The sequence below is a fragment of the Krasilnikovia cinnamomea genome (genome assembly GCF_004217545.1).
In the GTDB taxonomy this organism is placed as follows: domain Bacteria; phylum Actinomycetota; class Actinomycetes; order Mycobacteriales; family Micromonosporaceae; genus Actinoplanes; species Actinoplanes cinnamomeus.
Genome location: NZ_SHKY01000001.1, coordinates 4,424,452 through 4,880,414, shown reverse-complemented (window position 1 = coordinate 4,880,414; position 455,963 = coordinate 4,424,452). Strand labels below are relative to the sequence as shown.

Sequence of the window (455,963 nt, the reverse complement as noted above, 5' to 3'; positions counted from 1 at the left end):
CCACGCCGAGCGGACCGTAGTCCCACGCCGAGCGCGTGCCTCCGTAGATCTCGCTGGAGGGAAAGACGAAGCCCCGGCGCTTGGCCAGGCTGACGACGGCGTCGATACGATCGGCGGGCATGTTCCTCCTACGCCGGCTGGATTGTCGGCGGGGATATCAGTGAATTGGACGAGTCAGGAGATTACTCCTCTACCCCGCAGACCTGGAATTCGCCCGTGTCGGGGTTCTGGTCCAGGTACACCTCGAGGCGGTTCGTGCTGCCGTCGGTGTAGGTCACGTCGACGGGCACGGTGAGCTGCACCGCGGTCAGGTCGACGTCGCCCACGTCGGACGACTGAATGCGGTCCTGCGTACTCTGCTCGGCCGTGAATTCGGCCTGGGTCTGGCGCTGTTTCTCGCTCTCACATTGCATTCCGTACGCGTCGGCGTACTTGCCCTGTTCGAGCGCGTCGAAGTACTTGCCGATGACGACGTGGGCCTGCTCGTTGATCGCCCGGGTCATCACCGCGCCGAGCCCGACGGCCGCCGCGAAGGCGCCGCCGCAGACCAGCACCAACACGACCGCCCCGATGCCCAGGCCGAGCCCGATACGCCGCCCACGGCCCTCCACGGGCGGCGCGGGGAACGGCGGGTAGACGCCGGGACCGGGCGGGGGGTCGGGAACGGCGGGCACCTCGGGGCCCGTCGAAGGGGGCGGGCCCGTCGGTGGGAGCGGGCCCGTCGGTGGGGGCGGGTAGGCCGCGGGCGCCGTGGTCATGCGGCCAGCCTAGTGCTCAGCGCCAGGGCTGCGCGGCCCGGTCGCTCGGCGTGACCCGCACCGGCCCGCCGGGGGCGGCGTCGGCCAGGGTCTCGAACGCGGACGGCTCGTCGATCGACTCGCTGAGCAACGGGATCGACCGCATTTTGACGTCGAAATCGCCCAGGGCGCGCCGGTAGGCTCCGACCGATTCCCACTCGGTGACCAGGGTCCAGTGGGCGGGGTCGTCGAGGGCACGGGTCAGCCGTCCGGAGAGGTATCCGGGGCGGGCGGCCAGCGCCTCCAGGGCGGCGTGGGCCCGCTCGGCGAACGCGTCCTGCGTGTCCGGGGGGATCAGGAACCGGTTGAGCACCAGCATGGCCGTCAGCGTACGCACTGCAGATGAGGTCGCCGTGGCACCGTCCGAGAAGTTGCTCCGCCGGCTCGCCGGGGTCAGCCCGACGACGGCGTTCGTCGTCGCGCTGGCCCTGCTGATGGGCGGGCTGTTCCTGCCGGGCATCGTGGGCGCGGCGCTGCTGGTGCTGCTGGCCGCCGGGGCGGCGGGGCTGACGTTCACCACCTGGCCGGTGCAGACGCCGGGCACCCGGGTCGTGCGGGTGCTGCTGCTGGCGGCGCTGCTGTTCGCCGCGCTGGCGAAGGCCCTGTGACCGGTGCACTCATGCGCTTTTGACAATCATTGTCATTATCACCCACAGTTGAATACGTGACACGCCTCCGGCTCCTGCTCGCCGCCGCGGCCGTCGTCGCCCTCGGCGCCGCCACCGGCTGCACCGCCCGGGCGGACGGCGCGGCGGACGGACGGCTGCGCATCGTCACCGCGTTCTACCCGCTGCAGTTCGTCGCCCAGCGGATCGCCGGGGACGGCCCCACGGTCGGCAACCTCACCAAACCGGGCGCCGAACCGCACGACGTCGAGCTGAACCCCCGACAGGTGGCCCGGATCGCCGACGCCGACCTGGTGGCGTACCTGAAGGGCTTCCAGCCCGCGGTCGACCAGGCGATCGCCCTGGAGGCGAAGGACCGGGCGTTCGACGCCGCGACGGCCGTACCGCTGCTGTCGCTGGCCGAGGACCACCCGGAGCCCGGCGAAGAGCACACGGAGCTCTCCGGGGGCATGGACCCGCACGTCTGGCTGGACCCGCAGCGCCTCGCCACCATCGCCGACCGGCTGGCCACCCGGGTCGGCCAGGCCGACCCGGCACACGCGGCCGATTACACCGCGCGGGCCGCGACCCTGCACCGCGAGCTGGACGCACTCGACACCGAGTACGCGACCCGCCTGGCCACCTGCGCCCGGCGCGAGATCGTCACCGGCCACAGCGCCTTCGGCTACCTGGCCCAGCGGTACGGGCTGACCCAGGTCGGCATCACCGGCATCACCCCCGAGGGTGAACCGTCGCCGCGCCGGCTGGCCGCCGTGGCCGCCGAGGCCGAACGCACCGGCACCACCACGATCTTCTTCGAGACGCTGGTCAGCCCGAAGGTCGCCGAGACCCTCGCCCGCGAGGTCGGTGCCCGGACCGCCGTCCTCGACCCGCTGGAGGGGCTGACCGAGCCCGGAGAGGACTACTTTTCCGTGATGCGCCGCAACCTCGCCGCCCTGCGTACCGCGCTCGGGTGCACATCGTGAGCGCCCCCGTCGTCTCGGTGCGGCACGCCGCGGTCGCGTACGGCGGCCGTACCGTGCTGCGCGACGTCTCGCTGAGCGTGGCGCCCGGCGCCGTGGTCGCCCTCCTCGGCGCCAACGGCTCCGGCAAGTCGACCCTGATCCGTACGCTGCTGCGCCTCGTGCCGCTGGCCGGCGGGGAGATCGACCTGTTCGGCGTGCCCCAGCAGCGCTTCCGCCAGTGGGCCCGGATCGGGTACGTGCCGCAGCGGGTCGGCGTCACCGGCGGGGTCCCCGCCACCGTGGGCGAGGTGGTCGCCTCGGGGCGGCTGGCCCGCCGCGGCGTCCTGCGCCCGCCGCGCGCCGCCGACCGCGAGGCCGTCCGCGCCGCCCTGGCGGACGTGGACCTGGCCGACCGGATCGGCGACCCGGTCGCCACCCTGTCCGGCGGCCAGCAGCAGCGCGTGCTCATCGCCCGCGCCCTGGCCGGGCAGCCCGACCTGCTCGTGCTCGACGAGGCCACCGCCGGGGTGGACGCGGCCAGCCAGGAGGCGTTCGCGCAGACCCTGGGCCGCTTTGCCGGGCGCGGCGGCACCGTGCTGCTGGTGGCGCACGAGCTGGGCCCGCTGCAGCCCCTGATCGACACGGCCGTCGTCGTGCACGAGGGCCGGATCGCGCACTCCGGCGCGGTGCCGGAACCCGCGGGCCACCACGCCGACCCCGGCCACGACCACGTGCACCCGCACGCCGAGGAACCCGTCGGCGGGCTCTGCGTGGCACCCACCGACCGGATGGCGGCGAACTGATGGACCTGTACGCCTACGACTTCATGGTGCGGGCGCTGCTGGCCGCGCTGGTCATCGGCCTGGTCGCCCCGGCGCTCGGGGTCTACCTGGTGCAGCGGCGGCTGTCGCTGATCGGCGACGGGATCGGGCACGTCGCGCTGACCGGCGTCGGGGTGGGGCTGCTGCTGAACCAGTCCCCCGTGATCACCGCCGTGATCGTGGCCGCCGCCGGGGCCGTCGGCGTCGAGCTGGTCCGCCAGCGCGGCGGCACCTCCGGCGACCTCGCCCTGGCCCTGCTGTTCTACGGCGGCATCGCGGGCGGCGTGATGCTGGTCGGGCTGTCGCCGGACAGCACCAGCGCCAACCTCGTGCAGTACCTGTTCGGCTCGCTGGTCACCACCTCGCCGCAGGACCTCGCGGTGATCGCGGCGCTCGGCGCGGCCGTACTGATCGCCATGCTGGCGTTGCGGCCCGCGCTGTTCGCGGTCTGCACCGACGAGGAGTACGCGCGGGTGTCCGGCCTGCCCGTCCGTACGCTGAATCTGGTGATGGCGGTGACCACCGCGGTGACCGTCACGATCGCCATGCGCACCGTGGGTCTGCTGCTGGTCAGCGCGCTCATGGTGGTGCCGGTGGCCGCCGCCCAGCAGATCACCAGCGGGTTCCGGACCACCATGACCGTCGCCATGGTCATCGGGGTCGGCGCGGCCGCCAGCGGCGTATGGGTGTCCGGCGCGGTCGACACCGCGCCCGGGGCGACCATCGTGATCCTGGCGATCGCGGCGTTCGTCGCGCTCACCGTGGGTGCCGGTACGTGGCGGGCGCTGCGCCGCCGGGCCACCCCGGCCGCCGCACCGGAGCGGGTCGTCGAACCGCCCGACGTGGTGCTGCACGGGTAAGCGGTACCGTGGCTGCGGTGACGACGACGACCGGCTACGAGGCCTACGAGGCGGCCGGGGAGCTGCTACGGGCGCTCTCCGCGCCGATCCGCGTCGCCATCGTGGCCGAGCTCGGTGCCGGTGAGCGCTGCGTGCACGAGCTGGTGGAGAAGCTGGGGGCACCGCAGCCGCTGGTCTCGCAGCACCTGCGGGTGCTGCGCGGGGCCGGGGTGGTGCGCGGCGCCCGGCGCGGGCGCGAGATCGCCTACTCGCTTGTGGACGAGCACGTCGCGCACATCGTCGCGGACGCGGTCAGCCACGCCAAGGAAGGCGCCCCGTGACCGGGGAACCGGCCGCCACCGCGGTACGCAACACGCGCCAGCGCAGCGCCGTCAGCGCGGTGCTGGCCACCGCCGAGGGCTTCCACAGCGCCCAGGACCTGCACGCCATGCTGCGGGCCCGCGGCGAACGGGTCGGCCTCACCACGGTCTACCGGACGTTGCAGGCGCTGGCCGACGCGGGCGAGATCGACGTGATGCGCCCGCCCGGCGGGGAACACCTGTACCGGCGCTGCAGCCAGGGCCACCATCACCACCTGGTGTGCCGCTCCTGCGGCCGGGCGGTGGAGGTGGAGGGCCCGGCCGTGGAGGCGTGGGCGGACCGGGTGGCGGGCCAGCACGGCTTCGTGCACGTCTCGCACACCGTCGAGATCTTCGGCACCTGCCCGGGTTGCGCCCGGCGCTGACCGCGTCACCGGGCGCGGCGGCCCCGCTCGTGCGACGCTGTCGCGCGTGAAGTGGTACGCCGACCGGCTCCCCGTTGCCGCCCGCCAGATCGTCACCGACCTGCTCGTCGTGGTGTGGGTCTACTTCTGGATCCGCGTCGCCCTCTGGGTGCACTCGACCGTGCTGAAGCTCGCTGTGCCCGGCGCGAAACTCGAGGGCGCGGGCACCAGCATCGCCGACAACCTCGCCGACGTGGGTGGCAAGGTCGGCGGCGTCCCCGTGGTCGGCGACCAGCTCACCAGACCGTTCACCGGGGCCGCCGACGCGGCCCGCTCGCTGGCCGACGCGGGACGCCAGCAGCAGGAGCTGATCGGCACCGTGGCCCTGGTCATGGCTTTCGTGGTGGTGGCGCTGCCGCTCACCCTGGTGCTGCTGGGCTGGCTGCCGCTACGGCTGCGCTGGATGCGCCGGGCCGGGGTGGCCAGCCGGGTCCGCCAGCAGCCCGCCGGGCGGGACCTGCTGGCGTTGCGGGCGCTGGCGGGCCGGCCCCTCAACGAGCTGACCCGGCTGGGCCCGGACATCGCACAGTCCTGGCGCGACGGTGACCCCGAGGCGGTGGACGCGCTGGCCGCGCTGGAACTGCGCTGCCTCGGACTGCGACCGGCCCGGCGCTGACCGGGTCACCGCTGCTCACCCGGCGAATCCTCGGCGTACTCGCGGTCCTCGGCCACGTCCTCGGCGTCGATCCAGCTGCGCCGCACATACGGCAGAATCACCCAGTACGTCAGGAACCAGGCGCCGATGAAGACCGTGAGGCTCAACGCGGCCCAGCGGTTCAGCAGGTAGTCGGTGATGAGCAGGACGCTGCTGACCATCGAGATCAGCATGAAGGCCAGCCCGGTGGTGGCCATCCGGTGCGCGTAGCGGACCAGCTCGGGCTTGCGGCCCCGGCGGAACAGGGCCCGGTGGAACGCCACCGGCGCGATCAGGTGCGTGGTCGCGAACGCCGCGGAGATCAACGCCACCAGGTAGACGACGCGCTGGAAGGCGTTCGTGTGCGGAAAGCCGCTACTGAACGGCAGCGTCAGCAGGAACGCGAACAGGATCTGCACGCCGGTCTGCGCCACCCGCAGCTCCTGCAGCAGGTCGGCGAAGTTGCGGTTCCAGCGCTCCCGCTCGCTCTCACCCGGCAGCCCGCCCTTCTCGTCACCCATCGGCATCCTCCCCACGCTCGACTGCCTGGGACATCCCCGCGGCGACGGATGATCAAACTCCCACCCGGGCCAGCACCGCCTCGGCCAGCGTCTCCGGTGCCTCCTCCGGCACCCAGTGGCCGACGTCGCGCAACGCGACGAGCCGGTAGTCCGCCTGGATCCACTCCCCGGTGGCCAGTGCGGCCGTCCGGCCCAGCACCGGGTCCGCCTCACCCCACACGTACGTGGTCGGCACGGTGATCTTCCCCACCCCGGCAAGCTGGCCCCGGGTCAGCGCCCGGTACCAGTTCAGGGCGCCGGTCAGCCGACCGGGCTCGCGCATCGCCTCGGCGTACCCGTCGGCGCGCGGGCCGATCGGCTTCAGCATCGACCGCAGCATCGCACCGTCGCGGGCCAGCAGCAGCCGCTCCGCGAACCCGGCCCGGAAGACCGCCATGTACGCGAACCGCAGCCGCTGCCGCAGCTCCCGGCGCAGCGCGCCCGCCAGCGCCCGCGGATGCGGCACCGACACCGACGTGTACGTGCGGACCCGGTGCGGATGCCCGGCCGCCAGCAGCCAGCCCACCTGGGCACCCCAGTCGTGGCCCACCACGTGCACCGACTCGCAGCCGAGCGCGTCCAGCACCGCGACGGCGTCCGCGGCCGCCTCGGGCAGCCGGTACGCGGCCACCCCGTCCGGGCGGGCGCCCGCGCTGTAACCGCGCTGATCCAGCGCGTAGGTACGCAACCCGGCCGCGTGCAGTCGCGGGATGATCAGATCGAACTCGCGGTGGTCCTGGGGGAAGCCGTGCAGCAGCAGCACCGGCTCGCCGTCCGGGGGGCCGTCGGCGTACACGTCGAAGCTGAGCCCGCGCGCTTTGATCTCCATGCGTGATCTCCCCTCGCTGTCCCCCGCTCCGACCTGGTGTTAGCGTCATCGAAACACATGCAATCCGACAGGGGAGCGCACAGCGCTGAGAGTGCGGGCCGCCCGGCCCGCAGACCCTCGAACCTGATCTGGGTAATGCCAGCGCAGGGAGTTCGGTCTCTCCAGCCGCGCCGACGTGCGCCCTCTCTCGGTTCGCGATAGAGCCCCCGGGAGGCACCATGACAACCGCCGACGTCGGCGCGACACCCACCTACCGCTGGCGGACGGTCGACATCGTGATCGCGTCGGTGATCGCCGTGGCGTTCGGTGTCGTCTTCTGGGCCTGGAACCTGCTGTGGGCCGCCACCTCGGGCGCCTTCGCGTTCTTCCCCCCGGCCCAGGCCCTGCTGTACGGAGTGTGGCTGATGCCCGCCGTGCTCAGCGGTCTGATCATCCGCAAGCCGGGCGCGTCCCTGTTCACCGAGACCCTCGCCGCGCTCATCTCCGCGCTGCTGGGCGACCAGTGGGGCGCCATCGTCATCGTGCAGGGGGTGCTGCAGGGCCTCGGCGCGGAGCTGGCGTTCGCGGCGCTGCGCTACCGCTCGTACAAGCTGCCGGCGGCGCTGCTGGCGGGGGCGCTGACGGGTGTCGGCGCCGCGCTGTTCGACTTCTTCTACTGGAACGCCGCGTACGAGCTGTGGGGGTACCGCGTTCCGTACGCGCTGCTGACGATCGCCAGCAGCACCGTGATCGCCGGGGTCGGCGGCTGGCTGCTGGTGCGGGCGCTGGCACCCACCGGGGTGCTGGACCGGTTCGCGTCGGGCCGCGACCGCGCGCTGGTCTGAGCGATGGCGGAGGTCGTCCTGCGCGGGTTCGGGTGGCGCCACGCCGGGCGCCGCGCGAGGGCCGTACGCGGCGTCGACCTGCGCATCGCGCACGGTGAGCGGGTGCTCCTGCTGGGCCCTTCCGGGGCGGGCAAGAGCACCCTGCTGGCGGCGCTGGCCGCGCTGCTGCCCGAGGACTCCGGGCAGGCCGAGGGCGAGGTCGAGATCGACGGCCTGGATCCGCGCAAGGCCCGCGAACGCGTCGGCATCGTCTTCCAGGACCCGCAGACCCAGCTCGTCATGGCCCGCAGCGGCGACGACGTGGCGTTCGGGCTGGAGAACCGGGGAGTCCCGGCCGAGGACATCTGGCCCCGGGTCGACGCGGCGCTGGCGCGGGTCGGCTTCGCGTACCCACGGGAGCGGCCCACCGCGGCCCTGTCCGGCGGCGAACAGCAGCGGCTCGCGCTCGCCGGGGTGCTGGCGTTGCGCCCCGGGCTGCTGCTGCTCGACGAGCCGACCGCCAACCTGGACCCCGCCGGCGCCGCCCAGGTGCGCGACGCGATCACCCGCGCCCGGGACCCCGACACCACCCTGATCCTGGTCGAGCACCGGGTGGCCGAGGCGCTGCCCCTGGTCGACCGGGTGGTCGTGCTGGAGCCGGGCGGCGGGATCCGCGCGGACGGCCCGCCCGCCGCGGTCTTCGCCGCGCACGGCGACCACCTCGCCGAGCAGGGGGTCTGGGTGCCGGGCCGGCCGATCGCCCCGCGCCGGGCCGTCGCCCCACCGGCCGATCCTCTGGTACGGGCGCGGGCGGTCGCCGTTCCCGGCCGCCTCGCCGCGGTCGACATGTCCGTCCGGGCCGGCGAGGTCGTCGCCGTCACCGGTCCGAACGGGGCCGGGAAGAGCACCCTCGCGTTGCTGCTGGGCGGGCTGCTGGCCCCCGGATCCGGGACGGTCGAGGCGTTCGGCGACCCCCGGCCGCCGCACCGGTGGCGGGCCGCCGTGCTGACCCAGCGGATCGGGTCGGTGTTCCAGCAGCCGGAGCACCAGTTCGTGACCGCCCGGGTACGCGACGAGCTGGCGCTGGGCCCACGCCGCGTGGGGCGCCCGGCCGCCGAGGTGGCGGCCACGGTGGACGAACTGCTGGACCGGCTGCGGCTGACCCGGCTGGCCGAGGCGAACCCGCACACCCTCTCCGGCGGCGAGGCGCGCCGCCTCAGCGTGGCGACCGCCCTGGCCACCGCCCCGCGGCTGCTGGTGCTGGACGAGCCGACGTTCGGCCAGGACCGGCGTACGTGGATCGAGCTGGTCGACCTGCTGGCGCGGCTGCGCGACGGCGGGCACGGGATCGTGGCGGTGACCCACGACGACGCGTTCGTGGCGGCCCTCGCCGACCGGGTGCACGCGCTGGCGCCGCCGCCCCGCAACTCGGCCTCCACGGCTCCCGCCCCGGACCGCGGCAGGGCCGCCGAGCCGCCTGACCGCCGGCGACCCGCGTGAGCCTCACCTTCACCCCGATCGCCGACCCGACCGCGCCGCTGGCCCGCCGCAACCCGGTCGCCAAGCTCGGTGCGGCCCTGGTGTTCTCGCTGCCGCTGATCTTCACGCTCGACCCGCTGACCCCCGCCCTGGCCCTCGCGGTGGAACTGGCCACCGTGCCGCTGTTCGGGATGCGGTATCGGGTGCTGGCCCGCCGGGCGTGGCCGCTGGCGCTGGCCGGCGCCGGGGTGCTGGTGACGATGGTGCTGTTCGCGGCCGAGCGGGCCGGGACGCCGCTGTTCGCGGTGGGGCCGTTCCAGGTCACCACGGGCGTGCTGGGCACCGCGCTCGCGCTGGTGCTGCGGATCTTCGCGGTGGCGCTGCCCGGGGTCATCGTGTTCGCCACCACCGACCCGACGGATCTGGCGGACGCGCTGGTGCAGAACGCGAAGGCACCGCCCCGGTTCGCGATCGGCGCGCTCGCCACGTTCCGGCTGCTGCCGCTGCTGGGCCAGGAATGGCAGATGCTCACCCTGGCCCGGCGCGCGCGCGGCGTCGACGCGGGCCGCAATCCGGTGGCCCGCCTGCGGCTGTTCGCGGCGACGGCGTTCGCGCTGCTGGTGGGCGCGATCCGGCGTGGCACCCGGCTGGCCGTGGCGATGGACGCGCGCGGATTCGACGCCGGTGTGCCGCGCACGTACGCCCGGCGGCAGGTCTTCCGCGTTGCGGACGCCGCGCTGCTGGCGGGCGCGGGTGTGCTGGCCGGGGCCATCCTGGCGGTCAGCGTGGCGACCGGGGTGTTCCGGCCGGTCATCGGCTGAGCGCCGGGCTGCAATGATGGCGGGCATGCTTGTCGCGTTCTCCGTCACCCCGCTCGGCGCGGGCGATGCCGTGGGCGACCTGGTCGCCGAGGCCGTCCGCGTGGTCCGCGCGTCCGGCCTGCCCAACCGCACCGACGCCATGTTCACCACGATCGAGGGCGAGTGGGACGAGGTGATGGCCGTGGTCAAGCAGGCCGTCGACGCGGTCGCCGCGCACGCGCCCCGGGTCAGCGTCACCCTCAAGGCCGACGTACGCCCCGGCGTCACGGGCGCGCTGGAGGCGAAGGTCGAGCACATCGAGCGGCGGCTGGCGCAGCCGTGACCCGGCTGGTCATGTGGGACATCGACCGTACGCTGCTGATCGCCGGCAAGGCCACGCACCAGGCGTACGCGACGGCGTTCACGGCGGTCACCGGCGTCGCGTGGCGCGCCATGGCGGTCACGGCCGGACGCACCGACCGGGACATCTCCGCCGAGATCTTCGCCGCCCACGGCATCGCCGACTGCGAGCCGCACCTGGACGGCTTCTTCACCCGCTACGCCGACGAGGTGCACGCCACCCGGCACCTCATCGCCGAGCAGGGCCGCCTGCTGCCCGGCGTCCGCGAGGTGCTGCGCGCGCTCGCCGTCCGGCCCGGTGTCGTGCAGACCCTGGTCACCGGCAACATCCCGGCGGTCGCGGCGGCGAAGGTCGGCGCGTTCGACCTCGCGTGGGCGTTCGACATGGAGATCGGCGGGTACGGCGCCGCCGACGTCGCCCGCGCCGCGCTCGTCCACCGCTGTCTGGAATCGGCCCACGCGAAGTATGGCGGCCCCGTCCACCCGGTGGTCATCGGCGACACCACGTTCGACGTGGCGGCGGCCCGTGCCACCGGCGCCCTGGCCGTGGGCGTGGCCACCGGTGGCACGAGCATGGCGGAACTGGCCGGGGCGGGCGCGGACGTCGTCCTGGCCGATCTGTCCGACGTGGACGCCGCGGTCGCGGCCATCACCGGCTGAGCCGTTCTCAGACCCGGAAGACGCTGATCGCGGTGCTCAGCTCCGTACTCATCCGGGCAAGTTCCGAGGCGGCGTGCTCGCTCTGGCTGGCGCCCGCCGCGGTCGAGGCGGCGGCGTCGGCCACCCCGGCGATGTTGCCGGCGATGGCGCTGCTGCCGTCGGCGGCCGCGGTGACGTTGCGGGTCATGTCGTCGGTGGTCGCGGTCTGCTCCTCCACGGCGGTCGCGATGACCGTCTGGTAGTCGTTGACCTGGTTGATGATGGAGGCGATCTGGTCGATCGCGGCGACCGCGTCGGCGGTGTCGGTCTGGATGGCCAGCACCCGCCGCGAGATGTCCTCGGTGGCCTTGGCGGTCTCCTGGGCCAGGTCCTTGACCTCACCCGCGACGACCGCGAAGCCCTTGCCGGCGTCACCGGCCCGCGCCGCCTCGATCGTGGCGTTGAGGGCCAGCAGGTTCGTCTGCTCGGCGATCATGTTGATGGTCTTGATGACCTCGCCGACCTCCTGCGACGAGGCGCCGAGACGGGTCACCGTGGACATGGTCGCCTCGGCGACCGTCACGGCCTGCGACGCCACCCCGACGGCCTGGTTCGCGTTCTGGGCGATCTCCCGGATCGACGCCACCATCTCCTCGCTGCTGACCGCCAGGGTCTGCACGTTGCCGGAGATCCGGCCCGCGCCGTCGGACACCAGCCCGGCCTGCGCGCTGGTCTCCTCCGCGTTCGAGGCGATCTGGGTGGCGGTCGCGGACAGCTCCACCGACGCGGTGGACATCGCCTCGGCGCCGCCCGCCACCTGCCGCACCAGGCCCCGCAGCGAGGCGACGGTCTGATCCACCGCCCGGCTGAGCTGGCCCAGCTCGTCGCTGCGGTTCAGCTCGGCCCGTACGGTCAGATCACCCTCGGCGGCCCGCTGCAACGCGTCGTTGACCTTGCCCAACGGCCGGGTCACGGACCGGGTCGCCCCGAGGGCGAGGGCCACCGCCAGCACCAGCACGCCCAGCGTCACACCGAGCCGGAGGATCTGGTTGGTCCGCAGGTCCGCGGCGGCCTGGGCGGTCAGCGCCACGGCGCGCCCCTGGATCGACGCGAGCACCTTGTCGGTCGTCTTCACCACGTCGCCCTGCGCCTGCGCCACCTGGCCCTTGGTGACGCTGGCCATCGCGGCGGCGCGCGCCGCCTGCGACTCGTCCGCGCGCAGCTGGCCGGTGAACGCGTCGATCCTGGTGAACAGGGCGGTCCACGCGGCCTTCGAGTCCTTCCAGGACGTCTGCTCGGCCGGGGTCAGCACGCCGGTGGGCACGGCGTCCACGGCGGCGAGGATGGCCTTGCGGTCCGGGGCAACGGTGTCCTCGACGCTGGCCGCGTTTCCGCCGGCGCCGGCGCCGGCGAGGACCAGGGCCTGGTAGGCCGCGATGTCGGCGGCGAACAGGCGTACCCGTTGGACCTGGTCCGCGGCCGCGGTGAGGCTGCTGATCCGGGCCTGGGCCGCGGTCTGCTGCTGCGAGCCGCGCAATCCGGCGAAGAGCGCCGCCGCGATGAAGATCCCGAGCAGGGCGAACGCGCCGCCCAGCCGCATGCCGACAGTGATCTTCCTGCTTCTCATCGCGGGTCCTCATCGTTGGGTGGTCTCAGCTGATGAGATCGGCACGTCGGCGCCGGTCGCCTGCCGACGCCGGCTGTGAAGCGGCTCACCCCTTGGTCGGACATTTTGCGCGACAGTCGGAGGCGTAGTCCTAACGGACGGCACGATGGAGCCGACCGGCGGAGCGTGAGGCCACGCGTATCGCTAGGGTTCGCGGTGTGCTGGTACGGGAGTTCGATGAGGCCGACTGGCCGCAGGTCTGGGCGATCGTCCGTGAGGTGATCCAGGCGCGCGACACCTTCACCTACGACCCGGAGATGACCGAGGCGCAGGCGCGCCCGCTGTGGGTCGAGGCGCCCCCGGGCCGGACGGTCGTGGCGACCGAGGACGGCCGCGTCCTGGGCACCGCGAAGATGGGGCCGAACCGTCCCGGCCCCGGATCGCACGTCTCGACGGCCAGCTTCATGGTGGCCGCGAGCGCGCGCGGCCAGGGCGTCGGAACCGCGCTCTTCACGTACGCCGTGGACTGGGCGAAAACCGAGGGATACGCGGGGATGCAGTTCAACGCCGTGGTGGACACGAACCGCACCGCCGTCGAGCTCTACCTGCGCAACGGTTTCCAGATCATCGGTACGGTCCCCGGCGCCTTCGCCCACCCGAGCCTGGGCCGGGTCGGGCTGCACGTGATGTACCGCGAGTTCTGAGCGGCCGGGTCCGGCCCGCCTGACGCGGCGGGCCGGACGCGACAAACTACGAGTCGAACTTCACCTTCTTGCCGGACTCGCCGAACCGGCCGTCACAGATCTGCAGGTAGGCGAGGGTCGTGTCGGCCGGAACGTCGAAGACCAGAAGTCGGTCGACGGTCTTTCCCGGATCGATCGGCTCGCTCAGCGCGTTGCTGCTGGTGTTGTTGAGGTAATCCTCGGCGGTCGTGTTCTCGTCGAGCTCGCGTTCCGTGGGGTTCGTGGCCTTGAGGTCGAAGTACGGGTAGGTGTCGGTCTTCTCGCCGACGTTCTTCACCGAGAAGGAGACCACGCAGAACTTGCCCTTGGCCTTTTCCGTCCGGCTGTCCTCGTAGTCGGTCGCCGGGTCATCGGGTTTGGTGATCGCCTTCCTGGTGCAGTCGATCCCGCGGACCGTCGCCTCGTACGACGTATCGAGTTGCTTCACCTGCGCGGTAGCTCCCACCGCCACCTCGTCCACCTCGTCCGACGAATCGAACAGGATGGACGAGAAGATCGGAAACAGCACGGCGCCGACCGCCACGAAGGTCGCCACCACGATGATCAACGCCGCCACCTGCCTGCGGCGGATCGCCTGGGGTGACTGCGTCAACGTCCGAGTGGTGTTGATGGTGATGTGCGGCACGGCCGCACCGTCCGCGCCGAAGGGCCAGGCGGTTTCGGGGGCCTGCGACGCCGGAATGAGGACCTCTCGCCGGCAGTACGGGCACCGCATGACACCCGCGTCGTGGTCGACCTCCATCCCGGCTCCGCACGACGGGCAGCTGGAGGAGACGGCGGCGGACTGCTGCGGGCCGGTCATCGGGGCATCGGGGGCGGCGTGTGGGCGAACAGGTGCGCGAGCTCAGGTGTGTCGGCGGCCGGCGCCCATTGCGCCATCCCGGCCCGCCACACCAGCGTGTCCCTGGTCATCGCACCGGCGCCGACCTGCCCGGCCAGTGCACCGAGGTCGAACGGGCCCTGCTGACTGCCCGCCACACCCACGTACCACTGCGGGGTCACCGGCAACGGAGGCGGCTGCACCGGCACCGGCGCGTGGCCGACGGCGTTCCCGTCGACGGCCCCGCCCAGGCGCTGACCGAAGAGCATCCCCACGCCCAGCCCCGTGCCCACCCCGGCGGCACCGGGATTGCGGGCGGCGTCCTCAATGGCGTTGGCGGTCTGGAACGTCGTGTACCGCTGCAGGTCGCCGATGATGCCCATCTGCGTACGCCGGTCGAGCGCCTGCTCCACCTCCGGCGGCACCGAGATGTTCTCCACGATGACGGCCGGAAGCCCCAGGCCCATCGGGGCGAGCTGCTCCGCCAGCACCTCGGTGAGCTGCCGGCCGATGGCCTCCTGGTGGGCCGCCATGTCGAGCAGGGACACGTGCGCACTGGCCAGCGCGGAGGTCAACCTGCTCACGATCAACTGCTGGAGATAACCGGCGACCTCCTCCGAACGGAATTCCGGGTCCGTGCCCACCAGCTCGGTGAGGAACCGGCGGGCGTCGAGGATCCGCAGGGCGTACGCGCCGTACGCGCGCAGCCGCACCATGCCGAACTCCGGATCCCGGACGATGACCGGGTTCTGGGTGCCCCACTTCAGGTCGGTGAACTGCCGGGTGTTGACGAAGTAGACCTCGGCCTTGAACGGCGACTCGAATCCGTACTTCCAACCCTTGAGAGTGGACAGTACCGGGAGATTCTGGGTGTGCAGGATGTGCGTACCGGGTCCGAAGGCGTCCGCGATGGTGCCCTCGTTCACGAAGACGGCCACCTGCGATTCGCGCACCACGAGGCGCGCGCCCATCTTGATCTCGTTGTGATACCGCGGGAACCGCCACACGATCGTGTCGCGGCTGCCGTCCAGCCACTCGACGATATCGATGAATTCGCCGCGTATCTTATCCAGCATTGCCATACGGACCTACCCGACATCTCCAAGCCGGCCGGTGCTCGGCCCGCGTCATCCGGCCGGATGATATCAACCGTGATCAACCTCGCCACGCGTCGTGACGGCGGCCCGCTCGACCCGGCGGGTCCCTACCGGCGAAGCAACGACGCCGGGTCGAGGCGGAACGGGAAGGGCCGGTCCGCTCGCAGCACCTCGGCGCCCCGGGCGACGGTGCGCTCGACGTAGTGCGCGCCGTCCAAGCCGTGCAGGCGCAGTACGACACCGTCCGCCTCGAACTCGACGAGCAGATACCACTCGATGCGCGCCGCCGCGTACAGCTGCATCTTGACCAGCCGGTCGGCGGCCGCGTTGCCGGGCGACACGATCTCGCCGACGAAGGGCACCTCGGCCGCGTCGATGATGGCGCCCTCGTCGTCCGTGTCCGCGATGACGAGGTCGGGAATGACGATGCGGCCCGTGCCCAGACGGACGTTGACCGCCTCGTACACCCAGAGACCCGCCGCAGCCGCAGGCTTGTCGAGCGCATTGGCCGCTCCAGGGGCCCACATGCTCAAACACGGCAACGGGCGGCCTCAGCTCGGGGCGACCGGGTTGGGGACGGCGCCGCCGAAGCGGCGGTCCCGCTGGGCGTAGAGCTGGCAGGCGTACCAGAGGTGGCGGCGGTCGAAGTCCGGCCAGAGGGTGTCGAGGAAGACCATCTCGGCGTACGCGGACTGCCAGAGCAGGAAGTTGCTCGTGCGCTGCTCCCCGGAGGGGCGCAGGAACAGATCCACGTCGGGAACCTCGGGGTGGTACAGGTACTTCGCGATGGTCTTCTCGTTGACCCTGTCCGGCTTCAGGCGCCCGGCCGCCACGTCGCGGGCGATGGCCGCGGCGGCATCGGCGATCTCGGCCTGGCCGCCGTAGTTCACGCAGAACTGCAACGTCAGCTTGGTGTTCTGCCGCGACATCTGCTCGGCGGTCTGCAGCTCGGAGATCACGCTCTTCCACAACCGGCCCGCCCGGCCGGACCAGACCACCCGCACCCCCAGCTCGATCAGCTGGTCGCGGCGGCGGCGGATGACATCGCGGTTGAAGCCCATGAGGAAGCGCACCTCCTCCGGCGAACGCTTCCAGTTCTCCGTCGAGAACGCGTAGGACGACAGGTACGGGATGCCCAGCTCGATCGCGCCCTCGATCGCGTCGAACAGCGAATACTCCCCCTGCTCGTGGCCCTTGGTACGGGACAGGCCGCGCTCCTTGGCCCACCGGCCGTTGCCGTCCATCACGATCGCGATGTGCTTGGGCAGGGCGTCGCGCGGCAGATCGGGCGGGGTCGCGCCGGAGGGGTGCGGAGTGGGCGGACGCGTCACGACATGCTCTCCCGTCGGTCGACCAGCGGCAGGGAACGCATCGCGCGCTCCATGTGCCACTGCAGATGAGCCGCCACGAGGCCGCTGCACTCGCGGCGCACCGGCGGCTCGGCGGCGTCGGCGACCTCCCAGTCGCCGGAGGTCAGGGCCAGCATGAGCCCCAGGGTGGCCGGCGCGGGATGCGCCGAGCCGGGCGGGCGGCAGTCCGGGCAGACCGAGCCCCCGGCCGGTACGGAGAACGCCCCGTGCCGCCCCGGCGCACCGCAGACCGCGCACTCGGCCAGCGCGGGCGCCCAGCCCGCCTGCGACATGCCACGCAGCAGGTAGGCGTCCAGGACGAGGCTGCCGTCGTGCTCACCGGCCGCGAGCGCCTTGAACGCGCCCAGGGTGAGCTGGAACAGCCGCAGCGCAGGCTCCCGCTCGACCGGGGTGAGCCGCTCGGCGGTCTCGGCGATCGCGCTGGCGGCCGTGTAGCGGGGGTAGTCACCCAGGAACCGCTTGCCGAACAGCGTCACCGCCTCCACCTGGCTCACCGAGTGCAGCGTGCTGCCCACGCCCTCGGGAGAGCCCGCGAGCTGCAGATCCACGTGGCCGAACGGCTCCAGCCGGGCGCCGAACCGCGACGTCGTGCGGCGCACCCCCCGGGCCACCGCGCGCAGCCGACCGTGCCGGCGGGTCAGCAACGTGATGATCCGGTCGCTTTCCCCCAGCTTCTGCACGCGCAGCACCACCGCGTCGTCGCGGTAGAGCTGTCGGCGGTATCCGGCGGGCACCCGGCCATTCTGCCCCGCCGGTGCGACGACCCCCGCGCGGGTACGACAACCCCGAGCCGCATCTCAGGGTCGAATCCGGGTCGGCTGGGTGGGAGAACCGATGGTCTGGCCGTCCCGCTGGCCCTACCGTCTGCAGCATGAATCCCACCCTGATCCGACGCGCGGGCGCATTCACCCTGATGTTCGCGGCGGCGGCCGCGCTGTCCGGGTGCGGTGGGATCGGTGCGCAGCTGACGTTCCACGACGTCGAGAAGGTCAAGGTCACCGAGATCCGGCTGACCGGCTCCGTCGGTGACGTCGCCGTGCGCACCTCCGCCATCGGCGAGACGCGGATCACCCGGCTCGTACGCAGCGGCACGGACCCCGCCGGCGGCTACTCCCTCGACGGCACCGTGCTCACCCTGGACACCAACTGCGGCCCCGACTGCACCGTGTCGTACGACGTGGAGGCGCCGGCCGGGGTCGCGGTCCGCGGTGGGCTGCGTTCCGGCGACATCACCCTCACCGGGGTCGGCCCCACGGACGTGTCGCTCACCTCGGGCGACATCGTGGTGCACGACGCGGCCGCCGACCTCAAGGCCGTCACCACCTCGGGCAACATCTCGGTCGAGGGCGGCAAGGGCCCGGCGACGCTGCGCACGACCTCCGGTGACCTGAGGGCCGACCGGGTCGGCGGCCCCGTTCAGGCCAAGTCCACCAGCGGCGACGTGACCGTCGAGCTGGCCGCCCCCGGCCCGGTGACCGCCGAGGCAACCAGCGGTGACGTGCTGGTCCGGGTACCCGAGGGCAGCTATCACGTCCAGGCCGACAGCCGCTCGGGCGAGAGCCGGGTGGAGTTCCCCGACGACCCGAAGTCGGCGAATGTGATCACCGCGCGGACCACCGACGGCAACGTCACGGTCCAGAACACCTAGGGTGGCAACCGCTACCATTCCCCGATGCTCCTTGCGACAAGGACCAGCATGTGGCGCAGCCGCCACGCGATCAGCGCCGACGGCCACCCGGTTGCCACCTGGGACAGCAGGTTCTGGCGCACCGGCGGCCAATTCGTGTTGGACGGGCGGCGGTTCCAGGTGGACGCCAACATGTGGGGCACCCGGTACACGCTGACCGGCGCCGACGGCACGATGGTCGCCGCCGCGGACCGGGTGGGCCGCAAGCACTGGACCGTCGAGGCGGCCGGACAGACCTACCGGTTCCAGCGCAGATCACTCTGGAGCAACGACCAGGAGCTGCACACCGAGCAGGGTCCGGTGGGCTCGGTCCGGCGCACCAGCATGTGGGGCGGCGATGTCGTCGCCGACCTGCCGGGCCTGCCGCTGCCGGTGCAGATCTTCGTCCTGGGCGTCGTCATCACCATGTGGGACGCCCAGGCCGCCGCGGGCTAGAAGCCCAGCCTGCGCAACTGCTTCGGGTCCCGCTGCCACTCCTTGGCCACGCGCACGTGCAGGTCCAGATAGACCTTCGTGCCCAGCAGCGCCTCGATCTGGGCCCGGGCCCGGGTGCCCACGTCCTTGAGCCGGGAACCGCGGGTACCGATCACGATCGACTTCTGGCTGTCGCGTTCCACGTACACATCCGCGTAGACCTTGGTCAGGTTGCCCTCGACGAGCATCTCCTGGACCAGCACGGCGATCGAGTGGGGCAGCTCGTCGCGCACCCCCTCCAGCGCCGCCTCGCGCACCAGCTCGGCGACCAGGACCTGCTCCGGCTCCTCGGTCAGCACGTCGTCCGGGTAGAGCTGCGGGGACTCCGGCAGGTGCCGGACCAGCACCTCGACCAGCGTGTCGACCTGATGGCCGGACACCGCGCTGACCGGCACGATCTCGGCGAAGTCGTACAGCTCGCTCACGGCGATCAGGCGCTGGGCCAGCGTCGCCGGGTCGACCAGGTCGACCTTCGTGACCACGGCGATGACCGTGGCCTTCAACTCCGCGATCTCGGCCGAGATGAACCGGTCCCCGGCGCCGACCGGCTCGTCGGCGGGGAAGCACACCCCGATCACGTCGACCTCGCTCCAGGTGTCGCGGACCAGGTCGTTGAGGCGCTGACCGAGCAGCGTACGCGGGCGGTGCAGTCCTGGGGTGTCCACCAGGACGAGCTGGCCGTCCGGGCGGTGCAGCACGCCCCGGATGATGTGCCGGGTCGTCTGCGGCTTGTTCGAGGTGATCGCGATCTTCTGCCCGATGATCGCGTTGGTCAGCGTGGACTTGCCCGCGTTCGGCCGCCCCACGAAGCACGCGAACCCGGCCCGGTAGGCGCCGTCACCGGCCGTGTCGGGTTCGGCGGCCGTCCGGTGCCGGTGGCCGCCGGCCGCCCCGGTATCCCGTCCGCGCCCACCGCGCGATCCGGACTGCGAGCCGCCACGCCGCGACCCGGACTGGGAGCCCGCCCCGCCACGCCGCGACGCGGGCTGCGAGCCGGACCCACCACGTCCCGACGCGGGCTGGGAGCCGGACCCGCCACGTCCCGACGCGGGCTGTGCACCGGCCTGGCCGCCGACCCGTCGGCCGCCGGATTTGCGGCCGGACGGCGGCTGCGGCGCCTCGCTCATTGCGTGACCGTGCCGAGCAGCGTGCCGTCGGGCGCCGCGACGTGGATCGGCGCGTCCGCGGCAAGGTCGCGGACCGCGGCGTGACCGGCACCGTCCAGGTTCGACGCCTCGGTCACCACGGCGGCGGCCTCCAGCTTCGAGGCGCCGGCGGCGGCCGCGGACGCGACCGCGAGCTGCAGCGCCGTGACGGACAGGCTGGGCAGCGCGACGCTGGCCGCCGCGTACGTACGGCCGTCCTGGTCGCGTACAGCGGCGCCCTCGGCGGCCCCGACACGGGCGCGGGCACTGCGGGCGAGCGTGACGAGCTTGGCGTCCTCGGCGCTCAGCGCCGCGTCAGCGGCGGCGGGGGCGATGGTCGGCTCAGGCATCGGCGTGCTGTCTCTCCTCGGCTTCCGGGCTGGATTCGGAGTGCCCGGCCGGCGCGGGCACCCGGCGGACGAGCACCGAGTCGATGCGGTTGCGCCGCCCCGTGGTGCCCTCCGCGATCAGGTGCAGCCCGCCCACGTCCACGCTGGCACCCGGGATCGGCACCCGGCCCAGCGTCTGGGCGAGCAGGCCGCCGACCGTCTCGACCTCGTCGGCGGGCAGCTCGACCCCGAACAGCTCGCCCAGGTCCTCGATCGGCAGCCGGGCGGTGACCCGCACCGCGCCGTCGTCCAGGTGGTCCACGGGCGGGCGCTCGACGTCGTACTCGTCGGTGATCTCGCCGACGATCTCCTCCAGGATGTCCTCGATCGTGACCAGCCCGGCCGTCCCGCCGTACTCGTCCACCACGATGACCAGGTGGGTGCGGGCGGCCTGCATCTCCGAGAGCAGGTCGTCGACCGGCTTGGACTCGGGCACGAACGTGGCGGCCCGCATGACCTCGGCCACCGGCTCGGCCCCGGCCGCCGGGTCGCCGCTCTGGGTGCGCCGCACCACGTCCTTCAGGTACAGCACGCCGAGCACGTCGTCGACGCTGTCGCCGATCACCGGGATCCGGGAGAAGCCCGAACGCAGGAAGAGCACCAGTGCCTGCTGCAGGGTCTTCGGGGCCTCGATCCACACCATCTCGGTGCGCGGCACCATCACCTCGCGGGCGATCGTGTCGCCGAGCGCGAACACCGAGTGGATCATCTGGCGCTCGCCGTGCTCCACCACCCCGCGCTGCTCGGCCAGGTCGACCAGCTCCCGCAGCTCCACCTGGCTGCCGAACGGTCCCTCCGGGAAGCCCTTGCCCGGGGTCACCGCGTTACCGATCAGAATCAGCAGCGAGGCCAGCGGGTTCAGCACCCGGCCCAGGCCGCGGACCAGCGGCCCGGCCGCCCGGCCGATCGCGTACGCGTGCTGGCGCCCGATCGTGCGCGGGGCCACCCCGACCACCACGAAGCTCACCACGGTCATCGCACCCGCCGTAACCAGCGCGGCCTGCCACCCCGCCCCGTACGTGTCGACCGCGACCAGCGCGACCAGCGTGGTCGCGGTCAGCTCGCAGAGCAGCCGGAGCAGGAGCAGCAGGTTGACGTGGCGCACCACGTCGCCCGCGACCGCGGCCAGCGCCGCCGCGCCCCGCTGGCCCTCGCGGGCCATCTCGGTGGCCCGGGCCGTGGAGACCGTGGTCAGGGCGGCGTCGGTCATCGAGGCCAAGCCGGCGAGAAGCACCAGCACGAGCGCGTAGCTGAGCAGTTGCAGGTCCGGCAGGCCGCCCGTGGCGTCCGCGGCGAATAGCGGGGTATCCACGGCGTCAGCCGGCCCGCCGCCCGGCATGCCAGCTCTGCAGGAGCCGGTTCTGCAGGGCGAACATCTCGCGCTCCTCCTCCGGCTCGGCGTGGTCGTAGCCGAGCAGATGCAGCGCGCCGTGGACCGTCAGCAGATGCAGCTCGTCGGCTGCGGTGTGCCCCGCCGCGACCGCCTGCTTGGCGGCCACCTCGGGGGCCAGCACGATGTCGCCGAGTAGCGCCGGCTCGCCCGTGCCCGCCTCGCCGGGCCCGTGGTCGACGCTGCCCTCGTCCATCGGGAAGGCCAGCACGTCGGTGGGGCCGTCGCTGCCCATCCAGCGGTGGTTCAGCTCCCCCATGTAGTCGATGTCGACGAGCAGGATCGACAGCTCGGCGAGCGGGTTGACCCCCATCTCGTCGAGGGCGTGCCGGGCCACCGCGAGGATCGCGTCGGTGTCGACCTCGACTCCCGACTCGTTGGCGATCTCGATGGACATCAGGTGCGGTTACCCCCGTGATCAGCGCCGCCGCCCGGTGCGGCCGCCGCTGGCGGCACGTCCGGGCACGGCATGGACGGATTGCGTGGTCTGTTCGGCGTCGTAGCGCGCGTACGCGTCGACGATCTCGGACACCAGCCGGTGCCGGACGACGTCGTTGCTGCCCAGCTCCGAGAAGTGGACGTCCTCGACGCCGTCGAGGATCTGCCGCACGACCTGCAGGCCGCTGACCGTGCTGTTGGGCAGGTCGACCTGGGTGACGTCGCCGGTCACCACGATCTTGGAGCTGAAGCCGAGCCGGGTGAGGAACATCTTCATCTGCTCGGGCGTCGTGTTCTGCGCCTCGTCCAGAATGATGAACGCGTCGTTGAGCGTGTTGTGGGTGACGATCAGGTCGTCGGTCACATACAGCGAGTCCGCTGCCGCGACCTGGATGCAGACGGTTTCGGCCTCGCCGGCCGGTTGGATGTCCTCGACGAACCGCATCGGCCGACCGCCGCCGCTGGCGTTGTAGCTCGTGCGCTTGCGCTCCAAGCGGAACGGCTCCATGCCCGCGGGCAGACGGATGTCGAGGACGAACGCATCGTTGCGATACCCCACCGGGCGGCCGTCGGCCAGTCCGGGCGTGCGGCCCAGGGCGGGCCGGCACCGCCAGTACGCGACTCCACCGAGCGAGCGCACCAGGAAAACGACGTCGTCCCGCAACCGCGGCGAACACGTCGTGTACTGGATCCGGCACGTGCGGCCGCGCCGGGTGACCGGGCCGCCGTCGCTGTCGAGCAGCCCCTGCAGCAGCGCCAGCCGGGTATCGACGCTGTTCAGCAGGTAGGCCTCTGGAACGAACTTGGTGTCCGAGCGCGTGCCGGCAAGCTGCAGTTCCCGGAGGACCGCGGTGACCGGGTTCGCCGTGATCACACCGCCCCGACCGCCGCCACCGGCACGGCGCAACACGTAGTCGACGTCGTTCTTACGCCACAGTTCGACGCCGGGCAGCGCGGCATCGAGGGCTTCGGCCAACTCCGGGTCCGCGGTGCTGAAGGAGGGCGTCGTCGCGGTGGTCAGGCAACCGTCGCCGAGCAGGAGCCCCAGCGCGTACGCGTCCATCGGGACGTCCTGCGGGACGAACGTGACCGGATCAACCAACGGGAGCTCAAAGCGGTGAACGTGGCCCCGCCGCAGACGGCCGATCATCTCCTGGGTTTCCAGCGTCCGCCATGGGCGGCCATGGCTGCGGTCATCCGGAGTACGGACCGTCCAGAGATGCTCGCCGCAGGCGACCGTCGCCGCGCCGTCTTGCGTCGTCACGCGATAGACGGCCTTGCGGCCCTGGGGATAGACGCCCAAAACGGGTGTCGGCAGTCCGTCGGATCCCGTCACGAGGTCACCGACGGCCAGATCGCCGATGCGCCGCCAGCCATCCGGAGTCAGCACGCTCGCGGTGAGCGGTTGCGCACGGCCACGCATGTATGCCAACGGAGCGACCTCGATGGTGCCCGCCTGCATCAGGCGCGGGATCGAGTCCGGTTCCAGCATGTCGTGCAGCGCGTCGTACAGCGGCCGCAGGTAGGGGTCGATCTTCTCGTTGAGGGTGCCGGGCAGGAAGCCCAGCCGCTCCCCCGCCTCGACCGCCGGCCGGGTCAGGATGATCCGGTTGACCTGCTTGGCCTGCAGCGACTGCACGGCCTTGGCCATCGCCAGGTACGTCTTGCCGGTGCCGGCGGGGCCGATGCCGAAGACGATGGTGTTGGCGTCGATGGCGTCGACGTACCGCTTCTGGCCGAAGGTCTTGGGGCGGATGGTGCGCCCGCGCCGGGAGAGGATGTTGAGGGTGAGGACGTCCGCGGGGCGTTCGGAGATGTTCTGCGCGAGCATCGCCGCCGTGCGGCGCACCGCGTCGACCGTCAGCGTCTCACCCTTCTCGATCAGCTCGATGAGCTCGGAGAAGAGGCGCTCCGCGGTGGCGTTGTCGGCCGGGGAGCCGGTCACGGTGATCTCGTTGCCACGGACATGGACGTCGCTGACGACGGTCCGCTCGATCAGCTTGAGGATCTCATCTTTGGGGCCCAGCAGATTCACCATGATCTTCGGGTCGGAGACCTCGATCCGGGTCTGCACCCGAGCGGCGGCGCTGCTGTGTTCGGTGCCGGTCATATGGGGCGGCCGTACGGCCTACGCCACCTGCTTTCGTTCTCGTCACCGTCGCTGGTCGACGGCGCCCTCTGGTGGATCGTGCCATCGTATCCGCTCGGCACCCCCGCCGCCGATCCCATTCTTCGCGGGTTGCCGCCGCGCCGGGCGGGGCCGCTCAGCCGTCGCCGGGCGAGTGCCCGTCGAAGGTCTCCAGGCCACGGGTGAACCGGTACGTCGCCCAGTGCAGCCGGACCACGGTGCCGTGCTCGTCGCGGGTCAGCCGCAGCAGCTCGCCGACCTCGCGCCCGGACACCGTCCGCAGGATGTCTGGATTGTCCGGCAACGGGCGGAACACGGCGGGCGGTGACCCGGCGGGAGCGTCCGCGGCGCGCGCCTGCATGGTGCCGTCATGCCAGCTGAAGACATGCGGGAAGCCCTCGCCCCACCAGGGGCCGAGCACGGAACGGTACGCCGCCGGCGCCGGCTCCCCCGGAGTCCAGGGCCGGATCTCGGCGGGATCCGCCTCGACCGCGATCGCCAGCAGCTCGTGCACGAGGTCGAACATCGCGGCCCCCGTCCCGGAGGAGGCCAGCACGGCGGCGCCCAGCCCGCCCGGGTTGCCGTCGCCGCCCCGGCGGCCGTACACGCTGGCCAGGAAGCCCGGCATGGCGCCGTCGTGGCCGACGTGCACGACCCGCCTGCCCTGCGGCACCAGCAGCAGGCCGAGGCCGAACCCGGCCGCCCACTGGGCCTCGTCGGTGGTGGTGAGCGGCCAGCGCATCTCCTCGAGGGTGGCCGGGGCGAGGATCGCGCCGTCCGGGTCGACGGTCTCGGGGCTGGTCAGGAACGCCGCCCAGCGCGCCATGTCGGTGGCGGTGCTCCACAGCTGCGCGGCCGGGCTTACACCGCCCAGCTCCAGCCGGGGCTCGGGGCGGGCGGCGTCGGAGTACGCGTCGACGAGGTAGCCGACCGCCGCCTCGGCGGGGGCCGCCGCCGTGGTCGAGGTGAGCCCGAGCGGGGTGAGGACACGCTCGGTGAGCACCGACTCCCAGGTGCCGCCGCGCAGCCGGGCGACGAGCTGGCCCAGCACCGCGAGGCCGAGGTTGGAGTAGTGGAACCGGCGCCCGGTGGGCAGCACCCGCTCGGCGCGATCCAGCTCCGCCACCAGCCCGGCGGCGTCGGGCGCGACCAGGGTGTCCCAGACGTTGCCGTGCGGCTCGCGCTGGTATCCGGCGGTGTGCGAGAGCAGCCGCCGGATGGTGGCGTCGCCGTGCGCGGGGACGTCGAGGTGGGCCGAGACGGGGTCGTCGAGGTCCAGCAGCCCGTCGTCGCGGGCCTGCAGGACGAGCACCGCCGTGAAGGTCTTGGTGACCGAGCCGATCCGGAACCGGCTGTCGGCGTCCAGCGGGTGCGCCGGGTTGCCGCTGGTGCCCACGGTGAGGCTCCACGGGTCGCGGTCGGCGCGGTGCAGGGCGACCGACAGCGCGGGGATGCGGCCGTCGGCCTGGACCTTGCGGACGGCGCGTTCGAAGCGTTCGGCTGGGCTCACCGCGACACCATCGGGCCGAGGGGTGCGCCGCCGAGCACGTGGGCGTGTACGTGCGCGACCTCCTGCCCGGCGTGCCTGCCGTTGTTGACGATCAGCCGGAAGCCGTCCGTACGCAGCCCTTCGGTTTCGGCGACGGCCGCGGCCGCGGCCAGCACGTCGGCCGCGACCCCCGGGTCGGCCAGGGCGAGCGCCGCGATGTCGGGGTGGTGGTCCTTGGGGATCACCAGCACGTGTACGGGGGCCTTGGGCTCGATGTCGCGGAACGCGAGCGTGGTGTCGGTCTCGTGCACGACCGTCGCGGGGATCTCGCCCGCGACGATGCGGCAGAACAGGCAGTCGGTGTCCACGCAAGGATCCTAGGGTCTAGGCATGTCGGAAAGTTCGCCGCAACCTGCCGGTCGACGCCGGGTGTTCCGGACACCCGGTCGGCCCGCGTGCCACGCGAGGTGTCCGCGCCGCTGACTAGAGTGGACCGAGACGACCTAGGGAGCGCTCTCATGGCCCAGTACGACGAGGTGATCGAGCCCCTGCTCGCCCAGCTGGACCTGTCCGAGAAGGTTTCCCTGCTGACCGGCGCGGACTTCTGGTCGGTGCCCGGCCTGCCCCGCATCGGTCTCGGCTCCCTGATCATGTCGGACGGTCCGGTCGGCGTGCGGGGCACCGGCTGGGCCCCGGACGACCCGTCGATCACCCTGCCCAGCCCCACCGCGCTCGCCGCCAGCTGGGATCCGGACCTGGCCCGCACCGCCGGGCTGGTGCTCGGCCAGGAATCGCGGCGCAAGGGCGTGCACCTGCTGCTCGGCCCGACGGTCAACCTGCAGCGCACCCCACTGGGCGGCCGGCACTTCGAGTGCTACTCGGAGGATCCGCTGCTCAGCGGTGAGATCGGGGCGGGGTTCGTGGCCGGGGTCCAGGCGCACGGGGTCGGCACCACGGTCAAGCACCTCGTGGGCAACGACTTCGAGACCGACCGGATGACCGTGGACGTGCGCATCGGCGAGCGGGCGCTGCGCGAGCTGTACCTGGCGCCGTTCGAGCGGGCCGTCGCGGCCGGCTCCTGGGCCGTGATGAGCGCCTACAACGCCGTCAACGGGCTGCCCATGGCCAGCAACGGGCCGCTGCAGAGCGGCGTACTGAAACGGGAGTGGGGCTTCGACGGGGTGGTGGTCTCCGACTGGCGCGCCGCCCGGTCCACGGTCGACGCCGCGCTGGGCGGCCTGGATGTCGCCATGCCCGCGATGGAGAACCCGTGGGGCGAGCGGCTGGTCGCGGCGGTCCGCTCCGGCGAGGTGCCGGAAGACGTCGTCGACGACAAGGTACGGCGGGTGCTGCGCCTCGCCGCCCGCGTCGGCCTCCTGGACGGGGTGCCACCGGCCGTGTCCGCCCCGCCGGCGGACTTGGACGGCGACGCGGTCGCCCACGAGGTCGCGACCCGCTCGTTCGTGCTGGCCCGCAACGAGAACTTCACCCTGCCGCTGGAACCGGCCGCGCTGACCCGGGTCGCGGTGATCGGCGCCCTGGCCCTGGACGCCCGGGTGCTCGGCGGCGGCAGCGCCCAGGTGACGCCGCCGCACGTGGTGTCGCCGTTGGAGGGGCTGGGCCGGGCACTGTCCGGAGTGGACGTCGCGTACGCGGTCGGCGCGGACCCCCGCCCGTTCCTGCCCGCCGCCCGGGGCACCGAGTGGGGTGAGGGGTTCACGGTGACCCTGACCGGCGGCCGGGCGCACGTGTTCACGCTGCCCAGCGCCGCCCTGCGGTGGATCGGCGACCTGCCCGGCGGGCTCGCCCCGGCCGACGTCACCGCGCTGGAACTGCGCGCCATCTTCACCCCGGACGACGACGGCGAGCACACGTTCGCGGTATCCGGCTTCGGCACGTTCGAGTTGTCGGTCGGCGGGCAGACCCGGTTCGCCGGAACCCTGCACCCGGCCGGGACCGGGCGCGCCGAACTGCTGCTGTCCCCGCGCGAGCACCGGGTGGGGGTGCGGCTGGCGGCGGGGGTGCCGGTCGAGGTGGTGCTGCGGCAGAGCATCACAGCCGGGCTGGCGCACACGGTCGCCACCACCCTCGGGCACCGGCCGCCCGGCCCGGACGCCGACGGCATGATCGCCGAGGCCGTGAAGATCGCGGCGGAGTCGGACGTGGCCGTGGTCGTGGTCGGCACCACCGAGCAGGTCGAGTCGGAGGGCTTCGACCGTCCGTCGCTGGCGCTGCCCGGCCGCCAGGACGAGCTGGTGGCGCAGGTCGCGGCGGCCAACCCGCGTACGGTCGTGGTGGTCAACGCGGGCTCACCGGTGCTGCTGCCGTGGGCCGACGACGTGGCCGCGGTGCTGCTGACCTGGTTCCCCGGGCAGGCGGCGGGCGCGGCCCTGGCCGACGTGCTGCTCGGCGTCGCCGAGCCCGGCGGGCGGCTGCCGACGACCTGGCCGCGCCGGGCCCAGGACTGCCCCGTCCTGGCCGTCGACACGACCGGCGGGGTGGTCCGGTACGACGAGGGCGTGTTCGTCGGCTACCGGGGCTGGCAGCGCGCGGGCCGCCCGCCGCGATACGCGTTCGGGCACGGCCTGGGCTACACCACCTGGGTGTACGAGTCCCTGGAGGTGGGCGCGGACGAGGCCGTGGTGACCGTGCTCAACGCGGGCGCCCGGTACGGCCGCGAGGTCGTCCAGGTGTACGCGGGGCCCACCGTGCCCGACCCGCAGCGCCCCCGGCGCTGGCTGGCCGGGTTCGCCCCGGTGGCCGCCCACCCGGGCGAGCGGGTCACGGTGCGTATCCCGCTGCCCGAACGCACCTGGCAGGTGTGGGACTCCGGCTGGCGCACCGTGTTCGGGGCGTACGACGTCACCGCCGCGCACGCACTGGACGATCCCCGGCTGACCGCCACCCTTACGCTCGTACCGGCGGCGTCCGGCATCTGATCGCCACGCCGCCGACGGTCCGGTGTGGACCGTGCCGGCGGGCGAGGGGAGGCACCGGTGACGGTGCAGCGGGAACGCAGGGGCGTCTTCGGCGAGGTGGCCGACACGTACGAGCGGCTGCGGCCGGGCTATCCGGAGCAGCTCGTCACGGACGTGCTGGCCGACGCGGGCGAGGGCCCGGCCCTGGAGGTCGGCGCCGGCACCGGCAAGGCGACGGTGGCGTTCGCGGCGCACGGGATCGCACTGACCTGTGTGGAGCCGGACCCCCGGATGGCGGCCCTGCTGCGCGACCGGATGGCGGAGCGGCCCGGGGTGTCGGTGGTCGCCAGCACGTTCGAGGACTGGCGACCCGACCGTGGGTACGGCCTGCTGTACAGCGCGCAGGCGTGGCACTGGGTGGACCCGGAGCGGCGGCTGGACCTGGCGCACGCCGCGCTGGCGCCGGGCGGGCTGCTGGCGCTGTTCTGGAACGGCTTCCTGCTGGCGGACACCGATCTGCACGCCGCGCTCGCGGAGGTGGACCGCCGGTACTGGCCGGAGGGCAGGGAGGACCAGCAAACATCGCACCGGTGGCGGGTCGACGAGCAGCCCGTGGAGGTCGAGGACTTCGCGGTGGAGTGGGAGCCGCTGGCGCTGCACGGCGACGCCCGCTTCACCGATCTGCGCAGCCGCCACTACCGGTGGGCCCGGACGTACCCGTCCGACACGTACGCGCAGTTCCTGACGACGACGTCGATCTACCGGATGCTCCCGGAGGCCGAGCGCGACGCGGCCCTGGCCTCGGTCGTCGAGGTGATCGACGCCCACGGCGGCACGATCGAGTTCGTCCTCGACACCGCGCTGGCCACGGCCCGCCGGGTGTAGCGGCCACCGCCGGCGCGCCGTGACTCACCAGCGGCCTAGGCGGGTGGCGAGCACGGCCAGCGCGGCCACTCCGGCCGTCGAGGTACGCAGCACGGAGTCGCCCAGCCGCACCGGCGCCGCGCCCGCGGCCACGAACCGCCCCAGCTCCGCGTCGGCGATGCCCCCCTCGGGCCCGACCACGAGCACGATGTCGCCGGAGTCCGGCAGCTTCGCCGCGGTGAGCCGGTCGGTCGCCTCCTCGTGCAGCACGAACGCGGCGCTCGCCTCGGAGATCCGGGCCGCCACCTGCGGCGTCGTGCAGTCCGGCTGCCCACCGACCGTGGGCAGCCACGCGCGGCGTGCCTGCTTGGCGGCCTCCCGCGCGGTGGACACCCACTTCTCCCGGGCCCGCACCCCGCGCTCCCCACGCCACTGGGCGATCGCCCGGGAGGCGGCCCACGGCACGATCTCGTCCACCCCCACCTCGGTCATCGCCTGCACGGCCAGCTCCCCCCGGTCCCCCTTGGCGATCCCCTGCACCACCACGAGACGCGGATCCGGCGCAGGCGACATGGTCCGCGAGCCGAGCGCCACATCGACGCTGCCCCGCCCGACGCGCAACACCGAGCCGACCACCGAACCACCCCGCCCGTCGGCCAGGATCAGCCCCTCGCCGACCCGCATGCGTTGCACGTCGGCGGCGTGGTGACCCTCGGGCCCGGACAGCGTGAAGGTCTGCCCCGTGGGCAGGTCATCGACGAGGAACAGCGGCGCGGACATGCCCGCACCGTACCGGTTGTGATCGCACGGACCTGGCAGGGTGCGGGTGCCCGCTCATGAGCCGCCAGGCGAATGGGCTCCCGCGCCCGGTCTCCGCGGGAGCGACGGCCCGAAAGCACGACGGACCTGGGACCGAAAAGAAACTCAATGTCCGTTGAAGGCGTCGCGCATCCGGGAGAAGAAGCCCCCTTGCTTGCTCAGCTCGGCGACGTCCTCGCCGCGGGTCTTGGCGAACTCCCGCAGCAGCCGCTCCTGGTCGGCCGTGAGCTTGGTCGGCGTCTTGACGTCGAGGTGGACGAAGAGGTCGCCGCGTCCCTGGCCGCGCAGGTGCGGCACCCCCTTGCCGCGGATGCGCAGCGTGGAGGCGGGCTGGGTGCCCGACTTGACCTCGATCGCCTCCTCGCTGTCGAGGGTCTTGATGGTCAGCCGGGTGCCGAGCGCGGCCGCGGTCATCGGCAGCGTGACCCGGCAGTGCAGGTCGTCGCCCTTGCGGGAGTAGACGTCGTGCGGGCGCTCGTGGATCTCGACATACAGGTCGCCGGCCGTGCCGCCGCCCGGGCCGACCTCGCCCTGCTGGGCCAGGCGGATGCGCATGCCGTCCTCGACCCCGGCCGGGATCTTGACGGTCAGGGAGCGACGGGTACGGATGCGGCCGTCGCCCGCGCAGGTCGGGCACGGGTGCGGGATGACCGTGCCGTGGCCCTGGCAGACCTGGCAGGGGCGCGAGGAGACGACCTGGCCCAGGAAGGTGCGCTGCACGGACTGCACCTCGCCGCGCCCGCCGCAGGTCTCGCAGGTGGCCAGGTGGGTGCCGGGTGCGGTGCCCGCGCCGGTGCACTGGGTGCACAGCACGGCGGTGTCGACCGTGATCGGCGCCTCGACGCCGAACGCGGTCTCGACCAGGTCGAGTTCGAGGCGCAGGATCGCGTCGGCGCCCGGGCGGGTACGCGGGCGCGGGCCGCGCGCGCCGCCGCCGGCCGCGGTGCCGAAGAAGGCGTCCATGATGTCCTGGAAGCCGACGAACGGTCCGGCGCCGCCGGGCCCGGCCGGTCCACCGCCGCCCCCGGGAGCGAGGGGGTCGCCGCCGAGGTCGACGATCTGCCGCTTCTGGTCGTCGGAGAGAACCTCGTACGCCGCGTTGATGTCCTTGAACTTCTCGTGCGCCTCCGGGTCGGGGTTGACGTCCGGGTGGTACTGGCGAGCGAGCTTGCGGTACGCGCGCTTGATCTCGTCGTCGGTGGCGTCCCGGTTGATCCCGAGAATTCCGTAGTAGTCCTTGGCCACTGGGGTTCGAGTCCTCATGTCTGCCACGCCCGTGCGGGCACTCGTCGTCGCGGATCCGTCAGTTCTGTGCCAGCAGGTCGCCCATGTAGCGTGCCACGGCACGCACGGTAGCGATCGTGCCGGGGTAGTCCATGCGGGTGGGGCCCAGCACGCCGAGCCCACCGACGATGGTGGCACCCGGGCCGTAGCCCGTGCTTACCACCGACGTCGACCGCAGATTGTCGATCTTGTTCTCGTCGCCGATGCGGACCCGGGTGGTGCTGGGCTCCACCTCGCCGATCAGCTTGAGGAGGATGACCTCCTCCTCCAGCGCCTCCAGGACGGGGCGCAGGGTGCCCTGGAAGTCCAGCACGCTGGCCCGGGCCAGGTTGGCCGTACCGGCCAGGGCGACGCGTTCCTCGCCGCGCTCCACCAGGGTCTCCAGCAGCACCGTGGCCAGGCACGCCACCGTCGTACGGCGCTCCGGGGCGGTCTCGTCGACCAGGCCCTGGACCAGCGGCGGGGTGTCCGCGAGCTTCTGCCCGGCCAGCTTCTCGTTGCACCGGCGGCGCAGCTCCGTGACGTCGTCGGGGCCCACCGGCGCGGGCAGCTCCACCAGGCGCTGCTCGACCCGGCCCGTGTCGGTGATCATGACGAGCAGCAGCCGGGTGGTGGAGATCGGCACGAGCTCCAGGTGGCGCACGGCGGAGCGGGACAGGCTCGGGTACTGCACCACGGCGACGTGCCGGGTGAGCTGGGCCAGCAGCCGCACCGTACGGTGCACCACGTCGTCGAGGTCGACCGCGCCGGCCAGGAACCGCTCGATCGCCCGGCGCTCGGCCGGACTCAGCGGCTTGACCCGGGAGAGCCGGTCGACGAACAGCCGGTAGCCGAGGTCGGTCGGCACCCGCCCCGCGCTGGTGTGCGGCTGGCGGATGTAGCCCTCCTCCTCCAGCACGGCCATGTCGTTGCGCACGGTCGCCGGGGAGACGCCGAGCTGATGCCGCTCCACCAGGGCCTTGCTGCCCACCGGTTCCTGGGTGGCGACGTAGTCCTCGACGATGGCGCGCAGCACCTCGAGCTTGCGGTCATCGAGACTCATCGGACCCCTCCCCCCGGTCTGGTCGGTCAGCACCTGACTGGCACTCGGCTTGAGCGAGTGCCAGTCTACGTCGCCGCGGCCGATGGCGCGATGATCGCGCGCCACCCGGCCGGGGTCCCTTAGCCGACTGTCTATTCTTCGACGCCGTCCGCATGTTGACCTCGACCGTGTTGAGCTGCGGCCCTACCCTCTCTGGCATGACTGAACCGCCGCGCCCGCCCGGTGAGGGGAACCCAACGGACCCCACCGCGCCGTTCAACCCACACACGGGCAACGAGCCGACGCCCGGGTCGGCTCCGCCGCCTCCGCCCGGTGCGCCCCAGCCGCCCCCGTACGGCAGCCCGCCGCCCAGCTCGGGGGCCGGGGGCTACCCGCCGCCCAGCTCCGGCGCGGGCGGGTACGCCCCGCCGCCCGGCGGTGGCTACGGGCCCCCGCCCGGCGGTGGCTACCCGACCGGGGGCACCCCGCCGCAGTACGGCTACAACCCGGGCGGCGCCAACGAGGACAAGACCTGGATCCTGGTCGCCCACTTCGGCGGCGCGGCGGGCGCGTTCTTCGGCGGCGGCGCGGCGGGCTGGATCGGCCCGCTGGTCGCGTTGCTGGCCCGGGGCAACCAGTCCCCGATCGTGCGCCAGCACGCGGTGGCCGCGCTGAACTTCCAGCTCCTGTGGACGATCATTGCGGTGGTCGGCTACGCCCTGATGTGCATCGTCATCGGCATCATCCCGGTGATCGGCGCGATCATCGTGGGCACGATCTTCGGCATCATCGCCGGGGTCAAGGCCAACAACAACGAGCCGTACTCGTACCCGATGACCGTCTCGATGATCAAGTAACAGCCCCTGGTCGTGGCGCCGGGTTCACCCCCGGCGCCAACGCCGCGGCGCTACGGCAGCAGGTCGCGCACGACCGCGTCGGCCAGCAGCCGCCCGCGCAGGGTCAGCACCACCCGCCCGGCCGCGTACGCCGCCGGGTCCAGCAGCCCGTCGTCGTGCGCCCGCCGCGCACCGGCCAGCCCCGGTGCGTCCAGCGCGGCCAGCGGCAGCCCGTCGGCCAGGCGCACCCGCAGCATGACGTCCTCGGTGTGCCGGTCGGTCTCGGTGAGCAGTTCTCGGGCCTGCCCCGGCGAGACGCCGTCGGCCAGCCGCGCCGCGTACGCCGCCGGATGCTTGACGTTCCACCAGCGCACCCCGCCGACGTGGCTGTGCGCGCCGGGCCCCAGGCCCCACCAGTCACCGCCGGTCCAGTACAGCAGGTTGTGCCGGCACCGGGCGGCGGGCGTGGCCGCCCAGTTGCTCACCTCGTACCAGGACAGCCCGGCCGCGCCGAGTGCGGCGTCCGCGGCCAGGTAACGGTCCGCGGCCACATCGTCATCCGGGTACGGCAGCTCGCCCCGGCGCATCCGCGCGGCCATCCGGGTGCCGTCCTCCACGATCAGGGCGTACGCGCTGACGTGGTCGACCCCGGCCCCGGTCGCGGCGGCCAGGGACGCGGCGAAGTCCTCGGCGCTCTCCCCCGGCGTCCCGTAGATCAGGTCCAGGTTGACGTGGTCGAACCCGGACTCGCGGGCCTCGGTCGCGGCCTGCGGGGCCCGCCCCGCGGTGTGCCGTCGCTCCAGCACCTGGAGAACCCCGGGTGCGGCCGACTGCATGCCCAGCGAGATCCGGGTGTACCCGGCCTTGCGCAGCCGCTGCAGCGAGCGCGGGGTGACCGACTCCGGGTTGGCCTCGGTGGTGACCTCCGCGTCGGCGGCCAGCCCCCAGGTGGCGTCGATGCCCTCCAGGATCCGGGCCAGGTCGTCCGGGTCGAGCAGGGTCGGGGTGCCGCCGCCGACGAAGACCGTGTCCACCCGCGCCGGCGGGTTGTCCAGCACCCGGGCGGCCAGGGCCAGCTCGGCCAGCACCGCGTCGGCGTAGCCCTCCCGGCTCGCGCCGCCGCCCAGCTCGCTGGCCGTGTACGTGTTGAAGTCGCAGTATCCGCACCGGCTGGCGCAGAACGGCACGTGCACGTAGACGCCGAAGCCCCGCGCGCCCACGTCGGTCAGGGCGGCGGCGGGCAGCGAGCCGTCACCGGGTACGGGCTCGCCGTCGGGCAGGGGGCCGGGCATGTCACTAGTGTGCACGGCCCGCAAAGTGTGCACGGCCGCCGATAGGGTCGGGCGCATGGATCTGGTCCGTACCGCCACCGCCGCCGGGGTCACCACCGTGACGCTGGACAGCCCGGCCAACCGCAACGCCCTGTCGAGCCAGCTGATGGAAGAGCTGCTCGACGCGCTCACCGAAGCGCAGAACGATCCCGCCGTGCGGGCCGTGGTGCTCACGCACACCGGCCCGGTGTTCTGCTCGGGCGCCGACCTGAAGGAGACCGCGAAGGCGAAGGAGGGCGCCCGGGTGCCCGCCGAGCTGCTGGCCGACGTGCTGTCCGAGCTGTGGGAGTTCCCCAAGCCGGTGGTGGCGCGGCTGGCCGGCCCGGCCCGCGCGGGCGGGCTCGGCCTGGTCGCGGCCGCCGACATCGCGGTCTGCACGCGCGCGGCGACGTTCGCGTTCTCCGAGGTACGCCTCGGCGTGATCCCGGCTGTGATCAGCGCCACGGTGCTGCCGCGCCTGTCGTCGCGCGCGGCCGCCGAGCTGTTCCTGACCGGGGACGTCTTCGACGGGGTGCGGGCGGCCGAGATCGGGCTCGTCACCCGGGCGGTCGAAGAGGACGCGCTGGACGCGACGGTCGCCGCGTACCGCGACTCGCTGGTGCGGGGCGGGCCGCTGGCCCTGGCCGGGGCGAAGCAGCTGCTGCGCCGGGTGCCGTCCGACTCGATCAAGGACGAGCTGGCCGAGCTGTCCGAACAGTCCGCCGGCTACTTCCGCTCCGACGAGGGCGTCGAGGGGGTGGCGGCGTTCCGGGAGAAGCGCCCGGCCTCCTGGGTACCCAGCGCGGCGGACGGCTGATCGGAGAGTGACGCGCACCCGTTGACTACGCTGGGGGGCCAGCGAAGAGGGGGTGCGCGTGCGAAGACGGCCGATCGTCCTGATCGCGGTGCTCGTCCTCGTGGCCGCGGTCGCCGTGGTGACCGCGGTCAATTCTCTCGGCGGCAAGCTGCCGCGCCTCGGCCCGGACTGCGTCGTGCAGGCCGACGGCCAGGTGGCGCTGGACGCGGTGCAGATGGCCAACGCGGCCACGATCACGGCGGTCGGCGTGCGCCGCAAGATGCCCGAGCGGGCCGTGGTGGTGGCCCTGGCCACCGCGTTCCAGGAGTCGAAACTGGAGAATCTCGGCGACGGCGACCGGGACTCCGTCGGGCTGTTCCAGCAGCGGCCCAGCCAGGGCTGGGGCACCCCCGAGAAGATCCAGGACCCGAGGTACGCCGCCGACAAGTTCTACTCCGCCCTCAAGAAGGTCAAGGGGTGGGAGCGGATGCGGGTCACCGACGCCGCGCAGAAGGTGCAGCGCTCGGCGTTCCCGAACGCGTACGAGAAGTGGGCGGACGAGTCGGCGGTGCTGGCCCGGGCCCTCACCGGGCGCGCCACCGGCGCGGTGACCTGCAGCGTGCCGGGCGACCCGGCGCTGCGCGGCAGGGCGGCGGCCGACGCCCTCGCCGAGGGTCTGCGCCGGGACTGGGGCACGAGCGTCCCGTCGCGGGCGCGGCAGGCGGACGGTCTCACGCTGAGCGTGACCGATGCCGGCACCGGCTGGCGGTACGCGCACTGGCTGGTCGCCCACGCCCGCGACACCGGCCTCGAACGGGTACGTTTTGCTGACCTTGAGTGGCGCGCCGACGCGGGCAAGTGGCAGCCGGTAACCGCGGCGGAGGCGGCGGGCGGCCGCGCCGTGGTGGCCGAAGTGTTCCACTGACCAGGAAATCAACGGATGTGAGTGGATACGCCCGGCGGAAACGCCCGTCCGTTCACATTGCTCTCCGTGGCGTGACGAACCATCGCTGGTCATTGCGCTGCGTATATATCGACATGGACAGACAGCTACCGCCCTGGTACTAGTAAGGGCGTGTCAGGGGCCGTGCAATGGATCGTGCTCGGAGCCGCGAGCGTCACCGCCGTTCTCGTGGGGGTTCACCGGAACCGGCCCGCCCGCGTCGGGCCGTGGCTGCTGCTGTCCGGCGCGCTGGCCAGCCTCGCCGTGGGCGACGTCTGCTACGCGCTCGGCGAGACGGCCTCCGCCGACCTGTCGTACGCGATCATGTTTCCGCTCCTGGCGCTGTCCCTGCTGCAGCTCACCCGCGGCGGCGCCATCCTGGTCGACCGGGCCCGCCTCATCGACCTGCTGGCCTTCACCTGTTCGGTCCTGCTCGTGGTGTGGGTCTTCGTGCTCGGCGGCGCCGGCGACGTCGGCGCGATCTCCGCCCCCGACGTGCTCGGCGACCTGCTGCTGATCGCGGTCGCGACCCGCCTGACGGTGGCGGCGTGGCGCAACTGGTCCGCGCTGCTGTTACTGGTGGGCGCGCTCGGCCTGCTGGCCGCCGACCTGACCTACCCGCTGACGCCCGGCCCCCTCGCCGAGACCGGCTACACGATCCTGTACGTCTCGTGGGGTGCCGCCGCGCTGCACCCGTCGATGACCCGGCTGACCGCGCCGCACCAGGCGCGCCCGACCCCGTGGCGCGGCCGGTGGGCCGCACTGCTGGCGGTGTCCGTGGCCACCCCACCGGCGGTGCTGCTCATCGAGGCGGTCACCACCGGGGTCACCGACGGGGTGGTGATCGCCGCCGCCAGCGTGATCACGGTGGTGCTCACCTTCACCCGGCTGGCCGACTCGCTCAACCAGCACAGCGCGGCGCTGACCCGGGAACGGGGGCTGCGCGAGGCCAGCGCCGCCCTGGTGGCCGCCGCCGACCTGCCCGCCGTGGACGACGCGGTCCGCGCCGCCGTGCACCAGCTACTGCCGGACGGCGTACACCGGATCACGTTCGCCACGGACGACCGACAGCTCGCGATCGCCGCCCCACCGGTCGTGGACGACCACCGAAGGCTCGCGCTGACCGCCGCCCCGGGCGGGGACGACCGCCGGCCCGCGATTGTCGAGGACGACCGCCGCCGCGCGCCCGGCGGGAGCGAACGCCGGCCGGGTTCCGCCGCCGTGGGCCACCGCGAGCGCAGTTGGTGGCTGCCCGATCCGGCCGCCGCCGACGGTGAGGCGACCCTGGTCTGCCCGTTGTGGCTGGAACCGCTCGCGGTGGCCCGGCCCAGCGGCGGGGCGCTCGTGCTCACCGGCGCCCGGGACTCGCTCGGCCCGGCCCGTGACACCCTGGAGGTGCTGGCCGGGCAGGCGGCCCTCGCGCTGGACCGCATCTCGCTGGTCGACGCCGTGGGTCGCCGCGACAGCGACCTGTACCTGCGGGCGGTCATCCGCAACACCGCCGACGCCATGCTGGTCATCGACTCCGACCAGCACATCCGGTACGCCAGTCCGGCCGTACGCCGGCTCGTCGGCGTCACGGAGCTGACGCCACTGGCCACCCTGCACGACCTCGTGCACCCCGACGACCGGGCGCAGGTGCGCGACGCCCTGCGGGCCGACGGGGACGGAGTGGTGTTCTGCGCGCTGCTGCGCCCCGACGGCACCCAGGTGTTCGTCGAGGCCACGTACCGGGATCTGCGCGAGGACCGGCTGGTTCAGGGCTTCGTGGTGACCATGCGCGACGTCACCGACGGCCACGAGCCGGGTGAGCGGCTCCCCCGGCTCGATCACGTCGGCGAACTGCCCGCCCGGGTCAACCGGCGCAGCGCCCAGCACAAGTTCCGGTACTGAGCGCCGCGCCGGCGTGAGGTATTCAGTTTGGCCGGATGCCGACCGGGCTCAGCGGGTGATGCCGCGGCGGCCCATCGCACCGACCGCCAGCGCGACCCCGATCGCGGCCAGCACGACCTGGAAGAGCAGCTCGGTCCAGTCCATGCCACGGGTGTCCGCGACGCCCACCGCCCGGGCCAGCACGGTGCCCAGCAGCGCGGCGCCGACACCGATCACCATGGTCAGCCAGATCGGGATGTTCTGCCGGCCTGGTACCACCAGGCGGCCCAGCGCGCCGATGATCAGGCCGACGATGATGGCGCTGAGGATGCCGGTCACAGTCATGGGAAACCTCCTTGGGGGGTCTTAAGTTCAGGCCCCCACAATTTCCCGTCCGCACCCCGCCCAAACCCGGGTTACTTCTTTCCGGTGCCTTTCGATTCGACCGAATCGGACGTCGACAGCGCGGCGATGAAGGCCTCCTGGGGCACCTCCACCCGGCCGACCATCTTCATCCGCTTCTTGCCTTCCTTCTGCTTCTCCAGCAGCTTGCGCTTGCGGCTGATGTCACCGCCGTAGCACTTGGCCAGCACGTCCTTGCGGATCGCCCGGATTGTTTCGCGGGCGATGACGCGGCTGCCGATCGCCGCCTGAATGGGCACCTCGAACTGCTGGCGCGGAATCAGCTTCTGCAGCTTCGAGGCGATCGTGACCCCGTACGTGTAGGCCTTGTCCTTGTGCACGATGGCGCTGAACGCGTCGACCGGCTCGCCGTGCAGCAGGATGTCCACCTTGACCAGGTCGGCGACCTGTTCCCCCGAGGGCTCGTAGTCCAGCGACGCGTAGCCCTTGGTCTTGCTCTTGAGCTGGTCGAAGAAGTCGAAGATGATCTCCGCGAGCGGCAGCGTGTAACGCAGCTCGACCCGCTCCGAGGACAGGTACTCCATGCCGAGCATCTGGCCCCGGCGGCTCTGGCACAGCTCCATGACCGCGCCGACGTACTCGTTGGGCACCAGCACGGTGGAACGCACGACCGGCTCGTGGATCTCGGCGATCTTGCCGGTGGGGAACTCGCTCGGGTTGGTGACCACGTGCTCCACCGCGTCCTCGGTGTAGACGCGGTAGACCACGTTCGGTGCGGTGGAGATGAGGTCGAGGTTGAACTCGCGCTCCAGGCGTTCCCCGATGATCTCCAGGTGGAGCAGCCCCAGGTAGCCGCAGCGGAACCCGAAGCCCAGCGCCGCGCTGGTCTCCGGCTCGTACGTCAGTGCCGCGTCGTTGAGCTTGAGCTTGTCGAGCGCGTCGCGCAGCGCCGGGTAGTCCGAGCCGTCGATCGGGTACAGCCCCGAGTACACCATCGGCTTCGGGTCCTTGTAGCCGCCCAACGGCTCGGCGGCCGGACGCGCGTTGCCGGTGACAGTGTCGCCGACCCGGGACTGGCGCACGTCCTTCACGCCGGTGATCAGGTAGCCCACCTCGCCGACGCCCAGCGCCCCGGCCTTCTCCATCTCGGGTGAGACCACCCCGATCTCGAGCAGCTCGTGCACGGCGCCCGTCGACATCATCTTGATCCGGTCGCGGGCCTCGATCCGGCCGTCCACCACCCGGACGTAGGTGACCACGCCGCGGTAGACGTCGTACACCGAGTCGAAGATCATCGCGCGGGCCGGGGCGGCCGCGTCCCCGACCGGAGGTTTGAACTCGCGGACGATCTCGTCGAGCAGGTGGTCGACGCCCACCCCGGTCTTGCCGGAGACGCGCAGCACGTCGCTCGGCTCGACGCCGATCAGCTTCGCCAGCTCCTCGGCGTACTTCTCGGGCTGGGCGGCCGGCAGGTCGATCTTGTTGAGCACCGGGATGACGTGCAGGTCGTTCTCCATGGCCAGGTACAGGTTGGCCAGCGTCTGCGCCTCGATCCCCTGCGCGGCGTCGACCAGCAGGACCGCCCCCTCGCAGGCGGCGAGACTGCGCGACACCTCGTATGTGAAGTCGACGTGGCCCGGGGTGTCGATCATGTTGAGGACCGCGGACTCGCCCTGCTGCTCGCCCTCCCGGACCACCCACGGCATGCGTACGGCCTGGGACTTGATCGTGATGCCGCGCTCACGCTCGATGTCCATCCGGTCGAGATACTGCGCGCGCATCTGGCGTGGGTCGACCACCCCGGTGATCTGCAGCATGCGGTCGGCCAGTGTCGACTTGCCGTGGTCGATGTGCGCGATGATGCAGAAGTTACGGATGCGGCCAGGGTCGGTCGCTCCGATGACGTTCACGGGGTCGAGCGGTGCAGGCACGATCGTCCGTTCTTCTCGAGCTGGATGCGTCTGCGACGGTCAACGCTCACGCCGACCGCCACCTATCGTCCCACGCCCCGCGCCGGCGCTTGGCCACACCCGGCCCGCGGCCCTGCGCCCCCGGACCCGTCCGCCGCGCTGGCGCCCCCGGCCAGGTGAGCTTCGCCCGGTCGCTCACCCTCCTGGTCAGGTCGGACCGGTTCTGGTCGATCGGTACGCCGGGACTCGAGATCGGGAGGCGAGATGAACGGCGTGCCGCAGCAGCACCCGGCGGCCGACGTGGCCGCGCCGCCGCCCGGGGACGGCGTCCGGGCACCGTTCGATCGCGACGAGGCGAACCGGATACTCGACGAATACGAGGACAGTTCCGACTTCGATCTGGCTGAAGCCGAGCGGCTGGCGGCCCACTACGAGGCGGCCGCCGCGGCCAGCGGTGAGACCGAGCTGCTCTGGCGCGCCCGCCTGCTCCGCGCCGACATGCTCGAATGCCGCGGTGAGCCCGCCGAGTCGGTACGAATCCTGTCCGACGCCCTGGACTGGGCGAAGGTTCACGACTGCCGGCGGGTGCAGGTCCGCGCCCACCACGTGCTGGCCCGGCTGTACCACCTGATGGGCGACCTGGCCGCGACGCTGGATCACACGTTGCAGTGTGTGAGCGCACTGGACGACACCATCCCGATCGCCAACCGGATCGGCTGCCTGATCAAGCTTGCCGACGCATTCGCCATGACCGGGTCCGTCCCGGCCGCGCGGGAACGCTACGACCAGGCCGAACGGCTGGCGGCCGAACACGGCATCGTGACCCGGCAGATGGCCGCCCTCAACAACTGGGCCTACACCGAATACGAGGCGGGCGACGGAGCCGGCGCCCGCGAGGTGCTCGCGCGGCTGCGCCAAGTCGCGCACGCGCACGGCGAGCCACTCAACTCCAACGTGCTGGACACGGTCGCCCGGGTGGAGATGCTGTGCGGCGATCTCCCCGCGGCGCTGCGGGCGGCCCACGACGCAATCGCCGTCTTCCGGCGGGAGAACCGCGTACGGGAGGTGGACGCCGAGACGGACCTGCTGCTCACGCTCGCCCTGGTGCAGCGGCGCAGCGGTGACCTCGAAGCCGCGCTGGGCACCGTCACCGAGGTACAGCGCAGGTGCGAGCGGCTCCCGCTGGTGACCAACGCCGCCCAGGCCCTGTCCGAGCTGGCCGAGATCCACGCCGCCGGCGGCGACTTCGAACGCGCCTACCGCGCCGTACGCGAGTTCAACGCCGCCCAGGAGCAGCTCAGTTCCGCGCAGCACGAGATCCAGGCGCGCAACCGCCGGGTGATGTTCGAGGTGGCCGAGGCGCGCCGGCAGGCCGAATGGTTCCGCGAGCAGGCCCATCGCGACGCCCTCACCGGCCTGCACAACCGCCGCTACGTCGACGAGCACCTGCCCCCGCTGCTGCGCCGGGCCGCCGCCGACGGCTCCCGCGTGACGATCGCCCTGCTCGACCTGGACCACTTCAAGCGGGTCAACGACACCCTCTCGCACGAGGCCGGCGACCAGGTGCTGACCACCGTGGCCGGCCTGCTCGACACGGTCGAGACCGGCCCCGACGGGTTCACCGCGCGGCTCGGCGGCGAGGAGTTCCTGGTGGTGGTGCGCGGCACCGACGCGGACGGGGCGCTGGCCCGGCTGGAGGCGCTGCGCCGCACGATCGCCGCGTACCCGTGGCAGCCGATCACCGGGGACCTGCCCGTCACCACCAGCATCGGCGTCGCGGCGGCCACCGCGGACAGCACCCAGAGCAGCCTGCTCGGTGAGGCCGACGCGGCGCTGTACACGGCGAAGCGGGCCGGCCGGGACCGGATCAGCGTCGCCCCGGCCACCATCGAGCCGAAGCGCCGGCGCTGGCGCGACGCGCCCCGCCTGGCCTCGTAGCCGGACTCCAAAGGGAGCTCGTAGCCGGACTCCACAGGGAGAGAGACTCCACAGGGAGAGAGATGAACGCAGTGCCGGAGGCGGAACCCGTCCCGCCGTTCGACCCCGCCGCGGCCGCCCGGATGCTCGACCAGTTCGAGGACGACGGCGACTTCGACGTCGCCGCGACCGAGCGCATCGCGGTCGAGATCGAAGGCGCCGCCGAGGCGCACGGCGAGACCGAGCTGGTCTGGCGCGCCCGGCTGCTGCGCGCGACGATGCACGAGTACCGCGGTGACCTCGCCGCGTCGGCGCGGATCCTCTCCGACGTCCTGGCCTGGGCCGACGCGCACGAACGCCGCCCGGTGGCGGCCAGCGCCCACCGCATGCTGGCCCGGCTGCACCGGGCGATGGGCGACATGGGCGCCTCCCTGGATCACAGCCTGCAGTGCGTGAACGCGCAGGACGACACCACCCCCGTGTCGATCCGGATCGCCTGCATGATCAAGCTCGGCGACGCGTTCGCCCGGACCGGGTCCCCCGACGCCGCCCGCGAGCGGTACGAGGAGGCCGACCGGCTCGCGATCGAGACCGACAACCCGTACAAGCGGATCATGGCCCTCAACAACTACGCGTACGCGGAGTACGAGGAGGGCAACGGGGAGCAGGCCCGGGCCGTGCTCGCACGGTTGCGTGAGGTCGCGCAGGCCCACGGGATGCCGCTCGGCTTCTCGGTACTGGACACCGTGGCGCGGGTGGAGACGCTCTGCGGCGACCACGATGCGGCGGAGCGGGCCGCGCTGGCCGCGCTCGACGCCCTGAGCGGCGAGGACCTCACCCAGGACGCCGACGCCGAAACGGATCTCCTGCTCACCCTGGCGCTCGTGCAACGACGCAAGGGCGACCTGGCCGCGGCGCTGCGCACGGTCACGCAGGTCCAGCAGGAGAGCGAGCGGCTGTCCCTGACGTACAACGCCGCCCAGGCCCTGTTCGAGCTGTCCGAGATCCACGCGGCCGCCGGCGACTACAAGGGCGCCTACCTCGCACTGAGTGACTTCAACGCCGCCCAGGAACGCCTCAGCAGCGCCGAACGCGAAGTCCAGGCCCGCAACCGGCAGGTCATGTTCGAGGTGGCCGAGGCGCGCCGCCAGGCCGAGTGGTTCCGTGAGCAGGCGCTCCGCGACGCCCTCACCGGCCTGCGTAACCGCCGCTACGTCGACGAGCACCTGCCGGCGCTGCTGCACCGCGCCGCCGCGGAGGGCTCGCCCGTCACCATCGCGCTGCTCGACCTCGACCACTTCAAGCGCATCAACGACACCCTCTCGCACGAGGCCGGCGACCAGGTGCTCACCGCAGTCGCGGGCCTGCTCGACACGGTCGAGACCGGCCCCGACGGCTTCGCCGCCCGCCTCGGCGGTGAGGAGTTCCTCCTCGTGGTGCGCGGCACCGACCCCTGCCGGGCCGTGACCCGCCTGGAAGAGCTGCGCCAGAGCATCGCCGAGCACCCGTGGCAGCCGCTCACCGGGGAGCTTCCGGTCACGATCAGCATCGGGGTGTCCGCGGCCACCCCGGACAGCACCCAGCGCGAGCTGCTCAGCGAGGCGGACGAGGCCCTCTACCGGGCGAAGCGGGGCGGCCGGAACCGGGTCCACCTCGCCCCGAACGCCACCGCCCCGAAACGGCGTCGCTGGCGGGACGCCAGCCCCCTGGCCTCGTAGCTCTGTCCCACCCGGCTCTTACACCCGGCGCCCTGGGGCCGTCTTACTCGGGCGGCTCCAGGAACAGCGCGGACAGCCGTGGCAGGCGGCGGCGCATCTCGTCCTCGTCGTCGAAGTCCCACAGCTGGTCGGGATCCGGACGCCCCGGCGGCGCCGGGGACGGTGGCAGCGCGCCGCCGGTGGCCCGCTCGTACGCCCGGGCCGGGACGGCCAGGACCTCCTCCGCCTCGAAGACGGCGCCGTTGTGCGCGGCGGCCCGCACCGGGGGCAGCTCGGCCAGCGAATCCGGCGCCCGCACGGCGTGGGCCAGCGCCTCCCGGCCGTGCGCGATCAGCCAGCCGCGGAAGTGGTCGAAGCCGTCGTCCGAGCACCCGCCGTTGATCAGATATGCCGCCGCCCACAGGTCCTCCGTCGCGGAGGCGGCCAGCACCTTGTCGAGGTGCCGGGCCCAGGCGACGATCTCCTGCGGCTCGCGGGCGGCCAGCTCGGCCACGGCACGCTCGGCCACCTCCTCGGGTGTGCCCGGCCGATCGGCGGTCGCCCGGCCGATCACCGCCCAGAAGTCGTCCGTTCTCATGCCGGGGATGCTGCCAGCCGGGTGCGACATTGTCGGTTCGGCGTTTGCCAGGCACCGGCAGGATGGTCGGCATGCGTGCCGTCTCGCTGCCTGACGTCCCGTACGGCGCCACCGCCGTCCGCCCGGACTGGTCCGCGCTGCCGGCGGCCGTGCGCGAGGCGATCGGCGCCCGCCTGGGCGGTCCGGTGGTGGCCGCGGTCTCGGCCGGTGGCGGCTTCACCACGGCGTTCGCAGCTCTGGTCACCACCGCGACCGGCGCGCGCGGGTTCGTCAAGGCCGCCCCCACGGCCGACCCCACCGCCGACTGGTACGCCCGCGAGGCCGCGATCACGGCCGCCCTGCCGCCCGGCGTACCCGCCGCACGCCCGCGCTGGACCCTCACGGCGGCCGGCTGGTTCGTGCTCTGCCTCGACCCGGTCGACGGGCACGTGCCGGTCCTGCCGTGGGCCCCGGCCGAGCTGGCGGCGGCCCTGCGCGCGTGGTCGGCGGCCGCGGCGGCGCTGCACACCCCGGCCGCGGAGCTGTCCGCTGTCGGGCTGCCACCGCTGGACGGGATCCTGCGCGCCGAGTTCTCCTGGTGGCACGCGATCGCCGCCGGCCACGAGGCGATGCCCCCGGTCCCCGCGTGGGTGCCCGCGCGGCTCGGTGAGCTGGTGGGGCTCGAGGCGGCGCTGCCGGCGCTCGCGGCGGGCACCGGGATGGTGCACGGCGACCTGCGCGTCGACAACGTGCTCATCGACCGTACGGGCGCCGCCTGGCTGTGCGACTGGACCTGGCCGTGCCTGGGCGCCCCGTGGTTCGACACCGTGACGCTGCTGGTCAGCGCGTACGCGAGCGGCCTCGACGCCGACGCCCTGCTGGCGCCCTGGCAGGCACCCCCCGGCGGCGTCGACGGGGCGCTGGCCGCGCTGGCCGGATACTGGCTGGTCCGGGCGGCCGGCGGGCCCAGCAGCGCGTCCCCGCACAGCCGCCAGCACCAGCGGTTCAGCGGCGCTCAGGCACTGGCCTGGCTGGCGGCACGGCGCGGCTGGGCGTAGGCGGGCGGCGGTGGACGACCCGGGCGTTTTTGCGGGCTGCGGGGGTGCTGGTAACCTGGTTCCTCGCGTGTGGTGACGCGCCGTTGTCGGCTGCTGTGACCGCTCGCATGAGACATCATCCGAACCTAGTCAGGACAAGGCTGTCGCGTGGCGAACATCAAGTCCCAGATCAAGCGCAACCGGCAGAACGAAAAGGCCCGGCTGCGCAACAAGTCGGTCAAGTCGTCGCTGAAGACCGTGATCCGCAAGCTGAACGAGGCGAGCGAGGCCGGCAACGCCGAGACGGCGACCGCGCTGCTGCGTGACGCCTCCCGCCAGCTGGACAAGGCCGTCAGCAAGGGCGTCATCCACAAGAACCAGGCTGCGAACCGCAAGTCGGCCATCGCCAAGCGGGTCGCTTCGCTCTCCGCCTGAGGCATCGGGCCGCCACGGCGGCCCGCATCCCGCCCGGCTGAGCACGGGTGGGACAACTCCGGGCACCTCCCGGACCGCGAGGTCCGAGATGGTGCCCGTTGTCGTGTCCGAGCTCGAACCTGCGGGGGTTCGCCACACGACGACCGCCTCAGGCTCCCATCTGAGCCTGAGGCGGCGACAAGGCGCTCGCGCCTGGGACGAGGCTCACCCAGGCGCTGTGCGGCCCGTCTACTCGTAGTGGTGGGACGCCGACTGCCGGGCGCGCTGCTCCGCGTCCAGCTGGTCGGCCCACAGCCGGGTCGTCGGCGCGTCGTTGAGCGCCGCGGCGTAGCGGGGCGCGGCATCGAACGGGCTGGAGTCGACGGGCTCGGCCGTCTGGATCGCCGCCCGCGCGGCCTCGACACGGGCCCGCAGATCGACCGGACCGTAACGGCCCAGTCCGGCGTCACCGTACGTGAAGCCCGCATCCTCGTACTCGGGCTCGGCGGATTCGTAGCCGGCGCCGGCGTCCGCCGCCGCGGGCTCGTGATCCTCGTACCCGTACTCCTGCCGGGCCTCCTCGAACCCGAGCCCCGCCTCCCGGTACGCGGGCTCCGGGTCGTCGAATATCGAGCCGCCCTCGTCGAACGCGGGCAGTTCCGCGTGCGGGGGCGTCCAGATCATCGGGCCGTCGGCAGGCGGCGGGGCGACCGCCGAGCGCAGTGTGGGCCCGGTCCGCCTCTCGCCCCGGGCCGAACGCGGGCCGCCGAGCGGATCGGGGGCCGTCGCGGCACGGCTCACCGCGCCCGCGATCAGGTCGTTGAGCTTCACCATCGCCGCCACTGTCACGGGCAGGACGAGCACACCCCACCAGCTCACCAGCTCGGCCAGCGCGAGCAGGATGGCCAGCGCCACCGAGCCTTCGAGGAACACGAAGCACAGGAACCCGCTGGGGGCGAGGTGCTCGAGCCGGAGCAGGCGCGCGTACAGCGGGGCCTGTTGGCGCGCCGGGGCCCGGCGCGACCGGATCGTGCGGGTCATCGGCCGCTCCCCGATCCGCGGGCGGCCGCCACGGCGACCACGGCCTGCTCCAGGGCGTACCCGCGGTCCTCCGCCCCGCCCTTGACCGCGGCGTTGCAGTCGGCCGCCGCCCGCATCGCGTCGACGAGCCCTTCGGGGGTCCAGCCCCGGCTGCGTTCCTGCGCCTTCTGGATCTTCCAGGCCGGCATCCCCAACGTGCTAGCCAGCTGGTAGGGGTTGCCCCGCCCGGCCGACGCCACCCGCGCCACGGTCCGGACCCCGTCCGCCAACGCGTCCGCGATCGGCACCGGATCGACGCCTACGTGCAGGGCCCAGCGCAGCGCCTCCAGCGCCGCGGGCACGTCCCCGACCATCGCGGCGTCGGCGACCGTGAAGCCGCTGACCTCCGCCCGGCCCCGGTAGTACCGGGCGACCACGGCCTCCGTGATCCGGCCGTCGGTGTCGGCCAGCAGCTGGGAACACGCGGCGGCGATCTCGCGCAGGTCATTGCCGACCGCGGCCAGCAGCGCGGCCGCGGACGCCTCGTCGCACCGGCCGCCGTTGCGGCGGAATTCGTCGCGTACGAAGGCGATCCGCTCGCGGTCGCCCTTGAGCTTGGCGGCGGTCACCACGGTCGCCCCGGCGGCGCGCAGGCCGTCGGCGAACGCCTTGCCCTTGGCGGCGCCGAGGTGGGCGACGATCAGGGTGACGTCCGGCTCCGGGTTCTTCGCGTACGCCAGCAGCGCGGTCACGAGGTCCTTGCGGGCGTCCTGTCCGCCGCGGACGACCAGCACCCGGCGGCCGCCGAACAGTGAGGGGCTGACCATCTCGGCGACCTCGCCCGCGGTGAGCGCGGAGGCCTCGTACTCGCGGACGTCCGCGCCCGGGTCGGCGGCCCGGGCCGCGTCGACGGCCGCCGTGACCGCGCGGGCGGCCAGCAGCTCCTCGTCGCCGAGAACGAGCAGGAGTGGGACAGGTGGGGCAGCGGCGTTCACGCCCCACATCGTCGCACGCTGGCCATCGCCGTCAGCTTGCCTCACTGGCGCGCGCAGACGCCGAACACCGCAACGCGAAAACAGACATATCGGCTATCCGGCATACGGCGGGCAGCGCCCCAACCGCCGAGCAGGCGCGGCGGGCCCACGAGGGGGCGGACGTGATCTGGGGCACATCCGGTACCGATCGCCCGGCGTCGAACCCTTCCGGAGCCCGTCGCCGGGCGTGTCGCCAGCGCGGACTCGGGGCGTCGCTGCCGCGATCGGTCCACCCCGATAGCGCAGCCGGTGATCTGGACGCGGATGGTGCACGGGCGCGCGCCGCCAACGCGAAGCCGTCCGGCGCTGGCGAGAACCGCCACGGGCCTGCGCACCGCCGCGAACCCGGCTCAACCCGCGTCCAGGACACCGCGGACCGCCACGGCCAGACCGGCCGGGGTCGCCACCGCCGCGATGTCGCCCTCGAGGTCGGTACGCACCACCCGGGCACCCGCGCGACTCAGCCGGGCCAGCAGCGCCGCGTTCGGATGGCCGTAGTCGTTGTCGAGCCCGACGGACACCAGCGCCACGCCCGGACCTACGGCGTCCAGGAACCGGGGTTCCTGGTACGCGCTGCCGTGGTGCGCCACCTTGAGGACGTCGGCCCGCAGGGCACCCGGATCCGCACCGGCCAGAAGCGCGTCCTGTTCCTCGGTCTCCGCGTCGCCGGGCAGCAGCACCGTACGCCCGTGCAGCTCGGCCCGCAGCACGAGCGAGTTGTTGTTCGGGTCCGAGTTCGTCCCGCGCAGCGGCGCCACCGGGCCGAGCACGGTCAGCCGCAGGCCGCCCCCGGTGTACGACCACCCGGGAGTGACCGGCTGCACCGGAGCGTGGGCCTCGGCGGCCGCGCGGGTCACCGCGGCACGGCCACCGGCCGGGTCCGGCCAGTCCGGGGTGACCACCGCCGCCACCGTACGGCCCCGGAAGACACCTGCCAGCCCGCCGACATGGTCGGCGTGGAAGTGACTCACCACGAACACCGCCACCTCACGCACGCCCAGCCGCCGCAGGCACCGGTCGACGGGAACGGGCTCCGGACCAGCGTCGACGACCACAGCACGTCCGGGGCCGGCGGGCAGGACGATCGCGTCTCCCTGCCCGACCGCACACGCCACGACCAGCCAACCCGGCGGCGGCCAGCCCGCGGCCAGCAGCCGTACGGGCAAGGTGCCGAGCACCGCGCCGACCGACACCACGGCGACGAGCCGCCGCACGAGGGGCCTGCGCACCGCCACCAGCAGAGCGACCGTCGCCACGGCCAGCAGCACAGCGCCCCAAACGCCGCCCGGCCAGGGAACGGCGCCGGCCGGGATCCGGGCGCCGACGGTCGCCACCAGCACGAGCCAGCGCGCGGGCCACTGCCCCATCCAGGCGGCGAACTCAGCGCCGGACGGCCACACCGGTGACAGCACCGCCGCAGCCACACCGAGCAGGGTGGCGGGCGCGATCGCGGGCACGGCCAGCAGATTGGCGGGCACCGCCACCAGGCTGACCGTTCCGGACAGCCCCGCTACCACCGGCCCGCAGGCGACCTGCGCGGCCGCCGGAACGGCGAGCGCCTCCGCAGCCCACACCGGCCAGCGGCGGCCGCGCAGCGCGTCGCGCCACCGCGGCGCGAGCAGCAACAGGCCGCCCGTGGCCAGCACCGACAACGCGAACCCGGGGTCACCGGCCAGTTCGGGGTCGACGACGACCAGCGCCGCGATCCCCGCGCCGAGCGCCGGCAACGCCGCCCGGGGCCGCCCCGCGGCGAGGCCGAGCAGTCCGATCGCGCCCATCGCGGCGGCGCGCACCACGCTCGGCGATGGCCGGGCCAGCAGCACGAATCCGACCAGCGCGACCGCGCACACCGCGGCGGTCAGCACCGGCCCGGCCCGCACCCAGCGCAGCAGGAACAGCACGACCCCGAGAACGATCGCCACGTTCGCACCGCTGACAGCGTTGAGATGGGTCATCCCGGTGGTACGGAAGTCCTCCGCCAGCGCCGGATCGAGCCGGCTGGTGTCGCCGACGACCAGCCCGGGCAGCAGCCCACCGACAGGCCCCGGCAGCGGCGCGCACGCCCGCTGCAAGCCTGCCCGCAGGTCGCCCGCGACCCGTTGCGTCCATGGTGGACGCCCGCGCAGCGCGGGCGCTCGCTTCACGGACAGGACGGCCGCGCGCAGATCGCCGCCGCGCGGCGCCAGCAGCCGCCCGGTCACCGTGGCGCGCTGACCCGGGAGCAGCCCGCGCCACCCGGGGTCGTTGCCGAGCACCAGCGCGCGGACGTCGAGCCGCAACGCGACCGCCGGGTCGCGGGCGCGCATCCCGGTGAGGTCGACGGCGACCAGGTAGGTGATCGGCCGCCCGGGCGAGCCGGTGAGCGCCCGCGGGTCGTCCGCGACGACGACGTCCGCCTCCACCGTCGCGGCGCGGGCGACCAGGGCGGCCACCGGTCCGGCGTCGCGCGCGGCGACCCGGGCGGCGGTGGCACTCCCACCGCAGGCGGCGCCCAGCAGGGCGGCTACCGCGATCCAACGGGCCCCGCCGAGCGAGGCGGCCACCGCCTTCCAACGGAGCCTGTCCAGCGAGGCGGCTACGGCCTTCCAACGGGCCCCGCCCAGCGAGGCGGCCACCGCGATCCACCGGGGCCTGCCCAGCGAGGCGGCCACCGCGATCGAACCTGCCCACCGGTGAGAGTCGTCGGCGGGCGAGCCGATGGTGCCGGGTGTCGTTGCCCCGCCCTGCCGCGACCTGCGCGGACCGGCACGCAGGGCGCGGCACAGCGCGGCCCGGCAGCGGGCGGCGTCGAGCACGGCGACGACCAGCGCCGCCACCAGGGCGGCCGCGGCCTGGACCGCACCGGCGGTGGCTGACGAATGCAGGGCCAGCAGGGCGGCCAGCCACGCCGCCACCGCGAATCCGGCGAGACGCAGGTCCGGTGGGCGCGGCGGGTCCGGTGGGCGCGGCGGGTCCAGTGGGCCCGGCGGGTCTGCGCGCGGTGCGGCACTCACACCGTCACCAGGTCCTTGAGCTGCTCGTACCGGGCCTCGCCGATGCCGTCGACCTGGCGTAGGTCGCTGACGGTCGCGAACCCGCCCCGGGCCTGCCGGGCGTCAAGGATCCGCTGGGCCAGGACCGGGCCGACGCCGGGCAGCGAGTCGAGGTCGGCCAGAGTCGCCGTGTTCAGATTGACCGGCCCGGCTGGCGCGGCGGCACCGGCGGGGCCGGTGGGCGCCGCCGGGGCGGCAGGCGGGGCGGCCACGCCGACCATGATCAGCTCGCCGTCGACGACCTTGCGGGCGAGATTCAGCAGGGCTACGTCCACTCCCGGGTCGGCACCTCCGGCGGCCTGCAGGGCGTCCGCGACGCGGGCGCCGGGTGGGAGGTGGACGAGACCGGGCTTGCGGACCTTCCCGCCGACGGCGACGACGATGTCGACACCGGCGGAGCGTGCGGCGGATGCCACGGCCGGAGCCGGTACGCCGTCCGCCGGTCCGGACCCCGCCCCGGGGGAACCGGCGGGGGCGACCGCGGGCACACCCACCGCGGCCGGTACGGGCTCGACGCGCGGGCGTGCCCGCCAGGCGAGGACTCCGGCCACGAGCACCACGACCGCCGCGACGGCGGCCAGCGCCCGCACACCGCGCCGACCAGGGTCGAACGCGGCCAGCGCGGCGGACCCGCGTATCCCCTGCGGATCCGGGCCGAAGGCGCCCTGCCCAGCCTGCCGGGCTGCCTCAGCCGCTCGCGAATCGATGCCCGCCGGTATCCGGTCCACCGCCGAGAACCGAGGATCCGGCGGCGTGACGTCCGGGCCCGATGGACGCACGAGCCCCGGACGGGACGGGTCCGGGACGGCGCCGGGCAGGACTGCCCGGAGTCTGGCCCGCACCGCGTCGCCGGGATCGGAGGTGTCTCGCACGCCGCAGACCGTAGGGCCAACCGGGCGCGCCGGGCATCAGCGCCTGTGGACGACGGCCCACTGTGGAAAACTCGGCCGCACCGCGCCGGAGGAATCCACCAAGCCGACCGTGCCGACCCGGATCGAGTTGGTGAACCGGTTCGCCGCCTGGATCAGCGACGTACGGTTCCATCCCGCGATCGTGGCCGCCCGCATCGACGAATCGTGGCGGCAGGCCACCGGCGCGCTGTCCGAAGCGACCCGGATCCGGCTCGACGACCCGGCCGCGTCCACCCACCAGCCACGGGAGTCCGCCCGGGCCCTGCGCCTGGTCCTGATCGAGCAGTGGGGTGAACGCCTGGGTTCCATGGGTCGGGAGTGGACCCGCTTCGCCCGCCCGGCGGACCGGCACGGCCAGGCCGAGCTGGCTGCCCGCATCGCCGTCGTGGCCGGCGCCGACCCGACCACCGCGGTCACCCACCTCGGCCGAGATCGTGCCCCGCACGGCTGAACGGGTGCCCCGCGGGAGGCGGCGCTCGTCACGGCCCGCGACACCGGCCTGACCGGCCAGACGCCCGGCGCCTTCCGGCGTGGACGTGTGCTAGGCAAGGTTCCGTGAATTCCGGAATCCCCGCGTCGGTGCTGGCCGACGCGGTCGACACACTGCGCGCGGCGGGCTGCGTGTTCGCCGAGGACGAGGCCGCCGCGCTGGGCACCTGCGCCGATGACTTGGCGGCCCTCGAAACCCTGGTACGGCGACGGGCTTCCGGGGAACCGCTCGAACAGGTGGTGGGCTACGCCGACTTCTGCGGCGTACGGGTCCGGCTGCGACCGGGTGTCTTCGTGCCGCGCGTCCGCAGCGCCCTGCTGGTGCACCTGGCGGCCGAGCAAGCCGCCCGGAGAGGCCCCCTCGGGCCGGGAACCCCGGCCGTCGTCGTGGATCTGTGCTGCGGCTCCGGCGCGCTCGGACTCGCGGTACGGCACCGCGTGCCGGGCACGGACCTGTACGCGGCCGATGTCGATCCGGTCGCGGTGGCCTGCGCCCGGGACAACCTCGGCGCCGACGGCACCCGGGTCTTCGCGGGCGATCTGTTCGACGCCCTCCCCGCCGGCCTGAGCGGCCGGATCGACGTTCTGATCGCCAACGTCCCGTACGTGGCGACGCCGCATCTGCCGCTGCTTCCGGCGGAGGCGCGGCTGTACGAGCCGCGCACCGCATTGGACGGCGGCGCCGACGGGCTGGACGTGTTCCGCGCGGTGGTGGCCGGGGCGCCCGCGTGGCTGGCCCCGGACGGCGTCGTGTTCTCCGAGATCACCGAGGCCCAGGCGGAGGCGGCGTCGGCCGCGCTGCTGGCGGCCGGACTGCGCCCGGCCGTGCACCACGACCCGGATCTGGAGGCCACCGCCATCGAGGGCCGCCCCTGACAAAAGCGATTCCGGGCCACCCTGACAATGCGCAGGGCCGCCCCGGCGAAGGCGCAACGCCGGGGCGGGAGCGCAACGCCAGGGCGGGAGCGCAACGCCAGGGCGGGAGCGCAACGCCAGGGCGGGAGCGCAACGCCAGGGCGGGAGCGCAACGCCAGGGCGGGAGCGTCACGGACGGCGGTGTACGACCACCCCGGCCACCCCGGGCCCCACGTGCGCCGCGACCACCGCGCCGATCTCCGTGACGTAGCAGTCCTGCAGCCGGTCGCCCAGGCGCACCGACACCGCGTCGGCCAGAGCGGCCGCCCGCTCCGGTGCCCCGAGGTGGTGCACGGCGATGTCCACGTCACCCGCGCCGGAGGCTTCCACAGCCAGATCGACGAGGCGGGCCAGGGCCCGCCCGGCCGTACGGACCTTGTCGCGCACCACGATCGTCCCGTCCACGACGTGCAGGATGGGCTTGACCGACAGTGCCGTGCCCAGCAGCGCGGACGCCGCGCCGATCCGGCCGCCCCGGCGCAGGAATTCGAGGGTGTCGACGTAGAACAGGATGGCGACGTGGTCGGCGTGGGTGACCGCGGCCTGCCGTACCTCGGTCAGCGGACGGCCGTGGCCGGCCTCGGCCGCGGCGGCCAGCGCCGCGAAGCCCAGCCCCATCCCGGTGGTGCCGCTGTCCACGACCTCGATCTGCGGGCCGATCTCGGCGGCGGCCAGGCGGGCGGCGTCGTACGTGCCGGACAGTTTGGCGGACAGGTGCACGGAGACGATGCCGTCGGCGCCGGACTCCAGCAGCTCCCGGTACGTGGCGAGGAACTGCTCGGGCGCGGGCCGGGAGGTGCTGACCGCGACGCGCCGGGCATTGAGCGCCCGGGCCACGTCGTCCGGTGCGATCTCCAGCCCTTCCCGCCCCGCGTGTCCGTTCACGACGACGGTGAGGGGGACGACGGTGAGGTCGTACGTGCCGCTCAGCTCCGCGGGCAGGTACGCCGTGGAGTCGGTCACGACCGCGACGGGCATGCGGGCACGGTAGCCGATCGGCCACCCGTTCGTGCGGTACCGGCGTGTCGTGGCGGGCGGCCGGGGCTCAGACCGGCGGCGGGACTGGCCGCTGGGTGAACGGGCCGACGTTGTACGCCCCGATCTGCCAGCCGCGCTCGGGGTCGTGGGTCAGCTCCACCCAGTGGCAGTTCTGCAGCGCCCGCAGGGTGCGCAGCTGCTCGGCGGGCCAGCCGAGGAGGTGTCCGATGCCCTGCCGGGCGGCGGCGCCGTGCGTGGCGACCACCACGGTGGCGCCGTGCGGCACCTTCTCGGCGGCCGCCTGCAGCCCGTCGGCGACGCGTTTGCCGAGGTCGTCGAGGGTCTCGATGTCCTCGCCGATGACGGGCTCACCGGCGGTCCAGCGGGCGTGCTCCGCCGGCCGGGTCTGCGCCACCTCGGCCATGGTGAGGCCCTGCCAGGGGCCGAAGTAGCGTTCGCGCAGCCGGGGGTCGGAGTGCACGGCGAGACCGGTGAGGGCCGCCAGCGCGGACGCGGTGTCGGCGGCGCGGCGCAGATCGCTGGAGACGATGGCGGCGGGCCCCAGCCGGGCCAGCAGCTCGGCGGCGTCCACGGCCTGCTGCTGCCCGAGGTCGTTGAGGGGCACGTCGGTCTGGCCCTGGACGCGGCGCTCGGCGTTCCAGTCCGTGTTGCCGTGCCGCCAGACGATGAGGCGGGTCACGCCGCGCCGGAGGAGTCGGCCTGCACCATGTCCCGGTCGACGAACGGGATCGTCGGGCAGTCCTTCCACAGCCGGTCGAGGGAGTAGAACTCGCGTTCCTCGGTGTGCTGGATGTGGATCACGATGTCGACGTAGTCCAGCAGCACCCAGCGGCCCTGCCGCTCGCCCTCCCGGCGGACCGGCTTCGCCTTCTCCGGCAGGTTCAGCAGCGCCTCCTCGACGGCGTCGACGATGGCGATCACCTGCCGCTCGTTCGACGCCGACGCGATGACGAAGGCATCGGTGATGTAGAGCTGGTCGGCGACGTCGATGAGGACGATGTCCTGCGCCTTCTTGTCGGCGGCGGCCTGCGCGGCAGCCAGCGCCAACTCACGAGCGCGGTCGGTGACGGGCAAGAGGCTCCCTTCGTCAGACCTTTACGGCCCACAACTGTTACGGCCCACAACTGCTGTTACGGCCCACAACTGCCAGATCGGGGAACACCTACTCCAGCGTTCCCGGGATACAAGCCTCTCACACCCGTCCGACATCGCCAGCCGGGCGATACAGCCGTCGCTTGGCGATGTACTGCACCACCCCGTCCGGCACCAGATACCAGACCGGTTTGCCCGAACCGACCCGGTTCCGGCAGTCGCTCGACGAGATCGCCATCGCCGGCACCTCGACCAGGGTCACCGTGTCCGCCGGCAGGTGGGCATCGGACAGCTCGAAGCCCGGCCGGGTCACCCCGACGAAGTGCGCCAGCGAGAGCATCTCCAGCGCGTCCTTCCATGACAGGATGCGGGCCAGCGCGTCCGCCCCGGTGATGAAGAACAACTCCGTGTCGGGGCCGTACACGGCGGCGAGGTCACGCAGCGTGTCGACCGTGTAGGTGGGCCCCGTGCGGTCGATGTCGGCCCGGCTCACGTGGAACCGGGGGTTGGAGGCGGTCGCGATGACCGTCATCAGGTACCGGTCCTCGACGTCGCTGACGGCCCCACCCTTCTGGTACGGCTGCCCCGTGGGTACGAAGACGACCTCCTCCAGATCGAAGAGGTCGGCCACTTCGCTGGCGGCCACCAGATGCCCATGATGGATGGGGTCGAACGTCCCGCCCATGATCCCGACCCGCCGCCTGTTGGACATCCGGGCATGGTAGATCAACCGGGGGCGGCGCCGCCCCCGGTCCCGGGGATCGGCCCGGGTCAGCGCCGGGCGGCCAAAGCCCGCCGTACGTCATCGTCGCAGTCCACGACCGCCCGGCGCAGCAGTGCGGGCAGGTCGGCGGCGGCCAGCAGCCGGGCGGCGAGCTCCCGGGTCCGCGGCTCGACCACCACCGTGGGGTACGCGGCGATCGCCACCCGCTCCGCCACCTGGTTGGGCCGCACCCGGGCCATCTCCGGCATCTCGGCGAAGTAACGCTCGACGTAGCCGTCGGTCAGCTCGAGCTGCTCGGGCTGCCAGAACCCGGCCGCGGCGGACTCGAGCAGCCGGTTCGACACCGAGGTGTCGCCGATCAGGGTGGCCCAGGCGCGCGCCTTGGCGGCAGGGTCCGGCCGGGCGGCGTGGCAGCGCGCGGCCCACTGCTCGCCGGTCGCGCTGCGGTCGCCCGCCAGCTCGGCCTCGATGTCGTCGGGACCCGCGTCGCCGAGCACGGCCTGCCGGTAGCGGATCAGCCAGCGCAGGTCGGCGTCGACGGCCAGGCCGGCGGGGACGCCGTCGCCGGCCAGCCAGCCCCGCAGCCGGGCGGTGTCGGAGGTGGCCCCGATCAGCCCGCGGGCGGCGGCGAGCTGCCCGGAGCTGCCCGGCGCGGACGCGCCGAGCAGCCGCTCACACGCGCTGGCCAGCAGCTCCAGCGCCGCGGGCCGGGTGTCGGGGACGGCGTACCGGTCGACCAGGCTGCGGGTGGTGCGCAGCACGTGCTCGACGATCACCACCTCGGTCTCCACCGGCAGGGCGGCGAGCACGAGCGAGACCAGGTCGGCGACCGGGCGCTCGGCGTCGACCACGGCGTCCAGGACCGCCGCCCACAGCACCGCGCGGGCCAGCGGGTCGCGGAGGGTGGGCAGCACCTGCGGCAGCGCGGCGGCGGAGGCGGCATCCAGGCGGATTTTCGCGTACGTGAGGTCGCCGTCGTTGAGCAGCAGCAGGTCCGGGGCCGCCGCGCCGGTCAGCTCCGGCACCGGGGTGTGCCCGCCGTCGGTCGCCGGGTCCAGGTCGAGCTCGAGGCGCCCGCGCAGCGCAGCGCCGTCGGCGGTGAGGTCGTACAGGCCCAGGCCGAGCCGGTGCGGGCGCAGGGTCGGGTGGTCCGGCGGGGCGGTCTGCGCGATGGCGACCGCGGTGTACCGGCCCTCGGAGTCGCGGGCCGTCTCGGCGCGCAGCGTGTTGACCTGGGAGCGGCGCAGCCACACGTCGGACCACGCGGACAGGTCCCGCCCGCTGGCCTCGGACAGCGCGGCCAGCAGGTCGGCGAGGGTGGCGTTGCCGTACGCGTGGGCCGCGAAGTGGGCGTTGAGCCCGGCCAGGAACGGCTTCTCCCCCACCCAGGCGACGAGCTGCTTGAGCACGGCGGCGCCCTTGGCGTACGAGATGCCGTCGAAGTTCAGCAGCGCCATCGCGGTGTCGGCCACCTCGTCCGGTGCCACGGGGTGCGTGGAGGGGCGCTGGTCGGCGCGCAGGCCCCACGCCTTGTCGCCCATCGCGAAGCTGGTCCAGGTCCCGTCGAAGCGGGTCGCCTCGGCCGCGACCCGGACGCCCAGGTAGTCCGCGAACGACTCGTTGAGCCACAGGTCGTCCCACCACGCCATGGTCACCAGGTCGCCGAACCACATGTGCGCCATCTCGTGCGCCACGACGATGGCCCGCTGTTCGCGCTGGCTGTCGGTGACCGCGGAGCGGAACACGAACTCGTCACGGAAGGTGACCAGCCCCGGGTTCTCCATCGCCCCGGCGTTGAACTCGGGCACGAACGCCTGCTGGTAGTGGCCGTACGGATAGCGCACGTCGAACATCTCGTGGTACCGGTCCAGGCACTGCCGGGTGATCGTGAACAGCTCGTCCGCGTCGGCGTCCAGGTACTCGGCCAGCGACCGGCGGCAGTACAGGGCCAGCGGGATGCCGTCGTGCTCCGCGGTGCGCGCGTGGTACGGCCCCGCGATCACGCTGACCAGGTACGTGGACATGGGTGGCGTGGGAGCGAACTCGTGCCGTCCGCCGGAGGGTGCTCCGGCGGGCATGCCGTTCGCGGCGACCAGCCAGTCCTCGGGGGCGGTGACGCTGAGCCGCACCGGCGCCTTCAGGTCGGGCTGGTCGAAGCACGCGAAGATCCGCCGGGCGGCGTCCAGGAACGACTGCGCGTACAGGTAGACGTTGCCGTCGGCCGGGTCGACGAAGCGGTGCAGCCCCTCCCCGGTGTTGGAGTACGCCATGTCGGCCTCGACGGTCAGCTCGTTGTCGGCCGCGAGCCCGGTGAGGGTGAGCCGGTGCTCCGCCAGGGCGTCGGCGGGCAGCGCCGCGCCGTTGAGCCGGGCCGAGCCGAGGGCGGCTGGCTCGACCTCGATGAATGTCGTGGCGCCCGGCTCGGCGGTGAACCGGACGGTGGTCCGGGACCGGAACGTCTCGGCGCCACCGGTGAGATCGAGATCGATCTCGTAGCCCGTCACGGTGATCGTCGCGGCCCGGGTGGTGGCCTCGGCACGGGTCAGGATCGGCATGCCGACCATCATGCCGGTCCCGGCCCCGACCCCGCGACGGCACGCCCGGCGATCAATCCCATACCGCCACGAAGGGCCGCGCCGATCGGTCCCCGGCGGGCCCCGAAGCCGGGAAAGCGGCGGGCCCGAAGCCGGAAATCGTGGCGGCACATCGGCCGGGACCGGGCTACCCTCGTGCCATGCGCGTGCACAGTCTCAACTGGTGGCCGTCCTGACGGGCGGCCCGACCCCACGCGTATGACCTCATCCGCGGCCGCCTCACGCAGGGCGGCCGCGTTCGCGTGTGCAGGCGGCGTCCGGCGCGTGCGGCGGCTTCCCGTACCTGTAAGGAGCCTGCCATGACCCCCACCGCGACCCTCACCGGCAACAAGACCCGCCTCAGTGGTTTCAAGCCCACCGGCCACCTCCACCTGGGCAACCTGCTCGGCGCGCTGCGGCCGCTGGCCGCGGCGCAGCACGACCACGATTCGATCGCCCTCATCGCGGACCTGCATGCGCTCACCGTCGAGCACGACCCCCGGACGGTACGGGCACTCACCCGCGAACAGGCGACCGTCATGCTGGCCGCCGGGGTGGATCCGGCGCGCACCGCCATCGTGGTGCAGTCCCAGGTGCCCGAGCACACCGAGCTGCACTACCTGCTGGAATGCGTCACGAGCCACGGCGAGGCGGCCCGCATGATCCAGTTCAGGGAGAGGTCGGCGGGCGGCGGCCCGGTCCGGCTCAGCCTGCTCACCTATCCGGTGCTGATGGCCGCCGACATCCTGCTGCACGACGTGCGCGCGGTCCCGGTCGGCGACGATCAGCGCCAGCATCTGGAGCTGGCGCGGACCGTGGCGACCCGGTTCAACGCCCGGTACGGCGAGACGTTCGTGGTGCCCGAGGCGGTCCGGCCCGAGTCCGCCGCCCGGATCATGGACCTCGCCGATCCGCGCGCCAAGATGGGCAAGAGCGGCGCCGTGGGTGCCGGGCGGATCGGGCTGCTCGACCCGCCGGAGGTGGTGCGCCGCACGATCGCCCGGGCGGTGACCGACACCGTGGGGGTGCGGCACGACCTGGACGCCCAGCCCGGGGTGACGAACCTGCTGGAGATCCTCGCCGCCTGCACCGGGGCGCCGCCCGGCCCGCTGGGCTCGTACGCCGCCCTCAAGCGGGAGGTGACCGGCGCGGTGGAGGCGGCGCTGGCGCCGATCCGCGCCCGGCACGCCGAGCTGGCGGCCGACCCCGGGTACGTCGACGCCGTGCTGGCCGACGGCGCGGCCCGGGTCCGGGACACCGCGCGAGCCACGATCCGCCGCGCCCGCGAGGCGATCGGGCTGCTGGGCTGAGTCCCGCTACCGGGCCGCGACCGTCAGCCGCTTCTCCAGGCACACGCTGAACGGGTTGCCGACGTACTCGCCGTACGGCGCGATGTCGGTGTAGCCGCAGGCCCGGTACAGGGCGATCGCGGCGGGCAGGTACGTGCCGGTCTCCAGCCGCAGTGTCGGGCGGCCCGCGGCAAGTGCCTCCTCCTCCAGCGCGACCACGAGCTGGCGGGCGATCCCGCGCCCCCGGTACGCCGGGCGCACGTACATCCGCTTGAGTTCGGCGGCGCCGGGCTCCAGCGGCTGCCACGCGCCGCACGCCACGGCCCGGCCGTCCACCACCGCGACCAGGTACGCCGCGCCGTCGTGGACGAGGTACACCACGCCGTCGGCGCCGCCGTGCGCCTCGGCCAGTTCGCGCTGCTGGGCGACGAGCAGGGTGCCGAGTTCGGCGTCGGCGGCGGGGCGGGATTCGATCAACACGCCCGCCACGCTAACCACCCCGCGTTTCGCCCGGGTTGCCGTGACCTGGCCACGGCACTATTCGTCCGTGTCGTCGTCCGTCAGGTCGTCGACGAGCACCGGGCGCTGCGCGTTCGCGACCGTGGTGATGGTGCCGTCCGCGGACATGTGCAGCAGCTCGTCGTCGGTGCGCTGGCGGCGCGCCTTGCGGGCGGCGAGGCGCTGCGCCGCGGTGGCCCGGCCGGTCGGTTCGGCCAGCCGCTGGTCGGTGCCGCGCGGCCCGGTCACGTACGCCCCGGCGGTCGGCTGCCAGTCGAACTCGCGCTCGCCGATGCGCACCGTGTCGGCCGGCTTCGCGCCCGCCTTGGCCAGCGCCGCCTCCACACCGAGGCGCTCCAGCCGGTCGGCCAGGTAGCCGACGGCCTCCTCGTTGTCGAAGTTCGTCTGCCGGATCCAGCGCTCCACCTTGACGCCATGGATCACGTACGCGCCGTCCGGGTCCCGTTCGATCGTGAAGCCGGTGTCGTCGACGGCTCGGGGCCGTAGCACCGTACGCGTCGGCTCGGCCACGGGCGTGGCGGCCCGGTGCGCGGCAACCGCCTCGGCCAGGGCGTAGGTGAGCTCCTTGAGCCCTTCCCGGCTGACCGCGCTGACCTCGTACACCGGCAGGCCGCGCGCCCGCAGGTCGGCGCCCACCATGTCGGCCAGGTCCCGCCCGTCCGGGATGTCGATCTTGTTGAGGACCACGATCCGGGGCCGGTCCTCCAGCCCCCCGTACGCGGTCAGCTCCGCCTCGATCGCGTCGAGGTCGGCCAGCGGGTCCCGCTCGATCTCCGGCGCCGCCGAGTCCAGCACGTGCACGAGCACCGCGGTGCGCTCGATGTGCCGCAGGAACTCCAGACCCAGGCCCTTGCCGGTGGCCGCGCCCGGGATCAGTCCGGGCACGTCCGCGATGGTGAAGGTCTGCTCACCGGCCTGCACCACGCCGAGGTTCGGCACGAGGGTGGTGAACGGGTAGTCGGCGATCTTGGGACGGGCCGCGGAGAGCACCGAGATCAGCGACGACTTGCCCGCCGACGGGAAGCCCACCAGGCCCACGTCGGCGACGCTCTTGAGCTCCAGCACCACGTCGAGGTGGTCGCCGGGCTCGCCCAGCTCGGCGAAGCCGGGCACCTTGCGCCGGGAGTTCGCCAGCGCCGCGTTGCCGCGCCCGCCCCGCCCGCCGCGCGCCACCTCGTACTCGGTGCCGGCGCCGACCAGGTCGGCCAGCACCGTACCGTCCAGGGTCTGCACGACCGTGCCGTCGGGCACGGGCACCACCAGCTGCTTGCCGTTCGCGCCGTCGCGGTTGCTGCCGGCACCCCCGGCGCCGTTGGGGGCCTTGACGTGCGGGCGGAAGTGGAAGTCGAGCAGGGTGTGCTGCTGCGGGTCCACGACCAGCGTGATGCTGCCGCCGTGGCCGCCGCTGCCGCCGTCCGGCCCGCCCAGCGGCTTGAACTTCTCCCGGTGCACCGAGACGCAGCCGTGCCCGCCGTCACCCGCCTGCAGGTGCAGCACGACCCGGTCGACGAACGTGGTCACTGCCTGTCTCCAAATTCATGAGGTCCCGTGAACGATGAGGTCCCGTGAACGCAACAACGGGCCGGGGACGAGAAGTCCCACGGCCCGTCGTGATGCGGACTACTGCTGCACCGGCTCCGCGAGCGGGACGATGCTGACGGTCTTGCGGCCGCGCTTCGTGCCGAACAGCACGTTGCCGTTCGCGAGCGCGAACAGCGTGTCGTCGCTACCGCGGCCGACGAGCTCGCCCGGGTGGAACTTCGTGCCGCGCTGGCGGATCAGGATCTCGCCGGCGTTGACCAGCTGGCCGCCGAACCGCTTGACGCCGAGCCGCTGGGCGGCGGAGTCACGGCCGTTCCGCGAGCTGGAAGCACCCTTTTTATGAGCCATGGCTGCGCCCTACTTCCCGGTCGAGATGCCGGTCACCTTGACGCGGGTCAGCGGCTGACGGTGCCCCTGGCGCTTGTGGTAGCCGGTCTTGTTCTTGAACTTGTGGATCCGGATCTTCGGACCCTTGGTGTGCGCGGCGATCTCGCCGGACACCGCCACGCTGGCAAGCTTGGCCGCATCGGTCACCAGGTCGTCACCGTCGACGAGGAGCACCGCGGCGAGCGTCACCGCGTCGCCGGGCTCACCCGCGAGCTTCTCGACCTCGATCACGTCGCCCTCGGCGACCTTGTACTGCTTGCCGCCGGTCTTGACGATCGCGTACATCGGACGCGGACTCCCTGAGACTTACGCAGCAGGTCGCTGCTGGCGGATGGAACTGAGGGGTTCCCGGTGTGGTGGCCCCGGCCACGTAAACCCGGTCGGCGCCCACAGGAACGAGGCGCATTCAAAATGCGCCGTCAGAAAGACTACTTCATGCGCGGCCCGGCACCCAAACCGGGTCCGCTCATCCCTTCCCGCAGGCCTTGTCGAGCGTGGCCTGCAGCCCGGCGAGCCGGGTGGCGTCGAGCTTGCGCACGTCGCCCTTGAGCGCGCCCACCTGCTTGCTCATCGTGGTCAAAGCCTTCTTGAGGTCGGGCTCGGAGGCGAGCTTACCCATGTCGGCCAGCGCGTACGCGTAGTTCTGCACGTCCCGGGCCGTCTTGGAGCGGGCCTGCGACACCGCCGCGCTGTCCTGCGCGGATTCGGCGTCGATGAGCAGTTTCAGGTCCTGCGCGAAGGTGGCTCCCGCGTGCGCCCCGGTCGTGGTGGCCTGGTCGCAGATGGCCGCAGAGTTTCCCTTCAGCGCGGCGTCACCGGCAGCGGCGGCCGTGCTCGACACCGCACCGGGTGCCGGGGCCGGGCCGCCCGGGGCGACGCTCGGTGCGGCCGGGGCAGCCGCGGGCGTCCCGGCCGGCTGGGCGGCGGTGTCCGGCTCGGTCGTGCATCCGGCGCCCACCAGGACGAGGGCACCGCTCAGGGCGATCAGGCAGAGGCGTCGCACGGTTCGTACTCCTCGGGAGGCGGCCGCCGGTGGGGGCGTCGCCAGGACGACGTCGGCGGGTGCGGCGAGGGTACCCGACATCGACCACCGGATATGCCCGGGGGCGGCCCCGACCGCCCCCGGACCTGCGATCAGGCGCCCCGGCTCACGGCCGGGTCCGGCGACGCGCGCCGCCCCGGCGCGACCGGCGGCGACCACCGGCGGCGGCGCCCACGGGCTCCTCGTCGTCGTCCTCATCCTCGTCGTCGTCCTCGTCGACCGCGTCGGGGTCGTCCGCCCCGGTCAGCCGCAGCGGCTCCGCCTCCTCGACAAAGGCCGGGGACTCGTACCGGGACAGGTCGTAGCCGCTGATGTCGTAGTCGTCGTCGCCGCCGTCGTCCGAGGTGGTCAGCTGCGGGGCCCGGCTGATGATGCCCGAGCCCGCGTCCGCGGGGGCCGGGACGATCCCGGCCACCTCGGCCACGGGGCCCACCTGCTCCAGCGGCGCGGCGTGCTCCTCGGCCGGGATCTCGACGGCCGCCACCTCCACGGCCTCGGCGACCGGGGTCTCCACCGGTGCCGGCTCGGCGGCCCCGCCGCGGCGCCGCCGCGACCGCCCGGAGGGTGCCTCGCTGCGGGCCGGGGCCGCGGCGACCGCCTTGACCTGGCTTCCCGCCCCGGATGTCCGCTTCTCCGGCACGGGCTCGGTGTGGACGATCAACCCGCGGCCCTTGCAGTGGTCACAGGTCTCGCTGAACGCCTCGAGCAGCCCGGCGCCGATCCGCTTGCGGGTCATCTGCACCAGCCCGAGCGAGGTGATCTCGGTGACCTGGTGCTTCGTCCGGTCCCGGCCCAGGCACTCGGTGAGCCGGCGCAGCACCAGCTCGCGGTTGCTCTCCAGCACCATGTCGATGAAGTCGATCACCACGATGCCGCCGAGGTCACGCAGCCGCAGCTGGCGCACGGTCTCCTCGGCCGCCTCCAGGTTGTTGCGGGTGACCGTCTCCTCCAGGTTGCCGCCCGCACCGGTGTACTTGCCGGTGTTGACGTCCACCACGGTCATCGCCTCGGTGCGGTCGATGACCAGGTGCCCGCCCGAAGGCAGGAAGACCTTGCGGTCCAGGCCCTTGAGGATCTGCTCGTCGATCCGCTTGTCCGCGAACACGTCCGCCGTGCCCGCATGCCGGCGCAGCCGCTCGACCAGGTCCGGGGAGACCGCGTTCAGGTACGACTCGATCTCGGCGTACGCCTGCTCGCCCTGCACGACCAGCTCGCGGAAGTCCTCGTTGAACAGGTCGCGGACGACCCGGATCACCAGGTCCGGCTCCTCCGACAGCGCGCGCGGCGCGTTGCCCTCGGCCGCCTTGGCCTGGATGTCCTCCCACTGCGCCTGCAGCCGCTTCACGTCGCGGGCGAGCCCGTCCTCGCTGGCGCCCTCGGCGGCGGTGCGCACGATGACGCCCGCGCCGTCGGGCACGAGCTTCTTCAGGATGTCGCGCAGCCGCTTGCGCTCGTTGTCGGGCAGCTTGCGGCTGATCCCGGAGGCGTTGCCGTTCGGCACGTACACCAGGTGGCGGCCGGACAGGGCGATGTGACTGGTGAGCCGGGCACCCTTGTGCCCAAGCGGGTCCTTGGTCACCTGCACGAGCACGGAGTCGCCGGACTTGAGCGCCTGCTCGATGGAGCGGGCCCGGCCCTCCAGGCCGGTCGCGTCCCAGTTGACCTCGCCCGCGTACAGCACCGCGTTGCGGCCGCGGCCGACGTCGACGAACGCCGCCTCCATGCTGGGCAGCACGTTCTGCACCTTGCCCAGGTAGACGTTGCCGACCATGGTGCCGGAGGTGGCGCGGGCCACGTAGTGCTCGACCAGGACGCCGTCCTCCAGCACCGCGATCTGCGTCCGGTCGGACTTCTGGCGCACGACCATGACCCGGTCGACGGCCTCCCGGCGGGCCAGGAACTCCGACTCGCTCAGGATCGGCGGGCGGGTCCGGCGCTGCTCGCGGCCGTCCCGGCGGCGCTGCCGCTTGGCCTCCAGCCGGGTGGAGCCGGAAACCCCCTGCACCTCATCGGTACGGCGCGGCTCGCGGACCCGCACGACCGTGTGCACGCCGTCCTCGACGCCCCCGGTGTCCGTGTCACCCGCGCCCTTGCGGCGACGGCGGCGCCGGCGGCGGGTCACTCCGTCGCCGTCCGCGCCCTCCTCGTCGTCCTCGGCCTCCGCCTCGGCGGAGGGTTCCGCCTCGGCCACGGCCTCGCCGTCTTCGGCCTCGTCCGTGGGGCCCTTGCCACGGCCCCGGCCCCGGCGTCCCCGGCGGCGGCGACGACGGCTCGCCGCGTCCTCGTCGTCGAGGTCCTCGTCGACGCCGTCGTCGACGTCGTCCGCGGTCTCGTCGGGCTCCTCCAGCAGCGGCTCGGCGACGTCGGTGGCGGCCTCGACCGGCTCCTCGGCCTCCGCGCCGCGACGGCGGCGCCGGCCCCGGCGCGCGGGCTCGGCCGGCTCCTCGGCGGCGGCCTCCTCGGCGGCGGCCTCCGTGACCGCGTCCACGGTCTCAGCGACCGGCCGGCGGGCACGGCGGCTACGCGGAGCCGGGGTGGCCTCGGGCTCCGGCGGCATGAACAGCACGGGCGGGGGCATGGCGGCGGCCCGGGCACGCGGGGCGGGCTCCTCCTCGACGAGGTCGTCGTCGAGTGGCACGACGGTGATCACCTCGGGCTCGGCGGCGCCGGGCACGGCCTCAGCCTCGGCTTCGTCCTCCTCCTCGACGGCCGCGTCGGCCTCGGCGGGGACGGGTGGCGGCACGGCGGCGGGGGCGGCCTTCTTGCGGCGGCTGCGGGTCGCCTTGGCCGCCGGGGCGGGCTCGGCGTCGCTCAGCAGGCTCTCCACCGCGGTGGCCGGGTCCGCCGCGTCGGCTCCGGCCGGCGCCGCGGCCGCCTTGCGACGGCGGCGGGTGGGCGCGGCCTCGGCCGCAGGTGCGTCGGCCTCACCCGACCCGGCCGGCTCGGCGGGCGGAGTGGCCTTGCGGCGGGGAGACCGGGTCCGGCGCGGGGTGGCACCTTCGGCGGCGGCATCGGCGGACGGAGTGGAAGCTCCGTCCCGTTCACCGCCCTGGTCTCCCAAGTTCTCCTGGGGCTCGTTGTCGAGCATGGGCGTCTCCAGTTCCTGGGCGACCCCGGGCGCGGGTGAGCGCTGCCACGCAGGGTCGTCGCACGTGTTTCGGCCCCGGCCTCGTCGGACGGGCTGCCGAAGTCTGCCAACGGACGCCGGCCGAAGCGGCTAGCGCCCTCCGATGGTGGCGTCCTCGCGATCCGCGTCCAACGGATCGACGATCTCCCCCTGCGGGGTGAGCGTGCCCTGTGCCAGCCGGGTCGCGCGGGGCGGCACCGGCGGCTCCAGACCAGCCACGACACGAAGGCCGGAGAGGACGTCATCGGGTCGCACGGCGGGCGTGACCTGCCGCACGACAAGGTCGATTATCGCACACGGCGCGGCGAACGCCCCCGACGGTGCTTGCGGGCCACCCGGTACAGCGAGCTTCACCACTGCGTGGCGCGCGTCGAACGCCCGGCGGCCCTGCTTGGTCATGCGCTCGACCAGCACCTCGTCGGCCGCGAGGAACGCCGCGACCGCCGCCTCAGCGGTGGCGGGCTCCACGTCCGGCAGCTCCAGCCGCCACCGCGAGGCGTCGATCCGGTCGGCCAGGCTCGTCCCCTCGTGGGCGACCACCGCGTCGAGCACGTCCAGGCCCGGCGACAGCGCCGCGTCCAGGGCCGCGCGCAACTCGCCCGGATCCACCGGCGCCTGCAGGCCGATCTCCAGGTACTCCGCCTCGCTGGCCACCCCGGTCGGGGCCGCGCTCGCGTACGAGATCTTGGGGTGGGGGGTGAAGCCCTGCGAGTACGCGATCGGCACGGCGGCACGGCGTACCGCCCGCTCGAGGGCGCGGGCGAAGTCCCGGTGCGACGTGAAGCGCAACGGGCCGCGCTTGGCGTAGCGGATCCGGATCCGCTGGACGACCGGGGCCTGGCCGCCCGGGGGCTGGTTCTTGGGAATCGCTGCACTCCTATCCGAGCTCGACGTACGGTGCCCATCATCCCTCGCCGCCCGGGCGACCGGCGTACCGGCCGATCGTTGAGCCCGGCATGAAAGCTCTTGTGCTGGCCGGAGGCCGCGGCACCCGGCTACGGCCGCTGACCAACACCTCGGCGAAGCAGCTGTTCCCGGTGGCGAACAAGCCGGTGCTGTTCTACGGCCTGGAGGCGATCCGCGACGCGGGCATCGTCGAGGTCGGCATCGTCGTCGGCGACACCGGCGCCGAGGTGCGGGCGGCGGTCGGCGACGGCTCCCGGTTCGGCCTGCGGGTGACCTACCTGCCGCAGGAGGCACCGCTGGGCCTGGCGCACTGCGTGCTGATCGCCCGCGAGTTCCTCGGCGACGACGACTTCGTCATGTACCTGGGCGACAACTTCCTGGTCGGGGGGATCCAGGAACTGGTCGCCGCGTTCGACCCCGCCGCGTACAGCGCGCAGATCCTGCTCACCCCGGTCGACGACCCCCGCTCGTACGGGGTGGCCGAGCTGGGCCGCAGCGGGCAGATCGTGGGGCTGGCGGAGAAGCCCGACGACCCGGCGAGCGACCTGGCCATCGTAGGGGTGTATATGTTCACCCCCGCGGTGCACGAGGCGGTACGCGCGATCAGCCCGTCGGCCCGGGGTGAGCTGGAGATCACCGACGCGGTGCAGTGGTTGATCAACCACGGCCACCACGTGCACTCGCACCTGATCACCGGGTACTGGAAGGACACCGGGCGGGTGCGGGACATGCTGGAGTGCAACCGGATCGTGCTGGAATCGATCGAGACACGGCTGGCCGGCACGGTGGACGACCGTACCGAAATCGTCGGCCGGGTCGTGCTCGAAGCCGGCGCCGTGGTGGAGAACTCGGTGATCCGCGGGCCGGTGGTGATCGGCCCGGACACTAAGATCATCGGTTCGTATCTGGGCCCGTTCACCTCGATCGGCGCCGGGTGCACCCTGGAGGACGCGGAGATCGAGTACTCCATCGTGATGAACTCGTCCGCGGTGCGCGGGGTGGCCCGGATCGAGGCGTCTCTGATCGGCAAGGGGGTCGAGGTGGTGCCGGCCCGGCGCGCCCCCAACACCCACCAGCTGGTCCTCGGCGACCACAGTACGGTTCGGCTGCGCGGATGAGGATCCTGGTCACCGGCGGTGCCGGTTTCATCGGGTCGCAGTTCGTCCGGGATCTGCTGGACGGCGACTGCCCGGGGTTCGAGGGCGCCCGGGTCACGGTCCTGGACAAGCTCACCTACGCGGGCAACCTGGCCAATCTCGCGGGATACGACGGGTACCGGTTCGTGCGTGGCGACATCGCGGATCCCGGGGTGCTGGCCGAGGTGGTGCCGGGCACCGACGTGGTGGTCAACTTCGCCGCCGAGACCCACGTGGACCGGTCGATCGTGGACTCCGCGGCGTTCGTGCGCACCAACGTGCTCGGCGTGCAGACCCTGTTGGAGGCCACCCGCACCGCCGGGGTCACCACCTTCCTGCAGGTCAGCACGGACGAGGTCTACGGGTCGATCCCGTCGGGGTCATGGCCGGAGACCGACCCGCCGCGGCCCAACTCGCCGTACGCGGCGGCCAAGGCGGGCGCGGACCTGCTGTGCCTGGCCTACCACCGCACGTACGGGATGGATGTGCGGGTCACGCGCTGCTCGAACAACTACGGCCCGTTCCAGTTCCCGGAAAAGGTCATCCCGCTGTTCGTGACCAACCTGCTCGACGGACTCCCAGTGCCGCTGTACGGCGACGGGCTCAACGTCCGCGACTGGCTGCATGTCGCGGACCACTGCCGGGGCGTGCGGCTGGTGCTGGCCAAGGGCGAGCCCGGGGAGATCTACAACATCGGCGGCGGCACGGAGCTGACCAACCGGGAGCTGACGGGTCTGCTGCTGCAGGCGTGCGGGGCGGACTGGTCGCGGGTGCGGCAGGTCGCGGACCGGCCGGGGCACGACCGCCGGTACTCCGTGGACATCGCCAAGATCCGGGCGCTGGGGTACGCCCCGGAGGTCGATTTCGCCGCCGGGCTCGCCGAGACCGTCCGTTGGTACCGGGCGAACCCGGCGTGGTGGCGTCCCCTCCGGAGCGCCTGAGATCGGGCCCCTTCCGGTCTCCCGGCGCGGCGCACCGGGAGACCGGAGTCGTTCGTGGACCGATGCTCACCGCCTCTTGCTGGCCGTTGGTTTCCATCCGGGGGCCGAGTACCCCGCGACGACGGTGAACTCGGCGGCCGGCACGTACACCACGAGGTTCAGCGCCGTGCTGGGGTCGATCGGTATGCGGTACACAGCCAACGCCCGGTAGTCGACCGCGAAGTCGACGCCACAGGCACGCAACGCCGCGATCTCCGCCGCACCGACCACACGCGTGTAGAGCAGCAGAGGTGGCCGCTGACCCCACGACGGCTTCCCGCCCGGACACGCCGCCCTGATGCTGGCCGCGTTGCGGCCGGCGTTCTCGGTCCAGACCTCCCCGACCGGCCGCCCGTCAAGCGCCAGCACCGCGCCAACCAACCCGATCATGGGACGGCCCGACGGCTCCACGTACGGGCGAAGCTGGCCGCGCAGTTCGGCGAAGGCCTTCGCCTCGGCGGGGTGGAACCGCAGCGACGCCAGCGCGGGGACACCGGCCGCCTCGGTGGCCGTGCGGTACGGGAAGGTGCGGTACGGGTAGCGCCACAGCCCTCCGACGGCGATGAGGCCCGCGGCCAGGACCGTCGCGGCCAACACGCTCGCGACCAGCCGGCGGCAGATGGCCGAGGCCGCCTCGATGCCGGTGAACACGGCAATCAGCACCGCCATCCAGGCCGCGAACCCACCGATCGCCCGCACCATCAACGGGCCGGTCGTGCCGATTGCCTGCCCGATCGGCACGAGCGTCAGAACGAGCAGCAGCATCCAGCCGCGCGGGCCACCGGCGCCGACGGTCGACCTCGTCGCGGACACCTGCGGCCCGGCCCACCGGCGGTGAACCCGCTCGCCATCCACGACCAGCACCGCGACGAGGATCGCCACGATCAGCGGAAGAGCGAGGGTCTCTACGTACCGGCCCGTGTACCCGGCCCCGCCATGCACGCCGGCTCCGTCCCACACCTGCTGAAGGGAGCGGCCGAACGCGACCACGGCGAGCACACCGGCGAACAGCCGAGCCTCGGGCAGCCACCGGACCAGCACGGCGACGGCGGCGGCGACCAGGAGGAGCCAATGCCGTGCCACCACCACGGTGGTCAGTTCGCCCAACTCCGTCAGGTACGCCCCCAGAACCGCGGTCGGCGGTTTGCCTTCGGCGGTCGTGATGAGCCGGTTGACGACGACGAGTTCGGCAAGCACGGTAGTGACCGGCACGAACACGGCCAGCATTGCCGGGACGGCGGCGACGCCGACCGCGGCCATGCCGGCGAGTCGGGTGATCTCACGGCGGGAACGGCGCCACAGCAGGGCGACCGCCGCGATAGCGGTCAGCGCGACTGCCGCCAGAGATCCCCATTTCACCAGCAACAACACCGAAACGGTCGTCCCGTAGCCGAACGCGAGGCGCAACGGTATCGGGCGGCCGCGGGCCAGGTGGCCGGCCGCGAACAGGATGAACGCCATACTCAGCAGGCCGCCGACAACGGTTCCGTCGTTGTAGCCGGGGCTCAGCGGCAGCCAGCCGCAGGCCACTCCCCCGGCGGCCACGATCGCCAGGATCCCGGTGACCTCCCACAGCCGGCTCGCCGGCGCGGTGGGGCGCTGCGCACGCAGCCACCACATCACGCTCCACCCGAACACGACGTGGAGTGCGACCATTGCCGCGATGCGGAACATCCGGAGGTGGGCGATGTTGTGCCCGAGCAACTCGAACACCGGCCCGTAGAGATACTGGGCCCCCGTGAAGGTGCGCAGATTCACGTCCCACCAGCGGTAGGACAGCAGGTAGAAGCTTTCTTCGGCGACGTTGAGCCCGCGTCCGGCGGACCGCAGGCCAGCGGCGACCCAGGCCAGTGTCACCGCGGCGCAGAATGCCGAGGCCAGCCCGAGCAGCACCGTGGCACGCGGTGGGACGCGTCGGCGAGCCCTTGATCCGCTGTCCGGGCGCTGATCCTCAGCCGCGACGACATCCGACATCAACGCTGTCATGCCCAAAATGCCAACTAATAGGGCATTTGTAATGAGAAGCGCGCTCCGGGGGGAAATCCGAAGGTCAGTTCGGCACGAGCACGGTGAAACCACCGGTCTGGTCAGGCGCGGCCAGCAGCCGGTAGTCGGCGAGCCGCAGACCGCACGGCTCGATGAGCCCGGCGTCGGTGGCCCGTACCGGCCGGTTGAACACCAGGACGGGGGCCCGGTCCGGAGGCCACGGCGGACCGGCGGCGCATTCCGCGGCGATCCCCGCCCGGATCCGTGCCGGGTCCGCCGGGGCGTACCAGCCCTCGCCGACCGTACGGCCGTCGAGCAGCACGACGATCCCCGCCATCTTGTCCAGGCCGATCACCTTGCGGCCGGGCGGGTCGAGGTAGGGCGCGAGGCGGGCACGCAGATCCGCGTACGCACGGGCCCGGGCGGGCTCGATCCGCACCCCGTCCAGTGCGGGCACTCCCGGGACGGCGGCGGTCGCCCGGTCTCGCGGGACGTCCCGGTACGGGTTGCGCCACAGCCCGCCGGTCGCCACGCAGGTCGCGACCAGCAGTGCCCCGGCGGCCACGGCCGTGGTGAGTCCACGGGCGACCACCGCGCGGCGGTCCAGGCCGGTGACCACGGCGACCAGCACCGCCATCCACGCGGCGAACGCCAGCACCGCCACCTTGAGCGGGACGTTGCTGGTACCGGATGCGACGGCCAGCGGCAGCACGGCGAGCCCGCCGAGCAGCACCCCGTCGCGGGCTCCGGTCCGCCACCGCGAACCGGGCCGGTGGCCGCCTGCCACCCACCCGGCGCCCGCCGCCAGCACCGCGACCACGATCGTGGCGAGCAGCGGGACGACGAACGCGGCGGAGTTGACCGGGCCGCCGCCGAGACCACCGTCGCGCACGGTGTACGCCACGGCACCGGCCAGCCCGACGGCGCCGAGCAGCCCGGCGGCGGCCTGCGCGGCCGGACGGTGTACCAGCGCCGCGAGCACCACGGCGCCGAGCAGCAGCGCGTACGCGTGGCCGAGCGTCGCCACTGTCGGGCGGGTCTGGGTCAGGTAGCGGGACAGCAATGTGGGTATCGCGAAGGAGCTCTGGGCCAGGAGCCGGTTGACCGCGATGATCGGCGGCAGTGCGGTGGTCAGCGGCACCACCAGCAGGTGCACCAGCGCGGCCCCAGCGCCGAAGCCGGCGAGCGCCCAGGCGGTCGCGCGCCACACCGCCCGCAGGCCGGCCGGTGCGAGGGCGAGTACGGCCAGCCCCGCGAGCATGCCCAGCGTCGCGACGGCCGCCCATTTGGTGAGCAGCACGGGCACCGCGAGCGCGCCGAACGCCACCGGCAGCCAGGCCGGCGCGGGGTCGCCACGTTCGGCGTGGCGGGCCAGGGCGAAGACCACCGCCGCGCTGAGCAAGGCACCGAGCAGGACGATGTCGTTGTAGCCCGGGGTCTGGGGCAGCCAGGCGTAGACCACGCCGCCGGCGGCGACGATGGTGGCCGCGCCGGCCGCCTCCCACACGCGGGTCGGCGGCGCGTCCGCCCGGCGTTGCCGTAGCCAGCGCATGAACGCGACGCCGAACAGCAGGTGGCCGATGAGGACGGTGCCGAGCCGGAAGATCCGCAACGCGACGATGTCGTGCCCGAGCAGCGCGAACACCGGGCCGTACAGGTACTGGCTGCCGGTGAAGGTGCGCTGGTCGGCATCCCACCACCGGTAGCTGAGGAGATAGAAGCCCTCGTCGGTGATGTCGAAGCCGCGCCCGGCCGCGCGGATCGCCACCGCCACCCACACCGCCGTGAGCGTGCCGGCGAAGGTCAGCACGGCCGCCGGTGCCGCGCGCCGCCGGGACACCGGGACGGGGCCCGCGTCCGGCCGGGTCAGGGTCGCGGTCACGGGCTCACCGGCCGGCCCTGGTCCGGAACGCCCACAGCCGGCTCAGCTGGTAGTTGATCACCGGGCCGGTGACGACCACGATGGCCTGGGCCAGCAGGACGTGCAGGCCGGCCAGCTCGACCAGGCTGGACAGTCCGATCACGGTGTACCCGAGCGAACCGAGACAGAGCAGGTAGAAGCGCAGAAAGCCACTGAGGAGCGGATCTGCGGCGCGGAACACCAGCAGCCGGTAGACCGGGTAGGTCACGACCGCGCAGATCGTGCTGACCGCCACCGCGATCACCAGGTAGGGCACGGTGCGCCCGGTGAGCAGCCATGCCGTGCTGAACAACACGTAGTAGAGCAGCGCGCCGGCGCCACCGGCCGCGAGATAGCGCATCCGCTGATCGGACGCGACCCGCACGATGACCGAGCGCACGGTGACCGACGCGGTCAAGCCTGTTACCTCCGGAGGGTCGCGGCCGTTGAAATCACCGCTAGATACTATAAGTAGCGTGAATTACCACTAAATCATTCTTTCTAGATACTTCACTGAGTCAGGATGCCTCCCGTGCCCGTGTCCATCGTGATTCCCTGCTTCCGCTCCCACGGCACGCTCCCGGAACTGGTCGCCCGCCTCGACCGCGTCATGCCGGCTTGCGCGGACCGGCACGAGATCTGGCTCGTCGTGGACGACGGCGAGGCGGCCACCTGGCAGACCGCGTCCGGGCTGGCCGCCACGCACCCATCGGTACGGGCGATCCGGCTGTCGCGCAACTACGGTCAGCACAACGCCCTGGTCGCCGGGCTGCGCGCGGCGAGGCACGACGTCATCGTCACCATGGACGACGACCTCCAGCACCCGCCCGAGCAGATACCCGCGCTGCTCCAGGCGCTCACCGGCGACGTGGATCTGGTGTACGGCGTCGCCGCCCACGAGGAGCACGGCGCCCTGCGCAGCCTCGCCTCCCGTACGGTGAAGATGGCGATGGCCCGCATGCTGGGCGTGCGGCACGCCCGGCAACTCAGTGCGTTCCGGGCCTTCCGCGCCCACCTCATCGCCGGCTTCGACCAGATCGCCGGCCCGCACACCTCGGTGGACGTGGCACTGTCCTGGGGCACCACCAGCGTCGCCGCGGTGACCGTGCCGATGAACCAGCGGGCGAACGGCAAGTCCGGGTACACGCTGCGCACGCTGATCCGGTACACCGTGAACATGCTGCTCGGCTACTCGACGCTGCCGTTGCGCCTGGTCACCTGGATCGGGCTGGCCGTCGGCGCGATCGGGCTGGCGTTGTTCGCCCGCCTGGCCTACCTGTACTTCACGGGCTCCACGACGGTGGCCGGCTTCACCACCATCGCCTCCGCGGTCGCCGTCTTCGCGGCAGCCCAGCTCATCGCGCTCGGCGTGCTGGGCGAGTACGTCGGCCGAATCCACACGGCAGGGATGGGCCGGCCCACCTACCTGGTACGGGAGACGGCCGGCGCCGACGCCGCCACCGATCCCGTGATCGGGCTGCCCGAACAGCCCGCCGGACGCATGGCCGCCGGGGCCGCGGGCCGCTGACCGGCGGCCCGGCCCCACCCGCGTCACCCGCTCCGGCGGGCCCGCAGCATCAGCGACACACCGGGCGCGCGGCGCACCGGCAGATACCGCTCGGCGACCACAACCGAGCGCAGCGCGGCGTTCACCGGCGCCGGCATCATCGTGAGCTCGTTGCCCGATGCCCGCTTGCGGGTCATGGCCACCACCGGGCGCAGCAGCACATTCCAACTCCACAGCTGCTCCACCCGCAGGCCCGCCTTGCTGATCACCCGGTGCAGGGAGTCCCGGTCGTAGCGCCGGAAATGGTGGCTGGCCACATCGTGGGCGGACCACAGGCGCATGTCGGCGGGCACGGTCACCAGCAGCGTGCCGCCCGGGCGCAGCACCCGCCGGATCTCCGCCGCCGCGAGATAGTCGTCCTCGATGTGTTCCAGCACGTCGAACGCGGTGACCAGGTCCAGCGTGCCGGAACCGCACGGCAGGTTCGTGGCGTCGCCGCGGATCACGGTCAGGCCGCGTTCCCGCGCCACCGCGGCACCGTCGGCGCTGTACTCCAGCGCCAGCGGGCGCCACCCCGCCGCCCGCAGCACCCGGGTGTTGCCGCCACCGGCCGCGCCGATGTCCAGGGCCGTGCCCGGCATGACCCCGCTGCGGTGCAGCTGCCGCAGCCACCGCGCCAGGATCGCCCGGCGCTCGCCGAACCACCAGTGCCGGTCCTCCACGGTGGCGAGTCTGCGGATGTCGCCAGCGTCCATATCGCTCCCTCAAGCTCGTCGATCGCTGCCTGTCGCCGGTCAACCGAAGCGGGTGCGGAACCGGCGCAGCGGCAGGCAGTTCGTCCCGCCGTCGTCGTCCCGCGTCATCGCGTCGATGCGCAGCAGCCCGGTGCCGCACACGACGGTGGGCCGGCCGCCGCGCAGAAAGATCACTTTCCCGGGTGCGCGGTTCGCCACCGCCACGTCCGGCTCCACGGCGACGTCCCACACCCGAACCGGCACACCGTTCATCCGGGTCCGGGCACCCGCGTACGGGGGACCCACCGCGTACACGAAGTCGCGCAGCCGATCGGCGGGACCGGCCCAGTCCATCTCGTAGTCGGCGTCGTCGCGCCACAGGCTGTACGAGGCCGCCCGCTCGTCCTGCGGCACGCCGCTGAGTCGCTGCCCCGCCGCGATGCGCGCGCCAATGTCGGCGGCGATCTCGGCGTACCCGGCGGCGACGAGATCGATGGCCTCGGCGATCCGGATCGGGCGCGGCAGCGGCACGGCCACCTGGGCGAGAATGTCCCCACGGTCGTACTCGGCGGTGGCCAGCAGAGCCGTGACACCGGCCCGGGCGTCACCCTCGATCAGCGCGGTCACCAGCGGGTTGAAACCGCGATGCCGGGGCAGCAGCGAGTCGTGGAACACCACCAGCGTGGTGTCCGGCCGGTCCGGGATGATCCACCGCCAGCCGACCGCCATCGCGTAGGCCGCGGGCGGCACGGCGTCCACCTGCGACCGGTCGAAGAACGACACGCCGCGCTGCGCGCAGGCGGCGGCCAGCGCATCGTACGAGCCGTCCCGGGTGCCCGGGTCGCGGGCCGAGATCACCGCCCGCATCACGCCGGGCACGGCCGCGCACAACGCGTCGAAGACCGCCAGCCCCTTGGCCGTCATCGCGTACAGGTTGAGGGTGGTCACAGCTCGTACACCGCCGTCTCGCCACGGCCGAACCGCAGCGTGGCGTAGCGGGCGAGCAGGTCCTCGCGGACGGCACCGTCCCGGCGGTCCACCATCAGCCAGCGCACCCCGAGGCCCCGTAGCCGCCGCAGAGTGTCCGGTCCGGGCCGGTGGAACGCCGCGTCGTTGACCGCCAGCCGCCCGGCGTCCCAGTACGGCACGAGGTTCCCGGACATCCCGGTCTCCACCTGCAGCCGGTTCACCGTCGGGGTGTAGCCCCAGCCCTCCACGAGGAACCGCCGCTCGGCGAACGCGGCGAACCAGAAATGCAGGTTGTCGCAGGACCGGGCAGCGAACTTGCGGCAGTGCGCATTGGTCGCCACGAGATCGTCGGGGTCGGTGTGACCCCGGATCCACGCCGCGCTCTCGCGGGTCCCCGCCGGCCACGACGGCACCTGATCCGGCTCCGGCGCCCACCGCGCCCCGGCCGCCGCCCGGACGTGATCCGACACCACCACCGTGGAGGGCACCACGCTGATCCCGAGCATCACCGCGACGGCGAAGACCGCCGCCCACCCGCGTGCGGCGTACCAGGCAATCGCGGTCAGTGCGGCGACCAGTCCGACCAGCCACAGGTTGGCGCTCACCACCTCGACGAGCACCGGACCCCGGCCGTCCACCGCGACCGTCGGCGCCGTGTCCCGGCCCAGCTCGCGGATCACCGCCGCTCCCGCCGCACCCGACACCATCGCCACCGTCACCACCAGACCCACCCGGCGCGTCCACGGCCCGGCCGCGCCTGGGTCCCTGCGTTGCCGGGCGGCATCGGTCAGCAGTGCCAGGCCCGACACCGCGGCCACCACCAGGAACGGCCGGGCCGCCACCAGGAACCACGTCTGGCTGAAGCCGTAGTGGTTGATCAGCAGCACCGCGCCGAACCCGGCCACCCCGATCCCAGTAAGCAGCACGTGCGCCGGATCCCGCCACCGCCCGCGAACCCAGGTGGCCGCCGCGCCGCCCCACATCATCACCCAAGCCAGCAGCGTCACGGCCGTGATCACGGCGAGGGACCAGCCGGTGGCCGGAACCGTGCCCATCCTCAGCGCGCCCAGACCGGTCGAGGCGCCCAGACCGTAGCGGGACAGACCGCCGAGCGGATCGATCACCATGCCCTGCGACACCCCGCCGAACAGCACGAACTGGGCGAACAGGATGCCCGGCAGCACCACCGCCATCGCGGCCAGGGCCGGGCGGTGCCAGCGCCGCTGACCGATCAGCGTCACGCCGGTGACCAGCAGCAGACCGCACATGACCAGCGGCAGATAGGTGGCCTTGGCCCCGCAGATCACCGCGACGAACGCGCAGAGCAGCAGCCAGTGGCCCCGCCGACGGCCGGTCGATCGCAGGAGATCCACCAGCACCATCACCAGGCCGACGCCGATCAGCGCCGCGAACGTCTGGGTCGGACTGGAGAACAGGCCGAAGCGCAGTACCACCCCGTCCTCGACCGGCCCCAGCCCGTTGGCCACGTAGGTCTCCGGGGGCCGCCACCCGTACGGATAGGGTGCGACCCCCGCGAACGTCAGCAGCGCGGCCAGCGGCCCGGGCCACCAGCGACCCGTCACCTGCCGGGTCAGTGCACTCACGGCGAACGGCAACCCGCCGAGCAGCGGCACGAAGGACAGCCGCAGCAGCAGCGTCTGCGGGTCCACCCCGGTGACCCAGCTGGCCGCGGCCATGTCCGCGTACGAGAACCAGTGGTAGCTCAGCGGCTCGCCCTGCAGCCACGGCACCTGCGGCGGCAGGTGGTGCCGCAGCTCGCCGACCAGCGCGAGCTGGAACGGCAGGTCGGCGTCGTTGAAGGCGTAGTCCACCCCACGGGTACGCATGAAGTAGACCGCCGACCAGAGCAGCACGGCCGCGGCGATGCCCGTGTTGGCCCAGATCCAGCCCAGCGGGGCCCGCTGCGCGCCGGCCTCGGCGCGCCAGTACCGCCGCAGCGGCCGGACCGCGGCGAACAGCACCAGCACCGCCAGCGGCGCCAGCACCACCGCGCGGGGCTGGCCCAGCGCCCGCGCCGCGAAGTAGGCGGCCACCTCGAGGACGTAGCCGAGCGCCAGGCCGGGCCCGGCATCCTCGGCCAGCGACCGGGCCTGCCGCCGCGCGGCGCGCCACAGCAGCACCCCGGGCGCGGCGATCAGGCCCAGCACGTACGCGGCGAACACCGCCAGGTCGGCGGCGGGCGCGCCGTAGCGGTGCAGCGCGTACGCGGTGGGCGGGCCCAGCAGCAGCACCGGCAGCCAGGCGGCGAGGCGGGGCCGGGGCCGGACGTCCGGTGCGGTGGGTTCCCCGTGCCCGGCGCGATCGGCCTGAACCGGGATGTCGCCCGCGAGCGAGGTGGTCACGACGGCACCTCGGCGCGGTGCTCCCGCTGGGCCGGGGCGGCACCCGGGCCGGGCCTAAACGACCGGACCGCGTCGATGACCCGCGCGACCTCCTCGTCGGACAGTCCCGCGTACAGCGGGAGCCGGACCAGCCGGTCGGCCACGGCGGCGGTGACCGGGCACCCGCCCGGTCCGGTGCGGCCGAATCGCCGGCCGGCCGGAGCCGAGTGCAGCGGCTGGTAGTGGAAGGTGCCCTGGACACCCTGTTCGGCCAGGTGCTTCAGCATCTCCTGCCGCTGCTCGAGGCTGGGCAGCAACAGGTGGTAAAGGTGCGCGGAGTGCCCGATGCCGGGCGGCACGGCCGGGTGCACCAGGTCGAGGTCGGCGAAGGCCGCGTGGTACGCCGCCCAGACCGCGTGTCGCCGGCGCTGGATCTCACCGAACGCCTCCAGCTGCGCGGTGAGCCCGGCCGCCAGCACGTCCGACGGCAGATAGCTGGAGCCCAGGTCCATCCACCGGTACTTGTCCACCTGGCCCCGGAAGAAGCGGCTGCGGTCGGTGCCCTTCTCCCGCAGGATCTCCGCCCGTTCCGCGAAGCGCGCGTCGTTGATCAGCAGCGCGCCGCCCTCGCCGCACTGCACGTTCTTGGTGGCGTGGAAGCTCTGCGTGGCCAGCGCGCCGAACGAGCCCAGCGGCCGCCCCCGGTAGGTCGCCCCGAGCCCGTGCGCGTTGTCCTCGATCACCGGGATGCCGTGCCGCCCGGCGATCTGGAGCACCGTGGACATCTCGCAGGCCACCCCGCCGTAGTGCACCACCACGATCGCCCGGGTGCGCGGCGTGATCGCTGCCTCGAGGGCACGCTCGTCGAGGTTCAGCGTGTCCGGCCGGCAGTCCACGAACACCGGCACCGCCCCGCGCAGCACGTACGCGTTCGCCGTCGAGACGAACGTGAACGACGGCATGATCACCTCGTCGCCGGGCCGCAGGTCCAGCAGCAACGCCGTGATCTCCAGGGCGTGCGTGCACGACGTGGTGAGCAGCGCGGACGGTGCCCCGGTCAGCTCCCTGAGCAGCGCCGTGGCGCGCCGCGTGAACGGGCCGTCCCCGCTGGTGTGCCCCGAGGACGCCGCCTCGGTCAGGTACTCGAGCTCACGCTCGGCGAGAAACGTACGGTTGAACGGGATCTGCACATCCCGTTCAACCGTCCACCGGCCCTAATGGGTGTGTTCCGGCACCCGCATCCCGTTGATCGGGGTCAGCGGCAGCAGCTTCTGGCCCGTGGGACCGATCTGGATCTCGGTGTCCATGGCCGGGCAGACCCCGCAGTCGAAGCACGGCGTCCACCGGCAGTCGTCCTGCTCGTACTCGCCGAGCGAGTCCTGCCAGTCCTGCCACAGCCAGTCCTTGTCCAGCCCCGAGTCGAGGTGGTCCCAGGGCAGCACCTCAAGCTGGTCGCGCTCGCGGGTGGTGAACCAGGCCAGGTCCACCCCGAATTCCGGCAGCACCTCGGCACACGCGTCCACCCACCGGGCGTACGAGAAGTGCTCGCTCCAGCCGTCGAAGCGGCCGCCGTTCTCCCACACCTTGCGGATGACCCGGCCGACCCGGCGGTCGCCGCGCGAGAGCAGGCCCTCGATCAGCGACGGCTCGCCGTCGTGGTAGCGGTAGCCGATCGCGCGGCCCAGCGACCGGTCGCTGTTGATCTCCTGCTTGAGCAGCTTCAGCCGGTGGTCGATCACCTCGGGCGAGGTCATCGCGGCCCACTGGAACGGCGTGTGCGGCTTGGGCACGAACCCGCCGATCGACACCGTGCAGCGGATGTCCTTGGTGCCCGCGGCGGCGCGCCCGGCCTTGATCACCTCGTGCGCCATCCGGGCGATCTGCACCACGTCGTCGTCGGTCTCGGTGGGCAGGCCGCACATGAAGTACAGCTTCACCTGCCGCCAGCCGTTCGAGTACGCGGTGACGACCGTACGGATCAGATCCTCCTCGGTCACCATCTTGTTGATGACCTTGCGGATGCGCTCCGAGCCGCCCTCCGGGGCGAACGTCAGGCCGGTGCGCCGCCCGTTGCGGGACAACTCCTGGGCCAGGTCGATGTTGAAGGCGTCCACCCGCGTCGAGGGCAGCGACAGCGACACGTTGGTGTCGGCGTACTGCTGGGCCAGGCCCGAGCACATGTCGCCGATCTCGGAGTGGTCGGCGCTGGACAGCGACAGCAGACCGACCTCGTTGAAGCCGGAGAACTCCAGCCCCTCCCGCACCATCTGCCCCACGGTCGTGATCGACCGCTCCCGCACCGGGCGGGTGATCATCCCGGCCTGGCAGAACCGGCAGCCCCGGGTGCAGCCCCGGAAGATCTCCACCGCGTACCGCTCGTGCACGGTCTCGGCCAGCGGGACCAGCGGCTTCTTCGGGTACGGCCAGGCGTCCAGGTCCATGGTCGTGCGCTTCGCGACCCGGAACGGCACGTCCGGGCGGTTCGGCACGACCCGCTGGATCCGGCCGTCGCTCAGATAGTCGACGTCGTAGAAGCGAGGGACATAGATGCTTTCCGTACGGGCCAGCCGCAGCAGCAGCTCCTCGCGCCCGCCCGGGCAGCCCTCGGCCTTCCACTCCCGGATGATCCCGGAGATCTCCAGGACCGCCTCCTCGCCGTCGCCCAGCACCGCGGCGTCGACGAAGTCCGCGATCGGCTCCGGATTGAAGCTGGCGTGCCCGCCCGCCACCACGATCGGGTCGGCCTCGGTACGGTCCTTCGCCTCCAGCGGGATACCGGCCAGGTCCAGCGCGCCGAGCAGGTTCGTGTAGCCCAGCTCGGTGGCGAACGACACCCCGAGCACGTCGAACGCCCGCACCGGGCGGTGCGCGTCGACCGTGAACTGCGGGACGCCGTGCTCACGCATCAGCGCCTCAAGGTCGGGCCAGACCGCGTACGTCCGCTCCGCCAGCACGTCCGGCTGCTCGTTGAGCACCTCGTACAGGATCTGGACGCCCTGGTTGGGCAGGCCCACCTCGTACGCGTCCGGGTACATCAGCGCCCACCGCACCGTGGCCTGTTCCCAGTCCTTGACCACGACGCCGAGCTCGCCGCCCACGTACTGGATCGGCTTGCTCACCCGGGGCAACAACTGCTCCAGCTGCGGAAATACGGATGCCACGCTCATGGGACTCCAGGGTACGCGGGTCCGCGCCCCAGTTCCGCCGCGGCCTCGTCCAGATCGGTAGCCAGCAGCTCGTCACGGAACGCCCGCAACAGCAGCGTCATCCGGGCCGGCCCGGACCGGCCCACCACGAGCCGGACCCGGCGGCCCTGCCGTTCCAGGTCGGCCACCAGCGCGTCCAGCAGCCGCACCCCCGCCCCGTCGAGGAACGAGACCCCAGTCAGGTCGATCAGCACCGGCCCCGCGCCGCCCGCGCGGTGCGCGACCTCCCGGCCGATCGTGGCCGCGTTCGCGAAGTCGATCTCCCCGGAGAGCCCCACCACGTCGCTGCCGTCGCACTGCCCGAAGGTCACCTGCCGGGTCACGGCTGCCCCCGCCGGCCCCGCCGCATCGTGATCGTCGTGCCCTCGCCACGGGCGATCACCACCTCGTCCATCACCTGACGCATCAACCGCAGCCCCCGCCCCCGGACGTCCTCCTCGCGGGTCTGCCGCCAGGTCCCCCGGTCGGCCACCCGCACCTCGACCGCGCTGCCGGCCACCGACGCCACCACCCGGACCATCCCGAACGGGTCGTCGCGGTACCCGTGCTCGATCGCGTTGGCCACCGCCTCCGAGCAGGCCAGCAGCACCGCCTCGCTGCTGTCCGCGTCGACCGCGTGCGCGGCCAGCCAGCCGCGCAGGTCCTTGCGCAGCAGCGCGATCTGCATGGGATCGGCGCCGATGCTGCGTTCCAGCCGCTCCTCGGTGCCCATGGCCAGGCAGAGCAGGCAGACGTCGTCACCGTGGTCGCGGCCCACCAACAGGTCGGCCAGGCGCGCGGCGAGGCCCGGCAGCGGGGCGTCGCGGCACCGGGCGTACGCGCGGGCCAGCACCTCGAAACCGGCGTCCAGCGGCCGGTCCCGGCGCTCGATCAGGCCGTCGGTGTACAGCAGCAGGCGGCTGCCCGCGGACAACCGGATCCGGTGCTCGACCCGTTCCACCCGGGCGGCGCGCGAGCCCAGCGGGCCGGAACGGCCGTCCAGCAGGTAGCGCGGGGCGCTGCCCGGCTCGGCCAGCAGCGGCGGCTGGTGCCCCGCGCAGGCGTACGTCATCTCGGAGGTGGCCAGGTTGATCTCCGCGTACGCGACCGTGGTCATCCGGGCCGACTCGACCCGCTCGACGAACCGGTCCAGCCGCTCCAGCAGCCGCGCCGGTCCCGCCTCGGCCGAGGCGAGGGCCCGGATGGCGCTGCGCAGCTGGCCCATCGTGGTCGCGGCGTCGATGCCCCGGCCCACCACGTCACCGACCACCACCCCCAGCTTGTCGCCGGTGATCCGGAACGCGTCGAACCAGTCCCCGCCGACCTCCAGGTCCTGCCCGGCCGCCTGGTAGTACGTCTCCAGCGTGTACCGGGAGTCCGCGGGCAGATCCCCGGCCAGCAGGCTGCGCTGGAGGCTACGGGCGATCGTGCGCTCCTGCTCGTACAGGCGGGCGTTCTCCAGGGACAGGGCGGCCCGGTCCGCCAGCTCGCGGAGAAAGCCCGTCCCGGCCAGCCGCTGTCCGCTGGCCGGGCGCAGTGCCAGGGTGCCCAGGACCCGGCCGCGGACGGTCAACGGCAGCACCGTGCAGTCCCGCTGCGGCCCCGTGCCGCCGCCGTCCGTGTCGGGCGCGCCCGTGGCGTACTCGGGATCGCCCGAGGTGGTCACGGCCGCGACCCGCTCGGTCAGCCAGCGCGGGTCCGGCGCCGGGGCGCCCGCCTCGGCGACCACACCGGCCGGGCCGACCCGCAGGCGCACCTCGGCCCACCCGGCCACCTCGGGGACGATCCGCTCCACCAGCCGCCTGGCCCGGGGCAGCAGCCGGGGCAGCTCCTCCAGTGCCCGGGTGGTCTCGGCCAGGAAGACGGCGCGCGCCTCCCGGCGGCGGGTGGCGTCGTAGAGGCGGGCCCGGTCGAGCGCCTGCCCGGCCTGGTGCCCGAGCAGCCGCACCACGCGCAGCTCACTGCCGCTGAGGGTGCGCTGTTCCACGAAGCCGAACGCCAGCACACCCAGCACGTCCGGTGGGTCCGCGTCCGGCCCCGGCCCGGCGGTCAGCGGCAACAGCACCACCGTGCTGCGCCCGGTGCGGCGCATCGTCTCGGCCAGCTCCGGGAAATGCTCGGCCGCCTCCCGCACCGAACCGATGACGTGCAGGTCGCCGCGCCGGGCGACCTGCGCAACCGGCCGCGACGAGGAGCGCGGCACCTGTTCGCCGCCCGGCGGGGCGGGCCCGGTGGAGGCCACCACGACCAGCCGGTCACCGTCCGGGTCGACCAGCCAGATGCTGGCGTCCAGCGCGCCGAACGCCGGTCCGGGCGCCCGCAACACCGCCTCGGCCACCTCGGCCTCGGTCGGCGCGGCCGCCAGCTCCGCGACGATCTGCTGCAGGACGCCGACCCGCCGCTCGGACGCCTCGGCCGCGCGCCGCGCGGCGAGCAGCTCCTGCTCGTAACCGCGCCGCTCGGTGGCGTCGAAAATGGTCGTACGGATCACCCGGGGCAGGCCACCGGCATCCCGGCTCACCACCGAGTTGACGAGCGTGGGCAATTCCCGCCCGTCGGCGCAGACGATGTCGAACGCCACCTCGCGGACGTCGCCCTGCATGGCGAGCAGCGGCGCGTACCGGGTCTCGTGGTCGTTGCGGCTGTCCGCGGTGAGCAGGTCGCGGAAGCGGCGACGGCCGACCAGCGCCGACCGCTGGTGACCGGTCCAGGTCAGCAGCGTCTGGTTCACCCGCACGATCGTGCCGTCGGGCAGGGTGGTGAGGTAGCCGCACGGGGCGTGCTCGTACAGCTCCTCCGGGTCCTCTTCCCACGGCAGCCGCAGCTCCTGGGTCATCTCGGACCGGACCGCGTCGTCACCCATGCCGCCGTCCCACGGCAGTCGCGGGCTCGCCGCGCCCGCTTCGTTCGCTCATCGCTCGCCCAGCTCGTCGTCGATCGCCGGAGCGGGGCGGCGCTCCACGCCGATCGGGGCGCTCGTCGCGCGCCCCGAAACGCGACCCCGTGCGGGCTCACCCCGGATGTCCAGCACGTCCGCAGCGTAACCGTCGAGAGTGGATTTGCGCTCGCCCGCCGTGGCGGAACATCCCACGCCGATGTGAGCGAACAGGACGATGCGGTCCGTCGCCGGCCCCTCGGGAGCGCGGGCCCTGGGTCGCGACCGGGCCCGGGGGCGAGCGTCGATGCCCGGCCGTCCCCGCTTCCGGATCGCGGCACCGCGTGTCGTCGAAGCGTGTACATCCCTCGTGACGATACGGTCCCGCCCCGGCGTGCACACCCGCCCCGTCGCACACCCGCCCTCCGTGACCGCACAGGCGCGATGGCCCATGGGCGCCGGGCCGGGTGGCACCTCGGCTCTAACCTGGCAGCAGGCCCGCCGGGGGCCACCTAAGGAGTGAGCGGATGGCCAACCAGCAGGGCGACCCGCCCTCGGCCGCCGCGCTGCCCGACGAGCCCACCCCGGCCGTGCCGTCCACCCCTGGCCCGGCGGACGCCCCGACGACCGACTCGACCCGGCCCAGCGCCGGCCCGGCCGACGCGACCCGGCCCACCGCGACCCCAGTCGACACGACCCAGCTCAACGCCACCCAGGACGACGCGACCCGGCCCAGCGCCGCCCCGGCCGACGCGACCCGCGCCGAACCCACGGGGGCCGACACCACCCGGGTCGAGGCGAACCCCGCTGACACCGCCCCGGTGGGCGCCGAGCCCGCCACCAGCCCCGCCCCGGTGCGCTGGAGCGGGTCGGCGGCGGTTCCGGCCGCCGAGGCGAAGCGACCCTGGTGGTCACGGTGGCGGGCCGCGCCACCCCGATCGGAGACGCAGGACGACCACTGGGCCGTCCCCCCGGCGGTCGATCCGTGGGCCGACCAGGACACCCCCTGGGACCTGCTGCCGCTACCCGCACCGGAGGCACTGCCGCCGACCCGGATCGACGCCCCGCCGCCGACCCGGATCGACGCCGCACCGCCGTACCCTCCGCCGACGACCCTGCCACCGCCCGCCGCCCCCAAGCCGGCCGGGCAGCAACCGACCGCCCCCGAGCCGGCCGGGCAGCAGGGTGGGCCGACCCCCGGCGGGCCGGTGCCAAGCGGGCCGACACCGGCACCGAGCGGCGGGCAGCCGGCCGCGCGGCGCCGCTGGTGGAGCCGCCGCGCACAACCCCCGGCCCCACCCCCCGCGTCCCCGACGCGACCCACCCCGGCCGGTTCCGGCCCACCGCACCCCCAGTCTCCGGCGCGCCCGTCACACCCTCCCGCCCGGCAACCGCACCCCGCCCGGCAACCGCACGCCCCGGCGGGCGCCCGGCCACCGCACCCCGCCCCGCCGCCGACGTGGCGCCCACCCACCCGGCCACCCGCAGCCCGCCCGCCCGGCGCCCGGCCCGGCGCCGCGCCACCCGGCGGCCGCCCCGGTACGGCACCACCACCGGCCGGGGGACCTGGTAGCCCGCCCGCGCCGCGCCGCCGGCGGCACCCGCTGCGGAAGCTGTTCCTGTTCTCGCTGCTCACCGCGGCCTGCTGCTGCGGCGTCCCGGCCTACTTCGGTCTGCCGGCGGCACACCAGTACCCCGTGACGGCGGACCTGCCGGACAAGGTGGCCGACCTCAACCTCCGCGACGACGCCGCCAGCCGGCGGGCCACCGACCGCCTGGCGGAGCAGCTACGCGAGACCGGCCTGACCGACGGTGACGCCTTCTCCGGGGTGTACGGCGACGGCCGGGGCAAGCGGGTCACCATCTTCGGCACCACCGGCCTGCGTCTGCGCCCCGAAGCCGACCTCGAGGCGGAGTTGCGCCATCTCGCCGACACCTACCGCCTGGGCGACATCGCAACGTACGACCTGGGCGAGGCCGGGGCGCACGAGCGCTGCGGCGTCGGGCGCAGCGGCGGCAGCGCGGTCGTGGTGTGCGGCTGGGCCGACCACGGCAGCCTGGCCACGGTCCTGCTGACCCGCCGCTCGATCGACGAGAGCGCCGAACTGGTCGGCAGGCTGCGCGACGCCGTCCTCACCCGCCGCTAGCGACCCCACCACCGGCGAATTCACCGCCCGCGAACCCCAGAGCCAGCGAACCCGGAGCCAGCGAACCCGGAGCCAGCGAACCCGGAGCCAGCGAACCCGGAGCCAGCGAACCCGGAGCCAGCGAACCCGGAGCCAGCGAACCCGCTGGCGGCCGGGTCAGGACTGCTGCTGGCGCGGCGGGGCGTACCGGGGCACGTACTCCTGCCCCGTCAGCTTCTGGATCTCGGCCATGACTTCATCGGTCAGCGCCCGCAGCGACGTACGGTCATCGGTCCGGCCGATGGTCTCGATCGGCTTGCCGAACCGGACCACGACCTTGCCCCGCCCCTTGCCCAGCTTCGGGTACGGCTGCCCGATGGGCTGCACCTCGTCCGTGCCGAGCATGCCGACCGGGATGATCGGCACTCCGGCGCCGACCGCGAGCCGGGCCACCCCGGTACGGCCCCGGTAGAGCCGCCCGTCCGGGGACCGGGTCCCCTCGGGGTAGACGGCGACCATGTCGCCGCCCTTGAGCACGGGAATCGCCCCGTCGAACGCGGTCAGTGCGGCGCGCCCGCCCGCCCGTTCCACCTTGATGGCGCCGAGGCCGTGCATGAGCGTGCGGGTGAACAGACCGCCGATGCCCTTGCCGGTGAAGTATTCGGCCTTGGCCCAGAAGGCGATGTGCCGGGGGACGACGGCGCCGAGGAACAGTTCGTCGGCGACCGACAGGTGATTACCGGCGAAGATCGCGCCGCCGGTGGTGGGGATGTGTTCCAGGCCGTCGACCTGAGGTCGCCAGCCGAGGATCATGGCGTTACCGACAGTGACTTTGCCGATCGAGTAGAGCAGCGGCAACGGGTTCCTCCGGCGGGCGTACAAAAACGTGGGGGCGATGTGAGGCTATCTGACTCGCGCCCCCCGGCTCGCGTGGATCTTGTATTGGGGGGCTCGGCATCCCCCGCCGAGGCGGCGGACGCCGAGCCCAGAGGTACATCTCACACCGCGCGGAGCACCGCGACGGTCACCTGCTCGCCGTCACCGACCTCGCCGGTGAACCCGGCGCTGGGATCCAGCACCCCGAAGGACAGCGACGTCGCCAGCGTCTCGTCCGCCACGAACGTACGGTGCCGGTCCACCGCCGCCTCGACCTCGGCCGAAGCCGCGACGGTGAGGGAGATCCGGTCCGACACGTCCAGGTCGGCGTCGCGCCGGGCCTGCTGGACCACCCGGATGACGTCGCGGGCGAGGCCCTCGGCGGCCAGCTCCGGGGTGACCGTGGTGTCGAGGACGACGACGCCCGCACCGCCGGGCAGCGGTGCGGAGTTCTCCACGTCCGCCGCGACCAGGCGCAGCTCGTACTCGCCCTCGGCGAGGGTGACCCCGGCGGCGACCGGCGCGCCGTCCACCAGCTCCCACTCCTCGGCCTTCACCGCCTTGATCACCTGCTGGACCTGCTTGCCGACCCGCGGGCCGAGCACCCGCGGCACCACGGTCAGCACCTGGCGGCAGTACGTCGCCATGTCCTGGCTGAACCGCACCTCCTTGACGTTGACCTCGTCGGCCAGCAGGGCCGCGAACGGTTCCAGGCTCGCCGCCCCGGCCGTGGCCACGGTCAGCGTCGCCAGCGGCAGCCGTACCCGCAGACCGCGCGCCTTGCGCAGCGACAGCGCCGCCGACGCCACGTCCCGGATCGCGTCCATGGCCGCCACCAGCTCGTGGTCGGCCGGGAACACCGAGGCGGACGGCCAGTCGGTCAGGTGCACGGAACGCTCGCCGGTCAGGCCGCGCCAGATCTCCTCGGCGGTCAGCGGCGCCAGCGGCGCCACCACCCGGCACAGGGTCTCCAGCACGGTCGCGAGCGTGTCGAACGCGTCCGCGTCGCCCGCCCAGAACCGGTCCCGGGAGCGGCGCACGTACCAGTTCGTCAGCGCGTCCAGGTACGACCGCACGGTCGCGCACGCCCCGGAGATGTCGTACTCGTCCATCTGCCGCTGCACGTCCGTGACGAGTTCGCCGGTCTTGGCCAGCACGTAGCGGTCCAGCAGATGTGTCGAGTCAGTCCGCAGCCGGGCTTCGTGGCCGGACGCGTTGGCGTACAGGCTGAAGAAGTACCAGACGTTCCACAGCGGCAGCAGCACCTGGCGCACCGCGTCCCGGATCGCCGTCTCGGTGACCGGCATGTCCCCGCCGCGCAGCACCGGCGACGACACCAGCATCCAGCGCATCGCATCGGACCCGTAGGAGTCGAACACCTCGTACACGTCGGGGTAGTTGCGCAGGCTCTTGGACATCTTGCGTCCGTCGGCGCCCTGCAGGATGCCGTGGCTGAGGCAGTTGCGGAACGCGGGCCGGTCGAACAGCGCCGTGGCCAGCACGTGCATGGTGTAGAACCAGCCGCGGGTCTGCCCGATGTACTCGACGATGAAGTCGCCCGGGTAGTGGTGCTCGAACCACTCCTTGTTCTCGAACGGGTAGTGCACCTGCGCGAACGGCATCGAACCGGACTCGAACCAGCAGTCCAGCACCTCCGGCACCCGGCGCATCACGGCCTGCCCGGTCGGGTCGTCCGGGTTCGGCCGGGTCAGTTCATCGATGTACGGCCGGTGCAGGTCCGCGACCTTCACCCCGAAGTCCTTCTCCAGCTCCGCGAACGAGCCGTACACGTCGACCCGCGGGTAGTTCGGGTCGTCGGACTTCCACACCGGGATCGGCGAGCCCCAGAACCGGTTCCGGCTGATCGACCAGTCCCGCGCGCCCGCCAGCCACTTGCCGAACGAGCCGTCCTTGATGTGCGCGGGCGTCCAGGTGATCTCCTGGTTCAGCTCGACCATCCGGTCCCGGAACGTGCTGACCGCCACGAACCACGACGACACCGCCTTGTAGACCAGCGGGGTGTCGCACCGCCAGCAGTGCGGATACGAGTGGGTGTAGCCGTCGTGGCGCAGCACGACACCCCGCTCCTTGAGCGCGGCGATCACCGGCTTGTTCGCGTCGAAGACCTGCATGCCCTGGTAGTCGGGCACCAGCGCGGTGAACCGGGTGTGGTCGTCCACGGTGACCACGGTCGGGATCCCGGCCGCGTTGCAGACGTTCTGGTCGTCCTCACCGAACGCGGGCGCCAGGTGCACCACCCCGGTGCCGTCCTCGGTGGTCACGAAGTCCGCGCCGAGCACCTGGAACGCGTTCGGCCCGCCCTGCTCGACCAGGTAGTCGAACAGCGGGGTGTACCGCCTGCCGACCAGGTCCCGGCCGAACACGGTGCCGACCTGCACAAACCCTTCAAGCTCCTTTGCGTACGCCGCGACGCGCCCCGCCCCGAACAGGTACTTCTGGCCGTCGCGCTCGAGCACCGCGTACTCGATGTCCGGGCCGACCGCTAGCGCGAGGTTCGACGGCAGCGTCCACGGCGTGGTGGTCCAGACCCCGACCTTCTCGCCGGACTCCAGCTGGAACCAGACGGTCAGCGCCGGGTCGGTCCGGTCCCGGTAGACGTCGTCCATCCGGGTCTCGGTGTTCGACAGCGGCGTCTCGCACCGGAAGCAGTACGCGAGGACGCGGAACCCCTCGTACACAAGGCCCTTGTCGTGCAGGGTCTTGAAGGCCCACATGACCGATTCCATGTAGTCCGGGTCGAGGGTCTTGTAGTCGTTGTCGAAGTCCACCCACCGGGCCTGCCGGGTGACGTAGCGTTCCCAATCCTTGGTGTACGCGAGCACCGAGGCACGGCACGCCTCGTTGAACTTGTCGATGCCGAGCTCGACGATCTGCGCCTTGGTGGTGATGCCGAGCTGCTTCTCCGCCTCCACCTCGGCGGGCAGGCCGTGGGTGTCCCAGCCGAAGCGGCGCTCGACCCGGCGCCCGCGCATGGTCTGGTAGCGCGGGACGACGTCCTTGACGTAGCCGGTGAAGAGGTGGCCGTAGTGCGGCAGCCCGTTGGCGAACGGCGGCCCGTCGTAGAAGACGAACTCGTTGCTGCCGTTCTCCCCGGCGGGGCGCCGCTCGACGCTCGCCTCGAAGGTGCGGTCGGCGGCCCAGTGCTCGAGCACCGAGCGCTCGACCGCGGGCAGGTCGGGGCTGGCGGGCACGCCCGCCTGATCGCTGTGCTTGGGATAAGCAGCCTTCGGCTGAGTCATCGGTGGTCTCCTCGGGCAGCTCACGTTGTCGTGGTCTGCGAGGACGAGCCGTACGGCCCGCGGTACCACCTCGCTTGGCGCCCCGCGTACGGGACGCCCGCTCGTTGTCCGGCGAGGGTGCGGGCCGGTCCGCCCGGTTCTACTGGGGCGGGGGTCCCGCCCGTTCTTCCGGAGGCTCCCCGGTGATGGCCGGTTCGTCGCCTGGCTGCCCAGGATACCGGCCGGTGCGGCATCACCTCACCCGGATTACCCGGCCCGGGCCCCGACGCGGCCGGATGATCCGGCCGGTCTCAGCCCGGCCGGACCGTCGGAGGCGGCGTCAGTAGCCGAACGAGGAGACCAGTTCGTCCAGTTCGCGAGCGGTGTCGCCGAGGTCGCGGGCGGATTCCCGGGTGGCGTCGGCGTCGCGGGTGGTGGCCGACGCGATGTCCGCCACCCCGCCCACACCGGCAGCGATCTGCTGCGAACCGGCGGAGACCTCGGAGACGTTGCGGTTGATCTCGGCCGTCGTGGCGGACTGCTCCTCCACGGCTGCCGCGATGGTGCTCTGCAGCTCGGAGATCTGCCTGACCACCCCGGAGATCTGGCCGATGGACGCGGCCGCCCGCTCGGTGGTCTGCTGGATCGCGTCGATCTTGGCGATGATGTCCTCCGAGGCGCGGGCCGTCTCCTGCGACAGGTCCTTGACCTCGCTGGCCACCACCGCGAAGCCCTTGCCCGCGTCGCCCGCCCGGGCCGCCTCGATGGTCGCGTTCAGCGCCAGCAGGTTGGTCTGCTCCGCGATCGCGGTGATCGTCTTGACGATCTGGCCGATCTCGCCGCTGGCCTCGATCAGCTCGCGCACCGCGGCGGAGGTCTCCTGCGCGGTGGTCACCGCGTCGCCCGCTACCGAGGCCGCTGCCTCGGTGCTGCGGGCGATCTCGTTGATGGAGGCGTTCATCTCCTCGGCCGCGGAGGCCATGCCCGCCACGTTGTCGGAGACCTCCCCGGCCGCGCCCGCCACCACGTTGGCCTGCAGGCTGGTGTCCGCGGCCTGCTCCTGCATCCGGTCGGACACCTGGGCCAGCGCCTGCGAGGACGACGCCACCGCCGACGCGCGCGCGCCGACGCTGGCCAGCGTCTCCCGCATGGCCGCGGTGGCCTCGTTGAACGCCCCGGCCATCACGGTGAGCTCGTCGTGGCCCTCGACCGGCAGCTTGCCGGTCAGGTCGCGGCGGGCGAGGGTGCGCAGCGCATCGGCCACGGCGGCGACCGGCTTGACCACACTGCTGGTGATCGCCAGACCCATCAGGATCGTCAGCACGACCGCCAGGCCGGCACCGACGAACAGCAGCATCCGCAGCCGCTGCGCGGCGATGCGGGCCTGCTGCTGCGCCAGGTCGCTGCGCGCGTGCACGGAGTTGATCAGCCGGGCGGTGTTGTCCATGATCGAGTAGTACGAGTCGTACCCGTTGCCCAGCATCACCATGTTCGCCAGCTTCAGCGACTCCGGCGAGTCCTGCTTGAACAGGGCGACGACCTGGGCGTCGTACTTCATGAAGGTGGCGAAGCTAGCCTTGATCTCCGTGAAGATCTTCTGCTCGGCGGGGGTGAGTTCGCCGACGGGAACCGCCTTCATGTCGGCGTCGAGGTCCTTCAGGACGTCCAGGAAAATCTTGCGGTTGGACGACTCCGGGTCGGTAGCCGCCCTGCCGCCGACGAAGGGAGCATCCCAGGCGTAGGCGAGCTGACGTGCGCTCACGTCTGCGCCACGGAACTTGAGCTGCATGACGTCGCGGGTCAGCACCCGCAACCGGGCCACCTCGTCGGTGACCGCCGCCTGGCGACCCGACTCCACCACCCCGACGAAGGTCATCGCCGAGATCAGCAGGCAGAACGCCCCGAACGCGAGCAGCAGCCGCGAGCGAAGCCGCACGCGCCGCAGAATCCGCACCATCGGTTCGTCCTTCCATCAAGGTGTCGAGCGTCACCCGGTGGATTCGGCGACCGCTCAGGCGAGTTGAGCGGGTCTTCCGTCAGTCTTTTCTCAAGAGACGGTTCTCAGCTGCGTTTCTTCGGCCGGACGCCCAATTACGCTACGTTTCTTCGGCGGCACGCTAGGTAACCACAACGCTCTCGCGGGCCACTGCGGAATCCATTTCCCCAACGGCCGCACCCGTTGCGGTCCGTAGCGGCCCGACGCGACGCCGCACGACCGCCTCGCCCTCCTCCTCGGGCGCGGGCGCGCGGCCGTGCTCCGCGCCGTGACCATCCCCGGCACCACAACCAGCGTCGCGACCGCGCTGGGGCTGGCACCCAGCACCGTCTCGGAGCACCTGACCGCCCTGCAGGCGGCCGGGGTCGTGCACCGCCGCCGGGCCGGCCGCCGGGTCCTGTACGGGCTGGAACCCACCGGCCTGGCCCTGCTCGGGCTCCTGGATTCGGGGATCACCGAATTCGTTTCCTGACGCGGGGATCTTGCCCTACGGTCTGCGCCCGTGGGTGATTACGCGATCGAGGCAGACGACCTACGCCGGACCTACCGCAGCCGGGCCGGCTGGCTACGTCCCCGCCGCACCGAGACCGAGGCGGTGCGCGGCGTCAGCTTCGCCGTCGGCCGCGGTGAGCTGTTCGGCCTGCTCGGCCCGAACGGCGCCGGCAAGACGACCACCATCAAGATGCTCAACACCCTGCTCATCCCGACCGGGGGCACGGCCCGGGTCTGCGGCTTCGACGTCGTCGACGACACCCGCGAGGTGCGCCGCCGCATCGGGTACGTGTTCGGCGGCGACCGCGGCCTCTACGACCGCCTCTCCGCCCTGGACAACCTGCGGTACTTCGCCGAACTGTACGGAGTCGCCCCGCGCGAGCAGAAACGCCGCATCGCCGAGCTGCTGGAGCTGGTCAAGCTGACCGGCCGGGAGCGGGAACGGGTCGAGGGCTACTCGCGCGGCATGCGCCAGCGGCTGCACATCGCCCGCGGGCTGCTGCACTCGCCCGAGGTGCTGTTCCTGGACGAGCCCTCGATCGGCGTCGACCCGGTCGCGGCGCGCGAGCTGCGGCGTACCGTCGCCGACCTGGCCGCCGCGGGCACCACCGTGGTGCTCACCACGCACTACATGGCCGAGGCAGACGAGCTGTGCGACCGCATCGCCGTCATCGCCGACGGCCGGATCCAGGCCCTGGGCACCCCGGCCGAACTGCGCCACCACGCGGACGGACGCCGGGTCGTCGAGGTGGAGGCGTACGGGGTGCCGGACGCCGCAATGACCGCGGTGAGCAAGCTGCCGGGCGTACGGGAGACCGCGGTCGAAGCCCGCGGTGCCCTGCAGCTGCTCACCGTCCAATCCGACGCCGCGGTGGACGTCCAGGCCGACGTGCTGCGCGAGCTGGCCGGCATCCGGATCGGCCGGGTCACCAGCCGCGAACCGACCCTGGAGGACGCCTACGTGGCCATCGTGAACGGGACCGGCGCGTGAGAACCGTACGGATGATCGCGGTCGGGGTGCTGCTGCACGCCAAGCAGATGAGCCGCTCGCAGTTCGAGATCGCCACCAACCTGATCGTGCCGGTCGTGCAGGCCACGCTGGCGGTGTACCTGTTCCGCGCCGGGTCCGGCGAGCACCGCCTGCTCGAGGCGTCGGTGGGCGCCGGGCTGATGGGCATCTGGTCGTCGGTGCTGTTCGGCTCCGGCGGCGCGATCCAGAGCCAGCGCTGGCAGGGCACCCTGGAAATGATCATGCTGGCCCCACGGCGGCCGGTGCTGGTCATCCTTCCCATCACCATCGCCACCGCCCTCACCGGCACCTACGCCATGCTGGCCACGCTCGCGTGGGGCCGGGTGCTCTACGGCATCCGGCTCGACTTCGCCCACCCGGCCGCGTTCACGGTCGCCGCGGTGGTCTGCGTCTTCGCCCTCGGCATGTTCGGCCTGCTGATGGCGGCCACCTTCGTGCTGATGCGCAACGCGAACGCACTGTCCAACACGCTCGAATATCCGGTCTGGCTGGTCTCCGGAATGCTCGTACCGATCACCATGCTGCCCTCCTGGACCGCCCCGCTGGCCGCGGTCCTGCCCACCACCTGGGGCGCCCGCGCGCTGCGCGAGGCGACCAGCGGCGGCCCGGTCTGGCCGTCGGTCGGCATCTGCCTCGCGATCAGCACCGCCTGCGCCGTGCTCGGCGCGTTCGCACTGGTCCGGGTCGAACGGCGCGCGCGCGCCGCCGCCACCCTGGCGCTCGCATGAGGACCGCGCGTCTGGTCGCCGTGGGCGGCGTCATCGCCTACCGGGCGCTGTTCAACTGGACGACGCCCGGCATGTTCATCGGCACGCTGCTGGTCGGCCCGCTGTTCCAACTGCTGTTCTTCGCCTACCTGGGGCGGCAGCTGCAGGTGGCCGACGACCGGTTCTACATCGTCGGCAACGCGGTCCTGGCCGCGTCACTGGCCTGCGTCTTCGGCGGCACGATGGCGGTGGCCAACGAGCGGCGCTTCGGCACCCTCGGCCACGTGCTGCTGTCCCCGCGCAGCCGCACGGCCCTGTTCCTGGGCCGCGCCCTGCCGTACGCGGGCAACGGCCTGCTGATCGCCGCGTTCACCCTCGCCGGCGGTGCGCTGCTGCTCGGGCTGCGGATCCCGCCCGGCGCCCTGCCCGGCCTGGCGCTGGCCCTGGCCGTCGGCTCGTTGTCCTGCGGCTCCTTCGGGCTCACCCTGGGCGCCCTGGGGCTGCGGTTCCGCGACGTCTGGGTGGTGTCCAACGTCAGCGTGGCGCTGTTGCTGCTGCTGACCGGCGTCAACGTACCCGCGGAGCGGCTGCCGGGCTGGATGGCCACGATCGGCGAGGGGCTGCCGATCACCCACGCGGCGCAGGCCGCGCGGCTGCTGGCGGCGGGCCAGGGCTTCGGGGCGGCGGCCCCGGCGCTGGGCTGGGAATGCGTCATCGGTGTCGGCTACGCGGTCGCCGCGGCGGTGCTGCTCAAGGTCTTCGAGGCGGAGTCGCGGGCCCACGCGACCCTCGATACGCTGTGAGCCGTGTCACCGCCTTGCTGTGTCGCCGGCTCACGAGGAGGGCACCATGCCGCGCCTGGCCGTGAACGAGGTCGCCCCGGAGGCCTACAAGGCCGTCCTGGGCATGGAGGTCTACGCCCGCAAACACAACGACCCGGTCCTGTACGAACTGGTCAAACTGCGCGCCTCGATGGTGAACGGCTGCGCGTTCTGCGTCGACATGCACAGCCGGGACGCCCTGGCCGCGGGCGAGGACAGCCGCCGCCTGTTCGGCGTCGCGGCCTGGCACGACAGCCCGTTCTACACCGAGCGGGAACGCGCCGCGCTAGCCCTGACCGACGCGGTCACCCGGCTCGGCGACCAGGGCGTGCCCGACAACGTGTGGGACGCGGCCGCCAAGCAGTTCACGCCCGAGGAGCTGGCCAACCTGCTGATGGCGATCGCCACGATCAACGTGTGGAACCGGCTGGCCATCTCGACCCGTACGGAACCGCCGCAGGCGACCTAAAGGTGCGGGAACCACAGCGCCAGCTCACGCTTGGCGCTGTCGGGCGAGTCGGACGCGTGCACCAGATTCTCCCGGTTCGACAGCGACAGGTCGCCGCGCAGCGTCCCCGCGGCGGCCTTGCGCCCGTCCGTGGCGCCGATCATCGCGCGCACGACGTCGATCGCCTCGTCGCCGCTGATGACGACGGCGACCAGCGGCCCGCCGGTCATGAAGTCCTTCAGCGGGGGATAGAACGCCTTGTCCACGTGCTCGGCGTAGTGCTGATCGGCAAGTTCCGCGTCCATGGTGCGCAGCACCATCTCCTCGATCACGAGCCCCTTGCGCTCGAAGCGGCCGAGGATCTCGCCGACGAGGCCGCGCCGCACGGCGTCCGGCTTGATGAGCACGAGCGAGCGCTCGGCAGCGCTGGTGGACACGGATTCCTCCTGGTCGGGGCGAGACGGCATGCCGGGGTCAGCCTATCGGTACCGGTGGCGCCGCGAGCGGCCACCGCCCACAAAGCCGACTTTCCCGATAGCGTCGCGGCGGCCTAGCCTTGCGGTACTACTCGGGAGGTCCACAGTGGCGAACCAGAACGGCCGCCCCATCGCCCCGGCCCGCAAGCTGCTGGCCGCGGTGCTCGGCACCATCGCCGTCTTCGTCCTGCTGTTCGGGCTCGGCCTGTCGAGCTGGTCGATCGTCGCCCTCGGCGTGTCCCTGCTGGCCCTCGCGATCGCCCTGGCCATGGTCAACGTCGTGCGCCGCGGCGCCCGCGCGTGGGTGAGCGGCACCGCCCAGGTCAAGGCCGTCTCGGAACCACCCTCCTCATCCGTGTACGGCCGCGCCGAGTTGCAGGTCGTCGTCATCGCCCCGGGCCTGCCGATCTCCGAGGTGGTCATCCGGGACCCCCGCGTCCCGGTCGACAAGTGGCCCGTCCCGGGTGACACCCTGCCCGTGACGGTGGACGTCGACGACATGCGCCGGGTACGGATCACCTGGGAGGACGCGCCGTCGCGAGCCGACGCCACGGTGCTGAATGCCCCCGCGCCCAGCCATGACCCGCTGGATGAGCCGTCCGACGACGATCTGCTCGGGGAGCCGGAGCCCCCACCGTGGGCCACCCGCGAACGCACCTGGCTCCTCAGCCCCGACGAGCCGCCCCCGCCACCCGCCCCCCGCTCCGGCCAGCAGGCGCAGGAACCGGCGGGCACCGTGATCGTGCGCGACGCGCCCGGCGGCCCGATGATCCTCGAAGGTCAACTGGTCGACCCCGACGACGACCACGGCCGCGATGACCAACTGCACGAGGAGACCGCACCGGAGGCGACCGCCGGTCCGAGTGGCCCCGCCGGGCCACGGCCCAACGGCTCCCGCCCGAGTCCCCGCCCACGCGTGGCGACCGCGACGCTGGATCCCGGCACGGGTACACCCACCGCGCCGGTATCGTCGCCCACGAGCATTACCGGTGCACCGTCGCCGACGACCCCTACCGGTGAACCGACGACTGACACCCCGGAACCGTCGCCGACGACTGACGCCGCGGAACCATCCCCGGCGACCGGCACCCCTGCACCGGAACCGCCACCGATGTCGGCCACCCCCGGGGCCGCGGCGTCGCCGACGAGCGCCGCACCCGCGCCGGAGCAGCGCGTCTCCCCCGAGCAGCTGACCGACCCCGCGCCGCCGGAGGACCGGCGTTCCCCGGCCGGTCCCGGCACTGCCGACGAGGCCGAACCCGACCTCGCCCACGACTGCGAGATCGACATCCCGCTCGACGGCGCCGCGCCAGCCCCGCCCGCGCCTGCACCGCCAGCCCCGGCCGACGAACCCGCCGGGCCGGCCGCTCCGGTGGTACCGCAGCCCCGGTCGGCCGACCAGCCCCGGCCCCCGATGGCCGACCCACCGCAGCCCCCCACCGGCCGCCCCTGGACGGACCTCGACGGCGGGTACGAACCCGATGAGCGAGCCGACGAGCTGATCACCGCGTACCCCAGTGCCCGCCCCGGCACGGCCGCCGCGATCCACGGCGTCGGGATCACCGTCCTCGTCACGGACCTCGCACGCTCGATCGCGTTCTACCGCGACGTCCTCGGCTTCTTCCAGATCGACAGCGGCGACGGCAGCGCGGTGCTCGCCTCCGGTGACACCCGCCTCGTCCTGCGCTCGGTGCACGACCTGTCCGCCACCGCAGGCCGCCTCATCCATCTCAACCTGGAGGTCGGCGACGTCGAGGCCGTGTACGCGGAGCTGAAGCGCAAGGGCATCACGTTCGTGCACGCGCCCCGCCCGGTGAACCGCGGTGACCGGCTGGAGCTGTGGGCGGCGTCGTTCCACGACCCGGACGACCACAACATCGCCATCACCCAGTGGCGGGCGATCGGCTGAGGACGCTCAGCCCAGGATCGTGCGGCGCACGTACGTCGCGTACGCCCAGGCCGCGCCGAAGATCAGCCCGAGCACCGCCAGCGACCAGTGCAGCAGACCGCACGCCACCAGCAACACCTGGATCGCGGTACCGGCATGCCAGGCCCACCGGCGCCGCATGCTGCCCGCGACCACCACGCAGGCCACCGCCAGGGCGACGACCGCACCGACACCCCACCCGCTGAGGTGGCCGCCCAGCACCCGGATCGGCTGGATGGCCAGCAGCAGCACGACCGCCTCCAACGCGAGCGTGCCCGCGCCCAGCCCCCGCACGGCCGCCTGCGGGTTGCGCAGCCCCGACGCCCGCGGCGCGCCCTCGGCGCTCGGGGAGTCCGCCGGGTTCGACGACGTGTCTGCGGCCGCGTCATCCCCGGTCGGTGGTGAAGAGGTCACCGCTTGAGCAGCTTCCGCGCGTCGGCGACCGTCACGATCGAGCCGGTGATCAGGACGCCCACACCGCTCAGCTCACCGTCCAGGTCCGCCTCGGCCAGCACGACCGCCTCCTCGATGGCGTCGGGCATGGTCTGCGCGACCGTGACCCGTTCCTCGCCGAAGACCGTGGTGGCCTGCTGCGCCAGCTCCTCGACCGGCATGGCGCGCGCCGAACTGTTGCGGGTGACCACGATCCGGTCGGCGACCGGCTCCAGCAGATCCAGCAGCCCCGAGACGTCCTTGTCGGCCAGCACGGCCACCACCGCGACGAGCCGCCGGAACGCGAATTCCTCCTCGAGGGCGCTCACCGTGGCGGCCATGCCGTGCGGGTTGTGCGCCCCGTCGAGCAGGATCGCCGGCGCGCTGCGCACCCGTTCGAGGCGGCCCGGCGAGTCGACCCCGGCGAAACCCTCCCGGACCAGGTCGGGGTCCAATTGTTTGTGCGCGCCGGCCCCCAGGAACGCTTCGACGGCGGCCAGCGCCACCGCGGCGTTCTGCGCCTGGTGCGCCCCGTGCAACGGCAGGAACACGTCCTCGTACACGCCACCCAGGCCCTGCAGGCTGAGCACCTGCCCGCCGACCGCGATGCTGCGGCGCATGACGCCGAACTCGGATCCCTCCCGGGCGATGGTCGCGCCGACCTGGGCGCAGTGCTCCAGCAGCGGACGCATGGCCTCCTCGGTCTGCGCCGCACTGACGACGGTGGCACCGGCGTGGATGATCCCGGCCTTGGCCCAGGCGATGTCCTCGATGGTGTCGCCGAGCCACTCGGTGTGATCCAGGCCGATCGGGGTGATCACGCATACCCCCGCCTCGATGACGTTCGTGGCGTCCTCGGCGCCGCCCAGCCCGACCTCGACGACCGCGATGTCCACGGGTGCGTCCGCGAACGCCGCGTACGCCATGGCCGTGGTCATGTCGAAGTAGGTAAGCGGCTCCGCCACCCGCGCGTCCACGAGCGCGGCCAGCGGCGCCACCTCCTCGTACGTGGCCACCAGCCGGTCCTCGGAGATCGGCTCGCCGTCCAGACTGATCCGCTCCCGGACGGTCTCCAGGTGTGGGCTGGTGTACCGGCCGGTGTGCAGACCGTGCGCCCGCAGCAGCGCGTCGATCATCCGGGCCGTACTGGTCTTGCCGTTCGTACCCGTGAGGTGGATCGCCGGGTACGCCCGCTGCGGGCTGCCCAGCACATCCATCAGGTCGCGGATCTTCTGCAGATCGAAGTCCATCCGGGTGAAGCCGCGCTGCTCCAGCGCGGCCCCCACCTCGTCATACCTGCTCATGCTGGCCTGCCTTCCGCCTGCGCTCGCGGCCCTCGCTGCGCTCGGTGCACTCGCTCATGCTGAGCCGACTGGGCATGCGCTCGCGGCCCTCGCTGCGCTCGGTGCACTCGCTCATGCGGAGCCGACTGGGCATGCGCTCGCGGCCCTCGCTGCGCTCGGTGCACTCGCTCATGCGGAGGGCAGGGCGGTCAGGGCTGCGGCGATCCGGGTCAGGTCGGCCTCCGCTGTGGCCAGCCGGTCCTTGATCTTCGCGACCACCTGCTCCGGGGCCTTGCCGACGAAGGCCTCGTTACCGAGCTTGGCCCGGCACTGCGCGGCCTCCTTCTCGGCGGCGGCGCGGTCCTTCTCCAGCCGGGCCCGTTCCGCCGCCACATCGATGGTGCCGCGCGTGTCCAGGTCGACCGTGATCCCGCCGGTGACCGCGAGGGTCGCCGTGGCAGCGAAGTCCGCGCCGGGGCTGTCGAGCCGGGCCAGCGAACGGATCAGCGACTCGTGCACGTCGATGCCGACGTTGCCGAGCCCGGTCAGGGCGGCGGTGACCCGCTGCCCGGGCCGCAGTCCCTGGTCCGAGCGGAACCGCCGGACCTCGGTGACCACCTTCTGCAGCGCGGCCAACTCCTCCTCGGCGGCATCATCGATCCGGGTACGGTCGACCACCGGCCAGGCGGCACGCATGACGGTGTCCCCGCCCGTCAGCACCGTCCACAGCTCCTCGGTGACGAACGGGATCACCGGGTGCAGCAACCGCAGCAGCTGGTCGAGCACGTGCCCGAGCACCCGCCTGCTCCGCTGCCCGTCGACGCCGTCCCCGGCGAGCACCGGCTTGCTCAGCTCCACGTACCAGTCGCACACGTCGTCCCACGCGAAGTGGTAGAGGGTGTCGCACACCTTCGCGAACTCGTACGCGGCGAACAGCTCGTCCACCTCCGCCACGACGTGCTGAAGCCGCGACAGGATCCACCGGTCGACCGTGGACAGTTCCGCGGCGGGCGGCAGGTCACCCTCGACGGTCGCCCCGTTCATCAGCGCGAACCGGGTGGCGTTCCACAGCTTGTTGCAGAAGTTGCGCGAGCCCTGGCACCACTCCTCGCTGATCGGCACGTCCGAGCCGGGATTGGCGCCCCGGGCGAGGGTGAACCGGGTCGCGTCCGCCCCGTACCGGTCGATCCAGTCCAGCGGGTCGACCACATTGCCGAACGACTTCGACATCTTCTTGCCGTGCCCGTCGCGCACCATGCCGTGCAGCGCGACCACGTCGAACGGCTGGCGTCCGCCCATCGCGTACAGGCCGAACATCATCATCCGGGCGACCCAGAAGAACAGGATGTCGTAGCCCGTGACCAGCACGCTGGTCGGGTAGAACTTCGCCAGCTCGGCGGTCTGCTCCGGCCAGCCCATGGTGGAGAACGGCCACAGCGCCGAGGAGAACCAGGTGTCGAGCACGTCCTCGTCCTGGCGCCAACCCTCACCCGACGGCGGCTGCTCGTCCGGCCCGACGCAGACGACCTCACCGTCCGGTCCGTACCAGACCGGGATCCGGTGTCCCCACCACAGCTGGCGGGAGATGCACCAGTCATGCATGTTGTCGACCCAGGCGAAGTACCGCTTCGCCAACTCGACCGGTTCGATCGCGACCCGCCCGTCGCGCACCGCGTCCCCCGCTGCCTTGGCGAGTGGCCCGGTGTGCACGAACCATTGCAGCGACAGCCGCGGCTCGACCGTGGTCTTGCACCGCGAGCAGTGCCCCACCGAATGCACGTACGGCCGCTTCTCCGCGACGATGCGGCCATCCTCGCGGAGGGCCGCCACGATGGCGGGCCGGGCCTCGTACCGGTCCAGGCCCTCGAACGGCCCCGCAACGGTGACCACGGCGCGTTCGTCCATGATGGTCAGACTGGGCAGATCGTGCCGCTGACCGATCTCGAAGTCGTTCGGGTCGTGCGCCGGGGTCACCTTCACCGCGCCCGTACCGAAGGCCGGATCCACGTGGTCGTCGGCCACGATCGGGATCCGCCGGCCGGTCAGCGGCAGCTCGACCTCGGTGCCGACGAGATGCTTGTACCGTTCGTCGTCCGGGTGCACCGCGACCGCGGTGTCCCCCAGCATCGTCTCGGCGCGGGTGGTCGCGACGACGATGGCATCGTCGCCGTCGCCGTAGCGGATGGAGACCAGCTCGCCGTCATCGTCGGTGTGCTCCACCTCGATGTCGCTGAGCGCGGTGAGACAGCGGGGACACCAGTTGATGATCCGCTCCGCGCGATAGATCAGCTTGTCGTCGAACAACCGCTTGAAGATCGTCTGTACGGCCCGGGACAGCCCCTCATCCATCGTGAAGCGCTCCCGCGTCCAGTCCACGGAATCGCCCAGGCGGCGCATCTGTCCGAGAATCGCCCCACCGGACTCCGCTTTCCACTGCCAGACGCGCTCGACGAACTCCTCCCGGCCCAGGTCATGACGGGAGAGCTGCTCGGTGGCCAGCTGACGTTCGACGACGTTCTGCGTGGCGATACCGGCGTGATCCATGCCGGGCAGCCAGAGCACCTCGTAACCCTGCATCCGCTTCAACCGCGACAGAGTGTCCTGGATTGTGTGATCCAGCGCGTGACCGACGTGCAGGGACCCGGTCACGTTGGGTGGTGGGATGACGATCGAGAACGGCGGCTTGTCACTGGCCGGATCCGCCGCGAAGTAACCACCCGCTACCCATCGCTCGTACCGCCGCTGCTCTACCTCACCGGGCTGGTACTGGGCCGAAAGGCCCCCGGTCGGACGGCTGTCAGGGGTACGGGTCTGCGCTGCATCGGTCACCCGACAATTCTACGGAGGGCGCCCTGGCGACGTGCGCTCGCACCGCCGCCCAGCGCTTAGGCCTGTAAGCTCGCGCAATGCCCGAACGCGACCCCGCCCCCACCCCCGGTACGCCAGCCCCGGCGCCCACCGGGCCGTTGGCAAACGTCGCGGGCTCGGCCGCCGAGCAGACCGCAGCCCCGGAGGGAACGGCGGCCCCGCCGTCACCGCCCGTCACAGGGGTTTCCACAGCACAGGGGTCTGGAGTCATCCCCGCTCCACGAACGCCCGGCCAGTTCTCCGAAGCCGTCGTCGATGACGAGGCGCAACACATCGAGCGGACCGATACGGCGCCTTGTCCCAGTGGCAAGGCGCCGTCCAGCCTCAGCCATGAGTCGCCGTCCGGCCAGGCGCCGTCCAGCCAGACGCCGTCCAGCCAGACGCCGTCCAGCCAGACGCCGTCCGGTGAACCCGGCTCGCCGAGGCCGCGATCGCGTGCCCGGAGGATCGCGTTGACCGCTCTCCTGGCCGTGGGGGTGGCCGCCGTGGGGGCTGCCGGCGTCACGGCCTGGCCGATCGCCATGCAGAAGGACGCCACGGTCACCGCTCCACCGTTGGTGGCTGGACTTCGGCCGGACGACACCGAGGACGGGCGGAACACCGCCGACTTCCTGCAGACCGCGCTGGCCGCCGAAGTGGACCTCGACCACACCGTCGCCGCCGCGTACTACGACCACGGGGGACGCGGGATTCTCTTCGTCGGCGGGGATGGCTTGATCTGGCAGCCCGGGGACGCCCTGGAGAAGGCGTTCGGAATGGTCTCGGACGACCAGGGCGCCGTGACTCACGTGCACGACGTGGCGGCGGGCCAACTGGGCGGCACGGCAAGGTGTGGCCGGACCGCCACGGACGACGGTGACATGGCCGTCTGCGGCTGGGCGGATCACGGCAGCGTGGCACTGGCCCTGTTCCCCCGGCGGTCCGAGAACGAGGCAGCGGACCTCATCCTCGCCATTCGCGAAGCCGCCGAAACACGCCACTGACCAACCAGCGAGCAGTGGCCTGCGAATGGGGCGAAATAGCGGCGCCGCCGGCGGGCGCGGATTGATGATGGGACCGCAATTCGCGGCACCCAGATCTCAGGCCCCATAGCAGGCGGGTGCCGCCTCCGGTCCGGGCGGCCCCGCAATGCACCAAGTCTCGGGCCGTATATAGCAGAAAGGGCCGCCCCTGGCCGGGGCAGCGCACACACAGTCGTGATCGTGCCTGGCCTGGTATGGCTTGCCTGGCCTGGCCTGGTATGGCTTGTCTGGCCTGGCCTGGTATGGCTTGTCTGGCCTGGCCTGGTATGGCTTGTCTGGCCTGGCCTGGTGTGGGGTGGTGTCTGGTCAGCATGCAGTGAGGGCCGCCCCCGGGGTGGGGGCGGCCCTCATCATGTTTGAGTCCGGCGGCGTCCTACTCTCCCACACCCTCCCGGGTGCAGTACCATCGGCGCTGGAGGGCTTAGCTTCCGGGTTCGGAATGAGACCGGGCGTTTCCCCTCCGCTATGACCACCGGCACAACTACCAGCCACCAAGCCCCTCATCATCTTCCACCCGCCCACCAGACTGTGTGGTCTAGGTGGGTGGGGTGTGTGGGGGGTGGTTGTTTGCTGAGATATCACACAGTGGACGCGTTGAGCACCAAATTTATGGGTGTGGTTAAGCCCTCGGCCTATTAGTACCGGTCAACTGAACCAGTTACCTGGCTTACATTTCCGGCCTATCAACCCAGTCGTCTAGCTGGGGGCCTTACCCACTCAAGGTGGTGGGATACCTCATCTCGAAGCAGGCTTCCCGCTTAGATGCTTTCAGCGGTTATCCCTTCCGAACGTAGCTAACCAGCCGTGCCCCTGGCGGGACAACTGGCACACCAGAGGTTCGTCCGTCCCGGTCCTCTCGTACTAGGGACAGCCCTTCTCAAGTATCCAACGCGCACGGCGGATAGGGACCGAACTGTCTCACGACGTTCTAAACCCAGCTCGCGTACCGCTTTAATGGGCGAACAGCCCAACCCTTGGGACCTGCTACAGCCCCAGGATGCGACGAGCCGACATCGAGGTGCCAAACCATCCCGTCGATATGGACTCTTGGGGAAGATCAGCCTGTTATCCCCGGGGTACCTTTTATCCGTTGAGCGACACCGCTTCCACACGCAAGTGCCGGATCACTAGTCCCGACTTTCGTCCCTGCTCGACCTGTCAGTCTCACAGTCAAGCTCCCTTGTGCACTTACACTCAACACCTGATTGCCAACCAGGCTGAGGGAACCTTTGGGCGCCTCCGTTACCTTTTAGGAGGCAACCGCCCCAGTTAAACTACCCACCAGACACTGTCCCTCGACCCGATCAGGGCCGCAAGTTAGATACCCAAATCCAACAGAGTGGTATTTCAAGATTGCCTCCACCCGAACTGGCGTCCGAGCTTCACCGGCTCCCACCTATCCTACACAATTGCATTCAGATACCAATGTCAAGCTATAGTAAAGGTCCCGGGGTCTTTCCGTCCTGCCGCGCGTAACGAGCATCTTTACTCGTACTGCAATTTCGCCGGGCCTGTGGTTGAGACAGTGGGGAAGTCGTTACGCCATTCGTGCAGGTCGGAACTTACCCGACAAGGAATTTCGCTACCTTAGGATGGTTATAGTTACCACCGCCGTTTACTGGCGCTTAAGTTCTCCGCTTCGCCCCGAAGAGCTAACAGGTCCCCTTAACGTTCCAGCACCGGGCAGGCGTCAGTCCATATACATCGTCTTACGACTTGGCATGGACCTGTGTTTTTAGTAAACAGTCGCTTCCCCCTGCTCTCTGCGGCCATACCACGCTCCACCCGCAAGGGGCTTCACGCGTCCGGCCCCCCTTCTCCCTAAGTTACGGGGGCAATTTGCCGAGTTCCTTAACCACAGTTCGCCCGTCGCCTCGGTATTCTCTACCTGACCACCTGTGTCGGTTTGGGGTACGGGCCGCTCGGAACATCGCTAGAGGCTTTTCTCGGCAGCATAGGATCACTGACTTCACCTGAATCGGCTCGGCATCACGTCTCAGCCTCCATGTGCCACGGATTTGCCTATGGCACGGCCTACACGCTTACCCCGGCACAACCACCGGCCGGGATCAGCTACCTTCCTGCGTCACCCCATCGCTCAACTACTACCCACCAGGATCCCAACCTCGCCCACGTCACCCCGAAGGGATCAACAAACTCGGATGGTTAGCACAGTGAGGTTCATCGCTGGCGCTCCTACGCGGGTACGGGAATATCAACCCGTTATCCATCGACTACGCCTCTCGGCCTCGCCTTAGGCCCCGACTCACCCAGGGCGGATTAGCCTGGCCCTGGAACCCTTGGTCATCCGGCGGAAGGGTTTCTCACCCTTCATTCGCTACTCATGCCTGCATTCTCACTCGTATGGCGTCCACACCTGGGTCACCCCGGCGCTTCACCCGCCATACGACGCTCCCCTACCCACCCACACACCTGCACGAAAAGACCAAAGTCTCTTCGCGAAGTACTTGTGTGAGTGCCACAGCTTCGGCGGTGTGCTTGAGCCCCGCTACATTGTCGGCGCGGAACCACTTGACCAGTGAGCTATTACGCACTCTTTAAAGGGTGGCTGCTTCTAAGCCAACCTCCTGGTTGTCTATGCGATCCCACATCCTTTTCCACTTAGCACACGCTTAGGGGCCTTAGCTGGTGATCTGGGCTGTTTCCCTCTCGACTACGAAGCTTATCCCCCGCAGTCTCACTGCCGCGCTCTCACTTACCGGCATTCGGAGTTTGGCTGATTTCGGTAAGCTTGTAGGCCCCCTAGACCATCCAGTGCTCTACCTCCGGCAAGAAACACACGACGCTGCACCTAAATGCATTTCGGGGAGAACCAGCTATCACGGAGTTTGATTGGCCTTTCACCCCTAACCACAGGTCATCCCCCAACTTTTCAACGTTGGTGGGTTCGGTCCTCCACGCAGTCTTACCCACGCTTCAACCTGCCCATGGCTAGATCACCCCGCTTCGGGTCTAGAACACGCGACTCAACGCCCTCTTCAGACTCGCTTTCGCTACGGCTACCCCACCCGGGTTAACCTCGCCACGTGCCACTAACTCGCAGGCTCATTCTTCAAAAGGCACGCCATCACCCCAAAAGGCTCTGACGGATTGTAGGCGAACGGTTTCAGGTACTATTTCACTCCCCTCCCGGGGTACTTTTCACCATTCCCTCACGGTACTCGTCCGCTATCGGTCACCAGGAAGTATTCAGCCTTACCAGGTGGTCCTGGCAGATTCACGGCAGATTACAGGAGTCCGCCGCTACTCGGGAAATCCACACAGAGGTCACACGCTTTCGCCTACCGGGCTCTCACCGTCTACGGCTGGCTTTCCCACACCATTCAACTAACGTGCAACTTTGTAACTCTCCACCGCGCTGTCAGACACGGTACGTGGCTCCCACAACCCCGGATATGCAACCCCTGACAAGTATCACACACACCCGGTTTAGGCTCCATCCGCTTTCGCTCGCCACTACTCACGGAATCACTATTGTTTTCTCTTCCTACGGGTACTGAGATGTTTCACTTCCCCGCGTTCCCCCCACCACCCTATGAATTCAGATGATGGTGACACGACATGACTCGTGCCAGGTTTCCCCATTCGGACACCCTGGGATCACAGCTAGGTTGACAGCTCCCCCAGGCCTATCGCGGCCTCCCACGTCCTTCATCGGCTCCTGGTGCCAAGGCATCCACCGTTCGCCCTTGACAACTTAACCACAGAAAACAAGATGCTCGCGTCCACTGTGCAATTCTCAACCAACAACCAACCCACAACCCGAACCGCCCCCCACCAAACCCCCAACACCCACCCCGAAAGGCCCACGCCACACAGACGCACAGTGTTGAAACGGTATGAGGGACCAGGTCATGCCTGGCGCTGAACAACAACCCCCAGCCTCTCAGCCGGGTACCCGACCCGCGTTCCCACGCGGTACCGGGCCTGGTTGTTCCTTCAGGACCCAACAGGATGTCTTGATCGGTCGCCCCGCCCCAGCCGCACCAGCCCACCGTTCCCCCACCCCACACAGGGATGCGTACTAGATGCGCCGGCCGTTGCCGGAACCAGACTAGGCCAGTGTCTCCGCCATCGAGCACCCCGTCACCACACTCGGGTGACGCGGGCTCCTGGCCCGCTTTCACGGGCAAGGTGCTCCTTAGAAAGGAGGTGATCCAGCCGCACCTTCCGGTACGGCTACCTTGTTACGACTTCGTCCCAATCGCCAGCCCCACCTTCGACGGCTCCCTCCCACAAGGGGTTAGGCCACCGGCTTCGGGTGTTGCCGACTTTCGTGACGTGACGGGCGGTGTGTACAAGGCCCGGGAACGTATTCACCGCAGCGTTGCTGATCTGCGATTACTAGCGACTCCGACTTCACGGGGTCGAGTTGCAGACCCCGATCCGAACTGAGACCGGCTTTTTGGGATTCGCTCCACCTCACGGCATCGCAACCCTTTGTACCGGCCATTGTAGCATGCGTGAAGCCCTGGACATAAGGGGCATGATGACTTGACGTCATCCCCACCTTCCTCCGAGTTGACCCCGGCAGTCTTCGATGAGTCCCCGGCATAACCCGCTGGCAACATCGAACGAGGGTTGCGCTCGTTGCGGGACTTAACCCAACATCTCACGACACGAGCTGACGACAGCCATGCACCACCTGTCACCCGCCCCGAAGGACCCCGTATCTCTACGAGTTTTCGAGTGATGTCAAACCCAGGTAAGGTTCTTCGCGTTGCATCGAATTAATCCGCATGCTCCGCCGCTTGTGCGGGCCCCCGTCAATTCCTTTGAGTTTTAGCCTTGCGGCCGTACTCCCCAGGCGGGGCGCTTAATGCGTTAGCTGCGGCACAGAGAACCGGAGAGGCCCCCCACACCTAGCGCCCAACGTTTACAGCGTGGACTACCAGGGTATCTAATCCTGTTCGCTCCCCACGCTTTCGCTCCTCAGCGTCAGTATCGGCCCAGAGACCCGCCTTCGCCACCGGTGTTCCTCCTGATATCTGCGCATTTCACCGCTACACCAGGAATTCCAGTCTCCCCTACCGAACTCTAGCCTGCCCGTATCGGCTGCAGGCCCGCGGTTGAGCCGCGGGTTTTCACAGTCGACGCGACAAGCCGCCTACGAGCTCTTTACGCCCAATAAATCCGGACAACGCTCGCGCCCTACGTCTTACCGCGGCTGCTGGCACGTAGTTGGCCGGCGCTTCTTCTGCACCTACCGTCACTCTCGCTTCGTCGGTGCTGAAAGAGGTTTACAACCCGAAGGCCGTCATCCCTCACGCGGCGTCGCTGCATCAGGCTTCCGCCCATTGTGCAATATTCCCCACTGCTGCCTCCCGTAGGAGTCTGGGCCGTGTCTCAGTCCCAGTGTGGCCGGTCGCCCTCTCAGGCCGGCTACCCGTCGTCGCCTTGGTAGGCCATCACCCCACCAACAAGCTGATAGGCCGCGAGCCCATCCCACGCCGAAAAACTTTCCACCCCCGACCATGCGGCCAGAAGTCATATCCGGTATTAGCCCCCGTTTCCGAGGGTTATCCCAAAGCATGGGGCAGGTTACTCACGTGTTACTCACCCGTTCGCCGCTCGAGTACCCCCGAAAGGGCCTTTCCGCTCGACTTGCATGTGTTAAGCACGCCGCCAGCGTTCGTCCTGAGCCAGGATCAAACTCTCCAACAAAAACCTGAAGAATCAACCCCAGCAACAAACAAATTGTTGCCAAAGGAATCCACAACCGACCACCAAAATGATCGGCCAGGGACAAACAATCACAATTGGCACTGGCTTATCAAAACACCCTGTTGAGTTCTCAAAGAACAACCACACACCAAAACCAGGGCCTCTGCGTAAGGCCCGATCTCGGGGCAACCGCACTAGGTTACCTGGTCGACCTCGCCAGCGCAAGACCCGGATTTGCACCCGAAGACCCGACTAGCATCGCCCAAGTGTTTCCCCACGCTGACGCTCACCGTCTGGTGAGTTGAAGCGTTTGGGTTGGCCTTGCAGACCGGCCGGAGATCGATACCCGATCCATCCGCCCGGCTCCTGCCGACCCTCGTACTCTACCCGGTCGGCTTCGCTGGTGCAATCCGGTCTCCCCGGACTCCAGCACCTCCCGGCGCCGTTCGCAGGCATATCGCCTGCTGCAGGCTAGCCCTGGAGAAGCCGATCAGCCGGTCGCTTTCGCGCCGTTCCGTCCGGTTCCCCGTGGGCAGAGAGAAAGTTACGCGACCGCGGGGCGCAACGCAAATCGACACTGTCCACATCGGCACCGCCAGCACCACCGTCCGTGCCACAGTGGCAGGCATGCGTCCTCCCTCGTCGCACGCCGCTGAAGCGTTGACAGGCCTACTGCTGCCGTTCTGGCAGCTGGTGATCGGCCTGTTCGTCCTGGCCACGGTCGTCGTGGCCGGGTATCGGCTGGTGCGGCGCGGGCCCTCACGGATGGGCGGCGCGATGGTGCTCGTCGGCTGCGCAGTGGTCTGCGTCGCACTCCTCAGCTATCTGGCCCAGGCTCTGTGATCAGCCGACCTGCGGCCGAGGAGCGCCACCTCGTCCCGGTCGAACGGGCCAACCTCGATACGCCCGCCAGCACCCCGGACCCGGAGCGGGACAATCACCCACGCCCAGGTGCCGGTTTATGCGCCGATCCCATTCGTCGCCTGGCCCGACGACCACCGCGCCAGCCACCGCCGCCGTCACGCTCACCGGGCCGCGCGCCGCGTGCGCTGCGGACCTGATAGCTCACCGCTGCTTGGCAACCGGCCTGGGATGACAAACCGTCGATGCAAGGCCTGGTGGCCAGGACGAACCGGTCGAGGTGGACGCGGACCCCTAGGCCGCACACCCCCGGCGCGGGTGATGGCCTCCGCCCCCGAGTGTGCTGCGGAGTCAAAGACGACGGTTCGCCAGGCTGGGCAGTTCGCTACGAATGGTGCGCAGGCGAGCCAGGTCGAGATCGGCGGTGACAATACCCACGGTGTCCGGTGCCTGGGCCAGCACAGTCCCCCACGGATCGATGATCATGCTGCGGCCGAAACACGTACGGCTCGGCTCGTGATCGCCGATCTGGCCGGCTGCCACCACGTAGCACTGGTTCTCGATCGCGCGGGCCCGCAGCAGCACCTCCCAGTGGTCGCGGCCCGTGTGCATCATGAACGCGGCCGGCACCACCAGCACCTGCGCGTCGCCGTCGACGGCCAACCGGCGGTAGAGCTCGGGGAAGCGTAGGTCGTAACAGATCGAGAGACCGGTACGAATACCGGCGATGTCGGCCACCACGGTCTCGTCACCGGGCGCCACCGAGTTGGACTCGCGATAGGACACCCGCCCCGGAATCTCCACGTCATACAGGTGGATCTTCCGATAGGTCGCCGCCAGCCGGCCCGTGGGGTCGAAGACCATCGTCGTGTTGTAGGTACGCCCGTCGTCCGGGCCGGTCTCGTGGAAGGAACCGGCGTGGACCCACATGCCCAGTTCCCGCGCGGCCGCGGCGAAGAACGACCCGAACTCGCCGTCGGTGGGCTCCGGTTTGGGCGCCCCGTCGGCGGGCCCGAGGTAGTCGACGTACTCGGGGAGAACAGCCAGGTCGGCGCCGGCTGCGGCCGCCTGGTCCAGGAGGTCGCGGGCCACGGTGAGGTTGGCGGGGCGGTTGTCGCGGGCGTTCAGCTGACAGACGGCGACACGCATGGGTGTCAGGGTACCGGCGAGGCCACCGGGGTCAGGAGAACCTCGGCCCCCATGGGGACGTACCCGGCGGCGAGGAACGCCCGGAGGCTGGCCACGTTGCCCGATGCCACCTGGGCCCACGCGGGACGGCCGTCTGGCACCAGGTGTCGCGCGGCGGCGGCGAGTGCTCGGCCCAGTCCGGCGTTGCGCGCGTCCTCGTCCACTTCGACGGCGACCTCCCAGCGGCCGGCCACGCCACGGCCGATGGTGAGGATGCCGCGGCCGCAGCTCCAGGCGTGGACATCGGAACGGTGCAGGCGGGCGCGGACCACACGGGGGTGGGTGCTGTCGGGTACGGGCGTCAGGTCGGTGGGTGGATCACCCTCGACGGGCGCGGCGAGGAGAACCAGATCGGTGCTGCCCGCGGCCAGTCGGAGTCGTTCCTCCAGCGCACCGAGGAACTGCGGGCCGAGAGGGGCCGCCAAGTCCTGACCGTCGGTGAAGGATTCCACGAACGGGCGGTCCACATCAGCGGCGACGACGACGTGCCCCGGGAACGCGGCCACGGCCGCCGTGTGCGGCGCTGGTGCCGGGACAACATCGAGCCAGGGGTCGGCCGGGAGGCGCTCGTCGCGCTCGATCCGGGCGACGACCTCCGCAAGGTCGTGCACGGCGAGCGTCAGGCCGACTTCTCCTCACGCTCGCGACGGCGCCTGCCGACGAACTCGCGCGGAACGATCGTCGGGTTGACGTTCTCCAGCACCACCTCGCGGGTGATGACCACGCGGGCGGCGTCGGGGTTGCTCGGCACCTCGTACATCACGGAGAGCAGGACCTCTTCCATGATCGCGCGCAGGCCGCGGGCACCGGTGCCGCGAAGCATCGCCTGGTCGGCGATGGCCTCGAGGGCGCCCTCGTCGAACTCGAGTTCGACGCCGTCGAGCTCGAAGAGGCGCTGGTACTGCTTGACGTACGCGTTGCGCGGCTCGGTGAGGATCTTGATGAGGGCGGTCCGGTCGAGGTTGCGGACCGTCGTGATGACCGGCAGTCGGCCGATGAACTCCGGGATCAGGCCGAACTTGAGCATGTCCTCGGGCATGACCTTGCTGAAGATGTCGTCCGTGTTCCGCTCGGAGATCGAACGCAGGTGGGCGCCGAAGCCGACCCCGCCCTGACCGATGCGGGACTCGATGATCCGGTCCAGGCCCGCGAACGCGCCACCGACGATGAACAGCACGTTGGTGGTGTCGATCTGGATGAATTCCTGGTGCGGGTGCTTGCGGCCACCCTGGGGCGGGACGTTCGCGACCGTACCCTCAAGGATCTTGAGCAGGGCCTGCTGGACGCCCTCGCCGGAGACGTCGCGGGTGATCGACGGGTTTTCGCTCTTGCGGGCGATCTTGTCGACCTCGTCGATGTAGATGATGCCCTGCTCGGCGCGCTTGACGTCGTAGTCGGCGGCCTGGATGAGCTTGAGCAGAATGTTCTCGACGTCCTCGCCGACGTAGCCGGCTTCGGTCAGCGCGGTGGCGTCCGCGATCGCGAACGGCACGTTGAGCATCCGGGCGAGTGTCTGTGCCAGGTGGGTCTTACCGCAGCCGGTGGGACCGATGAGCATAATGTTGGACTTGGCCACCTCGACGTCGCTGCCCGCGCCGGGCGCTCCGGAGGACTCGGCCTGAATCCGCTTGTAGTGGTTGTAGACCGCGACGGAGAGGGCCTTCTTGGCCTGTTCCTGTCCGACCACGTAGTTATCGAGGAACTGGCAGATCTCCATCGGCTTGGGAAGCTCTTCCCACTTCACCTCGCCGGTTTCGGCCAGTTCCTCCTCGATGATCTCATTGCAGAGATCGATGCATTCATCGCAGATGTAGACGCCCGGACCTGCGATGAGCTTCTTGACCTGCTTCTGCGACTTTCCACAGAACGAGCACTTGAGTAGGTCGCCACCGTCGCCGATCCGTGCCACCTACGTTCTCCCTGCGCTCATCGGCCGGCACAAGCCGGCCCGTGGCCTGAGGACGATTTGCCTCGTTGTTAACTCATCGACTGCCGACCCGCGTTACTGAGGTTGCAGGCTCGACGTTACCCGTTGAGGGGCTGTTCTCCGACCCCCAAAACGGGCGTGTCAGGGGCCAGCCAGTGTAGCGCCTCTCACCGGCCCCCGACCTCCCGCGCTCAGCTGCCGACGCCGGCCGTCTGCAGGCTCTTCTTGCGGCTGACCAGGACCGTGTCGACCAGGCCGTACTCCTTGGTCTCCTCGGCCGTCATGATCTTGTCGCGGTCGATGTCCTTGCGGACCTTCTCGATCGTCTGGCCCGAGTGGTGGGAGATCATCTCTTCCAGCTGGGTACGCATGCGCATGATCTCGCGGGCCTGGATCTCGATGTCGGAGCCCTGACCGTAGCCGCCCTCGGTGGCCGGCTGGTGAATGATGATCCGCGAGTGCGGCAGCGCCATCCGCTTGCCGGGGGTGCCCGCGGCCAGCAGCACCGCCGCGGCGCTGGCGGCCTGGCCGAGGCAGACCGTGATGATGTCCGGCCGGACGTACTGCATCGTGTCGTAGATGGCCGTCATGGCCGTGAACGAGCCGCCCGGGGAGTTGATGTACATCGTGATGTCGCGGTCCGGGTCCGTGCTCTCCAGCGTGAGCAGCTGGGCCATCACGTCGTTGGCCGACGCGTCGTCCACCTGCACGCCGAGGAAGATGATCCGGTCCTCGAACATCTTGTTGTACGGGTTCGACTCCTTGACGCCGTACGAGGTGCGCTCGACGAACGAGGGCAGCACGTAGCGGTTGTGCACCGGAGCGAACCCGGGAGGCATAGTCAGGTCGGTCATTGCTCAGCTCCTCAGTTCAGCGTTCCGGCGCCCTCGGGGACCTGGGTGGCCCCGGTGATCACCTTGTCGATGAAGCCGTAGTCCTGGGCCTCCTGCGCCGTGAACCAGCGGTCCCGGTCGGAGTCGGCCTCGATCGTCGCCTGGTCCTGGCCGGTGTGGAACGCCACCCGCTCCTGGAACATGCGCTTGGTGTACAACATCTGCTCCGCCTGGATGGCGATGTCGGCGGCGGTGCCACCCATCCCGCCAGAAGGCTGGTGCATCATGATGCGGGCGTGCGGCAGCGCGTAACGCTTGCCCTTGGCGCCGGCGCAGAGCAGCAGCTGGCCCATCGACGCGGCCATGCCCATGGCCACGGTGGCGACGTCGTTGTCGATGAACTGCATCGTGTCGTAGATCGCCATGCCCGAGTAGACCGAGCCACCGGGCGAATTGATCCACAGGTTGATGTCGCGCTCGGGATCCTCCGCGGAGAGCAGCAGCAGTTGAGCGCAGATGCGGTTGGCGACCTGGTCGGTCACCTCACTGCCGAGGAAGATGATCCGCTCGCGGAGCAGACGGTTGTAGACCGAGTCGTCGAGGTTGCCACTGATGGAGTCGCCGCCCCGCAGGAGGGGACTCGCCGGGAAGTGCAGATCGCTCATGGCAGCCCTTCGCAGCTAACTGTGCCGGCCCGAACTTCGCGGCCGGCAGGTTGTCCGTCGTACGACCAACCTAACCGGTACCCCGCGCGGGGGCTTCCCGCTCGGGCAGGTGTTCGCTGACAGCGCACGGCCCCGCCCGTACGGAGAGAAGCGGGCCGGCCGTGACGGCCCGGCCCGCTTCCGCACCGTCAGTGGTCGTGACCGGCGTGCTCGTCCTCGCCCTCCGCGCGCAGGTCGTCGAGCGTGAGGGTGGTGCCCTCGCTGTCCTTCATCGTGACCCGCTCCATGACCGACGCGAGGGCCTTTCCGCGACGCACGTCGCCGAAGACGGCCGCCGCGGCGCCCGACTGCACGAGCTGGTCGTAGTACTGCTGCGGCTGCATCTGGGCGCGCTGGGCCCGGTGCACGATCTCGTGACCGAACTCGTCGTCGGAGACCTGCACGTCCTCGGCGTCCGCGATGGTGTCCAGCAGCAGCTGGATCTTGACGCCCTCGGTCGCGGCCTCGGTCAGCTCCTCGTCGATCTGCTCCTCGGTCTTCTCCTCCGAGGCCAGGTAGTCCGCGAGGCTGGCGCCGATCCGCTCGAGCTGGTCGGTCATGGCCTGCTTACGGCCCTCGACCTCCTCCTTGACGATGCCCTCGGGCGCCGGGATGGCGGCGGCCTCGACGAGCTGCTTGAGCGCCTCGTCGCGGGCGGCGTAGATCTGCTCGACCTTCTTGACCTTGGACAGGCGGGTCTGCAGGTCGTTGCGCAGCTCTTCGAGGGTGTCGAACTCGCTGGCCAGCTGGGCGAACTCGTCGTCGATCTCGGGCAGCTGCTTGTCCTTGACCGTACGGACGGTGACGTGCACCTCGGCGTCGCGGCCGGCGTAGTCGCCGCCCACGAGCTGAGTGGTGAACGTCTTCTCCTCCTCGGCCGACATGCCGACCAGCACCTCGTCCAGGCCCGGCAGCAGCTGCTTGCTGCCGACCTCGTGGGAGATGTTGGTCGCGCTGCCGCCCGGCACCTCCTCGCCGTCCACGGTCGCCTTGAGGTCGAGCTGGACGTAGTCGCCCTCGGCGGCGGGCCGCTCCACGGTCTTCAGCGTGGCGAAGCGCTCCCGCAGACCTTTGATCTGCTCGTCGACGTCGGCCTCGGCGACCTCGACCGCCGGGACGGTCACGGTGATGGTCGACAGGTCCGGGACGGTGATCTCCGGGCGGACGTCCACCTCGGCGGTGAACTTCAGCGGGTTGCCGTCGGTGAACTCGGTGATCTCCACCTCGGGCCGGCCCAGCGTCTTGACCTCGTGCTCCCGGACCGCGGCGAGGATCTGCTGCGGGATCGCCTCCTGCACGGCCTCGTTGAGGACGGCTCCACGGCCGACCCGCTGGTCGATGACCGCGGCGGGCACCTTGCCGCGCCGGAAGCCCGGCACCTGCACCTGAGAGCCGATCTCCCGGTACGCCTTCTGCAGGCTCGGCGTGAGCTCCTCGAACGGCACCTCGATGGCGAGCCGCACCCGGGTCGGGCTCAGGGTCTCGACGGTGCTCTTCACAGGCGTACTCCTTGTTGCTTGCGAGGTTGGTGGCAGTCGGGGTGGCGGGATTTGAACCCACGGCCCCTCGCTCCCAAAGCGAGTGCGCTACCAAGCTGCGCCACACCCCGTGGCGCCGTCAGTGTATGCGGTCGCCTCAGGCGCATGTGCCGTGGAGTCACCCGCCCGGCGATCCGGTTCGCGCGGCGGGCGCGCGTTCAGTACCCTGGTGCGCGGTCCCCGGGCAACCGGGGCTCGCGGGCGTAGCTCAATGGTAGAGTCTCAGTCTTCCAAACTGATTACGCGGGTTCGATTCCCGTCGCCCGCTCCACAGCGTAACGGCCCAGGTCAGAGGGTGTATCCCCGGACCCGGGCCGTCGTCGTATTCAAGCCACTTTGATCTTGTGGGCCATTAGCGGGCCATTAGGTCGCTGGCGTGGCCCGGGCCGGGCCATCTGGCTCCCCCTCCTCGTCGGACGCCTGCTTGGCGGTGGGCTTGGTGATTCGCCGGTTCATGCGGTCAGCGATCTCACGGTCCCGCTCGCTGGTGGCGTGCTGGTAGATCAACGCGGCGCGCATCGTCGCGTGGCCCATCCGGGTCATCAGCTCCCGCGTGCTCGCGCCCGACGACGCGGCGAGGGTGTTGCCGGTGTGCCGCAGGTCGTGGAAGTGGAAGCCCTCCGGCAGCCCGACCTCTACGACGGTGGTCCGCCACTTGACCGCCGGTCCGAACGTGCTCCCCCGCAGGTGCGCGCCCTTGGCTCCGGTGAAGATCAGCGAGTCCGGCCCCTGGTTTACGTAGCCGCCCGGCCCCATGTGCCTGCGCAGCGCTTCGACGGCGACCTCGGGCAGCGCGACCACGCGAACACCGGAGGCCGACTTGGGCGGACCGACCTCCACCCGGCCGACGAGGATGGCGAGCTTGCGCGAGACCCGGACGATGCCCGTTTCCAGGTCGACGTCCTTGCGGCGCAGCTCGGCCAGCTCGCCCCAGCGGAGGCTGGAGAACGCACCGACGATGACGAGCGCCGAGAACCGGGCGGGCATGGCGTCGGCCAGGGCGAAGACCTGCGGGATCGTCGCGGTCGGGCGCTCCGGGGTGTGGTACCGGTCATAGCCTTTGATCCGGCACGGGTTCTGCCGAATGATCTCGTCCTCCTTGACCGCTGTGTTGAGGATGGCCCGCAGCAAGGTGTACGCCTTGACCGCCTGCGGCTCGGGGCAGCCACGGTCGAGTAGCGTCTTGCGCCAGGCCCGGATGGTGGCGGGCTTGATCGCGGCCAGGGTGAGTTGGCCCAGGTGCGGCCGGACATGTAGGGCGAACAGGTACTCGTAGCCCTGCCGGGTGCGCGGGGCGAGCTTGCGTTCGGAGATCCAGCGGACGCCGTAGTCGGCCAGCACGATCTCGCCCGCCTCAGGCGGGGCCCACTCCCCCTTGATGATGTCCGACTCGATCAGGGTGAGCCACTTCTGCGCCTGCCGCTCCGTGGCGAACGTGTGCGGCGCGGTCCGCTCAAGGCCATCGGGGCCGATGTAGCGCGCTTGCCAGCGACCGGAGGCACGCTGACGCACGTTGCCGAAACGTCGACGGCCAGGCTGGTTTGCCATCAGGCAGCCCCCCACAGCTCGGCTCGGAGCTGGGCGCGGGTCATCGGCACGACGCGGTTGGCCTCGATGTACGCCTCCACGGCGGTGGGCTCGAAGCGCACCTGGCGGCCGACCTTCACGTAGGCGATGCGCCGTTCCGCGACAAGGCGGCGAACGAACCGGGGGGTCGTGCGGAGACGGATGGCCACCTCCTCATTGGTCAACAGGTCGTCACTCACGGTTCATCTCCTCACGGTGGGTTGGGACGGGCGCGATTGCCGAGACATCGGCGGGGACGAGCTGGGCGGCGCGATCCTGGACGGCGAGGATCGCGGCCTTCCACTGGGCTCGCTGGGACAGGGCTCGCAGGAGCCGGTGCCCAAGCGGGGCGAGGTCGGCGTCGTTCGGTTTGGCCATCTCCCACGCGAACGATGCTGGCTCACCAGGTTCGGCGGGGTCGGCGTGCTCGGCGTCGACGGAGACGCCCAGCAGATTGCGGACCCAGGCGCGGGTGTCGGCCTTGTGGTCGGCCAGGGTCTTGCCGGACCAGTCACGCGACACGAGGATCCGCCGCCCGCCGATGCCGAGGGTGGCCCGCTGGTGGGTCTTGCCCTTGCACCGTCCGGGCTGCATCCGACCGTCGGCCTTCTTGGGCTGCACGCCGTACAGCAGCCAGTTCGCGCACCGGTCCGAGCATGGGGTGACGCGCAACGTGTGCCAGAGCCGGTCGAGGTGCTGGCGCTGCCGATCGGTGTCGGTCTTGTGGCAGTCGGCGGCGCTCTTGGTGATGTACTTCGTGATGTAGCCGATCGTCCGGGCTGCGTGTTCGGTGCCCGGGGTGACGCCCTCCGCGAGGACCTGGGCGCCGAATCGGGCGACGTGTACCGGCTCTGCGTCGGGGTCGGTGTCGACCTGGTCGAGGGCGTCGGCCCACGAGGTGAGCGGCTGACGACTATCGGGGTCGCACCACGCGCCCTGGTCGGCGTCCCACACCGGGGGCCGGTCCGGGGTGTAGATCATGCGTTCGACTGATGGCCACCACACCTGGTGGTAGGTGGCGGCGGCGACCTGGCGCAGGATCTCGCGCGGGATGGTGCCCCGGATGGCGAAGTGGGCATGCGGGGCGAGTCGGCGCTGGGGCTCGACGCATCCCGCGTACTGGACGTTCCAGCCGACGCAGCGGCGCAGGTTCTGAAAGAACCGGTCGAGCAGGCGGGGGAAGTGCACGGCGTCCCAGGCGGCGCTGCGGTAGTCGTAGGTGGCCGGGTTGACCGGGGTGCCGTCGGAGTGGACCTTGCCGTAGCTGTCGAGGGTGACGGTCAGCCACATCGAGGGCTGGTGTTCGGTGCCGTCCGGGGCGACGTAGACGCGACCGATGGTGCGCTGTTCGACCTTCTGTCGGGGCAGGTCGGGGGCGTCCTGACGGCGACGGGTGGAGCGCTGACGGCGCTTGCCGTTGTCGGCCTGATCGTCGCCGGGCTTCGGATGCGATGGAGCAACACGACCGCGCATCCCTTCTGCCGCAATGGATTCCTCGACTTCGGCGATGGCCTCGTCCAGCTCGGCGACCTGCTCCCAGCGCCGCTCTCCATCCTTCTTGCTGGCCAGTGCTTCCCGGATAGCTTCGTCGCGGGCGAACTCGAAGTCGGCGCGGAGCATGATCAGTCCGCGCTGCTCGTAGGTGGCAGGGGCCGGGCCGGGGAGCGGCTCGGCGGTCCGGTGCCAGCCCTCGCGGATCTGGGTCTGCCGCAGTCGACGGGCACGCTTCGCGCAGGGTGCGCACTTGTCCTCGCGGGTGGAGCCGCATGGTATGTCGATCAGCTCTGTCTGTCCGGTGTGCAGGTCGGTACGACGCAGCGAGACGGGGCGCAGGCAGACGCCGTACTCGGCGCACATCTCCTTGAGCACCGCAGCCGACATCGGCAGGCCGAGCCGGGCGGCCCGCGAGCCGGGACGAGGTTCCTCCCGGGGGGCCGGGGCGGTGGGCAGGGTGGGTGCGGTCACGGGTGGTCACCTCCATTCGGTAGGCGGGAACAGCGCGAGCTGACCGGCCTGCGGTTGATCGATCGGGGTGATGACGGGCTGCGCGACGTGGGCAGCCCAGCGGCGCACTGCCGGGCGGTGCTTCGCGCAAGCGGTGGCCGAGCGGGAGCTGTCGGCCGTGCAGGCGGTGATCTCGACGGTGGCCAGGTCGCCGCAGCGGGAGCAGTAGATGGGCAGCTTGGCCATCAGTGGGTCCGGCAGCCAGGGCAGTGCAGGCCGGTGCAGCGGGCCTTGCGGGCAAGGGCGAAGAGGACCAGGGCGACGAGCACAAGCGCGCCGACGACGGTGGGCCAGTGGGCGGCGGTCTGGTGCACGACGGTCCGAGCGAGGGCTGCAAGCCCGTACCCGACGGCGGCGACAGCGGTTACCGAGGCCGAGCCGATGACAGTCGGTTTGATCCAGCGATGCCGAGTCGAGGCCGAGACGGCGACCGCAGGACGGAGCCGGGCGGTGACGATCACGGTCACCGACGGGTCGCGGGCGTCGAACTGGCGCGGTGTGGTCGCGGAGACGAGGCGGCCGGTGTGGGCGAGCAGCGCGACGGCGGCAGCGACCTCGGTGGGAGTGCCGACGACACGACGGCGGATCAGGTCGGGGCGGCCGGGCACGGCAGCGGCGCGGGTAATCGCGGTCATCTGGCACCTCCGGAGGTGACTGCGCGGCCGTTCAGGTGCGGAGCCTCGGTCGCGGTGAGCGGGGGTAGGAAGCCAGCCGGGACCGTGGGACCGCCGATGGGCGGGACCGGTGCGGCCTTCGGCTCGGTGGGTGCGGCGGATTCTGCGGGCCTGGGCTCGGTGGCGGCGACGGCGGTTGGCGAAGTGGGCTCGGACTCGGCCGGCGGGGCAGTGGACAGGACCAGCTTCGCCAGCCCGAGGAACGCGAGGGCTGGCACGGCCGACAGCAGCCAGCCGGATGGACCAGGGACGGCCACGGCGACCTGCGCCGACAGTGAGAGCGCGACAGCGGCCAGGAGCAGGAACACGGGGTAGACGACGGACGCGCGTTCGCGGCGGCGACGACGGATGACCAGGGCGCAGGCGATGGGGACCAGTTCGGAGATGACGGCATTGGCCCAGCCGAACCAGTCCCCGGTGCCCGCTGGGGAGTGCCGCATCGTCCAGTCGTGCACGTGGGTGAAGGAGGCCGCCCCGGCGAACCCGGCGACGACAAGCAGGATGGCGACGAGGACCAGGCCCTCCACACGGGTTGCGGTCAGGCCGTTCATGCGGCGGCCCACCCGGCAAGCTCGGCGTCCTCGGCGGCCAGCTCGACGTGACGCAGCAGCGCGAGGCCGAGGATCGGGTCGTCGTCGGTGGTCGGGTTGGCTTCGGAGTTGCAGTAGGGGCATGGGCTGTCGGGGTCGGAGTGGGCCATGTCGAGGCAGACGGCGCGGATGGGGCGGCGCGCGAGGCGGGTGAGGCGGGCCGGGTTCGGGTTTGCGAACATGGGTGTCTCTCCTGGTCTGAGGAAGGGCCGTGGGGAGCCGGAGCGCGGCCAGGGGGTCCAATCCAGGACCGCGCTCCGGACTTGGTTCAGCGACGGGTCGGGTTGATCGGCACCCGGATCCAGTCGGGCGGGTTGCCGGTCGAGGCGACCGCTTCGGAGAGGCAGCGCCACAGCGCCCACGCCTCCTTCTCCGTGAGGTACATCCGCCGTTTCCCGGCGCCGACGGCGACGTACAGGTCTTGACCGTCGGTGACGCGGACGGTGACCGGGCTCGTGGTCTTCTCGACGTGCGGGGCGCGGAGTCGGTAGAAGCGGCGCTCCTGGTCGACCGCGGCCAGGGCCTCGGGGCTCATGCGGAGTCACCTCCGGTGGTGGGCGGGTTCTGGTCGAGGGCGGACAGCAGGTTGGAGGGCAACAGCGGCCCGGCCTGCTTGCCGTTGGGCCGGTAGAGGTGCTGACGGCGACCGGCGTCAACCTGCTTCGGCGCGGGCACGATCCGCACGGGTTCCGGGGCGGTGATGGCCGGGGTGACGGCGGGGAACAGGTCGGCCATCTCGCGGATCAAGTCGTCATCGATGTAGGAGAAGCGGACCCGGGCGGGTTCCGGTTCGCCGTCGATCAGGACGTATCCGACGCCCTTGCCCTCGGCGGTGTCGGGGATCTGGTCGCATAGGGCGCCACGGTTTCGGGCGCCCTCACCGAGGACCAGGTCGACGTGGTTGGACTCAAGCAGGCCCAGACCGATTCGGGTCGGGAACAGGTCCCGCAGTGAGACGACCTCCTTGCGGGGGTCCTGGCTGGCGCCGACGACCAGGACGCCGAGTCCGGCACCTTGGGAGAGCAGCACCGCGAGGGACTGTGTGATCCGGTTCTTGAGTTCGTTGTCTTGCAGGTAGGCGAGCAGGCAGGCCAGCTCATCGATGATCAGTACGGTCAGCGGGTCGCCGATGCGCGGGCTGTGGACGCGGACCTTGCCCCGCAGCCGGGCTTGACGCTCCCGCATCCGGGCGATCAGGTCGTCCAGCATGTCCGCCATCTGGGCGAAGTCGGAGTCCTCGTAGCGGGAGAACATCGGCCGTCCCATGAACAGCTCCATGCCGCCCTTGGGGTCGATGACCCACAGCTCGACCAGCCCGGCCTTGACTCCGGCGGCCAGGGACCGCACGAGGGACCAGATGAACGAGCCCTTGCCCCGGCGGGTCGCGCCGACCACGAGTACGTGCGTGGCCAGCAGTCGCAGCGCGTAGGGCATCAGGTTCTCGCGGACGCCGAGGACCAGGGCGGTGAAGTCGGGTACGGACGGGACAGGGAACGGCTGGACGAGCTGGGTCAGGGCGTCGCGGCGGATGAAAACGAGGGTGATGTGCCGTGGCCGGTCGCGGTAGGTGAACCGGTCCACGGCCCGCCGGAGGCGAGAGCATCGACCGGTGCGGGCCGGGGCGACCGCCCGACGGGTCGAGTAGACGCGGCAGTGCCGGTGCTCGAACGAGTACGCCAGGTCGGAATTGGCCTTGTACCAGTCGTCGGGGTTCTGCCCGCGTGGCATCTTGAGCACAACCTCGTCGGTGGCGTTGGTGCACTTCACCGACAGCAGCCGGGGCAGCAGCTCGCCGCCGTCGTACCTGCGGACCAAGCCGCATGCGGTCATCGTCTCGTGCCAGTGGCGCCGGTAGATCCATTGACGACGCCAGATCGCCAGTGCGGGAAGTAGAACCCACCGGTCGAAGAACTCCCTGGCCTTCCAGCACCACAGGCCGAGCACTCCCCCGGCCAGCGCGGCGGCGACCAGAAGCGGCCACCAGCCATGGTCGAGGTAGACCCGTAGGGCGACCAGCGCGAGAACGACGGCAGGCATGGCCCGCCAGTGCTTGGCAGCGAACCAGGCCAGGCGGGCCGCCACCACGAGCAGCTTGACGACCAGCCAGAACAGGACGACGGCCCAGATCATCCACCACGGGGTGGCGACCTGCATCTTCCGGAAGTTGACTAGCGGGGCACGCATCACGCCACCGCCTGGTAGTCCTCGCGCCGCCGCCGGTTCGCGGTCCAGGCTTCGACGCAGGTCTTGTGGACCGGGGTGCCCTTCGGGCTGCGGCAGATCGCGGGCTTCCCGCAGATCGCGCAGGGGGCAGGGTCACCGGCGCGGCCGGTCCTGCTCAAATCGAGGTGAGGGGTACCGGGCATGATGGATCACGCCTTCCGCAATGGGTTTGGAGGGCAGCGGGGCGGTCCGGCTTCCGACGGCTACTCAGACCGCCCCGCGCCACGAACGATCAGGCCGCCACCACAGCGGCGTTGGCCTGCAACACATCCCGCGCCTCAGCCAGCGCGGCCATCAGCCGGTCGATGTCCGGCGCCTCCACGTGCAAGGTGAAGTCCGTGCCGATGCGGATTACCGCAATGTCCGGGTGTCCCTGTACCGGGCGGACCACCAGCGGTCCGGAACCGATCGAGACCAACGCGACCGACAGCATCAGGACACCGCCTTACCCGCGCGGACCTCGGCCAGGGTCTTCGGCGCCACGATCCCGGTCGCCCGGTACGAGTACGCCAGGCGGCCCGACTTCTGATCCACGTACGCGGTGACCGTCAGACCCTCGAACTCCACCGGCTGGAACGCGCCTACCGGAGGCGCCGGCTGCACATCAGACAGCAGCTTGACCATCACCTCGCGCGACCGGGCGCCCAGCTCCTCGTCCGCGTCCATCACCCGGCACTGGTAAACCCGCGTCCCCGTCACCTTGTCCCGCGCCGGAGTCCGCATCTTCGTCTTCTCGTCGTAGTCCATGCCCTCAGCGATCGAGCCCGGCACGAACACGCACCCCTGAGGGAACGCCTCCTGCATCGACACCGTGAACCGGTGACCACTCTTGATCATTTGCCTTCCTCCTGCCCGTTCGGCTGTGACGCGGTCCACACTAACAGTTGTTAGGCTTATAGTACAACTGTTATGGCACAGGCGGTGGCTGAGCAGGTACAACGCGGACTTCCCGGCGATCAACTGTTAGGTCTTGGTAGGCTCGCCAGGTCGGCCACCGGCCCAGCAGCAGTGAGGACACTCGATGACATCGCCTCGGCAACCTCTGAACCGATCCGAGGCCCTGCATCAGCAGGTCGCCCGGAACATCCGCAATGAGATCGAGGCGGGCATCCTCAAGGACGGCCAGGCGCTGCCGTCAACACGCGAGCTGGCCGGGCAGTGGGATGTCAGCGTATTTACCATTTCCGAAGCAATGAAGGTGCTGATGGAAGAGGGACTGGTCATCAGTCAGTCGCGCTCGCGGCGCACTGTCCGCGCTCCCACCCAGCCCATTCAGCGCGCTGAGTTTCGCAGCTCCCAACCACACGTCATCATGGTCGGCGGATTCGCAGGCAGCGGGAAAACCGAGCTTGGCCGAATCCTGGCACGGCAGACCGGATGGCCCATCCTTGACAAGGACACGTTGACTCGTCCCGTCGTCGAAGCCGCATTGGAATTGCTCGGCCTATCTCCCAACGATCGAGAGTCAGACACCTACGTCAATACGGTGCGGCCAGGCGAGTACGAAGCATTGATTGCGGCCACACATGAAAACCTAGAGTGTGGCAACAGCGCGATCGTCACCGCGCCCTTTATCCGGGAGTTCGGAGACGCCGCCTGGATAAGCCGGACCATCGCACAGTTTTCTGCCTCGCACGCCTCAACAACGCTCGTTTGGATGTACTGCGACGAACCAACCATGCGGTCTTACATTAGGAAACGCGGCGCTGCGCGCGATGCTGCCAAGCTGGCTGACTGGTCCGGCTACATCAGTAGCGTCGGTCTGGACTTTCGGCCCGTTGCGCCGTTTCACCTGGTCGACAACAGTGCATCAAGCGCGCCGTTGCAGGAGCAGGCGCAGGACCTACTCAAGAGCGTGCTCGCAACCGAGGCGGACGGATAATGCGGGGTGTGATCCTGTACGGTCCTCCGGCCTCGGGCAAGGACACCGTCACGAAGGCGCTGCACAAAATAGATCCATCCTACCAACTGTTCCCACGGATCAAGATCGGCAGCGGCCGAACTACCGGATACCGAATGGTTAGCGGCGAGGTGGCCGACGCCCTCCGCGCACGCGGTGACATAGTTTGGGAAAACGCTCGATACAGCTCCCGCTACCTAATCGATCGACCACATTTGCTCGCGCACCTTGGGCAGTTCTACACGGTGGTTCATCTCGGTCAGGTACCCGCAGTCGCCGAGGTAGTCCGAGCGACTCCGGACGCCACTTGGCATGTTGTCTTTCTCTGGTGTCCGCGTGATGTCGCCGCGACGCGCATTCGTGCACGGGCCACCGGGGACGACTCCGCCCGGCTCGCCGCATGGGACGCAACCGAGCCTCTGCCGGACGCCGACCTTTTCTTAGACACGTCGTTAGTCAGCGCCGAAGACGCAGCGCGGCAAATCATGTCATTCCCCCGCAACGCCCGATGAGCGATGTCGACCCGTTGCGGCGGCCATGTTCGGTCTCAACTGAGGACCGCTTCTATGTCGGATGCGGCTGTTTCAGGACGTGGAGGACGCGCGAGTCCGCGGTATCAGTGTTAGCCCCTGCGGCCGACCGAGATTAGGCGCGTGGTGCGACGAATCAGATCACGCACGAACACGTCCCCGGCGCCGTTCGTGTCGCCCGGCACCAGGTTGGATGCTTCGGAGTAGAACGCGACGTAGCGGCCGTCGTCACTGATCTTCGCGTCATAGGTCTGAGCGTTGGCTTGCCTACCGCTGTTGCTGAGGTTGATGCGGGAGATGGTGTTGCGGGTCAGATCTCGCACGAACAGGTCGGATTCACCGTTGGTGTCGCCCGGAACCATGTTCGATGCATACGAGAGAAATACGACGTAGCGGCCGTTACCGGCGACGACTGGCCATTCGCTGTCGGCGTTGCCCTGCAGACCGGCCCGGCTGAGACTAACCCGTCGTGTGGTCTTGCGGACCAGGTCGCGAAGGAACACGTCGGTGTTCCCGTTGGTGTCACCGGGCACCAGGTTCGAGGCATCCGACGAGAACACGACGTAGCGGCCGTTGTCGTTGATTACCGGCAGGACGCTGAGGTCGTTGCCTTGCGTGCCGGTGGAACTGAGGCTGACAAGCTTGATCGTGCCCCGGGTGACGTCGCGTACGTACACGTCCGCTCGGCCGTTGGTGTCGTCCGGCACCAGGCCCGCGCGCGACACGAACGTGATGAAGCGGCCGTTGTCGCTCACCGCGGGATCCCTCCCCAGGATATTGCCGAGGTCCTCCTGACCAGCAGCGGCCGCATGGACGCGCCTGGTCACCCTGCGGACCATGTCGCGCACGTAGCCGTCGTACTGACCGTTACGGTCCTCCGGAACCAACGCCGCCGGGGTGTCGAACGCGACGTATCTGCCGTTACCGCTAATCGAGAGGTTCAGGATCCCGCCGCTGCTCTGCTGCCCCGTGCTGCTGACACTGACCCGTTGGGTTCTGCCCCGCGTCAGGTCCCGGACAAACACGTCCACCTCGTTGTTGGTGTCGCCAGGGACCAGGTCGGAGGCCGCCGATGTGAACGCCACGTAGCGGCCGTCGTCGCTGATCGAGGAGTCGTCGATGAGGCCCTGACTCTGGTGCCCAGCCGAGGTGATATTGATCCGCCGGATCGTCCCCCGCACGAGGTCGCGGATGAATACATCACTGGACGCGTTCGTATCACCCGCGACGAGGTTCGACGCGTTCGAAATGAACGCCACGAAGCGTCCCCGGCCTGCGATCGACGGTCGCCAGCTGGTGCCGTTGGTTGGAGATCCCACGGCGGCTTGTCCAGCATTGATGTTGCGCCAGTCCGCCTTTGCCGGAGATGCCCGCATGTCGAGCCCAGTGGTTAGGAGGACGGCGATGACAGCCGGGACTGCCATCCATGCCTGCCCGTGCCGGTGGACCGCCTGGCCGTACGCAGATCCCGTCATCCGCCTGCCCCCGTTAGCTATTGCTCCACTGCTGATTGATTCAACGGGACTGCCCGCGGGTGACTCGCTAACTACCGGTAGGTTCACTCAGTCGAATGCCAGGTTCCTTGGGCGCGATCCGCTTTGACGGTCCCGTCGAAGCGTGTGATCCGTCAATGTGACCCGTCGATGTGATCCGCCAAACGTTGCCGAATTTGCCTGTACTCAGATCAAGGCCGCGCTCCGCGCGGCGCGGCGCGGTCGCGGTAAGCCGCCCCGCTGGGGCGGCGGCCCCGCTGCCTCCGGCGCGGGGCCGAAAACCAAACGACCGGAGAGCCACGCCCGCGCCGCACGGATCAGCAGATCATTCAGCAAAGCGAGGTTCGCACGGCCCCGCCCTGCCCGGAAGGACCTGACCCGGCGACGACAGTCCGCTCAAGCAGGCTGCCCGCCGTCCGGCCTGCGTTCCCCAGATCGCCAGGCACTCATGCCTCCGGCGGGGATCTTCGACAGAGATGGGGGGGCCGCCCATCTCCACCGTGAATCCGGGCGAAGCCGAACAGACCTGCTGCCCGCCGTCAACACGGTGGGGCGTGTGTTGACGGCGGACAGCAGGCCCGTTCCACGATGTGCGGACTCACGGCGGAGATGGGCTTGAGAGACCAGGGCGCGAGGGGTCCACGCGGGCCATTGGCGGGCCAGTAATCACATGCGCGAGGGGGCACGAGCGGGCTCGGACGGCGCTGGGGTCCACGTGCCTGAGCAGGCGATTCGGACACACCGAGACGCGCAGGGTGATCTTCCAAACTGATTACGCGGGTTCGATTCCCGTCGCCCGCTCCACAGCGTAACGGCCCAGGTCAGAGGGTGTATCCCAGACCCGGGCCGTCGTCGTTCCAGGGCTCGGAACGGCCTTCCATGCCGTTTACCTGTCGGCGGCCCGGCTCCGTGCCGGAGCCCGAAGCCCCGCCCCGGGATCCAGGTCGCTGCCGCCGACCGGCTCCGCACTTGCCCGGCTGCCGCACGATCCGCCGCTCCACCCGGCAAGACACTTGACACCGCAATCACGCAAACTACGTGAATCACGCACCTGTCTGGATCGGGTCAGGTAGCCGAGCGCCTTGCGGGGGCTATCGGCTGGGTGCGGGACAAGCGGTGACAGGGGTGATGTCGCGGACGTTGCCGATCGGGGTGCCGTTGACGGTGAGCTGGCCCTTGGCGGTGCGTCCGATTGGCCCGCACGCGGCGGTGCCGGTCTGGTCGACGATGACCGCGGTTGTCGCGGTCTTCTGCTTGGGCTGGGCGGCGACGCTGATCAGCCCAAGGAGCCCGATCGTGAAGACGGTGAGCGCGGCGGCCAGGCCGGTCCATCGGGCTCGCCGCAGCCAGTTGAGTGCGTCGTCGGTGTTCGTGATGACGGCGGCTCGGTAGGCGCTGCCGGACCAGTTGTCGGAGGTCCGGAGGGTAGCCCCGTTGGCGGCTCGTACGCCGGTCACGATGGACGCTGCGGCCAGTATCCCGGCGCTCGTGATCAGGCTGACGATGATCCATCGCAGTGTCGGGCTCGGCACGTCGGTGAGCTTCGTGGGGCCTCCGATGATGGCGACAGCGCCGAAGAGGCCGAGCAGCGTACCGACGGTGCCGGTCCAGGTGGTCGCCGATGCCCTGACCCGGGTGAGTTGTTCGGTCGCGAAGGTCACCGCGGCCTTGTCCCACTCGGCCTCGTCGGGTGGGCCGGGCCGGTGCGGCCGCGATTGCGGGTCGGGTGGTGGCTGCCCGGTCATGATGCCGCTGCCCGGATGTCGGCCTGCTGCCCACAGCCTTTGACCGGTTCGTCGGTTGGTCGGCCCTCGTGGGGGTACCCGCAGTTGCACTGGGCGTGCTTCCACTCCACCGATGAGGTGTAGCGCTGCCTGGTCTGATGGACGGTCATGGGGTGCTCGCAGTAGGGGCAGTTACCGGCCTTCCTCCAGCCGAGTTGGACCTCGTGTTCCAGCCAGGGTTCCCACGGCCAGGACGCGACGTCGTCACCCCACCCGAGGACCGGGTCCTGCCGGTACGGCCTGTCACCGGCCGGTGTGTTCGCTCCGTTGGTCATGGCGCTCCATCGGTGTCGGATCAACGCGCGGGTCCAGCAGCGCGATGAATTGCTGGACCCGCTCGATGTTTGCGGTGGCGCCGCCACCGTAGGATTCGAAGTCGGCTAGGGAGGCGCGGGCATACAGCAGCGCGTCGCCGACGCGGCCCGCGCGGTAGAAGAAGATTGCGACTGCGAAACGGGTCTGCCCAGCGCTGAAGCGGTTGCCGGCCACCTCCTTGAGGCGGATGGACTTCTGGTAGTGGGTCAACGCGGCGTCGTGCTCGCCGGCTTCGGCGTAGATCACGCCGAGATGGTGGTGTGTGACGGCGAGATCCGGTACCGCATCGGCGGGAAGTAGGGCGAGGGCCTCCGTGTACGCGGCGGCGGCGGCGTTGAGGTGCTCCAGCAGCACCGGTGCTGGCTGCGCGGCAGCGGAGGCGTCGAGAAACCGCTCGAGCGCCACTCTACCGAGCTGCCCGACCGTGCGGGCCCGGCCGAGGTGGTCCTGTTCGTCGGTGAGGTCCAGGTCGCGGCGGTACCAATGCTCGGCCCGGTCCAGGTCCCGCAGCGATGGGATGTTCAGATGGGCGTGGCCGAGGTTGAACGCGATCACCCCCTCCTCTTTCCGGTCGCGGGCAGCGCGGGCCAGGTCGGCGGCGCGCTCGTAGTGGGTGACGCAGCCAGGGTCCTTCTGCTCGCGCAGGATGTGCCCGAGGGCCTCCACGCTGACGGATAGGTTGCGTATGCGGCGGCGGTCTGTCTCGGTGCGCTGGTCCGGGGCGGTGGCGAGTGCGACGGCGGTTTCCCGCTCATCGTGTTCGACGCGGGCTTGCTGCAACTGCAGCGCTGCGGTCCAGTCCCGGCCGTCCTGCGCGATTCCGACCCGGTAGTCGGTGAGCAGCCCCCATTCCTCGGCGAGGCCGGGCCGAGGGCCGCCGGTGTCCGCGTCAACGAGGTCCGGTATGAGCTCGTCAACGAGGCGGGCCCACTCCGCGCCGCGCCCGGTGTGCTCGTAAAGGATGCTGAGGCCCTGCATGCAGGAGATCACGTCGTCCCACCGGCCGGCGGCGCGGGCCAGGGACCGCGCGTGCAGCAGGTTCGCCTCCTCCACCCGCAGCGAGTCCACCATCTCGGCCCGGCCCTCGCGGTACAAACGATGAAAGGTGTCGCCTAGGCCAGCGACGGCAAAGGTGTACGCGGCCTGCGCGCGAGATGCCGCGTCCGGGTCCTCATCGACTGCGTTGAGCCGGCGGAAGAACCACGGCAGCGCCGGATGGATCGCGTAGTAGCCGCCGCCGAGGGCGGTGAGTAGCCCGATTTCGGCCGCCCGGTCGAGCAGGCCGAGCCCGGCTTCGCGGGTCAGGCCGGCCAGCGCTGGTACCGCCGACGGGTTGCTTTCAATGCCCATGACCACCAGGACGTCGACGTCGACGGTGTCCTGGAACACGCTGAGCACCGCCAGCTGGGTGCGCTCGGGTTCGGTGAACGCGGCCGTCAGCCCGTACGTGAGCGAGGCGGCCAGCGACCGTGACCGGCCCTGCGCCTCGTCGGCGTCGTCAAGGTCGGCCTCGCCGGCCCGCAGCCGGGCAACGAACCCTTCGATCTGCGCATTGGTCGTGTATCCAGCGCGGAGTGCCTGCCCGACCACCAGCGTGATGGTGAGCGGATTTCCGTCGCTGTAGCGCAGCAGTGGCCGCCAGTCCGCCACGTCCGTGATCCGGTGGCCGTGCCGGGCGGCCAGGCCCTGGGTGAACTGGATGCGTTCGCGCATCGGCATCCTGGGCAGCCGGACCCGGATGGGCAGGTCGCCCAGCCAGCCGCGTTCATCGCGCCGCGAGGTCAACAGCAGCCGCGCCCGGGTCCGCGACACCGCGTGGAGGAAGTCGCGCAACTCGTGCTGCTCGTCGGCGGTCCACGCCGATGGTGTCCCGGCCGGGAACCCGGCGACCGGCTCGACGTTGTCCCAGATCCACAGCACCGGAACCTGCGCCAGTAGCTGCAGAGCCACCTGTCGCCGCTCGGCGTGCGAGAGGCTCAGCCACTGGACCCCGTTGGCCTGCAACACCGGGTCGAACGTGGCGCCGAGCTGGTTGAGCAGCGCCACCAGCGGCGTGTGCTGCTCCAGCGACGAGAACAGCACCGGCCCGTGTGCGTCACTGGCCGGATCGGTGAGCCCACCGGTTTCCGCGTACCAGCGGGCGAACTCCACCGCTGTGGACGTCTTCCCGCTGCCGGCGTAGGCGTGGAGCAGCACGATCCGGTGGGTGTCGAACGCCCGGTCCAGCGCCAGCAGTGTTTCGTCACGGCCGAAGAACCCGACCTCGGGCCCGGGCGGTAGCCCGGCGACGGCCGCGCCGGCTAAGCGGGCATCCGGCCGGCCGACCGTGATCTGCACCGCGTCCCGGGTCGCATCCGGCGCCGCGCGCAGCAGCGTCACCGGCGCCGTCTCATACACCACCGGCACCGACCAGTCCTGCAACGGGCGCGGGTCGAACGCGATCGACCGGTTCGGCTGGGCGGCCAGCTGCCGCCGGCCCATCGACACCGCGCCACCCAGCGAACGCCCTGCCAGCAGCGCGGCATAAAGGTCAGCGACGAACTGCGCCGCGGTCACGACGTAGACGCTGTACCGCATCGCCACAACCCCGGCGACCCCGGCGTCGCTGACCTCCAGTGCGAACGACCCGTATCCGCGCACCAGCGCGTGCAGATCGTCGGCCTGGTCGGTTCGCGGCCGATCCGCGGCCTCGGCATACGCCGAACGGCAGGCGTTGAGCAGCAGCACCCCGACACCGGTACGCGCCAGCAGCGCGCCAAGCGCCGGTCCGTCGACCAGCTGCTGGTTGCCCGGTGTGGTCGGATCCTCGAACAGCAGATACCCGTGAGTGCCCTCACGCAGCGGCGACAGCAGCCCGTACCTGGCCGCACCGATCGGAACCCCGCCGCCGACCCGCAACCGGCTCGCCGGCAGGTAGGTGCCGTGCCCGTCGAAGTGAACTACGTGGAATGGCCGCCCTGCGGCGTGGGCCTGTTCCAGCACTGTCGACAGCGCGGCGAACGTGGGCGGGCGCAGCACCGTCAGGTCGAGGATCTCCCTGGCCTGGGCGGTCTTGAGCAGCAGCGCCCCCACCGAGCGGAACGGCACGTCGTCGCCCCCGCCCGGCCGGCAGATCACCAGCAGCACACGCAGCCGCTCGGCGTGGTCGGGCTCCGGCATCGGCACCCTCTTGGCGGGCTGGGCGTTGACCCGGACGTACTCGGCGGCCTCCAGCGCGACCGGCCGGTCGGTACGCGGATCACGCAGCAGCTCCCACGGCAGCATCGCCGCCGCGTCGACCTCGCAGGCGACCTCGACCCGCGCCGTGTGCAGTGCTCCCCGCGCGCCTGCCCACAGCTCGCGCGCCTCGTCGCCGGCGAACACCAGCTCGAACAGTCGGGTGCCGATCTCGGCCAGCCGGCCCTCCACATTGGCCGCGATCGTCGGGGCCGGGTCGAGCGGGTACTCCAGGAAGTCCTCCAGGTACCAGCGGATCCGCTCCCGGTCCTCGTCGGTGATCGAGAGTTCGAACCGGCTCGTCGCCGACGCCTCGGCTTGACCCGGTAGCCCGGTCAGGCGCGTCGTCACCACATGCTGACCGTCACCCGCCGCGGCCTGCGTCAACCGCAGCACGATACCCACCCGCGTCAGCCTCCCCGTAAGAAACGGTCATCGATCGCGACCAGCCGACCACCGCCCAATAATCACGGGCAACCACCGACCCGACAAACCACTCACCCATCGGTGTGACGCCGGCAGACCGACGGACTAATCGTTGCTGTACCTGACCGCGAGGGGCGCGCCAGCTCGCGCGTTTCATTCGGCGAATGGCTGGCGTATGTCCGCTGACGGAGTACGGCGGCACTGGGACATGTTGCCCAATTTGCCGGAAGCCGCGGCCCTCCTGGCCCTACCCGGTCGGTCGCGCCGCGGTGTCCTCCGCGTGGTACTCGTCGAGCAACTGCTGCTCCTGCTCCCGCTTCGGGAACAGGAAGTACACGAGCACGGCGCCGACCGCGATCGCGATGATGCCGGCGGTGTACGCCCAGTCGGCGCCGTCCAGGAACGACGACTTCGCCGCGGCGGTGATCTGGTCGGCGTACTGCGGGTACCGCTCGGCGGTGTCGGCGGCGCTGGAGAACGACTTGGTCAGCATGCTCTGGACGGCACTGGTGACGTCCTGCTGGTCGGGCGACACCGCGATCGCCTTGGTGAAGGCCGCGGCATAGCCCGCCGTGAGCAGCGCACCGAAGACCGACTGCAGGATGGCGCCGCCGAGGTCACGTTGGAGGTCGGCGGTGCCGGACGCCATCCCGGCGCGCTGCACGGGAACCGACCCGGTCAGCGAGTGCGACGCCGGCGTGCCGGCGAATCCCACGCCGATCCCGATGCACGCGTAGGCGACGGCGATTCGCCAGTACGGGCTGCCCTCCGTCCAGAGCAGCAGCATCCAGGCGAACGCGAACAGCAGGAACACGTACCCGGTGAGCAGCGTGAACCGCGCCCCGTGCGTCTCGACGAGTTTGGCCGAGCGCGGCGCGACCAGCACCATGAACACCACGGCGGGCAGGAAGGCGGCGCCGGCTTCGAGGGTCGAGTAGCCCTGGACGTTCTGCAGATACTGCTGGCTGACGAACGCCGAGCCCATCAGCGAACCGAACACGATGACCCCGGCACAGGCCGCGACCCAGAACACCCGCCGCCCGGCCACGTGCAGGTCGTAGAGCGGATTGCGCGCACGCCGCTGCCGCAGGCAGAACACGACGAGGGCGGCGAGAGAGAGCGCCGTCAGGCCGAGCGCGAGCCCGCCGGCGTCCGGTACCGGCGCGAAGTTGATGGCCAGGATGAGCGACCCGACCAGCACCAGCGACAGGACACCACCGAGGTTGTCGACCGGCTCGGTGGTCTCGTTGACGTGGCCCGGCACGAGGAACCACGCCAGCACCAGGGCGAGGACGGCCAGTGGCAGGGTGACCAGGAAGACCGATCCCCACCAGAAGTCCTGCAGCATCGCGCCGGCGACCAGCGGCCCCAGGGCCGCGATCCCACCGCCGATCGCCGACCACAACGCGATCGACCTCGTCCGCCCCGCGCCGGACCACAACGCCGTGATGAGCGCCAGCGTGGTCGGGTACGCCATGCCCGCCGAGAGCCCGCCGAGCACCCGGGCGGCGAACAGGACGATGTCGGAGGGCGCGTACGCGGCCAGCAGGCACGCGGGTACCGACAGCACCATGCCGAGCAGCAGCATCAGCTTGCGCCCGTAGCGGTCCCCCAGCGCACCGAGGTACAGCACCGAGGCGGCCAGTCCCAGCGAGTAGCCCACCGCGATCAGGTCGAGCGTGGTCTGCGACGAGTCGAACGCCCGGCCGATCGAGGGCAGTGCGACATTGGCGACCGACAGGTTCAGGTTGGCCACCGCGGCGACCGCGATCAGCGAGGTGAGCACCAGACCGGCCCGCGCGGGCGCGGCCGTCGGCGTGGTCGTGCCCGGGGCACGTACGGCGTCTGCCATCTCGTTTCGGCTCCTCACCCAGGGTGACGAGGACAACCCCGGGTTGCCGGTCCAGGTTGGCGCGGCCACCCCCGACCGCGCCTCGCTCGGCACGGATGAAAAGGCCGTCGATCAGCGGGCCGCGCGCCCCGCCGACGACGCGGGCGCCCACGGGGCGGCGCCGCCGAGCGGGTTGGTGCCGGTGGCCGCCAGCAGGTACCAGGCGGTGGCCGCGACGTGCGCGTACGGGTAGTAGCCGGAGGCGACGAAGCCGACGTGCAGCGGGCTGGTCGCGGCGGTCACCCCTCCCCCGGCCGGCAGCGGACGCCCCGCGACGGTCTGCCCGGCGCCCAGCCGGGCCTGCGCGGCGATCAGCGTCCGCAGCGCGGCGGTGGCCGGCACCGGCCCGAGCGGGGACAGGCGCAGGGCGAGCGCGTACTGGGCGGTGCCCTCCAGCCACACCGCGTCCGGATCCGGCCGGGGCAGGCCGGGCTCGATCGGGACGGCGGGATCGGCCGTCCGAGAGGCGGTCGACACGGTCACCCCGGTGAAGGAGCGGCCCGGCGCGAGGGCACTGTTGGGCGAGGCCGCGGTGTCGGTGACGGTCAGCCGGCGGGTCACCGTGTCGAGGCAGCCGACGCGGTCGAGGTCGGCCAGCGCCAGCCACGCGTGGGTCTGCGCCTCCAGTTGCATCGGCTCACGTTCGACGCTGGCGCCATCGGGCGTACCGGCGAAGAACGCCTGCCGGACCGGGCTCCACATGCCTGTGACCAGCCGCAGCGCGTCGGCGCGCCGGGCCAGCCAGACCCGGTCACCGGTCAGCTCGGCCAGTTGGCCGAACAGGGCCACGAGGTCGGCGTTGTGGGTGGTGCTGACGCGGGCGAGGGCGGCGCCGTCGCGGTCGGTGCCCGCGGTGAATCCGCCCAGGGGACCGGACGAGCGGCAGACCTGCGCGATCCACTCGCCGAGGCGGACCGCGCCGCCGAAGAACCGGTCGTCGCCGGTACGCCGGTGCAGCGCGCACAGGGCCAGCGCGGCCCAGGCGCACTCACCGGTGCCGGACCCCGTGAATCCGAACGCGCCGCCCACGTTGACGGTGCCGTCCGGACGCACGAATCCGTACGGCTGGAGCACGCCGGCGCGGGTGTACGGCCCCACGTGGTACGCCTGCCGCAGCCGGCCGTCGGCGTACCGCGGGTCGTGCTGCTGGGCGTAGACCAGCGACTGCCCGAGCAGCCGCGCCTGATCCAGCGACCCGGGCCGGTCATCGTCCAGGTAGGCCAGGATCGCCAGGGCGGCGTCGTAGGTGAACCCGGTCGCGTAGAGCCCGATCTGGTCGGCGTACGACTGGGGCAGCCGCAGTTCGCTGGACGCGGCGTGGGCCGCCAGCATCGCGTCCAGGAACCGCATCGCGCGTTGCCGGGCCGCCCGTGGCACCGCAGGTGGCCCGGCCCGGGCGACCCCACCGCCGGCCAGGGTGGCCCCGGCCAGGGCCACGCCGCTGACCGCGGTCAACACTGCCCGCCGGCTCACGGCCGGACCCGTGCCGCCCACGTACGCCCCCGTCGTCGCGATCGCCGTCCGGTCTGGATGCCGGCTTCCTCATCCCTACCGGAACGGCGTGCGCGACAAGCCGTGAATCAGGGAATTCGCGGGCTCCCCACGGTTCAGCCGGTGCCGGCCAGGGCCCGGCGCAGGGTTGCGGCGAACCCTGCCGGATCGCCCGGCATCGGCGAGTCGGGACCGAGGAACCCGCCGTGGTGGCCGGGGAAGGTGACCGGCGCGGTGCCGAGCAGGTTCGCGACGGCCAGCCCGCCGCGGTGCGCCAGTTCCCCCTCGGTTTGCGCGCCGACGCCGACCACGATGCGGGTCGGGCCGGTGCGCAGGGCGGCGACGTCGGGCACGAATCCCGTACAGGTCAGCAGGTTCTGGCCGAGCAGCGGATCGTCGCGGGTGCCATCGTCGTCGCTGGGCAGTCCGAACGCCGCCGGGTCCGGCGGGGGCTGCTCGGCGAACTCCGCCGGAACCTCGCCGTGGATGCTGGTGAACGCGATGAACTTCGCCATCCCGGGGCCGAAGCCGTCCCGCTCGTACGTCTGGCGGATGTCCACCAGTGCCGCCAGGGCCGGCTCGCGATCGGGCAGCAGCGCGGCGGTGGGCGGCTCGTGCGCCACCAGCGTGCGCACCTCGCCGGGGTGCCGCGCCACCAGCGCGAGCGCGTTGACCGCGCCGCCGCTGCTGCCGAAGACGTCCACCGGACCCCCGCCGAGCGCGGCGATCACCCGGTGCAGGTCGTCCGCGTGCTGCTCGGGCGTGACCTCACCGGCCGCCTCGACGCGCTCGCTGCGCCCGGCGCCACGGGGGTCGTAGGTGATCACCGTACGGTCTCCGAAGTGCTCGGCGAGGCTGGCGAACCCGCTGGCGGTCAGCGGCGAGCCGGCCATCAGCAGGGCCGGGCCCGCGGCGGCCCCGGCCTCCCGTACGTCGTAGTGCAGCACTGCGCCGGGCGCGTCGAGGGTGTAGCTCTTCGGCTGGGTCAAGGGGCCTGCTCCTTTTCACGGCCGCGTCGCGCTCAGCGCGACGCGCTCGCCAGTACGTCGTCGATCTGGCCCATCGCGAGTCGCATGCCTTCCTCCATGCCCATGGCCAGCATCCTCTCCAACTGCTGCGGGCTGACGAAGGTGGTGACGGTGGTCATGCGGGTGCCCGGGCCGGCGGCCTCGAGGGTCACGACGGTGTGGGTGGCGTCGGCCGGGTCCACCGGTTCGCCGTCGTCACCGGCGAAGCCGTCGTCGAACTCCAGCCGGTGCGGCGCCTCGATGGCGGTGATGCTCCACCAGCCGCGCGCCTTCTGCCCCTCGGGGCCGGTCATGTAGTAGCGGGACTGTCCGCCGACCACGAACTCGTGCCGGTCGAAGGTGGACGGCCAGGTCGGCGGCCCCCACCACCGCTCCAGCTGGCGCGGGTCCTGCCACACCTGCCACACCCGGTCGACGCCCGCCTCGAACTCGGCGACGAACGTGAGCCGCAGGGCTTCGACGTCCTTGTGTGTGCTGATGACGGTCACGGGTTGGTTCCCTTCTCGGTGTTGGGCCCCGGCCGGTCCTCGGCCAGGATCCGGTCTTCGGCCAGGATCTGTGCGATGCCGTGGGCGCGGTGCCGCCACAGCTGTTCGTAGCGGTCGAGGAGTTGGGCGGCCCGGCGAAGGGCGGCAATGTCGGCGTGCACGACCTGCTCCCTTCCGCGCCGCTGCTTGACCACGAGGGCGGCCCGTTCCAGCACCACCACGTGCTTCTGCACCGCCGCGAGACTCATCGGGTAGTGCCGGGCGAGCGCGGACACGGACTGCTCGGCGCGGATCACCCGGGCGAGGATGTCGCGCCGGGTGGAGTCGGCCAGCGCGTGGAAGATCCGGTCTGCGGTGCCCTCATCTACAACCATTTGGTTGTAGGTTAGTCCGACCTCCCCGCCACGCACAAGCACTCGAGCGAATCAACGACGAAGGGCCGGAGCTGTCGCAGCTCCGGCCCTTCGTCCTCGGGTGCGGTTACGGGGCCGGGTAGTCCGTGACGTAGACCGGCTGGCCGATCTTCGTGGTGTCGGCCGGGCCGCCGACGCCGTTGACCACGTGATCGATCGTCCCCGCGCTGAGGTTGACCGTCATGATGTGGTGCAGCTTCACGCCCGGGGTCGCGGGCACCTCGAAACCGTTCTCCGTGTGGATCGACGGGTTGTTCTGGTTGAAGACGTACACCCCACCGCCGTAGAGGCGGTGCGTCTTCACCCGATCGCCGACCTTGTACCCGGCGTAGCCCTCGACGCCGCCGTTCATCCAGTCCGCCTGCGTCGGCGGGTCGTACGGCAGCTCGTTCTGGTACAGCACGGTGGTGCCCTGCTCGCCGTTCCAGACCGTGTTGTACCGCTGGAAGTGCTCGACGAACAGGCCGGTCGCGGTCACGTTGTCGCCGTTGACCACGACACCGGTCCGGCCGGTATTGGTGTGCCAGCGCTGGGTGTCGGTGAGGCCCTCGACGCCGTGGTCGGCCCGCCACACCCAGGTGTGGTCGATGAGCACGTTGTCGCTGTTCACCTCCAGCGCGGTGTCGACCTTGCCGATGTGCGGCCCGCCGACCCGGAAGTACACGTCGGACAGGGTGGCCGGATCGGCGACCGTGCTCCAGCCGTGCCCGCCGCGCCGCCCGACCCGCAGCAGCACCGGCGACTCCTGGCTGCCCGCGTCGATGGTGACCCCCGCGATGATCGCGCCGGGCACGTCCGCGACCGTCAGCGGGACCGCGCCGCCGACCGCGGTGAGTGTGGCGTGCCCGATGCCCAGCACCACCGTGTCGGGGCGCTTGACCTCGATGGTCCGGGCGATGTCGTAGACCCCCGGGGTCAGCAGCAGATGCCTGCCCCGGGCGAGCTCCCGGTTGATCCGCCGCACGGAGTCGCCCGGCCGGGCCACGAAGAAGTCGCTGAGCGGCAGCGTGTACCCGGCGGTCTGCCCACCGGCCCAGGACACCCCCCGCGAGTTGCGCCGGGCCGACGGCACGCGGACCTGGTACCGGCCCTTGCCGTCGACGAACAGGTACGGCTTCTCCCGGCTGACCGGCGTGGTGTCCAGCGTCGTGTACGGCGGGTTCGGGAACCCCGCCTCCGTGGGCGCGCCGACGACACCGGAGAAGACCTGGTTCCACACGCCGTTCGACCAGCCGCCGACCTCGCTGTTGCGGGTGATCCACTGCTGCTGGGAACCGCTGACCACGAACGGCAGCCGGGAGTCGGCGATGAAGCCGCCGCTGGCGTACTGCGGGCCGGCGGTGCAGTAGTCCATCAGCGACAGGTTCGCGCCGGTGATGTTGAGGCGGCGCAGCGACACCGCCTGCGAGACGGCCCAGAAGTTCGCCGAGCCGCGGCAGCCGTCCTGGCCGGCCGGGTTCACGTTGACCGTCAGGTTCGACAGGGTGCGCCAGAAGTTGACCAGCGCGAGGCAGTTGCTGGTGCCGCCGTTCTCCAGGCACCGGTTGTAGACCTCGACCTTGCCGTTGATCACCACGTCGGTGGGCGCCGCGCCGAGGCCGGAGACCTCGGTGTAGTAGCCGAGCTTGACCTGCAGCGGGTGCTCCGCGGTGCCGTACGTGCCGGGCTTGAAGAGGAAGGCGTGGCGGGCCGTACCCATCTCGTCGTCGACCTGCCTGGTGTAGGCCGCGTCGAGGGCCGCCTGGATATCGGCGACCGGCATGCCGGGGTCGAAGACGGTGACGTTCGGGCCGAGGCCGGGCGGAGCCGCCGGGGCCGGCGGGGCGGCACCGGCGGCGGGCCCGGTCATCGCGGCGGTGACGGTGAACGCGAGGCTGAGGGCCAGCGAGCGGCCGAGGCGCCGGCCGCCGGGCCGGCCGGCCCCGAGATGTAAGCGCCCATGGCGGTGGGTCGTCATGCGTGGCAATCCTCTCGGTAACAAGCCCGTAATGACCTGCACCACAAGAAAGCAGCCGGACGACCGGGACCGTCAAGAGAAGAGGATGGATAGCAGACGGTCGGCCAATCGATAGAACCCACTGGTGCAACCGGTTCCGGGAAAACGCTCTCCGAAGGACGGAAGCGGTTCCGGAAGGATCGCCCGGGGGCGCGCGGCCCGCGCCTAGGGCCGCGCGCTCCGGTCCGCGCTCAGCCGGCGAAGGGCGCGCCGGTCTCCAGCAGCGTCTTGAGGTCGCTGAGAATCCAGGCCCAGCCACCACCGGCGGCGCCGTCCTCGGTGCTGGCGACCATCGTGGCCGTCGCGGGGGCGCCGGTCAGCTCGTGGGTCAGCGTCAGCCGGCAGACCCCGGGCTGGGTCTTGGTCTCCTCGATCTCGTACGTGAGCCGGGTGAACGGCTCGGCGGCGGTGGTCGGGTCCATCAGCATCCGCCAGGTCTGCACGAGCCGCCGGGGCGGATCGCACTCGATCACCTCGCCGTCGATGATCGTGTCGGGCAGGTCGAAGCCCTGCGCGGCGGCGTACTCCTTCATGTCCTTGCTGGCGGCGGCGTGGAAGGAACCGCCCGGCTTGAGCTCGAAGAAGCTCTGCGCCTGGTAGGCGTACCGCCCGTTCCACTCGGGGTCGGTGATGGCGGCCCAGATCCGCTCGGGGGCCGCCTTGATCCAGACTCGGTAGACCTGCGTCGTGGTGGCGGTTTCGGTGGTCATGGTTCTTCCTCCAGCGCTTTCTTGAGATCGACGAGCGCCGTCACGTGACGCTCGGTGTACTTGTCGATCCACCGGTCGTGGATCAGCCGGATGGGCACGGGGTTGAGGTAGTGCAGCTTCTCCCGGCCGGAACGGCGCACGACGACGAGACCGGCCTCCTGGAGCACCTTCAGGTGCTTGGCGACGCCGAAGCGGGTCATCTCCAGCTCGGACTCCAACTCGGTGAGCGTGCGGCCCTCGCGGGCGAACAGCAGGTCGAGCAGGAAACGACGGGTGGCGTCGGCCAGCGCCTTGAACACCCGATCGTCGTCCGTCATGACGCAAAGTTATGTGACCAAAAGGTCACATGTCAAGCCGTAGAAAACCCCCCGGGAGTCCTCCCGGGGGGTCTGCCGAGCCGGGTGGGGTCAGCCGAAGAGCCCCACGACCCACTGGTAGCTGCTCATCACCCAGGCCGTCTGACGCAGATGCGCGAAGCCCACGCCGACCAGGAAGAGGGCCGCCACCAGGTGCGAACCCTTGGCGGTCCGCCGCACCCGGCCGAACTGCCGTTCCAGCACCAGGCGGCCGACGAATCGCGACAGCGCGAACAGACCCGCCGCCACCACCACGCTGAGCAGGAAGATGATGATCGGCACGGTCAGCGGGCCGCTCGACGAGATCGCCCAGATCCCCCAGCACACGAACGCGAACAGCAGGGCCGCGGTGCTCCACTCGCTGCCCCGGCGCAGCTGCTGCACGTGCCAGCCCATCGAGTGCCGCTCGTGCGGCGCCTCGGCGCCGGGCCAGCCCGTACCGGTGGCCTCGTGGTCGGCGAACTGGCGGGTCCGCGGATTCGGGTTCACCTGCGCGCGGCCCCGCGAGAACGGCTGGGCCTCGGCGTGCACCGGGAACTGGCCCGGCGCCGCCGCCTGGCCCTGAGCGGGCGCCCGCCCGCCCGGCGCGGCGGCCGACGGGGGTGGCTGCGGCACCGTGGGTGGCTCCGCCCACGGGTCCTGCGGCGGCATGTCGAGCGTCCGTTCCGACCACCGTGGCTGGTCCGGCATCGTGCTCCTCCCCCGGGTAAGCGGATCGTCAGTGCTGCCATCGAGAGTAACGAGCCCGCAAATAGGTCGCCGCCACGCCGCGCGTCGGCTACACAGAACCCCATGGACTCCTCGGACGTTCAGGTCAGGATTGGCGTCGCGGACGACTGGGAGGCCGTCGCGGATCTGGTCGGCCACGCCTTCCATCAGCCCTACGATCAGGTGTGGCGCGACGCCGAAGGTTCGGTGTACGAGCCGGAGCGCTCACTGATCGCCGACGACGCGGGCCAGATCGTGGGGCACGCCTCCGCGTACACCCGGGAGCTGAGCGTGCCCGGCGCGGTCGTCCCCGCCGCGCATGTCACGCAGGTCAGCGTGGCGCCGACCCACCGGCGCCGTGGCCTGCTCAGCCGCATGATGCGCCGCCAGCTCGGCGAGATCGCCGCCGACGGGCGCGAGGCCGTCGCGGTGCTGTGGGCCAGCGAGGGCAAGATCTACCCCAGATTCGGGTACGGCCTGGCCGCGCAGCATCTGAACGTCGACGTCATGACCCGCGAGATCCGTCTGACCGACCCCGCACCGGCGACGCCGGCCGCGCGGCTGCGGCTGGTCCAGCCGGGCGAGGCCGTCGCCGAGCTGGCCAAGGTGTACGAACAACTGCGCCCCGACCGCCCCGGCTGGTCCAGCCGCGACGACCGCTGGTGGCAGTACGTCCTCGCCGACCCGGAATCCCAGCGGCACGGCGCGACGGCGTTGCACGGGGTGGTGGCCGACACCGCCGACGGCCCCACCGGGTACGCCCTGTGGCGCGGCGTGTCCCGCTGGGACGGCCACGGCCCGGACGGCGAGGTACGCATCCGCGAGGTGGTCGCCGCCGACCCCGCCACCTACGCGACGCTGTGGCGTTTCCTGCTCAGCATCGACCTCACCCGCAAGGCGACGGCCGGTTTCCTCCCCCTCGACGAGCCGCTGCAGCACCTCGTCGACGAGCCGCGCCGGCTCGGCGCCCGGGTCTCGGACGGACTGTGGATCCGCCTGGTCGACCTGCCCCGCGCGCTGGCCGCCCGCCGGTACGCCACGGACGTCGACGTGGTGCTCGAGGTCTCCGACGACCTGCTGGCGGCCAACACCGGGCAGTGGCGGCTCACCGCGGGCCCCGGCGGCGCCACCTGCACCCGCAGCACGGATCCGGCCGACCTGGCCTGCACCGTGCTGGAGCTGGGCGCGGCGTACCTGGGTGGGACGTCGCTGGCCGCGCTCGGGGCGGCCGGGCGGGTCCGGGAGCTGACCCCGGGTGCCCTGGCGGCCGCTTCGACCGCGTTCGGCTGGCACCGGCTGCCGCACGCCACCGAGGTGTTCTGAGGTTCGGCGGCGGCGGTAGGTTCGGCGGCATGGGCGAAACCGAACGCCGGCGCCGACGCGTGCGCCCAGCCCCGTCCGACGCCGCCACCCGATCCGACACCGCGTCCCCTGCCGAGGCGGGCCCGCCAGCCGCCGCCGCCCCGGCCGCCGCCACCCCGGCGCGGCACGGTTCCGGCGGGCCCGGCCCGCGCGGCGGCGGCCCGCGTACGACACCCGGGGGTGGCTCCCGGCCGGTACCGGGTGCGGGGCCCCGGCCCGCCTCGGGCGCCGGGGCGGGCGGGGCGGAGGACCGTGAGGTCGAGCGGGGCCTGCGCGGGCTGGTCGGCTCCGGATCGTCGCAGGTCAGCCTCGGCGCGGCGCTGCGCGCCCGGGACGCGGCCCGCCCGACGCCGGAGCAGCTGGCCGAGGCGGACGCCAGTTTGACGATCGTGCGCCGGCACTGGACCCCGCGCGAGGACCTGCCCCGCCGCTGAGGCGGCCGGTCAGGACTGCGCCGACGGCAGGGGCGGCAGCTCGCCGGTGCGCTCGTAGGCGGCGAGCTGGGCGATACGCCGTACGTGCCGCGGGTCGCCCGAGAACGGCGTGCTGAGGAACGCGTCGGCGAACGTGGCCGCCTCGTCGAGGGTGTGCTGGCGGGCGCCGATCGCCAGCACGTTCGCGTCGTTGTGCTGGCGGGCGAGCTGGGCGATCTCCACCTTCCACGCCAGCGCCGACCGCACCCCCTCGACCTTGTTGGCGGCGATCTGCTCGCCGTTGCCCGAGCCGCCGATGACGATGCCGAGGCTGCCCGGGTCCGCCACCACCGAGGCACCGGTGCGCAGGCAGAACGGCGGGTAGTCGTCGTCGGGGTCATAGCCGAGCGGACCCACGTCGACCACCTCGTGTCCCTGCTTGGACAGGTGGTTGACGAGGTGGTTCTTCAGCTCGTAGCCGGCATGATCGGAACCCAGGTAGACGCGCATGACGGCAGTCTGTCAAACCACGATCAGAACGTCAGCGCGGCCCGCAGTGTGACGGCGATGTGATCCGCGGCGCAGCGGGCGGCATCGAAGACCGCGAGTTTGCGGGCGAAGCCGTGATTGACCCCCGCGTAGCGGACATGCACCACGGGGACACCGGCCGCCAGCAGGGCGTCCGCGTATTCCGCCCCCTCGTCGCGCAGCACGTCGAACTCGGCGGTGATCAGCAGGGTGGGCGGCATGCCGGACAGGTCCGGTGCCGCCAGCGGGGCGACGTCCGGGCCGAACCGGTCGGCGCGCTCGGGGGCGAACGTCTCCCACGCCAGCCGCATCGAGGCGCGGTCCAGGCCGTACCCGCCGACCTCGTCGTACGACTCGGAGGCGGTCATCGGGTCGATCGCGGGATAGATGAGCACCTGGTAATCCAGCGGGGTGCCCGCGTCGCGCTGGCGGCGGGCCGCCACCGTGGCCAGTTGGCCCCCGGCGCTGTCCCCGCCGATCGCCAGCCGGGACGCGTCGACGCCCAGGCCCGCACCCTCGGCCCGGACGAACGCCAGCACCGTCTCCACGTCGTCCAGGGCGGCCGGGAAGACGTGCTCCGGCGCCAGCCGGTACCCCACGGACAGCACCGCGCAGCCGGACCGGTCGGCGATACGCCGGCACAGCCGGTCGACCGTCTCCACGCTGCCGTACGTCCACCCGCCGCCGTGCACGTAGACGAACACCGGCGCGGCGTGCCGCGTCGCGTACAGGCGGCACGGGACCCCGGCCGCGTCCACGTCGACCACCACGGGCAGCGGGATGGCCGGGCCGCACTCGGCCTCGTTGGTCTCCTCCATCGCCAGCCGCACGAACCGCAGCAGCGCGTCCGAGTCGGTGGTGAGCAGGTCCGCGGGCGGCCGGCGCCGGATCCGCAGTGACTGCTCGACCTGCGGGTGCAGCCCCACGGCCCGGCCCGCCCGTCAGCCCAGCTCGGCCAGGACCAGGCCCGCCCGCGCCTTGGGGGTGAACCAGGTGCTCTTGCGCGGCAGCTTCTGCCGGGCCAGGTTGACCGCCACGAAGTCGTCGACCGTCACCGGGGCGATCAGCACGGCCAGCTCGGCGCGGCCCGCGTCGACCTCGCCGCGCAGCCAGTCGGCCGGGTAGTCGCCGCCCACGTACGAGATCCGCTTGTCGCCCGGGTCGAGCCCCAGCACGTCGCGCAGCAGGACCCGCTCGACCAGGGCGTGATCGAGGTTGTCGGTCGCGGGCGCACCCGCCGACGGCGGCAACACCACCGAGTACGAGCGGCCCCGTACGTACAGCTCGATGGTGCCCTTGGCGGGCACGGCCGCCGGGCGCGGCAGCTCCTCGACCCGCGCCCCGGCCGCGCGCAACGCGGGCAGGAAGTCGGCGACGGGCAGCTCGGCGACCAGCCGGTTGTACGGCTGGATGGCGACCGACGCCGGGGTGGTCACCACCGCGAGGAAGCGGGGCAGGTTGCCGGTCTGCGCGGCGAGGCTGCGGTGGTTGCCGTCGGCGACGACCAGCTCGCCGCCCCCGGCCAGCGCGGTCAGCTCGTCCTGCAGCGGACCCGCCGGGATCACCCAGATGGTGTGGGTACGGCCGGACTGGTCGGTGTCGGTGGCGGCGGGCTCACCGGCCGTCCCGGCGGCGGCCGCGAGCGCGGCGTGCAGTTCCTCGCCCCGGCCGGTCTGCAGCAGCAGCACGGGCGAGAGCAGGGTGCGCAGCGTGTCGGCCAGCGCCACCCGCTCGCGCACCTTGGCGATGAAGACGTCCTCGTTGCGGATCACCAGGCCGGGCTCGTCGGCGGCGGTGGAGATCTGGTCCGTGTCGACCATGGCCCACAGGCCGTATCCGGCGGGCTCGCCGGGGGCGGTGATCCGGTACAGCACCACCACCCGCTCGGCGGCGGTGTACCCGCCGCGGGCCTGCTCGGCGGCGAGCCGGGCCGCCGCGTCGGGCAGCGCGTCGGTGAACGAGCTCCCGAGCGACTCGGGCGCCCGGTGCGGCATCTCGATGGCGAGCGCGCTGTGCGGGTTCGCGGCGATGATCTCGGTGATCTCGGCGTCGTCGGCGAACTCGTCGTAGTTCTGCGCGCCGGTGCCGCCAGTGGTGATCCAGGCCCGGCTGATCGGGTGCACGACCGTCATGGCAGGCAACCTACCGGCGGGCCACGCGGTCAGTTCGCGCGGGCTGCGCTGCGGTGCCGTCCCGGTGCTGAGCTGGGCCGCGGCTGGCCCGGCGCGGCGTGCCGAGGTCCGCCCGGCGCGGCGTCCTCGTCGGCGTCGGCCGGGACCGCGTCGGTGCCCACGGGGCCCAGCGTGACCACCACGGGCGGGGCCACCATCTCGGCGAGCTCGGGCGGCAGGGCCGGGCACACGCTCGCCCAGGCGCCGCGCTGCACGGTGATCGCGGTGGTGGCGACGCTGTCGGTCTCGGACATCGGAGCCTCCGGTCGGGTGGTGATACCTCCACTCAACGCCGACCGGAGGCCTCCGGTGGTGAATCAGTCGAAGATCGGACCGATGTCGCGGGAACGCTTCAACTCGAAGAAGCCGGGCGTCCCGGCGACCAGCAGGACGCCGTCCCACAGCCGGCCCGCCGCCTCGCCCTTGGGCGCCGGGGTGACGACCGGGCCGAAGAACGCGACCGTCTCGCCCGCGACCGGCCCCGGCGCGTGGATCACCGGGGTGCCCACGTCCGTGCCGACCGGCTTCATGCCCGCGTTGTGGCTGGCCCGCAACGCCTCGTCGTGGGCGTCCGAGTTCGCCGCGGCGGCCAGTGCGGGGTCGAGGCCCACCTCCGCCAGGGCCTCGGTGAGCAGCTTCTCGTCGAGCTCGTACTTCTGCAGGTGGATCCGGGTGCCCAGGGCGGTGTAGAGGTCGCGCAGCACCTGCGGGCCGGCGGCCTCGGCGGCGGCGATGCAGACCCGTACGGGCCCCCATCCCTTCTCCATCAGCTGCTGGTAGTGCTCGGGCAGATCACGGCCGGAGTTGAGGACGGACAGGCTCATCACGTTGAACCGGACATCGAGGGGACGGACCTTCTCGACCTCCAGCAACCAACGGGATGTCATCCACGCCCACGGACATAGGGGGTCGAACCACATGTCGACGGTGGCACGTTCAGTCATGAATCGATCCTCCACCCTGCGCGTTGGCGGCGTGGTGGAAGATCTCCCCCGCGCTCGGTGAAGTGCGCCACCCATGGACCGCATAGGGTGTCGTGGAAAACTCGGATGGGGGCGCGCCGTCCCCACCCGCCGCAGCCGCGACAGCCAGCGCAGGGTGCGGAGAGTCAGCATGAGGAGAGGCAACGTGGCCGGAGTTCGGAACCTGACCCAGGTGGAGGCGGCGGAGCGGGCCCGCCTGCTCGAGATCACCGGGTACGACATCGCATTGGATCTCACCGACGGTTCCGGCAACCCGGGTGAGAACACGTTCCGGTCCGTCACCACGGTCACGTTCCGCTGCTCGGAGCCCGGGGCGACCACGTTCATCGAGGTCGCGGCGGTCGCCGTGCGCTCGGCGGTGCTCAACGGCGCGCCCGTCGACACCTCCGACTGGTCGGCCGAGAAGGGCCTCACCTTGACCGGGCTGGCCGCCGAGAACACCCTGGTCGTCGACGCGGACTTCGCGTACTCGGCCAGCGGGCAGGGCATGCAGCGCAGCCTCGACCCGGTGGACAAGGAGATCTACCTCTACAGCCAGTTCGAGACCGCCGACGCCCAGCGGGTGTACGCCTGCTTCGACCAGCCCGACCTCAAGAGCTCCTTCACCTGGCATGCCACGGTGCCGGCGCACTGGAAGGTCATGTCGAACATGCCGGCGGAGCGCACCGAGCCCGCCGGGCCCGGCGCCAAGACGGTCCACTTCCCGCCCTCGGTGCGGATGAGCTCGTACATCACCGCGCTGTGCGCGGGGCCGTACCACGAGGTGCGCGACTCGCACGACGGCATCGACCTCGGTGTGTACTGCCGCGCGTCGATGGCCCAGCACCTCGACGCCGACGACCTGTTCCTCATCACCAAGCAGGGCTTCGACTTCTTCCACGAGCACTTTGGAATCCGCTACCCGCTGCCCAAGTACGACCAGCTGTGGGTGCCCGACTTCAACGCCGGCGCGATGGAGAACTTCGGCTGCGTCACCCACGCCGAGGCGCACTACATCTTCCGTTCCCAGGTCACCGACTACGAGTACGAGCAGCGCGCCAACACGATCCTGCACGAGCTGGCGCACATGTGGTTCGGCGACCTGGTCACCATGCGCTGGTGGAACGACCTGTGGCTCAACGAGTCCTTCGCGGAGTGGGCCAGCCACTGGTGCAACACCCGGGCGACCCGGTTCGCCGACGCGTGGACCACGTTCATGTCGATGCGCAAGAACTGGGGCTACCGCCAGGACCAGCTCTCCTCCACCCACCCGGTGTACTGCGAGATGCCCGACCTGGAGGCCGTGGAGGTCAACTTCGACGGCATCACGTACGCGAAGGGCGCCAGCGTCATCAAGCAGCTCGTCGCGTACGTCGGGCTGGACCCGTTCCTGGCCGGGCTGCGCGCCTACTTCCAGCGGCACGCGTGGGGCAACGCCACCTTCGACGACCTGCTGACCGAGCTGGAGTCCGCCTCCGGCCGGGAGCTGCGCAAGTTCGCCGCCCAGTGGCTGGAGACCGCCCAGGTCAACACGCTGCGGCCGGTGGTGGAGATCGCCGCCGACGGCACGTACGGGCGGGTGGCGGTGCACCAGGAGGCCCCGACCGCCTACCCGACCCTGCGCACCCACCGCATCGGCGTCGGCCTGTACGACCTCGACGGCGACCGGCTGGTGCGCCGCGAGCTGGTGGAGGTGGACGTCAGCGGGGAACGCACCGAGCTGACCGAGCTGACCGGCAAGCGCGCGGCCGACGTGCTGCTGCTCAACGACGAGGACCTCACGTACGCGAAGCTGCGCCTGGACGAGCGGTCCATGGCCACCGTCGTGCGGCACATCAGCGGCTTCGACTCCTCGCTGGCCCGGGCGCTGTGCTGGGCGGCCGCCTGGGACATGGTGCGCGACGCCGAGCTGGCCGCCCGCGACTACGTGGCGCTGGTGGTCAGCGGCCTGCCCGCCGAGCAGGACATCAACCTCGTCACGGCGACGCTGCGGCAGGCCGCCGGCGCGGTGGCCCTGTACTCCGACCCGGCGTGGGCACCGACCGGCTGGGCGACGCTGGCGCGGCTGGCGAAGGACGCCGTCGCCGCGGCCGAACCGGGCAGCGGCTTCCAGCTCGCCTGGGCCCGCGCGTTCATCGGCGCGGCGCGCGGCGAGGCGGACCAGGCCACGCTGCGCGGCTGGCTCGACGGCGTCGACGTGCCCGATGGGCTGACCGTGGACACGGAGCTGCGCTGGACGCTGCTGCACGCGCTGGCCGCCCTCGGCGCCACCACCGACCAGCAGATCGAGGACGAGCTCAACGGCGACCGTACGGCCAGCGGCGAGCGGGAGGCCGCGCTGGCCCGGGCGCTGGTACCGACCGCCGAGAACAAGGCGCAGGTGTGGGCGCGGCTGACCGGTACGGAGAAGCTGCCCAACTGGCTGCACCGCTCCCTGCTGCAGGGCTTCCAGACCTCCAGCCAGGTGGCGCTGACCGCCCCGTACGCCGCGAAGTTCTTCGACGTGGTGGGCGACGTCTGGGCCCACTCGGACAGCGAACCGGCCCAGGAGTTCGTGGAACTGGCGTACCCGGTGTACCAGATCAGCGAGGAGACGGTCGCGCTGACCGACGCGTGGCTGGCCCGCGACGGGCATCCGCAGTCGCTGCGGCGGCTCGTGGCCGAGGGCCGCGACGGGGTGCTGCGAGCGTACAAAGCCCGCGCCCGGGATTCGGCAACTGCCTGACCGGACCTGACGAAGGCGGCCCCGGTCGGGGCCGCCTTCGCGTCGACCCTGCCGATCCGCCACCCTGCGTGAGTACGCTGACACTCCGCGACATGGAGGTGTTCGGCGTGATCATGAGTCAGGGCTCACTGGCACGGTGGACCGCGCCCGCCGGTGCGTGGACCAAACCGGACCTGCACATGTTCCCGCAGGACGGGCACCGCTACGAGATCGTGGACGGCAGCCTGCACGTGACGCCGCCGCTGGACGACGCGCACGAGGCGGCCGTGCGGGCCCTCGTGACGACGCTGCGGGGCGCGGCGCCGCCCGGCTGGTGGGTGTGCGCCCGGCAGGGCATCCAGGTCGGCGCCAGCAATTTGATCCCCGACGTCACCGTGCTGCGCCCGCACTCCTCCGGGTCGACCTGGACCCACCCGGCCGACGCGGCGCTCGTGGTGGAGGTGGAGTCAGCGCCCTCACGCCGCTACGACCGCCTGCTCAAGCCGGCGCTGTACGCCGACGCGGGGATCCCGCGGTACTGGCGGCTGGAACTGGACGTGGGCGAACCCGCCCTGCACGTGTACGTGCTGGAGTCGAGCGCCGGATACACGCACGAGCGCACCGTGCGGGGCGTCGAGCTGACCGTGCTCGACGCCCCGTACCCGGTGCGCGTGGCGCCGTCGTCCTGGGTCTGAACCGGTCGGGGTCAGTGCCGGCCGGCGTGCGAGGCGAGCTGGTCCAGCCCGGAGATGATGCCACCGGCCAGGTCACCGCCCGCGAAGGACGCCGCCATCGACAGCGCCGCCAGCTTGGCGTCCCGGTCGGAGATCCGCTTGCGCGCCTCCGGCCCCGTGACGATCTCCAGCACCCGCTGGTTCGGCGACACCGCGACCAGCACGGCGGTGGTGCTGCGCTCCAGCTGGCCGTGCAGCTTCTCCGCGGCCCCCCGCACCGGCTCGTCCAGCTCACCGATGTAGACGCTGAAGGTCAGGCCGGTCTGCTGGTCGGCCACGCGCAGGGCCTCGTCGAGCCGCAGCAGCTGCCGCGTGGTGAAGGGGCCGTCGAGCGCCGCGGCGCCCTCGGCGACCTTCTTGGCGATCTCGCTGCTGGGCTCGTGCTCGGTGGCCAACAGCTGCGCCTCACCAACGGTCACTTGCGCCTCCTACGGGACCGGGTAGCACGCGCTCACCCTTGGCGTTCTCCAGTACGCCGGACTCCAGCGCCTGCGGCGCCCGCCCGGCGGGCGCCGGGCTCACCCGCTCGGGCGCGGCGAGGAACCAGATCGGCTGGAAGTCGTACGGCCGGCCCGGGCGGTACCGCCGGTCCCGGCGGCCCCGGTCGCTGCCGGCGAACGTCAGCCCGTAGACGACCCCGATGATCGCGGCCGGGATGGCCACGAAGACCAGAACGGTGCTAGTAATCGACAACCTCAACGCCCCCAGGCGCTTACCTGCCCAATGATCCGAACGCCATCACGGTAGCGGAGCGCGGGTCGTCCCGGACGGTCGGGTCTCGACCCCGTGTCTCACGCCGTAGGGATCTCGGCGGAATGGCCGTTGGGATGCGAAAATCACCCTCACGCGCCGTTCCTGCCGTAGCGGCGGTGAGGGGGAGTCATGCGAAGATTCGTGGCCGCCGCGGCGCTCCCGCTGAGCCTCGGGGTGCTGGCCCTCCTCGCGGTGAGCACCGCCGGAGCCCCGGCGCTCGCCCAGGGCGTGTTCGTCGAGACGAACCCCAGCACCGCCCGCGCGGGTGACGAGATCGCGGTCCGGGCCAGTTGCACGGACAACCTCCAGGCGGCCGCGGTGAGTTCCAGCGCGTTCGCCACCGTCACGGCGGCGCCGAACTACGGCTTTCTCACCGCGACGGTCCGGGTGCCGCCCGCGACCCCGCCCGGCGCGTACGAGGTGCGGCTGGCCTGCCCGGACGGCAAGAAGGCGACGGGCACCCTGCACGTGGTGACGAAGGTGGAACCGAGCCACGGACCGGCCACCGGCGGGGGCGGCACCGCCGCCGACCGCGCGGCACCGGCCCTCGTCGGTGGTGGCGTGGCCGCCGTCGTGGCCGGGCTGATCGTCGCGGTGGCGGCCTGGCGCCGCCGGGCCTACTGAGGCCGCGCGGTGCCGCCCCGCCCCCGCGCGGCGATCGCGGGACCTCCCGCGCGGGTGGTCACGGCCCGCCCGCGCGGGGCGCCCGCCCGGCCAACGGCGGGCGCGGTGGTGCCGCGCCCGCGCCGGCGGCCCCTGCCCCCACCCCCACGGGTACGGGGACGCCGGCCGTTCCCGCTCGGAATGCTGGCGGCCGCGCTGGTCTTCATCGGCCTGTTCTGCCTCGGCGCCGGACTGGGCACGACCACGGGGTTCGACCTGCGCGGGCTGTTGCGGGGGCCGGACAAACCGCCGCCACGGGCGTTCCCGGTGCTGGAGCCCAGCCCGCCGGTGCGGCTCACCATCCCGGCGATCAAGGTACGGGCACCGATCCTGGAGGTGGGCCTCGCCGTCGACGGGTCCGTGGACGTGCCGCCGGTGCAGCGGCACCGGGAGGCGGGCTGGTTCCGTGACGGGCCCACCCCGGGCCAGTTCGGGCCCGCCCTGATCGTGGGGCATGCGGACACCCGTACCGGGCCGTCGGTGTTCCATGATCTCGACCGGATGCGGCCGGGCCAGCGGATCGAGGTGCTGCGCCGCGACCGCCGGGTCGCGGTCTTCGAGGTCAACTCGGTCGAGCACTTCGCCAAGTCCCGGCTGCCCATCGAGCGGGTGTACGGCGACTACCGCCGCCCGCAGCTACGGCTGGTGACGTGCGGGGGCAGGTGGCTGGGCGGCACCCGCGGCTACTCCGACAACGTGGTCGTCTTCGCGTCCCTGGTTGCCACGCGCCGCAGCTGAGCCGCCCGCCGCAGTTGAGCCGCCCGCCGCAGCTGAGCCGCCCGCCGCAGTTGCGCCGTCCGGCGCGGGTCAGGCCGCTTCGGCGTCGACGGGGGTGGGCAGGTCGAGCCAGTCGGCCCAGCGCGGGTCCGGGGTGCGGTGACCCAGCACCCGCCAGGCCACACCGCGCGGCGCCGCGGGTGCCGCGTGCAGCCGCCAGCCCAGCTCGGCCGGGGTCTTGTCACCCTTGCTGTGGTTGCACTTGGCGCACGCGGCCACCACGTTCTCCCAGGCGTGCAGGCCGCCACGGCTACGCGGGAAGACGTGGTCGATGGTCTCGGCGGAGCCGCGACAGTAGGCGCAGCGCCCACCGTCGCGGGCGAAGACGGCTCGGCGGGACAACCCGACATGCGTGCGGTACGGCACCTTCACGTACCGGGTGAGGCGGACCACGGACGGGACCGGCAGCGTCCGGTGGGCGCTGTGCAGCAGGCCGTCACCGTCGGAGACGCACTCGGCCTTGGCGGTCAGCACGAGGATGGTCGCTCGACGCACCGATACGACGCACAGCGGCTCGTAGGTTGCGTTCAACACCAACGCGGAAGAGCCCACTGCGGGTCGTATGTCAGGCATCGCGATCACCCTTCCGGAGTAGGTGCTGTCACGGCTCCCATGGCTTGACGTGCGGACGTGGGCGGGCGGTCACCGGCGGAGCACAAGCCCCGGATCTCCGGTGTCCGTGCGCCAATAGTCCCTGATGAATGACGGAATTGCGAGCACAATCTGTGGCCGGCTCATGAACGTCCGAATACCCGGGTGACAGATGTCCGGTTCCAGCTCCCCCGACCGGGGCGGGTACGGTTCAGACCCGTGTTGCTCCTAGCTCCCACTCCTGGTGTCACCCCGTCCGGGCCACTGTTCGAGACCCCCGGCTGCACGGACGCGTGGTGCAAGTCGGTCGACAAGCTGACGGGCAGCGAGCTGCTCGCCATCGGCATCGTCAAGCCGCTGCGCATCATCGCGATCATCCTGATCGCGATCCTGATCCGCTGGTTGCTGCACCGGATGATCACGCGTCTCACCACCAGCAGTTCGAAGGCCGAGCTGCCCGCGCTGCTCAAACCGTTGCGGGAGCGGGCGAAGGACGCGACCGACAGCCAGTTCGTCCCCGAGCGGCGGCGACAGCGCGCCGAGGCCATCGGGTCGGTGCTGCGCAGCTTCGTCACGGCGGTGGTCTTCACCATGGCCGCGCTGCTGGTCATGGGCGAGCTCGGCTTCAACCTCGGCCCGCTGCTGGCCAGCGCCGGAATCGTCGGCGTGGCGCTCGGCTTCGGCGCGCAGAGCCTGGTCAAGGACCTGATCGCGGGCCTGTTCATGCTCCTGGAGGACCAGTACGGCGTGGGCGACTCGGTCGACCTCGGCGACGCCAGCGGAGTGGTCGAGACGGTCGGGTTGCGCGTCACCACGGTCCGCGACGCCCGCGGCGTGCTCTGGTACGTGCGCAACGGCGAGATCGTCCGGGTCGGCAACAAGAGCCAGGGCTGGGCGATGGTCGTCATCGACCTGCCGATCGGTTTCGTCAACTCCGAGCAGGCCGGATCGGTGCTGCGCGAGGCGGCGCTGTCGCTGGCCGACGACCCGCTGCACGCCACGGAGTTCCTGGAGCCGCCGGAGGTGGTCGGGGTGGAACAGCTCACCGTGGACGGAGCGGTCATCCGGACGATCGCGAAGACGACCGCGGACGGCCAGGTGATCGTGCAGCGGGAGCTGCGCCGGCGTCTGGTGGACGCGCTGGAGGAGTCCGGGCTCGCCCAGCAGATCGCCGCGTCCCGGCTCGCGCCGAGGGCCGCCGTACCGCCACGGGAGGACATCGCGCCGGAATCTGACACTCGACCGGGTGGAGCCACCTGAGCTGCCCGGATCACCCATCGGGGGATGCCTTGATCGGCCGAAAGGTCGACGATCCACCCGTACGCCCTAGCCACGAGTCGGACGATCGGGCAGAATCCGCAGAAGCATCTGCACATGCACCGTCCCGTTCCGCGCAGGGCTCACCGGGCGCAGGGCTCATCATGCGCAGGCGCTCCCCGCGGGACCTGCCCGGCAGCCGTCGCCTCCGGCGGCCGTCCGCGAACGATGGAGGGCCTGGTGTCCGACGACACACCTCCCGCGCCTTCGGGACACCCCGCCGACGCGCGGACGCCGGACCGTCCGGTCACGTTCCGGGACGTGTTCGCCGTCCGGGAGTACCGCGCGCTGTATCTGGCGCTGCTGGTGAGCTGGGTCGGCGACTACCTGGCCCGGGCCGCGATCACGGTGCTGGTGTATCAGCGCACCGAGTCGGTGCTGCTGTCCGCCGCGTCCTTCGCGATCGGCTATCTGCCGTGGATCGCCGGCGGCCCCCTGCTGGCGGCGCTCGCGGAGCGGTACCCGTACCGGCGGGTGATGATCATCTGCGATCTCTCGCGGATGGCGCTGGTGGCGCTCGTGGCGGTGCCGCATCTGCCGGTCTCGGCGCTGCTGGTCGTGGTCTTCCTCGCGATGCTGGCCGCCCCGCCCGCCCAGGCGGCCCGGTCGGCGCTGCTGCCGCTGATGCTGGGCCGCGACCGGATGGTCGTGGCCCTGGCGCTCAACACCACGACCGCGCAGGCGGCACAGGTGTTCGGCTACTTCGCTGGCGCGACCCTCGCCGCGGCGGTCAACCCGCGGCTGGCCATCGTGCTGGCCGCCGTGGGCTTCGGGCTCTCGGCGCTGCTGCTGGTGAGCGGGGTCCGGCCCCGGCCGGCCGCGACCAGTCCGGCTCAGCGCAACCACCTCCTGCGCGAGACCGGCCAGGGCTTCAAGATGGTGTTCGGAAACCCGGTGCTGGCCGCGATCGGCGGGTTGGCCGTGACGCTGACCGTGTTCGCGATCGTGCCGGAGGGGCTGGCCGCTGCGTGGGCCGCGCAGGGCAACCCGGACCCGGCCACACGTGGTCTGCACCAGGGGATGATCATGGCGGCCGGGCCGGTCGGCTGGGTCATCGGCGGCGTGCTGATCAGCCGGTTCGTCCGGCCGAGCGTACGGCAGCGGCTGATCCGGCCGCTGGCGGTCGCGGCACCGCTGGCCCTGGTTCCCGCGCTCACCGCGCCGCCCACTCAGGTGGTGGCGTTACTGACGCTGCTGTCCGGCGTCGCCCAGGGCGGTCTGCTGCCCACCCTCAACGCCTTGTTCGTGCTGGCCCTGCCGCACGGTTTCCGGGCCCGCGCGTTCGCGGTCGTGCAGGGCAGCATGCAGCTCGCCCAGGGTGGCGCGGTGCTGGCGACGGGCCTGCTGGCCGAGCGTTTCCGGGTGCCCACGGTCGTCGGTTGGTGGAGCGTCGGCGGCGTGCTGCTGATGGCCTCGCTGGCCGCCCGGTGGCCACGGCCGGGACGCTTCGAGGCGGCGATCGCGGCCGCCGCCGCGGCCTCTCCCCCGGAATCGTCGGTCACCAGACCGTCCGCGACGGGATCGTCCGCCGCCGGTACATCCCGCACGGGGGCTTCCTCCACCGGGCCGTCCGCGACGGGGTCGTCCGGGCCGGCTACCGGGCCCGCTGCGGGTCCGTCGCCTGCCGCCGGGTCGCCCGCCAGGGGGTCGTCCGCCAAGGGACACCCGGCCGCGCCGCCGGCCCCGGCCGCGCCCAACTCCGCGCCGCACGGCCACACCACCGGCGGGCGCCCGCGCTCGACCGGCGTCACCTCCCGTACCGGGGCGGCTGGCACACTGGACGGGTGAGTGCAGCGAATGACCAGCAGAGCACCCTGCCGGTGACCCCGGCCGCCGGGACGAGTCCGGCCGCCGACGTGCCCGAGGAGGCGAGCTTCTTCGCCGCCGTCGGCGGTGAGCGGACGTTCCGCCGGCTGGTCGACCGGTTCTACGTCGGCGTCGCGGAGGATCCCCTGCTGCGCCCGATGTATCCGGAGGAGGATCTCGGCCCGGCCGCCGACCGGCTGGCGCTGTTCCTGATGCAGTACTGGGGCGGCCCGAACACGTACTCGGCCCAGCGCGGGCACCCGCGGCTGCGGATGCGGCACGCGCCGTTCCGGGTCGGGCACGCGGAGCGGGACGCGTGGCTGCGGCACATGCGGGTGGCGGTCGACTCGCTGGGGCTGCCGGAACCACACCACTCGGCGTTGTGGGACTACCTCGAACGAGCGGCGTATTTCATGGTGAACACCATGGATTCGGAAGAAATAACGCACTAGGCGCATCCCGGCACGGGGCCAGCTCGTTGAGCATGTGTCCGACCGTGTCGCGCCGCAACCCGGCGCTCGCGGACCCGAGCCCAGGAGCCGCCCATGCGCCGCCGCCTGATTGCCGCAATTCTCCCTTTGCTCGTCCTGCCTCAGCTCGTCCTGTTGCACGCCGCCAGCCCGGCGGCGGCCGACCTGGCGCAGCCGTCGATCGTGTCCACCAACCCGGTCGACAACACCCCGCATGTGCTGGACGGGACGGTATGGACCGTCGCGGTCGTCGGCGACACCGTCGTGGTCGGTGGGGCCTTCACCCGGGTGCAGGACAGCGCCCGCAAGGTGACCTACGCCCGGCGCAACATCTTCGCGTACGGGCTGCGTGACGGCGCGATCCGGTCGTTCGCCCCGCAGGTCGACGGCGCGGTGTACGCGCTCGCCGCGGGGCCGAGCAACACGGTCTATGTCGGCGGCGTGTTCAAGACCGTCAACCGGGTCGCCCAGCGCGGCCTGACCCGGCTGTCGGTCGCCAACGGGGCGCGGATCAGCTCGTTCATCGCCAAGATCAATTGGGGCGACGTGCGAGCCATGGCCATCTCCGCCAACCGCCTCTATGTCGGCGGCACGTTCTCCGCGATCAACGGCAGGGCACGGGTGGGCCTGGCCCGGCTCAGCATCGCCAACGGGGCGGTGGACCTGGGCTTCGACCCGAAGCTGTCCGCGCCGGGAATCCCCCGTACCCGGGTCGAGCACTTCGACATCTCCCCGGACGGCCGCAAACTCGTCGCCGTGGGCGCGCTGCTGCGGGCGAACGGCCATGACCGTACGCAGATCGCCATGTACGACGTGTCCGGCGCGGCCGCCGTGGTGACGGGCTGGTACACCGATGTGTACAAGCAGAGGTGCATGGCGGGCTTCGACACCTACCTGCGCCAGGTGAAGTTCTCGCCCGACGGGCAGTACCTCGTCGTGGTGGCCACCGGGCGGGCCGCGTCGCCCACCAGCATGTGCGACTCGGCGGCCCGGTTCGAGGCGACCGGCGACGGCGCGCACAGCCCGACCTGGGTGCAGCGCACGGGCGGCGATTCACTGTACGCGGTGGCGGTCACCGGCCCCGCCGTGTACGTCGGCGGGCATCAGCGCTATCTGGACAATCCGCACGGGACGGACACCGGCGGTCCGGGGCCGGGCGCGGTGTCCCGGCCCGGCATCGGTGCCCTGGACCCGGCCACGGGCAGGGCGCTGCCGTGGAATCCGACCCGCAGCCGCGGGGTCGGCGTCCGGGTGTTCCTGGCCGTGCCGGGCGGGCTGATCGTCGGCTCGGACACGACCTCGCTCGGCCGGGAGTACCACGGCCGGATCGGGATGTTCCCGCTGTCCTGACGGATGCCGACGACGTCCGGAAACGAGACAGGGGCCCCGCGAGGGGCCCCTCGTCACGTCTGGAGCGCCTACAGCAGCGCACCCTCGTCGTGGAGCCAGTCGACGAAGGAGGTCGCCACGGCGGCACCGCAGTCGAGCATCTCGACCAGCAGGGCGTCGTGCGCGCCGGAGTTGAGCGGCACCTGCAGCTCGGCGTAGATCGGCAGCTGGCCCCGCTCGGTCGGGTCGCCGACGTACGCCTTGCAGAAGCGCCGCGTGTGATTCCATTCGTTGACCACGCGATACGCGCGGTCCGCCCAGTCGGGCGGGACGGTGGCGTGCGGACGGGCACGCATCACGAGGATCTCGTCGTCGGGCCCCTCGAGCGTGAACAGCACGGCGTGCCGTTCCCACATCGCCAGCAGGCTCCCGCCACCATCGGCGAGGAACCGGATGTCGAGCAGGTCGAGGGACTTGCCGATCCGCTCCAGCGTGACCGGCGCGACATGATCGGGTTGGTCGATCGTGGACAGATCGGCCGCGGGACCGGACTGGCCGGGCTCCCGCTGCGCGGGGACCGCGGCGCGCGGGTTGCTCTGCAACGCCACCTCGCCACCGGTCCGCGGCCGGCTGGTTCCGGTCGATCCGGGACGCCATGACCACCACGGCATCGTTGTGCACCTCACTCCCCAGAGGCCCTCGCCGGACGTAGCGGTGGACCCGGAGGCAGACGGTACCCGTACAGGTCCCCGAGGTCATCCCCCCAACGAGAGGGCGAAACCGGACGGCCGACTCTCCATCACCCGAACGGGTGAGTCTATATAGGCTTAACGGCCAGCTCTTGAACTGGCTGTAGCCACGCGACTCCATATGGTGCGGAAAGTCCCACCCAGCGTCCCGCCACGCATACCCGTGTGTCCGGACCCTCCACATCGACCGGTCCGAGGAAGCCCATCCGGGACACCGCCTGCACGAGCCGCTGCGGCACCTCCAGCCGACGCCCGTCCGCCGGGGTCACCACCAGCGCCACGTGATCCAGCAGCGCGTCGCGCACCGCGCGCTGGCCGACCGTACGGTCACCCAGCGCACCGGCGGTGACCGCGCGCAGCGTACCGGCGGCGGCCGCCGCCAGTCGGGAAAGCTCGGCCGTGGACACCGCCTCGACCGGGCGGACTCCCGCCGGGGGCAACGGCCAGCGCCACGCCGAGTCCCGGCGGGGCGGCAGCGCGGCGTCGCCCCGCGACAACGCGTCCAGCAGCTCGGCCGCCGACACCGTGACGTCGGCCGGGCCCGCCCCGGCCACCTCCCGGGTGACTAGTACGCCCCACGGGAGGACGGCCCACAGTGCCGTCCGGTCCCCGGAGGCGCGCAGCCGCACCGGGGCGGCGGGATCGAGCCGGGTCAGCCGGGCCAGGAACGCCCCGGCGTCCGCGACCCCGTCCAGGCCGTGTTCCATCAGGACGCCACGAACGGGGCGAGGAACTCACGCTCCTGCGGGGTGAGACGGCGCGGATGCCCCTTGGCCAGGTGGTACGGCACGCAGATCGACTTCGCCCGACTGGCCAGCACGTCGTTGTCGAACAGCTCGTACGAGACCGCGAACGAGGCCGCGCGCAGTTCGGACACCCACATCTCGACGCGCACCGGCTCGCCGTAGTCGACCGGCCGCAGATAGTCGATCTCGTGCCGGGCAATGACGATGCCCTCCTCGAACGAGGTGAATCCCTCCGCCCGGGCGGCGGTGAAGAACATGGCGACGCGCGCCTCCTCGTACAGGGTGAGGAAGCGCGCGTTGTTGACGTGGCCGTACGCGTCCAGGTCGGACCAGCGCACGGCCGCGTCGTAGACGAAGCGTCTCGGATCAGTCACGCGTCAGCTTGCGGTACGTGACCCGGTGCGGGCGGGCCGCCTCGGCACCCAACCGGTCGATCTTGTTCTTCTCGTACGCCTCGAAGTTGCCCTCGAACCAGAACCACTTGTCCGGGTCCTCCTCGGTGCCCTCCCACGCCAGCATGTGGGTGGCCACCCGGTCGAGGAACATCCGGTCGTGGGAGATGACCACGGCGCAGCCGGGGAACTCCAGCAGCGCGTTCTCCAGGCTGGACAGCGTCTCCACGTCCAGGTCGTTGGTCGGCTCGTCGAGCAGGATCACGTTGCCGCCGATCTTCAGCGTCAGCGCGAGGTTCAGCCGGTTGCGCTCACCACCGGAGAGCACCTTGATCGGCTTCTGCTGGTCCGGCCCCTTGAAGCCGAACGCGGCCACGTACGCCCGCGACGGCATCTCCACCTTGCCCACCATGAGGTGGTCCAGGCCGTCGGAGACGACCTCCCACACGGTCTGGTCGCCGTCGAGCCCGGCGCGGTTCTGGTCCACGTACGAAAGCTGGACGGTCTCGCCGACGCGGACCGTGCCGGAATCCGGCTGCTCCAGGCCGACGATGGTCTTGAACAGGGTGGTCTTGCCCACGCCGTTGGGGCCGATGATGCCGACGATGCCGTTGCGCGGCAGCGAGAACGACAGGTGGTCGATGAGTACCCGCTCGTCGAAGCCCTTGACCAGGTCCTTGACCTCGATCACGGTGTTGCCCAGGCGGGGGCCCGGCGGGATCTGGATCTCCTCGAAGTCCAGCTTGCGGGTCTTCTCCGCCTCGGTGGCCATCTCCTCGTAGCGGTCCAGGCGGGCCTTGCTCTTGGTCTGGCGCGCCTTGGCGTTGCTGCGCACCCACTCCAGCTCCTCGGAGAGGCGCCGCTTGAGCTTGGCGTCCTTGCGCCCCTCGACCGCCAGGCGGGCCGCCTTCTTGTCCAGGTACGTCGAGTAGTTGCCCTCGTACGGGTACGTCCGGCCGCGGTCCAGCTCCAGGATCCAGTTGGCCACGTTGTCCAGGAAGTACCGGTCGTGGGTGATCGCGATGACCGTGCCCGCGTACTTGGCGAGGTGCTGCTCCAGCCACTGCACGCTCTCCGCGTCGAGGTGGTTGGTGGGCTCGTCGAGCAGCAGCAGGTCCGGCGCCTCCAGCAGCAGCTTGCACAGCGCGACGCGGCGCCGCTCACCACCGGAGAGCTGGGTGACGTCGGCGTCCGGCGGCGGGCAGCGCAGCGCGTCCATCGCCAGTTCGAGCTGGGAGTCGACGTCCCACGCGTCGGCGTGGTCCAGCTCCTCCTGGAGCCTGCCCATCTCCTCCATCAGCTCGTCGGAGTAGTCGGTGGCCATCTGCTCGGCGATCTTGTTGAACCGCTCCAGCTTGGCCTTGGTCTCCGCCACCGCCTCCTCGATGTTGCCGAGGACGGTCTTGGCGTCGTTGAGCTTGGGTTCCTGGGCGAGCATGCCGACCGTGAAGCCGGGCATGAGCCGGGCCTCGCCGTTGCTCGGGGTGTCCAGGCCCGCCATGATCTTCAGCAGGCTGGACTTACCGGCGCCGTTCGGGCCGACCACACCGATCTTGGCGCCCGGCAGGAAGTTCAGCGTCACGTTGTCGAGCACGACCTTGTCGCCGTGCGCCTTGCGCGCCTTTTCCAGGACGTAGATGAACTGGGCCACGGTGCGCCCTACCTCCGTGATCGTGATTGCGGAGCCGGATGCAGCTACGCGGACCGGCCGAGGTCGGGGGACAATCTTTCCACCCCACCGAACCCGCTCCGACGTCAACCCCGGCGGGACCGCCCGGATTCCCCCGGCGATCACTCCTAGACGGCGTCCTGGATCTCCTCGCGCCCGTCCTTGTGGATGATCCGCAGCCGGTCCGAATTCAGCTCGAACACCGTGCCGTCGGCGGCCTTGACCGCGTATTCGTCGCCGTCGCGGCGCACCCCGGTGAGGAACAGCGCGGTCACCCCCTCGACCCAGTCGGCCGACTCGCCGCCCCGGTTGGCGTGGTAGAACAGCTGCCCCGCGCCGTCGCGGCAGATCCAGATCGCGGAGGTACGCGTACGCACCAGCAGCGCGATCCGCAGGGTGCCCGACGCGTTGGCGCGCGCACCCATGTTCTGGGTCTCCGGCCGGCAGGCCTGCGCGTTCTGGACGACTGCCGGAATTGGCTCGTTCTGTCCCTGGTTGCCGGTTGTGCCCTGCCCGCGCCACGTCGCCAGCGCCAGCCCCGCCGACACACCGATGATGATCAGAAAAACGGTGGCAAGCACCACAGGGACGAACAAAGGCCGGCGCGCTGGGGAAAGATCGTCGGACAGCTCCACCGGACAAGGATGGCACCCGACCGCCATCCCACGGCAAGCCCCACCCCGCTACGCACAGTAGGCTCGGCATAGGGGAAGAAACGACCCGGAGGTGCACTCAGCGTGGCCGAACGCAGTTCCTTCGTCGTAGTCGCCAACCGCCTGCCCGTCGACGAGGTCACCACGACCGACGGCGAACGGCAGTGGCGTCCCAGCCCTGGCGGTCTGGTCACCGCATTGCACCCGGTGCTCGTCCAGCGCCGCGGCACCTGGATCGGATGGGCCGGCGGGGACGGCGAGGCACCGGAGCCGTTCGAGTTGGAAGGCATCAAGATCCACCCGGTGCCGCTGAGCGCCGACGAACTGGAGCGCTACTACGAGGGCCAGTCCAACGCGACCATCTGGCCGCTGTACCACGACGCGGTCGAGACCCCGGTCTACAAGCGGCGCTGGCGCGAGGCGTACCGGCTGGTCAACCAGCGCTTCGCGCAGGCCGCCGCCGACGTGGCCGCCGAGGGCGCCACCGTGTGGGTGCAGGACTACCAGCTCCAGCTCGTACCCGCGATGCTCCGCGACATGCGGCCCGACCTGCGGATCGGCTTCTTCCTGCACATTCCGTTCCCGCCCATCGAGCTGTTCATGCAGATGCCGTTCCGGGCCGAGGTGCTGCGCGGGCTGCTCGGCGCGGACCTGGTCGGCTTCCAGCAACGGCTGGCCGCGCAGAACTTCGTCCGGCTCGCCCGGCACCTGCTCGGCCTGCGCTACGAGGGTCAGTCCATTCAGGTGGACGGGCGCAAGGTCAAGGCCGGGGCGTTCCCGATCAGCATCGACACCCGCGACATGGAACGGATGGCGGCCGACCCGGCCGTACAGGCCCGGGCCAAGCAGATCCGCGCCGAACTGGGCGACCCCGAGACGATCATCCTGGGGGTGGACCGGCTCGACTACACCAAGGGCATCGAGCTGCGCCTCAAGGCGTTCCGCGAGCTGCTGGCCGACGGCAAGCTCACGGTCGGCGACACGGTCATGGTCCAGGTCGCCACGCCCAGCCGCGAGCGGGTCGAGCACTACCAGACCCTCCGGGTACGGGTGGAGCGCGAGGTCGGCCGGATCAACGGCGAGTTCGGCAAGGTCGGCGTACCCGCGGTGCACTACCTGCACCAGTCGTACAGCCGTCAGGAACTCGCGGCCATGTACGTCGCCGCCGACATCATGATGGTCACCCCGCTGCGCGACGGCATGAACCTCGTCGCCAAGGAGTACGTGGCCTGCCGCGCCGACGCGGGCGGGGCGCTGGTGCTCAGCGAGTTCGCCGGGGCGGCCACGGAGTTGCGGCAGGCCTTCCTGTGCAACCCGCACGACCCCGACGGGGTAAAGGAGGCGCTGCTGCGCGCCGTGGGCGCCGAACCGGGCGAGCAGAAGCGGCGGATGCGGCTCATGCAGCGGCACCTGCGCACCCACGACGTGGCGTCGTGGGCCCGCTCCTTCCTCACCGAACTCGGCGCCACCGACGACCCGCCCGCCGAGCACTGACCGCCCCCAAACAGAGCCGGCCGCGCCCGCGCTCGCGGCCCTCGCTGCGCTCGGTGCACTCGCTCAGGCGAGGGCGGTGACCACGTCGCCGACAACCACCACCGCCGGGGGGCGGATGCCCGCCCCGGCGACGGCGTCCGCGACCTCGCGGAGCGTGCTGCGCAGCACCCGCTGACCGTCCGTGGACCCCTCCTGGACCACGGCGGCCGGGGTGTCCCCCGCGCGCCCCTCGGCCAGCAGCCGCGCCGCGATCCGGGGCAGGTTCTTCAACCCCATGAGCACGACCAGCGTGCCGCGCAGCCGCGCCAGCGCCGCCCAGTCGACCAGTGAGCTGGGATCATCCGGCGGCACGTGCCCCGAGACCACCGTGAACTCGTGCGCGACACCGCGGTGGGTGACCGGGATGCCGCCCAGCGCCGGGGCCGCGATCGAACTGGTCACGCCGGGCACCACGGTGACCGGCACGCCGGCCTTGGCGCACGCCACGACCTCCTCGCCGCCACGGCCGAACACGAACGGGTCGCCGCCCTTGAGCCGGACCACGAACTTGCCCGCCTGGGCCCGCTCCACGAGGATCCGGTTGATCTCCTCCTGCGCCGCCGCCGGCCCGTACGGGATCTTGGCGGCGTCCACGAACTCGACCTCGGCGCGCAACTCGCCCAGCAGCATGCCGGGCACCAGCCGGTCGGCCACCACCACGTCCGCCCCGGCCAGCAGTCGGCGCCCCTTGACCGTGATCAGTTCCGGGTCGCCCGGTCCGGCACCGACCAGCGCGACGTGCCCGCCGACGGTCGCCGGCCCGTCCCCCTCCGCATTGCGCCCACCGGCCGCCCCGGCCAGCGGGCCGTTCTCCAGCGCCGCCGCGACGATGTCGCGTACGGCCAGGGCGCGGCGGCGGTCGCCGTCGTCCGTGACCGCCACCGTCACCGCGCCGTGCCGGGTCACCGCGGGGGTCCAGGCGGTCGCGGCGGTCCGGTCGTCGGCCCGGACGCAGAACACCTGGGCCCGCTCCGCCGCCTCGCTGACCTGCGCGGCGGCCTCCGGGTCGTCCACCGCCACCTGGATCAGCCAGGCGCCGTCCACATCGGCCGCAGCGAACCGGCGCGCGTGCCAGGTCACCCGGCCCGCGTCGGCGTGCGCGCGCAGCGCGGGAGTCAGCTCGGGGGCGACAACCTCCACGCGGGCACCCGCCGCCAGCAGGGCCGGTACCCGGCGGGTGGCGACCGCGCCGCCGCCGACGACCAGCACCCGGCGATCGGTCAGGCGCAGCGCGAGCGGGTAGAGGTTCACTTCTCCGAAACCCCCGCCGAGTCGAAGGTGGCCACGTCGTGCAGGACCCGCACCGCGGCGGCCACGACGGGCAGCGCGAGCACCGCGCCGGTGCCCTCACCCAGGCGCAGCCCCAGATCCAGCAGCGGCGTCAGGCCCAGGTGGGCCAGGGCCACCGAGGCGCCCGGCTCGACGGAACGGTGGCCCGCGACCATGGCGGCCACCGCGTCCGGCGCGAACGCCGCCGCGGCCAGCGCCGCCGACGCGGCGATGACGCCGTCGACGATGACCGGCACCCGGCGGGCCGCCGCGCCCAGCAGGAAACCGGCCAGCGCGGCGTGCTCCAGCCCCCCGACCGCGGCCAGCACCCCCAGCGGGTCGGCGGGATCAGGCTGGTGCCGGGCCAGCGCGGCCGCGACCACCGCCACCTTCCGCGCGTACGTCGGATCGTCGACGCCGGTGCCGCGACCGGTCACCGCCGCCGCCTCCGCGCCGGTGAACGCCGCGATCAGGGTGGCCGCGGGGGTGGTGTTGGCGATGCCCATGTCGCCGCCGATCAGGCATGCGGCGCCGCCGTCGACCAGCGCGTTCGCGACCCGGATGCCGACCTCCACGGCGGCGCGCGCCTCGTCGCGGGTCAGCGCCGGCTCCTCCGCGAGGTCGCGGGTGCCCCGGCGCACGTTGGCGTCCAGCAGGTTCGGGGCATCCAGCGGCACGGGAGCCTGGACACCCACGTCGACCACGAGCACGTCCGCGCCGGACTGCCGGGCGAACGCGTTGACCACGGCGCCGCCCGCGACGAAGTTGGCCACCATCTGCGCCGTGACCTCCTGCGGCCACGGGGTGACCCCCTGGGCGTGGACGCCGTGGTCGCCCGCGAACACCGCGACACTCGCCGGCTGCGGCAGCGGGGGCGGGCAGCTGCGGGCCAGCCCGGCCAGCCGTACCGAAAGATCCTCCAGCTCGCCCAGCGAACCCGCCGGCTTCGTCAGGCGGGCCTGCAGGTCGCGGGCCGCGGCCATGGCCGCGGGATCCGCGGGCGCGATGGCCGCCAGCGTCGTCTCCAAGGTCACTGTCGCTCCTTCAGCACGTCGTTCAGGGTCGCGATGAACGCGTCCGTGGTCGCAGTGTCGCGCACGGCCACCCGCAGCCAATCGGCGCCCAGCCCTGGAAAGGTGTCGCCACGCCGCACCGCGTAGCCGCGTCTGCGCAGCTCAAGGCGCACCTCGGCGGCGCCGGGCAGGTGTACGGCGACGAACGCGCTCGCCGGATGGCCGGCAACAGTGACCTGCGGCACGCCCGCCAGCCCCGCGACCAGGTGATCGCGCTCGGCGGCCAGCTCCTCGGCGATGCGGCGTTCCGCGGCGACCGCCACCGCCGAGGCGCACGCCGTGGCGGCGGCCAGGGCCGGGGTGGACACCGCCCACAGCGGCTGCGCGGCCGCCAGCCGGGGCAGCAGGTCGGCCGGGCCGAGCAGGTAACCGATGCGCAGCCCGGCCAGCCCCCACGTCTTGGTGAGGCTGCGCAACACCACCAGGCCGGGCAGGTCCGTGCGCCCGGCCAGCGACTCGGGCTCCCCCGGCACCCCCGCCCGGTAGGTGGTGTCCGCGAACGCCTCGTCCACCACGAGGACCCGGCCCGGCCGGGCCAGCGCCGCCACGTCGGCCGCCGGGTGCAGCACCGAGGTCGGATTGGTCGGGTTGCCCACGAAGACCAGGTCGGCGTCGGCGGGCACCCGCGCCGGGTCGAGCCGGAAGCCGTCCGCCGGGGCGAGCAGCACCCGCTGCACCTCGTGCCCGGCGTTGCGCAGCGCGGCCTCCGGTTCGGTGAACTGCGGGTGCACCACCACCGGGCGCCGCGCGCCGCGCAGCGCCTGCGCCAGCAGCACGAACGCCTGCGCCGCGCCCGCGGTCAGCAGCACCTCGGCCGGGTCGCGGCCGTGCCGCGCGGCGACCGCCGCCGTGGCCCCGGTGGCATCCGGGTACGCGGCCAGCCGGGCCAGCGACGCCGTGATCGGCTCGGCCAGCCAGCCGGGCATCGGCTGCTGCCGCACGTTGACGGCGAGGTCGATCAACCCGGGGGCCACTTCGGCGTCGCCGTGATGCCCGAGACCCTCGTCGATCGGCGTAGTCACCGCCTCAGCATGCCGGACGGCGATCAGCCGCTCACTTCGGCCGTTCCGTACAAACATGAGAGGTTTTGCCATACCTTCAGAAACGTGCTGCGCAGCCGTCTCGCCGCCACCATGCGGATCACCCCACTGGTACGTGCCGGGCTCATCACGGGTCTCGTCGTCGCGGGCCTCGTGTTCCCCATCGCCGCCATCGGAGGCCTCGGAGCCCGCAAGGGCAGCGAGGCGCTGGAGAACATGTCCGACCAGCTCACCATCGTGCCGCCGGCCCAGACCACGTACGTCTACGCCAACGACGGCAAGACCCTGCTCACGATGTTCTACGAGGAGCACCGCAAGCCGACCAAGCTCGCGGAGATGTCGCCGTACATCGCGCAGGCCATCGTCGCGGCCGAGGACGCCCGGTTCTACCAGCACAACGGCGTCGACGCCAAGGGCGTGGTCCGCGCGTTCGTCGCCAACCAGCAGGCCGGCGGGGTCTCCCAGGGCGCGTCGACGCTCACCATGCAGTACGTCCGGATGGCGCTGCGCGACGGCGCGAAGACCCCACGGGAGGCGCTGGCCGCCACCGAGCAGACCACCGCCCGCAAGCTGCGCGAGATGCGGCTCGCGATCGAGCTGGAGAAGCAGGTCTCCAAGGAGGAGATCCTCGAGCGCTACCTCAACTCGGCCTACTTCGGCCACCGCGCGTACGGGATCTTCTCCGCGTCGCAGATCTTCTTCTCCACCATCCCGAAGAACCTGACCCTGACCCAGGCCGCCACGCTGGCCGGGCTGGTGAAGGCGCCCAGCGCGTACGACCCGGCGAGCCGGGACCGGGGGGCCGCCACCGACCGGCGCAACTACGTGATCGACCAGATGCTGAAGCTGGGCACGATCACGGCCGAGCAGGCCACGGCTGCGAAGAAGTCCCCCATCGACCTGAAGCTGACCACGCCGCCCAACGACTGCGTGAGCATGGGCAAGGGACACAACAACTGGGGCTTCTTCTGCGACTACCTGCGTACGTGGTGGCAGGAGCAGCCGGCGTTCGGCGCGACCCCGATGGAACGCGAGGAGAACCTGCGCCGCGGCGGTTACCGGATCGTCACCACCCTCGACCCGAGAATCCAGGCGTCGGCCCTCAAGCACGTCCTGAACAAGGAGCGGCGCCGCAGCACCTTCGCCCACGGCGAGGTGGTGATCCAGCCCGGCACCGGTCGCATCGTCGCCATGGCGGTGAACCGGAAGTACTCGCTGGATCAGCGCCGCAACGGCGAACACAGCGACCCGGCCAAGCGGCGCGCCAAGCTCAAGGGCAACTGGCCCAACACGGTCAACCCGCTGCTGGGCGGCGGGGACATGGCCGGATACCAGGCCGGCTCCACCTTCAAGATCTTCACCCTGCTGGCCGCGCTCAGCCGGGGGATGCCGCTGTCCACATCGATCAAGGCTCCGCAGAAGTACGTGTCGAAGTACATCACCACCCCCGGCCGCGCCACCTGCGGCAAGTACTGGTGCCCGCAGAACGCCAGCAAGTCGATGAACGGCCGGCAGACCATGTGGAGCGGGTTCGGCAAGTCCGTCAACACGTACTTCGTGCAGCTCGAGGAGCGCGTCGGCGCCCGCAACGCGGTCCGGATGGCCGAACGGCTCGGCCTGAAGTGGCGTACCGACGTGGACCGGACCCTCGCCAGCCCGGCCCACGCGAACGACTGGGGCGCGTTCACGCTCGGCGTCAGCGACGTCACCCCGGTCGAGATGGCCAACGTGTTCGCCACGGTCGCGGCCGAGGGCAGGTACTGCGAGCCGATCCCGGTCCGCCGCATCGACGACCGCGACGGGGCCAGCGTCGTCTACGAGGGCCGCCGGGTCGCCCTGCCGCGCTGCCACCAGGCCGTCACCAAGGCGGTCGCCCGGGCCGCCACCGACGCGGCCCGCTGCGTGACCGGCTACGGCGCCGCGCGCGGCGGCTGCGGCGGCTGGCAGACCTCACCCATGGTGTACGGCACCATGCGGCGGCCGGTGGCCGGCAAGAGCGGCACGACCGACAGCAACCGGACGGCGTGGTTCTGTGGCTTCACGCCGCAACTGGCGGCGGCGGCGTTCGTGGCCGATCCGGACAATCCCAAACACCATGTGGGCGCGGGCCGGGGCACGATCTCGAAGTTCACCGTGGCCCAGACGCTGCGCGACGCCCTGGAGGGGCAGCCGAAGCTGAAGTTCACCCCGCCGCCCGACCGCCTGGTGTACGGAGCCCGGACCTTCCACCGCGAGCGGCACTGGTAGTCGCGGCGTGGTGCGCGCCGGGTCAGGCCGCGTCCCGGCGTGGTGCCCGCTGGTCAGGCCGCGTCGCGGGTGGTGCGGCCGCCATGATGGCGGTTGCCCGGATGCCAGTGCGGGTCGCGGCCGGTCAACTCGACCACCTTCGCCAGCAGGGTCGGCTCGTCCTCCAGGTCCGTCGTCGGCGGCGTGACCACCGGCCGATCCGGGTCGAGGAAGCCGACGAGCGCCTCCAGGCTGCGCGGATCCGCGGCGAAGTCCTGCCCGGTCGCCCGGGCGAGATCCCAGCCGTGAGTGGTGAGCTCGTTCATCGCGGCCGCCGCCACCGCTGGCGCGGCCGTGGTGACGCCGCCCGACAGCGCGGTGCCTACCCAGGCCGCCGGGTCCTTCCACGCGGTCGCCAACTCCTCCAGCAGCACCGGCAGGCGGCTGCGCCACTGCGCCGGCAGGTGCGCGGCCGACGGCTGCGTGGGTGCGTCGGGATCGGGCTGCTTGCGGGCCGCCCGCACGTACGCGCCGGTCACGGTCATCAGGTGATCCAGCAGGTCGCCGACCGACCAGCCGTCGCACGGCGTGGGCGCGGTGAGATCGTCATCGGTGACGCCGAGCAGCAGAGCCCTCAGCTGGCGAACCGGCGGGTCGAAGTCGAGCGGCACACGTTCCGACACGATCGTCCTCCTCCGGTCACCGCGACGCTGCTGTGGCCCCTCACGTTACGGAAACCCCCCGACATCCGCTCCCTCAGGCGGAGGGGCCGGCCACATCCACCGTGTCGCCCTCGATGTCCGGCACCACGGCGCGCCCCGCCGTACCGGGGGTGACCATCGCGTGTGGCGCGGCCGCCTGCGGCGGGATCGCATTGCCCGCCACGGGCGCCGCCGTCGCGGGCGGCCCCGACTGTGCCGCCGCCACCATTCGGCGGGCGATCTCGGGCGCGGCGGCCCAGTGCAGGCCGAGCTGCGACGCATGCACCTGGCGCCACACGAAGCCCTCGGGGCTGCCGCCCGCCCAGGTCCAGGCAGCGGCCTGGCCCGACCGCGGCGTCACGACCGCACGGTGCTGCTTGTACCCCGTGATCCGGGCGCCCGCCGGGGCCAGCACCGACGCGGTCGGCGCGGTCGCGTCCCGGTACCCGGCCACGGTCTGCTCGGCCGTCGTCGCCGACGCGTCGAGCACCCCGCACATCTGGCGGCCGTCCAGGTCACGCCCCAGCCAGGGCAGGCCCACCCCCTCCGCGACGACCGGCCAGCCCTCGTGCGCGAACCGGGCGACCAGGTTGCACAGCCGCCGGTTGGCGGACAGCTCCTCCGCGAACGCCTCGGGCAGGGCGGCACCGATCATCAGGCCCCGGACCCCGGCGGGCAGCGCCTCGTCCCGCAGCGGGTCGAAGACCGCCACGTCCGCTCCCGCGGCCGTGAGCAGCTCAGCGTTCTCCACATACGTGTACGGGGCGCCCGCCCCACCCGCCAGCGCGATCACCGGGCGGCCGTCCCTGGCCGGGGACCGCTCCGCGCCGGCGTCCTCACCTGACGACCACGCGGGGACCGAATCCCCCGATGTCCAGGCGGGCCCGTGCTCACCGCCGGACCACCCGGGAACCGCGTCACCGGGCGACCACGCGGGGACCGGGTCCCCGGGCGACCACGCGGGGACGGAGGTGGCCAGGGCTTCCCGCGGTGACCAGACCGGGCCCGGCAGCGCGGGTGCCGAACCGGCGAGGGCCAGCAGCCGATCCACGTCCAGGGCCGCGCTGACGGCCTCGCCGAGGCGGCGCACGGCCCGGGCGGCGTCGACCGAGCGGTGAGCCACCGGCACCGGTCCCTGCGCCCGCGCGGGCAGCACCGCCGGCAGGTCGCCACGGCGCAGCGCGCCCAGCACCGGCATGCCGATGTCGTCCAGCGCGGTCCGCAGGATCTGCTCGTGGCGTGGCGAGGCGACCCGGTTCAGGATCACACCGCCGAGGTGCACCATCTCGTCGAACATCCGGAAGCCGTGCACCAGCGCGGCGATCGAATTCCCCATCGCCGCCACGTCCACGACGAGCACCACGGGGGCGCGCAGGGCCGCCGCGACGGCCGCCGTACCGTCGATCTCGGGTTGGCCCGTGAGGCTGTCGAACAGCCCCATCGCGCCCTCGATCACGGCGAGGTGGGCACCGGCCGCGCCGTGCGCGAACAGCGGCGCCACCAGATGCGCGCCGACCAGGCGCGGGTCCAGGTTGCGCCCGGTCCGCCCGGCCGCCAGACCGAGGTACGCGGCGTCGGTGTGATCCGGGCCCACCTTGAATCCCGCCGCGGGCAGGCCGCGGGCCGCCACGGCCGCCAGCAGCCCGACGGCGATCGCCGTCTTCCCATGCCCGGACGAGGGGGCGCTCACGACCAGGCGCGGCTGGGCGGTCATCAATGGCTCTCCCGAGGATTACGGTTTCGGCGGCGACGTGCTAGTGACCGCCGGCGTTCGCACCCTACCCGCCGCCCGCCTCCGGCGCCGCTCGCCAGGGCCGCCGCGCCGCTCACCCCGGGCCTCGACGAACGCTGCGGCGCACCCCGGCAGGGGCCGGTCGTCGCCGAAGTGGGCCTGCCCTGGCTGGGGCGCGACCTGGCTGGGGCGCCCGGTAGCCTCGGAGCGTGTACCGGTTCCTGCTGACGCCACGCTGGCTGGCCGCCGCGGCGCTGAGCGTCGCCGCCGCGGTGGTGATGGTCTTCCTCGGCAACTGGCAGTTGCACCGGTACCACGAGCGCAGCGCGATCAACGCTCGCATCGATGCCGCCGACTCCGCCGCGCCGGTGCCGCTCACCTCCGTACTGGCCCGGCCCACCACGACCGGCGTCCCCGGTCCGGCGCCCAGCGAGGATCTCGCCTGGACGAAGGTGACCGTCACCGGCCGTTACGACCCGGCCCACGAGATCCAGGCGCGCGGGCGCACCGTCGACGGCGAGGTGGGCTTCGAGATCGTCACCCCGCTGGTGCTCGCCGACGGCACGGCGGTGCTGGTGGACCGTGGGTGGATCCCGCCCGCCCCCGGCGGCGCCATCGCCGCGCCGACCGTCCCGCCCGCCCCGGCCGGACCGGTCACGGTGGTCGGCCAGGTGCACCGGTCGGAGAGCCGCGGCACACCGGTGGAACGCCGCGACGGACGCCTGCACACCCGGCGCATCTCGGTGCCCCGGCTGGCGGGGGAACTGCCCTTTCCCGTGTACGGGGCGTACGTCCTGCTGACGGAGCAGACGCCGCCGGTGGACGGGGCCTTCTCCCGGATCCCCATCCAGCACGAGGACGCGTGGCAGAACGGCGGGTACGCGGTCCAGTGGTGGATATTCGCCGTGATGGCGCTGCTCGCGTACGGCTGGCAGGCGCGCAAGGAGGCGCGCGGCGAGACGGACGGCAGCCCGCGCCCGCAGGATCGGATCGCGGCGGCCGACCAGCGCCGGACCGCGGTCGCTGGGGACCGGGTCGAGGACCACGACCGTCGGGCCGCGGTCGCTGGGGACCGGGCCGAGGAACACGACCGGCGCCAAGCCGCGACCTAGGCGATCCGGCTAAGGTGCGAGCGTGACCTCCACCCCGGACTTCCCGCCCGGTCAGGACCCCTGGAACGCAGGTCAGGACCCCTCGAGCGGACCGACCGCGCCGCTGGTTCCCGCGTCGCCCGCCGCCCCGGGGCCGGTCGTCGTGCAGATCGGTGACCTCGCCGTCACGTCGACCGTCGTGCACACCCCCGCCGGGGACATCCCGCTGGCGGGCTCGACGTGGCAGGTCAACGACTACTGGCACCACGAGCAGAAGATCCCGACCTGGGCGATCGTCGCGGCCATCGTCGGATTCTGCGTGCTGACCGTGTTCAGCCTGCTGTTCCTGCTGGTCAAGCAGACCGTGCCGCGCGGCACCGTGCAGGTGACGGTGACCAACGGGCCACGCCAGTACGTCTCGCGCATCCCGGTCACCCACCAGGACCAGGTGTCCTTCGTCCACCAACAGGTCAACTACGTACGGTCGCTGGCAGCGCTGTAGCCCCCGATCTCGCGCACCATGTCGATGGTGTCGGCCTCCTCGGCCCGCTTGTCGTCGCGGTAGCGCAGCACCCGGGCGAAGCGCAACGCCACCCCGCCCGGATAGCGCGGCGACGCCTGCACCCCGTCGAACGCGATCTCCACCACCTGTTCGGGACGGACCGTAACGACCCAGCCGGAATCCTCCACGGCCAGCTCGGTGAACCGTGCGGTCTGCCAGCGCAACAGCTCGTCGGTGAGGCCCTTGAACGTCTTGCCGAGCATCACGAAGCCGCCCGAGCGCGGGTCCCGGGCGCCCAGGTGCAGGTTGGACAGCCAGCCCTGGCGCCGCCCGTGGCCCCGTTCCACCGCGAGCACGACCAGGTCGAGGGTGTGCCGCGGTTTCACCTTCACCCACGCGGAGCCGCGGCGGCCCACGTCGTACGGCGCGTCGGGGGCCTTGACCACGATCCCCTCCTGACCGGCGGCGAGGGACGCCGCGAACGCCTCCAGGCCCTGCTCGTCGGTCTCCACCGTGCGCCGTCCGACGATCAGCTCGGCGGGCACCGCGTCGGCCAGGGCCGCCCACCGCTGCCGCCCCGGCTCGTCGAGCAGATCCACGCCGTCGAGATGCAGCACATCGAAGAAGTACGGGGCGAGCGCGGGCTCGGTCGAGGGTCGGGAGGCGCCGCGGGCACCTCGGGTCGCGGCCCGGCTCGACGTCTCCTGGAACGGCCGGGGACGGCCCTGCGCGTCGAGGGCCATCGCCTCGCCGTCCAGAACCACCTCCCGCAGCGGCAGCGCGCGCACCGCCGCCACGACCCCGGGCAGCCGTGGGGTGATGTCGTCGAGGCTGCGGGTGAAGACCGCGACCTCGTCGCCCGAGCGGTGGACCTGGATGCGGATGCCGTCCAGCTTCACGTCCACCGTCGCCGGTGCGCCGGTCGCCAGCAGGGCCGCGGAGACGTCCGGGGCGCTGCTGGCCAGCATGGGGCTCAGCGGGGTGCCCACCCGCAGATGGATCGCGGCCAGGGCGGGGGCGCCACCGGTGAGCGCCGCGACCGCGACCTGCTTGAGGTCGCCGCAGAGCAGCAGCGCCCGGCGCACCGCGGTCGGTGGTACCTCCGCGGCCCGGGCGATCGCGTCGGCCAGCAACCCGGCCTGCGCCCCCTGGCGCAGCTCGCCACCGAACAGCCCGACGAGCAGCCGTTGCTCGTCGGCCGTGGCCGCGGCGAACAGGGCGCCCAGCAGCTCGCGACGGCGGGCCTGCGAACCCGCGCCGGAGACCACCGCGAGCTCCGCGATGGCGGCGTCGACCTCAGCCACCGTGAGGCTCGGCTCGGCCGCGGGCGGCGGGCGGTCACGCAGGCTCGCATAGCCCACGCCGGTCTGACGCTGACGCAGCTCACCCGCCAGGTAGGCCGAACCGGCGGCGAGCTCATCGGGGTCGAGGCGACGCAGGGCCGCGGCCAGCAGGTCGACCTTGGCCTTGCGGCCCGAGGTGGCAGCGACGGCGGCCGAGGTGGCTGCCAGATCCGAAAACCGCACGGAAATCATCCTGGCAGCCACCTCCGACATTCCGGGCCAGGTCACGACTGGCTCCCCCGTGCAGCCGTCGGCACCCGGCCCGCCACGCAGGGCGACACCGCTCAGGCGGCGACCGGCTCGGCGACCCGGAATCCGCGGGCGCGGACGGCGTCGGCGAGGCGACTCAACTGGGCGTCGACCTCGCACAGAGCGGCGGACAGTTCCTGCAGGTGGTTCGTGAGGGCGGTGTCGTCCCAGGCGGAGACGTCGACGTCTCCCAGCGCGCTGACCGCGGCACGCAGCCGCGCGATCGCGTCATTCGAACTCATGTTCGAATCCTATCAGGACGGGTGTCGCGACACACCGGCCTCACCCGATCCGGTATCACCGGGCGGGGCGCGGAAACCCCGCCCCCCGGACGTGCGCGCCGCGCGTTGTGGACTCTCAGGCGTGCCGGTCGAGCGCGCAGCACCGAAAGGTCAGTGCGCGGATGGTGGGGGCAGCGCGGCCGCGAAGGCCGCTTCCGCGGTCTCGGGTGCGGCCTCGGCGGCCACGAAGCCGTCCGGGCGGACGAGATACAGCCGCCCCGGACGCAACGGAGTACCCGGCGCCGCCGGAAACACGTGCACCGGCAGACCCAGGTCGGGCAGTGTGGCCGCGTCGACCCCGCCGTACGCATGCACCTGCCACTCCAATGTGCGCAGCACGTCGAAGTTGCCGCCCGCCCACGGCAGTCGCCGCCCCACGACCGGGTCGCGGCGGCCTCCGGCGCGGCGCTTCGCCTCCGGGTCCATCCAGTAATGGACGCGCAGCTGGCCCACATACCCGAAGAGGCGGGAGCCGGCGGACGCCTGCGGCAGGGTGCGCACACCGACCGGCGCCAGCAGCGGCACCACGGCCCGGCGCAGCGCACGCGCCGCGAACCGCTGGGAGGTGATCGCGCCGAACAGCCGGTCCGTCGTGCCGACCAGCACGCGGGCCACCGGGCGCCGCTCGGCCTCGTACCGGTCCAGCCAGCCGTCGCCGGCGCGGCCGTGCACCACGTCGGCCAGCTTGAACGCCAGGTTGTGCGCGTCCTGCAGGCCGGTGTTCATGCCCTGGCCACCGACCGGTGAATGCACGTGGCCCGCGTCGCCCGCCAGGAAGAACGGCCCGTCGCGGAAGGCCGCCGCGACCCGGTGGTGCACCCGGTACGTGGCGAACCAGCGCGAATCGCCGTACGTGACGGCGAAGCCGGTCTTGATCCGGTCCCGGGCGTCCTGCTCGGTCACCTCGCCGTCGCCGTCGTTGTCGCGGGCCAGCCCGATGAGCCGCCAGTTGCCGCGCCCGGCCATCGGGAAGCCGAGGAGGAACTCGTCCCCGCCCGGGCGCACGTTGACGGCGGCCTCGACCAGCCCACCCACCGCGGTCGCGTCGATGACGTAGAACAGGTGCGGGTTGGTGACCCCCTCGAACTCGATGCCCCGCTCGCGGCGCACGATCGAGTTGGCGCCGTCCGCGCCGACACAGAACCGGGCCCGGATCGTGGTGTCCCCGGCGGTCGCCTCCACCCCGCCGTCGCGTTCGGCCAGCGCGGTGAGCCGCTCGCCCCAGCGCACGTCGCCGCCGAGTTCGCGCAGGTGGGCGTACAGGATCTGCTCGTTTCGGCTCTGCTCCAGGATCTCCAGGTACGGATGCGGGGTCAGGCCCTGCCCCAGCGCCCCGAGCGGGATCCGGCCGAACACCCGGTCGCCGAAGCCGGGCGCCAGCGCGACCGCCCGCTGGGCCGCCCCGAGGACGGTGTCGCCGAGGCCCAGCTGGTCGTATATCTCCAGGCTGCGGGCCTGCACGACCAGCGCCCGGGACTCGCGGGTCGGCCCGGGCTTGCCGTCCACCACGACGACCCGGACACCGAGCTTGACCAGCCAGTTCGCCAGCATCAAGCCGGTGGGGCCGGCGCCGACCACGAGCACGTCGCAGCTCAGCTCGGCCATGTCAGCGCGCCAGGGCCGCCACGTTGCGCAGCAGCAGGGCCTCGGCGAGGCACACCCGGGCGAACTCGCCCAGATGCAGGCTCTCGTTGGGGCCGTGCGCCGCCGAATGCGGATCCTCGACGCCGGTCACCAGAATCGCGGCGTCCGGAAACAGGTCATGGAACGTGGCGATGAACGGGATCGAGCCGCCCATCCCCATGTCGACCGGTTCGGTGCCGTCCCACGCGGCGCGGAAGGCGGCGCGGGCCGCGTCATAGGCGGGACCGGACGCGTCGATCACGCACGGCGCGCCGTCGCCCTCCAGCGTCACGCTGACCTGGGCGCCCCACGGCACGTACTTCTCCAGGTGGGAGCGGACCGCCGCGTACACGGACTGGGGGTCGTCGCCGGGTGCCACCCGGATGCTCAGACTCGCCTTGGCCGACGCGACGAGCGCGTTCGGCGCGACCGCGGTGCCGGGGGCGTCGATGCCGAGGACGGAGATGGCCGGTTTGTTCCAGATCCGGTCGGTGATCGTGCCGTGCCCGACCAGCCTGACCCCGTCGACGATGCCGGCCTCGTGCCGGAACCGGTCCTCCGGGTAGTCGACCGAGGCGCCCTCGCGGCCGACGAGGCCGTCGACCGCGACCTCACCGTCGTCGTCGTGCAGGGTGGCGATGAGCCGCGCCAGCACGGTCAGCGCGTCCGGCACCGGACCGCCGAACATCCCACTGTGTACGGCGTTGGCCAGCGTCCGCACCTCGACGAAGCAGGTGACCAGACCGCGCAGGGAGGTGGTGAGCGCCGGGACGCCGACGTCCCAGTTGCCGGAGTCGGCGATCACGATGACGTCGGAGCGCAGCAGGTCCCGGTGCGTTTCGAGCAGTTCGTCGAGGGTGGCGGAGCCGTACTCCTCCTCGCCCTCCACGAACACGACGACGCCCACGGGCAGGTCGTCCCCGTACGCTCGCAGGGCCGCGACGTGCGCCATCACGCCCGCCTTGTCGTCGGCGGCGCCACGGCCGTACAGGCGCCCGTCGCGTTCCACGGGCTCGAACGGGTCGCTGTGCCACAGGGCCGGGTCGCCGGCGGGCTGCACGTCGTGGTGCGCGTAGAGCAGAACCGTGGGGGCGCCCGGCGGGGCGGCCTTGCGGCCGATCACGGCGGGTTGGCCCGCGCCGCGGACGATCTGCACGTCGAGGCCGCATCCGCGCAGCAGCTCAGCGACCGCCTCGGCGGACCGCTCGACGTGGCTGTGGTCGAAGCCGTCGAAGGCGATGCCGGGGATGCGGACCAGCCGCTCCAGGTCGGCACGGACGCCCGGCATCTCCCGCGCGACGGCGGCGCGCAGATCGTCCTCAGAAAGGCTCATGCCCGAATGCTATGCCGCGAGGGTGTGGTCGGGCAGGCGCCCACCCCGCGTCGGCTCCACAGCCATGCCCAGGCGTTCGGTTCAGCTCTCCGCCGTCAGTTCTGCGGTGGGTCCTGGGCGTCGTCGCCGCCACGGGCCCGGCCTGCGGCGGCCGCCCATGTGCGGGCCCGGCCCGCCGCGGATCCAGCCAGGTCGGCCGCTCCGCCGCCCAGCTTGCGCAGCAGGCCGACCAGCGGATCCTCGGAGTTGTTGAACGCCTCCCGGTACGAGTCCGCGGCGGCTTTGACGTCGGCGGTGACCGACGCGTCGCGGTCGTCGTCGCGGCGCGGGTACTCCCCGCCCAGGATCCGGGCGTACGCACCCGAGTCGATCCACCGACGCAGTTCAGCGGCCCGCGCCACGGGCACCGGATGGGTGCTCCACGCGGTCATGCCGATCTTGTGGATGCTGTCGCGCAGGTCCCCGCCGCCCGCGTACTCCGCGGCCTGCTCCAGGAACGCCGCCGTGTCGATCTGCGACAGGTCACCGCCCCCGGCCAGCTTCATCAGCAGCCGCAGCGACGCCGCCGGGTCCTGCCCCGCCAGCAGCCCGGCCCGGTCCGCGGACAGCTCCGCCTTGCGCCACCACTCGTACATCGCGGCGATGATGCCGCGGAGCGCGATCGCACCGACCGGCACCCAGGACAGCCCGGCCGCCCAGCGCGTGAGGATCATCATGATCGTCCGGTAGACCGCGTGGCCGCTGCGGACGTGTCCCAGCTCGTGCCCCAGCATGGCGCGCAGCTCGTCGTCGTCGAGCCGCTCCACCGCCGCCGTCGTGATCACCACGAACGCGCGGTCCATACCGATCGCCTGGCCGTTGATGATCGGCGACTGGTGCACGTAGAGCTCGGGCAGCTCCGCGACGTCGAGGACGCTGGCCGCCTCGGTGAACCGCTGGTAGACCCGCGGATACTGGCGGTGGTCGACGCGGATGGCCCCGGCCAGGTACGACAGCCGGAAGCCGCGCTCGTTCCACATCCCGAAGAAGGTCTTCACCAGGTCGTCGAACCCGCGCAGCTCGCGCAGGGCGGTGAGCGCGCCACGGTCGGCGGGGTGCTCCCACGCCCGCGAGCTGATCCCGGTCAAGGTGACCCGGCGTCGCACCGGACGGCTCTCGTCCTCGGTCGTCATGTCAACCCCGCTCTCGCCGCTGCGGACAATCCACTGCCGTGACCACCAGGGTGGCTCAGTCCGGCGCAGGCCGCCAGATCTGGTGGAACTCCTCGCCCGTGCCTTCGGCGGCGCCGTCCACCACCACATCGGCGTACGCCGCGGTGGCCTCGGCGGCAAAGTGCTGCCGCTCGGCCGCGCGCCATTGCTCAAGGTACGACCGGAGGGCAACGTCGTCACCGTCGCGGGCGATCACCCGGGTCCACCGAAGGCGGTCCGGCGCCGTCACGAACACCGCCAGGCTCAAGCGCGGCCGCACGGCCCGGCGCGCCGACGACACACCCTCCAGAAGTACGGCCGGGCCGGGCGCCACCGTCACCGGCGTGCCACCGAACGCGCCGCGATCCCACTGATAGCGCTCGTAGGTCGCCGGCCGCCCCGCCCGCAACGGCTCCAGCACCAGCCGCTCCAGGCGGCCCCAGAAGGTGAACTGGTCCGCCCAGCCGTCGAGCAGGTCGTCGGTGTGGACGATCGGAGCGCCCAGGACCCTCGCCAGTCGGTCGGCGAACCTGGTCTTGCCCGCCCCGCTCGGCCCGTCGACCGCGACGAGTCGTACCGGCCCCAGCCGTGGCGGCGCGGTCAGGATCCGCGTCGCCAGGTCGGTGAAGCGCTCGGTGGTGCCGGTGGGCTCCCGCGCGGCGCCGGGCGGCTGCGGCTGCCGTGGCGCCGGGTCAGGCCGCACCGGGCGCTCCCGGCGGGATGAAGGGGAGGTCTGCCGGGGGGCCGCCCTCGATCAGGCGCCACAGGGCGGCGGTGTCGAGATGTTCCTCGACGAGGTCCCCGAGCAGGTCGAGGGCCCTTTCGCGGACCGCGCCGTACCGGGTGTCGGGGGCGACGAGGAAACCGTGGCGACCGGCCTGGCGGGCGGCCTCGGTGAGGAATCGGCGGCGGAACTCATCGGATTCGAAGGCGCCGTGCCAGTGGGTCCCGCTGACCGTCCCGGCGACGGCGCCCTCCGGGGTCCCGTCGGCGTAGCGCAGCAGCGGCTCGGGCTCGCCGGACGACACGAAGCCGTGGTGGATCTCGTACCCCTGGACGGGTGCCGCGCCGAACGCGGTGCCATGGGAGCGGACCAGGGTCTTGCGCGGGGCGAACGTAATGCCCACGGGCAGTAGCCCGAGGCCGTCGACGGCGCCCTGGCGGCTCTCCACCTCGTCGTGGATCGTCTCGGCCAGCATCTGGAAGCCGCCGCAGATGCCGACCACCGGCTTACCCGCGGCGGCGTGCGCGCGGACGGCGTCGGCGAGGCCATTCGCCCGCAGCCAGGCAAGGTCGCTGACCGTCGCCTTGGAGCCCGGAATCACGACGAGGTCGGCGTCGGCGATCTCGGCGGGCTCCACGGTCAGGCGTACCTGGACCCCGGGCTCGGCGGCCAGCGCCTCGGCGTCGGTGGCGTTGGAGATGCGGGGCAGCCGGATGACGGCGACGCGTAGCCACTGGGTGCCGCGGGGCGGGCCGGGGCGACCCAGGACCCGCCCGTACGCCAGCGAATCCTCGGCGTCGAGCCAGATGTCGATGTCGAACGGCAGCACCCCGTACACCGGGCGGCCGGTGGTTCGAGTAATCATGTCCAGCCCGGGCTGGAGCAGGCCGAGGTCACCGCGGAACTTGTTGATGACGAAGCCGCTGATCAACGCCTGGTCCTGGGGATCCAGCAGCGCGACGGTGCCGAACAGCGCCGCGAACACTCCGCCGCGGTCGATGTCGCCGACGACGATCGTGGGCAGGCCGGCCTGCCGGGCCAGCCCCATGTTCACGAAGTCGCCGTCGCGCAGGTTGATCTCGGCGGGGCTGCCCGCTCCCTCGCAGATCACCGCGTCGAACTCGGACCGCAGCTGCGCCAGGGTGTCGTGGGCGGTCTCGGCCAGCCGGGGCCGCAACCGCCGGTAGTTCGACGCGCTGACGGTGTCGACGGCCTCCCCGAGCAACACCACCTGGCTGGACATGTCGCTGCCCGGCTTGAGCAGCACCGGATTGAACCTGATGTCCGGCGCGATCCCACAGGCGGCGGCCTGCATGGCCTGGGCGCGGCCGATCTCGCCGCCGCGACCGTCCGGCCCGACCACCACGACCGAGTTGTTCGACATGTTCTGCGCCTTGAACGGGGCCACCTTCACGCCCCGGCGGTGCAGCCACCGGCAGATGCCGGCGGTCAGCACGCTCTTGCCCGCGTCGGAGGTCGTTCCGGCGACCAGCAGTCCCCCGCTCATCGCGTACCTCCGTCGCGGCCATTCGTGCGTGCCGTCCGCAGTGCGGCTCGGGACCGCAGGGTGCGCGCCCCGGCGCTGGCACGGGCCGCGGACAGCCCGGCGGCGCGAGCCGCGGACAGCCCGGCGGCGCGAGCCGCGGACAGCCCGGCAGCGCGGGCCGCGGACAGCCCGGCGGCGCGGGAGCGGGCCAGCGCGACGCCGCCCGCCAGCAGTGCGGCCGCGACGCCCACCGCGCCGGAGAGCCGAGCCGCCCCGCGCACCTGGGCTGCCGACGGGCGGGGGCCGTCGCCGAGGAAGGGACGCGATTCGGTACGCCCGAAGTACACGTTGCGTCCGCCGAGGCGCACCCCCAGCGCGCCCGCCGTCGCCGCCTCGCATTGCCCGGCGTTCGGGCTGGGGTGGTCGTTGCGGTCCCGGCGCCACACCCGCAGCGCCTCCCCTACCCGGCCGCCGGCCAGGGGTGCCGCCGCCACCGTGAGCACGCCGGTGAGCCGGGACGGAAGCAGGTTGAGCGCGTCGTCGAGGCGGGCGGCCGGGGTGCCGAACCGGGCGTACCGGGTGGAGCGGTGCCCGACCATCGCGTCCAGGGTGTTGGCGGCGCGGTAGCCGAGCAGCCCGGGCAGCCCGGCCAGGGCGCCCCAGAACAGGGGCGCCACCACCGCGTCCGAGGTGTTCTCAGCGACCGACTCGACGGTGGCGCGGGCGAGTTCCGGGGCGTCGAGGGCCGACGGGTCACGTCCGCACAGGTGGTTGAGCCGTCCCCGGGCGGCCGCGAGGTCGTGGTCTTCCAGGTGTCCGGCCATGACCGCCGCCTCGTGCCGCAGCGTGCGCCCGCCCAGTACGGCCCAGGTCGCGGTTGCCACCACCGCCGCGCGGGCCACCGGGCGGCGGCGGGTCAGCGCGGCCGCGCCCACACCCGCGAGCACGGGCACACCCACCGCGGCCACCGCGAACACGGCTCCCGCCCGCCTGCGCGGCGCGTAGAGCCGGCGCTCCAGGGCGGCGGCGGCCTGCCCGAAACCGGCGACGGGGTGGAACCGCCGTGGATCGCCTAACGCCGCGTCCAACGCGTACCCCATCAGCAGACCGACCGCATCGGCCGACGTTGCCCCCTGCCGCACCGTCGCTCACCTCCGCGGGAACTGTAACGAGCCGAGCGGGATACACCGGCGTGGCGCCGCCGTTCCGGGGTCCGAGGGGGAAGCCGGCCCCGGAACGGCGGCAGTGGGGGGCGGGACGTGGATCAGGCAGAGACCGGCTGGCGGCGCCGCGAACGCCGGCTGCCGACCGGCTCCGCGCCCTCGTCGCGGGCCGGAAGGGCCTCGACCGCGATCTCGATCTCGTCGGTCTCGGCGGGGCCCGCGTCGAACGGCGAGCCCGGGTCCAGCCTGTCGAGCGCCGTGCTGGCGGGCTCCAGGGCGTCAGGCAGCTCGGCCAGCGGGTCGAACCCCGGTGACGCCGACCCGGGAAGGTCAAGGAACGTCGGGTCGTCGAGGATGCCGTCGCCGTAGTGGACCGGGGCCTTGTGCTCCGGGACCAGTTCCGCCGCCTCGCCACGGACCTGGCCGTCCTCCTCCGGTCCCGCCACGGCCGAGGTGCCCGGAACCGGCCGGTTGCGCTGGAATCGGCTCCGGCCCCGGGCCAGGTCATGGCCCACGGCGACGGCCTCCATCTCGTACGTGGTCCGCTGGTTGCCCTCGTTGTCGGTCCAGTCCCGGGTGTAGAGCCGGCCCGCGACGATCACCGGGTCGCCCACGGCGATCGACGCGGCCACGCCCTCGGCGAGCCGCCGCCAGCAGGTGACGCGTACGCGCAGGTGGTTGCCGTCGACCCAGCGCCCGCTGTCCCGGTCGAGACGGCGCGCCGTCGAGGCCACCCGAAAGTTGGCGACCAGGGAATTGGTGTTGCTGGTGCGCCGCCACTCGGGGGCGGTGAGCACGTTGCCCACCACGACGATGTTTGTGTCGAACACTGCCTCTCCTTACCGCTCGTCCGTACCGCTCGGATGTGACAGGAGCGTCTCGCGGGTCCGGCGGTGCCCGCTCGGAAAGGTGCGCCGGGCTGTGGACAAGGGCGCTGTGTGGAGCGGCACCGGAATCCCAGCCGATCTGGTATGGACCGGCAGGGGGTACCGGCGGGTAACCTGACGTCGTGGAGACGGACGTCCTCGGCCCGCCGTACGAGCGGCACACCATCGACCTGGGCAGCGACGACGAGGGCCCAGTGGTGGCCACGCTCGTCCGCCGGCGCGCGGACACGCCCTCGCGGCGCGCCATCCTGTACGTCCACGGCTTCGTGGACTACTTCTTCCAGACCCACCTCGCCGACTTCTTCGTCGAGCGCGGCTGGGACTTCTACGCTCTCGACCTGCGCAAGTACGGCCGGAGCCTGCTCGAGCACCAGACCCCGAACTTCTGCCGCAGCCTCACGGAGTACTACCCGGAGCTGGACGAATCCGCCCGGATCATCCGCGAGGTCGACGGGCACGACCAAATGCTGGTCATCGGCCACTCCACCGGCGGCCTGACCACCTCGCTGTGGGCCCACTCCCGCCAGGGCAAGGGCATCATCGACGGCCTGTTCCTCAACAGCCCGTTCTTCGATTTCAACGTGCCCTGGCTGCTGCGCCGCCCGCTCATGAGCGTCGCCGTCGGTGCGAACAAGCGCCGGCCGTACGGGGTGATGCCGGTCGCCGGGCTCGGCCTGTACGGCCAGAGCATCCACAGCGAGCACCGTGGCGAGTGGACGTACGACCTGGCCTGGAAGCCGCTGCTCGGTTTCCCCGTCCGGTACGGCTGGCTCGACGCCATCCGCCGCGGCCAGCGCAAGCTGCGCTCCGGCCTGACCATCGACGCGCCCGTACTCGTCGCCTGCTCCACCCGGACGTTCCGCGGCCGCGTCTGGAGCGAGGACGCCCGGGTGACCGACTCGGTGCTGGACGTGGAGCACATCGCCCGCTGGGCCCCGCGGCTAGGGTCCCGGGTCACGATCGCCCGCATCGACGGTGGGCTGCACGACCTCACCCTCTCGGGTAAGGACGTGCGCGCCGAGGTCTTCCGCGAGCTGGGCCGCTGGGTGGACGCGTTCCTGCCGCCGCCGGGCACGCCCGAGATCAGCGTGCCACCGGCGCCCGAGGACGCGGTGGAGCCGGAGGTCGAAGCCCCCACGGCGTGACATCCGGCTCGTCAGCGACGGCGGGGCACCTTACTATGTGCAGGCCAGCGCTCGTAGCTCAGCGGATAGAGCAACGGACTTCTAATCCGTCGGTCGCAGGTTCGAATCCTGCCGGGCGCGCCCAGGTCAGAGGCTTGATCAGCGATCTTGCCTGTCGGTGCATGGTGCGACTCGTGGCACAAGCGAGCACGGTCGTGCCATGCCAGCCAAGTCCGGGGGCGACCGGGCGCCAATGTGGCCGTCAAGGGGTTCCTGGACAGTGTTGCGGACCCGAGCATCGGTCTGCCTCTCCGGAACAGCGGTTGCAGCAACTCAGCGAGCAGCAGCAGCGGGACGCCGGGATGTCGCTGATCTCGACCTCATGCCCGGTATCGGCGACGCCAAAGGCGTAGTCGAGGGCATCACGGGTAAGGACATGGCCACCGGGGATCAGCTCAGCGGCATCGAGCGTTCCCTGGGCGCGCTGTTCCTGCTGCACCATGTCAAGGGCCTGGGCAAGGGCGCCGACGTCGTGCGCGGCACGGACAAGTCGAACAAGGCGTTCGGGTCGCTGCGCAACGCGAAGGACGCGGTGACCGCGTTGCGCACCGGCGGGAAGCTGCCCGCCGGCTGGACCACCCGACGGCTCTCGACCCCACCCTCGGGCGTGAAGGCCAGGCCGGGACAGACCTGGACCGAAGCGGTCTACAAGGACGGCGGCCGACTCGTCTACATCAGCGACGGCGGCATCTACGCGGCCACGGATGAGGGACTGGAGTACCTGGGCAGCCGCAAACTCAACCCCGTCAAGGAGTCCTGCCTCAACAGCTTCCGGGCCGACACGCGGGTCCTGCTTCCCGGTGGCCGCACTGCGGCCATCCAGCGGGGCCAGGAGGTGCTCGCCGGTAATCCGGGCACCCAGACCACCGTTGCCGCGCTCGTCAGGGCCACGCCCACGCACATCGACACCGTGCTGACGGACCTGACCTGGCCGACGGATCGGTGTTGCACACCACCGCCCAACACTGGTTCTGGGATCCCGTCAACCGGGCCTGGACCCAGGCAGCGGACCTGACCCCGGGCACCGCTCTGAGCAGCCCCGGCGGCATCAAGACCATGGTGCGCAGCGTACGGACGTTCACCGGCGCCCAGCGCATGTACAACCTGACCGTCGCCCGCCGGCACACCTTCTACGTCCAGGCTCAGGGCACGCCTGTGCTTGTCCACAACTGCCCGATGAAGCGGGCTCCCCAGGTTCTGCGCGGCGTCAAGCTTCCCGGGCGGATGGAGGGGGTGGACATCAGGCACGTCCGCGATGGACACGTCAAGGGTGGGAAGGACGTCAAGCCAGGTAAAGGTCTTTGGCCGGACGACGTCACCGACGCTGAGATCAATCGGGTGGCGAATGAGGCCTTCCGGAACAACCGGGGGCCGATCGGATGGGATTCAGACACCCGGATGATCCAGGCGCAGGCCCGAGTCGGCGGAAAGCTGTAGGAGTTCATCATCAATAAGGACACCGGAGTCATGCGATCCATCTATCCCAAGAGGTGAAGCGGACATGGTCACCACGTCGATAGACTGGCACGTCACCAATTTTTGCTTCCCGGGGGCCGCCGACGGCATCATCACCTGCGATGTGTGGCTCACTCTTGGCGGCGTTGACTATCCGGTCGAACGCTGGTCGGACTTCGCCATTTCCGTGGTGAGCTCGGCCGTCACGGCGTACACCGAAATCGCCGACGGGGAGAACGAGGCGTGGTCGTACTTCTTCGACGGCTCATACTACCTATACTACCGACGAACCGAGGCGGACGAGCCGACGGTCTACATCGAGGCGAACTGCGATCGAGATGAGGACAACCCGGTCTCGATCGCGGTCGGCGAAGTTCGTTTGGAACAGCTCCGGACAGCCTTGGCGCACGTCGTGCAGGAGATACTGACTGCCGTTCGGGGCAAACCGTACACGGAGAAGGATGTGGAAATCATGGACCGCAAGATGGCGGACCTCAACGCCTGAGGCGCACCCAGCCTCCAGCGCCGCAGCCTGACACCGACGCGGGCGGGCAGCGAGTCTCAAGCTCGCTGCCCGCACGGGATGCTAGACCGCCATCTTGAACTCGCGAAGCTCGACGAGACGACGCGGGTTACCTTCGAGGGTACGTCCCGAACCACATTCGGCCGCTGCTCGGCGACATGCCGGTCGCCCGGCTCGGCGGCGAGGTACTCGACTCCTTCTACGCGCGGTTGCGAACGTGTCGGGCGCACTGCGGGGGCCGGAAGTACGTCGAGCACCGCGTCCAGGGCGAGCACGAGTGCACCAGCCGGTGCCGCCCACACGTGTGCCGGCCGCTGGCCGACGCCTCGCTCCGCCCGACGGCAGTACGTGGCTCAAGCCCGACTCTGTCGGGCAGCGGTACACGCGCATGTGTGCGCGACTCGGGTGGGACATGAACCTCGCGGTTGCCAGCTGGTCGCCGACGGTGTGGTGCATGCGGCCCGCAGGATGCGCGCCAAGGCCGCAATGGCTCAGTAGTAACTACGCCGTGGCAGGCGAAATCACCGCCGCGGGCAGCCAAACATCGACCATATAGTCCCCGCCATGTTGATCGTGACTCTGCCGTCGATCCCTGGCTACGACACCCGGCTCACGCTGGGTCCCGTCCTTGCCGAGGCGCTGCCGCAGCAGCCGAACCTGGCCGAGCACTACAAGATGGCCTTCGACGCCTTGAATAGTCGCCAGATTCTCAACATCCAGGCAATGCGGGAGCAGGCGATGCAGGACGTGCTGCGCCAGGCGGCGCAACGCGGCGCGAATGCCGTGCTCGGCCTGTGCTTCAACGGGTTGCAGATCTACGCCACCCTCCCTGTCACGCTGATGTGAGACAGCCCGTCTACCAGGGAATACTCTTCCTGGACGGCCCTGAGGAGAACACACCAGCATGACTTCGAAGCCCCATGAGAGCCCGGATCTGGACGCCCGGCCCCAGCGGCGGACATTCACCGCGGAGTTCAAGGCGCGGATCCTGGACGAGTACGAGTCGGCGCCGGATGCGGCGGCTCGCGGGGCGATCCTGCGCCGGGAACGACTGTATGGGTCACACATTCTCGACTGGCGCAAGGCCCGAGACGCCGGAGCCGCGGCCGGCCTGACCGACCGCCGTCAAGCGGCCGCGCGGGCAGCGAAGAAGGCCGAAAACGCTGAACTTGCCCGCCTGCAGCGGGAGAACGCCCGCTTGCAGGCCAAGCTGGCCAAGACCGAGACCGCGCTGGCGATCATGGGAAAAGCGCACGCGCTCTTGGAACTGCTCTCCGAGAGCGCGGATGCCGCGCCGATGTCGAACCCGTCCTCACCGAGGCGCTCCAGGCGCTGACCCCGGCGTGGGGCATCGCCGGGGCGTGCCGACTGACCGGCGTATCCCGCGCGACGCTCTACCGGCACCGCAACCCGCCCGCGCCGCCGAAGCCGCGGACTCCGCGTGAGCCGCCGCCCTCGGCGCTGTCGCAGGCCGAACGTGAGCAGGTCCTGCAGTTGCTGAACCGGCCCGAGTACGCCGACCTGGCGCCGGCGCAGGTATGGGCCCGCGAGCTCGACGAGGGCCGCTGGTGGTGCTCGGAGTCCACGATGTACCGGATTCTGCGGGCCGCCGGTCAAAACGGTGAACGCCGCAGCCAGGCCACGCATCCGGCCCGGACCAAGCCCGAACTCGTGGCCGACGCGGCGAACCAGGTCTGGTCCTGGGACATCACGAAGCTGCGCGGGCCGGTCAAGGGCGTCTGGTTCCACCTCTACACGGTGATCGACATCTGGTCGAGGTACGTCGTCGGGCACCTGGTCGCCGCGCACGAGGACGGGCAGCTCGCCGAAGCGCTGATCGCCGACGCCGCCGCCCGTGAACGCGTCGATCCCGATCAGTTGACCGTGCATGCCGACCGCGGCGCGGCGATGACCAGCAAGACCGTCACCCAGCTGCTGACCGATCTGAAGATCGGCCGTAGTCACAGCCGGCCGAAAACCTCGAACGACAATCCCTACATCGAGGCGAGCTTCAAGACGTTGAAGTACGACCCGAGCTTCCCGGACCGGTTCGGGTCGATCCAGCACGCCCGGCAGCACTGCGAGGCGTTCTACACGTACTACAACCACGAGCACCGGCACTCCGGGATCGGCCTGCATACTCCGGCCTCGGTCCATCACGGCACCGCCGGACAGATCCGTGAACAGCGGCAACGGACCCTCGACGCCGCCTGGGCCGCGCACCCCGAACGGTTCGGGCGCCGCCGTCCGCAGCCACCCCGCCTCGCTCACCGGGCATGGATCAACAAACCCGACAACAGCGACCTCGGACAAGTCGCCGTCGCGGCTGTGACCACCCTTCCAACAGCACAAAGCTAAAGAAGATCAAGAAACTGTCTCAGTTGACTTGACAGGTTCCGCCAGGCTGCCGTGGTCCGCCCCGTCACTGACGACGCGGTAAGGCAGTACAACGAATTGGTTCACGCGGGCCGGGTACCCCCGCTGACCTGATCCAGCCACCATGTGCGGGTTGGCCTGGTCGGCAACCGACCGGCACCTGGACTGGAATGCCTATTGTGCACGGTGGACAAGAGCGGCAGGGAACGCAAGGAGATCAAGTGTTTGCTATCGAGGCCACGTGGCAGGCTGGAAAGGCGCCCGCGCTCGACGGCTTCTACCGGGTAAAGGGTGAAAGCCGTAGGGTGGAGTATGACGGTCCGGACCTGTCTCGGTTCCGCCTCGGCACTCCGCTCGCAGCGGACGCATTGGACAAATGTCATGACATGGAGATCTACGTGTCGGAGTGCGTTGAGTTGCCGGGGGGCAAGGGCTACGTATGCTGTGGTTCAGGACCCCTGGGGGGTGACGGGTTCTTCGCCCGCCTCAACCCCGATGGCATGCTGAAGTGGATCGTCGCCATGGTCGACTCGAACCCGATCGACACGGTCGACCTGGCGGGCATGACTGCCACATTCGTCAACGAGCACTGCAATTCCCTGGTGATCGACTTCGACAACCCCGATTTCGCGTAGTTGCAGGTTTGACGGCTTCGACGTCAGGTGAGCATCTCGTCATGCCTCGAACCAGGCGACGAGGCGGCAGTTCTCGTCGCCGTGGAGGCGCGCGAGAGCGGCCATCACTTCCCACACGGGACGCCAACCACCTTCGTCGGGAATGGCCTGTCGGCGGGTCAGCCGTCCCGCCCGGAACTGGACATCACCCTTCGTCCAGACACTGCCGTCTGGCCAGACGTTCGGTGGCGCGCCTGGTGGCGAGACGGGCACCCCTTGAGCCTCGAATGCTTCCCGCGACCAGGCTGACTTGCCGCGAAAGATCCATTGCCCGTCGGCGTCGCGTTCGTAGCGGTGTAGTCGGGTGTCGGCGTGCTCGGTCAGCTCGCTCCAGTCGATCCGCTGGATCTCGTCCCAGCCGATCCAGGTCGGTCCTTGACGCTCACTGCTGGAGCTTTCGAAGGCTCGTCGGGTCGGTTCGGCGGCGTCGGGCGGTAGTCCGCGGCCGGCGGCTACGGGCCGAAACCCGGCGTAGTTCATGACGCCGAACAGGCACCCGAACGCGTCGTAGTCGCGGTCGATGTACAGGCAATCCAAAGGGACAGCCGAACACCAGTCGTTCGCATTCGGCAGATCCGACCATGACGCCCATGGCCGAACCTCGATGTATCCATCAATGTCGACACCCACAGCGAGAGCATGCCACCAGGGTCCGCCTGGATCATCAGATTTGGGTTCAATCGATCAGCGATCGAGCCCGCATGGGCTGCGAGGCTGAGGATCAGGTCGGCCATGGGCTCCGCAGGTTGGGGTGGCAGACTCACCTCGTGCGGATCAGTCGGGCGAATGCGGACGACGTCGCAGACCTGGCTCGCCTGTTGTGGCTGGATACCCATGATGAGGAGCCGGCCAAGCGGCCCCTCGACGCGTTCGCGGCCGGGCTTGCGCAGTGGTGGGCCGCGCACCAGGACTCACACCTGGCGTTCGTCGCTCGGCTCCTGCGACCCGAGATCATCGGCATGGCCTGGGTGGCGCTCGTCCCGCGGGTGCCGAGGCCGGGAGCCACAAGCCGGCTGTCCGCGGACATCCAGAGCGTCTTCGTCATACCGGAACAGCGCGGCCAGGGAATCGGTTCGGCGCTCGTCGAGGCCGCGTCGGAGCAGGCGACACGCCTCGGCTGCCTGCGCGTGACGGTCCACTCCGGTCGCACGGCGGTGCCGGTGTACGAACGGCTGGGCTTCAAGTCGTCCCGGCAGCTCCTGCAGCGGCCGTCGGCTTAGCTGGCCGCGGGGCGCCTTGCGGAGCCCGCCCACGGGACCGTCAGTTGCCCTGCTTCTCGCGGGCGAGGCGCCTGCGTTCGCGCTGTTCCCGGGTGTACTGCTTGCGCCGCTCCAGGTCGCGGAGCCACTGCTGGCGTGTGGTGGGGTCGGCACCGTGCACCGCGTTGCCCGTCTGTGCGGGACCGATCAAGGAGCGGAAGAACCAGTCGTCGAAGGTGTCGTGCCACCACACCCCGAACCGGCTCCGTTCCACGCCTCGCTTGTCCTTGGGCATGCCGCCCGCCTCCCCTGGTAGTCTCGCCGCATAAGGTTGGTACCCCAACATTTTGTGCCCCAACTATTTCAGAGTAGCGACCGCCCGAAGAAGGTGCACACGATGAGTGACGTGGGCGACGCCAACAACCCGCTCGCGTTGGAGCAACAGGTGTGCTTCGCCCTGTCGGTGGCCGCGCGCAGCGTGGTGGCGGTCTACCGGCCGCTGCTGGAGCCGATGGGGCTGACGCATCCGCAGTATCTGGTGATGCTGGCGTTGTGGCAGCGCGCCCCGCTGTCCGTCCGGCGGCTCAGCGAGCTGCTGCAGCTCGACCCGGGAACGCTGTCCCCCCTTCTCAAGCGCTTGGAAGCGATCGGATACCTGCGCCGCGAACGCGATCCCGGCGACGAACGCAGCCTCGCCATCACGCTCACCCCCAGCGGCCAGGCCCTCCGCCGGCAAGCTGAAGCGATTCCGCCGGCGGTGGTCGACCGCCTGGGTCTGCCGGTCGACGAACTGCTGGACATCCACGCGGCCCTCACCCGGGTCATCGACGCCACCCGATCGGCACAATCCCCGGCGGCATCCGGCCGCGACTCCCCCGCATGACGTGAGCGGGCGGGCGTGTGCCAGTACCGGCGGCCCCGGACAGAAAGTCCGTGTCGAAAGGCCCGCCCACCTGCCACGATCCCGGCATGGTCGCTGCCGTCGGAGTCCGGATCGGGTGGGCAGCCGTGCCCGCCCACGTCCGGGGCGCCATCGAGGAGATCCTCGGTTCGCCGGTGGTCACGGCCAGCTCCCAGCCGGGCGGATTCTCCCCCGGCACCGCCGACCGGGTCCGCACCGCGGCGGGCGTGACCGCGTTCGTCAAGGCGGTCAGCCCGGCGCTCAATGAGCGGTCGACGGAACTGGCCCGGCAGGAGGCGCGCCTCAGCGCGGCCCTGCCGCCGCACGCGCCGGTGCCCCGGTTCGTCGGCAGCTACGACGACGGCGAATGGGTGGCGCTCGTCCTGGAGGACATCGAGGGGCGGCACCCGCACACCCCGTGGCGACCGGACGAGCTGGCGGCCGCCGTACGCGGACTGCGGCAGCTGGCCGCCGCGCTGACCCCCTCCCCCGTGGCCGACCTGGCCACGGCCGGGGACCGCCTGGCGGACAACTTCGCCGGCTGGGACCGGGTGGCCGCGGATCCGCCCCCGGACCTGGACCCGTGGGCCCGCGACCACCTGGACGAGTTGCGCGCCGCCGCCCGATGGGCCCTGACGACGCTCGACGGCGACACCCTGTGCCACTGCGACATCCGCGCGGACAACATGCTGCTGCGCCCGGACGGCACGGTGGTCTTCGTCGACTGGCCGTGGGGCTGCGTCGGCCCGGACTGGCTGGACACGGTTCTGCTGGCGGTGAACGTGATCGTGTACGGCGGTGACCCGGCGCCCGTGCTCGCCGGCGTCGACCCGCGGGCGGTCAGCGCGATCATGGCGGGGCTGGCCGGCTACTTCGTGGATCGGGCCCGGCAGCCTCCACCGCCGGGCATCCCCACGGTACGGGCGTTCCAGCGGGCCCAGGGCGAGGCGCTGCTGCCGTGGCTGCGCGGGCGTCCCACGTATTGAGCGGCATGGGACATCCGGCACACCGCGGTGGAGGCGACCGCCGAGGGCACTACGCTGGTGTGCCGTGAGCTGGGCTTCGGCGTGGCGGCCCGGACGGCGCAACCGCACACGAAACGGAAACTGATGATCGACCAAGCGAAGGTACGAGTCCTCCTCCTGGAGAGCATCCATCCGGACGCCGTGACCCGGCTCGAGGCCAACGGTTACGAGGTCGAGTCCGTCCGCAACGCCCTCGACGAGGCCGAGCTGATCGAACGGATCGACGGCGTACACCTGCTCGGCATCCGCTCCAAGACCCGGGTGACGGCCAAGGTGCTGGAGGCGGCGAACAGCCTCGTGGCGATCGGGGCGTTCTGCATCGGCACGGACCAGATCGACCTGCCGGCCGCCTCGGGCGCCGGGATCGCGGTCTTCAACGCGCCGTTCTCCAACACCCGTTCCGTGGTCGAGCTGGCCCTGGCCGAGATCATCGCGCTGACCCGCCGGCTCACCGAGAAGAACAGCGGCATGCATCGCGGGGTCTGGGACAAGGCGGCCGACGGCAGCCACGAGATCCGCGGCCGGCGCATCGGCATCGTCGGGTACGGCAACATCGGCACCCAGCTGTCGGTGCTGGCGGAGAGCGTGGGCATGCAGGTGTCGTTCTACGACACGGCCGACAAGCTGGCCCTGGGCAACGCCCGGCGCTGCGCCAGCCTGGACGAGCTGCTCGAATCCTCGGACATCATCACGCTGCACGTCGACGGCCGCCCGGGCAACGCGGGATTCTTCGGTGCGGAGCAGTTCGCCCGGATGACCAAGGGCGCGATCTTCCTCAACCTCTCCCGTGGCATCGTGGTCGACCACGTCGCCCTGCGGGAGGCCCTGACCAGCGGGCACCTCTCCGGCGCTGCCGTGGACGTCTTCCCCAAGGAGCCGAAGGGCCGCGGCGACGAGTTCGTCTCCGAGCTGCGCGGGCTGCCCAACGTCATCCTCACCCCGCACATCGGCGGGTCCACGGAGGAGGCGCAGTCCGACATCGGCAACTTCGTGGCGACCAAGCTGGCCAGCTTCGTGCAGGAGGGCAACACCACCCTGAGCGTCAACCTGCCCAGTGTCGCCCTGCCGCTGCAGGAGGGCATGAGCCGGATCGGTCACGTACACCTCAACACCCCGGGCGTGCTGGCCCAGGTCAACAAGATCCTCGCCGACCACGAGGTCAACGTGGAGGGTCAGCTGCTGACCACCCGCGGCGAGTACGGCTACCTGGTCACCGACATCAGCGGCGGATACACCGACGAGGTGCTGGCGCAGCTGCGCGCCATGGATCAGACCGTACGGCTGCGGGTCCTGGCGTAGCTAACTCGTCTCGACCCGCAGCAGGGTGATCCGGGCCGCCGCGTCCAGGTCGTAGCGGTCCGGCACCTGCCAGTTCCGCGGGGTGAGGGTCGAGCCCGGGGCGACGTCGCGCAGGGTCCGGGCGCCCGCGGTGACGGTCTTCGCGCCGCTCTGCACCTTGACCCGGACGGGCGCGTCGGCGGGCGACTTCACGGACAGCTCGTCGAGCGCGCCGTCCACCCGGACCCCGACGGTGCCGACCGGCTTGGGCAGGGTCAGCGCGACCCGGCGGGCCCCTCCGGTCAGGGCGACGTCACCGACCTGGCCGCTGCTGAGGTCGATGAGCTGCTCGTCCGCGCCTCCGGTGAAGCGCAGCGACCAGCGGACGTTGGCGGACAGGACGACTTCGACCGCGCCGGGCTCCCCGTCGCCGTCCGGGGTGACCGACAGCCGGACCTGGTCGTCGCTGATCACCGGGGCGGGCACGCTGTCCGACCCGTCCGCCGCGGTGATGCGGTAGAGCTGGTCGCCGAGGTCCTCGCTGCGCACGGTCAGCCGGCCGAGCCCGCCGAGCACCTCCAGGCTGGCGGCGGTCCGGCCGTCCAGCGGCGCGGTCGCGGTACGCCGGTCCGCCGAGCCCGCCCCGAGCTGCAGTACCGAGGTGATGTCGCCGTTGGCGCCGGAGAAGAAGACGACACCGGCGACCGTACCGGCCAGCAGAATGACGCCGGTGAGCCCGGCGGCGACGGCCGTGGCGGCGCGGGATCGCCGCGGGGCGGGCGGGGCCCCGGGGCCGGGCTGAGGTCGCCCGTCCGGTTTGGGGCCTTCTCCCTTGTGGTCTTCGCCCCTGCGGCCGGCCGGGTCACGGCGGGTCGCCCGGTGCGGGCGGATCTCGCGCCCCGGACCGTTGACGATGTCCCCGATGGCGGGTGTAGCCGGCGCGTCGTCCAGGTCCACCACGGGCGAGACCGGGGTCGGGGTACGCCCGCCCGGCCGTCCCGGAGCCGGATCGCGCTGCGCGGCACCGCCCGTGGGCCCGGGCGACGGCGCCGGACGCGGCACAGCCGGGGGCGCCTCTCGCCCCTGGGCCGCTGGGGGCGGGCCGGGACGCGCGGTGACGGCGACCGGACGCTCCAGCGACGGGCCCGGCGAAGTCGGCGCGCCGGCGCGGGCGTGCGTACCGCTGATCGGGCCCGCGGTGAAGCCGAAGGAGACCCGGCCACCGGTGGTGGGCGGCGCCGGACCGTACGGCGGCTCCGGCGCCTCGCGACCCGCCGGGTTGCCCGGGTCGTCCTGCCGGGACGGGTGCGCGGCGCCTGGGCTTGGTGCCGCCCCGGCGGACCGGCGGGGCAGCTTGTCGGCGGGGCGGCCCGGGGTGGCTCCGGCCCGCGGTGGGTGGCTCTCGCGGTCGCCCGACAGGGTGTCGCCCGCCGCCGAGCCGGGAACCCGCCTGGGCAGCTCGCCGGTCGTGGCACCGGCCACCCGGCGGGGCAGGTCAGCGCCCGGTTGCGGACCGCGCTCCGGGGTGGAGACTCCGGGTTCCGGACCGCGGTGCGGCACGGTTGTCCGGTCGCCTCCGCGCTCCGCGTCGCGGGGGGCGACGCTGAAGGCCCAGGAGGCACTGTCCGGTGTGGTTGCGTCGCCCGGGCGCGGCTCGCGGGGTGCCGGCGACTCGGGCAGCGAGCCCGACGGGGGCGTGCGGCCGAATGGCTCAGCCGGCCCGCCCGCGCGTCGCCGGTCCCCCTCGGAGTCCCGGTTGGCCCAGTGCGCGCCGGAGGCCGACGGCAGGTCCGCGACCGCAACGGACGCGTCGGACATGCCGCTGCTGTCCGCCACGTCGCCGGAAACTGTACGTTCCACGCGAATCCTCCACCCGCGGTGGCGCCGTCGACCTCCGGTGGCGCTCTGCCCAGTGGTACGGATTCCGGCCGGTCGCGGTTGAGTCGCCGGGAGAATTACCGTCCGTACTGGCGATCCGGCTGAATGAGCCCGCGCCGGGTGGCCACCGCGACCGCCTCCAACTGGCTGTGCGCGTCCAGTTTCGCCAGCACCGCCTTCACGTACCCGCGGCAGGTGTGCACGCTGATGCCGAGCCGGCGGGCGATCGCGCGCGGGTCGAGGCCGGCGCCCATGAGCGCGAGTACCTCGTGTTCACGGGCGGTGAGGCCACCGGCGCGCGGGCCGACCACCGGGGTGGTGCTGCGCAGCAACCGGGCGAGGATGTCGGTGGAGACCGTCATGCCGCCGCCGTGCGCGGTGTGCACCGCGTTGAGCACATCGCCGAGCGCACCGTTCTTGCTGAGAAATCCCGCGGCACCCGCCGCCGTCGCCCGGCCCACCAGGGTCGCCTCGCTGCTGGCCGTAAGGATGACCACCCGGGTCTCCGGCTGGCGGTGCCGCAACATCTCCGCGATCGCGATGCCGTCCGCGTCGGGCAGCTCGGGATCGAGCAGGATCACGTCGGGCTTCAGCTCCGCGGCGAGGCGGATCGCCTGCTCCCCGCTGCGGGCGTGGCCCACGTAGCGCAGGTCGGGTTGGCCCCGCAGCGCCACACCCAGCAGTTCGGCGAAGGTCTGGTGGCCGTCGACGACAAGCACGGTGATCACCTCGTCGCCCATGCCAGCCTCCCGTCAACAACCGTTGTCGAAGTCTAGAATCGGGGCGCCCGCGGGCTCGCCGTATTAACAGCCGGACCGCGTGAGCGCGCCGGAGCCTACTGCCCGGTACTGCCGCCGCCCGGATGAGTCCGACCGGCTGTGATAACAGGTCTTTCGGCGGAGGCACCCCCTCGATTTGGTCTTGTCGTCGGTACGCCACCCGCGAGGAGTCTGGCGCATCGCCAGCCTGTTGGCCACGTCGGACCGTGCCGACCTTCGCGGGAGCACACCCGTTCGGTGACCACGATGGAGGGTACGGCCCGCCGTCGCGCCCCTCGGAGCCGGGGCGGCACAGCCGGCGACGCCGCCGTCACGACCCGCAACGACAAGTGGGGCATCACGTCCATTTCGCGCCGACGCACCGCCATCCCGGCTCACGGCGGCTCGCCGCGCCCCGCCACCACGGCGGCGGACCCGTGGGCCCGGAGAATCATCGCGTGCCGATCGACCCTGTGCTGCAGCCGCTGCCCCTCGTGCCGGAGATCTCGCTGTTCCTGATGGCCACCGACGTCGGGCTGTTCGACCTGACCGGCGGGGAGTTCCACAGCGACGAGCCGCTCCCGTTCTGGGCGTTCGCCTGGGCGGGTGGCCAGGCGCTCGCGCGCTACGTACTGGATCACCCCGAGGTCGTGCGGGGCCGCCGGGTGCTGGATCTCGCGTCCGGCTCGGGTGTCGTGGCGATCGCGGCGGCCCGGGCGGGCGCCGCCGAGGTCCGCGCGGTGGACGTCGACCCGGCCGCGCGCGCGGCGGTGGCCCGCAACGCCGCCGCGAACGGCGTCCGGGTCGAGGCGATCGTCGGTGACGCCGCGGAGTCCGTCGACCCCCAGGCCCCCGGCGACGGCACGGCCGAGGCGGAAGATCCGGGCCCAGGAGAAACGTACGCGGAAAAGGCGCACCCGGAAGGCCGGGCCGACGCCGGTGGGCCGGAGGTGGTCCTGGCGGGCGACGCGTTCTACAGCCCGGCCGTGGTCCCGTCGATGACCCGGGCCCTGCGCCGGGCGGCCCGCGCCGGCGCCCGGGTGCTGGTGGGTGATCCGGGCCGGGGATTCCTCCCGGAACACCTCTTCTCTCAGATCGCGGAATACCCCGTGCCCGTTCCAGAATCACTGGAGGAGACGAACCTGCTGGTCACGGGCGTCTGGGAGATCCGCACCACATGAGGTGCTTTCGCTAACCAACAACTTGTACGCTACAACGATCAAGCGCCGGGGCCAGGATGAGCCGCCGCGCGCAGGCACACGTACGGGCGCAGTGCGCGACCCGTGACCGGGCCGGGACCGCGTTCCGCGGACGGCACCGGACAGCGCGATGACCGGGCTGCCCGATCGAGGGCCCCGGCGCCGCTCGGCGGCGTGACCGCCGAGCCCGATTTCGACAACGCAGTGATCACAGCGTGGCCACCGTCCCCAGGTGTGGCCGCGCCTAGTGCGATGGGACGGCATGACGTGGTGGAACGGGACGCCGAGGACGGCGTGAGCCGGCTCGCGGGCGAGATTGTGCGGTTCGCCCGGCTGGGCGCCCGCGCCAAGAGCATGCTCAATGTCGGGGATTTCGGAGCCGAATTCTCGGCGCTGATGCTGCTCTTCCCGCTGTGCCACCAGGGCCCGCTGCGCGTCACGGACCTCGCCGAGGTCAAGCAGGCGGACCCCTCGACGATCAGCCGGCAGGCCGCCCAGTTGGTGAAGGCGGGCCTGGCCCGGCGCGAGGCCGACCCGGCCGACGGACGGTCGTCACGGCTGGCCGCCACGGAAGCCGGCCAGGCCGCGTGCCAGCGGATGCACGAGGCGCGTCACGCGCTGCTCAGTGAGGCGCTGGGCGCCTGGCCCGCGGAGCGGGTCGCGGCGTTCACCGCCCTTTTCGAGGAATTCAACAGCTCCGTCGAGGCACTGATGCGCCGCGACTCAGCACCAACCCCACGGGAGATTTCGTGAGCAACGCGAGTACCACCGCGACGGCGCCGGCCGGCCCACCCGGCGGCGCGCCCGCAAAGGCGGGATTATCCGCGGACTTCACTCACCGCCAGATCCTCACGATTCTCGCGGGCCTGATGATGGGCATGTTCCTGGCCGCCCTGGATCAGACGATCATGGCTACGGCGACCCGGACCATCGCGGACGACCTGCACGGCTTCAACCTGCAGGCGTGGGCGACCACCGCCTTCCTGATCACCTCGACGATCTCCACCCCGCTGTACGGAAAGCTGTCCGACATCTACGGCCGCCGCGGCTTCTTCCTGTTCGCGATCGGCGTGTTCATCGTCGGCTCGATCCTCTGCGGACTCGCGGAGAACATGTACCAACTGGCCGCGTTCCGGGCCATTCAGGGCATCGGTGCGGGTGGCCTGATGTCGCTCGCGCTGGCGATCATCGGCGACATCGTGCCGCCCCGTGAGCGCGCCCGCTACCAGGGCTTCTTCCTCGCGGTCTTCGGTACGGCGAGCGTCATCGGCCCGATCCTGGGCGGCTTCTTCGCCGGGCAGGAGACGATCCTGGGCATCGACGGCTGGCGCTGGGTGTTCTACCTGAACGTCCCGATCGGCATCGCCGCCATGGCCGTCGTGGCGAAGGTGCTGCACCTGCCGCACCACCGCACGGACCACCGCATCGACTGGCCCGGCGCGCTGACCCTGATCATCGGCCTGGTGCCCCTGCTCACGGTCGCCGAGCAGGGCCGCGAGTGGGGTTGGGACTCGTCGCGCTCCCTCGCCTGCTTCGTCATCGGCGCGCTGGGTCTGATCGCCTTCGTCCTCGCCGAGCGGGCGTACGGGGACGAGGCGCTGCTGCCGCTGCGCCTGTTCCGCAACCGGACCGTCGCGGTCGGCGCGACCTCCAGCACGATCATCGGCATGGCGATGTTCGGCGGTCTGATGACCGTCCCGCTGTACCTGCAGATCGTGAAGGGCTCCTCCCCCACGATCGCGGGTCTGCAGATGATCCCGTTCGTCGTCGGCATCATGGCGGGCTCGATCACGGCGGGTCAGCTCATCGCGAAGACCGGCCGGTACCGCATCTTCCCGATCGTCGGCAGCGTGCTGATGGCCGTGTCGCTGGGCCTGTTCGCACTGGTCGGGGCGGACACCCCGCTGTGGCAGACGATGCTGGTCATGGTGCTGATGGGTCTCGGCCTGGGCGGCAACATGCAGCCGATGATCACGGCGGTGCAGAACGCGGTGTCGCCGCGCGAGATCGGCGTGGCGACCAGTACCGTCACGTTCTTCCGGTCGATGGGCGGCACGCTCGGCACGGCGATCTTCCTGTCCGTCCTGTTCAACGTGCTGCCGGACAAGATCAACAGCGCGTACCAGAAGGCCGCGTCGTCGCCGGCGTTCCAGCAGGAGATGGCCACCCACCGGGACCAGGCCCAGGCTCTGCAGCAGGCGCAGGGCGGCGGCGCGCTCAGCGACACGTCGTTCCTCGGCAGGTTGTCCGACATCATGGCGCACCCCTTCAAGGCGGGCTTCTCGGACAGCATCCAGATCGTGTACCTGATGGCCCTCGGCGTAATGATCATCGGCCTCCTCGTGGTGTTCTTCCTGCCGGAGATCCCGCTGGCCCAGCGGTCGGCGCAGGCCCAGCGCGCCGCCGACGCGGAGGCCGAGCAGAACGCCGCACCGGCCGGCACGGATGAGGGCGAGCCGGGCAAGGCCGTCGCGGCCTCCGCCGGGCCGGACGGCCCGCCCGCGGGCCGCGGCTGACGGACAACACCACACCGGGGGGTACGGGCGGCCGCGGCCGCCCGTACCCCCCAGCGCGTGCGCGCACTAGCCTGGAGCCCATGGCAGTCGTGAAGATCAACGCGATCGAGGTGCCCGAGGGCGCCGGACCGGAACTCGAGAAGCGCTTCGCGGCGCGGCTGGGCGCCGTGGAGAACTCCCCGGGATTCCTCGGCTTCGAGCTGCTGCGACCGGTGGCCGGGGAGAGCCGGTACTTCGTCTACACCCGCTGGGAGACCGAGGAGGACTTCCAGGCGTGGTCGACCGGCTCCGGCCGGCAGGCGCACGCGGGCGAACGGGCCAAGCCGGTCGCCTCGGGCGCGAGTCTGCTGGAGTTCGAGGTCGTTCAGCGGGTGGGCTGACCACGCACGCGGCGGGCGGCGCCGGGCGCCGCCCGCCGCGTCACGGCTGCGCGTTGCGAGCCGCGGCCGCGATGAGCCGCTCGGCGACCGTACGGCGGTCCAGGCCGAGCCGCCGCGCGGTGTCCTGCAGCACCTCGTTCGCCTCGCGGACGCTGCACCCGCGCTGAGCGATGATCACCCCGACCGCACGGTCGACCGTCGCCCCCTCGCGCAGCGCGCCGCGCCGCTGCACCTCCCCGATCAGCACCTCGGCCTGGCCGACGATCGCCATCGCGGTCAGCAGCAGCTCCGGGTGGACACCGTGCGGGTGGGCCACGAACAGGCTCAGCGCGCCGACCGAGGTGCGCTGCACGTCGAGCGGGAGCGCCACGACCGCGTGCACCCCCTCGGCGCGGGCGCAGTCCGCGAGCTGCGGCCAACGCGGGTCGGCGGGCAGGTCCTGGGCCGTCACGAGGGTGCGGGTACGGGTGGCGTCGAGGCCGGGGCCGTCGCCGACGGCGTACTGGAGGTCGTCGAGGGCCTGGGCGCTCGGGCCGGAGGTGGCCCGGGTCAGCGGGGTGCCGTCCCCGATCAGCGCCGCGGAGCAGCGCAGCACGCCGGGAACGGCCTCCACCGCGAAGTCCGCCAGCCGCTCCAGCGCCTGAGGCACATCCTCGGCGTCCAGCAGCCGTACGGAGAGCTCCTGCAGGAGCCCGGCCAGTTCGACCGGGTGCGGGCCGACGGGAGCGGACTGCGGCAGCGCTGCCGCGGACAGCGCCCGGGTGCGGAGACGGCCCTGGGCCGGTGCGCCGGCCATGGTCGCGGACCGGCGGGTCACCAGTCCCCCAGGACTCCGATGCGGGGCAGACATTTGCCCGATATTGCCATGCGGATCGACGGACACGGTAGCCGTACCCCTAACGGGTGGCTTCTCCGGATCCGGACGCGGCGGGCGTCCCTGCCCTCTCGGCGAGCCGGTGCGCGAGGTGCAGGTCAGTACGATCATCAGTCACGGCCAGGGATTACCCATATCCGGCGCCCGTCAACCAGCCCGGGAAAAGTGTGACGCCCCCGGGAGACCCGGGGGCGTCACAGATGCCGGTGTGCTGGTCGCCTCGCGGCGAAAGGCGCAACGCGGCTCCAGCCGAACGGTAGTCCGCGAAGGCAGATGGGTTGAGGCCCGGGGACACTGAACACACCGACATCCGTTCCCAACCGTCGGCGCGATCACCCGATTCCGGCAGTCGTTGTGACCCAGACCACACTTGCGGTGTTTGGTGCCCGTGCGGCCGGGTAGACCAGGTGCCGTGGACGAGGACCTTCGCCTGCTGGAGACCTTCCTCGACGAGATCTACGTCGGCCAGGAACGTCTGACCAGCGCCGAGCTGCAGCGCAGCGCCATCGCCGCCGACCTGCCCGCGGCCGCGCTCACCCGCATCGACGCCCTGCCCGAGGGCGAGTACGCCCAGGACGAGGCCGCCGAGGCCCTGCGCACGCTGGCGGCGTGACACCGGCACAGACCCACAGGGGGCACACCGTGACCACCAACAACGAGCGACCGCCCGCGATCGGCGACCCGGACCCGGACGACCTGGACGACGACTTCGCGGCGGAGCACGCGGACACCGTGGTGGACCGCGAGATCGCCGGCGGCGACCAGCCGGGCGAGACGGAGAGCCCCCAGGGGTGGAGCGGGCTGGAATCCGCAGGACCGCCCTGACCCGGCCGGTCGAGGCGGGCCAGGCCGGGTCAGGGCCCCTCGGCGGCTTCCTTGGCGATCGAATACCCCATCTGGAGGAAGTCCGAGACGGCCGTGGCGGTGAGCGTGACGGCGGCCAGCCGGGTCAGCCGTGGCGCCAGCACCAGCCCGCCGGTCAGCCCCGCCGCCACCCACATCGCCAGGCAGAACGGGCAGGTCACCAGCTCGCCGATGGCGTGGCGCACGGCACTGCCGTCGGCGCGTACCTCCTCCTGGACCTCGGCACTGCCGCCGGGCTCGGTGTACCGGGTGAACGGGGCCCGCAGCGGGCTGGTCACGGCGTCCTTGGCCAGCAGCCTGCTCAGCTTGTGCGTGGCGATGGAGATCAGCACCACGTCGGCGGTCGCCGGCCGTTCGGGCACGGGACGGCCGGTCACCTTCGCGGCCACGGCGAGGCTGGCGGCGAGCGTGCCGAAGGCGCCCATGGCCACCGCGTAGCCGTCCAGGGGCCGGTGCTCGTGCGGCGCGTACGCCTCGCGGAGGTGAGTGATCCGGTCGCGCAGCGTCATCGGAACGGTCTCCTCAGAAGTCCTGGGTGAGCCGGGTCGGGTCCACCTCGCGGCCGGGGTGCCGGGCCAGGTATTCGCTCTCCAGCGCCTCGGTACGGCGCAGGTGGTTGCTGAGCGCGGCGTCGGGTCCGTGCCGCAGGGTGTCCAGCCGGGTGCGGTAGAGGCTGGTGAGTTCGCGCAGCAGGTCGTTGTCCGCCAGCGCGGCCGGGTCGATGCCGACCTCGGCCACGCCGTCCGCCGCGCCGAGGCGCGTCGCGTCGGCCATGTGCCTTCCCCCTTCGCAGAGCCCTTCGCGTGCCTCCCGCTTGCCCGTCGCGCCGAACTCCGAAACCCCGCCGGTACGCTCGGAGCATGAAGGGGCTGTGGACACCGGCGTGGATCGTGCGCCACGTGGTCGCGGTCGTCCTGATCGCCGGTTTCTGCGGGCTGGGCTGGTGGCAGTTCACCCGCGCGGCCGGGGGCAACGCCCTGAGTTGGGGTTACACCTTCCAGTGGCCGGTCTTCGCCGGTTTCGTCGCCTTCCTCTGGGTCCGCGAGGTGCAGCACGAACGCCGCCGGCGCGCGTCCGTACGCGACACCGCACCCGCGGAGCCGGAGGCCACCGAGGCCGGGCCCGACACCGCTCAGGCGGCTGTGGTGAGCGTCCGGCGCCCGGTCCGCGTGCCCGTGACGCCGGCCGCGCCCGACGGCGGCGACGATCCGGACCTGGCCGAGTACAACCACTACCTCGCCTGGCTGGCGGCACATCCGGGGGCGCGCCCGCTGGACTACCCCGGCCCGGCGCACCGCAACTGACCACGAACGACGAAGGACGTGCAACGTGCAGGGAGCCCTCACCCGCTACCGGATCATCGCCTGGGTCGTCGGCGTGATCCTGATCGTGCTCGTGCTGGGCATGCCGCTGAAGTACCTGGGTGACAACGACATCGTGGTGGCCGCGGTGGGACCGGTGCACGGCTTCCTCTTCATGGTGTATCTCGTGTGCACCTTCGACCTCGGCCGCCGGGCCCGGTGGTCGCTGGGGCGCATGGCGCTGGTGATGCTGGCGGGAACGGTCCCGTTCCTGTCGTTCTGGGCCGAGCGCAAGGTGAGCCGCGATTGGGTCAAGCCGGAGCTGGCCGCCGCATAGGACCGTTTCGCGGCAATTGCGGCGCTGCCGTAACGCAGCGACTCCGCCTCATGGCAATGCGTTATCGGGATCATCGGTAAATCCCCGACTATTGGCGTGAATCATTCCACGGCATCTTGATTTTGCGCGGCGCATCGATAGGTTGGTGCGGTTGATCCGGTCCGCAGCCACATCCCTCCGGTGGCGCTGGGTCGACGCCGCCGAATCATCGCGGCGGGCAGGTGCGCTCACCACCCCCTGGGAGGCCGCGCCGGCCGCCGTATCGAGTCGGGGAAGCGCCGAGCAGCATCTGGGGTGAATCCGCGTCAGCGGTAGGGCATTCTTCCGCCCCAGCGCCGCCAGAAAGTCAGGCGACAGCTAACCCGGTAGGCGGCCATGCGGAGAAAGGCACGTTCCGTTGTCACACGCCCGCACGAGGCTTCGGGCCCTGGTGGTCGCGTTCCTCGCCGTCGCCATCACCGGCTCCGGCGCGACGGCCGCCCATGCGGCACCCTCCACGAGTGACATCAACAAGAAGATCGAGGCGGCGTCCAACCAGCTCGAGGACGTCGTCGAGTCGTACAACAAGATGAAGATCAGCCTGGCGAAGACGAAGTCGGACGAGAAGAACCTCGCCGCGTCGCTGGGGCCGGCCCGGGAGGCGCTCAAGAGCGCCAGCGCCCAGGTGCAGACGATCGCCTCGTCGGCGTACATGACCGGCACGGTCGGCACGGTCAACGTGCTGCTCGAGGGCCCGGACAGCCTGATGGACCGGATGAGCTTCCTCGACCAGTTGTCCCGCAGCCGCCAGCGCGACATCGCCACCTTCACCGAGACCACCCAGACCTACGCCCAGCGGCAGGCCGCGCTCAAGAGCACCCAGGACAAGCAGGCCGCCGAGCTCAAGGAGCTGACCGCCCGCAAGAGCAAGATCGAAGCAGACCTCAAGAAGCTGTACGCGATGCGGCGGGCCGCGTTCGGCAGCGAGACCGAGAGCGGCAGCAGGTACACCGGGCGCATCCCGACCATCCCCGGCTCCGCCGGGACCGCGGTGAAGTACGCCTTCAACGCCATCGGCGCGATGTACCACTACGGCTCGGACGGCCCGTACAACTCCGGCTACGACTGCTCCGGGCTGACCTCGGCGGCCTGGAGTTCGGCGGGCAAGTCCCTGCCGCACAACGCCGCGGCGCAGTACAGCGCCACCGCCCGGATCAGCCGCGCCGATCTCAAGCCGGGCGATCTGGTCTTCTATCGCAGCCTCGGACACGTCGGGCTCTACGTGGGCGGCGGACAGATCATCGACGCCTCCCGCGCCGGCGTACCGGTCAAGAAACGATCGATCGACGTCATGCCGCCGTACGGCTACGGCCGGGTGCGCTGACGGTTTCGATGCGCCGGGTTACCCGGTTCACCGAAAGGCCAAGCAGAGAAAGGCCGGTGCCCCGCTCGGGGACACCGGCCTTTCTCAGACGTACGCGAATCAGGCGGCCTGCAGGCCCTCGGCCCGGGCCAGCTCACGCAGCCGCCCCAGCGCCTGGATCTCCAGCTGGCGGATGCGCTCGCGGGACAGCGAGAAACGGGACGCCACCTCGGTGAGCGAGTGCTCCCGGCCGTCCTCCAGGCCGTAGCGGGCGCGCATGATGCCGGCCGAACGGTCGTCGAGGTGGTTGAGCAGGCCCTCGATGCGCTGCCGCTCCAGAGCGGTCAGCACGATCTCCTCGGGCGAGGGGGCGTCGCTGTCGGCGACCAGGTCGCCGAGGTTGGTGTCGCCGTCGTCGCCCACCGGGGTGTCCAGCGAGACGGTGTCCTGGGCCCAGCGGGTCAGCTCGTGAACGCGCTCCACGGTCACCCCGAGCGCGGCCGCCACCTGCTCCGGCTCCGGGTCGGCGCCGAGCTCGCGGACGAGCTGGCGGGTGACGTTGCGCATCCGGTTGACGTCCTCGACCAGGTGCACGGGCAGTCGCACGGTGCGCTCCTGCTGGGCGATGGCCCGGCTGATGGCCTGGCGGATCCACCAGGTGGCGTACGTGGAGAACTTGTAGCCGCGCTCGTAGTCGAACTTCTCGACGGCGCGCACGAGGCCCGTGTTGCCCTCCTGAATCAGGTCGAGCATCGGCATGCCGGACCGCACGTACCGGCGGGCGATCGACACGACCAGGCGCAGGTTCGCGCGAATGAACAGATCCTTGGCCCGGGCGCCCTCGACGACCAGCCGCTCAAGCTCCTCCCGGCTCACGCCCCGGCGGACGTCACCGGTTTCGAGTAGATGCTCGGCGTAAAGGCCGGCCTCGATTGCCTTGGAGAGGTCGACCTCCCTGGCGGCATCCAGCAGTGGTGTCCGGGAGATCTCGTGCAGGTAGACGCCGACCAGGTCGCGCTCCTCGGCGACCTCGTCAGTCCGCATCACGGTGTTCTTCTCCACGTTGCCCACGGTCCCCTCATTGCCTTCACTAAGCCTGTTACGGGCAATACCTGCGTCCATCAGCCCTCCCGTAACGTCCGCAGTTCGTGCATTGCGGTGGTGCCTCAACACAACAGATCTCGCCGTGCGGTGATTCCGGCTGGCGGATCGAAAGTGTCACGAATGTCTGAGCGATAGCTGAGAGCCGCGTGCATACTTGCTGAGGAACGCCTGCACCAGACATTCGGAGCTGCACCCGGCGGGTCGATGCGTGCACACACGCATACCCGGCGCTCATCTCATGACACCATCGGCTCCCCATCCGTCACAGCGACGGGCATCACGACCGGCGGTGCGACACTCGTCACTACCCAGTACGGCCCGATAGCCGAATGGGTTCACGTGCAGCATCGACCGGGTCTTGATCGTCCTGAACCAAAAGCCGCACGAGAAAGATCCCGCCGCACAGCGGAACGGGACCACCTGCCACAATGCGGCACGTCACGCCGCTATTCACTCGACCGACAGGGTGACCCCCGCCCGGGTGACCTTCGTTATACCCCCTGCTGGGACGCTTTCCCCGGGCGGTGGCGTGACGAAAAGCACATCGAAAATCGGCGTGGTCTACGGTGTCCACATGGATCGCAGCGTGCTGATCACCGGCGGCACCGGGGGCCTCGGCGCCGCCGTCGTGACCGCCTTCGCGCAGGCGGGCTGGCGGGTCGTCGCCCCGGTGCGCCCGGGCACCGCCGCCCGGCTGCCGGCCCCGCCGGAAGCCCCGTCCACCGGCGTGGCACCGGGCGTCATCGAGCCGGTGGACGCCGACCTCGGCGCACCGGACGACGTCGCGGCCGTGGTCGCCACGGCGGCCGCCGTCGCGGGCGCCCCGCTCCGGGCGGTGGTCAACCTGGTCGGCGGGTACGCGTCCGCCGGGCTGGTGCACGAGACCCCGATCGAGGACTTCGAGGCGATGCTGCGGATCAACCTGCGGCCGACGTACCTTGTGACCGCCGCGGCGCTGCCGCACCTGGTGGCCACGGGCTCGGGTTCGGTGGTGTGCGTGTCGTCGCGGGCGGCACTCACGCCGTTCCCCGGCGCCGCCGGCTACGTGACCGCCAAGGCCGCCGTGCTGGCGTTCGCAAACGCCGTGGCGGCCGAGTACCAGGGGCGCGGTGTGCGGTGCAACACCGTCCTGCCCAGCGTCATCGACACGGCGGCGAACCGGGCCGCGATGCCGGGGGCGGACCGCACCCGCTGGGTGACCCCCGCCGAGATCGCCCGGGTGATCCTGTTCCTGGCGGACGACGCCTCGGCACCCACCAGCGGCGCGAGCATCCCGGTCTACGGCCGGGCCTGAGGTCCCGGGCCTCAGAGCACGTCCGTGAGCTGGCGGCCCACCACCGCGGCGCCCGCGGCCAACGGTCCCGCCGCGAGGACCACCGCGCGGGTGCCGGCCATCACGGCGGGCAGCCGGGGTGCGGAGGCCGGCCGGTCCTGCCACGCGTCGAGCGCCGCCGACAACGCCGCGGCCACCTCGGCCGGACTTCGGTTCGCGTCCACCACGACGAAGTCGTCGTGCTCCGGCAACGACCGGTAGGCGGCCGCCGCGGCCCGCAGGAACGCCATCTCCTCGTGGTCGTATCCGCGTGCCTCGATGCGGTCGTACGCGACCGCCGGGTCCACGGCCAGCAAGAAGGTGACATCCGGCTTCGGGAACAGCCGGTACGCCAGGCGGGCACGTCGTTCCGCGCGCGGGCCGCAGCCCCGGGCGCGCAGGCTGGCGTACTGGCAGACCGCGTACCGGTCCATGACCGCGATGTCGCCGGTGAGCCGGCGGCGCAACCGGGTGTCGAGGATCGCGAGCCAGCGCAGCAACGATTCGACGAACAACATGAGCCGGCGTCCCAGCAGGTCCTCGGCGTCGCGCCGGCCGAACGCCGTGGCCAGCCGGCCGAACCAGCGCCGGCCACCGGCGTTGCGCCGGTAAGTGGCGCGCAGACCCCGCGCGCGCAGGGTGTCCGCCAGCAGGCGGGCCTGGGTGGTCTTGCCGGATCCGTCGATGCCGACGAGCGCCACGGTGCGCAGTCGTCGGCGGCGGGAGAAGGCGCGGTCGGGGACCATGCCCATCAACGGTACCCGGGCCCGTCACGGGGTGCTGCGACCCCGACCACCAGGTCGCACGGGTTTTCGAGCCATGTCGATCGGGTATCGCGCAGGCATGGACCTAGTGCTCTGGATTATCGCAGTCATCCTTGTGGTCGCCGGCATCCTCGCCCTGTTCCGGCGGCAGCTCGTCTGGGGCATCGTGCTGATCATCGTGGGCCTGCTCGTCGGTCCCGGCGGCGTCAGCATCTTCAATTGACCCCACCCCCGGGTAAGTCCGATGGAGCCGGGGTCGCCGGATGGCGGCCCCGGCTCCGCTGTGGACGGTCACCCAAAGGTTGCGAAGCGTCAAGAGGCGCACACGCCGTGCGACCCGGCACTTCGGACATGTGACTGAATCCGTGCGCACGATCCGACCAGCGGATCCGAACGTACGCGAGGTACGGCCCAGTGGCCCACGTCCATCACTTCACCTACGGCGCCTTCAATCCGGTCGCCGCGTACCTGTTGGCGTTCCTCGGATCCTTTCTCGGCCTGCTCAGCACCGGGCGCGCCCGCAGCGCCCGGACGCGCGGGCGACGCACCCGCTGGCTGATCATCGCCGCGTTCGCGATCGGCGGCGGCGCCATCTGGCTCATGCACTTCGTGGCCATGCTCGGCTTCGAGGTCCCGGCCAGCCCCGTCCGGTACGACCCCCGCCTGACCGTGGTGAGCCTCGGCCTGTCCGTGATCACGGTCGGTGTCGGGCTGATGGTGGTGGGCCACGGGCGGCGCAGCTTCCCGAAGACCGTGGTGGCCGGCATCCTCACCGGCGTCGGGGTGCTCGCCATGCACTACACCGGGATGGCGGCCATGCACGTGTCCGGCGCCATCCACTACGAACCGGGCCTGGCCGGGGCGTCCGCCGTCATCGCCATCGTGGCCGCGACCGTCGCCCTGTGGTTCACCGTCTCGGTCCAGGGCTGGGGGCGGGTCACCGCGGCTGCGGCGATCATGGGCGTCGCGGTGTGCGGCATGCACTACACCGGCATGGCGGCCATGCGGGTCGAGCTGAGCGAGGCGGTGCGCACCCAGGTCACCGGGCTCCGGCCCATGCTGATGATCGTGCCGATCACACTGCTCAGCGCCGCCACCATCCTCGGGCTCGCCCTGAGCGCGCTGCAGGCCCTCACCGAGGAGGAGTTCACCGACGGGGCCGGTACCCCGCGGCGCGGCGTACACGCGGACAGCACCGGCTGGTCGCTCAAGCAGGCGTCGCTGTCGGCCATGCGCCGCGCGCCGGGCACCCGGCCGTCGCCGCGCCCGGTCGCACCGCGCCTGCCCACCCAGGAAACGGTCGTGGAGCCGGTCATGGAGCAAGCCTCGGCCGTCACCTCCTGACGCCCGAGCGGCCGGGTGGGGGTGCCGGGGTCACGGCCGGGGAGCCGCGCGGCGCCCGGGGCACCGGCCGATAGCCTGGGCGTATGCAGCCCTCCGCCGACTGGTGGCGCAGCGCCGTCATCTACCAGATCTATCCGCGCTCGTTCGCCGACAGCGACGGCGACGGCATGGGCGACCTGCCCGGCATCACCGCCCGGCTGGGCAGCCTGCGCGACCTCGGGGTCGACGCGGTGTGGCTGTCCCCGTTCTACCCTTCGCCCCAGGCCGACGCCGGGTACGACGTCGCGGACTACCGCGACGTCGACCCGCTGTTCGGCCGCCTGGCGGACGCGGACAAGTTGATCGCCGAGGCGCACGGGCTGGGCCTTCGGGTCCTCGTGGACCTGGTGCCGAACCACACCTCCCGCGCCCACGCCTGGTTCCAGGCCGCGCTCGCCGCGCCGCCGGGCAGCCCGGCACGGCAGCGCTACCTGTTCCGCGACGGCCGCGGACCCGGCGGCGACGAGCCGCCGAACTCGTGGCCGAGCGTCTTCGGCGGGCCCGCCTGGGAACGGGTCGTCGGCCCGGACGGCAAGCCCGAACAGTGGTATCTGCACCTGTTCGACGTGAGCCAGCCCGACCTCAACTGGGCGGACCAGGCGGTCCGGGACGAGTTCGTCGACGTGCTGCGGTTCTGGCTCGACCGGGGGGTCGACGGCTTCCGCGTGGACGTCGCGCACGGCCTGATCAAGCAGGCCGACCTCGCCGACTGGCACTATCCGAACGCCATTCTCGGCGGGCTCGGTCACGAGGGGCCGCCGCCGCCCATGTGGGACCAGGAGGGGGTGCACGAGATCTACCGCGAGTGGCGCGCCGTGCTCGACGAATACCCCGGGGAGCGGATCCTGGTGGCGGAGGCGTGGGTGCAGCCCGCCGAACGGCTCGCCCGGTACGTGCGCCCGGACGAGATGCACCAGGCGTTCAACTTCGAATATCTGGAGGCGCCCTGGGCTCCGGGCGCGCTGCGTACGGTCATCTCGGGCAGCCTCGCCGCCAACGGCGCGGTCGGGGCGCCGACCACCTGGGTGCTGTCCAATCACGACGTGGTGCGGCACGTGACCCGGCTGGGCTACCCCGTGGGCGAGGCCCGGCGGCACGGCATCGGCGCCGAGGACCCGCAGCCCGACGCGGGACTGGGGCTGCGCCGGGGGCGGGCCGCGACGCTGCAGATGCTCGCGCTGCCCGGCTCGGCGTACCTGTATCAGGGCGAGGAGCTGGGCCTGCCGGAGGACACCCGGATGCCCGACGACGTCCGGCAGGATCCGGCGTGGTTCCGGTCCGGGCACACCGAGAAGGGCCGGGACGGGTGCCGGGTGCCGATCCCGTGGGAGGCCGACGCCCCGTCGTACGGGTTCGGGCCCTCGGACGCCAGCTGGCTGCCGCAGCCGGGCGTGTGGGCGGAGTTCGCGCTGGACCGCCAGCGTGGTGTGCCCGGCTCGACGTACGAGCTGTACCGGTCGGCGCTGCGGCTGCGTCGTGAGCTGGCGCTGGGCACCGGCACCCTGACGTGGGTCGACTCGCCGGGCGACGTGCTCGCGTTCCGCACCGGTGACGTGCTGGTGCTGACCAACTTCGGCGCGGCCCCGGCCGAGCTGCCCCCGGGCGCCCGGGTGCTGTTGAGCAGCGAACCGCTCACCGCCGACGGCCGGGTACCGCAGGACGTCACGGTCTGGGTTCGCTGAACCCGGGACGTACGCGAAGGCTCACGGCCTGGCCGGGCCGGTCTCGATGGCCGACGCGCGCGCCGCCAGCAGGGCGGCGTGGGTGTCGGCCATGTCGCGCGCCACCGTGCGCGACGCCAGCCAGTACATGACCCCGGTGGGGATGAAGAACAGCTGGAACCCGGCGAGCCCGATCGCGTAGTTCAGCGGTGGGGGGAACCCGCCCGCCAGGCCCCGGAACGCGGCGCCCACGAGCGCGTTGCCAGCGGCCCGGCCGACGCCGTTGACCAGGTTGCCGAGGCTGTACACCGTGCCGCGGTGCTCGGGCGGGTTCACGTCGGCGATCATCGCGAACCAGTTCGGCGAGTTCGCCGAGGTCAGAGCGAGCGCGAACACGGCGGTGGCCAGGCAGGCGCCCACGGTCGGCTCGGTGACCACCTCGGCCAGCACGGCCCGCAGCACCGTGCCCGCACCGGCGCCGTCGGGCACGGCGATGCGCATCGGCACGAAGAACAGCACGACATAGAACGGTACGGCCGCCAGCACACCCACGGCGGCGACCAGGGCCCGCCCGCGCGGGGTACGGCGTTGCAGCCGGTCACCGACCAGACCGCCCAGAATGGACAGTGCCCCGCCGATCTGGAACAGCGTGGCGAACACGCTGCCGACCAGCACCGCCGTCCCGGACGAGTAGCCCTGCGCCTCGGCCCGGGAGCGGAACAGCACCGGCAGCCAGACCAGCGAGCCGAGCGCGATCTGCGCCGAGAAGCCCTGCAGGATCAGCCACACGTTGGTCCGGCGGCCCAGGATCTTGGGCAGGTCGTCGCGGTGGATCCGCTCGTCGTACTCGACCCCGGCCAGCTCGGGCTGGCTGTCGCCGCGCGGCACGTCGTACGTCAGCAGGTACGCCGTGGCGGCCACCACGCCCGCGGCCGAGACCACGAGGAACGGGCGCCGCCAGTCGTCGTGGCCCAGCAGCCCGCCGAGCATCGTCCCGGCCAGCGTGCCGACACCCTGCGAGAGTCCCCAGAAGCTCATGGCCAGGCCCCGGCGGCGCGGCGAGATCAGGTCGCTGACCACCGAGAAGCTGACCGACGCGACCCCGCCGAGCCCGATCGCGGCGACGACCTGGGCCAGCAGGAAGACCGGGTACCCGCCGGCCAGGCCGGACCAGGCGGTGCCGATGACCCAGATGGCCGTGCCGGCCAGCAGCACCGGTTTGCGGTGGGTGCGGTCGCCCACGTACGCCCAGGCGACCGAGGCGACCGCGCTGATCAGGAACATCGCCGTGGTGGCCAGCGCAACCCTGGCCTCGCCGACGTCGAAGGCGGTGGCGATGCTGCCGTACAGCGGCGGGACCAGGCCGATCGCGACGTTGTCCAGGGAGGCCAGGATGACGAAGACGACCACGCTGTAGCCGCGATGCGCCGCACCGCCCCGGATCGTCACCGTGGCAGGTTACCGGGATTCGCGGTCCACCACGGCGTCGCGGGCGCCCGCGTACCGCTCTCTGATCCGTGGCACGCGGTCCGCCTCGTAGGGCTGCGGGGCGGCGGTCGACCAGGCCGGTGGTTCGTCCCCGCCGGACAGCACCCAGGCGGCCTGGCGGGCGGCGCCGTCGGCGACGTACTCGCCGGGCGGGGGCACCAGGACGGGCAGGCCGAACACCTCGGGTGCGATGCGGCGTACGGCCTCGCTGCGGGCGCCGCCGCCGACCAGCACGATCCGGTTGGTCCGGGCGCCCTGCCGCACGAGGGCGTCCAGGCCGTCGGCGAGGGCGCACAGCATGCCCTCGACCGCGGCCCGGGCCAGGTGGGCCGGGGTCGAGGTGCGCAGCGTGAGGCCGTGCACCGCGCCGGTGGCGTGCGGCCGGTCCGGAGTGCGCTCCCCCTCCAGGTACGGCACCAGGACCAGCCCGTCGGCGCCCGCCGGTGCGCTCAGCGCGAGCCGGGACAGCCCCTCGTGGTCGACGCCGAGCAGCCGGGCCGCCGCGTCGAGGACCCGGGCGGCGTTCAGGGTGACCACGATCGGCAGGAACCGGCCGGTCGCGTCGGCGAAGCCGGCCACCGTGCCGGTGGGGTCGTTCGGCGCCGCGTCGGTGGGGACGAACACCGTGCCGGAGGTGCCGATCGACACCACCACGTCGCCGGGCCGGGCACCGGCGCCCAGGGCGGCGGCGGCGTTGTCGCCCGCGCCGGGACCGAGCGGGACGCCGCCCGGCAGGGTGCCCGCGACCTCGGTGGGACCGAGCACCCGGGGCACCGCCAGCCGCCTTCCGAAGCCGAGTTCCAGCAGGTCGTGGCGGTACTCGTTGGTGCGCGCCGACCAGTAGAGGGTGCCGCTGGCGTCGCTGCGGTCCGTACGCAGAGCATCGAGGTCGTGGGCGCCGCCGAGCCGCCAGGTGAGCCAGTCGTGCGGGAGGCAGACCGCGGCGACGCGGGCCGCCTCGGCCGGCTCGTGGCGGGCCAGCCAGCGCAGCTTGGTGAGGGTGAAGCTGGCGACCGGGACGATGCCGACCGCGTCGGCCCACGCCCGCCGTCCCCGGTCGCCGCCGCCGAGGTCGTCGATCAGTTCGGTGGCGGCGCCCGCGCTGCGGGTGTCGTTCCACAGCAGGGCCGGGCGCACGACCGCGCCGTCCGCGTCCAGGCACACCATGCCGTGCTGCTGACCGGCGACCGAGGCGGCGGCCACGTCGTCGAGGCCGCCGGCCTGGTCGACGGCCTGGTTCAGCGCCGCCCACCACGCGTCCGGGTGCACCTCGGTGCCGTCCGGGTGGGCGGCGCGCCCCTGCCGGATCAGCGCGCCGGTCCCGGCGTCACGGATCACCACCTTGCACGACTGGGTGGACGAGTCGATGCCCGCCACGAGGCTCATGACCCGCGCCCCCGGGTTCAGCGGGCCCGCAGCAGGTGCTCGACCGCGAGCTGGTGCAGCGCGACGAAGCCGTACCCGGTGGCGCCGACCGCGTCCGGGTCGAAGTCCTCGAACGCGCTGCGGTCGGCCAGCAGGTCGGCGTACGTCTCGCCGGCGCCCAGGGTGGGCGTGGCCAGCTCGTCCACCCGGGCCGCGCGCAGCGCCGCCTGCACCTCGGGGTCGGCGCGGAACGCGGCGGCCCGCTCCTTGAGCAGCAGGTACATGCGCATGTTGGCGGCCGCCGACGCCCACACCCCGTCGGCGTCCTCGGTACGCGACGCCTTGTAGTCGAAGTGCCGGGGACCGTCGTACGCGCGCCCGCCGCCCGGTCCGCCGAACTCCAGCAGGTCCACCAGCGCGAACGCGTTGATCAGGTCGCCGTGGCCGAAGACGAGGTCCTGGTCGAACTTGGGGCCGTGCTGGCCGTTCAGGTCGATGTGGAACAACTTGCCGTGCCACAGCGCCTGGGCGATGCCGTGCATGAAGTTGAGGTTGGCCATCTGCTCGTGGCCGACCTCGGGGTTGACGCCGAACAGCTCCGGGCGGGCGAGGCTCTGCACGAACGCCAGGGCGTGCCCGACCGTGGGCAGCAGGATGTCGCCGCGCGGCTCGTTGGGCTTGGGTTCGATGGCGAAGCGCAGGCCGTACCGGCTGTCGACCGAGTACTGGGCGAGGAGGTCGAGGCCCTCGCGGTAACGGTCGAGGGCGGCGCGGACGTCCTTGGCGTGGTCGTACTCGGCGCCTTCGCGGCCGCCCCACAGCACGAGCGTCTCGGCGCCGAGTTCGGCGGCGAGGTCCATGTTGCGCAGCACCTTGCGCAGCGCGTACCGGCGGACCGAGCGGTCGTTGCTGGTGAAGCCGCCGTCCTTGAAGACCGGGTGGGTGAAGAGGTTCGTGGTGATCATCGGTACGGTCAGGCCGGTCTCGTCGAGCGCCTTGCGGAACCGGGCGATGGTGGCGTCGCGCTCGGGCGCGGGAGCGCCGAACGGCACCAGGTCGTCGTCATGGAACGTGATGCCGTACGCGCCCAGGTCGGCCAGCCGGTGCACGGCCTCGACCGGGTCGAGCGGCGGCCGGGTGGCGTCGCCGAACGGGTCGCGGGCCTGCCAGCCGACCGTCCACAGGCCGAATGAGAACTTGTCCTCGCGCGTGGGCTGGACCGACACGGTTACCTCCACGGAATCAGCGGGGCGATTTGTTTATTGGTTGAATTATTTGGCGGGCGTGTGGCATTGTCAAGGCTGTGCATACCCGCCCGATGGCCGCGCACCCTCGCCCGCTGGCGGCGGCCGACGTGCCCGTGCGGCAGTCCAGCGTGCGGGCCCACAATCTCGCACTGGTCCTGCGCCAGGTGGCGGAAAGCCCGGATCCGATGTCGCGGGCGGCGGTCGCCACCGCCACGGGGCTCACCCGCGCCACCGTCTCCGCCCTGGTCGACGACCTGATCGCCGGGGCGCTGCTCGCCGAGGTCGAGCCCGCCCCGCGGACCGGGGCGGGGCGGCCCGCGGCCGGGCTCATCCTCAACCCCGCCGGGCCGGCCGCCCTGGGCCTGGAGATCAACGTCGACTACCTGGCCGGGTGCGTCGTCGACCTCACCGGGACCGTCCGGCACCGGCTGGTCGAGCACGCCGACCAGCGCCCGGCCGGCGCCCGGGCCGCCCTGGCCGCGCTCGGCGAACTGGCCGGGCGCCTGCGGACCCGGGCGGCCGCCGACGGCCTGGACGTGGCCGGGGCCGCGGTGGCCGTACCCGGGCTGGTGGCCGCCGACGGGCTGATTCCGGTCGCGCCCAACCTGGGCTGGCAGGACGTGCCCGCGGCGGCACTGCTCGGCGCCGTCCCGGCCCTGGCCGGCGTGCCGATCACCCTCGACAACGAGGCCAATCTGGCCGCGCTCGGTGAGCTGCGCGCGGGCAGCGGCGCGCGCAGCTTCGTACACGTCTCCGGCGAGATCGGCATCGGCGCGGGCATCGTGCTCGACGGCGTCCTGTACCGCGGCGTCCACGGCTGGAGCGGCGAGATCGGGCACCTGCCGGTACATCCCGACGGGCCGCCGTGCCGCTGCGGCGGGACCGGCTGCCTGGAGCTGTACGCCGGGCAGGAGGCCATCCTGCGGGCCGCCGGTGCGCCCGCGCTCGACGGGCTCGACCTGGCCGCGCCCGCCACCCGGGCCGCGCTGGCCGCCGCCGGCAGCGCGCTGGGGATCGCCCTGGCCGCGGTCGTCAATCTGCTCGACGTCGACACGGTCGTGCTCGGTGGCGGCTACGCCCCGCTCCTGCCGGGACTGCGCGCCAGCCTCGAGCAGGAGCTGCGCCGCCGGGTGCTCACCGCGAATCTCGCGCCCGTGTCGTTGCGCCCGGCCACGCTCGGCGCGGACGCCGCGATGCGCGGGGCCGCCGACTCCGTGATCCGCGCGGTGCACGCCGACCCCGCGGCCTGGCTGTCCCGCACCTGAGGCCGGGGAAACGCGACGGCCGCCGCTCCCCGGATGGGGGTGCGGCGGCCGTCAGCGAGCGGTCAGCGGTTGGCGCCGGTACGCGACGAGATCGCCTGCAGGAAGATCTCGGAGATCTTCGCCGGGTCCGGGGCGACGAAGACGCCACCCGAACTCGTCGCGTTCGCGATCGCCTGCAGCTCGTTGCTGTCCACCTCGTTGCCGATACCGATGATCACCATGCGGACCGGGCGCTTCGGGTCGTTGAGCTTCTTCAGCTCGGCGACCAGCTGGTCACGGCTGATGCCGTCGGCGTTCTCGTTCTTGCCGTCGGTGAACAGCAGGACCGAGTTGACCCGCCCCGGCTGCCAGCTGTCCTGCACGTTCTTGTACGCGGCCAGCGCCGTGTCGTACAGGCCCGTGGCACCGTTCGGCTTGGGGGTGAGCCGCCCGATCGACGCCTGGATCTCACTGCGCGCGGAGGTCAGCGGGCTGATCGGGACGATCTCCCGATAGGGCCGCTTGCCGTCCAGCTCGGTGGAGAACACCCATACGCCGACCGCCCATCTGTCGTCGAACAGGCTGAGCCCCGCCGCGGCGGCACGTTGCGTCACCTGGGCCCGGGTCAGGTTGTTCGCCGTCGGCACCTCCTTGAGCATGGAGCCCGAGACGTCGAAGACGGCCAGCGCCCGGCCCGGCAGGGTGATCGCGGCCCAGCTACCGAGCGCCTGGCTGAGCGCTGCGGCGTCGAGGCCGCTGGCGGCCGCCCCGCCCTTGGCCTCGTCACCGGAGGTGCCGGCGGTGGCCGGTGGCGTCGCCGCCGGGGCACCCACGGGAGCCTGGAAGCCGGCGCCGGCCGAGCCGTCGGGGCCGCGCAGGCCCACGGACGCCAGGGCGTTCTTGAAGTCGGGCTGCTGCAGCGCCTGGCGCAGGCCGGTCGCGGCGGCCGCCTTGGTCAGGTCGACCTCGGGCATGACCGCGAACGGGTAATCCAGCGGCGGCGGCATCGGGTCCAGGTACAGCGCGGCGAGCTGGATCGGCGGGCCCTCGGCGTTGTACGCGACCACGTCCTCCTCGGACAGCGGCGCGGCGCTCAGGCTGCTGGCGATGTCGTTGGCCTCGCCCGAGTGCGGGAACTTCTGCAGCAGGTCGTCACGCAGCGCGGAGCTGCCCGCGGCCAGTGCCCGCAGCGCGCCGACCTTGGCCGCCTGGGCGTTCGGGCCGGCGCCCGCGGCCTGTCCGAGCGCCATCAGGCCGGCGAGACCGGCCGCGTCGCGGGTCGGCTCCACGATGCCGGTGCGCAGCGTGTTGCTGGTCATTAGCTTGCCCAGCAGGTCCTTCCAACCCAGCTTCTTGTCCGGCCAGCCGACGGCCTGCTCGGCGACCGGCTTCGGCATGGCGACGACGATCGGGCTCTGCGCCACCGAGGCCCCGTCGGTGGGTACGAAGCCCGAGGCCTCCGACTTGAGCCGCAGCAACCAGGTGCTGGAGTCGGCGATCCACACGTCCTGCGTCTCCACCGACTGCGGGGCGGAGCCGAGCCCGACGAGCGTGACCTGATGTTCGCGCGCGATCGCGGCGGCCATGGTGGCCGGGTTGATCGCGGTGACACCGACGGCGACGCAGGTCCCGTTGACCTGGGCGCCGCCCGAGGTCCACTTCTGGGCGGCCTGCTCGACGGCGGGCGCGATCTCGGGCGCCGCGGCGACGTTCAGCTTGATCGAACCCGTACAGCCGGAGTCGGCGAGCTGCCGGTAGCCGAGCCAAGACCCGGCGAGGATGACGACGATCGCCATCGCGGCACCAACGACGCCCGCTCCGCGGAGATTGAAGTTCCTGCGATGGCGACCTGACACGCGGTCAATACTGCGCATCTCGCGAGCTGATTGCCATATACGTTCGGACGAAAGTTACTCGGATTGGAAGTTCGGGACTACTTCAAGACTCTCCGTAGTTGAGTGATCTCACGCCGTGCGGAGCACTGAGGCCTATCGGCCGGTCCAGGACATAAATCTAGAAGATCCTGAATGTCCGGTATTGCTCGTCGGATCACGTGCTCGGCAACCACCGCAGTAAGCAGGTCGGGCTCGACTCCCCCACCGGCTCCCCCTGCATGCGGGGCACGCCGGTGTCCGCGTCGAGCCGGAACACCGTGACATTGTGTGATCGTTCGTTCGCTACATACAGATGATCCGCCATGAGGGCGAGATGCCGGGGCCAGGTCCCGCCCGTGGGCACCTCCGCGACCAGCACCGCCGTCGCCCCGTCCCACGCGAACGCCGAAATCGTGTCCGGGCCGCGGTTGGCCACGTACACGAAACGGCCGTCGCGGCCCGCCGCCAGCTCCGAGGGATGGTTGGCCCCCAGCGTGGTACTAGCCGGCACGTCACCGATCAGGCGCAGGCCGCCGTCCGGGCCGCCCGGCCGATACCAGGCCAGGTCGCCCCGCAGCTCCCCGACCAGCAGCAGCGCCCCGTCGGCCGAACGCAACAGGTGGCGCGGGCCGGTCCCGGCAGCGGCCACCACCGCCGGCGCCACCAGCGTCAGCCGGCCGGACGCCGGGTCCAGCCGGCACCGCCACACCCGGTCCGAACCCAGATCGGTCACCAGTACGTCGGGGCCGTGCGGGTCGGGCGAGACCATGTGCGCGTGCGCGGCCGCCTGGCGGTCGGCCACCGGGCCGGACCCCTCGAAATCCAGCAGGTCGCGGCGCGGGCCGGGCACCCCGTCGGCGTCCAGCGCAAGCACCGCGACGCTGCCGCTGCCGTAGTGCGCGACCAGCAGGTGCCGTCCGTCCGCCGCGACCGCCAGGTGACACGGATGCTGCCCACCGGTCGGCTGGACGCCCAGCGGCGCCAGCTCACCGTCCACGGCCACCGCGAACGCGCTCACCGCGCCGGTGTGCAGCTCGTTCACCGCGTACAGGACCGGCCGGGTGGGGTGGCGAGCCAGGAACGACGGCGACGGGGTACGCGCGGCCACGCCGAGTCGGGTCAGGTCCCCCGTCGCCGGGTCACGGCGCAACAGCGCGATGCCCTCACCCTCGCCGCCGGTCTCCCCCGTGTAGCAGCCGACGAAGACGAACTCACCTTGGGAGCTCACACCCAGCATCCAATCAGAGCCCGGCGCGCCGGGCGGTCAGCGGCCCGCCGTGGCGAGCTGGCGGCGCGCCACGTACTCGACCAGCTCGATCAGCACGTTACGGGCGGCCAGCGGCTGCCGCGCGTCGAACAGCACCACCGGCACGTCCGGGTCTAGGTCCAGGGCCCGGGCCACCGCCTCGGGGGCGAACTGCTGCGCGTCGTCGAAGCAGTTCACCGCGACCACGAACGGCGTGCCCCGCTGCTCGAAGTAGTCGATCGAGGGGAAGCAGTCCGCCAGCCGCCGCGTGTCCGCCAGCACCACCGCACCCAGCGCACCCTGCGACAACTCGTCCCACAGGAACCAGAACCGGTCCTGCCCGGGCGTGCCGAACAGGTAGAGCTGCAGGTCCTCGGTGATGGTGATGCGACCGAAGTCCATGGTCACCGTCGTGGTGCGTTTGCCCTCGACACCGGAGATGTCGTCGCCACCGTCGACCCCGGTGAGCACCTCCTCGGTCTGCAACGGGCGGATTTCGCTCACCGAGCCGACCATCGTGGTCTTGCCCGCGCCGAACCCGCCGGCGATGAGAATCTTGAGCGCGACGGGGATGCGTGCGCGCGACGCGTCCCGGTCAGAGCGCACGGAGTCCATTGACAACCGCCTTGAGTACGTCGACGTCGTGCGGCTGCGAGGCCGCGGGAGGTTCGTACAGCGAGATGAGCCCCGCCGAGCGTAGATCACCGAGCAAAACCCGGACGACCCCGACCGACAGGTCCAACATGGAGGCCAGCTCGACGATCGAGATCGGCTCCCAGGCCGCGGTGACGATGCCCCGGTGCTCCGGGAGCAGGTTCGGCAACGCGGGCACGTCGGCGATGGTGGCCACCACGAATGCCACCAGGTCGAAATCCCCACCGGCCGGCGCGACCCTGCCCTGGGTCACCGCGTACGGCCGGACCACGGGACCGGCGTCGGCGTCGAGCCAGTCGTGGGACGGGCGCGAGAAGTCAGCGGGCATCGAACGGCGCCACGAAGGGCCGGTCCGGTGCGCCCATGAACTCCCCGACCCGGGTCACGAGCATCGCCATCTCGTACGCGATCAGTCCCAGGTCGGCGTCGCTGGCCGCCAGCACCGCCAGGCACGCCCCCTGCCCGGCCGCCGTGACGAACAGGAACGCCGACTCCATCTCGACCACGGTCTGCCGTACCGGGCCCGCCTGGAAATGCCGGCTGGCGCCCTTGGCCAGGCTCTGGAAGCCGGCGGCCATGGCCGACAGGTGCTCGGCGTCGGCCCGGCTGAGTCCGGCCGACGCGCCCATCATCAGGCCGTCGGCGGAGAGCACCACGGCCTGCTCGGTGGACGGCACCCGATCGACGAGGTCGTCGAGCAGCCAGCTGAGGTTCGCGCTCTGGTTCGTCTGTGCCACTTATGCGTCCTTCTCCGGCCGGTTCCCATGGTCGTCCTGCGTGGCGGTGCCACCGCCGTCCCCCGCGCCGGGCGGCGGCGCTGAGGTTTGATCCGGACCCGCCGTGTCCCGCACGGCCGGAAGCAGCACGGTAGCCGCCTCGCTGAAGCCCTTGTCCTCCGGCGCGCCCGCCTCCGCTGGCGCGGCCGGCTGCACCGGCACCGCCGGTGGGTCGCCGGCGCGGCGCGGCGCGCCCGCGGCGGCCTGCCGCCCCCGGATGGTGCCCCGCTGCAACGCGCTCATCAGGTCGCGGACGCGTTCCGGGGAGCGGGCAGGCACGGCGGCCAGTGGGGCCGCCGGCTCCCGCAGCTGCGGTACGAGATTCGCCTGGCGCACCCGCCGGGGCAGCCCGTCCAGGCTGGACGGCTCCACCGCCGCGTCGGCGTCCGGGGCGGCGGAGAGCGGGACCCCCGCGGTGCCGGACCTCCCGTTTCCGCCGGGGTGCTCGGTGGACGGCCGCCCGGGACCGGTGCCGGGCCGGCCCGGACCGGGACGCAGCAGCGGGTCCGGGCGCTCCAGCCCGGCCGGGAGCACGGTGGCCCCGTTGCGCTGGGGCGCGCGCCGGGGCGCGGTACGCCGGCGCCGCACGAGACCGTCCGCGCTGAGCCCGTCCACCACCGCACTGCGGCTGGGCCCCCCTCCGGCGGTTCGCGGCTGGTCCGCCTCGCCGCCGGGGGCGGCCCCGCCGTCGAGGACCGGTTCGGCGTCGTGGCCCGCTTCGGCGTCGTCGTCCGGTTCCGCCCCGGCGACGGTGCCGTCGAGGGTGACCGGGCGGCCGGTGACCGTGATGGAGCGCAGTTCCTCCGCACCCTGCCACTGCAGCGCCGCCAGCGAGCGTCGCGCCGGGTCCTGCGTACCGGAACCCACCAGGGGGCGGTCCCACGCCTTGTCCGCGGGCGACGGGCCCGCGGGCAGGGCCGGTTGCCCGGGCCCGGGCGGTGCGGCCGTGACCAGCTCGCCCGGGATGAGCACGACCGCGGTGACGCCGCCGTACGCGGACGGCCGCAGCGACACCCGGACGCCGTGCCGCCCGGCGAGCTGCGCCACCACGAACAGGCCCAGCCGGGCGCTGTCGGCCGGGTCGAAGTCGGGCGGCTCCAGCAGGCGGCGGTTGGCGTCCTCGATGGCCTCGGCGGTCATGCCGAGGCCGCGGTCCTCGACCTCCAGGGCGTACCCGTTGGGCAGGATCTGGCCGATCACCTCCACCCGGGTGTGCGGCGGGGAGAACGACGCGGCGTTCTCCAGCAGCTCGGCCAGCAGGTGGATCACGTCGCCGACCGCGCGCCCGAGGACCGCCGAGGACTCCACCGAGCGGATGTCGATCCGCTTGTAGTCCTCGACCTCGCTGATCGCGCCACGGATCACGTCGATGACCGGCACCGGGTTGCGCCAGCCCCGGCCGGGCGCCGCGCCCGCGAGGATGACCAGGTCCTCGGCGTGGCGCCGCATGCGGGTGGCGAGGTGGTCGACGCGGTACAGGTCCTCCAGCTCGCGCGGCTCGGTCTCCCGGCGTTCCATCTTGTCCAGCAGCGCGAGCTGGCGGTGCAGCAGCGTCTGGCTGCGCCGGGCGATGTTGAGGAAGACCTCGTTGATGCCGCGCCGGACGTTCGCCTCCTCCACCGCGGACTGGACCGCGGTGCGCTGCACCTCGTTGAAGGCGTGTCCGAGCTGGCCGATCTCGTCGCGGCCGTACTCCAGCGGCGGGGTTTCGACGTCCACGTCGACCGCCTCGCCGCGCTGCAGCCGCCGGATCACGCCGGGCAGCCGCTCACCGGCCATCTCCAGGGCCTCGCCGCGCAGCCGGATGAGCCGGCCGACCAGCGAGCGGCCGACCCGTACGGAAACGAAGATCGAGGCGGCGACCGCGACCAGCCCGAGGATGCCGGCCGCGCCCAGGCGGCCCAGCACCCGCATCGCCAGCGGGGTGGCCCGCTGGGCCAGCGAGTCCGCGGCGGCCAGCTCGAACGCGCGCAGCTGCTCGGTGGAACTGTCGTAGACGGGCTGCCAGTCCGTGCCGCCCACCGGCGACTTCTGCCCCACCTGGCCGGTCTCGACGAGCACGTCCTGCATCTGCCGCAGGCGGCTGAACGCGGGTCCGGCGCTCAGCCGCTGGAACGCGGCCCGGTCCGCCGGGGGCAGGTCGGCGACGCCGTCGGCCAGCAGGAACCGCGCGGTCGCGATGGACTGCAGCAGTTCGTGGCGCAGGTCCGCGGTGAGCCGCCCGGCCGCGTCCGCGCCGGCCAGCAAAGAGTCCGTCCGGCTGAGGTACTCCTGGCCGCGGCCCACCGTGGTGAGCGCGCGGACCTGCCGGTCGATCAGCTCGTCGTTGAAGGTCGCGGTGGCGGTGAACAGCTGGAAGCCGGCGTCGACGATCGTGTTGTACAGGCGTTGGGCGGCCACCGGGTCAAGCTGGCGCAGATCGACCTGGGCGCGGTTGCCCGCGAGCCCGTCGAGGTCGGCGATGAGTTCGGCGATCCGGGTCCGCAGGGTCTGGCTCGCCGCCTGCTGGGCGTCCGGCCCGGTCGCGCTGCGGCGGAAGGTCGCGACCGCGCGGTCGGTCACGGCGCGCTGGGCGTCCAGGGCGGTGGGCTGGGCGGCGGTACTGGCCAGGAACGCCACGGTGAGGCGGCGCTCGCGCTGCAGCTCCCCGACCAGCGCCTCGCCGGGGTGGCCGACCGTGTCGAGCAGCGTACGGGCGGACAGCAGGTTGAACGCCGGTCCGGCGGTGAGCACCGTCGCGAAGATCCAGAGCGCGAGCAGGGCCGTGAGTGGCACCGTCACCAGCGCGATGATCTTGGAACGGATCGACCAGTTGCGGGTTCTCATCAGGCTCCGCCCGAGGGGGTCAGCAGGGGACCGGCGGCACACCACCCATCACGGTCGTCAATGCCTGACGAACCGTCCCGGGCCGCGCGCGCCTTCGGCAGAATACGTAATGGGGGCCCGGGGAGCCACCTCCAAGGCGTACCGGATGAACTCTTTATGTCCTTTTTGGTCGCTGAGTTTGGCACTGTTCTGTCCATCGACGAGAACCAGGAGGCGGTCGCACCGAATTGGACCGTCCTCGCCGGGGCGCCCGGCGCGTGGCGGCGGCGCCCCGAGCCCTCAGTGCGCCTGGTGCCGGGCCGGGCCCGACCCGGCGGCAGCCTCTTCGCGCACCTCGGCCTCCGTCGGGGTGGGCGACGGGCTCGGTGAGCCGGTGTCCTGGCCACCGCCGGTCGGCTCGGTGCCCGGGTCGCTCGGCGTGGCGGCCGGGTCCGGACTCGACGATGGCGCCGAGGCGGGTGTGGTGGGCGTACCGGTCGGCTCGGCGGACGGGGTGGTGACCGTGGGTACCGGGCTGGGCGACTTGCGCGCCCGCGGGGTGCCCGACAGCGGTGCGACCCTGGCCCGGGGGCGGGTGTCCAGCACGACGGACGGGTCCTGCGGTGCGGCCGCACCGGCGCCTCCCGCGCCCTTGCCCGCGTTCTGCTGCACGACCGCGGGTGGCTTGTCGATGGACGGTGTGGCGACCGGTCCGAACTGGGCACCGAGCCACATGGCGGGGCCGAGGCCGACCGCGACGATCGCGGCGAAGAGCGCCACGGGTTCCCGGTTCATCGGCGCCCCCTCCCCTGTTCGCTAAGAACATCGCGTTTCGCTCGGGATCGATCTACCCACCTTGGGCGACGGTCATGCAAAGCCTCTGCGGCATGCCATGGTCACGCTGGGTGCGGTGCTGGCCGGGCATGCCCTCCTGGCCCTCGCCGCGCTCGGTGCAGTCGGTCATGCCGGGTGCGAACCCCCGATGTTCAGTGTGGCCCGAACCAGCGGCCCGGTTGCTGATACGTCGGAAGTCGGCACCTATCCATAGGCACGGAAATGGGGGGCCGGTCGGTTCACCCGGAGTCGGACGTTGCGCGCGTACGGGCGAGAAAGGCCACCGCGTCGTCGAGGGCCGCCCAGCCCCCGGGCAGCTCGTCGGAGTCCAGCGCCGCCCGCACGCTCAGCGTGGCACCATCGCGAAGCCGCAGGTCCCAGGCCCGGGGGGCCCGCCGGGTGCGGGCGGCACCGGCCACCTCCGTGTACGGCACGAACCGGCCGCCCGGCGCCGCCGCCTCCCGTTCGCCCGCGTCGGCGGCCGCGAACCGGGCGAGCCGCCGCTTCGCCGAGCCGTTGTGCGCGCGGGGCAGCCCGGGCACCAGGAACAGCCCGGTGTCCACGATGAGTACGTCGGTGCGGGCCCCGTCGACCACCAGGTTGACCACCCCGCCGACGACCTCCGCCCGGCCGTCGGCCGACCGGTCGCCGGTCGCGGCCGGGTCGACACCCAGCGCTGCCAGCCGGTCCCGGGCCTCGGCGACCGTGGCGGGGTCGGCGACCAGGGCCGCGGGCCCGGACAGGTCGAGGTGGCCGCCGTCGAGGGTGACGAGTTCGGCCGTACCCGTCCAGTTGTGCCGCCATCGGGCGACGCCGCTGCGCAGCGCGGCGAGCGCCAGCAGCAGGGTGACCAGCTCCACCTCCCGGGCGGCGGCCTCGTCGGCGGGCAGGTCTGGCAGGACCGACTCCGCGACCTTGCGTAGCCGTCCGTCCGCGGCGAGGTCGAGTACGTCGGCCGCGCTGGTCACGGGCGTCCCGGCGGCGCGGGAGATGGTCGCCAGGGCGGCACCGGCCTCCCGTTCCATCTCGGAGGTGCGGGCCGCGCCGAAGAAGGTGTCCCAGTCCACGGCGGTGCGCCCCTGCGGCGGGTACGCGACCGCCTGCAGCGCCCGCCCCAGGCCGGGCAGGTCGGGCACCGGCTCGGCCGCGGGCCCCGGCGGGGGCTCGGGGACCGCCGGAAGCGCGGCGAGGCGCTCGGCCCTCGGCGGGTGGGTGTCCCACGGTCCCGGGTCGGGCAGCGGCCGGGCGCGCAACCGGGCCGCCTCGTCGGCGCGCGCGGCCAGCATCCGCAGGAAGCCGCCGAACAGGTCGTCCGGGGTGTGCCCGGCCTGCCAGCCGGGGGCGACGTACTCGGCGCGGAACAGGCGTTGCAGGGCGTCCAGGGTGGGCAGGTCGGTGAGCACCGCGGCGGTGGCCGCGGTACCGGCGAACTCGGCGGCGACCCGATCGGCGGCGAACTCCTGGGCCCGGCTGAACGGCGCGTCGAGCCGCCGGTACAGCCGGGCGTACGCGCGCAGCACCGGCCCGGCGGGGTTGCCCCGGCGGATCCGGGGGATGCCGCGGCCGACCGCCACCCGTCCCCGGTACGCCAGCGGGGCGAGCCGCGCGTCCCGGCCGGAGAAGTGGGCCAGCTCGTGCGCCACGACCGCGCGCAGGCGCGGGACGTCCCATGCCTGCAGCAGCGGCAGCCCCAGGTACAGGTCGCGGCGGCCGCCGATCAGCCCCAGCAGGCGGCTGCGCTCGCGCAGCGTGGCGGCGGCCTCCGCGACGACGGTGACGGTGTCCGGCGCCCGGGTCCCGGCGGCCCGCGCGGCGGCGTCCACCAGTTCCCACAGGTGGGGGGCGTCGGCGCGGCTCACCGGCACCCCGGTGGGCTGGGCGTGCCGGGCGCGCAGGGCCTGCCACGTCGCGTACGCCAGCACCCCGACCGTGGCCATGCACAGCGGCGCGCCGACCCGCGCGGCGAGCGCGCCGGGCAGCATCGCCAGCAGCAGCAGGACCAGCACCGCCACGAACGCGAGCTGGGCCACCGCGACGGCGAGGAACCCGGCCAGCGCGACGGCCGACGTCATCGCCCGCACGCCGTGCCCGTTCACGCGGGCAAGCCTAGAGGCGCCCCGGCCGCGCCGTCACGCCCAGGGGATCTCGGGTGAACGGTGGTAGGTGACGCCCTGCGCCGTCCAGCGTGGCCCGAACGCGGCCAGGCGGCGACGGAACGACTCCCAGTCCCGGGCGGCCTGCGGCGACCAGGCCACCTCGGCGATCGCGGCCAGCCGGGGGAACGTCATCGTCTGTGCGTCGGTGAGGCTGCGCAGCGTCTCCGACCACAGCGGAGCCTCGACCCCGAGCACGGCCCGCTCGCCGACGCCGGGCAGCCGGGTCGCCGGATCCCAGTCGTATGCCCTGGTCACGTCGAGGGTCCCGGCCCAGTCGAGGCCGAGCGGGCTGTCCGCTTCGTACTTCATGTCGAGGTAGGTGCGGTCTGCCGGGGACATGATGACCTGGCAGCCCCCGGCCACGGCACGGGCCACCCCGGCGTCGTCCGCCGCGGTACGCCAGAACTGCGGCACCACGGTGTCGGGCAGCTCCACCGCGGCCACCTCGTGCCAGCCGATCGCGCGCTTGCCGTACTTGGCGACCAGGGGCAGCACCCGGTGCAGGAAGGTGCGGTAGGCCTCGGCGCCGGTGGCGTCGGCCTCGTCGCCGCCGATGTGCAGGTACAGCCCGGGAGTCAGCGCCGCGACCTCGCGGATGACGTCCTCGACGAACGCGTACGTCTGCTCCCGGTCGACGCACAGTGAGCTGTAGCCCACGGCCCGGTCGTGGCGCGGCGCCACCGCGGCGCCGTCGCGGGTCAGCTCCGGGTACGCCACCTGGGCGGCGTTGACGTGCCCGGGCATGTCGATCTCCGGCACGACGGTGACGAACCGGTCCGCCGCGTACGCGACCAGCTCGGCGTACCCGGCGGCGGTGAGGAAACCGGGGCCGGCGCCGTCGACGCCCGTGCCGGGGCCGCCGCCGACCTCGGTCAGCCGGGGCCAGCCCGCGATCTCCAGCCGCCACCCCTGGTCGTCGGTCAGGTGCAGATGCAGATGATTGATCTTGAATTGGGCGATCGCGTCGATGAACGAGCGCACCTCGTCGGGGGTGAAGAAGTGCCGGGCCAGGTCCAGCATCGCGCCGCGGTAGGCGTACCGGGGCCGGTCCTCGATCCGGCCGCCCGGCAGCACGGCGTCGCCCGCACCGGCGACCGGCAGGAACTGGCGCAGGGTCTGCACCGCCGCGAACAGGCCCGCCGGCGTCTGCGCCGCCACGGTCACCGCGTCGGCGCGCACGTCGAGCCGGTACCCCTCGTCGCCGTGACCGTCCTCGAAACCCAGCCGGATCTCGCCCTCGGAGCGCCTCGGGTCCGGGCGCCGGGCCGCCTCACCCGGCAGCGGCCTCGAAAACCCGGCCGCTTCACCCGGCACCGGCGCCGGAGACCCGGCCGCTTCACCCAGCACCGGCGCCGGATATCCGGTGGCCGCCCGCAGCGCCTCGGCCAGATGGTCCGCGACCGCCGCCGCGCCGGGTGCGGCGCGGACCGCCGTACCCGGGCCGACCGTGAAGGCCGCCGCCGGGACCGGCCGCACCCGCGCCGGCACCGGGATCACGTCGCCGAGTCCCCGCACTTCGACCCTCCGCTCCGGACCGCCACCCCCGTCCGCCCGACTCTAAGGCCTGTTTCCAGTTCATGCGTACGCCGGGACCATGGCGTGCCCGCGGCGGCGGCTATGGTGGGCGCCATGCCGATCACCACGCGCCGCGCGGTCGCGGGCGACGAGGCCGAGTTGCACGACGTCGCCGCCCGCACGTTCGGCCTGGCCTGCCCGCCCGGCACCCCCCAGTCCGACGTCGAGGCGTTCGTCGCGCGGAACCTGTCCACGGAGCGCTTCGCCGAATATCTCGCGGACGGTGACCGGATCCTGCTGGTGGCCGAGGACGACGGCAAGCCGGTCGGCTACGCGATGCTGGTGTCCGGCCCGATCGCCGACGCGGACGTGCGCGCGGTCGTCACGGCGCGGCCCAGCATCGAGCTGAGCAAGTTCTACGTCCTGGAGGGCAGCCACGGCAGCGGCGCCGCCGCCGCGCTGATGGCCGCCACGCTGGAGGCGGCGGCGGGCTCCGGCGCGTTGACCTGCTGGCTGGGGGTGAACCAGCGCAACGTACGGGCCGCCCGGTTCTACGCCAAGCACGGCTTCGACGTGATCGGGAACAAGCGCTTCCTGGTCGGCGAACAGTGGCACGACGACCACGTGCGGGCGCGCCCGCTGTAGGCGGTGACCGGTTTTGCGGCGCGCGGGCACGGGGCGACGATGGGCTCATGTGCCGAAGCATCAAGACCCTGCGCGAGCCGTACACCAGTGATGTCACCGACGCCGAGATCCGCGCCGCCGCGCTGCAGTACGTACGCAAGATCTCGGGTTTCCGGGCCCCGGCCGCGCACAACGCGCAGGCGTTCGACGCCGCTGTGACCGCCGTCACCGCGGCGACCAAGGACCTGCTGGAACACCTCGTGGTGCGCTCCGGCCCGGCGCGGGCCGCGCACGACTGACCGCCAGCTGACAAAACTCGGTGTACGTATCGCGGCGTCCGGGGCTCTTCTGGGTGTATGACCCGCTGGAGGGAGGACCCCGAGATGAGCACCATGACGGCCCCGCAGAGCACCGGCACCGTGACTGCCCCGCTGACCGCCGCCCGCGCGGAGGCGCTGTACATGAGCACCCTGCCGACCGGTGTCGCGCCGAGTCGCTCGGAGGTCACCTCGGCCATCCGGACGGCACTGCGCAGCCACGGCGGCGTCAAGGGCTGCGCCGCCGACGTCGCCGGCGAGTACGGCGAGTACCCCACCACCGCCGCCCGGCGGATGACCTGGGCACTCGGCGTCGTCGACGCGGTCTACGGCGTCCACTGACCGGCCCGCGCCGGCCGTTGCGGATTCCGCCGGCCGGCGCGGCGCCACGCCGGCCTCCGCCGGACGGGGGGTGTCTGGGTGACGGCACCGAAACTGTCGGAGGCTAGCGGTAGGTTTCTTGCTGCGGATCGGCGCCACGGGGGCGCCGATCCGTCCATGTGCGCTCCTCCCTTCAGCCCACCCGGCCGTTGGCCTGCGTGGGCTCGCGTGCGTCCGGCCGCTAACGTCGACGTCCGGCGCAGGCGAGGCGACGGAGGTGCACGGAATGCTGGGTTGGCGGCGACGGCAGCGCGAGCCCGCCCCGGAACGGCGGATCGCGGGCCCGTTCGGCCGCCTTCTCCAGGGGCGCCGGATCTTCGCGGGGCCCGGGCTTCTGGCGGGGCTCACCCGCCCCGAGCCCCGCATCCCGGCGCCGCGCCGCGCCAACCCCGCCGCCGTCGTCGACTGCGCGGTCTACGTCGACGGCGTGCGCCGGCCCGGCCGCCCGCACTACGCCGACGCCCGCCGCCAGGCCCGCCGGCACCGTGGCGGCTTCGTCTGGCTCGGCCTGCACGAGCCGGACGAGACCACGATGACCTCCATCGCCGCGGCGTTCGGCCTGCACGAGCTGAGCGTCGGGCAGGCGGTCGCCGCCGGGCACCGGCCCGCCGCCGAGGTGATCGGCGACGTGACGCGGCTGGTCCTGCGCACCGCCGCGTACGTGGACCACGACGAGCTGACCGCCACCTCGGAGGTGGTGGACACCGGTGACGTGACGGTGTTCATCGGCGACCACTTCGCCATCACGGTGCGGCACGGGGCCGCCGGGGCGCTCACCTCCGTCCGCGAGGAGCTGGAACGCCGGACCGCGCTGCTGGCGCAGGGGCCGTGGGCCGTCGGGTACGCGGTCTGCACCCGGATGGTCGACCTCTACCTCGACGTGGCGGGCCACGTGGAGAAGGACCTGGAACGGCTGGAGGAGCGCGCGTTCGCGGCCGACGGCAAACCCGACATCGCGCACATCTACCAGCTCAAACGGGAGATGGTGGAGTTCAAGCGGGCGGTGCTGCCGTTGCAGGAGCCGCTGCACCGGCTACTCGGCGGCGAGGCGCTGCCGGGGCCGCTGCGCCCGTACTTCGCGGACGTGCGGGGGCGCCTGGCCCGGGCCGTGGACCGGGTGGCGGGCTTCGACGACCTGCTCAACTCGATCCTGCAGGCGCGGCTCGCGCAGGTCTCGGTCGACCAGAACAACGACATGCGCAAGATCGCCTCGTGGGCGGCGATCGCGGCGGTGCAGACCGCCATCGCGGGCATCTACGGCATGAACTTCGAATTCATGCCGGAGCTGCGCTGGCGGTACGGCTACTACGGGGTGTTGGCGGTGATGGTGATCGCCGCGGTCACCCTGCACCGCCGCCTCAAGCGGGTGGGCTGGCTGTGACGCTGCGTCATCGTGGGAGGCGAACGTCACGTCGCTGTCAGATCACCGGAATTGGCGTTACGCAACATGATCACCGGGACGGCTGAGGTCACAGATATCACAAAACTCGGCCGAACGGACACCCCCACATCGACCGGAACCGCATCCCTCGACTCCGGACGGAAGCTCAACGCGACCCGCTTCCCCCTAGCCGTTGAATACGCGGTGTAACTACCGTTTCCGACAGATCACCTACTGGGGGCGGTAGTGGAGAACATGGTATGGCCGCAGCAGGCGGCCGGAGCGCTCGCGTGACCGCGACCGAGGCGATGCCGCCGAGCGTGCAGACCGGTCCGCCGGTCCAGCGGCCCGGCATCGTGGGCAAACTGAAGGGCCATCTCGATCTCCTGCTGAACGCCGGCTCGCTGATGGCCACCACGGTCATCACCTCAGTGCTCGGCTTCGCGTACTGGTGGGTCGCGGCGCGCAGCGCGTCGCAGGAGGCGGTGGGTGAGGCGTCCGCCGCGGTCTCCGCGATGACGCTGATCGGCACCATCGGCATGTTCGGCATGGGCACCATGCTCATCTCCGACCTGCCCCGGATGGAGAAGCGCCGCTGGGACCTCATCTCCACCTGCCTGCTGGTGGCGGGCACCGCGGCGACCCTCGGCGGGCTCGCGTACGTGGCGCTGGCGCACCTGGCCCTGCCCGAGATCAAGGACGCGATGGGCGGGACGGCCGCGACCGCGCTACTGGTCTTCGGCATCGCGCTCAACGCGATGACCCTGGTGCTGGACGAGGCGCTCGTCGGCCTGTTGCAGGGGCCGATGCAGCTGACCCGCAACGCCTGGTTCGCGGTGAGCAAGCTGGCCCTGCTCGGCCTGCTGGTGGCGCTGCCGATCCAGCTGACCGGCAGCATGCTGACGCTCACCTGGATCGCGGGCATCCTGCTGTCGGTGGCGGTGCTGGCCCGGGTGCTGCGCCGCCGCGGCATGGTCGACTCGCTGCGCCCCTCCCCCGCGCTGCTGCGCGGTCGCGGCAAGGCCACCTTCGACCACAACCTGCTGAACCTCGCGACGTACCTGCCCCGGGCGGCGCTGCCGCTGGTGGTCACCGCGGTGCTGTCCGCCGAGGCGAACGCGTCGTTCTACACCGCTTTCATGGTGCTGTCGTTCCTCGCGATGGTGCCGGGCAACGTGGCGCTGACCCTGTTCGCGGTGGCCAGCGGCGACAAGGCGGCGCTGCGCTCCAAGGTGCGCATGGGCCTGCTGATCTGCCTGGGCGGTGGCCTGCCGGTCGCGATCGTGGTGGCGTTGCTGGCCGAGCCGATCATGTCGGTGTTCGGTGCCAACTACGCGCGCAACGCCAGCAGCGCGCTGGCGATCCTCACCCTGACGTACGTGCCGTTCGTCTTCCACCACTTCTTCCTGGCGATCTCCCGCGTGCAGGACCGGGTGCGCGGCGCCGGCATCTTCTCCGTGTTCGCCGGTGTCGCCGAACTGGTCGCCGCCTGGTACGGCGGCAGCCGCGGAAGTCTGACCTCGCTCGTCACCTGGGTGGCGATCGTGATGGCGATCGAGGCCGTCCTCGTCGCACCGACCGTGCTGCGTGTCGTGCTGCCCTCGCGGCGCGACGCGGCGGCCGAGAACCCGGAGGGAACCATGTCCACCACCAGCCTGACCCTGCGCGAGCGTTCCTGGGTGGCGCTGGAGTACATCCGTACGGTCGGCCCGCTGACCGGCGTCACCGCGCAGGGCCTGCGCGACGCGCTGATCGGGCTGCACGCGGCGGACCCGACGCACCGGGCGGTGTCGCGGCTGGACCGCTCCGGCGGCCGCTGGATCCACCTGGACGCGGCCACGTTCGCGGCGTACGTGCAGGAGGCGGTGACCGACCTCGGTGACGGCCCGGTGGACTTCGACGAGATGACCCGGACCCTGCAGTCCGAGCAGCGCGCCCACCACCCGGTGCGGATCCTGGTCGGCGGCGGCTACATGGCGCTGAAGGTGGCCCACGCGTACGGCGACGCCGGTCCGGTGAACACGCTGGTGCACGAGCTGGTCCTGGCGGCCAGCGAGGGCCGCGCCGCGTCGATCCCGCCGATGCTGCGGCACCGCAGCGCGCTGCCGAAGGCGTGGTGGAAGACGTACGGCCTGAAGGTCGGCAAGATCCGGGAGAGCCTGCGGATCGCCCGCCCGCCGCAGGCCGGTGACGACGCGGCGATGGTCCCGTGGACCGCGCAGCTGACGGTGGAGACGGCCCGCTCGGCCGAGGTGCTGGGCAGGATGCGGGTGTGGCGCGACGAGCACGCCCCGGGCGTGACCACGTCGGCGATCACGTTCGCGGCGTTCACGGCGGCGCTGCAGCAGCTCGGCCTGAACCCGGACACCTCCGCCGCCACCTTCCTGGCCGACGCCCGGCGCTACCTGGAGAAGGGCGTCAGCATCGACAGCAACTTCTGCTGGGGCCCGGTGCTGTCGCCGGAGAGTCTCACCGACCCGCGGGCGATCCACACCGCGCTGAAGGCTGAGCTGGCCAGCGGCAAGATGCTGACCATCATGCTGCTGCGTGAGTCGAAGATCATGCTGACCGGGGCGCCGGGTCTGCCGGACCCGTACCCGACCGAGGCGCCGGCGCAGCCGCGGCCACGGCTGACGTTCAGCAACCAGGGTCGCCACGACATGCTGTCGGACCTGCCGTGGGCGGTCGAGCCCGCCGGGCGGGTCAACCAGAGCGTGCCGACCCTGAACGGCGCGGAGGGGATCACCCTCACCACGTCGGAGATGAACGGCGTGCTGCACCTGGAGGCGACGTTCCACGCCTCGACGTTCGACCCGGCGGTCGTGGCCCGGGCGCTGGAACTGGTCTGCACGGACCCGGCGGCGCTCATCATGGCCTCCCGCTAGGTACACCGGCTCGCGCGGCCGGCCGCCCCCGCCGGCCGCGCGTCTTTCTCCCCTATCGGGCGGTTCGTCCCGGTTGTTCGGCGGACCGTTGGCGTACCGCCGACCATGGGGGCATGTCGCTCAGCAGAGCTCACACCTCGGCGTTCCAGCGCGAGGTACCCCGCGAGGGGCGGGTCTGGACCGTCCGCGACGACCGGGGCTACCCGGCACCGCAGGACGCCGACGGCCAGCGCGCCATGCCGTTCTGGTCCAAGCCGACCCGGGCCCAGCGCATCGTCACCCAAGTCCCCGCGTACGCCGACCTGCGGATCGCGGAGATCGCGCTGCGCGAGTGGCTCGACGACTGGCTGCCCGCCCTCGACCGCGACGGGATGCTGGTCGGGGTGAACTGGTCCGGCCCGCAGGCCACCGGCTTCGACCTGCCACCCACCGAGGTCGCCGAATGGTTCGCCGCGCCTAGGTGACCTCGCGGTCGCGGTAGATCCGCGGGCGGCGCTCCGGCGGAGTCCCCGAGACCACGCGGTTGCGGCCCTGCTCCTTGGCGGCGTAGAGGTTGCGGTCGGCGGCCGCGAGCGCGGCGGACTGGCTGGCGGGGAAACTCTCCCGGGCCCCCGCGACCCCGATGCTGACCGTGACGCACCAGCCGCCGGGCAGGTCCGGCCACGCATGGTCGCTGACGGCCTGACGGATGCCGTCGAGCTTGGTGACCGCGACGGCGACCGGGGTGGCGGGCAGCACCAACAGGAACTCCTCCCCGCCGAGGCGGGCGACGAACCCGTCCGGGACGGCGGCGGCCAGACCGCTCTCCAGCAGCGTCGCCAGCCGCGCCAGCACCTGGTCGCCGGTGTCGTGCGACAGCGTGTCGTTGATCCGCTTGAAGTGGTCGATGTCGACCAGCGCCACGCTCAGCGCGGGGTCCGCCGCGATCAGGGCGGACAGCTCCTCGTCGACGTAGCGGCGGTTGCGCAGGCCGGTCAGGGGGTCACGGCGGGCCTGCTCGCGGAAGCGCTCGGCGTCCTCCCGGGCCTCGGCGGTCTCGAAGATCGCATGCCGGGTCTGCACCTGGGCATCCCGCTCCTGCGAGCGCAGCCGCTCCTGGGCGGCGACGAACTCCTTCTGCGCGGCGAACGCCGCCGCGAAGTCACCGCGCGCCGCGTGCAGCTCGGCCTGCTCCTCGTACGCCTCCACGAGCAGCCCGTAGAGCCCGCCCTCCTCGCACAGCGCACGACAGGAGTGCAGGGTGTCCTGGGCGCGGCCCAGGGCGCCGAGGCCGCGCTGGGCCCGGGCCAGGGTGAGCTGGAAGTACGCCAGGTCGTCGGCGTCGTCGACCCACCCCGCCTCGTACCGGGCGATGCTGGCCAGCATCGTCCGTTCGGCCTCGCCGAACTCGCCGAGCGCGACCTGGATGTCGGCGAGCGTGTGCAGGGAGGAGGGGTCGAGCTGGACCCCGTGCTCCTCGGCGAGCCGCACCATCCGACCGGCGATGTCGCGGGCGCGCTCGAATTCGCCGGCGGCGTGCTCGCTGAACGCCCAGTTGTTGAGCAGGACCATCAGCCGCCGCCACTGACCCGCCTCCCGGGCCAGCTCCTCGGCCTGGCGGTACCGTAGCCGCGCCGCGTCCATCGAGCCGGTGAGCGCCAGCGCGTCGGCCAGCTTCGTCCGGTGGTTGATCTGGGTGTACGAGGTGGCGGTCTCGTCGAGCAGCTCCACCGCGCTCAGCGCGTGCTCCAGGGACTTGGCCGCGTCACCGACCATCCGCTCGATGATCGAGCTGGTGAGGTGGGTGCGGGCCTGCACCATACGGTCGTCGTTCCGGGCCGCCCATTCGCGGATCTCCTGGAGCTTGCGCGCGGTTCCGGCGAGGTTGCCGATCCGTACGCCGAGGGTGGTCCGGCACAGCCGGGCGCGCATGAGCAGACCCTCGTCGCCCAGCGCCACGGCCTGCTGTTCGAGGCGGGTCGCGGTCGCGTAGCCGGCCTCGGCGTCGTCGACGACCTGCTCCTCCAGCTCCAGCAGGGCGGCTGACAGCTCCTCGGCACCGACCGCACCACCGTCCATCGCCACACCTCCCCGCCCGTCGCCGGCCACCAGCACCCTCACCGTCTCCGATCGGCCCCGAACGCCGCCGGATTACCCGATCGGGGCTGCCTGGTCGAGATCGACGATCTGCCGGCCGAGCGGCCAGAACGCGGCCGGGACGAGCTTGAAGTTGGCGATGCCGAACGGGATCCCGATGATCGTCACGCAGAGCGCGGCACCGGCGACGATGTGGCTCAGCGCGAGCCACCATCCGGCGATCACCACCCACAGCACGTTGGCGATTCCCGAGGCTACTCCCGCGCTGGGACGGGTGACGACGGTGCGGCCGAACGGCCACAGCGCGTACCCCGCCAGGCGCAGTGCCGCGACGCCGAACGGGATGGTGACGATCAGCGCGAAGCAGATCAGCGCGGCGATGCCGTAGCCGATGGCCAGCAACAGCCCGCTTCCGAAGATCAACCACAGTACGTTGAGGATCAGTCGCACCGGTTCAGCATGACCGGTGCGCGCCACCGCGCGGTCCGCATACGCCGGAGGCGTCACTTCGGTACCTCACAGCGCCCCCCGTGCCGGCGGGTGCCGTCGACGCCGGCGGGGCGGAAAACCACCCGGCGACCGGGGCGCAGTTGCGCCGCCCGGTCGGCCGACGCCGGGGTGAGCACCGCGATGACCGGATAGCCGCCGGTCAGCGGGTGGTCCGCCTGGAACACGATCGGCATGCCGTCCGGCGGTACCTGCACGGACCCCCGGACCACCCCCTCGCTGGGCAGCTCCCGGGTGTCGCGGCGGGCCAGCGCCGGGCCGGACAGCCGCAGTCCGACCGCGTCACTCGCCGGGTTCACCGTGTACCCGGCGTCGAGGAACGTCGCGACCGCCTCGGCGGTGAACCAGTCGTCACGCGGCCCGAGATCGACCCGCAGCACCACCGGCTCCCCGCCGTCATCTCCGGCTCCGCGCACCGCCTCACCGGACGAAGCCGCACCGGGAAGAGCCTGGCCCCGCGCGGCCTCCCCGGGAGAGTCCGCACCGGGTGACGACCTTTCCGGGGCGGCACCTCCGGCCCGCGCCGGTCCGGCGGCGGCGATGTCGTCGGCCGCCGCACCAGCCGGGGCGTCGCCCACCGGCAGGACGTCACCGGCCGCGAGCCGGGGCGGGCCGAGCCCGGCCAGCAGGTCGGTCGACCGGGAACCCAGCACCGGCGCGACCGCGAACCCGCCCCGGACGGCCAGGTAGCTGCGCAAGCCCCGGCGCGGCGCGGTGACACCCACCTCGGCGCCCGCCGCCACCCGCACGGCGGACTCGGCGCCGGCCGGCTGGCCGTCCACAGTGAGCGCCGCGTCCGTGCCGGTCAGCGCCACGACCGCCGGCCCGTCGAAGCGGACCCGCAACCCGCCCAGCACGATCTCCAGCGCCGCCGCCCCCGGCTCGTTGCCGACCAGCCGGTTCGCGCGGGCGAACGCGCGGCGGTCGGCCGCACCCGACGGGGCCACCCCCAGCGCCGCCCGCCCGGGCCGCCCCAGATCCTTGAGTACGGTGAGCGGCCCGGGCCGCAGCACGCTCATCCGCACGGGTCCACCGCCCGGAACCGCACCCGCACGCCCGGCACCAGCAGGGCGGGACGGGGCCGGTCGAGGTCCCACACCCGCACCTCGGTACGCCCGACGAGCTGCCACCCACCCGGGCTGTCGGCCGGATACACGCCGGAGAACCGGCCCGCCAGGCCCACCGATCCGGCCGGGATGCGGGTACGCGGCGTGGCCCGGCGCGGCACCGCCAGCCGTGGATCGCCACCGCTCAGGTACGCGAAGCCCGGCGCGAACCCGGCGAACGCCACGGTCCATTCCGTCCCGGTGTGCGCGGCCACCACCGCGTCCTCGGACAGGCCGGTGTGCGCGGCCACCTCCGCGAGATCGGGGCCGTCGTACCGCACGGGGATCTCCACGATGCCCAGGTCCGCGGCGTCGTGCCGGTCGGCGGGCAGCCCCGCGACGGCCGCGCGTACGGCGCCGGGCGAGGTGACGTCCGGGTCCAGCCGGACCAGCACGGTCCGTGCGGCGGGCACCAGGTCGACGACTCCGGGCAGCTCCGCGGTGCGCAGGGCCGCGTACAGGGCGAGCGCCGCGTCGAGCCCGTCGACCTCGATCAGCACCGCCTCCCGCCCGCAGCGCAGAAACCGGGGGGAGGTCGCGGTCATGCCCGTACGGTATCGGGGTTGAACGGCGCGAGCCGCACGCCCGCCGCGCCCAGCGCCGCCGCCACGGCCCGGGCCATCGCCACGGCCCCCGGCGAGTCGCCGTGCACGCAGAGGGAGTCCGCGCGCACCGGCAGGACCGTACCGTCCACCGCGGTCAGTTCGCCCGCCGTGACCAGCCGGACCATCCGCGCGGCCACCTCGGCCGGGTCGTGCAGCAGCGCGCCCGCCTCCCCTCGCGGCACCAGCGTGCCCTGTGGCGTGTACCCGCGATCCGCGAACGCCTCGGCGCGGGTGGGCAGCCCCGCCGCCATGGCCCGGCGCAGGAACGCCGATCCGGGCAGGCCCAGCACCGGCAGCGCGGGGTCGTACCGGTGCACCGCCTCGACCACGGCCGCGGCCTGCTCCTCGTGGTGCACGATCGCGTTGTAGAGGGCGCCGTGCGGCTTGACGTAGCGGACCCGGCCGCCCGCCGCGCGGGCCAGGCCGTCCAGCGCGCCGATCTGGTACAGCACGTCGGCGACCAGGTCGGCGGGCTCGTAGTCGATGAACCGGCGGCCGAATCCGGCCAGGTCGCGGTAGCCGACCTGCGCTCCGATCACCACGCCGCGGGCGACGGCCTGGGCGCACGTGGCCAGCAGCGTACGCGGATCGCCCGCGTGGAACCCGCATGCCACGTTGGCGCTGGTCACCACGTCGAGCATCGCCTCGTCGTCGCCGAGGCCCCAGGCGCCGAAGCCCTCACCGAGGTCGCTGTTGAGGTCGATGGTGGCGGCCGCGGCCATGCCTGGGTTCCCTTCTTTCCCACCCGGATGTGAGGTCCACCATTCACCTGGTGAACCGGCCTATGGGGTACTCAGCTTTCACTCAGGTATACCGCGCCGGTGCCGAAGTTCCGCGTCGGACCGCCCCGGGACACGCCCCCGGCGGGCTCAGTGGCGTTCGCCTCCACCTTCGTGGGGTGGCCGTCACGGCATAGCCGCGTACCGCCCGGGTAAATCCACTGCAGACGATTCCGGAAGGAGCTGCGGTGGAGCTGTTGACAGGCACGATGGCCCTGCTCGTGATCGTGACCGGTACGGCCATGCTCAGTGGCCATCCGGTCATCATGATCGTTCTGGCGGCGGTGCTGGGCGGACTGGTGCTGCTGCTGACGCGCGGCCGGGAGATCCGCGCCCGCCGCCGCGTGCGCCGCACCGTGCCACGGTCCGCGACGGCCGGCCGCCCGGCCGCGAACCGCACCGTGGTGGTGTCAGACGTCGTGGTCCAGGACGTGGTGCCCGAGGACGGGCTCAACCCGGTGCCCCTCGACGGCCGTACGGCGGCCGCCCTGATGTGCGGCACCGTGGGGTTGTTCCTGTTCAACCCCCTGTTCGGGCCGCTGGCCGTCGGACTGGGCGTGGCCGCGTTGCGGCGCGGCACACCGGGCCGGTGGGGCCGCCCGGCCGCCGTGGCCGCGGTGCTGCTCGGGCTGGCCGACCTGCTGGTGTGGGCGGTCCTGCTGCTGTCCCGGCTGGCCCTGCACGGGGTGTTGTGGCACACCTGAGCCCCGGCGCACCGGCAAGATGGGACCCGTGGTCCTGCCGTAGGAGGCGAGGATGCGAGACCCAGACCGCGCCGGCCGGGTGTCGGCGGGAATGCGGGAGTTCTATGACGCGCCGCCCGCCCCCGCCCCGCCGGGCTCACCGGCGGAGCGGGCGCTGGCGTTGTTCCACGACGTGGCGGCCACGGTCCCGGCGTACGCGGATCTCCTGCGCACCCACGGCATCGACCCGCGAACGGTGCGGGACCCGGCCGCCTTCGCCCGCCTGCCGCTGCTGACGAAGGACAACTACCACCGGCGGTACGCCCTGCCGCAGCTGTGCCGTGGCGGGCGACTGGACGCCTGCGACATGGTCGCGGTCTCGTCCGGCTCGTCGGGGACACCCACGGTGTGGCCGCGTTCGGTGCTCGACGAGCGGGCCGTCGCCGCGCGCTTCGAACAGGTCTTCCACGGCGGTTTCCGGGCCGACGAGCGGCGCACCCTGGCCGTGGTGTGCTTCGCGCTGGGCAGCTGGGTCGGCGGCATGTACACCACGGCCTGCTGCCGCCACCTCGCCGCCAAGGGGTACCCGATCACCGTGGTCACCCCGGGCAACGACATCGACGAGATCCTGCGGGTGCTGCCGGAGCTGGGCCCGTACGCGGATCAGGTGGTGTTGCTGGGTTATCCGCCGTTCCTCAAGAACGTCATCGACGTCGGCGCGGCGCGCGGCGTCGACTGGCGCCGGTACCGGATCAGGCTGGTGCTGGCGGGCGAGGTGTTCAGCGAGCAGTGGCGCGATCTGGTGGGCGGGCGCGCCGGGATGGGCGACCCCACCCGGGACTCGGCCTCGTTGTACGGCACCGCGGACGCGGGCGTGCTGGGCACCGAGACGCCGCTGAGCATCGCGGTGCGGCGGTTCCTGGCCCGCGATCCGGCGGCGGCGCGCGAGTTGTTCGGCTCCGACCGGCTGCCCACCCTCGTCCAGTACGACCCGGGCAGCCGCTACTTCGAGACCCATGCGGGCACGCTGTTGTTCAGCTGCGACGGCGCGGTGCCGTTGGTCCGCTACCACATCGCCGACGAGGGCGGGCTGATCGGCCACGACGAGCTGCTGGAGTTCTGCGCCCGGCACGGCTTCGACCCCGCCGAGGCCGCCGACCCGCGCGGCGCGCCGCGGCTGCCGTTCGTGTACGTCTTCGGGCGCTCGCTGTTCACGGTGTCGTTCTTCGGCGCGAACGTCTATCCCGAGAACGTCACGGTGGGCCTGGAGCGGCCGGGGGTGAGCGACCGGGTGACCGGCAAGTTCGTGCTCGACGTCGTCGAGGACGCCGACCACGACCGGCGGCTGCGCATCGTGGTCGAGCTGGCCCCCGGCGTGCCCGCCGAACCCGGACTGGCGAGCGCCCTCGCGGAGTCGATCCGCGCCGAGCTGCTGCGGCTCAACAGCGAGTTCGCCCACTATGTCCCGCACGGGTACCAGACCCCGCTACTCGAGCTGCGGCCCGCGGGCGACCCGGAGTTCTTCCCGCCCGGCGTCAAACACCGCTACACCCGTCCGCCCGGCGGGCATTGAATTCGTTTATTCGGTGGCGCGCGCCGGAGCCGTTGCGCAGACTGTGTTCCGACGCCGCGGGGCGAGAAATTCGCACCGCGATAGGCGTTGACGAATAGAGCGGGTTCCGTCATCATTGACCGGCACCGCGGAGCCTGAGGGGAGTTGAACCACCATGTCGTGTCGCTTGAATGACGCCATCGCCCTGGCCGGAGTGGCATGGGATCAGCTCACGATGAAGTGCCTCCGAAGTTGTCACCTGGAGCGCTGGAGCGGCTGACGCAGCACCGCCTGCGCCCGGCCGCCCGCCTCGCCCCTTGAGGTCCGGGCGGCTTTTTCGTGCCCAGAATCGCCCTACGGGTGTAGCTCAATGGTCCAGAGCACCGGTCTCCAAAACCGAAGGTTGCAGGTTCGAATCCTGCCGCCCGTGCAATTTCCTTTCCTTTCAACTCCACAGCGAATCGCCTCGCGGTTGTAGCACAACGGCAGTGCGCCGCCTTGCCATGGCGGAGACCGGGGTTCGACTCCCCGTAGCCGCTCTCGTCACCACCCCACGACGACATCACGAAGGGAGGTGGGCCCGGTGACCGCAGTCCTCGTTCTCAACGCCGACCTCGGTCCGCTGCACCGGGTCAGCCTCAAGCACGCCGTACGGATGCTGTGCCGCCAGGTGGCCGAGGTGCACGAGGCCGAGCCGGACCGGCTCATCGGCGTGTACCCGGTGCCCCGGGTCGTGCGGCTCATCGCGTACGTGGTGACCCGCTGGCGCTACGGCCGCGGCCCGGGCTGGTCCCGGCCGGGCGTGCTCGCCCGGGACAAGCGCCGGTGCGGCTACTGCGGCGGCGCCGCGTCCACCATCGACCACGTCCTGCCGCGCTCGCGTGGCGGGGCAAACACCTGGCAGAACACGGTCGCCGCGTGCGGACCGTGCAACCAGCGCAAGGGCGACCGCACCCCGGCCGAGGCCGGGATGCCGCTGCGAATCTCCCCCGGGATCCCCGGCTGGGCGCAGCTCGCCACGCGCTGAGGTCCGGGCCGGCGGGTATTCGCTACCCCCGCCGGCCCGGGCTCACACCCTCGTGGCCCAATCGGGAGAGGCACGGCGCCGAGATCGCCGACGGTGCGGGTTCGAATCCCGCCGAGGGTACGGTCGGCTGCCCGATGGTCAGGGACCTGTCTGCAAACGGGATACGCCGGTTCGATTCCTTGAAGAGTTCGGGTCCGTTGTGCACCCGAACTCTTCAAGGTCGCATCTCAGCCCGGGATGACCGGCAGGCCGTGCAGGCCCCGCATCAGCACCCCAGGGCGCCACGTCAGCTCCTGCTCGGGCACGGCCAGCCGCATGTCGGGGTAGCGGGCCTGCAGCTTGCCGAACGCGATCTGGGCCTCCAGCCGGGCCAGCGGCGCGCCGAGGCAGTAGTGGATGCCGTGTCCGAACGCCAGGTGCGGGTTCTGGGCCCGGTCCAGCCGCATGTCGTCGGGGTCGGGGAACCGGTCCTCGTCGCGGTTGGCCGACAGCAGCACGACGAGCACCGCGTCCCCGGCCGCGATGCGCTGCCCGCCGATCTCCAGATCCTCGGTGGCGATCCGGAAGGTCGAGGTCTCCACCGGGCTCTCGTACCGGAGGAACTCCTCGATCGCCGTCGGCAGCAGGGCCGGGTCGTCGCGCAGCCGCTCCCAGCGCTCCCGCCGGCCCAGCAGGATCAGGGCGCCGTTGCCGATGAGGTTGACCGTGGTCTCGTGTCCGGCGATGAGCAGGAGGAAGATCATCGAGGACAGCTCGTCCTCGGTCAGCCGGTCCTCCTGGTCGCGGACGTCGATCAGCCCGGAGATCAGGTCGTCGCCGCCGCGCTCCCGTCGTTCGGCCAGCAGGGCGCGCAGGTACGTCACCATCTCCTGGACGGCCACGGGCAGGCGATCACCCGCCAGGGCGCCGGTCACGATGATGTTCGACCAGGTGCGGAACTTGTCCCGGTCGGCGGCGGGCACCCCGATCAGCTCACAGATGACCTGGATCGGCAGCGGGAAGGCGAAGTCGTCGATGAGGTCGACCGCCTCCCGCCCGGCCATGTCGTCGAGCAGGCCGTCGGTGATCTCCTCGATCCGGGGCCGCAGCGCCTCGATCCGCCGGGCGGTGAAGACGGCGGACACCAGCCGGCGCAGTCGAGTGTGGACGGGCGGATCCGAGGAGAGCATGTGCCGGGCGATGGCCGATGAGATCGACGGGTTGGTGCTCGTCGCGTTGACCGCGTCGAACGGGATCACCTTGGACAGTCGCGGGTCGGCCAGCGCCTTCCGGCCGTCGTCGTACCGGGTGACCATCCAGGCGTCCATGTCGTTGGGTAGCCGCACCTGCCGTACCGGGCCGGTGCGGCGCCAGTGTGCGTACACGGGGTGGGGGTTGGCTTGGAAGGCCGGATCGGCGAAGTCCTCGGTGAGCTGCTGCGTCATCACACCCTCCGGATACATCGGCGAAGGTCTATGACTTTACCCCGTATAGGCAACAGCGCCCAGGCGAGAAATCCCCACGACAGGTCCGAACCGGCCTGACCCGGCCGTCACGGTCCGCTCGGCGGCTCCCCGGCCGCCAGCCGGGCCACGTGCGTGGCGATCCGGCGGGCCCGGGTCTCGGGCCGTACCGCCCGCTCGACCGCGAACAGGATCTGGTAGCGGTTGCTGCGGCTGAGCTTGTCGAACGCCGCCGCCGCGGCGGGCTCGGCGTCCAGTGCGGCCCGCAGGTCCGCCGGTACCGTGGCGGTGCTCGGCGGGGAGTACGCCCGGTCCCACCGGCCGTCCGCCTTGGCCGCCTCGATCTGGGCCAGCCCGGCCGGACGCATCCGGCCCTCGGCGATCAACTGCTCCACCCGGGCACAGTTGATTTTCGACCATGAACTGCGCTTGCGCCGGGGCGTGAACCGCTGCGCCCACCAGCCGTCCGGGACGTTGCCACTGAACGACTTCCCGTCGATCCAGCCGTAGCACAGGGCCACGTCCAGCGCCTCGGCCCGGCTGACCGAGGGCACCGGCGTGCCCTTCTTCGGCAGCGCCACCCACACCTCGGCGGCCGTGCTGTGGTGCTGCTCCATCCAGGCCGTGAAGTCGTCCGGCGAGGCGAAGGTCAGATTCTCATCCGTCATCAGATCCCCACAGTGGTTGCCGGGCGCGCGGTGCGCGTACTCGAAGCTACCTGTCGGGGATGTCGGCGGCGGACCCCCGCCGGTTGCGGCGGGGCGCGGCGTCAGGGGCTGACGAGCCCCAGGTAAGCCAGCTTCTGCTGAATGATCTCGGGCGTGAACGGCTTGAGGACGTACTCGTGGGCACCGGCCGCCAGCGCCCGCACCATCTGGCTGTGCTCGCTCTCGGTGGTCACCATCATCATGCACATGTCGCGCAGCGGCTGGATCTTGCGCACGTTACGGATCAGCTCGAGGCCGTCCATGACCGGCATGTTCCAGTCGATCAGCGCGACGTCGGGCACGGTGGGGATCTCGTTGAGCAGGTCCAGGGCTTCCTGCCCGTTGCCCGCCTCGTACACGGCAAATCCGAAACCGCTCACGATCCGGCGCAGGATGCGTCGCATCGTGCCCGAGTCGTCAACCACCAGGGCCAGCATGTGCCCGCCTTTCGCCGAGACCTGAGGCAACGAACTCCCATCGGCCCGGGCCGGGACCACATGAGCGGAACCGCCGCCGAGCGGCCGACTACTACCGCCCGTGTCGCGAGGCTCACTCAGCGGTCACGACAAAGCCGGGCAAACACCCCTCCCGCTCCCACGCCGCTCGCCCGCGCCGGGCGTAACTTGTGGGGTGGTCAGGTCCCCTGCGTCCCGTATCTCCCGGCGAGGAGCCCGTCCGGGGTAAGGTCGGCCTGATCTCCGTCGGCGGGTCCGGGCACGAACCGCTGCACGCCGGTTTCGTGGGCCCCGGCTTGCCACCTCGCGTCTGTGGCGGTGAGCGCGGATCTTGAGCAGGTCGGGTCAGCGCCGAACCCGAACTCTTCACCAACCCGGGCCCACCCGGCCGTTGGCGACGTGTCCGCGTCGACGCTGACCGTGATCAACCCGCACGGGCCGCACGCGCGACCGGCCGCCCGGCCGGTCGCCCTGGTCCGGACGTTCGACGCCGACGTGCGGGTCCGCAACTTGGACACGGGCTCGGAATGCGTGCCCGCGTCCAGCCCGTCCCCGGGGGCGACCCTCGGCGCTCGAGCGGGGCACCGGATCGAGGCCCGCGCCTCCGGCCCGCAGGCACGGCGGGCCATCGAGCGGAAACCACCCGGCGTCCGCCCGCATCCGGGCGGACGCGACCATAATGAGCGGGACATCGTTCTCGTGACGAGGGGGACCGAATGAGCTCCCACACCTACCGGGTGACCGAGATCGTCGGCAGTTCACCCGACGGTCTCGACCAGGCGATCCGCAACGGCGTCCAGCGGGCCTCGCAGACTCTGCACAACCTCGACTGGTTCGAGGTCACCGAGATCCGGGGCCACCTGGAGAACGGCGAGATCGGCCACGTCCAGGTGACCATGAAGGTCGGCTTCCGGCTCGACGACACCTGATCGGGCCGGTGACCGGACGCGCCGCCGTCCACGCGTACAGTGATAGTGTTTGGGGGAATTTACCCCCATTGTCCGGTGCGCGAGCCGTAGCGGAGGCCGGCGCCCGGCGATCCTTCCCCCGGGAGCAGCAGAATGACGGACACCGGTTCCGCGACCTTCGTGCATCCCAGTGCCGACGTCGAGGTCGGGGCACAGGTCGGCGCGGGCACCAAGGTGTGGCACCTGGCGCACGTGCGGGACAGCGCCAAGGTGGGCAGCGGCTGCGTGATCGGGCGCAACGTCTACATCGACGCGCAGGTGATCGTCGGCGATCTCGTGAAGATCCAGAACAACGTCTCGGTCTACCAGGGCGTGACCCTGGAGGACGAGGTCTTCGTCGGACCGTGCGCGGTGTTCACCAACGACCGGCGCCCACGGGCGCAGAATCCCGGCTGGACGATCACCCCCACCGTGGTGCGCCACGGCGCGTCCATCGGCGCCAACGCCACCCTGGTCTGCGGCATCGAGGTGGGCGCGTACGCCATGATCGCCGCGGGTTCCGTGGTCACCAAGGACGTGGCCCCCCACCAACTGGTCGCGGGCAACCCGGCGCGGCCGATCGGCTGGGTGGACGAGCGCGGCGAGGTCATCTCCCGGCAGCCCGAACCCCCGGCGTCGATCGCCGAACGGGTCCGGGCCGCCGAATCCGGCCACCGCTGACGGGCGGCGACCGGGGCGGTCAGCCGCCGATCACGACCCGGTGGACACCGGGCCACAGGGCGGGGTCGGTGACCCGGCGCCCGTCGACCAGGACCCGTACGCCCGGCAGGTGAGTCGCGCTCAGCGTGCGGTACTCGGGGTGGTCGGCCTGCACCATGGCCGCACTGACCCGCTGACCGTGATGGGCGGGCAACCCCAGCGCCTCGAGCTCGTCGACGGTGTACATCGGATCGCTGACGTAGGGCCGCGCGCCGCGCCCGCGCAGCGCCGCCACGGTGGCGAAGACCCCGGAGAACGCGGTCTCCTTCACGCCACCCCGGTAGGCGGCTCCCAGCACCAGCACGTCCAGGCCGTTGAGGTCACCGGCCGCGGCGGCCAGCAGGTCGACCGCGTACGCGGGCATCGCGGCGTTCGCCTCGCGGGCCGAGCGAACCACCGTGGCGGACGGGTCGTTCCACAGGTACAGCCGGGGGTAGACCGGGATGCAGTGCCCGCCCACCGCGATGCCGGGCGTGTGGATGTGGCTGTACGGCTGGGTGTTGCAGGCCTCGATCACCCGGGCGATGTCCACCCCGACGGTGCCGGCGAAGCGCGCGAACTGGTTCGCCAACCCGATGTTGACATCGCGGTACGTGGTCTCCGCCAGCTTCGCCAGCTCGGCCGCCTCGGGGCAGCCCAGATCCCAGACACCGTTGGGGCGGGCCAGGTCGGGCCGGTCGTCGAAATCGAGCACCGCCTCGTAGAACGCCACCCCACGACGGGCCGACGCCGGGTTCACGCCGCCCACGAGTTTCGGGTAGCGGCGCAGGTCGGCGAAGACCCGGCCGGTCAGCACCCGCTCGGGGCTGAACACCAGATCGAAGTCCTCCCCCGCGGTCAGCCCGGAACCCTCCCGCAGCATCGGCGCCCAGCGCCCGCGCGTCGTACCGACCGGCAGCGTCGTCTCGTAGCTGACCAGCGTGCCGGGACGCAGGCCCGCGGCGACGGCCCGGGTCGCCTCGTCCATCCACCCGAACTCTGGCCGCCCGTCGCCGTCCACGAACAGCGGCACCACCAGCACGACCACGTCTGCGTCGGCGACCGCGGCGGTGGTGTCGGTGGTGGCCCGCAGCAGGCCGGTCACCACCGCCTCCTTCAGCCGCACGTCCAGGTCGGCCTCGCCGGGAAACGGCACGACCCCGTCGTTGACCATCCGTACGGTCCGCTCGGACACGTCGGCGCCCACCACCTGGTGGCCCTTGCCGGCGAACTGCACGGCCAACGGCAGACCGATCTTGCCGAGGGCAACGACACAGATCTTCATGTACTCCATCTCTCCTTCGGGGCAGGTTGCGCGCTCAGGCCAGCGACTGCGCCGGGGCGTCGGCGCGCCCGGTGCGGGCCGCGGGCGCGGCGGTGGCGTCGCGGGGTACGACGCGCTCGTACACCTCGTCGAGGACGCGCGCCTGGGCCTGCCAGGTCCAGTTCTCCAGCAGCCCGGGCCGGTCGTACGCCGCCCGGTAGCGGGCCGGGTCGGCCAGGACGGCGCGTACCGCGCGGGTGAAGTCCGCGACGTCCTCGGCCCGGAACACCTCCCCGTTGCCGGTCTGCCGGGTCGTCTCGGCCATGACGCGCATGTCGCTGACGACGATCGGCAGGCGGGCGTGGGAGTACTCGAAGTACTTGGTGATGAGGGCGATCTCATGGTTGGCGCAGTGATGGATCGGGATCACGCCGACGTCGGCGCCGGACAGCAACCGCACGACGTGCCAGTGCGGTACGTAGGACAGGACGTGGACCCGGTCCGCGACGCCCAGCTCACCGGCCCGCTGCCGCAGCGTGGCGATGAAAGGGCTGGTGCGGTTGCTGACGACGAAGGCGACGTGCGCCCCGTCCAGCTCCGGCAGGGCCTCGACCATCACCCGCAGGCCGCGTTGCGCGGCGGCCGCTCCGCTGTAGACCAGCAACGGGGTGTCCGGGCCGACGCGGCACCGGGCGCGCAGATCGGGCACCTCGTGGTCGCCGGGCGGCACGTGATCCTGGGCCGGCGCGTTGAGCACCACGGCCGGGAGTTGCGGGAGCTGGTACTGCTGCTGCAACAGCTCGGCGAGGCCGGTGGAGACGGTGATGGTGGCGTCCGCGTACGGCACGTACTCGCGCTCGGCGGACAGATTGGCCGGCAGCCAGCGGTGGTCGTTGCGCCGGGGCAGGAGGCCCGCAAGGTACTCGTGGGCGTCCCAGACCAGCTTCACCGACCGGCCCTTCGCCCGTGCCCGGATCTTGGCGCGAGCACCGACGCCGAGCATGGCGAAGTCGTTGGCGTGGATCAGGTCAGGCTTGAGTTTGTCGATCACCGGGCCGTAGGTCAGCTCGAAGTCCCACAGCCGCGGCTCCAGCATCCGCCAGGCGCGGTCGCCCAGGAGCCGCAGCCAGAAGGCCGTGTAGAGCCGCCCCTTGGGGGTGTCGAAGTCGGCGAGGCGCGTCTGCGCCCGGATGAGCTGCCCTTGCCGGTACGCGACCCAGCGGCCCGCGATCCTGGCGAGCCGGGTCTCGGCGCCCAGCAGGGCACGCCGAGCGCCGGAGTGCGTCCCCTCGGCGATGCCCACGGCACGTCGGATGGTGATGTCGGCCTTCCAGGCGCCCACCTGCCGGACCCGGCATTCGGCGATGCCGGTCGGCGGATAGGCCAGCGGTGACCGCAGCAACCGCCGACGGCATGCCCGGGCACCTACGTTCGGGGTGCGGGGTACGGGCAGCAGGCGGACCTGCGCGGCGCCCAGTGACCAGGTGTGCGGCGAGGCGTTCGACGATCGGCCCAGCAGGATGACGTCCCAGCCGGCCTCGGCGGCGGAGCGGGCGGTCTTCTGTACCCGGGAGTCGCCCTTGACGCCGTTGTCAACCAGCATGACCACCCGACCGCGGTGGCCCGCGCCGGCCACGTCATCGATCGCCATAACTCGCCCTCCGTCGTGGGCGCGAGCGCCCCAATTCGTCTGATGTACTCGTTTTACCCCAAACGCGGTGGACGTTGGCCGCGCCGAACCGCTCCGGCGTCTATTCGTCGGCCAAGGTGGCCGTGTCCTGGGCGAGGGGGTGGCCGGGAGTGCGCTGTCGCGGGTGGCGGGTGGCGGGGTCGGCGGGTGGAACGGGCACCGTGGCGCCCTGGTGTGCGGAGGTCAGGACCGCGGCGGCGACCTCGACGGTGCGCAGACCTTCGCGCAGCGAGACGATGCCGGTCTGTTTGCCATCGACCGCGTCGCGGAACATCTCGTGTTCGACCAGCAGTGGTTCGCGTTTGGGGATGGCATAGCGGATCATGTCGCCCTGGGAGACCCCGACGAAGGTACGCAGGGCCTCCCACTCAGTGTCGATCGCGGCGTTGGCGTAGAACGTCAGGTCAGCGGTCAGCGTGTCCGCTACGTAGCAGCCCCGGTCGCCGGTGACCACGGTCGAGCGTTCCTTGAGCGGGCTCAGCCAGTTGACCAGGTGGTTGACCACGGCACCGTCGGCGAGCTGCCCGACCGCGGCCAGCATGTCCTCGTGCGGGCGGCCACTGCGCGACGCGGTCCGCGCCGCGATCGACACGTACGGCTGACCGGTGACCCAGCCGGTGAGGTCGATGTCGTGGGTGGCCAGGTCCAGCACCACCCCCACGTCGGAGATCCGGTGCGGGTACGGGCCCTGCCGGCGGGTGACCACCTGGAAAACCTCACCCAGTTCGCTGGCCTCCAGCCGGGTCTGCAGGCTGCGCAACGCCGGGTTGTACCGCTCGATGTGCCCCACCCCGGCGACCAGCCCGCGCGACTCGAACGCCTCGACCAGGTGCCGGGCCTCCCCCACCGACAACGCCAGCGGCTTCTCGATCAGCGCGCACACCCCGTGGCCGGCCAGCTCCAACCCGACCTGCTCGTGCCACGCCGTCGGGCAGGCCACCACCGCATAGTCCAGCCCCAGCGCGAGCAGGTCCGCCAGATCGGTCACCACCGGCACCGGCAGAGTCCCGCCCGGGTCACCGGCCGGGTCCTGTACCCCGACGAAGTCCACCCCGTCCAACCCCGCCAGCACCCGCGCGTGATTGCGGCCCATCGCGCCCAGCCCGATCAGCCCGGCCCGCAGCCGGCGCCCGCCCGCCCTCACGCCGCCACCCGCACCGCGTTGACCGCCACCGCGATCCGCTCCAGCTCGGCCTGCGTCAACGACGGGAACACCGGCAACGACAACACCTGCCGCGCCGCCCGCTCGGTCTCCGGCAACTCCCCTCGCACCCCCGGCGAGTCCCGGAACGGCCGCAACCGGTGGATCGGCGTCGGGTAGTACACCCCCGTGCCCACCCCCCGCTCCCGCAACTCCTGCGCGACCGCGTCGCGGTCACCGTCGACCCGCACCGTGTACTGGTGATAGACGTGCGACACCCCGTCCGCCACCGGCGGGGTCGCCACCGCGGTCAGCGTGGCGTCGAAGAACTTCGCGTGCGCCCGCCGCTGCCGCGTCCACTGCGGCAACTGCCGCAACTGCTCCCGCCCGATCGCGGCGGCCACATCCGTCAACCGGACGTTCGCACCGACGATCTCGTTGGCGTACCGCTGCTCCATCCCCTGATTCCGCAACAATCGCAACCGGCGGGCCAGGTCGGCATCGCCGGTGGCGACCATTCCGCCCTCCAGCGAGTGCATGTTCTTCGTCGGATAGAAGCTGAAACACCCCGCGTCCCCGAACGTCCCCACCGGACGTCCATGCAACGCCGCCGCGTGCGCCTGACACGCGTCCTCCACCACCGCCAGCCCATGCCGTTGCGCGATCGGCATGATCTGGTCCATCGCGGCGGGATGCCCGTACAGATGCACCGGAAGGATCGCCACCGTCCGCGCCGTCACCGCCGCGGCCACCGCCGCCGGGTCCAGGCAGAAGCTGTCCGCCTCGATATCGGCGAACACCGGTTCCGCACCCACCAGCCGCACCGCGTTCGCCGTCGCCGCGAAGGAGAACGACGGCACCACCACCTCGTCACCGGGACCCACACCCAACCCCAGCAGGCACAGATACAGCGCCGAGGTCCCCGAGTTCACTGCCACGCAGTGCCGGCCCCCGACCACCTCGGAGAATTCCTCCTCGAACGCCGCCACCTCGGGCCCCTGCACCACCATCCCCGAGCGCAACACCCGAACGGCAGCCTCGATCTCCCGCTCACCGATCACCGGCCGCGCGGCCGGGATCGGTTCAAAGGCCCCAGACATGGCACCCTTCCTGTCGAAGCTCACCGTCCACGCGACGGTGCTGATGGTGGAAAGCGCGCACCGCGGAGAATCCGGCAGACGCTACTGAAACCAACGACCCGAGGGTCGTTGAGATCCGGAGCCGGCCGCGCACCAGGACGCGTCGGACCCCAGGTACGGAACGGCCGGGCAGTTCTGCGCCTCGAACGGGGGAAGTCGCCCCGCCGCACCCGCGCTCGCGGGTCGGTCGTTGAAGTCTGGACATCGGGGAGCCCCGTCGACGTTCCCGCCCGGATCTCACCGAAGGCAGCATTCATTGAACGGCTTCCGCACCGCGCCGCGCCTGGCCGTGATCGTCGCCAACAACATCACCGGCGACTCGCGGGTCCAGAAGGCCGCCATCGCCGCGGCCCGCGACGGCTGGGACGTCACCGTGGTCGGGCGCAGCCTGTCGAAGCAACGGGAAGAATCCATGATGGGGCCGGTGAAGGTCCTCCGGCTGCCCGTGCTGGACAACTACCGGCAGTATCGCCGGCGCCAGGGCCGCAACATGCGCTGCCGGTTGACCCAGGCCGGCCTGCCCGACCGGAACGCGCTCAACCGCTACCGGGGCGCGCACGACGCCTGGCGGTTGCGCCAGGAGACGCGGCTGGCGGCGGATACCGCCACCTGGCTGAATCCGAGCCGCCGGGCGTGGATGAGAATGCGCCACGACGTCTACCGCCTGCGCAACCGGCTGTGGCGGTGGGAGGAGGACCGGATCTCCGCCGCCGGTGCCGCGACCGGCGACTGGCGCCGGGACGTACCCGAACAGGTGGACCGCGATCTCGCGTTCGTACCGGTACTGGTGGACCTGGCGCCGGACGTCATCCACGCCAACGACATCACCACGATCAGCACGGCCGCCCAGGCCGTCGTCCGGCTGCGCCGTGGCGGACACCGGGTGAACTGGCTCTACGACGCGCACGAGTACGTCCGGGGGTTCGAATGGACCCGGCCACAGCATGCACACGGCTTCCCGGCGATGGAACGCGAATTCATCCACCGCGCCGACGCCGTGGTCACGGTCTCACCCCAGCTGGCGGAACTGCTGCGCGAAGCGTACGACCTGGCGCAGGCACCGCTGGTCGTACGGAACGCCCCGATCCAGGAGGTGATCGGCGCTGGCGACACGGCCGTGTCGGTGCGGCAGGCCGCGGGCCTCGGCGCCGGAGTGCCGCTGCTGGTGTACGCCGGCTGGATCGGCCCCGAACGCGGACTGGGCACGGCGATCCGCGCCCTGCCCGCCCTGCCCGGCTTCCACCTGGCGATCGTGGCCAACCGCCACAACGCGGAACTGCGGGCGCTGCTGGGCGACGCCGTCGAGCGGGGCGTGCGCGACCGGGTGCACGTGGTGCCGTACGTCGCCCAGCACCTCGTGCCCGACTACCTGGCCTCGGCGGACCTGGGGATCGTCTGCTTCAGACACACCCCCAACTGCGAGGTCTCCCTACCCACCAAGGTGCCCGAGTATCTGCACGCCCGGCTGCCCCTGGTTGTCAGCGACATCCGAGTCGTGGGCGACTTCGTACGGCAGCACGGCTTCGGTGAGGTGTTCACCGCCGAGGACGAGCGGAGCTTCGCCGAAGCCGTCTCGCGTGCCCACGCCGGGCGCGCCGCCCTGGCCGCACGGATCACCGAGGACGTGCTCCGGGACCTGTCCTGGGAGCATCAGAGCGGCGGGCTGGTGCAGCTGTACCGGCACATCGCTCCGCGCACCCCCGAAACCACCCGCCCGACGGTGTCCTGGACGGTGCGCGAGAGCGCCGAGACACCGGCCCAGACCGATCCGGCCACCCGGGGCTGGCGCCCACTGGCGAGCACCGGGACCCGGCTGGGCGTCGGGCCCGCCAACTACGCGGGGCAGGCCGCCGGCTTCGCGCAGGCGGTGTGCCGCCTGCGCGACGACGTCTCCGCCGAGGTCTTCATGTACCGGTCTGCGCAGGACCGCTGCTTCCCGGCCGACGTCTACCTCGACGACGCGCAGCTGAACCAGCCCGAGCTGCAGGTCGAACAGGTACGGCGCATCCGGCGCCGGTACACCCATCTGCTCGCCGAGGCGTTCCGTCCGGTCTTCGGCCGCCTCAACGGCTACCACATCGGCGCCGACCTGCCCATGCTGGCATCGGCGGGCATCAAGGTGGCGTTGCTGGCGCACGGCACCGAGGTGCGCGATCCGGCGCGGCACCTCGCCGAGCACCCGTTCTCCCACTTCCGGGACGCCGAGCCGGACCGGGTCGCGAACCTCACCGCCATCACCGAACGGAACCGGCGGGTGGCCGAGCAGAGCGGCTTACCGGTGTACGTGACAACGCCCGACCTGCTCGACGACCTGCCCTGGGCGACCTGGACGCCGCTGGTCGTCGACGTCGACGCCTGGTACTGCGACCGGCCGGTGATGGAGCGGGTCCGTCCCGTCGTGCTGCTCGCCCCGTCGGCCCGCTGGACGAAGGGCACCGATCGCGTCCTGCCGGTGCTGGAGGATCTGGACCGCCGAGGCGCGATCGAGCTGCGGCTGGCCGAGCAGGTGCAGTGGGCCGAGATGCGGAAACAGATCCACGACGCCGACGTGGTCATCGACCAGTTCACCACCGGCGCGTACGGTGCCCTGTCGTGTGAGGCGATGGCGGCCGGGCGCGTCGTCGTGGCGTACCTGAGTGACCGGGTGAAGGCGGTCGCCGGAGCGGACCTGCCGATCGTCGAGGCGACCCCGGACACGCTGGCCACCGCGCTGCAGAGTCTGATCGACGACCGCGACCACGCGGCGAAGACCGGCGCGGCGTCACGGGAGTTCGCGGTGACTCACCACAACGGCGAACGCACCGCCCGGGCGCTGTCGGACTTCCTGACCTAGGGTCACCCTACCGCGCCGCGTCCAGCCGAGCCCGCAGCTCCGGATCGAGCGTGAGGGCGGCCGCGTCCATCACCTCGTCGAGCCGGTCGAGGGTGCTGGCGCCGACGATCGGGAAGACCGGCGGGTCGCCGCCGAGCAGCCACGCCAGCACGACCTGGTTGCGGGTGACACCCAGATCCCGGGCCACCTCCGCGAGGGCCGCCAGGCGACGGGTCGTGCCGGGATGGTCGTAGGCCTGCTCCAGCGGCCGATCCGCGCGGCTGTACCCCCCGTTCAACAGCGTCGAGTACGCCCAGAGCTCGAGCTCCGGGTCAGCCCGCACATAGTCCAGCGTCTCCGGGAAGACCATCCGGTGCGACGTCGCCTCCAACGCCGCCCCAGGACGCGGCTGCACGTACGAATAGCGCAGTTGCATGGCCGTCCAGCCGGGGACGTCGCGCGCGGCGGCGAGGCCCCGGGCGCGCTCGACCCGCCAGGCGGGAGTGTTCGACGCGCCGAGGCGACGGACCTTGCCCGCAGCCGCCAGTTCCGCGAAGACACTCACCGTGTCGGCCAGCTCCACCGACCGATCCTCGATGTGCGCCCAGTACATGTCCACGTGATCCACGCCGAGCCGCCGCAGGCTCGCGCCCATGGCCGCGCCCACCGCCGCACGGGTCAGGCCCTCCGGCGCGTCCAACCCACGGGTCGCGTCCGTGGGCTGCGCGCCGGCCTTGGTGCTGAGCAGGATGCGCGCACGCATCCCCGGGCGCGCCGCCAACCAGCGGCCGATCACCTGTTCGCTCTGGCCACCGAAGCCGGAGGGATGCAACCAGAATGCGTAGTTGTTCGCGGTGTCGATCCACCGGCCACCTCGCTGCACGAAGCGGTCGAGCAGGGCGAAGGAATCCGCCTCACCGATCCGGGTACCGAACAGCATCGCTCCGAGCACGATCTCAGCCATGCCGACGATCGTGGTCCCTGGAGCGCGCTCCAGGTCAAGCGAACGTTGGAGACTTCAGGTCCGTTCCGCGCCGGAACTCTTCAACACCCCGATGTGGACACCGTCGGCACAATCGATGCCATGTCGTCCTCCTACACGCCCGGCGAGACCGCCCACCGGACCGGCTTCAGCCTGGACACCTTGCGCTACTACGAGCGGATCGGGCTCCTGGCCGGTGTCGGCCGCACGCCGGGCGGGCAACGCCAGTACAGCGACGATGACCTCGGGTTGCTGGAGGTCCTGCGCTGCCTGCGGGAGACCGGCATGCCGATCCACCGGATGCGTGAGTTCGCCGACCTGTGCCGCGCGGAGGACACCATCACCGAACGCATCGACCTCCTTGAGGAGCACGACCGCGATGTCCGCCAGCGCATCGCAACCCTGCAGTCCCAGCGCACCCGCCTGCGGGAGAAGATCGCCTACTACCGGGACGCCCACTCGTGATCGGAGGGCCCTCGTTGCTGGACGAGGTCATGGTGGCCGCCGAGATCGCCGACTGCCTCGGCGTCTCGCGTCAGCGCGTGGCCGTTCAGGTCGAGCGAAGCGACTTTCCCATGCCTATCGCACGCCTGTCGGTGGGCAGGATGTGGCGCACATCCGACGTCCGCCAATGGGCCGCCAGCAGATCACATCGGGTCCACGAGGACGAGCGGGAATAGCCGCACCTTCACGCCAGGTGCGGTCGTCGTCGCCCTGCCAAACGCTCACGCCCGTACGGCCGGCTGCTCGCCGTGGACGGTGGGCTCGGTGGTGTCGATTCAGCCCCGCATGACGCGCCGCTCGCCGCCCTCGTTGTCGCGGTAGTACACACGCAGCCGGTAGCCGTCCGGAACGACCGACAACGCGACGTCGCCGAGGGTGACCAGGTCCGGTCGCCCGGCGAGCCACGTCGTGACCCGGCCGAAGACCTCGGCCGGCGTGCCGCCCGTGAACGAGGCACATCGCGCCCAGTCCTCCCGCTCGTCACCGGGCGGCGAAGGGTACCGGTCCGCCCCGGGAGTCTGCGGGACGACCGGCTCGGGGCCGGTGACCACCGCCGTGGAACCCACGGGGGCGCCGTCGAGCAGCCCCTGCACGAACCAGTCGTTGATGGCCTCGTCGTACTCGACGCTCCACTCGCTGACCGGCCCGACGTCGGCGGTGATGGCGTTCTTGGCGTTGTCGAGCGCCGCGTCCAGCGTGGCGATCTCCAGGTCCGCCCCTTTGTACTCCACCAGGTACGTCATCTGTTTCCTCCCAAACAGCCCCGTGACGGCTGCCGGTGCCTACTACCCACCACCGTCGGCCCGTATGCGGCGCGGTGGCGTACGGATGCTGCGGCCAGAGGAAGATCGGCACAGCGGTCGACGGGATGGCCCGCTATATCGAGGATCTGGCACCGCAGGAGGTGCTGGTCTCCGCGCTGCTCGCGGATCCCGACGGCCGGCATCTGCGTCACGGCGCCGCGCCCAGCCTGCCCACCTTCATAAACAGGACTCGAGGGCGGAATCCGGACATCCGTACGGCCCGCGCGACCGGCACCCGGCCGGAGTGTCACGTAGTCGGCTCCGCCTCGCACCGCACCTTGCCACCCGTATGGACAGGTGGCCGCCGGCCACGCGGAAGTGGTCACCGGCCGAAAGTATGAGCTGCAACTGGTAGGCAACCCGCGCGGACCCGGGCACGCACCGCACGACCCCGAATCTTCTTCATGTGACCGGCTGACATGGGCCGGACCAAACCGGGGGAGATTCACTGTGGGTCGCAAGACGATGCGCAAGGTCGCGACGATGGTCGGCGTGCTGCTCGCCGGTGCCGGTGCCTCGCTGGTCACCCTGACGGTGACCGCCGCACCCGCCCAGGCCGCCACCGTCACCACGTCCACCCTGCAGTCGCAACTGGTGACCTACACCAACAACACCCGCGTCCGGGCCGGCTGCAAGCCCATCCGCGTCGACAGCCGCCTCCTGCTGGCCTCCCGCGGCCACAGCGCCTACCAGGCCCGCACCCGCAAGATGAGCCACATCGGCGCCAACGGCTCCTCGTTCGTCACCCGCGCCCGCACCGCCGGCTACGCCTACCCGATGAGCGAGAACGTCGCCTACGGCTACACCACCGCCTCCGCCACCATGAAGGCATGGATGGCCAGCCCCGGCCACCGAGCCAACATTGTGGACTGCCGCGCCAAGGCCATGGCCGTCGGCGTCGTCTACGCCAGCAACGGCACCCCGTACTACACCCAGATGTTCGGCTGGACCTGATCCCCACCCCACCCACACACCCCAACGGCCCGGCCGGCACGCGACAGCGCGCCGGCCGGGCCGCTTCTTTGCACCGGAATCAGCGCGGAACCGCCACCGGGCCGGACGATCCGTACGGTCCGAACCCGAATCGCTTCCGGGTGAATATCGCTTCCGAGTTTGCCCTGGCGCGACGCTCCCGAGTAGGTATGCATGGCCGCCTTCTGTCCGCGGCTGAGGAGTGAATCGTGTTCTACGGCCGGGAGAAGCTGGAAGATCTGGTCACCGGCCTGGTCCGTGTCGACCGTGACCAGGCCGTACCCATGTCGGCCGGACCGGTCGTCGCGCTGGAAGGTTCCGGCGGGTCCGGTCGCAGCGCCGCGCTGCGTTTCCTCGCCGATCAGCATGCCGCCGCCCTCCCGGTGGCGATCGTCGACGCGGTGGCGGACGCCGGGAGGACGGCCACCTTCGACGAGGTCTCGATCCTGCTGCTGTCGGCCGCCTCGGAACTGGCCCAGCCCCCGGCCGGGTTCGGCCGGATCCCGTTCCACCGGTTGTTCCTCGGGCACCTGGCACTGGCTCAGCCGATCGACCCGGACGCCACCCCCGAGCAGCGGCACGCCGCCATGGCAACGGCCCTCAAGAGCTACCGCAAGCGGCGCGCGGGCGCCGAACTGATCGGCCAGGTGCTGTCCGAAGTGGCCGTGGGCGCCCTGGATCACGCCGGTGGCAACGCCGTGCCGGGCCTCGGCTCGGCGTTGCGGCCGCTGACCGCCGCCCTGACCCGGACCCGGTTGACCCGCGGCTCCGCCCTGAAGGACGCCGAACAGTGGTACGCCGATCAACTGACCGACGGACGGAAGACCCCCGCGGCCGCCCTGGCCCGCCTGCACCGGTGGTGGCAGTCCGAGGCGGCCCGGGGCCAGGTCGAGGAGGTCCTGGTCCGCGCGTTCCTGGCGGATCTGCGGGCGGCCGCCGCGCGACGCCGCTCCGGCTGGCGGCGCTGGCGGGCGGAACTGCTGCTGGACAACGCGGACAGCCCGGCGGGGCAGCGGCTGCTGGCGCTGCTCTTCGACGCGCGGGCGGCGGCGCCCACACCGTTGGTGGTCGTCGCGGCCAGTGGCGGTGAGTCGTTGCCCGCCCCGGTCGCCTGCGCGGCGGAGCACAGCCGCGCGCTGTCCGAGGTGGAGGCCGCCGGGTTGGCCCGCGACGAGCTGCACGCGCTGCGGTGGCTGCGGATCACGTTGCCGCCGTTGACCCGCGCCGAGACGATCGCCGCCGTCGCCGACCGGGAGATCTTCGACCAGGTCGGGGTGCACCGGGTCGCCCGGGTCACGCACCGGCTGGCCGACGGGCACCCGCTGGCCGGCGTACTCATCCTTGATGCCCTGGGTCGCCAGACCGACCTGCTCCAGAACGTCGACAAGCTGCTGGACGGCGAACCCGTCGACCCGGACGCCCACCGGGCGCGGTCGCTGGCCGACGAGATCCTGCTGGAGATGACCGAGCGGACCCACGCCACGATCCGGCCCAGCGGCTCGTTCCGGGACACCCTCGTGACCCTCGCCGCCGCGCGGGATCTGGAGGATGCGGACCGGCTGACCCAGACGGAGCATCTGCGTTCGGCGCGACAGCAGGATCTGCGCCTGGCGTTGAGCGACACGTTGTGGTCCCGGACCGCACCGGGCGGAGCGCGGCGCCTGGCGGCGCCGGCGCGCTTCCTCGCGCTGCGCGAGCTCGCCGCCCGGCCGGGGGGCCATCCGCATTCCTGGGCGGCGGTTTTCCGTACGCTGCTGACGCTGGCCGACGACGGCCTGGCGACCGCCGAGCCGGAGCGACTGCTCGGCGCCCGCACGGCGTCGTTGCACTACCAGCTGGCGCTGGGCGAGGTCCGCTCCGTCGCGGTGACGCTCGCGCACCTGCTGCCGGGGCTGAGCGCGCCCGCCTGGCTGGGCGTGCTCGACGACATCGTGGCCACCCCGGACCCGCTGGACCCGTTGTCGGGCGCCGCCGACGAGCTGGCCGGGTTCCTCGATCCCCTCCAACTGGCCATCGGACGCCTCCTGATCGGGTTGCGGCGGCTGGGCGATCCCCGACTGACCGACCCGGAGGTCGTCGCCGACCTGCGCCTGCTCGTCGCCGACCAGTACCGGGACGTGGCCCGCGCCGCCACCCACCAGTCCCGGGAGTACCGCAACCGGGCCGCCCGGTACGAGCTGCCCGACGACGAGCACTGACCGCCCGCTTCGACCGTCACCGAAAGGGTGGACGTCATGCCCGCCAGCACCACCGGCCGTCCCGGCCTGAGCCCGTCCCGGCCGCTGTGGCGACGCCCCGTCACGTGGCTCGTCATCGCGGGGGTGCTGGTGGCGGCGCTGGCCATCACCGCGGTACGCCTGCAGCCCCGCCACTGGAACGCCTGCCACGGCTTCTCCCGCGAATACCTGCACGTGTGGTCCCGCGACGGCGACTGCGTCGGGGTCACCGACGGCGCCACCCCGATCGACGCGGCGTTCGGCGCGCAGCTCGGTGGACGCTTCGGCGCCCTGCTCGACGCCATCCGCGCGGAAAACGAGCGGGTCGAGTCCGGCCGCGTCGACACTCCGGGCAGCGACACCGACTGCACCAGCACCGCCGGTGAGGCGGTGGATGTCGCCGCGCTCGCGCCGTGGCGCTCCGACCTGGCGGGCGGACGGGCCATTCACCAACTGGCGGGAATGTACGTCGCCCAGTGGCGGGCGAACCACCTGCGCCAGCCGGGCGGGTGCGTGCCGTTCATCCGGCTGCTGGTCGCCGACCCGGGCCGGGACATGAACGGCTGGTCGGAGGTGGTGGACGAGCTGTCCACGTACGACCGCCTGGTCGCGGTGGTGGGGCTGGCGCTCAGCCGTACCCAGATGATCGAGGCGGCGCGGACGTTGAACGGCCGTGGCATCCCGGTGGTCGCGGATGTGGTCACCGCGGACGGCTTCGACCGCAGCAACTTCGCGGGTGTCCCCGAGGTCTGCCACCCGCAGAGCGGGACCGGCAAGCTGACCCAGTTCTACCGGATCGCCTACCCGAATCAGCGGTACTTCGCGCAGCTCGGCGCCTACCTGACGGGGGTGGATCTGCTCGGGCGGGGTCGCGCCGTGCAGGTCACCCAGGCCGGGTACGACTCCGACCAGTTCACCTGCACCAACGTCGAGCACGTCAACCGGCTGCTCGAGCCGGCGCCCGATCCGATCACCTTCGAGCTGAGCGGCAACGGCAAGGACGCGACCGGCCAGATCTTCACCAAGGTGTCGCCGATCTGCACCGATCCCGCCGTACGCACGGTGTTCTACACGGCGCGGGCGGTCGACCTGGCGACGTTCGTCGTGGCGATGAACCGGGCATGCCCGCGCGGCATCACGATCGCCGCGGGTACGGACACGACCCGGCTGCTCACCCCGGAGACGTCGCACGCGCTGGAGATGCAGCGGCAGGACGCGCTCGAGGTGCTGCACTCCGGCAACGTCAAGCTGTACTTTCCGGCCACCAACAGCGCCGCCAGGCTCGCCGGCTCCACGGGTTTCGCCAACTTCAAGGCCGCCTACACCGGGGCGTTCGCGGGCACCGGGCACGCGGAGCTGTTCCCGTTCACGGACGCGGAGCTGGCCGACACGTGGATGGTCAACGCGCACGACGCGATGTTCGTGACCGCGGCGGCCGTGCATGCCCTGCACACCAACGGGCAGGCGTACGAGCCGGCGCACGTCGCCAGCAACCTCAGCAGTTTCGAGATCCCGGACGCGGCGCAGGGCACGTTGCGGTTCGACCGCAACGGCACCCGCGTGGGTACGCCCGTGGTGCTGCGGCTGTGCTCGGACGGCGTCGCACCGTCCACTCAGGTCGTGGTCCCGCGCCGGCTCACCGCGTGCCCGGGCGACCAGCGGTAGCCCCCGCGCTGCGCAAGCGTGATCGGCCGGAGGGCGAAGTAAACAAAGATTTTGCAATGGCACATCCACGTCCGCCCATCTCGTCGGTAGGCTTACGACGGCGCTACCGACCGTCGGCCAGATGGTTACCTAGCGCTGAACGCTGGGCGGCGGCGCTACCTGTGGTGGAGGTGGCAACCTGATGCACGACGAAGTCCTCGGCCTGCTGGATCAGCACCTGGCCGAACTGCACGCCCTGCGCGGCGAACTGGCCCGTCAGCGCACCGTCGCGCCCGGCGAACGATGGCAGGTGGCAGCGGCCACCGCCGGATCGGCCCGCCGCTACGCCCGGGCGCTGACCCTGGTGCTCGGCGACGACATCGACGACGACCAGCCGCTCCACGCCGCGACCGCGCCCTGCGGCGATCACTCCAGGGAGATCGTCGCCTCGTCGCGGAGCAGGCCGTAGAGGACCATGTCGCGCCAGATGCCGTGCCGGAAACGGACCCCGCGCAGCAGCCCCTCCCGGCGGAAACCGATGCGTTCCAACGCGGTCTGCTCGGCGAGGTTCTCCGCGTCGGTCTGCGCCTCCAGCCGGTTGGCCGTCGTGTACCGCAGCAGGTACTGCACCAGCATGCTCTGCGCCGCGGTGCCGTAGCCGCGGCCACGGTGCTCCGGCAGCAGGGCCAGGCCGATCTCGTAGCAGCCGCCGATCGGGCCGCCCCGGGTCTTCGCCTCCCAGCTGGCGATGCCGATCACGGTGTCGTCCGGGCGCACCACGGCCAGCGCCGCCGACTCCTTGCCGATGTAGCCGTCCTTCTCCCAACGGCGGCGCCGGGCGCGCGTGTCGATGAAGCCCGCCCATTCGTACGGACCCAGCGCGTCGGGGTCGGCGTCGAGCCGCTCCAGAAAGGGCAGATCGCTCTCGACGAACGGACGCAGGGCCAGTGAGTCTTGCATGCGCACCTCAGGGGATGGACGGGCGGATACGCGGAAGATCAGAATGTCACCGCGGCACACCCGCGGGCAACGCCAGCGCGAGCGCCAGCGTCTCGTCGAGCACCATCAGACCCCGGCTCGCGAACTGCGCGAACGCCTCCTGGATCTGCGGCAGGGTCAGGCTCCCGCCCAGCCGGTCGTGCACCGCGGCGGCGGTGGTGGGCCTGGTGCTGCAGGCCGTGTACAGGTCGGCGAGCGGCCCCTCGAACGTGTACGTCCCCTCGGCGCCCTCGCGGCGGCTGTCGTAGATCTGCACCAGTCCGGGCGACGACCAGAAGGTCAGCGCCGGGCGCCGCTCGGTGGACCAGGCGTGCGACCAGGCCGAGAACCCCTTCAGCAGCGGCTCGTACGCGCTGTGCGGCAGCGCGCCGGGCAGGTCGTACTCGAAGAAGTAGGCGGCTTCGCGGAGGTCCACCGAGGCGGGGTAGACGTACCGGTAGCTGGCCTCCGGGGTCTTCGTCGGTGAGTCGGTGTACAGCGGGCTGAACCGCTCGATCCACACCCGGCACGCCGCGGTCGGCGGCTGGAGGTGCACCAGGTGGGGCAGCAGGGCGGCCTGATCCGCGTAGTCCTGCTCGGTCTCGCCGGGGAAACCCCACAGCAGATTCCAGCCGACCTCGATGCCGTAGTAGCGCGCCCAGCGCAGCAGGTTGATGTTCTGCGCCGCGCGGGTGCCCTTGCGCATCAGCCGCAGCACGCGGGAACTGAGCGATTCGATGCCCGGCTGGATCTGGGTGACCCCGCCGTGCGCCAGGGTACGGACCTGGTCGCGGGTCAGGTTCGCCTTGACCTCGTAGAAGATCTCGTAGTTGACGCCTTCGTCGGCCAGGACCGGGAACAGGTCCTTCAGGTAGCCCATGTCGACGATGTTGTCGACGCCGTGGAAGTGGAAGCTGCGGTAGCGGCGGGCCTGCGTGACGAGCTCGTCGGCCATCCGCTGCGGCGACTTGGCCCGGAACGCCATCGTGGTGCCGTTGAGCCCGCAGAACGTGCAGTGGTGCTTCTCGCCCCACCAGCAGCCGCGCGACGACTCGAACGGAATCCGCACCGCGCTCGGGCCGGTCCCCGGCAGCAGACCAAACCGGCGGGCCCGCTCGAAGTACTCGGTGTAGTCCGGCACGGGCAGATCGTCGAGCTGCCGCACCGGCGGGGCGGGCGGCGTCGACACGATCCCCTCGGGCGTACGGCAGACCACGCCGGGTTCCGCGCCGGGCGGGAGACCCGCGACGAGGCGGTCGAGCAGCCGGGGCAGGGCCGTGTCGGCCTCACCGACGACCGCGAGGTCGGCGCTGGGCACGGCACGGATCCACGCCGGTCCCATCGCGCCGTCGAAGTTGGCGCCGCCGAAGAGCGTGATCACCTGCGGGTTGCGCTGCTTCAGGCGGCGGGCCAGCGCGAACGACGGCGTGTTCTGCTGGAACGTGGAGGTGAACCCGACCACCCGGACGCCGTCCCACATCGGATCGGCGGCGAGCCGGTCGAGGTACGCGGGGACGTCGACGTCCCTGGCCCGCAGCAGCCGCTGCCGCCAGTCCGCCTCGCCGTCAACGTCGCCCTCGCCGTCGCCGAGGTACTCGAGTTCGGCGGTGAAGTCGTCGAGCATGCGGTGGCCGTCGGTGTCCGGAGCGTCCGGGCCGAACGCCTCGACCGAGAACAGCCATTCGGCCACCAGGCGGGCCTTACGTTCGCCGAGCCGCCGGTAGTAGGAGGCCCCGATCTGGGCAGCGAAGTCCAGGTTGGCGTGCAGGGTTCGTACCGGGAAGCCGTGCCGCTGCAGGATCGCCCCGAGCAGGCCGAGCTGGATGGACGGCCAGTCGATGTCCATGAACGGCATCGACACGAGCACCACCGGCCACTGGGCACGGCGGGCCGGATCCACCGGGAGCGGCTCCCCCAGCGGATCCTTACCGCCGACGCCCGTCAGCGGAATGGGTACGGGAGTCAATTGACGTCGCCGGGCACGACGATCCCGCTGTTGAGGTGGGATTCCACGGCCACGCCCGGAGTGAACGCGGCCTCGAACTGCTCGCCGATCGATCCGACGTGCTCGGCCCCGGCGACACTCCCACCGAGCGCCGCGCCGAGGACGGCCCCGGCCGCGAGACCACCGATCCGCGCCGCGGTGGAACGGCGGCCCGCCTTGTCCTTGCCCTTGTCCTTCTCAGACATTCTCCATCACCTTTCTGGAATGGGACGGGTGGGGATTTCTCCGGTCAACCGGTCCCGCAATTGGGCGGCCTGCGGATGACCGAGGTCGTCGAGGATCCCGCCGGCTTCGCGCCACAGCGCCCCGGCCGCGGCGGCGTCACCGGCGGCTTGCCGGGTGTCCCCCAGCCGCAGCAGAGTGGTCGCCACCTCGTACCGGTCGCCGAGGCGTCGCCAGAGTGCGAGCGCCCGCTCGTAGCAGGTCGTCGCCTCCGCGTAGTCGCCGAGCTGGTGGCTGGCGAAGCCGAGGGTGTCCCAGGTGTCCGCCTGGCCGGGATAGTCGTCGGCCTCACCGTGCAGCGCCAGGGACTCCCGGCAGTAGCGCAGCGCGTCGGCGTAGTTGCCGAGGTTGGCGGAGTACCGGCCGATCCAGTTCAGCGCATCCGCCTCGCCGGAGCGATCACCGGCCTCCCGGAACAGGCCCAGCGCGAGCCGGGCGCGCTCCAGCGCCGCACCGGGCTCGCCCTGACGATCCGCGATGCGGCCCAGGTCCAGATGCAGCCGCGCGCTGTTGACCAGGTCGCCCAACCGGTCGAACAGTTCGAGGGACCGCTGTGTGTGTTCGGCGGCCGCGTCGAGCGCGCCCTGCTGCAGCAGGGCCAGACTGAGCAGGCGGTGGGCCAGGGCCGCCCCGGCCAGGTCGCCGGTACGGGCGCACGCCGTGAGCGCGGCCCGCAGGCAGGTTTCCCACGCGTCCCACTTGCCCTGGTAGTTGAGGAACGCGGTGATGGTCCAGGTGAGACGGCTGGCGTACTCGGGAAATCCGAGCTCGGTGGCGTGCGCGATCGCCTCCACCAGCACCGCCTGCTCGGCGGCGAACCAGGACAGCGCCGCGTCGGCGTCGGCGAAGGTCAGGACGGTCGCCGCGGGATCGGGCGGATCGACGGCGACCTGCTCACGGTAGGCGTACAGCAGCCGGTCCGCGGCACGGGCGCTGTGCAGATAGTGGTCGAGGACGCGGTGGGTCGCGGCGCCGCGCTCCGGCTGCGGGTCGAGGTCCTCCGCCTGCTCCGCCGCGTACGCCCGGAGCAGGTCGTGGAACGTGAACCGGCCCGGGGCCCGCTCCTCCAGCAGGTGCGCCCCGGACAGCTCGGTGAGCAGCCGCCGCACCCGCCGCACCGGCACTCCCGCGAGGCTGGCGGCCGCCGGGTAGGTGATCTCCGGGCCGGGGTGCAGGCCGAGCAGCCGGAACAGCCGGGCCGCGTCGTCGCTGAGCTGCTGGTACGACCACGAGAGCACGGCCCGGGCGTCGCTGCTCTCGTTCTCGCCCATGAACGCGTCCAGCCCGCCGGTCGCCTCCCGCAGCTCGGCGGCCAGGGCGGCGAGGCGGTGATGCGGGAACGCGGCGGCGCGGGCCGCGACGATCGCCAGCGCCAGCGGCAGCCGGGCGCACATGGTGACCAGCTCGGTCACCGCCTGCGGTTCGGCGGCCGCCCGCTCGGCGCCGAACCGGCGGGCCAGCAGCAGCGCGGCCTCGTTCGCGGTGAGCAGGTCCAGGGTCACCGGGACCGCGCCCGCCGCCACCAGCGCGGACAGGCGGCGGCGGCTGGTCACCACCGCCGCGCTGCCCGGGGTGCCGGGCAGCAGCGGCAGCACCTGCTCGGTGTCGCGGGCGTTGTCGAGCACCACCAGCACCCGGCGCCCGGCCAGCAGGCTGCGGAAGCTGGCCGCGCGGTCGGCCAGCCCGGCCGGGATCTGCTGGGCGGCCACCCCGAACGCCTCCAGGAAACCGCGCAGCACCTCCCCCGGCTCCATCGGGCTGCCGTGCGGGTCGAAGCCGCGCAGGTTGACGTAGAGCTGGCCGTCCGGGAAGTCGGGGGCCACCCGGTGCGCCCACTGCAGCGCCAGTGAGGTCTTGCCGACCCCCGCGGTGCCGGTGATCGCCGCGATCATCACGCTCTGGTCGCTGCCGGCCAGCTCGGTGAGCTGGTCCAGTTCGGCCGTACGGCCGGTGAAGTGGGCCAGGCCGTGGGGCAGCTGGGCGGGGCCGGGTGCGGGCGCCGGTGAGGTGGCCGTGGCGGTGTGCGCGGCGGCCGGTGCGGCCCGGGGCACCTCGGCGTCGCCGCTGAGAATCCGCTGGTGCAGGTGCTGCAGCTCCGGCGTGGGGTCGATGCCCAGCTCGGACAGCAGGTGCTCGCGCGCCTCGTGGAACGCGGCCAGCGCCTCGGCCTGCCGCCCGTCGCGGTACAGCGCGCGCATGAGCAGGCCGCGCAACCGTTCCCGCAGCGGATGGGCGGCCACCAGCCGGCGCAACTCCGCCACGAGATCCTGGTCGTCGCCGAGGGCCAGGTCGATCTCGATGCGCTCCTCGACCGCGACGATGTGCCGCTCGGCCAGCCGGTCGCGTTCGGCGTCGACCAGTGGGCTGGTCAGGCCGTCCAGCAACGGGCCGCGCCAGAGTCCGAGCGCGTTGTGCAGGCGCTCGGCCGCGGTCGCCAGATCACCGGCCGCGCGCGCCGCCCGGGCCGCGGTGACGCCCCGGTCGAAGCGTTCCAGATCAAGGAAGTCGTGGGGAATGGACAGCAGATATCCAGCATCCGTCCAGGAAAGAACCTGCGAACGAGATCGCGCCGAGCGGATCGGGTCGAGCACCTGACGCAGGCCGGATACGTGTTTCTGCAACAAATTGACCGCGTACGTCGGGGCGTCGGCACCCCAGACCGCGGCAATGAGCTGCTCACGGCCGATGGGGCGGTTCGCATGCAGCGCCAGCGCGCCGAGCACCACCCGTTGTTTGATCGATCCGAGAGGCACCAGGTCCTCCCCGTGCCAGGCTTGCAGCTGGCCAAGGATGTCGAGGCGGACCGGCGCGTCGCGCCGGCTGCTCACCACGGCCGCTCGCCCGCCATTGGAATGCCAACTCCAATTGTTAACACGTCCGCGTCGCCCCCGAAACGAACACAACGGTCGAGTGTAGACGGTGGGCACCAAGGATTTATCCAACCGGAGACCCGGTCGATTACTCATCAATGAGTAACTATCCCATGTCGGGTCCAGTCGGTCCGGCGAGGGTCGGGTGTCCGACCCACTCACCGCACCATCTCACTTATCGCCGCCGCGGCCGCGGTCACCGCGGGCAGGTGCAGGCAGCCGTAGTGCCCGGCGGTCGTGGACAGCTCGCGGACGCCACCGCGGAACCGTCCCCGCCAGTACGGCGCCCAGTCCTGCGAGCCGTGCGCCGAGATCACCATCGCGGGCGCCGCGAGACTGCCCTCCGCCCGGTATCCGGAGAGCGCGGCGGCCTGGGCGACGAAGACGGCGTACCAGCGTTCGAGGTCGCCGAGCAGGGTGCCGGGCCGCGCGGGGCAACCGGCGAGATCGTCCGCCAGCAACGTCAGCTGCTGCGCCGCCGACAGCTTCGGCAGGCTGCGGGCGGGACGGCCCAGCCCGCGCAGGACCTCGCCGACGAACAGGCCCGCGAGATCGTCCGTCGGGTCAGGCCGCCACCGGGCGACCCGGAACGGCGCGTCGACCAGCACCACCAGCGCGACCTCGGCGCCCGCGGCCTCCAACCGCCGGGCCGTCTCGTACGCGACGATCCCGCCGGTCGACCAGCCGATCAACCGGTACGGGCCGTCCGGCTGGGCCAGCCGGACAAGGTCGACGTTGCGGGCGACGATCTCGTCCAGGGAACCCAGCGGCGCCGCCCCCCGGTGCAGGCCGCCCGCCTCGATGCCCCGGACCCGGCAGCACCCGTCGAGGCCGTGCGCCAGCGCCGCGTACTCGTGCACCGTGCCGCCCACGGCGGGCAGCGCGAACGCGGAGACCGGCCCGGTGGTTCCGAAGGTCACCACCGGACCCGCCTCCGCCGGCCCACCACCATGGCGAAGCAACCCCAACCGGGCGGTCAACGCCGCCCACTGTGCATCGCCACCCATGGATCTGGTCCCTCCCGCAGGGCCGCCCCGGCACCGGGCCGGGGCGGCTAGCCGTCTCCGCTAGTCAGAGCGCCAGGCTCACGCCAGGTACTCGCGCAGCATCGCGGCCAGGGCGTCCACCCCCGGCGGCTGCAGGAAGGAGTAGTGGTCGCCCGGCACCCGCCGGTACGCGGTGTCGGATCCCAGCACCTGCCGCCAGTGCGGGGTGAAGTCGTACGACCGCTCGGCCGTGACGACCAGGGTGCGGGCGGCCACCGGGCGGGGCCGGTAGCCCGCGATGATCCGGGTCTGGTCCCGGAAGACCGCGAAGCGCCGCTCGATCTCGGCGCGCGCCGTCTCGGTGTCACCGGAACCGTTGGTGAGCCGGTCGGCCAGCCACGCGAGCTGCTCGGCCACGTCGCCGGTGTCCGGCACCTCGGTGACCTCGGGGCCCAGCGCGCGGGCCGCGTCGATCACGAACTGCCGGGCGGCGGCGGTGTCGGACAGACCGGTCAGGTCGGCCGGTTCGCTCGGCGAGTCGAGCAGCGCCACGAACGCCACCTCGGCACCCGTGGCCTCCAGCCGCCGGGCCATCTCCAGGGCGATCAGCCCGCCCATCGACCAGCCACCCAGCCGGTACGGCCCCGCCGGCTGCGCCGCGCGGATCTCGGCGACGTACCGGGTGACCATCTCGTCGAGATTGGCCGGGCCGACGCCCGGGTCGGCGGCGCTCAGGCCGTAGACCCGCAGGCTGTCGTCGAGGGCGGCCGCCAGCCGGGCATACCCGTAGACCGTGCCGCCGACCGCGTGGACCAGGAAGAACGGCCTGTCCTGGGGGCCGTCGTTCATGGCCACGACCTTGCTGGCCACCGGCGCCGGTCCGGACGGCTTGGCCTGCGCCAGGTCGTCGGAGAGCTGGTCCAGCTCGTCGAGGTCGATCTCGTCGAGCCGGGTGTCCTCCAGCCCGTGCTGGTCGCGCAGCACCTCGGTCAGCTGCGCCGGGGTCGGCGCCAGGAAGATCGCCGAGACGTCCGAGTCGACGGCCAGCTCCTTGCGCAGCTGGGCGATCAGCTGCATGGCCTGCAGCGAGTTGCCGCCGAGGTCGAAGAAGCTGTCCTCGACGCCGACCCGCTCACGGCGCAGCAGCCCCGCGAACATGTCCACCAGCATCGTCTCGATCAGCGTGCGCGGCGCGACGTAGCCCGCGTCGTCGCCCGAGTCCTCGGGCTCCGGCAGCTTGCTGCGGTCCACCTTGCCGTTGGCGTTGAGCGGGAAGGCGTCCAGCACCACGATGTGCGCGGGCACCATGAACACCGGCATCCGGGAGGACATGTGCGTCCGCAGGTCGGTGGTGTCCACGGCGGGCCGGTCCGCGTCGCCGCGCACGTACCCGACGAGCTGCTTCTGCCCGGCGCCGTCCTCGCGGACCACCACCAGGGCCTGCGCCACCGACGGGTGCTCGGCCAGCACGGCCTCGATCTCGCCCAGTTCGACCCGCAGGCCGCGGATCTTCACCTGGTCGTCGGAGCGGCCCAGGTACTGCAGGTTGCCGTCGGGCAGGCGGCGGGCCACGTCACCGGTCTTGTACAGCCGGGCCTCGGGGTCGTCGCTGAACGGGTCGGAGATGAACTTCTCCGCGGTCAGCTCCGGCCGGTTCAGGTAGCCGCGGGCCACCCCGGCGCCGCCGAGGTGCAGCTCACCCGGGACACCCACCGGCACCGGGTTGAGGTGCTTGTCCAGCACGTACGCGGTGTAGTTGGGCAGCGGCAGGCCGATCGGCGGCGGGTCCAGCAGGGAATCCGCGTGGCATTCGGCCATGGTGGAGCCGACCGTGGTCTCGGTCGGGCCGTACCCGTTGATGAACCGCATGCCGGGCCGCGCCCACTTGCGCACCAGCGCCGAGGAGAACGCCTCGCCACCGGCGATGACCACCCGGATCGTGGGGAACTCCTCGTCGGCCAGCAGGTTGAGCACGGCGGGCGGCAGGCACATGAACGTGATGCCCGCGCCGCGGATCAGCTCGGCCAGGCGCGGCGGGGACAGCAGCGTCTCGCTGCGGCCCATCACCAGGGTGGCCCCCGACAGCAGCGCACCGAACATGTCCAGCACGGACACGTCGAAGTTCAGCGAGGCGAACTGCAGCACCTTGTCGCCCAGCCCGAGCGGCCAGTGCTCGATCTCGGCGGTGGCGAAGTTGACCGCCTGCCGGTGCTCGACCACGACGCCCTTCGGGCGGCCGGTCGACCCGGAGGTGTAGATGACGTACGCCGCGTTCGCGGGCGTGGCCGCCGCCTCCAGGTTGCCGCCGTCGAGCGTGGCCAGCTCCGCCCAGTCGCGGTCGAGGGAGACCACGGCCGCGCCCTCGACGGGCAGCGACGGCTCGCTCTCGTCGTCGGTGACGACGACCGGCATGTGCGCGTCCTCCAGCATGAACGCCAGCCGGTCCGCCGGGTACTGCGGGTCCAGCGGCACGTAGCCGCCGCCTGCCTTGAGGATGCCCATGATCCCGGCGAGGCGGCGCACCGTGCGCTGGGTGCAGACGCCGACCAGCACCTCCGGGCCGACACCGAGGTCACGCAGGCGCCGCGCGATGCGGTTGGCCTGCGCGTTCAGCTCCGCGTACGTGACCTGTTCGTCGTCGAGTCGCACCGCGACCGCGTCCGGGGTGGCCACGACCTGCGCCTCGAACTTCTCGTGCAGGCACCACGACGGGTAGTCGGCCCGGGTGGCGTTCCAGTCGTGGATCTCCTGGCGCAGCTCCGTCTCGGTGAGGATGGGCAGCTGCGACAGCGGGCGCGACGGGTCCGCGACCAGGCCCTGCAGCAGGACTCGGAAGTGGCCCAGCATCCGGCGCACGGTCGCCGGGTCGAACAGGGCGGTCGCGTACGAGGCGCCGACCAGCAGCCGGCCGCTGTCCTCGACGCAGGAGACCAGCAGGTCGAACTTGGCGGCGGTGACCGGCAGCTCCTCGGTCTCCCAGGACAGCCCGCCCGCGTGCAGGTCGTGCCGCTGGTTCTCGGCCAGCATGAAGCCCACCTGGAACAGCGGGTGGCGGCTGGCGTCGCGCGGCGCCCGTATGGCGTCCACGATGGACGCGAACGGCAGCTCCTGGTGGCCGTACGCGTTGACCGTGGCGGTGCGGATGCGCTGCAGCACCTCGCCGAACGCGGGGTCACCGGAGAGGTCGCCGCGCACGGGCAGCGTGTTGACCAGGTAGCCGATCAGCGGGGCCAGTTCGGGGCGGGTGCGGTTGGCGCTGACCGTGCCGACCACGATGTCGTCCTGCCCGCTGTAGCGGTGCAGCAACACGTGGAACGCGGCCATCAGCGTGACGAACAGGGTGGCGCCCTCGCGGCGGCCCAGCGCCTTGAGCCCGTCCAGCACGTCGCCGGGGATCTCGATGGACTCGGCGGCACCGTCGTACGTCTGCACCAGCGGGCGTGCCCGGTCGGTCGGCAACTGCAGCACCGGCGCCCCGTCGAGGTTGGCACGCCAGTACTCCTGCAGCTCCTCCAGGGCCTGGCCCTGCAGCCGGTCCCGCTCCCACACCGCGTAGTCGGCGAACTGGATCGGCAGTTCGGTGAGCTGCGCGGGGCGGCCCACGACCCGGCCCTCGTACAGGGCGCTGAGTTCGGTCACCAGCACGCCGAACGACCAGCCGTCGAAGACGGTGTGGTGCACGGTGATGACCAGGACGTGGTGCTCGGCGGCGAGGCGCACGAGCCGCAGCCGCAGCAGCGGGCCGTGTTCGAGGGTGAACGGGCGGGTCGCCTCCTGCGCCGCCTCCTGCTGGTAGCGCTGCTGGCGCTCGCCGTCCGGCAGCCCGGTCAGGTCGGTGACCGGCAGCTTGACCTCGGCCGGCTCGTCGATCACCTGCACCGCGCGCCCGTCGCGGGCGACCAGCCGGGTACGCAGCGACTCGTGCCGCGCGATCAGCGCGTTCACCGCCGCCTGCAGGGCGGCGAGGTCGAGCTGTCCGGTCAGCTGCACCGCCCCCGCGATGTTGTACGTCGCCAGGCCCGGTGCCAGCTGGTCGATGAACCACAGCTGTTCCTGCCCGAACGACACCGGAATGTCCACAAGTCCTTCGGCGCGCCGGGGGATCCCCGTCGCGCCCTTGCCGGCCCGGCCCTGGCGCAGGCGGGCCGCCAGGAGCGCCCGCTGAGAGTCAGACAACATGCCGCGTCACCCAGTTCCTTCCATATCGATCAGCCATGTCATGTCAGCCCTGTCATGGCCGACGGGTGTTTCAGTCATTCGTGGCCGCCCCGGAGAGAGCGGCCGTGCCGGCCTCCGGATCGGCGGGGTGGTCGGGAATCGCGGTGAGCCGGAACACCGGCGAGAACAGCAGCCAGGCCAGCGCGGAGGCGACCCCGAGCACCCCGACCACCAGCGCGGCCCGCGCGCCGAACAGCCCGGCCAGGGACCCGCCGAGGAACGCGCCGAGCGGGACCGTGCCGAACAGCAGCAGGCGGTAGCTCGCGTTCATGCGGCCGAGCAGGCGGTCCGGCGTCACCGACTGGCGCAGCGTCAACGCGTTGACGTTGAAGATGGCCAGGTTCGCGCCGAGGATCGCCAGGGAGGCACCCAGCAGCACCAGCGACACCGGCCCCGAATCGCGGGGCACCAGCAACAGCAGGGGCGACACGCAGGCCAGCACGGTCGACCAGCGCAGCGTCGCGCCGATGCCGATGGCGGTCCGGATCCGGTTCGCGGTCAGCGCGCCCACCAGCGCGCCGACGGACCCGGCGCTGACCACCAGGCCCAGCGGGCTGGGGCCGACGCCGAGCACCCGGACCAGGTACACCAGCAGCACCGTGATCACGACGTTCTGGAACAGGTTGAACGTCGCCGACTGGGTGGCCAGGTGCTTGAGGATCGGGTTGCCGAAGACGGCCCGCAGCCCCTCGGCGATGGAGGCGCGCACGGACGTGCGTTCCGCCGGTGCCGCGGGCGCCGCCTCCGGCTTGCGGATGCTGGTCAACGCGGCCGCCGAGGCCAGGAACGAGACCGCGTCGATGGCCAGCGCGACCGGCGCGGTCAGCACCCCGACCAGGAAACCGGCCACGCCGGGACCGGCGATCCCGGCGACCGAGTAGCTGGCGGCGATCTTGCTGTTGGCCTCGCCGAGGTGGCGGCGCTCCACCAGCCCCGGCACGTACGACAGGATGCCGACGTCGAACAGCACGGTCAGGATCCCGGCCCCGAACGCGATCGCGTACAGCCACGGGATCGACAGCACGTGCAGCAGGCTCGCCACCGGGACCAGGCCGATCAGTACGGCCCGGCCCAGGTTGACGACGATCAGGGTGGGCCGCCGCCGGCGCCGGTCGAACCACACCCCCGCGAACAGCGACAGCAGCACGAACGGGGCGTAGCGGGCCACGTTGAGCAGGCCCACCTCGAACGCGCTGGCGTGCAGGGTGAGGATCGCGACCAGCGGCAGCGCCAGGTCGGTGACCTGGGAGCCGAGCAGCGAGACGGTCTCACCACCCCAGACCTTCACGAAGTCCGGGTTACGCCAGACCGTCGTGGTCGGCGGCGCGGGTGTGTCGGCGGCGGTCACCGCTGTCAGCCCCGTTCCCCGGCGGCGGCCAGCTCGGCCGGTGCCGCGGGCTCGACCGGTGCTGCGGGCGCGGCGTCCAGGCCGAACTCGTCGTGCAGCAGCGTCGCGGCACGGTCCACCAGGTCCATCCCGACGTGGGCCGAGACCCGGCCGGGCGTACTGGTGACCAGTTGCGGCTCGATGCCGCCGCGCTCCAGCGCGGCCAGCATCCGGGCGCTGATCTCCGGACGGTTGCCGACCGCCGGGCAGACCACGCTGACACTGCCGAGGTCGTCGCGGACGTCGACCGACACGCCCGCGTCGGCCAGCGCCGCGACGACGTCCGGCACCTCCGAGCCGGGCGCGGTGAACCGCAGCCGGTCGGTGTCCGGGATGATGGAACCCACGGCGGACCCCCGTCGAGCCAGCGCCCCCGAGACGGTCGCCGGGGACAGGCCCCGCACCGTGTAGACCGGATCCCGGCGCCGGTGCGCCACCCCCGTGATCCTCGCCTGCTCGAACACCGTCGCAACCCTTCTAATCCAGGTGCCCTCCGTCGTGGTGAAGGTGGAGCGCACGTGTATGTCGACCTGGTGCGCGGCGGCGAGTTCCACCGCGCGTGTCTGCAGTACCTGGGCGCCGGCCTCGGCGAGCTGGAGCATCTCCTCGTGGCCGAGGCTGTCGAGCTGCCGGGCGCCGGGCACGACCCGGGGGTCGGCGGTGAACACCCCGGTGACGTCGGTGAAGATGTCGCACTGCCGCAGGCCCAGCGCCGCGGCCAGCGCGATCGCCGAGGCGTCGGAGCCGCCCCGGCCCAGCGTGGTGACGTCCCCGCCGGCCGACATCCCCTGATAGCCGGTGACCAGCACGATCAGTCCGTCGTCGAGGGCCTGCACCACCCGGCGCGGGTCCATCTGCCACAGGCTGGCGTTACCGTGCGCGTCGTCGGTGCGGAACCCGGCCTGCAGGCCGTTGAAGGAGATGGCCCGCTCCCCCAGCTCGTGCACGGCCATCGCGGTCAGCGCGCAGGACATCGACTCGCCGACCGACAGCAGGGCGTCCAGCTCCCGCGACTGCGGCCGGGCGGCCATCTCGTACGCCAGCCGCACCAGGTCGTCGGTGGTGTCGCCCATGGCCGACAGCACCGCGACGACCTGGACGCCCTGCCGGTGCGCAGCGACCAGGCGCCGGGCCACGGCCCGCAGCTTCTCCGGGTCGGCGACGGAGCTGCCGCCGAACTTCCACACCACCCGCCGCGGCACGCTCGGCGCGGCCGCCAGCGGGGCGGGTGCCATCACCGCGGATACCAGTGCGGTGCTCATCGGGCGGCCATCCGCTGGTGGACCAGGCGCACCCAGCTGGCGAAGAAGATCAGGCTGTGGCTGCGCCAGAGGTTGACCGGCTGGGTCAGGTCGACGTTGGCCGGTGGGCGCACGTCGGGCAGGCCCGCGCCCAGGTCGCGGTGGTATTCGTCGGCCAGCCGGCCGCCCGCGTACTCGGGGTGGCCGATGTGCATGACCACGCCGTGGTCGTGGGACTCGGCGATGACCGTGCCCGCCTCGGCGGAACGGGCCACCGCCCGCACGGTGCCGCTCGCGTCGAGCGCGTCGTCGTCGAACCCGGCGAAGCGGCTGTGCGTGGACCAGAACCGGTCGTCGAGGACGGCGGCGATGGGCCCGTCGTCCACCAGCCGGTCGGTCTCGTAGATGCCGGAGACCTTCACCGGGTACGTCTGCTTGGGCAGCCCGTACAGGATGTGGGCCACGGCCAGGGCGCCCCAGCACAGACCGAGCACGGGCGTGCCCGCCTCGGCGGTGCGCTGCACGATCGGGGCCAGCTCCGGCAGGAACCGCACCTCCTCGTAGGGCAGGTGCTCCACGGCCGCGCCGGTGACGATCAGGGCGTCCAGGGGCGCGTGGGCGACGGCGTCGGCGTGCCGGACGTACTGGGCGGCGATGTGAGCGGGGTCGTCGAGGGAGAACTTGCGCTCGTTGAGCCGGATCCACACCGGCTCGAACGGGCGCGCCGCCGACAGCTGCGGCAGCAGCCACTGCTCGTACTGCTGGGCCTGCGGCATCAGGTTGATGATCCCGATCCGCGGGGTGCGCCGCGGCTCCGCCGTGAGCAGGCCGGTGTCCCGGTGGGTGAGGGCCGCGGTCATCACGCCACCGCCCCGGTGAGATCGTCCTGCACGGCGCGGGCGGCGTCGCGCATGACGGCGAGGGCCTCGTCGACGGTCTCGGCGGGGACGTTGAGGGCGGGCAGCAGCCGCACCACGCAGTCCTCCCGGCCGCCGATCTCGACGATCAGCCCGCGCCGCAGCGCCTCCCGCTGGAACCGGGAGGCCACCTCGGACGCGCCGGCCGTACCCCGGCCGGACATCTCCATGCCCAGCATCAGGCCCCGGCCGCGGACGTCGCTGACCAGCGTGGTGTCGATCTGGATCTGCCGCAGCCCCGCCATCAGCTGCGCGCTGCGCTCGCGGACGTGGGCCAGCAGGTTGTCGCGGGCGAGCACGTCCAGGTACGCGTTGGCGCTGGCGAAGGCCAGGTTGTTGCCCCGGAAGGTGCCGATGTGGCTGCCGGGCGTCCACACGTCCAGCCGCTCGTGGTACATGATCACCGAGACGGGCAGGCCCATCCCGGACAGGCCCTTGGAGGCCACGATCACGTCCGGCTCGATGCCGTACTGCTCGAACGAGAACCAGGTGCCGGTACGGCCGCAGCCGGTCTGCACCTCGTCGACGATCAGCGGGATGTCCAGGCTCTTGGCCAGCTCCGCGATGCGCCGCACGAACGGCACCGGCGCGGGGATCGACCCGCCCTCGCCCTGGACCAGCTCCATGATGATCGCGGCGGGCTTCTGGATGCCGCCGTGCGTGTCGTTGAGCGTGTTCGCCAGGAACTCGGCGCAGTTGGTGACGCAGGTGTCCGGCGTCAGGCTCAGCGGGCACCGGTGGCAGTAGCCGTACGGTGCGAAGTGGACGCCGGGCAGCAGGTTCGTCAGACCGGTCTTGGGCGCGGTCTCCGAGGTCAGCGACATCGCCGCGTGCGTGGAGCCGTGGTACGAGCCCTGGAACGCGATGACGTTGCCCCGGCCGGTGGCCTTCTTGCATAGCTTGATGGCCGCCTCGACGCCGTCGGCGCCGGTCGGGCCGCAGAAGTGCATCTTCATCGAGTCGCGCATCGACTCGGGCAGCATGCCGAGCTGGCGGCGCTTGAACTCCTCCCGGACCGGGGTGGGCATGTCCAGGCCGTGGGTGAGCTTGGTGAGCTGGCCCTGGACCGCCGTGATCAGGTCGGGGTGGTTGTGGCCCAGCGCCAGCACCCCGGCGCCGGTGAGGAAGTCGATGTAGCGCCGGCCGTCGACGTCGGTGATGTACGAGCCGGACGCCTCGCCGATGGCGATCGGCAGCCGGCGCGGGTAGGTGCGGGCGTTGGACTCGGTCCTGGACTGGTGGTCCAGCAGCTCCCGGCCGATCGGTCCGGGCTCGCCGAGGTCGACGGCGGGCGCGACCGCGGTCGCTTCCAAGGTCTGCATGTCAGGGGTCTCCTCTATCGGGTCGCGGCGAGGCTCGCGGCACCGACCAGGTCGGTGGCGGGCGTCGCGCCCTCGGGTGCGGAAAGGCGCTGGCGAAGGCTGTCCACGATGGCCTGGGAACGCAGCGCGAGCAGGCTGAACGAGCCGGCGTCGCCGAGGCCGTGGGTGGACTCGCACAGGCCGTTGATGTAGATCGGCGGCGCGCCCCGGCCCGCCGTGCTGTTCTCCACGCGGTAGTCGAAGCCGACCGACAGTCCGGTCTCGGGGTCGACGGCCAGCACGCCGGCGACCTCCCGCAGCAGCGGCGGAAGCTGCTCGGTGCGGCCCTTGGTGCCCAGGTCGCGGTAGCCGGTCGCGAGGACCACCCGGTCGACGGTGAGCTGCTCCTGCTCGCCGGTGATGCGCTCGGTCAGGTCCAGGGTCACCCCGGCGCCGTCCTGGTGCGCCGCGGTGATCAGCCGGTTGCCGCGCATGGTGACCCGCTGCCGGCCGTCCAGCTCGTCCTCGTACATCTTCAGGTAGAGGGTGTCGATGACGTCGCGGTCGGCGGCGGAGTAGTTGGTGGGGCGCAGCAGGTCACGCAGCCGCTGCTTGCCGTCCTCGGAGGCCCGGTAGTAGTAGTCGACGAACTCCGGGAAGTAGACCTCCTCGGAGAACGGGCTGGTGTCCTTGAGCCGGTAGCCGTAGCCCGACATCACGTTGACGATGCGGGCGGCCGGGAACCGGCCCATCAGGTCGAGGATCACCTCGATGGCGCTCTGGCTGGCACCCACCACGGCCAGGGTGCCCGCGAAGTCGCGGTCCAGGTCCGCGATGGCGGGCAGGAACCGCGAGGTGTGCGCGGCCTGCGGGAACGGCAGGGCCTCGAACACCGGCGGAACGTACGGGCTGCGCCCGGGCGCGACCACGGCCGAGCGGCCGAGGTAGCGGCGGCCGTCGGCGGTGAGCACCTCGACCGGCTTCGCGCCGGTCGAGGCGTCGGCCTCGGCCAGCCGGATCGCGGTGACGTTCTGGCCGTAGTCGACGTCGGCGGGCACGGTCTCGGCGACCCACTTGACGTAGCCGGCGTACTCCTTGCGCAGCGGGTGGTGGCTGGGCAGGTTCAGGTGCTTGAACAGCCGGCCGTGCTCGTGCAGGTAGTTGGTGAAGGTGTAGCGGCTGCGCGGGTTGCGCGGTGTGACCAGGTCGCGGCTCGGGTGGTTCTGGATGTCGGCGCCGTCGAGCATCATCGCCGGCTGCCAGCTCGGCGCGGGCTCGCGTTCCACGAACTTGACCCGGGCGGCCGGCCACAGTTCGTCGAGCGCAACGGCGAGCGCGATGTTCGCAGGTCCGAATCCGACACAAAGGACGTCGTACACGAATGGTCTCCTTCAACTGAATCGACCGTGCGATGACGGGCACAGCCCGTCAGTCGACGCGGTGGCCCCCGGCTTTCCATGTTCGGCACGGGGTTGGAGTGCGTGCTGGACAACCGGCTGGACTTCCGTTGGACGCTCGCCTGGACAGCCTCGACCGCCCTCTTCGATGGGCATCCAAATGACCCCGCGAACAGTTATCCAATTCCGGCGGTAACGGCATCCTTCCGACGTTGGGCATCCAAGCGGAATAGATCACCGAACACGGTGGACAAACATCCGGGCAGCGCTGTATATCCATTAGGGCCCGACAGAAAGGCGACATCGACGGGGCGGCCGAGACCGCCGATGCATCTGGTACGGTCGATGGGCGTCGGCGCTGGTCCGCTGCCGACGGTCGTGTCTCGACGGTCGTGCCAGCGGGCTTTTACCCGCCTTGACCAGCACTTCTACTAGATAACTTGCACGTTCACGGGGGCTCTTCGCGTACCTCACGCATCCTCGGGTCCCGATTCGGGACGCCGGGGTGAACCGATGATCGGCGAACGGTCGCGCACGGCCAAGCGCCGCGCTCGATCACGCCCGTAAACAGTCTGAATAGACAGACATCCGGGCGAGGCCCTCGATAACCGATACGCGCCCAAGCGCGGTTGGTTGCCTCGGCATACCCGCGATCCGGGAGTCGCAGGCAGCGGCCACGCGCACCTCGAAAATGGTTAGGAAACGTTCATGACAGCCTGCACACCGCTGACCGTCGCGGTCATCGGGACCGGGCAGATCGGTCAGGACCTGGTCAGCAAGATAGACCGTTCGTCCTGGTTGGACTGCCGCCTGGTCGCCGGGCGCAACCCGGACTCGGCGGGGCTGCGGCATGCCGCGCGCCTCGGCTACCCCACCACGGCCGACGGGATCCACGCCGTCCTGGCCGCCGAGCGGCCGTTCGACGTCGTGTTCGACGCCACCAGCGCCGCCGCCCACCGCGAACACTGGCCCCTGCTGGAACCGCTGGGCACCCTGGTCATCGACCTGACCCCCAGCAAGATCGGGCAGATGGTCGTGCCCACCGTGACCGGCGTGTGGGCGGGCGAGCGCAACGTCAACCTGATCAGCTGCGGCGGGCAGGCCAGCGTCCCCGTCGTCCGCGCGCTGGCCACCCGGTTCCCGGTGCGGTACTTCGAGGTCGTCTCCACGGTGGCCAGCACGGTCGCGGGCCGCGCGACCCGGATGAACCTCGACGAGTACGTGGCGACCACCGCGCAGGCCGTCACCGCCTTCTCCGGCGTCCGCGACGTCAAGGCGATCCTCAACATCAGCCCGGCCGTACCCCCGGCGACGTTCCGGACCGCCGTGCACGCCGTGATCCCCGGCGCCGACGCGGGGGCCGTACGCATGGTCGCGGAGCAGGTCGCCGAGCAGGTGCGCACGTTCGCCCCCGGCTACGACATCACCGCCTGCACCGTGACCGGCGACCGGGTGACCGTCGCCCTGCAGGTCATCGCGCACAGCGACGTCCTGCCGCCGTACGCCGGGAACCTCGACATCATCAACTCCGCGGCCATCATGGTCGCCGAGCAGTACGCGGCCCGCGCCGAGCGCCCCACCCCGGTGGAGGTGGCCGGATGAACCCCGTGGTGATCCACGACCCGACCCTGCGCGACGGTCAGCACGCCGTGCGCCACCAGCTCACGGCGGCCGCCCTGCGCCGGTACGCCGAAGCCGCGGACGCGGCCCGCATCCCCGTGGTGGAGGTCGGCCACGGCAACGGCCTGGGCGCCTCCTCGCTGCAGGTCGGGCTCGCCGCCGTCACCGACGACGAGATGCTGGCCACGGTCCGCGACGCCCTGCGGCACAGCCGGATGGGCGTGTTCATGCTGCCCGGCTGGGGCACCTCGGCCGACCTGCAGCGGGCCGTCGAGCGCGGCGCCGACGTCGTCCGGATCGGTGTGCACGCCACCGAGACCTCGCTGGCCGAACGTCATCTCGGCGTGCTGCGCGAGGCGGGCGTCGAAGCCCAGTGCGTGTTGATGATGAGCCACATGGCGAGCCCCGAGGAGCTGGCCGAGCACGCCGCGCGGGCCGTGGGCTACGGCGCGCAGGCGGTGGGCATCATGGACTCGGCCGGGCACTTCCTGCCCCCGGACGTCACCGCCCGGATCGCGGCGATGGCCAAGGCGGTCGGCACCGTGCCGGTGATCTTCCACGGGCACAACAACCTCGGCATGGCGGTCGCCAACTCGGTCGCCGCCGCCGACGCCGGCGCCCGGATCATCGACGGCTGCGCCCGCGGCTTCGGCGCCGGTGCCGGCAACACGCAGCTCGAAGTGCTGGTCCCGGTGCTGGAACGCAGCGGCTTCGCCACCGGCATCGACCTGTACGCGCTGCTCGACGCCGCCGACCTCGCCGAACGCGAACTCATGCCCGCGCCGCCGATCCCCACCTCGATGAGCATCGTCAGCGGCCTGGCCGGGGTCTTCTCCGGCTTCAAGCACCGGGTGGTCGAGCTGGCCGCGGCCGCCGGGGTGGACCCCCGCGACGTGTTCTTCGAGCTGGGCCGGCGCCAGGCCATCGCCGGGCAGGAAGACCTGATCGTCGACGTGGTGGCGCAGCTGAGCACCAACGCACATGGAAAGGACAAGTGACATGGCAGTTCCCGACGTGCCCGTGGCCCGCATGACGTTCGACGAGTTCCTGGCCGCCGGGCCGGGCGGGCTGTTCAAGGCCGACGTGCCCGTGGTCATCGCGCTGCCCGACAGCGTGCGGGGCCTCGGCCGCGACGGCGTGGCGCAGCGGCTGGCCGACCTGAGCGTCACCCTGTTCTCCGAGCCCGGCGACAAGAACCACCCGGGCCGCTGGGAGACCCGCGACATCCGGCTGCGCGAGTTCTTCGCCGACGAGCGGCACCTGAACACCCCGGGCACCTGGCACCGGGTCGTGTCGAACATCCGCAACAGCCCCGCCGACGTGAACGCGGTCATCGGCTTCGACGCCGAGAAGTTCTTCGGCTTCGGCTCCGCCCTGTACGCGGCCAACCTGTGGATCAGCCACCGCGGCGTGTTCACCAAGAACCACTTCGACGAGTTCGAGAACTTCAACATCGCCCTGGAGGGCCGCAAGCGGTTCATCCTCGCCCCGCCCGGCTCCCGCGCGTACTACCCGCGGTCGGTGCTGCGCGGCTTCGGGGACAAGTCGCAGGTGTTCGACCTCGACAACGTCGACCTGGCGCGCTTCCCCCGGATCGCGCCGAAGCTGGAGCAGCGGCGCGACTTCGTGCTGGAACCCGGGCACATGCTCTACCTGCCGCTCGGCTGGTGGCACCAGGCCGAGTCCCTCGAGGACATGAACATCAACGTCAACTTCTGGCTCAAGTCGAAGAAGATCCTGCGGCGGCCGCACGTGCTCGGCGTCGCGCTCTACACGTACGCGTACCGGCGGGTCAAGGGTGTCTACAGCTACCAGCCGACCGAGGTGAACGCGTGACCGGCGAGCGCAAGCGCATCACACCCACCCACCGGTACCGCAACAACGACAAGCTCGTCGGCGTCGGCAACGCGTTCTGGAACTCCTCGGAGGAGCACGGGGTCGCGGGCATCGTCGGTGACCTGACCGACGGCGTGTTCCACATGGCCGACGGCCACGAGTTCGTGAACTTCACCGTCTGCTCCTATCTGGACCTCGACACCCACCCGAAGGTCATCGACGGCGCGGTCGACTCGCTGCGCCGCTTCGGCGTCCTGGACCACTGCATCCCGCGTACCCGGGTGCAGACCCGGGTTCTGCTGGAGCTGGAGGAGTCGCTGGGCGAGCTGTTCGGCGCGACGGTGATCAGCGCGATCTCCACGGCGGCGGCCAGCACGGGGCTGCTGCCGCTGATCGCGTCCGGGCACCTGGGCGACGGCACCCGGCCGCTGATGGTCTTCGACAAGAACGCGCACGTGTCGCTGGGCAACACCAAACCCACCTGCGCCGACGAGACCGAGGTCGTCACCTGCCGCCACCACGACCTCGACTTCCTCGAGGACATGTGCCGCACGTACGAGCGGGTCTGCTACGTGGTCGACGGCTCGGACAGCCTCGGCGGCTACGCGCCCGTCGAGGAACTGGCCGCCCTGCAGGACAAATACAACATGCTCGTCTTCTACGACGACTCGCACTCGCTGTCGGCGTACGGCGAGCGCGGCATCGGCTACGTGCGCTCGCACAGCCCCGTGCTGGACGAGCGGACCATCACCGTGGCGACCCTGACCAAGGGCTTCGGGGCGGGTGGCACGGCGATCCTGCTCGACGGCTACCCGCACGCGACGCGGCGGCTCATCGAACGGTTCGCGGGACCGCTCGGCTACTCGCAGAAGATGAACGCCGCCGCCGTGGGCGCCGCGCTCGCCTCCGCCGAGATCCACCGCACCGAGGAACTGGACCGGTTGCAGGGGAAGCTGCGGGCCAACATCGCGCTGTTCGATTCGCTGCTGCAGACCGAGCAGGCGGGCAGCACGTACCCGATCCGGCTGGTGCCGATGAGCGACGACACCGTCGTGGACGCCGCCCAGCGGGTCTTCCGAGCCGGGTTCTACACCTCGCCGGTGTTCTTCCCGATCGTCGCCCGGGGCACGGCCGGGCTGCGGGTGATGCTGCGGGCGGGCCAGAGTGCGGAGCAGATCACCCGGCTGTGCGCGGTCCTGGTCGAGGCGGGGGCGCGGCCCGCCGGGATAGCCGCGTGAGCGGCCCGGCGCGGGCGGTCCCGCGCAGCATCCTGTACACCCCGGCGCTGTCGCTGGACCGGGTCGTCAAGGCATGGACGTACGACGCGGACGTGCACCTGATCGACCTGGAGGACTCCGTGCCCCCGGCCGACAAGCCCGCCGCGCGTGCGGTGTGCCGGGCCGCGCTGGAGAAGGCGCCGCACGCCGCGAACGTGGCGGTGCGCATCAACGAACTGCGCACCGTCGCGGCGATGCACGACCTGCTGATGCTGACCGACAGCCCGGTACGCCCCGGCATCGTGATGCTGACCATGGTGACCTCGGCGGCCGAGATCGACGTGGCCCGGCACATCCTCGCCTCGGCGGGCGCCCACCCGGAGATCTACGTGACCGTCGAGACCGTGGCGGCCGTCACCGGGATCGACGCGATCGCCCGCGCCGCCGACGGGCTGGTGCTGGGTTCGGCCGACCTCGCCGCCACCCTCGGCGTCGAGATCACCTGGGAGAGCATGCTGGCGGCCCGGCAGGCGATGGCGATGGCCTGCGCGGGGCACGGCACGGCCTGCATCGACACGGCCAACTTCCGGCTGGCGCAGCCGCGGGTGCTGGCGGAGGAGACCGCGCGGGTGCGGGCGCTCGGCTTCCACGGCAAGGCCACCGTGTACCCGGGCGAACTCGCCGTCATCAACCGGGCGCTGCGGCCGGACCCCGCCCGGCTCGCGGCGGCCCGCCGCACCGCGGACGCCGTCGCGGCAGCCAACGGCGGGATCGCCGTCCTGGACGGCAACATGGTCGGCCCGCCGTTCGCCCGGCTGGCCCGCGACACGGTGGCGCGCGAAGACGCGTGGGCGGCCCGGTTCGGCGCGACCGGCGGCGGCGCCGGATGACCGCTCCAGTCGTGATCGGCGCCGCCGAGATGGCCGGTCCACGGCGGATGGCCCGGGTGATCGACGTGCTCGGGGAGATGTTCGCGGACCTGGTTGCCGGCCGGACCAGCTCCCCCGCCCGCACGGTCATCGAGCACGGTGACCGGCGGGTGCTGCTGGTCAGCCCGGCCGTCTGGGAGCGGCGCGGGGTGGGCAGCGTCAAAATCACCACGCTCACCCCGGACAACCCCGGGCGCGGGCTCCCGCTCATCCACGGGCTCGTCGCCCTCACCGACCTGGCCACCGGGCAGATCATGGCCCTGCTCGACGGCGCCGAACTCACCGCCGTGCGCACCGGCGCGGTCGCCGCCCTGGCGACCCGGTACTGCGCCCCCGACCACGCCGCCGACCTGGCGATCGTCGGCGCGGGGGTGCAGGCCCGGTCGCTGTTCCGGGCGGTCGCCGCCGTCCGCCCGATCCGCACCGTACGGATCCACTCGCGGACCAACGCCCGCGCCGAGGCCCTCGCCGACTGGATCCGGGAGACCGCGCCCCGGCCCGTACGGGTCAGTGTCCGCGCGAACGCCCGGGACGCCGTCACCGACGCCGCGATCGTCTGCACCGCCACCTCGACCGACGGCACCGCGCCCGTGGTGGCGGCGGACTGGGTGGCCACCGGGGCGCACGTCAACGTCATCGGCGGCACGCACCCGGACGCCATCGAGCTGGAACCGGCCCTGCTGGCCCGCGCCGCGACCCTCGTCGAGGACCGCGCCGCCGCCACCGACGGCGCCGGTGAGATCCGGGCCGCCCTGGCCGCCGGGCTGATCGGCACCGGTGACCTGCACGAGCTGGGCCGCCTGGTCACCGGCGAACTCAGCCTGCGCGGCCGGACCACGGTGCTGCGCACGGTCGGCATGTCCATCGAGGACACCGCCGCCGCCGTGGCGCTGTACGGGGCATCCCCACGCACCGGCGCCGCGACCCGCACGACCGCGAAGGAAGGCACACATGGACACGTTTGAGGAGGTCGGCGCGGCCAGCTCGGGGCATCCCTGGTTCGGGCGGCAGCGGCTGCGGTCCGCCGCCCCGGTGGACACCGTCCGGCGGATGCTGCGGCACGAGATCCGCGACACCGGCTGGCCGTACCAGCCGGTGCTGCCCGCCGCCCCGCTGACGATCCCGCGTGCCTCGTACGCGGAGCTGTTCCGGGCCTCCGCCGCGCTGGTGGAGCTGCTGCGCCGGACCGCGCTGGAGACCGGGCCCACCACCCGGGACCGGATGGCCGCGTACGGCATGCCGGGCAGCGAGGACCGGCTGTGGCTTAGCGATCCGTTCGTCGAGGAACGGTACGCCGACTGCGTCGTACGGCCGGACTTCGTGATCGGGCCGGACGGGCCCCGGCTGCTGGAGTTCAACGTCAGCGGCGCGCTGGGCGGGGTGGTGGAGACCCACGCCCGCCTGCGCGTGTGGCGCGACCTGCACGCCGACGCGGCGGGCCGGGTCCCGTTCACCGCGCCGGACCCGTTCACGGTACGCGCGGCGATGTTCCGGTCGTTGAGCGCCGAGCTGGCACTGCCGCCGCGGGTGGCCATCGTCGGCAGTTCCCGGGCCGGTGGCGTGACCGCCCGGTACTTCGAGATGGAAGCCGAGCACTACCGGGGCCTCGGGCTCACCGCGCGGTTCTTCGAGCCGGAGGAGCTGACCGGGGCGTGGGACTGCGCGCCGCACCTGCGCTACCGGATCGGCCTGCGGAACTTCACGATTCCGGACTGGCTGGCCGGTGGGGTCGACACCGCCGGGGTCCAGGCCGCGCTGGACCACGGCTGCCTGCTGGTCGGCACCCAGACGTCGACCTTCCTGCACAGCAAGCTGACCATGGGGCTGCTGTCCGAGGGGCGGCCGTGGATGACCGCGGCCGACCGTACGCTGATCAACCGCTACCTGCCGTGGACCCGCATCGTGTCGGACCGCAAGACCGAGCATGACGGCGCGCCGGTGGACCTGCTGCCGTTCGTGGTGCGCCACCGGGACCGGCTGGTGCTCAAGGCCGGGCTGGGCGAGAGCGGCCGCCAGGTGGTGATCGGCCCCGAGGTCGACCAGGCGGAGTGGGAGTCCGCCGTCGACGCGGCGGTGGCTTCGGCGGACGGCGCCAGCATCGTGCAGGAGTTCGTGGCACCCCGCACCTGCCGGGTCGCGCTGATCGCCGACGGCGCCGACGCGACCCACGACGTCGACGTCGCCCCGGTGCTGGGGCCGCTGCTGTTCGGTGGGCGCCCGGCCGGGCTCTTCGCGCGCTTCCACGGCGACGGCGCCGCCGGGATCATCAGCGTCAAGGGCCGGGTCAGCAGTTGTGACAACGTCGCCGTGGCGATCTGAGGGAGAGACCAGATGACCCTGCGACGCGTGGGCGACGAGTACGTCGAGGAGCACGGCGGCGACTACGAGGACTTCGAGCCCGGCATGGTGATCCGGCACTGGCCGGGCCGGACCCTGTCCGAGGCCGACAACACGTGGCTGACCCTGCTCACCATGAACCAGCACCCGCTGCACTTCGACCAGCACTACAGCGCCGCCGCCGAGTACGGCCGGGTGCTGGTCAACAGCGGCATCACCCTGTGCCTGATCGGCGGGATGACCGTACAGGCGCTGTCCGCGCGGGCCGTGGCCAATCTCGGCTGGGACCGGGTGCGGCTCAAGGACCCGGTCTTCGTCGGGGACACCCTGTACGCGACCAGCCGGATCCTGCACAAGCGGCGGTCCCGCTCCCGCCCGGGTCAGGGGATCGTGACGGTCGAGACGACGGGCACGAAGTCGACCGGTGAGACGGTCATCGTCTTCGAGCGCTCGTTCCTGCTGCGGTGCCGCGACGGGGCCGATTCGCATCCACAGTCATCGATGTCACCGCCTGCCGAATCTGTCGGCCCCGCCTGAAAGGATGTCCCGCATGACGAGCGAGCAGCAGGCACAGGCCAGCCACCGCAGCACCCCGGACAGTAACCAATTCCGCGAGTTCATCGCCTCCGGCTGGGCCACCCGCGACCGCCCGCCGACCCCGCGCGCGGAGGTCGCCGACCACGCGGCCCGGCGGCGGGCGGCCCTGTCGCAGCGGTTCCCGGGCGAGCGGCTCGTCATCGGCGCGGGCGGGCTGAAGGTGCGCAGCAACGACACCGACTACACGTTCCGGCCGCACACCGCGTTCGCCCACCTGTCCGGGCTCGGCGCCGACACCGAGCCGGACAGCGTGCTCGTGCTGGACCCGGCGCCCGGCGGCGGCCACCACGCGGTGCTGTACTTCCGCCCGCTGGCCCCGCGCGACAGCGCGGAGTTCTACTCCGACTCGCGGTACGGCGAGTTCTGGGTCGGCCCCCGTCCCACCATCGCCGACATCGAGTCCCAGCTCGGCCTGTCCGGCCGCCACCTCGACGCGCTCGCCGACGACCTGGCCAAGGACGACGCCGCCGCCCGGCTACGGGTGGTCCGCGACGCCGACCCGCAGCTCACCACGCTCGTCGAGGCCGCACGCACCCAGGCGGGCACGACCCTGACCGCACAGCAGCGGGAGGAGGCCGACGAGGAGTTGGCCCGCCACCTGTCCGGGATGCGGCTGGTCAAGGACGCGTGGGAGGTCGGCGAGATGCGCAAGGCCATCGCCGCCACCCACACCGGGTTCGAGGCGATCATCGAGGCTCTGCCCGAGGCGGTCCGCCGGGGTCGCGGCGAGCGGTGGATCGAGGGCGTCTTCGGCCTGCACGCCCGGCACGCCGGAAACGGCGTCGGCTACGAGTCGATCTGCGCCGCCGGCGACCACGCCAACACCATCCACTGGACGAAGAACACCGGCGAGGTCCACGACGGCGACCTGATCCTGGTCGACGCCGGGGTGGAGATCGACTCGCTGTTCACCGCGGACATCACCCGTACCCTGCCGGTGACCGGCCGGTTCAGCGACGCGCAGCGCAAGGTCTACGACGCGGTGTACGAAGCACAGCAGGCCGGGATGGCGGCGGTGAAGCCGGGCAACAAGTTCAGCGACATCCACGCCGCCGCCAACGCGGTCATCGCCCGCAAGCTGCACGAGTGGGGGCTGCTGCCCGAGGGCGTCACGGTCGAGCAGACCCTCGACAAGGAGACCGGCGGCTGGCACCGCCGCTGGATGGTGCACGGCACCTCGCACCACCTGGGCATGGACGTGCACGACTGCCAGCTGCTGCTGCGCGAGGACTACATGGACGGCGAGCTGTTGCCGGGCATGGTCCTCACGGTCGAGCCCGCGCTGTACTTCAAGGCCGACGACCTGCTGGCGCCCGCCGAGTTCCGCGGCATCGGCGTCCGCATCGAGGACAACGTGCTGGTCACCGAGGACGGCTGCGAGAACCTGTCCGCCGCGATGCCACGCACCTGCGACGAGGTGGAGCAGTGGATCGCACGCGTACGGGCGAACGCCCGATGACCCGGTGACCGTCGTGGCCGCGCGGCCCGGGCTGGGCCGCGACTACTCCCGGCTGTGGTGGGGCGCGTCCGTCTCCGCGATCGGCGACGGTGTCACCATCGCGGCGGCTCCGCTGCTGGCCGCCAGCCTGACCGACGACCCGCGCCTGATCGGCGCGGCGTCGGTCGCCTTCACCGCGCCGTTCGTGCTGTTCGGGATCCCGGCCGGGCTGCTGGTGGACCGCCTCGACCTGCGGAAGATGATGGTGCGCGTCGACCTCGTCCGGGCCGCCCTGCTCGCGCTGCTGGCGGTGGGGATCGTCGGTGGCTGGGCCGGACTGCCGCTCTTCTACGCCTGCATGTTCCTGCTGGGCGTCGGCGAGGTGCTCTGCCGCAACGCCGCCCAGGTGCTCGTCCCGTTCATCGCCCCGGAGTCGGGGCTGTCCACGGCGAACGCCCGGGTGATGGCCGCGCAGGAGGCCGGGACGGGGTTCGTCGGCCCGCTGCTCGGAGCGCTGCTGTTCAGCGTGGCGGTGGCGTTGCCGTTCGGGCTCGACGCGGCCACCTTCGTGTGCTCGGCGATTCTGATCAGCGGGATCAGGCGCAACCGGCCGGTCGAGGCGCGGCCACCGGCGGCCGGGATGTGGTCGGAGATGATGGCCGGTGCCCGGTGGCTGGCCCGCCACCACCTGCTGCGCACCCTCGCCCTGCTGTCCTGCCTGATCAACCTGGCCGGCAACGCCATGCTGGCCGTGCTCGTCGTGCACAGCACCCGGGTGCTGCACCTGACCGCGTTCGGGTACGGCATCATGCTGGCCTGCCAGGCGGTCGGAGCGGTGCTGGCGTCCCGGTTCGCCCCGGCCCTGACCCGGCGCCTCGGCCGGGAGGCGGCGCTGGTCGCCACGGCCGCGCTGATCGCCACCAGCGAGGCGGTGCTGGCGACCGTGCCGTCGCCGTACGCCGCCGGGGCCGCCCTGGCGCTGTTCGCCTGCGGGACCGTGACCTGGAACGTCGTGGTGGTGGTGCTGCGGCAGACGCTGGTGCCCCGGCACCTGCTCGGGCGGGCCAACAGCGTGTACCGGCTGGTCGCCTGGGGCGGGCTGCCGATCGGCGCGGCCGCCGGTGGCATCGTCGCCGCGGCGGCGGGCACCCCGGCCGTGTTCGGCATCGGCGCCGTCGTGATGGCGGCCGTCGCGGCGGCCCTGCTGGTGGGCGCCCGACGGCACTGGATCACCCGCGCCGAACGGGCCGGAGCGGCCCCCGAGTCCGGAGAGGACGGTCGATGACGACCACCAGCCCGCCCGAGGTGCGCCGCTCGGCGCTGGGTCACGCCTACGCCGCTCGGCTGGCGCGGGCGGCGCCCGGTGACCCGGCGGCCGCCGCCCGGGACAACGCCGAGCTGACCCTGGCGTACCGGGGGCGGCTGCTGAACGGGCCCGCGTTTCTCGGTGCGGACGAGCGCGCGGCGCTCACGCTCGATCTCCGGACGATCTACGGCCTGCTGCGGTCGCTGCCCGAGCGGGTGTTCGGTGGCAGCGTCACCGCCCTGGCCGAGGCGGTCGGGATGACCGCCCAGCAGCGGGCGCTGACCGCGCGCAGTGCCCGCACCGGCGCCCTGCACCCGCTCGGGCGCGCCGACCTCTACCACGACGGCACGCGGTTCCAGCTGCTCGAATTCAACATCACCAGCGCGCTCGGCGGGTTCGAGAACGCCGACATCAACCGGGCGATGCTGGCGTACCCGCCGCTGCGGGAGTTCGCCGGGCGCCACGGGCTCGGCTTCCGGGACACGCTGGGCGGCATGGTGCAGACGATGCTCGCCGAGTGCGCCGCCGTGCTGCCGAGCGGGCGGGCGCCGGTGGTCGCCGTGGTGGACACCGTGGACAACTTCGCGATCGTGGGGCCCCGGCTGCGCGTGCTTGCGGGGAAGCTGGCCGGCTACGGCGTCGAGGGGATCGCCTGCCACCTCGGCGAGTTCACCTACCCGAACGGCCGCCCGGCCGTCGCGGGCCGCCCGGTCGACATCGTGTTGCGCTACTTCCTGCCCGAGGACCTGACCGACGCGGTCGCCGACCAGTTGGAGCCGTTGCTGACCGCGGTCGAGCGGGGCCGGGTGGGCCTGGTCAGCCGCCTCGACGCGGAGCTGTACGGCAACAAGGGCACCCTGGCGATGCTCTCCGACGACCGGCACCGCGGGGAGTTCGACGCCGGCGAGCAGGCCTGCCTCGACCGGCTCCTGCCGTGGACCCGGTACGTGCGCCCGCACGCCACGGACCCCGGCGGCACCCGGGTCGACCTGCTGTCCTACGCCGTGGCCCGCCAGGACGAACTGGTCCTCAAGCCGACCCTGCTGCACGGCGGCAGCGGCGTCGTCGCGGGCTGGCGAGCGAGCCCGGCCGAGTGGGAACGTCAGGTCGCCGCCGCCGTGGACGGCCCGTACGTGGTGCAGCAGCGGGTCCGCCCGATCGCCGAGCCGTTCCCGGACGGCGCGGGCGGGGTGCGCGACCTGTTCCTCAACTGGGGGTTGTATCTGAGCGAGCCGGGCGTGCACGCCGAGGACGGCTACGCGGGCGGCTTCGTGCGCGGCAGCGCCGACCCGGACGTCGGTGTGGTCAGCGTGGGCGACGGCGCCCGGGTGGGCTGCGTCTTCCACGGCGGCTGAGCGCCGCGTCCCGCCGGGATCAGGAGTCGTCCCGGAGGCCGGTGCGGGCCGCTCCAGCACTCCCGCCTCGACGAGGCGTTTGAGCTACTCGCCGTTGAGTCCGGCCTGCACGCTGCGGACCGTGGACAGGACCGGGTCGTTAGCGGGCATCTCCAGCGGGCACCGCTCGCGACTCCACGGGTCGTACTGCACGACGCTCCACACGTTGACCCCGGCGACCGCCGGGTAGGCGGTGTACCCGGTGAGCTTCCGCGAGATCGCGCTGTTGCGGCTGGTCACGCTGGTCCGGCAGCCCGGACCGGCCTGCACCCCGGTCTCGCCGATGATCACCGGCTTGCCGACCGGCGCCAGTTGCGCCAGCACCCGGGCCAGGTGGCCGGTGATGATCGAGTTGCTGGCGTTCCAGTCGTACTCGTACTCGTGCAGCGAGGCGACGTCGATGTGCGGCGAAGCGTGCAGGGTGGCGTAGTCGCCGGTGCCCTTCATGTCCTCCGACAGCACGCCGGTGCCGACCAGGTGGTTCGGGTCGATCGACTTGATCTTCGCGGCGGTGGTGTCGAAGAACCCCTTGACCAGCGCGTCGGTGTACGCGGCGGAGGAGAAGGAGCCCGGCTCGTTGATCATCTCCCACATCGCGACCGTGGGGTCGTCCTTGAACCGGGAGACGACCGTCGTAACCCACGGCAGGTAGTTCGTCCGGTAGCCGCCCGCGTACCAGGCCGTGGACTTGTCGCCGCCCTCGGGCACCACGGCGCCGTCGTGCTCGCCGCAGTAGTTGCGGCCGTCCGCGAGCGTGAAGATGACCTTCTGCTGGTGCGCCGCGGCGGCGGCGACGATCCGGTCCAGCGCGGCGGTGCCGAACGGCCGGAACGCCCAGGTCCGGGTGACCGTGTTCGGGGCCAGCCGGGCGAAGTAGTCGGCCAGCTGCGTGTCACTCCACGCCCGGCCGTCACACCCCGACATGCCGTACGCGTTGAGGCCGACGTACTTGAACGGCTTGCCGCCGAGCATGAGCTTGCTGCCGGACCGGGTGACGAACCCGGCCGGGGCGGTCTTCTCGGCCGGGACCGGCGGGGCGGTCGGGGCGGTTGCGGTGCCGGCCGCGACGACCCGGTCGACCTCGACGAAGCGGTCGCACTTCTTGGTGCCGTACGGATTGAGGAAGGTGATCCCGACCCGGCGCTTGCCGGCCGCCCAGGAGCCGGTGAAGGTGTAGGTCGTCCAGCGGGTCGCGGACACGCGCCGGACCCCCGCCGTGACCCCGTCGACGGTCACCCGCATCTGCGGGACGGCGGTGCCGCACCGGCCGCCCATCGCGGTCACCTGCAGCCTGGTCGCGCGCACGGGGGTGTTCAGTGTCGCGGACGCGGTCGCCCGGTGCCAGATGGCCAGCGCCCGGCCACCGGAGGCCCGGCGGTCGCGGTAGTCGCCCCCGTGCGCGGAGGAGATCGTCATGGCCTCGCCCTGCAGCGACACCGTCCTGGTGGCCGCGGCCGCGGGCAGCGCGGTCAGCGTGACACCGGTCACCGTCGCGGCCGTGGTCGCGGCGAGCACCAGCCGGATCCGGCGCGGCAGCACCGACGGACGGGGCTTGCGGTGGTGCGAGGCGCTCGTCTGGTCCATACCCTTGCCGGGCCCGGCGACGGCCACCGGGATCCATCACCGCACCGTGGTGTGATCTCGACGTTCCGGACTGATCGCCCGAACCCGGTGTCACCGATCCCATCGGCGGGCACCCGGACATGCTGAGAAGATCCACTTGCCCGGGAGCCTGGCCTCAGACTGGGACGGCCGCCGGTGTCAGGTGGAAGGTTCCAGGCGGAACACCTCGATCGGGCGGCCGCCGGCCCGCTCGGCGTACGCCGGGTAGGCGGGCCACTCGGCGACCAGCAGCGCCCACAACCGGTCCCGCTCGGCGCCGTCGACCCGGCGGGCGCGTACCGCATGCTCGGCTCCGCCGACGGTGACCGTGGCGGACGGGTCGGCGGTGAGGTTGTGCACCCAGGCGGGCTGGTGCCCCTGACCCCAGTTCGAGCCGACCACCACCCAGGCGTCGCCGTCGCGGACGTACAGCAGGGGGTTGCTGCGGGGCAGGCCGGAGCGGCGCCCGGTGGTGGTGAGCAGCAGCGACGGGATCAGCCCCAGCGCCACGACGCGGCCCCGGGTAAGGCGGCTGACCAGGCGGTCGGCGGGCACCAGGAGGCGGCCCGCCCGGGCGAACCAGCGTCTCCGGCCCATGCGGCGTGCGAGCGTACGGATCATCGGCACAGTCTGCCGGGCGGCGGCCCGCGCGGCGACCCCCGTTTCGGGCCGACGCCCGCCCTGCCGTCAGGCGCTGCGGCGGGCGGGCGAAACACCGCGGCGGCCCGGCGGCGATGCCCGTACCGATCAGGTACGGGCACCGCCCGGCCGGGCCGCCGTCGGTGCTGCTGTCCTTACTTGGTGGCCTTCGCGAGGTCGGCCGAGAGGCTGGCCACGGCCTTCTGCTGGACGGGCGCGAAGCTCATCGAAGCCGGGGGCTCGGCCGGGTTCTCGCAGTTGTCCGCGCGGCCGGCCGCCGCGAAGCACAGGTCCAGGTCGTCCCCGCCGTCGATCATGTCAACGGCCGCGGCGTTGCCGGTCGGCTTGAGGTCATCGTCGACCTCCTCGCCGGCCAGGAGGTCGATGCCCGCGCGGCCGAAGATCGTGTCGTTTCCGGCCTGGCCGAAGACGACGTCGTCGCCCGCGCCCGCGTCGATCCTGTCGTTGTCGGCACCGCCGAGGATGACGTCGTTGCCGTTGCCACCCGAGATGTTGTCGACGCCGGCCTCGCCGTCGACGATGTCGTCGCCGTCGCCCGCCGAGATCTTGTCCGCCCCGGTGCCGCCGACCAGCGTGTCGATGCCCGAGGAGCCGTACAGCGAGTCGTTGCCGCTCTCGCCGACGATCTCGTCGTTGCCGGTGTCGCCACCGAGCGTGTCGTTTCCGGTACCGCCGGCGATCAGGTCGTTGCCGGACTTGCCGAAGGCGGTGTCGGCGCCCGACTGGCCGTAGAGCCGGTCGTTGCCGCCGTTGCCGATCAGCTTGTCGTTGCCGGAGCCGCCCTGCAGCTCGTCCTTGCCGCTGCCACCGTTGAGGGTGTCGTTGCCGGACCCGCCGTTCACCAGGAGGTAGACGCCGGTCTTGTTGGTCACCGTGTCGTTCTTGTCACCGAGCGAGACGTTGAGGGTCTTGGTCTTCTTCGACGTCGTGCACTTGACCTTCGTCTTGTCGCCCTTGACCGCCTTGCAGCCCTTGCCGGCCTTGAGGGCGACCTTGTCGTCGAGTGTGACCGTCCGGCCCTTGATGGTGATGGTCAGGCTGTTGGCCTTGCCCTTCTGGGCGTTGAACTGGACGGTGGACGAGCCGACGACCTGGGCGTATCCGGCCGAAGCGGCCTGAGCCGGGCTCGCGAGGAACGCGGTGGAGGCGACAGCCGCGACGGTGGTGCCGAAACCGGCCAGCACCTTCCGGTGGAGCAGGGACATGCAGAACCCCGTTTCGATGTTGGACGTTGATCAAGCCAGCGCATCGTACGCGAGGGTCCTTCGAATTTCAGCCCCATTGTCGGCAAACGGCTACTGTGGACGGTCCACTCAGACCATTGGCGCAAATACGAAAAGATGGACTTATGGTGCAGGTCGGCCATCCGTACTGGAAGGTTTACTAAAAATAAAGCGGATTTCGTGACATGATCGCACCATGCCACAGGCCCTTCTCGAAGTGATCGCCCTCGATGCCACCGACGCGGGGCACGCGGCGGCCGGCGGCGCCGACCGGGTCGAACTGGCGAGCGACATGCACCGCCTCGGGCTCACGCCGACCGTGCAGACCTTCGCCGCCGTACGCGCGGAGATCGACCTTCCGATCCGCGTCATGCTGCGGCAACAGGACGGCTTCGCCGCCGGAGACCTGGACTCCCTGCGCCGGTCGATCGACGCGCTGCGGGCCGCGGGCGCCGAGGAGTTCGTGCTCGGCTTCCTCGACGCGAGCGGCGAGGTCGACCTCGCGTCGCTGCATGCCGTGCTGGCCGTGCTCGACGGCTGCGCCTGGACCTTCCACAAGGCGCTGGACCACGCCACGGACCGGCGGGCGGCCTGGCAGGCCATCGAGGGGCTCGGCGGGCTGGACGCGGTACTCACCTCCGGCTGTCCGTCCGGTGTCGCGGAAGGACTCGACACGCTGATCACGGAGGCGAAGACGGCCCGCAGGCCGCGCATCGTCGCCGGTGGCGCGCTCCGCGAGCACCACCTCGCACCGTTGCTCGGCGGCGGCGTCGACGCCTTCCACACCGGCACGGCGGTACGCCGCGACCGCACCTGGGCGTCGCCGATCGACCCGGGCGAGGTACGGCGGTGGCGGGACTGGCTGCAGACCGTCCAGTAATCTGCCGCAGTGAATATTCACGCTCTCCGCTGGCGACTCGTCGACAGCCCCGGCTCGTGGGGCGCCAAGCGGCGGGAGGCCCGTTCGCGCTGGCTGGTGGAGACGTTCCCCGAGCTGCCCGAGATGTCGGTGGTCGACCTCGGCGGCCGGGTCGGATTCTGGCGCCGGCTCCCGGTACGCCCCAAGCACGTCCACGTGGTCAACCTGGAAGCGCCCCCGGCCGAGCTGCCGGACTGGGTCGAGGTGAGCCACGGCGACGCCTGCGCGCTGCCCGAGGCGATCGCCGCCCGCCGCTACGACCTCGCCTTCAGCAACTCGGTGATCGAGCATGTCGGCGGGCACGAGCGGCGGCTGCGGTTCGCCGAGTCGGTGCACGCGCTGGCGCCCGCGCACTGGGTGCAGACGCCGTACCGGTACTTCCCGATCGAGCCGCACTGGGTGGCGCCCGGCATGCAGTTCCTGCCGGTCGCGGCGCGCCGTGAGGTGGCCCGCACCTGGCCGCTGGCCTACACGCCGGGCCGCACCCGCGCGGAGGCGCTGTCCCGGGTGCTCTGGATCGAACTGCTGGACAAGACCCAGATGCGCGCGTACTTCCCGGATTCGGTGCTGCGGGCGGAGAAGGCCATGGGTCTCACCAAGTCACTGATCGCCTACAAGCTCCGCTAGGACGATCCGGGCCCGCACTCCGTTCTTCGCCACCTCCTGAGGCGGCAACGCCGTGCTCAGGTGCCGAGGTACCTGAGCACGGCCAGCACCCGGCGGTGGTCGGTGTCCGTGGGCGGCAGGTCGAGTTTGGTGAAGATGTTGCTCACGTACTTCTCCACCGCGCTGTGGCTGACCCGCAGCGCCTCGGTGATGCCGGTGTTGGACCGGCCCTCCGCCATCAGCCGCAGCACCTCCTGCTCCCGGGGGGTCAGGCGGCCCATCGGGTCGTTGCGGCGCACGAGGAGCTGGGCGACCACCTCGGGGTCCAGCGCCGTGCCACCGGCGGCCACCCGGCGCAGCGCGTCGAGGAAGTCGGACACGTGCGCGACCCGGTCCTTCAACAGGTAGCCGATGCCGCGCGTGTCGACCGACAGCAGATCGGTGGCGTACCGCTCCTCCACGTACTGGGAGAGCACGCACACCGCGACCTTCGGGTGCTGGCGCCGGATGACGAGCGCCGCCCGGATGCCCTCGTCCGTGTGGGTCGGCGGCATCCGCACGTCGACCACCACGATGTCGGGCCGGTGCGCGTCGACGGCGGCCAGCAACTCCTCGGCGTCGGGCACCGCCGCGACGACCTCGAAGCCACCGTCGGTGAGCAGTTTCGTGAGACCGGCGCGCAGCAGGACGGAATCTTCGGCCAGGACTACTCGCATGGGATCTCCACGGTAACGGTTGTCGGGCCGCCCGCCGGGCTCACCACGGTCAGAGCGCCGTCGACGGCGGCCACCCGCTGCGCCAGGCCGCGTAGCCCGGTTCCCGCGCCGTCGGCCGAGGCGCCGCCGCGACCGTCGTCGGTGACCGTGACGACCAGCCGGTCACCGGCGCGTCGCGCCACGACCTCGGCCCGGCTGGCGTCGGCGTGCTTGGCGACGTTCGTCAGCGCCTCGGACACCGCGAAGTAGGCGATCGCCTCGATGCTCGGCGAACAGCGCCGCGCCACCTCGACGCGCAGCTTCACCGGCAGCGGCGCCCGCGCGGCGACGCCGGAGAGCGCCGCGTCGAGTCCCCGGTCGTTGAGCACGGCCGGATGCAGGCCGCGCACGAAGTCGCGCAGTTCCGCCAGGGCGGCCGTGGCCTCGTCGTGGGCCTCGGCGATGACGTCCCGGACCTGCGGCGCGGCGTCACTCAGGGCGGCGCGGGCCATGCCCAGCCGCATCGCCAGGTAGACGAGGCGTTGCTGCACGCCGTCGTGCAGGTCCCGTTCGATCCGGCGGCGTTCGGCGTCGGCGGCGTCCGCCAGCTCGGCCCGGCTGCGCGCCAGCGCCTCGACCCGCGCGGCGAGCGCCTCGGCGCGGTCGGGGCCGAGCAGGCGCCGCGCCGCGGCCGTGTCGGCCGCGGCGAGGCCCCGGGCCACCCACGGCGCGGCCAGCAGCAACGCCACGGCGCCGCCGAACCACCCGACATTCTCCGGCCAGGATCTGCCGCCGTCCGGCAGGGCCGCGAGCACGGGCGCCGACCAGCACAGTACGACGACCGCGCCGCCGAGGACGCCCAGCAGCGGGGCCAGCAGGTGGTAGGCGAGTTGCCGCCACGAGGACCCGGCGGTCCACGGCCGCAGGAGCCGGAGCCAACCGGTGCCCGGGTCGTGTCGCGGCGCGGCGATCTCGACGGCCAGCAACGCCCGGAAGCGTTCGCGCTGCAGCGCGCTGAGGAACCGCACACACGGCAGCAGGACCAACGGGACCAGCACGGCGACGAACACATACAACACGGCGAGCAGCCGGTCGCCGGTCGGTCCCTGCACGAGGCTGGCCACGGCGGCCGAGCACAGCACGGCCAGCAGCCACACGGTCGCGGCCGTGGTGGCGCCCAGGAACATCCCGGCCATCAGGTGGAAGGTCGCCCGCCAGGCGTGCGGCGACGCCAGCGCCCGTACGGCGGCCAGCGGCCATCCGCGCGTCTTGTCGTCGTTCCCGCCCGAGGTCATGTGATCACCGTAGGGACCCCCGGCACCGGACGGCCACCGGGCAGGCCCTCCCCCGGGGTGGGGAAAACCCCAAGCCGGACCGACGGGTCGCCCCACTGACCGGGCCGCCGTGCGCTGGCAGCGTGAACGCCGCACGACGACACGAGGAGCGACAGCGATGATCGAGGCACGCGCCCTGACGAAGCGGTACGGCGACAAGCTCGCCGTCGACAACCTGACCTTCACCGTACGTCCGGGAATGGTCACCGGCTTCCTCGGCCCGAACGGCGCCGGCAAGTCCACCACCATGCGGATGATTCTGGGGCTGGACGCTCCCACGAGCGGTGCGGTGCTGGTGAACGGCCGGCCGTACGCCGAGCATGCGGCGCCGCTGCGGGAGGTCGGCGCGCTGCTGGAGGCCCGCTCGTTCCATCCCGGCCGCAGCGCGTTCCACCACCTGCTGGCGCTGGCCCGCACCAGCGGCATCCCCCGCTCCCGCGTCGACGACGTCATCGAGGCGGTCGGGTTGTCCGGGGCGGCGCGGCGGCGGGCCGGGCGGCTGTCGCTCGGGATGGCGCAGCGGCTCGGCCTCGCCACCGCGCTGCTGGGCGATCCGCGCACCGTCGTCCTCGACGAGCCGCTGAACGGCCTGGACACCGAGGGCATCCGCTGGGTGCGCACGCTGCTGCGGGACCTCGCCGCCGAGGGCCGTACGGTCTTCGTCTCCTCCCACCTGATGAACGAGATGGCCCTCACCGCCCAGCACCTCATCGTCATCGGGCAGGGCCGGCTGATCGCCGACACCGGCGTGGCGGAGTTCATCCGTGCCCGCGACCGCGGCGTGGTGCGGGTACGCACCACCCACCCCGAAGCACTCGCCGCCCGGCTGTCCGGGCCGGGGGTCGACGTCTCGTTCGACGGGGGCGAGACGCTGACCGTGGCGGGGTCCACGACCGACCGGATCGGCCGGCTGGCCGCCGCGGCGCGCATCACCCTGCTCGAACTCACCGCACAGCAGGCCTCGCTGGAGGAGGCCTTCGTCGACCAGACCCGCGACGCGGTCGAGTACCGCGCGCTCACCACCGGAGTGCCGTCATGACGCATCACGCCCCTGCCCCCGTCGCGCGCCGGGTGACCCCGGTGCGTGTCGTCCGATCGGAGTGGACGAAGCTGCGCTCGCTGGCGTCCACGATCTGGTGCCTGGCGGCCACGGTCGCGCTCGTCGTCGGCGTCGGGGTGGCGTACGCGGCGCTGCGGGTCGCCCGCCCGCCCGCGGACCCGTCCACCTTCGACCCGACCTCGGTCAGTCTCGCCGGTGTCCAGCTGGCCCCGTTCGCGATCGGCGTCCTGGGGGTGCTGTTCGTCAGCGGCGAGTACGCCACGGGGTCGATCCGGGTGAGCCTGGCGGCGGTGCCGGGCCGCCTGCCGGTGTTGTGGGGCAAGGCGGTCACGTTCGGTCTGGCCACCGTCGCGGTCGCGGTGCCCGCCGCCGTGGTGGCGTTCGTCGCGGGCCAGTCGGTGCTGTCCGCCGAGCACCTCGACACCGGCCTCGGGCAGCCCGGCGTGGGGCGGGCCGTGCTAGGCAGTGCGTGGTTCCTGACCGTGGTAGGCCTGCTCGGCCTCGGTCTGGGGACGCTGCTGCGCAACACCGCCGCCGGAATCTCCGCGCTGTTCGGGCTGCTGTTCGCGCCGCAACTCGTGCTGGGGCTGCTGCCGGAGTCTGTGGCGGACGCGGTCTACCGGTACCTGCCCACCCCCGCCGGCGCAGCCGTCACGGCCGTGCGCCAGGACCCGGACACCCTCGGCCCGTGGACCGGGTTCGGGCTGTTCTGCCTCTATACCGCCGTCGTGCTCGGGCTCGCCGCGTGGCGGCTACGCCGCCGCGACGTCTGAGTCACCCACTCTTTCAGGAGGACAGATGAAACGACCACGACGGTACGCGGTCCTGGCGGCGGTGCTGACCGCCACGGCGGGACTGACCGTGGTGCCCGCCGCCATGGCCGGTACGACGCAGGACACAGAGGGTGGGCTCGCTCAGTTCCACCATCAGCGCGTGGACTGGAAGTCGTGCCAGCGCGGCGCCGACGACACCGAGGGACGCGCGCTCGACGACGCGGGAGTGCGCTGCGCCGACGTCCGCGTGCCGCTGGACTACGGTCGCCCCAACGGGCGCACCATCACGGTCGCGATCGCCCGCAGCGGGGCCACCGACCCGGCCCACTACGCCGGTCCGCTGATCTTCAACCTGGGTGGCCCCGCGAACCCGGTGCTGTCCACCGTCCCGCAGGCCCGGGAGGCGATGGGCGCGGCCGGGGCCGGGTTCGACATCATCGGCATGGACATCCGCTTCTCCGGGCGCAGCACGCCGATCGACTGCGGCTGGCCGGCCAGTTGGCTGCCGCGTTCCGCGGGCGCCGACCGGGAGAGCTTCGACCGGATGGTCCGGCTGTCGAAGGACCTGGCCCGCCGGTGCGGCCGGACCGGGGCGGACCTGCTCGCGTACGCGTCGGCGGCCGACGCCGCCCGCGACATGGATGTCATCCGGGCCGCGCTCGGCGCGCCGAAGCTGTCGTTCCTCGGCTACTCGCAGGGCAGCTACCTGGGCGCGCAGTACCTGCAGCGGTTCCCGGAGCGGGCGGGACGGTTCGTGCTCGACAGCGTCGTCGACCCGGACCGGCCCGGCGTGACGGTGCTGTCCGACCGTACGGTGACCGCCCGCCGGCAGGCGGCGCTGCGGGAGTGGGCCGCGCAGGCCGCCGCGCGCGACGACGAGTGGCACCTCGGGTCGACGACCGAGCAGGTGCTCGGCACGGTCGACCGGGTCTATCTGGCCGCCGCCCGCCGACCGCTGCGGGTGGGCCGCTACTCCGTCGACGACACCGTCATCCCCGGCGTGATCGCCAACCTGCTGGTCGACGACAGCGCGGAGAGCGGCGGTGAACTGGCGGCCACCCTGCGGGTCCTGGTGCGGGCGGCCGACACCGGCCGCGCCGAGCCGACCCCGGCCCTGGCGACCACCCTGGCCGGGCAGCTGACCGGCCGGGACTCGGCGCTGCGCAGCGCGTCGACGGCCGTGCAGTGCGGTGACGCGCCCGTGTCGCGCGACGTCGAGGCGTACTGGCGCGGCGCCGAGGCGGCGCGCGCCGGGGCGTCCCTGTTCGGCCCGTTGGGCGCCACGATCACGCCGTGCGCGTTCTGGCCACGGCCGCCACGGGAACGCCCGATCCGGATCCGCAACGGCGTACCGGCGCTGATCGTCCAGGCCGCCGGGGACGTCAACTCCGTCCTGGAGATGGGCCAGGCCATGCACCGGGCCCTCGGCGGCTCCCGCATGATCACCCTGGAGGGTGCCCGCGACCACGGCGTCTACCTGTTCCGCGGCTCCGCATGCGTCGACGCGGCCGTGAACGGCTACCTCACGAGCGGGGATCTGCCCGCAGCCGACCTGACCTGCTCGGGATAGCTCCCGCGCTCGGGCGCAACGACCCGTGCCCCCGCCGGATCCGGCGGGGGCACGGAGTCAGATCTGGAGGGTGTGCCTCGGTCACCCCGATCGCGCTACCCGCTGGTGAGCCGCAGGATGTCGACGCCGCGGGTGTTGTCCGCGACATAGACCAGACCGTTGTGCCAGAACGGCGCCCAGGCGCGGCCGTCCGCCGGCCGGTGGTACGCGATCTGCGTCGGGTTGGTCGGGTCGGACACGTCGATGAACCGGGTGCCCTGCGCGTAGAACGACTGCACGAGCACCTTGCCGTGGACGTCGAAGTAGTGCGCCGAGCAGTCCTCGCTGACCGGGTCGCTGCCCTCCTGGCCCGCGACGCTCCACGTGCCCACGGTCGCCAGCCGGAACGGCTGCTGGGGTGTGGAACGCCACGACTGGCCCTGATAGGAGCCGGTCAGCGACGCGATGACCAGGACCCCGTCCGCCGCGCAGCCCGCCTGGAAGCTCTCCTCGGTGACGTAGATCAGGTCGCCGTGGCGCCACCCGCCGTCGGCCCAGCGCGCCCCGGCCGGGCGGTGGCTGTTGTGCATGAACCGCGAGGGCGCGGCCGTCTCGGCGATGCCACCCCCGGCGTACGGCACGGGGTCGATCGCGGTGGCGGTGCGGGTCCGCTTGCGTACCGGATCCCAGCGCCGGCCCTCGGTCCAGTAGCCGCGGACCCCGCCGCGCCCGGACACCCACGCCACCCCGGCCGCGTCGACCTGCACGTCGTGCGCGTAGTCGGTCTTGCCGTCGTTGCGGGCCAGGTCGATGGGGTCGGGGAAGACCGTGGGATGGCTCGGGTCGCGTACGTCGGTGACCCAGATCGGCCGGCCGCCCCACTCGGTCGGCATGGTGCTGGACTTGGCCGGGCCGCCGGTCCACAGGTACCGGCAGTGGTTGATGCAGCTCGTGGTGTGCCCCGCGGGCACCTGGACGTAACTGAGCTGGCGCAGCTGGTCGGGCCGGCTGGCGTCGACGATGTAGACGCCGGACTCGCCCGTGGCGACGTCACCGCCGAAGGCCCGCGGGTCGCGCGCCAGGAAGACCAGCTTGCGCACCGGGTCGACCTCGGTGTTCTCGGTCTGCCACATGCCGGGCAGCGCGAACTCGCCGAGCAGCCGCGGATTGGCGGGGTCGGCCAGATCGTACGAGCGCAGCCCGAACGTGCCGGTGACCAGCATGACGTCGCGGCCGTCGCCGTACGCCAGGAAGTTGATCGAAATGGCGCCGGTGGCCGTGGCCACCGTGCCGAGCAGCTCAGGGTTGCTGCTGGCTCCGGCCGCGTGCTGGTGGTGATGGTGCCGCACCGACCCGGCGGCGGCCTCGTGGTGCGCCGCCGTCCCGCCGTGGGGTGGGTCGTCGGGATCGCAGGCCCGGGCGGGGGTGCCGGTCAGCAGCAGGGTCGCCACCACGGCCGGGACGAGCACCGGTTGCCACCATCGCGTCATCAACATGGCCACTCTCCTCGTCGAGCGGGCAACCAGCCGACCCAGAGTATCGACGTTCGTCACTTCCTTTCAACGGCGGGCGCCGGAATAATCCGCGCATGCGCACCACGCTGGTGATCGCGGCGACCGTGGCCGCGCTGGCGGTCACTGCGACCGCCACCTACGGCCTGACCCGCGACGACCCGTCGAAACTCACGGTGGGGCTCGGCGAGCCCGCGACGCTGCTGCCCGGCCTGGTCGACGATCCGGCGGGCCGGTTGGTGCTCAGCGCACTGTGGACCCCGCTGACCGAGGTCGAGGCGTCCGGACGGCCGGTGCCCCGGCTGGCCGCCTCCGTGACCAGCGCGGACCAGCGGGTCTGGACCATCCGGCTGCGCCCGGGATGGCGGTTCCACGACGGTACGCCGGTGACCGCGCGCGCCGTCGCCGGCACCTGGCAGGCCACCCTGGCGCAGGGCTGGCGCGGCGCCGGGCTGCTGACCGACACCCTGCGGGTCCGCGGCGGGCGGCCGGGGCACGCCGACATCCCCGGCCTCCGGGTCACCGGCGAGGACACCGTCGAGGTCACGCTGGAGGCGCCGTTCGCCGAGCTGCCGCTGGCGTTGTCGGCGCCCGAACTGCAGCCGCTGCCCGAGTCCGTCCTGTCCACCCGCGACTGGGCCGGGTTCGCCGCCCGCCCGGTCGGCACCGGGCCGTACCGTCTCGACGGGGCGTGGCGCCCCGGCCACGGCGCCACCCTGCGCCGGTTCGCCGGATACGCCGGACCCCGGCCCACCGCGGACCGTATCGACCTGCGGGTGCTCGACCCGGCCACCCAGTACGCCCAGGTCTCCAGCGGCGACCTGGACCTCGCCACCGATCTGCCACCGGACCGGCACGCCGCATTCGGAACGGCCTTCGGCGCCCGGCACGGGGCGTGGCCGCTGGGTGCGGTGACGTACCTCGGCTTCGCGCGGACCGACCGGCGGTTCGCCGACCCGGGCGTGCGGCACGCGGTCTCGCTGGCGATCGATCGCGCGGGTCTGGCCGCCGGTCCGCTGGGCCACCAGGTGTCGCCGTCGACGGCGCTGGTCCCGCCCGGGATCCCGGGTGCGCGCAGCGGCGCGTGCCGCGCCTGCCAGCACGACGAGACGGCCGCCCGCGCCACGCTCGCCGGGCTCGGCGGCGCGCCCGCCGGGGCCGTACGCCTGTGGTATCAGCCGTCGCAGGCCGGTTGGGTGGCCGCCCTCGCCGACCAACTCGGGCGCGCGCTGCACCTCAGCGTGCTGCCGAGCCCGCTGACCGGCGGCACCCCCGCCGACGGCATGTTCCTCGTCGACCAGACCGTCATGTATCCCAGCGCCTATCCCGCGCTGCTGCCACTGGTCGGCCGGGAGCTGCCGGAGGTGCGGCGGCTCGCCACGGCCGCGGCCAGCCGGTCCGATCCCACCGAGCGGCTGCGCGGCTACCGCCTGGCCGAGAACGTCGCGCTGCGCGACCTGCCCCTGGTCCCGCTGTGGTCCCGGCACGGCCACGCCGTATGGTCGTCGCGCGTCACCGCCCTGCCCACCGACCTGTACGGCCCCCGGCTCGACCAGCTCCGCTGACCGGCTGCGTTACGCGTCGGGATGGCGCCGGGCGAGGACGTCGAGCGCGCGCTGTCCCCACGAGATGTTCTCCCGCTCGAACGCGATTCCGCGGTGGAGCGTCAGGTACGGCCCGATCCGGCTGCCGGTGGCGACGAACTCCTCGTCGGTGCGGTCGCCGAGGATCTCGGCGAGCGTGCGTTCGTATCCCGCGAGCCGGTTCCGGCTCGCGTCGATGCGGGTACGAATCGACGCCGTGAGACTGGGCACGTCGGCGTACGCGAGCGCCTCCACCTGGATCAGCAGCTCGTCCCGGATGGTGGTGGGCTTCGGGTCGCGCCGGGTGAATTCCCACAGCGCGGCCCGTCCGGCGTCGGTGACGGAGTAGAGGCGCTTGTCGGGCCGCGTGGACTGCTTGACGACGCGGGCCGACAGCAGGCCGTCGGCTTCCAGCCTTTCGAGCTCCCGGTAGAGCTGCTGCGGGGTCGTCGTCCAGAAGTTGGCCACCGAGCCGCGGAACTTCTTGGCGAGGTCGTACCCGGAGGACTCGTGGTCGATCAGGGCCGCGAGTAACGCATTCCTCAGTGCCACGATCACATCCTACGAGGGCCTCATCGGGTGCGCGGTTTGAACTGCGGCGCGTTCTTCGTGGTCGCGGACCGCCGGGCGATGGCCGTGTTCGGCAGGCGCAGCAGCCGCAGTTGTTCGCGCCGTTCCCGGGCGAAGGTGCGGCGGGCGCTGGACGTGAGCGCGCCGTCGAGCAACCGCTTCGCGGCCGCTATCGCATCCGGTGACCTGGTCCGGAGCCGGTCGGCGAAGTCCACGGCGGCCTGGACGGGGTCGGCATGGATCTCGGTGACCAGCCCGAGGCGCTGCGCCTCGGTGCCGGAGACCTCCTCGGCGGTCATGGTGAGCCGTTTGGCGACGTCGACGCCGACGACCTCGGTCAGACTGCGGATGCCGCTCATGTCGGGGATGATGCCCCACTTGCCTTCCAGCACCGACCACGCCGAGTCGGGCGTCGCGAACCGCAGGTCCGCGGCCAACGCGATCTGCAGGCCGCCGCCGTAGCAGTGGCCGTGCACCGCCGCGATGACCGGCACGGGAATGCGCCGCCACGCCCAGCAGGCTTCCTGGAAGCGGTTGGTGCCCCGCCACGGCGCGGGAACGAACGACCGGACGATGCGGCCGGGCGTCCGCAACACCGTCGCGAAGTCCAGGCCCGAACAGAACGACGCACCCTCACCGGCGATGACGACCGCCCGCAGGGTACGGTCGCGCCGCAGCCACCGCGCCGTCCGGATCAGGTCGTCCAGCGTGTCGAGGGTGAGCGCGTTGAGCTTGTCGGGCCGGGCGAGGCGGACCTGCGCGATGCCGTCCTCGATCCGCGTGGTCACGTACTTCGTGTGCGGTGCGGTGCGGTGCATGTCGGGCTCCACGATGTGACGGGACGGGCTCAGAGCCGCGCGGCGAGTTCGGTGGCCTGCTTGATGGCGCGCTTGGCGTCGAGTTCGGCGGCGACGTCGGCGCCGCCGATGACGTGGACCCGCACGCCGCGCTCCTGCAGCGGGACGACCAGGTCGCGGACCGAGGTCTGCCCGGCGCAGAGCAGCACGGTGTCCACGTCGAGCACCCGGCTCTCGCGCGGGGCCTTGGCATCGCGCGGATCGGTGGGGACGGAGATGTGCAGGCCCTCGTCGTCGATGCGCACGTACTCCACCGCGCGCAGCATCGTGACTCCGGAGTCCTGCAGCGTGGTGCGGTGCACCCATCCGGTGGTCTTACCCAGACCCTTGCCGAGCGCGGACGCCTTGCGCTGCAACAGGTAGACCTGCCGGCGCGGGATGGGGCTCACCTTGTCGGTCAGGCCGCCGCGCGCGTTCTCCGGGTCGGTGACGCCCCACCGGCGCAGCCAGTGCTCGAGCGGCTCGTTCTGCTCGTGCAGCAGGAACTCGCCGACGTCGAAGCCGATCCCGCCGGCCCCGATGATCGCGACCCGGTCGCCGACGACGGCGCCCTCACCGATGGCCTGCTGGTAGGTGAGGACCTTCGGATGGTCGACGCCGGGGATGTCCGGCACCCGGGGCCGCACGCCGGTGGCGATGACGACCTCGTCGTATCCGGCCAGGTCGTCCACGTCCGCGCGGACGCCCAGGCGCAGGGTGACACCGCGCACCTCGATCATGTGGCGGTAGTAGTCGAGGGTGCGCGCGAACTCCTCCTTGCCGGGAATCCGCGCGGCCAGCCGGAACTGGCCCCCGATCGTGTCGGCGGCCTCGAACAGCTCCACCCGGTGACCGCGGCCCGCCAGCTCGATCGCCGCGGCCAGCCCGGCCGGGCCGGCGCCGACCACCGCGATGCTTTTCACCGTACGGGTGGGCGACAGGACCAGCTCGGTCTCGTACCCGGAGCGGGGGTTCAGCAGGCACGTGGCGCGCTGGTTCTGGAACGTGTGATCCAGGCACGCCTGGTTGCAGGCGATGCAGGTGATGATCTCGCGTTCGCGCCGTTGCGCGGTCTTGGTGACCCACTCGGCGTCGGCCAGCAGCGGGCGGGCCATCGACACGAGGTCGGCCTCGCCGGAGGCGAGGATGTGTTCCGCGGTCTCGGGCCGGTTGATGCGGTTGGACGCCACGACCGGGATCGAGACCTCCTGCCGGACCTTGCCGGTCACCCAGGCGAAGGCGCCGCTGGGCACGGAGGTCACGATGGTGGGTACGCGCGCCTCGTGCCAGCCGATGCCGGTGTTCAGGATCGACACTCCGGCGGCTTCGAGTCCGCGCGCGAGCTCGACGGTCTCCTCCCACGACTGCGCGTTGTCGACCAGGTCGAGCAGGCTGATCCGGTACTGCACGATGAAGTCGTCGCCGACCAGGTCGCGGGTGCGCCGGACGATCTCGAGGGGGAAGCGCATCCGCTTGGCCGCCGAGCCGCCCCAGGCGTCGGTGCGGTCGTTCGTGCGGGCGGCGAGGAACTGATTGATCAGGTACCCCTCGGAGCCCATGATCTCGACACCGTCGTATCCGGCGCGGCGCGCCAACCGCGCGGCCCGGGCGAAGGCGGTCACCGTACGGTCGACCTGCCGCGTGGTCATGGCCCGCGGCCGGAACGGGGTGATCGGCGACTTCCGGCCCGACGCGCCCAGGCTCAACGGGTGGTACGCGTACCGGCCCGCGTGCAGCACCTGCAGCAGGATCTTCCCGTCGTGCTCGTGCACCGCGTCGGTGACGACGCGGTGGGCCCGGGCGTGGCGCTCGGAGGTCATCTGGCTGCCGAACGGCGCCAGCCAACCCCGCCACGTCGGCGCGTAGCCGCCCGTCACCATGAGGGCGACTCCGCCGCGGGCGCGTTCGGCGAAGAACGCGGCCAGCTTCGGCAGGTCCCGGGCCCGGTCCTCCAGCTTGGTGTGCATCGAGCCCATGACCACCCGGTTGCGCAGCACCGTGTGGCCGAGGTCCAACGGGCTCAGCAACGTCGGATAGCGGCTCGCGCCCTCGTCCACGTTCATCGTCATGCCACCGGACTCCCTCGACCCGTTCCGCACCGGCGGCCCTCGACGCGAGAGCCGACGCAGGAGCACCATACAACGAAGTGCATAGTAAAGAAAGTGACTATGAAATCCGGACACCCGGGCAGGAATCACGTGGCTCCGCTTTCCCCGAGATCCAGTGCGCCGGGGCGGCAACTTGCCAGGATTTTCCAAAAACTGACAACACTCATCCGTCCGGCGGTACTCGGCGGCGGGCCCCCGACGATTTGCTGGGTACTGGCGGCTGTCCACAGAGGCATGCGCGCGACATCGGGAGATCGACAGCGCGGAGGATCTTGTCAAGCCGGTCCGGTGAGGAGGATCTTGCGTGGCGCATGGCGACCGTGGTCTTCGATGGGCTCGCCTGGCAACAGGCGGTATCCCCATGGAAGTCCGGTCCGAATGCTACGATTCTGCTGTTTTGCGTCCGTCGGAAGATGGTCGGAAGGAGGGTGTCTCAGCTCATCGCGGGCGCCCGCATCCGGCCCCTACGCATAGGGAGCGGGATCCCGGTGACTGACCCGCGGGTAGCGGTGCCGCAGGCGGACAACCGACCATCGACGGGCCAGCCTGATCCACTGCGGGGCCAGCCCGATGCAGTGCGGGGGCAGCCAGATCCACTGCGGATCTGGGACGGCGTCCCGCTGCGGAACCCGGCGTTCACGGGCCGCGAAACGATGCTGCTCACCCTGCAACGGGCGCTCGACCGACGATCCAAGGCCTCGGTGCTGCCCCACGCGCTGCACGGGCTCGGCGGCGTGGGCAAGACCCAGCTGGCGGTGGAGTTCGCCTACCGGTACGCCGACCGCTACGACGTCGTCTGGTGGATCCCGGCCGAGCACCAGACCCTGGTCCTGCAGTCGCTGCGCGACCTCGGCCGGCGGCTCGGCACCCCGGAGACCGCCAACCTGCAGCACACCGCCGGTCTGGTCCTCGACCAGCTGGCCCACTCGTCGCTGCGCTGGCTGCTGATCTACGACAACGCCAACGACCCCGACGACGTCGCCAACCTGATCCCCGAGGGCGGCGGCCACGTCATCCTGACCTCGCGCAACCAGACCTGGTCGGACGTCTGGGACCCCATCGAGGTCGACGTGTTCGACCGGCCGGAGAGCATCGAGCTGGTCCAGAAGCGCAGCGCCGACGTCTCGACGGCCGACGCCGAGCGGCTGGCGGCCCGGCTCGGTGACCTGCCCCTCGCCCTCGACCAGGCCGCCTCCTGCCAGTCCGCCACCGGCATGCCCGTGGACGAGTATCTGGCCGAGCTCGACGTCCGGGTCCGCCAGCTCGCCCCCGGGCAGCAGGACTCCTACCGCACCACGATCGCGGCGCTGGTGAAGCTGGCGCTGGACCGGCTGCGCGCCGCCGCGCCCGCGACGGCGGAACTGCTCGAGCTGTTCGCGCGGCTGGGCGCCGAGCCGATCTCGGGCGGGCTGATGCGCCGGGGCCGGGACGCGCGCGTCTCACCCGCGTTGAAGGAGGCCTTGAGCGACCAGATCCGGCTCGACCGCGCGATCCGCCAGCTCAGCCGGTACGGCCTGGCCCGGGTGGACGCCAACAAGCGGGTCCAGGTGCACCGGCTGTTCCAGTTGGTGCTGCACGACGTCCTCGACGCCGAGGCGATCGAGCGCAGCCGGACCAACGTCCACCGCATGCTGGCCTCCGCCAACCCGGGATATCCCGAGGTGGAGGAGTTCTGGCCGGTGCACGCAGAGATCGGCCCGCACATCGGCCCGGCCGACCTGGTCGATTCCGAGCTGATCGACGCCCGCCGGGTCGTGCTCGACCAGGCCCGTTACCTGCAGCAGATCGGCGACCTGGAGGGCGCCCGCCGGTTGGGCGAGACGGCCGTCGCGACCTGGTCGAAGGTCGAGAACACGGCGGATCTCGGTCCGGACGGGGAGCTGACCCTGCGGGCCAGCCGCAACCTCGCCGCCGTCCTGCGGCTGCTCGGTTTCAACGAGCGCGCGCGCACGATGATCGAGGACGCGTTCGAACGCCTGAAGAACAGCGCGGAGTTCGGCCCCGATCACGAGTACACCCTCGACGCCGCCACCGAGCTCGCCCCGAACCGGCGGGTCGCGGGCGAGTTCCGCGACGCGCTGGAGTCGGACCAGGACACGGTCGCCCGGTACCGCCGCCTGTTCGGCGCCGAGGATCCGGCGACCCTGGCCGCGGAAGGCAACCTCGCGGTCAACCTGCGCATGCTCAGCGACTTCCCCGGTGCCTACCGGATCGACTCCGACGCGGTCGACGCCTGGCAGCGCAACGTCAGCGAGAACGACCTGCGCCTGCTGTTCGCCCAGGTGAACCTGGCCCGCGACCTCTACGGGCTGGGCCGGTACGCGGAGGCGCTGGTCCTGCAGCAGCGCGTGCTCTCGCCGTTCCGGGAGCAACTGGGCCCGCGTCACCCCTGGGTGCTGCTGGCCGGCCGGACGATGGCCGTGACCCTGCGCAAGGTCGGCCGGTACGCCGAGGCGCTGGCCGCCGCCGAGGAGCACTACCTGGACACCATCAACCGGTACGGCCAGGAGCACGAACATCTGCTGGCGGCCGCGATGACCCTCGCGAACAGCCTGCGGGTCACGGGCGACCTGGCGCGCGCCCGCGGGCTGGCGGCCGAGGCGGTGGACCGGTACCTGCGCGTCTTCGGCGACGACCACCCGCTGACGCTGGCCGCGACGTCGAACTACGCGATCGTCCTGCGCGGTCTCGGCGAGCACGACCGGGCCCGCGCGCTCGACGAACGCACCTACGCGCGGATGCGTACGGTGTTGGGCGACACGCACGCCTACACCCTGTGCGTGATCAGCGGCCTGGCGAACGACTACGCCGCGGCCGGCGACGTGCCGGGCGCCCGGCGCTGGTCGGACACGGCGCTCACGACGTCCCGGACCTCGCGCGGCGACCGGCACCCGTACACCATGGCCTGCGAGGTCAACGCCGCCGTCAGCCTGCTGGCGGACGGCGACGAGGCCGCCGGGCGGGCGCTTCTAGACCGGGCGGTGGCCGGGCTCACCGAGGTCCTCGGCGCCGACCACCCCGAGACCGTGGCGGCCGGGGAGCAACGCCGCGCCGAGTGCGACCTCGAGCCGCCGCCGACGTAGTCAACCGCACCGATCGCGGCCGGCCCGCCTCACGACCGGATCTCCGTGCCGTCGGGTCCGCCCGCCCGGGCGGCCCGTACCGTCTGCAACGCGACGGCCAGGTCGACGACCGCCGTCACCGCCGCCGGGTCGACCTTCGCCACGAAGATCAGCAGGATCGCGGTGACCAGCACCGCGATGAAGGCCAGCTCCTCCGCCTGTACCCACATCTCGACTCTCCCTCCACACCGGAACCGTTGATTTAATGGTGTGTGGCCCGGAACGCCCGAGATCGATTTCTGCCGTGCGTCGCCAAAGGTTTACGGGTGGTTACGTCAGGCAGGCCGGTATGGAATGCTGTCCATGACACAAATTGACGCTGGTTGGCGGTTAGCGGATGGGGGCCGGGCCGCCCACGGGGGGCGCAGGCCCGTGTGGATCAGGGAGTGTGGCGGGTGCCGCATGGGGAGCTCCAGGCGGAACTGGAACTGCTCTACCGAGCCGCAGGGCGACCGCCGTATCGCCGGGTCAGCGCCGAGATCCGCCGCCAGAACCACATGCCCGACACGGTGAGTCACGAGACCGTCGGCTCCATCCTCCGCGGTGACGTCCGGGTGCGCTGGTCCAAGCTGGAGTCGGTGGTGCGCCAGCTCGCCATCATGGCGGTGCACCGCCCGGACCAGGAGGAAGAGGTACGCCGGTTCCACGCGCTATGGCTGGCCATGGTGGACGGTCAGGAGACGGATCAGCCGCCGGCGCCGAAACCCGTGGACGAGTTCACGCCGGTCGACGCCGAGCGGCCGGGCGCCGCCACGCTGGCCGACGGGCTGCCGCCGGGCATCACACCGCAGCGCAACCACGCCTTTACGGGCCGGCGCGACCTGCTCCACCAGATCTCCGGGCGGCTGGCCGAGGAACCGTGGCAGCCGCTGATCCTGCACGGCCTCGCGGGCGTGGGAAAGTCGCAGCTCGCGGTGGAGTACCTGCATCGCAGCGCCCACCGCTACGACATCGTCTGGTGGATCACCGCCGAGGACCCGTCCCGGGCCACGGCGGCGCTGGCCACGCTGGGCGAACGCCGGGAATGGCCGGCCAGCTACGACATGGCGCAGACCGCCCGTACGGTGCTCACCCGCCTGGAGAGCGGCGCCGGACGGTGGCTGATCGTCTACGACAACGCCAACGCCCCCGACGAGATCGTCCCCCTGCTCCCCCAGGCGGGCGGCCACCTCATCGTGACCACCCGCGACGCCGCCTGGCTGAACCAGGGGCGGGCGCTGGAAGTCGACGTGTTCACCCGCCCCGAGAGCATCGACCTGCTGTGCGCCCGCGGCCACCAGATCATGCGTGAGGAGGCGGACCAGCTGGCCGCCCGGCTCGGCGACCTGCCGCTGGCCCTGGAACAGGTGGCCGCCATGCAGTCGGCAACGCGTACGCCCGTGGTGGACTACCTGCAGCAACTGGACGAGCGGGAGGCCGCCCTGCGCCTGCTGATGTCCACCGCCCCCGGCGACTACCGGATCCCCGTCGCCACCGCCGTCACGGTCGCCGCGGAGCGGATCCGCCGGGAGTCCACCAGCACGGCGCAACTGCTGGAGCTGATCTCCTGCCTGGGCGCCGAGCCGATCTCGCTGACCCTGCTGCGCAGCGGCAGCCAGCCGATCCCGCCGCCGCTGGGGCGCCTGCTGGAGCTGCCCGACGCCCTGGAGCAGGCCGTCTGGCGGCTGCGCCGGTACGGCCTGGTGAAGGTCGTCGACGACGGGCAGGCGCTGCAGGTGCACCGGCTGGTGCAGGCGATCGTCCGGGACGCGCTACCGGCCGACGCGCGGGCGCAGGCGTACACCAACGCGCGCCGGCTGCTGGCGGCCGCGAACCCCGGCAACCCCACCGCACCGCTGACCTGGGACATGTACGGGCGGATCGGCCCGCACCTGCGCCCGGCCGGAATGGTCGACGCCACCGACCCCGACTCCCGCCAGGTGCTGATCGACCAGGCCACCTACCTGTCCGAGATCGGCGACTTCGAGGGCAGCCGCCGGCTCAGCGGGGACGCGCTGGACCAGTGGACCCGCCACGGCGCCGCCGACGACGAACAGTCGCTGGCCTCCCTGCAGCGCCTGGCCGCCGCGCTGAAGGACCTCGGCCGGTACGGCGAGGCGTACCGGCTGGCCGACGAGGGCTGGCGGCGGCTCGTCGAGCACCCCGCGTACGGCGTCCACCACCCCACCACCCTGCAGCTCTCCGACCTGCTGGCCGTGCTGGACCGGGTGTTCGGCCGCTACGCGGACGCGCTGCGCAGGGACCGGCAGATCGTGGAGGCGTACCAGCGCATCCGGGGCGCCGACCACACCGCCACCCTGCAGGCGCGCAACAACCTGGCGGTCAGCCTGCGGGCCGTCGGCGACTTCCAGGCCGCCCACGACATCGACACCGAACTGGCCGACCTGCGGCGCAGCGCGGTCGGCCCCGATCACCAGCGGACCCTGCTGTCCGTGTCCAACCTGGCCCGTGACCTGTACGGACTCGGCGACTACGGCGCCTCACTGGACCTGCAGCAGTCCATCTGGCCGACCTATCAGAGCCGGCTCGTGCGGCGCCACCCGCACCTGCTGGCCGCCACCCGCACCATCGTGCAGGGTCTGCGGAAGACCGGACGGCTGACGGAGGCCCTCGACCTGGGCCGCCAGCTCTACCTGCACTGCCAGGAGTCGCTCGGGACCGAGCACGAGCTGACCCTGGCCGCCAAGATGACCTACGCCAACTGCCTGTACGCGAACGGCGAGGTGTACAAGGCGTCCAGCTTCGCCAGCGAGGCGGTCGACCGCTATCGCCGTACCTTCGGCGACCGCAACCCGCTCACCCTCGCCGCCGCGACCAACCAGGCGATCATCCTGCGTGCCCTCGGCGAACGCCGCCAGGCGCGGCAGATCGGCGAGGTCAGCTTCCAGGCCCTGCGGGAGGTGGTCGGCCCCGACCATCCGTACACCATCGCCGCGGCCGTCGGCGTGGCCAACGACCTGGTGCTGGGGCGGGAGGAGGACATCGCCCGGCGCCGGCTGGCGGGCACATTGGAGGACGCGAAGCGGATCCTCGGTGAACAGCATCCGGACACCCTGATCTGCGCGATCAATCTGGGCGTCCTCATGTCGCGCGGCTCGCCGGAATCCCGGACCCTGTTGGACAGGAGCATCGACCAGCTCCGCCGCACGTTGGGCACCGGACATCCGTTGGTGGCGGCCGCGGTGGCCGGAAAGGCGGCGGAGTGCGACATCGAGCCCCCACCGGTCTAGAGCCGACCTGTAGGAGAATCAGGCACATGCTGGTCCGCTGTTGCGCATCCCCGGCGCCGTGGGTCTGACCGTGCCCGCCCGGGACCTCGGCATGCCGTCGACGCGCGGGCCGGAGGGCGCTCCGGCACCGTGGCCGGACGAGCTGCTGGACGTCGCGGCCCTGCGGGCCACGGGCTGGCGGCCCACCCCGTTCCGGGACGTGGTGCTCAAGGTCCACCAGCGCTGCAACCTGGCCTGCGACTACTGCTACGTGTACGAGATGGCCGACCAGAGCTGGCGCACCCGGCCACGAGCGATGGAACGCCAGACGTGGCGGGCGGCGGCCGCCCGCATGGCCGAACACGCTCGCGGCCACGACCTGAGGGCGATGCGCCTGATCCTGCACGGCGGCGAGCCGCTGCTGGCCGGGGCGGACCGCCTCGCGGCCCTGGTCGGTGACTTCCGGGCCAGCCTCGAGGGGCACTGCCGGCTGGACGTGCAGATCCAGACGAACGGTGTCCTGCTCGACGAGCGCATGCTGGGTCGCCTGCGGGACTGCGGGGTCACGGTCGGGGTCAGCCTGGACGGCGCCGAGGCGGACAACGACCGGCACCGGCGCCTGCCGGACGGGCGGGGCAGCTTCACGGCGGTCGACCGGGCGCTGCGGCTGCTGAGCAGCCCGCCGTACCGGAGTGCCTTCGCCGGGATGCTGTGCACCGTGGACCCCGGCACCGATCCGCTGACCTGTTACGAGGCGCTGCTGGCGTACACGCCGCCGGCGATCGACCTGCTCCTACCGCATGCGAACTGGTCGCAACCGCCGGTGCGCGACCCGCACGCCGGCACCACCCCGCACGCCGACTGGCTGATCGCCGTCTTCGACCGCTGGTACGACGCACCACGCCAGGAGACGAGCATCCGGTTGTTCGAGGACGTCATCGCGCTCGCGCTGGGCGGTTCGGGCCGCTCGGAGCAGATCGGGCTGAGCCCGGTCGCGGTCGTCGTGGTCGAGACGGACGGCGAGATCGAGCAGGCCGACTCCCTCAAGTCGACCTACCCCGGGGCCTGCGCCACCGGGCTCACCGTCTTCGACGACCCGTTCGACGCGGCGCTGGGCCGGCCGGGCGTCGTCGCGCGCCAGATCGGTGTCCGGGCGCTGAGCGACACCTGCCACGCCTGCCCGGTGCACACCGTCTGCGGCGGCGGTCACTACGCGCACCGGTTCCGCGCGGGCGAGGGCTTCCGCAACCCGACCGTCTACTGCGCCGACATGGTGCGCCTGATCCGGCACGTCACGGCACGGGTCCGGGCGGATCTGGACGACCGACTGAGGAGCCGCGCATGATCGCGTATCACGAGGTGCCACCCGAGCAGTTCGCCGCCCTCGGTTCGGGCCTCGGCGGGGCCGCGACCGTCGCGGATCTCGCCGCGGCGCAGCGCAGCAAGCGCCTGCTGCTGCTGCGCCACCTGAGCACAGCCGGGTGCGACCGGGACGCCATCGACGTGCTGATCGAAGCGGACCGGCGCGACCGCCGGGCGGTCACCGAACTCCTCGACGATCCGCTAGTCGGCGCCTGGCTGGCCTGGACGGTGCGCCGCCACCTCGGTCACGCGGAGTCCGCCGTGCCCCTGGCGGAGGACGTGGCGCAGCTCGGCGCCGTCGCCGCCGTCGCGGCGCTGCGCGCGGGCGTCGACACCGAGCTGCATACCCGTACGCGGTGGGGAGCGGTCACGCTGCCAACCCTCGGCACGGCGGTGCACTGTGGGGACGGCCCGGCGCTGATCACGGTGTCGGGCGGACGGGCGACCGTGTCGGGCCCGTCCGCCACGGTCCGCGCCGCGGACGACGATCAGGGCTGGCAGCCGCTGCGCCGGTTGCGTGCCCGGCACGGCGACCGGGTCGCGACGGTCGCGGTCGAGGACGGCAACCCGTACCGGGACTGTTATCACGCATCACCGGCGGGCCGTTTCGGCGACGCCGAGTTCACCGGCTGGCAGGACCGCTACGCCGAAGCCTGGGCCCTGCTGGCCGGCTGCGCGCCGGAACGGGCCGACGAGCTGACCGTGGGCCTGCGCTCGCTGGTCCCGCTGGTCACGGACGACAGCGGGGTGGCGCGCAGCGGCACGGCCCGCGACGCGTTCGGGACGATGGGGCTGACCCGGCCACGGTCGGCCACCGAGTTCGCCGTGACGCTGGTCCACGAGTTCCAGCATTCGAAGCTCAGCGCGCTGCTCGACCTGGTCCCCCTCGTCGTCCCCGGCGGCACCGAACGCCACTTCGCACCGTGGCGGGTCGATGCCCGGCCCACCGGCGGCCTGATCCAGGGCGTCTACGCGTTCCTCGGCGTGGCCGACACCTGGCGGGCGCTGCTGGCGGCGCCGGCCCTCGCGGACGAGGCCGCCCGCGAGTTCGCCGTCGTCCGTACGCACGTCGACGTGGGTCTCGCCGCGTTGGAGAGCTCCGGCGAGCTCACCCCGCGCGGCCGGGTCCTCGCCGGCCATCTCCGCACCGCGCTGGATGCCCTGCTGGCCGTTCCGGTACCCGTTTCCGCATCGGCTACCGCCGATGACTCGCTGCGGCGCAGGCGCGCGGCCTGGACGGCGCACAATAGCCGTGTTGTGACCTCGGGTGCTCCTGCCAAGCGATAGGATTTCGCTGACGACGCGCCGGCGCGACGCTCCTCGGCGCCCTCCGGAAGCGGACAGGTGGAGGGCGCCGGACAGGTGGAGGGCGCAGGGATGGACGACGCGGCAGCGAACACCACGGACAGCGACGTGAATCACGTCATTCCCGATCTCGGCACCCTGCCCCTGGACAAGGTCCTCAGCGCCGAGGACACGGTGCTGAACAACGCTCTGCGGCGCGTCCACGAGGAGCTCGGCCGGCCGGGCGAGAACTACGCGGCCCACGGCACCACCCCGTAGCGACCCCGGGGTGTCCCGGCCGCATTGTCACGACAGGCTGGGAAAGCGATATGTGTCCACGTATCGTGGTGCCCAGAGCTGGCGCGGTATGGTGGTCGCTCGCCCTCGAGCTCCGTACCTCATTGCCTCTCAGCGACGGTTGCGTCGCATCTGGGCCCGGCATCGGCGGCAGACGACCGTCCGACCTCGCCAACGACGGCGCAGGTAGCCGGGCCGTTCGTCACGCGCCGCAGGAGGCAAGCATGGTCGAGCCGCACGTGCACACCGTGGACGAGGAGCCCGTACGGCTCTTACCCGACGTGAGTTCCCTGCCCCTGGAGGCGATCTTCCTGGAGGACGACTCGGCGCTCGGCCGTTCCGTGCGCCGGGTCCTGGAAGACCTGCGGCAGTGGGACGAGCGGTACGCCGCACACGGAAGTTCCGCCTAGGAGCCGTCCGCACGCCTGATCCTGATAGGACGGCTTCATGATCAGCGGGCGTGCTCCCTGAGGGTGGCGGACAAGGCCGTCGGCGGCGGCATTTGTCTGACTCTTTCGCGGTGGGTCGCGTCTGATCCTGGTCCCGCCCGCCGTCCGCATTCGCACCGGGGCCGCCTCAAGTCCTGCCCGGCGCTGCCGACAAACACTCGGGGGACAGCCAGTGGATGCGGAGTCGAGATGCGCAAGTGGTGGCGGACGCGGGGCACGAATACCCACGCTCTCTCCCAGTTCGGGAATTCGGTGTTCGAGGCGTTCGACAACGCGCCCGCCGCGCTGCTGATCGTTGACGGCGCGGGCGAGGCCCTGTACCGCAACAAGGCAGCCGTGCTGGCCATCGAGCACATCCTCAAGACGCAGGGCCCGCAGGCGTTGCAGGGACTGCGGACGATCCTGCAGGAAACCGTACGGACCATCGACTCGTTCCCGTTCGTCCGGCAGAGCCGGCCCGGCGAACCCCTCCAGGGCACCGCGAACTTCGACCGGTTCGCCGGCGGCATCCTGATGAACTACATCGACACCACCGAGCAGTCCCGGACCCAGGCGCTCGCCGCGGACCTGGCGCAGGAACTCTCCGCGGCGAGTACCTCGCTGACCGAGGCCGGGCAGGAGCTCGTCAGCAGCGCGCGGCACAGCTCCGAGCAGGCCGACGGCGTCTCGCAGGGCTCCGCCGAGCTCACCGAGAGCATCAAGGAGATCTCCCGCGGCATCACCAGCGCCTCGTCCAGCACGACCGCCGCCGTGCAGGCCGCACGCGACGCCACCCGCCGGATGGAGCAGTTGCAGGAGTCGAGCCAGCGGATCGGCAGCGTCACCCGGCTGATCACCGAGATCGCCGAACAGACCAAGCTGCTGGCCCTGAACGCCACCATCGAGTCCGCCCGGGCGGGCGAGATGGGCAAGGGCTTCGCCGTCGTCGCCGGTGAGGTCAAGGAGCTCGCCGCGCGGACCGCCGAGGCCACCGGCCAGATCTCCGAGATCATCGAGGGGATCCAAACGGAGAGCACCGAGGCCGCCGAGGGGATCTCCGGGATCGTCGAGCTGATCGACGCGGTCGCCGAACAGCAGGGCATGATCGCCGGAGCGGTCCAGCAACAGAGCGCGACCAGCTCCGAGATGACCGGCGGCATGCAGGCCGTCGCCGACGCGGTCCAGTCCTCGGCGGAGGCCGCCGAGACCGTCCTGACCGCCGCGGCCAGCCTGAAGGACCAGGCCACCCGGCTCATCACCCTCACCACGACCACGGAGCACTGACCCGCAACAGTTGACCTGGTGATCGCGTTCGGGTGACGAAGACAGCGACCCGCCCACCCCGGTGATCTTCGATTCTTCGATGCGTGCCACGCTTCGCGGATGATTCGTAGATCGTTTGCGATCCTGACCGCACTAGCCATCGGCGGTGGCCTTGCCTCCGTCACCGAACTGGCATCGGCGCAGGTCAGCGCCTGTGTGGCCAGGCCGGGTATCGCCCACCGTGGCGGCACCGAGCGCTACGCGGAGAACACCCGCAATGCCTTCAGGCGAGCGCGGAACTCCGGCAACTCCTTCTGGGAGACCGATGTCCGGTTTACCGCCGACAGCGTGCCGGTGATCATGCACGACCCCGATGTCGACCGCACCACGAACGGCACCGGGAAAGTCGCCGACCTGACCTACGCCGAGATCTCCCGGCTGCGCACGTCCGACGGCCAGCCGGTACCCACGCTCGCCGACGTGGTCAACGACGCGCAGGTGGACGGCGCGCAGGTGTTCGTCGAGCTGAAGACCAACCCCACCAACGCCCAGTGGTCCGCGTTCAAGGCCGCCCTCACCTCCCGCCCGGGCATGACCTCCAAGCTGACCCTGGCCTCCTTCGATTCAGCCACGCTCGACGAGGCCAGGGCGAAGGTACCGGGGTTCAAGCGGGCCCTGGTCCAGGGCCTCGGCGATGCGAACCCGGCGGCCGTCACACCCCACGCCAGCATCCTGATCAAGCACCACCACGCAATCACCGCCGGACGCATGGCGAAGTGGACCGGCGCGGGCTTGAAGGTCTACACCTGGACGGCCAACACGGCGAGCGAGTGGCAGCGGATGACCAGGTACCCGATCTCGGGCATCGTCACGGACAGGCCGGCCGCCTATCTGGCCTGGCAGCGATCCCGCCGTTGCTAGTCACTGCGCTCTCAGTGCCGTTCGACGATCTTCGCGGCGACCGGACGGAGCTTGTCGAGGGTGGCGTCGGCCTCAGAGCCATCGGAGCCCTTTACGTGGAGTTCGAGGACGAACACTCGCTCACCGTGGTGCAACACGGAGAGCGCGAACGCCTTACCGCCGCCGCCGAGCTGGTCCTTCGCCTCGTAGATCGCCTTGTCCCCGAGGCCGTCGACCGGCTCCGCGTCGCTGTCGGCCCACCTGGTGAACCCCTCAGCGGTCCAGCCGTAGCCATTGAGGTGCTGCTCCGGGTTCGACCGGGGCGCCAACTGCTGCAACCACAGGCTCTGCTTGTCATCGGCGCGGTCCCACAGGCACAGCTGGCCGCCCGGGTTGGCCCCGTTGCGCTGAGGCTCCGGCGTCTCGCCGAGGATCGCTGCCACCTCGGCGGCTTCCACCAGGTCGCATGGTGCGTTGTCGCCGCCGGCCGTGGCCGTGTCGGTGGTGGCGTCGTCGCACCCGGTTACGGTCAACATCGCGAGTGCCGCAGCAGCGGCCACGAGGATCTTCTTCACGCGGAGCACGGTAGGGGTATCCGCGGGTCAGGGACCATCCTCGTCGGGCAGCCTCGGCGATCGCCGGCCCTGCCCGTTCGGGCCGCGATCGGCGCCCGAAAGCCCACCCCGCCCAAACGGCCGGCGCAGGACTCAGATCCGTTCTCGCGGCGCCATCACCGGTCAGAACGGCGAAGCATCGCGTCCAATTCGGGATCGGGTAGGAGCTCCCGGACCTCCTGTTCGCAGCGACAAGCGCCGGCGAACCGGGCAGCCCACGTCAGCACCTCCTCACGTGAGGTCACATCGACGACCACGAACCCGCCAATGACCTCCTTGGTCTCCGGGTAAGGGCCATCGGTGACCATTCCGTCCGTGGCCACCACACTCGCCCTCTGGCGTTCGAGTCCCGCGCCGAACACAAACACGCCGGCGTTCACGGCGTCCTGGACCACCGCGTGCGCGGCTTTGCCCACGTCAGGAAAGTCCCCTTCGGGGATGTGGTCCATCGCGCCGTCATTGAACGAGATCAGGTACCGCGTCATCCCACGACTCCCTTGTCCCGGCGGCCCCGTCCAGCCGCCTCTCGCCTGTGCTACGAATGACTCGCCCCGGATCCGACGCCATGCCGGCAGAATTCGTCATGGCATCTCCGCCGTGGCGGACATCGGCGTACTGATGATCGCGCAGCGGCGCATCACCACCGGGTGCGGGCGACCGTCATGCGGCAGCGGTCGTCCGGCGTAGCCGGTGGGACGGCACACCGGCTGCCGAGAGCTGTTCGGCGATCCCGCTCGACGCGTTGTGGACGAACACGGCGACCTGGTGGTCGTCTCCGAGACCGCACGCGGCGGACACCGTTCCCGCGTTGATCGGGTCGAGGCGCGACACCGCGGTGAAGTCGAGGACGAGCCGGGACGGCCGGACCTTCCGTACCGTGTGCACGAGCAGTTGCTGGAGTCGCACGGCATCGGCTGCCTCGATCCCGCCCAGCGGCCGGATGACGACTGTCCCGTCGGGTTCCGTGCGCATGTCGAGCGTAGGCGCATCCATTCCGTACACCCTTCGTTACCTTCCGTTCATCTCCGGGCCAACGATACGGGCATATGTGTCGCGCCGAGCGCGGTCTCGGGCCAACTTCGGTAACCATCCAACGATCGTGAGGGAGCGATTTCACGAATGGCACTCATGTTGGGTCGCTGACCGATCAGGTTGCGGACAGGGGGTCGCGGCCTGGGTGTTCATCCGAATTCGACGGAGACGGCGATGCCGTCTCCGTCGCGCCCAGCCCCGTGATGCCGTGCTGCGGTGTCGCCTCACGACAGCGGGAGGCTTGCCGGGACGATCTCACGATGCCTCGCCACCAAGCCGACATGCGCGAAACACCGGATGTCCAGTAGGTGAACGATGGGTTCCTGATCTTCCGCCGCCAGTGCCGGGCACTCCCACCAGCGCCCGAGCCATATCCCCGCTTCGGCACGGCGGGGTCCCGCCGCGACCGCGAGAGAGCTCCTATGACCGCGAAAGAGTGACCCTGCATGGCGGGCACGCTCACCACCTGCGACAGGTTGGAGCGCCGATCACGGCTGAAGCAGGAGGGGTGAGACCTTGGTGCGCATGACCCACCGCCACTTCGCGATCTTCCGTACGCGGGCGAAGCCGTGTCGCGCGTACAACTCCTCCGGTCCCGTGTGCAGATAGGAACCGCGCTGTGGCGGCCGGTCCTCGGTCTGTTCCGGATAGGCCTCGACGATGCCGCCGCCGGCCCGCCTGATTTCGTCAAGTGCCGCGGCGACCGCCGCGGCGGCGACGCCCTTGCCACGGTCTTTGGCGCTGGTGAAGACGCAGCCGATCCGCCAGTCCGGCGGATCACCGGCTTCCCGGTCGTAGGCGCGCCGGTTCTTGATGTTGGGCAGCTCCACCGGTGAGCCGAACTGGCACCAGCCGACGCAGCGCTCACCGTCGTAGACGAGCACCTGGTGGACCGTGCCACGGGTCACGTGCCGGCGCTTCGCGTCCCGGTTTCCTTCCGGGGTGTGCCCTTCCCCGACACCCTCCGGATGGAATCCCATGCACCAGCATCCACCCCACACGCCGTTGTTGGCCTCGACGAGGGCGGCGAAGTCATCCCAGGTCTCCGGCGTGAGCATCCGCGTTGTCAGGGTCATGACCGGCATTGTGGCTTGGCCAGGCGGCCCGGTCGGGGTGACCCGCTTCATCCTGCGACTACGGGCCGGCCGGGCGGATCCACGGGTCGATGATCAGGTGGTCGAGGCCGATCGCGACCAGCTTGTCGTACAGCGGCTGCGTCAGCTGGACCATCATCACCCGCATCTTGCCGTCCTCCGAGCCGGCCAGGTAGATGCCCGAAGCCGGGTCGTTCATCAGCGCCCCGACCGCTCTGCCGGTGGTTGCCTGCAGCCTGTCCTCTGCGGCGATGCTGTGCCCCCCGGGCGCGGCGACCACGCAGAGGTTGTCGGCGTAGATCGCGGTCAACGCCTTCCGAGCCTGGTCCACGTCGCCGTTCACCACCTTGACCACCAGGATGCGGGCGTTCCCGAGGTGCGTCGCGAACGGCTCGGCGAACTGCTCGGCATGGGCGTGCAGATAGTCGCGGACCTGGTCGTCGACCCAGTCCTCGCCGTCGCGCCAGCCACCGGCCGGCGCCGGGCACGGCGGGGTGTCCGGCAGGTCGGAACCCCCGAGCACGCCGGCCGACGTGGGCGCGTACGGCATCCGCCGGATGTCGGACAGCCCGATCGGATGCCATCGGCCGCGCAGCGTTGCGCCGTCCGTCGGCTTGACGCCCGGCACCGGGATGCCATACGGGCAGGTATCACCGCCGAGCGAAAGCGGGACCGGGGCCGGCGCGCACAGCTCCGCATCCTCCACTGGGCCGCTCGCCTCGACGAGATCGCCGTCCCGGACGATCAGCCCGGCCGGCCCTGCGGGAACGATCCCCGGCCCCGCTGCGACGATCCCGGGCACCGGTGCCGGCTCTGGTGGTGTCCGGTGGGTGGCGAACACCAGCGCCCCCGTGGCCAGGAGCGTGGCGGCCGCCGCGCCGACCGGCATCCGCCGGCCCGGGGTTACCGACCAATGCCGCGACGGGACGCGGGCGAGGCCCGTCGGTACGGTAGCCAGGGCACGGTAGATCCGCGAGGGCCAGGTACCAACGAACCATCGCATGATCTTCACGCGGGCATCCTCACCGTTCCCGCAGGTCAGCGCAATGCCCATCCCTACTCGGGCCAACCGGCCACGCCCTGCAAGTCAGGACCGCTTGTTCACAAAGCGGGCAGCCAGTCATGGTGTTCCGCTCGACGGCTCCGGACGGGGAGCAGCCGGCTCAGGCGAGGCCGTCGAACGGACGCACCTCGACCTTGCCCCGGCACGCCTTGGATCCCTCGGCCGCGAGCCTGAGCGCCACGTCGAGATCGGGTGCGTCGATGACCCAGAAACCGCCGATGATTTCCTTGGTCTCCAGGTAGGGGCCGTCGGTCATCTCCGGCGTCTCGCCCTGGCCGTCCACGACAGTCGCCGTGGACGCCGGCGCGAGTCCCCCGGCGAAGACCCAGTAGCCCTGGGTGCGAAGCCTGTCATTGAAGGCGCCGGTGGCGGCGAACGCCTCCTCCATCTCCTCCTTGGAGCCGTAGTTGCCGAACTCGTCCCGCTCGGCGGGTCCGTGCACGCTCAACAGGTAGTGCGTCACCGCAGCTCTCCTCAGTTCCAGCAGTCCCGACGACCGCCTTCCACATCACCACGAACGGCGCCGCTCCGATACGACAACCCGCCACAGAAATCTTGCGGTCGGGTTCTCCGCGCTGACGCGACGGGTTCGCCGGGACCGCGCCACCGAGGATCAACCCGGCAGAGCATTTCTTCTCGCGACCTGTCGGATCCGTGACCGCTCGTTCTCGCTCGTCGGCGTCGCCATCGCCGCCGTCATGGCGCGCCGCGGCCGGCGTGCCTTGCGCGTCCTGGTCGCCGCCGGCGCGTGGACCGGCCGTCCTCACTAGCCGTGCCGACGGCGCTGCGGATTGGGGTCAGGCTGGGGTCAGCGAGCACCAGCGTCGGGGTGCGGCTGCTCGGCAGCCCACAAGAGTTCGGTGATGGCAAACCCGGGTAGGGCAAGATCGGCCGTCGACGACACCCGGAACGTGCCGCCGGCCGCTGCTGGCATCCAGCCCGCGAGCATCCCGTACCTGACGAGAACACGGACATCCTCCGCGGTCGGGTAGGAATAGGCTTCCGCCCCCGACGCTGGCGGCGGGTGCTCGATCAAGTCAGCTTGCAGGGCGCGACCAGCCTTTCCGGCTCCCCACACCCGGACACGGATGCAACGGCGACGATCACCGTCAGATCCCCGTACGGCTCGGATGCCGGCCTTCCAGGTAAACTCCCGGCCGTCGACGTGCAGCTTGCGCAGCCTCGACCTCATCCCCCACACCTCCCCTGCCTCGCGTTGTCGTCAAGGATCTTGACCCACGAGCACCAACCACGTCCATCGCGGTCTGCCAGCCTGGCAGCCCTCGCGTCCGGGATTGGCGGCTCACCGCCCACGCCGACGCCTGAGCGCATACGTGATCAGCAGAAAGGTGGCCGCGAGAAGCAGTGGTCCGAAGTAGATCACCGCAAGCACCACGTCGTTGCCCGGCGCCAACCGGACGGCGACGCGGGTCTGCGGCAGGACCTCGAACCGCACCCACTCCAGCCAGGCCAGGTGAAAGCCGACCACGAATCCGAGGTTGCCGCCCACCAGCAGGGTGCGTCCAGCGCGCTGTCGCACAGGACCAGCAGCAGGAGTACCTCGAACGTCAGCAGGCCCAGCCACTCGAGGAGGGCGAGCGCGCCGAGTGCCGTGCCGCCGATCACATAGATCACGACCGCGGTCGGCTTGAACCCCAGACGGTCGACCCACGGGCCGGCCAGTATCCCGATCACGGCCGAGCCGATCGCGGCGACCGCCACCACCACACCGGTCTTGGCGAAGCTGCCCGTGGTCTGCCAGACGAACCACGGCACGGCCACCAGCGTCATCGACTCGGCGACCGCACTGACGGCGTAGCCCACCAACAACGCCGTCAGGCCACGGGGGTACCGATGACTGCCCGTGGCCCGACATCGGCGAGTCATGGATTCTGACAGCGCCATGACAGCCAACGTAACCAGCTGACGCGTTCCAGGGGGTACCGCCGGACCGCCGTACCCGCCGCCCCGGATCCGGGGCGGCGTGCCAACGCCGGCGCGAGACACGGAGAGAGCGTTATCACGTTCGAGTCATGGTCTGCACGACATCGCGTCGTGGAGAATTGCCGGACCTGTCAAATCAGGTTACGATCCGTCGACTAGCCGCGTACCGGGCGATCAATCGGATTTCGCCGAGAGACTCCGATCGTCTCAACGCGCCGGCCGTTCGGCGTCACTGCTGTCGCTACCCACAGGTCCTCGGCTGGTTCTCAGCTGCGTTCAGGAGGTCGTCATGGTGGAACAGCCGGCGTTCGGCCTCCGGCTACGCGAGCTGCGCCGCGTCCGCGGGTTGTCGCAGGCCCAGGTCGCCGGTGCCAGCATGTCACCAAGCTACGTCTCGCTCGTCGAGAGTGGCCGCCGCACCCCCAACGCGGAACTGGCGCGCGCACTCGCCGCCAATCTCGGCGTGCCTTTGACCGACCTCACCGAACCGGTGCCCGACGCACCCGCCGGCAACCGCGCGCACCGCCTGGAGCTCATCGGGCGGCTGATCGCCGCCAGGTCGGCCCGGGCAGACGGTGACGGGGGGCTCGCCCGCACCGAACTCGAGTCGATGCTGGACACCGCGACCCTCGACGAGGACGAGGACGTGCTGTGGGAGATCCGGTGGGAGCTGGCTGAGACGCTCACCGACGCGGCGGACAGCGCACGCCGGGCCGAGGTGCTCGGCGAGCTTCTCGACGATCCACTGACGCTGGAGTCGCCGCTGCTACAGGCCCGCGTGGCCACCGCCCTGGCGGCCGTGGCCCGCGAAGGCCGGACACCGAGTCAGGCCATCAGGTACGCCGAGCGCGCGGTCGCCGCAGCCGCTCCCCTCGACGCCACCACGCCCGAACGGGTCCGCGCCGGGATCGAGATCCTCCTCGCCTGCGGCGAGAGTGGCGAGTGGGAGCAGGGCCGGGCCACGGCCGAGGAGTTGCTGGCCATCGCGGACGACGTGCCCGTGCGGCTGTTGCGCGGGCTGGTCAACTGGACCGCCGGCAGCGTGCTCTTCCTGCTCGGCCAGCCCGGCACCGAGGCGTACTTCGACCGCGCCCTTGAGCTGATCGGTCCGGACACCGACGTACGGACCTGGATGCGGCTCTCCCGGGCGGCCGCCGCACACCGGGTCGCGTCCGGTGACCTGTCCGCCGCCCAACCACTGCTCGTGCGCGCACGGCAGGCGACGGATCTGTTGGGCGGCCCGGCCGACCGCAACCGCATGGCCGCCGTCGAGATCACGGCCGCCCTGGCGCGCGACGACCTGGACGGCGCCCGCCGCGCCGCGGCCACCATGGAGGACACGGCCGGGCAGAGCTATCCGGACCAGCCCCGTTGTCTGATCGCGCTGGCTCGGTTGGCCCGTGCGCGGCGCGACAAGCGTCGGGCGACGGATCTCTACCACCGCGCGGCATCCGGTTACGAGGAGTCCGGCGCCTACCGGTTGGCAGCCCGGGCGTGGCGCGAGGCCAGTGCCGGCCCGGTTGTCGAGGACGGACCGGACCCTCACGCGTTGATCATGGCGTAGTCGACGGCCATCGTCCGCACGGCGCGGTAGCCGGCTCCGCCAGGCCGCCAGGCTCACCGCGTCGTCGCCCTCCACCGGTGGTGCGTCGCCGTCGAGCGCCAGCACCGGCACGGGGTATCCGGCGTCGCGATCGGCGGGCTCGTCGGACGTGAGCCAGTCCACCCCGGCTCGCCGGATCATGTCCGCCACGTCGGCCGTCGGCTGCTGCTCATCCACCGCGACGAGCGTGGCATCGAGGTGCATGACAGCCAGCACCGTGCTCACGTATTCGAGGCTGTTGGCGCCCTTGACCATCACCCGATGCCCGCGTCGTACTCCACATCCGCGCAGATAACCGGCGCGGCGCAGCACGATGTCGGTGATGTCGGGGCCGACGAGCCGACGCTGTCCGGCGATCAGGGTACGGGTGTGAGCGATACCGGCGAGAGCCTCGGCTGGGGTCATGGCGAAACGATCCGAAATCTGTCAAAGCGTGTCAAGTCTCATGACAGATCATGACCCCGTGATCTTGCCGCTTTCCCAACGCCTGTACAGTACGGGCGCATGCCACGCCATGAGGCCGACCTGGACCGCAAGCGGACCCTCGTCGAAGCGGTGTTCCTGCTCCGCACCCGCGACGTTCCTGCTTCGCACCCGCGACCGACACCTGGAGCCAATCTTCCGTGCGCCGTGACGAAAAGGCATACTCCGCCGCCGCGCTGACCCGCGCCCCGGCCGAGGTCGTCGACTTCCTGTTGCCCCTGTGGGCCACCGCCGAAATGGGCGCCACCCCCACCCAGGTCGGCGCCGTCGTCGCCGTCGAGGCGGCGCTGTCGCTGGTGGTGCGTCCCATCGCCGGCGTCCTGGCCGACCGGTTCGACCGCGGCCGGATCGCCGCCCTGGGCGCCCTCCTCTACGCGGCCTCCCTCGCCGGCTACGCGCTGGCACCCAACCTGACGTGGGCGTTCGCCGCGGCCGCGCTCGGCGGTGCGGGCGGCGCGCTGTTCTGGGTCGCGGTGCGGGCCAGGGTCGGTGAGACCGGCGGCGTGGCCGCGTTCGGCCAACTGCTGGCCGCCGAGGGCCAAGGCTCGTTCATCGGCTTCCTCGGCGCGTTCGTCATCCTGGGCTGGCTCGGCTACCCGGCGGTCTTCGGGCTGGGCGCGGTCGCCGCCGTCTGCGCCGCCGCGGTGATGCTCAGCGCCCGATCCGCTCCACCGGCCCGCCCACCGGGCGACGGACCGGCCCGCGGACCGGGCAAGCTCGGCCGCCGGATGTGGCCGCTGCTCACCCTCACCGCCGTGACGGCGACCGCCGAGGCCGGCATCGGCCTGCTGCTCCTGCTGCACCTGCAGCGCGAGTTCCACCTGGATCCCGTCGGGATCGCGATGGTGCTCGCTCCCGGGTTCCTGGCCTTCGTCCTGCTGCCCGGCCACACCCACAAGGTCACCGGGCAACTCGGCCGGAGCGTCACGCTGGGGCTGGCCCTGCTGGCGAGCGCGCTGAGTGCGGGCGCGCTCGCATTCGCGCCACAACCCGCGGTCATCTCGGTGATCTGGGCACTGACCTCGGTCTGCCTGGCGGCGGCGATCCCGGTCGAGGAGGCCACGGTCGCCGAGGCCGCCAACGGCGCGCTCGGCCGGGCCATGGGCATGTACGAGGGTGCACAACTCGTCGGCGCGCTGGTAGGCCCGGCCGTCTTCGGTGCGCTCTACGCGAACGGGGGCTGGCGGATCGCATGTGCCCTCGGTGCCGCAGTCCTGACCGTCGGTGCCATCCTCGTACCCTTCGCGGTGCGGCGACTCGGCCTGCCCAGCCGGCCGGCGCCCACCCCCCGCGAGGCCACGCCCGCCCCACCACCCGCGATTCCCGCGCCGCGGCCCGCAGACGTCGCGCCCGTACGCCCGGACCTGGTCCCTGCCGACACGGCCCACCCGTCTGCCAAGCCCGCCGGCCCGGACCTGGAGCACGCCCGCAAGGAACGCCGCCGGTGGCTCGAGCACCTCGGCATATTCCTGATCGGCCAGGGCGTGCTGTGGTTCCTCGGTCACTCGTGGATCAAGGCCAGCATCCAGGACACGGTCCCCGAGGACCTGCCGACCCTGATGCTCGTCAGCAAGGTGTGGGTCACCGTCCTCATCATCGACTTCGTCATCTCGTTCTCCTACTCCATCTGGCCACGCCGGCGTCGGGCCGACCCGGCGCCAACCCACCGGACGGCGGACCGGGAGCTGAGGTGACGGGAATCCTTGCCGGCAAGCGGCTGCTGATCACCGGTGTCCTGACCGAGTCGTCCATCGCGTTCCACACCGCGCGGCTGGCGCAGGAGCAGGGCGCGACCGTCGTGCTCACGGGATACGGAAGATTGAGCCTGGTCAACCGGATCGCCCGGCGACTGCCGCAGCCCGCCCCGGTCGTCGAACTGGACGTCACCGACCCGGCACACCTCGACAGCCTCGCCGACCGGGTCGGTGCGTACGTCGACGGGCTCGACGCCGGCGTGGCATGGCCGTCGTACGACTGGATGGGGGTGGCCAAGGCCGGGCTCGAGTCGTGCAGCCGCTACCTGGCCCACCACCTCGGCCCGCGGGGCATCCGGGTCAACCTCGTGGCGGCCGGACCGTTGCGTACGGTCGCCGCCCGCAACATTCCCGGGTCGGCCGGCTTCGAGGAGGCCTGGGACACCCGCGCGCCGCTGGGCTGGAAGGCGGACGACGTGGAGGTCGCCGCGCGGGCCTGTGTCGCGTTGCTGTCGGACTGGTTCCCGGCCACCACGGGCGAGATCGTGCATGCCGACGGTGGATATCACGCGGTGGGCGCCTGAACCGGGCGGCCTGCCGCAGCTCAGTGACCCATTCCGGCCCCGCCGTCGACCGGGACCACCGCGCCGCTGATGTAGCCGGCGGCGTCCCCCGCAAGGAACCTCGCCGCTGCGGCCACCTCCTCGGGAGAAGCAGCACGGCCGGCGGGCACCTGCCGCAGTATGTGCTGGCGTTGTTCGTCGGCCAGCCCGGCCGTCATGTCGGTGGCGGTGAAACCGGGCGCCACGACGTTCGCGGTGATGTTGCGTGCACCGAGCTCACGCGTCAGCGACCGGGCGAGCCCGACGAGTCCGGCCTTGGCGGCGGCATGGTTCGCTTGACCGGCCTCGCCGTACAGCGCGACGACCGAGGAAATGAAGATCAGCCGACCCCACCTCGCCCGCAGCATCGACCGGCTGGCCCGCTCGGCGACCCGGAAGGCGCCGGTGAGGTTGACATTCAGGACCTCGGAGAAGTCCTTCTCGTCCATGCGCAGGAGCAGCTCATCGCGCGTGACACCGGCGTTCATCACGGCAATCTCGACCGGGCCGAGGTTCGCCTCCACGGCAGCGAACGCCTCCTCGACACTGCCGTCGTCGGCGACGTCGCATCGCACCCCGAAGACGCCGGCCGGTGGCGGCGATTCACGGTAGGTCACGGCGACCTTGTATCCGTCGTCGGCGAAAAGCTGGGCGGTGGCCCGTCCGATGCCTTTGCCTCCGCCGGTGATCAGAACCACCCGATTCATTGGACCCCCGTTGCCGGCGCAGGATGAAGCACCGGAATGCTACGGCGTCGCCGACGAGGAGACGGGGCAGCCCCAGGGGGGTGTGGCGAATCCTGCGGGAGCATTGGGGACCGCGTCGGTGGCGCCCGGTGATTTGCTTCCCGGCGTTAGCGTCACGCCCATGCGTTTGCTTCCGTTGCCCCGCCCTCGTCCGAAGTTGGCACGAAGCAATTCGGGCGATCTATTGATCATGAGGAGTGAGCGCATCTGGAAGCTGGGTATACCGATCGGCGTGAACGTGCTGCTGGGGATTCCGGCCATCGTTCCGCTGTTCCTGGCGTGGTACATCCTGGCGAACTGGCCCCTGGCCGACCTCGGATGGACGCAGCCGGAGCCAACCGAGAACGACGGGATGGCCGGTTGGCTGATCCTCGCCACGCCGGTGTTCTGCATGTTCGGCTCCATCTGGGGGTTTATCAATGTGTGGATGCGCCGCAGGACGGCCGTGCGGGCATCCCGGTACTGGCTCGCATGCGTGGCAGCCTTGCTTGTGCCCTTCACATGCCTCGCGCTGTTGGACATCGTCGGCAAATAGCAGGCGACCTGGCTACGGTCGGTCGGGCGTTGACGAGGACCAGCCAATGTGCGCGGTGGCGGTCCTGGGGCTTGCTGTCTCGCCGTTCAATCCGTGGCGGTTCCCCGCCAGCTCTCGCAGCCCGCACTTCATGCCGCTGAGTGAGCTGCGCTGAAGGCTGGTCTCCGCGCAGCATCTGGTCCCAACGCAACGTCGCCAATGTGGCCCGGCTGGAGGCGGCCGGCCTGATGCTGCCGCCGGCCGCGCCGCGGTGAATGCCGTGACGGCCGACGGGCGGTGGACGGCCGCCTATGCGCCACCGCCGGAAACGGAGATGCCGGCTGACCTGCGAGCGGCGATCGCCGCCGACCCGGCGGCGCAGGCGATGTTCGACATGCTGACCAAGAACCGCTTCGCCCTCACACGTAGGAGGAGATGGTTACTGCCATGAAACGTCGGCTATCTATCCTGCGCGGATGGATGAGCTGCGGATGGTCGAGGTGCACGGGCACGCTCGCGCCTTCCGGTTGCTGGGCACCGGCCCTACCGTCCTGCTGCTCGTGCACGGCATCGGCTGCGACGGCACCACATGGGACATCGTCGCGCCCGCGCTCGCCGAGCGGTACACGGTGATCATGCCCGACCTGCTCGGCCACGGCCGGTCGGCAAAACCGCGGGCGGACTACAGCATCGGCGGGTACGCCAACGGCCTTCGGGACCTGCTCAGCGCGCTCGACATCGACCGGGCTACCGTGGTCGGCCACAGCTTCGGCGGCGGCGTGACGATGCAGTTCGCCTATCAGTTCCCGGAGCGCACCGACCGACTCGTCGTGGTCGCCGGCGGCGGACTGGGCTCGCAGGTGAGCGTGGCGTTCCGCGCGCTGACCCTACCGGGCGCTTCCGTCGCCCTGCGGCTCAGCCACCTGCCGCCGTCCCGCCTTGCCCTCGGTGCGCTGCGCGCGGCCGCCGGGCTGGTCGCGCCGCCCGCGCTCGCGGCCGACCTCAATGAGGCCTACGCCGTGCACACCGGGCTGCGTGACCCAGCCGCTCGGGCGGCGTTCCTGCATGTACTGCGACACGTCGCGGATTGGCGCGGACAGCTGATCACCATGCGGGACCGCGCCTATCTGGCGCAGGGCCTGCCGACGCTGGTCGTCTGGGGCGACCAGGACCACGTCCTCCCGGTTGAGCACGCCGCGACCGCTGCCGAGCTGATGCCCGGGGCGCAGTCGGTGGTTCTGCCCGGCGTCGGGCACTTCCCACACCGGGAGGCGCCCGAGGAATTCGTCCATGCGATGATCGATTTTGTCGAGGGGACCGAACCGAAGCGCTGGGACGCCCGCCGCTGGCGGAACCTGCTACAGACCCACTCCGGAGCCTCTTTGCCCATGGCTGTCGAGGACGCAGTCCAGTAGACCGACCCGTTTGGCGACAGCGCGCCAGCCCGTACTCGGCGGGCGCACGCTCATGCGGTCTTGTCGCTGTCTCCCGGCTTGCCGGGGTCTTCTCCCGGCCGGGCATGGCTCCTCATTCCTCGATGACGAAGTGCAGGGTTGCCTCCGCGAGGTCGGCGAGGAACGCGCCGCGGTCGAATCCGGGGCTGTCGCTCATGCCGGGTGGCAGGACGTTCATGAAGCTGAAGTGGCCCGCATTCGGCACGAGACGTACGTCGACGAGCCCGGGCGCGTTCTTCAAGTGCAGGGCCTGGGTGATCGGCGTGACTGTGTCTTGTTCTCCCGCGTAGACCAGCGCGGGAATCGTCATCGCGTCGAGGGCGCCGGGGGCGGCGAACCATCCGGCGGCGGGTGCGTAGGCGACCAATCGGGAGACCCGCGGCTCGTGGGGAACGTCGATCGGCTTTCCGCCGCGTCCCCACGGCGTCGCCCCGGCCAGGCACAGGGCCGCCCACCCTCCGATTGAGTGGCCGACCACAGCGACGGGCACGTCCGGCGGAGCCGCTTCCTCCAGTGCCTGGAGCAATCCGGCGGGACGGGCCAGAAGCTGCGCGGTGGTCGTCGCCTGCGGGACTATTCGCTCGAAGTGCGGTGCGATCACCAGGCAGCCATGGGCCGCCAAGTGCTCCAGAAGTGGGCGGTGACGCTCGGGGTCGCCGCCTGCTCCGGCAGCGAACAGCACGACTGGTCCGGCATCGGTGGGGCCCAGCGTCAGAATTTTCACGGGTTCCTCCAAGCGAACCGGCATGACATGGCGAGTAAGGCTTCGGACGCAAGACTCGCAGATGCCGGAGCGTCCGCGTTCGCGGGTCCGTCCGTACGTCGCGCTGGCAATCACCGGCACCGGCCTGGCCGTTGCGTACGAGCATCGCGCGCCGTCCGGACAGCGCCGTGGGCGTCGGGCCACCATCCGGTCACGCCACGACGCGCGCGTTGGCGACCTCCGGCCAAGCCCCCGATCTGGCCGATCGGTTGCTCCAGCTTCGCCCGGAGTTGTCATTACGCTGTCAGCTATGGCCAACGACGGCGGGAACGGCCGTAGCACCGACTCGGACGGTTCCTCCGAGCTGCGGATCGGTACTCCCGAGCGACAGGCGGCGCTGGAGGCGCTGGAAACCCACATGACCGCCAAGCGACTGAACACCAGCGAGTACGAACATCGGGCGGAAGCCTGTGATCGGGCCCGCACCCAGGCAGAGCTGTTACGGATCTTCGCGGATCTACCTGCCCCGCATCCACACCTTCCGCCGCCGTTCGTTCAGGCGGCCAACCCGGCGGACAGCGACAGCACGCCACCCATGCCGCCAAGCGTCGTGGCAGGATGCCTGACACTGGGGCTGGGTCTGCCGGTTGCCGTCGTCCTAGGCTTCGCTTACGACCTGTGGTGGGTACTTGCGGTGCCGGTAGCCATTCCGGTAGTGATGGCGTACGTCGAACAGCTGCGCGCGCGTCCGGTTCGCCGTGCGCCGGGGAGCGATACACCAACGCCAGAATGACAACTCACATGCGGCTTCCCGCGCTCGGTCATGGGGGTCTGCTGCACCGATAGGTGACAGGTGTAGTCACGCGGCCTGACTGGCCGGTGGAGTCATGATCGTCTCGAACTCGATGGGGGTCAACCGGGACAGCGAGCGTTGGCGTCGGCGGCGGTGGTAGGTCCGTTCGATCCAGGTCACGATCGCGATCCGCAACTGCTCGCGGGAACGCCATACGCGCCGGTCCAGGACGTTGTTTTGTAGCAGGCCGAAGAACGATTCCATGGCGGCGTTGTCGCCAGCGGCACCGACCCGGCCCATCGAGCCGACTATCTGGTGCCGGTCGAGGGCCCGGACGAATTTCCTGGATCGAAATTGCGACCCGCGGTCGGTGTGAAGTACGCAGCCGGCCAGGTCATCACGGCGGGCGGCGGCGTTGTGCAGCGCGGCCACAGCCAGGCGGGACTTCATCCGCGAGTCGATGGAGTAGCCGACGATCCGGTTCGACCAGACGTCCTTGATCGCGCACAGGTACAGCTTGCCCTCACCGGTGTGATGCTCGGTGATGTCGGCCAGCCACAGCCGGTTCGGGCCCTGCGCGGTGAAATCACGGCGCACGAGGTCGTCGTGCACCGGCGGACCGACCTTGGCGCCCTTACCGCGCTTCTTCTTACCGAACGCGCTCCACCAGCCGTTACCCGAGCAGATCCGCCACGCGGTCCGATCAGCCATCGGCTGCCCCGCTTGGCGGGCCTCGTCGGCCAGGAACCGGTATCCAAACTCTGGATCATCACGGTGTGCGTCCACGAGCGCGTTGGCTCGGTACGCCTGGGTGACCTCCGCGGTCGTGACTGGTTGGGCCAGCCACCGGTAATAGGGCTGGCGAGCGATGTTCAGTACCCGGCACGTCACCGCGACGGGGACCCCGCCGGCGGCCAGCTCACTCACGAGCGGGTAGAGCCTTTTCCCGGCAGGTTCGCCTGCGACAAGTACGCGGCGGCGCGGCGTAGGACCTCGTTCTCCTGCTCCAGCAACTTGTTCCGGCGCCGCAGTTCCCGCAGCTCGGCCGACTCGCTGCGGGTCACACCCGGCTTCGCGCCGGCATCGACGTCGGCCTGACGCAGCCACTTGAACAACGTCATCGGATGGACCCCAAAGTCCTTCGCGATCTGCTCGACCGTCACACCCGGGTCACGCTCACGGGCAACCCGGACGACGTCGTCACGGAACTCTTGGGGGTAGGGCTTCGGCACAGGGACATCCTTCCAGCTCACCCACAGGGCAAGCCATCTCAGATGTCACCTATCGGTGCAGCAGACCCTGGCGCCTCGCTGTGGCCGCGTACACCGATTGGCTTGCCTGCACCAGGCGGGCACTGGATGCTCGGCGGGGCGGCAATGGGGAGGAACGCGGAGTGTCCGTTATGGCATCCAGCAAGCCGTGTGGGTCCGAGCCGGAGGTCCGTACGGCGGCCGGGGTGGTCTGCGGCAGGCGGGAGGCGGGCCTAGCGGTCTTCCGCGGTGTCCCGTTCGCCGAGCCACCGGTCGGCGCCCTGCGTTTCGCCGCTCCGCAGCCGGTGCGCCGCTGGGACGGTGTGCGCCCAGCGGTGGCGTATGGCCCGCCACCGCCGGAGTCCGGCCTGCTCGGGGCGCCTCAGGAGACGGCGGGCGACGACTGGTTGACGATCAACATCTGGACACCGCAGCTGGATCCGGGGGCCGGGCTCCCGGTGATGGTGTGGATCCCCGGCGGCGGTTACGTCGCGGGCAACGCCAGCCTCCCGGAATACGACGCCGGGCACCTCGCCCGCAGCGGCACCGTGGTCGCGACCCTCAACTACCGCCTCGGCGTGGAGGGTTTCGCGCAGATCGACGGAGCCCCGGCCAACCGGGGACTACTCGACCAGGTCGCGGCCCTGCAATGGGTGCGCGACAACATCGGGGTGTTCGGCGGTGACCCGCAACGGGTCACGGTCTGCGGGCAGTCCGCCGGCGGCGGATCGGTCGCCGCGCTGCTCGCCATGCCGCGCGCCGCCGGGCTCTTTCGCCGGGCGGTCGCGCAGAGCGTGCCGGGAACGTTCTTCTCCCCGGAATTAGCCACCGACATCGCCGCCGCCTGCGCCGCCGAGCTGGGGGTGGCGCCCACCGTGGCGGGCCTGTCGGCAGTGGCCCCGGCCCGGCTGCCCGCTGCGGCTGATGCGATCTCCGCGAAGGCGGTCCAATGGCGGCGCCGCTGGGGCCAGATCACACACCGGCCGACCCTGTTCGCACCGGTTGTCGACGGTGACGTTCTGCCGGCCACGCCGTGGCAGTCGCTGGCCGACGGCGCCGCCCGGGACGTCGAGATCCTCGTCGGGCACACCCGTGAGGAACACCGGCTGTTCAGCCTGATCGACGGTGTGCTCGGCCAGGTCACGCACGAACAGGCCGAGACCGCTGTGCAGCTGCTCGCCCCCGGGTCCGACGGCGCACGACGGTACCGGGAGGCATTCCCGACCGCCACCGACGAGGAACTGTACGAAGTGGTCAACGCGGACTGGCTGTTTCGGATGCCGAGCCTGCACCTGGCCGACGCGCAGATCGCCGGCGGCGGCCAGGCCCACGTCTACGAACTGACCTGGCCCGCTCCCGGAGCCGGCGGTGACCTCGGCGCCTGCCATGGCCTGGACGTGCCGCTCGTCTTCGGCAACCTGAGCAGCGGACAGCCCGCCGTGCTGATCGGCGACCCGCCCTCACCGGCGGCCGAGGAACTATCGGCGCAGATCCGCACGGCGTGGACGGCGTTCGCCGCTCACGGCGACCCCGGCTGGCCCCCGTACGACGCCAACCACCGCATCACGCAACTCCTCGACACGCCGCCGACGATCACCGCCTACCCGGAAGAGTCCTCACGGCTGCTATGGCAGAACCACACCTTCGCGGCGCTCCCACTACTGGCGCCGTGACAACGACACTGAACCGGGACGGGACCACCAGCAGAGCGACAGAAACCTGACCCCAAAACCTTTCCGCCGAGCCTCGCGCACTGCGCCGACCTGAAGACGGTGCAGGCGCAGCTCGGACACAGCAGCATGCTGCTCACCGCGGACACCTACACCAGCGTCCGCACCGACCTGCCGGCATACGCCGCGGAAGCCACCGCCCGGCTCGTCCTCACCGCCGCCGCTACCGGATCGACGACCGCGTGGCGAGATCCGCTGGGGAGGCTGACATCGTCCACTCGAAACGACCCGTGAACTAGAAGTTCGACCACCGCGCAGGTCCGGGTCCGAGACGGCGACACCAACACATGTCCCACAAAGATCAAGCCGCATAGCCCGACGGCTATACGGCCTGGTGGAAATGGTGCGAATGGTGCGCCGCGTAGGACTCGAACCTACAACCCGCGGATTAAGAGTTCGCGATCATGAGTGTCGCCTACCGCTTTGCAATGCCGATTCGTGCCGGCTCATTCCAGTCTATCGGCAAATCGATCCCGGTGGGCTGCCGATTCATTCCGACGGGTGACGTCCCACGCCAAGACCGTCGATCACGCATGGATCACGCGTTCCATCGCCCAATGACGGCGGCTGGGGCGCTCTGGCGTACTGATTTGCCGATGAGCGGATGCCGCTCAGGATCGCACTGTGCCGCGTCCTCGCTCGAACGGCAGTGAGCCGGCGGGTCGCTTGGATAGCGTTCTCAAGGTGATGGACGAGATCGATTTCTGGAGGCTGGTGCAGACGCTGGGCCGGAACCCGGACGATGAAGCTTTCGACCGGTTGACGGCACGGTTGGCGGCCCGTTCTGAGGCCGATTTGATCGGCTTCGCGGATCGGCTCGCCTCGGTGCTGTGGGCGCTGGACACCCCAGCGCATTTCACGGCCGCGCGGACCGCGAGCGATGATGCGTTCCTCTACATCCGGTGTGCCGTGGTGGCGGCTGGGCAGAAAGCCTTCGACCGCGTGTCAAGGAACCCGGCCGCGCTGGGCAAATTCGCCGGCGACGAGGCAGAACTGCTGCTCACGGTCGCTGAACGTGCCTACGAACAGTCGACTGGCCGACTTTGGGAGCACGAGACACCGGTCAGCTACGAGACGGGCAGCAACACTGCGGCCTGGGGCGAGACAGCTGGGCCCGGCCCCGATGCCTCCGCCACGGCCGCGCCCTGGCTGGGACTGTCGTTCGGTTCAGCCAGCCCGGGCGGACCGCCGGCTGCATATACGCTGTTGCTGCGTGAGGTCGTCACAGCAGTGGCTTCCGATCCCGCCTGGCAGCGATGGTGGGCCGAGGCCGACGTGCCCCTGTGCGAGCTGTCCCTTGTGCTGGACGGCACCGGGCACACGGCTCCGGAGACGACCGTCAAGCGCGGCCGTAAACGGATCCGGGTGCAGGTCGTCCGCAATCCCGGTCCGTTTCCGGCTGCCGAACCGGCCGCGCTGCTCGCGATCGCCACCGACGAGATCCGGGAGTTGCTGGAACTCGCTCGGGAACATGTCGGTCTGGGCCTGTTGCCGCCGCTCCCGGCCCCACCACTGCCCGTCGACCTGCCGGCTGAGCGTTTCGAGCCCGACGCTGGCCTGGAGATCCCGCCGGAGCTCCCGGACGAGCTCCTCGAGCGAGCGATACGCGAGGGAGGTCTCGGTCCACAAGACATCATCGAGTACTTCCGAGATCACCCAAACGCTGAAGGAGCGGCTCGCTGGCTGAATGGCCACTGAGCGACGTGCTCTCGATCAGGTGCATGCTTCTGCTGCGCCGGATGGCTGGCTGAACCTCGACCGGTACCTTCGAATCCGGTTCGGCGGCCAGCCGTCGCCAAACCGTGGGGTCGTGCGGGGGGTGCGGATCGTTCTGCAGCTGCACGACCCGGGGCGCCCGCAGCTGGATCCGAGGGCCCGGCGCGACGTGCGCACCGACCCCTGCCTGATGTGTCTGCCGTGGTGGAGGTCAGGGGCGGGGATGCAGGATCAGTCGCGAGCTGGACAGGTCGATGGTGACGCGATAGCGGTGTAGGTAGTCGGTGCCGACGAGACCGTCGTGGATGATGTCTTGGAATTGGACGCGGGCCGCTGTCTGGGCGGTCTGCGGTGCGGCGGCGAGGTACACGTCGCCGTGGACGGTGGCCCAGTGGCGGGTCCAATCGTGACCGGTTTCGTCGGTGCCCGTCCTGGTGGTGACGTTGGGGTCATCCGGCTGGATGCCGCACTCAGGCATGAGGCGGGTGTCGAGAATGAGGTTCGCCGAACCGGTGTCGATCTCCACGTGGATCTGGCGGCCGCTGGGTAGCACCAGGGTCGCGAACGGGTCGACCGACGCCGCGTCCCGGCGCAGGTCGAGGGGGATCTGGTAGCCGTCGCCGGGGAAGCTGTCGGCGGGTTGCACGGTGAGGGTGGATGTGTCTGGATCGATGGTGATCGTGTGTTGGTGGAAGAAATCGAGCCCGAGGATGCCGGCGAAGCCGGCTGGGCCGTCGACCTCGCCGAGATCGGCGACACAGGCGAGGTGTCTGTCTACGGTGTACCCGCCGAGCGCGGCCGGTGGTAGTCGCACGAGCGGGGAGGAGATGGCTTGCCCGGACATGCGCCGGGCGGTGTAGGTGTCACCTGTCGCCTGGGCGTCGACCTGGGCGGCCACCAGGGAGGAGACGACGGTGACGCCGATGCCGGTATCAACCAGGAAGCGGTATCGGTCGCCGCTGATCTGAACAGGGACTCGGATGAGGTGCTGAACGCGATCGAACTCGACCGTTGTGATCACGTGAGGATTGTGCAGATCGACTGCGGTCGAGTCCAGCCCGGCTCGCCGCGACGTGCCTTCGCGCGTTGCGGTCCACCGCACCCGCTGATGACCATGACAGCTCACCATGACTAACCCCGATGACGAGCGGCAGCCACTATCCGGATCTGCCGCTCTCCGTGCGCACCGATAGCGCTCGCCGTCACGCTCGGTGATCGGCTTCGCGTGTTGATGGTACTCGGAACTGGCGGGTTGAGTACGGAGTACGTGTGTCGGCAAGATCCAGGCACGGTGGGTGCATGTCGTCAGAACGCTCCACCTACGTGCCCAACGGGTTGTTGGGTCGTCTCGTCGGCTTTCGCCTCTACTCAGTCGAGTTCGTCATGGACTATGTACAACTGCGATTCGATGGACCTACGGCGGCGGACATGCCGGTCTTCAACTGCGATGTCCTCCCTACCGTGGAGACGTCGGCAGGCATGATCGCCCCCAAGCAGTTGGGGTTGGCCGACGCGCTCCGTGGACTCATTCCGAGCCATGTTGTTGCGACAGTTGAGGAGACAGGCCGCGGACTTCGGGTCGAGTTCGACGAAGGGGCCCCGCGCCTACGCCGAACGACGCACCAAGGAAGGCATGTCCAAGAAAGAGATCATCCGCTGCCTCAAACGCTACGTCGCCCGTGAGCTCTACCAGCTCATCACCTCAAACGATCTTCAACTCTCAGCTTGAAATCCATAGGAGCATCACCACGCGAGAGATTCTCAGTGACAACGAGACGAGGCGTCTCAGGAACGGTCCGCGGCAGCCGCACGGCGGAAGCACCTCAACAGCGGTGCCCGGATGCCGCGCAACACCCACCAGGCGCACCAATGCCTCGCGAATGACCGGCCACTGACCCTACTGCCCAAACCGATCACCGCCCCAGACCGGCTCGCCCGCTTGAACATCCACCGACACGATTGCCTCGACGGCATGCTCCACGAGTACGAACATGCCGCTTGACCAGCCCGGACGTAGTTGTCGGCAGGTACCATGACGTGCGATGGAGGGTGGCATCGCGCCACCAACCATCGCACGGCTGTTACCTGAATCGCACCCTACGACTCCCGGGGGTCGCCCACCGGCCAGTAGGACGAGCGGCAGTCGAACTGGCCGCTGCCGGTACGCGAATTGTCGTCGTTGATCCAGACCTGGAGCACCGCGTTGGTGCGGAACGGGTTTTCCAGCGGCGTAGCCCCCACGCCGATGTACTTCCACGTACTGACGTCGGTCGAGTTCGAGTTGTCCGCGTTCAGCCGCACGTAGCGGCCGATCGCCGCGTACTTCGGCGCCTCGCTCGTCGGAAAGCCGTTCTCCGGCCAGGCCTGCTGCGTCCAGCCCATCGCACTGTTGTTGCCGGTGAACCAGACGCCCGACCAGATCTCTCCGTCGCACCGCACCCAGTACGACTGGCCCGGCCAGACAACCTGAAAACCGACGGGACCCGCCCCCACACCCGCCTTGACGGCGCGGACAGGCCTCCACTCAGTCGCCTGAGCGGCTCCCGGCGTTACCGCAACTACAACGGCAACGACGGCGGTGGCCAGTGCAGCTGACAACTTCTTGCTCATGAATTCCCCTTGTGCATGGATCCCGGCGCGCCATCCCCCAGCCCGCCGATCGGCCAGTGCAGATACCTGGTTCACCAGCAGTTGCCGGCCTGCCCCCGATTCCCCCTCGCGTCGACCGGCGTCGGTTGCTGACGTGCCTGTGTCATCCCCCGGCCGGACACCGCGCCCGGACCGAGATCAACTCTGTCGGTCCGGTGGTGCGCTGTCCTGAGTGGCCGGTACTCAACCGGCTGGCCTGCGGCCGGCGCGCTACTCAGCCGGCACGGTGGGCGCTACCGCCGACCGCAACTCGCGCCGGCCGCGAACCCCGAGCTTCTCGTAGGAGCGCTGGAGGTGGTTCTCCACCGTGCGCACCGACAGCACCAGCCGTTCGGCGATCTCGGTGTTGCCCAGTCCGGCTGCGGCCAGCGTGCAAACCTCCAGCTCACGCTCGGTCAGCAGCCCGCGGGCCGGTACGTTGCGGGGAAGCCAGGCCGGCCAGAAGCCGTCGCACTCGTCGCGCAACTGCTCGACCCGGCGGCCGAGCCGGGCCGCGGCGCGTCGGTCGGTGTCGCCATACGCGGCTGCGGCCCGGGCCGCAGCCTCCAGCGCCAGGGTGCCGAAGCCGCGGGCCTGCCACTCTTCGCTGGCCTGCTCCAGCCGGCCGGGGTCGCCGTCCAGCACGACCTCGGCGTAGTCGGCGTACCAGGCGAACAGGGGACTATCGGACAGACCGGCCACCCGTCGCAGTTCGGCGGCCGCCGGTGCGGACGGTGCCACCCGGCACAGCAGTTGCAGCGCCTCGATCGCCATGGCCACCAGCCCGGCGTCAGCGAAACGTGCCCCGAGTTCGCTCAGCAGCTGCACGGCGCGCACCCGCTCCCCCGACATGGCGATCAGCCAGGCCTCGCTGACCGCCGCGTAGTCCGCCGCCCCGCCGTCGGGCAGGCAGGCCACGGCCTCCGCCAACGTCCGCCGGGCGTCGTCGAAGTCGCCCAGATGCGACGCCCACCATGCCTGCATCGCGAGAATGTTGGCCCGCACGGGAAACAATGTCCGGGCATCCGTGACCGCCCGCGCCTCTGCCGCCCAACGCACCGCCTCGCGCAGCCTGCCGGCGTCGCCGGCGCAGACTCCCGACATCATCGCCAGCAGCCCGACCGCGTCCGGTGAGCCGCTGGCAACAGCATCGTGGTAGTAACGCCCGCAGATCTCCGCCGCCTCGGCCAGGCGCCCACACATGACCAGGGCATGTACGTGACAGGACTGGGTGGCCGCGCGCATCGTCGCCCAGATCTGCGGGATCGGCAGCTCACCGGCGTCGAACTCCGCCGCGGCCAGGGCCGGGGCCCCGGCGAACACCAGCAGGTACGGACGTAGCGGCGCGACAGCCGTGGCGAGCAGCGGGTCGATGGACGGCTGCGAAAGGGCGACACTGATCGCCTCCAACGCCTCCGGTCCTCGGCCGCAGAACACCGCGATTGCCGCCTCGACGCCGAACAGTTCGTGCCGCACCTCGGCGGGCAGGGCGCGGGTCGCCTCGGCAAGCACCGCGTCCGCCACCTCCGGCTGACGCAGACCCCAGAACAGGTTGAGGGCGCGCAACGCCGCCGCTCGGGCCCGGTCGGCGGGGTCGGTCAGTTCGGTGTACGCGGCGGCGAGCTGGGCGTCGGCCTCCTCGCAGCGGCCCAGCGCGACGGCGGCCCGCCCCTGGTGCCAGACATCGAGCGGTGCCGGCAGGTGCCCCGCGAGTCGGTGAGCCAGCGCGGCGCCGCCCCGCAGCAGCGCGTCCTCGACGGCGACGACGAGGTCCTTCTCCTCCACCGGCAGCCCGGCCTGGCAGCGCCAGGATACAGCCCGCAGCCGATCCTCAGCCGTGGCACCCGGTCGCTCCATCACGTCCGCCAACTCCCGCAACACCCGGCGGGCTCGCAGGCTGCCGATGCCCGCGCGCACCGCCTCGCCGTACATCGGATGCCCCAGTCGGACGGAGAACGATCCACCGACGGTGCCCAGCCGGATCAGGCCGCGTTCCTCCAGCCGTTCGGCCGCCCCGGAGTCGACCAGGTGCTCCAGCATGGTCAACGGGATCGGCTCGGCGTACGCCACGTAGGTGAGGGCCGCGCGCTCCGCTTCGGACAGCCCCCGCACGGTCCAGGCGACCATGTCACCGAGGCGCAGCGGGGTTTCCTGCTCTCCCCGCCACACCCAGAGCCCATCCTCCAGCGCCACCGCGCCGGTGTCGCACGCGTGTCTCAGCACCTCGCGCACGAACAGCGGGTTTCCCAATGTCAGCTGCCACAGGACGTCGTGCGTCAGCCCGTCCACCACGCCGCCCAGTGCGCCACCGATCAGCTCCCGCAGGTCGGACCGGTTCAGCGCCGACACGTCCATCCGCCGGAGGTCACCGATCCGGCGGGCGAGCACCGACGGCATCGCCGCGACCATGTCGGTACGCACGACGGCCAGCAGGCTGACGACGCCATCGGCGACGAGCCGCTCGAGCAGCGCCGCACTCGACTCGTCAAGCCAGTGTGCGTCGTCGACCCCCACCACCACCGGCCGCGCTCCGACGAGTTCACCCAGTCGCCCCGCCAGGTACCGGAACGCGTCCGCGACATCCGCCGGCGCGGCCTGAACCAGACCGACCAGCGCACCGAACGGCACCTCCTGCCAGCCCGGCGTGCCGATGACCCGAACCACCGCCTGACCCGCCCGTTCGCAGGCGTCCAGCGCGGCGGCCGCCAGCCTGCTCTTGCCGACACCGGCGTCGCCGACAAGCAACACCCCGCCGTTACCGGCAGTCAGGACCGCACACAGCCGGTCCACCTCTGCGTCCCGCCCCACCAGCGGCCACACCGCGGAGCAACGGTCGGACTTGTCCAGTTGCATCGTGGTCCTTCCCCATCCATCCAGCGCGCCAACATAACGGCATGGGCCAACCACGACACGTACCGGGGATAGCCGCCGCCGAGGCCGGCGATTCCGGATGGACTTACGACAGCGACGCGACCGACCGTCCCGCGGCCCTGGCCGAACATCTCACCGGCATCCGCCTGACCGAGGCGGCACCCCGGAGGTGCTGGCCCGGATGCTGCGCGTGGATCCATCCAGCCTGCGACGCTGGCGGACGGCCCGGCCGCTGCAAGGGGCCGCCGTTCATCGCACTGTCCGAACCCGTGATCATGAACTCGATCGAGGACGTGCGAGCATGGTTGGCCAGCCGTCGTGTCACCCCGAAGGCAGCATGACCAGCACAGCGCAGCACGCGCCTCTCGGTGCTTCGCGCGCATCGTCACCTTCGCGGCATGCACCGCGGGCCCGGACCGGCGAACCGGGCATGCAGCCGCCAACTCATCCGACAACTGATCAAACTCGATCGCCGCCGTCTACCACTCAACGAGCCGATCATCGATACGTTTCGCTTGCTGAGTGCCGTTGCAGCACCAGCGCCCACCCGGGCGTCAGCAGCCCACGATGACATCCGTGGGACCTCTCACGCGCTCTGGTGCCGTGCGGCGAACAGGGGTCTGCTGCACCGGTGGCGGCGAAGGCGGTCCACAGACTTTCGGGCGGGTAGGTGCCAGCGCGCTCGGTGCGACCGAGTTGTTCGAGGTAGTCGGCCAGCCGGTAGTGCGGCTGGCGGTTTACACGCAGGTCGTCTGGACGAGGACGGATACGGGTCAGCGGACCACGCGCTCCTTTGCACGGGGTGGCGGTGTAGGCCAGGGCCTGCTCCAGCCAGTCCTCACCCAGGCTGTCCCAGTCGTGATCGTCAAGATAGCCCGGTGCAGCATGGGCCAGCATCGTATGTGGGATGGCGAGGGGGTGGCCGAGCCGACGGGCATCCATCGCAACATCGATGATCGCCCGCGCGGCCGAGGAGCGGTCTGGTAACGGTCCTTCAGCTCCGGCGCGCCCGCTAGGTACTGGATGATCCGCCCGCCCTCGGCGCGATCGGCGGCCACACGGAACCGAGGATCCACCTTGGCCTGGTCCAGCCCGGCAAGCTCGACGGGGGTGAACCCGTCGGCAACGCTGACTCTGGTGCCCGTGAGGAGATCGCGGGCTTGTGTGTACGGATCCGGTTGTCCGGCGCGCGGCCGGGTGGTCAATGTCGACCAGAACTCCTGCCAGAGCGTGGCCAGCACTAGCACGGGCCCACGCTGCCTATCGTGCAGCAAGGCGCGCAGCCCAGCGGCGACCCGCTCACCTAGACGTACGTCTGGCGGGGATAGGTAGTGCTGGGCCTCGTTGAGCCAGACGATTGTGTACGGGCCGACCTGGTCGAGCGCGGCTGCGGTTGCTTCCGGTCTGCTCGGATCATAAGGGTGCCACAGCCGCCACCGGCCTGGCTGCTGCCGATCTAGGTATTGGGCGAGTTCCCAGCAGGCTCTGGTCTTGCCGGTCGAGGACCCGCCCACCAGTGTCACCAACGCGGAGGTCCCCTGCATGACGTGATCGGCGGCCTGACGCATGTGGGTGTCGTGTGCCCATGGCACGTATCCGGGTAACCGATCCGTCTGCTCACCAGGGAGTTGGATCGCTGGGTGCACCTCCAGCATCAACGGATCACACTCGCCAAGCGGGCGACCCACGTGCGATTGTTGTGCCTCCGCCGAGGGTCCTGGTCCGGGCGGGTCCGCCTGCTTTGCGACCTGCGCGGCCATCCCGAACTCATCCATGCCGCACGCGCGGGCAAGCGTCCGGGCGACTGCGCGGACGTCGTCTAGTGTCGCTGGACCCCCCGGCTGATGATTTTGTGGATCAAGTCCTTCTTCGGTGAGCCTTCCAGGCGCTCGTCGGCGGCGATCTGCCTTTCAAGGTCCTCCAGCGCTGGCCGACCGGCCCTCTCGTGTAAGTCGTAGAGCAGACCACGGATCTCCCGTTGCGCTCCGGGAGCAAGATCGGGCCGAGCCAGACTCCGCGGCTGGCGCACTGGTCCACCCGCCGCCTGGCGACCTACTCGTCGGGACTTGTCGGCATCCATCGCCGATCCAGCTTGCCCGACTCACCCTCCACCGCGTACCGAACAACACTCATCGGCACCCGGGTGGATCATTAGGGCAGCCCTGAGTCTGGAAACCAGCCGGCGCTGGCTGACAGTTTCCTTCCAAGACCCCTGGAGCATTCCGATGACCACCAGCCACACACAGCGCGCCATCAGGAACGCCGGACTCAGCTCACCACAGCGGCTATCACCGGCGCATTCGCGGGACTCGTCAAAGCAGTCGCCTCCTGGCTGATCGATCACCTCACAACCGGGTGCTGATCCCGGGCCGACTTCCCGGTCCGTCAGGTCGATAAGGAATCTTGTGTCAGGTTTGGGCTGATCTGGTCGTCCGGCTTCCTGCGGGGGCTGCTGCCCCAGCGCGCCGGGCTGGCCAGCAGCCGGACGGCGTCGGCCACCACCAGGCCCCGCCGCTGAGGTATAGGCACGGCGGCTGGGCGGTGATGTCATCACGGAGCCGCGTCAGCTCCACGCCTGGCATGAGCAGCCGTACGACCGAGCCGTCTGCGGCGGGCACGTCCCAGCCGTCCCGGTCGGCGGCGGGATCCCGGACTGGCTCGCCGAGCGCCTTGCCCCGGTCGCGGGCCGCGGCAAGCAGCACCTCGACGTTCGCCGCGGCGAGATCTTCGCGGGTGTCGTCGAGCGGCGCCGTCTCGGGATTGATCATGGTCCGACGATACGGCCCGCAGCCGCTCATGGGCTCCGGTCAGGCACGCATCGACGACACCGATTTCCTGTCCAACGACACGTACGGTGCCAGCGACCCAGTCCGGGACACCACAGAGGGCGACTCCGGTGTCGTGAGCCTGCACGTCGCGCGCAAACAGCTGCACCGGGCCGTCTAATATCGGCCGGTGCAGACGACCGACCCGACGCGCCCGCTGAAGTTGTACGCAGGACTCGCCGCGGTCTTCTTCGGGATCCTGCCAGCCGCGATGATCGCCCTGCTGGTGGCCCGCGGGAACACGCCGCGCTCGGTCGGGCTGCTCCTGATCGGCGGTGCGCCGCTGGTCCTGGCCGGGCTGATCAGCATCGCCCAGGGCTTCCGGGAAGCCGACCCAGAGGCGGCCGCACGCCGGCTGCACCGAGGAATGGCCTTCATCGCGGGAGCCGACGTGCTGCTGCTGGGCGGCAACGCCCTGATCCGCATAGCCACCGACTGACCGCTTCCTCTCGCGGACGCAGGCGCCGTAGTTGGCCGCGTGGATCCGCTCGAAGCCGACCAACCGGGGCCGGCAGGCGCGCCGAGTCACCGAGAACGGCGAGCTGCTCGCCGAGAACGCCGGCCGCGACTGCATGGACTCCACTCAGGGATTCCCGAAGACCGCTCGACGAGCTCGTCGAGATCGCGTGAGCGCCGCCGCCCCCTTCGGGCCCGCCGTACCGGTACGGGTGACCACGTTCGAACGTCACGCCGTACGCGAACCGCCTGGCCGTCCGTTGGAACGGTCAATGCCGCCGCCGGTAGGCCCGGCCCAACAGCCAGAACATGGCGGCACTGCCGGCGGCCGCGGCGACGCCGATCGCCAGTTGCACGTACCAATGCCGGAGCAGCGGTGCATCGGCGAACGAACCGGCACGGACGAGCCCACGCAGGATCATCAGCGCGGCGAACAGGGTGATTGCGGCACCGATCCACCAACGCTGTCCGCTGTTGCCCGGCGATACGTCCGGACACCCGCTCGCTGGGTCGATCGCGGTCTCGTCGTCAGCGGCGGGCTGCGGAAGCATGGGACAAGTCTGGTCGCCCGAGGACGCCAGCGCATCGGCCCGGAGCCGTAACCAACCCCTACCCTGGGTCATAGGCGACCACCCACCGGAAGTGGCAGTGCAACCCCGGATGCCTTGCCGGATCCGCTGCCGATGGTCCTTATGGGCTGCTTGGTGGCGGGGCTTGGGTAGGTCCAGGTACTTCTGGACGCCGCGCAGCACCGAGGCAAGTGCGAGCAGTCGGACTGGATCGCGTCGTCGCCGAACGCGCGCCCGGCGCGCAGGGCGATGTACGCATCGGCGGTGGTGGACTCGATCAGGGACATGGTGGTGCTGCTCCTCTGCGCAGGAGTAGCGGGTACGACCGTCGGCTGGCACCGTTGAGCGGCCTGTCGCTCACCAGAATGCCACCCTCTGTCGGGGCGTATCATTATCTATAGATCACGCACGGATCACGCAAACGTCCACAAGGGACATGAAAAAGGCTCTGATTCGGCGTCAAATGCCTGATCAGAGCCTTGATCAACTGTGCGCCGCGTAGGACTCGAACCTACAACCCGCGGATTAAGAGTCCGCTGCTCTGCCAGTTGAGCTAGCGGCGCTCGCTGACAACGACGGAAACGATAGCACGGGCCCGAACCCCCACTCCAACGGGTATCCCCACATGATCGCCTCGGCCACGTCATCCACAACCGGGCCCCACATCTTGCATGGATCAGGCAGGATGTCCGCGCAAGGTCGAGAACGGGGATGACATGGTTGGCAGGCAGCGCTCGCTGGTAGCGGTCGGGGTCGTGGCGGTCTTCGCCCTGACCGCATGCACGGGAGGCGCGGATGCCTCGCCCGACCCGCAGACGTCGAGCGCACCCCCAACGGCCGCGCCGCAGCCCGTGGCGGCCACGGTTCCGCTCGCGCTCGCCATCACCCCGGCGACGGGCAAGAAGGACCTGCCGGTCAGCACCGAGATCGGGCTCAAGCTCGCCGGCGGCACGGTCAAGACGGTCACGCTGCGCGACGCCAAGGGCGGGACGGTCGCGGGCACGCTGCGCCCGGACGGCTCGGCCTGGGTGCCCGCCAAGCCCCTCAAGCACAAGCAGCGGTACGCGGCGACGGTCACCGCCGCCGACCCGGGCGGCGCCACGACGACCGCGACGACCACCTTCACCACGATGCCCGAGCCGGCCCGCCGGACCGGCACGGGGCTGTACCTCTTCGACGATCACACGTACGGAGTGGCGATGCCGGTGGTGGCCGAGTTCAACCCCGGGATCAAGAAGAAGGACCGGGCCGCCGTACAGAAGCGGATGTTCGTGCAGACCGACCCGCCGCAGCCCGGCGCCTGGTCGTGGACCTCGAGCGGCACGCAGGCCTACTACCGGGCGCCGAAGTTCTGGCAGCCCGGCACGCAGCTCAAGGTGCGTCTCGCAGTGGGTGGCCTGCCGACCGGCGGCGGACGCTATGGCACCAAGGACCGGGCCGCCACCGCGAAGATCGGCCGCAGCTTCGAGATGAAGGTCGAGAACAAGACGAAGAAGATGACGGTGCTGCGGGAGGGCAAGGTGGTCCGGACCATTCCGGTGAGCCTGGGCAAGCCGAGCACCCCGTCCTCGAGCGGCACGATGGTCGTGATGGACAAGCACACGTCGACGGTGTTCGACACGACGGACACCGACGGCGCCAACGGCTACCGGATGAACATTGACTACGCGCAGCGACTGACCTGGAGCGGACAGTACGTGCACTCGGCTTCCTGGTCAGTGGGTGCCCAAGGTCACCGCAATGTTTCGCACGGCTGTGTCAATGTTTCCCCGTCGAACGCCCGGTGGCTGTTCGACCACACGCTGATCGGTGACCCGATCACGGTGCGGGGCACGGGCGACAAGCTGGTCCAGGGCAACGGCTGGACGGCATGGGACCTGAGCTGGGAAAACTTCATCAAGGGCAGCGCACTTCCGGTCCCTGCCGACCTCAAGTGATCTGATCCTCCCCGCCCGGGACGCAGAACATCCGCTGCACGGCCGAATGGGTGTTCGCGGCCGTTTTGCGCCCTCGCCCGGCCCCACCGCGGCACGAATCCGGGATTGGTGCCCTGGCATTCATGAGAGAAGATGGGCGCCGGACGACATCACGGTGGGGAGAACATGGGTACGAGTGGAGTTAGGTCGACGGGCTTGGATACAGCCCGTCCGGCCGCCCGGGCCGGCCGACGGCCGTGGCGGGTAGCAGCGGCCGCGGTGGCGGCCGGCGTCGTTCTGCTCAGCGCGGGATGCAGCGGCGACAAGTCGCCCTCGTGGCAGAACGGCTCGCAGGGAAGCGGCGGCAACGCCCAGTCCCCGTCTCCGACGCCGACCCAGAGCACCGTGGCAGTCACCACGCCGGCGCCGGACGCCAAGGACGTCGTGGCGATCACCGACATCAAGTACGACAGCGAGGACCCGGAGAACACGTCGGTCGAGGTCAAGGACGCCGACGGCGACGCGGTCAAGGGCGAGCTGGACAAGGACGCCAAGGTGTTCCGCCCGGCCAAGGCGCTGAACTACGGCACCACGTACACGGTGACCGTGACCGGCACCGCGACCGAGGGCAAGTCCGGCACCTCGACGGCCTCCTTCACCACCATGGCGAAGCCGTCGAAGCAGGTACGTGTCTCCAGCTTCCTCGGTGACGGGCAGGTCGTCGGCGTGGGCATGCCGCTGATCGTGCGCTTCGGCCGTTCCGTGCCGGAGAAGTACCGCGGCGACGTCGAGAAGCGGATGACCGTCAACGCAACGCCGCAGCAGGAAGGCACCTGGCACTGGATCAGCCCCACGGAGATCCACTACCGGCCGAAAACGTACTGGAAGCCGTACAGCAAGGTTTCCTACCAGGTCAAGCTCGCGGGCGTTCCGATGGGCAACGACTGGTACGGCCGCTCCGACCTGGGCGTCGACCTCAAGATCGGCCGGAGTTTCGTGATGACGGTGGAGAACAAGACCAAGCGGATGACAGTCCGTCAGGACGGAAAGGTCATCAACACCATCCCGGTGAGCCTGGGCAAGCCGAGCACCCCGTCGTCGAGCGGCACGATGGTCGTCATGGAGAAGAAGGAACACACCGTCTTCGACACGATCGCCGAGCTGGGCCCGGAGGAGGGCTACCGCACCAAGATTGACTTCGCGCAGCGGATCACCTGGAGCGGCCAGTTCATCCACGCGGCGAAGTGGTCCGAGGGCGTGCAGGGCCGTACCAACGTGTCGCACGGCTGCATCAACGTCAGCGAGAAGATGGGCAAGTGGCTCTTCGACCGCACGATGATGGGCGACCCGGTCACGGTCAGCGGCACCGGCAGCAAGCTGAAGAACGGCAACGGCTGGACCGACTGGAACATGAGCTGGGACCAGTACAAGCAGGGCAGCGCGCTGTCCTGATCCACGGCACCACCGCGGGCCCCGGTCGTCACTCGGCCGGGGCCCGCGGCGTTCCGTCGCGCGGGCCACGTGGGGGTGGTGTTCCGGTCAGGCGGCCCGGGTGCACCTACGCTGGGCTGATGCCGCGATCACCCATCGCTGTCGTGCTGCTCGCCCTCCTGCTTACCGGATGCGGCGGCGGTTCCCCGCCACCGGCCAGCAGCCCGGCACCGACCAGCGCCAGCGCGGCCGTGGACGACCCGCCGGGCACGATCACCTGCGCCAGGCTGACCCAGGCGATCACGGACGCCACCCTGATGCAGCCCGGGGTGGTCGACAGCATCGTGGCGGCCAGTACGACCGCGGACGCCCCGGTCGCCGACGCGGCGCGCCGGCTCGGTGAGGCGTACGCCGCCGCGGTGGCCGCCCACGGCACCGCCGACGAGCCCGACGCGGTGGCGGCGGTCAGTGCAGCGGCCGCGGAGATGTCCCAGGTCTGCGTCGACTCGGGCCTGGAGACCGCCGGCTGAGGACGCCGCGCTCATCCACCCCGGGGTCGTGATCGCCTGGACAGCACTCAGGCCCGGTCTTGGACCGGGCCTGATTCGCTGCCACATGTGACTAGCTTGGGGTGATCGACGGGGCTCGAACCCGCGACATCCGGGACCACAACCCGGTGCTCTACCAGCTGAGCTACGACCACCATGCCCCTCGCTGCGGCATTCACCGCGGCGCGCGCCGGACAATCATAGCCACAGTCGCCGGACGGACGTCGAGCGGGTTCCCGGCGCGCCCCGCAGACCGCCTGACGACCGCCGCGGGCTACAGCTCGGCCCCGATCGCCCGGGCCGTCTCCACATCCGGGCCGGGCGGCGGAACGAACACCGTCCGGCGGTAGTACTCGAGCTCACGGATGCTCTCCCGGATGTCCGCGAGGGCGCGGTGGGCCAGACCCTTGGCGGGCTGACCGAAGTACACCCGCGGGTACCAGCGGCGGCACAGCTCCTTGATCGAGGAGACATCGATCATCCGGTAGTGCAGGTACGCGTCGAGGGTCGGCATGTCGCGCGCCAGGAAGCCCCGGTCCGTCGCGATCGAGTTGCCGCACAGGGGCGCGGTGCGCGGGGACGGCACGAATTCGCGTACGTACGTCAGGACGGCGTCCTCCGCCTCGGCGATCGTGATCGCGGAGCGGCGTACCTCCTCAGTGAGGCCGGATTTGGCGTGCATGTCGCGGACGACCTCGGGCATGGCGTCGAGCGCCGCGTCGTCGGCGTGAATGACGAGGTCGATGCCCTCACCGAGCACGTTGAGATCGGGGTCGGTGACCAACGCGGCCACCTCGATCAACGCGTCTTTGCCAAGGTCGAGACCCGTCATCTCACAATCGATCCACACCAGAAGATCCGCCACGCGGACAGCCTACGCGTCGGCCGGTCGGTGCGCTGCGCCGTCGGCCATACCCGCCTGTCGGGGACGTTCAGTTTGTTATGCCCGATTTTGGGCGATAACTTCCCAGCCATACCTGACGTTGGCTAAACTGTGCTTAACGGACGAAACCCCCTTCGGTTACTCCGTTCCCCCGGTAATGGGCCCTCCGCGTCGGCAGCGCGGGGGGCCCATTCATGCGCGCCGGAGTCCCGCCGTGTCGATCAGGTCGACGCGACGGTCAGTCATTGGACCGTTGCCGGATCGACGCCGAGGGCCACCCGGCTGGGCGGCCCTCGGTACGGGCAGTGAGTCCGGTCAGTCCTTTGTCGGGCGTTTTGCCGCCCCCCGGGCGACCGGTTTGGCGGTCGGCTGCTTGCCATCCTCGTCGGACGCCCCTCGTTTGCGGCGAGTGGGCGTCGTACCGCGAGCCAGGAGTTTCGCCACCTCCTCCTGGTAGTTCGCCAGGGCCGAGGGCTTGGCATCCTTGGCGGCGTCCACCGTCGCTGGCGTGCTCGGACCGCCGTCTGCCGTCTGCGCAGCGGCCGCGCCCGTCGCCGCCGGACCGGCCGAGGCGGCCGTGCCGAGTCCGGTCTTGCGGCCCAGTGCCGTGCGGGCGCCACCGGAGCGTTGCCCGCCGATACCGCTTGCGGGAGCCTTCCGGGCGCCGGTCACGCCGGGCGGGGGAGAAACGCCGGCCTCGGGTGCGGCGCCGACCTCGGGTGCAGCGCTGGCCGCGGAAGCGACGCTGGCGACGGGTGGGGCACTGACCGCCGAAGCGGCGCCCGACGCAGAAGCGGCGCCCGACGCAGAAGCGGCGCCCGACGCGGAAGCGGCGCCCGACGCAGCCTTGGGGGACGCGGCGCGAGGCGCAGCGGCGACGGGTGTGGCGGCCACGGCCGTGGGCGGCGTCGACGGTTGGGCTGGGGTAGGGACAGCCGGGCGGCTACCCGGCACCGGTCCCGCCGAAGGTGGAGCTGCCGCTGGACGGACCGTGGCCCGCGTCGTCGCCTTCGCGCCGGTGGGCGCGGGCTGCTCGTCCGTGGCGCTGGATGCCCCGGCGGACTTCCTGGTCGACGGCGAGTTCGCGGACACCGAGGGGCCCTTCAGCGCACCCGGATCGCTCGGAGAGCCCTTACCGGCCGAGACGCCGCCGGTGGCCCGCCCGGTACTCGGTACACCCGATACCGGCGCGACCTGGTTGGGTACCGACGGGGCGGGGTCCTTTCCGGTCTCCGCCGATGGGGCCGCGTCCGGCCCCCTCTTGGGCATCCGTTTGGCGGTGGTGTCCACGGCGGTGGGTTCCGTGCGACGGCCCGTCGGGGTGGCGGTGTTCGCCGTCGCGGCACCTGGCGCGATATCGGACTTCGCCCCCGCCGGAGCGGTCGTCGCAGGCTTCGCGTCGCGAGCGCCAGGCGCTGCCGGAGCCGCCGGCTTGGCCGGTACGGCTGCCGGCTTCGCCCCGGCGGCGGCACTCTGCTCGGTCGACACTGCCGGTACGGCTGCCGGCTTCGCCCCGGCGGCGGCACTCTGCTCGGTCGACACTGCCGGTACGGCTGCCGGCTTCGCCCCGGCGGCACTCTGCTCGGCAGGTGTGGTCGCCGGTCCGACCCCGGACCCACTCGCCGGCAGGTCCGACGGACGGGCCTCGACGCCACGCGCCGGTGTGGCCGCAGTGGTCGCCGTTCCAGCCGCGCCAGGCCCTGGCACGGGCGGCGTAGCCGCCGATCTGGTTTCGGTCCCCCGCGCTGGCACGGGTGGCGCGGCCGCCGACCCGGCCCCGGGCCCACGTGCCGGCACGGCCGGCGTACCCGCCGACCCAGTTCCGGACCCCCGTGCCGGCCGGCCGGCCCGGTTTCCCCCGGCGCGGGTCAGGCCGGTGGCGGCCCAGTCCGTGGCGCGCGAGCCCGTCACGTATCCGATCTGGATCGGAGGCTTTTCGCTCGACGGCGATGCCCCGGGCCGCGTACCGCCGACCACGCCAGTGGCCGGCTGACCTCCGGCAGAATCCCCGACCGGCTGGGCCGTCTTCGCGTCAGCGGCCCCCGGAGCGGCCGACGCCCCTGAAGAGGTCGACGCCCCTGAAGAGGTCGATGGACCGGAAGAGGTCGACGGGCCCGAGGCTGCCGGTCCGCCTGCGGCGTCGGCTTCCCGGGATGCCGCCGCGGCCACGGCTGCCGCCGCACGAGCCTCGGTCTCCCGGGCCCGGGCGGCTGCCGTTTCGGCGACCCAGGCGCCGACGGCGGAGGCCTCGAAGGCTGGCGCGTCGTCGGCCGGCGCGCCGCGCCGCCGGGCGGGACGCTGCCCGGTCCGGCCGAACACCGGATCGGACGTGGCGGCACCGGGGCCCGGCGCCGCGCCGCCGATCAGGCCGAGCGGCTCACCCGGCGCGGGCGCCTTGCGCTCCGCTGCCCCGTCGCCACCGGCCGGACCGGACCGCGCCGAAGGCACGGCAGCACCCGCTGCGCCCCGCCCGGCGGGGGCCTCGGAGGTGGAGGGACGAGCGGAGGTGGGGGACGTGGATCCGGCGGCGGTGGACGCCGGCGCGGCGGCCACCGTGGACGCGGCTGCGGCGTCCGACCCGGCCGGACCGGCATCCGACTTGCTCACTCCCGTGGCCGGTTTCGCCGGCCCGGCGACCGGTCCGGCGACCGGCCCGGCGACCGGCGCGGCGACCGGCGCGGCTGCCGGCCCAACGACCGGCGCGGCTGCCGGCCCGGCGGCGGGCACGGCTGGTTCGACGGGTCGGGCGTCGCCGGTGGGGCGGGACTTCTGCAGCGGGCGCGCCGGCGGCCAGCTCAGCTGCGGTAGGGAGCGGCCGCTCTTGGCCAGGGCGTCGGCAAGCGTACGGGGACGGGTGGCCGCGGCGTGCCGGCCGCCGCCGGAGCGCGGCAGGGGCAGCGGGGCGCCGATCCGCTTCATCAGCTCCGGCACCTGGCTGGGCTCCACGACGTACACGAGTTCGCGGCGGCGGGCCGGCCAGGCGAGCATGACCAGGCCGCCGAGGACGAGGAGGCTCCCGAGCATCAACAGTGCCCAGGTGGCCGAGTTCAGCCAGCCGGGGCGTATCTCCGCGACGGACTCCAGGTGCAGCTGCGGTTGGGCGGTACGGCTCATGATGACCAGGCTGTACGGGCCGCCGCGCAGGTCCTGGGCGGCCCAGTCGAGGGCGCCCGTGCCGGCCTTCGTCCAGATGCGCTGTTGGCCGGGGTGGCTGGGGGGTTCGTGGCGGCCGTCGACCTGCTGGATGCCGACGGGCAGGTCACCGGTGGCGAGGTCGAACGAGTGAACGGCCGCGCGCGGCACCCCGTCGAGGTACACGCCGACCTGGGCGGTGGGGGCGATGCCGATGAAGGCCGGGCCGTCGCCGGCGGCGGCGGCCACCCGTATCCGGGTCCCGCTGGAGCGGACGTACGGGACGTCGCGGCGCAACAGCCCGTCGAGGTCGCCGACGACCACGGCGTACCCGGGTGTCGTCAGCGGCTGCACCTTGCCGCTGAACGCGCCGCCCGCGTCGCGGTGCTGCATCGCGGTCCACAGCACGGCTCCGCCGAGCAGGGCCGGTAGCCCGACGATCAGCATCAGCATTCCGAGGATCGTGCGGATCACCCGCATCAGCCTGTCCCCTTTCCGGTCATTCTGCGCAGACCATACGACCAAAACGGCCGGAAAAAGGGGCAAACGGGTACTTAGGTCCCGGGATGCATGACAACAGCCCGGACGAGCCGGTCCGGGACAGCGCGGACGAACGGCCGACAGCGCGGACGAACGGCCGCCGGGCTGGAGGCCTGATCGGCGGGACGGACTCCCGCCGGGGCCGCGTCACTCCACGGGGCTACGAGATCTTGGCGGTCATGGTCACCGTGGACTGGTCGATGTCGCTGGTCCGCAGCGTGAACTTGAACGTCCAGTCCCCCGCCGTGGGCAACGCGATGTCGCCGATCGCGTGGAAGTCCGTGATCCGCAGCAGCGGCACCTCGATCGGCTCGATCCCCTTGGCGGGCAGCGCCGCCGTGGCCGTCCACTCGACCACGGGCAGCGGCTTGTTGTCCGGGGTGTACGCGTACAGGTGCACCGAGTTGTTGCCGACGCTCGCCGGGAAGATGTCCACCTGCAGCGACATCGACGAGTTCCGCAGTGTCTGGCTCACCGTGGTGTTCTTCGTGGCGGCGGTCTCGGCGGCCTCGGCCGTGCGGGGCGGGGCGATCTGCACCAGGGCCGCGGTGACGGCCAGCACCACCGCGGACACAGCAAGCTCGACACCGACCAGGCGGCGCAGCGGGCGCGGGCTCTCCGGCACCCCGCCCTTGCGCACCACGCTGCGGGCCACCGCCGCCACGGCGATCACCACCCCGGCGAGACCGACCTTGACCAGGATGAGCCGCCCGTACGTGGTGTCCACGAGGCCGCTCAGCGAGCCCACTTCGATCATGGCCTGCACCACCCCGGCCAGCAGCAGGGCGCTCACCGCCGTGGCGGCCCACCGCGACCAGATCGGCAGGATCGCGCCCAGCTCCCGCGCGTCGGCCTGGGGCAGCAGGAACGCCAGCAGCATCAGCAACCCGCCCAGCCATACCGCCATGGCCGCCAGGTGGATCGCGTCGAGCACCACCGAGACCCCGGCGACCGGGGAGGCCGTCGGGTGCCCGCTCAGCGGCCAGGTCGCCAGCGCGGCCACGCCGAGCGCACCGAGCAGGGCGAGGTCCGCCTTGGACTCGCCGCCGCCGCGCAGCAGCGGGCGCAGCAGCACCGCGGCCGCGCAGATCACCCCGAGGCGCACGAGCATGACCGCCCCGAAGGTGCTGCCCAGCACGTCGCGCAGGTCACCGAAGCCGACGTCGAACATCGAGGCGCCGGTCGCGTACGGCGCCTGCAGCCACAGGGCCAGCAGGGTGCTGCCGAGCACCAGGCCGATGCCGGTGTACACCAAGCGGGCCGGGCCGCGCCGCGACAGCCGGTGCGGCCACAGCAGCGCCAGCACCAGCACCGGGCCGACCAGCAGCACCAGCCCCGCGTACCCGAGGAACTTGCCGACCGAGATCAGGGTGCGCACCACCGGGTCGCTGCCGGTCGCGTCGCCCGCGGCGACCGGCGGGGTCGACTGCTCGCCGACGGAATAGCTGATGCTGCCGCCGATGGGATGGCTGTCGGCGGAGATGACCCGGTAGCTCACCACGTACGTGCCGCGGCCGCCGCCGGAACGCAGCGGGACCGTGACCGTGCCCCCGTCGGCCTGCGGCTTGCCCTGGTCGGCCCGCTGCCCGTCCGGGCCGAGCACCTGGATGCGGCCCTCGACGAGCTGCACCGACTCGCTGAAGGTCAACGTGACCCGGTTGGGGGCGTCGGGCACGATCGTGCCGTTCTGCGGGTCGCTGGCCACCAGGGCGGCGTGCGCGCTGGCCGGGGCGGCCGGGCCGAGCAGGAGGCCGAGCACACCGAACAGCAGGCCCGCGGCGGCCGCGAGAGCCCGGCGCCGGCGGAGACGAACACGGATCATGACGCGGCCGGACACGGCGAAGTTGAGCGGGTCATGACGGCCATGCTCCCCGATCGGCGCACGCCGAGCCCACCGGGTCGTCGATCCGTGCCTCTGCCACGGGCGGATAGTCGTCTGCCACAGCGGGGATGGTTCCCGACGGCACCGACATTTTCCGCCAAGTACCATTGCCGCTCGTGACTCCCCCCGACCACGCCACCGACCTCGCCCTCGCCGCCCGCGGCGGCGACGCGGCGGCGCAGGCCGCCTTCGTGCGCGCCACCCAGGCGGAGGTGTGGCGCTTCGCCGCCGCCCTGGTCGACCCGGGCGCCGCCGACGATCTGACCCAGGACACCTACCTGCGGGCGTTCCGGGCGCTGCCCGCGTTCGAGGGCCGCTCCACCGCCCGTACGTGGCTGCTCGGGATCGCCCGGCGCGCCTGCGCCGACCACCTGCGCGCGGTCGTGCGCAAGCGGCGCCTGGACGCGCGGCTGGCCGCGCAGGCCTGGACCGAGTCCCCGCACCCGGACCCGGCGCTGCGCCTGGGCACGGCAGACCTGCTGGGCGCGCTGAGCGAGGAGCGCCGCACGGCGTTCGTGCTCACCCAGGTCCTGGGCCTGTCTTACGCTGAGGCCGCCGACGTCGAAGGGGTACCGGTCGGCACGATCCGTTCCCGGGTCGCCCGCGCCCGCGAGGAACTGGTGACCGCGGTCGCCGCCGCCCGGGCCAGCTGACAGGACCAACGGCCCTGGCCGGGGCCGGATCTTGACGGTTTGCTCGCAGGTGATCGAGGACTGACAGCCGATTCACAGCGGTTCGAGGGAACCGCACGGCCTGCCGCGACAGACCAATGAGGCGTGCACATGGACACGGAGGACACCAGCCGGCCAGCCCGTTCGGCCGCCGCCTGGCTGTGGATCTCCACCGCGGCCCGGTTCGGGCTGGCCCTGGTCTGGCTGGTGGCGGGCGCCACGAAGGTCGGTGACCTGGCGGCGTCCGGGCGGGCGGTCAACGCCTACCGGCTGATGCCGTACGAGGCGGCGAAGGTGGTGGGGGCGGCGCAGCCGTTCCTGGAGATCGCCCTCGGGTTGCTGCTGCTGGCCGGCCTCGCGGTTCGGCTCAGCGCGGGCATCTCCGCGGTCCTGCTGGTGGTGTTCATCGCGGGAATCGTCTCCGCGTGGGCGCGGGGGCTGGCCATCGACTGCGGCTGCTTCAGCAGCGGCGGCGACCTGGCCGAGGGTGTCGACCCCGGTTACCTGTGGGAGATCCTGCGCGACCTCGGCTTCCTCGCGCTGGCCGGGATCCTGCTGTGGCGGCCACGTACCCGATTCTCACTGGACGGTCTTCTGATGGGGGAACGATGAGCAAGGCGGGCAAGGACCGCAACCGGGCCAGGCAGATCGTCGAGCAGCAGAAGGCCCGCGAGCGGCGCCGCAAGGTGACCCTGTGGACCAGCGTCGCCGTGGTCTTCCTCCTGATCGCGGCCGGTCTGGTGGGCTACGCCGTCTCGTCCAGCCAGCAGAGCGCCGACGCCGGCAAGCTGGTCGTGCCCTCGGCCGCGGTCGACGACGGCACCGCGTTCGCGGTCGGCTCGGGCCCGGTCGTGGTCGACCTGTACGAGGACTTCATGTGCCCGGTCTGCCAGGTCTTCGAGTCCCAGTCGAGCGCCGCCCTGCGCGAGCTGGCCGCCAAGAACGAGATCACCCTGCGGCACCACCCGGTCGCGATCCTGGACCGCGCCTCGGAGGGCACCGAGTACTCCAGCCGGGCCGCCGGGGCGGCGGCCGCGGCCGGGCAGGCCGGCAAGTTCGTCGAGTACCACGACGTGCTCTACGCCAACCAGCCCGCCGAGAACACCCCCGGGCTCAGCGACGACAAGCTGATCGAGCTCGGCCGGACGGTCGGGCTCACCGATGCCGCGTTCGCCGACGCGGTGAAGAACAAGACGTACGTGCCGTGGGCGGCCAAGGCCACCGACACCTTCTCGGCTCGCGGCCACACCGGCACGCCCACCATCGTCGTCGACGGCAAGCAGGTGACCGGGGCGAACAACTCCCTGCCCACCACCGCCGACGTGACCAGGGCGATCGGCGCGGCCAAGGGGTGAAACGGCTGGCCCTGATCCTCGCTGTGGCCGGTGCGCTCGTCGCGCCGGCCACGCCCGCGTCCGCCCACGGCGGCGACGCGCCCGACGCCACCGCGTACCGGGTCACGGTCAGCGGGGTGACGCCGCCCGAGCCGGGGCTCACCGTGCGGGCCATGGAGGCCGGGGCACGGCTGGAACTGATCAACCACACCGGGCATCCGGTGGAGGTGCTCGGCTACTCCGGGGAGCCGTACCTGGAGGTGCGTCCCGACGGGACGTTCGAGAACCTCAACGCACCCACCACGTACCTGAATCGCACCCTGGCCGGGGACACCCCGGTGCCGGCCGGTGTCGACCCGGCCGCGCCGCCGCGGTGGGCCCGGGTCTCCGCCGGACCGAGCGTACGCTGGCACGACCGGCGTGCCCGGTGGCTCGGCGACGGCCTTCCGCCCGCGGCGGCCGCCGACCCCACGCGCACCCACCGGATCAGCGACTGGGCCGTGCCGCTGCGCGCCGGGACCCGTACCTTCGCCGCCCGGGGCACCGTCGACTGGGTGCCGCCGCCGCGGGCCTGGCTGTGGTGGCTGGGCGCGGCGCTGCTGGCGGTCGCGGTCGCGGCCGCCGGCCGGTGGCACGGCCGGGCCGCGGGGGCGCTCGCGGTCCTCGCGGGTGGAATCGCCCTCGGGTACGCGACCAGCCGGGCGCTCGCGGGTTCCTCCGCAATGCCGCCCGCCCTGGTGGCCGCCGCCCTCGCCGTGCTGGCGGGCACGCTGGCGCTGACCCGGCGCGCCGCGGCGTTCCCGTTGGCGCTCGGCGGGGTGGCGCTGGCGCTGTTCGCCGGGGTGGCCGAGACGGGGGTCTGGCGGCAGGCCGTCGTCGACGCGCCCGGCCCGGCGTGGAGCGCCCGGGCCGCCGTACTCGTGGCACTCGGCGCCGGGCTGGGCACGGCCGTGACCGGTGTCGCGGGTCTACGGCGACGCTCCGGGGCCCCCGCTAAGGTCGACGCATGACTGAGACCGCCCGCCTGGCGCCCGGCGACCCCGCGCCCGACTTCACGCTGCCCACCGACACCGGCGAGAACCTCTCCCTCAAGGACCTGCGGGGCCGCCGGGTCGTGCTGTACGCCTACCCGGCCGCCATGACCCCCGGCTGCACCACGCAGGCGTGTGACTTCCGCGACTCGATGGCCTCGCTGAAGTCCGCCGGCTACGAGGTTGTCGGGATCTCCCCGGACACCCCGGCGCAGCTCGCCAAGTTCCGCGAGCGCGACGCGATCACCTTCCCGCTGGTCGGTGATCAGGACAAGAGCGTTTTGACCGCATACGGCGCGTACGGTGAGAAGCAGTTGTACGGCAAGACGGTCACCGGGGTCATCCGCTCCACCTTCGTCATCGACGAGCAGGGTCGCATCGAACGCGCCCTGTACAACGTCAAGGCGACCGGTCACGTGGCGAAGCTGCGGCGGGACCTGGGCATCGACTGACGCTGATTCCTGTGAATTTCGCGGATTCCCGGCCCGACGGTCGATAACACGGTAAGCCAATGCCGTCTGTCGGCGGCGGTCGCCGGGGTTCCTGGCGGCCTCCGCCTGGGTCAGGAGACCGCCCATGTCTGCTGCCGCCGAGCCGCGGCCCGCGAAGTCGCGGGACGCCAAGCCGCGCAAGTCGCACGCCGCGAAGCGGCGCGCCACGCCGTCGCGCCGCCTGAGCGCGAGCGGTCTGCTGCGGAACCTGCGGGTCGCACACAAGCTGTTCATCAGCTTCGGCCTGCTCTGCCTGCTGGTCGTCGCGGTCGGCGCCATGGGCCTGTTCCAGCTGAACAACGCCACCGCGCGGATGGAGCAGATGTACCGGGCGCACCTGCAGGCGATCGAACGGCTCGGCGAGGTCCGCGCCGACGTGCAGCAGGCCACGGCGCGTTCCGGTGACCTGATTCTGCGCTCGCCGGTGGCCGACGTCAGCAACGTGCAGATGGCCCTGCAGCGGCTGGACTCCGACATCGACAGCACCTGGAAGCTGTACGCCGCCACCAAGAACACCGCCGCGGACAAGGACAAGGCCGCCTTCGCCGCCGCGCTGCGCGAGTACCGCCAGGTCCGCGAGGAGAAGCTGGTACCCGCGGCCAAGGCCAACGACTTCCAGGGCTACCTGAGCGCGAAGAACAACTTCATCGACCCGCTGACCGCCCGGATCACCGTGTCGCTGGACAACCTCGCCAAGATCGAGGACACCGCCGCGCAGACCCAGATGGCCGCCGCCCGCGACAGCGCCCGGCTCGCCCAGGTGGTCACCATCGCGCTGATCATCGTCGCCGTGCTGGTCACCGTCGTGCTGGCGCTGACCCTGAGCCACGCCATCGCCACCCCGCTGACCCAGACCGTCGGCGTCCTGGCCGGGCTCGCCGACGGCCGCCTCGACCAGCGGCTCAACTACACCGGACGCGACGAGTTCGGCGTGATGGGCCGGGCCGTGGACACGGCACTGGATCGGCTCACCGCCGCCCTGCGCGGCATCAGCGAGAACGCGGTCACGCTGGCCTCGTCCGCTGAGGAGCTGACCGCGGTGGCCGGGCAGATGAACTCGTCGGCGGCCAACTCCGCCAACCGCGCGCACGCCGTGTCGGCTGCCTCGGAGGAGATCACCAGCAACATCACGACGATCTCGGCGGGCGCCGAGGAGATCGGCAGCTCGATCCACGAGATCGCCCGCAGCACCTCCAGCGCGGCGGACGTGGCCACCGAGGCCGTACGGATCTCCACCGAGGCCGGGGCGATCCTGCAGCAGCTGGGCACGTCGTCCGCGGAGATCGTCTCCGTCATCAAGATCATTACGGGGATCGCGGAGCAGACCAACCTGCTCGCCCTCAACGCCACCATCGAGGCGGCCCGCGCCGGGGAGGCCGGCAAGGGCTTCGCGGTGGTGGCCGGCGAGGTCAAGGAACTCGCCCAGGAGACCGCCCGGGCCACCGAGGACATCCGCGCCCGCGTCGACGCCATCCAGAACGACTCCTCGGCCGCGGTCAACGCGATCTCCGGGATCGGCAGCGTCATCGAGCAGATCAACGCCACCCAGTCCGCGATCGCGGCGGCGGTCGAGGAGCAGACCGCGACCACCAACGAGATGACGCGCAACGTCAGCGAGGTGGCGACCGGCTCGCACGAGATCTCGACCAACGTGGCGGCGGTCGCGTCCGCGGCGGCCGAGACCACCAGCGCGGCGGCCAACACCGCCGCCGCCGCCGACGAACTGGCACGTGTCGCTCACGACCTGCAGCAGAGCCTAGGGATGTTCCGGTACTGAGGCCTCCCCGGCCCGCCGACCCACGGCGGCCGTCATGCGGTTCCGACCCGCGTGGCGGCCGCCGTGCCGTATCCGCGAACTGTCGTACCCCATCGCTACGTTCCTACCATGGTCAAGTACACGCGAGAGGTGCTAGGCGAGGCCGCCGCTGCGTCCTACAGCATCGCCGGGGTGCTCCGGTTTCTCGGCATCCAGCGACCGAGCGGCGGGATGCACGCCCACATCAGCCGCCAGCTGAAACGCTTCGGGATCGACACCGCGCACTTCACCGGACAGGCCCACAATCGCGGCTTGCCCGGACGTCACCGGCTCACCCCCGACCAGCGCCTTGTCGAGTTACCCGAGGGCCATCGCCGCATCCCGGGCGTCAAGCTCAGGAAGGCCCTACTCAGCATCGGACTGCCCGAGGCGTGCGAATGCTGCGGCGTAGGCAAAACCTGGCTGGGCAAACCACTCACCCTCCAGGTCGATCACATCAACGGCAACTTCCTCGACAATCGACCGCGCAACCTACGTTTCCTCTGTCCCAACTGCCACAGTCAGACCGCCACGTACGCGGGAGCGCGGCGGGACCCCGACGCGCCTGCCGACACGGTCTACGACGAATCCGCCACTACACCGACAGGACTCCCCTTGGGCAGGCAACTACCGCGTCGGGAAGAATGGCTCTGGAACGTGTACGTTTACGCGTTCAAGGGGCCGTAGCCCAACTGGCAGCAGGCACACGGTTTAGGTCCGTGACAGTGCGGGTTCGAATCCCGTCGGCCCTACTCGCACAGCAGACCCGCATCCCTGAAAGCCCGGGTTGTCCGGGCTTTCAGGGATTCCCGTCCAGGTCAGCCGCAGGAGGGCTCGGCCGGGGCGGCGGCGAGCGCCACCGGCGGAGCCTGCGCGAGCCCCTCCCGATCCGGGCTGACCACCGGCGACTCGGCCACCGGCGACTCCGGCACCGACGGCACCGACGGCGAGGACGCCGCTGCGGCCGGGGACGACGCCTTCGACTTCGACGGCGCGGGCGCGGCCTTCTTCTTCGGCGCGCCCGGCCCCTTGGCAACCACCGGCGCGCTGACGGCCTTGCCGGTGAGGCGTACGGAGGTGGTCTGGCGCCGCTGCGGCAGCAGCTTGACCCCGGTGGCGGTCGCGACGTGCCCGTAGCTGTCGGTGATCCGGATGCTGAACGGCCCGTTGCCCGTGTTCTTGTCAATGATCCAGAAGTTGTACGTGGCGTGCGTGGCCGTCATCCACCCCCGCCCGGGCCCCTTGGCCTGGACGGAGACGATCGGGTTGGCGTGGTTGTCGACGAGGATCGCCCACCAGTACTGCGACGAGCCCTCGGCGAAGGTGATGCTCAGCGGCCCCGGGGTGGGGGCGTTCGGGACGGCGCGGTACGTGATCGGCACGACGCCGGCCGACTCGTTGGCGATGCGCTTGAACGCGGTCCGGCTCAGGTCGAGGTGGCCGACCGCGCATTCGGGGCAGGAGTCGAAGACCTTGACCCGGACCTTGCCCTTGGGGCCGGTGACGTCGATGTAGCTGCCGCAGGCGGTGGCGCCGGAGTATTGCGTGCGGCCGAGCGCGACGTACAGGTCGTCGGCGGGTGGGGCGAAGTTGCAGTTGCCGGTGCCGCCGGCCAGGTCGTAGAAGGTCGCCTTGCCCTTCTGGGCGCTGGTGGACGGGGGCGCGGCGCAGGCGGGGCCGCCGTCACGCAGCAGCAGTGCGACGCCGAGGACGCCAGCCAGGAGTACGGCGCCGCCGGTGGCGAGCCAGCGGGGTGTCAGCAGGCGATGAGCAGTCACGCTGAGGCATCTTTCGGCGCTGTCCGCGTGAGGGCAACGCTTCTAAGACAGACCTAAGGCAGCGCTCGGGGCCGGTCACCTGGATGAGTCGGGTCAGACCCCTGGTGTTTGAAAGATTCCATGCATACGCTGCGAGAGTGAATGACGGAGCTGTCAGGACGGCCGAGCGTGTGCTGGATCTGTTCCAGGGCGCGCGGCTGACGCCGACGCAGCGCCGCATCGCACACAGCCTCGTCCAGCACGCCCCGTCGGCGGCGTACCTCTCGGCCGCCGAGGTCGCGGAGCTGGCCGGGGTGAGCCAGCCGTCCGTGACCCGCTTCGCGATGGCCCTGGGCTACAGCGGCTATCCGGCGCTGCGCCGCGAGCTGCGCGCGCTGGCCGGGCCGCGCCCCGCCGACGGCGGGCAGGCCGGGGACAACCCCATGCAGCGGGCGGTCCGCGTGGAGGCCCAGCATCTGGGCCGGCTGGTCGAGCAGTTGGACAATCTGGACGCGGTGGAGCAGGCCGCGAAGCTGCTGGTGGCCAGCCGTCCCCTGCCCGTGCTGGGGCTGCGGGCGGCGGCGCCGCTGGCGGCGTACTTCGGGTATTTCGCCGCGAAGGTCCACCCGGACGTGCGCGTCCTGGACAACGGCGGCACCCACCTGCTGGACCGGCTCGACCAGGCCCGGGCCGCGGGTGCGACGGCGCTGCTGGCGATCGTGCTGCCGCGCTACCCCCGGGAGACGCTGGACACGCTGCGCGAGGCCCGGGCGGCGGGGCTGGCGGTCGTGGCGGTCACCGACTCGGCGGTCAGCCCGGCCGCCGAGTGCGCGGACGTGGTGCTGCCCGCGGCGGTCGGCACCCACCTGGTCTTCGACCTGCACACCGGGCCGATGGCGATGGCGATGGTCCTGCTGCAGGCGATGTGCGACGCGGCGCCCGGCGGCGTCCAGCACCGCCTGGAGCAGTTCGAGGCGACAGCGGCACGGCGCCACATCTTCGAAGCATGAGGCATGAGGAGGACGACATGGTCGTGCGGGCGGCTCGCGGCACGCAGCGGCAGGCGTTGGGGTGGCCCCAGGAGGCCGCCAAGCGGATGCTGATGAACAACCTCGACCCGGACGTGGCCGAGCGCCCCGACGACCTGGTCGTGTACGGCGGCACCGGCAAGGCCGCCCGCGACTGGCCGTCGTTCCACGCGATCGTGCGGGAGCTGGACACGCTCGCCGACGACGAGACCCTGCTGGTGCAGTCGGGACGCCCGGTCGGGGTGTTCCGCACCCACGAGTGGGCGCCGCGGGTGCTGCTGGCCAACTCCAACCTGGTCGGTGACTGGTCCACCTGGCCGGAGTTCCGCCGTCTGGAGAAGCTCGGCCTCACCATGTACGGCCAGATGACCGCGGGTTCGTGGATCTACATCGGCACCCAGGGCATCCTGCAGGGCACGTACGAGACGTTCGCGGCCGTGGCCGCCAAGCGCTACGGCGGCGACCTCGCGGGCACGCTGACGCTGACCGGCGGCTGCGGCGGCATGGGCGGCGCGCAGCCCCTCGCCGTCACCATGAACGGCGGGGTCTGCCTCATCGTCGACGTCGACGAGACCCGGCTGCGCCGCCGGGTCGACACCCGCTACCTCGACACGCTCGCCGCCGACCTGGACGACGCGATCGCGCAGGCCGAAGCCGCCAAGTCCGAGCGCCGGGCGGTCAGCATCGGCGTGGTCGGCAACGCCGCCGAGGTCTTTCCCGAGCTGCTGCGCCGCGGCGTGGCCATCGACATCGTCACCGACCAGACGAGCGCGCACGACCCGCTGTCGTACCTGCCGGTCGGGGTGGACGTGGCCGAGTGGGCCGAGTACGCCCGCACCAAGCCGGAGGAGTTCACGGACCGGGCCCGGCAGAGCATGGCCCGGCACGTCGAGGCGATGGTCGGGTTCCTGGACGCGGGCGCCGAGGTGTTCGACTACGGCAACTCGATCCGCGGCGAGGCCCAGCTCGGCGGGTACGAGCGGGCGTTCGCGTTCCCCGGCTTCGTGCCCGCGTACATCCGGCCGCTGTTCTGCGAGGGCAAGGGCCCGTTCCGGTGGGCGGCGCTGTCCGGCGACCCGGCCGACATCGCGGCCACCGACCGGGCGATCCTCGACCTGTTCCCGGACAACGACCCCCTGGCCCGGTGGATCCGGATGGCCGGGGAACGGGTCGCGTTCCAGGGGCTGCCCGCGCGGATCTGCTGGCTCGGCTACGGCGAGCGGGACAAGGCGGGGGTGCGGTTCAACGACATGGTGGCGCGCGGGGAGGTGTCCGCCCCGATCGTCATCGGGCGTGACCACCTGGACTGCGGGTCGGTGGCGTCGCCGTACCGGGAGACCGAGGCGATGGCGGACGGCTCGGACGCCATCGCGGACTGGCCGCTGCTCAACGCTCTGGTCAACACCGCGTCGGGCGCGTCGTGGGTGTCCATCCACCACGGCGGCGGCGTCGGCATCGGCCGGTCGCTGCACGCCGGGCAGGTGTGCGTCGCCGACGGCACCGCGCTGGCCGGGCAGAAGATCGAGCGGGTGCTCACCAACGACCCCGGGATGGGCGTCATCCGGCACGTCGACGCGGGCTACGAGCGGGCCACCGCGGTCGCGGAGGCGACCGGCGTACACATCCCGATGCGGTCATGAGCGCGACGTTCGCGGCGCTCTGGGCCGAGATCGCGCCGATCGGCCGCACGGCCGGCGGCGGCTATCTCAGGTACGCGTTCAGCGAGCCGGAACTGGCGCTGCGCGACTGGTTCCGGGCCCAGGCGGCCCGCCGGGAGCTGGCGGTCACCGAGGACGGCAACGGCAACCTGTTCGCCTGGTGGGGCTCGCCGTGGGGGCCCGGGACCGTGCTGACGGGCTCGCATTTCGACTCGGTGCCGCACGGTGGCGGGTATGACGGCCCGCTGGGGATCGTCAGCGCGTTCCTGGCCGTGGACGAGATGCGGGCGCGGGGCGTGACGCCTGCCCGGCCGCTGGCCGTGGCCGCGTTCGTCGAGGAGGAGGGCGGCCGGTTCGGCGTGCCGTGCCTGGGTTCCCGGCTGCTCACCGGCGCGATCACGCCGGGGAAGGCGGCGGCGTTGCGGGACCGGGACGGGGTCACGTTCTCCGCGGCGCTCGGCGCAGATCCCGTGGGGGCGCTGGACGAACTCGCCCACGTGTCGGCCGTGGTGGAGCTGCACATCGAGCAGGGCAAGGCGCTCGTGGACGTGGACGCCCCGGTCGGGGTGGCCTCCGCGATCTGGCCGCACGGGCGGTGGCGGATGGACTTCACCGGCGACGGCGACCACGCGGGCACCACCCGGATGGCGGACCGGCACGATCCGATGCTGACGTTCGCGTACACGGTGCTGGCGGCCAACAAGGAGGCCCGGCTGGCCGGTGCGCACGCCACGGTCGGGCGGGTGGAGGCCGAACCGAACGCCACCAACGCGATCCCGTCGCGGGTACGCGGCTGGCTGGACGCCCGGGCCGCCGACAGCGCCACCCTGGACCGGCTCGTGGAGGCGGTTGTCAAGCGTGCCGTGGACCGGGCCGGGCGCGACGGCACCCAGGTCAACGTGGAGGCGGAGTCGGTCTCCCCCGAGGTGGCGTTCGACACCGACCTGGCCGCCCGGCTCGCCGCGCTGCTGGGTGGAGTGCCGATCCTGCCCACCGGCGCGGGCCACGACGCGGGTGTGCTGTCCGGGCACGCACCGACCGCGATGCTGTTCGTGCGCAACCCGACCGGGGTGTCGCACGCCCCCGCCGAGCACGCTCCCGACGCCGACTGCGCCACGGGCGTGACGGCGCTCGCCACCGTGCTGGAGGAGCTGACGTGCCGTTGACCCGCGCGCATTCACGCCCGCACGCCGTGGTCCACCCGGGGTGGTTGCGATGACGTCCGGGGTGTTCCACGCCGGGCATGCCTGGCTCGGTGACCGGGTCGCGTCCGACGTGCTCATCGAGGTGCGCGACGGGCGGTTCGCGGCGGTGACCGCGGACGCCACCGCGCCCGAGGGCGCGACCCGGCTGCCCGGGCTGGTGCTGCCGGGGCTGGCCAACGCGCACTCGCACGCGTTCCACCGGGCGCTGCGCGGGCGTACCCACGGCGCGCGGGGCAGCTTCTGGACGTGGCGGGAACTCATGTACGACGTGGCCGGCGCACTCGACCCGGACACCTATTTCGCGCTCGCCCGCGCCGTGTACGGCGAGATGGCCCTCGCGGGGATCACCTGCGTCGGCGAGTTCCACTACCTGCACCACGCACCCGGCGGCACCCCGTACGCGGAGCCGAACGCGATGGGCGACGCCCTGATCGCCGCCGCCGCCGAGGCGGGCATCCGGATCACGCTGCTGGATGCGCTCTACCTCACGTCCGGAGTGGACGGGTCGCCGCTGGAGGGGGTGCAGCGGCGCTTCGGCGACGGCGACGTGGACCGCTGGGCCACCCGCGTCGACGCATTGAAGGCGGGCGGCCACGCCCTGATCGGCGCGGCGATCCACAGCGTGCGAGCGGTGCCCGCAACCGCGCTGGCGAACCTGCCGCGCCGGGCCGGGCCGCTGCACGTCCACCTGTCGGAGCAGCGCGCCGAGAACGAGCAGTGCCGCGCCGTGCACGGGTGCACCCCGACCGAGCTGCTGCATCGCCACGGCCTGCTGGGCGCAGGGACCACCGCCGTGCACGCCACCCACCTCACCGACGGCGACATCGCCGCCCTGTCCGGCAGCGGCGTCTGCTTCTGCCCCACCACGGAACGCGACCTGGCCGACGGCATCGGCCCGGCCCGGCGGCTGGCCGACGCCGGTGCCGCGCTCAGCCTCGGCAGTGACAGCCAGGCCGTGATCGACCTGTTCGAGGAGGCCCGCGGGCTGGAGATGGACGAGCGGCTCGCCACCGAGCGGCGCGGCCATTTCACCACCGCCGAGTTGCTGGCCGTGGCGGCCAACCACGCCACCCTGGGGTGGACGGACGCCGGGGCGATCGCGGTCGGCAACCGGGCCGACCTGGTGGCGGTGTCCCTGGAGTCGGTGCGCAGCGCGGGCGTCGACCCGGCCGGGGCCGTCTTCGCGTCCACCGCCGCCGACGTCACCCACGTCATCACCGACGGCCGCCCGGTGGTGGCCGACGGACGGCACACCGGCTTCGACGTCGCGGCGGCATTGCGCGACGCGGTCACGGCGGTGCTGCCGTGAGCGGGCCACGCAATCAGGGCGGCGCTGCCATGTGCGAGTGCACCGGCGGCCGCGAGCGCAGGACCAGTGAGGTGCTCCCGTGAGCCTGCTCGTCACCAACATCGGCGAACTCGTCACCAACGATCCGGCGGCGGGTGAGGGACCACTGGGCATCGTCCGCGACGCCGCCGTGGTCGTCGACGGCGACCGGGTCGCCTGGGTCGGGCCACGCGCGGCGGCGCCACCGGCCGACGCCCGGCTCGACGCGGACGGCGGCGGGGTGCTGCCCGGCTTCGTGGACAGCCACGCCCACCTGATCTTCGCGGGCGACCGGGCGGCCGAGTTCGCGGCCCGGATGGCCGGTGAGCCGTACACCGGCGGCGGCATCCGCACCACCGTCGCGGCGACCCGCGCCGCCAGCGACGACGACCTGCGCGCGTCCGCGCGGCGCCTGGTCGCGGAGGCGCTGCGGCAGGGCACCACCACGATCGAGATCAAGAGTGGGTACGGCCTGAGCGTCCCCGACGAGGCCCGCAGCCTGCGGATCGCCGCCGAACTGACCGACGAGACGACGTTCCTGGGCGCGCACGTGGTGCCCGCCGAGTACGCCGACCATCCCGACGACTACGTCGACCTGGTGACCGGGCCGATGCTGGCCGCGGCCGCCGGGCATGCCCGCTGGGTGGACGTGTTCTGCGAGCGCGGCGCGTTCGACGGCGACCAGGCCCGGGCCGTGCTCACGGCCGGGGCGAAGGCCGGGCTCGGGGTGCGCGTGCACGCCAACCAGCTCACCGAAGGGCCCGGGGTGCGGCTGGCCGTCGAGCTTGGGGCGGCCAGCGCCGACCACTGCACCCACCTGAGCAACGCGGACGTGGACGCGCTGGCGGGCGGCGACACCGTGGCCACGCTGCTGCCGGGCGCGGAGTTCTCCACCCGTTCGCCGTACCCGGACGCGCGGCGGCTGATCGACGCCGGAGCCACGGTCGCGCTGGCCACGGACTGCAACCCGGGTTCGTCGTACACGTCGTCGATGCCGTTGTGCATCGCGCTGGCCGTACGGGAAATGCGGATGACCCCGGCCGAGGCGCTGTGGTCCGCGACCGCGGGCGGCGCGCGGGCCCTGCGCCGCACCGACGTCGGCGTGTTGCGCCCGGGCGCCCGCGCCGACCTGGTCGTCCTCGACGCCCCCTCTTACCTGCACCTGGCCTACCGGCCCGGCGTACCCCTCATCAGTTCCGTCCTGCACCGCGGAGTCCAACCATGAGCACCGTCATCGTCGAACCCACCGGCATCACCCCCGCCGACGTTCTCGCCGTGGCCCGGGGTGACGCCCGGGTCGAACTCGCCGCCGCGACCGTCGACGCGATGCGGACCAGCCGCGCCATCGTGGACGGCATCGAGGCCTCCGGCCGTCCCGTGTACGGGGTCTCCACCGGCTTCGGGGCGCTCGCCAACACCGCGATCGCCCCGGAACGCCGCGCCGAGCTGCAGCATGCGCTGATCCGCTCGCACGCCGCCGGCGTCGGCGCGCCGATGCCCCGCGAGGTGGTGCGGGCCATGATCCTGCTGCGGGTGCGTTCGCTGGCGCTGGGCCGCTCCGGGGTCCGCCCCGAGCTGGCGTACGGCCTGGTGGACCTGCTCAACCACGACATCACCCCGTGGGTGCCGGAGCACGGTTCGCTGGGCGCGTCCGGGGACCTGGCCCCGCTGGCGCACTGCGCGCTGGTGCTGCTCGGCGAGGGCTGGGTGCTGGGTAAGGACGGTGTGCGGGTCGCCGCCGCCGAGGCGCTGCAGGCGGCCGGGCTGAACCCGCTCGAACTGGCCGCGAAGGAGGGCCTGGCGCTGATCAACGGCACCGACGGCATGCTGGGCATGCTGCTGCTGGCGATTGACGACGCCGCCCACCTGTTCGCCATGGCGGATGTGACCGCGGCGCTGGCGATCGAGGCGATGCTGGGTTCGGAGCGGCCGTTCCTGCCGGAGCTGCACACGATCCGGCCGCACCCGGGCCAGGCCGCGTCGGCCGCGAACATCTACCGGCTGCTCCAGGACTCGACGATCATGGACTCGCACCGGGACGACCTGGCGCATGCGGTGCAGGACGCGTACTCGATGCGGTGTGCGCCGCAGGTGGCGGGCGCGGCACGGGACACGCTGGAGTTCGTCACCACCGTCGCGGGACGCGAGCTGCTGTCCGTGGTGGACAACCCGGTGGTGCTGCCGGACGGCCGGGTCGAGTCCACGGGCAACTTCCACGGCGCCCCGCTGGGCTTCGCGGCGGACTTCCTGGCCATCGCGGCCGCCGAGGTCGGCGCGATCGCGGAACGCCGGGTGGACCGGCTGCTGGACGTGACCCGTTCCCGGGACCTGCCGCCGTTCCTGTCCCCCGACGCCGGGGTCAACTCGGGCCTGATGATCGCGCAGTACACCGCGGCCGGGATCGTCGCGGAGAACCGGCGGCTGGCCGCACCCGCCTCGGTGGACTCCCTGCCCACCAGCGGCATGCAGGAGGACCACGTGTCGATGGGCTGGGCCGCGGCGAAGAAGCTGCGTACCGTCCTGGACAACCTGACCAGCCTGCTCGCCGTCGAACTGCTCAGCGCGGTGCGTGGCCTGCAACTGCGGGCGCCGATGACCCCGTCCCCGGCGGGCCGGGCGGCGGTCGCGGCGGTCGGGGCGTTCGCCGGTGAGCCGGGTCCGGACGTGTTCCTGGCGCCGGTGCTGGAGCAGGCCCGCGCGGTGGTGTCCGGCCGGGCGCTGCGCGCCGAGATCGAGGCCGCCACGGGCCCGCTGCGCTGACCACGCCATCGGCGCCCGAGATCTTGGAGACTCCTGGCCCTCAGAGGGGCCACTGCGCTCCAAGATCTTGCAGGCGGTGCGGGAGCTCAGCGGGGCAGCTCGCGGGCGATCACCTTGGACAGCTCGCGGAACGCCTTGCCGCGGTGGCTGATCGCGTCCTTGTCGGCCGGGCTGAGTTCCGCGTTCGTCCGGTCCTGACCGTCGCCGAGGAAGATCGGGTCGTACCCGAAGCCGCCCTCGCCGCGGCGGGTCCGCAGGATCCGGCCGCGCTGGCGGCCCTCCACGAGGTGCTCGCGGCCGTTCGGCAACACCAGGGCGGCCGCGCACACGAACGCGCCGCCGCGCTGGGCGTCCGGCACGTCGCCGATCTGGGCCAGCACCAGGTCCAGGTTGGCGGCGTCGTCGCCGTGCCGGCCGGACCAGCGGGCGCTGAACACGCCGGGCATGCCGTTGAGCGCGTCCACGGCCAGGCCGGAGTCGTCCGCCACGGTGGGCAGGCCGGTCCGGGAAACGCCCTCGCGGGCCTTGATCAGGGCGTTCTCCCCGAACGTCAGCCCGGTCTCGGGCACCTCGGGGTAGTCGGGGACGTCGGCCAGCCCGACCAGCTCGACCTGGTGCGCGCCGAGTGCCTGGTCGAGGATGCGCTGCAGCTCGGCGAGCTTCTTCTTGTTCCCCGTGGCCAGCAGCAGCCGCGTCATGCGGAGCCTCCTTCACGCATGCCCTCGCGGCCCTCGCTGCGCTCGGTGCACTCGGTCATGCGCCTGCGAGTGCCTTCTGCTGGGCGGCGGCCAGGTCGGCGCAGCCGCGCAGCCCGAGGTCGAGCATGGCGTCGAGCTGGTCGCGGCGGAACACGCCCGCCTCGCCGGTGCCCTGGACCTCGACGAAGTCGCCGTCGCCGGTGCACACCACGTTCATGTCGACCTCGGCCGCCACGTCCTCGGCGTACTCGAGGTCCAGCCGGGCCTCGCCCTCGATGATGCCGACGCTGACCGCCTGCACCGAGCGGTGCATGACCGCGGCCGGCTTGCCGGCCAGCGACTTGCGCTCGGCCAGCCAGCTCACCGCGTCGTGCAGGGCGACGTACGCGCCGGTGATCGCGGCGGTGCGGGTGCCGCCGTCGGCCTGCAGCACGTCGCAGTCGAGCACGATGGAGTTCTCGCCGAGCGCCTTGAGGTCGATGCAGGCCCGCAGGCTGCGCCCGATCAGCCGGGAGATCTCGTGGGTCCGGCCGCCGATCTTGCCGCGGACGCTTTCGCGGTCGCCACGGGTGTTCGTGGCGCGGGGCAGCATCGCGTATTCGGCGGTGACCCAGCCCAGGCCGGAGCCCTTGCGCCAGCGCGGGACCCCCTCGGTGACGCTGGCGGTGCACAGGACGCGGGTGTTGCCGAACTCGACCAGCACGGAGCCCTCGGGGTGGATGCTCCACCGCCGGGTGAGGGTCACGGGTCGCAGGTGGTCGGCCGCTCGGCCGTCGGGGCGTGCCATGCCGGTCACCTTATGCGTACCGGGCGCCGTGGGTGTCGTCCGCCCCGGCGGGTTCGGCCGCCGTGCCCGCCCAGGCGGCGCTCGCCGCCCATCTGGGCTCGCCGCGGTGGGCGGCGCGGGTCCGGCTCGCGGGCACGGCCGGGCGCAGCAGGGTGGGCCGGGGCGGCGCGGGGTCGGGCTGGCGGGCCGATCCGGGAGCGGGCCGTGGGCGGGTGACGGCCGCGGCCATCGCGGCGGGCGCGGCGTCGTGGGCGCGCAGGAAGCCCGCCACGGCGCGGGGCCAGCCGAACAGCTCGGCCCGGGCGCGGGCGGCGGCCCGGCGCGCGGCCTCGGGACGCCCCAGGACCTGATGTACGCCGTCGGCGAAGGCCTCCGGGGTGCCCGGCACGGCCAGCCCGGCGTCGCCGATGACCTCGGGCAGCGCGCTGGCCGCGTTGACCACCACCGGGGTGCCGCAGGCCAGCGCCTCCAGGGCGGCCAGCCCGAACGTCTCCACCGGCCCAGGCGCCAGCACCACGTCGGCGCTGGCCAGCAGCGCGGCCACCGCGGAGCGCTCCGACAGGTGCCCGGCGAACCGCACCGGCAACCGGGCCGAGCGGTACGCCAGCGCGGTGCGCCGGGCCCCGTCCCCCGCGACGACCAGCACCGCGGGTGTCTTCCGCGCCCGCAGCGTGGCGATCGCGTCGACCGCAAGCTCGGGTCGCTTGTCCGCGGACAGCCGGCCGCAGTAGACGATCAGCAGCTCGTCGGGCCGGGCGTAGCGGGCCCGGACCGCGGCGTCGGCCCGGCTGGGGTGGAACCCGGCGAGGTCGACGCCGAGCGGCACCTCGACGAGGTTGGGTACGCCGAGGCGGCGGAACTCGGCGGCGGCGAACGCGGTCGTGCAGACGATCTGGTCGTACGCCTGCGCGGTGCGCCGGTTGAGCCGGTCGGCCAGGGAGTCGCGGGCGGGCATCCCCCACACGCCGAGCAGCCCGGCGAGACTCTCGTGGGAGACCATCATGGAGCCGACGCCGCGCTGCCGGGCCCAGTGTCCGGTCCAGCGCAGGGTGGAACGGTCGGACACCTCGATGCGGTCCGGCTCCAGGTCGTCCAGCAGCCGGGCGAGTTCCCGCCGCTCGGCCAGCACCCGGTAGCCGGCGGTACGCGGCAGCGCGGCACCGGGCAGCGTGATGACCCGCCCCTGCGCGGTCATGGTGTCGGAGTGCTCGCGCCCCGGTACGACCAGGACGGCTTCGTGCCCGGCCCGCTGGTAGCCCTCGCCGAGGTTGCGCAGCGCGGTACGCAGCCCGCCCGATCGCGGTGTGACGAAGTTGGCCAGCCGGACGATGCGCATGCAGGGCACTCCCGTGGTCACATCAGGAACTGACGATCCGATGCCGTTCCCCCGGCGGCAAGCTCAGAGATCGTAGCGGGCGCCCGGGCGTACCACATCGACCGGGCCCGCGAAGGTGGCGCTCGCGGCTTCCACAGTAGATGCCTCGCTACACCAGGCGGGAACGAGGTGGGTCAGCAGCAGCCGGCCCACGTCCGCCTTGGTGGCCGCCTCGCCCGCCTCGCCGCCGGTCAGGTGCAGGTCGGGCGGGTTCTGCACGCCGTCGAGGTAACTCGCCTCACACAGGAACAGGTCGGCGCCCTGGGCCAGGCGCAGCAGGGCGTCGCAGGGCGCGGTGTCCGACGAGTACGCGAGGACCCGGCCGCCGTGCTCGACGCGCACCCCGTACGTCTCGATGGGATGGTTGACCCGGTCCACGGTCACGGTGAACGGTCCGATCGGGAAGGTGCCCGGCTGCAGCCCGTAGAAGGTGTAGACGTCGTCGACGGGCTCGGCTTCGGCGCTGTAGGCGGCGGCGATGCGTTCGGCGGCGCCCATGGGCGCGTACACGGGCAGCGGCGGCAGCGGCCCGCCCGGGGTGTAGCGGCGGACCACCACGTACGTGCAGGCGTCGAGCATGTGGTCGCAGTGCAGGTGAGTGAGCATGATCGCGTCGACCGCGTCGAGGCCGGCGTAGCGTTGCAGCGCCGACAGTGATCCCGATCCGAAGTCGATCAGCAGCCGGAAGCCGTCGGCCTCCACGAGGTATGCGGAACAGGCCGACTCGGGGCCGGGGAAACTGCCGGCACAGCCGAGGACGGTCAGTCGCATGCGGCTTCCTCTGGCTCACGCTGGGTCGTCCACGTCCCAGCCGACCGGCCCGTGGCTGAGTCGTCAGACCAGTCAATCACGGTGCGCAGCCTACGCCGGGACCAGCGCCACAGGTAAACGTCTGATCGACTTGTCGCTAAATCGACAACACATGTCACACAGGACGTGATCTGGATCATTGAATGGGGCGTCACGGGCCGTGAGCCGGCCGCGTTGCACACCGTGAAGTGCATCGTGGTGGGCTGCGGCCCCGAGCCGACGGAGGCGTTGTGGCCACAGACGTGAACGAACCGGCGCTCGCGAAGCCACGCCGGGTCATGTTCCGCTTCCCGGCCGAGAACGACCCGGCGCCGCGCACCCGGCGGCTGCTGGCGATGTCGGGTTACGCGTCGCTGCTCGGCCTCGCCGGGGTCGGGGTGGGCGTGCGCGGGCTGGTGTCCTCGGTGCGCGGCGGCGTCCCGGACTGGTACGTGCCGGTGCTCGCGTGCTGCGGCCTGCTCAGCGTGGCCCTGTCGGTCGCCGGCTTCCTGTCCATCCACCGCCGGCGACCGCCGTGGCTGCTGTTGTTCGGTGCCGCGGTGCCGCTCGTGGCGGCCGTGGGACTCGCGGTCAACTACTGAACGTGCCCTCGTTGCCCCCCGCACGGTGCCACGGATCCGCTCAGGCCCAGAGCTGGCCCTCGAGGGCCTCTTCCGCGTCGGCGAGGGTGCCGCCGTACGCGCCCGTGGACAGGTACTTCCAGCCGCCGTCGGCGACCACGAACGCCACGTCGGCGCGGCGGCCCGCCTTCACCGCCTCGTGCGCCACGGCCAGCGCCGCATGCAGGATCGCGCCGGTCGAGAAGCCCGCGAAGATCCCCTCCACCTCGACGAGCTGCCGGGTACGCAGCACCGCGTCGCGGGTGCCCACGGAGAACCGGCGGTTGAGGACCGTGGCGTCGTACAGCTCCGGCACGTAGCCCTCGTCGATGTTGCGCAGGCCGTACACCAGCTCGCCGTAACGCGGCTCGGCCGCGACGACCTCGATGCCGGGGACCTTCTCCCGCAGGTAGCGGCCGGTGCCCATGAGCGTGCCCGTGGTGCCCAGCCCGGCCACGAAGTGGGTGATCGTGGGCAGGTCCCGCAGCAGCTCCGGCCCGGTGGTCTCGTAGTGGGCACGCGCGTTGGCGGGGTTGCCGTACTGGAACAGCATGACCCAGTCCGGGTGGTCGGCCGAGATCTGCTTGGCCGTGGCGACCGCCTGGTTGGAGCCACCCGCGGCGGGCGAGAAGATGATCTCCGCGCCGTACATGCGCAGCAGCTGGACCCGCTCGGCGGAGACGTTCTCCGGCATCACGCAGACCAGGCGGTAGCCGCGCAGCTTCGCCACCATGGCCAGCGAGATGCCGGTGTTGCCGCTGGTCGGCTCCAGGATGGTGTCGCCCGGGCGGAGCCGACCCGACTCCTCCGCCTCGCGCACCATGAACAGCGCGGCCCGGTCCTTGATGCTGCCCGTCGGGTTGCGATCCTCGAGCTTGGCCCACAGCCGCACCGGCGGTGCCCCGTCGGGCACCGTCGGCGACAGGCGGGGCAGGCCGACCAGCGGCGTGCCCCCGCACGCGTCGAGCAGGCTCTCGTAGCGAGCCATGGGGTTACCGGCTTTCGGCCCGGCTGCCGGAAGAGTGCCCCAGCAGCGCCGCCGCCGCCGCGAAGCCGAGGGCGCCGCCCGCGACCGCCGGCAGCACCGTCACCGAGTCGCCGTCGGACAGCTTGGCGTCGAGGGCTCCGAGGAAGCGCACGTCCTCGTCGTTGACGTAGACGTTGACGAAGCGGTGCAGGGCGCCCTCGGACGTGATCAGGCGGCCCTTGAGGCCGGAGTGCTTGGCGTCCAGGTCGTCGATGAGGGCGCCCAGCGTGGCGCCGGCACCCTCCACGACCTTGGCCCCGCCGGTGTAGCTGCGCAGGATGGTGGGAACGCGAACTTCGATGGCCATGACTGCAGGTGCTCCTTGGGAAAGAAAGAAGGTGTACGAAAACGGGTCAGCGTGAGCGACAGTGCTCAGCGACACTCGTAATCGACCGTCGTCGGGGTCTGCCCGAACATGTACGACTGGACGGCGTGGCCATCCGTACTCACCTTCACGCGTCCACCGTCGCATCCACGATGTTGACCTCTTCCTCGGTCACCACACCGTCCACGATACGGAACGAGCGAATCTCCTCGGAGTCTTGCTCACGGGTCGAGACGAGCAGATAGTGGGCGCCCGGCTCCCCCGCGAACGAGATGTCGGTGCGGGACGGGTACGCCTCCGTCGCGGTGTGCGAGTGGTAGATCACCACCGGCTCCTCGTCGTGCTCGTCCATCTCCCGCCAGACCCGTAGCTGCTCCATCGAGTCGAACTCGTAGAACGTCATCGACCGGGCCGCATTCTCCATCGCGATGTGGCGGGTCGGCAGGTCGCTGCCGGCCGGTCCGGCCACCACGCCACAGGCCTCGTCGGGGTGGTCCCGGCGGGCGTGGGCGACGATCGCGGAAAGGATCGCGCTGTCGATGGTCAGCACGGTGTTCACATTACCGTGCCCGGCCGCGCCCCCGGGCGTGGCCGTGCTCACCCCGCCTCAGCGAACCGCCACAAGCGCGTTGAGCAGAGACTCCTGCAGGTACCCCAGGTAGGCGTACACGGAGAGTTGGAAGACGCGGCTGGAGGTCGGATCGGCCGCCACGGCGTCGTCCAGCTCCTCCCCCAGGTCCGTCCCGGAGCGGATGTCGAGCCGCACCCCCATGGCCAGGCGGGCGTCGTTGATGGCCCGCAGCCACGCCTCCGCCTCCTCGCCGTCGAGGCGTACCTCGCCGGGGCCGTCGTCGGGCAACGCGGCGAGGATCGCACCGGCCTGGTCGATCTTGCCGGTCTTGAGGTCACCCTCGGTGTACAGGCGGAACTCGGCCGAGTCGTCGGGCCGCTCCGGATAGATGTCCGGAAAGAGGCGGTCGACCACCGGGTCGCCGTGGTCGAAGCCGTCCATGAGCAGGCCGACGATCTCGCCAGCGACCTTGCGCAGCACACGGACCTCGTCCACCGCGAAGGTCGCCACGCACTGGTTGCCGTGGCGTCGGAACATTCCTCAGACCACCTGCCCCATCACCGCCCGATCCGTCCCGGTACTACCCGGTCACGCCTGGTCTACCGTCGCCCACAGACCGTATCCGTGCAGCCGGGATGCGTCCAACTCCATCCGCTCCCGGGCTCCCGCGGAAACCACGGCCTTGCCCTCGGTGTGGACCGTCATCATCAACTGCTCGGCCCGATCGTGGCTGTAGCCGAACAACTTCTGGAACACCCAGGTCACGTACGACATCAGATTGACCGGATCGTCCCAGACGATGGTGACCCACGGCCGATCGTCCGCTGGCACCTCCTCGATCTCCGGCGTCTCGACGGGAGCGACCTGAGGCAATGCCATGCCCCCCATCGTGCCACCGGATCCGCCCGGTTGCGGAACCGAAGCGCCGCGTCGAGGCCCGCGCCCCATTCCGCGCCCCCCGATCACGGTCGCCGCACCCGGCACTGCCGCACCCGGCACTGCCGATTCCGGCTCGGCTCCGGATGGCGGCCGCCCGGGCCGCCCCGCCAGGCGGGCCCGGGCGCGTCTGGACCGCACCCGGCGAAACGCTACGTTGCCGGGCCCTTCCGGCCGAGCAGTCACGTTACTCAGCGTTCATGTCACAGCTACTCATTTCCGCACACGACACGCGCAGTGACATCGGAGTGACGGATATCGATATGCTGTCGCGGTGAGGGACTGGGCGTTCGTCGGGCGGGCCGGCGAGTTGGCCCGCCTCATCACCACCGCCACCGACCAGCGCCGGGGCGGGCTGATCCTCAGCGGCGCGGCCGGGGTCGGCAAGAGCCGGCTGCTGCGCGAGGCCGTCGCCACCCTCGACCCCGGCGGGTACGCCGTGCTCACGGCCGCCGCCAGCGTCGCGGCATGCGGCCTGCCCTTCGGCGGACTGGCCCAGGTCCTGCCGCCGGACCCGCCCGCCGGGCTGTCCCAGGCCGGCCTGCTGCGCTGGGCGCTCGACATCCTGCGCGCCGAGGCCGCCGGCCGGCCGATCGTGCTGGCGGTCGACGACGCGCACCTGCTCGACCCCGCGTCGGCCGCCCTCGCGCATCTGCTCGTCCGCCAGGGGGCGACGCTGCTGGCCACGCTGCGCGGCGCCGCGCCCGTCCCGCCCCCGATCGGCGCGCTGTGGACCGAGGGCCTCGTGGGGCACGCCGAGCTGAGCCCGCTGGACGCGGCCGGCTCCCAGGAACTGCTGGCGGCCATGCTCGGCGGGCCGGTGGAGGCCGGTTCCGCGCAGCGCCTCACCGAGCTGGCCAGCGGCAACCCGCTCATGCTGCGCGAGCTGGTGCAGGCGGCCCGCGGCGGCGGCGAGATGACCCGGGCGTACGGCGTCTGGCGCTGGACCGGGCGGCTCACCCTCGCGCCCAGCCTCGCCGACCTGGTCGACGCCCACATCGGCGGGCTCGCCCCCGCCGTACGCGACGTGGTGGAGCTGGTCGCGTTCGGGGAACCGATCGGCCTGCCGTCGCTGCTGGCGGTCGCCGACCCGGCCGCGGTCGAGGTTGCCGAGGAGCGCGAACTCATCCGGGTGCACGGCGACGGCCGCCGCCGCCCCGCCCGCCTCGCCCACCCCCTGTACGGCGAGGTGGTACGCCGACAGTGCCCGGTGAGCCGGACCCGGCGCCTGCTGGCGACCCTCGCCGACCTGGTCGAGCGCACCGGCGCCCGGCGCCGCGACGACCTGCTCAGGGTCGCGGTGTGGCGGCTGGACTCCGGCACCGCGCAGGACGGCGCGCGGCTGCTCGACGCGGCCGCCCAGGCGTTCGGACGGCTGGACCTGACGCTCACCCACCGGCTGGCAGCCGCCGCCCGGGACGCGGGCGCCGGATACCCGGCGACCGAACTGCTGGCCACGGCCCTGCTGCTGGCCGGACGCCCCCACGAGGCCCAGGCCGCTCTGGACCGCGGCGAACGCCAGGACGGCAGCGCGGACGCCGCCTCCGGCCGCCCGGTCGCGCTGCGGGCGACGGTGGCGTTCTGGGGGCTCGGCCAGGCCGGGGCCGCCGACGACCTGGCCGCGGCAACCGTCACCGAGCCCGGCGCGGCGGCCCAGGTACGCGCGGTCGAGGCCGTGATGCGCCTGCAGCTCAACCAACTGGAGCGGGCCCGCGAGCTGACCGCCGCCGTACTGTCCGCCCCCGCCGCCGGGGCATCGGCGCGCAACCTGGCCCACTGTGCCCAGGCGCTGCTGGCCGCCGCCTCGGGCCACCCGCGGCACAGCGCCGACCTGATCGCGCGGATCCAAGCGGACGCCCCGGCCTGGTGGCGTGACTCGCCCGCGCTGCACTTCCTGCTGCCCGTCACGGTCGGCACCCGGGTCAGCGTCGCCCTCGACCTGGCCGCGCTCGACGAGATCCTCACCGCGGAGTTCGCGGACCTCGCGCAGACCGGCGGCTTCGGCTTCGGCACCGGCTGGGTGGCGCTGCTGCAGGCGCACAGCGCCCGGCTGCGCGGGCGCACCGCGGACGCCCTGCGCGCCGCCGAGCAGGCGTGCGCCGCGCTGTCCGCGCACGGACGGTACGAGGGCCTCGGGCACGCCGCCCGGGCGCTGAGCGCCGCCGTGCGCGGCGACCTCGCCCTCGCCACCTCCGCGATGGCCAGCGCCGAGGCGGCCGGTGGCGCCTGCGAGCGGCTGTTCTACCCGTGGCACGCGACCGCCCGGGCGTGGACCGCCGCGTGCGCGGGCGACCTGACCGGCGCGGTGCGGGTGCTGACGGAGCTGGCCGGGCGGCTGCGTACCGACGGTTTCGCGGGGTACGAGCTGCTGGCCTGGCACGACGTGGTCCGGCTGGGCCGCGCGGAGCTGGCCGCCGACCGGATGGCCGCGTTGGTGGCCGAGGTCCCGGGTGGCCCGGCGGCACCGCTGCTGCTGCGGCACGCGCGCGCAGCCGCGACCCACGACCCCGGGGCGCTGTACGCGGTCGCGCGGGACTTCGCCGCCCACGGCTACCTGGTGTTCGCCGCGGAGGCCGCCGCGACCGCGTTGCGCCTGTTCCGCGCGGTCCGTGATCCGCGCGCGCTGGCCGCGAACCAGGTGCTGGCGGACGCGCTGGCCGCCTGCGACACGCTGGGGACGCCGCCGCTGCGCTCGGTGCAGCCCGCGCTGACCAGCCGGGAACGGCAGGTGGCCGAGCTGGCCGCCGCAGGCGCCCGCAGCCGGGAGATCGCCGACAGCCTGTTCCTGTCCCCGCGCACGGTGGAGAACCACCTGCAACGGGTGTACGCGAAGCTCGGGGTCAGCGGGCGCACGGAACTCGCCCCCGCGCTTCGATCCCTGCCGCAATAGGGTGGGACCGTGACCGCGTACCCATCCGCCCTGCTGACCGACCAGTACGAGCTGACCATGGTCAGCGCCGCCCTCAAGGACGGCACCGCCGACCGTCGCTGCGTCTTCGAGGTCTTCGCCCGGCGGCTGCCGTCCGGACGCCGCTACGGCGTCGTCGCCGGACCGGGGCGGCTGGCCGAGCTGATCCGCGACTTCCGCTTCGCCGAGGCCGAGGTGGAGTTCCTGCGCCGGGCCGGCATCGTCGACGAGACCACCGCGCGATGGCTGGCCGACTACCGCTTCACCGGCGACATCGACGGGTACGCCGAGGGCGAGCTGTTCTTCCCCGGCTCGCCGATCCTCACGGTGTCCGGCACGTTCGCCGAGTGCGTGGTGCTGGAGACGCTGCTGCTGTCGGTGCTCAACCACGACTGCGCGGTCGCCGCGGCGGCGGCCCGGATGGTCACCGCGGCCCGCGGCCGGCCGATCATCGAGATGGGCTCACGCCGTACCCATGAGGCCGCCGCGGTGGCCGCGGCCCGCGCCGCCTACCTGGCCGGTTTCGCCTCCACGTCCAATCTGGCCGCGGGCGCGAAGTACGGCATCCCGACGACGGGCACCTCGGCGCACGCCTTCACCCTGCTGCACGACGACGAGTCGGCGGCCTTCGCCTCGCAGGTGGCGGCGCTGGGCAAGAACACCACGCTGCTGGTGGACACGTACGACATCGCGCAGGGCATCCGCAACGCGATCGCGGTGGCGGGGCCGGACCTGCGGGCGGTGCGCATCGACTCGGGCGACCTGTCGGTGCTGGCCGGGCACTCGCGGGAGCTGCTCGACTCGCTCGGCGCCACCGAAACGAAGATCATCGTCTCCGGTGACATGGACGAGTACTCGATCGCCACCCTCGCCGCCGAACCGGTCGACATGTACGGCGCGGGCACCGCCGTGGTCGCCGGCTCCGGCGCCCCCACCGCCGGGCTGGTGTACAAGCTGGTCGAGGTCGAGGGCCGCCCCGTGGTGAAGCGCTCGGAGAACAAGGCCACCGTCGGCGGCCGCAAGACCGCGGTCCGGCGGCACAAGCCCACGGGTACGGCCACCGAGGAGATCGTGGTCTCCCAGGGCGTGCCCGACCACCGGCCGAACGACCGGCTGCTGCAGCGCTCCTACGTCGTCGGCGGGGAGATCCTCGACCCGGTGCCGCTGGCCGAGTCCCGCGAGCACCTGCGCCAGTGCCTCATCTCGATCCCGTGGGAGGGTCTCAAGCTGTCCGCGGGCGACCCGGCCATCCCCGTCACCATCGTCCCGACCACCTGATCGGAGGCACCGTGTCCCGCGCACTCATCATCGTCGACGTGCAGAACGACTTCTGCGAGGGCGGCTCGCTGGCGGTCGGCGGCGGCGCCGCCGTGGCCGGCGGCATCTCCCGGGCGCTGGCCACGGGCGGCTGGGACCACGTCGTGGCGACCAAGGACTACCACGTCGACCCGGGCGCCCACTTCGGTGACCCGCCGGACTTCGTCGACTCCTGGCCGGCGCACTGCGTGGCGGGCACCAGCGGCGCGGACTTCCACCCCGGCCTGGAGACCGACCGGGTGGAGGCGGTGTTCCACAAGGGGGCGCACGCGGCCGCGTACTCCGGCTTCGAGGGCCGCACCGCCGACGGGCAGACCCTCGCGGACTGGTTGCGCGCCCGCGACGTGACCTCGGTCGACGTCGTGGGCATCGCCACAGATCATTGCGTACGGGCCACCGCCCTGGACGCCGCGGCCGCGGGTTTCGCCACCACCGTGCTGCTGGATCTGACCGCCGGGGTGGCGCCGGCCACCACCGAGGCCGCCCTGGAGCAGTTCCGGACCGCCTCGGTGGCCACAACCGGCACACCCGTGGTGACCTCCGTCTAATCCGGTTGGGGTTGTCGTACCCCGGGCGGAGACTGGCAAGTCGGAGGACAGGACCGACATGACACTCACGCCTTACCGGGAGACGCTTGCCCTGCGCGGGATGCGTCCGCTGCTGACCGTGGCGACGCTCGCCCGCATCCCCGTGACCGCCGGCCCGGTGGTCCTCACCCTGCACGTCGTGCAGGACCTGGGCCGCGGGTACGGCGCCGCCGGGCTGGTCGGCGCCGCGTTCACCGTCGGCGGCTCGTTCGGGGCCCCGGTGCTGGGCCGCGTCATGGACCGTCGCGGCCTGCGGCCGATCCTGGTGCTGACCACGGTCGCCGAGGTCGCCTTCTGGGCCGCCGCACAGGCCATGCCGTACTGGACCCTGGTGCTGGCCGCGCTGGTGGGCGGCTTCCTGACACTGCCGGTGTTCGCGGTCGCGCGGCAGTCCATCACCGCGCTCACCCCCGAGTCGCACCGGCTGCCCGCGTTCGCCCTCGACTCGATCACCACGGAGCTGTCGTTCATGGCCGGCCCGGCGCTCGGGGTCTTTGTCGCCACGACGGCGGGCGCGCGGGCCGGGATGCTGGCGGTCGGTGCGGGCATCCTCGTTTCCGGGGTGGGGCTCTACCTGCTCGACCCGGCGATCCGCAGCGCCGACGAGGCGCCGGTCTCGGCCGGTGTGCGGGTGCCCCGGCGCTCCTGGCTGCGGCCACGGCTGGTGGCGGTGCTGGCGGTCACCGCGGCCGCCACGCTGGTGCTCAGCGGCACGGACGTGGCCGTGGTGGCGGTGCTGCGCTCCACCGGCGAGCTGGAGTGGACCGGTGCGGTGCTGGGCCTCTGGGCGGCGTATTCGCTGCTGGGCGGCTTCGCGTACGGCACGGTGCGGCGCGGGCTGCCGCCGCTGGCGCTGTTCGCCCCGATGGCGCTGTTCACCATCCCGGTGGGTCTGGGCGGCGACCACTGGTGGCTGCTGGCGCTGATGCTCATCCCGGCGGGTGCGCTGTGCGCCCCGACGATCACCGCAACCGCCGACGTGGTGAGCCGGCTGGCCCCCGCCGCCGCCCGGGGCGAGGCGATGGGCCTGCACAATTCGTCGCTGACCGTCGGGGTGGCGCTGGGCGCGCCGCTGGCCGGCGTGGTGATGGACACCCTGTCCCCGCCGTGGGGGTTCGCGGCGGTCGGCATCGTGGGGGTGCTCGTGGCGCTGCTGGCCCTGCCCGCCCAGCTCCGACACCGCTCCCCCACCCGGCCCACCGAGCCCCCAGCCGCCACGCCAGCCCAGGCGGGCACACCCACCGAACCGTCCGCCAAGGTGTCGCGCGGCTCCGGCAAGGTCCTCCCACCCGACCACGCCGGGGTCGACCAGGTCATGGCGACGACGGAGGCCACCGGCACGGTCAACGTGGCAGGCACCGGCCGCCCCTGACCACCCACCATCCGCGTCTAGAAGCGGTGCGACCCGAGGTCGCGTTGGAGCGGGGTCGCCGCGAAAGGTGAGGACTTCGGGTGAGCTTCGAACCCGAAATTCTCAAGATCACTAGAACTGGCCGGCGACGGTATGACCCGAGTGGCGGGCGAACGAAGACGGCCCGCCCCGCGGGTCGCAGGGCGGGCCGTGTGGCGTTCTGGGTGGATCAGGGCTTGTCGCGGTTGCTGCCGATGTCCTCGCGGTACGTGGCGCCACCGTCCGACTCGGCGGTCAGCGGCTTCGCGCCGCCCTCCGGCGGGCCCGCGATGGACTGGCCGCCGGCCGCCAGCTCGGGGAACTTGGCGTCGAACGCCGGGCGCTCCGAGCGGATGCGCGGCATGCGGTCGAAGTTGCGCAGCGGCGGCGGGCAACTGGTCGCCCACTCCAGCGAGTTGCCGTGGCCCCACGGGTCGTCCACGGTCACCAGCTCGCCGACCTTGTACGACTTCCACACGTTGTAGATGAACGGCAGCGTCGACAGGCCCAGGACGAACGAGCCGATGGTCGACCACATGTTCAGGAACGTGAACCCGTCACCGGCCAGGTAGTCGGCGTACCGGCGGGGCATGCCCTCGGTGCCGAGCCAGTGCTGCACCAGGAACGTCGCGTGGAAGCCGATGAACGTGAGCCAGAAGTGCACCTTGCCGAGCCGCTCGTCGAGCATCCGGCCGAACATCTTCGGGAACCAGAAGTAGATGCCGGCGAACACCGCGAACACGATCGTGCCGAACAGCACGTAGTGGAAGTGAGCGATGACGAAGTACGAGTCGGAGACGTGGAAGTCGATCGGCGGGGCGGCCAGCAGCACGCCGGACAGGCCGCCGAAGAGGAACGTCACGAGGAAGCCGAGCGCGAACAGCATCGGCGTCTCGAAGCTGATCTGGCCGCGCCACATCGTGCCGATCCAGACGAAGAACTTCATGCCGGTCGGGACCGCGATGAGGAAGCTCAGGAAGCTGAAGAACGGCAGCAGCACCTGCCCGGTGACGAACATGTGGTGCGCCCACACGCTCATCGACAGCGCCGCGATCAGCAGGGTCGCCGCCACCAGGCCCTTGTAGCCGAACACCGGCTTGCGGCTGAACACCGGGATGACCTCGGTGATGATGCCGAAGAACGGCAGCGCGATGATGTACACCTCGGGATGGCCGAAGAACCAGAAGAGGTGCTGCCAGAGCATCGGCCCGCCGGTGGCGACGTCGAAGACGTGGGCGCCGAGGACGCGGTCGGCGGCCAGCGCGAACAGCGCGGCGGCCAGGAACGGGAACACCATGATCACCAGGAGGCTGGTGACCAGGATGTTCCAGGTCATGATCGGCATCCGGAACATCGTCATGCCGGGCGCGCGCAGCGTCAGGATCGTGGTGATCATGTTGACGCCGCCGAGGATGGTGCCCAGACCGGACAGGGCCAGGCCGACCACCCACATGTTGCCGCCCACGCCGGGCGAGTGCAGCCCGTCACTGAGCGGCGTGTACGCGAACCACCCGAAGTCGGCCGCGCCGCCGGGCGTGATGAACCCGGCGATGGTGATCGTGCCACCGAACAGGTACAGCCAGTACGCGAACGAGTTGAGTCGCGGGAACGCCACGTCCGGCGCGCCGATCTGGATCGGCACCACGAAGTTCGCGAACGCGAACACGATCGGGGTGGCGAAGAACAGCAGCATGATCGTGCCGTGCATGGTGAACAGCTGGTTGTACTGCTCCGGGGAGAGGAACTGCATCCCGGGGCGGGCCAGCTCGGCGCGCATCAGCAGCGCCATCAGACCACCCAGCATGAAGAACACGAACGACGTGATCATGTACATGATCCCGATCTGCTTCGCGTCCGTCGTGCGCAGGGCCCGCGCGATCGCCGAACCCTTGACCTGCCGTCGGACCGGGTAGGGCCGGGTCACGATCGGCTTCGGCGCAACGGTCGTCACGGATAGCCTCCGGTGTCTCGTTCGTCCCACTCAGTACGCGCGTACGGAATGGCGTACCTCGCTGGCAGAATAGTCCCCCGCCCCGCCCCGGCGGGCGCGGGGTGACCAAGTGCGCGGGTGCGCGTCACACCGGCGCGGCCAGCTCCCGGACATGATCGGCGAAGATCCGCCGTCCCCTCCTGCGCAGCATAGGGTCGCGCAACGCGGGGGGCACGTCGCGGGTGCGGTCGCGTTCCCGGGTCCGTTCGCGGACGCTGCCGCAGCGTGGCCGGCGGCGCCGCTCGAACTCCGCCAGCGCGGCCGGGATGTCGTCCGGCCGGGCCCCGAGCACCTCGGCCAGCACCACCGCGTCCTCGAACGACATCGCCGCACCCTGGGCCAGTGTCGGCGCGGTCGCGTGCGCGGCGTCGCCGACCAGCACCACCGGCCCGGCGGACCAGCGCTCCAGCAGCACCTCGTCGGTGCGGGCCACCTGGACCGTCTCGATCGCCTCCAGCACGGCCGGCACCGGCCCGCCGAAGCCGGCGAACAGCTCCCGCATGCGGGCCCGGGGGTCGGCCGGGGCCGGCGCGTCCGGCGCGACCGTCTCGTCGGCGCAGCAGTACAGCCGCCGCCCGCCCATCGGCATCACGGCGAACGAGGCGCGCCGCCCCAGCAGGCCGGTCCACGCGCTGACCGGCGGGCCGCCGTTGACCACGCTGCGGTACACGACGTGCCCCGTGGGGGTCGCCGGGCCGCCCAGCCCGGCCCGGGCGCGGATCATGGAGCGGCGGCCGTCGGCACCGACGACCAGGTCGTACTCGGCGATGCCGCCGTCGCCGAACTCCACCTTGGCGGCGCCGTCCACGATGGTCACGTCACGCACAGGCGTGTCGTACCGGACCTCGCCGCCGACGCCGCTGAGCAGCACCCGCTGCAGTTCGCCGCGCGACAGCGCCCGGCACTCGCCCACCCCGGCGAAGATCCCGGCGACGTCCAACTCGAACAGTTCGCGGCCGTGGACGTCCAGGTACTGCTGGCGGAAGATCAGGTCACCAAGGGGCTGCACCGGCGCGTCGAGCCCGAGCAGGCGCAGCGCGCGGGCGGCGTTGCCGGGCAGGAAGATTCCCGCCGCGGGGATCACGCCCGCCGGCTGCTCGTCCACGATGTCGGGCCGGAATCCGGCGACCCGCAGAGCCCGGGCCACGGCAAGGCCCGCGATGCCGGCGCCGACGACCAGGATGCGCAGTGTCATCGGGGCACGCCTCCGAGGGGATGGCCACGCGTCGGAGCCAAGACACTACCCGCCGCCGTGTGGACGCGATACCCACGCACGGGTGGAGCGACTGGAGCGTCCGATTCATTCAATACCCGGCGCCGGCGGCCGCCGTAGCGTCGGCGCCATGACACCGACCTTCAACGTCGTCGGCCTCGCGGTGGCCGACATGGCCGCCTCGCTGGCCTTCTACCGCCGCCTCGGCCTGGACATTCCGGCCGGCGCAGACACGGAACCGCACGTCGAGACGGAGCTGGACGGCGGCCTGCGGCTCGCCTGGGACACCCACGAGGTGATCCGCTCCTTCGACCCGGGGTTCGCCCCGGGCGCGGGCAGCGGCCGGATCAGTCTCGCGTTCCGCTGCGCCGGACCGGCCGAGGTGGACGACACGTACGGCGCGCTGGTGGCGGCCGGGCACACCGGGCACCGGGAGCCGTGGGACGCGTTCTGGGGCCAGCGTTACGCCGTCGTGCGCGACCCGGACGGCAACTCCGTGGATCTGTACGCCCCGCTGCCCGGCTGACCGCTCAACCGACCAGCGTGCGCAGCGGCACCCCCGCCAGGGCCCGCACGTCGCGGCACAGGTGCGCCTGGTCGGCGTACCCGGCGTCCGCGGCCACCTGGGCGAACGGGTGGCCGCCCACGGCCAGCGCCAGGGCCCGGCGCAGGCGCAGGATCCGGCCGAGGGCCTTCGGGCCGTACCCGAAAGAGGTCTGGCAGCGTCGGTGCAGCTGACGCGGGCTGAGCTGGAGCGTCTCGGCCAGCGCCGCGACCGGCCGCCCCGCCCGCGCCCCCGCCGCGAGGGCGACCAGCGTGGGGTCGGGGTCGCGCCAGCGGCGCCGCACGACCGCCTCCAGGGCGGCCAAGGGATCGTCGGCCCCGGCCAGGCGGCGCACCTCGGCCGCGGGCCAGAACTCCGCCAGCGGCACCGCGCGGTCGGTCAGCGCGTCGGCGGGCACCCGCAGCAGCGGCGGGCCCGTCCCGGCGGCGAAGCGCAGTGCGGCGAACCGGGTGCCCCCGGCCGTGGGATGCAGCCGCGCCGCCGTGTCCGGACCGGCGACGAAGACCGCTCCGTCGCGCCAGATCAGATCCAGGCAGCCGTCGGGCAGCACGCGGACCACCTGCCCGCCCGGCGGGGTCATCGCGTGCCACGCAACGACGAGCGGGTGGATCGAGGACGGAGCCTGCGCGTACATGTGGCGACCCTCGCACAGGGGTCCGACAATGCGAGGGTGAGCGATCGCCTCGATGAGTATCGCCGCAAGCGGGACCCCCGGCGTACCCCCGAACCCGTGCCCGCCGCGGGCCTCCGGCCGGGCCCGGGCGGCCGGTTCGTGATCCAGCAGCATCACGCCCGCAGCCTGCACTGGGACGTGCGTCTGGAACGCGACGGCGTGCTCGTGTCGTTCGCGGTGCCGCGTGGCCTGCCCCGCGACTCCACCCGCAACAACCTGGCCAAACACACCGAGGACCATCCACTGGAGTACCTCGACTTCGCCGGGGAGATCCCGGCCGGCGAGTACGGCGGCGGCCGGATGCTCATCCACGACCGCGGGACGTACACGTCGGACAAGTGGCGGGAGGACGAGATCGGGGTGACGTTCCACGGCGAGCGCACCTCCGGCCGGTACGTGTTCTTCCAGACCAGGGGCGCCGACTGGATGGTCCGCCGGATGGACCCGCCGGAACCGGGCTGGCAGCCGATGCCCGAGTCGGTGGCGCCGATGCTGGCGGCGCCCGCGGCCCGGCTGCCCGCCGACGACGAGGCCTGGGGCTACGAGCTGAGCTGGGGCGGACGCCGCACGCTCGTGGCGGTCTCGGGCGGCCGGGTCCGGCTCGGCTCGGACACCTCAGCGGACGTCACGTCGTGGTATCCGGAGCTGCGGGCGCTGGGCGCCGCGCTGGCGCCCACCGAGGTGGTGCTCGACGGCGAGATCGTCGCGTTCGACGGGTCCATGCCGTCGGCGGCGTTGCTGGAGCGGCGGAGCGCGCCGCGCGACGCGGCCGCCGCGCGGCGTGCGGCCGAGCGCACCCCGGTGCAGTTCCTCGCGTACGACCTGTTGTGGCTGGAGGGGCGGGCCACCACGGAGTCGATCGGGTACGCCGAACGCCGGGAGCTGCTGGACGGGCTCGGGGTGACCGGGGCGCACTGGCAGACGCCACCGTACTTCCCCGGCGGCGGGGAGTTCGCGTGCGAGGCGGCGGCCGCGCAGGGGCTCGACGGGGTGGTGGCCAAGCGGCTGGACTCGCCGTACCTGCCGGGGCGGCGCAGCCGCCGGTGGCTGCGGATCCGGGGTGGACGCACCTAGGCGATGAAGCGGGCGCGGCGGCGGCGTGCGGCCAGCACGCCGACCACACCAGCGCCGAGCAGCAGCAGGCCGAGCCCGCCGATCAGCCCGGCCACGGGGCCGGTGGTCGGCAGGCGCCCGCCTCCGCCGGAGATCACGCGGACCTCGCTGGTGCCGGTGATCGGTGCCACGCCGTCGGCGGAGAACGTGATGGTCACGGTCCCGGTGTCGCCGCGCTTGGCGGTCTTGGCGGCCTTCACCTCCACGGGCAGGTACTGCTCGACCGTCTCCCCTTCGAAGGTGAGCGTTCGCGGCTCGGAACAGGAGACCCGGGTCGGTGTCGGGTTGACGCAGTCGCCGCGGGTGTCCTTGGCCGGGCTGATCCGCACCCCGGGGACCCCGCGCAGGACATAGGTGACCTTCGCGCCCGTCAGCTGCGTCGGGCCCGAGGTGTGCCAGACGTTCGGCCCCAGCAGATCGATGGCGGTGCCGCCCACGGGCACTTCGATGTCCGGGAAGGCGACCGAGATCGGGCCGTTGTGGACTCCCCCGGCCTGGGCCGGACCGGCCACGGTGGCGAGGAGAACACCGGCCACCGCCAGCACGCCCATCAGGCGCCGCGCGGACAGATGCTGCATCGACAGTGCCTTCCCTCAGGTGGATCGGCCGCCGCAGCGTACTCGCGGCGATCGTTGCCTTGTCAATCCCCACAAGCCGGATCGGGGATCCCACCATACGAGCCGACCGCCGTGCCCACTCGCAAGCCGCGCCGCGTGACCCCCTGACGCGTGACCGCGGCCCCGGATCGAGGCCGACCCGGGGCCACGGAACAGGCGCCGGTCAGGCGCGCTCGGCGCCGATCGTGGTGTTCGGCCCGTGGCCGGTGTGCACGACGGTCTCGGGCGGCAGCGTGAACAGCCGCTCCCGGATCGACGCGAGGATCGTGTCGTGGTCGCTGTACGAGCGCCCGGTCGCACCCGGCCCACCCTGGAACAGGGTGTCGCCGGTGAAGACGCGGCCCAGCTCCGGGGCGTACAGGCAGACCGCTCCCGGGCTGTGCCCCGGGGTGTGCAGGACCCGCAGGACCGTCCCGGCCACGGCGACCTCCTGCCCGTCGGCCAGCGGGTCGGGCATCGGCAGGCCGGGGTGCACGAGCCGCCACAGCACCTCGTCGGCGGGGTGCAGCAGCAGCGGCGCGCCGGTCGCCGTGGCCAGCTCGGGAGCGACCCGTACGTGATCGTCGTGGGCGTGGGTGAGCACGATGGCCCGCACCCGCCGCCCGGCGACGACCGCCAGCACCCCGGATACGGAATGCGGCGCGTCGACGACCACGCACTCCTGGTCGTCGCCCACCACCCAGACGTTGTTGTCCACGTCGAAGGTCTGCCCGTCCAGCGAGAACGTGCCGGAGGTGACGCCGTGACCGATCCGCGCGGTCATCAGAAGAGCACCACGGAACGCAGCACCCCGCCGGTGTGCATCTTGGCGAAGGCCTCCTCCACCTGGTCCAGGCGGATCTCCTCGCTGACGAACGCGTCGAGATCGAGCCGGCCCTGCCGGTACAGCTCGGTGAGCATCGGGAAGTCGCGGGTGGGCAGGCAGTCGCCGTACCAGCTGGACTTCAGGGCGCCGCCACGGCCGAACACGTCCAGCAGGGGCAGTTCGATGGTCATCTCCGGGGTGGGCACCCCGACCAGCACCAGGGTGCCGGCAAGGTCGCGGGCGTAGAAGCCCTGACGGTACGTCTCGGGCCGCCCGACCGCCTCGACCACGACGTCGGCGCCGTTGCCGCCGGTGAGCGCCCGGACCGCCTCGACCACGTCGGTGGAGCGGGCGTCGATCGAGTGGGTGGCGCCGAAGCGGCGGGCCCACTCCAGCTTCCGCTCGTCCGTGTCGATCGCGATGATCGTGGTAGCCCCGGCCAGGGCCGCGCCCGCGATCGCGCCGTCACCGACCCCGCCGCAGCCGATCACGGCGACCGAGTCCCCGCGGGTCACCCCGCCGGTGTTGATCGCCGCGCCGATCCCGGCCATCACGCCGCAGCCGAGCAGGCCCACCGCGGCCGGGCGGGCCGCCGGGTCCACCTTGGTGCACTGCCCGGCGTGCACGAGCGTCTTCTCCACGAACGCGCCGATGCCCAGCGCCGGGGAGAGCACGGTGCCGTCCGTCAGGGTCATCTTCTGGGCGGCGTTGTGGGTGGCGAAGCAGTACCAGGGGCGGCCGCGGCGGCAGGCGCGGCAGTCGCCGCAGACGGCGCGCCAGTTCAGTACGACGAAGTCGCCGGGTGCCACGTCCGTGACCCCGGCGCCCACCTCCTCCACGATCCCGGCGGCCTCGTGGCCGAGCAGGAACGGGAAGTCGTCGTTGATGCCCCCCTCGCGGTAGTGCAGGTCGGTGTGGCACACCCCGCACGCCTGGATCCGCACGACCGCCTCGCCCGGACCGGGGTCGGGGACGACGATCGTGGCGACCTCGACGGGGGCACCCTTGGCCCGGGCGATGACTCCGTTGACTCGCTGGCTCATCCGTTCACCCTGCCACCCGCCCCCGAGAGGTGGCAGCGCCGCGCCGCTCTGGTCCGCGGCCGATCAGCCGGTGGGCGGTTCGTCCCGGCCCGACTCCTCGGCCTTGTCGGCCTCTTCCTTCGTCCGGTGCACCGCGCCGTCGGCGTGCTCCGGCGGGCCGTACACCGTGTAGAGGACCAACGGGTTCGGGCCGGCGTTGGTGAAGTTGTGCTTCGTGCCGGCCGGCACGACCACGAGGTCGCCCTGGGCGACCTTGCGCTTCTGCCCGCCGACCTTGGCCTCGCCGACGCCGCTGACGAACGTGAGGATCTGGTCCACCTCGTGGACCTCCTCGCCGATCTCGCCGTCCGGCGGGATCGTCATGACGACGAGCTGGGTGTGCTTGCCGGTCCACAGCACCCGGCGGAAGTCGGGGCTCTTCTCGGCCACGGTGGCGATCGTGAAATGTTCCATGCCGGGCCGCATACCCAGATCAGCGCCGGTTCGAACGCCGCATCCGGGGCCGCGGCCGCAGCGCGTCGACCGGCTCCGGGCGGCCCACCAGGTAGCCCTGCACGTAGTCGACGCCGAACTCGCGCAGCATCCGCAGCGTCGGCTCGTCCTGGACGAACTCGGCGACCGTGTGGATCCCGTACGCCTGGCAGACCTGCACGAGCGCGCGCACCAGCACCTGGTCCTGCGGGTTGTGCACCAGGTTGACGACGTACTCGCCGTCGATCTTCACCAGGTCGATGGGGAGCAGCCGCAGGTAGCGGAAGGAGGCGTAGCCGGAGCCGAAGTCGTCGAGCGCCAGCTCGCAGCCGAGGTCGCGGACCCGGTCGGCGAAGTGCCGGGCCTCGCTGAGGTTGCCGATCAGCGCGGTCTCGGTGATCTCGAAGGTGAGCTGCTCCGGGTTCACGCTGTACCGCTTGATCAGCCCTTCCACCTCGGCGGTGAGGCGGGGGTCGCCGACCGAGCGCCCGGAGAGGTTGATCTGCAGGTTGAGGTCGGTGCGCTCGGCGGCGAGCTGCATCGCCCGCTCGACCACCCACAGGTCGATGTCGTACACGGCGTCGAGGCGTTCCGCGGTGTCCAGCACCTGGATCGGAGACTGCGGGCCGCCGGTCTCGTCGAGCACCCGCAGGAGCAGCTCGTACCGGGCGACCGCGTTGCTCTGCAGCTCGACGATGGGCTGGGCGACCAGGCTGAACCGGTCCGTGCCCAGCGCGTCGGCCACCCGGTCACGGTAGGTGCCCTGCCGGTCGCGCGCCGGCACCGGCTGCGGCACCGGGGTGAGCGGCCGGTCGGTCTCGCGGCCCTGCCGCCACGCGTGCTCGGCGTCGATGAGCAGGTCGTGGCTGCCCGCTTCGGCGCCGGGCTGGAAGCGGACCAGCCCCGCCCAGGCGCGGGCCCGCAGCCAGGCGTCGGGCAGCACGAACGGGTGGGCGCGCAACGCCTCGACGAACAGCTGCGCCTGGCGCCGGGCGAGCGTCCAGGACACCCCGGACAGCAGCACCCCGATCTCGTGCGGGCCGACCCGGCCGAGCAGGTCCTCCGGACGGACCAGACCTTCGAGTACGCGTGCCGCGCGGTGCAGCAGCTCGGCGTGGCGTTCGGGTGAGACGCTCTCGCCGCCGTGCCCGCCGTCCTGGCTCTCGCCCCGTTCCGTCTTGCGCAGTTGGCCCCGTATGCCCTCGTGGCCCTCGCTGCGCTCGGTGCGCTCGGTCATGCGGAGCTGGCCGCGCATGCCCTCGTGGCCCTCGCTGCGCTCGGTGCGCTCGGTCATGCGACCGTCGGGCTGGATGCGGACGACGAGTAGCGCGCCGCCGCCCCGGCGCAGTGCCCGGTCCACCTCGTCGGCGAAGCGGGCGCGGTTGAGCAGGCCGGTGGCCGGGTCGCGCTCGATGACCGACGCCAGCACCGTCTCGCCGCGGCGGCTGAGCCGGTCGACCTCGCGCCGGGCCCGCTCCCGCGCGGAGACGTCGCGCAGCGTGCCGCGTACGCCGGTGACGCCGCCGTCCGCTCCGGTGGTGGGTTCGAGGCGGCAGTCCACGTCGAACCACCCGCCGTCGGCGCGCATCAGCCGGACCGTGATGCGCACGGACTCGCGGCCGGTCCAGGCGCGGGTGATCGCGGCGAGGGCGCGGGCGTGGTCGTCGCGGTGTACGTAGCGGGCGAGGACCTGCTGGCTGATCTGGTTTCCGGTGGGTGGGCGGCCGAGCAGGCCGCGCAGGCCCTCCGACCAGACGATGGAGTCCCCGGAGACGGAGTAGGAGAACCAGACCGGCTCGTCGGCGGACTCGGGGCGCTCGGCCGCGTCGCCGCTGTCGGCGGGGTGCGGTCTGCGAGCACGGCGGTCGCGCAGCGCGCGCGGGCGCGGCACGCGCTCATCGGCTGCCGTCATGCGCCCCCCACCTCCCGGCCTCGGCTGACCCCTGGACTATTACGACCCGTCACTTGCCTTCTGTAACAGGTATCGGTGTCAACAATGTTTTTGCAAGCCATCCAACAAATTGGTGGCCAGCCCCTTCTCCGCTAATCAGAGAGTGAAAATAGCCGATCAGACGACCGCCCGCAGCGGCGGATGGGTGTCATATCTGAGAACTTCCATGACAGATAGTCACTGCCCGTGGCTATTGTGGAACCTACCGCGACGCCCGCCCCATAAGTGCGCCCGGCATGCACGCGCCGCGCCCATTCGGGCGCGGAACGTGATCAGAAACCCGGGTCCGATTCCTCCGGGTCCCGCCCCAGCGCCGCCCGTCCACCGTCGACCGGGACGATCGCGCCGTTGACGAAGCCCGCCGCCTCGGACAGCAGGAACGCCACCACCTGAGCCACCTCGTCCGCCCGTCCCATCCGGCCGAGCGGCTGCAGGCGGCGGATCTGAGTCTCGAACCGCTCGGCCTCCTCCGGCGCGAGGCCGCGCAGGTGGTCCGCGGAGCGGTCGGTGGCGATGGAGCCGAGCGCGACCGCGTTGACCCGGATTCCGCGCGGCCCGTAGTCGACGGCGAGGGCGCGGGTCAGCCCCTCCACCGCCGCTTTCGCGGTCGCGTACGGCAACGCACCGGACACCGGCCGTTGCGCCTGGTGCGACGAGACGTTCACGATGGCGCCGCCGCCGTGGCGCAGGAACCGGCGTACCGCCGTGCCACAGCCCACCACGACCGGGTCCAGGTTGGTGCCGATCAGCTCGATCAGCCGCGCCGCGGACACCTCATGCAGCCAGGCGTCGCGGAACACCGCCGCGTTGTTGACCCAGCCCGCCAGCGACCCGGCGGCGTCGGCGATGTCGGCGGCCCGCTCGGTGACCTCCTCGTCCGCGGCGTCGCCGAGCACGGGCACGATCCGGTTGGTGTCCGGGTGGTCGTCGACCCACCCGACCACGGCCGGGTCGAACTCGATCACGACGACCGTCTCGCCGGCCCCGGCCAGCAGCTCGACGATGGCGCGCCCCACGCCGCGCCCGCCGCCGGTCACCACGTACGCGGCCATGAGGTCCCCCCGGTCCCCGCACTGACGCTCTCTACCGCCATGCTGCCAGGACTTCCGCCGGGCCGAGCGCCCTTCCGCGCGGAGCCCGGACACGGCCGCGGCCCGGCTCCGCTGCGGGAGTCGGGCCCGTGGACGTCCGGCGTCGTCAGGCGGCGCCCACCATCACGGAAAATGCATGCGGCGCGGCCGCGGGATCACCGGGGGAGGCAGGGGCAGATCGGCGACGTGGTTCCAGTTCAGCGTGCCGTTGTCGGTCGACTTGATCTCGCCGAGACAGGCGCGGAGCAGACCCAGGTTCGGCGCACCGGCGTAGCCGGCGACGACGACATCCGGGCGGGGCTCGATCCGGCAGATCGCGGCGCAGATCTTCGCCACCTCGCGCTCGTCGACCGCGTCCAGCGGCAGCGGCGACTCGGTCTGCGAACGGCGCCACGGCGGCCCGAACCGGCGCAGCAGCTCCCGCACGAGCCGGCCGAACGAGCGACCGACCTCGGCGTCGCCCATGGACACCCGGGCGGACTGGCCGTAACACCAGGGCACGAGGACGTGCCCGTTGATGAGTACGAGCTGGTAGACCGACTTCGGCACGCTGATGATCTCGGCGCCGGGCAGGGTACCGAGGAAGAGCACGAGCTCCTCGTACGGCAATGGCCAACGCGGGTTGGCAAGAACGCGTTCCGCGGCCTGTGCGGTGGCGGGGCGTGCATTGACCTCGCGTTCGATCGCGGTGCTCAATGCCTCCGGCACTCGGGTCCAGATCTCGGCGGCGACCTTGTCGCCGAACTGCTCGACCACCCACTCGCTCGGACCGACAAGAACGTCTGGACGCATAGGGCACCACCACCGTCCGTGTCGCTGGCGCTACTGGCTTGAGAGTTTCACCATCAGAGATCGACAGGAAGAGGATTCCGTCGGGATCTCAAAAACATCGGTGAATGAAACCCCGGCAGCATCTGCAAATGCTTGCGACACCCTTGGATCAGCAGGTCAGCACCCGACAGACAGGCAACTCGCCCGGCGAACCGCTCGTGCAAGTTGCATGCCTGACCGCGGATCAGTCCTCTATCCGACAGTAGACGCCGCCCGTATTTCGGGACGGTGACGCGGGTGCAAACATCCGTACAGCGCGACCTGCACGGATGCCGCTCCACGCCGGACGCCCGACCCCTCCGCGCCACGCCCGGCCCGACGCCCGGCAGCAGACGCGATCGCGCCTTCTGAAGAAGCGGCTCGCGGTTCACCACAGCGGCTGCGGCAACCCGCGCCTGACCCGCCGGGCGACGGCGGGACGAGTCTCCGCGATCTCCGTCCAGTCCTCCCATCCCCTGTCGAACTGGATCTCGCTCCCCGGGCGCTGCAGGATGACTCGGCTACCTTTGGCCGACAGCACCCCCCCCCCGCAGCCCGGCGCCTCGCCGAACCCAGCCAGGACGAGCATGAGCACGGTGTTGTGATCACTGACCTGCGGCAAGGCGAGGTTCGCGAAGGTCCACGCCGCGGTCACTCCCCGAGGAAATCGAAGACAGGCTCTGTCATCATGACGCGGTCGTTTCGCGGGCGTCATCCGAAGTAAGGGTGGGCTGTTTCCGGAACCCGCCCGTCACGGCGGTAGGCCCGGATAAGTGCGGCGGCCACCTGAACCATCGGCATACGGTCCGGACCCACGACGTCACCGCTCATCACGCCGGATCGTCCATCCACGGCGAACGTCCCCTGTGGCTGGCCCCGCCGATCGGCGGGCCGCACAGTCCCAGTCTCCCAGTCGACCAAAGCGAAGCCGAAGCCAGCCTTGCCCGCGTCGATCTCCCAGCGATAGAGGGTTCCTCCGGCAACCGGACCCTCCGACCACACACCCACCGAGAAAGCCATGTTGATTCCTTCGCCGGACCGGGTCTATTCCACTCACAGCATCGGCTGGGCCAACCGGCGCACGGTGTGTCGCGCGACAATCGGACGCGCCTCGTCGATCTCGGACCAGTCCTCCCATTCAGCGTCGAACTCGATCCCGTCGCCCAACCGCTGCAGGATCGCCCGCGAGCCGTTGAACAGCAGAACTCCCCGGCCCGGGTACGCGTCGAACACCGCGAGCACAGCCTCCGCCATCAGAACAGTGTTGTGATCGCTCGTTTCGGCCGATGCGCGATTGGAGAAGTGAAAGATCGCGATGACCTTGTCCTGAAATCCGAAGTAGCCACTGGTGGCGTGCGATTCCGCAGGCTCGACCCGATAGGCCTCGACATACATTCCGTCTCGGAAGATGGTTTCTTCGGCGCCGACAGACCCGCCGAGGACCGCCATCATCGTCGACCGAATGTCCTCCGAGGACACGTCGGCCTCGCCGTAGAACGTGTAGAACAAAGACACCGGCAGCTACCTCATCACTCGAACGGATAGAACGGCACGACCTTGCCATCCTTCACGACAAGGATCTGTTCCAGGTTGGTAATCGGCTTACGCCGCAAGACGTCGGCGATCTCCTCAGCCGATCGGGGACAGTCGTCCAGGTTGAGGACGATCCTGTTCGCCTGGCCCTTACGGACTTTGTCGCTGATCGCGTCGCGGATGTTGTCCAGCTTCGCTGTATCCGGCGAGTAACAGTCGAAGTACTCACCTTCGATGCGATAGTCCGGTTCCTTGCCGTTGGGCTTCGGCGGCGGATTCTGCTCGACGTCGTAGCCGTTCTGCGCCAGGGTGTCCGCGGACTCGTTCTCCCGCCGCAGCGCCCGGTCCTTCTTGCGGGTCGGGTGCGCGTCCGTACGGTCGCCGCGCGGCTTGCCGTTCGGGCTCGGCGGCCGGGACGGGGAGGTGAGCCCGTCTCCACCCTTGCCGCCGATGCCGAGCTTGCGCTTGAGCATCTCGATGAGCCGGCCGAGCTTGTCGCCCTCGCGGAGCAGGTTGCGGATGCTGGAGATCAGTTCCTTGAGCCACCGCGCGATCCTGGCCGCCCACGACGCGCACAGGGTCGTCACCTGTTCCGCCACCACCGGCGTGGCCGCGCCGAGCGTGGCGATCAGCTCACCCGCGTACACGATCAGCCGGGACACCACGGTCGCGACCGCGTCGCGGACCATGATGCGCACCGTGCCGATGATCAGGCCCGCGCCCTCGGTGATCAGGGCCATCGTGTCGGAGGCCTTCGCCAGCGCCTGCAACGACTGTTCCCGCTGGGCGGCCCAGCCCTGGTACGCGTCGGCGGCGGCGCCGCGCCAGTCGGGCAGGTCGAACCGGACGGCCTGGGCGAGCGAGTCGGCTTCCGCGCGCAGCGAGGAGGCCACGTTGCGCCACGTCTGGGCGTGCGCGGCGATCTGCGCCGGGTCACCGGCCAGCCAGTCCAGCGCCTCGGACAGCGGTTTCACGTGCTCGATCAGCCAGGAGATGCCGTACTGCAGCAGCGCGCCGACCGGGTCGGAGACCAGCGCCAGGGCGTCCAGGCCCGCGCCGACCACGCCGAGGGTGCCGTCCACCCAGCTGCGGTTCTCGACCCCTTGGGCGATGAGCTCGATGTCCTCGGCGATCCAGATCCCGGCCCAGGAGCTCTTCGGCTCGTCGACGCGCGCCGCGACGAGCGGGTTGACCGTCACATCCGCTCCTTGACGCGGTGCAGGGCCTCGGCGCTGCGCTGGTCGCTGCCGTCGTACCCGGCGGCGGTCGCGCGCAGCCGGGCACCGGTGTCGTGGAGGGACTCCGCGGCCGCGCCGATGCCGTCGACCAGGATGTCCTGCAGGACGCCGAGGGCGACCGGCACGATCGCGCACAGCTTGCCGTACGCGTCGGCGCCGGCCCGGACCGCGGCGCCGGCCTGCTGAGCGGTGGTGACCCGGTCGGCGACGGCCTCGACGTGACCCGCATGCGTGGTGAGCTCGGTGTGCCGTACCCCGAACTGGTCCGTCATGCCGGCTCGCGGCCGGTGAACGAGGCGATCACGGCCCGGCCGGTCTCGCTGTCGGCGCCGAGCGTCTCCGCGGTCGCCTCCGTGGCCAGCCTGGTCATGGCCTGCTGGGCGGTGGCGAGGGTCGCGAGGATCTGCTGCGCGGTCCGGGCGGCGGACTGGCGGCGGATGTCCTCGTGCAGGTCGAGGCCGGTCAGCATGCCGTTCGCGCCCACGGTGACCTCGACGAGCCCGTCGTCGCTGCGGGCCTGGGCGGTCAGGTCGGCGAGGCGCCGGGCCAACTCCCGGGCCTGGGCGGCGCGTTGCTCGAAGCCGGCCTGCCAGTCGTCGACCCAACGCTCGGCCGCGTCGAGATCCGAGGGATCGAACATGAGCTGCCTCCGTCCGCCGTCGTGACAACCCGGCCCACGGTAGTACGGACGGGCGCCGCCGTGGGGTCAGCCGCCGGGCGCCGGGACGGTCACGGCCGCGAGGTGGGCGAGCATCGCCTGGTTCGCCTCCCAGCCGTCCGGGAACTTCACCGGCACCCCGAGATGGACCGGTTCGGTGTGTGGATGAGCGTCGAGCAGTTCCGCGATTCCGGCCCGCGCCACCAGCACGCAGGCGTGCCGGTGCCGGGAGGTCAGCACGCACAGCCGTCCCGACTCCAGGTGGAAGGCGGTGGCGTCGCGGCGCCCGGACAGCGGGTGCAGCACCACGGTGAGGTCGTACTCGCGGCCCTGCAGGCGGTTGGCCGTGTCCACGGTGACCCCGGCGGCCTCGGGCGGCAGCGCGGCGCGGATGGCCGCGACCTGGTCGCGGTGCGCGGCGCCGATGGCGACGCGTTCGGGGGTCAGGGGGGCGGTGCCGGATTCGGCGGTGGTGACGGCGTCGCGGGTCAGCGCCCGGGCGGCCAGTGCGGCGCAGGCCGCGGCCGCCTCGGCGTCGGTGCGTACGGTGAAGCGGCCGGGCAGTTCATACAGTCCCCAGCCGGTGGCGGCGGCCGTGTCGAGGACCGGGTCGAGCGCCGTGGCGGCGGGCCGGGCGAAGGCGAGGGCGCGCTCGGTGGGGCCGGTGCCCGAGCGGAAGCCGGTGAACGGGTAGAACGCCTCGGCCACCACCGGCGCCGCCGAGGCGGGCAGCCGCCAGGACACGGGCAGCCGGTGTACGGGCAGATCGGGGTTGTGCCGCAGCAGCACCGCGACGGCGCTCTGCAGGGGATCCCAGGACAGCCCGGTCCAGCGGTCCACCTCGACCGTGGCGAACGGGTCGAGCTGGCCCGGGTCGCCGACGAACAGCGCGCGCGCGAACCGTGGGGCGACGCGCAGCAGGGCGTCGGAGCGCATCTGGTACGCCTCGTCGACGATCGCCCACGCCCAGGTGCCGTCGGTGACGGTGGCCCATTTGGCGGCCGTACCGATGGTGATCGCGGGGCCGTCGAGGTCGGCGACCTTCGCGCCGACCCGGCAGGCGGGGTGGGCCCGCACCCGCTCCGACGGGCTGTAGTCGACCGCCGAGAGGCGGCCGACACGCACCTCGGGGGCGGCCGCGCCGAGCCGGGCGATGAGGTCGTCGACCTGCTCGTTGGTCTGCGCGACGATCATCAGTGGCTCGCCCGCGTCCGCCAGTTCGGCGGCGGCCCGGACCACGAGGGTGCTCTTGCCCGCGCCCGGTGGCGAGTCGACCACGACACCGCGATGGCCGGTGGCGGCGAGATCGTGGAGCACATCCGCGACGACGCGGGCGGCCTCGGCCGCGGGCGTCTGCGCACGAGCGTGGACCGGCATCGCAGCACCGTAGCAACGGCGGCGGGGCCGGGCCGAGCAGGCGGACCCCGAGCGACCGACACGGAATTCATGCCGAATTCACTATGTAACTCTAAGGAAATATTTCGCTACGCTAGGTGAATGATGGTATTCACGTCGCCGGGTGTGACGGTGGACGGGGGCTACCGGCCGATCCTGCGACCGCGCCGGGGCGAGTTCACGGCGTTGCACCACTTGGACAGCGAGGCCGCCAAGCAGGTCATCCCGATCGTCGAACTGCGCGGCGAGGACCTGCCCCGCCTGGTCAAGGCACTGCCGCCGCGCACCGGCGCGCTCGCGGTCGACCTCGACCCGTTCATGCCCTCACCCGTGGAGCTGGCCCTGCGGCTCGACGACCTCGGCGTGGCCATGCTGCCCGTGCTGCGGGCGTACGACAGCGACCGGCGGCTGAGCGAGAACGGGCTGGCCGCCCGGGTGCGCCTGCACCGCGCGGTGCTGCGCCTGCAGCCACACGTGGAGGCGACCAACCCGGCCGCCGCCACCGCCACCACGGACCGCCTGCTGTGCGGAGCGGGCCTCGACCACGAGTGCGTGGACCTCATCGTCGACCTGGCCGAGACCGCCTGCGCCGCCGACGCCGACCGCTTCGTCGAGCAGGCCCGGCACGTGCTGCGCTGGGCGCACGGCCGGCCCTGGCGCTCGATCACGGTGGCCGCCGGCGCCATGCCGCCCAATCTGGACGACCTGCCCGCCGACCGGCCGGTCGCCGTACGCCGGCTCGACGCCCGGGTGTGGGCCCGTTTGGCGGAGCCGGGCGTGGGGTACGCCGACTACGGGGTGACCTCTCCGGTGCGAAGGCTCGGCGTCCAGCATCACCGGCAGTTGCCGACCCTGCGGTACACCACCGACCAGGCGTGGTGGATCTACCGCTGGGCCCGGCGCGGCGGACGCAGCGACGACCGCTGCTACGACCTGTGCCGCACCCTCGTCCGCTCACCGCACTGGCCCGCCCAGGGCGCCCGGTTCTCCTGGGGGGACGCCCAGATCGCCCAGCGCGCCCGGACGGCCCGTGGCGCGGGCAGCTCCGCCAGCTGGATCGGCTGGAGCACGTCGCACCACATCGCACACGTGCTGTACACCCTGGCCCGTACCCCCTCCCGGGAATCTGTCGTACGTTTGTACTAATGTTGCTCGACGCCGCACTCGCCTACGCCCGGCACGGCATCCCGGTCCTGCCGGTGCACACCCCTGCGGCCGACGGCGGCTGCTCGTGCGCGCGCCTGCCCTGCGACCGGCCGGGCAAGCACCCGCGCCTGCGGCGCGGCCTGAGCGACGCCAGCCTCGACCCGCGGCGCATCACCCTGTGGTGGTCGCGCTGGCCCGACGCGAACGTCGGGCTGCGCACCGGCGTGATCATGGATGTGGCCGACGTGGACTCGGCGGCGGGCTGGCACGGCCTGCACCACCTGCTCGGCGACGCGATCCCCGCCGGGCCCCGGGTCCGCACGGGCGGCGGCGGCTGGCATCTGTGGTTCGCACCCACCGGGTACGGCAACCGCGTGCGGCTGCTGCCCGGTGTGGACTGGCGCGGCGCGGGCGGGTACGTGCTGGCCCCGCCGTCCCGGCACGCCTGCGGGCGCGCGTACGTGTGGGAGACCCGGCCCGGTGGCGCCCTGCCCACCGGGCCCGCGGTGTTGCGGGCCCTGGTCGCCGGTCCACCGCCGCTGCCGCCCCGGCCGCGCACCCCGCTCGCCCACCCGGACCGGTACGCGGCCGCGGCCCTCGACGCCGAGAGCGGCAGGGTGGCCCGGGCCCCGGTCGGTGCCCGCAACGACACGCTGAACCGGGCCGCGTTCGCGCTCGGCCGCCTGGTCGGCGCGGGCCTGATCGACGCCGGGACGGTCGCCCGCGAGCTGACCCTGGCCGCCCGGCACGCGGGACTGGGGCGGGTGGAGATCCGCCGCACCATCCACTCCGGGCTCACCGCGGGCCGCCGCCAGCCCGCCGACCCGGGGCTGCACTGAAGTCCGCCGAGGCCTACGGGTCGCGGGCTGCACCGACGTCGGCCGCCAATGAGGCCTCCCGTTGGCCGCGCTCAGGCCTGCGGGGCCGGGGCGACGCTGGCGTCGGCCGCCGCCTCGGCGGCCGGAACGGGGGGTCCGCCGTGGGTCCACGGGGTGTCGGCCGGGTCCGGGAAGGCCCCCGGCGGCCGGTACGCCTCGGTCAGCGTCGTGTACAGCAGCCGCTCCCCCACCGCCGGAACGCTGCCCGGCTCGGCGACCAGCCGCCGCCCCATCCCCCCGGACAGTTCCAGGACCACCTCGGTGCCCGCCTCGGCCGGGTGCACCGAGACCACCACGGCCTTCTGCGCGGGCCGGGCCGGGCAGGTCAGGGTCGCCCCCGGGGCCATCCGGACCGGTTCGGTGGTGGCGACCATGATCCGGGGGCGCAGCACGGGCCGCCGTCCGGTGTCGTCGATCCGGTCCGGCTGGGCCAGGGTCACCTCCGCCGCGAACGCCGCCCCCGCCAGCCGGTGCTCGGCCATCACCAGTGGATCGTCGAACGCGCGCTGGACCGCGTACCGGGCGGCGGCCTGTTCCAGCCGGTGCAGCCGGGCGGCCGCGGCGACCGCGCCGTCGCGGCGCGGCTGGGGCGGGCCCCCGTCCGCGAGGTGCTGGGCGAACGCGGAGAACGCGTCCCGGTCGCCGTCCCACCGGGCGGCCAGGTGGGCGGCCGGGGGCAGGGCGCGCAGCAGGTCCAGGGTGCGCCACAGGAGATGCCACGTCGGGGCGAGCACACCGCGCAGCACGGCGGTCAGCTCGTCGACCGGGACCTCCGGCAGCGCCAGCAACGGCGCCAGGATCCGGTTGTCGAAGTCGGGGTCGGTGGCCGGGCCCGCCGGTGGGGACACCGCCGGGTCCTCGGCCAGCCGCGCCGCCTGCGGCCCGGTGTACCCGGCGGGCGGGTCGATCCAGGCGAGCTGCGCGGCCAGGTGGGCGTCCTCGGCGCCGCTCTGCCCGGTGGCCCAGTGCAGCCCCAGCGCCTCCACCGCGGTGAGCAGCAACGCCGACCCCGGCACCTCCGCGCAGTTGGCGAAGAAGGTGAGCCAGCGGCCCAGCAGCGGCACCGCCGCCGGTACGGGGTGCTCGCCGTCGACGCCGCGGAAGCGGGTGGTGCGGCCGAACAGCCGCAGGAAGTCCACCCCGCCGGGGTTGGGCACCCACAGTTGCGGCGCGTCGAGGTACCGGTACCGCACGTCGCGGCCGCGGTCCACCGGCACCGGCTCGGCGACAGCGGTGAACGGTTCCACGTACGCGGCCAGCGCACGGCCCAGCTCGGCGGCGAACGCGAAACGCTGGTCGCGGTTGCGCGGCTGGCCGACCACGAGCAGCCGGGGTGCGGCCCGGTCGGTGCCCAGCATCGCGGCCAGCGGAGCGTTCGCCTCCCCGGCCAGGGCCACCGGGATCAGCACCAGCGGACGCTCGTGAACGTGCAGGTGGCGCACCGTCGCCAGCGGCACCGCCCGGCCCGCCGCGTACGCCTCGGCGCGGGCCAGCGCGGCGAGGGTGCTCACGCCGGGTCCGCGGGGCGGGCGAGGGCCTCGGCGCGCAGCCGGGCCGCCGTCCGCAGCAGGGCGGCCGCCTCGGCCTGGTCCGGGTCCGGCGCCGGGGCTCCGGCGGCGTACGCCAGCACCTCGGCGACCGTCTCGACGCCGCCGAGCGCGTCGCGGACCGGGCGGCCCAGTGCGGCGGTGCGCCCCGCGGACTCGTGGCGGCAGAAGGCGGCCAGCTCGCAGGTGGACAGACATTCCGGGGCGTACCTGGCGGCGACCGTGTGCAGGGCGGCGATCAGGTCGGCGGGCGGCAGAGCCGGATCGAAGCTGACCTGGTCCGGCAGGGCCGCGGCGAGGTCGCCGACCGAGGCGAGCCGGGCGAGCTGGCGGCGCAACGTGGCCAGCTGCTTGCGAATGTCGATCACCACGGCGGTGGGCCGCAACGAGAAGTCCTCGGGGCACACCAGTACGACGTCGTGGCTGACCAGCCGCTCGTCGTGGCCGAGTTCGGCCAGCAGGCGGCGCAGCGCGAGCACGTACACGGCGGCCTGGACGGCGGCGGCGGACACCTTCGCGCTGTCCGCCTGGCCGTCCACGATGGCGAAGGACTTGATCTCCACGACGTGATAGCGGCCCGCGGCCTGGAAGGCGATCAGGTCGGGCTCCAGGAAGACGGCACGACCGGCCACGTCGAGGGTGAGCAGCGGATGGTCCACCAGGGCGGGCCCGCCGGGGGCGGCCAGCAACCCACGGGTACGCGCGTGCCGGGCCGCCAGCGTGTCGTCGGCGTCCTCGCCGAGATCGTCGTACCCGGCGGCGGAGGCGCCCGGGCCGAGGACGCCGGCCAGCACCGAACGCAGCAGGGCGCACCCGTCGGCCTTGAGCATCGCCTCGAAGCTGTTGCCGCGGGCGAGGGCGAACCGGGACTGTCCGAAGGTGCCCGGGAAACCGACGCGGTCGGCCAGGCGGGGCTTGTCGACCCCCGCGGCGTCCAGCACGGCGCGGCGGGCGCAGCCGGGGTTCGACGTCAGCGCGGCGATGGTGCGGGCGTTGTGCCGCCGGGCCGGCCCGGCGCCGCGCAGCCGGTCCAGGACGTCGGCCGGTGTGGTGCTCACCCGCGCCCCCGTGGCCGGGGGCCGAGGCCGAACAGGCGCTGCCGCTCGTCGAGGGAGTCGGCGCGGGCGGCGGCGGCCTCGCGTACGGGCTGTTCGGCGGCGACGGCGGCGGCCAGCCGGCGGTCGGTGAGGGCGGCGCGGGCGGCCGTGGCCAGCGCGGCCGGGTCGAGCACGTCGTGTGCCTCGGCGCCGCCGGGCACGGTGTCGGCTAGGCGCCGCAGCAGGAGGGTGGCGCCCGGGGTCGGGCGCGGCGCCGCGGCCACGAACTCGGCCACCCGGACCACCCGGGTCAGGTGGTCGGCGCGGGCGGCCGCCGGTAGCGCGAGGCGGTGCGCGACGGGCCAGGTGGAGAGCGTGACCAGGCCGCTCGCCGGGGCCAGGTCGGCGTCCAGGCCGGGGCAGATCAGGTACGGCCGCCGCGCACCCTCCTCGTGCTCCCGCTCCTCCTGACGCAGCAGCCGGGCCAGGCCGGGCACGGACAGATCGGAGTCGAACAGCGCGGCGTGCACCTCGACGACCAGCCGGGGCGGGGTGGGCGCGCCGAGCAGGATCAACGCGTGCTGGGCCTGTTCGCGGGTGCTCGGCAGAGTGCACTGGCGGGTCATCGGGGGCCGCTCTCGTCGGGGGTGTCGGCGCGGATCGACTCTAGATCCTGGTACGTCCGGCGGCCACTGGGAGGATGACTCACCACATTTCACCCACGGGAGGCGAATAAATCCCGCATATCGGACGACGGCCGGCTTCCGCGCTACGTTCGGGGGTATGCCGAAGGCCATCTGGAACGACGAGATCATCGCCGAGAGCGACGACACCGTGGTTGTCGAAGGCAATTACTACTTCCCGCGCTCCTCGCTGCGCGAAGACGTGCTGCGGCCCTCCGACACCCATACCGTCTGCCCGTGGAAGGGCAAGGCGTCCTACTACACGCTCGAGTCGGGCGAGCACGTCACTCCCGACGCGGTCTGGTACTACCCGGATCCGAAACCCGACGCCAAGGCCGTACGCGACCGCGTCGCCTTCTGGAAAGGCGTCAAGGTCGTCGCCTGACGGGACGGCCCTCGCTCACGCGATGCGTGGGTGGGCCTCCTCGATGGCGGACACCTCGAGATAGTCGAGCATGTCGCGCTGCTCCTGCGGGTCCAGCGCGCCGAACGCCTCGTACGCCGACGCCCGCGCGTGCGCAGTCTCCGCCGCCAGCAGCGCGATGATCGCCGACCAGGCCAGCGACACCCGGTCGAACAGCCGCGCCTGCCGCAGCGACGAGAGCCGGCTCAGCATCGCCACCTTCGTCGCGGCGTCGTCGTCGCGTGGGATGCGGTCGCACAGCTCGAACAGCGCCTTGCCCCGGTACGGGTGCTCCCCCTCCACCAGGCGGACCAGCTCGGCGTTGGCCATCCGCTCGACCGGCGGGGCCGGACCCCGGCGCGGCAGTGGCGGATTGTCGGCGGGACCGGGGCGCAGGTCGTCAGCGGGCACGGCTGTCCCGCCCACTCTCGAAGCCCACGCCCGGCACCTGGTGCGGCAGCGAGGGACGGTGGGGGAATTCCGGAAAGGGGCGCGGCGCCGGCATCACCGGCACCTGCGAGGCCAGGTCGAAGACTCCCGCCGGCCGGTGACCGACGGACACCGGTGCGGCGAGGGACTCCGGCGCTGCGGCGAAGCGCCGGGCGAAGCTCGCCAGCACCACCCGGCCGGTCTCCGTGTCGGCACCCACGGTCTGCGCCACCGCCTCCGCGACCCGCTCCACCAGGGCGGACTGGGCGCGCTGGACCGTGGCCATGATCTGTGCGGCCAGGTCCGCGCCGGACAGCCGCTGCACGCGGTCGTCGAGCTCCAGTGCCGTGACCGCCCCGGACCCGGCGACGGTCACCCGGATCGCGCCGTCGTGGCCCACGGCCGACGCCGTCAGCGTCGTCACCTGGTCGGCCAGCGCCGTCACCCGGTCGGCCACGGCGGTCGGTGCCCCGGCGCGGCCGGAAACCGGCTCGCCCCACGGGCGGATGGCATCCGCCGGCGATTCGAGATGTGGACCCAGCACCGTTTGTCCTCCGTTGCCGACTTTCGAGGCGTTCGCGTTCTATGAGATCACGGCGACGCAAACCCTAGCCAGCCCCGCCGCCCCGGGCCCCGCCCGGGGGTCACCCGACCCGACGACGCCGTAACCTAGCGGCGGCACATCGATCGTTGCCGGTCGGCGTCGGGAAGCCGACACCGGCCGCGGGGACGACAACGAGAGAGCGGGTGTACGTGGATCTGGGCAGCACGGGCCAGCACGCGGACGTCGAGTGGCACTCCATCATGATCGACGTTTCGGGGTTGTCGCTCGCCGACCTCGCCGAGGCCGTCCCGCCCGACCGAGCGGACTCCCCCCTCGCCCAGTGCCTGCACCGCCTCACCGCCGACCTCGACCGCCCCGGTGACCCGATCGCCGGTTTCAACTCCGCTCTCTGACCGGTCGCATGACGGCTCAGCTCGCCCCGCACACCCTCACCGACGCCGCGCTCGCCGCCCTGGGCGCCGGCCGCCCGAGCCCGGCGACCCTCGCCCGGCTGCGCCGCGCCCAGTTCAGCCGGCACCTGCTACTGCTGCGCGCGATCGCCGCCGCCGACCCGGGCGCCGTGGACGCGTACCGGGAACTGGCCGCGGCCGAACGCGCCGACCCCGCCGGGGTCCGGCGCCTGCTCGCCCGCCCGCTGGTCGGTCTGTGGGCCGCCGACTGCCTGACCCGGCTGCGCGCCGGGGCCACCGGCGCCGGGGTGGCGGGCCTCAGCGCACTGGCCGCCCGCGCCCGCCAGCCCATCGCCGCTCCACCAGCTTCGACTCCACCGGCCACGGCCGGGGCCGCCGACCCGTGCCACCCTAAGGCGCCGAACCCCACGCACTCGGGGCGGCTGCTGCGCGCCACGCACGACGGGTTGACCCTGTCCGTCCGGCTGGAGGACACCGATCCGGCGCGATCCCTGCTCGGCCTCGCCCCGACACCGCCCCTGCGCGACGGTGCGGTCGCGCACTGGCAGGACTGCCTCCATGACGCCTGGCGGCTGCTCGTCACGCGGCACCGCGCCGCCGCCGAAGTCCTCACCGAGGTCCTCGACTGCATCGTGCCGGTCGAACCGGACCCCACCGCCCGGGGCATCAGCGCGACGTCCGCGCACGCGTACGGGGCCGTGGCCATGTCCGCCCCGCCCGACCCGGCGGCCCTCGCCGTGGGGCTGGTGCACGAGGTCCAGCACAGCGTCCTCAACGCCGTGCGCTACCTGTTCGAACTGCACGCCGGCCCCGACACCCCGGGCTACTCGCCGTGGCGCGACGACCCGCGCCCGGCCTCCGGGCTGCTGCACGGCGCGTACGCCTACCTCGCGGTCACCCGGTTCTGGCGTGGCGAGCCCGGGCGACTGGCGCGCTTCGAGTTCGCCCGCTGGCGGGCGGCCGTCGCGGACGCGGCCGACCACCTGCTGACCTCCGGCGGGCTCACCGCGGCCGGCACCCGGTTCGTGACCGCGCTGCGGGCCGAGGTGACCCCGTGGCTGACCGAGCCGGTGCCCGCCGACGTCGCCCGGCTGGCCGCCGGGGCGAACACCGATCACCGGGTGCGCTGGCGGCTGCGCAACCTCGCGGTCGAGCCCGCCGCCGCCGAGGCTCTCGCCGACGCGTGGCGGCGCGGACAGCCCCCCGCGGCCGTGCCCGGCGCCCGGCCACGTCCCGCCCCGGGCCGCGCCCTGGAGAACAGCGCCCGCCTCGACCTGGCCCACCGGCTCTGCCGCGCCCCCGCACCCACCGACTCCGACCGCCACGCCGCCGCCACGGCCGGGGATCTCGCGTACGTGCGCGGGGACGGGGCCGCGGCGCGGCGGGCCTTCGCGGCCGCCGTACAGTCCGATCCCGCCGACGACGCCGCGTGGTCCGGTCTCGCGCTGGTGTCCGGACCGACCGCCCTGCGGGACCGGCCGGAGGCCGTCGCCGCGGTCTTCCGCGCGCTCGGCGCGCCCGCCACGGACCCCGTGATGCTCGCCACCTGGATGTTTTCCTAGATCTTTTGCTCATGTCCGGCCCTACCCCACCGATGAGGGGCCCGTTGGAGGTGAGCCATGGTCCCGACCGGTAAGGCGTTGACGCGCATTCGGCGCGGCGTCGACGACGCGATGGTGTTCGCGTCGTTGGTGCTTCTCGCCTGGCCTGCACTGGCGCGCGACGACCTCGGGGCGCTGTTCGTCACCGCGGTATCGGCCGTGGTGGCGGTGCTCGGCGTCGCGATCATCGTGCTGGCCACGCGCAAGCCGCTGGTGCGCTACGCACCGCCGGCCGCCGCGGCGGTCATGGCCACGCTGTTCACGTACGGGCACGACACGATCAGTGTCGGCATGGTCCGCGCGACCATCGGCGTCGGCGCGATCGTGCTGCTGCGCCAGCTGCTCGGCGCCCACACCAACGCCGTGCTGGTCCGCGACCTCACCCGGCAGCGGGCCATCCTCGCCTCCCAGGCGTACCGGGACCCGCTGACCGACGTGGGCAACCGCCGGATGTTCATCGAGCACGCCTCCGACGCGCTCGCCCGGGCCGGTGACACCATCACCTCCGTGGTTCTCGTCGACCTCGACGGCTTCAAGGACATCAACGACGCGTACGGCAACGCCGTTGGCGACGAGATGCTGCGGGCCGCCGCGGAGCGGATCAACGCGAACGTCCGCTCCAACGACGCGGTGTCGCGGCTGGGCAGCGACGAGTTCGCGGTGCTGCTGCCCCGCCTCGCCGACGACCTGATCGCCGACGGCGTCGCCAACCGGATCCTGCGCGACCTGGCGCAGCCGCTGGAGGTCGACGGCCACCTGCTGACCATCCGCGCCAGCGCCGGCATCGCCCTGACCCGCGGGTCGGAAACCGCGGTGGACGAGGTCATGCGCGAGGCTGACCAGGCGCTGTACCAGGCCAAGGCCGAGGGCCGCGGCGTCGCCCGCCGGTTCGACCCGGCCCAGTTCGCGAAGGCCGAGCAGCGTCGCCGCGACGAGGCGGAGGTGCTGCGCGCCCTCGACAACCACGAGTTCGAGGTGTACTACCAGCCGATCGTGGACCTGGACGGCGAGCACACCGTGGGCGTGGAGGCGCTGGTCCGCTGGCGCCACCCCGAGCGCGGCGTGCTGCCGCCCGGCGCGTTCCTCGACCTGGCCGAGTCCATGGGCGTGGTGCCGCGGCTCGGTGGCTGGGTGCTGGAGCAGGCCTGCATGCAGGCGGCCGAGTGGCAGCGTCAGGTGCCCGGCTTCGAGCTCAACGTGAACCTGTCCGCGAGCCAGCTCGGCAACCCGGACCTGGTCGACGAGGTGCGCAACGTGCTGGAGCGCTCCGGGCTCACGCCGTCGCTGCTGGTGCTGGAGCTGACCGAGTCGGTCGCGCTGACCGACCTGGTCGAGTCGGCCCGGGTGCTCGGCGCGCTGAAGAACCTGGGCGTACGGATCGCCCTGGACGACTTCGGCACCGGCTTCTCGTCGCTGAGCCACCTGGCCGCCCTGCCCGTCGACGTGGTCAAGATCGACCGGTCGTTCGTGCAGGCCATGGCGGAGACCGCGGGTGCCTCCGTGGCCGAGGCCGTGCTGCAGATCGCCCGTACGTTCGATCTGGCCCCCGTCGCCGAGGGCGTCGAGGACGCGTCGCAGGCCGACCGGCTGCGCGAGCTGGAGTGCGCCCAGGCGCAGGGTTACCACTTCGCCAAGCCGATGCCCGCGCAGGAGATGACCGCGCTGCTGCAGCGCCAGTCCGCGGGCCTGTCCCTCTGACCCAACGCCCGGCCGGTTTCCTCTTCCCGGCTGGGCGTTGGCCATCAGCGGTTCCGCCGTCGCCTACAACGGAGGCGGCTCGATCTCGGTTTCCAGGCGGCGCCCGGCGGCCGCCGCGGTCACGACGGGGTGCTGATCCCCGTACGCCTTGGTGAGCTCGGCCAGGACCAGGCCGCGTCCGGTGTCGTCGCCCGCGTCCAGCGCGAGGTTGAACGCGCAGGCCAGCGTGTCCGGATGGGTGGCGCCGCGGACGTTGCGCGAGCGGGCCCAGGTGTCGGCGGCGACCTCGCGCGCCTGCTGCGCCTCCCCGGTCTCGCGCAGGTCGGCGGCCAGCCCGTTGGCGCAGCACAGGGCGAACGGATGGTCGGCGCCGACGCTGCGGCGCAGCCCGCCGAGCGCCTCGGAGCCGAGGGTACGGGCCTGCGCGTGCCGCCCCATCGCCCGCACCACCCCGGCGAGGTCGCCGACCGCCGCCAGCGCGAACGGGTGCCCCTCGCCGAGCAGGCTGCGATAGCCCGCCACGGCCCGCTCCAGCAGCAGGTACGCCGACTCCAGGTCACCGTCGTCGCGCGCGCAGTGGGCCAGCGACACCAGCGCACCCAGTGTCTCGACGTTGTGGTCGCCGAACTTCTGCCGGAACAGTCCCACGCTGCGCTCGGCGAGCTGCCGCGCGTGCGGCTGCCCCCGGCGGCGCGCGGCCATCGCCGCGAACCGCCCCGCCCACAGCACCATCGGGTGATCCTCGCCGAGGTCGTCGGCGGGGGCGGCCGCCAGCACGTCGGCGGCCCCGGGGTAGTCGCCCAGCCCGAACAGGTCGAAGGCCAGCCCCGCCCGGGATGACAGGACCTCGGGGTGGCTGTCGACCAGCACGGCCTGCCGCTGGCGCAGCACCTGCTCGTCGAGCGCCCGCGCGCCCCGGAAGTCACCGAGCAGCCGCAGGTCGACGGCCAGGTTGTTGGCACAGCGCAGGGTCAGCGGGTAGCTCTCGCCGAACAGCCGCCGGTAGCGCACCAGGTTGTCCGCGTCGAGCTGCCGGGCCTGTCCGAAGTGGCCCTGGATGCGCAGGTCCGCGCCGACGCTGTTCGCGGTGGCCAGAGTGGTCTCGTCGTCGGCGCCGAGCACCTCGCGCTGCGTGCGCAGGGTCTGCGCGTTCAACAACCGGGCATCTTCGGTACGGCCGACCGCCCGCATCGCGTTCGCCAGGTGGAACGCCGCCAGCAGCGCGTGCTCGTCGGTGTCGCCGAGGTCGTCCCGCCAGCGCCGCACCGCCTGCGCGGCCAGGTCCCGGCTGCTGTCGTAGTCGCCCCGGGCGAACAGGCAGCGAACGCAGTTGATCACCAGCTGGCGCAGTTCCTCGGCCTCGCCGCCGAGCAGGTCGCAGTGCACCAGGTGCGGGATGATCTCGGCGTACCGGGGCCAGTTCGTCGGGTTGTCCGGGTCGCCCGGGTCGGCGGCGGCCAGCATGGCCCGGACGGTGTCGCGCCGGTCCACCCGCCCTCCGGCGAGCCCCGCGGCGGTCGGTGCGGCCGCCGGCCCGGTTAGCCGGCGTGCGGTCGGGTCCTCGGCCAGCAGGCCGCGCACCAGCGGGTGCACGGTCAGATGCTCGCCGGGCGGGTCCAGCTCGGCCAGACCGTACTGGCCGATCAGGCGCAGCGCGGCCTTGAGCCGCCGCTCGACGCGCACGGTACGGGCCAGCTCGGGGGCCAGATCCAGGCCCCGGGCGGCCCAGAACAGCCGCCAGGACACGGGCGCCCCGGCCAGGAAGGCGCACAGCTCCAGCAGCTGCGCGGCGGCGGGCGAACCGGAGCGCAGCGCCTCCGCGGCCAGGTCGCACGCCACCCGTACCGGGGTCGGGGTGGCGAGTTCGGCCGCGCGCTGGTCGTAGCGGCGCAGGTACTCGCCGACCGGCCAGCCCGCCGACACCTGGACCGCGGCGGCCTCCGCGAGCGCCATGGGCACGTCGGCCAGGCGCGCGGCGAGCCGGTCCGCGTCCAGCTCGGACAGTTCGGGGTTGCGCAACCGCAGGAAGTCGACGCTGTCGGCCCGGTCGAACACCGGTACGGGCACGGCCTGGGCCGGCTCCGAGCCCCATCGCGGATCGCGCGAGGTGACCAGCACGTGGCCCGTACCGCCGGGCAGGTAGGGGGTGATGTCCTCCGGCCGGTTCGCGTTCTCGAACACCACCAGCCAGTCGCGGTACGGCTCGCCCCGGCTCAGCGCGTCGCGGACCGCGCACAGGGTCCGGTTGATGTCGCGGGCCTCCGGCAGCCCCAGCCGGGACGCGAGCCCGACCAGTGCCGCCCGCATGCCCGCGGTCTGCTCGGCCGGGATCCACCAGACCAGCTCGTAGCCGCGGGCGTAGCGGTGGGCGTACTCGACCGCGAGCTGGGTGCGCCCGGTGCCGCCGGACCGCTGGTCGGCGGAGGGCAGCAGCACGACCGGTCCATTGTCGAGCAGCCCGTGGACCTGGGCCAGGAGATCCTCGCGGCCCACGAACCGGGGGTTTCGCGGCGGCAGTCCACCCTGGATCGGCACGCGACTCCCCTCCCTGGACGGCGCTGCCGATTACCGTACGTGGGCCGGCCGCCACAGGAAAAGGGTCACCTAGTCACGGCGCGGGTGCGCTCGCACTGGCCGCTGGGTACGCCAGCCCGAGGCCCGCACCGGCCGGGCCGACGCCACCCCGGTCGGCCGTACGCCTGCCCGCCAGCAGCATCAGCGACAGCACGGACGCGGCCAGCGCCAGCGCACCGGCGGAGTACCAGGCGGCGTCGTACGCACCGAGCCGGTCCCGGACCAGCCCCGCCGCGGTGGCGGCCACCGCCGCGCCGACCTGGTGGGCGGCGAACACCCAGCCGAACACGATCGCGCCGGCGGCGCCGAAGTACTCGCGGCACAACGCCACCGTGGGCGGGACCGTGGCGACCCAGTCCAGTCCGTAGAAGAGGATGAAGACCACCATGCTGGGGTGCGCGGTGGCGGCGAACAGCGCGGGCAGCACGAGCAGGGACAGCCCGCGCAGCGCGTAGTACGCGCCGAGCAGCAGCCGGCTGTCCACCCGGTCGGTGAGCCAGCCCGAGGCGATGGTGCCGGCGATGTCGAACAGCCCGACGAGGGCCAGCAGTCCCGCCGCGGTCGTCTCCGGCATGCCGTGGTCGTGCGCGGCCGGGATGAAATGCGTACCGATCAGGCCGTTGGTGGTGGCGCCGCAGATCGCGAAGCCGCCCGCCAGCAGCCAGAACGGCCGGGTCCCCGCCGCCTGGCGCAGCGCACCCAGCGCGGCCCGGGCGGCACCACCCGCCGGGTCCACGCCGCCTCGCGCCGCGCTCCCGGGTGCGGCGGCCGTCAAGGCCGCGTCCTCGGTCGCGGCGGTGTCCGGTCCGGCGCCGTAGGCGGTGACGCCGAGGTCGGCGGGCCGGTCCCGCAACCGCCACCACACCAGGGGTACGACGAGCAGCGCGGCGCCCGCGACCGTCAGGGCGGCGGCCCGCCAGCCGTGGTCCCCGGTAAGCCGGGCCAGGATCGGCAGGAAGATCAGCTGCCCGGCCGCGCCCCCGGCGGTGAGCACCCCGGTGACCAGCCCCCGGCGGCGCACGAACCACCGGTTCGTCACGGTGGCCACGAACGCGAGCGCCATCGACCCGGTGCCCAGTCCGACCAGGACGCCCCAGCAGAGCACGAGCTGCCAGCTCGCGCTCATCAGTACGGTGAGCCCGCTGCCCGCCGCGACCAGCAGCAGGGCGCCCATCACGACCCGGCGGATGCCGAACTTCTCCATGAGCGCGGCGGCGAACGGGGCGGTGAGGCCGTACAGCAGCAGGTTGACGGAGACCGCCGCCGAGATCGTGCCGAGCGACCAGCCGAACTCCTCGTGCAGCGGGCGGAGCAGGACGGACGGCGTGGCCCGGAACCCGGCTGCGCCGACCAGCGCCACGAACGCGACGGCGGCCACGGCCCAGGCGGGATGGATGCGGTGTCTACTCACCGTTCGAGTCTGCGGATCTTCGGGTGGCCGGACGAGTGGCCCGGAGGCCATCATGCGCAAGAATCGAGCCATGACGCATGCGATCGCCGTCCTGGCCCTCGATCACGTGGTGGCGTTCGATCTCGGCGTACCCACCCAGGTCTTCCACGCCGCCCGCGACCCCGACGGCAGCCGCCGGTACGCGGTGACGGTCTGCACCGACGGCGGCCGCCCGGTGCGCAGCACCGCAGGCTTCGCGGTGTGGCCGGATCACGACCTGTCCGCGCTGGCGACGGCCGACACCGTGATCGTGCCCGGGGTGGGCGACGGCAGCCCGGTGACCGACGGCACGGTCACCCCCGCGGTGGCCGAGGCCCTGCGGGCGGCGCACGCGCGCGGCGCCCGGATCGTGTCCATCTGCACCGGGGCGTCCGTCCTCGCCGCCTCGGGCCTGCTGGACGGCCGCCCCGCCGCCAGCCACTGGGCGTGGGCACGGCGGCTGCGCGGGCTCTACCCACGGGTCCGCTGGGACTTCGACGTGCTCTTCATGGACGACGGTGACGTGCTCACCTCGGCGGGGGTGGGCGCGGGCATCGACCTGTGCCTGCACCTCGTCCGCAGTGATCACGGCAGCGAGATGGCGAACGCCGCGGCCCGCCGCTGCGTGGTCCCGCCGTGGCGAGACGGCGGCCAGGCCCAGTACATCGAACGGCCGGTCCCCGCGACCGCCGGAACCGGCACGGAGCCGACCCGGACGTGGGCACTGGACCGGCTGGCCGAACCGGTGACCCTGGAGGAGATGGCCGCGCACGCCCGGATGAGCGTGCGCACCTTCACCCGGCGGTTCCGGGCCGAGACCGGGCTGAGCCCGGCCCGGTGGCTGTTGCAGCAGCGGGTGGCGCACGCCCGGCTGCTGCTGGAGTCCACCGACCTGGCCGTCGACGCGGTGGCGCGGCGCTGCGGTCTGGGCAGCGCGAGCGCCCTGCGCCAGCACCTGCACGCGGCCATCGGGGTGGCCCCGTCGACCTACCGCAAGACCTTCCGCGGCGACAAGCCAGCGCGAATCAGTGGGTCACCGTAGTCCGGTGGCCCGAGGGAGTTGCCTACGACGGTTCGAGGGTCAGAGGATCTGGTCGCCCCGCCAAATGGCACCCCGGCCACCAGATATCCGACCAGGCATACCAGCGCAACCAACGGCGCCGGGCCGATCGCAGCCCCCACTACCGCCGCGTATCCGACCACCGCCAGCAACACCTGCCGCCACGTCGGGAGGTCATCGGGCATCAAAGCCACCAGCAGAACGGTGCCGACCGACACCGGCAGCCAGTAGTAGTCGAACGACATGGGGTCGGTGATCACCCGCAGCAGTGCCGCCGCCAGCGGTGCGGCCGCGACCACCACCAGCCGTCCCCGCAACAGGTACGCGACGAGAGCACACCCGCCTCCCACCACGACAGCCTGACCGAGCCGCGCTGTCCAAGTCACCTCATGCATTCCGAGCAGTTCGGGCAGGGTTCCGGCGCCGACCGGCCACACGTGCCCGAACATCCCGAACTCTCCGCTCAGCACGAACGGCAGGTAGCCCAGCACAGCGATCCCGGCAGCGGTGACCGCGGTACGCACGGCTCCTCTCAGCCCGGTCACCCCGAGCAGACACCCGAACCCCAGCACCGCAACAGGTGCGATCCAGACGGAGACGCCGAGCGCGAAGGCTGCGGCCAGCCACCGGCCTTTGCCGCTCAGCACCATTGCGTACGCCCAGAGGATCGGCATCGCCACCTCGACCGGATGCCCATCCCACGGAACCGGACCGGTCAACCACAACAGCGCCAGGATCGCGGCCGCCACCTCTCGCACCGGCTGGCCCCGACCCGCCGCGATCGCCCCCAGCGTGAGCGCAACAGCCACGATGATCCGCGGCAGCGCAGGAGGGATCCCATCGTGCGCGCCGAGAAACAGCAGTGGACTGAGCACCAGTTGCAGCGGCCCGGCCTGGGTCCACGGCCCCGCATAGGCCTCGTCGAACCGGCCGGTCAAGACCGCCAGCCCCAGGTCGGAGAAATCCTCCAGATCCCACGGCAGTCGCTGGTTCAGCAGCCCGACCAGCGCCGCCAGCAGCCCGGCCAACCACCGCCGGTGGCGCAGCAGAAACGCCCCGACGCCACTCACGACAGCAGGAACAGCCCGCGCGGTCTCATCACAGCGATGAGATCGGCGCTGAGGCGGCCGGCTTGAGGCGCCCGGCATCCGATCCGGGCAGAACCGGCCCGGGCGAACCGAACAGAAGGCCCAGAGCGGGACGTGACGCCCACCGCAGCCGGATGGTGGGAGCGCTGCTCAGTTCGGCGCACCGGTGTCCGATGGGACAGACGTACACCGGCTTCGTTTCCGTCGACGAGGATGACATGGACCAGACCTTCCGACCGCTGCTCGACGCGCTGAAGCAGATCGGTGTCGATCCGCACGCGGTCGACGCCGCGGCGGAGGAGGCGCAGCGCAGCGGCCGGTCCGTCCGCGCGGTCCTCATCAACGACCAGGTCGTCACCGAGGAGCAGCTGACGGAGGCCGCCGCGGCTTCCTTCGGCCTCAAGACCCTCGACCTGGTCGGCTTCTCCCCCGACCCGGCCGCGCTCAAGCGCATCCCGCTGCCGGTGGTGCTTCGTCACCGCGTACTCGGCCTGATGATCAACGGCGACGAGCTGACCGTCGGCGTCACCGACCCCGGCGACATCGTGGCCATGGACGACGTGCGCGCCGCCACCGGCATGAACGTACGGTGCGTGCTGGTGCAGCGCAGCGAGGTCCGCCGGATCATCGAGCGCCTCCAGCGCGAGGCCAGCGACCTGGGTGACTTCAGCGACGAAGCGCTGGACGACTCGGCGGGCATGACCGCGCAGGCGACCAGCCAGGAAGACGCGCCGATCGTGCGCTACGTCAACAACCTGATCGAGCAGGCCGTCCAGAACCGCGCCTCCGACCTGCACCTGGAGCCCACCGAGGACGAGATGCGGGTGCGCTACCGCATCGACGGCGTGCTGCACGAGGTGGACACGGTCCCGCGCGGCGTTATGGCCGCACTCACCTCCCGCATCAAGATCATGTCGGGCGTCGACATCACCGAGAAGCGGATCCCGCAGAACGGCCGCATCACGGCCCTGATCCGCGACCGCACGGTCGACCTGCGTACCGCGACCCTGCCGACGGTATGGGGCGAGAAGATCGTGCTCCGGGTGCTCGACACCGGCGGCATCGACCTGGACATGAACAAGCTGGGCTTCACCCAGCACAACCTCGACCGGTTCGCCGCGTCGTTCACCAAGCCGCACGGCATGGTGCTGGTCACCGGCCCGACCGGTTCCGGCAAGTCCACCACGCTGTACGCGACGCTGGGCCGGATCAGCAAGCCGGAGATCAACGTGATCACGGTGGAGGACCCGGTCGAGTACCGGCTGCGCGGCATCAACCAGGTCCAGGTGAACGCCAAGGCCGGCCTGACGTTCGCGGCGGTGCTGCCCGCGATCCTGCGTACCGACCCGGACGTCGTGCTGATCGGTGAGATCCGGGACAGCCACACCGCGCAGATCGCGGTCGAGGCGTCGCTAACCGGCCACCTCGTTCTCTCCACGCTGCACACCAACGACGCCCCGGGCGCGGTGACCCGACTCACGGAGATGGGCATCGAGCCGTTCCTCGTGGGCTCGTCGCTGGACGCGGTCCTGGCCCAGCGGCTGGGCCGGCGGCTGTGCGACTGGTGCAAGGAGGCGTACGCCCCGGAGGCCGAGGAACTGGAGGCGGCCCGGTGGCCGTACCAGGATCTGGCCGTGCCGGAGGCGCTGTACCGGCCGGTGGGCTGCCGCAACTGCGCCAACACGGGCTACCGGGGCCGGATCGCGCTGCACGAGGTGATGCCGGTCTCTCCGGAGATCGAGTCGCTGACCATTCGCCGCGCCTCGGCGGGCGAGATCCGCGAGGTCGCCGTCGCTCAGGGCATGTACGACCTGCGCGCGGACGGTCTAGCCAAGGCGGCCGGCGGCTTGACCTCCGTCCGCGAGGTCATGCGCGTCGCGATCTGACCCTCGCCCGCCACGAAACGTTGCAGCGTAATCACCCTGCGCATTCAAACCGTGGATCGGTGCCGCACTGCACTCAATTCGGTCTTTAAGGGCTCTAAAGCGGCCCACAGCCGTGCCGAATGTGTGGGCGTCAGTCCCCCCGCAGAGATTGTCGGTACCGCGCTATGCACACGCTCGACCAGAGCGCCGCCCCCTACGAGGCGCCGGCCGAACCGGCCTACGACGGCTCCGGCGACCTGGCCGTGCTCGACCAGATGCTCCGCATGCTCGTCGAATCGCGCGGCTCCGACCTGCACCTGACGGTCGGCTCACCCCCCATGATCCGCGTGGACGGCGGCCTGCGCCCCCTGCCCGGGTACGGCAAGCTCAACTCCGCGGACACCGCCCTGCTGGCCCGCGCCGCGCTCACCCCGAAGCAGTGGGACACCTTCCTGCGCGAGAAGGAACTGGACTTCGCGCACAGCATCGTCGGCGTCTCCCGCTTCCGCGGCAACATCTACGTGCAGCGCAACTCGTTCGGCTGCGTGTTCCGGGCCATCCCGCACAAGATCAAGCCACTGGACGAGCTGGGCATGCCCGACTCGGTGTCGCGCCTGGCGTACCTGCCGCGTGGTCTGGTCCTGGTCACCGGCCCGACCGGTTCCGGCAAGACCACGACCCTGGCCTCGGTGCTGGACCTGGCCAACCGCAGCCGGTCCGCGCACATCATCACCATCGAGGACCCGATCGAGTTCCTGCACCCGCACAAGCGCTGCGTGGTGAACCAGCGCGAGGTCGGCGCCGACACGGAGACCTTCGCGAGCGCGCTCAAACACGCCCTGCGGCAGGACCCCGACATCATCCTCGTCGGTGAGCTGCGCGACCTGGAGACCACATCCACCGCGCTGACCGCCGCCGAGACCGGTCACCTCGTCCTCGCGACCCTGCACACGCAGAGCGCCACGCAGACGATCGACCGTGTCATCGACATCTTCCCCCCGCACCAGCAGCTGCAGATCCGCGCCCAGCTCGCGGCCAGCCTCCAGGGCGTGGTCACTCAGGCCCTCGCGCCGAAGGCCGACGGTAAGGGACGAGTGGTGGTCTGCGAAATCCTCACCGCGACCCCCGCGATCCGCAGCCTCATCCGCGAAGGCAAGTCCCACCAGATCCCGTCGTTCATGCAGTCCGGCGCGAACGACGGCATGTTGGCGTTCGACCAGCACCTGGCGGACCGGGTCCGCGAGGGCCTGGTGACGCTGGACGCCGCGATGGAGATCTGCCACTCCGCGGAAGAGCTCAAGCGACTCATCGGACGGATGTGACCGCATGGCGGCGACGAAAACCTTCCAGTACAGCGGCATCGACGCGAGCGGCCGCAAGACCAAGGGCACGGTCGAGGCGGCCAACGAGGTGGCCGCCTCGAACCTGCTGCGCCAGCGCGGCGAAACGCCGCTCGAGATGACCCAGGCCGGTCAGGGCCTCAGCAAGGAGCTGAGCATTCCGGGCTTCGGTAACCGGATCAAGCTCAAGGACCTCGCTGTCTTCGCCAGGCAGTTCGCCACGATGACCGCGTCCGGCATGTCACTGCTGAGGTCGCTGTCCATCCTGGAGGAGCAGACCAGCGCACCGGCGCTGAAGAAGGCAGTCGGCGAGGTACGGGCCGACGTCGCGGGCGGCGTGTCGCTGTCGGCGGCGATGGCCAAGCACGACAAGGCCTTCCCCCGCCTCATGGTCGCGATGGTCCGTGCGGGTGAGGCCGGCGGTATGATCGACCGCGCCCTGGAGCAGATCGCGGTCATCATGGAGAAGGACACCGCCCTCCGCGGCAAGATCAAGAGCGCGATGACGTATCCCGCGATCGTGCTCGCGTTCACGTTCGTGATGATCGGCGCGGTGCTGAAGTTCATCGTGCCGATCTTCGAGGGGATGTTCAAGAACCTCGGCGGCGAACTGCCGGCGATCACGCAGGTCCTGGTGGATCTCAGCCACAACATGCCGTGGATCGCGCCGCTGTTCCTGGTCGTCACCATCGGCGGCACGCTGACCCTGAAGCACCTGATACGCACGCGCGAAGACGTCCGGCTCAAGGTGGACAGGTTCAAGCTGCGCCTGCCGGTGTTCGGTTCGTTGTTCCGCAAGCTCGCCATGAGCCGGTTCTCCCGCAACCTGGGCATGCTGCTGGACGTCGGCGTGCCGGTCATGCAGGCGCTCGCCGTGGTCGGCGAGACCTCGGGCAACGAGGTCATCAACGTCGCCATGCGCGACGTGCAGGCCGCCGTACGCGACGGTCAGCCGATGTCCACCGCGTTGCGCCTGCACAAGATCTTCCCCGAGATGGTCACCCAAATGATCGAGGTCGGAGAAGAAAGCGGTCAGATCAGTCAGATGCTCGACAAGGTTGCCGACTTTTACGACCGGGAGGTCGACAGCGCAGCCGAATCGCTGACCGCCGCGATCGAGCCCATCATGGTTCTCGTCATGGGAGCCGTGGTCGGTGGAATGGTGATCTGTCTCTATCTTCCGATGTTCACCATCTACCAGAACATCCAGAGCGGCTGACGCTCTGGAGCTCGGGTTGCGGGCCCCCAGCCCGCAACCACTGCCCTACCACCACCCACCCCATTGCACGGAGGCAACCCCCAAATGCGAGACATCATGAAGCGGATGCGCGCCGCGAAGGGCGACGAGGGCTTCACGCTCATCGAGCTCCTGGTCGTCGTGGTCATCATCGGCGTGCTGGTCGCGATCGCCGTCCCGGTCTACCTGAACTACCGCAAGGGCGCGGCCGACAAGGCCGCCCAGTCCGATGTTCGCGGCGCGGTCAGCGCGATCGAGCAGTTCTACACCGACAACAGCAACAACTACCCGGACACCAAGTCGGAAGACAACAGCGACGGCACCAAGGGCACTCTCGAAGTCTCCCTTGCTACCGGCGGCACCACCACCGGGAAGATCACGCTGTCGGACGGAACCAAGCTCGGCTACGTCAAGGGCACAGGCCCCGACGCCGGCACCTACACGGTCTGCGCGACCAACAACGGCGGTAGCAAGTGGTACGTCTACAAGAGCAAGGACGGCGGTTCCGTCAAGGCCGTTAGCGGCACCATCGCGAGCCTCGCCACCTGCGCCTGATTCGCAGGGTCGTCATCTCGCTCGGGTGGCGGTGCCGCCGGCACCGCCACCCGGACTCTCACCCACCCCTCACGGAACAAGGAGGTCAACCGTGCCGCAGCCCGTGCTGCTCAGCATCGTCGGCCTGCTCGGCCTGGCGGTGGGTTCGTTCCTCAACGTGGTCATCCACCGCGTGCCACGCGGCGAGTCGCTGATCCGCCCCGGATCGCACTGCCCGCACTGCAGTGCGATGGTGCGCCACCGGCACAACGTGCCGGTGCTCGGCTGGCTGCTGCTACGCGGCCGGTGCGCCGACTGCCAGGCACCGATCAGCGCCCGGTACCCGCTCGTCGAGGCGGGCACCGCAGCCCTGTTCGTCGCCGTCGCGGCGCGCTTCGGCTGGTCCTGGGAGTTGCCCGCGTACCTGTACCTGGCCGCCGTCGCGGTCGCCCTGGCCGCCATCGACCTGGACGTGCTGCGCCTGCCCGACCAGATCGTCCTGCCCTCGTACGGCGTCGCGCTGGTCCTGCTCGCGCCCGCCATGATCGCGGAACACAGTTGGACCGCCGGCCTGCGCGGCCTGGTTGCCGCCCTGGTCCTCTACGCCTTCTACCGTCTGCTCGCCGCGATCCCGCGCGGCATGGGCTTCGGCGACGTCAAGCTCGCCCCGCTGCTCGGCTTCTACCTGGGCTGGCTGGGCTGGAGCTCCGTCGCGGTCGGCGCGTTCGCCGGGTTCCTGCTCGGCGGGATCGTCGGCGCGGCGCTGATGGTCACGCGGCTGGCCAACCGCAAGACCCGCATCCCGTTCGGTCCCTACATGCTTGCCGGCGCGTTCCTCGCGGTCTTCGCGGCCGCGCCGATCGCCCACTGGTACACGTCCCTGCTCAGCCCCGTGGCCTGAGCGAAGTTTCTGAGCGAAGGAAGGAAACCGATGGCTGGCGTAAATCCGATCGGGCTGGACATCGGCTCGTCGTCCATCCGAGCCGTGGAGGTACGTCGCGGCAAGGAGGAACACACGCTCACCAACTTCGGCCAGATCCCGCTGCCCGAGGGCGCGGTGCAGGCCGGGGTCGTGCAGGACCCGCTCGCGGTCACCGCAGCGGTCAAGCAGCTCTGGGCGGCCTGCAAGTTCGACACCAAGCAGGTCGTGCTCGGCGTGACCAACCCGCAGCTCGTGGTCCGCGAGGTGTCGGTGTCCAACCTGCCGGCCAAGGAGATGCGCAAGTCGCTGCCGTTCCAGGTGCAGGACATGCTGCCCCTGGCGGTGGAGAAGTCGCTGCTGGACTTCTACCCGCTCGAGGAGCCGGGCGACAACCCGACCGTTCGTGGGCTGCTCATCGCCGTACCCAAGGACGCGGTGCTCACCGCCGTACAGGCGGTGGAGAAGGCCGGACTGCGGGTCAAGAGTGTCGACCTGGCCTCGTTCGCGCTGCTGCGGGCCTCCTCGCGACTCGACACGCAGGTCGAGGCGCTCGTGGACATCGGCGCCCAGGTGACCACCGTGGTCGTGCACGCGGACGGCGAGCCGCTGTTCGTGCGTACCGTGCCGCGTGGCGGCGCCGAGATCACCCGGACCATCGCCGAGCGGCTCGGCATCGACGCCACCGAGGCGGAGGCCGTCAAGTGCCGCTTCGGGCTGCACGGCGATGAGCGCCCGGACAGCGCTACCGCGGTGGTCGAGGCGGTCCGCCCGCTGGTCAACGAGCTGCGCAGCTCGTTCACCTACCTCGCCTCCGGCGAGCGGCAGAAGCAGGTCACCCGCGTTTCGCTCAGCGGTGGCAGCGCGCTCATGCCAGGGCTGGCCGAGTACGTCCAGGAGCAGCTGCGCGTCGCGGTGATGTACGCCGACAACGCCGGCCGCCTGCGCGACACCCGCAAGGCCAAGCCGCGCGGATTCGATATTTTCGTGCCGTCGGCAGCGGTGTCGATCGGCCTGACGCTCGGAGCGGCAGCCTGATGGCGACCACCCTGATGCCCGTTGACCCGCAGACCTCCCCGATGCGGGCCACCGGCCTGCTCGCGGTCGCCGCGAATCTGCTGCCGGACGAGGTCGTCGCGGCCCGCCGCGCCCGGCGCGCCCGCAGCGCCGTGGTCGGTGCCGTGGTCGTTGTGGCCCTCCTCCTGGGTGGCTGGTACATGTACGCCCGCAACGAGACGAGCATTGCCGAGCGGGAACTGACCGAGGTCCAGGATCAGGTCGCCGCTCAGAAGCGGAAACAGAACGAGTACCGCGAGGTCGTCAGCGTTCAGCAGGAGGCCGACACCATCGCGGGTCAGCTCAAGACCGTGATGGCCACCGACCTCCCCTACGCCACGCTCGTCGACAGCCTGCGGGACACCGCCACCGCGACCGAAGTGGTCGTCACCGGCATCACCGCCAGACTCGACGACGCTCCGGCGAAGGGCACGACCGCGCAGGCAGCGACCAGCACCTCCGTCACCATGGGTGGCCTGGAGATCACTGGCACCGCCAAGGACAAGAACGCGGTCGCGCGGTATGCCGACGCGCTCGGCAAGGTTCCGAACGTCGTGAACCCCTTCGTCACCAACGTGGCCACGAGCGGCAACAGCGTGCAGTTCAGTCTCACGGCCCAGATCAGCGGAACGGCAAAGTGCGGCCGGTTCACCACCGCCTGCAAGAGCACCGGAGGCAACTGATGAGCGCCCGTCACGTCGACCGGATCTGGCTGCTCGGCGGAGTCCTTCTAATCGCGCTGTTGACCATCGCCAGCTGGTTCCTGCTGATCAGTCCCACCTACGCCGAGGCCGGCCAGCTCCACGACGAGGCCGGTGACACGCAGACGCAGCTGACCCAGTTGCGCAAGAGGAATGGCGAGCTGGAGGAGCAGAAGGCAAGACTGCCGGAGTACCGGAAGAAGCTTGAGACGTACCAGGCCGCGCTCACGTCCGATTCGGGGGTGCCGGACTTCCTGCGTGAGCTCCAGCGGTCCGGGGACACGATGAACGTCACGGTCAGCGGTCTCACCGTGGCCGACCCCGCGCCGGTCGCCGGCGCGGGCGACGTCGGCGCCCTGCCGATCACCTTGACCGCCTCGGGCAGCCCCGCGGACCTCAGCACGTTCCTCAAGCGGCTGCAGAACACCCAGCCGCGGGCATTGCTCATCGACTCGGCGAGCGTGACCTCATCCGGCAGTTCAAACGATGGCTCGTCCACCACCGTCACGGCGACGCTCAACCTCACCCTGAAGGCATTCGTCACGTCCTCCAAGGGTGGCGCGACGCCGGCCCCCACCAAGTGAGCACCCGGCGGTGAGACTGGGCTGGCGGGAAACCGTCAGCCCACGTCGAACAGGTGGCTCTCCACCTGAGCCCGGTACTCGACGTAGATCTGCCGGTAACGTTCCACCGCGCCGCGCCGGTCCCCGCAGTCGAGCAGCTCCAGGATCGCGTCGTGCCCGCGGATCCAGGTGGTCCACAGCTCGCTCTCGGCGCCCATCGCGAGAATCCGCAGAGTCCGCGCCACCACCAGGTCGACCATCGACTGCAGTTCCCGGTTCCCGCTGGCCAGGATCACGATCGTGCTGAAGTCGGCGCCGGCCGCGCCCGCCGCCAGGGTGTTGCCGGCACGCAGGCCCTCGACGAACTCCTTCTGGCGCTGGCGCATCAGGTCGATGTGGGTCGAGGTCAGGTTCTCCACGCCCCACTCGAAGCCCGCGCAGGCCAGCACGCTCATCACGTCGATGAGCTCCAGCGCGTTCTTCTGGGTGACCTTGGTGACGTGTCGAGTGCGGTTCGGGGCTATGTCGATCAGGCCCTCGACGGAGAGCTGGGCGATCGCCTCCCGGACCGGGGTGATGCTCACCCCGAGTCGAGCCGCGAGTTCGGCGTCCTTGACGAGGGTGCCGGGCGGCAGCTCCCCCGAGATGATCTCGTTACGGAGCTGACGCACCACGGCTGCGGTGCGTGTCGGCGGGACCGCATAGGTCATACCGTCAGCCTACTCACCGTGACAACAGGCCCTGATGCGTACGCGCCGGTTCGTGGCACCAGTGCGCCGGCAACCGACCTGCCACGAGGCGACAACCAAAAACTCTCACCTTCGCGCCCGGCCGGTCGATGAGGTCGCGTGGAATGTCGGGCCGGCGCGCGGCCCCGCGTCCACCAGAAGGGAGCGGTATGTCCGCCGGTCGAGCACGCGCCAGCACACGGTTGCGGGCGTTTCTCGTGCGCCAGTGGTCAGGCCGTCCGACGTCGCCGTCCTCCGGTGACCGGGGCTTCACGCTCGTCGAAGTGCTGGTAGCGCTCTCGGTGATCGGCATGGTGATGTCCGCGACCGCCCCGTTCCTGGTCCAGTCCGTCATCCTGACCAACCGGCTGCGGACCGAGCAGTCCGCGAAGCTGATCGCCGTCGACGCCGTCGAGCGGGTCCGTGCGGTGAAGCCCGATGACTTGACGAACGGGCGGGCGCCGGCCCCTGCGGCCAGCCAAGGGCACTGGACGGTGGATCCGTCCCCCACCTGCACCGTGTCCGGCAACACAATCCCGTGCGGGAGGTCAACCAAGCTGGCCGCCGAACTGAACGCCACGTGGGTCTTCTCCCCGTCGGTGGGCGCGACGACCCTGACCGTGCCCGCCACTCCGGTCGAGGCGAGCCGCAACGGTGTGAAGTACTACCAGCGATGGTTCGTGGGCCAATGCTGGCAGCAGTGGTCCGGCGGAGGCGCCAGCGCGGTGTCGACCTGCACCCCCACGCCGCCCACGCTCGCCGCCAATGCCGTCGAGTACGTCCGGGTCATCGTGTCGGTGACCTGGGACGCGCCCGGCTGCCGCAAGCCCGCGAAACCGGGGGACCCTTCGTCGGCCGTGCCCGTCTGTGAATTCGTGACATCGACGCTGATCAGTGCCAAGGAAGACGCGAGCTTCGCGGCCAACCCCAAGCCGCTCACGCTGGACGCGCTGGCGAACCAGGAGGTGTACGTCGGCGACGTCGTCAACCTCCGGATCGTCAGCCGTGGCGGGATGTCGCCACTGACCTGGGCCCTGTCCTCCACCTCCGCCCCTCTGCCGGCCGGCCTGACGCTGTCGTCCTCCGGCGCGATCGTCGGCACCCCGACCGCGCCGACCCCAGCGAGGACCATCACCGTGACCGCAACCGACAAGTCGCTCCCCGCGGTGTCGAAGAGCATCACCTTCACTTTGACGGTCATCGGCCCGCCGAAGCTCGTGAAGCCCGCCGACCAGGTGACCATGCTGGGAACTCCCGTGACGTTGGCCATCTCGGCAACCGACGGAAAGGCACCCCTCAACTTGACCATCACCGGCCTGCCGCTCGGCCTGACGCCGAACTCCGGAGTCATCTCCGGCACCCCGACCGCGGTGCAGGACGCCACCGACGTCAAGGTCGAGGTCACCGACGCGAACGGCAAGACGGCGACCGTGACGTTCAAGTGGACCATCGCGGCCCCGCTGCCGGTGAGCGGCCCGACCTCGCCGCCGCTGACCATCGACACCCCGATCACCCCATTCACCATGACCACCTCCGGTGGCACGGCGCCCTACACCTGGGCGGCGACCGACCTGCCGCCCGGCTTGTCGATCAACCCGGCCACCGGGGAGGTGACCGGCACCCCGACCACCGGCACCCGGTACATCACGACGGTGCGCGTCACCGACAGCCGCGGCGTCACAGGCTCGGCGACGCTCGTCCTGACCGTCAGCAGCCGAACGTCCAGTGACATGGAGATCACCACGCCGAGCGCGGCGTCCCCGGACCAGGACACCGCGGTGAACACCTCGGTCTCGCTGACTGCCACGGCCGTGGGCGACTCCAGCGGGCAGACGTGGACCGCCAGAAATCTGCCCACCGGTCTGACGATGACGAGCGCCGGAGTCATATCCGGCAAGCCCACGACCAAGGGCACCTCCGTGGTCACGCTCACCGTGACGACCCAGTCGAAACGTACAGCCGTCACGATGTTCATCTGGACAGTGCGATGATGCGCCGGCTGTCCCGCGCGCTGCGGCCGCGGCGCGACGACGCGGGCATCACTCTCATCGAGATGCTGATCGCGATGGGCCTCATGTCCATCGTCATGGCTGTCGCCACCAGCGGCATGGTGCAGGTGTTCCGCGTCAACTCCGCGACGGAGACCCAGGCCGTGGGCCAGTCGCAGCTGAACATCGCGACCCAGCGCCTGACTGAGCAGGTGCGCTACGCGTCCTGGGTCGGCAACGCTTACCCGGTCGCCGAAGCGAGGTACATCAACTTCGCCCTGCCGCAGGCCAAGGTCGTGGGCGGGGTCCCGTCCCAGACGGTCACGCTCTACTGCGTGCGGCTACGTGTCCACCTGGACGCGCAGCCGGCAAACGGCCGGGACGGTAGAGGGATTCTCCAATCCAACAAGTGGGAACAGGGCAAACCCACCACTACTGCCACTGGTTGGCGGACGTTGGCTTCCAACATCGACACCGCCTACCCGACCGGTGAACCGTTCGAGTTCAAACCACGAAGTTCCACCCCCGTCTTCGCCGGTTCCACCACCACCACAGCGAACGCCGACCTGCTACGGATCCGGCTGACGGTGCGGTTGGCGCGTGCGGGCTCGAAGGAGGACATGGTCGCCTCGACGGACACGACCTACACCGCGGCGAACACCATCACGGCAAGCACAGAAACCGTTACCAACAGCAAGAAATGCGAAACGGAAAACCCGACATGAGGTACGTACCCTGGAAAGCGCCGCGCAGCGGGGACGCCGATCGCGGTTCGATGCCCTTGGCCATTCTCCTGACGACGGTGGCCCTGGCCGGGAGCGCCGCGATGGTGCCATACGTGGTGCGTCAGGCCGACGAAAACCGCAATGTCACCCGGGAGACGGAGACCCTGGACGTCGCTCAGACCGGCCTGGATGTGGCACTCGCCCAGGTCCGCGCGGCCAAAGATGGCGACGACGCGGGTTTCCTCGACGCCCTGCCGTGCTCGGTCGACGGGCCGAAGACACTGAATCCAGTGAATCCGGTAGACGCCTCCGGGAACCCGAACTACTACGTGCCGTACCAGGTGAAGATCGTCTACTACCAGGCGCAGGATCCGGAGACCGGCGCCTTGAGCGGCCCGCTGGCCTGCCCGCTGACCAAGATCCCGGCCGCCGCCACCTTCACGGTGATCGGCAGTAACGTTCCTGGGGCGCCGCTCGTGCAGGGTGGGAAGGACACGCGCACGTTCCGGTCGACGTACACGTTCAAGACATCGGACGCGAAGGTCGTCGGCGGCGCCATCCGCCTCGACCAGCCCACGAGTCCGGGGCTGTGCCTGGACTCCGGTGGCACGCTGATCAATCCGATCCCGGCGGTGGGCGCGGCGGTCAAGATGGAGAACTGCACCCCGGCAAACGTGGTGCCGGGCTCCGCGCAGGATCGCGGCCCTATGCAGCGATTCCAGTACACCCGGGAGCTCAACATCAAACTCGCCGGTTCGGAGTCGTCGACGGCACCGGACGGCCTGTGCCTCGACGCGCCGGTGAGTCCGGCCCGGAAATCGGGCGACGCAGTGAAGTTCCAGCCCTGCCTGGGCCGCAATCCGCGCCAGCAGTGGAGTCTGGACAACAGCTCCAACTTCCGCGGCACCACGGACGGCGTCAATCTGGATAGCACCTGCCTGAACCTGAAGACCGCCGGCAAGGCCGGCGATCCGATCGTCCTCGGCTCCTGTGGCGGCGGAGCCAACCAACGCGTGTTCCGGCCGGAGGCCAAGGTGGGCGCCGGCATGGCGGAGCTGGACCCGGTGACGGGGCTGGTTCCCACCAACCAACTGGTGAACTATCAGCAGTTCAGCCGCTGCCTCGACGTCACGAACCATGACGTCAACATGTCGTACATGATCGCGTGGTACTGCAAGCAGGCGCCGGACGGCAGCGTGTCCTGGAACCAGCGGTGGACCACTCCGGCGCCGTCGACCTCCGCGGTGAACCCGACAGTGGACCGCATCCGCACGACCGGCAGCGGCAGCCCCGGCGTCTGCCTGCGCAGCCCACGCTCCACCGTCGCGACCAAGTACGTGACCACGGTGTCGTGCGCCGCGACAGGCACGCTGACCGACGCCAGCCTGAAATGGATCGTGTACGGCGCCACGGGCGTCGACAAGACCAGGTACACCATCGTCGACGTCGACGGCAATTGCCTCACGCCCACTGACCTGACCGTGGCGAGCCCCGACACCCATGGGGACGGCACGGCCAAGGTCAAGGTCGCCGTCTGCGACGGCAGCGATCTACAGAAATGGAACGCGCCCGCGAGCTTCAAAGACAAGACGGGCCTTTCCGACACCGTCGAGGTTCGTTGAGCGCATTGATCTGCGGTCTGTGCAACCGTTCCGGCAGATGAATTGCAGAAATAGCCAAGTGCGGCCCGCCGAAACCTGGCGGGCCGCACTTGCATTTGTTCAGTCCTGGTTGCTGACCGCGCCGTTGTCCCCGGCGTTCTCGCCCGCACCCTTGTCGGCAGCACCCGCATCGTTCCCGGCCGCGTTGCCATTCTTGTGCGCACCCGCGTTGCCGTTGTCATTGGCGTCGGCCTGGTCGTTCGCGTCGGCCTGGTCGTTCGCGTTGCCCTGGTCGTTCGCGTTGCCGTTGTCCGCGGCGTCCTGGCCCGCCGCCGCCTTGGCGTCGGCAAGGTCGAGGCAGGCCTTCAGCAGCGCCTGCTGAGCCGCGGTGACCTCGGCGTCCGCGGCCTGCTGACCGGCCGCACCCTGGTTCGCAGCCCCGGCACCGTTGTTCCGGTCGGCGGCATCACCCTCAGCCGCACCGTTGCCACGCGCCGCCCCGTTGCCCTGGGCCGCACCGGCCGCGCCGTTGCCCTGCCCATTGGCCGCACCGCGTCCGGCGCCCTTGGCGGCAGCGCGCGCCTTGGCCGCTGCCGCGCGGGCCTGCTTGGCCTGCATGGCGCGCATAGCCTTCGCCGCACGCTTCGCCTGCTTGGCATTGTCGGCCGCGGCCGCACCCTGCTGACCAGCCGCGTTGTCCTGCCCGGCCGCCGCGTCGTCCCTGCCCGCCGCCTGGTCCGCAGCACCCTGGTCGGCCGCGAACGTGTCGCACGCCGTCTCCAGCGCCGCGGCCGACAGCGCCGCCTGGTCGTTGGCGTTCTGCTGCGCCGGGGCCAGCTTCTCCCCGTCGCAGATGACGTCATTGCCGTTGACCTGCAGCTGGGCGCACTTCGAGACGTCGAACTGCTGCCCGTTGACGGAGATGACCCCGTCCGCCTTCGTGGTGTTCTCGCCAGCCGACGCGAACTGCACGCCGGTCACCCCGCCGACCACCAGCACGCCTGCGAAGACTGCGGCGCCGATCAGCCTGCGGTTGTTACCGGAACCTCGTCGCTGTCGCAGTCTCATCACCACTCCTCGTTCGTTGAACCGTCGATGTCTGTCACGCACCAGTACGGAGCGGCACGCGCCGACGGTTCAATTTCCGGGAGAATGAGCCCGCATTTCGCCGTATCGGGAAATTGCGTGCGCCGCGTCACCGTTCGGCGACGCGGCGCAGCGAAACCCGCGCTCCACAATGGCTATTCGGCAGCGACGTACCGGATGATCATTGTGCGGGCCAGGGCATGAGCACGACCTTTTCGCAGTCGTCCTGCTTCTTCTTGAAGATCTCGTACCCGTGCGCCGCCTCGTCGAACGCAAGGGTGTGCGTGATGATCCGGGTCGGGTCCAACTCCCCGCGCTCGATGCGCTCCAGCAACGGCCGCAGATACCGGTGCACATGACACTGGCCGGTGCGCAACGTGAGCCCCCGGTTCATCCACGCCCCGGCCGGGAACTTGTCGAGGAATCCGCCGTAGACACCGACGACGGAGACGATGCCGCCGCTGCGGCACGACAGGATGGCCTGGCGCAGCGCGTGCGGCCGTCACGTGGGCGGCGCCGAGCACCCGGGCACTGTCCATGGTGAACTGCCCGACCGGGCCGCAGCCCCACACCGCCACCACATCGGAGGGCTGGATGTCACACATCTCGGCACCCATGTACCCGGTGGGCAGGATGTCGGGCAGGAACAGGACCTGCTCGTCGGCGAGGTCCGACTCGATCTTGATCGGACCGACGTCCGCGAACGGAACCCGCGCGTACTGCGCCTGCCCGCCGGCGAATCCGCCGGTCAGGTGGGAGTAGCCGAAGATCCCGGCGACCGGGTGGCCGAACATCTTCTCCGCGATGCCCGCGTTCGGGTTGCTGTTCTCGCAGCACGAGTACAGCTCGTTGGCGCATGCCGCGCACGCGCCGCAGGCGATCGGGAAGGGCACCACGACGCGGTCGCCGACGCGCAGCCGGCCGGGGCCGACCTCGACGACCTCACCCATGAATTCGTGGCCCAGGACGTCGCCGTCCCGCAGGGTCGGCACGTACCCGTCCACGAGGTGCAGGTCGGAGCCGCAGATGGCGGTCGAGGTGATCTTCACGATGGCGTCCCGGCGGTTCAGGATGCTGGGCTCCGGCACGTCCCGGACCTCGACCTTGTTGCACCCGGCCCAGGTGGTCGCCCTCATGCGATCTCCCCCTCGGCCAGTTCGTCGGGGGACATCGGCCGCGCGAGCCGCTGCGGGAACTCCCCGCGCGCCCGCTTGCCGTACGGCGCGCCGTCCGAGCGCACCGCCTCGCCGGTCTCCAGTACCTGCTTGAACCGGCGCAGGTCGTCGTCCAGCTGCTGGTGCGGCTCCTCGCCGAAGTACTTGGCCACCGCCTTGCCCAGCTCCCCGCCGGGGATCTCGTACTCCAGCCGCACGTACACCTCGGTGCACACCGGGTCGGGGGCCGGCTGGAATCGGACCACCCCGGTGTTCGGTACGTCCGCCTCGCCCACGGACCGCCGCCGAGGCGGTCAGCGTGGCGGCGAATATGTCCGACCGTGTGTCCGCCGTTCCGAGATCTGGGACACGAGATCCGCGGCGGGCGGTGTGACGCACGAAACCTACGAACCCTCGCGCATCGGCCGAACTTCCGGATGTCAGCCACACACGGCAGGGCCAAGCACGGTACGGAAGGGGCAGGACTTATGCGGAAGTCGCGGGGGATCGCGAGCGTGCTGATGGCCGTACTCGGCGTCGTGATGGCCGGGGCGGGCCCGGTGCTGGCGCTGCAGGGCGTGCAGGCCCAGCGCGAGGTGCGGCACGAGCTGGCCGCCCAGAAGATCGCGTTCCCGACCGACCAGGCCAAGCTTCCGGACGCCCTGAAGAGGTACGCCGGGGAGAAGGTCACCACGGGCGGCGAAGCCAAGGCGTACGCCGAGTTCATCTCGGCGCAGGTGGCGCAGGCCACCGGCGGTAGGACGTACCAGGAACTGTCCGCGCAGCCCGCCGCGGGTGGCCAGCTCACTCAGGCCCAGCAGACCGCCCTCATGGGCGAGGCGCTGCGCGGCTCGCTGCTGAGCGCCAACCAGGCGGAGAATCTGAGCTGGCTGCTGATCGGCCTGGGCGTGCTGCTGACGGCGATCGGCGCGGTGTTCGCTCTGACCGGCTTCAGCATGCGGCCGCCGCGGATCGTGGTGCCGGACTCCCCTGAGGCTCTGGAGAGCCTGCACCTGCGCCTGCGCTGAGGTGCGACGCGGCGGCTAGTCGGTCGCGGTGCGGGCCCCCCGCGCCGCGATCACGACCACCGCGGCGAGGGCGACCAGCCCGATCGCGGTTCCGGCCGGGACCAGGTACGCCGGAAGCTCCGCACTGGGACTGGACTCGATGTACGCGTTGGGCGCACCGCTGTCGTACCCCAGGACCTGGTAGAGCTTGCAATACAGTGCGAATACGGGCGCGGCCGCGGCGACGGTGGCCGTCACGCCGAGCATCGCCACTGTTGTCCGGTGGGCTCGGCCGGCTTGCCGGACCCGGGTCGTGAGCGCGGCCACCAGCAGCCATCCGGCCAGCGCGCCGGTCAGCAGCCCGGCGACCGTGCAGGGCACGACGGCGGCGGTGTCGACCGCCCACACGTCGAAGCGGGCGTCCGTACGCACGTCGACGCCGTACAGCACGCCGTCGAGGGCGCTCTGGCTGAAGCCCGTCAGCTTCAGCCCGTCCTTCGTCGCCCTGAACATGATCGACCTCTGCGGGACCACGACAGCGGGGCCCAACAGCTCTGCCTCGGCGCTGGTCACTTCCCGTGTTTCGGTGAACTGGACGATCCGCCAGCCCGCGCTGGTCAGGGCAGCTCGGACCCGGTCGCCCGGGTAGGGCGCGGGAGTCAGCGCCCTCGAGGCCACGACGGGTCCGTTCATCGCCGTCTCCCAGGGGAAGACGTCCGCCTGCGCCGGGGTCGCACCGAGCATGTCGACGGTCAGGGTGCGGATCTGATCGCCGGACGGCACGGAGGTGGCCGTTCGCCAGCCCAGCCACGTACCGCCCGCGCTGCCGACCGCGCCCAGCGCGATCGCGGCCAGCACCGCGGCCAGCACGGCGAACGGCCGCCGGACCGGCAGCCGGAACCGTTGCCGGATGCCACATGCCACCAGGTGCAGCCGCTGCGCGAGGGTCGGTTCGTACCCGGACTCGGCCATGTCCATCAGCGTCGTGAAGATCTCGACGCCATGCCGGCGGCGATAGGGACCTGGATACGCCCAGAGCAGCCGGCGGAAACGCCGTTCGGCACGGGCCTGGGCGGCGTTCATCAGGCCATCCCGGGCTGAGCGGGTCCGAGGGCAGGCCCACCGGCTGGGCGCCGCAGCCGGGCCTCCGCCGCGTCGGCGTTGCGGCGCAGCCGGGCCACCTGCGCGGCGAGCGCGGCGGCACCGCTGTCGGTGAGCCGGTAGTACCGGCGCAGCCGGCCGTCGATGGCCTCCTCCCGGTCGACCTCGACGAGGCCCTGCTCGGCGAGGCGGTCCAGGGCGCCGTAGAGCGTGCCCGGACGCAGGACGACGTCACCGTTCGACAGGGTCTCGACGGCACGGATCACGCCGTAGCCGTGGGCCGGTTCGGCCGCCAGCGCCGTCAAGATCAAGAACGTGGGTTCCTGCATGAGCGGGAACGCTACAGCCGCGGTTATATAACGTCAATCGTAGTAGTCAGTTTGACGTTATATACCGGGTGACGTATCTTCCCCGACCATGTCAGCTCCCCTGGCACCCGCCTCATTGATCCTCACCGCGCTGACCCGCGGCCCGCTGCCCGGCTACGCGGTGATCCGCGAGGTCGCGGCCGTCTCGGACGGTGAGGTCAAGCTCCGACCCGGCACGCTGCACGGAGTCCTGGACCGCCTGGCCGAACGACGGCTCGTGGAGATCGACCGGGAGGAGGCCGTCGGCGGCCGGCTCCGACGCCACTACCGGCTCACCGCCACCGGCCGGGCAGCGGCACCGGCGAGCCCGTCGACCGGTGCGCCACCCCGGCTCGCCGCCCTGGACGGCCTGCGGCTGCTCGCCGCGCTCGCGGTCGCGGTCCATCACTACACCGCGTACTGGGCGCTCGACGGCGTCCACACGCCTGCGTACTTCCTGCCCGACGCCAGCCGCATCACCATCTACGGCTTCCTCGGCGTGGAGCTGTTCTTCATGATCAGTGGGTTCGCGATCTGCATGAGCAGTTGGGGGCGGACACTGCGGTCCTTCTTCGCGTCCCGCGCGAGCCGCCTCTACCCGGCGTACTGGACCTGCGTCATCATCACCGTCGCGGTCACCACGCTGCTGCCCATCAGCGGCCACATACCGCAACGCGTACCACTGTCCTGGACCGACATCGGCGTCAACCTCACCATGGTGCAGGAGCCGCTCGGGGTGCCCGCTGTGGACAACGTCTACTGGACCCTCTGGGCGGAACTGCGGTTCTACCTGCTGTTCGCGGTCGTCGTGGCGTGGGGCGTCACGTACCAGCGGACGGTCGTGTTCCTGATGTCCTGGATGCTGGCCGCCTGCGCCGCCACGTCGCTCGACGTACCACTGCTGAAGGCGATCACCGTTGGGGAGTTCGCGGGGTACTTCATCGCCGGTGTCGCCATCTACCTGATGCACCGCTTCGGGCCGACACCATTGCTGTGGCTGATCGTCGGCCTGTCCTGGTGGGTGAATCTGCACCGCCTCAAGGAACGGGTCGGCCCGCACGGCTTCGACATTCCGCTGCGGCCCGCGATCCTTATCGTGACCCTCGGGTACGCGATCCTGCTGCTGATCGCCCTCACCGGTCGGGGCCGCCCCGCCTGGCGCTGGTTGACGCTGGCCGGAGCACTGACGTACCCGTTCTATCTGCTCCACCAGCGGATCGGATACACCGTCATCCGCTACGGGTACGAGCTGACCAGCCTGCCCGTCGGCGTCCTGATCAGCGTGACGGTCGCCCTCATGCTGGTCCCCGCCTGGCTGGTCCACCGGTACGTCGAGCGTCCCCTCGGTCCCCGGATGCGCGCCGCGCTGCGACGGGCGTGCGAGCCCCGCGCCCGAGGAGGCGACCCGCACGGTGCCGACCGCTGAACAAAGCCGTCCCAGGAGCCGTTCCGGTCGGTCACGATTGTTGGATGGCGAAGGTAAGCGGGGCAGCGCTGGTCGCGGCAGTGCTTCTGGTTACCGCCTGCGACGCGCCTCGGGCCCGCGACACGGCCGGCCCGGCCGCTCCCCCCGCTCCGGCGCCGCCCGCCACCCCGGCCGCATCCAGCGCGGCGAGCAGCTGTGCCGGTGGCCGGGTCAGCGTCGGTCCGACGCGGCGGCGCACGGTCATCCTCGCGCTGGCCCCGGCGGTCACGATCACCTCGCCAAAGGGGGGCAAGCTGGACCCAGGATCGCTGCGGGACGTGCGCCAGTACCGAGCGCAGGTCGTCGCACAGAAGCCCGTGCCGCAGGACAAGGTCTACCGCGCGTTCGTCCAACGGTGGGACGACCCCGCCGCGATGCCGGCACTTGGCGAGGTGGCCCCGGTCAACCACTCCCCCGGCGATTCGGCCGTGGTGAACCGCCCAGGCCGCTACGTCCAGTACGAAGGGGTCCAGGCCGTGGAAGCGGCGTTCTCCTATACCTGCGGCAAGGCGACGGTACGGGGCACCGCCTCCTCCTGGATCGGCCCCATCTCAGGGGTTCTCGGATGCGACAGCACCGATCGACCGCCTGATGTGGCCTCGTACAAGGACGTCATCGCCGCCTGCCGCGAATAGTTCGGCCGGTGGCTCCAGCGCCCGTTCAACGCAGGCGAGCTCGTTCGTCGACGAAGCGAGTGCTTCTCGCGCGACGTATGACGGCTGCGCGTCGGATCAGGCGAGCGGCGTCGCCCCGGCACGGGCCCGACACCGCACCAGATACGCGAGTGCGAAGCCGATGGTCACCGTGAGCAGCACCAGCAGGGGGCCGGTGGCGCGGCTGAGCTGCACCCACAGCGGCAGCTCGGAGTCGCTGATGGCGGCGCCCAGTTCGTTGTCGTGGAACAGGCCGGTTGCGGCTGCCGTCCACCAGCGCGGTGCGTGCTCGCGCGGTGCGGCGTGTGGGCTGAACCCGACCAGAACAAAGCTCACCGTGGCAGCGTGCAGCGCGACCAGTCCGCCCACGGCGCTGGTCACGATCGCCGGGATCCTCGACATGCCCGCCGTCATGATCATGGTGAGGACCAGCACGGCGCCGCCGGCAAGAAACCCCACTGCGGATTCGGCCAGCCGGTCGGTGGCCACGCCGATCAGCAGCGCCACCATGCCCACCACCGGGAGTACGACGGCGAGTACGCGCCGTGGCCTGGCCTGCCTGCGGCTCACGAGAACGCCCAGCAACACTCCGATCACCGCCAGTGCCACGTGGAACGACAGGCCGACCAACGCCTCTTCGATTCTCGTCGACGACATTCGACTGCCCTTCCCTTTGCCCAGGTCAGCGGATGGATCATGAAAACACACAGGTCGCGGCCGCGTCAGCCCTCGGCGGCCGCCCCGTTCACGCCAGCCACGGCGGTGGCCTTGTCCCGGTGAGGTAGACATGGCGCGGTGAACCTGTCGTTCAAGTTCGCGCTGATTGAGGTGCTAGAAGGCCCGTCGGCTGAGTTCAGCCTCGGCCACCTGGTCGTGCGGGGCAGCGCAGGCACCGCCGACTCGACTGAGCGCGGGCCATCGGGGGCCATGGTGGTGTCTCTGAGCGTGGTCGACCTTCTCTACAGTGCGCAGTTGCTGATCGCCAATCACCGTCGACTGGCCCGGGGCGTTGAGGATCGCTACGAGTTCATCGGCGCTGACAGCTCGTTCCAGCTGGTGCTCACGCAGGCACGAGGACAGGTCGCGGTACACCACGGACGCGTCGAAATCGCGTCGCTGCCCCTCGCGGAGTTCGCCTCCGTCTGCGAACGGGACCTGTGCGGCTTCGAGGAAAGCCTGCTGGCAACGGGCGCGATGGGCACGGCTGCCGGAGATCTGCGGGCCGCCGTTGCCGACTTCCGTCGTGTCGTTGCCGAGACACAGGTCTCGTAGCCGTACACGGCCTGACGGGCCGCTGCGCTGATTCGACGATCGCTCCCGGTAATACCGTTCGCGGCGTCGCCTACGCCCGCGTCCCGCCGACGCTGCCGGGCGGGCCGGTCGACGGCATGGAGGACTCCATCGGTGATCGAGGCCGCTTCCGTCAACCCGGCTGATCCGACTGTCAGATTCTTGCCGCGTGTGGGGACCCCAGAGCCGTTGCCGCTCATCCCCGACCGGTACTGCGGACAGCTTCCGCCCAGGCGTCGACCTCATCGCCGTCCCAGATAGGGCCTTGATGCAACTCCGCTGCGGGCTCCGGGAAGCCCTCAACTGCCCAGATCCGCATACCGACTTCGTGACTGCCGTAGAACCTGGGGCGCGCTTCGACTTCGTTCACACCGGGCTCTTTGTTGCTCTTCATGTTCCTCCCCTCTCAACCAGCGGTTGCCCGACGGGCCGGATGGACCAGCGGCCAAGCGACCGTCCCGCGACCTAGAATGTAGTCATCTTGTTCCTGCTTGTCTACCTTAGCGTCGCTACGTATCGCCTTGTAGCTGCCGATAGGTAGACGTGATCGCCGCTCTAACGTCGCCTTCATGAGCAAGTCCGCGCGCTCCCTCCGCCACGACGGGCCGGTGGCGGTCTACGTCCAGATCGCGGACTACATCGAGGCGGACATCAAGGCAGGCACGCTCCAACCTCACGACCGCATCCCCACCGAAGGCGACATGCACGCCGAATGGGGCGTGGCTCGCACGACCGCGCGCCGAGCGGTCGCACTTCTGCGCGAACGCGGCTTGGTATACACCGTGGAGAAGCGCGGCACTTTTGTCTCCCCGCCATAGCGCTTCCTCGCGGTGTCGGTGCAAGGGTTGCGATGGCAGAGGCAGGTTCGCCAGACCTGCAGAGGCCGGGGACTTGAAGCACTACAAGCGACAGTGACAACGGCCGGTTCCGCGATACACATCCGCCACCGACCGGGATCATGCGATCTCCGCGGCGCTCGACGACTTGATCGAGGAGGCACGAAGCAAGATCACGGACCCTAGTGGCACGTTAGTGGCACGCGAGGCCAGTTAGCCGTAGGAATGACGAACGCCCTGGCTTCGGGATCACGGTCCCGAAGCCGGGGCGTCTGTCGATCTCATCAAGGGTAGAGCTGAGGGGACTCGAACTCCTGAACCCCCACACTGCCAGGGGGCACTCGGCCAAGATCGCTGAGCTGCGACGCGCTGACCAGAGCGAACGTAGGTCAACTTCCCGTGATTCCCCGCGACTCCCCTTCTGCACCCGCCCATCTGGCAGGTTGTCGGCGTTGCCCGGGGTCACTCATCCTCCTACAGCGGACGCCGGTGGGTACTCATCCACGCTTCCACGTCCTGGGCGAGCCATAACTTGCCGGTGGCCCGGTCGGGGCGCCCCCGCCGTGGCTCTCCCGGCGAAGGGTCGACTCGGGGTCGACTCCTGTGCGAGACGTCACATGCCCGCGCCGCGAGGTCAGGCGGGCCGTGCCGATAGAGAGAGTTGCCAGCGGCCGGGTGGCCCAGGCGTGACCCTGATCTGCAGGAGGGGCGGAAGACCGTCATGACAGTGCTGTTCCGGCGCGAGACGTCGCTGCCCTCCCCGGTCGCCGCCATGGCTGGGCGGATGGGGACACCGCGGCCAACCGACGGCGCGACGATCGAGAAGATCGTGGAGCAGCGGCTGTTGACCGCCGAGTTCCAGCCCCTGGTCAGCCTGGGTACGCGGCACGTGGTCGGCTTCGAGGCCCTCGCCCGGGGCCCGGCGGATACCCAGTTCGCCTCGCCCGCCGCGATGTTGACCGCTGCGGCGACCAAGGAACTGCTCACCGAACTCGACATGGTCGCCCGCGCGGTCGCCGCGGACGTCGTCCTCAAGGCGGACCTGCCCGAGGAGACGATGCTGTTCGTCAACGCCCTGCCCCAAGGGCTGCTCGCCGACGCACCCGACGACCTTGCCGACGTGCTGCGCAGAGCCCTCCGCCGGTACCGGATCGTCACTGAGATCGACGAGGCGGTGCTCACCGGCGACCCGCTCATGGCGCTGGCCGCAGCCAACCGGGTCCGCGCCCTCGGCGTACGGGTGGCCATCGACAACTTCGGCGCGAGCACCGACGCGCTGGCATTGCTGCCGCTGTTAGCACCTGACGTGATCAAGCTCGACATGGGTCTGCTCGCCCATGCCCCCAATGCCCACGCCGCGATGGTGCTGGACGCCGTCTACAGCTACCGGCAGGCCACCGGCGCGCTGGTCGTCGCCCAAGGCGTCGAACACGACCATCAACTGCCGTTCGCCGCTGGTCTGGGTGCCCGGCTCGGGCAGGGCTACCTGTTCGGCGCGGCCGCGACCGTACCCCAGTTGTCCGGCGAAGGCGTCGACAGCATCACCCTGCCGGCGCCGGTCGCGCTCCAAGACGACGACCCCGAAGCGCTCGTTCTGCCCGGGGAGGAGATCACCGCACCGGGATCGCTGGTGCGGGAACTCGCCGCGCGTTTGGAGCGCACCGCCACGAACAGCGAAATTCCGGCCGCGACAGCCATCGTCTGTCCGGACGGCCGGTTCCCTTCCGGGGTGCCGCTCACCGCCGCGAACCAGCTCGCCCGCAACAGCGCGATGACCCTCCTGCTCGCCCCCCACGCGGAGCTGCGCCCGATCCGGCGCGCGCACATGGCGTCCCTGCCGAACGGCGACCCGCTGTTCAAGCACACCGTCATCGCGATACTCACCCCGTCCGCCGCCGCGGCCCTGGTCGCCACGGCCGACCCGAACACCGAGGACACCTACACCTACCGGTTCAGCCGAGACCCCGAGGTGGCCACTAGGCTGCTCCACCACCTGCTCAAACGCGCCGCACACGACGCATAGGCCCCCCAGCCAGCAGCCACGGTTGCGGGTCGCGCTTCCTCATGTCACCGACCACGACCACCGAAGATCAGGTCATACCGATACACCCGTTTGAGTTAGGAGTTCTTAAGCCGGCCGACACGCCGTAGCGTGCCCTCAACCGGCGAAATGCCGGGCGAACTCCGGGTGCGGGTGGGTGACCCGTACGGCGGTACCGTCGGGTGCGGCCTGGGTGTGGGTCAGTTTGGGCAGCCCGGCGTAGCTGAACGGCCACGGCGAGGCAACGATCGCGACGAATCCGAGGAAGAACGGGATCGCTAGTACCTTCGAGCCGCCCTCGACGGAGGCTTGAGCGGCGCCCGCAGCGATCATCGCCACAAGGCCGCCGAAAAACAGGAACGCCGCCACGGCCAAGCCGATGTGACGCCGCCGCAGGCAGCGGGCGCACAGCGGCCAGTCCTGCACCTTGACGAACTTCACATGACCCAGATACTCGCCGGCTCGGTCCAGGGCCGTGTATCCGGGCACGAGGAGCCGGCGGGCACGCGACACCTTTGGGCGCGATTTCACGACGAAGTCGACGCGCTGCGCCTGGGCCAGGCCGTGCTGGACGCAGACCTCGGGCAGCCGGGGGTGCGTGGCCAGCCAGTCAGCCGGAAGGTCAAGCTCGGCGGGTGCTGGCGACACGGGACCTCCTGTGCTCAAGCTCGCCGCTACGATGGCAAGCCGCTGCCTCGCAGCGTAGCTACTGTCTTCAGACACGGGGGAATCGATGTCCTTCAGCGCCGACGACGAAGCCATCCGACGCTTCGGGGAAACTCTGGCCGGGTTGACCGACGACGCGAGCCGCGCCGACGGCTACGCCAGGGATGCGCTAAGCATCGGCTACAACGACGGCCGCATGTTCTTCACCGTGGTCGAGACCGCCACCACCGTCCGGGAAACCCTCACCGCCCAGTACAAACAACTGGCAAAGCTGATCGATGCCTCCGCCATCGAGATCGACAAGACGGCCAACAGTTACCGCGACACCGACCAGGCCTCCGCTGCCCGCCTCGACGCGACCTACTGACCGTCGCGTCCATCCGACAGGAAGGCTTGCACCGTGACCGCTGCACCCGCTGGCGCCCTGACCCCGCCGGTTGCCGTCGCGCCCGTTCCCGACTTGGTCAACAACATCCTCGGCGGCAAGCAGTACATCAGCCCGTCGTACTGGGTCGGCTGGGCGATGGAGAAGCTGTTCGGGCTCAACCCCTGGGGGTGGATCGCCGAGCAGTTCGCCGGCGACTGGAACGCCGCCGCCGAAGCCAGCGACGCCCTCAACAAGCTTGCCGAGTTCAACCGGCGCTACTCCGCCATCCTCGACGAAGCCACCGTCGCGCTCGTCCCCGGCCAGTGGGACGGCCAGGCCGCCGAGCAGGCCCGCACCTACTTCCTCCAACTGGCCACTACGCTGGAGCAACAGGTCGAAGCCCTCGAAGCCGTCGCCGGGCAGTTCCGCACGCTGGCCGCCGGTATGCAAGAGATGGCCGAATCTCTTAAGAGTCTCTGCCAGGACCTGGGTGATCTGCTCATCGTGATCGGCATCAGCGCTGCCGCCACCGCCGCGACCAGTTGGACGGGCGTGGGCGCCGTCATCGGCGGTTCCGCTACCGCCGTCGAGATCGCCCAAGCCATCCGGCTCTGGTACTTAGTCCTCGACGCCCACGACGCCGCCTGGGCCGCCGTGCAAGGATTCACCGGAATCTGCGCCGGCTACCTCGGAGCCCTGCACGGCATGGAAAACCACGCCCTGCCCGGTACCGCCTACGACCATCCCGGAGTCTGACACCGTGACGCAGCCGCCCGACCAGGAACCCGTCCTCGACGTTGCCCACGGCAACAGAGCGCTCTCTCGCTATCTGCTGCGCTCGCTTGAGATCCTGCGCGAGCAGAGCGACAACCAAGACTTCCGCAGCCTCGTCGACGACGTCCTCGCCGGCCGCGCCAGCCTGCGCGACGTCTACAACACCCCAGCCTTCGCCGCCGGCATCGACCCCGGCGTCCGCCAATTCGCTGAACGCTGGGAGGAGCTAAGCCAGGAAGAACGCGACCGTATGGCCGAGGAAGGGCAAGCCGCTTTCGACGCCGAGAACGACCGCATCGCACAGGAGTCGTCGACCTAAGCGGGGTGGAGGACCTCTTCCGTCAAAGAGATCAACAACGCGGATGACCTTGGCCCTTATGGTGCTTGAACTGCGCATACCTGTCCGCGTACGTCCACAGAAGTCCGCTGCTGCGCGACCCCGTACGCTCCCGGGCTGGCTCCCACCAACCCTCGCAGGGAGCCGGCCTGGATCATCGCCACCACACGAAGAGCGTCTCGCTTGATCTCCGTCAACGTGCTTCGACCGGCCACCGTCCGTCAATCACCGCTGCCCGCTCGGCGCACTTCCGGCAGCTACTCTGACCGGGACACCAGAGGTGTCGATGCACCGCAACCTTGTCCTCCGGTATGCCGCACAGCGTCGCTTCGGCGCTGAATGCATGTTCACGGAGGTCGCTCTCATCGCGCAATAGGCATGCGGCCCAACGCTCATACACGGGGCGGTAACGCAACGAGGCGAAAGCGCCGTCCTGCTCGAGGATCCACGCATGGCACCAGAGACAATGCCTGCGGCCCTCGTCCAGGCGGCGAAGTTCGGGACGTTGGCAGACTGGGCAAGCAGGTTGGAGGTCATCCACAGCCGCAACCTACCGAGTCGCCGCCACCGCGACCCACGACGTACCGCAGGCCGCGTTGTGGACCGTGTGCTGCTGTTACCTGGCGGCCCGACGTATTCCGCAATGCACGCCAGCCGACGGGCGTTGGCATGCCCGCCCGGCCATCCCCGGCCGGGCGGGCATGACGCCCTGGTCGGCGGCGTTGGCGGCCCGTTTCGGGCGCATTTACCAGGTCTTCGCTATCGCTGAGAGCATCCAGCCGCGATATTGGCTGATGATCCTCTTCGCCGCTACGCGCAGCTACGGTTCGGGGAGCTGGTCGCGCTGCGCCGCGACAACATCAACCTCACCAAGATGGAACTGCGGATACGGCTCGCCACCGCCGAGATGCAGGACGGCACCCAGGCCGACGGCGACCCGAAATCAGAGGCGGACAAGCGGCCCATCAGCCTCCGGTCTGCGCGGCGACATCGAGACACACCTGGAGCACTACGCCCAGCCCGGCCGCGATGGCCGCCTCTTCATCGGACCGATGGGCGGCATCCCCCGGCGGCGCAACTTCAACCGCGTGTGGCGGGCAGCGGTCAAGCGGGCAGGCGTCCCGGACGAGACCGACCTTCACCTTCACGATCTACGGCATACAGGGAGCACCTGGTCGGCGCACAGCGGCGCGACGCTCAAGGAGTTGATGGCCCGGATCGGTCACTCCAGCACGCGCGCCGCGATGATCTACCAGCACGCCACACGAGACCGGGATCACGCGATCGCGGCGGCACTGGACGACTTGATCGAGGAGGCACGAAGCAAGATCACGGACCCTAGTGGCACGTTAGTGGCACGCGAGGCCGGTTAACCGCCGGAACGACGAACGCCCTGGCTCCGGGATCATGGTCCCGACCAGGGCGTTTGCCTGTCATATCAAGGGGTGGAGCTGAGGGGACTCGAACCCCTGACCCCCACACTGCCAGTGTGGTGCGCTACCAGCTGCGCCACAGCCCCTTGCGGAACCCGGTCACCCGGGCACTCACGGAATAGTACACACCCCGGCGGACCACCCCCGCGCAGGGCCCCGGTTCGGGCGCGTCAGTTCAGGGAGACGTCCGGCGGGAAATGGGCGACCGCGGCCAGGATGTCGCCCTGCCTCCGCAGCACCATCGCCCACAGGTCGTCCGGCCGGCTCACGAACGGATCGCCCGGCAGCGCGTCGAACACGAACCACGACCCGGAGGAGATCTCACTCTCCAACTGACCCGCCGACCAGCCCGAGTATCCGGCGAAGACCCGGATCCCGGCCAGACTCTCGCGCAGCCGCTCCGGATCGATCGAGAGGTCGACCGTGCCCAGCGCCCCGGACACCTGATGGAAACCGGACACCCGCTTCGTCACCTCCGGGCGGGTGCGGGCGAGGCAGATGGCGGACTCGGGCTGCACCGGGCCGCCCTCGAACAGCACCGGCGGTTCACCCGCCAGTTCGCCCCAGCCGCCGAGCACGTCGGCCACGGGCACCTCGGTCGCGCGGTTGAGGACCACGCCGAGGGCGCCACCGGCTTCGTGCGCGACAAGCAGGACCACCGTACGGTCGAAATTGGGATCTTTGAGCGTGGGCGTCGCGACCAGCAACTGACCGGTCATCGACTCCATCGACCGGCCTCCGATCCGCTGTTCCTCGCTATGCACGGCACCCCCGTTGCCCGCGGCGGTACGCCGGGCGCGGGATCGCCCGGGCCGTGACCGTGGAAGCAGTCAACGCCATGCATCGCACATTAGCCTGCGTCTCAGGCCACCGATAAGGTCTGGACATGACCGAGGCATCTTTGGTGGCAGACGTCGGGGTGATCGGCGGGTCCGGGCTGTACGCCCTTCTGGACGACGCGACCGAGCACGAGGTGTCCACGCCGTACGGGTCGCCCTCGGACAAGATCACCGTGGCGGAGGTCGGCGGGCGCCGGGTCGCGTTCCTGCCCCGGCACGGCCGCGACCACCGGTTCCCGCCGCACAAGATCCCCTATCGGGCCAATCTGTGGGCCCTGAGGTCAATGGGCGTACGCCAGATCATCGCGCCGTGCGCGGTGGGTGGGCTGCGGCCTGAGCTGGGGCCGGGCACGTTCGTCGTGCCGGATCAGTTGATCGACCGGACCAGCGGCCGGGAGCAGACGTACTACGACACCGGGGCGGTGCACGTGTCGTTCGCGGACCCGTACTGCCCGCAGGGGCGGCGGGCCGTGCTGGCGGCCGGTGCGCGGCAGGGCATCGAGGCGGTGGACGGCGGCACGGTGGTGGTCGTACAGGGGCCGCGGTTCTCCACCCGGGCCGAGTCGCGCTGGTTCTCGGCGATCGGCGGCACGATCGTCAACATGACGGCCCACCCGGAGGCGGTGCTCGCCCGGGAGCTGGCGCTGTGCTACTCGTCGATCGCGCTCGTCACCGACCTGGACGCCGGGGTGGAGGGCGACCACGGCGTGACCATGGAGGAGGTCTTCTCGGTCTTCTCGGCGAACACGGCCCGCCTGCGTGACGTGCTGCTGGAGGCGGTCGCGACGCTGCCCACGGAGCGGACCTGCGCGTGCGCGGGCACCCTGGACGGCATCAAGCTGCCCTTCGACCTGCCGTAGGCGGCACCCGCTCGACGTACTGATAGCGGTCACGAGGTGTCAGGTGTCCTGAACTTCAGACAGATGTGGCGCCGACCTTCTGGTCGGCGCCACATTCATGATCTTGCAGTGGAGGTGCCGGGAATCGAACCCGGGTCCTTCGTTGCTTTGTCAGGGCTTCTCCGAGCGCAGCTCACTATGCCTCTACTCGGCCCCACCAATCACGTGAGCAAGTTGGTGTGACGGGCCCAGTCGCAGATTGATCTCGCCGCACGGACCCCGCGACCGGGTCCGATTGGCCAGCCTCCTAGCTGATGCCGGTGACTGGGACGGAGGCGCTCCCAGACCGACAGACCACGCTACTTGCCTCAGGCGGCGAGAGCGTACTGGTCAGCGGCAACCTTTTCGTTGGCGCTTATTGTTTTCCGACGACCGATTCTCGAGACGACGTCGGCTTCCTCGGCTCGCTTCCCCTGTCTCCACGTACGAAGTCGAAACCAGTCACCCCCTAGTCGCGCCGCACAGGTGTGCGGACGTACTAGCCTAACGTCTCCCGGCTCGCGGGTCATTCCGGTATCACCGCGCCACGCGTGTGGCGCCGTTCACGCCGGGTCAGTCCATGCCCTTGCTGCGGCGGCCCATGGCCCGGGTGATCTCACGCTGGGCGTCCCGGGCGGCCATGTCCTGCCGCTTGTCGTAGCTCTTCTTGCCCTTGGCCAGGCCGAGCTCGACCTTCGCGTACCCGTTGTGGAAGTAGACCGACAGCGGCACGAGGGTCAGGCCGCTCTCCCGCAGCTTCCCGATCATCTTGTTGATCTCGTCGCGGTTGAGCAGCAGCTTGCGCACCCGGCGCGGCTCGTGGTTCGTCCAGGTGCCCTGGGTGTACTCGGGGATGTGCATCCCGTGCAGGAAGATCTCGCCGTTGCTCTCGTGGCCGAACGCGTCCACGAGCGAGGCCCGCCCGGCGCGCAGCGACTTGACCTCGGTGCCAGTGAGGGCCATCCCGGCCTCGTACGTGTCGAGGATGGCGTAGTCGTGGCGAGCCTTGCGGTTCGAGGCCACGACCTTGCGCCCCTGCTCGCGTGGCATGACCGACGACCCCCTGAGAAGCAAAGAAAAGGCCGGCGCGGACCGCACCGGGCCTGTCCATGCTACCGCTCAGCAGAGACAGCCCGGCAGGTAGCGCAGCGGGTTTCGCGGTACGCCGCCGATGCGGGTCTCGAAGTGCAGATGCGCGCCGGTGGACGCGCCGGTGCTGCCGACCCGGCCGATGACTTCGCCACGGCTGACGTACTGGCCGGGGTGCACTCCGATCCTGGACTGGTGGCCGTAGCAGGTGGTGAAGCCCGCGCCCTGGAGCCGGCCATGGCTGATGCAGGTGTAGTTGCCGTATCCGCCGTACCAGCCGGCCTGGATGACCCGGCCCGCGGCGGCGGCCCGGATCGGGGTGCCGCTGTCGGCGGCGAAGTCCGTGCCGGCGTGCAACTGCCACACGTGGAACCACGGGTCGTAGCGCCAGCCGAAGTCGCTGGACTTCCAGGCGCCGCGAACGGGCATCAGCAGTTGCCCGCCGACGTACACCCCGCGGATGGCGTCGGGGCCGTTCTGGGCGCGGCGCAGGGCCTCCCGGATGCGCTGTTCCTGCACCTTGGCCTCGCGGTAGCGCTCCAGGACGGCGGCGCGCTGCGCCCGGGCGGCCCGGAACGCGGTACGCCGGTACTGGGTCAGCCGG

423 protein-coding genes, 10 tRNA genes, 3 rRNA genes, 1 other RNA gene, 10 pseudogenes and 1 riboswitch (2 of these 448 only partly in view) are annotated in these 455,963 nt (G+C 71.8%); of the genes and pseudogenes, 198 read left to right on the top strand and 249 right to left on the bottom strand.

The genetic code is table 11. The features are described 5' to 3' along the window. From EV385_RS22360 to EV385_RS22350, 3 genes are all read right to left on the bottom strand, one after another. A protein-coding gene (locus tag EV385_RS22360) for a glycine--tRNA ligase (RefSeq protein WP_130511228.1) crosses the window boundary here: on the bottom strand, window positions 1-121 show its 5' end (the start). 1,259 nt of this gene lie to the left of the window's left edge; only the first 121 of its 1,380 coding nucleotides appear in the window; its start codon is at window positions 119-121; its stop codon lies beyond the left edge, outside the window. A 61-nt stretch (window positions 122-182) separates the two neighbouring features. Then, window positions 183-758, bottom strand: a complete 576-nt coding sequence (locus tag EV385_RS22355) for an Rv0361 family membrane protein (RefSeq protein ID WP_242625015.1) — start codon at window positions 756-758, stop codon at window positions 183-185. Window positions 759-774: 16 nt separating this feature from the next. Then, the gene (locus EV385_RS22350; protein ID WP_130511227.1) at window positions 775-1,116 is read right to left on the bottom strand and encodes an antibiotic biosynthesis monooxygenase family protein; all 342 of its coding nucleotides are present in this window, start codon (window positions 1,114-1,116) and stop codon (window positions 775-777) included. A 34-nt stretch (window positions 1,117-1,150) separates the two neighbouring features. Between EV385_RS22350 and EV385_RS22345 the strand changes: the two genes are divergently transcribed. Genes EV385_RS22345 through EV385_RS22315 form a run of 7 tightly spaced genes read left to right on the top strand, consistent with a single transcriptional unit; the run spans window position 1,151 to window position 5,427 of the window. Beyond that, on the top strand, window positions 1,151-1,405 hold the full coding sequence (locus EV385_RS22345) for a DUF6703 family protein (RefSeq protein WP_130511226.1): 255 nt from the start codon (window positions 1,151-1,153) through the stop codon (window positions 1,403-1,405). Window positions 1,406-1,461: 56 nt separating this feature from the next. Then, window positions 1,462-2,388 carry a metal ABC transporter substrate-binding protein gene (locus EV385_RS22340; RefSeq protein ID WP_130511225.1) on the top strand — a complete coding sequence of 309 codons (927 nt, stop codon included), beginning with the start codon at window positions 1,462-1,464 and terminating at the stop codon, window positions 2,386-2,388. Beyond that, window positions 2,385-3,170 (top strand): metal ABC transporter ATP-binding protein, encoded by a 786-nt coding sequence (locus EV385_RS22335; RefSeq protein ID WP_130511224.1) that lies wholly within the window; start codon window positions 2,385-2,387, stop codon window positions 3,168-3,170. The genes EV385_RS22340 and EV385_RS22335 overlap by 4 nt, the downstream gene beginning before the upstream one ends. Beyond that, complete coding sequence (locus EV385_RS22330) at window positions 3,170-4,048, top strand: metal ABC transporter permease (RefSeq protein WP_130511223.1); 879 nt, start codon at window positions 3,170-3,172, stop codon at window positions 4,046-4,048. Before EV385_RS22335 ends, EV385_RS22330 begins: the two co-directional genes overlap by 1 nt. 17 nt (window positions 4,049-4,065) lie before the next feature. Beyond that, complete coding sequence (locus tag EV385_RS22325; RefSeq protein ID WP_130511222.1) at window positions 4,066-4,368, top strand: ArsR/SmtB family transcription factor; 303 nt, start codon at window positions 4,066-4,068, stop codon at window positions 4,366-4,368. Then, complete coding sequence (locus tag EV385_RS22320) at window positions 4,365-4,772, top strand: Fur family transcriptional regulator (protein ID WP_130511221.1); 408 nt, start codon at window positions 4,365-4,367, stop codon at window positions 4,770-4,772. Before EV385_RS22325 ends, EV385_RS22320 begins: the two co-directional genes overlap by 4 nt. A gap of 46 nt (window positions 4,773-4,818) precedes the next feature. Further along, on the top strand, window positions 4,819-5,427 hold the full coding sequence (locus EV385_RS22315) for a hypothetical protein (protein WP_130511220.1): 609 nt from the start codon (window positions 4,819-4,821) through the stop codon (window positions 5,425-5,427). Between the two features lie 5 nt (window positions 5,428-5,432). Here EV385_RS22315 and EV385_RS22310 read toward each other — a convergent pair whose 3' ends face one another. Both EV385_RS22310 and EV385_RS22305 read right to left on the bottom strand, forming a co-directional pair. Next, window positions 5,433-5,966 carry a DUF6328 family protein gene (locus EV385_RS22310; RefSeq protein ID WP_242625014.1) on the bottom strand — a complete coding sequence of 178 codons (534 nt, stop codon included), beginning with the start codon at window positions 5,964-5,966 and terminating at the stop codon, window positions 5,433-5,435. Window positions 5,967-6,018: 52 nt separating this feature from the next. Then, window positions 6,019-6,834 carry an alpha/beta fold hydrolase gene (locus tag EV385_RS22305; RefSeq protein ID WP_130511219.1) on the bottom strand — a complete coding sequence of 272 codons (816 nt, stop codon included), beginning with the start codon at window positions 6,832-6,834 and terminating at the stop codon, window positions 6,019-6,021. A 59-nt stretch (window positions 6,835-6,893) separates the two neighbouring features. Further along, window positions 6,894-7,002, top strand: a riboswitch (TPP riboswitch). A gap of 50 nt (window positions 7,003-7,052) precedes the next feature. Here EV385_RS22305 and EV385_RS22300 point away from each other — a divergent pair. Genes EV385_RS22300 through EV385_RS22280 form a run of 5 tightly spaced genes read left to right on the top strand, consistent with a single transcriptional unit; the run spans window position 7,053 to window position 10,936 of the window. After that, on the top strand, window positions 7,053-7,658 hold the full coding sequence (locus tag EV385_RS22300) for an ECF transporter S component (protein WP_130511218.1): 606 nt from the start codon (window positions 7,053-7,055) through the stop codon (window positions 7,656-7,658). A 3-nt stretch (window positions 7,659-7,661) separates the two neighbouring features. After that, window positions 7,662-9,137 carry an ABC transporter ATP-binding protein gene (locus EV385_RS22295; RefSeq protein WP_130511217.1) on the top strand — a complete coding sequence of 492 codons (1,476 nt, stop codon included), beginning with the start codon at window positions 7,662-7,664 and terminating at the stop codon, window positions 9,135-9,137. Further along, window positions 9,134-9,937, top strand: coding sequence for an energy-coupling factor transporter transmembrane component T family protein (locus EV385_RS22290; RefSeq protein WP_130511216.1), 804 nt, complete (start codon window positions 9,134-9,136; stop codon window positions 9,935-9,937). Before EV385_RS22295 ends, EV385_RS22290 begins: the two co-directional genes overlap by 4 nt. A 25-nt stretch (window positions 9,938-9,962) precedes the next feature. Next, the gene (locus tag EV385_RS22285; RefSeq protein WP_130511215.1) at window positions 9,963-10,259 is read left to right on the top strand and encodes an MTH1187 family thiamine-binding protein; all 297 of its coding nucleotides are present in this window, start codon (window positions 9,963-9,965) and stop codon (window positions 10,257-10,259) included. Further along, complete coding sequence (locus tag EV385_RS22280; RefSeq protein ID WP_242625013.1) at window positions 10,256-10,936, top strand: HAD family hydrolase; 681 nt, start codon at window positions 10,256-10,258, stop codon at window positions 10,934-10,936. The genes EV385_RS22285 and EV385_RS22280 overlap by 4 nt, the downstream gene beginning before the upstream one ends. A gap of 7 nt (window positions 10,937-10,943) precedes the next feature. On the opposite strand, the gene EV385_RS22275 is transcribed toward EV385_RS22280, so the two are convergent. Further along, window positions 10,944-12,542, bottom strand: coding sequence for a methyl-accepting chemotaxis protein (locus tag EV385_RS22275; protein WP_130511214.1), 1,599 nt, complete (start codon window positions 12,540-12,542; stop codon window positions 10,944-10,946). A 197-nt stretch (window positions 12,543-12,739) separates the two neighbouring features. On the opposite strand from EV385_RS22275, the gene EV385_RS22270 reads away from it, so the two are divergent. After that, entirely contained in the window at window positions 12,740-13,225 is a 486-nt protein-coding gene (locus EV385_RS22270) for a GNAT family N-acetyltransferase (protein WP_130511213.1), read from the top strand. A 46-nt stretch (window positions 13,226-13,271) separates the two neighbouring features. Here EV385_RS22270 and EV385_RS22265 read toward each other — a convergent pair whose 3' ends face one another. The 5 genes from EV385_RS22265 to recO form a co-directional block, all read right to left on the bottom strand. Further along, window positions 13,272-14,066 carry a DUF4352 domain-containing protein gene (locus EV385_RS22265; RefSeq protein ID WP_130511212.1) on the bottom strand — a complete coding sequence of 265 codons (795 nt, stop codon included), beginning with the start codon at window positions 14,064-14,066 and terminating at the stop codon, window positions 13,272-13,274. Beyond that, window positions 14,063-15,166, bottom strand: a complete 1,104-nt coding sequence (locus tag EV385_RS22260) for an SPFH domain-containing protein (protein ID WP_130511211.1) — start codon at window positions 15,164-15,166, stop codon at window positions 14,063-14,065. The genes EV385_RS22265 and EV385_RS22260 overlap by 4 nt, the downstream gene beginning before the upstream one ends. Window positions 15,167-15,288: 122 nt before the next feature. Further along, the gene (locus tag EV385_RS22255; protein ID WP_130511210.1) at window positions 15,289-15,708 is read right to left on the bottom strand and encodes a Uma2 family endonuclease; all 420 of its coding nucleotides are present in this window, start codon (window positions 15,706-15,708) and stop codon (window positions 15,289-15,291) included. Between the two features lie 24 nt (window positions 15,709-15,732). After that, a complete protein-coding gene (locus EV385_RS22250) occupies window positions 15,733-16,512 on the bottom strand; it encodes an isoprenyl transferase (RefSeq protein ID WP_130511209.1) in 780 nt (259 codons plus the stop codon). Continuing rightward, on the bottom strand, window positions 16,509-17,285 hold the full coding sequence (gene recO, locus EV385_RS22245; protein WP_130511208.1) for a DNA repair protein RecO: 777 nt from the start codon (window positions 17,283-17,285) through the stop codon (window positions 16,509-16,511). Before recO ends, EV385_RS22250 begins: the two co-directional genes overlap by 4 nt. Before the next feature lie 137 nt (window positions 17,286-17,422). Between recO and EV385_RS22240 the strand changes: the two genes are divergently transcribed. Next, entirely contained in the window at window positions 17,423-18,199 is a 777-nt protein-coding gene (locus EV385_RS22240; RefSeq protein ID WP_242625012.1) for a DUF4097 family beta strand repeat-containing protein, read from the top strand. Between the two features lie 24 nt (window positions 18,200-18,223). After that, entirely contained in the window at window positions 18,224-18,673 is a 450-nt protein-coding gene (locus EV385_RS22235; protein WP_130511207.1) for a hypothetical protein, read from the top strand. Here EV385_RS22235 and era read toward each other — a convergent pair. The 9 genes and pseudogenes from era to EV385_RS22200 all read right to left on the bottom strand — a co-directional run bounded on the left by era (window position 18,670) and on the right by EV385_RS22200 (window position 26,059). Continuing rightward, window positions 18,670-19,518, bottom strand: coding sequence for a GTPase Era (gene era / locus EV385_RS22230; RefSeq protein ID WP_242625332.1), 849 nt, complete (start codon window positions 19,516-19,518; stop codon window positions 18,670-18,672). The two genes, EV385_RS22235 and era, sit on opposite strands and share 4 nt — an antisense overlap. 317 nt (window positions 19,519-19,835) lie before the next feature. Further along, window positions 19,836-20,207, bottom strand: a complete 372-nt coding sequence (locus EV385_RS22225) for a cytidine deaminase (RefSeq protein WP_130511205.1) — start codon at window positions 20,205-20,207, stop codon at window positions 19,836-19,838. Further along, the gene (locus tag EV385_RS22220; RefSeq protein WP_207229896.1) at window positions 20,200-21,585 is read right to left on the bottom strand and encodes a CNNM domain-containing protein; all 1,386 of its coding nucleotides are present in this window, start codon (window positions 21,583-21,585) and stop codon (window positions 20,200-20,202) included. The genes EV385_RS22225 and EV385_RS22220 overlap by 8 nt, the downstream gene beginning before the upstream one ends. Beyond that, window positions 21,563-22,033, bottom strand: coding sequence for an rRNA maturation RNase YbeY (ybeY, locus tag EV385_RS22215; protein ID WP_130511203.1), 471 nt, complete (start codon window positions 22,031-22,033; stop codon window positions 21,563-21,565). Before ybeY ends, EV385_RS22220 begins: the two co-directional genes overlap by 23 nt. A gap of 21 nt (window positions 22,034-22,054) precedes the next feature. After that, window positions 22,055-22,411 (bottom strand): annotated as a pseudogene (locus EV385_RS35215) (PhoH family protein); the annotation flags it as partial. Window positions 22,412-22,699: 288 nt separating this feature from the next. Further along, a pseudogene (locus EV385_RS35210) lies at window positions 22,700-23,137 on the bottom strand (LAGLIDADG family homing endonuclease); the annotation flags it as partial. A gap of 348 nt (window positions 23,138-23,485) precedes the next feature. Next, window positions 23,486-24,184 (bottom strand): annotated as a pseudogene (locus EV385_RS35205) (PhoH family protein); the annotation flags it as partial. Between the two features lie 154 nt (window positions 24,185-24,338). Continuing rightward, window positions 24,339-25,712 carry a serine hydrolase domain-containing protein gene (locus EV385_RS22205; protein WP_130511201.1) on the bottom strand — a complete coding sequence of 458 codons (1,374 nt, stop codon included), beginning with the start codon at window positions 25,710-25,712 and terminating at the stop codon, window positions 24,339-24,341. Continuing rightward, the gene (locus tag EV385_RS22200) at window positions 25,709-26,059 is read right to left on the bottom strand and encodes an HIT domain-containing protein (RefSeq protein WP_130511200.1); all 351 of its coding nucleotides are present in this window, start codon (window positions 26,057-26,059) and stop codon (window positions 25,709-25,711) included. Before EV385_RS22200 ends, EV385_RS22205 begins: the two co-directional genes overlap by 4 nt. Before the next feature lie 150 nt (window positions 26,060-26,209). On the opposite strand from EV385_RS22200, the gene EV385_RS22195 reads away from it, so the two are divergent. Then, complete coding sequence (locus EV385_RS22195) at window positions 26,210-28,630, top strand: beta-glucosidase family protein (protein ID WP_130511199.1); 2,421 nt, start codon at window positions 26,210-26,212, stop codon at window positions 28,628-28,630. Window positions 28,631-28,687: 57 nt separating this feature from the next. Then, on the top strand, window positions 28,688-29,494 hold the full coding sequence (locus EV385_RS35750; RefSeq protein WP_165449554.1) for a class I SAM-dependent methyltransferase: 807 nt from the start codon (window positions 28,688-28,690) through the stop codon (window positions 29,492-29,494). 24 nt (window positions 29,495-29,518) lie between these two features. On the opposite strand, the gene EV385_RS22185 is transcribed toward EV385_RS35750, so the two are convergent. From EV385_RS22185 to hrcA, 3 genes are all read right to left on the bottom strand, one after another. Beyond that, complete coding sequence (locus tag EV385_RS22185; protein WP_130511197.1) at window positions 29,519-30,253, bottom strand: 16S rRNA (uracil(1498)-N(3))-methyltransferase; 735 nt, start codon at window positions 30,251-30,253, stop codon at window positions 29,519-29,521. Between the two features lie 144 nt (window positions 30,254-30,397). Further along, window positions 30,398-31,537, bottom strand: a complete 1,140-nt coding sequence (dnaJ, locus tag EV385_RS22180) for a molecular chaperone DnaJ (RefSeq protein WP_207230131.1) — start codon at window positions 31,535-31,537, stop codon at window positions 30,398-30,400. A gap of 58 nt (window positions 31,538-31,595) precedes the next feature. Continuing rightward, on the bottom strand, window positions 31,596-32,618 hold the full coding sequence (gene hrcA / locus EV385_RS22175) for a heat-inducible transcriptional repressor HrcA (RefSeq protein WP_130511195.1): 1,023 nt from the start codon (window positions 32,616-32,618) through the stop codon (window positions 31,596-31,598). Between the two features lie 197 nt (window positions 32,619-32,815). Here hrcA and EV385_RS22170 point away from each other — a divergent pair, with 197 nt between their 5' ends. Continuing rightward, on the top strand, window positions 32,816-33,454 hold the full coding sequence (locus EV385_RS22170; RefSeq protein WP_130511194.1) for a DUF4870 domain-containing protein: 639 nt from the start codon (window positions 32,816-32,818) through the stop codon (window positions 33,452-33,454). Between the two features lie 50 nt (window positions 33,455-33,504). Here the strand turns inward: EV385_RS22170 and hemW are convergent, their stop codons facing one another. Continuing rightward, on the bottom strand, window positions 33,505-34,725 hold the full coding sequence (gene hemW / locus EV385_RS22165; protein WP_130511193.1) for a radical SAM family heme chaperone HemW: 1,221 nt from the start codon (window positions 34,723-34,725) through the stop codon (window positions 33,505-33,507). 55 nt (window positions 34,726-34,780) lie between these two features. Here hemW and EV385_RS22160 point away from each other — a divergent pair, with 55 nt between their 5' ends. The 3 genes from EV385_RS22160 to EV385_RS22150 all read left to right on the top strand — a co-directional run bounded on the left by EV385_RS22160 (window position 34,781) and on the right by EV385_RS22150 (window position 38,375). After that, complete coding sequence (locus EV385_RS22160) at window positions 34,781-35,560, top strand: enoyl-CoA hydratase-related protein (RefSeq protein WP_130511192.1); 780 nt, start codon at window positions 34,781-34,783, stop codon at window positions 35,558-35,560. 52 nt (window positions 35,561-35,612) lie between these two features. Continuing rightward, the gene (locus EV385_RS22155) at window positions 35,613-36,464 is read left to right on the top strand and encodes a hypothetical protein (protein WP_130511191.1); all 852 of its coding nucleotides are present in this window, start codon (window positions 35,613-35,615) and stop codon (window positions 36,462-36,464) included. Window positions 36,465-36,614: 150 nt separating this feature from the next. Beyond that, window positions 36,615-38,375, top strand: a complete 1,761-nt coding sequence (locus EV385_RS22150; protein WP_242625011.1) for a PAS domain S-box protein — start codon at window positions 36,615-36,617, stop codon at window positions 38,373-38,375. A gap of 48 nt (window positions 38,376-38,423) precedes the next feature. Here the strand turns inward: EV385_RS22150 and EV385_RS22145 are convergent, their stop codons facing one another. Together EV385_RS22145 and lepA are read right to left on the bottom strand one after the other, a co-directional pair. Further along, window positions 38,424-38,699 carry a GlsB/YeaQ/YmgE family stress response membrane protein gene (locus EV385_RS22145; protein WP_130511190.1) on the bottom strand — a complete coding sequence of 92 codons (276 nt, stop codon included), beginning with the start codon at window positions 38,697-38,699 and terminating at the stop codon, window positions 38,424-38,426. Between the two features lie 71 nt (window positions 38,700-38,770). Next, entirely contained in the window at window positions 38,771-40,648 is a 1,878-nt protein-coding gene (lepA, locus tag EV385_RS22140; protein WP_130511189.1) for a translation elongation factor 4, read from the bottom strand. 243 nt (window positions 40,649-40,891) lie between these two features. Between lepA and EV385_RS35195 the strand changes: the two genes are divergently transcribed. Both EV385_RS35195 and EV385_RS22130 read left to right on the top strand, forming a co-directional pair. Beyond that, on the top strand, window positions 40,892-42,565 hold the full coding sequence (locus EV385_RS35195) for a tetratricopeptide repeat-containing diguanylate cyclase (protein ID WP_130511188.1): 1,674 nt from the start codon (window positions 40,892-40,894) through the stop codon (window positions 42,563-42,565). 62 nt (window positions 42,566-42,627) lie between these two features. Continuing rightward, window positions 42,628-44,262, top strand: a complete 1,635-nt coding sequence (locus tag EV385_RS22130) for a tetratricopeptide repeat-containing diguanylate cyclase (RefSeq protein ID WP_130511187.1) — start codon at window positions 42,628-42,630, stop codon at window positions 44,260-44,262. A 43-nt stretch (window positions 44,263-44,305) separates the two neighbouring features. Here EV385_RS22130 and EV385_RS22125 read toward each other — a convergent pair whose 3' ends face one another. Beyond that, a complete protein-coding gene (locus tag EV385_RS22125) occupies window positions 44,306-44,839 on the bottom strand; it encodes a DUF4240 domain-containing protein (RefSeq protein WP_130511186.1) in 534 nt (177 codons plus the stop codon). A 71-nt stretch (window positions 44,840-44,910) separates the two neighbouring features. Between EV385_RS22125 and EV385_RS22120 the strand changes: the two genes are divergently transcribed. Together EV385_RS22120 and rpsT are read left to right on the top strand one after the other, a co-directional pair. Beyond that, window positions 44,911-45,876, top strand: a complete 966-nt coding sequence (locus EV385_RS22120; RefSeq protein ID WP_130511185.1) for a phosphotransferase — start codon at window positions 44,911-44,913, stop codon at window positions 45,874-45,876. A 147-nt stretch (window positions 45,877-46,023) separates the two neighbouring features. After that, window positions 46,024-46,290: a 30S ribosomal protein S20 gene (gene rpsT, locus EV385_RS22115; RefSeq protein WP_130511184.1), complete on the top strand. Its 267-nt coding sequence runs from the start codon at window positions 46,024-46,026 to the stop codon at window positions 46,288-46,290. A 753-nt stretch (window positions 46,291-47,043) separates the two neighbouring features. On the opposite strand, the pseudogene EV385_RS22110 reads toward rpsT, so the two are convergent. From EV385_RS22110 to EV385_RS22095, 4 genes and pseudogenes are all read right to left on the bottom strand, one after another. Beyond that, window positions 47,044-47,310, bottom strand: a pseudogene (locus tag EV385_RS22110) (hypothetical protein); the annotation flags it as partial. Continuing rightward, window positions 47,307-48,293 carry a DNA polymerase III subunit delta gene (gene holA / locus EV385_RS22105; RefSeq protein WP_130511183.1) on the bottom strand — a complete coding sequence of 329 codons (987 nt, stop codon included), beginning with the start codon at window positions 48,291-48,293 and terminating at the stop codon, window positions 47,307-47,309. The gene holA and the pseudogene EV385_RS22110, both read right to left, overlap by 4 nt. Window positions 48,294-48,673: 380 nt before the next feature. After that, the gene (locus EV385_RS22100) at window positions 48,674-51,316 is read right to left on the bottom strand and encodes a ComEC/Rec2 family competence protein (protein ID WP_242625010.1); all 2,643 of its coding nucleotides are present in this window, start codon (window positions 51,314-51,316) and stop codon (window positions 48,674-48,676) included. Next, window positions 51,313-52,227 (bottom strand): ComEA family DNA-binding protein, encoded by a 915-nt coding sequence (locus EV385_RS22095; RefSeq protein WP_242625009.1) that lies wholly within the window; start codon window positions 52,225-52,227, stop codon window positions 51,313-51,315. Before EV385_RS22095 ends, EV385_RS22100 begins: the two co-directional genes overlap by 4 nt. 109 nt (window positions 52,228-52,336) lie before the next feature. On the opposite strand from EV385_RS22095, the gene EV385_RS22090 reads away from it, so the two are divergent. Continuing rightward, on the top strand, window positions 52,337-52,717 hold the full coding sequence (locus EV385_RS22090; protein WP_130511182.1) for a hypothetical protein: 381 nt from the start codon (window positions 52,337-52,339) through the stop codon (window positions 52,715-52,717). A 104-nt stretch (window positions 52,718-52,821) separates the two neighbouring features. Beyond that, window positions 52,822-53,631 carry a putative protein N(5)-glutamine methyltransferase gene (locus tag EV385_RS22085; protein WP_242625008.1) on the top strand — a complete coding sequence of 270 codons (810 nt, stop codon included), beginning with the start codon at window positions 52,822-52,824 and terminating at the stop codon, window positions 53,629-53,631. Window positions 53,632-53,799: 168 nt separating this feature from the next. Here the strand turns inward: EV385_RS22085 and EV385_RS22080 are convergent, their stop codons facing one another. The 5 genes from EV385_RS22080 to pepN (EV385_RS22060) all read right to left on the bottom strand — a co-directional run bounded on the left by EV385_RS22080 (window position 53,800) and on the right by pepN (EV385_RS22060) (window position 59,040). Beyond that, window positions 53,800-54,648: a DegV family protein gene (locus tag EV385_RS22080; RefSeq protein WP_130511181.1), complete on the bottom strand. Its 849-nt coding sequence runs from the start codon at window positions 54,646-54,648 to the stop codon at window positions 53,800-53,802. Window positions 54,649-54,715: 67 nt separating this feature from the next. Then, entirely contained in the window at window positions 54,716-55,348 is a 633-nt protein-coding gene (locus EV385_RS22075) for a histidine phosphatase family protein (protein ID WP_130511180.1), read from the bottom strand. After that, window positions 55,345-55,743, bottom strand: a complete 399-nt coding sequence (rsfS, locus tag EV385_RS22070; RefSeq protein WP_130511179.1) for a ribosome silencing factor — start codon at window positions 55,741-55,743, stop codon at window positions 55,345-55,347. The genes EV385_RS22075 and rsfS overlap by 4 nt, the downstream gene beginning before the upstream one ends. Before the next feature lie 118 nt (window positions 55,744-55,861). After that, window positions 55,862-56,473, bottom strand: a complete 612-nt coding sequence (gene nadD, locus EV385_RS22065) for a nicotinate-nucleotide adenylyltransferase (protein ID WP_130511178.1) — start codon at window positions 56,471-56,473, stop codon at window positions 55,862-55,864. A gap of 59 nt (window positions 56,474-56,532) precedes the next feature. After that, entirely contained in the window at window positions 56,533-59,040 is a 2,508-nt protein-coding gene (pepN, locus tag EV385_RS22060) for an aminopeptidase N (protein ID WP_130511177.1), read from the bottom strand. Window positions 59,041-59,378: 338 nt separating this feature from the next. Here pepN (EV385_RS22060) and trpS point away from each other — a divergent pair, with 338 nt between their 5' ends. Beyond that, complete coding sequence (gene trpS / locus EV385_RS22055) at window positions 59,379-60,368, top strand: tryptophan--tRNA ligase (protein WP_130511176.1); 990 nt, start codon at window positions 59,379-59,381, stop codon at window positions 60,366-60,368. 6 nt (window positions 60,369-60,374) lie between these two features. Here trpS and EV385_RS22050 read toward each other — a convergent pair whose 3' ends face one another. From EV385_RS22050 to EV385_RS22020, 7 genes are all read right to left on the bottom strand, one after another. Beyond that, complete coding sequence (locus EV385_RS22050; protein WP_130511175.1) at window positions 60,375-60,827, bottom strand: GNAT family N-acetyltransferase; 453 nt, start codon at window positions 60,825-60,827, stop codon at window positions 60,375-60,377. Window positions 60,828-60,884: 57 nt separating this feature from the next. After that, window positions 60,885-62,387 carry a GTPase ObgE gene (obgE, locus tag EV385_RS22045; RefSeq protein ID WP_130511174.1) on the bottom strand — a complete coding sequence of 501 codons (1,503 nt, stop codon included), beginning with the start codon at window positions 62,385-62,387 and terminating at the stop codon, window positions 60,885-60,887. Window positions 62,388-62,486: 99 nt separating this feature from the next. Continuing rightward, window positions 62,487-62,756 carry a 50S ribosomal protein L27 gene (gene rpmA, locus EV385_RS22040; protein ID WP_130511173.1) on the bottom strand — a complete coding sequence of 90 codons (270 nt, stop codon included), beginning with the start codon at window positions 62,754-62,756 and terminating at the stop codon, window positions 62,487-62,489. A 9-nt stretch (window positions 62,757-62,765) separates the two neighbouring features. Continuing rightward, window positions 62,766-63,080: a 50S ribosomal protein L21 gene (gene rplU / locus EV385_RS22035; protein WP_130511172.1), complete on the bottom strand. Its 315-nt coding sequence runs from the start codon at window positions 63,078-63,080 to the stop codon at window positions 62,766-62,768. Between the two features lie 181 nt (window positions 63,081-63,261). Beyond that, a complete protein-coding gene (locus EV385_RS22030; RefSeq protein WP_130511171.1) occupies window positions 63,262-63,798 on the bottom strand; it encodes a hypothetical protein in 537 nt (178 codons plus the stop codon). Between the two features lie 145 nt (window positions 63,799-63,943). Continuing rightward, the gene (locus EV385_RS22025; protein ID WP_130511170.1) at window positions 63,944-66,925 is read right to left on the bottom strand and encodes an Rne/Rng family ribonuclease; all 2,982 of its coding nucleotides are present in this window, start codon (window positions 66,923-66,925) and stop codon (window positions 63,944-63,946) included. Between the two features lie 129 nt (window positions 66,926-67,054). Beyond that, window positions 67,055-67,777: a TIGR03936 family radical SAM-associated protein gene (locus EV385_RS22020; RefSeq protein WP_130513484.1), complete on the bottom strand. Its 723-nt coding sequence runs from the start codon at window positions 67,775-67,777 to the stop codon at window positions 67,055-67,057. A gap of 143 nt (window positions 67,778-67,920) precedes the next feature. On the opposite strand from EV385_RS22020, the gene EV385_RS22015 reads away from it, so the two are divergent. Together EV385_RS22015 and rfbB are read left to right on the top strand one after the other, a co-directional pair. Further along, complete coding sequence (locus tag EV385_RS22015; protein ID WP_130511169.1) at window positions 67,921-68,988, top strand: glucose-1-phosphate thymidylyltransferase; 1,068 nt, start codon at window positions 67,921-67,923, stop codon at window positions 68,986-68,988. Further along, complete coding sequence (gene rfbB / locus EV385_RS22010; RefSeq protein WP_130511168.1) at window positions 68,985-69,947, top strand: dTDP-glucose 4,6-dehydratase; 963 nt, start codon at window positions 68,985-68,987, stop codon at window positions 69,945-69,947. Before EV385_RS22015 ends, rfbB begins: the two co-directional genes overlap by 4 nt. Before the next feature lie 66 nt (window positions 69,948-70,013). Here rfbB and EV385_RS22005 read toward each other — a convergent pair whose 3' ends face one another. From EV385_RS22005 to EV385_RS21995, 3 genes are read right to left on the bottom strand one after another with little or no spacing between them, the layout of a single operon-like run. Next, on the bottom strand, window positions 70,014-72,065 hold the full coding sequence (locus EV385_RS22005; RefSeq protein WP_130511167.1) for a hypothetical protein: 2,052 nt from the start codon (window positions 72,063-72,065) through the stop codon (window positions 70,014-70,016). Further along, window positions 72,037-73,854, bottom strand: coding sequence for a hypothetical protein (locus EV385_RS22000; RefSeq protein ID WP_130511166.1), 1,818 nt, complete (start codon window positions 73,852-73,854; stop codon window positions 72,037-72,039). The genes EV385_RS22005 and EV385_RS22000 overlap by 29 nt, the downstream gene beginning before the upstream one ends. Before the next feature lie 4 nt (window positions 73,855-73,858). Continuing rightward, window positions 73,859-74,290: a GtrA family protein gene (locus tag EV385_RS21995; RefSeq protein ID WP_130511165.1), complete on the bottom strand. Its 432-nt coding sequence runs from the start codon at window positions 74,288-74,290 to the stop codon at window positions 73,859-73,861. 114 nt (window positions 74,291-74,404) lie between these two features. Here EV385_RS21995 and EV385_RS21990 point away from each other — a divergent pair, with 114 nt between their 5' ends. Continuing rightward, window positions 74,405-75,400 carry a glycosyltransferase family 2 protein gene (locus EV385_RS21990; RefSeq protein ID WP_130511164.1) on the top strand — a complete coding sequence of 332 codons (996 nt, stop codon included), beginning with the start codon at window positions 74,405-74,407 and terminating at the stop codon, window positions 75,398-75,400. A 23-nt stretch (window positions 75,401-75,423) separates the two neighbouring features. On the opposite strand, the gene EV385_RS21985 is transcribed toward EV385_RS21990, so the two are convergent. From EV385_RS21985 to EV385_RS21955, 7 genes are read right to left on the bottom strand one after another with little or no spacing between them, the layout of a single operon-like run. Further along, window positions 75,424-76,134, bottom strand: a complete 711-nt coding sequence (locus EV385_RS21985) for a class I SAM-dependent methyltransferase (RefSeq protein WP_130511163.1) — start codon at window positions 76,132-76,134, stop codon at window positions 75,424-75,426. 39 nt (window positions 76,135-76,173) lie between these two features. Further along, window positions 76,174-77,061, bottom strand: coding sequence for a methionyl-tRNA formyltransferase (locus tag EV385_RS21980; protein ID WP_130511162.1), 888 nt, complete (start codon window positions 77,059-77,061; stop codon window positions 76,174-76,176). Next, complete coding sequence (locus tag EV385_RS21975; RefSeq protein WP_130511161.1) at window positions 77,058-79,445, bottom strand: hypothetical protein; 2,388 nt, start codon at window positions 79,443-79,445, stop codon at window positions 77,058-77,060. Before EV385_RS21975 ends, EV385_RS21980 begins: the two co-directional genes overlap by 4 nt. Beyond that, a complete protein-coding gene (gene rffA / locus EV385_RS21970; protein ID WP_130511160.1) occupies window positions 79,442-80,614 on the bottom strand; it encodes a dTDP-4-amino-4,6-dideoxygalactose transaminase in 1,173 nt (390 codons plus the stop codon). Before rffA ends, EV385_RS21975 begins: the two co-directional genes overlap by 4 nt. A 24-nt stretch (window positions 80,615-80,638) precedes the next feature. Next, complete coding sequence (locus tag EV385_RS21965; protein ID WP_130511159.1) at window positions 80,639-82,591, bottom strand: TIGR03960 family B12-binding radical SAM protein; 1,953 nt, start codon at window positions 82,589-82,591, stop codon at window positions 80,639-80,641. Beyond that, window positions 82,588-82,953 (bottom strand): STAS domain-containing protein, encoded by a 366-nt coding sequence (locus tag EV385_RS21960; RefSeq protein WP_130511158.1) that lies wholly within the window; start codon window positions 82,951-82,953, stop codon window positions 82,588-82,590. Before EV385_RS21960 ends, EV385_RS21965 begins: the two co-directional genes overlap by 4 nt. After that, the gene (locus tag EV385_RS21955; RefSeq protein WP_242625006.1) at window positions 82,950-85,472 is read right to left on the bottom strand and encodes a SpoIIE family protein phosphatase; all 2,523 of its coding nucleotides are present in this window, start codon (window positions 85,470-85,472) and stop codon (window positions 82,950-82,952) included. Before EV385_RS21955 ends, EV385_RS21960 begins: the two co-directional genes overlap by 4 nt. Window positions 85,473-86,011: 539 nt before the next feature. Here EV385_RS21955 and EV385_RS21950 point away from each other — a divergent pair. Next, window positions 86,012-87,631, top strand: coding sequence for a hypothetical protein (locus EV385_RS21950; protein ID WP_130511157.1), 1,620 nt, complete (start codon window positions 86,012-86,014; stop codon window positions 87,629-87,631). 156 nt (window positions 87,632-87,787) lie between these two features. On the opposite strand, the gene EV385_RS21940 is transcribed toward EV385_RS21950, so the two are convergent. The 3 genes from EV385_RS21940 to EV385_RS21930 all read right to left on the bottom strand — a co-directional run bounded on the left by EV385_RS21940 (window position 87,788) and on the right by EV385_RS21930 (window position 93,682). Next, window positions 87,788-88,468, bottom strand: a complete 681-nt coding sequence (locus tag EV385_RS21940; protein WP_130511156.1) for a lysophospholipid acyltransferase family protein — start codon at window positions 88,466-88,468, stop codon at window positions 87,788-87,790. A gap of 140 nt (window positions 88,469-88,608) precedes the next feature. Continuing rightward, the gene (gene ileS, locus EV385_RS21935; protein ID WP_130511155.1) at window positions 88,609-91,746 is read right to left on the bottom strand and encodes an isoleucine--tRNA ligase; all 3,138 of its coding nucleotides are present in this window, start codon (window positions 91,744-91,746) and stop codon (window positions 88,609-88,611) included. 319 nt (window positions 91,747-92,065) lie between these two features. Then, window positions 92,066-93,682 carry a methyl-accepting chemotaxis protein gene (locus tag EV385_RS21930; RefSeq protein WP_130511154.1) on the bottom strand — a complete coding sequence of 539 codons (1,617 nt, stop codon included), beginning with the start codon at window positions 93,680-93,682 and terminating at the stop codon, window positions 92,066-92,068. 277 nt (window positions 93,683-93,959) lie between these two features. Between EV385_RS21930 and EV385_RS21925 the strand changes: the two are divergent. The 5 genes and pseudogenes from EV385_RS21925 to EV385_RS21905 all read left to right on the top strand — a co-directional run. Continuing rightward, window positions 93,960-94,193: pseudogene (locus tag EV385_RS21925) on the top strand (ArsR/SmtB family transcription factor); the annotation flags it as partial. A gap of 30 nt (window positions 94,194-94,223) precedes the next feature. Continuing rightward, on the top strand, window positions 94,224-95,204 hold the full coding sequence (locus tag EV385_RS21920; RefSeq protein WP_130511152.1) for an ABC transporter ATP-binding protein: 981 nt from the start codon (window positions 94,224-94,226) through the stop codon (window positions 95,202-95,204). After that, window positions 95,201-95,971, top strand: coding sequence for an ABC transporter permease (locus EV385_RS21915; RefSeq protein ID WP_242625005.1), 771 nt, complete (start codon window positions 95,201-95,203; stop codon window positions 95,969-95,971). The genes EV385_RS21920 and EV385_RS21915 overlap by 4 nt, the downstream gene beginning before the upstream one ends. Continuing rightward, complete coding sequence (locus EV385_RS21910) at window positions 95,968-96,753, top strand: ABC transporter permease (protein WP_130511151.1); 786 nt, start codon at window positions 95,968-95,970, stop codon at window positions 96,751-96,753. The genes EV385_RS21915 and EV385_RS21910 overlap by 4 nt, the downstream gene beginning before the upstream one ends. Window positions 96,754-96,799: 46 nt before the next feature. After that, a complete protein-coding gene (locus tag EV385_RS21905) occupies window positions 96,800-97,240 on the top strand; it encodes a carboxymuconolactone decarboxylase family protein (protein ID WP_130511150.1) in 441 nt (146 codons plus the stop codon). Here the strand turns inward: EV385_RS21905 and ndk are convergent. Beyond that, window positions 97,237-97,686, bottom strand: coding sequence for a nucleoside-diphosphate kinase (ndk, locus tag EV385_RS21900; RefSeq protein ID WP_130511149.1), 450 nt, complete (start codon window positions 97,684-97,686; stop codon window positions 97,237-97,239). The genes EV385_RS21905 and ndk overlap by 4 nt on opposite strands. 115 nt (window positions 97,687-97,801) lie before the next feature. On the opposite strand from ndk, the gene EV385_RS21895 reads away from it, so the two are divergent. Next, a complete protein-coding gene (locus tag EV385_RS21895) occupies window positions 97,802-99,604 on the top strand; it encodes a VOC family protein (protein WP_130511148.1) in 1,803 nt (600 codons plus the stop codon). Window positions 99,605-99,610: 6 nt separating this feature from the next. Here EV385_RS21895 and EV385_RS21890 read toward each other — a convergent pair whose 3' ends face one another. From EV385_RS21890 to EV385_RS21875, 3 genes are all read right to left on the bottom strand, one after another. Then, window positions 99,611-100,036 carry a DUF4233 domain-containing protein gene (locus tag EV385_RS21890; RefSeq protein WP_130511147.1) on the bottom strand — a complete coding sequence of 142 codons (426 nt, stop codon included), beginning with the start codon at window positions 100,034-100,036 and terminating at the stop codon, window positions 99,611-99,613. After that, on the bottom strand, window positions 100,033-101,358 hold the full coding sequence (locus EV385_RS21885) for a bifunctional folylpolyglutamate synthase/dihydrofolate synthase (RefSeq protein WP_130511146.1): 1,326 nt from the start codon (window positions 101,356-101,358) through the stop codon (window positions 100,033-100,035). The genes EV385_RS21890 and EV385_RS21885 overlap by 4 nt, the downstream gene beginning before the upstream one ends. Window positions 101,359-101,526: 168 nt before the next feature. Then, on the bottom strand, window positions 101,527-104,166 hold the full coding sequence (locus tag EV385_RS21875) for a valine--tRNA ligase (protein WP_130511144.1): 2,640 nt from the start codon (window positions 104,164-104,166) through the stop codon (window positions 101,527-101,529). Window positions 104,167-104,657: 491 nt separating this feature from the next. Between EV385_RS21875 and EV385_RS21870 the strand changes: the two genes are divergently transcribed. After that, window positions 104,658-105,188, top strand: coding sequence for a hypothetical protein (locus EV385_RS21870; RefSeq protein WP_130511143.1), 531 nt, complete (start codon window positions 104,658-104,660; stop codon window positions 105,186-105,188). Window positions 105,189-105,587: 399 nt separating this feature from the next. Here the strand turns inward: EV385_RS21870 and rrf are convergent. The 3 genes from rrf to EV385_RS21855 form a co-directional block, all read right to left on the bottom strand. Next, window positions 105,588-105,704, bottom strand: a 5S ribosomal RNA gene (gene rrf, locus EV385_RS21865). Window positions 105,705-105,842: 138 nt separating this feature from the next. Beyond that, window positions 105,843-108,951: ribosomal RNA gene (locus tag EV385_RS21860) — 23S ribosomal RNA — on the bottom strand. A 442-nt stretch (window positions 108,952-109,393) separates the two neighbouring features. Next, window positions 109,394-110,912: ribosomal RNA gene (locus tag EV385_RS21855) — 16S ribosomal RNA — on the bottom strand. Together the 16S, 23S and 5S rRNA genes form the textbook arrangement of a ribosomal RNA operon. A gap of 627 nt (window positions 110,913-111,539) precedes the next feature. On the opposite strand from EV385_RS21855, the gene EV385_RS21850 reads away from it, so the two are divergent. Then, the gene (locus tag EV385_RS21850) at window positions 111,540-111,755 is read left to right on the top strand and encodes a hypothetical protein (RefSeq protein WP_130511142.1); all 216 of its coding nucleotides are present in this window, start codon (window positions 111,540-111,542) and stop codon (window positions 111,753-111,755) included. Between the two features lie 369 nt (window positions 111,756-112,124). On the opposite strand, the gene EV385_RS21845 is transcribed toward EV385_RS21850, so the two are convergent. The 7 genes from EV385_RS21845 to EV385_RS21815 all read right to left on the bottom strand — a co-directional run bounded on the left by EV385_RS21845 (window position 112,125) and on the right by EV385_RS21815 (window position 118,034). Further along, a complete protein-coding gene (locus EV385_RS21845; RefSeq protein ID WP_130511141.1) occupies window positions 112,125-112,922 on the bottom strand; it encodes a carbon-nitrogen hydrolase family protein in 798 nt (265 codons plus the stop codon). Between the two features lie 5 nt (window positions 112,923-112,927). Then, window positions 112,928-113,572, bottom strand: a complete 645-nt coding sequence (locus EV385_RS21840) for a GNAT family N-acetyltransferase (RefSeq protein ID WP_242625004.1) — start codon at window positions 113,570-113,572, stop codon at window positions 112,928-112,930. A gap of 8 nt (window positions 113,573-113,580) precedes the next feature. Further along, a complete protein-coding gene (gene clpX / locus EV385_RS21835; protein WP_130511140.1) occupies window positions 113,581-114,870 on the bottom strand; it encodes an ATP-dependent Clp protease ATP-binding subunit ClpX in 1,290 nt (429 codons plus the stop codon). 209 nt (window positions 114,871-115,079) lie between these two features. Then, entirely contained in the window at window positions 115,080-115,742 is a 663-nt protein-coding gene (locus EV385_RS21830) for an ATP-dependent Clp protease proteolytic subunit (RefSeq protein WP_130511139.1), read from the bottom strand. Between the two features lie 11 nt (window positions 115,743-115,753). Beyond that, window positions 115,754-116,386 carry an ATP-dependent Clp protease proteolytic subunit gene (locus EV385_RS21825; protein ID WP_130511138.1) on the bottom strand — a complete coding sequence of 211 codons (633 nt, stop codon included), beginning with the start codon at window positions 116,384-116,386 and terminating at the stop codon, window positions 115,754-115,756. 188 nt (window positions 116,387-116,574) lie between these two features. Further along, on the bottom strand, window positions 116,575-117,924 hold the full coding sequence (gene tig / locus EV385_RS21820; RefSeq protein ID WP_130511137.1) for a trigger factor: 1,350 nt from the start codon (window positions 117,922-117,924) through the stop codon (window positions 116,575-116,577). 36 nt (window positions 117,925-117,960) lie between these two features. Then, window positions 117,961-118,034, bottom strand: a tRNA-Pro gene (locus EV385_RS21815). A 126-nt stretch (window positions 118,035-118,160) separates the two neighbouring features. Here EV385_RS21815 and EV385_RS21810 point away from each other — a divergent pair. Next, window positions 118,161-118,234: transfer RNA gene (locus EV385_RS21810), tRNA-Gly, on the top strand. 92 nt (window positions 118,235-118,326) lie between these two features. Here the strand turns inward: EV385_RS21810 and EV385_RS21805 are convergent. From EV385_RS21805 to EV385_RS21750, 12 genes are all read right to left on the bottom strand, one after another. Beyond that, complete coding sequence (locus EV385_RS21805; protein ID WP_130511136.1) at window positions 118,327-119,511, bottom strand: tyrosine-type recombinase/integrase; 1,185 nt, start codon at window positions 119,509-119,511, stop codon at window positions 118,327-118,329. Next, a complete protein-coding gene (locus EV385_RS21800) occupies window positions 119,511-119,729 on the bottom strand; it encodes a helix-turn-helix domain-containing protein (RefSeq protein ID WP_130511135.1) in 219 nt (72 codons plus the stop codon). The genes EV385_RS21805 and EV385_RS21800 overlap by 1 nt, the downstream gene beginning before the upstream one ends. After that, window positions 119,722-121,494, bottom strand: a complete 1,773-nt coding sequence (locus EV385_RS21795) for a replication initiator (protein WP_130511134.1) — start codon at window positions 121,492-121,494, stop codon at window positions 119,722-119,724. The genes EV385_RS21800 and EV385_RS21795 overlap by 8 nt, the downstream gene beginning before the upstream one ends. A 6-nt stretch (window positions 121,495-121,500) precedes the next feature. Further along, the gene (locus EV385_RS21790) at window positions 121,501-121,719 is read right to left on the bottom strand and encodes a hypothetical protein (RefSeq protein WP_130511133.1); all 219 of its coding nucleotides are present in this window, start codon (window positions 121,717-121,719) and stop codon (window positions 121,501-121,503) included. Continuing rightward, window positions 121,719-122,168 (bottom strand): hypothetical protein, encoded by a 450-nt coding sequence (locus EV385_RS21785; RefSeq protein ID WP_130511132.1) that lies wholly within the window; start codon window positions 122,166-122,168, stop codon window positions 121,719-121,721. Before EV385_RS21785 ends, EV385_RS21790 begins: the two co-directional genes overlap by 1 nt. Next, complete coding sequence (locus tag EV385_RS21780) at window positions 122,165-122,758, bottom strand: DUF2637 domain-containing protein (RefSeq protein ID WP_242625003.1); 594 nt, start codon at window positions 122,756-122,758, stop codon at window positions 122,165-122,167. The genes EV385_RS21785 and EV385_RS21780 overlap by 4 nt, the downstream gene beginning before the upstream one ends. Then, window positions 122,755-122,979, bottom strand: coding sequence for a hypothetical protein (locus tag EV385_RS21775; protein ID WP_130511131.1), 225 nt, complete (start codon window positions 122,977-122,979; stop codon window positions 122,755-122,757). Before EV385_RS21775 ends, EV385_RS21780 begins: the two co-directional genes overlap by 4 nt. An 86-nt stretch (window positions 122,980-123,065) precedes the next feature. Beyond that, entirely contained in the window at window positions 123,066-123,332 is a 267-nt protein-coding gene (locus EV385_RS21770; RefSeq protein ID WP_130511130.1) for a spread protein, read from the bottom strand. Next, window positions 123,329-124,981: a type IV secretory system conjugative DNA transfer family protein gene (locus EV385_RS21765; RefSeq protein WP_130511129.1), complete on the bottom strand. Its 1,653-nt coding sequence runs from the start codon at window positions 124,979-124,981 to the stop codon at window positions 123,329-123,331. The genes EV385_RS21770 and EV385_RS21765 overlap by 4 nt, the downstream gene beginning before the upstream one ends. Further along, a complete protein-coding gene (locus EV385_RS21760; protein ID WP_130511128.1) occupies window positions 124,981-125,163 on the bottom strand; it encodes a hypothetical protein in 183 nt (60 codons plus the stop codon). The genes EV385_RS21765 and EV385_RS21760 overlap by 1 nt, the downstream gene beginning before the upstream one ends. Window positions 125,164-125,252: 89 nt before the next feature. Next, window positions 125,253-125,453: a hypothetical protein gene (locus EV385_RS21755; protein ID WP_130511127.1), complete on the bottom strand. Its 201-nt coding sequence runs from the start codon at window positions 125,451-125,453 to the stop codon at window positions 125,253-125,255. After that, window positions 125,453-125,857 (bottom strand): transcriptional regulator, encoded by a 405-nt coding sequence (locus tag EV385_RS21750; protein WP_130511126.1) that lies wholly within the window; start codon window positions 125,855-125,857, stop codon window positions 125,453-125,455. The genes EV385_RS21755 and EV385_RS21750 overlap by 1 nt, the downstream gene beginning before the upstream one ends. A gap of 184 nt (window positions 125,858-126,041) precedes the next feature. Here EV385_RS21750 and EV385_RS21745 point away from each other — a divergent pair, with 184 nt between their 5' ends. Next, a complete protein-coding gene (locus EV385_RS21745; RefSeq protein ID WP_130511125.1) occupies window positions 126,042-126,902 on the top strand; it encodes a GntR family transcriptional regulator in 861 nt (286 codons plus the stop codon). A 640-nt stretch (window positions 126,903-127,542) separates the two neighbouring features. Here the strand turns inward: EV385_RS21745 and EV385_RS21735 are convergent. The 13 genes from EV385_RS21735 to EV385_RS21675 all read right to left on the bottom strand — a co-directional run bounded on the left by EV385_RS21735 (window position 127,543) and on the right by EV385_RS21675 (window position 143,747). Next, window positions 127,543-128,874 (bottom strand): TolB family protein, encoded by a 1,332-nt coding sequence (locus EV385_RS21735; RefSeq protein WP_165449553.1) that lies wholly within the window; start codon window positions 128,872-128,874, stop codon window positions 127,543-127,545. A gap of 1,160 nt (window positions 128,875-130,034) precedes the next feature. Beyond that, window positions 130,035-130,688 (bottom strand): hypothetical protein, encoded by a 654-nt coding sequence (locus EV385_RS21730; protein WP_130511122.1) that lies wholly within the window; start codon window positions 130,686-130,688, stop codon window positions 130,035-130,037. Beyond that, window positions 130,685-131,002, bottom strand: a complete 318-nt coding sequence (locus EV385_RS21725) for a hypothetical protein (RefSeq protein ID WP_130511121.1) — start codon at window positions 131,000-131,002, stop codon at window positions 130,685-130,687. Before EV385_RS21725 ends, EV385_RS21730 begins: the two co-directional genes overlap by 4 nt. Then, entirely contained in the window at window positions 130,971-134,663 is a 3,693-nt protein-coding gene (locus EV385_RS21720) for a CHAT domain-containing protein (protein ID WP_130511120.1), read from the bottom strand. Before EV385_RS21720 ends, EV385_RS21725 begins: the two co-directional genes overlap by 32 nt. 268 nt (window positions 134,664-134,931) lie before the next feature. Next, the gene (locus tag EV385_RS21715; RefSeq protein WP_130511119.1) at window positions 134,932-136,536 is read right to left on the bottom strand and encodes an MFS transporter; all 1,605 of its coding nucleotides are present in this window, start codon (window positions 136,534-136,536) and stop codon (window positions 134,932-134,934) included. 111 nt (window positions 136,537-136,647) lie between these two features. Then, window positions 136,648-138,048, bottom strand: coding sequence for a hypothetical protein (locus tag EV385_RS21710; protein ID WP_207229895.1), 1,401 nt, complete (start codon window positions 138,046-138,048; stop codon window positions 136,648-136,650). 134 nt (window positions 138,049-138,182) lie between these two features. Then, window positions 138,183-139,055, bottom strand: a complete 873-nt coding sequence (locus tag EV385_RS21705) for an alpha/beta fold hydrolase (RefSeq protein WP_130511117.1) — start codon at window positions 139,053-139,055, stop codon at window positions 138,183-138,185. Between the two features lie 32 nt (window positions 139,056-139,087). Then, complete coding sequence (locus EV385_RS21700) at window positions 139,088-139,582, bottom strand: SRPBCC family protein (RefSeq protein WP_130511116.1); 495 nt, start codon at window positions 139,580-139,582, stop codon at window positions 139,088-139,090. Further along, window positions 139,579-139,956 carry an ArsR/SmtB family transcription factor gene (locus tag EV385_RS21695; RefSeq protein WP_130511115.1) on the bottom strand — a complete coding sequence of 126 codons (378 nt, stop codon included), beginning with the start codon at window positions 139,954-139,956 and terminating at the stop codon, window positions 139,579-139,581. Before EV385_RS21695 ends, EV385_RS21700 begins: the two co-directional genes overlap by 4 nt. Before the next feature lie 106 nt (window positions 139,957-140,062). Then, a complete protein-coding gene (locus tag EV385_RS21690; RefSeq protein WP_242625331.1) occupies window positions 140,063-141,844 on the bottom strand; it encodes an adenylyl cyclase in 1,782 nt (593 codons plus the stop codon). 338 nt (window positions 141,845-142,182) lie between these two features. Continuing rightward, window positions 142,183-142,701, bottom strand: a complete 519-nt coding sequence (locus EV385_RS21685; RefSeq protein ID WP_130511113.1) for an SRPBCC domain-containing protein — start codon at window positions 142,699-142,701, stop codon at window positions 142,183-142,185. Next, window positions 142,698-143,018 (bottom strand): ArsR/SmtB family transcription factor, encoded by a 321-nt coding sequence (locus EV385_RS21680; protein ID WP_130511112.1) that lies wholly within the window; start codon window positions 143,016-143,018, stop codon window positions 142,698-142,700. Before EV385_RS21680 ends, EV385_RS21685 begins: the two co-directional genes overlap by 4 nt. A gap of 90 nt (window positions 143,019-143,108) precedes the next feature. After that, window positions 143,109-143,747 carry a DNA-directed RNA polymerase II gene (locus tag EV385_RS21675; RefSeq protein WP_130511111.1) on the bottom strand — a complete coding sequence of 213 codons (639 nt, stop codon included), beginning with the start codon at window positions 143,745-143,747 and terminating at the stop codon, window positions 143,109-143,111. A 102-nt stretch (window positions 143,748-143,849) separates the two neighbouring features. Here EV385_RS21675 and EV385_RS21670 point away from each other — a divergent pair, with 102 nt between their 5' ends. Together EV385_RS21670 and EV385_RS21665 are read left to right on the top strand one after the other, a co-directional pair. Further along, a complete protein-coding gene (locus tag EV385_RS21670; protein ID WP_130511110.1) occupies window positions 143,850-145,088 on the top strand; it encodes a GNAT family N-acetyltransferase in 1,239 nt (412 codons plus the stop codon). Between the two features lie 29 nt (window positions 145,089-145,117). Next, window positions 145,118-145,561 carry a hypothetical protein gene (locus EV385_RS21665; protein ID WP_130511109.1) on the top strand — a complete coding sequence of 148 codons (444 nt, stop codon included), beginning with the start codon at window positions 145,118-145,120 and terminating at the stop codon, window positions 145,559-145,561. A 9-nt stretch (window positions 145,562-145,570) separates the two neighbouring features. Here EV385_RS21665 and EV385_RS21660 read toward each other — a convergent pair whose 3' ends face one another. The 5 genes from EV385_RS21660 to EV385_RS21640 all read right to left on the bottom strand — a co-directional run bounded on the left by EV385_RS21660 (window position 145,571) and on the right by EV385_RS21640 (window position 149,183). After that, window positions 145,571-146,050, bottom strand: coding sequence for a ribose-5-phosphate isomerase (locus EV385_RS21660; protein ID WP_130511108.1), 480 nt, complete (start codon window positions 146,048-146,050; stop codon window positions 145,571-145,573). A 23-nt stretch (window positions 146,051-146,073) separates the two neighbouring features. Further along, window positions 146,074-146,994, bottom strand: coding sequence for an alpha/beta hydrolase (locus EV385_RS21655; RefSeq protein ID WP_242625002.1), 921 nt, complete (start codon window positions 146,992-146,994; stop codon window positions 146,074-146,076). Between the two features lie 15 nt (window positions 146,995-147,009). Then, window positions 147,010-148,200, bottom strand: coding sequence for a DUF1015 family protein (locus tag EV385_RS21650; RefSeq protein ID WP_130511107.1), 1,191 nt, complete (start codon window positions 148,198-148,200; stop codon window positions 147,010-147,012). Window positions 148,201-148,229: 29 nt separating this feature from the next. Further along, a complete protein-coding gene (locus tag EV385_RS21645) occupies window positions 148,230-148,493 on the bottom strand; it encodes a hypothetical protein (protein ID WP_130511106.1) in 264 nt (87 codons plus the stop codon). Window positions 148,494-148,556: 63 nt separating this feature from the next. Then, the gene (locus tag EV385_RS21640; RefSeq protein ID WP_130511105.1) at window positions 148,557-149,183 is read right to left on the bottom strand and encodes a DsbA family protein; all 627 of its coding nucleotides are present in this window, start codon (window positions 149,181-149,183) and stop codon (window positions 148,557-148,559) included. 169 nt (window positions 149,184-149,352) lie between these two features. On the opposite strand from EV385_RS21640, the gene pepN (EV385_RS21635) reads away from it, so the two are divergent. Together pepN (EV385_RS21635) and EV385_RS21630 are read left to right on the top strand one after the other, a co-directional pair. Next, entirely contained in the window at window positions 149,353-151,926 is a 2,574-nt protein-coding gene (gene pepN / locus EV385_RS21635) for an aminopeptidase N (RefSeq protein WP_130511104.1), read from the top strand. A 92-nt stretch (window positions 151,927-152,018) separates the two neighbouring features. Continuing rightward, window positions 152,019-152,600, top strand: a complete 582-nt coding sequence (locus EV385_RS21630) for a Uma2 family endonuclease (protein WP_130511103.1) — start codon at window positions 152,019-152,021, stop codon at window positions 152,598-152,600. A gap of 11 nt (window positions 152,601-152,611) precedes the next feature. Here EV385_RS21630 and EV385_RS21625 read toward each other — a convergent pair whose 3' ends face one another. After that, entirely contained in the window at window positions 152,612-153,058 is a 447-nt protein-coding gene (locus EV385_RS21625) for a DUF5130 family protein (RefSeq protein WP_423203075.1), read from the bottom strand. Continuing rightward, window positions 153,045-153,332 (bottom strand): aa3-type cytochrome oxidase subunit CtaJ, encoded by a 288-nt coding sequence (ctaJ, locus tag EV385_RS21620; RefSeq protein ID WP_242625001.1) that lies wholly within the window; start codon window positions 153,330-153,332, stop codon window positions 153,045-153,047. The genes EV385_RS21625 and ctaJ overlap by 14 nt, the downstream gene beginning before the upstream one ends. Window positions 153,333-153,521: 189 nt before the next feature. Between ctaJ and EV385_RS21615 the strand changes: the two genes are divergently transcribed. Both EV385_RS21615 and EV385_RS21610 read left to right on the top strand, forming a co-directional pair. Then, entirely contained in the window at window positions 153,522-154,016 is a 495-nt protein-coding gene (locus EV385_RS21615) for a hypothetical protein (RefSeq protein WP_130511102.1), read from the top strand. Window positions 154,017-154,025: 9 nt separating this feature from the next. Then, window positions 154,026-154,793, top strand: a complete 768-nt coding sequence (locus EV385_RS21610) for a class F sortase (RefSeq protein WP_242625000.1) — start codon at window positions 154,026-154,028, stop codon at window positions 154,791-154,793. 69 nt (window positions 154,794-154,862) lie between these two features. On the opposite strand, the gene EV385_RS21600 is transcribed toward EV385_RS21610, so the two are convergent. Beyond that, window positions 154,863-155,405 (bottom strand): HNH endonuclease, encoded by a 543-nt coding sequence (locus tag EV385_RS21600; protein WP_130511101.1) that lies wholly within the window; start codon window positions 155,403-155,405, stop codon window positions 154,863-154,865. A gap of 237 nt (window positions 155,406-155,642) precedes the next feature. Between EV385_RS21600 and EV385_RS21595 the strand changes: the two genes are divergently transcribed. From EV385_RS21595 to EV385_RS21580, 4 genes are all read left to right on the top strand, one after another. Further along, window positions 155,643-156,683, top strand: coding sequence for a mechanosensitive ion channel family protein (locus EV385_RS21595; RefSeq protein WP_130511100.1), 1,041 nt, complete (start codon window positions 155,643-155,645; stop codon window positions 156,681-156,683). A gap of 237 nt (window positions 156,684-156,920) precedes the next feature. Then, a complete protein-coding gene (locus EV385_RS21590) occupies window positions 156,921-158,528 on the top strand; it encodes an MFS transporter (protein ID WP_207229894.1) in 1,608 nt (535 codons plus the stop codon). 32 nt (window positions 158,529-158,560) lie between these two features. Continuing rightward, window positions 158,561-158,998: a globin gene (locus tag EV385_RS21585; RefSeq protein ID WP_423203125.1), complete on the top strand. Its 438-nt coding sequence runs from the start codon at window positions 158,561-158,563 to the stop codon at window positions 158,996-158,998. A 126-nt stretch (window positions 158,999-159,124) separates the two neighbouring features. Then, the gene (locus EV385_RS21580) at window positions 159,125-160,366 is read left to right on the top strand and encodes a delta-60 repeat domain-containing protein (RefSeq protein WP_242624999.1); all 1,242 of its coding nucleotides are present in this window, start codon (window positions 159,125-159,127) and stop codon (window positions 160,364-160,366) included. Window positions 160,367-160,434: 68 nt separating this feature from the next. On the opposite strand, the gene EV385_RS21575 is transcribed toward EV385_RS21580, so the two are convergent. The 5 genes from EV385_RS21575 to EV385_RS21555 form a co-directional block, all read right to left on the bottom strand. After that, window positions 160,435-161,016 carry a type III secretion system chaperone family protein gene (locus EV385_RS21575; RefSeq protein WP_130511097.1) on the bottom strand — a complete coding sequence of 194 codons (582 nt, stop codon included), beginning with the start codon at window positions 161,014-161,016 and terminating at the stop codon, window positions 160,435-160,437. Between the two features lie 146 nt (window positions 161,017-161,162). After that, complete coding sequence (locus EV385_RS21570) at window positions 161,163-161,801, bottom strand: DUF8185 domain-containing protein (protein ID WP_207229893.1); 639 nt, start codon at window positions 161,799-161,801, stop codon at window positions 161,163-161,165. Next, window positions 161,801-162,214, bottom strand: coding sequence for an acyl-CoA thioesterase (locus EV385_RS21565; RefSeq protein ID WP_130511095.1), 414 nt, complete (start codon window positions 162,212-162,214; stop codon window positions 161,801-161,803). Before EV385_RS21565 ends, EV385_RS21570 begins: the two co-directional genes overlap by 1 nt. Beyond that, window positions 162,207-163,883 (bottom strand): energy-dependent translational throttle protein EttA, encoded by a 1,677-nt coding sequence (gene ettA / locus EV385_RS21560; protein ID WP_130511094.1) that lies wholly within the window; start codon window positions 163,881-163,883, stop codon window positions 162,207-162,209. Before ettA ends, EV385_RS21565 begins: the two co-directional genes overlap by 8 nt. Window positions 163,884-164,029: 146 nt before the next feature. Then, the gene (locus EV385_RS21555; protein ID WP_242624998.1) at window positions 164,030-164,536 is read right to left on the bottom strand and encodes a hypothetical protein; all 507 of its coding nucleotides are present in this window, start codon (window positions 164,534-164,536) and stop codon (window positions 164,030-164,032) included. Window positions 164,537-164,638: 102 nt separating this feature from the next. Here EV385_RS21555 and EV385_RS21550 point away from each other — a divergent pair, with 102 nt between their 5' ends. Then, complete coding sequence (locus EV385_RS21550; RefSeq protein ID WP_130511092.1) at window positions 164,639-166,048, top strand: alpha,alpha-trehalose-phosphate synthase (UDP-forming); 1,410 nt, start codon at window positions 164,639-164,641, stop codon at window positions 166,046-166,048. A 63-nt stretch (window positions 166,049-166,111) separates the two neighbouring features. Here EV385_RS21550 and cobA read toward each other — a convergent pair whose 3' ends face one another. The 3 genes from cobA to cobC are packed head-to-tail and all read right to left on the bottom strand — an operon-like array spanning window position 166,112 to window position 169,451. Next, window positions 166,112-167,338 carry a uroporphyrinogen-III C-methyltransferase gene (gene cobA, locus EV385_RS21545; protein ID WP_130511091.1) on the bottom strand — a complete coding sequence of 409 codons (1,227 nt, stop codon included), beginning with the start codon at window positions 167,336-167,338 and terminating at the stop codon, window positions 166,112-166,114. Then, window positions 167,335-168,390, bottom strand: coding sequence for a nicotinate-nucleotide--dimethylbenzimidazole phosphoribosyltransferase (cobT, locus tag EV385_RS21540; RefSeq protein WP_130511090.1), 1,056 nt, complete (start codon window positions 168,388-168,390; stop codon window positions 167,335-167,337). Before cobT ends, cobA begins: the two co-directional genes overlap by 4 nt. Beyond that, the gene (gene cobC / locus EV385_RS21535) at window positions 168,387-169,451 is read right to left on the bottom strand and encodes an Rv2231c family histidinol phosphate aminotransferase CobC (protein WP_242624997.1); all 1,065 of its coding nucleotides are present in this window, start codon (window positions 169,449-169,451) and stop codon (window positions 168,387-168,389) included. The genes cobT and cobC overlap by 4 nt, the downstream gene beginning before the upstream one ends. Window positions 169,452-169,562: 111 nt before the next feature. On the opposite strand from cobC, the gene EV385_RS21530 reads away from it, so the two are divergent. Further along, complete coding sequence (locus EV385_RS21530) at window positions 169,563-171,716, top strand: transglycosylase domain-containing protein (RefSeq protein ID WP_242625328.1); 2,154 nt, start codon at window positions 169,563-169,565, stop codon at window positions 171,714-171,716. A gap of 53 nt (window positions 171,717-171,769) precedes the next feature. Here EV385_RS21530 and EV385_RS21525 read toward each other — a convergent pair whose 3' ends face one another. Both EV385_RS21525 and EV385_RS21520 read right to left on the bottom strand, forming a co-directional pair. Next, entirely contained in the window at window positions 171,770-172,378 is a 609-nt protein-coding gene (locus tag EV385_RS21525) for a TIGR03086 family metal-binding protein (RefSeq protein WP_130511087.1), read from the bottom strand. A 73-nt stretch (window positions 172,379-172,451) separates the two neighbouring features. Further along, on the bottom strand, window positions 172,452-174,110 hold the full coding sequence (locus EV385_RS21520) for a cobyrinic acid a,c-diamide synthase CobB (RefSeq protein WP_130511086.1): 1,659 nt from the start codon (window positions 174,108-174,110) through the stop codon (window positions 172,452-172,454). A 227-nt stretch (window positions 174,111-174,337) separates the two neighbouring features. Between EV385_RS21520 and EV385_RS21515 the strand changes: the two genes are divergently transcribed. Both EV385_RS21515 and EV385_RS21510 read left to right on the top strand, forming a co-directional pair. Then, on the top strand, window positions 174,338-175,240 hold the full coding sequence (locus tag EV385_RS21515) for an SURF1 family cytochrome oxidase biogenesis protein (protein ID WP_130511085.1): 903 nt from the start codon (window positions 174,338-174,340) through the stop codon (window positions 175,238-175,240). A gap of 22 nt (window positions 175,241-175,262) precedes the next feature. Next, window positions 175,263-175,721 carry a hypothetical protein gene (locus tag EV385_RS21510; RefSeq protein WP_242624996.1) on the top strand — a complete coding sequence of 153 codons (459 nt, stop codon included), beginning with the start codon at window positions 175,263-175,265 and terminating at the stop codon, window positions 175,719-175,721. Here EV385_RS21510 and EV385_RS21505 read toward each other — a convergent pair. The 9 genes from EV385_RS21505 to ssb all read right to left on the bottom strand — a co-directional run bounded on the left by EV385_RS21505 (window position 175,694) and on the right by ssb (window position 185,943). Beyond that, on the bottom strand, window positions 175,694-177,247 hold the full coding sequence (locus EV385_RS21505) for an ATP-dependent DNA ligase (RefSeq protein ID WP_130511084.1): 1,554 nt from the start codon (window positions 177,245-177,247) through the stop codon (window positions 175,694-175,696). The genes EV385_RS21510 and EV385_RS21505 overlap by 28 nt on opposite strands. A gap of 101 nt (window positions 177,248-177,348) precedes the next feature. Beyond that, window positions 177,349-177,555: a hypothetical protein gene (locus EV385_RS21500; protein ID WP_130511083.1), complete on the bottom strand. Its 207-nt coding sequence runs from the start codon at window positions 177,553-177,555 to the stop codon at window positions 177,349-177,351. A 150-nt stretch (window positions 177,556-177,705) separates the two neighbouring features. Next, entirely contained in the window at window positions 177,706-179,199 is a 1,494-nt protein-coding gene (locus EV385_RS21495) for an FAD-dependent monooxygenase (protein ID WP_130511082.1), read from the bottom strand. Window position 179,200: 1 nt separating this feature from the next. Next, on the bottom strand, window positions 179,201-180,550 hold the full coding sequence (locus EV385_RS21490; protein ID WP_130511081.1) for a dipeptidase: 1,350 nt from the start codon (window positions 180,548-180,550) through the stop codon (window positions 179,201-179,203). 95 nt (window positions 180,551-180,645) lie between these two features. Beyond that, on the bottom strand, window positions 180,646-181,722 hold the full coding sequence (locus EV385_RS21485) for a M48 family metallopeptidase (protein WP_130511080.1): 1,077 nt from the start codon (window positions 181,720-181,722) through the stop codon (window positions 180,646-180,648). A gap of 55 nt (window positions 181,723-181,777) precedes the next feature. Continuing rightward, window positions 181,778-182,443: a uridine kinase family protein gene (locus EV385_RS21480; RefSeq protein WP_423203074.1), complete on the bottom strand. Its 666-nt coding sequence runs from the start codon at window positions 182,441-182,443 to the stop codon at window positions 181,778-181,780. Further along, the gene (locus tag EV385_RS21475; RefSeq protein WP_130511079.1) at window positions 182,433-183,971 is read right to left on the bottom strand and encodes a cobyric acid synthase; all 1,539 of its coding nucleotides are present in this window, start codon (window positions 183,969-183,971) and stop codon (window positions 182,433-182,435) included. Before EV385_RS21475 ends, EV385_RS21480 begins: the two co-directional genes overlap by 11 nt. Continuing rightward, window positions 183,968-185,050 carry a cobalamin biosynthesis protein gene (locus tag EV385_RS21470; RefSeq protein WP_130513474.1) on the bottom strand — a complete coding sequence of 361 codons (1,083 nt, stop codon included), beginning with the start codon at window positions 185,048-185,050 and terminating at the stop codon, window positions 183,968-183,970. The genes EV385_RS21475 and EV385_RS21470 overlap by 4 nt, the downstream gene beginning before the upstream one ends. A 164-nt stretch (window positions 185,051-185,214) precedes the next feature. After that, on the bottom strand, window positions 185,215-185,943 hold the full coding sequence (ssb, locus tag EV385_RS21465) for a single-stranded DNA-binding protein (RefSeq protein WP_130511078.1): 729 nt from the start codon (window positions 185,941-185,943) through the stop codon (window positions 185,215-185,217). A 179-nt stretch (window positions 185,944-186,122) separates the two neighbouring features. Here ssb and EV385_RS21460 point away from each other — a divergent pair, with 179 nt between their 5' ends. The 9 genes from EV385_RS21460 to EV385_RS21415 all read left to right on the top strand — a co-directional run bounded on the left by EV385_RS21460 (window position 186,123) and on the right by EV385_RS21415 (window position 192,173). Further along, complete coding sequence (locus tag EV385_RS21460) at window positions 186,123-187,145, top strand: alpha/beta hydrolase (RefSeq protein WP_130511077.1); 1,023 nt, start codon at window positions 186,123-186,125, stop codon at window positions 187,143-187,145. 47 nt (window positions 187,146-187,192) lie between these two features. After that, window positions 187,193-187,265 (top strand) — tRNA-Arg (locus tag EV385_RS21455). A gap of 241 nt (window positions 187,266-187,506) precedes the next feature. Then, window positions 187,507-188,199, top strand: a complete 693-nt coding sequence (locus tag EV385_RS21450; protein WP_165449552.1) for a pre-toxin TG domain-containing protein — start codon at window positions 187,507-187,509, stop codon at window positions 188,197-188,199. Continuing rightward, window positions 188,130-188,621, top strand: a complete 492-nt coding sequence (locus tag EV385_RS21445) for a polymorphic toxin-type HINT domain-containing protein (protein WP_165449551.1) — start codon at window positions 188,130-188,132, stop codon at window positions 188,619-188,621. The genes EV385_RS21450 and EV385_RS21445 overlap by 70 nt, the downstream gene beginning before the upstream one ends. Before the next feature lie 64 nt (window positions 188,622-188,685). Beyond that, window positions 188,686-189,144, top strand: a complete 459-nt coding sequence (locus tag EV385_RS21440) for a hypothetical protein (RefSeq protein WP_130511074.1) — start codon at window positions 188,686-188,688, stop codon at window positions 189,142-189,144. A gap of 582 nt (window positions 189,145-189,726) precedes the next feature. Then, a complete protein-coding gene (locus EV385_RS21430) occupies window positions 189,727-190,008 on the top strand; it encodes a heavy metal-binding domain-containing protein (RefSeq protein WP_130511072.1) in 282 nt (93 codons plus the stop codon). Window positions 190,009-190,066: 58 nt separating this feature from the next. Further along, window positions 190,067-190,498, top strand: coding sequence for a transposase (locus EV385_RS21425; RefSeq protein WP_130507934.1), 432 nt, complete (start codon window positions 190,067-190,069; stop codon window positions 190,496-190,498). Then, on the top strand, window positions 190,495-191,520 hold the full coding sequence (locus EV385_RS21420; protein ID WP_130507935.1) for an IS3 family transposase: 1,026 nt from the start codon (window positions 190,495-190,497) through the stop codon (window positions 191,518-191,520). Before EV385_RS21425 ends, EV385_RS21420 begins: the two co-directional genes overlap by 4 nt. Window positions 191,521-191,759: 239 nt before the next feature. Then, entirely contained in the window at window positions 191,760-192,173 is a 414-nt protein-coding gene (locus tag EV385_RS21415; RefSeq protein ID WP_130511071.1) for a hypothetical protein, read from the top strand. A gap of 39 nt (window positions 192,174-192,212) precedes the next feature. Here the strand turns inward: EV385_RS21415 and EV385_RS21410 are convergent, their stop codons facing one another. After that, window positions 192,213-192,842 carry a hypothetical protein gene (locus EV385_RS21410; RefSeq protein WP_130511070.1) on the bottom strand — a complete coding sequence of 210 codons (630 nt, stop codon included), beginning with the start codon at window positions 192,840-192,842 and terminating at the stop codon, window positions 192,213-192,215. A gap of 137 nt (window positions 192,843-192,979) precedes the next feature. Here EV385_RS21410 and EV385_RS21405 point away from each other — a divergent pair, with 137 nt between their 5' ends. Beyond that, the gene (locus tag EV385_RS21405; RefSeq protein ID WP_165449550.1) at window positions 192,980-193,432 is read left to right on the top strand and encodes a GNAT family N-acetyltransferase; all 453 of its coding nucleotides are present in this window, start codon (window positions 192,980-192,982) and stop codon (window positions 193,430-193,432) included. Between the two features lie 40 nt (window positions 193,433-193,472). Here the strand turns inward: EV385_RS21405 and EV385_RS21400 are convergent, their stop codons facing one another. Further along, entirely contained in the window at window positions 193,473-193,706 is a 234-nt protein-coding gene (locus EV385_RS21400) for a hypothetical protein (RefSeq protein ID WP_130511068.1), read from the bottom strand. A gap of 102 nt (window positions 193,707-193,808) precedes the next feature. On the opposite strand from EV385_RS21400, the gene EV385_RS21395 reads away from it, so the two are divergent. From EV385_RS21395 to serA, 3 genes are all read left to right on the top strand, one after another. Further along, on the top strand, window positions 193,809-194,294 hold the full coding sequence (locus EV385_RS21395; RefSeq protein ID WP_130511067.1) for a MarR family winged helix-turn-helix transcriptional regulator: 486 nt from the start codon (window positions 193,809-193,811) through the stop codon (window positions 194,292-194,294). Window positions 194,295-194,380: 86 nt separating this feature from the next. After that, on the top strand, window positions 194,381-195,298 hold the full coding sequence (locus tag EV385_RS21390; RefSeq protein ID WP_130511066.1) for an aminoglycoside phosphotransferase family protein: 918 nt from the start codon (window positions 194,381-194,383) through the stop codon (window positions 195,296-195,298). A gap of 123 nt (window positions 195,299-195,421) precedes the next feature. Continuing rightward, on the top strand, window positions 195,422-196,636 hold the full coding sequence (serA, locus tag EV385_RS21385; RefSeq protein ID WP_130511065.1) for a phosphoglycerate dehydrogenase: 1,215 nt from the start codon (window positions 195,422-195,424) through the stop codon (window positions 196,634-196,636). Here the strand turns inward: serA and EV385_RS21380 are convergent, their stop codons facing one another. Continuing rightward, a complete protein-coding gene (locus EV385_RS21380) occupies window positions 196,637-198,475 on the bottom strand; it encodes a hypothetical protein (protein WP_130511064.1) in 1,839 nt (612 codons plus the stop codon). 95 nt (window positions 198,476-198,570) lie between these two features. After that, entirely contained in the window at window positions 198,571-199,233 is a 663-nt protein-coding gene (locus EV385_RS21375; protein ID WP_130511063.1) for a response regulator, read from the bottom strand. Between the two features lie 536 nt (window positions 199,234-199,769). On the opposite strand from EV385_RS21375, the gene EV385_RS21370 reads away from it, so the two are divergent. The 4 genes from EV385_RS21370 to EV385_RS21355 all read left to right on the top strand — a co-directional run bounded on the left by EV385_RS21370 (window position 199,770) and on the right by EV385_RS21355 (window position 203,346). Continuing rightward, the gene (locus tag EV385_RS21370; protein ID WP_130513473.1) at window positions 199,770-200,432 is read left to right on the top strand and encodes a class I SAM-dependent methyltransferase; all 663 of its coding nucleotides are present in this window, start codon (window positions 199,770-199,772) and stop codon (window positions 200,430-200,432) included. Window positions 200,433-200,624: 192 nt separating this feature from the next. Then, window positions 200,625-201,203 (top strand): MarR family winged helix-turn-helix transcriptional regulator, encoded by a 579-nt coding sequence (locus EV385_RS21365; RefSeq protein ID WP_242624994.1) that lies wholly within the window; start codon window positions 200,625-200,627, stop codon window positions 201,201-201,203. Next, entirely contained in the window at window positions 201,200-202,966 is a 1,767-nt protein-coding gene (locus EV385_RS21360; RefSeq protein ID WP_165449549.1) for an MDR family MFS transporter, read from the top strand. Before EV385_RS21365 ends, EV385_RS21360 begins: the two co-directional genes overlap by 4 nt. A gap of 80 nt (window positions 202,967-203,046) precedes the next feature. After that, the gene (locus EV385_RS21355; RefSeq protein ID WP_130511062.1) at window positions 203,047-203,346 is read left to right on the top strand and encodes an antibiotic biosynthesis monooxygenase family protein; all 300 of its coding nucleotides are present in this window, start codon (window positions 203,047-203,049) and stop codon (window positions 203,344-203,346) included. Window positions 203,347-203,386: 40 nt separating this feature from the next. On the opposite strand, the gene EV385_RS21350 is transcribed toward EV385_RS21355, so the two are convergent. Beyond that, window positions 203,387-204,163, bottom strand: a complete 777-nt coding sequence (locus EV385_RS21350; protein ID WP_242624993.1) for a GAF and ANTAR domain-containing protein — start codon at window positions 204,161-204,163, stop codon at window positions 203,387-203,389. A 469-nt stretch (window positions 204,164-204,632) separates the two neighbouring features. Here EV385_RS21350 and EV385_RS21345 point away from each other — a divergent pair, with 469 nt between their 5' ends. Both EV385_RS21345 and EV385_RS21340 read left to right on the top strand, forming a co-directional pair. After that, window positions 204,633-204,833 (top strand): hypothetical protein, encoded by a 201-nt coding sequence (locus tag EV385_RS21345; RefSeq protein WP_242624992.1) that lies wholly within the window; start codon window positions 204,633-204,635, stop codon window positions 204,831-204,833. Beyond that, a complete protein-coding gene (locus EV385_RS21340) occupies window positions 204,830-205,045 on the top strand; it encodes a hypothetical protein (RefSeq protein ID WP_242625387.1) in 216 nt (71 codons plus the stop codon). The genes EV385_RS21345 and EV385_RS21340 overlap by 4 nt, the downstream gene beginning before the upstream one ends. Window positions 205,046-205,074: 29 nt before the next feature. On the opposite strand, the gene EV385_RS21335 is transcribed toward EV385_RS21340, so the two are convergent. Both EV385_RS21335 and EV385_RS21330 read right to left on the bottom strand, forming a co-directional pair. Next, window positions 205,075-205,593, bottom strand: a complete 519-nt coding sequence (locus EV385_RS21335) for a DUF1360 domain-containing protein (RefSeq protein ID WP_130511060.1) — start codon at window positions 205,591-205,593, stop codon at window positions 205,075-205,077. 13 nt (window positions 205,594-205,606) lie between these two features. Beyond that, window positions 205,607-205,858 (bottom strand): DUF6158 family protein, encoded by a 252-nt coding sequence (locus EV385_RS21330; RefSeq protein ID WP_130511059.1) that lies wholly within the window; start codon window positions 205,856-205,858, stop codon window positions 205,607-205,609. An 86-nt stretch (window positions 205,859-205,944) separates the two neighbouring features. Here EV385_RS21330 and EV385_RS21325 point away from each other — a divergent pair, with 86 nt between their 5' ends. The 3 genes from EV385_RS21325 (at window position 205,945) to EV385_RS21315 (ending at window position 208,085) form a co-directional block, all read left to right on the top strand. After that, window positions 205,945-206,388 carry a hypothetical protein gene (locus EV385_RS21325; protein ID WP_130511058.1) on the top strand — a complete coding sequence of 148 codons (444 nt, stop codon included), beginning with the start codon at window positions 205,945-205,947 and terminating at the stop codon, window positions 206,386-206,388. 25 nt (window positions 206,389-206,413) lie between these two features. Then, window positions 206,414-206,722, top strand: coding sequence for a DUF3817 domain-containing protein (locus tag EV385_RS21320; protein WP_130511057.1), 309 nt, complete (start codon window positions 206,414-206,416; stop codon window positions 206,720-206,722). Window positions 206,723-207,119: 397 nt separating this feature from the next. After that, window positions 207,120-208,085, top strand: a complete 966-nt coding sequence (locus tag EV385_RS21315) for a C40 family peptidase (RefSeq protein ID WP_242624991.1) — start codon at window positions 207,120-207,122, stop codon at window positions 208,083-208,085. 99 nt (window positions 208,086-208,184) lie between these two features. Here the strand turns inward: EV385_RS21315 and EV385_RS21310 are convergent, their stop codons facing one another. Next, a complete protein-coding gene (locus EV385_RS21310; RefSeq protein WP_130511056.1) occupies window positions 208,185-209,186 on the bottom strand; it encodes a sigma-70 family RNA polymerase sigma factor in 1,002 nt (333 codons plus the stop codon). Window positions 209,187-209,742: 556 nt separating this feature from the next. Between EV385_RS21310 and EV385_RS21305 the strand changes: the two genes are divergently transcribed. After that, window positions 209,743-210,462: an SDR family NAD(P)-dependent oxidoreductase gene (locus EV385_RS21305; protein WP_130511055.1), complete on the top strand. Its 720-nt coding sequence runs from the start codon at window positions 209,743-209,745 to the stop codon at window positions 210,460-210,462. 11 nt (window positions 210,463-210,473) lie between these two features. On the opposite strand, the gene EV385_RS21300 is transcribed toward EV385_RS21305, so the two are convergent. Further along, window positions 210,474-211,226: a dTMP kinase gene (locus tag EV385_RS21300; protein ID WP_130511054.1), complete on the bottom strand. Its 753-nt coding sequence runs from the start codon at window positions 211,224-211,226 to the stop codon at window positions 210,474-210,476. A gap of 97 nt (window positions 211,227-211,323) precedes the next feature. On the opposite strand from EV385_RS21300, the gene EV385_RS33990 reads away from it, so the two are divergent. The 3 genes from EV385_RS33990 to EV385_RS21290 all read left to right on the top strand — a co-directional run bounded on the left by EV385_RS33990 (window position 211,324) and on the right by EV385_RS21290 (window position 214,309). Then, window positions 211,324-211,467, top strand: coding sequence for a GPGG-motif small membrane protein (locus EV385_RS33990; RefSeq protein WP_165449548.1), 144 nt, complete (start codon window positions 211,324-211,326; stop codon window positions 211,465-211,467). Window positions 211,468-211,658: 191 nt separating this feature from the next. Then, on the top strand, window positions 211,659-212,588 hold the full coding sequence (locus EV385_RS21295; RefSeq protein ID WP_130511053.1) for an MHYT domain-containing protein: 930 nt from the start codon (window positions 211,659-211,661) through the stop codon (window positions 212,586-212,588). A gap of 83 nt (window positions 212,589-212,671) precedes the next feature. Further along, window positions 212,672-214,309 carry a glycoside hydrolase family 13 protein gene (locus EV385_RS21290; RefSeq protein WP_130511052.1) on the top strand — a complete coding sequence of 546 codons (1,638 nt, stop codon included), beginning with the start codon at window positions 212,672-212,674 and terminating at the stop codon, window positions 214,307-214,309. A 21-nt stretch (window positions 214,310-214,330) separates the two neighbouring features. Here the strand turns inward: EV385_RS21290 and EV385_RS21285 are convergent, their stop codons facing one another. Genes EV385_RS21285 through xylA form a run of 3 tightly spaced genes read right to left on the bottom strand, consistent with a single transcriptional unit; the run spans window position 214,331 to window position 218,367 of the window. Beyond that, a complete protein-coding gene (locus EV385_RS21285) occupies window positions 214,331-215,737 on the bottom strand; it encodes an MFS transporter (protein ID WP_130511051.1) in 1,407 nt (468 codons plus the stop codon). A gap of 9 nt (window positions 215,738-215,746) precedes the next feature. Then, the gene (xylB, locus tag EV385_RS21280; protein WP_130511050.1) at window positions 215,747-217,162 is read right to left on the bottom strand and encodes a xylulokinase; all 1,416 of its coding nucleotides are present in this window, start codon (window positions 217,160-217,162) and stop codon (window positions 215,747-215,749) included. Between the two features lie 17 nt (window positions 217,163-217,179). After that, complete coding sequence (gene xylA / locus EV385_RS21275) at window positions 217,180-218,367, bottom strand: xylose isomerase (RefSeq protein WP_130511049.1); 1,188 nt, start codon at window positions 218,365-218,367, stop codon at window positions 217,180-217,182. A 92-nt stretch (window positions 218,368-218,459) separates the two neighbouring features. Here xylA and EV385_RS21270 point away from each other — a divergent pair, with 92 nt between their 5' ends. Further along, the gene (locus EV385_RS21270; protein WP_130511048.1) at window positions 218,460-219,653 is read left to right on the top strand and encodes an ROK family transcriptional regulator; all 1,194 of its coding nucleotides are present in this window, start codon (window positions 218,460-218,462) and stop codon (window positions 219,651-219,653) included. Between the two features lie 62 nt (window positions 219,654-219,715). Here the strand turns inward: EV385_RS21270 and EV385_RS21265 are convergent, their stop codons facing one another. The 9 genes from EV385_RS21265 to EV385_RS21225 form a co-directional block, all read right to left on the bottom strand. Then, window positions 219,716-221,428, bottom strand: coding sequence for a VWA domain-containing protein (locus EV385_RS21265; protein ID WP_130511047.1), 1,713 nt, complete (start codon window positions 221,426-221,428; stop codon window positions 219,716-219,718). A 253-nt stretch (window positions 221,429-221,681) separates the two neighbouring features. Next, the gene (locus tag EV385_RS21260; RefSeq protein ID WP_130511046.1) at window positions 221,682-222,743 is read right to left on the bottom strand and encodes a lactonase family protein; all 1,062 of its coding nucleotides are present in this window, start codon (window positions 222,741-222,743) and stop codon (window positions 221,682-221,684) included. Window positions 222,744-222,770: 27 nt separating this feature from the next. After that, window positions 222,771-223,367, bottom strand: a complete 597-nt coding sequence (locus EV385_RS21255; protein WP_130511045.1) for a GTP-binding protein — start codon at window positions 223,365-223,367, stop codon at window positions 222,771-222,773. Further along, entirely contained in the window at window positions 223,348-223,734 is a 387-nt protein-coding gene (locus EV385_RS21250; protein ID WP_130511044.1) for a DUF742 domain-containing protein, read from the bottom strand. The genes EV385_RS21255 and EV385_RS21250 overlap by 20 nt, the downstream gene beginning before the upstream one ends. After that, complete coding sequence (locus EV385_RS21245; RefSeq protein WP_130511043.1) at window positions 223,724-224,143, bottom strand: roadblock/LC7 domain-containing protein; 420 nt, start codon at window positions 224,141-224,143, stop codon at window positions 223,724-223,726. Before EV385_RS21245 ends, EV385_RS21250 begins: the two co-directional genes overlap by 11 nt. Next, window positions 224,144-227,008: a sensor histidine kinase gene (locus EV385_RS21240; RefSeq protein ID WP_130511042.1), complete on the bottom strand. Its 2,865-nt coding sequence runs from the start codon at window positions 227,006-227,008 to the stop codon at window positions 224,144-224,146. Window positions 227,009-227,287: 279 nt separating this feature from the next. Next, the gene (locus EV385_RS21235; protein ID WP_130511041.1) at window positions 227,288-227,782 is read right to left on the bottom strand and encodes a hypothetical protein; all 495 of its coding nucleotides are present in this window, start codon (window positions 227,780-227,782) and stop codon (window positions 227,288-227,290) included. 278 nt (window positions 227,783-228,060) lie between these two features. Then, window positions 228,061-229,917 (bottom strand): M48 family metallopeptidase, encoded by a 1,857-nt coding sequence (locus tag EV385_RS21230; protein WP_242624990.1) that lies wholly within the window; start codon window positions 229,915-229,917, stop codon window positions 228,061-228,063. A 33-nt stretch (window positions 229,918-229,950) separates the two neighbouring features. Continuing rightward, window positions 229,951-231,492: a family 20 glycosylhydrolase gene (locus EV385_RS21225; protein WP_130511040.1), complete on the bottom strand. Its 1,542-nt coding sequence runs from the start codon at window positions 231,490-231,492 to the stop codon at window positions 229,951-229,953. Between the two features lie 114 nt (window positions 231,493-231,606). Here EV385_RS21225 and EV385_RS21220 point away from each other — a divergent pair, with 114 nt between their 5' ends. The 6 genes from EV385_RS21220 to EV385_RS21195 all read left to right on the top strand — a co-directional run bounded on the left by EV385_RS21220 (window position 231,607) and on the right by EV385_RS21195 (window position 237,544). Then, window positions 231,607-232,137 carry a GNAT family N-acetyltransferase gene (locus EV385_RS21220; RefSeq protein ID WP_130511039.1) on the top strand — a complete coding sequence of 177 codons (531 nt, stop codon included), beginning with the start codon at window positions 231,607-231,609 and terminating at the stop codon, window positions 232,135-232,137. A 47-nt stretch (window positions 232,138-232,184) separates the two neighbouring features. Then, complete coding sequence (locus EV385_RS21215; RefSeq protein WP_130511038.1) at window positions 232,185-232,415, top strand: DUF2277 domain-containing protein; 231 nt, start codon at window positions 232,185-232,187, stop codon at window positions 232,413-232,415. A gap of 84 nt (window positions 232,416-232,499) precedes the next feature. Then, window positions 232,500-232,775 carry a hypothetical protein gene (locus EV385_RS21210; RefSeq protein ID WP_242624989.1) on the top strand — a complete coding sequence of 92 codons (276 nt, stop codon included), beginning with the start codon at window positions 232,500-232,502 and terminating at the stop codon, window positions 232,773-232,775. Between the two features lie 265 nt (window positions 232,776-233,040). Beyond that, a complete protein-coding gene (locus tag EV385_RS21205) occupies window positions 233,041-234,195 on the top strand; it encodes a magnesium and cobalt transport protein CorA (RefSeq protein ID WP_130511037.1) in 1,155 nt (384 codons plus the stop codon). A 290-nt stretch (window positions 234,196-234,485) separates the two neighbouring features. Further along, window positions 234,486-237,080, top strand: coding sequence for a lipopolysaccharide biosynthesis protein (locus tag EV385_RS21200; protein WP_130511036.1), 2,595 nt, complete (start codon window positions 234,486-234,488; stop codon window positions 237,078-237,080). A gap of 113 nt (window positions 237,081-237,193) precedes the next feature. Then, complete coding sequence (locus tag EV385_RS21195) at window positions 237,194-237,544, top strand: DUF2750 domain-containing protein (protein WP_130511035.1); 351 nt, start codon at window positions 237,194-237,196, stop codon at window positions 237,542-237,544. Here the strand turns inward: EV385_RS21195 and EV385_RS21190 are convergent. From EV385_RS21190 to EV385_RS21170, 5 genes are all read right to left on the bottom strand, one after another. After that, a complete protein-coding gene (locus EV385_RS21190; protein WP_130511034.1) occupies window positions 237,537-239,138 on the bottom strand; it encodes a tetratricopeptide repeat-containing diguanylate cyclase in 1,602 nt (533 codons plus the stop codon). The two genes, EV385_RS21195 and EV385_RS21190, sit on opposite strands and share 8 nt — an antisense overlap. Before the next feature lie 72 nt (window positions 239,139-239,210). After that, complete coding sequence (locus EV385_RS21185; RefSeq protein WP_207229890.1) at window positions 239,211-239,606, bottom strand: YccF domain-containing protein; 396 nt, start codon at window positions 239,604-239,606, stop codon at window positions 239,211-239,213. 53 nt (window positions 239,607-239,659) lie between these two features. After that, a complete protein-coding gene (locus EV385_RS21180) occupies window positions 239,660-240,682 on the bottom strand; it encodes a 5-oxoprolinase subunit C family protein (protein ID WP_130511033.1) in 1,023 nt (340 codons plus the stop codon). After that, window positions 240,679-241,314, bottom strand: coding sequence for a 5-oxoprolinase subunit PxpB (pxpB, locus tag EV385_RS21175; RefSeq protein WP_130511032.1), 636 nt, complete (start codon window positions 241,312-241,314; stop codon window positions 240,679-240,681). Before pxpB ends, EV385_RS21180 begins: the two co-directional genes overlap by 4 nt. Next, window positions 241,311-242,078, bottom strand: a complete 768-nt coding sequence (locus EV385_RS21170; protein ID WP_207230125.1) for a LamB/YcsF family protein — start codon at window positions 242,076-242,078, stop codon at window positions 241,311-241,313. Before EV385_RS21170 ends, pxpB begins: the two co-directional genes overlap by 4 nt. Window positions 242,079-242,341: 263 nt before the next feature. Here EV385_RS21170 and EV385_RS21165 point away from each other — a divergent pair, with 263 nt between their 5' ends. From EV385_RS21165 to EV385_RS21140, 6 genes are all read left to right on the top strand, one after another. Further along, window positions 242,342-242,857, top strand: a complete 516-nt coding sequence (locus EV385_RS21165; RefSeq protein WP_130511030.1) for a hypothetical protein — start codon at window positions 242,342-242,344, stop codon at window positions 242,855-242,857. 52 nt (window positions 242,858-242,909) lie between these two features. Next, entirely contained in the window at window positions 242,910-244,409 is a 1,500-nt protein-coding gene (locus tag EV385_RS21160) for a phenylacetate--CoA ligase family protein (RefSeq protein ID WP_130511029.1), read from the top strand. Between the two features lie 335 nt (window positions 244,410-244,744). Next, window positions 244,745-244,818 (top strand) — tRNA-Trp (locus tag EV385_RS21155). Window positions 244,819-244,856: 38 nt separating this feature from the next. Further along, window positions 244,857-244,927, top strand: a tRNA-Gly gene (locus tag EV385_RS21150). A gap of 44 nt (window positions 244,928-244,971) precedes the next feature. Next, a complete protein-coding gene (locus tag EV385_RS21145) occupies window positions 244,972-245,415 on the top strand; it encodes an HNH endonuclease (protein WP_130511028.1) in 444 nt (147 codons plus the stop codon). A 46-nt stretch (window positions 245,416-245,461) separates the two neighbouring features. Next, window positions 245,462-245,535 (top strand) — tRNA-Leu (locus EV385_RS21140). Window positions 245,536-245,642: 107 nt separating this feature from the next. Here EV385_RS21140 and EV385_RS21135 read toward each other — a convergent pair. The 3 genes from EV385_RS21135 to EV385_RS21125 all read right to left on the bottom strand — a co-directional run bounded on the left by EV385_RS21135 (window position 245,643) and on the right by EV385_RS21125 (window position 248,001). Next, window positions 245,643-246,839 (bottom strand): cytochrome P450 family protein, encoded by a 1,197-nt coding sequence (locus EV385_RS21135; RefSeq protein ID WP_130511027.1) that lies wholly within the window; start codon window positions 246,837-246,839, stop codon window positions 245,643-245,645. Between the two features lie 107 nt (window positions 246,840-246,946). After that, window positions 246,947-247,525 (bottom strand): YdeI/OmpD-associated family protein, encoded by a 579-nt coding sequence (locus tag EV385_RS21130; protein WP_130511026.1) that lies wholly within the window; start codon window positions 247,523-247,525, stop codon window positions 246,947-246,949. A 101-nt stretch (window positions 247,526-247,626) separates the two neighbouring features. Further along, window positions 247,627-248,001, bottom strand: coding sequence for a response regulator (locus tag EV385_RS21125; protein WP_130511025.1), 375 nt, complete (start codon window positions 247,999-248,001; stop codon window positions 247,627-247,629). A 188-nt stretch (window positions 248,002-248,189) separates the two neighbouring features. Between EV385_RS21125 and EV385_RS35745 the strand changes: the two genes are divergently transcribed. The 4 genes from EV385_RS35745 to EV385_RS21105 all read left to right on the top strand — a co-directional run bounded on the left by EV385_RS35745 (window position 248,190) and on the right by EV385_RS21105 (window position 249,647). After that, window positions 248,190-248,354 (top strand): dihydroxyacetone kinase subunit DhaK, encoded by a 165-nt coding sequence (locus EV385_RS35745; RefSeq protein ID WP_278045000.1) that lies wholly within the window; start codon window positions 248,190-248,192, stop codon window positions 248,352-248,354. 64 nt (window positions 248,355-248,418) lie between these two features. Continuing rightward, window positions 248,419-248,739 carry an HPr family phosphocarrier protein gene (locus EV385_RS21115; protein ID WP_165449547.1) on the top strand — a complete coding sequence of 107 codons (321 nt, stop codon included), beginning with the start codon at window positions 248,419-248,421 and terminating at the stop codon, window positions 248,737-248,739. Continuing rightward, complete coding sequence (locus tag EV385_RS21110; RefSeq protein WP_130511023.1) at window positions 248,736-248,948, top strand: dodecin; 213 nt, start codon at window positions 248,736-248,738, stop codon at window positions 248,946-248,948. The genes EV385_RS21115 and EV385_RS21110 overlap by 4 nt, the downstream gene beginning before the upstream one ends. Before the next feature lie 132 nt (window positions 248,949-249,080). Further along, window positions 249,081-249,647, top strand: coding sequence for an acyltransferase (locus EV385_RS21105; protein WP_130511022.1), 567 nt, complete (start codon window positions 249,081-249,083; stop codon window positions 249,645-249,647). A 19-nt stretch (window positions 249,648-249,666) separates the two neighbouring features. Here the strand turns inward: EV385_RS21105 and EV385_RS21100 are convergent, their stop codons facing one another. The 4 genes from EV385_RS21100 to EV385_RS21085 all read right to left on the bottom strand — a co-directional run bounded on the left by EV385_RS21100 (window position 249,667) and on the right by EV385_RS21085 (window position 254,860). Continuing rightward, a complete protein-coding gene (locus tag EV385_RS21100; protein WP_130511021.1) occupies window positions 249,667-250,950 on the bottom strand; it encodes a nucleotide sugar dehydrogenase in 1,284 nt (427 codons plus the stop codon). 34 nt (window positions 250,951-250,984) lie between these two features. Further along, window positions 250,985-252,580 (bottom strand): glycosyltransferase family 4 protein, encoded by a 1,596-nt coding sequence (locus EV385_RS21095; RefSeq protein ID WP_242624988.1) that lies wholly within the window; start codon window positions 252,578-252,580, stop codon window positions 250,985-250,987. A 100-nt stretch (window positions 252,581-252,680) separates the two neighbouring features. After that, the gene (locus EV385_RS21090; protein WP_130511020.1) at window positions 252,681-253,763 is read right to left on the bottom strand and encodes a Gfo/Idh/MocA family protein; all 1,083 of its coding nucleotides are present in this window, start codon (window positions 253,761-253,763) and stop codon (window positions 252,681-252,683) included. Next, window positions 253,760-254,860 carry a DegT/DnrJ/EryC1/StrS family aminotransferase gene (locus EV385_RS21085; protein ID WP_130511019.1) on the bottom strand — a complete coding sequence of 367 codons (1,101 nt, stop codon included), beginning with the start codon at window positions 254,858-254,860 and terminating at the stop codon, window positions 253,760-253,762. The genes EV385_RS21090 and EV385_RS21085 overlap by 4 nt, the downstream gene beginning before the upstream one ends. A gap of 295 nt (window positions 254,861-255,155) precedes the next feature. Here EV385_RS21085 and EV385_RS21080 point away from each other — a divergent pair, with 295 nt between their 5' ends. Further along, window positions 255,156-257,732: a glycosyltransferase gene (locus EV385_RS21080; protein WP_130511018.1), complete on the top strand. Its 2,577-nt coding sequence runs from the start codon at window positions 255,156-255,158 to the stop codon at window positions 257,730-257,732. A 7-nt stretch (window positions 257,733-257,739) separates the two neighbouring features. Here the strand turns inward: EV385_RS21080 and EV385_RS21075 are convergent, their stop codons facing one another. After that, entirely contained in the window at window positions 257,740-258,675 is a 936-nt protein-coding gene (locus EV385_RS21075) for an aldo/keto reductase (RefSeq protein ID WP_130511017.1), read from the bottom strand. A 120-nt stretch (window positions 258,676-258,795) separates the two neighbouring features. On the opposite strand from EV385_RS21075, the gene EV385_RS21070 reads away from it, so the two are divergent. Together EV385_RS21070 and EV385_RS21065 are read left to right on the top strand one after the other, a co-directional pair. Next, on the top strand, window positions 258,796-259,158 hold the full coding sequence (locus tag EV385_RS21070; RefSeq protein WP_130511016.1) for a MerR family transcriptional regulator: 363 nt from the start codon (window positions 258,796-258,798) through the stop codon (window positions 259,156-259,158). A gap of 14 nt (window positions 259,159-259,172) precedes the next feature. Further along, on the top strand, window positions 259,173-259,373 hold the full coding sequence (locus EV385_RS21065; RefSeq protein WP_242624987.1) for a helix-turn-helix transcriptional regulator: 201 nt from the start codon (window positions 259,173-259,175) through the stop codon (window positions 259,371-259,373). Between the two features lie 99 nt (window positions 259,374-259,472). Here the strand turns inward: EV385_RS21065 and EV385_RS21060 are convergent, their stop codons facing one another. Further along, complete coding sequence (locus EV385_RS21060; protein ID WP_130511015.1) at window positions 259,473-259,940, bottom strand: hypothetical protein; 468 nt, start codon at window positions 259,938-259,940, stop codon at window positions 259,473-259,475. A gap of 510 nt (window positions 259,941-260,450) precedes the next feature. On the opposite strand from EV385_RS21060, the gene EV385_RS21050 reads away from it, so the two are divergent. From EV385_RS21050 to EV385_RS21035, 4 genes are all read left to right on the top strand, one after another. Then, window positions 260,451-260,954, top strand: coding sequence for a CAP domain-containing protein (locus EV385_RS21050; protein ID WP_242624986.1), 504 nt, complete (start codon window positions 260,451-260,453; stop codon window positions 260,952-260,954). A 227-nt stretch (window positions 260,955-261,181) separates the two neighbouring features. Then, window positions 261,182-263,170, top strand: a complete 1,989-nt coding sequence (locus EV385_RS21045; protein ID WP_130511014.1) for a hypothetical protein — start codon at window positions 261,182-261,184, stop codon at window positions 263,168-263,170. A gap of 36 nt (window positions 263,171-263,206) precedes the next feature. After that, window positions 263,207-264,853 carry an ABC transporter substrate-binding protein gene (locus EV385_RS21040; RefSeq protein WP_130511013.1) on the top strand — a complete coding sequence of 549 codons (1,647 nt, stop codon included), beginning with the start codon at window positions 263,207-263,209 and terminating at the stop codon, window positions 264,851-264,853. Between the two features lie 181 nt (window positions 264,854-265,034). Beyond that, window positions 265,035-265,301 (top strand): hypothetical protein, encoded by a 267-nt coding sequence (locus tag EV385_RS21035; RefSeq protein WP_130511012.1) that lies wholly within the window; start codon window positions 265,035-265,037, stop codon window positions 265,299-265,301. Here EV385_RS21035 and EV385_RS21030 read toward each other — a convergent pair. The 11 genes from EV385_RS21030 to EV385_RS20980 all read right to left on the bottom strand — a co-directional run bounded on the left by EV385_RS21030 (window position 265,259) and on the right by EV385_RS20980 (window position 282,336). Further along, window positions 265,259-265,792: a GNAT family N-acetyltransferase gene (locus EV385_RS21030; protein WP_207229889.1), complete on the bottom strand. Its 534-nt coding sequence runs from the start codon at window positions 265,790-265,792 to the stop codon at window positions 265,259-265,261. The two genes, EV385_RS21035 and EV385_RS21030, sit on opposite strands and share 43 nt — an antisense overlap. A gap of 46 nt (window positions 265,793-265,838) precedes the next feature. After that, window positions 265,839-267,710 (bottom strand): RiPP maturation radical SAM C-methyltransferase, encoded by a 1,872-nt coding sequence (locus EV385_RS21025; RefSeq protein ID WP_242624985.1) that lies wholly within the window; start codon window positions 267,708-267,710, stop codon window positions 265,839-265,841. Between the two features lie 62 nt (window positions 267,711-267,772). Continuing rightward, complete coding sequence (locus EV385_RS21020; RefSeq protein WP_130511011.1) at window positions 267,773-268,000, bottom strand: hypothetical protein; 228 nt, start codon at window positions 267,998-268,000, stop codon at window positions 267,773-267,775. Between the two features lie 6 nt (window positions 268,001-268,006). Then, on the bottom strand, window positions 268,007-270,790 hold the full coding sequence (locus tag EV385_RS21015) for an AfsR/SARP family transcriptional regulator (RefSeq protein ID WP_165449546.1): 2,784 nt from the start codon (window positions 270,788-270,790) through the stop codon (window positions 268,007-268,009). Between the two features lie 275 nt (window positions 270,791-271,065). Beyond that, window positions 271,066-271,827 carry a thioesterase domain-containing protein gene (locus tag EV385_RS21010; protein ID WP_165449545.1) on the bottom strand — a complete coding sequence of 254 codons (762 nt, stop codon included), beginning with the start codon at window positions 271,825-271,827 and terminating at the stop codon, window positions 271,066-271,068. Window positions 271,828-271,992: 165 nt separating this feature from the next. After that, window positions 271,993-276,072, bottom strand: a complete 4,080-nt coding sequence (locus EV385_RS21005) for a non-ribosomal peptide synthetase (protein WP_130511008.1) — start codon at window positions 276,070-276,072, stop codon at window positions 271,993-271,995. Window positions 276,073-276,142: 70 nt separating this feature from the next. Beyond that, window positions 276,143-277,459, bottom strand: a complete 1,317-nt coding sequence (locus tag EV385_RS21000; protein ID WP_165449544.1) for an MFS transporter — start codon at window positions 277,457-277,459, stop codon at window positions 276,143-276,145. A 5-nt stretch (window positions 277,460-277,464) separates the two neighbouring features. Continuing rightward, window positions 277,465-278,760 (bottom strand): aspartate kinase, encoded by a 1,296-nt coding sequence (locus EV385_RS20995; RefSeq protein ID WP_130511006.1) that lies wholly within the window; start codon window positions 278,758-278,760, stop codon window positions 277,465-277,467. Next, a complete protein-coding gene (locus EV385_RS20990; RefSeq protein WP_130511005.1) occupies window positions 278,757-279,599 on the bottom strand; it encodes a homoserine O-acetyltransferase/O-succinyltransferase family protein in 843 nt (280 codons plus the stop codon). The genes EV385_RS20995 and EV385_RS20990 overlap by 4 nt, the downstream gene beginning before the upstream one ends. Further along, window positions 279,599-280,978, bottom strand: a complete 1,380-nt coding sequence (locus EV385_RS20985) for an aspartate aminotransferase family protein (RefSeq protein WP_130511004.1) — start codon at window positions 280,976-280,978, stop codon at window positions 279,599-279,601. Before EV385_RS20985 ends, EV385_RS20990 begins: the two co-directional genes overlap by 1 nt. A gap of 14 nt (window positions 280,979-280,992) precedes the next feature. Further along, window positions 280,993-282,336, bottom strand: a complete 1,344-nt coding sequence (locus EV385_RS20980) for a lysine N(6)-hydroxylase/L-ornithine N(5)-oxygenase family protein (protein ID WP_130511003.1) — start codon at window positions 282,334-282,336, stop codon at window positions 280,993-280,995. A gap of 726 nt (window positions 282,337-283,062) precedes the next feature. On the opposite strand from EV385_RS20980, the gene EV385_RS20975 reads away from it, so the two are divergent. The 11 genes from EV385_RS20975 to EV385_RS20925 are packed head-to-tail and all read left to right on the top strand — an operon-like array spanning window position 283,063 to window position 294,989. After that, complete coding sequence (locus EV385_RS20975; protein WP_130511002.1) at window positions 283,063-283,956, top strand: acetaldehyde dehydrogenase (acetylating); 894 nt, start codon at window positions 283,063-283,065, stop codon at window positions 283,954-283,956. Further along, window positions 283,953-284,972 (top strand): 4-hydroxy-2-oxovalerate aldolase, encoded by a 1,020-nt coding sequence (gene dmpG, locus EV385_RS20970; RefSeq protein ID WP_130511001.1) that lies wholly within the window; start codon window positions 283,953-283,955, stop codon window positions 284,970-284,972. Before EV385_RS20975 ends, dmpG begins: the two co-directional genes overlap by 4 nt. 31 nt (window positions 284,973-285,003) lie before the next feature. Next, window positions 285,004-285,810, top strand: coding sequence for a cupin-like domain-containing protein (locus EV385_RS20965; protein WP_130513459.1), 807 nt, complete (start codon window positions 285,004-285,006; stop codon window positions 285,808-285,810). Then, window positions 285,807-287,048 (top strand): 8-amino-7-oxononanoate synthase family protein, encoded by a 1,242-nt coding sequence (locus EV385_RS20960; RefSeq protein WP_130511000.1) that lies wholly within the window; start codon window positions 285,807-285,809, stop codon window positions 287,046-287,048. Before EV385_RS20965 ends, EV385_RS20960 begins: the two co-directional genes overlap by 4 nt. Beyond that, window positions 287,045-287,917, top strand: coding sequence for an HpcH/HpaI aldolase/citrate lyase family protein (locus EV385_RS20955; RefSeq protein ID WP_130510999.1), 873 nt, complete (start codon window positions 287,045-287,047; stop codon window positions 287,915-287,917). The genes EV385_RS20960 and EV385_RS20955 overlap by 4 nt, the downstream gene beginning before the upstream one ends. Beyond that, window positions 287,914-288,921: an ornithine cyclodeaminase family protein gene (locus EV385_RS20950; RefSeq protein ID WP_130510998.1), complete on the top strand. Its 1,008-nt coding sequence runs from the start codon at window positions 287,914-287,916 to the stop codon at window positions 288,919-288,921. The genes EV385_RS20955 and EV385_RS20950 overlap by 4 nt, the downstream gene beginning before the upstream one ends. Then, window positions 288,908-290,275: a hypothetical protein gene (locus EV385_RS20945; protein ID WP_130510997.1), complete on the top strand. Its 1,368-nt coding sequence runs from the start codon at window positions 288,908-288,910 to the stop codon at window positions 290,273-290,275. The genes EV385_RS20950 and EV385_RS20945 overlap by 14 nt, the downstream gene beginning before the upstream one ends. Window positions 290,276-290,287: 12 nt before the next feature. Further along, window positions 290,288-290,830, top strand: a complete 543-nt coding sequence (locus tag EV385_RS20940) for a MaoC family dehydratase (RefSeq protein ID WP_130510996.1) — start codon at window positions 290,288-290,290, stop codon at window positions 290,828-290,830. 13 nt (window positions 290,831-290,843) lie between these two features. After that, entirely contained in the window at window positions 290,844-292,349 is a 1,506-nt protein-coding gene (locus EV385_RS20935) for an aminopeptidase P family protein (RefSeq protein WP_130510995.1), read from the top strand. 4 nt (window positions 292,350-292,353) lie between these two features. Next, on the top strand, window positions 292,354-293,613 hold the full coding sequence (locus tag EV385_RS20930) for an MFS transporter (RefSeq protein WP_130510994.1): 1,260 nt from the start codon (window positions 292,354-292,356) through the stop codon (window positions 293,611-293,613). Beyond that, window positions 293,610-294,989 carry a hypothetical protein gene (locus EV385_RS20925; RefSeq protein WP_130510993.1) on the top strand — a complete coding sequence of 460 codons (1,380 nt, stop codon included), beginning with the start codon at window positions 293,610-293,612 and terminating at the stop codon, window positions 294,987-294,989. Before EV385_RS20930 ends, EV385_RS20925 begins: the two co-directional genes overlap by 4 nt. A gap of 84 nt (window positions 294,990-295,073) precedes the next feature. Here the strand turns inward: EV385_RS20925 and EV385_RS20920 are convergent, their stop codons facing one another. The 3 genes from EV385_RS20920 to EV385_RS20910 form a co-directional block, all read right to left on the bottom strand. Beyond that, window positions 295,074-296,639 carry a carbohydrate-binding domain-containing protein gene (locus EV385_RS20920; RefSeq protein ID WP_130510992.1) on the bottom strand — a complete coding sequence of 522 codons (1,566 nt, stop codon included), beginning with the start codon at window positions 296,637-296,639 and terminating at the stop codon, window positions 295,074-295,076. 150 nt (window positions 296,640-296,789) lie between these two features. Further along, a complete protein-coding gene (locus tag EV385_RS20915) occupies window positions 296,790-297,251 on the bottom strand; it encodes a nitroreductase/quinone reductase family protein (RefSeq protein WP_130510991.1) in 462 nt (153 codons plus the stop codon). Window positions 297,252-297,424: 173 nt separating this feature from the next. Next, window positions 297,425-298,495 carry a calcium-binding protein gene (locus tag EV385_RS20910; RefSeq protein WP_130510990.1) on the bottom strand — a complete coding sequence of 357 codons (1,071 nt, stop codon included), beginning with the start codon at window positions 298,493-298,495 and terminating at the stop codon, window positions 297,425-297,427. 214 nt (window positions 298,496-298,709) lie between these two features. Between EV385_RS20910 and EV385_RS20905 the strand changes: the two genes are divergently transcribed. After that, window positions 298,710-299,393 carry a copper homeostasis protein CutC gene (locus EV385_RS20905; RefSeq protein ID WP_130510989.1) on the top strand — a complete coding sequence of 228 codons (684 nt, stop codon included), beginning with the start codon at window positions 298,710-298,712 and terminating at the stop codon, window positions 299,391-299,393. 9 nt (window positions 299,394-299,402) lie between these two features. Then, a complete protein-coding gene (locus tag EV385_RS20900) occupies window positions 299,403-300,059 on the top strand; it encodes a class I SAM-dependent methyltransferase (protein ID WP_130510988.1) in 657 nt (218 codons plus the stop codon). 56 nt (window positions 300,060-300,115) lie between these two features. Here EV385_RS20900 and EV385_RS20895 read toward each other — a convergent pair whose 3' ends face one another. Continuing rightward, window positions 300,116-300,754: a response regulator gene (locus EV385_RS20895; protein WP_130510987.1), complete on the bottom strand. Its 639-nt coding sequence runs from the start codon at window positions 300,752-300,754 to the stop codon at window positions 300,116-300,118. Next, window positions 300,745-302,028 (bottom strand): sensor histidine kinase, encoded by a 1,284-nt coding sequence (locus EV385_RS20890; protein ID WP_130510986.1) that lies wholly within the window; start codon window positions 302,026-302,028, stop codon window positions 300,745-300,747. Before EV385_RS20890 ends, EV385_RS20895 begins: the two co-directional genes overlap by 10 nt. A gap of 157 nt (window positions 302,029-302,185) precedes the next feature. On the opposite strand from EV385_RS20890, the gene EV385_RS20885 reads away from it, so the two are divergent. From EV385_RS20885 to EV385_RS20875, 3 genes are read left to right on the top strand one after another with little or no spacing between them, the layout of a single operon-like run. After that, window positions 302,186-303,106, top strand: coding sequence for an ATP-binding cassette domain-containing protein (locus EV385_RS20885; RefSeq protein ID WP_130510985.1), 921 nt, complete (start codon window positions 302,186-302,188; stop codon window positions 303,104-303,106). 41 nt (window positions 303,107-303,147) lie between these two features. Continuing rightward, window positions 303,148-303,900, top strand: a complete 753-nt coding sequence (locus EV385_RS20880; protein WP_207229887.1) for an ABC transporter permease subunit — start codon at window positions 303,148-303,150, stop codon at window positions 303,898-303,900. A gap of 25 nt (window positions 303,901-303,925) precedes the next feature. Next, entirely contained in the window at window positions 303,926-305,470 is a 1,545-nt protein-coding gene (locus EV385_RS20875; protein ID WP_130510983.1) for an alpha/beta fold hydrolase, read from the top strand. A gap of 95 nt (window positions 305,471-305,565) precedes the next feature. Here the strand turns inward: EV385_RS20875 and EV385_RS20870 are convergent, their stop codons facing one another. Beyond that, a complete protein-coding gene (locus EV385_RS20870) occupies window positions 305,566-306,945 on the bottom strand; it encodes an LVIVD repeat-containing protein (protein ID WP_207229886.1) in 1,380 nt (459 codons plus the stop codon). 92 nt (window positions 306,946-307,037) lie between these two features. Here EV385_RS20870 and EV385_RS20865 point away from each other — a divergent pair, with 92 nt between their 5' ends. Further along, a complete protein-coding gene (locus EV385_RS20865) occupies window positions 307,038-308,525 on the top strand; it encodes an ABC transporter substrate-binding protein (RefSeq protein WP_130510982.1) in 1,488 nt (495 codons plus the stop codon). A 9-nt stretch (window positions 308,526-308,534) separates the two neighbouring features. On the opposite strand, the gene EV385_RS20860 is transcribed toward EV385_RS20865, so the two are convergent. From EV385_RS20860 to EV385_RS20850, 3 genes are read right to left on the bottom strand one after another with little or no spacing between them, the layout of a single operon-like run. Beyond that, window positions 308,535-309,095: a PadR family transcriptional regulator gene (locus tag EV385_RS20860; protein ID WP_130510981.1), complete on the bottom strand. Its 561-nt coding sequence runs from the start codon at window positions 309,093-309,095 to the stop codon at window positions 308,535-308,537. A gap of 20 nt (window positions 309,096-309,115) precedes the next feature. After that, window positions 309,116-309,931 (bottom strand): crotonase/enoyl-CoA hydratase family protein, encoded by an 816-nt coding sequence (locus EV385_RS20855; RefSeq protein ID WP_130510980.1) that lies wholly within the window; start codon window positions 309,929-309,931, stop codon window positions 309,116-309,118. Between the two features lie 29 nt (window positions 309,932-309,960). Beyond that, window positions 309,961-312,018, bottom strand: a complete 2,058-nt coding sequence (locus EV385_RS20850) for an NADPH-dependent 2,4-dienoyl-CoA reductase (RefSeq protein WP_278044999.1) — start codon at window positions 312,016-312,018, stop codon at window positions 309,961-309,963. 614 nt (window positions 312,019-312,632) lie between these two features. Here EV385_RS20850 and fxsT (EV385_RS20845) point away from each other — a divergent pair. Further along, entirely contained in the window at window positions 312,633-315,140 is a 2,508-nt protein-coding gene (gene fxsT, locus EV385_RS20845) for an FxSxx-COOH system tetratricopeptide repeat protein (RefSeq protein WP_165449543.1), read from the top strand. Window positions 315,141-315,169: 29 nt separating this feature from the next. Here the strand turns inward: fxsT (EV385_RS20845) and EV385_RS20840 are convergent, their stop codons facing one another. Further along, complete coding sequence (locus EV385_RS20840; protein WP_130510978.1) at window positions 315,170-315,349, bottom strand: hypothetical protein; 180 nt, start codon at window positions 315,347-315,349, stop codon at window positions 315,170-315,172. A gap of 225 nt (window positions 315,350-315,574) precedes the next feature. Between EV385_RS20840 and fxsT (EV385_RS20835) the strand changes: the two genes are divergently transcribed. The 7 genes from fxsT (EV385_RS20835) to EV385_RS20805 all read left to right on the top strand — a co-directional run bounded on the left by fxsT (EV385_RS20835) (window position 315,575) and on the right by EV385_RS20805 (window position 323,943). Further along, window positions 315,575-318,409, top strand: a complete 2,835-nt coding sequence (gene fxsT / locus EV385_RS20835) for an FxSxx-COOH system tetratricopeptide repeat protein (RefSeq protein WP_130510977.1) — start codon at window positions 315,575-315,577, stop codon at window positions 318,407-318,409. A gap of 40 nt (window positions 318,410-318,449) precedes the next feature. Then, the gene (locus EV385_RS20830; RefSeq protein ID WP_242624984.1) at window positions 318,450-319,733 is read left to right on the top strand and encodes an FxsB family cyclophane-forming radical SAM/SPASM peptide maturase; all 1,284 of its coding nucleotides are present in this window, start codon (window positions 318,450-318,452) and stop codon (window positions 319,731-319,733) included. Beyond that, a complete protein-coding gene (locus EV385_RS20825; protein WP_130510976.1) occupies window positions 319,730-321,037 on the top strand; it encodes an HEXXH motif domain-containing protein in 1,308 nt (435 codons plus the stop codon). Before EV385_RS20830 ends, EV385_RS20825 begins: the two co-directional genes overlap by 4 nt. A 90-nt stretch (window positions 321,038-321,127) precedes the next feature. Next, window positions 321,128-321,313: an FxSxx-COOH cyclophane-containing RiPP peptide gene (fxsA, locus tag EV385_RS20820; protein WP_130510975.1), complete on the top strand. Its 186-nt coding sequence runs from the start codon at window positions 321,128-321,130 to the stop codon at window positions 321,311-321,313. A 242-nt stretch (window positions 321,314-321,555) separates the two neighbouring features. Beyond that, a complete protein-coding gene (locus EV385_RS20815; protein ID WP_130510974.1) occupies window positions 321,556-321,741 on the top strand; it encodes a hypothetical protein in 186 nt (61 codons plus the stop codon). A gap of 228 nt (window positions 321,742-321,969) precedes the next feature. Continuing rightward, the gene (locus tag EV385_RS20810; protein WP_130510973.1) at window positions 321,970-323,043 is read left to right on the top strand and encodes a methyl-accepting chemotaxis protein; all 1,074 of its coding nucleotides are present in this window, start codon (window positions 321,970-321,972) and stop codon (window positions 323,041-323,043) included. A 99-nt stretch (window positions 323,044-323,142) separates the two neighbouring features. Further along, window positions 323,143-323,943 carry a glycerophosphodiester phosphodiesterase gene (locus EV385_RS20805; RefSeq protein WP_130510972.1) on the top strand — a complete coding sequence of 267 codons (801 nt, stop codon included), beginning with the start codon at window positions 323,143-323,145 and terminating at the stop codon, window positions 323,941-323,943. An 11-nt stretch (window positions 323,944-323,954) separates the two neighbouring features. Here EV385_RS20805 and EV385_RS20800 read toward each other — a convergent pair whose 3' ends face one another. The 7 genes from EV385_RS20800 to EV385_RS20770 form a co-directional block, all read right to left on the bottom strand. Beyond that, on the bottom strand, window positions 323,955-324,497 hold the full coding sequence (locus tag EV385_RS20800; RefSeq protein WP_130510971.1) for a hypothetical protein: 543 nt from the start codon (window positions 324,495-324,497) through the stop codon (window positions 323,955-323,957). Window positions 324,498-324,652: 155 nt separating this feature from the next. Next, entirely contained in the window at window positions 324,653-325,021 is a 369-nt protein-coding gene (locus EV385_RS20795; protein ID WP_130510970.1) for a YciI family protein, read from the bottom strand. A gap of 175 nt (window positions 325,022-325,196) precedes the next feature. Beyond that, window positions 325,197-325,508 carry an STAS domain-containing protein gene (locus EV385_RS20790; protein WP_242624983.1) on the bottom strand — a complete coding sequence of 104 codons (312 nt, stop codon included), beginning with the start codon at window positions 325,506-325,508 and terminating at the stop codon, window positions 325,197-325,199. A 548-nt stretch (window positions 325,509-326,056) separates the two neighbouring features. Further along, on the bottom strand, window positions 326,057-326,644 hold the full coding sequence (locus EV385_RS20785; protein ID WP_242624982.1) for a GNAT family N-acetyltransferase: 588 nt from the start codon (window positions 326,642-326,644) through the stop codon (window positions 326,057-326,059). 58 nt (window positions 326,645-326,702) lie between these two features. After that, entirely contained in the window at window positions 326,703-327,674 is a 972-nt protein-coding gene (locus tag EV385_RS20780) for a hypothetical protein (protein ID WP_130510968.1), read from the bottom strand. A gap of 151 nt (window positions 327,675-327,825) precedes the next feature. After that, window positions 327,826-328,188, bottom strand: a complete 363-nt coding sequence (locus EV385_RS20775) for a YciI family protein (RefSeq protein ID WP_423203073.1) — start codon at window positions 328,186-328,188, stop codon at window positions 327,826-327,828. A 917-nt stretch (window positions 328,189-329,105) separates the two neighbouring features. After that, window positions 329,106-329,630, bottom strand: a complete 525-nt coding sequence (locus tag EV385_RS20770) for an MFS transporter (RefSeq protein WP_130510967.1) — start codon at window positions 329,628-329,630, stop codon at window positions 329,106-329,108. 328 nt (window positions 329,631-329,958) lie between these two features. Between EV385_RS20770 and EV385_RS20765 the strand changes: the two genes are divergently transcribed. Beyond that, complete coding sequence (locus EV385_RS20765) at window positions 329,959-331,233, top strand: helix-turn-helix domain-containing protein (RefSeq protein WP_130510966.1); 1,275 nt, start codon at window positions 329,959-329,961, stop codon at window positions 331,231-331,233. 141 nt (window positions 331,234-331,374) lie between these two features. Here the strand turns inward: EV385_RS20765 and EV385_RS36140 are convergent. Further along, window positions 331,375-331,584, bottom strand: a pseudogene (locus EV385_RS36140) (AMP-binding protein); the annotation flags it as partial. Between EV385_RS36140 and EV385_RS34385 the strand changes: the two are divergent. The 3 genes from EV385_RS34385 (at window position 331,534) to EV385_RS20750 (ending at window position 334,033) form a co-directional block, all read left to right on the top strand. Continuing rightward, window positions 331,534-331,731 carry a hypothetical protein gene (locus EV385_RS34385; protein ID WP_207229885.1) on the top strand — a complete coding sequence of 66 codons (198 nt, stop codon included), beginning with the start codon at window positions 331,534-331,536 and terminating at the stop codon, window positions 331,729-331,731. The pseudogene EV385_RS36140 and the gene EV385_RS34385 overlap by 51 nt on opposite strands. Before the next feature lie 164 nt (window positions 331,732-331,895). Beyond that, the gene (locus tag EV385_RS20755; protein WP_242624981.1) at window positions 331,896-333,449 is read left to right on the top strand and encodes an MFS transporter; all 1,554 of its coding nucleotides are present in this window, start codon (window positions 331,896-331,898) and stop codon (window positions 333,447-333,449) included. Then, window positions 333,446-334,033 carry an SDR family oxidoreductase gene (locus tag EV385_RS20750; protein WP_130510965.1) on the top strand — a complete coding sequence of 196 codons (588 nt, stop codon included), beginning with the start codon at window positions 333,446-333,448 and terminating at the stop codon, window positions 334,031-334,033. The genes EV385_RS20755 and EV385_RS20750 overlap by 4 nt, the downstream gene beginning before the upstream one ends. 20 nt (window positions 334,034-334,053) lie before the next feature. Here EV385_RS20750 and fabG read toward each other — a convergent pair whose 3' ends face one another. After that, window positions 334,054-334,758, bottom strand: a complete 705-nt coding sequence (gene fabG / locus EV385_RS20745) for a 3-oxoacyl-ACP reductase FabG (RefSeq protein ID WP_130510964.1) — start codon at window positions 334,756-334,758, stop codon at window positions 334,054-334,056. A 271-nt stretch (window positions 334,759-335,029) separates the two neighbouring features. Here fabG and EV385_RS20740 point away from each other — a divergent pair, with 271 nt between their 5' ends. The 3 genes and pseudogenes from EV385_RS20740 (at window position 335,030) to EV385_RS20730 (ending at window position 336,726) form a co-directional block, all read left to right on the top strand. Beyond that, window positions 335,030-335,332 (top strand): hypothetical protein, encoded by a 303-nt coding sequence (locus tag EV385_RS20740; RefSeq protein ID WP_242624980.1) that lies wholly within the window; start codon window positions 335,030-335,032, stop codon window positions 335,330-335,332. A 164-nt stretch (window positions 335,333-335,496) separates the two neighbouring features. Next, a pseudogene (locus EV385_RS20735) lies at window positions 335,497-335,741 on the top strand (YdeI/OmpD-associated family protein); the annotation flags it as partial. A 46-nt stretch (window positions 335,742-335,787) separates the two neighbouring features. Beyond that, window positions 335,788-336,726: an alpha/beta fold hydrolase gene (locus tag EV385_RS20730; protein ID WP_130510963.1), complete on the top strand. Its 939-nt coding sequence runs from the start codon at window positions 335,788-335,790 to the stop codon at window positions 336,724-336,726. Window positions 336,727-336,838: 112 nt separating this feature from the next. On the opposite strand, the gene EV385_RS33985 is transcribed toward EV385_RS20730, so the two are convergent. After that, window positions 336,839-337,489 (bottom strand): alpha/beta hydrolase family protein, encoded by a 651-nt coding sequence (locus EV385_RS33985; RefSeq protein ID WP_165449542.1) that lies wholly within the window; start codon window positions 337,487-337,489, stop codon window positions 336,839-336,841. 289 nt (window positions 337,490-337,778) lie between these two features. Between EV385_RS33985 and EV385_RS33980 the strand changes: the two genes are divergently transcribed. Next, complete coding sequence (locus tag EV385_RS33980; protein WP_165449541.1) at window positions 337,779-338,261, top strand: DUF1707 SHOCT-like domain-containing protein; 483 nt, start codon at window positions 337,779-337,781, stop codon at window positions 338,259-338,261. Window positions 338,262-338,327: 66 nt separating this feature from the next. Here the strand turns inward: EV385_RS33980 and EV385_RS20715 are convergent. Further along, window positions 338,328-339,493 (bottom strand): IS3 family transposase gene (locus EV385_RS20715; RefSeq protein WP_130510961.1). Its coding sequence is split into 2 segments (ribosomal slippage): window positions 338,328-339,206 and window positions 339,209-339,493, totalling 1,164 coding nucleotides; the frame shifts between segments, so codons are not numbered across the junction. 170 nt (window positions 339,494-339,663) lie between these two features. On the opposite strand from EV385_RS20715, the gene EV385_RS20710 reads away from it, so the two are divergent. The 3 genes from EV385_RS20710 to EV385_RS20700 all read left to right on the top strand — a co-directional run bounded on the left by EV385_RS20710 (window position 339,664) and on the right by EV385_RS20700 (window position 342,939). Continuing rightward, window positions 339,664-341,184: a carboxylesterase/lipase family protein gene (locus EV385_RS20710; protein WP_130510960.1), complete on the top strand. Its 1,521-nt coding sequence runs from the start codon at window positions 339,664-339,666 to the stop codon at window positions 341,182-341,184. A 99-nt stretch (window positions 341,185-341,283) separates the two neighbouring features. Next, entirely contained in the window at window positions 341,284-341,475 is a 192-nt protein-coding gene (locus EV385_RS35190; protein ID WP_242624979.1) for a hypothetical protein, read from the top strand. Between the two features lie 453 nt (window positions 341,476-341,928). Then, window positions 341,929-342,939, top strand: a complete 1,011-nt coding sequence (locus tag EV385_RS20700) for a DUF4240 domain-containing protein (protein WP_242625327.1) — start codon at window positions 341,929-341,931, stop codon at window positions 342,937-342,939. A 229-nt stretch (window positions 342,940-343,168) separates the two neighbouring features. On the opposite strand, the gene EV385_RS20695 is transcribed toward EV385_RS20700, so the two are convergent. Beyond that, window positions 343,169-344,236 carry a retropepsin-like aspartic protease gene (locus tag EV385_RS20695; RefSeq protein WP_130510958.1) on the bottom strand — a complete coding sequence of 356 codons (1,068 nt, stop codon included), beginning with the start codon at window positions 344,234-344,236 and terminating at the stop codon, window positions 343,169-343,171. A 321-nt stretch (window positions 344,237-344,557) separates the two neighbouring features. Here EV385_RS20695 and EV385_RS35185 point away from each other — a divergent pair. After that, a pseudogene (locus EV385_RS35185) lies at window positions 344,558-344,686 on the top strand (IS110 family transposase); the annotation flags it as partial. 368 nt (window positions 344,687-345,054) lie between these two features. Here EV385_RS35185 and EV385_RS20680 read toward each other — a convergent pair. The 4 genes from EV385_RS20680 to EV385_RS20660 all read right to left on the bottom strand — a co-directional run bounded on the left by EV385_RS20680 (window position 345,055) and on the right by EV385_RS20660 (window position 351,224). After that, on the bottom strand, window positions 345,055-345,567 hold the full coding sequence (locus EV385_RS20680) for a hypothetical protein (RefSeq protein WP_130510955.1): 513 nt from the start codon (window positions 345,565-345,567) through the stop codon (window positions 345,055-345,057). A gap of 249 nt (window positions 345,568-345,816) precedes the next feature. Next, window positions 345,817-348,438, bottom strand: coding sequence for a helix-turn-helix transcriptional regulator (locus EV385_RS20675; protein WP_130510954.1), 2,622 nt, complete (start codon window positions 348,436-348,438; stop codon window positions 345,817-345,819). A gap of 516 nt (window positions 348,439-348,954) precedes the next feature. Next, window positions 348,955-349,353: a hypothetical protein gene (locus tag EV385_RS34380; protein WP_130510953.1), complete on the bottom strand. Its 399-nt coding sequence runs from the start codon at window positions 349,351-349,353 to the stop codon at window positions 348,955-348,957. A gap of 1,511 nt (window positions 349,354-350,864) precedes the next feature. Then, entirely contained in the window at window positions 350,865-351,224 is a 360-nt protein-coding gene (locus EV385_RS20660) for a hypothetical protein (RefSeq protein ID WP_130510952.1), read from the bottom strand. Here EV385_RS20660 and EV385_RS20655 point away from each other — a divergent pair. Continuing rightward, the gene (locus tag EV385_RS20655) at window positions 351,223-351,402 is read left to right on the top strand and encodes a hypothetical protein (protein ID WP_130510951.1); all 180 of its coding nucleotides are present in this window, start codon (window positions 351,223-351,225) and stop codon (window positions 351,400-351,402) included. The genes EV385_RS20660 and EV385_RS20655 overlap by 2 nt on opposite strands. A gap of 9 nt (window positions 351,403-351,411) precedes the next feature. Continuing rightward, window positions 351,412-351,720 carry a hypothetical protein gene (locus EV385_RS20650; protein ID WP_130510950.1) on the top strand — a complete coding sequence of 103 codons (309 nt, stop codon included), beginning with the start codon at window positions 351,412-351,414 and terminating at the stop codon, window positions 351,718-351,720. A 286-nt stretch (window positions 351,721-352,006) separates the two neighbouring features. Here the strand turns inward: EV385_RS20650 and EV385_RS20645 are convergent, their stop codons facing one another. The 3 genes from EV385_RS20645 to EV385_RS20635 all read right to left on the bottom strand — a co-directional run bounded on the left by EV385_RS20645 (window position 352,007) and on the right by EV385_RS20635 (window position 352,869). Beyond that, a complete protein-coding gene (locus tag EV385_RS20645) occupies window positions 352,007-352,288 on the bottom strand; it encodes a hypothetical protein (RefSeq protein WP_130510949.1) in 282 nt (93 codons plus the stop codon). A gap of 68 nt (window positions 352,289-352,356) precedes the next feature. Continuing rightward, entirely contained in the window at window positions 352,357-352,593 is a 237-nt protein-coding gene (locus EV385_RS20640) for a hypothetical protein (RefSeq protein ID WP_130510948.1), read from the bottom strand. A 203-nt stretch (window positions 352,594-352,796) separates the two neighbouring features. After that, window positions 352,797-352,869, bottom strand: a tRNA-Lys gene (locus tag EV385_RS20635). 153 nt (window positions 352,870-353,022) lie between these two features. Between EV385_RS20635 and EV385_RS20630 the strand changes: the two genes are divergently transcribed. The 3 genes from EV385_RS20630 (at window position 353,023) to EV385_RS20620 (ending at window position 356,183) form a co-directional block, all read left to right on the top strand. Further along, window positions 353,023-354,243, top strand: coding sequence for a L,D-transpeptidase (locus EV385_RS20630; protein WP_130510947.1), 1,221 nt, complete (start codon window positions 353,023-353,025; stop codon window positions 354,241-354,243). A gap of 195 nt (window positions 354,244-354,438) precedes the next feature. Then, window positions 354,439-355,674 carry a L,D-transpeptidase gene (locus tag EV385_RS20625; RefSeq protein WP_242624978.1) on the top strand — a complete coding sequence of 412 codons (1,236 nt, stop codon included), beginning with the start codon at window positions 354,439-354,441 and terminating at the stop codon, window positions 355,672-355,674. A 119-nt stretch (window positions 355,675-355,793) separates the two neighbouring features. Beyond that, complete coding sequence (locus EV385_RS20620) at window positions 355,794-356,183, top strand: hypothetical protein (RefSeq protein ID WP_130510945.1); 390 nt, start codon at window positions 355,794-355,796, stop codon at window positions 356,181-356,183. Window positions 356,184-356,280: 97 nt separating this feature from the next. On the opposite strand, the gene EV385_RS20615 is transcribed toward EV385_RS20620, so the two are convergent. The 4 genes from EV385_RS20615 to EV385_RS20600 form a co-directional block, all read right to left on the bottom strand. After that, window positions 356,281-356,356, bottom strand: a tRNA-His gene (locus EV385_RS20615). A 119-nt stretch (window positions 356,357-356,475) separates the two neighbouring features. Beyond that, window positions 356,476-357,066: an oligoribonuclease gene (orn, locus tag EV385_RS20610; protein ID WP_130510944.1), complete on the bottom strand. Its 591-nt coding sequence runs from the start codon at window positions 357,064-357,066 to the stop codon at window positions 356,476-356,478. Between the two features lie 333 nt (window positions 357,067-357,399). Next, window positions 357,400-360,690, bottom strand: a complete 3,291-nt coding sequence (locus EV385_RS35740; RefSeq protein WP_130510943.1) for a hypothetical protein — start codon at window positions 360,688-360,690, stop codon at window positions 357,400-357,402. A 226-nt stretch (window positions 360,691-360,916) separates the two neighbouring features. Then, window positions 360,917-362,578 carry a copper resistance CopC/CopD family protein gene (locus EV385_RS20600; RefSeq protein ID WP_130510942.1) on the bottom strand — a complete coding sequence of 554 codons (1,662 nt, stop codon included), beginning with the start codon at window positions 362,576-362,578 and terminating at the stop codon, window positions 360,917-360,919. A 128-nt stretch (window positions 362,579-362,706) separates the two neighbouring features. On the opposite strand from EV385_RS20600, the gene EV385_RS20595 reads away from it, so the two are divergent. The 8 genes from EV385_RS20595 (at window position 362,707) to EV385_RS20560 (ending at window position 368,712) form a co-directional block, all read left to right on the top strand. Continuing rightward, the gene (locus EV385_RS20595; protein ID WP_130510941.1) at window positions 362,707-363,291 is read left to right on the top strand and encodes a sigma-70 family RNA polymerase sigma factor; all 585 of its coding nucleotides are present in this window, start codon (window positions 362,707-362,709) and stop codon (window positions 363,289-363,291) included. A 129-nt stretch (window positions 363,292-363,420) separates the two neighbouring features. Further along, window positions 363,421-363,921 (top strand): MauE/DoxX family redox-associated membrane protein, encoded by a 501-nt coding sequence (locus EV385_RS20590; RefSeq protein ID WP_130510940.1) that lies wholly within the window; start codon window positions 363,421-363,423, stop codon window positions 363,919-363,921. Next, complete coding sequence (locus tag EV385_RS20585) at window positions 363,918-364,664, top strand: DsbA family protein (RefSeq protein ID WP_130510939.1); 747 nt, start codon at window positions 363,918-363,920, stop codon at window positions 364,662-364,664. Before EV385_RS20590 ends, EV385_RS20585 begins: the two co-directional genes overlap by 4 nt. Next, entirely contained in the window at window positions 364,661-365,653 is a 993-nt protein-coding gene (locus EV385_RS20580) for a hypothetical protein (RefSeq protein WP_165449540.1), read from the top strand. Before EV385_RS20585 ends, EV385_RS20580 begins: the two co-directional genes overlap by 4 nt. Further along, entirely contained in the window at window positions 365,650-366,126 is a 477-nt protein-coding gene (gene bcp / locus EV385_RS20575; RefSeq protein ID WP_130510938.1) for a thioredoxin-dependent thiol peroxidase, read from the top strand. The genes EV385_RS20580 and bcp overlap by 4 nt, the downstream gene beginning before the upstream one ends. A gap of 124 nt (window positions 366,127-366,250) precedes the next feature. Continuing rightward, a complete protein-coding gene (locus tag EV385_RS20570; protein WP_130510937.1) occupies window positions 366,251-367,942 on the top strand; it encodes a methyl-accepting chemotaxis protein in 1,692 nt (563 codons plus the stop codon). Window positions 367,943-368,050: 108 nt separating this feature from the next. After that, window positions 368,051-368,647, top strand: a complete 597-nt coding sequence (locus EV385_RS20565) for an HNH endonuclease signature motif containing protein (protein ID WP_130510936.1) — start codon at window positions 368,051-368,053, stop codon at window positions 368,645-368,647. Then, a tRNA-Leu gene (locus EV385_RS20560) sits at window positions 368,638-368,712 on the top strand. The genes EV385_RS20565 and EV385_RS20560 overlap by 10 nt, the downstream gene beginning before the upstream one ends. Window positions 368,713-368,778: 66 nt before the next feature. On the opposite strand, the gene EV385_RS20555 is transcribed toward EV385_RS20560, so the two are convergent. Next, window positions 368,779-369,738: an expansin EXLX1 family cellulose-binding protein gene (locus EV385_RS20555; RefSeq protein ID WP_130510935.1), complete on the bottom strand. Its 960-nt coding sequence runs from the start codon at window positions 369,736-369,738 to the stop codon at window positions 368,779-368,781. Between the two features lie 137 nt (window positions 369,739-369,875). Here EV385_RS20555 and EV385_RS20550 point away from each other — a divergent pair, with 137 nt between their 5' ends. From EV385_RS20550 to hutH, 6 genes are all read left to right on the top strand, one after another. Beyond that, window positions 369,876-370,727 (top strand): MurR/RpiR family transcriptional regulator, encoded by an 852-nt coding sequence (locus tag EV385_RS20550; RefSeq protein ID WP_130510934.1) that lies wholly within the window; start codon window positions 369,876-369,878, stop codon window positions 370,725-370,727. Then, complete coding sequence (hutU, locus tag EV385_RS20545; protein ID WP_130510933.1) at window positions 370,724-372,385, top strand: urocanate hydratase; 1,662 nt, start codon at window positions 370,724-370,726, stop codon at window positions 372,383-372,385. Before EV385_RS20550 ends, hutU begins: the two co-directional genes overlap by 4 nt. After that, complete coding sequence (locus EV385_RS20540) at window positions 372,382-373,569, top strand: allantoate amidohydrolase (protein ID WP_130510932.1); 1,188 nt, start codon at window positions 372,382-372,384, stop codon at window positions 373,567-373,569. The genes hutU and EV385_RS20540 overlap by 4 nt, the downstream gene beginning before the upstream one ends. A gap of 49 nt (window positions 373,570-373,618) precedes the next feature. Continuing rightward, window positions 373,619-374,917, top strand: a complete 1,299-nt coding sequence (locus tag EV385_RS20535) for a formimidoylglutamate deiminase (protein ID WP_130510931.1) — start codon at window positions 373,619-373,621, stop codon at window positions 374,915-374,917. Window positions 374,918-374,996: 79 nt separating this feature from the next. Then, on the top strand, window positions 374,997-376,160 hold the full coding sequence (gene hutI, locus EV385_RS20530) for an imidazolonepropionase (protein WP_130510930.1): 1,164 nt from the start codon (window positions 374,997-374,999) through the stop codon (window positions 376,158-376,160). After that, complete coding sequence (hutH, locus tag EV385_RS20525; RefSeq protein ID WP_130510929.1) at window positions 376,157-377,695, top strand: histidine ammonia-lyase; 1,539 nt, start codon at window positions 376,157-376,159, stop codon at window positions 377,693-377,695. The genes hutI and hutH overlap by 4 nt, the downstream gene beginning before the upstream one ends. An 86-nt stretch (window positions 377,696-377,781) precedes the next feature. Here the strand turns inward: hutH and rdgB are convergent, their stop codons facing one another. The 4 genes from rdgB to EV385_RS20505 form a co-directional block, all read right to left on the bottom strand. Next, window positions 377,782-378,393 carry an RdgB/HAM1 family non-canonical purine NTP pyrophosphatase gene (gene rdgB / locus EV385_RS20520; protein WP_130510928.1) on the bottom strand — a complete coding sequence of 204 codons (612 nt, stop codon included), beginning with the start codon at window positions 378,391-378,393 and terminating at the stop codon, window positions 377,782-377,784. A gap of 55 nt (window positions 378,394-378,448) precedes the next feature. Continuing rightward, the gene (rph, locus tag EV385_RS20515) at window positions 378,449-379,180 is read right to left on the bottom strand and encodes a ribonuclease PH (protein WP_130510927.1); all 732 of its coding nucleotides are present in this window, start codon (window positions 379,178-379,180) and stop codon (window positions 378,449-378,451) included. Window positions 379,181-379,190: 10 nt separating this feature from the next. Beyond that, complete coding sequence (locus tag EV385_RS20510) at window positions 379,191-380,516, bottom strand: glycosyltransferase (RefSeq protein WP_130510926.1); 1,326 nt, start codon at window positions 380,514-380,516, stop codon at window positions 379,191-379,193. A gap of 63 nt (window positions 380,517-380,579) precedes the next feature. Then, window positions 380,580-381,326: an MBL fold metallo-hydrolase gene (locus tag EV385_RS20505; RefSeq protein WP_130510925.1), complete on the bottom strand. Its 747-nt coding sequence runs from the start codon at window positions 381,324-381,326 to the stop codon at window positions 380,580-380,582. Window positions 381,327-381,595: 269 nt separating this feature from the next. Between EV385_RS20505 and EV385_RS20500 the strand changes: the two genes are divergently transcribed. Then, window positions 381,596-381,946: a hypothetical protein gene (locus EV385_RS20500; protein WP_130510924.1), complete on the top strand. Its 351-nt coding sequence runs from the start codon at window positions 381,596-381,598 to the stop codon at window positions 381,944-381,946. Window positions 381,947-381,986: 40 nt separating this feature from the next. On the opposite strand, the gene EV385_RS20495 is transcribed toward EV385_RS20500, so the two are convergent. From EV385_RS20495 to clpS, 5 genes and pseudogenes are all read right to left on the bottom strand, one after another. After that, on the bottom strand, window positions 381,987-382,952 hold the full coding sequence (locus tag EV385_RS20495; RefSeq protein ID WP_130510923.1) for a PLP-dependent cysteine synthase family protein: 966 nt from the start codon (window positions 382,950-382,952) through the stop codon (window positions 381,987-381,989). 4 nt (window positions 382,953-382,956) lie between these two features. Next, complete coding sequence (locus EV385_RS20490) at window positions 382,957-383,298, bottom strand: MoaD/ThiS family protein (protein ID WP_130510922.1); 342 nt, start codon at window positions 383,296-383,298, stop codon at window positions 382,957-382,959. Between the two features lie 65 nt (window positions 383,299-383,363). Then, window positions 383,364-383,866 (bottom strand): annotated as a pseudogene (locus EV385_RS20485) (M67 family metallopeptidase). Between the two features lie 57 nt (window positions 383,867-383,923). Continuing rightward, window positions 383,924-384,424, bottom strand: coding sequence for a DUF2017 domain-containing protein (locus tag EV385_RS20480; protein WP_130510920.1), 501 nt, complete (start codon window positions 384,422-384,424; stop codon window positions 383,924-383,926). 51 nt (window positions 384,425-384,475) lie between these two features. Further along, window positions 384,476-384,766, bottom strand: coding sequence for an ATP-dependent Clp protease adapter ClpS (gene clpS / locus EV385_RS20475; protein WP_130510919.1), 291 nt, complete (start codon window positions 384,764-384,766; stop codon window positions 384,476-384,478). A 331-nt stretch (window positions 384,767-385,097) separates the two neighbouring features. Between clpS and EV385_RS20470 the strand changes: the two genes are divergently transcribed. From EV385_RS20470 to EV385_RS20455, 4 genes are read left to right on the top strand one after another with little or no spacing between them, the layout of a single operon-like run. After that, window positions 385,098-387,713, top strand: coding sequence for a LuxR C-terminal-related transcriptional regulator (locus EV385_RS20470; RefSeq protein WP_130510918.1), 2,616 nt, complete (start codon window positions 385,098-385,100; stop codon window positions 387,711-387,713). 9 nt (window positions 387,714-387,722) lie between these two features. Further along, the gene (locus tag EV385_RS20465) at window positions 387,723-389,009 is read left to right on the top strand and encodes a nicotinate phosphoribosyltransferase (protein ID WP_130510917.1); all 1,287 of its coding nucleotides are present in this window, start codon (window positions 387,723-387,725) and stop codon (window positions 389,007-389,009) included. Between the two features lie 11 nt (window positions 389,010-389,020). Continuing rightward, window positions 389,021-389,596 (top strand): isochorismatase family protein, encoded by a 576-nt coding sequence (locus EV385_RS20460; protein WP_130510916.1) that lies wholly within the window; start codon window positions 389,021-389,023, stop codon window positions 389,594-389,596. A 58-nt stretch (window positions 389,597-389,654) separates the two neighbouring features. After that, window positions 389,655-391,007, top strand: coding sequence for an MFS transporter (locus EV385_RS20455; RefSeq protein WP_130510915.1), 1,353 nt, complete (start codon window positions 389,655-389,657; stop codon window positions 391,005-391,007). Between the two features lie 208 nt (window positions 391,008-391,215). On the opposite strand, the gene ctaD is transcribed toward EV385_RS20455, so the two are convergent. Further along, window positions 391,216-392,976 (bottom strand): aa3-type cytochrome oxidase subunit I, encoded by a 1,761-nt coding sequence (gene ctaD / locus EV385_RS20450; RefSeq protein WP_130510914.1) that lies wholly within the window; start codon window positions 392,974-392,976, stop codon window positions 391,216-391,218. A 124-nt stretch (window positions 392,977-393,100) separates the two neighbouring features. Beyond that, window positions 393,101-394,210 (bottom strand): FAD-dependent monooxygenase, encoded by a 1,110-nt coding sequence (locus tag EV385_RS20445; protein ID WP_130510913.1) that lies wholly within the window; start codon window positions 394,208-394,210, stop codon window positions 393,101-393,103. 148 nt (window positions 394,211-394,358) lie between these two features. Here EV385_RS20445 and EV385_RS20440 point away from each other — a divergent pair, with 148 nt between their 5' ends. Further along, complete coding sequence (locus tag EV385_RS20440) at window positions 394,359-394,754, top strand: VOC family protein (RefSeq protein ID WP_130510912.1); 396 nt, start codon at window positions 394,359-394,361, stop codon at window positions 394,752-394,754. 4 nt (window positions 394,755-394,758) lie between these two features. On the opposite strand, the gene EV385_RS20435 is transcribed toward EV385_RS20440, so the two are convergent. Further along, on the bottom strand, window positions 394,759-395,427 hold the full coding sequence (locus EV385_RS20435) for a helix-turn-helix domain-containing protein (protein WP_130510911.1): 669 nt from the start codon (window positions 395,425-395,427) through the stop codon (window positions 394,759-394,761). A gap of 36 nt (window positions 395,428-395,463) precedes the next feature. Here EV385_RS20435 and EV385_RS20430 point away from each other — a divergent pair, with 36 nt between their 5' ends. Then, a complete protein-coding gene (locus tag EV385_RS20430; protein ID WP_130510910.1) occupies window positions 395,464-396,540 on the top strand; it encodes a DNA polymerase ligase N-terminal domain-containing protein in 1,077 nt (358 codons plus the stop codon). Here the strand turns inward: EV385_RS20430 and EV385_RS20425 are convergent. The 14 genes from EV385_RS20425 to EV385_RS20355 all read right to left on the bottom strand — a co-directional run bounded on the left by EV385_RS20425 (window position 396,537) and on the right by EV385_RS20355 (window position 408,173). Next, complete coding sequence (locus EV385_RS20425; protein WP_130510909.1) at window positions 396,537-397,157, bottom strand: hypothetical protein; 621 nt, start codon at window positions 397,155-397,157, stop codon at window positions 396,537-396,539. The genes EV385_RS20430 and EV385_RS20425 overlap by 4 nt on opposite strands. Window positions 397,158-397,359: 202 nt before the next feature. Further along, window positions 397,360-397,959, bottom strand: a complete 600-nt coding sequence (locus EV385_RS20420) for an MBL fold metallo-hydrolase (RefSeq protein ID WP_130510908.1) — start codon at window positions 397,957-397,959, stop codon at window positions 397,360-397,362. After that, window positions 397,959-399,044: an S-(hydroxymethyl)mycothiol dehydrogenase gene (locus tag EV385_RS20415; RefSeq protein ID WP_130510907.1), complete on the bottom strand. Its 1,086-nt coding sequence runs from the start codon at window positions 399,042-399,044 to the stop codon at window positions 397,959-397,961. The genes EV385_RS20420 and EV385_RS20415 overlap by 1 nt, the downstream gene beginning before the upstream one ends. A gap of 63 nt (window positions 399,045-399,107) precedes the next feature. Then, window positions 399,108-399,497, bottom strand: a complete 390-nt coding sequence (locus EV385_RS20410) for a cupin domain-containing protein (protein WP_130510906.1) — start codon at window positions 399,495-399,497, stop codon at window positions 399,108-399,110. A 19-nt stretch (window positions 399,498-399,516) separates the two neighbouring features. Further along, window positions 399,517-401,427: an EAL domain-containing protein gene (locus EV385_RS35175; protein ID WP_242624976.1), complete on the bottom strand. Its 1,911-nt coding sequence runs from the start codon at window positions 401,425-401,427 to the stop codon at window positions 399,517-399,519. 311 nt (window positions 401,428-401,738) lie between these two features. After that, entirely contained in the window at window positions 401,739-402,518 is a 780-nt protein-coding gene (locus EV385_RS20395; RefSeq protein ID WP_130510905.1) for an SDR family NAD(P)-dependent oxidoreductase, read from the bottom strand. Between the two features lie 162 nt (window positions 402,519-402,680). Then, the gene (locus EV385_RS20390; protein ID WP_130510904.1) at window positions 402,681-403,349 is read right to left on the bottom strand and encodes a hypothetical protein; all 669 of its coding nucleotides are present in this window, start codon (window positions 403,347-403,349) and stop codon (window positions 402,681-402,683) included. 406 nt (window positions 403,350-403,755) lie between these two features. After that, window positions 403,756-404,022, bottom strand: coding sequence for a hypothetical protein (locus tag EV385_RS20385; protein ID WP_130510903.1), 267 nt, complete (start codon window positions 404,020-404,022; stop codon window positions 403,756-403,758). 56 nt (window positions 404,023-404,078) lie between these two features. Next, window positions 404,079-404,387 carry a hypothetical protein gene (locus tag EV385_RS20380; RefSeq protein WP_130510902.1) on the bottom strand — a complete coding sequence of 103 codons (309 nt, stop codon included), beginning with the start codon at window positions 404,385-404,387 and terminating at the stop codon, window positions 404,079-404,081. Between the two features lie 33 nt (window positions 404,388-404,420). After that, window positions 404,421-404,882, bottom strand: coding sequence for a SitI3 family protein (locus tag EV385_RS20375; protein WP_130510901.1), 462 nt, complete (start codon window positions 404,880-404,882; stop codon window positions 404,421-404,423). 14 nt (window positions 404,883-404,896) lie between these two features. Beyond that, a complete protein-coding gene (locus EV385_RS20370) occupies window positions 404,897-406,099 on the bottom strand; it encodes a CdiA C-terminal domain-containing protein (RefSeq protein WP_130510900.1) in 1,203 nt (400 codons plus the stop codon). Continuing rightward, complete coding sequence (locus EV385_RS20365; protein WP_130510899.1) at window positions 406,096-406,410, bottom strand: type VII secretion target; 315 nt, start codon at window positions 406,408-406,410, stop codon at window positions 406,096-406,098. Before EV385_RS20365 ends, EV385_RS20370 begins: the two co-directional genes overlap by 4 nt. Next, entirely contained in the window at window positions 406,407-406,778 is a 372-nt protein-coding gene (locus tag EV385_RS20360) for a YbaB/EbfC family nucleoid-associated protein (RefSeq protein ID WP_130510898.1), read from the bottom strand. Before EV385_RS20360 ends, EV385_RS20365 begins: the two co-directional genes overlap by 4 nt. A 66-nt stretch (window positions 406,779-406,844) precedes the next feature. Further along, a complete protein-coding gene (locus EV385_RS20355) occupies window positions 406,845-408,173 on the bottom strand; it encodes an AAA family ATPase (RefSeq protein ID WP_130510897.1) in 1,329 nt (442 codons plus the stop codon). 120 nt (window positions 408,174-408,293) lie between these two features. Between EV385_RS20355 and EV385_RS20350 the strand changes: the two genes are divergently transcribed. Continuing rightward, window positions 408,294-409,337, top strand: a complete 1,044-nt coding sequence (locus EV385_RS20350) for a beta family protein (protein WP_130510896.1) — start codon at window positions 408,294-408,296, stop codon at window positions 409,335-409,337. Then, a complete protein-coding gene (locus EV385_RS20345) occupies window positions 409,337-410,176 on the top strand; it encodes a bifunctional DNA primase/polymerase (protein WP_130510895.1) in 840 nt (279 codons plus the stop codon). Before EV385_RS20350 ends, EV385_RS20345 begins: the two co-directional genes overlap by 1 nt. A 71-nt stretch (window positions 410,177-410,247) precedes the next feature. Here the strand turns inward: EV385_RS20345 and EV385_RS20340 are convergent, their stop codons facing one another. From EV385_RS20340 to EV385_RS20330, 3 genes are read right to left on the bottom strand one after another with little or no spacing between them, the layout of a single operon-like run. After that, on the bottom strand, window positions 410,248-411,726 hold the full coding sequence (locus tag EV385_RS20340; protein WP_130510894.1) for a hypothetical protein: 1,479 nt from the start codon (window positions 411,724-411,726) through the stop codon (window positions 410,248-410,250). After that, a complete protein-coding gene (locus EV385_RS20335; RefSeq protein ID WP_130510893.1) occupies window positions 411,723-412,820 on the bottom strand; it encodes a hypothetical protein in 1,098 nt (365 codons plus the stop codon). Before EV385_RS20335 ends, EV385_RS20340 begins: the two co-directional genes overlap by 4 nt. Continuing rightward, window positions 412,817-413,425, bottom strand: coding sequence for a hypothetical protein (locus tag EV385_RS20330; RefSeq protein WP_130510892.1), 609 nt, complete (start codon window positions 413,423-413,425; stop codon window positions 412,817-412,819). The genes EV385_RS20335 and EV385_RS20330 overlap by 4 nt, the downstream gene beginning before the upstream one ends. A 157-nt stretch (window positions 413,426-413,582) precedes the next feature. Between EV385_RS20330 and EV385_RS20325 the strand changes: the two genes are divergently transcribed. Further along, on the top strand, window positions 413,583-413,867 hold the full coding sequence (locus EV385_RS20325; protein ID WP_130510891.1) for a DUF427 domain-containing protein: 285 nt from the start codon (window positions 413,583-413,585) through the stop codon (window positions 413,865-413,867). A 15-nt stretch (window positions 413,868-413,882) separates the two neighbouring features. Here the strand turns inward: EV385_RS20325 and EV385_RS20320 are convergent, their stop codons facing one another. After that, a complete protein-coding gene (locus tag EV385_RS20320) occupies window positions 413,883-414,296 on the bottom strand; it encodes a hypothetical protein (RefSeq protein WP_242624975.1) in 414 nt (137 codons plus the stop codon). After that, complete coding sequence (locus tag EV385_RS20315) at window positions 414,286-414,858, bottom strand: YbaB/EbfC family nucleoid-associated protein (RefSeq protein ID WP_130510890.1); 573 nt, start codon at window positions 414,856-414,858, stop codon at window positions 414,286-414,288. Before EV385_RS20315 ends, EV385_RS20320 begins: the two co-directional genes overlap by 11 nt. Window positions 414,859-415,061: 203 nt before the next feature. On the opposite strand from EV385_RS20315, the gene fxsA (EV385_RS20310) reads away from it, so the two are divergent. The 3 genes from fxsA (EV385_RS20310) to EV385_RS20295 are packed head-to-tail and all read left to right on the top strand — an operon-like array spanning window position 415,062 to window position 418,588. Then, window positions 415,062-415,271, top strand: a complete 210-nt coding sequence (gene fxsA / locus EV385_RS20310; RefSeq protein ID WP_242624974.1) for an FxSxx-COOH cyclophane-containing RiPP peptide — start codon at window positions 415,062-415,064, stop codon at window positions 415,269-415,271. An 8-nt stretch (window positions 415,272-415,279) separates the two neighbouring features. After that, window positions 415,280-416,851: an aKG-HExxH-type peptide beta-hydroxylase gene (locus EV385_RS20300; protein WP_242624973.1), complete on the top strand. Its 1,572-nt coding sequence runs from the start codon at window positions 415,280-415,282 to the stop codon at window positions 416,849-416,851. A 57-nt stretch (window positions 416,852-416,908) separates the two neighbouring features. After that, window positions 416,909-418,588: a putative bifunctional diguanylate cyclase/phosphodiesterase gene (locus tag EV385_RS20295; protein ID WP_165449539.1), complete on the top strand. Its 1,680-nt coding sequence runs from the start codon at window positions 416,909-416,911 to the stop codon at window positions 418,586-418,588. A 63-nt stretch (window positions 418,589-418,651) separates the two neighbouring features. Here the strand turns inward: EV385_RS20295 and fxsT (EV385_RS20290) are convergent, their stop codons facing one another. Together fxsT (EV385_RS20290) and EV385_RS20285 are read right to left on the bottom strand one after the other, a co-directional pair. Further along, window positions 418,652-421,123, bottom strand: coding sequence for an FxSxx-COOH system tetratricopeptide repeat protein (gene fxsT / locus EV385_RS20290; RefSeq protein ID WP_130510889.1), 2,472 nt, complete (start codon window positions 421,121-421,123; stop codon window positions 418,652-418,654). A 73-nt stretch (window positions 421,124-421,196) separates the two neighbouring features. Next, complete coding sequence (locus EV385_RS20285) at window positions 421,197-422,573, bottom strand: MFS transporter (RefSeq protein WP_130510888.1); 1,377 nt, start codon at window positions 422,571-422,573, stop codon at window positions 421,197-421,199. Window positions 422,574-422,625: 52 nt separating this feature from the next. On the opposite strand from EV385_RS20285, the gene EV385_RS20280 reads away from it, so the two are divergent. Next, window positions 422,626-423,633: a GlxA family transcriptional regulator gene (locus tag EV385_RS20280; protein ID WP_130510887.1), complete on the top strand. Its 1,008-nt coding sequence runs from the start codon at window positions 422,626-422,628 to the stop codon at window positions 423,631-423,633. On the opposite strand, the gene EV385_RS20275 is transcribed toward EV385_RS20280, so the two are convergent. Continuing rightward, window positions 423,579-424,721, bottom strand: coding sequence for a hypothetical protein (locus tag EV385_RS20275; RefSeq protein WP_165449538.1), 1,143 nt, complete (start codon window positions 424,719-424,721; stop codon window positions 423,579-423,581). The two genes, EV385_RS20280 and EV385_RS20275, sit on opposite strands and share 55 nt — an antisense overlap. Before the next feature lie 191 nt (window positions 424,722-424,912). Between EV385_RS20275 and EV385_RS20270 the strand changes: the two genes are divergently transcribed. The 8 genes from EV385_RS20270 to pilO all read left to right on the top strand — a co-directional run bounded on the left by EV385_RS20270 (window position 424,913) and on the right by pilO (window position 432,975). Next, window positions 424,913-426,625 (top strand): GspE/PulE family protein, encoded by a 1,713-nt coding sequence (locus tag EV385_RS20270; protein ID WP_242624971.1) that lies wholly within the window; start codon window positions 424,913-424,915, stop codon window positions 426,623-426,625. Window positions 426,626-426,789: 164 nt separating this feature from the next. Continuing rightward, window positions 426,790-427,926 carry a type IV pilus twitching motility protein PilT gene (locus EV385_RS20265; RefSeq protein WP_130510885.1) on the top strand — a complete coding sequence of 379 codons (1,137 nt, stop codon included), beginning with the start codon at window positions 426,790-426,792 and terminating at the stop codon, window positions 427,924-427,926. 4 nt (window positions 427,927-427,930) lie between these two features. Further along, entirely contained in the window at window positions 427,931-429,163 is a 1,233-nt protein-coding gene (locus tag EV385_RS20260; protein ID WP_130510884.1) for a type II secretion system F family protein, read from the top strand. An 84-nt stretch (window positions 429,164-429,247) separates the two neighbouring features. Further along, entirely contained in the window at window positions 429,248-429,736 is a 489-nt protein-coding gene (locus EV385_RS20255; RefSeq protein ID WP_130510883.1) for a type II secretion system protein, read from the top strand. A 91-nt stretch (window positions 429,737-429,827) separates the two neighbouring features. Next, on the top strand, window positions 429,828-430,616 hold the full coding sequence (locus EV385_RS20250; protein WP_130510882.1) for a prepilin peptidase: 789 nt from the start codon (window positions 429,828-429,830) through the stop codon (window positions 430,614-430,616). Window positions 430,617-430,646: 30 nt separating this feature from the next. After that, a complete protein-coding gene (gene pilM, locus EV385_RS20245; protein ID WP_130510881.1) occupies window positions 430,647-431,672 on the top strand; it encodes a type IV pilus assembly protein PilM in 1,026 nt (341 codons plus the stop codon). Then, entirely contained in the window at window positions 431,672-432,373 is a 702-nt protein-coding gene (locus EV385_RS20240) for a PilN domain-containing protein (RefSeq protein ID WP_130510880.1), read from the top strand. The genes pilM and EV385_RS20240 overlap by 1 nt, the downstream gene beginning before the upstream one ends. Next, entirely contained in the window at window positions 432,373-432,975 is a 603-nt protein-coding gene (gene pilO, locus EV385_RS20235) for a type 4a pilus biogenesis protein PilO (protein ID WP_130510879.1), read from the top strand. The genes EV385_RS20240 and pilO overlap by 1 nt, the downstream gene beginning before the upstream one ends. A gap of 35 nt (window positions 432,976-433,010) precedes the next feature. On the opposite strand, the gene EV385_RS20230 is transcribed toward pilO, so the two are convergent. Beyond that, window positions 433,011-433,664: a GntR family transcriptional regulator gene (locus tag EV385_RS20230; protein WP_130510878.1), complete on the bottom strand. Its 654-nt coding sequence runs from the start codon at window positions 433,662-433,664 to the stop codon at window positions 433,011-433,013. A 128-nt stretch (window positions 433,665-433,792) separates the two neighbouring features. Here EV385_RS20230 and EV385_RS20225 point away from each other — a divergent pair, with 128 nt between their 5' ends. From EV385_RS20225 to EV385_RS20215, 3 genes are read left to right on the top strand one after another with little or no spacing between them, the layout of a single operon-like run. After that, a complete protein-coding gene (locus EV385_RS20225; protein WP_130510877.1) occupies window positions 433,793-435,673 on the top strand; it encodes a putative Ig domain-containing protein in 1,881 nt (626 codons plus the stop codon). Beyond that, window positions 435,673-436,395 (top strand): prepilin-type N-terminal cleavage/methylation domain-containing protein, encoded by a 723-nt coding sequence (locus EV385_RS20220; RefSeq protein WP_165449536.1) that lies wholly within the window; start codon window positions 435,673-435,675, stop codon window positions 436,393-436,395. Before EV385_RS20225 ends, EV385_RS20220 begins: the two co-directional genes overlap by 1 nt. Next, window positions 436,392-438,017: an RICIN domain-containing protein gene (locus tag EV385_RS20215; protein ID WP_165449535.1), complete on the top strand. Its 1,626-nt coding sequence runs from the start codon at window positions 436,392-436,394 to the stop codon at window positions 438,015-438,017. Before EV385_RS20220 ends, EV385_RS20215 begins: the two co-directional genes overlap by 4 nt. A 99-nt stretch (window positions 438,018-438,116) precedes the next feature. Here the strand turns inward: EV385_RS20215 and EV385_RS20210 are convergent, their stop codons facing one another. The 3 genes and pseudogenes from EV385_RS20210 to EV385_RS20200 all read right to left on the bottom strand — a co-directional run bounded on the left by EV385_RS20210 (window position 438,117) and on the right by EV385_RS20200 (window position 440,532). Next, window positions 438,117-439,064: a hypothetical protein gene (locus EV385_RS20210; protein ID WP_130510874.1), complete on the bottom strand. Its 948-nt coding sequence runs from the start codon at window positions 439,062-439,064 to the stop codon at window positions 438,117-438,119. Between the two features lie 199 nt (window positions 439,065-439,263). After that, window positions 439,264-440,218, bottom strand: a pseudogene (locus EV385_RS20205) (alcohol dehydrogenase catalytic domain-containing protein). After that, entirely contained in the window at window positions 440,215-440,532 is a 318-nt protein-coding gene (locus EV385_RS20200) for an SRPBCC family protein (RefSeq protein WP_242624970.1), read from the bottom strand. Before EV385_RS20200 ends, EV385_RS20205 begins: the two are co-directional and overlap by 4 nt. A gap of 192 nt (window positions 440,533-440,724) precedes the next feature. Between EV385_RS20200 and EV385_RS20195 the strand changes: the two genes are divergently transcribed. Further along, window positions 440,725-441,264: a hypothetical protein gene (locus tag EV385_RS20195; RefSeq protein ID WP_130510873.1), complete on the top strand. Its 540-nt coding sequence runs from the start codon at window positions 440,725-440,727 to the stop codon at window positions 441,262-441,264. Between the two features lie 15 nt (window positions 441,265-441,279). On the opposite strand, the gene EV385_RS20190 is transcribed toward EV385_RS20195, so the two are convergent. Together EV385_RS20190 and EV385_RS20185 are read right to left on the bottom strand one after the other, a co-directional pair. Then, a complete protein-coding gene (locus EV385_RS20190) occupies window positions 441,280-442,326 on the bottom strand; it encodes a hypothetical protein (RefSeq protein WP_130510872.1) in 1,047 nt (348 codons plus the stop codon). Beyond that, a complete protein-coding gene (locus tag EV385_RS20185) occupies window positions 442,326-442,673 on the bottom strand; it encodes a PadR family transcriptional regulator (protein WP_130510871.1) in 348 nt (115 codons plus the stop codon). Before EV385_RS20185 ends, EV385_RS20190 begins: the two co-directional genes overlap by 1 nt. 88 nt (window positions 442,674-442,761) lie before the next feature. On the opposite strand from EV385_RS20185, the gene EV385_RS20180 reads away from it, so the two are divergent. Continuing rightward, window positions 442,762-444,117 carry an acyltransferase family protein gene (locus EV385_RS20180; protein WP_130510870.1) on the top strand — a complete coding sequence of 452 codons (1,356 nt, stop codon included), beginning with the start codon at window positions 442,762-442,764 and terminating at the stop codon, window positions 444,115-444,117. 44 nt (window positions 444,118-444,161) lie between these two features. Further along, on the top strand, window positions 444,162-444,791 hold the full coding sequence (locus EV385_RS20175) for a hypothetical protein (protein WP_130510869.1): 630 nt from the start codon (window positions 444,162-444,164) through the stop codon (window positions 444,789-444,791). 96 nt (window positions 444,792-444,887) lie between these two features. Here EV385_RS20175 and EV385_RS20170 read toward each other — a convergent pair whose 3' ends face one another. Beyond that, the gene (locus EV385_RS20170; protein ID WP_130510868.1) at window positions 444,888-445,319 is read right to left on the bottom strand and encodes a hypothetical protein; all 432 of its coding nucleotides are present in this window, start codon (window positions 445,317-445,319) and stop codon (window positions 444,888-444,890) included. 285 nt (window positions 445,320-445,604) lie between these two features. Here EV385_RS20170 and EV385_RS20165 point away from each other — a divergent pair, with 285 nt between their 5' ends. The 3 genes from EV385_RS20165 (at window position 445,605) to EV385_RS20155 (ending at window position 448,958) form a co-directional block, all read left to right on the top strand. Further along, entirely contained in the window at window positions 445,605-446,081 is a 477-nt protein-coding gene (locus EV385_RS20165) for a hypothetical protein (protein ID WP_130510867.1), read from the top strand. A gap of 587 nt (window positions 446,082-446,668) precedes the next feature. Next, window positions 446,669-446,917 (top strand): GntR family transcriptional regulator, encoded by a 249-nt coding sequence (locus EV385_RS20160; RefSeq protein ID WP_130510866.1) that lies wholly within the window; start codon window positions 446,669-446,671, stop codon window positions 446,915-446,917. Between the two features lie 739 nt (window positions 446,918-447,656). Continuing rightward, entirely contained in the window at window positions 447,657-448,958 is a 1,302-nt protein-coding gene (locus EV385_RS20155; protein ID WP_130510865.1) for an EAL domain-containing protein, read from the top strand. Window positions 448,959-449,093: 135 nt separating this feature from the next. Here the strand turns inward: EV385_RS20155 and EV385_RS20150 are convergent, their stop codons facing one another. Continuing rightward, a complete protein-coding gene (locus tag EV385_RS20150; protein ID WP_130510864.1) occupies window positions 449,094-449,624 on the bottom strand; it encodes a hypothetical protein in 531 nt (176 codons plus the stop codon). 85 nt (window positions 449,625-449,709) lie between these two features. On the opposite strand from EV385_RS20150, the gene EV385_RS20145 reads away from it, so the two are divergent. From EV385_RS20145 to EV385_RS34375, 4 genes are all read left to right on the top strand, one after another. After that, window positions 449,710-450,009, top strand: a complete 300-nt coding sequence (locus EV385_RS20145; RefSeq protein WP_130510863.1) for a hypothetical protein — start codon at window positions 449,710-449,712, stop codon at window positions 450,007-450,009. 33 nt (window positions 450,010-450,042) lie between these two features. Beyond that, window positions 450,043-450,765 (top strand): hypothetical protein, encoded by a 723-nt coding sequence (locus EV385_RS20140; RefSeq protein WP_130510862.1) that lies wholly within the window; start codon window positions 450,043-450,045, stop codon window positions 450,763-450,765. A 4-nt stretch (window positions 450,766-450,769) separates the two neighbouring features. Continuing rightward, on the top strand, window positions 450,770-451,102 hold the full coding sequence (locus tag EV385_RS20135; RefSeq protein WP_130510861.1) for a hypothetical protein: 333 nt from the start codon (window positions 450,770-450,772) through the stop codon (window positions 451,100-451,102). Between the two features lie 1,070 nt (window positions 451,103-452,172). Further along, on the top strand, window positions 452,173-452,493 hold the full coding sequence (locus tag EV385_RS34375; protein WP_207229881.1) for a site-specific integrase: 321 nt from the start codon (window positions 452,173-452,175) through the stop codon (window positions 452,491-452,493). 73 nt (window positions 452,494-452,566) lie between these two features. On the opposite strand, the gene EV385_RS20125 is transcribed toward EV385_RS34375, so the two are convergent. Together EV385_RS20125 and EV385_RS20120 are read right to left on the bottom strand one after the other, a co-directional pair. Continuing rightward, window positions 452,567-452,639: transfer RNA gene (locus tag EV385_RS20125), tRNA-Ala, on the bottom strand. An 84-nt stretch (window positions 452,640-452,723) separates the two neighbouring features. Further along, window positions 452,724-453,281, bottom strand: a complete 558-nt coding sequence (locus EV385_RS20120; RefSeq protein ID WP_130510860.1) for a YqgE/AlgH family protein — start codon at window positions 453,279-453,281, stop codon at window positions 452,724-452,726. A 158-nt stretch (window positions 453,282-453,439) separates the two neighbouring features. On the opposite strand from EV385_RS20120, the gene EV385_RS20115 reads away from it, so the two are divergent. After that, complete coding sequence (locus tag EV385_RS20115; protein WP_130510859.1) at window positions 453,440-454,252, top strand: S-methyl-5'-thioadenosine phosphorylase; 813 nt, start codon at window positions 453,440-453,442, stop codon at window positions 454,250-454,252. A 106-nt stretch (window positions 454,253-454,358) separates the two neighbouring features. Here EV385_RS20115 and ssrA read toward each other — a convergent pair. From ssrA to EV385_RS35735, 3 genes are all read right to left on the bottom strand, one after another. Continuing rightward, window positions 454,359-454,740: a transfer-messenger RNA gene (gene ssrA, locus EV385_RS20110) on the bottom strand. Between the two features lie 103 nt (window positions 454,741-454,843). Beyond that, on the bottom strand, window positions 454,844-455,320 hold the full coding sequence (smpB, locus tag EV385_RS20105; protein WP_130510858.1) for an SsrA-binding protein SmpB: 477 nt from the start codon (window positions 455,318-455,320) through the stop codon (window positions 454,844-454,846). 69 nt (window positions 455,321-455,389) lie between these two features. Then, window positions 455,390-455,963 carry the 3' portion of a M23 family metallopeptidase gene (locus EV385_RS35735; protein WP_278044997.1) on the bottom strand. 692 nt of this gene lie beyond the right edge of the window, so 574 of the gene's 1,266 nt are visible here — the last part of the coding sequence; the start codon falls outside the window, past its right edge; it ends in the stop codon at window positions 455,390-455,392.

Excerpts from the sequence above, each read along its gene's own strand:
- EV385_RS20995 (WP_130511006.1), bottom strand. The coding sequence starts at position 278,760 with ATGAGCACCGCACTGGTATCCGCGGTGATGGCACCCGCCCCGCTGGCG.
- EV385_RS20445 (WP_130510913.1), bottom strand. The coding sequence starts at position 394,210 with ATGACACTGCGCATCCTGGTCGTCGGCGCCGGCATCGCGGGCCTTGCC.
- EV385_RS22120 (WP_130511185.1), top strand. The coding sequence starts at position 44,911 with ATGCGTGCCGTCTCGCTGCCTGACGTCCCGTACGGCGCCACCGCCGTC.
- EV385_RS20950 (WP_130510998.1), top strand. The coding sequence starts at position 287,914 with ATGACCGCTCCAGTCGTGATCGGCGCCGCCGAGATGGCCGGTCCACGG.
- EV385_RS20795 (WP_130510970.1), bottom strand. The coding sequence starts at position 325,021 with ATGACGCGGTACCTGATCTCGTTCAATGACGGCGCGATGGACCACATC.
- nadD (WP_130511178.1), bottom strand. The coding sequence starts at position 56,473 with ATGTCCAACAGGCGGCGGGTCGGGATCATGGGCGGGACGTTCGACCCC.
- EV385_RS20785 (WP_242624982.1), bottom strand. The coding sequence starts at position 326,644 with ATGACCCTGACAACGCGGATGCTCACGCCGGAGACCTGGGATGACTTC.
- EV385_RS21715 (WP_130511119.1), bottom strand. The coding sequence starts at position 136,536 with ATGGCAGACGCCGTACGTGCCCCGGGCACGACCACGCCGACGGCCGCG.
- EV385_RS21950 (WP_130511157.1), top strand. The coding sequence starts at position 86,012 with ATGGCCAACCAGCAGGGCGACCCGCCCTCGGCCGCCGCGCTGCCCGAC.
- EV385_RS21985 (WP_130511163.1), bottom strand. The coding sequence starts at position 76,134 with ATGGACGCTGGCGACATCCGCAGACTCGCCACCGTGGAGGACCGGCAC.
- EV385_RS20155 (WP_130510865.1), top strand. The coding sequence starts at position 447,657 with ATGACAGTGCTGTTCCGGCGCGAGACGTCGCTGCCCTCCCCGGTCGCC.
- EV385_RS20790 (WP_242624983.1), bottom strand. The coding sequence starts at position 325,508 with ATGCGCACGGAACCCGACGGGACAGTCGTCATCCGGCCGCTGGGCGGG.
- EV385_RS20540 (WP_130510932.1), top strand. The coding sequence starts at position 372,382 with ATGAGCGCGACGTTCGCGGCGCTCTGGGCCGAGATCGCGCCGATCGGC.
- EV385_RS21040 (WP_130511013.1), top strand. The coding sequence starts at position 263,207 with ATGCCCGCCAGCACCACCGGCCGTCCCGGCCTGAGCCCGTCCCGGCCG.
- EV385_RS20975 (WP_130511002.1), top strand. The coding sequence starts at position 283,063 with ATGACAGCCTGCACACCGCTGACCGTCGCGGTCATCGGGACCGGGCAG.
- EV385_RS20645 (WP_130510949.1), bottom strand. The coding sequence starts at position 352,288 with ATGCTTCCGCAGCCCGCCGCTGACGACGAGACCGCGATCGACCCAGCG.
- EV385_RS22160 (WP_130511192.1), top strand. The coding sequence starts at position 34,781 with ATGGATCTGGTCCGTACCGCCACCGCCGCCGGGGTCACCACCGTGACG.
- EV385_RS20440 (WP_130510912.1), top strand. The coding sequence starts at position 394,359 with ATGACACCGACCTTCAACGTCGTCGGCCTCGCGGTGGCCGACATGGCC.
- EV385_RS21300 (WP_130511054.1), bottom strand. The coding sequence starts at position 211,226 with ATGGTCCCCGACCGCGCCTTCTCCCGCCGCCGACGACTGCGCACCGTG.
- EV385_RS20115 (WP_130510859.1), top strand. The coding sequence starts at position 453,440 with ATGACCGAGGCATCTTTGGTGGCAGACGTCGGGGTGATCGGCGGGTCC.
- fabG (WP_130510964.1), bottom strand. The coding sequence starts at position 334,758 with ATGAATCGGGTGGTTCTGATCACCGGCGGAGGCAAAGGCATCGGACGG.
- EV385_RS20345 (WP_130510895.1), top strand. The coding sequence starts at position 409,337 with ATGTTGCTCGACGCCGCACTCGCCTACGCCCGGCACGGCATCCCGGTC.
- EV385_RS21490 (WP_130511081.1), bottom strand. The coding sequence starts at position 180,550 with ATGAGCCTTTCTGAGGACGATCTGCGCGCCGCCGTCGCGCGGGAGATG.
- EV385_RS21255 (WP_130511045.1), bottom strand. The coding sequence starts at position 223,367 with ATGGACTCCGTGCGCTCTGACCGGGACGCGTCGCGCGCACGCATCCCC.
- EV385_RS21575 (WP_130511097.1), bottom strand. The coding sequence starts at position 161,016 with ATGCCGTGGTGGTCATGGCGTCCCGGATCGACCGGAACCAGCCGGCCG.
- holA (WP_130511183.1), bottom strand. The coding sequence starts at position 48,293 with ATGTGGGGCGTGAACGCCGCTGCCCCACCTGTCCCACTCCTGCTCGTT.
- EV385_RS21785 (WP_130511132.1), bottom strand. The coding sequence starts at position 122,168 with ATGACCGCGATTACCCGCGCCGCTGCCGTGCCCGGCCGCCCCGACCTG.
- EV385_RS20270 (WP_242624971.1), top strand. The coding sequence starts at position 424,913 with ATGGGACAGACGTACACCGGCTTCGTTTCCGTCGACGAGGATGACATG.
- EV385_RS20680 (WP_130510955.1), bottom strand. The coding sequence starts at position 345,567 with ATGAGCAAGAAGTTGTCAGCTGCACTGGCCACCGCCGTCGTTGCCGTT.
- EV385_RS21330 (WP_130511059.1), bottom strand. The coding sequence starts at position 205,858 with ATGGCCGACGCGACGCGCCTCGGCGCGGCGGACGGCGTGGCCGAGGTC.
- EV385_RS20215 (WP_165449535.1), top strand. The coding sequence starts at position 436,392 with ATGAGGTACGTACCCTGGAAAGCGCCGCGCAGCGGGGACGCCGATCGC.
- EV385_RS22195 (WP_130511199.1), top strand. The coding sequence starts at position 26,210 with ATGGCCCAGTACGACGAGGTGATCGAGCCCCTGCTCGCCCAGCTGGAC.
- EV385_RS21470 (WP_130513474.1), bottom strand. The coding sequence starts at position 185,050 with ATGGGGTACGCGTTGGACGCGGCGTTAGGCGATCCACGGCGGTTCCAC.
- EV385_RS20590 (WP_130510940.1), top strand. The coding sequence starts at position 363,421 with ATGGACACGGAGGACACCAGCCGGCCAGCCCGTTCGGCCGCCGCCTGG.
- EV385_RS20865 (WP_130510982.1), top strand. The coding sequence starts at position 307,038 with ATGCGCACCACGCTGGTGATCGCGGCGACCGTGGCCGCGCTGGCGGTC.
- EV385_RS20380 (WP_130510902.1), bottom strand. The coding sequence starts at position 404,387 with ATGGCTTTCTCGGTGGGTGTGTGGTCGGAGGGTCCGGTTGCCGGAGGA.
- EV385_RS22025 (WP_130511170.1), bottom strand. The coding sequence starts at position 66,925 with ATGCTCGACAACGAGCCCCAGGAGAACTTGGGAGACCAGGGCGGTGAA.
- EV385_RS20655 (WP_130510951.1), top strand. The coding sequence starts at position 351,223 with ATGGTCCGACGATACGGCCCGCAGCCGCTCATGGGCTCCGGTCAGGCA.
- EV385_RS20490 (WP_130510922.1), bottom strand. The coding sequence starts at position 383,298 with ATGGCCATCGAAGTTCGCGTTCCCACCATCCTGCGCAGCTACACCGGC.
- pepN (WP_130511177.1), bottom strand. The coding sequence starts at position 59,040 with ATGCCGATCCTGACCCGTGCCGAGGCCACCACCCGGGCCGCGACGATC.
- EV385_RS20230 (WP_130510878.1), bottom strand. The coding sequence starts at position 433,664 with ATGACCTATGCGGTCCCGCCGACACGCACCGCAGCCGTGGTGCGTCAG.
- EV385_RS21095 (WP_242624988.1), bottom strand. The coding sequence starts at position 252,580 with ATGGCGATCGATGACGTGGCCGGCGCGGGCCACCGCGGTCGGGTGGTC.
- EV385_RS21190 (WP_130511034.1), bottom strand. The coding sequence starts at position 239,138 with ATGGACGGTGGTGCGGTCGGTGCCGAGGAGCTGTCAGCCGCCCTGCTG.
- EV385_RS20160 (WP_130510866.1), top strand. The coding sequence starts at position 446,669 with ATGAGCAAGTCCGCGCGCTCCCTCCGCCACGACGGGCCGGTGGCGGTC.
- EV385_RS20280 (WP_130510887.1), top strand. The coding sequence starts at position 422,626 with ATGCGCAAGAATCGAGCCATGACGCATGCGATCGCCGTCCTGGCCCTC.
- EV385_RS21520 (WP_130511086.1), bottom strand. The coding sequence starts at position 174,110 with ATGACCGCCCAGCCGCGCCTGGTCGTGAGCGCCCCCTCGTCCGGGCAT.
- EV385_RS20630 (WP_130510947.1), top strand. The coding sequence starts at position 353,023 with ATGGTTGGCAGGCAGCGCTCGCTGGTAGCGGTCGGGGTCGTGGCGGTC.
- EV385_RS20495 (WP_130510923.1), bottom strand. The coding sequence starts at position 382,952 with ATGGCTCGCTACGAGAGCCTGCTCGACGCGTGCGGGGGCACGCCGCTG.
- EV385_RS21600 (WP_130511101.1), bottom strand. The coding sequence starts at position 155,405 with ATGCCTGACATACGACCCGCAGTGGGCTCTTCCGCGTTGGTGTTGAAC.
- rfbB (WP_130511168.1), top strand. The coding sequence starts at position 68,985 with ATGAGGATCCTGGTCACCGGCGGTGCCGGTTTCATCGGGTCGCAGTTC.
- EV385_RS20535 (WP_130510931.1), top strand. The coding sequence starts at position 373,619 with ATGACGTCCGGGGTGTTCCACGCCGGGCATGCCTGGCTCGGTGACCGG.
- EV385_RS20855 (WP_130510980.1), bottom strand. The coding sequence starts at position 309,931 with ATGCACCGCACCGCACCGCACACGAAGTACGTGACCACGCGGATCGAG.
- EV385_RS21825 (WP_130511138.1), bottom strand. The coding sequence starts at position 116,386 with ATGAGCGATCTGCACTTCCCGGCGAGTCCCCTCCTGCGGGGCGGCGAC.
- EV385_RS21745 (WP_130511125.1), top strand. The coding sequence starts at position 126,042 with ATGACATCGCCTCGGCAACCTCTGAACCGATCCGAGGCCCTGCATCAG.
- EV385_RS20365 (WP_130510899.1), bottom strand. The coding sequence starts at position 406,410 with ATGACGGACCAGTTCGGGGTACGGCACACCGAGCTCACCACGCATGCG.
- EV385_RS21570 (WP_207229893.1), bottom strand. The coding sequence starts at position 161,801 with ATGGAACACGGCCTGGACGGGGTCGCGGACGCCGGGGCGTTCCTGGCC.
- rph (WP_130510927.1), bottom strand. The coding sequence starts at position 379,180 with ATGGCACGCCCCGACGGCCGAGCGGCCGACCACCTGCGACCCGTGACC.
- EV385_RS20220 (WP_165449536.1), top strand. The coding sequence starts at position 435,673 with ATGCGCCGGCTGTCCCGCGCGCTGCGGCCGCGGCGCGACGACGCGGGC.
- EV385_RS21730 (WP_130511122.1), bottom strand. The coding sequence starts at position 130,688 with ATGACCGGGCAGCCACCACCCGACCCGCAATCGCGGCCGCACCGGCCC.
- EV385_RS21675 (WP_130511111.1), bottom strand. The coding sequence starts at position 143,747 with ATGCCGGACCAGCCACGGTGGTCGGAACGGACGCTCGACATGCCGCCG.
- EV385_RS21660 (WP_130511108.1), bottom strand. The coding sequence starts at position 146,050 with ATGCGCGTCTACCTGGGTTCCGATCATGCCGGCTACGAGCTGAAGAAC.
- EV385_RS20355 (WP_130510897.1), bottom strand. The coding sequence starts at position 408,173 with ATGCCGGTCCACGCTCGTGCGCAGACGCCCGCGGCCGAGGCCGCCCGC.
- EV385_RS35195 (WP_130511188.1), top strand. The coding sequence starts at position 40,892 with ATGAACGGCGTGCCGCAGCAGCACCCGGCGGCCGACGTGGCCGCGCCG.
- rplU (WP_130511172.1), bottom strand. The coding sequence starts at position 63,080 with ATGTACGCGATCGTCAAGACCGGCGGCAAGCAGTACAAGGTCGCCGAG.
- EV385_RS22295 (WP_130511217.1), top strand. The coding sequence starts at position 7,662 with ATGGCGGAGGTCGTCCTGCGCGGGTTCGGGTGGCGCCACGCCGGGCGC.
- EV385_RS22355 (WP_242625015.1), bottom strand. The coding sequence starts at position 758 with ATGACCACGGCGCCCGCGGCCTACCCGCCCCCACCGACGGGCCCGCTC.
- hemW (WP_130511193.1), bottom strand. The coding sequence starts at position 34,725 with ATGCCCGGCCCCCTGCCCGACGGCGAGCCCGTACCCGGTGACGGCTCG.
- rpmA (WP_130511173.1), bottom strand. The coding sequence starts at position 62,756 with ATGGCTCATAAAAAGGGTGCTTCCAGCTCGCGGAACGGCCGTGACTCC.
- EV385_RS20170 (WP_130510868.1), bottom strand. The coding sequence starts at position 445,319 with ATGGTGGCGCTGCTGATCGGCGTGGCCACCGACCGGCTGGCCGAATCC.
- EV385_RS22170 (WP_130511194.1), top strand. The coding sequence starts at position 32,816 with ATGACTGAACCGCCGCGCCCGCCCGGTGAGGGGAACCCAACGGACCCC.
- EV385_RS21905 (WP_130511150.1), top strand. The coding sequence starts at position 96,800 with ATGCCGCGCCTGGCCGTGAACGAGGTCGCCCCGGAGGCCTACAAGGCC.
- EV385_RS21845 (WP_130511141.1), bottom strand. The coding sequence starts at position 112,922 with ATGCGTGTCGCCGTCTGTCAGCTGAACGCCCGCGACAACCGCCCCGCC.
- EV385_RS22275 (WP_130511214.1), bottom strand. The coding sequence starts at position 12,542 with ATGAGAAGCAGGAAGATCACTGTCGGCATGCGGCTGGGCGGCGCGTTC.
- EV385_RS22300 (WP_130511218.1), top strand. The coding sequence starts at position 7,053 with ATGACAACCGCCGACGTCGGCGCGACACCCACCTACCGCTGGCGGACG.
- EV385_RS21390 (WP_130511066.1), top strand. The coding sequence starts at position 194,381 with ATGGTCGCTGCCGTCGGAGTCCGGATCGGGTGGGCAGCCGTGCCCGCC.
- EV385_RS21680 (WP_130511112.1), bottom strand. The coding sequence starts at position 143,018 with ATGACGGACGACGATCGGGTGTTCAAGGCGCTGGCCGACGCCACCCGT.
- EV385_RS21495 (WP_130511082.1), bottom strand. The coding sequence starts at position 179,199 with ATGGCCGAGCTGAGCTGCGACGTGCTCGTGGTCGGCGCCGGCCCCACC.
- EV385_RS21955 (WP_242625006.1), bottom strand. The coding sequence starts at position 85,472 with ATGGGTGACGACGCGGTCCGGTCCGAGATGACCCAGGAGCTGCGGCTG.
- EV385_RS21215 (WP_130511038.1), top strand. The coding sequence starts at position 232,185 with ATGTGCCGAAGCATCAAGACCCTGCGCGAGCCGTACACCAGTGATGTC.
- EV385_RS21695 (WP_130511115.1), bottom strand. The coding sequence starts at position 139,956 with ATGGTTGTAGATGAGGGCACCGCAGACCGGATCTTCCACGCGCTGGCC.
- EV385_RS20505 (WP_130510925.1), bottom strand. The coding sequence starts at position 381,326 with ATGCGACTGACCGTCCTCGGCTGTGCCGGCAGTTTCCCCGGCCCCGAG.
- EV385_RS20895 (WP_130510987.1), bottom strand. The coding sequence starts at position 300,754 with ATGCGAGTAGTCCTGGCCGAAGATTCCGTCCTGCTGCGCGCCGGTCTC.
- EV385_RS21110 (WP_130511023.1), top strand. The coding sequence starts at position 248,736 with ATGAGCTCCCACACCTACCGGGTGACCGAGATCGTCGGCAGTTCACCC.
- EV385_RS21485 (WP_130511080.1), bottom strand. The coding sequence starts at position 181,722 with ATGACGACCGAGGACGAGAGCCGTCCGGTGCGACGCCGGGTCACCTTG.
- EV385_RS21750 (WP_130511126.1), bottom strand. The coding sequence starts at position 125,857 with ATGATCAAGAGTGGTCACCGGTTCACGGTGTCGATGCAGGAGGCGTTC.
- EV385_RS21690 (WP_242625331.1), bottom strand. The coding sequence starts at position 141,844 with ATGACCGGGCCCGCCGCCGGTGCCGCCCCGCCGGCCCCGGCGGCTCCG.
- EV385_RS20255 (WP_130510883.1), top strand. The coding sequence starts at position 429,248 with ATGCGAGACATCATGAAGCGGATGCGCGCCGCGAAGGGCGACGAGGGC.
- EV385_RS21105 (WP_130511022.1), top strand. The coding sequence starts at position 249,081 with ATGACGGACACCGGTTCCGCGACCTTCGTGCATCCCAGTGCCGACGTC.
- EV385_RS22255 (WP_130511210.1), bottom strand. The coding sequence starts at position 15,708 with ATGTGGGCCCCTGGAGCGGCCAATGCGCTCGACAAGCCTGCGGCTGCG.
- EV385_RS21035 (WP_130511012.1), top strand. The coding sequence starts at position 265,035 with ATGCACGACGAAGTCCTCGGCCTGCTGGATCAGCACCTGGCCGAACTG.
- pxpB (WP_130511032.1), bottom strand. The coding sequence starts at position 241,314 with ATGACCGCGACCTCCCCCCGGTTTCTGCGCTGCGGGCGGGAGGCGGTG.
- EV385_RS21450 (WP_165449552.1), top strand. The coding sequence starts at position 187,507 with ATGCCCGGTATCGGCGACGCCAAAGGCGTAGTCGAGGGCATCACGGGT.
- EV385_RS33980 (WP_165449541.1), top strand. The coding sequence starts at position 337,779 with ATGGCCAACGACGGCGGGAACGGCCGTAGCACCGACTCGGACGGTTCC.
- EV385_RS20850 (WP_278044999.1), bottom strand. The coding sequence starts at position 312,018 with ATGACGATGAACGTGGACGAGGGCGCGAGCCGCTATCCGACGTTGCTG.
- EV385_RS20595 (WP_130510941.1), top strand. The coding sequence starts at position 362,707 with ATGGTTCCCGACGGCACCGACATTTTCCGCCAAGTACCATTGCCGCTC.
- EV385_RS21805 (WP_130511136.1), bottom strand. The coding sequence starts at position 119,511 with ATGGCAAACCAGCCTGGCCGTCGACGTTTCGGCAACGTGCGTCAGCGT.
- EV385_RS21250 (WP_130511044.1), bottom strand. The coding sequence starts at position 223,734 with ATGCCCGCTGACTTCTCGCGCCCGTCCCACGACTGGCTCGACGCCGAC.
- EV385_RS21910 (WP_130511151.1), top strand. The coding sequence starts at position 95,968 with ATGAGGACCGCGCGTCTGGTCGCCGTGGGCGGCGTCATCGCCTACCGG.
- EV385_RS21375 (WP_130511063.1), bottom strand. The coding sequence starts at position 199,233 with ATGGGCGACGAGGTGATCACCGTGCTTGTCGTCGACGGCCACCAGACC.
- EV385_RS20455 (WP_130510915.1), top strand. The coding sequence starts at position 389,655 with ATGACACTCACGCCTTACCGGGAGACGCTTGCCCTGCGCGGGATGCGT.
- EV385_RS20240 (WP_130510880.1), top strand. The coding sequence starts at position 431,672 with ATGGCGACCACCCTGATGCCCGTTGACCCGCAGACCTCCCCGATGCGG.
- EV385_RS21530 (WP_242625328.1), top strand. The coding sequence starts at position 169,563 with ATGCGGATCACCCCACTGGTACGTGCCGGGCTCATCACGGGTCTCGTC.
- EV385_RS21760 (WP_130511128.1), bottom strand. The coding sequence starts at position 125,163 with ATGCCCGGTACCCCTCACCTCGATTTGAGCAGGACCGGCCGCGCCGGT.
- EV385_RS21775 (WP_130511131.1), bottom strand. The coding sequence starts at position 122,979 with ATGTTCGCAAACCCGAACCCGGCCCGCCTCACCCGCCTCGCGCGCCGC.
- EV385_RS20390 (WP_130510904.1), bottom strand. The coding sequence starts at position 403,349 with ATGCGTCCAGACGTTCTTGTCGGTCCGAGCGAGTGGGTGGTCGAGCAG.
- EV385_RS21290 (WP_130511052.1), top strand. The coding sequence starts at position 212,672 with ATGCAGCCCTCCGCCGACTGGTGGCGCAGCGCCGTCATCTACCAGATC.
- EV385_RS22240 (WP_242625012.1), top strand. The coding sequence starts at position 17,423 with ATGAATCCCACCCTGATCCGACGCGCGGGCGCATTCACCCTGATGTTC.
- EV385_RS21160 (WP_130511029.1), top strand. The coding sequence starts at position 242,910 with ATGCGAGACCCAGACCGCGCCGGCCGGGTGTCGGCGGGAATGCGGGAG.
- EV385_RS20425 (WP_130510909.1), bottom strand. The coding sequence starts at position 397,157 with ATGCAGCATCTGTCCGCGCGGCGCCTGATGGGCGTGCTGGCGGTGGCC.
- EV385_RS20765 (WP_130510966.1), top strand. The coding sequence starts at position 329,959 with ATGGTGGAACAGCCGGCGTTCGGCCTCCGGCTACGCGAGCTGCGCCGC.
- EV385_RS20265 (WP_130510885.1), top strand. The coding sequence starts at position 426,790 with ATGCACACGCTCGACCAGAGCGCCGCCCCCTACGAGGCGCCGGCCGAA.
- EV385_RS22125 (WP_130511186.1), bottom strand. The coding sequence starts at position 44,839 with ATGAGAACGGACGACTTCTGGGCGGTGATCGGCCGGGCGACCGCCGAT.
- EV385_RS33990 (WP_165449548.1), top strand. The coding sequence starts at position 211,324 with ATGGACCTAGTGCTCTGGATTATCGCAGTCATCCTTGTGGTCGCCGGC.
- EV385_RS22235 (WP_130511207.1), top strand. The coding sequence starts at position 18,224 with ATGCTCCTTGCGACAAGGACCAGCATGTGGCGCAGCCGCCACGCGATC.
- EV385_RS20190 (WP_130510872.1), bottom strand. The coding sequence starts at position 442,326 with ATGAACGCCGCCCAGGCCCGTGCCGAACGGCGTTTCCGCCGGCTGCTC.
- EV385_RS20700 (WP_242625327.1), top strand. The coding sequence starts at position 341,929 with ATGGACGAGATCGATTTCTGGAGGCTGGTGCAGACGCTGGGCCGGAAC.
- EV385_RS20620 (WP_130510945.1), top strand. The coding sequence starts at position 355,794 with ATGCCGCGATCACCCATCGCTGTCGTGCTGCTCGCCCTCCTGCTTACC.
- EV385_RS20910 (WP_130510990.1), bottom strand. The coding sequence starts at position 298,495 with ATGTCCCTGCTCCACCGGAAGGTGCTGGCCGGTTTCGGCACCACCGTC.
- EV385_RS20940 (WP_130510996.1), top strand. The coding sequence starts at position 290,288 with ATGACCCTGCGACGCGTGGGCGACGAGTACGTCGAGGAGCACGGCGGC.
- EV385_RS20225 (WP_130510877.1), top strand. The coding sequence starts at position 433,793 with ATGAGGTCGCGTGGAATGTCGGGCCGGCGCGCGGCCCCGCGTCCACCA.
- EV385_RS21180 (WP_130511033.1), bottom strand. The coding sequence starts at position 240,682 with ATGAGCGTGCTGCGGCCCGGGCCGCTCACCGTACTCAAGGATCTGGGG.
- EV385_RS20985 (WP_130511004.1), bottom strand. The coding sequence starts at position 280,978 with ATGCAGACCTTGGAAGCGACCGCGGTCGCGCCCGCCGTCGACCTCGGC.
- EV385_RS21270 (WP_130511048.1), top strand. The coding sequence starts at position 218,460 with ATGGCCGCGCACCCTCGCCCGCTGGCGGCGGCCGACGTGCCCGTGCGG.
- EV385_RS22185 (WP_130511197.1), bottom strand. The coding sequence starts at position 30,253 with ATGTCCGCGCCGCTGTTCCTCGTCGATGACCTGCCCACGGGGCAGACC.
- EV385_RS22330 (WP_130511223.1), top strand. The coding sequence starts at position 3,170 with ATGGACCTGTACGCCTACGACTTCATGGTGCGGGCGCTGCTGGCCGCG.
- hutH (WP_130510929.1), top strand. The coding sequence starts at position 376,157 with ATGAGCACCGTCATCGTCGAACCCACCGGCATCACCCCCGCCGACGTT.
- EV385_RS21235 (WP_130511041.1), bottom strand. The coding sequence starts at position 227,782 with ATGAACCGGGAACCCGTGGCGCTCTTCGCCGCGATCGTCGCGGTCGGC.
- serA (WP_130511065.1), top strand. The coding sequence starts at position 195,422 with ATGATCGACCAAGCGAAGGTACGAGTCCTCCTCCTGGAGAGCATCCAT.
- EV385_RS20730 (WP_130510963.1), top strand. The coding sequence starts at position 335,788 with ATGGATGAGCTGCGGATGGTCGAGGTGCACGGGCACGCTCGCGCCTTC.
- EV385_RS21195 (WP_130511035.1), top strand. The coding sequence starts at position 237,194 with ATGTCGCTCAGCAGAGCTCACACCTCGGCGTTCCAGCGCGAGGTACCC.
- EV385_RS22080 (WP_130511181.1), bottom strand. The coding sequence starts at position 54,648 with ATGCCCGTCGCGGTCGTGACCGACTCCACGGCGTACCTGCCCGCGGAG.
- EV385_RS20565 (WP_130510936.1), top strand. The coding sequence starts at position 368,051 with ATGGTCAAGTACACGCGAGAGGTGCTAGGCGAGGCCGCCGCTGCGTCC.
- EV385_RS21240 (WP_130511042.1), bottom strand. The coding sequence starts at position 227,008 with ATGAGAACCCGCAACTGGTCGATCCGTTCCAAGATCATCGCGCTGGTG.
- EV385_RS21030 (WP_207229889.1), bottom strand. The coding sequence starts at position 265,792 with ATGCAAGACTCACTGGCCCTGCGTCCGTTCGTCGAGAGCGATCTGCCC.
- EV385_RS21135 (WP_130511027.1), bottom strand. The coding sequence starts at position 246,839 with ATGACGCAGCAGCTCACCGAGGACTTCGCCGATCCGGCCTTCCAAGCC.
- EV385_RS21400 (WP_130511068.1), bottom strand. The coding sequence starts at position 193,706 with ATGCCCAAGGACAAGCGAGGCGTGGAACGGAGCCGGTTCGGGGTGTGG.
- EV385_RS21830 (WP_130511139.1), bottom strand. The coding sequence starts at position 115,742 with ATGACCGACCTGACTATGCCTCCCGGGTTCGCTCCGGTGCACAACCGC.
- EV385_RS20330 (WP_130510892.1), bottom strand. The coding sequence starts at position 413,425 with ATGACCCGCCAGTGCACTCTGCCGAGCACCCGCGAACAGGCCCAGCAC.
- EV385_RS21325 (WP_130511058.1), top strand. The coding sequence starts at position 205,945 with ATGAAGGGGCTGTGGACACCGGCGTGGATCGTGCGCCACGTGGTCGCG.
- pilM (WP_130510881.1), top strand. The coding sequence starts at position 430,647 with ATGGCTGGCGTAAATCCGATCGGGCTGGACATCGGCTCGTCGTCCATC.
- EV385_RS21640 (WP_130511105.1), bottom strand. The coding sequence starts at position 149,183 with ATGACTGAACGTGCCACCGTCGACATGTGGTTCGACCCCCTATGTCCG.
- EV385_RS21305 (WP_130511055.1), top strand. The coding sequence starts at position 209,743 with ATGGATCGCAGCGTGCTGATCACCGGCGGCACCGGGGGCCTCGGCGCC.
- EV385_RS21100 (WP_130511021.1), bottom strand. The coding sequence starts at position 250,950 with ATGAAGATCTGTGTCGTTGCCCTCGGCAAGATCGGTCTGCCGTTGGCC.
- EV385_RS20325 (WP_130510891.1), top strand. The coding sequence starts at position 413,583 with ATGCCGAAGGCCATCTGGAACGACGAGATCATCGCCGAGAGCGACGAC.
- EV385_RS34375 (WP_207229881.1), top strand. The coding sequence starts at position 452,173 with ATGGGCGGCATCCCCCGGCGGCGCAACTTCAACCGCGTGTGGCGGGCA.
- EV385_RS20925 (WP_130510993.1), top strand. The coding sequence starts at position 293,610 with ATGACGACCACCAGCCCGCCCGAGGTGCGCCGCTCGGCGCTGGGTCAC.
- EV385_RS21725 (WP_130511121.1), bottom strand. The coding sequence starts at position 131,002 with ATGACCAACGGAGCGAACACACCGGCCGGTGACAGGCCGTACCGGCAG.
- EV385_RS21965 (WP_130511159.1), bottom strand. The coding sequence starts at position 82,591 with ATGAGCGTGGCATCCGTATTTCCGCAGCTGGAGCAGTTGTTGCCCCGG.
- EV385_RS21685 (WP_130511113.1), bottom strand. The coding sequence starts at position 142,701 with ATGACCACCGAAACCGCCACCACGACGCAGGTCTACCGAGTCTGGATC.
- EV385_RS20415 (WP_130510907.1), bottom strand. The coding sequence starts at position 399,044 with ATGAGCCAGCGAGTCAACGGAGTCATCGCCCGGGCCAAGGGTGCCCCC.
- EV385_RS20875 (WP_130510983.1), top strand. The coding sequence starts at position 303,926 with ATGAAACGACCACGACGGTACGCGGTCCTGGCGGCGGTGCTGACCGCC.
- EV385_RS20945 (WP_130510997.1), top strand. The coding sequence starts at position 288,908 with ATGGACACGTTTGAGGAGGTCGGCGCGGCCAGCTCGGGGCATCCCTGG.
- EV385_RS21430 (WP_130511072.1), top strand. The coding sequence starts at position 189,727 with ATGTTGATCGTGACTCTGCCGTCGATCCCTGGCTACGACACCCGGCTC.
- EV385_RS20480 (WP_130510920.1), bottom strand. The coding sequence starts at position 384,424 with ATGTTCCGACGCCACGGCAACCAGTGCGTGGCGACCTTCGCGGTGGAC.
- EV385_RS21130 (WP_130511026.1), bottom strand. The coding sequence starts at position 247,525 with ATGACGGATGAGAATCTGACCTTCGCCTCGCCGGACGACTTCACGGCC.
- EV385_RS20435 (WP_130510911.1), bottom strand. The coding sequence starts at position 395,427 with ATGTACGCGCAGGCTCCGTCCTCGATCCACCCGCTCGTCGTTGCGTGG.
- ileS (WP_130511155.1), bottom strand. The coding sequence starts at position 91,746 with ATGACTCAGCCGAAGGCTGCTTATCCCAAGCACAGCGATCAGGCGGGC.
- EV385_RS20840 (WP_130510978.1), bottom strand. The coding sequence starts at position 315,349 with ATGTGGGTACAGGCGGAGGAGCTGGCCTTCATCGCGGTGCTGGTCACC.
- smpB (WP_130510858.1), bottom strand. The coding sequence starts at position 455,320 with ATGCCACGCGAGCAGGGGCGCAAGGTCGTGGCCTCGAACCGCAAGGCT.
- EV385_RS21665 (WP_130511109.1), top strand. The coding sequence starts at position 145,118 with ATGGGCGAAACCGAACGCCGGCGCCGACGCGTGCGCCCAGCCCCGTCC.
- EV385_RS21650 (WP_130511107.1), bottom strand. The coding sequence starts at position 148,200 with ATGACGGTCGTGCACCCGATCAGCCGGGCCTGGATCACCACTGGCGGC.
- EV385_RS22350 (WP_130511227.1), bottom strand. The coding sequence starts at position 1,116 with ATGCTGGTGCTCAACCGGTTCCTGATCCCCCCGGACACGCAGGACGCG.
- EV385_RS21645 (WP_130511106.1), bottom strand. The coding sequence starts at position 148,493 with ATGTCCGAGACCGACAGCGTCGCCACCACCGCGATCACCGTGCAGCGC.
- EV385_RS21780 (WP_242625003.1), bottom strand. The coding sequence starts at position 122,758 with ATGAACGGCCTGACCGCAACCCGTGTGGAGGGCCTGGTCCTCGTCGCC.
- EV385_RS21335 (WP_130511060.1), bottom strand. The coding sequence starts at position 205,593 with ATGACGCTGCGCGACCGGATCACTCACCTCCGCGAGGCGTACGCGCCG.
- ybeY (WP_130511203.1), bottom strand. The coding sequence starts at position 22,033 with ATGTCCATCGAGATCGCCAACGAGTCGGGAGTCGAGGTCGACACCGAC.
- EV385_RS20965 (WP_130513459.1), top strand. The coding sequence starts at position 285,004 with ATGACGTTCGACGAGTTCCTGGCCGCCGGGCCGGGCGGGCTGTTCAAG.
- rdgB (WP_130510928.1), bottom strand. The coding sequence starts at position 378,393 with ATGACGCGGCTGCTGCTGGCCACGGGGAACAAGAAGAAGCTCGCCGAG.
- bcp (WP_130510938.1), top strand. The coding sequence starts at position 365,650 with ATGACTGAGACCGCCCGCCTGGCGCCCGGCGACCCCGCGCCCGACTTC.
- EV385_RS21005 (WP_130511008.1), bottom strand. The coding sequence starts at position 276,072 with ATGTTGTCTGACTCTCAGCGGGCGCTCCTGGCGGCCCGCCTGCGCCAG.
- EV385_RS21075 (WP_130511017.1), bottom strand. The coding sequence starts at position 258,675 with ATGGCTGAGATCGTGCTCGGAGCGATGCTGTTCGGTACCCGGATCGGT.
- EV385_RS21770 (WP_130511130.1), bottom strand. The coding sequence starts at position 123,332 with ATGAGCCCCGAGGCCCTGGCCGCGGTCGACCAGGAGCGCCGCTTCTAC.
- EV385_RS20805 (WP_130510972.1), top strand. The coding sequence starts at position 323,143 with ATGATTCGTAGATCGTTTGCGATCCTGACCGCACTAGCCATCGGCGGT.
- ndk (WP_130511149.1), bottom strand. The coding sequence starts at position 97,686 with ATGCCGTCTCGCCCCGACCAGGAGGAATCCGTGTCCACCAGCGCTGCC.
- EV385_RS20905 (WP_130510989.1), top strand. The coding sequence starts at position 298,710 with ATGCCACAGGCCCTTCTCGAAGTGATCGCCCTCGATGCCACCGACGCG.
- EV385_RS21850 (WP_130511142.1), top strand. The coding sequence starts at position 111,540 with ATGCGTCCTCCCTCGTCGCACGCCGCTGAAGCGTTGACAGGCCTACTG.
- EV385_RS21500 (WP_130511083.1), bottom strand. The coding sequence starts at position 177,555 with ATGAGTTCGAATGACGCGATCGCGCGGCTGCGTGCCGCGGTCAGCGCG.
- EV385_RS21085 (WP_130511019.1), bottom strand. The coding sequence starts at position 254,860 with ATGTCTGGGGCCTTTGAACCGATCCCGGCCGCGCGGCCGGTGATCGGT.
- EV385_RS20185 (WP_130510871.1), bottom strand. The coding sequence starts at position 442,673 with ATGCAGGAACCCACGTTCTTGATCTTGACGGCGCTGGCGGCCGAACCG.
- EV385_RS21220 (WP_130511039.1), top strand. The coding sequence starts at position 231,607 with ATGCCGATCACCACGCGCCGCGCGGTCGCGGGCGACGAGGCCGAGTTG.
- EV385_RS21670 (WP_130511110.1), top strand. The coding sequence starts at position 143,850 with ATGGACTCCTCGGACGTTCAGGTCAGGATTGGCGTCGCGGACGACTGG.
- EV385_RS21885 (WP_130511146.1), bottom strand. The coding sequence starts at position 101,358 with ATGAGCAGGTATGACGAGGTGGGGGCCGCGCTGGAGCAGCGCGGCTTC.
- EV385_RS22015 (WP_130511169.1), top strand. The coding sequence starts at position 67,921 with ATGAAAGCTCTTGTGCTGGCCGGAGGCCGCGGCACCCGGCTACGGCCG.
- EV385_RS20410 (WP_130510906.1), bottom strand. The coding sequence starts at position 399,497 with ATGGAACATTTCACGATCGCCACCGTGGCCGAGAAGAGCCCCGACTTC.
- EV385_RS20870 (WP_207229886.1), bottom strand. The coding sequence starts at position 306,945 with ATGTTGATGACGCGATGGTGGCAACCGGTGCTCGTCCCGGCCGTGGTG.
- EV385_RS20675 (WP_130510954.1), bottom strand. The coding sequence starts at position 348,438 with ATGCAACTGGACAAGTCCGACCGTTGCTCCGCGGTGTGGCCGCTGGTG.
- EV385_RS20990 (WP_130511005.1), bottom strand. The coding sequence starts at position 279,599 with ATGACCGCGGCCCTCACCCACCGGGACACCGGCCTGCTCACGGCGGAG.
- pepN (WP_130511104.1), top strand. The coding sequence starts at position 149,353 with ATGAGGAGAGGCAACGTGGCCGGAGTTCGGAACCTGACCCAGGTGGAG.
- EV385_RS21930 (WP_130511154.1), bottom strand. The coding sequence starts at position 93,682 with ATGGTGCGGATTCTGCGGCGCGTGCGGCTTCGCTCGCGGCTGCTGCTC.
- trpS (WP_130511176.1), top strand. The coding sequence starts at position 59,379 with ATGACCCCCACCGCGACCCTCACCGGCAACAAGACCCGCCTCAGTGGT.
- dmpG (WP_130511001.1), top strand. The coding sequence starts at position 283,953 with ATGAACCCCGTGGTGATCCACGACCCGACCCTGCGCGACGGTCAGCAC.
- EV385_RS20420 (WP_130510908.1), bottom strand. The coding sequence starts at position 397,959 with ATGACCGCGCGGATCGGTCACGGCGTCACCTCCGGCACGTTCTCGCTG.
- EV385_RS21310 (WP_130511056.1), bottom strand. The coding sequence starts at position 209,186 with ATGGACGCAGGTATTGCCCGTAACAGGCTTAGTGAAGGCAATGAGGGG.
- EV385_RS22220 (WP_207229896.1), bottom strand. The coding sequence starts at position 21,585 with ATGCCGGGCGGCGGGCCGGCTGACGCCGTGGATACCCCGCTATTCGCC.
- EV385_RS21735 (WP_165449553.1), bottom strand. The coding sequence starts at position 128,874 with ATGGCAGTCCCGGCTGTCATCGCCGTCCTCCTAACCACTGGGCTCGAC.
- EV385_RS21765 (WP_130511129.1), bottom strand. The coding sequence starts at position 124,981 with ATGCGTGCCCCGCTAGTCAACTTCCGGAAGATGCAGGTCGCCACCCCG.
- EV385_RS20710 (WP_130510960.1), top strand. The coding sequence starts at position 339,664 with ATGGCATCCAGCAAGCCGTGTGGGTCCGAGCCGGAGGTCCGTACGGCG.
- EV385_RS21260 (WP_130511046.1), bottom strand. The coding sequence starts at position 222,743 with ATGCTGGGTGTGAGCTCCCAAGGTGAGTTCGTCTTCGTCGGCTGCTAC.
- hrcA (WP_130511195.1), bottom strand. The coding sequence starts at position 32,618 with ATGAGTCTCGATGACCGCAAGCTCGAGGTGCTGCGCGCCATCGTCGAG.
- EV385_RS20770 (WP_130510967.1), bottom strand. The coding sequence starts at position 329,630 with ATGGCGCTGTCAGAATCCATGACTCGCCGATGTCGGGCCACGGGCAGT.
- EV385_RS20660 (WP_130510952.1), bottom strand. The coding sequence starts at position 351,224 with ATGATCAATCCCGAGACGGCGCCGCTCGACGACACCCGCGAAGATCTC.
- EV385_RS20175 (WP_130510869.1), top strand. The coding sequence starts at position 444,162 with ATGGCGAAGGTAAGCGGGGCAGCGCTGGTCGCGGCAGTGCTTCTGGTT.
- EV385_RS21070 (WP_130511016.1), top strand. The coding sequence starts at position 258,796 with ATGTCGTCCTCCTACACGCCCGGCGAGACCGCCCACCGGACCGGCTTC.
- EV385_RS20815 (WP_130510974.1), top strand. The coding sequence starts at position 321,556 with ATGGTCGAGCCGCACGTGCACACCGTGGACGAGGAGCCCGTACGGCTC.
- EV385_RS20640 (WP_130510948.1), bottom strand. The coding sequence starts at position 352,593 with ATGTCCCTGATCGAGTCCACCACCGCCGATGCGTACATCGCCCTGCGC.
- EV385_RS20145 (WP_130510863.1), top strand. The coding sequence starts at position 449,710 with ATGTCCTTCAGCGCCGACGACGAAGCCATCCGACGCTTCGGGGAAACT.
- EV385_RS22260 (WP_130511211.1), bottom strand. The coding sequence starts at position 15,166 with ATGGCAATGCTGGATAAGATACGCGGCGAATTCATCGATATCGTCGAG.
- EV385_RS21790 (WP_130511133.1), bottom strand. The coding sequence starts at position 121,719 with ATGGCCAAGCTGCCCATCTACTGCTCCCGCTGCGGCGACCTGGCCACC.
- EV385_RS20210 (WP_130510874.1), bottom strand. The coding sequence starts at position 439,064 with ATGAGACTGCGACAGCGACGAGGTTCCGGTAACAACCGCAGGCTGATC.
- EV385_RS21355 (WP_130511062.1), top strand. The coding sequence starts at position 203,047 with ATGGCAGTCGTGAAGATCAACGCGATCGAGGTGCCCGAGGGCGCCGGA.
- EV385_RS21205 (WP_130511037.1), top strand. The coding sequence starts at position 233,041 with ATGCTGGGTTGGCGGCGACGGCAGCGCGAGCCCGCCCCGGAACGGCGG.
- EV385_RS20295 (WP_165449539.1), top strand. The coding sequence starts at position 416,909 with ATGGTCCCGACCGGTAAGGCGTTGACGCGCATTCGGCGCGGCGTCGAC.
- EV385_RS21395 (WP_130511067.1), top strand. The coding sequence starts at position 193,809 with ATGAGTGACGTGGGCGACGCCAACAACCCGCTCGCGTTGGAGCAACAG.
- EV385_RS20810 (WP_130510973.1), top strand. The coding sequence starts at position 321,970 with ATGCGCAAGTGGTGGCGGACGCGGGGCACGAATACCCACGCTCTCTCC.
- hutU (WP_130510933.1), top strand. The coding sequence starts at position 370,724 with ATGAGGCATGAGGAGGACGACATGGTCGTGCGGGCGGCTCGCGGCACG.
- EV385_RS21425 (WP_130507934.1), top strand. The coding sequence starts at position 190,067 with ATGACTTCGAAGCCCCATGAGAGCCCGGATCTGGACGCCCGGCCCCAG.
- EV385_RS21265 (WP_130511047.1), bottom strand. The coding sequence starts at position 221,428 with ATGGCGATCGTCGTCATCCTCGCCGGGTCTTGGCTCGGCTACCGGCAG.
- EV385_RS20120 (WP_130510860.1), bottom strand. The coding sequence starts at position 453,281 with ATGGAGTCGATGACCGGTCAGTTGCTGGTCGCGACGCCCACGCTCAAA.
- xylB (WP_130511050.1), bottom strand. The coding sequence starts at position 217,162 with ATGAGCCTCGTGGCGGGCATCGACTCGTCCACCCAGTCGTGCAAGGTG.
- pilO (WP_130510879.1), top strand. The coding sequence starts at position 432,373 with ATGAGCGCCCGTCACGTCGACCGGATCTGGCTGCTCGGCGGAGTCCTT.
- EV385_RS21630 (WP_130511103.1), top strand. The coding sequence starts at position 152,019 with ATGGAGGTGTTCGGCGTGATCATGAGTCAGGGCTCACTGGCACGGTGG.
- EV385_RS22130 (WP_130511187.1), top strand. The coding sequence starts at position 42,628 with ATGAACGCAGTGCCGGAGGCGGAACCCGTCCCGCCGTTCGACCCCGCC.
- EV385_RS20890 (WP_130510986.1), bottom strand. The coding sequence starts at position 302,028 with ATGACCTCGGGCGGGAACGACGACAAGACGCGCGGATGGCCGCTGGCC.
- EV385_RS20585 (WP_130510939.1), top strand. The coding sequence starts at position 363,918 with ATGAGCAAGGCGGGCAAGGACCGCAACCGGGCCAGGCAGATCGTCGAG.
- EV385_RS20260 (WP_130510884.1), top strand. The coding sequence starts at position 427,931 with ATGGCGGCGACGAAAACCTTCCAGTACAGCGGCATCGACGCGAGCGGC.
- EV385_RS21615 (WP_130511102.1), top strand. The coding sequence starts at position 153,522 with ATGCGAAGATTCGTGGCCGCCGCGGCGCTCCCGCTGAGCCTCGGGGTG.
- EV385_RS21440 (WP_130511074.1), top strand. The coding sequence starts at position 188,686 with ATGGTCACCACGTCGATAGACTGGCACGTCACCAATTTTTGCTTCCCG.
- EV385_RS20360 (WP_130510898.1), bottom strand. The coding sequence starts at position 406,778 with ATGTTCGATCCCTCGGATCTCGACGCGGCCGAGCGTTGGGTCGACGAC.
- EV385_RS21060 (WP_130511015.1), bottom strand. The coding sequence starts at position 259,940 with ATGACGTACCTGGTGGAGTACAAAGGGGCGGACCTGGAGATCGCCACG.
- EV385_RS22310 (WP_242625014.1), bottom strand. The coding sequence starts at position 5,966 with ATGGGTGACGAGAAGGGCGGGCTGCCGGGTGAGAGCGAGCGGGAGCGC.
- EV385_RS22265 (WP_130511212.1), bottom strand. The coding sequence starts at position 14,066 with ATGACCGGCCCGCAGCAGTCCGCCGCCGTCTCCTCCAGCTGCCCGTCG.
- EV385_RS20570 (WP_130510937.1), top strand. The coding sequence starts at position 366,251 with ATGTCTGCTGCCGCCGAGCCGCGGCCCGCGAAGTCGCGGGACGCCAAG.
- EV385_RS20885 (WP_130510985.1), top strand. The coding sequence starts at position 302,186 with ATGATCGAGGCACGCGCCCTGACGAAGCGGTACGGCGACAAGCTCGCC.
- EV385_RS21125 (WP_130511025.1), bottom strand. The coding sequence starts at position 248,001 with ATGCTGGCCCTGGTGGTTGACGACTCGGGCACGATGCGACGCATCCTG.
- EV385_RS35175 (WP_242624976.1), bottom strand. The coding sequence starts at position 401,427 with ATGACGGCAGCCGATGAGCGCGTGCCGCGCCCGCGCGCGCTGCGCGAC.
- EV385_RS20935 (WP_130510995.1), top strand. The coding sequence starts at position 290,844 with ATGACGAGCGAGCAGCAGGCACAGGCCAGCCACCGCAGCACCCCGGAC.
- EV385_RS20510 (WP_130510926.1), bottom strand. The coding sequence starts at position 380,516 with ATGCGCATCGTCCGGCTGGCCAACTTCGTCACACCGCGATCGGGCGGG.
- EV385_RS20180 (WP_130510870.1), top strand. The coding sequence starts at position 442,762 with ATGTCAGCTCCCCTGGCACCCGCCTCATTGATCCTCACCGCGCTGACC.
- EV385_RS34385 (WP_207229885.1), top strand. The coding sequence starts at position 331,534 with ATGCCCGCGTCGTACTCCACATCCGCGCAGATAACCGGCGCGGCGCAG.
- clpS (WP_130510919.1), bottom strand. The coding sequence starts at position 384,766 with ATGGCATTGCCTCAGGTCGCTCCCGTCGAGACGCCGGAGATCGAGGAG.
- EV385_RS20600 (WP_130510942.1), bottom strand. The coding sequence starts at position 362,578 with ATGATCCGTGTTCGTCTCCGCCGGCGCCGGGCTCTCGCGGCCGCCGCG.
- EV385_RS34380 (WP_130510953.1), bottom strand. The coding sequence starts at position 349,353 with ATGCTGGCCCATGCTGCACCGGGCTATCTTGACGATCACGACTGGGAC.
- EV385_RS20915 (WP_130510991.1), bottom strand. The coding sequence starts at position 297,251 with ATGATCCGTACGCTCGCACGCCGCATGGGCCGGAGACGCTGGTTCGCC.
- EV385_RS20195 (WP_130510873.1), top strand. The coding sequence starts at position 440,725 with ATGCGGAAGTCGCGGGGGATCGCGAGCGTGCTGATGGCCGTACTCGGC.
- EV385_RS22145 (WP_130511190.1), bottom strand. The coding sequence starts at position 38,699 with ATGACTGTGACCGGCATCCTCAGCGCCATCATCGTCGGCCTGATCATC.
- EV385_RS22285 (WP_130511215.1), top strand. The coding sequence starts at position 9,963 with ATGCTTGTCGCGTTCTCCGTCACCCCGCTCGGCGCGGGCGATGCCGTG.
- fxsA (WP_130510975.1), top strand. The coding sequence starts at position 321,128 with ATGGACGACGCGGCAGCGAACACCACGGACAGCGACGTGAATCACGTC.
- EV385_RS20300 (WP_242624973.1), top strand. The coding sequence starts at position 415,280 with ATGACGGCTCAGCTCGCCCCGCACACCCTCACCGACGCCGCGCTCGCC.
- EV385_RS20350 (WP_130510896.1), top strand. The coding sequence starts at position 408,294 with ATGATGGTATTCACGTCGCCGGGTGTGACGGTGGACGGGGGCTACCGG.
- EV385_RS21020 (WP_130511011.1), bottom strand. The coding sequence starts at position 268,000 with ATGTCTGAGAAGGACAAGGGCAAGGACAAGGCGGGCCGCCGTTCCACC.
- EV385_RS21370 (WP_130513473.1), top strand. The coding sequence starts at position 199,770 with ATGGCCACCGACGTCGGGCTGTTCGACCTGACCGGCGGGGAGTTCCAC.
- EV385_RS22305 (WP_130511219.1), bottom strand. The coding sequence starts at position 6,834 with ATGGAGATCAAAGCGCGCGGGCTCAGCTTCGACGTGTACGCCGACGGC.
- EV385_RS21755 (WP_130511127.1), bottom strand. The coding sequence starts at position 125,453 with ATGCTGTCGGTCGCGTTGGTCTCGATCGGTTCCGGACCGCTGGTGGTC.
- EV385_RS22225 (WP_130511205.1), bottom strand. The coding sequence starts at position 20,207 with ATGCCTGAGCCGACCATCGCCCCCGCCGCCGCTGACGCGGCGCTGAGC.
- EV385_RS21210 (WP_242624989.1), top strand. The coding sequence starts at position 232,500 with ATGAGCACCATGACGGCCCCGCAGAGCACCGGCACCGTGACTGCCCCG.
- EV385_RS20395 (WP_130510905.1), bottom strand. The coding sequence starts at position 402,518 with ATGGCCGCGTACGTGGTGACCGGCGGCGGGCGCGGCGTGGGGCGCGCC.
- EV385_RS20825 (WP_130510976.1), top strand. The coding sequence starts at position 319,730 with ATGATCGCGTATCACGAGGTGCCACCCGAGCAGTTCGCCGCCCTCGGT.
- EV385_RS21475 (WP_130511079.1), bottom strand. The coding sequence starts at position 183,971 with ATGAGCGGGGGACTGCTGGTCGCCGGAACGACCTCCGACGCGGGCAAG.